Genomic DNA, 457,495 nt, shown 5'->3' with positions numbered 1-457,495 from the left:
GGGTGGGATCGAAATCGACCGCGATCCGCTCCGTTCCGGTCTCCGCGGCGAGCGTTTCCGGATGATCGCTCCCCAGCGTGCGCCGGTAGATCTCGAGCGTCGCCGTCAGTAGCTCGTCCGCCTCCCCGATTCGGTCAAGGACGCGGAGATCCACGGCCAGGTTAGTTGCTGCGGCCAGGGTGTGCGGATGCTCGTCGCCGAGCAGGTCCCGGAACTTCGGTAGCACCTCGGCGTCTAGTTGGTAGGCGCGGTCTATGTCGGCACTCGCAGAACAAGTGGTGGCCAGCGCGTTGGCCGCGGTCAGCGTGTAATGGTGCTGGTCGCCGAGCAACCTGGTGAGGGCCGCCTGGGCTTCCTCGAGGAGACCGCGAGCATTGTCGACCAGTCCAGGTTGGGATGACTGGACGCCAAGATAACGGCGCACGATTGCCAGGTTCACCGCGCAGGCGTGCGTGTAGGGGTGGTCTCCCAAGACCGCACGGTAGCGCTCGACTGTCTCCTCGATCAGCTCCTCGGCTTCCTGGTACTGCTCCGCCGACCGTAGCGCGTTGCCCAACGTGACAGCCGCCGCCAACGTGTCCGGATGGCGAGGCCCGGAACTGCGACTGCGCTGGTAGTCCGCGTAGACCGTGCGTGCGAGCTGCAGGGCGGCGTGGACCTCGCCGACTGTCCGGAGGGCGATCGAGTAGTTGCGGGTTTGTAGCAGAACCCAAGCGTGGTCGGGGTACAAGATGCGTTGGCGAACCAGGTCCTCGAATGCGTTGTTCGCGACTCGGGCACGTTCCAGCGCTTCGGAGTGGTGTCCGGCCTGCCGGTAGTCCCGCGCGATCGAGTTGAGGGTGAATGCGACGATCGGAACGTCGTCACGGCCGTAGAAGTCGCGGCGCTCCTCGTACGTCTGCTCGTCTAGCCTCAAAGCTTCCTTGTAACGACCGTTCAGCGCGAAGTCGACCGCAAGGTTGTTGGCTGCGTTGAATGTGGCGGTGTGATCCCGGCCGAAAACCTGCCGGTGTCGGTCCAGCGAGTCCTGATCCAGGATGAGCGCCTGGGCGAACTCGCCGCGCGCCCGGAGATCCGCACCTCGGCCATTAAGGTCTTGCAGCGTCTCCTCGTGATTTTCGCCCAGAACGGTCGCCTCGTGTTCGACGTTCAATTTGCGAATCTCGTACGCCTCCGGGTACTGGCCCAGTGCCCAAAGCACGTCAGCCTTCTGGTTGCGGAGCCGGAGCACGTCGGCATCGTCCTCGCCGGAGTCGGTTTCCCACTGCTTGAGCGCGAAATCGATCTCGCGCATGCAGTTCGTGTAGTCACCGACGTTGTACAAGTATCGCGCCAGGTGGCGGATTAGACGGCGGACGTCGGGGTGGGTGCAGCGCGCCGCGTCGGACGGTCCGACGTGCACGATCAGCTCGGCATAGCTGGACCAGGTGTTCGGCTCGTCCGGGTCCAGCGGGTCCACCGATGCCAAGAGAAGGTGGACGTCGTGCTGCATTTCGTTCGCCTCGTCCGGCGTCAATTCGTCCCGGACCAGGCGCTGGATCAGTCGGTGCACCTGGATGGTGCCGCGGCTGTTGTCCATCCGAGCCAACGCATACCGCCCCAGCTCCCGCATGCCGCGGCTGACCGTGAGCGGGTCGCGGAGGGCCTCACCGAACGGCGATGTGAGTACGTATCGGCCGCGGGTGAGCAGGTCGCGCGGGATCGGCTCCGGTCCGAAGTAGGCGCACCGGCGCAGCAGGTCCATCGCGAGCGGCATGTGCTTCCGGACCTGGGCCATCGACAGGCTCCAGGCAGCGGCGACCGGTACCGGGTAATCCGTCGGCTTGTTCTCTCCGAGGAGACGGCTACCGGCGTCGTGCAGCAAGTCGAGATAATCGCCGACCGACATCCCGGACTCGACCTGAAGGGCGGCAGCTTGTTCGAGCGCGATCGGGAGGTCGCCGAGTTCGTCGGCGAGTTGGGTAGCCGCTGTCTCATCGATATCCGGAACACGCTTGCGGAGGAAGTCAAGACTTTCCGCTCGACTGAATACATCCACCTCGATAGTTTCGGTGACGCCTTTCCACCGGTGGTTTCGCGATGTCACGAGTACATGGCCGGGTCCGTTGGGAATTAGGTCGCGGATTGCTTCCGGCTGATCAGCGTTATCGAAGATCAACAGCCAACGCTTGTAAGGTTCCCCGCGGCGCAGCGCATCGAGCACCGCAGCCAGGGCGTCCTCAACCCGCCCGGGAGCGACTGATAGTCCGAGGCGTGGCGCGAGTGCAGCCAAGGAGGACCGGAGGAGGACAGACTGGTCGGCTGAGACCCACCATACGATGTCGTAGGACGAGCTGAAGCGGTACGCGTATTCGATGGCCAGTTGTGTTTTCCCGACGCCACCGAGTCCTTGGAGCGCTTGTTGCAGAACGGCCGTCACGTCCTGATCGCCGCTCATCTGATCCCGAAGTCGTTCCAACAGTGTCTCTCGCCCGGTGAAGTTTCGGTTGCGCTGCGGGACGTTGCCCCAGATGGCCGGCACGCCCCCGCCGGTACCCCGCTCGGCGATCGTCGTCATGGGCCCTCCCGGATCGGCGGGTGACTTAGGTGCACTCTAACTGCCGACTAGTGCGTGTTCCGGTACTGAAAGGGTTTTGGTGTTGGAGTGGCATATTCGGCCCCGGCGTTATTGCTGCGAACTTTGTCGGGATAGGAGTTACGGCGGGGGATGAGCGTTCACTGCTTCGCCGTCCGGTACTACCGATCATCACTTACCCTCAGGGCTGACCGGTCGGCTGTCGGACCGTGTCGACCAGGCCGTGGCTGGGTTCGACGCGAGGCGGCATCTGGATCGGATTGGGGGGCGTAGGTGGACGATGCTGACTGGCAGAGGTTGATTGATCAGTTGTCCCGGGGGGACTGCACTCCGTTCATCGGCGCAGGGGCCTGTAGCGGCACTCTGCCGACCGCCCGTGAGCTCAGCCGGGAAATCGCACTACGGTACGACTATCCGTTCCTCGAGGACCGTGAGGACCTGGCTCGCGTGAGTCAGTACGCGGTGAGCGTCACCGGCGATGCCGTGTACTTCAAGGACTGGGTCTGCCGGCGGTTACGCAGCTGCTCGCCGCCGCGCGGTGGCGACCCGGCGGAGCCTCACTCGGCTCTGGCGGGGTTCCCGTTACCGATCTACCTCACCACCAACTACGACGACTACATGGCGTCTGCGCTCGCCGCGGTCAACCGGAAGGCGGTGACCGGTTTGTGCCCGTGGGCGGCCACCGGCAGGTCGCGTGACGACGTCAGCCTGCCCCGCGATGCTGAATTCACGGTGCCTCAACCGCTCGTCTATCACCTGCACGGCAGCTTCCACAGTGCACGGACGCTGGTCGTCACCGAGGACGACTACCTCGAATTCATGCTCAACCTGGCACGCGACCAGCGCAGCCAGTACCGGCGACTGCTCCCCGGCCCTCTCTACCCGGCGATTACGCATCGGCCGCTGTTGTTCGTCGGCTACAGCCTGCACGATTGGACGTTCCGGGCGCTGTTCCACGGCTTGTTCAAGGCGACCGCGCGCGTGCAATGGCGGCGGCACGTGAGCATTCAGTTGTTACCGCCGTTGTCGGATCGCCGGAGGGAGACCGCGCAGCACGCGAAGACCTATCTGGAGCGGTATCTCGCGCACTGGAACATCAGCGTCTACTGGGGGACAGCAGAGTCGTTCTTCGCGGAGTTGACCAGACGCGGCGGTACCTCGTGACTACGTACCCGACGGACCCATACGTCGGACTCCGCGCGTACACCGAGTTCGACCGGGACCGATTTCACGGACGTTCCCGCGAAATCGGGGAGGTGGTGGATCTGTGGCTCGGTTCACAACTCCTGGTGCTCTTCGGGAGTTCCGGGGTGGGCAAGAGTTCGTTACTGAATGCTGGAGTTCTGCCCGCGCTGTCAGTGGACTATGCGGACACTGCGGCGGTATTGCCGGTAGGACGGATCGCGCCGGGCCCGCCCAGCGCGACAAACCTTTCCAACCCGTACCTGGAAACGCTCCTGTCCACCTGGTTTCCGGACGTCGAATGGGTTGGCCAGCCACTGGACGTCGTCCTGAACCAGTATGTGCAGCAGTTCGATGTCGGAAAAGCGGAACGCAGGCCATTGCTCTGCGCTATCGATCAGTTCGAGGATCTGTTCACCGGTGGTAGTCGTTCCCGGCATCACCGGGAGGACTTCATCGAGCTACTCGCCGAGGCGTTGGAGGAGGTGGCCGGGGTGCATCTGCTGGTGTCGATCGGAACCGAACAGATCGGCGATCTGATGGCGGTCGAGGACGTGCTCGATGCTCTGCCGCACCGGCGGTACCGACTGCTCTCGCTGACGCCCGAGGACGCGATCGAGGCAGCGACCCGCCCGCTCGTCGGCACCGGGATCGAATTCGCTCCGGATGCCCTCACCGTCCTGGTGGAACGGGCGAAGGTCGCGACTTCCACCGTGCTGCGCGGCGAGATCGAGAACCGCGAGGAACCGGTAGACCCGATGCTCTTGCAGGTCTGCTGCGCGGCGGCCTGGGCGCGACGCCACGCGGACGTGATCCGGGTGACCGATCTGTTGCCCGAGGTCGACGGGCACCACGTGCTCCGGGCCTACTGCGCGGAGATCGTTGCTGCTGCGGCTGACGCGGGCGATGTCCCGGAGGGGTGGGTGTGGGAGATCCTGTCTCGCACCTTCATCACGGAGATCGGGACACGACGACCGGTCCCGGTCGACGAACTCCCGGACAGCGACGTTCCGACGGCGGTTGTCGAGGTGCTGCTCCGTCGCTCCCTGATCACCTCGGTCGCGGAAGATGGGCAGCGCTGGTACGAGATCACCCACGACCGCTTGGTGGAGCCGATCCGGCTGGGTGGCCGACCGTGGCTCAGACCCTCTCGGTTACCGGCCGAGCTGCTCTGGGAAGCCGAACAGGCACTGAAGGCCGGCGATCTGCCGACGGCGGAGCGGCGTGCCGCCGAGGCTGTCGACACCAGCGGTGACGACTCGCTCGTCCGTGCCGAGGGCGCGTTTCTGCGTGGCGTCGTCGCGTTCCGCATCGGACATCATCTGGAAGCCGAGACGCACCTCGTGCTCGCCGTGCAGCAGTTCTCGGCCCTCGGCGATCCGATGTCGATCGGTCGAGTGCAAGCTGAACTCGGCCGGCTCTACCTGGCGACCGATCGGGTGACGCAGGCGATCGAGGAACTGCAGGCGGCTTCGCAGGCGAATCCCGGCGACGCGGCGATCACGATCAACCTCGCTCGTGCGCTCCGATCCGCTGGTGAGCGGAGGGCATCGGCAGCGGTTCTGAGCGCCTATCTGAGCGCGTACCGGGGGGAAGCGAGCGCGTTGGTGGAGCGCGGTTTGATCCTCGTCGAGCTGCACGAATACCGCTCGGCCCTGGCCGACTTCGCGGACGCCATCAGGTTCGACCCTGCGGCGGCGGCGAGGGCCGACGTCGCGGATGCCCTGGGCGTCGCCCGACGCCGGGCGGAGGGTGAGTCGTTATGACGGATTACCTGAACCGAGGTATCTCGACGCCGTCGGTCGATCTCGGTCCCTACCTGGGCAGTCGCCCGTTCAACACGGACGACCACGACCGGTTCTTCGGCCGGGCCGAAGAGGCAGAGGCACTCCGGCGCCGATGGATCGGGAACCGGCTCGTCGTGCTCCACGGAGCCTCCGGAATCGGAAAGACGTCCCTGTTACGGGCCGGAGTGATCCCGCTGTTCGGCGTCGGGCGTCCACACCGACCCGCGGTGGTTCTCCCGGTCGGCCGTATTTCGCTCGGGTCCGGTCGTCTGCCGAACGGCAACCCGTATCAGCGTGCGCTGCTGTCGTCCTGGTCACCGAACACGCCGTCGGAACAGCTCGCCGGCCGGACGATCGTCGGATTCCTTCGGCGGCGACGCGAGGAGGCCGGTGCCGGACTGCCGCTCTTGGCTCCGGTGGACCAGTTCGAGGAGCTGTTCGTCGACGTTCCCGATCGCGGACAATGCCATGCAGAGTTTCTCGGCGAGCTGGCCGAGGCGGTCGCGTCGGTATCGGACGTCCACCTGCTGCTGGCGGTGCGCGAGGAAGCGCTCGATGACCTCGAGCCGTATCTACCGGCGCTCGGCGGCGGCCCGGATAGCCACTTCCCGCTGGAGCCGTTGGACAGCGAAGCGGCACTGGAAGCCGTCACGAAACCGGTGGAGCGAACGACCCGGTCGTACGCCGCGGGCGTGGCCGAACAGCTCGTGGCCGAGTTGCGGAGCGGCGGTCGCGACGCGATCGAGCCGCTGCACCTCCAGCTGGCCTGCACCGCGCTCTGGCGCGCGCTGCCGGAGTCGGCTCGGACTATCACCCTCGGAGTCCGCAATGCCCACGGCGACGTGGGGGTGTCGCTCGGGGACTTCTGTGTAAGCGCGGTTGAGGAGGTCAGCGCGGAGAGCGGAATCCCGGAGTCCGAACTGTGGCAGTGGCTCGCGCAGGCGTTCGTCACCGACCTCGGTACCCGGGGGACGGTCTATGAGGGAACACCCGAGACCGCCGGTGTGCCGGTGGCGGTCGCCCGCGAGTTCGAGCGCCGACACATCCTGGTCGTGGACTACCGGGCCGGATCACGCTGGTACTGGCTGTCCCATGACCGGCTGGTGGCGCCGATCCTGGCAATGGCGGGCCTCACCCCGAGCCAGGGACTCGGAGCCGCGCAGCGTCAACTCCGGGCAGCTGAGGGTGCGTTGGCCGCCGGGGATCCCGAGCTCGCCGCCCATCGTGCGGTCGAGGCGATTCGGCTCAGTGCTGATGGGGACGTCCGGCTGCGCGCTGACGCGACCTCGCTGCTGGCGGATATCGCCGTGCGGCAGGGCCGGACGGGCGAGGCCGAGCGACGGTACGGCGAGGCGGCGGGGCTGTTCGCGACAATGGAGGACCTCACGGCCGTCGGCCGTCTGCTCGCCGCCACCGGGAGCTTGCACCTGCGGTGCGGCAGGTTCGTCGACGCGATCGCCGATCTACAGGTGGCGGCGCGTGTATCGCCGGGAAGTCCCGAGCTCAAGGTCGATTTGGCCGATGCGCTCTGCGGGGCCGGGCAACCGCAGGCGGCACACGGCGTCCTCACCGATGTGCTGACGGTCGAGCCCGGCGCGGTGGACGCACTGCTGGGGCGAGCCCGCACGCTTCTTCTGCTCGGCCAACCGGACGCCGCACTCGACGACCTCGACAGCGCGGTACGGATCTCGCCGGACCTGGCTCGCCGCACGGACGTTCTCGACATGCGGGACCAGGCGCTGGCGACAGTGACCGCGATCGGCGAACCAGCCGCGTGACCCGTGAAGCACGCTCCGTGGAGAGGAACGTCGCGGTATGAGAACTGGGCTCCGGAGGGTGGGTCGGGACGTCGCGCGCGGACGGCATCTCGAGGTCTACGTCGTTGCCGCCCTCGCGCTCACGTTCGCGACGCTCAGCGTCGTCGGTGACGTCGTACCCGACAACCTCCGGTGGGCCGCGCTGCTGGCCGGGATGGCGCTGCTGGTGTATCGGATCACGGTTCCCGAACCGGTCGGCTCGGTTGCGAAAGTCTTCGGCGACCGAACGGCGTTCGAGGAGGTACCGCTCGCAGCGCGGCTGAAAGCGGCGACCGAGGTGTGGGTGTTTGCGCCGTCCGGCGTCAACTTCCTCTCGATGCCGCACCTCGACCTGCTGCGCAAGACGGTGCTGGCCCGGGGCGGCGATGTCCGGGTCGTCGTCCTCGACCCGGCAGCGAAGGACGCGGTCGCGCTCGCGGTGCGACAGCTCGACCGTTCGGTCACCTACCCGCTGCAGGACTTCCGGGAATCGCTCACCACCGTGTTGCGGCACCTGGGTTCGGTGTCGACGTGGCAGGTCAACGGCAAGTTCGAACACCGGCTGCTCGACTACAACCCGGGCTTCAGCATCGTCGCCGTCGATCCCCAGAAGCGGCACGGCCGGGTCATCGTCGAATTTCACGGGTTTCACAACGAATCGACCGTGACCCGGATGCACCTCGAGCTGAGGCGGGCCGATAGCGAGCGCTGGTACGCGTATTGGGTGGAGCAGTTCGAGTACATCTGGGCGGCGGCACGTCGTCCGGCGGATGACTCCACGTGCGCCGACGATCCGGCTGCGGTCTGAGGAACCGCAGCCGTACGACGAACCGGCGTCAGCGTTCGGCTACCTCGACGACCGGTTCGTGGCGGACCGGGAAGTTCACCGAACTCGCGATGAAACAGCGCGCGCTCGCGTCGCGGTGCAGACGGACGGCGAGGTCATGCTTGCCCGCGCTCTCCCGCGCCAGCATCACCCGGGGCCGCAGCACGACCTCGGTGAAGCGCCCCCCGCCGCCGGGCGTCTGCGTCATCAGTCCGGTGGGCGCGTCCGCGTACGCGATGACCGTCACCCCGGCCTCGACACAGACGTGCAGGTACGACATCAGATGGCAGCCGGAGAGGGCGGCGACCAGCAGGAGTTCGGGGTTCCACCGGTCGGTTTCGCCGCGGAACGCCGGATCGGACGACCCCTCCAGCGGGGGACGACCTGGCGCCGTCACCTCGTGCGCTCGGCTGTACGCCCGATACGCGCTGGTTCCGGTGCCCTGGTTGCCCGTCCAGACCAGGCCCAACTCATAGTTGTGGACCGCTACCACCCTGCTGCTCTCCTCATGAGGTTAGGAATTCGTCGGAATCTCGGGCCGCTGCTGGGTGCCGGGCTCGCCGCTGTCGTCGATCGTCGTACGCCGTGGCGAACGGGTCAGCGCGACACCGACCAGCACGACCGCGGTGCCGACGATCGTGCTCGGCGTGATCTGTTCCCCCAGCACCAACCAGCCCAGCACGGCGGCGACCACCGGCAACAGGTAGAGGACGACGGACGCCGCCGGCCCGACGTCCGCGACCTGGCGGATGTTGAGCACGGTCGCGAGCCCGGTGCAGAACGCGCCGAGTGCGATCGTGGCAACGACCACGTCCGGCCCCAGCCGGACGCCGTCCAGCGAGTGCGGACCGGCGACCGGGAGCGCGATCAGCGCGAGCGCCGTTCCGGCCACCAGCTGGCCCGCGGCCAGCGCGATCGGCGGCCGGTCGATCCGGCTCAGGTACCGGTCGATGTACACGTAACTGGCGCCGTAGCTGGCGGCCGCGATCAGTCCGAGGATCGTCGGCACCGCGGGCAGCCGCTCACCGGGCGGCCAGGCACCGACCACGAGCAGCGTTCCGACCAGCCCCGCGAGCAGACCGGCGACGTACCGCCGTGGCACCCCCGCGACGCCGCCGAGGCAGACGCCGATGGCCAGCGTCCAGAGCGGCGTGGTCGCGTTCAACATGCCGCCGATGTGTGAGTCGATCGAGCGCACCGCGTACGCGAACAACAACAGCGGGATCACGTTGCCGATCGCCGCGACCACGGCGAGGTGTATCCAGACCCGCGGCTCAGCGGGGATCCGGATGCCGCGGAACCGGCAGATCGCCAGCAACAATGCCGAACCGAGCGCGAGCCGGACCACGGTGAGAACGCCCGGCGGGAGGCCGCGCAGTGCGATGGCGGCCCAGAGAAAACTCGACCCCCACAGTGCTGCCAGCACTACCAGCCGGACGAAAGCTGCGCGTCCGGTAATCCCCATAGTGTTACCGACGCTAGGGCTTGCGACCGGTTCACTTGATACCGCTGTGACTGCGCCCGAATCAGCCGAGCGTCGCTCAGACTCGTGTCGTTCATGTTGCAGTTACATCACGTGGGCGACATTTACTGACAGACCGGCAACCCCGTGGGCAGGTTCCGCCAACCGGAGGCGCCCGAGTCGGTGCTGTCTTGACCATGAGACCCAGGTCACCATGGCCGGATATTCGTCGTCATCTCCGAGGGTTGCCGCAGGCTGCCCTCATACCGGGGCGGCGGATAAGGGGTACTGAGAAGATGGCTCTCTTTGGGTGGAGTGTCGTACACGGAGGCAAAGCGCCGCCGCCGGGTGAGGTCGTCCGGCCGGACGAACGGCTCTCCTGGCCCCGGACGATCGGCCTCGGCGCGCAGCACGTGGTCGCGATGTTCGGAGCGACGTTCGTCTTCCCGCTGATCATGGGGCTGAACCCGCAGCTCGCGATCATGATGAGCGGTATCGCGACGATCATCTTCCTGCTGATCGTGAGCGGGAAGGTGCCGAGCTACCTCGGTACGTCGGCATCGTTCGTCGGTGGTGTCGCGGCGATCCGCGCGCAGGGCGGCGACTCGGCCGAGGTGACCGGCGCGATCCTCGTCGCGGGTGTGGTGCTCGCGCTCGTCGGTGTGCTGATCCACTTCGTCGGCTCGCGGGCCATCTACAGCGTGCTGCCGCCGGTCGTGACCGGTGCGGTCGTCATGCTCATCGGCTTCAACCTCGCGCCGGTGGTGGCCGGCACGTACTGGCCGCAGGACCAGTGGATCGCGCTGATCACGATGCTGTTCGTCATCGTGGTCGCGGTCGGCGTCCGTGGCTTCCTCGGCCGGATCGCGATCTTCCTGGCCCTGATCTTCGGGTACGGGCTGTCCTGGGTCTTCGACCGGATCTTCGGTCAGATCACGTCCTACGACGCTGCCGCCGCCAAGGAGACGACGCACTGGCGCGTGAACTGGGACGGCGTCGAGGCGGCGGACTGGATCGGCTTCCCGCCGCACACCTCGGGTGATGTCGTCGGCTGGCACACGCCGACGTTCTCGATCGCGGCGATCCTGCTCGTGCTGCCCGCCGTGATCGCGCTGATCGCGGAGAACGCCGGCCACGTCAAGGCCGTCGCCGAGATGACCGGTGACGACCTCGACCCGGTGATGGGCCGTGCGATCGCCGGTGACGGTGTCGGCACGGTGATCGCGTCCGCGGTCGGTGGCTCGCCCACCACGACGTACGCGGAGAACATCGGCGTCATGGCCGCGACCCGCGTGTACTCGACCGCGGCGTACTACGTGGCCGCGATCGTCGCGATCCTGTTCGGGTTCTCGCCGAAGTTCGGCGCGGTCGTCTCGGCGACTCCCGGTGGTGTTCTCGGCGGCATCACGGTCGTGCTCTACGGCATGATCGGCCTGCTCGGCGCGAAGATCTGGAAGGAGAACCGGGTCGATTTCGCCAACCCGATCAACCTGGTGCCCGCCGCGGCCGGAATCATCATCGGTATCGGTGGCGTGAGCCTGGTCTTCACCGACGACTTCTCGCTCTCCGGCATCGCGCTGGGCACGATCGTGACCGTGGCCGGCTTCCACATCGCGAAGGCGATCGCTCCGCCGCACCTGAAGGAGCTGTGGCTCGCCGAGCGTTCGGCGACACCTGGCCCGGTGAAGGACGACAAGGACGCCGGGGGCGCGGTCCTCGTCGTCGATGAGCCCGGCGCGTACAAGGAGCCGTAACCCGCAGGGGCGGCTGACCAGCCCCCGGCGGCGACCTACCGGCCGCCGGGGGATCACCTCTCCGGAGCACGTGACCAGCGACGTTGCTGGGCCGCTCTGGACTTCCTGGGGGACTATCGCGGCATGAAACCATCGGCGTTCGAGTACCACCGTCCGGAGACGCTCGCGGAGGCGCTGAGCATCCTGGCCGAGCTGGGTGCGGACGGGAAGGTGCTGGCCGGAGGCCAGAGTCTGGTTCCGATGCTCAACATGCGGCTGGCTGCGCCCGCCCATCTGGTGGACGTCAACCGGCTCTCCGAACTCTCTCGGATCGACGTGACGCCGGACGCGGTCACCGTGGGGGCGATCGCCCGCCACGCCGAGGTCGAGCACTCCGCGGACGCCGAGCGGGTGCTGCCGCTGCTGCGCCAGGCGCTCACGCACGTCGCCCACCCGACGATCCGCAACCGCGGCACCACGGTCGGCAGCATCGTGCACGCCGACCCGGCCGGTGAGATGCCGTCGGTGCTCGCGCTGCTGGGCGGCTCGGTGCAGCTGGCATCGGCGTCCGGGTCGCGCGTCGTTCCGGTCGACGACTTCTTCCTCGCGCCGCTGGAGTCGGCCACCCGTCCCGGTGAGCTCGCGACCAGCGTGACGTTCCCGATCCCGGCGGGGCACACCGGCACCGCGTGGCTGGAGGTGTCCCGCCGTCACGGCGACTACGCGATGTGCGGTCTCGGCGCGCTGGTGACGCTGGACGAGGACCTGCGGATCGCGTCCGCTCGGGCCACGTACGTCTCGATGGGGCCGACGCCGGTGACCGTGGACTTCACGGAACTTGTCGTAGGCCGTTCCTACGATGCCGCTGATTGGGCCGCTGCTGCGCGGCTCGCGGGCTCGTCCGTCGAGCCCGAGGAAGACATTCACGCCACCGCCGAGTACCGGCGGCACCTCGCCGGCGTGCTCACCGGCCGGGCGTTGAAGGCTGCTGCCGCGCATGCGGTGGCTCGAACGGAGGTTCCGGCCTGATGAGTGACCACGACGTCACGTTCACGGTCAACGGGGTGCCCCGCACCGCGTCCGTGCCCGCCCGCCGGTTGCTCGCCGATGCGCTCCGGCACGACCTCGAGCTGACCGGCACCCACCTCGGGTGCGAGCACGGCGTCTGCGGCTCGTGCACGGTGCTGGTGGACGGCCGTCCGATGCGTTCCTGCCTGTTGTTCGCGGTGAGCGTCGACGGTGCCGAGATCACGACGGTCGAGGGGTGCCGCGCCCCGGATGGCGGGCTCGGCCCGGTTCAGCAGGCGTTCGTCGACTGCCACGGCCTCCAGTGCGGGTTCTGCACGCCGGGCTTCGTCACGACGATCACGGCCTACCTCGAGGACAACCCCGACCCCACGGAGGAAGAGGCCCGGGAGGCGATCGGCGGCAACCTCTGCCGGTGCACCGGCTACCAGAACATCGTGAAGTCGGTGCTGCGGGCGGCGGAGATCAAGAAGGAGTCGGCGTAATGGCGACCCGTGCGTTCGGGGTTCCGATGACCCGGCGGGAGGACCCCCGCCTGGTGTCCGGCAACGGTCGTTATTTGGACGATTTGGGCGAGGGCGCGCTCGCGGTGGCGTTCGTCCGCTCGCCCCACGCCCATGCCCGCATCGTCGACGTCGACGTCACCGCCGCGCTCGACGTCGAGGGTCTGGTCGCGATCTACACCTACGACGACCTCGCCGACGATCCGAACCCACGGGTGTCCGAGCCCCTCCCGCTGCTGATCCCGCACCCGGCGCTGCACGCTCCCCGGGTGACCACCCCGCTGGCCGACGGCATCGCACGGCACGTCGGCGAAGCCGTCGTCATGGTCGTCGCGACCGACCGCTACATCGCCGAGGACGCGTGCGAGCGGATCCAGGTCGAGTACGAGACGTTGCCGGCGGTGGTCGGTATTCCCGCCGCGATCGAAGCCGCGCACCGCGTCCACGGCGACGTACCCGACAACGTGTCCGCGCACCTCGTCCAGGAGGTCGGGGACGCGCCGGCCGCGATCGCCGCCGCACCGCACACGCTCAGCCTCGACCTGGACATCGAGCGGTCGGCGTCGATGCCGATGGAGGGCAAGGGCGTCTACGCCCGCTGGGACGCCGCCGACCGGTCGCTGCGCGTCTACACCTCGACGCAGGCCTCGACGTCGGTGCGGTTCGCGCTGGCGGCCAAGCTCGACCTGCCGGTGGACCGGATCGACGTGATCGCGCCGGACGTCGGCGGTGGGTTCGGCGTCAAGATCGTGCACCCCTGGCCCGAGGAAGTCCTGATCCCGTGGGCGGCGGTGAAGCTCAACCGCGAGGTCAAGTGGGTCGAGGACCGCCGCGAGCATTTCATCAGCTCGACGCACGAGCGGGGCCAGCTGCAGAAGGTCACGGTCGGCTTCGACGACGAGGGGCACGTCCTCGGGCTCGACGTCGAGTTCTGGCACGACAACGGCGCCTACACGCCCTACGGCATCATCGTGCCGATCGTCACGTCGACCCAGTTGCTCGGGCCGTACAAGCCCGGTGCGTACCGGGTCGAGTTCCGGTCGATGTACACGAACACGGTGACGGTCACGCCCTACCGCGGTGCCGGGCGTCCACAGGGTGTGTTCGCGATGGAACGCACGATGGACGCGATCGCCGACCGTCTCGGGCTCGACCGGGCGGTGGTGCGGGAACGCAACTTCATCCAGCCCGAGGACATGCCGTACGACCACCAGCTGACGTTCCAGGACGGGCGGCCGCTGATCTACGACTCCGGCGACTACCCGACGTCGCTGGAGAAGATCAAGGCGCTGGTCGGCTGGGACGAGTTCGAGGCCATCCGGGACGCCGCCCGGGCCGAAGGGCGGCGCGTCGGCATCGGGCTCGCCTGTTACGTCGAGGGCACCGGCCCCGGGCCGTACGAGGGCGCGTTCGTCCGGGTCGAGACGACCGGCAAGGTCGTCGTCGCGACCGGCCTCACCACCCAGGGCCAGGGTCACGAGACCGTGTTCGCGCAGATCGCGGCCGAGGAGCTGGGAGTCCCGGTCGACGACGTCTCGGTGACCACCGGCGACACCAGGCGGTTCAAGTACGCGGTCGGCACGTTCGCGTCCCGCGCCGCGGTGATGAGCGGCAACGCGGTGGCGCTGACCGCCCGGAAGGTGCGCGCGAAGGCGTTGAAGATCGCCGGTGAGGCACTGGAGGCCGACCCGAAGGACCTGGAGATCGTCGACGGCGTCGTGCGGGTGAAGGGCGTCCCGCCGGAGGCACACGAGGGCATCCCGCTCCGCACGGTCGCGGTCCTCTCGAACCCGCTGCGGTACGCGTTCGACGAGGAGGCGAAGCGGGCCACCCAGTTCGCGGGCACCGCCGATCTGAGCAAGCCGCCGATCGACGAGGACGACGAGCCGGGGCTGGAGGCCACCGACTACTACTCGCCGATCCGTTCGACGTTCGCCAGCGGTATGCACGCCGCCGTGGTCGAGACCGACCCGGAGACCGCCGAGATCAAGATCCTGCGCTACTGCGTCGTGCACGACTGCGGGACGCTGATCAACCCCCGGATCGTCGAGGGCCAGATCCACGGCGGCGTCGCTCAGGGGGTCGGCGGCGCACTGTACGAGCGCATCGTCTACGACGAGAACGGCCAGCCGCTCAACGCGTCCTACATGGACTTTCTGATTCCGTATGCGTCCGAAGTACCGAAGGTGGAGACCGACCACCTGGAGACGCCCTCACCGCTCAACCCGCTCGGGGTGAAGGGCGCCGGCGAGGCCGGCGTCATCCCCTCCGCGGCACTGTTCGCCTCGGCCATCTCGGACGCGGAGGGCTTCTTCGTGACACGGATGCCGATCTCGCCGTCCGAACTGTGGGCCCTGCGCGAGCAGAACGCTCTGCTGGAAGGAACCAAATAGATGAAGGTCAACGGCAAGGCCACGCTCAACGCCCCGGTGCAGCGGGTGTACGACGCGCTGAACGACCCGGCCGTGCTGGTCCGCACGATCCCGGGCTGCCAGCAGTTGGAGCAGGTCGGCGACGACGCGTACCGGATGACGGTGACGGCGGGGGTGGCGTCGATCAAGGGCTCGTACGTCGGTGACGTGCGGCTGACCGACCAGCAGGCGCCGACCTCGTTCGTCCTGCGGGCGAAGGGCGCCGGTGCGCCCGGCACGGTCTCCGCCGACGTGCTGGTGACGCTGGAGGACGGTGCGAACGGCACGACGCTGCTCTCGTACGCCGCGGACGCGGTGGTGGGCGGCGCGGTCGGTGGGGTCGGGCAGCGCGTGCTGTCGGGGGTCGCGAAGAAGACCGCGGGCGAGTTTTTCGCAGCGGTCGATTCGCTGCTGAACGCCCCGGCCGAGGCGGCGGTCGTCTCCGCGGAGGGCGGCACGGTCCCGGGCGCCGAGGCGCAGCCCGCGGGCGCGGCGGCGGGAAGCCCGGCGGCCGGAGGTTCGGCAGCGGGCGCAGTGGCCGACGGCGCGTCGGCCGTCCTCCCGTCGGGCGCCGGGGCGGCTGCCGCGCCGGGGCCGCGGGTGTTCACGGCCCCGGCGAAGGCTGCTGCGGCCGACGGCGGCGTGCCGCTGGGCTTCGTCCAGGGCGCCGCGTTCGGTGCGGGCATCGCGCTGCTGGGCGTCCTGGTCGGCGGCCTGATCGGACGACGCCGCTCATGAGCGGCGGGCTCGCGCAGGCAGCCGGACCGGCGCGCCTTTCGCGCGGCGGTCGGGACGCAGCGCCGAAGGCGCGGCGCTGGTGAAGGCGTTCACGGCTGCGGCGATTCAGGTCGCACCAGAGCCGGGGCCGCTGACCCCGGCGACGGTGGCGGCCAACCTGGAGCGGTGTGCCGACTACGTGCGGCGTTGCGTCGAGGAGACCGGCGCGGAGCTGCTCGTGCTGCCGGAGACCGCGACCACGGGCTTCACCACCGGTGTCTCGCCGGACGAGCTGTGGGACGTCGTCAGCGAGATCCCGGGGCCGGTGACCGCGCCGGTCCAGGAGGTCGCCCGGGAACTCGGCGTCCACGTCGTGCTGGGCACGTACGAGCGGGGTTACGACCGGGGCACGGTCTACAACACCGCGGCGCTGATCGGGCCGACCGGCGACGTACTGGGCACCTACCGCAAGACGCACCTGTTCTGCGGTGAGGGCCGGGGCGACGGCGGCTGGGTGACGCCCGGCGACCGGGCGATCGTCGTCGACACCGAACTCGGCAAGATCGGGCTGATCATCTGCTTCGACGGCGACTACCCGGAGCTGTCCCGGATCGAGGCGGTGCTCGGCGCCGAGGTGATCTGCCGCCCCTCGGCGCTGCTCCGCTCGGCCGACCTCTGGGAGCTGACCAGCCGGGCGCGCGCCTACGACAACCACGTGTTCCTGGTCGGGGCGAACGCGACCGGCGTCGACCCCGGCGGAACGATCTACTTCGGCAACTCGCTGATCGTGACGCCGATCGCCGAGGTGCTGGCGCGGGGCGCCTCGCACCAGGGCTGGGTCACCGCCCGGCTCGACCCGGAGACCGCGATGAGCTCGCTGACCCCGGGCTCGAGCGTCAAGCAGCGGTTCGACCACCTGGCCGACCGGTCGTTGACCGTGATCGAGCGGCACATGGACGAGCTTCGGGCCCCGGCCAAGACCCCGTTCCCGCACGGCTGAGTCACCAATCTCAACGGACGCGTTTCCCCGGTTCCGCCGGGGAGACGCGTCCTGCGTTTTGAAATAGCGCGGCGAATTCCTGCGCTGCTATTGATTCCCGGCGGGGCGGCTACGCATAATTGGCTTGGCGGTCGGACGGCCGGCCACTAACGTCTACGTCAGCACCGAGCACCATCGACAGAGGATCAGGAGACCGCGATGTCGGGGACCCGCATGAACGCCGAGCAGCAAATGTGGCTGCTCAGCGAGGGTGTCCCGTGCGTCCGGTACCCCTCCTGCTCGACCAATGGCCTGCAAGAACCGCACCGGGAACGGTGGCGAAGCTAGCGCACTCAGCGCCTGCTGACGCCGCCCCTCCCAGTCGGGATCGGGGCGGTTTTCTTTTATCGCCAATTGTTTATTCGTGCTGCCCGGAAATTGTTTCCCATCTATGGGTGTAGCTCAAATTGGTAGAGCGCCGGCCTCCAAAGCCGGATGTTGCGGGTTCGATTCCTGCCGCCCATGCGCACCACCCCGGCTTACCGGCGGACCTGATCCTTGAGAACTGCACAGTGGATGGCACGTACACGGCGCCGACCCGTGTCGGCGCGGTGCCGGGCGTCCCCGTCCCCGCGGGGGAGGGCGCCCGGCGAATCTGGAGCGAGGGAGACGGAAACCCGCGCACCTTGGAAGTGCGAGAAACCCGGTTCAACTCCGGGGCTCCAGACGTGGCAAGTGGTCTCCGCAGCTCAGCGGAGCCGATCCGGGGTGCTCTGACGGCTGGGCAGCCGCGCTTTGGACGCGGTCTACGTGGGTTCGAGTCCTACCCCCGGAGCACCTTCGCGCCCTGGTGGCCCAACCGGCAGAGGCAGCCCGCTCAAACCGGGTCCAGTGCGGGTTCGACTCCCGCCCAGGGCACGCCGTCGCAGCAGTACCCATCGCGGTTGTAGCTCAGTAGGTCAGAGCGTCTCCTTGCCAAGGAGAAGGTCGCCGGTTCGAAGCCGGCCAGCCGCTCGTCGCCCCGCCGGGGCACGCACCACCACCGTGCCGGTGTAGCTCACGTTGGCCGAGCAGCGCCCTTGTAAGGCGCCGGACGCGGGTTCGATTCCTGTCACCGGCTCGACGTCGCCATAGCTCCAACCCCGACCATGGAAGGCACCGTCCAGCGGTGGGCAGCCGGCCTCGAAAGCCGGAGGCGGGGGCAACCCCGGGGGTTCGACTCCTCTGCCTTCCTCCATGCGCCGCTAGCTCAGTTGGTAGAGCTGCCGACTTTTAATCGGTATGTCCGGGGTTCGAGCCCCCGGCGGCGTACGCAGCATCGCCACCTTGAAGCGCCGCTAGCTCAGAGGCCAGAGCAGCTGACTCTTAATCAGTGGGTCCCGGGTTCGACTCCCGGGCGGCGTACGTAGCACCGTCGCGGAGTAGGGGAGCGGCGTCCCCGGCAGCCTCATAAGCTCGCAGATCGCCGGTTCGAGTCCGGTCTCCGCGTCCACGTCCCGGTAGCTCAGTCGGTAGAGCACCACCTCGACACGGTGGGGGTCCCAGGTTCAAGGCCTGGTCGGGGCACGCAACACCACAATGGCGCGTTCGGCTATGGGTTAGGCTGTCCGGTTTTCACCCGGACGAAGCGGGTTCGAGTCCCGCACGCGCTGCCATTCTCCCGAAGCTCAACAGGCTGAGCAGGCGACTGTTAACCGCAAGGCACCTGGTTCGAGTCCAGGCGGGAGAGCGTGACGCGGACGACGGCGTCCGTGCTGCCCGTGTAGCTCAGCTGGGAGAGCGCCGCCTTCACACGGCGGAGGTTCGGCGGTTCGAGACCGTCCGCGGGCACGTTGGCCGTAGCTCAATGGGAGAGCGCCAGGTCGTGACCCTGGAGATGCCGGTTCGATCCCGGCCGGTCACCCCAAGCGGGTGCAGGTAGATGGAGATCGCCCGTGCCATCGCCCTCGTAGCTCAGCGGACAAGAGCACCAGCTTCCGAAGCTGGGGGTCGGCGGTTCGATTCCGCCCGGGGGTGCGCCAGCCCGAATGCCCGAGTGGTCAAGGGAGCTGCCTGCAAAGCAGCCGTCGCTCGTCGACGCCGTCGGTTCGAATCCGACTTCGGGCTCCGTTCGCCATCCACTGTGCAGTATCAACTCACCGGCCGTGGGTCAGCCCAGCGCTGCGGGCAGCGGCCGAGAGTGCACCACGTCCAGCCGGGACACCGCGCGGGTGAGCACGACGTAGAGCCGGTTCGTCCCGCGCGGTTCGGCGTCGACGATGTCCGCGGGCTCGACCGCGACGACGTGGTCGTACTCCAGCCCCTTCGCCAGGCTCGCCGGGATGGTGTTGACCCGGGGATCCCCGACGGACGTCAGCGCTGCGGACACGCGCTCGGCCGCCGCGTCGGCCGTGATCACGCCGATCGAACCTTCGTAGCGCAGCGCGTCCCGCACGGCCGAGACGACACCGGCGATCAAGTCGTCGGTGTGGCGACAATTCACCCAGCCGTCGGTCCGGTACGACCGGGTTCGGGGTACGTCCACGTCGAGGAGCCGGTCGGCCAGTTCGAGGACGGCCGCGGGGACGCGGAAGCCGGTCGTCAGCGGCGTGACCGACGCATCCGGCTGACCCAGGTGGCCGAGCTGCTCCGGCCACGAGCCGGCGGCCCAGGGAGTGGTGCCCTGAGCGACGTCGCCGAGCACAGTCAGCGACCCGTACCGGCAGCGGCGGGCTATCGCGCGGCACTGCATCGGGGAGAGGTCCTGCGCCTCGTCCACGACGATGTGGGTGTAACCCGGTGGGTGGTCGATCAGCCCGGCCACCTCGTCGACGAGCAGCGCATCGGCGAGGGTCCACCGGTTCTTGACCCGGCGCCCGATCGCGTTCTGTTCCGCCGGGGTCAGGATCCCGTCGGCGGCCGCGCTCATGGCGTCCGAATCAGTGAGTAGTTCGGCCACCAGGTCGACCGGCCGCACCCGCGGCCAGCAATGCTCTAGCAGGTCTTTCACCGGTTTGCTGCGGCCGATCCGCTGCGTCCACGCAGCGCTGAGCGCACCGACCCGCCGTTCAGCCTGCCGCTGCACCAGCCCGACGACGCGGGCCCGCAGCCGTTCCCGGCCCAGGCCGTAGGTCGGGGCCTCGCGGCGGACGCTGACCACCAGCCGGGCCAGGTACTCCTCCGGTACTCGCCAGCGGTACGAGCCGTCCGCGATCGTGATCGGCTCGGCGGGCGGGCGAATGCGGCCGTAGAGCGCCCGCCGCAGCACCTTGGCCATACGCACGTCGTGCTTCACGGCGGCTGCGGCAGCGGCATCGGTCGCTCGCACCGGCACCGAGTCGAGCAGGTCGTCGAGCGTGCCCTGCTCCACCTCGACCTCGCCGAGTGTCGGAAGCACTGCCGAGATGTACCGGAGGAACGCGGGGTTGGGGCCGAGGACCAGCACGCTGTCGCGGCGCAGCCGCTCGCGGTACGCGTAGAGCAGGTAGGCCACGCGGTGCAGTCCGACCGCGGTCTTGCCGGTGCCGGGGCCGCCTTGGACGCAGGTCGAGGTGGTGAGGTCGGCGCGGACCAGTTGGTCTTGGTCGGCTTGGATCGTGGCGACGATGTCGCGCATGGGTCCGACGCGGGGTCGTTCGATTTCTTCGGTGAGGTATCGGCTGGGGAGTCCGCTGGTGATGTGTTCGTCTTCGTAGCCGGTCAGTTCGGCTGGGCTGGTGCTCCAGCCGTAGCGGCGGCGTACCTGGACGCCCATGGGGTCGGTTGCGGTGGCGCGGTAGAAGCGGCTGGATACCGGGGCTCGCCAGTCGATGACCAGTGGCATCTCGGCGCCGAGGCCGATGCGGCGGCGTCCGAGGTAGTACTGCTGGTCGGCGTGGTCGCCGGCGTCGGGGCCGAAGCGTAGGCGTCCGAAGAACAGTGGCCCGTCGGGTTCTTCGGCTAGTTCTTTGGCGCGGCTGCGCAGCAGGCGGCCGAGTACTTCGGCGGTGTAGCCGTCCCCGGCGATGGTTTCGCCGGTAGCTACGCGGTGCCGGGCGTGGTCGAGCATCTGGGTCAGGGTCTTGCGGGCCGCGCGGAGGTACTCCTGTTCCTCGGCCAGTTCGGTATCCACCCCGATACTGTAACCGAGTAACGAATTTAACCCTGATATGTTTTACGTCATGGGCGGGCTCCGGGAGCGCAAGCGGCAGCGCACGCACGACACGATCTCCGCGACGGCGATCCGGCTGTTCCTGGCGCGGGGGTTCGACGCGGTGTCGGTGGCTGACGTCGCCGAGGCCGCCGAAGTGTCGAAGCCGACGCTGTTCCGGTACTTCCCGTCCAAGGAAGATCTGGTGCTGCACCGGATCGGCGACCACCAGGGCGAGTCCGCGCGGGTGGTCCGGGAGCGGGCGGAGGGCGTCGGGCCGGTCGAGGCGCTGCACCGGCATTTTCTCGACGGGCTGGCGCGGCGCGACCCGGTGACCGGGCTGAACGACGTTCCCGAGGTGCTGGCTTACCACCGGCTGGTGTTCGAGACGCCGGCGCTGGTGGCGCGCGTGGCGGCGTTCGCCGAGGCGGACGAGGCCGCGCTGGCGACCGCCTTGGAGGATACGGAAAGCCCTCTCGTCGCCGCGGTGCGTGCGGCGCAGATCCTCGCCGTCCGGCGGGTGCTCGCGCGGGAGAACTGGCGGCAGCTCATGGCGGGCAGGTCGGCCGACGAGCTCTACCCGGACGCGGTGGCCGCCGCTGACCAGGCCTTCGGGTTCCTGCGTTGACCGCTCCGGGCGCGGACGAGAGGCCCGCGCCCGGAGGAAACTACGCGTCGATCGGGGTGAGGACGAAGACCGGGATCTGCCGGTCGGTCTTCTTCTGGTACTCGGCGTAGTCGGGCCAGACCGCGACCGACCGCTCCCACCAGACCGCCCGCTCCTCGCCGGTGGCCTCGCGCGCCTCGTAGTCCTTCCGCACGGCGCCGTCCTGCAGCTCGACGTGCGGGTTCTTGACCAGGTTGTAGTACCAGACCGGGTGTTCCGGCGCGCCGCCCTTCGAGGCGACGACGGCGTACTGACCCTCGTGCTCCACCCGCATCAGCGGCGTCTTCCGGAGTTTCCCGGACTTGGCCCCGACCGAGGTGACCAGGATGATCGGCACCCCGCGAAGCTCGTTCGCTTCAGCTCCGTTGGAGGCCTCGAACGTCTCGGCCTGCTTGCGAGCCCAGTCGGACGTGCTCGGCTCGTACTCACCAGTCAGCGGCATGAAATCCCCAAACGATCCATAACGGTCGCCCATAACCCTTCCGTGGGCCCACTCACGATGCACGTGAAACGCCGCAACCGGCCGGACTCATCCCGCCGCGAGGATTACGCTCGGCCGCCATGGCCCCCCGTTTCGACACCTTCGAACAGTTCTGGCCGTACTACGTGGCGCGGCACGCCGACGCCATCACCCGCTGGGGGCACCTCGGCGGGTTCGGCGCCGGTCTGCTGGCCGCCGGGATCGCCCTGCGGAGGCGCCGATCGCTCGTCTCGATCGCGCTGCTACCGGCTATTCGGTACGCGGCGGCGGCCGCCACCCACCGGCTGGTCGAGCACAACACGGTGTTCACGCCGCCGCGCGAGCTCAGCCTCGACCAGCAGCTCTGGTTCGTCCGGGCTGATGCGCGGATGTGGACGATGATGCTCTCCGGCCGGGATGCCGAGCTTCAACTGCTGGCCGATCGCTGGAATGCCGAACACGCCCGTCGGAGTTCCGGGTCCCCGGTCGATGTAAGGGTGTGAGCAGCGAACCGGAGTACGCCGACCGCAGCAACGCGCTGCTCGCGCTGTACGACCGCGTGCTGCCCGACGTCTACGGTTACCTGCGGACGCGGTGCGGGAGCACGGCGTTGGCCGAGGACCTCACCGCTGAGACGTTCCTCGCCGCGGTCGTCGCGGTGCGGAGCGGCGCCAGCCCGACGCCGGCTTGGCTGGTGACCGTCGCCCGCAACAAACTGGTCGACCACTGGCGACGCGAGGCACGCGAACGACGCTCTCTGCAGCTGGTCGAGCCGCTGCCCGGACCGGACGATCCGTGGGACGCCCGGCTGGACGTGCTGCGGGCGCGGGACGTCCTACAGCGGCTCGGCCCGCACCACCGGACTGCGCTCACCCTTCGGTACGTCGACGACCTCCCAGTGCCGGAGGTGGCCCGGCTACTCGGCCGGACCAGGCATGCGACCGAGGCATTGATCGTCCGGGCGAGAGCCGCTTTCCGGGCGGCGTACGAGGAGGGGAGCGGCGATGACTGATCCGCTGGATGCCCTCCGCGACGCGAGCCCGCGCGAGGCGCCGAGCCCGGAGTTCGCCGCGGCGCTGCGTGCCCGCTTGGAGGAGGCGCTGGGCCGGCCGTCGGACGCGGTCGACGACATCCTGAATCACGCCTTCGAAGAGGCCGAGGAGACCCTGATGACCCCACCGATCACGATCCAGCAGTTCACGCCGTACCTCTCGGTGCCCGACGGGCGGCGGGCGATCGCGTTCTACACCGAGGCGTTCGGTGCCGAGGTGATCGACGAGCCGACGATCATGCCGGACGGCAAGATCGGTCACGTGACGCTGCAGATCGGCTCCACCCGGCTGTTCCTGGCCGAGGAGTTCCCGGAGATGGGCCTGGTCGCGCCGCCGAACCTGGGCGGTGTCAGCGTGACGCTGCACGTGTCGTTCGCCACGGGCCCCGAGGTGGACGTCGTAGCCGAGCGCGCCGTCGCAGCGGGCGCGACGCTGGAGCGGCCGGTCGCCGACGGGCCGTACGGCCGCGGAGGCGTCGTCGTCGATCCGTCCGGACACCGGTGGTTCCTGCTGCACGAGCCGAACTGAGGCACGATGGGTGCGTGACGCTCACGCTCCCGGACGCGGCTCTCGCCGAGCTGACGGCGCTGGTGCGATCCGGCGATCTGATCGTGCTCAGCGGTGCCGGCATTTCCACCGAGTCCGGCATCCCCGACTACCGCGGTCCGTCCGGCGCGTTCCAGCGCAACCACACGCCGATGACCTACCAGGCATTCACCCGCGACCCGGCCGCCCGCCGCCGGTACTGGGCACGCAGCTTCCTCGGCTGGCGGATGATCTCGGCCGCCGCGCCGAACGACGGGCACCGCGCGGTCGCCCGGCTGGAGTCGTGCGGCCTGGTCCGGCGGGTGATCACGCAGAACGTCGACGGGCTGCACCAGGCCGGTGGTGCCCAGGACGTGGTCGAGCTGCACGGTTCGCTCGACCGGGTGATCTGCCTCGACTGCGGTGAGCTCAGCGACCGCATCGAGTTGGACGATCGGCTCCGGGCGGCCAATCCCGGGTTCGGGGGCCCGGTCGACGAGGCCACGGTGAACCCCGATGGTGACGTCGACCTACCCGAGGAGCAGCTGGACGGGTTCGCGGTCGTCGACTGCATCGGGTGCGGCGGTGTCCTCAAGCCGGACGTCGTGTTCTTCGGCGAGAACGTGCCGAAGGAGCGGGTCGCCGACTGTACGGCGACGATCGAGCGTGCGGGCGGCCTGCTCGTGCTCGGGTCGTCGTTGACCGTGTACTCCGGGCGGCGGTTCGTGGTGCAGGCGGCCAAGGCCGGGATCCCGGTGGGGATCGTCAACCAGGGTCCGACCCGCGGCGACGACCACGCGAGCGTCCGCGTCGACGCGCCACTCGGCCCGACCCTCACCGCCCTCGCCGCCGCCGCGGCGCCGTAACGCGCGCCGCGCCCGGCGCCGCCCGCGCCCGGAGGCGCCCCGCGGCGCCCCGCCCGCGCGGCCCTGCGCCCGCGCCCGGCGGCGCCGCCTCGCGGCTACCTGAGGCTTGCCGCTCGCTCGGTCAAGAACGCACGTTCGCGCGTGTTGCGCGCCAGGCCCGCCGCACGCTCGAACTCCGCGCGCGCCTCCTCGCGGCGCCCGAGCTTCGCCAGCAGATCGCCCCGGATGCTCGGCAACAGGTGGTACTCCCGCAGCGCCGGCTCGTCCGTCAACTCGTCAACCAGCCGCAACCCGACGGCCGGACCGTCGGCCATGCCCCGCGCCACCGCCCGGTTCAGCCGGACGACCGGCGACGGCGTCGCGACGGCCAGTTCGTCGTACAGGCGAGCGATCCGCGTCCAGTTCGTCGCCTCGGCGTTCGGCGCGATCGCGTGTTCGGCGGCGATCGCCGCCTGCAGGCCGTAGACACCACCGGTGCCCCCGGCACGCAGGCAAGCGCCCAGCGCTTCGATCCCACGGCGGATCGCCAACTGGTCCCATCGGTCCCGGTCCTGGTCAGCTAGGAGCACCGGGTTCCCGGCGTCGTCCGTGCGGGCAGGCAGCCGGGACGCCTGGAAGTACATCAGCGCGAGCAGCCCCTGCGGCTCCGGCTCCCGCGGCACGATGTCGGCGACCAGGCGTGCCAGCCGGATCGCTTCGTCGCAGAGCGCGGGACGCATCCAGTCGTCGCCCGCAGTCGCGGAGTAGCCCTCGGTGAAGATCAGGTAGATGACCTGCAAGACCGACGGCAGCCGGCGGACCTGCTCGGTGCGGTCGAGGTCGTCGAGCCCGGTGCCGGCCTCGGCCAGCGTCCGCTTGGCCCGGGTGATCCGCCGGACCACGGTCTGCTCCGGGACCAGGAACGCGCGGCCGATCTCCTTCGTCGTGAGTCCGCCGAGCAGCCGGAGCGTCAACGCGATCTGGGACTCGGTGGTGAGCGCCGGGTGGCACGTGACCAACATCAGCCGTAGGACGTCGTCCTCAATGTGGTCGACCGCAGCGTCGAAATCGGGCACAAAGGCCTCCGGGGCGAGTTGCACCGCCAGCCGGTCGTACCTCTCCGCCCGACGGAAATGATCGATGGCCCGGCGCTTGGCGACGGACATCAACCAGGCACCCGGGTTGTCAGGGACGCCCGTGGCCGGCCACTGCTCGAGCGCGGCCACCAGCGCGTCGGACGCGAGGTCCTCAGCCAGGTCGAGGTCGTGCGTCATGCGCAGTAGCCCGCCCACCACCCGGGAGGACTGGTCCCGCCAAACCTTCGTCACCACGTCGTTGGAGCCGCTCGTCACGGCTCCCGATCCCAGCAGCCAACGCCCCGGGCGGCAACTGCCCGGAGCGTCGGCGCGAACCCGCTTAGAACTCCGCGATCTGGCGGACCTCGGATTCGCCCTCCCAGCCCGGCCAGTTGTCGACGTGAAGCTGGATGAAGTCCTTCGCGCCGGCGACGGCCTCCTCGAGCGTGTCGTACTCGACGATCGCGTACCCGCCGACGACCTCGGTGGCCTCCGCGAACGGCCCGTCGGACACGATGACCTGTCCGCCGGAGGCCCGGACGGTGGCTCCGGACGACGTCGGCAGCAGCCCGCCGGTCGTCACGAGCCGGCCGGTGGTGGCGAACTCCTCGATGTACTTGCCCATCGCGTCGTACAGCGCCTGCGGCGGGTTGCCCTGGTTCTCGCGCGACTTCACCATCTGCAGGAACTTCATGGTCGTCTCTCCTCGGCTCGAAAGCGTGTCGTCACTATGGCGTCGTGCGGCGAGCGCCGGTTCGGACATCGCCTTCGAAGAATTTTTTCGAGCCCGCGCGTTGACGACGGTGGCCCTCCCGTTCTCGGCAAGACTTGACGACGAACCTGGCGGATCTTGCCCGTTGAATTTTGGGTAATCAGAGTTCAGGGAGGTCGGATGCCACGACGTCTGCGCATCGGGATCGATACCGGTGGCACGTTCACCGATGTGGTCGCGATCGACGAGGAGACCGGGCGCCTGGTCACTACGAAGACCCCGTCGACCCCCTCCGACCCCGCCGAGGGGTTCCTGGACGGCGTCCGGAAGGTGCTCTCGCTGATCGAGGGCGAGTCCGAGGTGACAGCGTTCGTCCACGGCACCACCGTCGCCACGAATCAGCTGCTCGAAGGCAAGGTCGGCCGCCTCGGCTTCATCACGACCGAGGGCTTCGGCTTCCTGCTGGAGATCGCTCGCCAGAGCGTCCCGGACGGCTACGGCAACTCGTACTTCTGGGTCAAGCCGCCGCGGATCGTCCCCGCCGACCTGGTGAAGACCGTCGGTGGCCGCCTCGACCACACCGGTGCGGAGATCCGCCCGTTCGACGAGGCCGAGGCGCGTCAGGTCGCGCGGTGGTTCCGCGACGAGGGCGTCGACACGCTCGGCGTCTGCTTCCTTCATGCCTATGCGGACGCCCGGCACGAGCTGAAGATGCGCGAGATCCTGGCCGAGGAACACCCGTCCGCAGTCGTCTCACTCTCCAGCGACGTGCTCCGGGAGTACCGCGAGTACGAGCGCGCGATGACGACGCTGGTCGACGCCGCGGTGAAGCCCCGGGTCGGCGCGTACGTCCGCGGCATCGCGTCGAAGCTGCCGGACGGCGTCCCGTTCTACGTCATGAAGTCCAACGGCGGGGTGCTGTCGGCCGAGGAGGTCGTGCACCAGCCGATCACCACCGTGCTGTCCGGCCCGGCGGCTGGGGCCCTCGGCGCCGCGCTGGTGGCCGGTGCCGCCGGGTTCGACAAGGTGCTGACCTGCGACGGCGGCGGCACGTCCACCGACGTCAGCGTCGTCCTCAACGGCGAGCCGACGCTGACCACCGAGGGCACCGTCGGCGCCTACCCGTCGAAGATCCCGATGATCGACGTCGTGACCGTCGGCGCGGGTGGCGGCTCGGTGGCGTGGCTGTCGCGCGAGGGCACGCTCAAGGTGGGGCCGCGCTCGGCAGGCGCCGACCCCGGTCCGCTCTGTTACGGACGCGGCGGCACCGAGCCGACCGTGACCGACGCGCACGTCGTCCTCGGCCGGATCCCTCCGCACCTGCTCGGTGGCGAGGTCCCGCTGGACGTTTCCGCGGCCCAGGCGGGCCTCGAGAAGCTCGGCGACTCGCTCGGACTCGACCTGCCGTCGGTGGCGGCCGGCGTGCTGGAGATCTCGGCCTGGAACCAGGCCAACGCGCTGCGCCAGGTCACGGTGAAGCGCGGTCTGGACGTCCGGGACTTCACGCTGGTGACGTTCGGCGGCTCTGGTTCGCTGCTGCTCTGCCGTCTGGTCGACATCCTCGGCTGCGCGTCGGTGTTGGTGCCGCGGGACCCGGGCAACCTGTCGGCGTTCGGCCTGCTCACCGTCGACGTGAAGAACGACTACGTGCAGACGCTGGTCTCCCGGCACTCGTTGCTGGACGTGGCGCGGGTGGATGCGGCGTTCACGGCGCTGGAGAAGCAGGCCGCGGCCGCACTGGACGGTGAGGGCTTCTCGCGTTCCGAGCAGCAGTACGTGCGCACCGCCGACCTGCGGTACTACGGGCAGGCGTTCGAGGTGCGGGTGCCGGTTTCCGGGCTGGATCTGGACGCCGCCCGGGAAGCGTTCCACGACGCGCACGAGCAGACCTACGGCTACAGCTTCCGGGACAAGCCCGAGCAGCAGGTCGAGTGGGTGAACCTGCGGGTCACCGGCGTCGGTCCGATTCGGCGTCCGGAGCTCGTGTCGTTGGAGCCCGGACCCGCGCCGTCCCCGACCGGGACCCGGGAAGTGTGCTTCGACGCCGGTCTCGGTTACCAGGAGACGCCGATCTACTGGCGCCCTGATCTGTCGCCGGGGAACCGGATCGAAGGTCCGGCGATCATCGAGGAGTACGGCTCGACCGTGCCCCTGCACCCGGGCTTCCGCGCGGAAATCGACCGCTTCGGCAACCTGATCATCACGAAGGAGGCCGCCGCGTGACCGGCCCGGCTGTCGACCCGATCGTCCTCGAAATTGTGGAAGGCACGCTCGCCGCGATCGAGCTGGAGGTGGAGACGGCGATCGGCCGCACCGCCCGCTCGCCGATGATCCGCGACGCGCACGACTTCCGCGCCGGCATCCACGACCGCAAGCTGCGTAAGCTCACCGGCCGCTCGTACTCGGCGCTGGTGCAGCCGGTCGCCCGCGACTACCCGCTCGACACGATGCGGCCGGGCGACGTCTTCTTCCACAACGACGTCTACCTGTCCGAGGGCGGGATCGGGCACCTGCCGGACCTCTGCGTCACGGTGCCGGTCTTCCACGACGGTTCCGTGGTGGCCTTCGTCCAAGCCTTCGGGCACCACGACGACATCGGCGGCGCAGTGCCCGGCTCGATGCCGTCGGCGGCCACCAGCGTGTTCGAAGAGGGCCTGATGGTCCCGCCGATCCGGCTCTGGGACGCGGGCGTGCCGAACGAGGCGGCGCTGAAGATCATGACCCGCAACTCGCGGATGCCCGACTCGCTCGCCGCCGACCTCGACGCCGAGTGCTCGGCCTGCCTGATGGGCGCCCGCCGTCTCGGTGAGCTGTTCACCCGCTACGGACGCGAGACCGTCGAGGCCTGCTTCGACGCGATCCTGGCCAACACCACCCGGGTGTTCCAGCAGGAGCTGCTCTCCAAGATCCCGGACGGTGAGTACGTCTGGGAGGACTACGCCGAGCACGACGGCGTCGACGAGCCAAAGCTGCACGCCCAGCGGATCACGCTGACCAAGCTCTCGGCCGGGGACGGCGTCACCGACGGGCGGCTGATTCTCGACTTCACCGGGACTTCGCCGCAGGCCAAGGGCCCGATCAACCACTGTGCGAACTATTCGGACGGCAACTTCCTGGCGAAGTGGCTCGCGCCGATCCTGCGCAATCTCGCCGACTCGCCGGAGCGGATGGCCGAGCTCGACGTCAACGAGGGTGTTGTCCCGTTGATCGAGATGAAGTTCCCGCCGCCGGGGACGCTGCTCACGCCGATCTTCCCGGCGCCGACGAACGCCCGGACGTTCGTGATCCTGCGGCTCCTGGGCGTGCTCGCGGGCGTCGTCGCGAAGGCAGTGGACGGGCGCATGCCCGCCGACCAGGAGACGATCCGGTACACCGGGGTCTACGGGACCGATCTGGAGGGCCAGCCGTATCTGATGCGGGAGGTGCTCGGCGGCGGGTCAGGCGGCCGGTACTACGCCGACGGCGAGGACACGATCCACGTCGTCCCGGACTCGCGGAACATCCCGGTCGAGTTCGCCGAGGCGCGGTGGCCGTTCGTGGTCGAGTCGCTCGGCCTCGCGGTGGACAGCGGTGGCGCGGGTCGTTACCGCGGTGGCCTTGGGTACGAGAAGCACATCCGGATGCTGCGCGACGCGTCGTTCATGTCGATCGCCGACCGGTCGCTGCTCGCCTGCTGGGGGGTCCGTGGCGGGCGCGCGGGCCGTCCGTTCGAGGTCGTGATCGACCCGGGTGGGCCTCGCGAACGGGTAGTCGACGCGTTGGCCGACGCCGAGCCGGTGCGCGCGGGCGAGATCATCCGGATCCGGACCACCGGCGGCGGCGGCTGGGGCGACCCCCTGGAGCGGCCGTACGACGAGGTCGCGCGTGACCTGGCCTGGGGCAAGGTCTCGGTGGCGGGCGCTCGGTCCGACTACGGGGTCGTCGTGGCCGCCGACGGGTCGATCGACGTCGAAGCCTCGGACGCGCTGCGGGCGTCGCGGGCCTCTTCGTCCGAAGCGTTCTTCGACCGCGGACCGGGCTTCCCGGCGCTCGCGGGTGGCCGCACCCACGCGGACGTGGACGTGCTGTGATCCGCCCGGTCAGGCCGCCCAGCCCGCCCGGGTCGCCCGGGTCGTCCGGGCCGCCCGGGTCGTCCGGGTCGCAGCGGACCAGCCCGCGCCGCCCGTCCGGGCCGCCTTGGGAGGGGCCGCGCCGGTCGGGGCTGCGGCGGGGCGGGTCGCGATGATTGGGGTCACCGGGGCAGCGGGGAAGACCGGGCGGGCGGTGCTCGCCGCGTTGGCCGCTCGGGGCGTACCGACCCGGGCGCTGGTGCGCCCGGGTCGGTCAGCGGCCGGCCTGGGTGCGACCGAAACCGTTCATGCCGATCTGCGGGACGCGGGGCAAGTGGCCACCGCACTCGACGGCGTCTCGGCGGTGTACGTGGTCGCGCCGAACGTGCACCCGTCCGAGGCGTCGATCGTGGAGAACGTGCTCGCGGCCGGCGTACCGCGGGTCGTGTACCACTCGGTGCTGCATCCGGCCGTCGAGGCCATGCCGCACCACTGGGCCAAGGCACGCGCCGAGGAACTGCTGGTCGCGTCCGACGTGGACTGGACCGTGCTCCAGCCGTGCGCCTACGCCCAGAACTTCCGGCCCGCTGACGTGCTGCGCGTGCCGTACTCCGTCGATACACGGTTCGCGTTCGTCGACCTGCTGGACGTGGCGTTCGTCGCGGCGCGCGTGCTGACCGAGGACGGGCACTCGTACGCCACGTACGAGCTCGCGGGGCCGGAACTGCTGTCGGTGGCGGACGTGGCGGCCCTGTGGGGTGTACGGGCCGAGCGTGAGGACCTCAACGAGTGGTACCTGGACACGCCGTTGCGCGGCTATGCCCGGGACGCCCTCGGTGCGATGTTCACGTACTACGACGAGCACGGCCTGCCCGGGAACCCGCGAGTGCTCGCCTCCCTGCTCGGCCGCCCACCTGCCACCGTCGCCGACGTCTTCGCCCGAGAAAGTTGACCATTTTTCGACGTGTCACCCGGCGGTGATACGTCGAAAAATGGACAGGAATCTCAGCGGAGCCGGCGGAGACCGTCCCAGCCCTTGGGGGCGGCGTCGAGGAGCTGGCGGGGGCGGCGTTCGCCTTCGTGCTCGACCAGGTCGACGAAGCACGGGCAGCGTGTGAGGTCGTTGTCGTGGGCGTGGCAGAGTCGGATCCCGGCGAGCTGGACCGCGCGCGCAACCGGCCGAACCTGTGACTCTCCCAGGATCGGCAGCCGCTTCACGACCTCGCGCACCATCATCTGCTCGAGCCACGGCCTGCCGAGCCAGATCCACACCTGGGCGGCGAGCTTGCCTGCGGCGTCGTGGAGCTTCGCGGGGGACTCGAGCGCCTGCCGGGCGACCGTCGCCACGAGCGTGCAGTTCTCGCGGCGCCAGGCGTCCCGGAGTTGGCGCCATCCGGATTCCCCGAGGTAGGGCACCGCGAGCGCGTCCACCGCGTCCATCGCGCCGTTCCGGATAGCGGAGGCGCAGCGCTCCGCGGCCCGATCCAGCCGCGGATCCCGCGGCTCGCGCTCAGCCTCCGGCCCCGACGGCGCCCCCGCCCCCGGCGGCACTTCCGCCCCCGGCGGCACTCCCGCCTCGGGTGGTGCTTGCGCGCCTGATGGTGCTTGCGCGCCTGATGGTGCTTGCGCGCCTGATGGTGCTCCGGGCCCGGGCGGTGCTTGCGCGGCCGGTGGTGCTTGGGTGCCGGGCGGTGCTTCCGGCGGCGTGGTGGTGGCTGCGTGGCCGGGGTCAGCGTCGAGGACGGACGCAGGCGCGTCAGGCGACGGAGCGTGGGCCGTCGGAGTCTCCGCCCGCAGTGCCTCTGCGGACGGCGCCTCGCCGGACGGCGCCCCGGACGGTGGTGCCTCTGCGGACGGTGCCTCGGACGAGGGCGCCTCGGGCGGTGGTGCGTCGGGCGGTGGTGCGTCGGGGGGCAGGGCTGGGCCGGGCGGTGGGGGTGCCTTGCGCGGCCGGGCGCCGCGCGGGGGGCGCAGCGTCTTTGGTGCGCTGTTCCGGGCGCGGCCGTGCACCGGCGACTTCCGCCTGCGAGTGCCGGCTCCGGCCTTTCGCGGAACCGGCTTTTCGGAGTGCGGTGTGCTCTCGGCGGACGATTCGGACGGGTCGGGGGCGGGTTCCAGCGCCGGCTGCCCCTGGTGGACACGGCAGCGTTCACCCGGCAGCGCCACACGATTTTGGCAGGGCCGCCCGGACCGGGTCGCCGCGCCGCACCGTGGCACGGCGGCGTTACTCGTGCTCACACCACCATCCTGACTCACCGACGCTCGCTCTGCGGGCCCCGAGCTGCCTCATCGGACGCGGGACGTCCGAACTGTCGTTATTCGCGTAGCCTGCCGTCGGGGCCCTGAGCCCACACGGCAGACGAGAGGAACACGGTGGAACTGCCCCGGTCGTTCGAGGGCGCCAGCGCACTACCGGCCGACGCGGTTCCGACCGCCGTGCGAGCCGCAGCGCTCGCCTCGCGTGGTTCCGGCGAACCCGTCGGCGGTTATCTGTACGACCTCTCGGCAGCCCAGGAGCGAGCCACCCGCCTGGTCACGGCACTGCCGGCCGCGGCCAAGGTCTGCTACGCGGTCAAGGCGAACTCGTTCTCGCCGCTACTCGGAGCGCTCGCCGAGGTCGTGCACGGCTTCGAGGTGGCCTCGGTCGCCGAGGCCCGGCTCGCGCTCGCTGCCGCGGCGAAAGCTGAGGTGAGACCGCGGCTCGTCGTCAGCGGACCGGCCAAGAATTCGACGATGCTCGCCGGCCTGGTCGGCCCCGACGCCCCCGACGGTGCGGTCGTGGTGAACGTTGAGAGCGTGCTCGAGCTGCACCGACTATCGCGGGCAGCGGTCGCCGCCGGTCGGCACGCGCCCGGCCGGGAGGTGCCGGTCGCGCTGCGCGTCAACCCGCAGAGGTCGCCCGTCGAGGTCGCCCGCGCCACCGGCCTGACGATGGGCGGCGTGCCCAGCCCGTTCGGGATCCCTGAAGCCGAGATCCCGGACGCCCTCCGGGCGCTCGGCTCGCTCCCTGGCGTCCGCTTCATTGGATTTCACCTGCATGCGGTGAGCGGGAACATGGACGCGGACCTGCACGCGGACTACGTGCGCGGAGCCGTGGAGTGGGCGGTCCGCACCGCCGACGAACACGGCCTCCGGCTGCGGGCGGTCGACGTCGGTGGCGGCCTGGGCATCCCGTTCGAGCCGGGGCCGGAGTTCGACGTCGAGACGTTCGGGGCGGCGCTCGCCGCGCTGCCGCTGCCGGAGGACGTCGAGCTGATCCTCGAGCCCGGCCGCTGGATGGCCGGGCCGGTGGGCTGGTACGCAACCGAGGTCGTCGACGTCAAACGTTCCTATGGCGAGGTGTTCGTCGTCGTCCGGGGCGGTATCAACCACTTTCAACTTCCGATATCGTGGGAGATCCGTCACAATTTCGCCGTGCTGCCAGTGGACGACTGGCCGGTCGGGTTGCCGCGGCCCGGCGTCGAGCGGGCGGCGGTGACGGTCTCCGGTGAACTGTGTACTCCGGAGGACGTGTTGGCTCGTGGCGTCACGGTCGACTCGGTCCGCGCTGGTGACCTGCTGATCTTTCCGAACGCCGGAGCCTACGGCTTCGAGTTCGCGATGCCGGCGTTCCTCGGGCAGCCGCCGGCGTGGCGAACGGCGCTCACTCGTCCGGACGGGCACGCACCTCGGCCGCGCCCGGCGAGCCGAGTTGACGACCTCGCCGACTTCCGGTGAGGTAAGGCTCGCCTAACCGCACTGTCCATCGTGGCCTACGGCCACGATCCGATCCCGGGGATGCCCTGACATGACCGTGTACCCCGGCCGCCTCCTCCGCTCCGCTCCTCGGTCGCTAGGGCTCCCTACGATGCTCACTCCGGAGACGGCCTCATGACCGTGCTCAGCAGGGTCGACACCTCCACGATTCTCGCTCGGCAGGCCGCTCGCGAGTCGGCCGCCCGCACCTACGCGAGACACTTCCCGATCGTCCCGGTTAGGGCCGAGGGAATGACGATCCACGGGGCCGACGGGAGAACCTACCTGGACTGCCTGTCCGGGGCCGGGACGCTGGCGCTGGGGCACAACCACCCGGTGGTCGTCGACGCGATCCGGCGCACCGTCGACGCCGGGCGTCCGCTGCACACGCTCGACCTGGCGACGCCGGAGAAGGACGAGTTCGTCGACGCGCTGTTCGCCACGCTGCCGACGCCGTTCGCCGACCGCGCCAAGATCCAGTTCTGCGGCCCGGCAGGCACCGACGCGGTCGAGGCGGCGATCAAGCTCACCCAGACCGCGACCGGCCGCGGCGGAGTCGCCGCGTTCACCGGCGCCTACCACGGCATGACGCTCGCCGCGCTCACCGCGTCCGGTGGGGTCGCGGCCCGGACGCCGCTCGCCGGACCGAGCCTCGACGTCACCCGGCTGCCGTACCCGTATCCGTACCGGTGCCCGCTCGGCCTGGGAGGCGACGTCGGCGCGAACGCGGCGGCGTCCTACGTGGAGCGGCTGCTGGACGACCCGAACAGCGGCGTGCTGCCGCCTGCGGCCCTGCTGCTGGAGCCGGTGCAGGGCGAGGGCGGCGTGATCCCCGCCCCCGACCACTGGCTGCGGCGCATGCGGACGATCACCCGCAGGCATGGCGTCCCCCTGGTTGTGGATGAGGTGCAGGCAGGCGTCGGCCGGACCGGCAGCATGTGGGCACACGAGCACGCGGGCGTCGTTCCCGACGTCCTGATCGCCTCCAAGGCGATCGGCGGCGGCCTGCCGCTCGCCGTCGTCGTCTACCGCGACGACCTCGACGTGTGGGCACCGGGAGCGCACGCCGGGACGTTCCGCGGCACGACGCTCGCGATGGCGACGGGTGCGGCGACGCTCCGATTCGTGCGTGAGAACGACCTGCCCGCGCACGCACGGAAGATCGGGTCGCGGCTGCTCGCCGGGCTGCGGGCGATCGGCAACCCGGCGATCGGCGACGTGCGCGGCCGAGGGCTGATGCTGGGTGTGGAACTGGTCGACGCGGACGCCGACCCCGACCATCTCGGCGCCCGGCCGGCGGCGTCCACCCTGGCCAGACGTGTCCGCGACGAGTGTCTGCGGCGCGGGTTGCTGGTGGAGCTGGGCGGACGGCACGACGCGGTACTGCGCCTCCTGCCGCCGCTGATCATCACCGAGGAGCAGGCGGACGCGGTGCTCGACCGGCTCGCCGACGCTCTTCGCGCGGCAGCCTGACCGTTCGGGCCCGTCCGAGAGAGGGTAGGGGGTGGCGCTTGCGCTGCCCACCACATCCGTTGACCTGCGACGCTGCAGGCTCCCCGGACACCGAAGACCACTACCGCGTGACTGGAGAAGGTCGCCGATGACGTCCCCACCCCCCGTCGACATCGCCTGGCGCGACGCCGGGCACGCGCTGCTGGTCCGAGCGCTCGCCGAACTGTCCTACGAGGATCTGCTGCGTCCGGAAGCGCTCGGTGAACAGCGGTATCGGGTGGCGCTCGCGGACGACGTCGAATACACGTTCACGGCCACCCGCGGCGGGTTCGAGAGCTGGCGCATCGACCCGGCGTCGGTGCTCCGCAACGGGCGGCCCGCGGCCGATCCGATGGAGTTCCTCGTTGATGCGCGGTCCGTGCTGGGGCTGGACGGCCCGACGACCGCCGAGGCGCTCCGCGAACTCGTCGCCACGTGGTCGGCGGACGCGCTGCTCCGCCGGAACCTCCCGTCGGCAAAGGCGCTGGCCGACGCGGACTACGTCGAGTTGGAGTCCGCGCAGGGCGGCCACCCGGCGATGGTGCTCAACAAGGGCCGGCTCGGGTTCACCGCGTCCGACGCCGAGGCGTACGCGCCCGAGGCCGGCCGGACGCTCCGGCTGACCTGGATCGCGGTGCACCCGTCGCTGGCCAGCGCACACGGGGTGTCGATCGACGACGAGCTCGACCCCGGGACCACCGAGGCGTTCGCCGCGAAGGCCCCCGACGGTTACGTCTGGCTGCCGGTGCACCCTTTCCATTTGGACGCCTGCGTCCGCACGTTGTTCGCGCCCTACCTCGCCGATGGGCGGATCGTCGTGCTCGGCGAGGCACCGGATCGGTACCGGGCGCTGGCCTCGGTCCGCACGCTGGTCAACGTCGACCATCCGGAGAAGCGCAACGTCAAGGTGCCGCTGCTGATCCGGAACACGCTGGTCTGGCGCGGGCTGCCCGCCGAGCCGACCGCGGGCGCGCCTGCGGTGTCCGCGTGGCTGCACTCGATGCAGGCCCGCGACCCGTTCCTGGTGTCGCACGTGGACCTGCTGGGGGAGGTCGCGTCGGTGGCCGTGCGGCATCCGCTGTTCGACCGGGTCCCGGACGCGCCCTACCGGTACCACGAACTGCTCGCCGCGGTCTGGCGCGAGCCGGTGCAGACGTACCTCCGCGCCGGGGAGAGAGCCCGGTCGCTGGCGTCCCTCCTGGTGACGGGGTCGGACGGGGTCGCGCTCATCGCCGAGTTGGTGTCCCGGTCAAGGTTGTCCGCGCGCGAGTGGCTACGGACGCTGGTGGAGGTGGTGCTGGCTGCGCCGCTGCACGCGCTGCACGCGCACGACCTGGCGTTCTGCCCGCACGGTGAGAACACGGTCGTGGTGTTCGGCCCGGACGACGTCCCGGTGCGGACGATGCTCAAGGACTTCGCCGAGGACGTGAACCTGCTGCCGGGACGGTCGTATCCGGGGTTGCCCGCGGAGGCCGATCGGCTGCTGCCGCGCTGGTCGGAGGGGGAACTGGCGCACTCGATCATCACCGCGGTGTTCGCCGGGGTGTTCCGGCCGCTGGCGGTGCTCGCTGCGGAGCAGCTCGGGATGCCGGAGCCGGAGTTCTGGGCGCTGGTGCGGGCCGAGGTGGACGGTTACCGGGCCCGTTTCCCTGAGCTGGCCGAGCGGCACACGGCGTACGGCCTGACCGCGGCGGAGGTGGAGCGGATCTGCCTCAACCGGGAGCAGCTCACCGGCGGCGGATTCCACGACCGGGCCGAGAAGGAGGAGTTCGAGATCGTGCACGGCACGGTGCCGAACCCCCTTGTCCGCGAGGCCGGCGCGCCGGCCGACGGCGCGTGCGAGGACCTGGCGGTGGCCGAGGGGCCGGCCCGGTGACCGCCACCGCGAACGGGTCGGCCGCTGCCCCGGCTCCGAGCGGGCCGGGCGTTGCGGCGGCCCCGCGGGCCGCCGTCGCTAGTCCGGTCGCCGAGGCGGCGGAGGTGGTGCTGGCGTTGCCCGACCTGTACGGACGGCTCCAGGGCACGCGGCTGGCCGGCGACTTCTTTCGCGAACAGGTCGTGTCGGACGGGTACGGCGCGTGCGACTACCTGCTCTCCGCGGACGTCGAGATGCAGGCCTCCGCCCGCTACACCGGCAACTACGGCGACTTCGTGCTGCGCCCCGACCTGCGAACCGCGCGTCCGCTGCCGTGGCGCAACGGCACGGCCCTCGTGCTGGCCGACGCCGTCGACCGCGACGGCACCCCGGTCCCGGTCGCGCCCCGTCAAATCCTCCGCACGCAGCTCGACCGCCTGACCGCCCGCGGACTGACCGCGCTGGTCGGCACCGAGCTGGAGTTCCTGGTCTTCACCGAGTCCTACCGCGAGGCGTTCGCCGGCGACTACCGCGGGCTGCGGACAGCGTCCCGGTACAACTCCGACTACGCGCTCACCGGCCTCGGTGAGCTCGACGACCTCGTCGGCAGGCTGCTGCGCGGCATGGCGGGGGCCGGGCTGCGGATCGAGTCCGCGCGCGGCGAAGTGCACCCCGGCCAGTACGAGATCGTGTTCCGCTACGCCGAGGCGATGGACGCCTGCGACGGCCACGTCTTCTACAAGACCGGTGCGAAGCAGATCGCCGAGGCGGCGGGGCGGGCGATCACGTTCATGCCCAAGTTCGACCAGGGCGAGGGCAACTCCTGCCACGTGCACCTGTCCCTGCGGGACGCGTCCGACCGCCCGGTCTTCGACCGGGACGGCGGCTTGTCGGCTCTCGCCGAGCACTTCCTGGCCGGGGTGCTGGCGTGCGCGCCCGCGTTCACGCTGCTCTGCGCCCCCTCCCTCAACGCCTACAAACGGCTTTCTCCGGACGCTTTCGCGCCGACCGCCGCAGCGTGGGGCACCGATGATCGCACCCGGGCGGTGCGGGTCGTCGGTGCCGGGCCGTCGCTGCGGTTCGAGCATCGGATCGCCGGCGGCGACGCGAACCCGTACCTGGTGGTGGCCGGGATAGTCGCGTCGGGGCTGTACGGCATCGAGCGGGAGCTGCCGTTGCCGCCGCCGGGTGGGGACGGCGAACCGCTGCCGCGGACGCTGGAGTCCGCTGCCCGGTGCTGGCGTGGGAGTGCGGTGGCGCGGGAGGCCTTCGGTGACACGGTCGTCGAGCACCTCGCGGCCGCTGCCGACGCCGAACTCGCCGCGTTCGCCGCCACGACGACCGATTGGGAGCGCCACCGTGGTTTCGAACGCCTCTGACCCGCGGCCGGGCGCGCCCGGGGTTCCCGCCGCACGGATTGCCGCGATACCGGGGTCTAAGACGCCGGTAGAGCCCGATAACGCGTCAGATCATGGTGCCGCTGCGTTGGCGGGCGGGGCAGCGGGTGCGGAGGCGCTGACGCGGTTGCTGGGCCCTGTGCTGGACGCGCTCGCGGCCGGGGCTCGCGACCGCGGAGGGCCCGCGCCCGTGGGTCTCCCCGCGGCACTCGACGAGGCCTGGCGCGACACGCTCACCCCGGGCGGTGGTGCGACGACGGGCGGTGGTGCGTGGCCCGGAGCCCCGGGCGGTGGTGCGACGACGGACGGCGTGGCGGCGCTCTCCGAACTCGTGCGGTTGTTCACTGCGGGCTCGGTCGATCCCGCGGATCCGCGCTGCGTCGCGCACCTGCACTGTCCGCCGCTCGCGATCGCGGTCGCCGCCGACCTCGCCGCCTCGGCGCTCAACCCGTCGCTGGACTCCTGGGACCAAGCCCCGATCAGCACCACGCTGGAGCCCGCCGTCATCACCGAGCTGGCCGGCCTGGTGGGTTACCCGGACACCGCCGACGGCGTCGTCACCACCGGCGGCTCCGAGTCGAACCTCCTCGGGCTGCTCCTGGCCCGCGAACACGCGGTCAGAGCAGCCACCGGCACCAGCGCCGTGCGCGACGGCGTTCCACCCGGCCGCTACCGAATCTTCGGCTCGGCCGTCACGCACTTCTCCGTCCACCGCGCCGCCGGGCTGCTCGGCTTCGGCGAGGACGCGTTCGTCCCGGTCCGCACCGGCCGTGACCACCGCCTCGACCCCGAGGCCCTCGATGCGGCCCTGAGCGCGTCCACCCGCGACGGCGAGATACCCGTCGCGATCGTGGCCACCGCAGGCACCACCGACCTCGGTGCGATCGACCCCCTGCCAAGAATCGCCGAAGTAGCGGCGAACCACCGCACGTGGCTCCACGTCGACGCGGCCTACGGCGGCGGCGCGCTGTTCTCCGAGACCCTCGCACCGCTGCTCGACGGCCTCCACCGCGCCGACTCGATCGGTCTCGACCTGCACAAGCTCGGCTGGCAACCGGTCGCCGCCGGGATCTTCCTGACCCGCGCGGCGACGAACCTCGCCGCGCTGGCCCGCCGTGCGGAGTACCTCAACCCGGCCGACGACGAGGACGCGGGTTACACCAGCCTGCTGGGCCGGTCACTGCGCACCACCCGCCGCCCCGACGCGCTGAAGATCGCGGTCACGCTGCGCGCCCTGGGACGAGCCGGGCTCGGCGCGCTGGTCGACCGGTGCGCGGCCCTGGCCGTCCATGCGGCGGCGTCGATCACCGCCCGACCGGAGCTGGAGCTGTACCAACCGCCGGTGCTCACCACGGTCGTGTTCCGGTTCCGGGGCCCCGACGAGCTCAACGCCCGGCTGCGCCGCGCGTTGCTGTCCGCGGGTCGTGCGGTGGTCGGCCGCACCCAGATCGACGGCCGCGTCTGGCTGAAACTCACGCTCCTCAATCCGGACGCCACACCGGCCGACGTGGACGGTCTGCTGCGCGCCGTCGTCGTAGCGGGTACCGGAGAATTGGAGGCCGCGCGGTGACGGAACCCGACATCCTGAACCGGCTCCTCGGCGACACGTCCGACCGGAGCCGCACCACCGGTACGCCGCGAACCGGCGCGACCGCCCTGGACGGTGCCGCCAACGGGCTCGCGGTGCAGGCGCTGCTGCGGTGCTGGGTACGCGAGGCGCGCGTCCCGGTGCCCGCTCGCGGCGCCACGCTGGAGATCCCGCTGCACGTCACCGGCACCCGGGTCGAAGCCGAGGTGCGGTACTGGTCGGCGACCGGCTGGCACCGCTTCGGCCCGGCGCGATTCCCGTCCGGGACGACGCTGGACGCCACCGTGCTCGCCACGCTGCTGGCCACCGAGGCGAATGCCCACGGCTCACCGGCCGACCTGGTCGAACAGGTCATCGACTCGACTCGGCGGCTCGACCGGTACCTCCGGTCCCGCGCCGCCACCCCGAACGGTGACCCGGTCGCCCCGTTCCTGGTCGCCGAGCAGGCCCTGGTCGCCGGGCACCCGCTGCACCCCACGCCGAAGAGCCGCCCAGGACTGTCCGACCTGGACGAGCTCGGCGCGGCGCCGGAACTTCGCGGCGCGGCGCCGCTGCACTGGTTCGCGGTGGAGCGGCAACTCGTGCGGCACGGCTCCGCCACCGGCGTCGGCGCGTTGGAGCAACTGGCCGCGCTGGCTCCGCGGGGCCTGCGCGCGCCGGACGGCATGGCGCTGATCCCCGCGCACTTCCGGCAGGCCCGATCGCTGCTGGGTCGCGCCGACGTCCAGGACCTGATCGGCGACGGGCGGCTGTGCGACCTGGGCCCCTGCGGTCCGGCCTGGTCGGCCACGTCGTCGGTGCGGACGCTGTACCGGGCGGACGCCCCGCGGATGCTGAAGCTCTCGCTCGGCGTCCGGATCACGAATTCACGGCGGGAACACCTCGTGCCGGAACTGATCCGCGGAGCGGAGATGTACCGGCTGGTCGAAGCCGGCCTCGGCGAGATGCTGGCCGCCGCGCATCCGCGATTCCGGATCCTCGGCGACCCGGCCTGGGCCGCGGTTCCGCTGCCGACCGAGGACCCGACCGGGCAGGTGGCGCTGGCGGTCAGCCTGCGTGACAACCCGTTCGGCCCGGACACCAGGGCGGTGTGCGTGGCCGGGCTGGTCGCCGAGCGTCCGGACCTGGCCGACTCCCGGTCGGGGCTGGCCGTGCTGATCGAGCAGCTCGCGCTGTCCGGGGGGCGCCCGGTTGCGGCCGTGGCCGTGGAGTGGCTACGGCGGTACGTCGACGAGGTGATCGCGCCGGTGGCCTGGCTGCACGGCGTCCACGGGCTCGGGTTGGAGGCCCACCAGCAGAACACGCTGGTGACGCTCGACCCGGCCGGATGGCCCGTCGGCGGCTGGTACCGCGACAACCAGGGTTATTACCTCTCGCCGACGCGCGCCGGGACCCTACACACGCTGGTGCACGGCCTCGGCGCGGAGAGCGACGCGACCAACCCCGACGACGTCATCGACGAGCGGGTCGCCTACTACGTCGGGGTGAACAACCTGCTGGGACTGATCGGTGCGATCGGCTCGTCCGGGCTCGCCGACGAGGTCGTCGTGCTGCGCGCCGCGGTGGCCGCGCTGGAGTCCCACCGTCACGGCTTTGTCGGTGCCCTGCTGGACGCTCCGGAGCTCCCGTGCAAGGCCAACCTGCTGACCCGGGTCGCCGGGCTGGACGAGCTGGTCGGGCCGGTGGAGACCCAGTCGGTCTACGTCCGGATCCCCAACCCCCTCTGGGAGGTACGAAGTTGAGCGAGCCGTATGACGTCCTCGGCATCGGGATCGGGCCGTTCAACCTGGCGCTCGCCGCGCTCGCCGAACCGCTGCCGGGCGTCTCCGCCGTGTTCTTCGACGGCCGGCCGGGGTTCTCGTGGCATCCCGGGATGCTGATTCCCGGTGCGACGCTCCAGGTGCCGTTCCTGGCCGACCTGGTGACGCTCGCCGACCCGACGAGCCGGTGGTCGTTCCTGTCGTACCTCCGCGAGCGCGACCGGCTGTTCCCGTTCTACTTCGCCGAGCGGTTCCACGTGCCGCGCACCGAGTACGACGACTACTGCCGGTGGGTCGCCGAGTCGCTGCCGTCCTGCCGGTTCGGTCAGCAGGTCGAGTCGGTGTCCTGGGACGCCGCCGAGCGTCTGATCGTCGCCGAGGTGTACGACCTGCACACCGCGCAGACCACGGTGGTGCGGGCGCGCAACGCGGTGCTGGGGGTCGGAACCGAACCTGCGGTGCCCGGCCCGCTGCGTCCGCTGCTCGGTAAGGAGGTGTTCCACTCGGCGGAGTTCCTCGACCGGCAGGAGTCGCTGCGTGGAGCGCAGGACATCACGGTCCTCGGGTCCGGACAGTCGGGTGCGGAGGTGCTGCTCGACCTGCTCCGTGGACAGCCCGACGGCGGGTACCGGTTGCGATGGCTCACCAAGGCGCCCGCGTTCGCGCCGATGGAGTACTCCAAGCTCGGGCTGGAGCACTTCACACCGGACTACACCCGGTACTTCCGTGAGCTGCCCGAGGAGGTCAGGGACGCGCTGCTGCCTGCCCAGTGGCAGCTCTACAAGGCCATCGACGCGGACACGATCGACGCGATCCACACCGAGCTGTACGACCGGACAGTCGCCGGCGGGACCGTGCAGCTGACGATGTCGCCGAACGTCGAGGTGGTGGGCGCCACTCGTGGGCCGGACGGCATCACGCTGGAGTGCCGCGAGCTGCTACAGGGCCGGGAGGTCACGCTGCGGACGGACCGGGTGGTCGCGGCCACCGGGTACGCCACCCGGCAGCCGCTGTGCCTGGCGCCGATGGAGGACGTGATCCGGAGGGACGACCGTGGCCGGTTCCGGATCGACGCCGACTACCGGGTTTTGCTGGATCCCGGCGTCACCGGTGGCCTTTACGTGCAGAACGCGGAGCTGCACACGCACGGCGTCGGAACCCCGGACCTCGGCCTGGGCGCCTACCGAGCCGCCACGATCCTGAACGCGCTGACCGGGCGGGAGGCCTACCGGTTGCCGTCGCAGACCGCGTTCACCACGTTCGGGGTTTGATCAGAGGTCCGGGATGCTGCCGAGCGCCAGGAACAGGCCTCCGAAGACGAACACGGCCGCGGGAAGGATGACGTTCCTCCCGGGTGGGCCGCCGATGTCGTCGGGGTGATCGAAGTAGGCCTCGGTCGGCTTGTCGGGCTCGTAGCGGATCGGCATCTGGTCGCCGGCGTCCCGCACGCCGGCTTGGCGGGGCCAGGTCTTCGTGCGGATCTGCTGCCCGTCTGCGGTCGTGAATTCGACGTGGTAGAGGTAGCCCGAAACGCCGGTGAGGTTCTCCCGCTCCAGGATCTCGGCGACGGCCGGAAGGCACCGAACCTTCGCGGTGTTGCGGGCCAGCCCGCGTCGCCAGCCGAGGAACCACATCGTGAGACCGAACAGCAGAAGGATGCTTCCGGTGATGACGCCTGCCATGTCGGCGAAGGTAGGAGGAGCGCCGGTGGCCACGCTCGTCTACGTCGCATAGACGACGCCGCTCCTGGTCAGATGTGACCGAGACGGACACCTGCCATTGGCCGGGATCGCCGTCGTCGGAGTGGGTACCGGGTTCTTAACCTGGGGCAACTGCTGACTCGAGGAGGCGCTGGTGGGGTCGAACGGACCGTTGGACGGCGTTCTGGTGGTGGACCTGTCCCGGGCGCTCGCCGGGCCGCATGCCGCGATGATGCTCGGTGACCTGGGTGCGCGGGTGATCAAGATCGAGAACCCGACCGGCGGTGACGACACCCGCTCCTGGGGCCCGCCGTTCGTCGGCCCGGACGACTCGGTGTCGACGTACTTCCTCTCGTGCAACCGGAACAAGGAGTCGGTGACGCTCGACCTCAAGTCCGACGACGGCAAGGACGTGCTGCGTCGGCTGGTCGAGCGGGCGGACGTGCTGGTGGAGAACTTCCGGCCGGGTGTCCTCGACCGGCTCGGTTTTGACGTTGCTCGGCTTCACGAGTTGAACCCCCGGCTGGTCGTGCTCAGCATCACCGGGTTCGGGCACGACGGACCGGAGGGCGGCCGCGCCGGGTACGACCAGATCGCGCAGGGCGAGGCGGGCCTGATGTCGCTGACCGGGCCGTCCGCCGACGAGCCCACCCGGGTCGGCGTGCCGATCGGTGACCTGCTGGCCGGCATGTACGGCGCGTACGGCGTCGTGGCGGCGCTGCACGAGCGCAACGAGACCGGGCGTGGACGGGTGGTGCGCACCAGCTTGCTCGCGGCCATCGTCGGCGTGCACGCGTTCCAGGGCACCCGGTACACGGTCGCCGGGGAGGTGCCGACCGCGTCCGGTAACCACCACCCGTCGATCGCGCCGTACGGGCTGTTCCACTGCGCCGACGGGACGCTGCAGATCTCGGTGGGGTCCGAGGCGCTGTGGCGTCGGTTCATCGCGGCGTTCCCCTCGCTGGACCGGCCGGAGTTCGGAACGAATCCCGATCGGGTCCGTCGCCGGGACGAGGTGATCAAGGCCGTCGATTCGGTCTTCGCGGAGTGGGCGCTCGCCGACCTGCTGCCGAAGCTCGCCGAAATCGGCGTACCGGCCGGGGAGGTGCGGTCGCTGGACCGGGTGTACGACTGGGAGCAGACCCGGTCGCAGGGGCTGCTCGTCGATGTCGACCACCCGGTGCTCGGGCCGATCACGCTGCCCGGGCCGCCGTTGCGGTTCGACTCCAACGCGTACGCGGGTGGTCGGCAGGAGCACGTCTCCCCGCCGACGCTCGGTCAGCACACGGAGTCCGTCCTGGCCTGGCTCGACGAGACGCCCTGATTTCCGGGCATTCGCTCGGCTGGTGCCTGATGACCGAAAATCAGGGCACCGAAGACGTCGTGCGGTCGGTCGGGCTTCGGGCGGAAGAGTTGGCGGGACTGAGCCCGACCGCTACGACGTCGTCGTGCAGGGCGGCGTAGGAACCGTGACCGTCCGGAGGGCGTGACGGGGCCTCCTGCCGCATGAGGCAGTCAGCATCACCAAGTGCATGTCCCACATGATGGATGCGGCCGTCTCCGTGTTGCGCGGAAGGTGGTTGGCGGTTTCCGTGTCTGGACACGGAAGCCGCCACGGCGACGAGGTGGGGCACGCGGAGAACGCCACATCCAATCCAGTGCGTGCGGCCGGGGCGGACACTCCCACGGTGAGCGCGGAAAGTTGGTGGCTAATCGGGGTGCGCAGCGGCCGTGGAGACCGGTACGGCACCAAATTCTCTTGGCGACTGACGCTTGGTGCGGCGCGCCGTCGTAGGCTCGGATGAGCCCGGTGCTGGGCGCGCCGTTAGTCGCTAGGCGCGCGCCATCGTAGGGTCTGCGCCATGTCGAACGCCTTCTCCAACGAGGATGTCGCCGCGGCCGCCGAGGTGCTGGCCGAATCGATTCGGCGACACGCCGCGGTCATGGTCGACCCGGACGCGCCGGTCCGGGGCGCGTTGGCGGCGATCGAGGCGCTCCGCACCTCGGCACGCCGCTACGAAGAGGTCATCTTCGGAACGTCGGGCTGGGGTCCCGTCTTCGCCGATCTGGACGAGGACGACTTCGACGAGGACGACGACGAGCACGACCATGACCACGACCACGCGCACAACGGCGTCGGCCCCGGTACGACACCTCCGATGACCATCACGGTCCGGGCCCGGTACGACTACCAGATCCCGGACCCGGACGCGGTGATCCGGGCCGGGCAACTAGCCCGGATCCGCTCCTGGGACGGCGACCCGCACGGGGCCGAGCCGGTCACCGGGGTCGGCGAGGCGATCTACGAGCTGTTCCACCTCTCCGGGTCCACGTTCCCCGCGCTGGACGTCCCCGAGCTGGCGCCGGGCAGCGGCTTCATGACCGTGCACCAGACCGCGGCACCGCTGGAGCCCGACGACATCGTCGGCCCCGGCGTCGATCTGGAGGAGCTGTTGATCAGCGAGGACGAGGACGAGCTCCTCTACGACCTCGCCGAGCCCCGGTACGCGACCCGAGAAGAGGCCGAAGAGGCCAGCCGCCGCCTCGAAGGGGACGACCCGGCCCAGGGGGTGTGAGATCGGCCCTTCTTGAACGATCCTGCACCGCTTCACCCGGCAGGATGGACTCCTCCACGACGCCGAGGAGGACCCGTGACCCGACGCCGGCTTTCCGCCCGCGAACTCATCGAGAGTGCGCTCGATCAGGACAGCTGGGAGTCGTGGGACGAACCGGTCACCGATCCGGCCGACGCCGATGAGGACTACCGCGCGTTGCTGGCGGCCGCCCGGGAGAAGACCGGTGTGGACGAGGCAGTGCTCACCGGCGCCGGCCGGATGCGCGGCCGCCGGGTCGCCGTTGTGGTCGGGGAGTTCCGGTTCCTGGCCGGCTCGATCGGCGTCGCCACCGCCCGCCGCGTCGCCGCCGCCGTGGAGCGTGCCACCCGCGAGGGCCTGCCGCTGATCGCCGCACCGACGTCCGGCGGCACCCGGATGCAGGAGGGCACGGTCGCGTTCCTGCAGATGGCGAACATGACCAGGGCGGTGACCGCGCACAAGGCGGCGGGCCTGCCCTACCTGGTGTACCTGCGGCACCCCACTACCGGCGGTGTGTTCGCGTCCTGGGGTTCGCTCGGCCACGTGACGGTCGCCGAGCCGGAGGCTCTGATCGGCTTCCTCGGTCCGCGTGTGTACGAGCTGCTCAACGGGCGGGAGTTCCCGTCCGGCGTCCAGACCGGCGAGAACCTGTTCGCACACGGCCTGGTCGACGCGGTCCTCCCGCCCGAGCAGGTCACCGACCTGGCCGCGCGGACGCTGGACATCCTCTGTTCGCCCCGGAGCGGGTTGCCTCGGCCGTCCGACGTGCCGCGCGAGGAGCTCGCCGACATACCGGCCTGGGAGTCGGTGACCCGCTCCCGCCGCGCCGACCGGCCGGGCGTCCGCAGGTTGTTGAAGCACGCGGCGCAGCCGGTGATCCCGCTGCACGGAACCCAGCAGGGTGAGACCGGCTCGGGCATGCGGCTGGCGCTGGCCCGCTTCGGCGCGGCACCGGCCGTCGTCCTGGGGCAGGACCGGCGTGGGCAGACCGCGGAGAGCCCACTGGACCCGGCGGCACTCCGGACCGCACGCCGCGGCATGCGGCTGGCGCAGGAACTGCGCCTGCCGCTGGTGACGATCATCGACACACCCGGTGCGGCGCTGTCCCAGCAGGCCGAGGAGGGCGGGCTGGCCGGCGAGATCGCGCGGTGCCTCGCCGACCTGATCGAGCTGCCGACGCCGACGCTCTGCGTCCTGCTCGGGGAGGGCACCGGCGGTGGGGCGCTGGCGCTGTTGCCCGCCGACCGGGTGATCGCGGCCGAGCACGCGTGGTTGTCGCCGCTGCCGCCGGAGGGCGCGTCGGCGATCGTCCACCGGACCACCGAGCGGGCACCGGAGATGGCCGCCGCGCAGGGCGTCCGGGCCCGTGACCTGCTGGCGAACGGCATCGTCGATCGGATCGTCGCCGAACGTCCGGACGCGGCGGACGAGCCAGAGGCGTTCCTGGCTCGGCTCGGACGGGTGATCGAGCACGAGTTGGTCGGACTGCTCGATCAGGAGCCGGAAAAGCGCATCACCAACCGCACCGATCGTTACCGCCGCATCGGCGGCTGAGCGCTCTGCCGAAAACCCCCGCCGCTTTGGGCGAGTGTTGACCATGTCCGGACCGAGGATCGTTTCTACGCTCGCCTGATGCGGGTCGTGATCGCTCTCGGTGGGAACGCGATGACCTCGGCGGACGGCAGCGCCCGTCCCGAGGACCAGATCGCGGCAATTCGTCGCGCGGGCGCTTCGATCGCGGCGGTCGTCGCCGCGGGGGCCGAAGTCGTGCTCACCCACGGCAACGGGCCCCAGGTCGGCAACCTGCTGGTGAAGAACGAGATGGCCGCCCACGTGGTGCCGCCGGTGACGCTGGACTGGTGCGGCGCTCAGACCCAGGGCACGGTCGGCTTCGTGCTGCTCAACGAGCTGCAGGCCAGGCTGCCGGATCAGCCGGTCGCGGCCCTGGTGACGCGCGCGCTCGTCGACGCCCACGACCCCGGGTTCGTGAACCCGTCCAAGCCGATCGGCCGCTACCTGAGCGGCGCCGAGGCCGCGGTGATGATCCAGCACGGCCAGCTCTGGGAGGACCGCGGCGAGCGGGGCTGGCGCCGCATCGTGGCCTCCCCGGAGCCGCGAGCCGTCCTCGACGCCCCCGCCGTCAGGACCCTGCTCGACGCCGGTTACGTCGTCGTCTGCAACGGCGGCGGCGGCGTCCCGGTCGTCCGGGAGCCGGACGGCCGGCTGCGCGGGGTGGAGGCCGTGATCGACAAAGATCTCGGCGCCGCGCTGCTGGCGCACGCGCTCGACGCCGACGTGCTGGTGATCGCGACCGACGTGGAGGCCGCGGTGGTCGGCTGGGGCACCCCGCAAGCCCGCGCGCTCGGCGAGGTCGGCGTCGCCGAGCTGCGCCGGTTGGCCACCGAGGGCCACTTCGCGTCCGGTTCGATGGGCCCGAAGGTCGAGGCCGCGTGCCGATTCGCCGAAAATGGTGGCCGCTCGGTGATCACGTCACTCGACTTCATCGCGGACGCCGTCCAGAAGACCGTGGGAACCGTAGTAACTAAGGAGATCTAGTTGCCTGACGCCATTGAAGTACGCAAGGTCCCGATTCTGAACGTCAGCGACGCGTCGGGCCTCGCCCAGCTCATCGACGACAAGATCATCGACGCCGACCGGGTGATCGCCGTGATCGGCAAGACCGAGGGCAACGGCGGCGTCAACGACTACACCCGGATCATCGCCGACCGGGCGTTCCGCGAGGTGCTGGTCGAGAAGGGCACCCGCAGCGCCGACGAGGTCAAGCAGATCCCGATCGTGTGGTCCGGCGGCACCGACGGTGTGCTCTCGCCGCACGCGACCGTGTTCGCGACGATCCCTCGCGGCGAGGAGGAGAAGACCGACGAGCCGCGGCTGACCGTCGGCTTCGCGATGAGCGAGGTGCTGCAGCCCGAGGACATCGGCCGTGTCGCGATGGTCGAGAAGGTCGCCGCCGCGGTGAAGGTCGCGATGGAGCGGGCGGGCATCACCGACCCCGCCGACGTGCACTACGTCCAGACGAAGACGCCGCTGCTGACGATCCACACGATCCGGGACGCCAAGAGCCGCGGCAAGACCGTCTGGACCGAGCACACCCACGAGTCGATGGACCTCTCCAACGGCACCACCGCACTGGGTATCGCGGTCGCGCTCGGCGAAATCGACATGCCGACCGACGCGGACGTCATGCACAACCGCGAGCTCTACTCGTCGGTGGCGTCCTGCTCCTCCGGCGTCGAGCTCGACCAGGCCCAGGTCGTCGTCGTCGGCAACGCCCGGGGCGTCGGTGGGCGCTACCGGATCGGGCACGGCGTCATGAAGGACGCGCTGGACTCCGACGGCATCTGGGACGCGATCCGGTCCGCGGGCCTGGAGCTGCCCGAGCGTCCGCACCCGAGCGACCTCGACGGGAAGCTCGTCAACGTGTTCCTCAAGTGCGAGGTGTCGCAGGACGGTGTGGTCCGCGGGCGCCGCAACGCGATGCTCGACGACTCCGACGTGCACTGGCACCGCCAGATCAAGGCCACGGTCGGCGGTGTCACCGCGGCGGTGACCGGCGACCCGGCCGTGTTCGTGTCGGTGTCCGCCGCCCACCAGGGCCCGGACGGCGGCGGCCCGGTCGCCGCGATCGTGGACCTCGGCTGAGCTGAGTAACGTGGCCGGCCGTGAGCATCGTCGGGATCGTGCTCGCGGCCGGCGCGGGGCGCCGCTTCGGCCGCCCCAAGGCCCTGGTCGAGTACCAGGGTGAACGTTTCGTCGACCGGGCCGTGCGCCTGCTGCGCGACGGTGGCTGCGATTCCGTGCTCGTGGTGGCCGGCGCGGCCCCGCTGACCGTCGACGGCGCGACCGTCGTCGACAACCCCGGGTGGGACGAGGGCATGGGCTCGTCGGTCCGGGTAGGCCTGACGGCCGCTTCCGCGGCCGATGCGGTGGTGCTGGTCCCGGTCGACACACCCTTTCTCGGTCCGGACGCCGTACAGCGGCTGATCTCGGCGTACCGCGACGGCGCATCGGTGGTGGCGGCGACCTACCGCGGCACGCGTGGCCATCCGGTGCTGATCGCGGCGCAACACTGGGACGCCGTGCGGGCCGGGGCCCGGGGCGACGTCGGCGCTCGCGCGTTCCTCGCCGCCAACCCCGCCCTGATCACGCCGGTTGCCTGCGACGACACCGGCCGCCCCGACGACGTCGACACCCCGGACGCCCTCCGTTAGTGGTGTGATCCGCGCTATACCACAAGATAACCGGACGAAAACCTTCACAGGTGCGTGTTCGGAGCCGACAGGTAGCGCGAAGGGTGCACGCGAGCCCTCACCACAGGGGCTCATCACGGGGGAGCAATTCAATGCGGCGGATGATCAGCACCACGCTCCGGACTGCGGCGTCGGTCGGCACGGCGTTCGTCGGGGCGACGCTCGCCCTCACCAGCCCGGCCCTGGGAGCCCACGCGCAGGCCGCTGAGGCACAGGCGGGGCACCCGGCCGGTTCGGCCTGGACCGCGAACAGCGACGGCCGCCTGCTGGTCGACAACGGCCGCGACATGGACCAGGTCGCCGCGGGCAGCACCAAGACCCTGCTCGCCGGTGAGGCCTTCCAGCGCAAGTACGGCGCGTACTCCAAGGACGGCCGCAAGATCGTCTACTCCGACCAGGGACGCACCGGCTTCGGCGCGCAGGTCTGGATCATGAACGCCGACGGCTCCGGCCGCCGCCAGCTCACCAAGCTCGACACCGAGGCGTTCGGCCCCGAGCTCTCCCCGAACGGCGCGCTGATCGCGTACCAGAGCCAGGGCGCGGTCTGGGTGATGAAGGCGGACGGCACCGGCGCCCGCAAGGTCTCCCGGGACGGCTTCTACTACGGCACCGGCATCAGCTGGGCCCCCGACAGCACCCGCTTCGCGGTGACCCGCGGCCAGCTCGACGAGCGCAGCGGCGAGCCGTTCAACATCGAGGTCGTCACCGTCAAGGCCGACGGCACCCGCGAGACCGCGCTGACCCGCAACGGTGGCGACAAGAACAGCCCGGCCTGGAGCCCCGACGGCAGGACGATCGTGTTCAGCCACGCCACCGCCGGTGGCAACTACGACCTCTGGACGATGAAGGCCGACGGTACGAGCAGCCGCCAGATCACCCGCACGCCGAGCGTCGGCGAGCAGGACACGGTGTGGGCGCCGACCGGCACCTCGATCGCGTACGCCGCGTGGGCGCAGGCCACCGAGAGCGAGCCGCGGGTGATGAAGGCCAAGGCCGACGGCACCGCCGCCAAGTCGCTGAACGCCGTCGGCTACCCGACCAGCTGGAGCTGATCCGGCCATGAGGACACCCCGCGCCTACACCGGCCACCGACGCCCGTCGGCCCGCCGCCCGGTCTCGCGTCGCACCGCACCGAGCCCGAACGGCTCGACCAGACCACCCGAGCGCAGGCATCTGCCCCCGCCGATGCGCCCACTGACGTAAGAGTCCACCGACCCGAGGAGGTGATCGCTCGAGAACTCCACACCACGCCACAGAGTCACTGCGTCATAAGCGGTCGGGCCGGTTCGAATCTCTCGAACCGGCCCGACTGTCGTTCACTTCCAGGTCGTCTGGTCCTGAAGCTTCCCGGTCACCCGGAACCCTGCGGCGATGCGCAGCGCGTCGGCGTGAGCCGCCTGGATACTCGCCCGCGTGTCGATGCTGGGGGCGAAGCGGACCTCGGTGGTGGTCTTGTCGACCCTCGTGACCTCCGCTCGCCAGGTGCCGACGGGTCGCGGCCGATTCACGGTGGTGTTATCGGTCTTGGAGGTGGCGTAGTCGACCTGTGCCTTCACGTCCTGATAGCTGGTGCCGTACTGCACGTGAACCCAGGCCAGCGGGCTCCCGATCTCGCCGGTGATCAGCTCGAACACCGGGTGCGGTAGTGGCTCGGCCAGCGAGTACGGAAGCGGGGTGGGGGTGCCGGGCTGCACTTTCAGCGCCTTCGCGACCCGCACGGCGACGTCTTGCGGATCGGTGAGGCCGCCGATGTCGACCAAACCGATCGCGTCCGGAGCCCACTGGAACCTCAGCTGGCCGACCCGGCCGGCCGGACCGCCCCCGTTCATCCGGGAACCCTCCGGGTACCAGCTGGAGGGCTCGCCGTTCACGTCCGGCCCGGGGGCGCCCGGCGGCACGGTCCTCGGGATCGCCGCGCCCGGCACGGACGCCGGCGCGAGCACCGGCTCGACGACGATGCGCTTGCGGGGCGCCAGGTAGACCGTGATCACACCCTGGTGATCGGCCGAGGAGTAGGTGATGCGGATGTCGCTGGCCGTGATCCGCGTTTGCGTCGGGATGTAGCCGCCCGGCAGCCACCCCGGAGTGACCCGGAGCTTCAGCGGATCGAAGCTGGTCGGTGCTTGCCTCGGGGTCACCGGGGGCGCCGGGCGGTCGCGCACCGCGACCGCCACCACGGCCGTCGCCACCGTCACCAGCAGGACCAGCGCCGCCGCCCCGATGGCCACTAGGCGCTGCCGCAGGCGCCGCTGCCGCCGGGCGGTCTCGACCGCCAGGTACGAGTCCACCGCGGTGCGCTGCGGCGTCTCTGCCGCGACGTCGTTCAGCAGGGTGCGGAGTGCCGTTTCGTTCATCGTCCACTCCTCGTGTCGGCGGGGTGGGTTTCGTCGGGGAGTACGCGGCGCAGCGCCGCGATGCCCCGTGCGGTGTGGCTCTTCACCGTGTTCGCCGGGCAGCCGAGCGCCTCAGCCGTCTCGTCCACCGAAAGGTCTGCGTAGTAACGGAGGACCAACGCGGCACGCTGCTTGGCAGGCAGGGTCGCCAACGCGGCCCGCAGGGCCAGCGTGGCGGCCGGATCCGGGCCGGTGGACGCGACGTCCGGCAGCCGGTCGACCAGGACCACGCGGCGCGCCCAGCCCGCGCGCTTCTCGCCGAGAAATACCCGGACCAGCACCGTGCGGGCGTACGCGTCCCGGTTGGTCGCGGCCCGCGCCTTGCCCCAGTGCAGGTACAGCTTCACGAGCGCGCCTTGCACGAGGTCGTCGGCCCGGTGACCGTCCTGGCAGAGGACGTACGCCAGCCGACGTAACGCCGGTAGCGCGGACCGGACGTACTCGTGGTACTCGTCGTCCACAGATGTTCCTTTCGCCGCGGCTCTGCTCCTAAGAGCGGGCTGCGTGCCGTGCAGGTTGCGGCAGTGTGCGAATTCGATGTCGGGTACCGGTCGCCCGGGGCGCTGCGGCTACGTGTCTGCGTAGAATTGCGCGGCGTGACGCTCCGTCTCTATGACACCGCCAGCAGGTCGATCCGCGATTTCGTCCCGGTCACCCCGGGGCGTTGCGGGATCTACCTGTGCGGTCCGACGGTGCAGTCCGGTCCGCACATCGGGCACCTGCGCTCGGCAGTCAACTATGACGTGCTGCGGCGCTGGCTGACCCGCTCGGGTTACGAGGTCACGTTCGTCCAGAACGTCACCGACATCGACGACAAGGTTCTCGCCAAGGCGGGCGACCTCGAGTGGTGGGCGCTCGCGTACGCCAACGAGCGCGCGTTCGCCGACGGTTACGCGACGCTCGGCTGCCTCCCGCCGACGATCGCTCCGCGGGCGACCGGTCACGTGCCCGAGATGATCGAGCTGATGCACACGCTCATCAACCGCGGCCACGCGTACGCGTCCGAGGGTGACGTGTACTTCGACGTCATCTCCTACCCCGAGTACGGCGCGCTGTCCGGGCAGCGGATCGACCACGTGCAGGGTGACGGCGCGGACGATCACTGCAAGCGTGACCCGCGGGACTTCGCGCTGTGGAAGGGCCGTAAGCCGGAGGAGCCGGCGAGCGCGTCCTGGCCGACGCCCTGGGGCCCCGGTCGTCCGGGTTGGCACCTGGAGTGCTCCGCGATGGCCGGCCGGTACCTCGGCGAGACGTTCGACATCCACGGCGGCGGCCTCGACCTGGTGTTCCCGCACCACGAGAACGAGATCGCGCAGTCCAAGGCCGCCGGGTTCGGGTTCGCGAACTACTGGGTGCACCACGCGCTGCTGAACCTCGGCCCGGAGAAGATGAGCAAGTCGATCGGCAACGTGATCGACCTCGCCCACGTCCTGGGTCTGGTGCGGGCCGTCGAGGTGCGCTACTACCTGGCGACCCCGCACTACCGTTCGACGATCGACTACAGCGAGGAATCGCTGCTCGAAGCCGCGGTCGGCTACCGGCGGATCGAGAACTTCGTCGAGCGGGCGACCGAGCGGGTGGGCGCGGTCGAGCCGGCGTTGGCGCCGGCGTTCGTCAACGCGCTCGACGACGACCTGGGCACGCCGGCCGGGATCGCGTCCGTGCACGAGGCGGTGCGGGCCGGTAACGCGGCGCTGGCGGCCGGTGACGACGCCGCGGTGCGGTCGGCGCTGGCCGAGGTGCGCGGCGGCCTGGAGGTCTTCGGGCTCGACCCGGCGGAGTGGGCCGCGTCCGGCGGTGACTCCGGTGAGCTGCGGGGCGTCGTCGACTCGTTGGTGGCAGTTGCTCTCGAGCAGCGTCAAGCTGCGCGGGCGCGGAAGGACTACGGCGCCGCAGACAGCATCCGGGACCAGCTCAAAGAGGCCGGTATCGTGGTGGAGGACACTCCAGCGGGTCCACGCTGGACCCTGTAACCCCCTCCTTAGCGAAAGAGCCACCACATGCCCGGCAACAGCCAGCGCCCCAACCGCCGCAAGGCGGGCACCAAGAAGGGGCCGGTCGTCGGTTCGGGTGGCCAGCGCCGCAAAGGGCTGGAAGGCAAGGGCCCGACGCCGAAGGCCGTTGACCGGTTCAAGCACCCCGCGTCGAAGCGGGCGGCCTCGGCGGCGCGGCGTACCGCGTCGCCGTCGGCCGACCGGGCCCGCACGAGCCCCGGGCGCCGTGCCCAGGGCTCGCGGGAGGGTGCCGAGCTGCTCGTCGGGCGCAACCCGGTGGTGGAGGCGTTGCGGGCCGAGATCCCGGCCAGCGCGTTGTTCCTGGCTCTCGGCGTCGACATCGACGAGCGGATCAACGAGGCGGTGCAGACCGCGGGTGACCGCGGCCTGTCGATCATCGAGGTCAGCCGCACCGAGCTCGACCGGATGACCGGGGGAGTGCTGCACCAGGGCATCGGGCTGAAGGTGCCGCCGTACGCGTACGCGGATCTGCCGGACGTGCTGGCGGAGGTGTCGGGGCCGCCGCTGCTGGTGGCGCTGGATGGGGTGACGGATCCGCGCAACCTTGGTGCGGTGGTGCGATCGGCTGCGGCGTTCGGTGCTTCCGGGGTGATTCTTCCGGAACGGCGTGCGGCGGGCATGACCGCCACTGCCTGGCGGACGTCGGCCGGTGCGGCGGCTCGTCTGCCGGTGGCTCGCGTCACGAACCTCACCCGGACGCTACGGTCGCTGCAGGAGCAGGGGTTCACCGTTCTCGGTCTGGACGCCGACGGCGAGGTGAGTTCCGACTCGTTGGAGGTCGGCACCGATCCGGTCGTGATCGTCGTGGGCTCGGAGGGCCGCGGGTTGTCCCGGCTGGTCGGCGAGGCCTGTGACCAGCGGGTTTCGATCCCGATGACGAGCGACACCGAGTCGTTGAACGCGTCGGTGGCGGCGGCTGTGCTGCTGGCCGAAGTGGCTCGGCAGCGCCGCCAGTCCTGAGCTGACACCGCACTCCGCCCCGGGGGCGACGCCGTCCGGTCCGGCCGCCTAGCGGCCGGACCTCACAACGGCAGCAGGCGGCGGAGGCGGTGGCGGGCCGGGCGGAGCGCCAGCCCGAGCGCGATCCCCAACACCAGCCCGTAGGTGTTGTCCGCAACGTCCCGGGTATCGCAGAACCGGTCCAGCGGCAGTACCCGCTGGGCCGATTCGACCGCGAGCGGCAGCAGGAGCGCGAACGCGCTCAGCGTGAACGGCGTCCAGAGCGTCGCGGGCTTGCGCGTCCCGGTCAGCGCGACGAACGCGCCGAGCGGCACGAACATCCAGACGTTGAGGCTGCGCCCGTTGATCCGCCCCTCGAACGGCCACGGAAGCCAGTCGGGTCGCCAACCGGCCTGGACGCATCCCCATCCCTGCCAGTAATTCGCGAAGCCTGCGGGCGCCGGAGTGAGCGTCACGATCGCGATCGCGGCCACGCTCAACACCAGCCCGATCGCGACCAGCGGATGGGTTCCCGCGTGTCGTGCCAGCGGGCGCCACGTGATCGCCGCCAACGCCAGGACGGCCGCCGCGACGAGCGCGATCGGTAACAACTCGCTGGCGATGCCGACCCCCAGAACGTAGAAAGACCTGCGCCGAACCCGTCGGCGCAGGTCTTTCCTACTCTACGAAGGTCAGTCGAGACGCTTGCCGCTCTCCGCGTGGAAGGCGTGCACCTCGTCCTTGTTGATCTGCAGGTGGACGGTGTCGGCGAGGCCCGGGATCGTGCGACCGTCGGTGCGGGTCACGATCCGCGTGTCCTCGCTCTCGATCTCGGCGTGGCCGTACACGTAGGCGTCCGAACCGAGCTCCTCGACCAGGTCGACGATGACCGGCAGACCGGTGCCGTCGGAAACCACGCTGATCGCCTCCGGGCGGAAACCGATCGTCACGGTCTTGGCGCCACCCTCACCGGCGGCCGTGACCTGCTCGCGGGTCAGCGGCACGACGATGTTGCCGAGCTTGGCGCCGTCCTCGGTCAGCGGAACCGTCTTGAGGTTCATGGCCGGCGAGCCGATGAAGCCTGCGACGAACGCGTTGGCCGGCTTGTCGTAGAGCGTGCGCGGGGTGTCGCACTGCAGGAGCAGGCCGTCCTTGAGGACCGCGACCCGGTGGCCCATCGTCTGCGCCTCGACCTGGTCGTGCGTGACGTAGACCGTGGTGATGCCGAGCCGCTTCTGCAGGGCGGCGATCTGCGAACGGGTCTGGACACGCAGCTTGGCGTCCAGGTTCGAGAGCGGCTCGTCCATCAGGAAGACCTGCGGCTGGCGGACGATCGCCCGGCCCATCGCGACACGCTGACGCTGACCACCGGAGAGCGCCTTCGGCTTGCGGTCGAGGTAGGGCTCCAGGTCGAGCAGCTTCGCGGCCTCGCGGACCTTCTCGGCGATCTCGGCCTTCGGGGTCTTTTTGAGCTTCAGCGCGAAGCCCATGTTCTCCGCGACCGTCATGTGCGGGTAGAGCGCGTAGTTCTGGAAGACCATCGCGATGTCGCGGGCCTTCGGCGGGAGGTGCGAGACGTCCTTGTCGTTGATGAGGATGGAGCCCTCGTTGACGTCTTCGAGGCCGGCGAGCATCCGCAGCGACGTCGACTTGCCGCAACCGGAGGGGCCGACCAGAACCAGGAACTCACCGTCGTGAATCTCGAGGTCGAGCTTGTCGACGGCGGGCTTGGTGGAGCCGGGGTAGATCCGGCTCGCCCCCTTGTACGTGACCGTAGCCATGGTGCAGTCCTTTCCACCGGCAGGAACGTGCCGGACGATCCGAGTGGTGAGGACGGTGCGGACAGCTCCGCCTCCCGCGAACGGACATCAGGTCCGATCGTGGAGCAAAGATAACTCGCACATGTCGGTGACGTTGCTGTTCAGGGAAAGACAGTCGACGGCGTTCGCTATTGGTCGGATTTACTATTCGTGGCAATAAGTAATTGAGTGCTATCGGTGGGTAATCTTTATGCCCATGAATCGTTTCAAACCCGCACGAGGGGTGTGTCGATGACGTACATCACAAAGTCGCTCGGTTACCGGCGGGTATACGGACGGCGCTTGATCGGTTAGGGTCCGCCCATGGCCCAGCGGCAGCCCCGTCGGACCGCCACGCTCGCGTCGCTGGCGGCGGAACTCGGCGTGTCCCGCACCACCGTCTCCAACGCTTACAACCGACCGGACCAGCTCTCCCCTCAGCTGCGTCAACGCGTTCTCGAGGCCGCCAAGCGGCTCGGGTACCCCGGTCCCGACCCCCTTGCGCGCTCGCTGCGTACCCGGCGGGCGGGCGCGATCGGTCTGCTCCTCACCGAGGCGCTGTCCTACGCGTTCCGCGACCCGGCCGCGGTCGAGTTCCTGGCCGGCCTGGCACGCGAGTGCGAGGACGCCAAGACCGGTCTGCTCCTGGTACCCGCCGTCCCGGGCGCCGGCACCGACCCGGCGCTCGCCGCGGCAGCCGCCGTCGACGGCTTCATCGTCTACTCGCTGCCGAACGACGACCCGCACCTGGAAGCGGCGCTCGCGCGTCCGCTGCCGACCGTCATCGTCGACGAGCCGTTGGACGCGTCCGGAGCCGACTTCGTCGGTATCGACGACCGCGCGGCCGCAGCCAAGGCCGGCGCACACTTGGCCGAACTCGGGCACCGCAAGATCGGCATAATCTGTAGCCGGATCAGCTCGCAGCGCGGCCCCGGCGGTCAGGCCAGCCCCGAGCGTCAGCGGCTCTCGCCCTACGACGTCGTCCGGCTGCGGCTCGACGGGCTGTTCGACGGGCTGAAGCTGGACCGCGAGGAAGTCCCGGTCTGGGAATGCTGGGAGAACACGATCGACTCGGCCGCCGGAGCGGCCAAGGAGATGCTCGACCAGTACCCCGAGCTGACCGCCGTGGCGTGCACCACCGACGTGCTGGCGCTCGGCACGATCCAGGCCGCTCGCGCCATGGGGCGGCAGGTGCCGTCGGATCTGTCGGTGACCGGCTTCGACGACATCCCCGAGGCCACGGTCAGCGGGTTGACGACGATCCACCAGTCGCACGCGGAGAAGGGCCGGGCCGCCTGGCGTCTGCTCAGCCGCGACGACCGCGACGAGACGCCGACCATGCGGGCCACGATTCCGACCGAACTGCGCATCCGACAGACGACGGCCGCGCCGCGCTGAGCCCCGCTCCCGGGAAGTGGACCCATCTAGGGCAGCTCTGGCTCCCCCATGTGGGTCCACTTAGCTGTCCAGCCAGCTGCTGGCCTTTGATACGTGCCCTGGGTCTAGTTGGATGGGCGGGTGCCCTCGGTGCGGACCAACTCTGACCTGTACCTCGCGATGTCCCGACTCGGGTCCTCCACCCGTAGACCACTGGAGGAGTTCCTGCGCGCCTGGTGGTCCACCGGGTACGACCACAGCGACGACAAGGCACTAGAACCCGACGAGCTGGTGACCTGGGTGCGAGACGCGCTGGAGTCGCCCGCTCCGCCGTACGAGCGATACTGGGCCCGGGAAGATCTAGGGCTGGAGGACCTGGACGGATTCTCGTCCTGGTCCCGGGTGATCCGCGCGCAGGTCTGCGATCTTCAGGAGATGGCGTCGTCCGGCGTCTTACGTACTCAGGCCAGCTACCTGGGCCTGGACGCCCCCCGGCCGGCCGGCACCGGACGCAGGCCGACGACACGCCGCTGGTTCAACCTCGATGTGGCCAGCTACCTGGAATCGGGCGTGATCGCGACGGTCGGCGGGTGGCGTCCGGAGTTCGAGGACGCCGTGGTCGACCAGGCGCCTCCGGAGCCGCTGGTGATCGGCGCGTTTGACTGGAGCGACCTGACGAGGTTCGTGATGGGTGCGCAGACGCACCAGTGAGCGGCGTCGGCCACACCCGCGCCCGGGGCGGCGCGGGGGTGCGGGGAGAGCGGCTACGATCAGGCGTACCTGCTGGTGTGGCGCAATTGGCAGCGCACCCGACTTGTAATCGGGCGGTTAGGGGTTCAAGTCCCCTCACCAGCTCTCTGACCAGGTGGTTAATCCCGGCGCGGCAGCGCGGCCCGCTAGCGCCCTGCAGTGGCTGACCAGAGGACTCCTGACGAGTCACACCGCGCCGTGGGCGGGTGCAGCAGCTTTGATCCGACGAGCCAATTCGATGTCGTGCTCAGCGACTCGGCCCCAGTGGGCCATGGCGGCGTTCAGTGCGGTCAGCTCTCGACGGGCGCGGGCCGAGCCGGTGTCGACGGCGATCGCGACGGACTGTCATGTGCGCCTAAGACGCGAGTTTGGCAGACTGCGGCGGCTGCCTGCTGCCGTCGACCAGTGAGGGCGCTGACGATGCTCGACGAACACGTCCAACCCAACGAGACCATCGTGCCGTTGCTGCCCTGCGTGGCGCCGAAGGAGACCCTGGCCTTCTGGCGGGCTCTCGGATTCGCGGTGACGTACGAACAGACGAAGCCTTACCTCTACCTCGCGTTTCAGTGGAGCGGGTTCGACTTGCACTACGGACGCGCGTTCAGCGGCATCGACCCGTCCGAGGAGACGACCGGTGGCTGCCTGGTGATGGTCGATGCGGTCGCGTCCTACCACGCGGTGTTCACCGAGGCGATGCGGCGTGAGTACGGGAAGGTGCTCGCGAAAGGACTTCCCCGGATCACTCGGTACCGGCCGGGCGCTTCGCGGTTCACCATCATGGACCCGTCCGGGAACTCGATCGTCTTCATCCAACGGGATGAGCCGATGGAGCTCGAATACGGGGGCTCCAAGCAACTGCAAGGACTTACCCGGGTCTTGGATAACGCGCGGATCCTGCGTGAGTTCAAGAACGACGACCGGGCCGCCTTCCGAGCGCTGAACTCAGGTCTGCGCCGTCACGGCGACAGCGCCTCGGCCGTGGAGCGGGCTATGGCGCTGGCGGCGCTCATCGAGGTGTCTACAGCACTGGCGGAACCGGAACGGGTGCCGGGATGGGGAACCGAGCTTCAGCGATTCGACCTGACCGAGGAGGAGCGCCGTCAGGTGGAGTCGGCAGTTTCCGACCCCACGCTGCTCGAACCGTGGATGCCACCCCGGGCGTAGGCCATTTCGAGTTCTAAGTAGCTCGGGTCCGGTGGGTAGCGCATCGTGTTGCCCGTCTGGATGAAACCGACGCGTCGGTAGAACGCTTTTGCCCGGTCGTTGACGTCGAGCACGAACAACCGGATCCGGTCCGGTGCCACCTCGGCGAGGGCCCAGTTGACGGCGGCGCGGGTGACGGCGGCGGCCGTGCCGAGGGAGCGGCCTCGGTAGGTGGGGGTGACGTACACGCCGACGAGCATGGCTGAGACGTGGTCGAGGATGTCCGTCTCGCGGAATATGCCTGCCATGCCGACGAACCGCCCGGAGGGGTCGGTGGCCACGAAGCGGGCGCCGCTGGTGCCGGCGGCGGTGGATTGCGCTCGTTCCTGCCACGCGTCGTCCGGGAGCGCTAGCGCGTCGTCGTACTGCTCGACGAACGCCAGCGGTGAGTCTTTCAAGGCTTCCAGCCGCAGGCGGCGCAGCTCCGGCCACTCGGAAGGACGGATCCGTCGCACCTGGTAGCTCACGTGTCCAAGGGTACAAACGTGCTCTGAGCTGCGAGGTTTCGGTTGCAGGTTGCAACGAGTGGCCTAGAATTGCGGACGACCGTAGTGGAACCGGGCGAGGCGTCCGGGTGAATTTTCGGAGACTCAGGCCCAGTGGATCCTTCGACGCCTGGTTGGTCGCCAGGGCCCGAGGAGCGGGGCCGAGGCAGAGGCCCGGCGACCGGGCGCGCGCCGGTCAGGGGTGGCCGGGTGGGACGGGCATCGGTTGGGGGTGCTGCTGCCGGGCGGGCGTCGGTCGGTGGGCCGCCGCAACAGCTTGCATGGTCGGCGAATCAGCACGACGCATGCCCCCCGGGTCGGCAGCCGCCGAGCAAGGGCGGACGGCACAAGCGCACCCGCTCCGCAGCCTTCCGCATCGTGGCATCACTAGCCGCCATGGTGGTGCTCGCGACCGGCTCGGTCGCTGCGTTCAGCGCCTGGGGCCAGGAACAACCGGAGAAGCAACAGCAGGAACAGCGCGCAGCCGCGCCGAGCCCAAAACCGCCGCAAACCGGCTTCGAACCCTACGTCGACATGGGGTACTACCCGCCGTTCGACCTCGCAGGCTCGCTGCACACCGCCGGAGTGAAACAGTACGTCCTCGGCTTCATCGTCGCCGGGGACGGATGCACGCCCACCTGGGACGGCGAGGTCCCGCTCGACGACGAGGAGATCGCCGAGAGGATCACGCAATTCCGCGCCGAGGGCGGCATGGTCCGGATCTCGTTCGGTGGCGCGGCCGGGGCCGAGTTGGCGTCGGTGTGTGACTCGGTCAGCGCGTTGACCGACGCCTACCAGCGCGTCATCGACACATTTTCGGCCACCGCGCTGGATTTCGATGTCGAGGGCAACGAGCTGAGCAACACAGCCGCCCACACCCGCCGCGCACAAGCTATCGCCGCGCTGCAGAAGCATGCCAGGGCCGCGGGCAAGACGCTCAACGTCGCGTTCACGCTTCCGGTGAACCCTAGTGGCTTCACCGCTACCCCGATCCGGGTACTGAACGCGGCAGCCGCCAACGGCGCGGCGGTCGACGTCGTCAACGTGATGGCGATGGACTACGGGCGCTGGGCCGCGCCGGACCCCGAAGGGATGATGGGGACCTACGCGATCCAGGCGATGACGAACGCGCACGCCACCGTGCGGAAGATCTTTGGGCTCTCCCCTGAAGAGGCGTGGCGGCGGATCGCGGTCACCCCGCTGATCGGCGTCAACGTACCGGCGACCGAGGTGTTCTCGATCGAGGACGCGGTGAAGGTGACCGCGTTCGCCAGGGAGAAGCGTGCCGCCTACGTCTCGATGTGGTCGATCACCCGCGACCGGCCGTGCCCCGAGGGTGTCACCGCCGACGCGGACTCCGACACATGCGCGGGCAACGCCCCGACCGAATACGCGTTCACGCGAGCGTTTCTCGGCTGAACGGGGGTACCCCTGGAGCATGCCTCTCAGCGCTCAGCCCCCGGGCCGACGGGGCACTGTCGGCCACCCGTACAGCCCGCTCAACCTGCGGCTGGCCCTGGCCGTGTTCGGCTTCGTGGCGTCGGCGGTGCTGGCTGCCCTGTTGTTTGCCGCTGGTCAACCGGTGCCCGGCTGGGTCGCGGTTGCGCTGGCGGCCGTGGCACTGGTCGACGCGGTCGTCGTCCAGCTCCGGCGTCGGGCGCGCCACCGCACCGACCCGAGCCACCACTCATTCTTCGAGTGAAAGCTCGGCCAGAACGGCCGAGATGCTTCCGGTCCGCGCGAACGTGCGGCGCTGCCGCTCCGCGCCGGTCCCGACGTGCTGCAACCGCTCCAACTCAAGGGTGACGACGTCCGCGTCACCATTTCGGCGCAGCGCCGGCCCGAGTGTCTCCAGCAGCTCGTCGACGAGCGTCCAAGCCGGGCGCGCCCGTCCCACCCGGGGGTCGAGCAGCGTCCCGGCGAGCCCGGTGTGCGCGGCGTTCCAGTGGGCGGCCCGCAGCAGGTGGTCCGGCACCCGTCCGGAGTCCAGCGAACCGGCGAGCGCGGTCGCCACCAGCCCGCGGACCAGGCCGGCGACCAGCACGGTGTCCCCGACCGTGGGGCAGACGTCGGCTACCCGCACCTCGACGGTCGGGTAGGTCGTCGACGGGCGGCAGTGCCAGAGCACCATCGTCGCGTCGAGCATCACTCCGGAGGCGACCAGTGCCCCGACGGTCCGGTCGTACTCGTCCGCGGATTCGAAGTGGGGGATCGGGCCGAGGCTCGGCCAGCGGTCGAGCTGCACCGATCGCCAGCTCGCGTAGCCGGTGTCGGCCCCGGCGTGCAGCGGCGAGTTCACGGCCAGCGCCTGGACGACCGGTAGCCACGGCCGGATCCGGCGGCAGACGTCGATCGCCGCGGCCCGGGACGGCACTCCGACGTGCACGTGGCAGCCGCAGACCGCGGGGTCACGTGCGATCGGGCCGTAGTGGCCGGCGATCGCGGCGAAGCGCGGGTTTGTGGTGGTTCGCCGGTCGGTGTCGGAAACCGGTGTGGCACCGACGGGCACGACGCGAGCCCCCACGCCCGTCGCGGCGGACGCGGCAGCCGAGCGCAACCGGTGCAGCTGTTCGGCCACATCGGTCAGGTCGACTGCCGGAGCGGTCACCAGCTCGAGCATGCAGCGGCGGAACTCGAGCCGCGTCCGGTCTCGTAAATCGTCCGGCAGCGTGGCCAGGAGCGGTTCGACCAGCGGCACGTTCTCGCCGGTGGCCGGGTCGAGGAGGAGGAATTCCTCTTCGACGCCGAGGGTCGGTGCGGTGTTCACTCGGCGCGCACTGCGGTGAGTAGCACTACCGCGATCCGCTCCGCGTTCGCGTACGCGTCCCCATCGAGTTCTTCGTCGTAGACGTCCGGATCGACCTCGCGGTACGTCCACGCGAGGTCAGTGTCGGCCAGCCTCGCCGCGGCGGCGGCCCGCAGCGAATCGTGCCCGTCGACGATGCCGACGCCGCTGAACAGCACCAGCGAGCCGCCGGGGTTCAGCCGCTCGGCGGCCAGGTCGATGATGTCCAGCGACAGTGCGTGGCCGTCGGCTCCGCCGCCGTCGCGGTAGGCGCGCCCGGCCGGGTCGACCATGAACGGCGGGTTGGAGACGATCAGGTCGAAGTCGCCGCTGACGTCGTGCAGCAGGTTGCTGCGGCACGGGCGGACGCCGTCAGTGCCGGCCAGCGCGGCGTTGACCCCGGCGTACCGCAGCGCGGTGTCGTTGATGTCGACGGCGAGGACCTCCGCGTTCGGTGCCCGCTTCGCGACCGTGATCGCTCCGGCGCCGGTGCCGCAGCCGATGTCCACGGCGCGGCGGATCGGTCGCCCGCGCCACGACTCGACGTGCGCCGCCGCGGCGTCCGCCATCCGGTAGGTGTCCGGGCCGAAGAACACCGCGTCGGCCGCAGCGGTGGGGAACGCCGAGTGCACGAACAGCTCGTTGTCGTAGCTCGAGAACCGGACCCGGCTCCGCCACGTGTCGCCGTCGCGGCACAGCACGCCGGCGGCGTCCATCAGCTCGACGATCGACGGCGGCAGCGTGTCCGGCCGGAACGGGCGGCTCCAGCCCAACGCGCCGCGCAGGTCGTGGGCCCAGGCGTTGGCCGGACGCCGGTTGACCCGCTCGTGGGTGGCCGGGGTGACGGTCGTGAACGTGTAGTCCAGCGCTTCGAGCGCCTGCCCGAGCTGTACCAGGGCCTGGTCGCGGCCGGTCTTGGCGGGAGCAGTGAGAGTCATGTCGGCGTGACTGCCCGGAACGGGCGTTTTTATACGCGGCGATGCCGCGACCGGCTCGACGGCCGCGGCATCGGGTCCCGGCTCACCCGGCCAGCAGCGCGTCCAGCCGGTCGTAGCCTTCGCGGACGCCGTCCTGCATGCCGTTGATCATCCAGGCGTCGCGCCCCTCGAAGCTGTCGACCAGCGACGTCGCCACCAGCCTGGTCCGCCCGTTCCCGAGGTCCTCGAAAACCAGCTTCTCCAGCGCGACGCCGTCCGGCTCACCCTCGTACGTGAACGTCTGGACGATGAGCTCGCCGGGGCGCAGCTCGTGGAACGAGCCGTAGAACTTGTACTCGTTGCCCTCGTGCACGTGGCGGTAGCGGTAGGAGCCACCGGTCCGGCTGTCGAAGTGGTCGACGATCATCTCGTTCCGGCCCGGGCCGAGCCACTGCACGACCAGGTCGGGGTCGACGTGGGCCCGGTAGACCTTCTCCGGCGGAGCGTCGAACTCCCGGATGATCCGGATCAGCGGAACGGCGGGGTCGGCAACGATCTCGGTCTCGCGGGTGTACGTGGGCATGGCTGCCTCCTAGGGCTGTTCGGGTCGGGGTGGTTCGTCGGGCAGGTCCCGCAGGACGTCGTCCAGGCGCCGGTACCGTTCTTCCGCTCGACGCCGGTAGCGCTCGATCCACTTGGTCATCAGGTCGAACACCTCCGCTTCGAGGTGCACCGGCCGGCGTTGCGCCTCCCGGCTCCGGCTCACGAGCCCGGCGTCCTCCAGCACCTTCAGGTGCTTGGAGACGGCCTGGACGCTCACCTCGTACGGCGCCGCGAGCTCGTTGACGGTCGCGTCGCCGACGGCCAGCCGCGCCACGATGTCCCGCCTGGTCGGGTCGGCGAGCGCTGCGAAGACGCGGGAGAGCGGATCCGCCGCCACGGCGTTCCTCCTTGCTCAACCAGTAGGTTGAATAAGAAGTTAAACGGCGCCCAGGGACTTGTCAACCCATGGGTTGAATAAGCTGGTAGTGGCCTTAGCGCGGAGGAGGCGGCGGAAGGTGCTCGGCACCGTTGGCCCGCCGGACGGAGCCGACGGGCACCTCACCGCCGAGCGAGTCGAGCAATTGCTCGGCGGCGCGCTCGGCGGCTTGCTTCGACTCGGTGGTCAAAAGCGGCCGCACGCCGCTGACCTCGATCTGCTGCGCGACGATCGCCACGACGTCGCCCGCAGTCAGGCCGAGGACGGGGGAGTCCTGCTCGGGAGCGTCCGGCGACCCGTTCATGCCGGAGCCCGCAGGTCGTCCGGGATCTCGCCGCGCTCGGCGGCGGCAAGAACCTCCCCGGCCCACCGGGCGCGACTGCACGGCCAGGCCGGTGCTCTATTCGGGTGACCCGCGCTTCCGCAGACCGCATCGCCACCGTACGGCTGGATCGGCTGGTGCAACTCGAGCAACCGATAGGCGGTAGCGACGTCTTCGGGCGTCAACGGTCGATGCCACACGAGACCCACGAGTCCCCTCCCTGGGATCGGGCCCTGCCCGGACAGGACGATTCCGCAGCCCACTACCCGGCGTGGTCGCATCCACACACAGATGGGAGGACAACTTTTAGCAATTCCCGTCGTAGGCCGACCGGGCCGCATCCACCTCCGCGATGTGGTTCTCCGCCCAGCCGACGACCTCGAGCATCACGCCGTGGAGGCTCGCGCCGAGCGGCGTGAGGCGGTACTCGACCTTGGACGGCGCCCCGCCGGTCGTCGTCCGGACCACGAGCCCGTCCCGTTCGAGGCCCCGCAGGGTCTGGGTGAGCATCTTCCGACTCGCGCCCGGAAGCGCCCGGTTCAACTCACCCGAGCGCCGCGGCCCGCCGCCCAGCTCCTTCAGCACCAGGCTGACCCACTTGTCGCCGAGCCGATCGAGGATCTGGTGACCAGGGCAGGCAGCCACCGCGTTCAGATACGCCTCGCGCGTCATGCGTCCTCCCAGTGGGCACTTCGAAGTGCCTACTCCCACGAGCGGTCGATTCGAAAATAGCGTCGGCCCATGACACGAATCGCCATCCTCGGGACCGGAAGCGTCGCCACGACGCTCGCCGGGCCGCTCGTGGCCTCCGGCCACTCGGTTGTTCTCGGCTCCCGCCTGCCCGGCGGTACGGTGCCGGTCGCGGGCACGACCGTTCAACCGTTTGCGGACGCCGTCCAGCAGGCCGCCGTCGTGGTGAACGCCCTTCCCGGGGACGCCGCGGTCGCGGTGCTCTCGGGGTTGCCGGTGCCGGGCGGCGCGGTGCTCGTCGACGTCGCCAACGCGGTGCACACCGGGCCGGACGGGCTCGCCACCGGCTTGCGGTACCCGGGCGGCAGCCTGGCCGAGGAGTTGCAGCGGGCGCTGCCGGCAGCCCGTGTGGTGAAGACGCTCAACACGATGCACGTCTCGCTGATGGTGCGACCGGCCGCGCCGGTGACCGCCTTTCTCTCCGGCGACGACGCGGACGCCAAGGCGGTGGTGCGGACGCTGCTCACCGACCTCGGTTGGGCGTCCGATCGGGTCCTTGACCTGGGCGGACTGGTCACGGCCCGCTGGGTCGAGGGGTTCGCGCCTGCGATCGGTCCGACCGTACGGGCGCTCGGCCCGGTGCCGTTCGGGTTGGCGATCGCCCACTGATCCAGGGGCGGCGATCGCCGCTGATTTTCGCTGTCAGCGCTCTATCAGCGTCCTAACAGGTCGCATCCGCACACTGATCATCAAGCGGTCGGCCGGGCGAAGGGGAGCGCCAGCGATGAGCACTGCAACGATGACCACCGTGCGGTCAGCGGACGGCACCCCGATCGACGTGCAAAGTACCGGGTGCGGCCCCGGCCTGGTCGTCGTTCCCGGCAACAACCGCAGAACCCACCACTACGACGCGTTGGCCCGTGAGCTCGCGCAGGAGTTCACGGTCCACGTCGTCGATCGGCGCGGACACGGGCGCAGCGGTCCGCAGGGACCGCACTACAGCATCGAGGCCGAGGCGGCCGACGTGTTCGCGGTGCTCCGGGAGACCGGCTCGAACCTGCTGTTCGGTCACAGCCACGGTGGGTTGGTCGCGCTGCACCTGGCGCTCTGGCGTCCGGTGGACGCGCTGGTCGTCTACGAGCCGGTGGTGAGCATCGGCGGGTCGTTCGACGCGAGCTGGCTGCCGGAGTTCCGGCGGCAGCTCGCGACCGGGCGGCACGCCGCGGCGATGGCGACGTTCCTCAAGGGAACCCGGATGGTGCCGCTCGGCGACGCGCCGATGTTCGTCTACCGCGGGTTGGCGTACCTGCTGCTGCACGGCGCCGATGCCGCCGAGACCAGGGCGATGATGTCGGCGACACCGGCGGAGGTCGCGGAGATCGCCCGGCTGGACTCCGACGGACGCCGATACGCGGGCATCCGCTCACCCACGCTGCTGTTGGGCGGTGGGCGTACGGCGGATTACCTCACCACCGCACTCCGAAGGCTCCACGAGCTGATGCCCGACGCCGAGTGCAGGATCCGCCCGGAGCTCGACCACAACGCACCCGACCTCAACGGCGCGGCGACCGTCGCCGCCGAGATCATGTCGTTCGTGGCCCGGCGAGCGGCTCACCAATCCGTCTGACTCAGTGGCACGCCCACCGACAGCGCGTAGGCCTGCGCCTCGGATCGGCCGGCCGCGTCGCCGCTCGGGTACCGGAACACCCGGCGGGCGAACACCACGAACGTCTCGTCGGCGGTGGCGAAGTCGACGTACCAGCCGAACGAGTACAACGAGCCGGACAGCACGTCGGCCAGCCGCTCGGCGTCCTCGTCGGCGACGTCGAAGAACAGCAGCGTCCACTCCGCGGGCGTACCGGCAGCTGTCTGCTCCGGCGAGATGTTCTCCGGCCGGACCCGTTCCAGACGGTGCACCCGGAGCGGGAGGTCGTTGATGACGGTGCCGACCTCAAGGCTCTCCGCGATCAGTGTTCCGCGCGCCATCCGCCCACCGTATCGACTCGCCGGGCTGTCATTCGGCACGCTGGCGATCACTCATTAAGCTGCCGCAGGAGAGGTGACGGAGGTTCAAGGATGCGGCAGCTCGTTGTGCTGGTCGCCGGGCTGTTACTGATGACAGGCTGTGCGGCGCTGCGCTCGGTCCCGTCGACCGAGACGCACATCGTGTCGTTCGAGCTCGAGACCGTCCGCCCCTCGACCTTCGCCGACATGAAGGCCAGCTACTCGCTGAAGCCGCTGGCCGACAAGAAGAACATTCACTACGGCAAGTCCTGGGACCGCGAACTGACGTTCCACTACCCGGATGTGACCGAGCTCTACTTGTTCGGCGAGGTCCGGGTCAAGGAAGAGCCGGTGCTGCCGCCGCCGGCGGAGGCGATCGACCTGCGGTGCCGCATCATGGTCGACGGCGTCCTGGTGGCGGAGAACGTCGGCCACACCGTGTGGTGCGCGCACACGGTGACCCCAGGCCGCCAGAAGCGCGTCGACTCCTCGTCCTGACGACCGTGTGACCTGCGTCGCTAATTGGTATCAGAGCCCCCGGCGGCGACTCTTGTTGTCGTGCGAGGTGAGCCGGGTGCTCCAGCTGGAAGGGGATCTGTCGTGTCGAAGAACTACTTATCGGACGAAGTGTTCCGCTCGTCCCGGCTCATCGACACGGTCACGGCGTCTTCGGCCCGCCGGTCGGTCGGCAGCCGGTCGCTGTTCACCGCGCTCGCGGTGACCGGCGTCGCCGCGTCGCTCGCCTGGGCGGCCCGGGACATTCCCTCCGCGTTGGGCGGCCGCCCGGCCGGTGCCCGGCTGGACCGGATGCGTCAGTCGCCGCGGTACCACGACGGCGCGTTCCGCAACGAGACTCCGACCGTGACCGTCCCGGCGTCGGCTTCCGGGGGCCGCAGCATGCTCAGCGAGCTGCTGTTCGGCCGTCAGCGCCGGCGGCCGAGCAAGCCGGTGCCGGTCGTCACCCCGACCCTCGCCGAGTTAGCGGGCCCGGCCGCGCCCGGCGTGCGCACCACGTGGCTCGGTCACGCGACCGTCTTGCTGGAGATCGAGGGTCGCCGGGTGCTGTTCGACCCGGTGTGGAGCGAGCGCTGCTCGCCGTCGTCGCTGGCCGGCCCGCGGCGGCTGCACCCGGTGCCGCTCGAGCTCGGGGCGCTGCCGAAGGTCGACGCGGTCGTCATCTCCCACGACCACTACGACCACCTCGACGAGACCAGCATCCGGACGCTCGCCCGGCTGCAGGAGGCCTCGTTCCTGGTGCCGCTCGGTGTCGGCGCCCACCTGGAGCGCTGGGGCGTACCGGCCGCTCGGATCGTCGAGCTGGACTGGGACGAGACCGCGACGATCGCCGGCCTGGGCTTCACTGCGACCGCCGCGCGCCACTTCTCCGGGCGACTCCGCTCCGACAACTCGACGCTCTGGGCGTCCTGGGTCATCGCCGGTGCCGAGCGCAAGGTCTTCTACACCGGGGACTCCGGCTACTTCGAGGGCTACACCACGATCGGCGCGGCGCACGGGCCGTTCGATCTGACGCTGATCCAGATCGGCGCCTACGCACCGTATTGGCCCGATATCCACATGACGCCCGAGGAGGGTGTCGCCGCGCACGTCGCGGTAAACGGGGGTCTGCTCGTCCCGGTGCACTGGGGGACGTTCAACCTCGCGCTGCACGACTGGGCCGAACCGGTGGAGCGGCTCCTCGACGAAGCCGCCGAGTGCGGTGTCCGGGTCGCGGTTCCGCGTCCGGGTGAAGCCGTCGACGTGGACGCTCCGCGGCAACCGGACGGCTGGTGGCGTTCGGTCGCCTGACCTCTGTCTTCCCGTCTCGTGACGGGGTGTATTTCGCACCGCCCCCGCGCCTCCCCTCCCCGCGCGGGGGCGGTGCGGTGTGCGCCCGCACGTCGGTCGGGATGCTCGGCGTTGATCGGTTCCTCCGCGACGCGCCCTCCGTTCGGCTCGTCTCCGCCGCACGGGCGGGGCGACTGCTGACCGGATGGAGGAACCCACGGGGCAGCGCGGCGCATGCTCACTACTTAGCGTAACTAGTTGAATCCGAACGGATTCGCGGGGACGCAGGGGAGCGTCCCCGAAGGCTTTGGGGGAGGAACGAACGTGCCGAAAGGGTTACACCGCGCCGGGCGGCGCCGCCCGCGTCGGGGGACGCCGTGGGGGAGATCCACCGGGCAGCGCGTGGTCGTTGTCGCCGGACTCGTCGTGCTGACGATGGTCACGATCGGGCTGCCGATGGCCGCGGCGGCTCCGCGCACCGCCACCGGCAGCGCCACGGACGGGGCCGCCGCGGACTGCCTTGCCGCCGCCGTCAGCGCGAACCTCGTCCGAATCGTCTGTGGGATCACCGACCTGAGCCGGGACGGTGACTCGGTCTACGTGGGGTGGCGGACGACCAGCGGTGGGGTGCGGTCGATCTATCACCGGGAGGGCGCCGGCCGCACGATCTCGGTGACCGGCTACGCACCGACGGCGGACCCCGCACCACCGCACCGGGTGCTCTGGAAGATCTGCCGCGATCGGCAGGCGCCCTGGCGGGACGCCTGCTCGGAATGGCGCACGGTCTGGGCGACACCCTCACCGTGATCGCGGTTCGGCCGTGCCCGGGCGCCGGGCACGGCCGGCCTCACGTCCGCTCGGTGCGCTGCACCGGTCGGCCCGGCCGCCATAGCTCGACGATCATCAGGTTCCGCTCGTGGTCGACCGAGGTGAGCACGGCTTCCCGGAGGTCGATCCGGAACAGGTGGAACGGCTCCGGCGGGTGCCGGTCGTCGACGAACGCCGCGAGCTCCTCCTTGTCGACGACCTCGACGGCGACGCCGCTGATCTTGCCGTCACCCCCGGCCATCGTGCCGTCGCCGGGGTTCGCGTGAATCGCCACCCGGCCGTCGCGCCGGAGATCGAGCGCCTTCCGGGCCTGCCACATCGACCCCATGATCAGGTCCGGCCCGAAGAAGTCGACCTCGGTGCCGCTGACCCGCGGGGACCCGTCGGCCCGCAGGGTCGCCATCACGTGGTGCTTCGTCGCCGTGAACCGTGCCTTGACCGCTTCCGCGAGTTCCGGTGCCTCCGCGGAGAACTGTTCCCACTTAGCCATGCCGGTCAGTGTCCGCCGAATCCCTGACAGCTGACGGCAGGGTTTCAGTGACGAGTCAGCACGATCTCCACCGCGCCCGGCTCGGCGGCCAGGTAACACGAACCACCGACCGGGAACGTGTAGAGCGGGTTCGTGTGGCCCACGTCGACGTTGCCCAGCACCGGCACGCCGGCCAGCTGCGGTGCGCTCGTGACGATGTGCCGCAGCAACTCCTGGGTGACGCCGCTCTGCCGCTGGAACCGGCCGACGACCAGCGCGCGGACCGCGATGCCGGTCTGCAGCAGCGAGGTCAGGTCACGGGCGAAGGCGTGCACGGTCGACTCGAAGTCGTCCTCGACGACCAGGACCGCACCGTCCAGATCCGGCCAGTACGGCGTGCCCTGCAGCAGGTTGAGCGTGCAGAGGTTGCCGCCGACCAGCGGGCCGTTGGCGGTGCCCGGCTGCAGCACCCACCAGCCCTCGTTGCGGGACGGCGCCGGTCGCCCCTCCGCGGCGTCCTGCAGCCGGTACCACTCGTCGTCAGTCCACGTCGTCGCCGGAACCCAGCTGACCGGGGCGTCCTCGAAGACGCACCGGCGGAACGCCTCGATCGTCGCCTCATTGTGCTCGCGCATCGCGAACGTCGAGAAGTGCGGCCCGGAGTACGTGACCAGGCCAGCCTTGGCGAGCACCGCACCCTGCAGCGCGGTGATGTCGGAGAACCCGCAGAACACCTTGGGGTTCGCGCGGATCAGGTCGAAGTTGAGGTGCGGCAGCAGCTGGTTGGAGTGGTGCCCGCCGATCACCGCGAGGATGCCGGCCACCGCCGGGTCGGTGAACGCGTCGTGCAGGTCGGCGACCCGCCCGGCGATCGGACCGGTGCCCAGCGGCCCGGACTCCTCCACGTGCGCGCCGAACGTGACCTCGACCCCGAATTCCGCCCTCAGCCGTTCGACCGCGGCCGTCCGGATGGTGTCCGGCAGCAGGCTCAGCGACATCGACGGCGCGACGACCCGGATCTGGTCACCGGCCTTCAGCCGGCGGGGCAGCATCGTCACCGGCCCAGTCCCTCCAGCACTTCGGCGGTGGGCAGCGCGGCCAGCGTCGAACCGCCGAGCCGGAGCTTGGACTCCCGCAGCCCGCTGCCGATCACCAGGCTCTCCCCAGCAGCTACGGCGGCGTCGATCAGCACCGGCCAGTCGGCCGGGAGGCCGAGCGGGGTCACCCCGCCGTAGGCCATCCCGGTCGCGGCGACCACCTCGTCGAGCGGGGCGAACGACACCTTGCGGACGTCGAGGTGACGGCGGACCAGCCCGTTGATGTCCGCCCGCGTCGTGGCCAGGACCAGGCAGGCCGCGTACTTCAGGACGCCGCCCCGCTTGCCCGCGACGACGACGCAGTTCGCGGACTCGCCCAGCGGCTCGCCGTACCGCGCGCAGAACGCCTCGGTGTCCGCATCGGACGGGTCGATCGCCGCGACCTCGACGCGGTGGCCGTCCTTCGTCAGTTGCTCCACGACGCTCGTCACCAGCGGTGCGAGCAGCTCGGGATGGTCAGCGGCGGGCAGCCAGGCGAGCGTCTCGGACATGAGTTCTACCCAACCACAAACGTCCGACCGTTATCGCGCCACCGCAGCGCGGGCCTGGTCGAGCGTCCGCATGATCGACAGCGTCTCGTCCAGCGTCATCAGCGGGGACTCGGTGAGGCCAGCACGCACGCAGCGAGCCACCTCTTCGGCCTGGAACGTGTAGCCCAGACCCGGCAGCGTGAACACCTCGGTCACCGGCTCGGCGCCGGACCGGTGGAGCGTGAGCGCGTCCGCCCGGAAGAACGGTGCGGGCAGCTCGATGCGCCCGGTCGTGCCGGCGATCGTCGCGCGCATCGGCGTCTCACCGCGCAGCGAGCAGTGCAGCACCGCGACCGCTCCGGACTCGTAGCCCAGCAGGATCCCGGTGTTCGCGTCGACGCCGGTCGGGGCCAGGCCGCCCGCGGCGAGCACGGTCGACGGCTCGCCCAGGATCATCGAGGCCAGCGAGATCGGGTAGACGCCCAGGTCGAGCAGCGCGCCGCCACCGAGCTCCGGCGCGTACAGCCGGCTCGCGGGGTCGTACGGGGCCGCGAACCCGAAGTCGGCCTGGATCGACACGACGTCGCCGATCGCACCGTCGGCGAGCAGCTCGCGCAGCCGGACGATCGCCGGGTTGAACCGGGTCCACATCGCTTCCATGCAGAACACACCGGCGGAGCGGGCGGCGTCGACCACCTCGGTCGCGCTCGCGGCGTCGATCGTCAGCGGCTTCTCGACCAGGACGCCGCGCCCGGCGGCGATGCAGGTGAGCGCCGCCGCCGCGTGGCCGGAGTGCGGTGTTGCGACGTAGACGACGTCCACCTCGGCGTCCTCGGCCAAGGCCTGGTAACTCCCGTGCGCCCGCGGGATGCCGTGCGCGTCGGCGAACGCCTGCGCGGTGTCGGCGGCGCGCGACCCCACCGCGACGACCCGGTGGTCGTCGAGCGTCAACAGGTCGGCGGTGAACGACCGGGCGATCGCTCCGGTCCCGAGAATTCCCCAGCGCAACGGCGGCGTAGTCACGCCGCCGAGACTAGTGCGGCGCGCGCAGCCAGCTACCGCCGACCATCACACCGTCGATCTCCAGTCCCGGGCCGAGGACGAGCAGGTCGGCGGCGAGCCCCGGCACCAGCGCACCCACCCGGTCGCCGATCCCGATCGCGCGGGCGGGCGTGGCGCTCAGCGCGGTGACGACGTCCAGCAGCGGCACCCCGGCGTCCACCGCCCGGCGCAGCGCGGCGTCCTGGGTCAGCGTGCTGCCCGCGACCGCGCCGGTGCCCTCGACCAGCGCCACCCCACCGCGCACCTCGACCTGGCGGGAGCCCACCTCGTACCGTCCGTCGCCGACGCCCGCCGCGGCCATCGCGTCGGTGACCAGCGCGACCCGCTCCGCACCGCAGAGCCGGAAGACCATCGCCAGCAGCGCGTCGTGGAGGTGGATTCCGTCGGCGATCAGCTGCACGACGACGTCCGGGTGCTCCAGCAGCGCGCCGACCGCCCCGGGCTCTCGCTGGGTCGGCCCCGGCTGGGCGTGGAACAGGTGGGTGGCCAGCGTGGCGCCGGCGTCGATCGCGGACAGCGTCCGCTCGTACCCGGCGCCGGTATGCCCGACCGCGACCGCGACGCCCCGGTCGACCGCGCGCCGCACCAGTTCCAGCGCGCCGGGCAGCTCCGGGGCCAGCGTCAGCACCCGCAGGTGGCCGCGGCAGGCGTTGATGAGCTGGGTCAGCACGTCCGCGTCCGGCACGAGCATCGCGGCCGGGTCCTGCTCACCCGCGTGCGCCGGGGAGAGGAACGGGCCCTCGGCGTGGATGCCGGTCAGCGTGCCCGCCTCGACCACGTCGGCCAGCGCGGCGGCGGCGCGCAGCATCTCATCGAGCGGGGCGGTGGCGAGGCTGGCCAGCGCGGACGTGGTGCCGTGCGCGCGGTGCAGGGAGCTGATCGCGCCGATCGCCGCTGGTTCGCCGCTGCCGTAGCTCTGGCCGCCCCCGCCGTGGACGTGCAGGTCGACAAATCCGGGAACCACCCAGCAGCCACCCAGGTCGAGCACGTCGGGGTCGCGTGGCCGCGACCGCTCCGGCCCGCCGACCGCGGTGATCCGCCCGGCGGCGATCGCCACCCAGCCGCCCTGGACGACGCCGACCGGGAGCACGAGTGTGGCGTCGGATAGCAGCGTCATGAGGCCGACTCCGGAGTGAGGCCGGGGTGCACGGTCATGCCGCTCCTCCGCCGGGATCAGATCATGACCCTCGGATGACGCAGATCATGACCGTTGGTCATCGTACCTTCGGCCAATTGTGTCCGGCCGCCTGATCCCAGCTCGCGCCAGACTGTTCACACCACCCCGTCCGGAGCCGTTCGGATGGCTAGAGTGGGGTCGCTGCCGCGCCACAAGGGTCATCCGGGTCATCGCCACCGCAACCGCTTCGGGACGTTCGGCGCCGAGTCATGGTGCCGGGTCCCCACGCTGTTCGCGAGGCGACGCGCCGGAGGAGGGACGAGGAGTCAATGGACCACAGCCACGTCCCGGCGCCCCTCGACGACATCGTCGAGTACGCCGGGCCGGAGCATGGTGACGATCGGGAGGGGGCGCCAGACGCCGACCTGGCCGTCGCGCCCGAGCAGGACGAGTCAGGATTGACCGATCGCGAACGTGCGATCCTGGAGTTCGAGCGCCAGTGGTGGCAGTACGCAGGCGCGAAGGAACAGGCGATCCGCGAGCAGTTCTCGATGTCGGCCACCCGGTACTACCAGCTGTTGAACGCGCTGATCGACCGGCACGAGGCGCTGGTCCACGATCCGATGCTGGTCAAGCGGCTCCGTCGAGTGCGGGCGGCACGCCAGCGCCAACGCTCGGCGCGCCGCCTCGGCGTCCGCCTGTAAGACTGCAGCGGGTCAGTCGCAAGGCAGGCTGACCCGCAGGCGGGTACCGGCACCGACGGCACTCTCGACGGTGGCCCATCCGTGCAGCGCACGGATGCGCTCGGTGATGCCGGCCAAGCCCCCGCCGGGCATCACGCGCGCACCACCGGGTCCGTCGTCGGTGACCGTGCCGTGCAGCCACCCGCCCACCTCGGCGACCTCGATCCGCACCCGCGCGTCGGGTGCGTACTTGGCCACGTTGGTCAGTCCTTCGCAGAGCGCGAAGTACGCGGTCGCCTCCACGGCGGGTGGCTGCCGTCCGGTGTCCACCGCGAGGTCCACCGCGAGCCCGAGCCGATCGGCGACGCCGAGCAGCGCCGCGCGCAGCCCGTGGGTCCGCAGCACCGGCGGATGTAACCCGCGTGCCAGCGCCTGCAGGTCGTCGATCGTCGCGCGTACCTCGTCGCGGCAGGACACGGCCACCAACCGCACCGGCTCCGGCAGACCGTTGTCCGCTAGTCGGGTGAGCTGCGCCGAGAGCGCGACGAGTTGCCGCTGCGCTCCGTCGCGCAGGTCGTTCTGGAGCCGCTGTCGCTCGGCGGTCTCCCGCTCCTCGACCCGGGCCTGTGCGGCGAGCACCTGCTTGAGGTGCGCGGTCGCCACCGCCTGCAACTGGGCGGTGAGCAGCGCCTGGCTCCCGGCGCGGAGGACGGCGTCCACCATGGCCGGACGGAGCCGCAGCCGCTCGTCGAGCGCGACCAGGGCCAGCGGCAGACGCTCGTCGGTCCGAGCCTCGACCCACCACCGGCCGGTGGTCGCGGTCCGGTCGACCGGGCGCCTCACCAGCCGCCCGGCCCGGTCCACGTAACTCTGCTCGGCCGGCGCCCAGAACAGCAGCTCCAGCGCCGGGTCGCGCAGCGCCGAGGCCAGCGCGTCCCGCACCGTCGCCACCGACGTGGTCGCCGACGTCATCCGGACCACCCGGTTGGGCGCCTCGACCTCACGCCAGCGCTCCCGGAGTACCCCGGAGAGCACGGCCAGCGGTATCGCGATCGCGATCGCGTTGAAGCTGACGTAGAACGCCAGCAGCGCGTCCAGGTCCGTCCAGGCATCGGTCTGCACGGTGAGGACCGCGGCGGCGCCGCCGGTGACGCCGGTGGCCAGCAGCACGGGCAGCGTGCCCGGGCGTTCCAGTTCGGACAGGCGACGGGCGCCGCGCACCAGCAGCACGAGGTACCAGACCACGAGCACCAACTGCGCGGCGATCACCACCCCGATCGTTCGGTCGAAGATCCACCGCTCGGACGCGAGGTTCGGCCAGAACACGTCCGGATCGAGGCCGTTCCACTCCGGACGCGAGACCAGTTGCACCATGAGCTGCCCGACGATCAGCACCACGATCGCGTACAGCACCCAGGCTCGTTCGGGACGCCCGGTCGGACGCCCGCTCGGGTACAGCAACACCGCGCAGCCGGCCAGGACGTACAGCGCACCCTGGCCGTAGAACGAGATCATCGGCCAGATGCCGCTGTTCCAGGACGCGAGCCAGGCCAGCGAGCCGCAGACCGAACCCACCAGGAGCAACACCCCGGTCCGGCGACGGCGGTCACCGGTGCCCACGAGCAGGCCGCCGGCCGCACCGAACGCCGCGCAGCCCGCGCACGTCAGCAGGCCGGAGAGCACGTGCTCGCGCCAGTACGGTGCGCCGCAGACCAGCGCCAGCACGCCGGTCGTCAGCCCGGCCAGCACCGCCCGACCGGCCTGGCCGGGAACCGGCAGGACCGAGCGCGGGACCACTGCGCCTCCGGTTGGTGCTCCTCGGCGTCCTCTGCGGCGGATCGTACGGCTGCGCGGACGATTCCGCTGACCCCTAACAGGGGTCAGCGGGCCTCGCGTTTCTCCGCGTACGCCGCGAGGTGCGCGACCTGCACCGGGTCGAGCGACGGCCGGACCCGGCCCTGGGCGGTACGGAGGTGGGCGGCGGTCACCTCGGCGGTGTCCATCGACTCGCGCATCGCGGCGAGCGCGGCTTCCCGTACCAGCGCCGCGCAGTCGGCTGACGAGAAGCCGTCCAGTTCACCGGCGACTTCGTCCAGGTCGATGTCGTCGGCGAGCGGCACCTTCCGCGAAGCCGCCCGGAGGATGTCCGCGCGCGCTTCCCCGTCCGGCGGCGGCACGAACACCAGCCGCTCCAGCCGGCCGGGCCGGAGCAGCGCCGGGTCGACCATGTCCGGGCGGTTCGTCGCACCGATCACGACGACGTTGCGCAGCCCCTCCACGCCGTCCAGCTCGGTGAGCAGCGCGGCCACCACCCGGTCGGTGGTGCCGCCGTCGGTGGCCTGGCCACGCACCGGGGCCAGCGCGTCCACCTCGTCCAGGAACACCAGCGTCGGCGCGGCCTCCCGGGCACGGCGGAACAGCTCCCGCACCGACCGTTCGCTCTCTCCGACCCACTTGGTGAGCAGCTCGGCGCCCTTCACCGCGAGCACGTTCGCCTGACCGGTGCCGGCCAGCGCCCGCACCAGGAACGTCTTGCCGCACCCCGGCGGCCCGTAGAGCAGCACGCCGCGCGGTGGGTCGATGCCCAGGCGGGTGAACGTGTCCGGGTAGCGCAGCGGCCACAGCACGGACTCGGTCAGCGCCTCCTTGACCTCCTTCATGTCGCCGACGTCGTCCAGCGAGAGCGACGCCACCTCGAGCGTCGACTCGGCCATCGACGTCGGCCGGACCGACCGGATCGCGGCGTCCAAGTCGCTCTTCGCGATCTGGGGCGTGTCGTCGTCCCGCTGCCGGATCGCCGCCCGCACGCCCGCCTCGCGCACCAGCGTGCCGAGGTCGGCGGCGACGAACCCCGGCGTGCGGGCCGCGATGTCGTCCAGCGACACGTCGTCGGCGACCGGCAGCGCGCGGGTGAACAGCGACAACAGCTCACGTCGCTCGACGGCGTCCGGCATCGGGACCCGCAGCTCGTGGTCGAGCACGCCGGGGCGGCGCAGGCCGGAGTCCACGTCCTCCGGGCGGCTGGTCGTGCAGACGACGGCGGTTCGCCCGGCGCTCACCAGGTTGGAGATCAGCTGGGTGAGGACGGTGGCGAGCGGCCCCGGATCGGTCCGTGGTGCCAGCGCCTCGACGTCGTTGAGCAGCAGCACGGTCGGCTGCTCCGCGGTCGCCCTGGCGGTGGCCCGGCGGAGCACGTCCGCGGCCGCGTCCGGCGCCACCGCGGCCAGGCCGGGGCACCAGATCCGCAGCACGGCGGCGCCGGTGGCCTGCGCGACCGACCGCACGAGCGTCGACTTACCAGCCCCCGGCGGCCCGGTGACCAGCACGCCGAGCTGCACGGTGGTGCCCAGCCGGTCGAGCACCTCGCGGTGGTGGAACGCGAGGTCGAACAGCTCGGTCAGGTGGGCGGCCTGGCTGCGCAGGCCGATCAGGTCGTCCGGTGGCCGGGGTTCGTCGTCGACCGCGGCTCCGGGCTCGCCGAACAGGTGCTGCAACTCGTCGGGCACTGCTCGGCTGCGGACGCTCGACGCGCCGGCAGCGCTCGCTACGGCCCCGGCCGCCCCGGAGATCCCGGATGTCGGCGTCCCGGGAGCCGCGCCGCGAAGCCCGGCGGCCCCGAGCCCGCCACCCGCGCCGGAGGGCCGCGAGCCGGCGCCTGACCAGGCCGCGGTGGCCGCGCCGCGACCGCCCCACACCGCGCCGCCCGACCCCTCCGACCAGGTGACGATCGTGTCCGGGGTGACCAGCGCGGCCGTCTCCGGCTCGGCCGACACGACCGTGAGCAGCGCGGCCGTCCAGCCGCTGCCGACCGCGTTGGAGAGGCTGCGTCGCGCGGACTCCACCAGCGGGCGGTGCGGGTGCGCCGGGTCGAGGTCCTGGGGCAGCAGCGAGACGTCGTCCCCGCTGGTGATCACCTTGCTCAACAGTGCCAGCCGGAGCATCTCCGGCGAGACCGCGGCGACCACCGTGGCGTCCCCGGCGACCGTGATCGTGCGCGCCGCTTGCACCGGCGCGGGGCTGACGTCGACCGGGGCACCGTCCCGGACCCGCAGGTTGCCCATCGTCAGGTCGTCGGCGAGCAGCAGGCCTCTGGCCGAGCTCGGCTCGCTCGCGGTGGCGATGCCCGCGGAGGTGCGTTCGGCGCTGCGGAGCAGCACCGGGTCACCGGGCCGCAGGTCGAGCGCGGCCAACACCTCCGGATGGAGGCGCACCAGCCCGCGCCGGGCGTCGAGCACAGCTGAGCGCAGGCTGGCGGTCAGTGTTAGCGAGGGCGGCTCAGAGGTCACGCCAGCAAGTCTGCGGTGTGCCGCAAGCTTTTGGCGCTCGCCGGCCGGTTGAGTGGAGCTGACAGGCGGCTGAGAGGTCAGCCGACTCTCAGGAAGGCCGACCTAGGGTGAGGACGTGAAGCCAGACGAGCCCAGCGGGCGGGGCATGCCGGGACCGGCGCGGACCGGCTGGCGTGCGGTGTTCACTCTTCGGCGAATTGTCACCGCGCTGGTCGTGATCGCCGCCGTCGCCGCGTTGATCACCTGGATTCGCTGGCCGGAGGGCGAGTCGGTCCGATCGACCGCCGCGATGGTCACCGTGCAGTCCGGCCCGGCGCGTAACCAGCCGATCGAGCTCGACACCACGGTCTACGTCCCGGAGAGCGCGTCCGCCGACCACCCGGTCCCGGCGGTGCTGCTGGCCCACGGGTTCGGCGGCAGCAAGGCCAGCGTCGCCGCCGACGCGCGCCGGCTGGCCGGACAGGGCTACCTGGTCATGACGTGGAGCGCCCGCGGGTTCGGCCGCTCCGGCGGCACGATCTCGCTGGACGACCCCGACTACGAGGTCAACGACGCCCGCGCGCTGATCGACCGCCTCGCCACCAGGGACGACGTCCGGCAGGACGCCGACGGCGACCCGCGCGTCGCCGCGGTGGGCGGCTCGTACGGTGGTGCGCTGAGCCTGCTGCTGGCCGGCTACGACCAGCGGGTCGACACGGTCGTCCCGCAGATCACCTGGAACGACCTCGCGAACGCGTTCTTCCCGGAGTCGACCGGGGCGGGCCCCGCCGACGGTGTGTTCAAGCGTTCCTGGGCCGGGCTGTTCTTCGGCAGCGCGAGTGCCGGTGGCGCCACCAGCGCCGGTGACCTGGCCGCGCTGCTCGGCGCCCGCCAGGACGCGAACGGTGAGATCGACCTGAGCACGGTCGACCCGTCAAAGGCCGACGAGCTGGTGCAGTGCGGGCGGTTCGAGCCTGAACTGTGCAAGCTCTACCTCGAGGCGGCGACCACCGGGCGGGCCACCCCGGCGATCGTCGAGCGGCTCCGGCGCGCCAGCCCGTCGAGCGTGCTGAGCCGGATCACCGCCCCGACGCTGCTGATCCAGGGCCAGGCCGACACGCTGTTCCCGCTCTCCGAGGCCGACGCCAACGCGCGCGGCATCGCGGCGACCGGTACGCCGGTGCGGGTCGCCTGGTACGCCGGGGGCCACGACGCCAGCGCGTCGACCCGCGAGACCGACCGGGTCAACGCACTGCAGCTCGCCTGGCTCGACCACTACCTGGACGGCACCGGACCGGCGCCCGACGACGAGTTCAGCTACACGACGGCCGGTGCGATCAGCGTCCGGGACACCCGGCCGACCACCCGGATCTACACGCTGGACGACTACCCGCCCGGCACCGGCGACGGGTACCGCGTCCGGCTGAACGGGATCAGCCCGCAGCCGGTCGCGAACCCGCCGGCCGGTACACCGGCCGGGCTCTCCTCGCTGCCCGGCGTCGGTTCGCTGACCAGCCGTCTCGGCAGCGCGGGCATCGACGTACCCGGTCAGTTCGCCGCCTACAGCGGCGTCGAGCTGGCCCGCCCGGTGGACGTCGCAGGCACGCCGACGGTCCGGCTCCAGGTCGCCTCGCCGACCGGCGAAGCCGTGCTGTTCGTCAAGCTGTACGACGTCGACGCGGACGGCCGGGCCACGCTGCCCGGCGGTTCGGTGGCGCCGATCCGGCTGACCGGCCTCCCGCGCACCGCCGAGACGATCGGCACCGCCCCGCCGGTGACCGTGTCGCTGCCCGCGATCGGCCACCGCTTCGAGTCCGGGCACAGCGTCCGACTGGTGGTGGCCACCGCGGACCAGGCGTACGCCGGGCCGGCCGCGCCCGCCGTCTACCAGGTCTCCGTGCAGGCGAACAGCCTGCGGTTGCCCGAGGTCAGCCCGGTGCCGGTCGCGGACTCCACCGGCGTCTGGGTCTGGGTGCTGATCGGTCTGCTGGCCGCGGTGGCCGTCGGGGTGACGGTCGCGGTGCTCGTCGTACGGCTGCGCCGCCGCAGGCAGGACGTGGCGGTCGACCCGGACGCCGCGGGTTCGCCGCTCGTCGTCCGCGGGTTGAAGAAGGCCTACGGCGACGGGTACCTCGCGGTCCGGGACCTCTCGTTCACGGTCGAGCCCGGCCAGGTCGTCGGCCTGCTCGGTCCGAACGGTGCGGGTAAGACGACCGCGCTGCGGATGCTGATGGGGCTGATCCGGCCCACCGGCGGCGAGATCCTGGTCTTCGGCCACCGGATCGTCCCGGGTGCGCCGGTGCTGTCCCGGATCGGGGCGTTCGTCGAGGGACCCGGCCTGCTGCCGCACCTCTCCGGCCTCGACAACCTGCACCGGTACTGGCAGGCCACCGGACGCCCGGCCGAGTCCGCTCGCCTGGAGGAAGCGCTGGAGATCGCCGGCCTCGGCGCTGCCGTGCACCGGAAGGTGAAGACCTACAGCCAGGGCATGCGGCAGCGGCTGGCGATCGCACAGGCGATGCTCGGACTGCCCGACCTGCTGGTGCTCGACGAACCGACGAACGGGCTCGACCCGCCGCAGATCGCGGAGATGCGCTCCGTGCTGTCCCGGTACGCCACCGACGGGCGGGCCGTGCTGGTCTCCTCGCACCTGCTGGCCGAGGTCGAACAGGTCTGCAGCCACGTCGTCGTGGTCAGCAAGGGCGTCGGTGTGGCGGCCGGGCCGGTCACGGAGATCGTCGGCGAGGGCCGGTCGGTCCTGGTCGAGGTCGCCGACGGCGATCGGGACGCCGCGCTGACCGCGCTGAAGGCCATGCCGGGCGTCGAGCTGGTGAATCCGAACGGCCGCGGGCTCGTCGTGGAACTGGCCGGTGCCGAACGCAGCGACGTCGTCCGCGAACTCGTCGGCGCGGGCGTCGGCGTCGAGCGGCTGGTCGCCAGGCGTCGCCTGGAGGACGTGTTCCTCGAACTCGTGGGAGAGAACTGATGAGCGAGGTCTCCACACCCTCGCGTTCGGCGGGCGGCGAAGCCGCCTACCGGCCGGGCCGGACGCTCCGCTTCGGCGCGGAGGTGCTGCGGCAGCTCACCCGTCGCCGAACCCAGATCGCGCTCGGGTTCCTGGTTGTCCTGCCGCTGATCCTGGTGGCCGCGTTCAAGATCGGCGTGCCCGACGACCCGGACTCGGCCGAGGAGGGCACCAGCCTCGCCGACCTCGCCACGGCGGGGGCTGCGAACTTCACGCTGTTCGCGGTCTACGTCGCGTCGAGCTTCCTGCTGCTGGTCGTCGTCGCGCTGTTCTGCGGTGACACGGTGGCCAGCGAGGCCAGCTGGGGCACGCTGCGCTACCTGCTGGCTTCGCCGGTGCCGCGCGGACGGCTGCTCCGGCAGAAGCTGACCGTCGGCCTGGCCTACAGCGGGTTCGCGCTGCTGCTGCTACCGACCGTCGCGATGGTCGCGGGGACGATCGCGTTCGGCTGGGAACCGCTGCGCACGCAGCTCGGCGTCGACATTCCGGCGTGGGAAGCGCTCGGCCGGATCGTGCTCGCGGTCGGTTATATCGCGGTCACGTTGCTGCCGGTGGCCGGACTCGCGTTCTACCTGTCCGTGCGGACCGACGCCCCACTCGGCGCGGTCGGCGGCGCGGTGATGCTGTGGATCATCTCCAACATTCTCGAAGCGGTCACCGCACTCGGAGATCTTCGCGGGCTGCTTCCGACTCGTTACGGAACGGCATGGCTCAGCTTGCTGTCCTCGCCGATCGACGCCGAGGACATGGTGAAGGGCGCGGTATCGGCGGTGGCGTACACGACCGTCTTTCTCTCGCTCGCGTGGTGGCGTTTCCTCCGTAAAGACATCGTCAGTTGAGCGGGCCGGTCGTAATTCCGACCCGCTCGGCAGGTATTCGTCGGTCCGGGGTCACCCGACGGGATCATCCGGTAGTCGCATCCCTGACGAGTGCGTCCCTTTCTGCGGCGCGGGCTGCGATTATGGCGGCGCGTCAGCAAGCTCCTCGATTGCTGCCCGCGTTGCCGTGCCCGGCACGGCAGTAGCCCATCTCAGCAACGTTAAGGATCGCGTGATGTTCAAGAAGCTCTCGGCGATGTTCGGCGGCGGGGCCTCCGTCGATACCGTGCTCGCCTCTCCGCACACCCAGCCGGGCGATCTACTCCGCGGCGAGGTGCGGATCAGCGGCGGCAACGTCGAGATGGTCGTCGACCGGGTCGAGCTCGAGCTGGTCGCCAAGGTCGAGGTCGAGGGCGAGACCCTGGGCGGGGACGACTACGAGCACAACACGATGATGGCGTTCCAGCGGCTGCACCTCGGGCACCGCTTCAGCCTCGCGCCGGGTGCGCAGCACGCGGTGCCGTTCGAGCTGGCGGTGCCGTGGGAGACGCCGATCACGAGCGTCAACGGCTACCCGCTGCACGGCATGCAGCTCGGCGTCCGCACCGAGCTGGAGCTGGCCGGCTCGCTCGACAAGGGCGACATGGATCCGATCCAGGTCAACCCGCTGCCGGCGCAGGCCAGGCTGCTCGACGCGTTCAGCCGGCTCGGCTTCCAGTTCAAGGGCGCCGACCTGGAGCGGGGGACGCTCTACGGTTCGCGGCTGCCGTTCTTCCAGGAGATCGAGTTCTACCCGGCGCACCAGTACGCGGGCGCGATCAACGAACTCGAGGTCACGTTCATCTCCGGTCCGCAGTCGATGGACGTGCTGCTGGAGCTCGACAAGCGCGGCGGGTTCCTGAGCTCGGGCAGCGACGCGTACAACCGGTTCACGGTGCAGTACGCGGGCGCTGAGCAGCTCAACTGGGAGCAGTGGCTCCACGAGCACCTGCAGATCCTCACCCAGCGGCGAGGGATGTTCCACTAGAGCTCTTACGGGGAATGCGGACGTCGCGGGGCGGCGTCCGCTTCACTGTGTAGTCGCGGCGTGCACAGTGAGGTAGGCAACTCCCAGGGGATGGGAGCAAGCGGACGATCGGCGGAGCGGGCGTCGTAAACTAGGCGACACAACTGCATACGGAACTCATCCAGAGGGGCAGAGGGACACGGCCCGGCGAAGCCCCGGCAACCATCGCATCCATGCAAATCTCGCGCGGCGAGGCAGGTGCGACAGGTGCCACTTCCGTCCCGGTTGATCCGGGAGAGATGAGGTAAGCCTCGCATGACTTCGCTGCTCGGTGCCCTGAACACCGCAAACTCCAGCCCTGCCCGCGTCCTTCGCTGTCGCAACTGCGGCGCTGAGTTCCCGCTGATCGCGGTCCACGCCTGTGCCGAGTGTTTCGGCCCGCTGGAGGTCGGCTACGACGCCGACGCGCTCGCGTCGGTGACCCGGGAGCAGATCGAGGCGGGACCGCAGAACATCTGGCGCTACGCGCCGCTCCTTCCGGTGGGGCAGAACCCGGACGACAGGGTGAGCCTCAACCCCGGCCTGACGCCGCTGGTCCGCGCCGACCGGCTCGCCGAGGCGATCGGCCTGAACGCCCCGCTCTGGGTGAAGGACGACTCGGCCAACCCGACCCACTCGTTCAAGGACCGGGTCGTCTCGCTCGCGCTCACCGCGGCGAAGGGCCTCGGCTACAACGCCGTGGCCTGTGCGTCCACCGGCAACCTGGCCAACTCGGTGGCCGCGCACGCCGCCCGCGCCGGCTGGCAGGCCACCGTGTTCATCCCCTCGGACCTGGAGCCGAGCAAGATCCTGGCGTCGGCGGTCTACAACCCCCGGCTGGTCGCGGTCGAGGGCAGCTACGACGACGTCAACCGGCTGACCAGCGAGCTGCAGGAGGACGAGGCGTTCGAGGCCACGGCGTTCGTCAACCAGAACGTGCGGCCGTACTACGCCGAGGGTTCGAAGACGCTCGGGTACGAGGTCGCCGAGCAGCTCGGCTGGCGTCTGCCCGCGCAGGTCGTGGTGCCGATCGCGTCCGGGTCGCTGCTGACGAAGATCGACAAGGCGTTCGGCGAGCTGGTCAAGGGTGGTCTGGTCGCGGACAGCCCGTGGCGGGTGTTCGGCGCGCAGTCCGCGGGCTGCTCGCCGGTCTACACCGCGTTCGCCGAGGGCCACGACGTCGTTCGCCCGGTGAAGCCGACCGGCATCGCGAAGTCGCTGAACATCGGGAACCCGGCGGACGGCCCGTACGTGCTCGACGCGGTCCGCCGCACCGGGGGCGCGATCGCCGCGGTCGGCGACGACGAGATCCGCGACGGGATCCGGCTGCTGGCCGAGACGACCGGCATCTTCGGCGAGACCGCGGGCGGCGTGACCGTCGCGGTGCTGAAGAACCTGGTGGCCTCCGGCGAACTGGACCCGAACGCCGAGACCGTCATCTTCAACACGGGTGAGGGGCTCAAGACCGCCGACGCGGTCGAGGGCCACGTCGGCCCGACGCACCGGATCGCCCCGTCCCTGCGTGGCGCGCGCGAGGCGGGGCTGCTCGACTGAAGGTTGTCCGACGTCCGAACGGCTCCGCGTACTAGCGCGGAGCCGTTCGTTTTAGGGCGGACGTGACTAAGTAGAATAAATATGCATATAGCGGTGCGAATAACGCGTTGATTAGCGAGGAGCGGTAATTCGGACTGCATTTAGTTAATAGCTCTTACTCAGACCAATGGTGCTCGTGTTTCTGCTGCTCTTGGCCGGGTTCCTGCTCGGTTGAGTGCGGATCGGATATCTGCGGGAATGCGGATCGCGGCGGGGATATCTGAACGAGTGTCGAAGCTTCCCCGGGTAAGCATGCCCTTTTCGGAGCGTCACTTTCGTACTGCCTAGAGGTCCGGTACCGTCCTCACCGGTCGTAGTTCGTTCTTGTCAGTGTTCGTGCTTTGTGGCAGTGCGGGGCTCTTGGACGAAGACCCGGGGCGCATGGTCAAGGAGTGCGTCTCCGCGGGCAACAGCAAGTGAGGGAAGTGCACAGTGGCGCAGGGCACTGTCAAGTGGTTCAACTCCGAGAAGGGCTATGGCTTCATCGCCGTCGACGGCGGCGCTGACGTCTTCGTCCATTACTCGGCAATCTTGATGGACGGGTACAAGGCTCTCGAAGACGGCCAGCGGGTCGACTTCCAGGTCACCCAGGGCCCGAAGGGTCCGCAGGCGGAAAACGTCACGGTACTCAGTGGCGGGCCCGCCTCCTAGGTCCAAACTTCGGCGGGGCCCGTTCCGGTGGGTGCGACCGGAACGGGCCCCGTCTGATTTCTTGCCGACCGTGCGCGATCGTCCGCCCTTCGAGCGGAATCCGCTCGGCGCATTTCCGCGCGCATTCCGCGGATGACGCGTGTTGGTGAGAAGTCGGGCTCGCATTTCTCCGATTCCCGATCGGGTCGTCGGATTACCCGCCGGGCGCGGTGTGTGGTTCCGTCGCGCGCCCGGATCGGTGACATGTCTGCGCAGGCCACCGGACGCCCCGCGTTTGCTTGCACTCTCCTGGGTCGAGTGCTAAACAGGGCATTGGCACTCGGTAGTCTTGAGTGCCAGGTCGGGGAGGTGAGGCTCCCGGCTCGTCGGTCCGTGCCGACGCAGTGGGGGGTCGTCCGTCGCGGGCGCCGTTCCGACCGTGCAGTCTCCGGTTGTCCTGCGCGGCATCCGGGGGTCCTACACCATCGGAGGACATCACCGAATGGCCAAGTTGATCGCGTTCGACGAGGAGGCTCGCCGCGGCCTCGAGCGGGGCATGAACCAGCTCGCCGACGCCGTGAAGGTGACGCTCGGCCCCAAGGGCCGCAACGTCGTCCTCGAGAAGAAGTGGGGCGCGCCGACCATCACGAACGATGGTGTGAGCATCGCCAAGGAGATCGAGCTCGAGGACCCGTGGGAGAAGATCGGCGCCGAGCTCGTCAAAGAGGTAGCCAAGAAGACCGACGACGTCGCCGGTGACGGCACCACCACCGCGACCGTGCTGGCCCAGGCGCTGGTCCGCGAGGGCCTGCGCAACGTGGCCGCCGGCGCGAACCCGATCGCGCTGAAGAAGGGCATCGAGGCCGCCGTCGCGTCGGTCTCCGAGGCCCTCGGCAACGCGTCGAAGGAGATCGAGACCAAGGAGCAGATCGCCTCCACCGCCTCGATCTCGGCCGCTGACACCTCGGTCGGCGAGATCATCGCCGAGGCGATGGACAAGGCCGGCAAGGAAGGCGTCATCACCGTCGAGGAGAGCAACACCTTCGGGCTCGAGCTCGAGCTCACCGAGGGCATGCGCTTCGACAAGGGCTACATCTCGCCGTACTTCGCCACCGACACTGAGCGGATGGAGGCCGTCCTCGACGACCCGTACATCCTGTTCGTCGAGGGCAAGATCTCCACGGTGAAGGACCTGCTCCCGCTGCTGGAGAAGGTCATGCAGGGCGGCAAGCCGCTCGCGATCATCGCCGAGGACGTCGAGGGCGAGGCTCTCGCGACCCTGATCGTCAACAAGATCCGGGGCACCTTCAAGTCGGTCGCCATCAAGGCGCCGGGCTTCGGTGACCGCCGCAAGGCGATGCTGGCCGACATGGCCATCCTCACCGGCGGCACCGTGATCAGCGAGACGATCGGTCTCAAGCTCGAGAACACCACGGTCGACCTGCTGGGTCGCGCCCGCAAGATCGTCGTGACCAAGGACGAGACCACTCTCGTCGACGGCTTCGGCGACGCGGAGCAGATCGAGGGCCGGAAGAACACGATCCGGGCCGAGATCGAGAACTCCGACTCGGACTACGACCGCGAGAAGCTCCAGGAGCGCCTCGCCAAGCTGGCCGGCGGCGTGGCCGTCATCAAGGTCGGCGCGGCCACCGAGGTCGAGCTCAAGGAGCGCAAGCACCGCATCGAGGACGCGGTGCGTAACGCGAAGGCCGCCGTGGAGGAGGGCATCGTCGCCGGTGGTGGCGTCGCGCTGCTCCAGGCGTCGGCTGTCGCCTTCGAGAAGCTCGACCTGTCGGGTGACGAGGCGACCGGTGCGAACATCGTCAAGGTCGCGCTCGAGGCTCCGCTCAAGCAGATCGCGGTGAACGCCGGTCTCGAGGGTGGCGTCGTGGCGGAGAAGGTGCGCAACCTTCCGTCGGGCCACGGCCTGAACGCCGCCACCGGCGAGTACGTCGACCTGGTTGCCGCGGGCATCATCGACCCCACCAAGGTCACCCGCTCGGCGCTGCAGAACGCTGCTTCGATCGCCGGCCTGTTCCTCACCACCAACGCGGTGGTCGCGGACAAGCCGGAGAAGGCCGCGGCCCCGGCCGGCGACCCGAGCGGCGGCATGGGCGGCATGGACTTCTGAGTCCCGCCTAGCAACTCGCACCGCCAAAGGGGCGGGCCCGGTGTCTACCGGGCCCGCCCCTTTCGCGTCGAGTCGCTTCCCCCAGTCAACGGGGGGCTGGTGGGGTTTGGCGGGCCAGGGCTACCGCGGCAGCGGCGTCTACCTCGCCCGCGCCGACAACGTTCCGGGCGCTGTCGCCGCAGGCCTCGTCGTCTGCGTCGAGCGAGATCTCCTGTGCGGTGGCGCGGAGGATGGCGGCGGTGCGGGTCACGTCGCCCCGCAACGTCGGGACGGCCTGCCAGATCAGCGCGACGACGCCCGCCACGTGCGGTGTCGCCATCGAGGTCCCGGACAGTTGCGCGTACCCACCCCCTGGCCACGCCGAGAGCACGTCGACCCCCGGCGCGACCAGGTCGGGCTTGGCGTCCGCATCACCCGGCACCGGGCCCCGGCTGGAGAACGACGCGATCTTCCGGTTGTCGTCGACCGCTCCCACCGTGAACGCCGAGTCGTACCGCCCGATCGGATCGGTGATCGTCCGGCACCTGGGTCCGGTGTTCCCGGCAGCCGCGACCACGAAGATGCCCGCGGCGCTCAGCGCCTCGACCGCGGGCTCCAGCGTGCCTGCCGCGCACCCCTCCAGCTCCGGGCACCCCCAGGAGTTGCTGAGCACGTCGGCGGCCCTGGTCGGGTCGCCGTCGGTGAACGGGTCACCGCCCGCCGGGAACGGCGCCAGCATGAACTGCAGGCAGCCCAGGTAGTACGCGGGGTTGCCGAGCGGCCGGGCGAGGTTCGCGCACCCCACCCAGCTCGCGCCCGGCGCCACGCCCACCTGCTTACCGACCGCGGTCGCCGCCGTGTGCGTGCCGTGCCCGTTCGCGTCGTTCGGGGACGTCGTCCGGTACCACGGGTCGTACCAGCTGTCGGCGCCGCCGCGGTACCCGGCGCGCAGCGTGGGGTGGGTGGCGTCCACACCGCTGTCGGAGAAGCCGACGACGATCCCGCGCCCGTCGATGCCGTCGCCCCACACGTCCGGTGCGTTGATCGCCGTCAGGTTGGTCGGTGTGCTGGTCGGCGCCGGGACGTTCTGCGCGTCGGGGCTCCCCTCGTCGGGGATCGGCCGCAGCTCCGGGTTCGGTTGTGTCGTCGCGACGTCGTCCCGGGACGCCAGCACCGCCCGGATCAGCGGCGTGTCGTCGACCTCGATCGCGTTGACCAGGTAGTACGACGTCGGGTCCGCGTCGTGGCTGCGGAGCGCGTCGAGCAGGGGCGCCTGCGTCCGCCGGGCGTGTTCGACCAGCACGCGGTGCACCGCGCTCCGCCGCGCGACCAGACCCGTCTCGGTGTTGGCCGCCGCGGTGACGTTGGCCTGGCTCTTCAGGACGACGAACAGCCGGTCGCCGTGGAAACCGGACTGCCCGGGGCCGAGCCAGACCGCCGCGGACGCCACGACCAGCGCAACAACCAGCGCGCCCACCACCACCCGCCCCCGCACCGCCGCCCGCCCCGCGGCCGCAGCAGCCTCCGGCGGCGCGGGCTCCGGCGGTGTGGCTTCGGGGCGCGGGGTTGGGTGTGGTGCGCGGCGGGCGCGCAGGGTGAGTACGAGCGCGACGATCGCCCCGACGACCAGCGCCAGCCACGCCGAGCTCCCGGTGCCGATCGTCGCCCAACGCGGGACGTCGTCCGGAATCAGCAGAAGCGAGATCTCCTCCGCGTCCACCAGCGCGAGGGGACCGAATGCGGCGACGGCCACCAGCAGAGCGTCCGCCCAGCGACGGGCCGGGTTCGCGCACGCCACCAGCAGACACGCGGCGGGCAGCACCGCGAGCAGGAGCAGCTGGGCGCCCGGCGCGCCGTAGGCGCCCGCGAGCAGGGTCAGCGGGACCGCCACCACCAGCGCGTCGAGCACCAGACCGGCGACCGGACCACCCACCGGCACCCGGACCGGCCCGGTCCGACGCAACCGCGACACGAGCACACCGAGTGCGAGCGCGGCAACCACGGCCGCGGCCGCGTCGAGCGGACTGCCCAGCGCACCCACCCACCACCAGGGCAGCAGGACGATCAGGCCGGTCGCGGTGGCGAGGGCCGTGCCGAGACCGACGATCCGCGTCCCTGACGGCTCCTGGCCCATCCGGAACCGCCCGACCAGCACCGCGAGCACGAGCGCGACCAGCGCCTCCAGCGCCGCGACCGCGGTGTCACCGGCCGACCACGGCACGATCCGCACCAGCCCGATCAGCGCGGCGCAGGCAGCCGCGAGCGTCCAGGAGCGCGCGACCCCAGCGATCACCGGACGCTTCACCAGCAGCCAGGCCAGCCCGGCCGGAGCGCCCGACACCAGCGCGGTCGCCACGGTGAGACCCGGCCAGTACGCTCCCGGCCGGTCGTACCCGGTGATGACCAGCACTTCGGCAACCACCCACGCGACCGACTGACCGATCGCGGTGACCGCGACCGCCCATACCCCGGCCAACGACACCAGCGTGGGCGCGACCCACCGCGGAACACCGCTGGGAACCGGCGCATAGGGCTGCATGCGCGCACGGTATCCGGCGCCCACGACACTCCGGCCCTACGCCCCCGAACCGCCCTCGGGCGGACGAACAGAATTCCCCCTGGTCTGCCGAGTGGGCGATCACGGGAGGGACGTACCGTGGAGTAGTGACCCGTGATCCTCAGGTGTCCCGCTTCGCCGCCAGCCGGCTCGGCCCCCAGCAGCGCGCCGCCGCGGTGGAGCGGCTACGTACCGAGACGTTCGACGTCGTCGTGATCGGAGGCGGTGTCACCGGCGCCGGAGCCGCGCTCGACGCCGCGAGCCGAGGCCTCTCGGTCGCGCTGGTCGAGGCGCGCGACTACGCGGCCGGGACGTCCAGCCGGTCGAGCAAGCTCATCCACGGCGGGTTGCGCTACCTGGAACAGCTGAACTTCGGGCTGGTCCGGGAAGCGCTGGAGGAGCGCGGGCGGCTGCTGACCACGCTCGCGCCGCACCTGGTTCGCCCGACGCCGTTCCTGCTGCCGCTGGAGCACCGCGGCTGGCAGCGGCTCTACTACGGCGCGGGCGTGGCGCTGTACGACACGCTCGGCTCGATCCTCGGGACCGCTCGCGGGGTACCGCGCCATCGGCATCTGTCCCGCACCGCGGCCCGGCGGCTGTTCCCCAGTCTCCGGCGGGACGCGCTGGTCGGCGCGATCCGGTACTACGACGGCCACGTCGACGACGCCCGCTTCGTGCTGACGCTGGCGCGCACCGCCGCGTCGTACGGCGCCGTGACCGCGACCAGCACGCGGGTGGTCGATCTGCTGCGCAACGCGCGCGAGATCGTCGGAGTCCGGGTGCGTGACCTGGAGAACGACGAGGAGTTCGAGATCCGTGCCCGCACGGTCGTCGCGGCGACCGGCGTGTGGAGCGACGATCTCTCCGAGATGCTGCACGAGCGCCCCGGCCTGCGGGTGCGGGCCAGCAAGGGCGTCCACCTCGTCGTGCCGCGTTCGGTCATCTCCGGGGACGCCGGGCTCATCCTGCGTACCGAGAAGTCGGTGCTGTTCGTCATCCCCTGGGGCGGGCACTGGATCATCGGCACCACCGACACCGACTGGGACCTCGATCGGTCGCATCCGGCGGCGTCGAGCGTCGACATCGACTACATCCTCGACCACGTCAACACGGTGCTGGAACGGCCGATCACGCACGAGGACATCGAGGGCGTCTACGCCGGCTTGCGCCCGCTGCTGGCCGGGGAGGACGAGGCGACCTCGAAGCTCTCCCGAGAGCACGCGGTGGTCGAGCCGATGCTCGGGCTGATGCTCGTGGCCGGCGGTAAGTACACGACGTACCGGGTGATGGCGGCGGACGTCATCGACAAGGCCGCGCACCGGCTGCACGACGTGCCGGAGAGCCGCACCCAGGACATCCCGCTGATCGGTGCGGACGGGTACGCCGCGGCCTGGGCGAACCGTGCCGACCTCGCACGCCGGCACGGGTTGACGGTCGGCGCCGTCGAGCACTTGCTGGAGCGGTACGGGTCACTCACGACCGAGCTGCTGGCGAGCATCGACGCGAACCCGCGGCTCGGGCGGCCGGTCGTCGGCGCACCGGAATACCTGGCGGCCGAGATCGCGTACGCCGCTTCCGACGAGGGTGCGCTGCACCTGGAGGACGTGCTGACCCGGCGCACCCGAATCTCGATCGAGACCGCTCACCGCGGGCTCGACTCGGTCGAGGACGTCGCCGACGTGCTCGCACCTGTGCTCGGGTGGGACGCCGCTACCCGACGGCGTGAGGTGGAGCATTACCGGGCGCGGGTGCTCGCGGAGCGTGAGTCGCAGCGGATGCCCGACGACTTGACGGCGGACGCCGCCCGGCTCGGCGCACCCGACGTCCGGAAGCCCTCTACGCGTTCCTGATCGGTCGGAGGTCAGTGCACCTCGTCGAAGAGGCTCGAGCCTTCGTAGCGACCCTCGTAGGCGGGCTCGAAGTCCTCGTCGTTCGAGCGCTTACGACCCCATATCGCGGCGCCCATGATGCCCGCGATAACCGCAACGGTCAGCGCGGTGAAGAGCGTCAGAACCAGAGGTGTGCTCATGGACCCCAGCCTCGGACCTCGAGTCGCAACCGTCAAGCGCCCTGGTCCGTTCGGTTGATCTCTTAGGCCGGACGAGGGAACGGACAACTCTCCGCTATCGGCGAATTTAACTTGCGTTCCGAGGGCGGTCGGCGGAAGCCGTCGGATACTCGGTTTGGCCGCGATATCGGCAGGAAGAACGGGCGGGATAGGCGGCGATTCCCGGCCGTCCGGCGTCGCTCGGCTCTGGAGTACAAAGTCGATGAGTCCATGCGGACAGGCAAGCTGTGAACTTCGTTAAGGGTTTCTTCGGAGTCTTTGGGTCACCAACCGTCCGGATAGCGCCGACGGCGGCGTCGGGGCGGTACCGCGGGCGGTGGTGCGTCGGTGGCACCGCGGTCGGCGGAGAGCAGGTCGGTGAGCGAACGGTCCCGGCCGGGACCGTCGCTCGTGGAGGCGTGCGACCAGTCGGCCGGGTCGAGCCGTCCGTGGTTGCCGAGTCCGTCGGGCCGGATCTGCGCGAACCAGTCGTCGTCCGGGTCCGCCGCCCGGCGTGCGGCGCGGCCGCCGCTGCGGGGCTCGGGACGCCGGTGGGTGCCGGTGTCCTCGTCGAAGTCCGGTGCTCGGTGGCTGCCGGTGCGCTCGGACACCGGGTCGGTACCGATGTCCGGGCGGCGGTGTGTGCCGGTGTCGCCGTTCAGGTCGGGGCGGCGGTGGGATCCGGTGGTGCTGTCCAGATCGGGGAGTCGGTGTGTGCCGGTGTCGCCGCCGCTCAGGTCGGGGCGGGGGTGGGACCCGGTGTCACCGTCGAGATAGGGCCGGATGTAGCGGCTCAGCGGGCGGTCGGCGACCGGAGCGGGTGACACCGGCCGTCCCGGGCCGAGGTCGTCCCACGACGGGCGCCCGTCGGCGCGGAACGGCTCGGTGCGCGCTTGGGCCTGGGGCTCGCGCGGCGCCTGCGCCCCATGTGGCGCGTGCGGCGGTTGCGGTTCCCGGGGCGGCTGTGCCCCGTGCAGCGCGTGCGGCGCGGCCTCCCGCGGCGCGGCCTCCCGCGGCGCGGCCTCCCGCGGCGCGGCCCCGTTCGGCGCGGCCGCGTGTGGCGGCTGCGGGTCGTGCGGGCCGGGGGACGGCTGCAGGCCGTGCGGCGGGCGGCTGGTCGGCGGTTCGGTCTGGCGCAGCGCGGCAGGAACCGCGAACTCCCCGGTCGCGTGGCGACCGCTGCGCCGCCGCTCCGCGGCGCCCCGCGCCACCTCCGGCCAGGCGCCCTCAGCCGCTTGCCCGGAGCCGACGCGCGGCGCCGCGTGCCCGGCTGCCGCGTGCTCGGGCGTTGGGTAGGAGGTGTGCGCGTGGTCGGGCGTCGGACGGCCGGGCGGCAGCGCCGGGGGGCCCGCCGGCACTGCCGGGCTGACCGGGGCGTGACGAGCGGTCCGCGGCGCCGGGCGCCGCCAGAGCAGCAGCGCGACGCCGAGGGCGGCGAGCGTCGCTCCCGCGCCCAGCGCCAGCGGTGGTGCCTGGCCGACGAGTTCGATCTTGCGCTTGTTCTCGTCGACCAGCGCCAGCATCTCCGGGCTCGGGTTGGCCCGGTCCGTCCGCAGCGTGGCCGCGAACACCGTCACCTTGTCCTGACCACGGGAGTTCCGCAGCGTCGTCGTGGTCTGCAGTTCGACCGCGAGCGGCGTCCCGGTGACCGGTTCCACCCAGAGCGTCTTCGTGCTCTCGTTCCACACCGGAGCGTCGAACGTGCGCGACTCGCCCACCAGCAGGCCGCTGTCGGCCTGGGTGCGGATCTGACGCCCGGGCACCTGCGTGACGTACTTCTGGACGACGTGACCGGCGATCGTCTCGGTACCCGCGTACCGGGCCGGGTTCGCCGACGCGGTGGTGCTGTCCCAGATCATCAGGTCACGCTTCGGCGTGTTGAACGGCAGCTTGAACAGGTAGCCGTCATGTCGCGCCGGCTTCTCGTCCACCATCTCGTCGCAGCAGTTGACCGCGGCGCCGGTCCGCCGGTCGATCGCGGCCCGCTCGACGCTGGCCCGGATGAACTGGCCGTCGGCGGTCGAGATCACCTGCGAGAGATCGGCGACCAGCACGCGGTCGGAGCTCGCGTCGACGTCCGCCCGGATCGTCTGCCTGGCGACGACGTTCGCGGTCTTCTCCTTGACCGTCGTCATGTCCAAGTACGTCGCCTTACCCGGCAGGTCCAGCGTGTTGTAGAGATCGATCGGAACCACCACGAGCCGGTCGTAGGCCCAATACCGAATCGTTCCACCGAGGACAGCGAGGAAAAGGCCGAGACAGATGAGCGTGAAACCGATGCCGCGGCGCATGGCTTCCCCCGGAAATTGAAGTCGGCGCGAGTGGTGATGCCCGTCACGATTCTGGAGAGAGGAAAGTTACCACGGGGTAACACGCGCTGGCGGTGCTTTGGGGAACCCCAGGCCACAGCCTCGGTGCCACCGGTCGGTGGTGCTTATCCTCTCAGCCGTTGGGGCAAGATGTTAACGGCGATTCGCGCATCGCGATGACAATACGAAATGATTTCTGTGCGTCACACCACGGGGCGCAACCGCGGTTCCCACGGTCCGTGTCGGTCGAGTTCTGCCCAGGCGGTGGCGAGCCGGCGGACGACCTCGGTGAGGAACTCGTCGCCGAAGCAGTAGGGCAGCCGCAGGAACGAGTCGTGGTTGCCGGAGAGGTCCATCGAACGCCCCGGGATCGCCTCGACGCCGTGTCGCAGCGCGACCTGGGCGAACACCGCCGCGTCGACGTCGGGCAGCTCCACCCAGAGGCACGGTCCGCCGACCGGCGTCTGCCAGCGCCAGCTGGGCAGATACTCGGCCAGCAGCGACTCGGCAGTCGCGAGCTGGGCCTGCCGCTCCGGCACGCGTCGCCGGACCAGCGCTTCCAGCTCCGGGACGATCCGCGCGGCGACCAGCTGGTCGATGATCGGCGAGCCGAGGTCGGCCAGAGCCTTGCGCCGCGCGAGCCGGCTGATCACGTCGGCCGAGGCCCGCGCCCAGCCCACCCGGAGACCACCCCAGACCGACTTCGACAGCGAACCGAGCTGGATCAGGCTGACCGACCGATCGCCGGCCGCGGCGGCGAAGGCCGGGAGCGGCGGCGGCACCTCGTGACCGAGGCTCACGCCCGCCAGCGTGTCGTCGGAGACCACGACGACGTCGTGCTCGGCCGCCAGCTCGACGATCCGGCGCCGCCGCGCCGCGGAGAGCAGCGCGCCGGTCGGGTTGTGGAACGTCGGCATCAGGTAGACGAGGTCGACCGGCGTCTCGTCGAGGATCGCGGCCAGCGCCTCCGGCCGGACGCCGTCCTGGTCGATCGGGACCGGCACCAGCGTCGCTCCGGCGGCCCGGAACACGTCGTAACACGCGGGCCAGCCCGGCGCCTCGACCGCGACCCGGGAGCCCGGCCGCAGGTACAGCTGGGCGACCAGGTCGACCGCCTGGTGCGCGCCGGTCGTCACCAGGATCTCGGCCGGAGTACTCGGCAGACCGATCCGGGTCAGGTAGCCGGCGATCGTGTCGCGGAGCCGCGCGAGCCCGTGCGGCTGGTAGCCGGGGTCGAGCATCGCTTCGGCCAGGTCGTGCCGGGCCACCTCGTCGAGAGCGACCGGGATGACGGCGTCGGCACTGCCCGCGGCGGACGCCAGCGACAGCACGGTGCCTGGTCCGTCGATCAACCGCTGGAACAGCTGCGCGGAGTTGCCGCCGGGCACCCGGCCGTCCCCACCAGGGAGCCGGCTGGCCCGCGCGGTCCGCGCGATGCGCGTCCCGCTCCCGCGCCTGCTCTCCACCGCGCCCTCGCCGCGGAGCTGGTCGTAGGCGGCGACGACGGTGGCCCGGCTCACGGCCAGCACGGATGCGAGACGCCGCTCGGCCGGTAGCGCGCTGCCCGCCGGAAGCGCGCCCTCCGCGATGCCGCGGCGGATCGCGTCCGCGAGTTGCTGGTAGAGCGGACCGTCGCCGACCGACCAGTCGTTCAGTACGTCGAGCAGCCGAGCCTCGTCGTTGGCCCGGTCGTCGCCGCCTGAATAACGGTCCACCTCGACGGTCATTGGCACTGTCCATTCGGTCGACTGGCACCCATGATCGGGGTGTTGGACCGGTTCACTTACGAACCGGGTCGGGCCAATACTAGTTGACTGGACTGGTAAGAGGCGGTGGACCGTGATGTTGGTGATGATTCTCCTGCTGACCGCGCTCACGCTGCTCGCTCCGTGGATCGGTGCGGACAGCCGGGACGGGATGGATTGGCGTCCGATGAGCGAGGCTGAGCGGTATCGGCTCGGAACGACACCCTCGATACGCTGAGCAGCTCGTGAGGCGAAAATAGTGGCGCTGGTGGACCGGTCCATTGACGGACCCGCTCACCAGCGCCACCAGCCGTTCGGCGCTCAGCCCACGTCGGGCAGCGGCGGACCGATCACGTCGTCGGCGTCCACGATCGTGTACGCGTAACCCTGCTCGGCCAGGAACCGCTGCCGGTGGGCCGCGTAGTCGGCGTCCAGGCTGTCGCGGCTGACCACCGTGTAGAAGTGCGCCTGCCGCCCGTCGGCCTTCGGACGCAGCACGCGTCCCAGCCGCTGCGCCTCTTCCTGGCGTGATCCGAACGTCCCGGAGATCTGGATCGCGACCGCGGCCTCCGGCAGGTCGATCGAGAAGTTCGCGACCTTGGAGACGACCAGCGTGTTGATCTCGCCCTGGCGGAAGGCCTCGAACAGCCGCTCGCGCTCCTTGTTCGTGGTCTTGCCCTCGATCACCGGTGCTTCCAGCTCGGCGGAGATCTCGTCCAGTTGGTCGAGGTAGGCACCGATCACCAGCACCTGCTCACCCTTGTGCTTCTCCACCAGCTTGCGGATGACCGGCATCTTCGTCCGCGCGGTCGCGCAGACCCGGTACCGCTCCTCCGGCTCGGCGACCGCGTACGTCATGCGCTCGGCGTCGGTCATCGTGACGCGAACCTCGACGCACTCGGCAGGCGCGATCCAGCCCTGAGCCTCGATGTCCTTCCACGGAGCGTCGTACCGCTTGGGGCCGATCAGCGAGAACACGTCACCCTCGCGGCCGTCCTCCCGGACCAGCGTCGCGGTCAGGCCGAGCCGGCGGCGGGACTGCAGGTCGGCGGTGAGCCGGAAGATCGGCGCCGGGAGCAGGTGCACCTCGTCGTAGACGATCAGGCCCCAGTCGCGCGCGCCGAACAGCTCCAGGTGCCGGTATTCGCCGCCCTTGCGAGACGTCATCACCTGGTAGGTCGCGATCGTTACCGGGCGGATCTCCTTGCGCTCGCCGGAGTACTCGCCGATCTCGTCCTCGGTCAGCGACGTCCGCGCGACCAGCTCGCGCTTCCACTGCCGCCCGGCGACCGTGTTCGTCACCAGGATCAGCGTCGTCGCCTTCGCCTCGGCCATCGCCGCCGCGCCGACCAGCGTCTTGCCCGCACCGCACGGCAGCACCACGACGCCGGAGCCGCCGGCCCAGAAGTTCTCCACCGCCTCCTGCTGGTAGGAGCGCAGCGTCCAGCCGTTCTGAGCCAGCTCGATCGGGTGCGACTCGCCGTCGACGTAACCGGCGAGGTCCTCGGCCGGCCACCCGACCTTCAGCAGGACCTGCTTGAGGCGGCCGCGCTCGGACGGGTGGACGGCCACCGTGTCGTCGTCGAGCTTCGCCCCGAGCATCGGGGAGACCTTCTTGTTCCGGGTGATCTCCACCAGGACCGCCCGGTCCAGTGCGTGCAGCACCAGGCCGTGTACCGGCGAGTTCAGCAGCTGAAGGCGGCCGTAGCGGTCCATCGTGTCGGCGACGTCGACCAGCAGGGCGTGCGGCACCGGGTAGCGCGAGTAGCGCACCAGGGCGTCCACCACCGACTCGGCGTCGTGGCCCGCGGCGCGGGCGTTCCACAGGCCGAGCGGGGTCAGACGGTAGGTGTGGACGTGCTCCGGAGCCCGCTCGAGTTCCGCGAACGGGGCGATCGCCATCCGGCAGGCCGACGCGTCGGGGTGGTCGGTCTCCAGCAGCAGGGTCTTGTCCGACTGGACGATCAGTGGACCGTTGGGCACGGGAACACCTCTCGAGGGGACTTCACGGCAAGTATCCAGTGTCCCTCCTGTTCGGGTGCACCGCAGGTACCGGCCGCCGGGATGAATCACTCGTTCAACCGCAGAGCGTTACCGGGTTTCCACGCGATGCGTCGTGCGCACTGTCACACGTGTGAGTTGACCTGCACAGATACGTGTGTGTCAGGACGGAATGCAGCGGAGAGTCGGCATTTGCTGTGACGCCCGCGTAACCTTCGGTCCGTGCCCGGACGACATTCATCCTCAGCCGACACCATGGAGTACGTCTATCTCGCTGAGGAAGCGCCACGCGGAAAGCACACCCGTACCCGGGGTCGGCGGCGGCGGGAGAACCCGGTCAGCCGCGCGGCGAAGGTCGCCTTCGCCGGGGTAGCCGCCGCAGCGGTCGCGGGCAGCATCTCGTACGGCGCGGTCTCGATGGTCGGGCACGACACCGCAGGCAGCGACTCGGCCCAGATCGACCTCGCGGCTCCGGCGCGCACCAGCGACGAGCGCGCGTCCCGCTCCGGCGGCAACTGTGGCCGCACCGGTACGGGCCAGGCCCGTGTCGAGCGGTACCTGTCCACCCAGGCCGCCCGCTTCGGCCAGATCACGATGGACGCCAAGCAGGACGCCGCCGACTGCGCGGTGATCAAGAAGTTCCAGGCCGCGGTCGCGCTGCCGACCGCCACCGGGATCGCCGACGAAACCACGGCCGAGGTCGCCGACCGGCTCTACAAGTCGACGCCGGCGTCCTGTGGCGCCGAGACCGACAAAACGACGGTCTGCGTCGACCTGAGCCACCAGACGCTCTGGGTGATGCGCGACGGTTCGGTAATCTTCGCGCCGGTCGTCGTCCGGACCGGCGGCCCCGGCCTGGCGACGCCGACCGGCGAGTACGAGATCACCGAGAAGAAAGTAGAGACGGTCTCCAGCGAGTACGGGACGAAGTTGCCGTACTGGCAGCGATTCTTCGAGGACTTCGGGCTGCACGCGACCGACACGTCGCTGTACACCGACCCCGACGACGGCTCGCACGGGTGCGTGAACCTGCTGGCCGGTGACGCGAAGACGGTGTACGGCCTGACCGACGTCGGCACCGAGGTACGCGTCTTCGGCCACCGCGCCGGAACCTAGGTCGTCAGGCTCGCGGCCACCGTCGCGCCGAGTTCCCAGCACGCTTCGCGGGCGGCCTTGTCAGGTGCCCCGGTGATCGTCACCGGTGCGGCCACCTGCTGCCAGCCCAGGCCGGTGGTGATCGTCTCGATGCCGCGCAGCGCGCCGCTGGTGTCGTTGTTGCCGTGCACCCAGACGCCGAACGGCGTCCCGGCCTTCGCGTCCAGGCACGGGTAGTAGATCTGGTCGAAGAAGTGCTTGAGCGCGCCGGACATGTACCCGATGTTCGCGGGTGTTCCGAGCAGGACGCCGTCCGCGGCCAGCGCGTCGGGAACGGTGGCGGCCAGCGCGGGCCGGGCCACCACGTCGACCCCTTCGATCTCGTCGGTGCGGGCACCGGCGAGCACCGCCTCCAGCAACTCCTGGGTCGCCGGCGACGTCGTGTGGTGAACGACCAGCAGCGTGCTCATTCCTGCGTCCTGATCGCGCTCACCACGCGGTGCAAGGCGAACGTGTGCTCGGTCTCGGTGCGGTCGTCCTCGGCCCGGAGGTAACCGGCACCCACCGAGACCGGACGGACCACGCGTGCGGTGACGCCGCCATGAGCGTCCACATAACTCAACCAGACCCGGGCGCGGTCGCGCGCCGCCTGCTGCAGGACGCCGAGCGCCGCACCGGGATCGGGCGCACCCTGCTGGCTGAGCACCGGAGCCCGGCGGGCCGCCCTGGCGGCCTCGTCGCCGCGCCGGACCGCAACCACCGCACCGGCCAGGTAATCGTGGTCGAGCGAGATCTCGCTCGCGCCCCGCGGTGCGCCCCGGTTCGACCGGCCGGGCGCTCTCCTGGCCTCCGGCCAGCCGAGCACCAGTCCGCCGCCGGCGTCCTCGGCTGCCGGGACGTAACCGCAGCCACGCAGCAGATCGACGACACGCTGCACCGAGGCGGAGCTCACCAGCACGGTGTCGGCGATCCGCCGCAGGTTCAGCTCGACGCAGCGCCGGTCGGCGAGCACGGTGGCGAGCAACGCCGGGTCGTCGGTGCGGAGATAGGAGCCGGCCGCGCCGACCCGTAGCCCGCCGTGCCGACGAGCGACGTCGTCGACGAGGTAGCTCAGCGACTGCGGCACCGGCGTGCGGGACCGGGTGGCGAAGAACGTCTGCAGGTCGCTGCCGGACCGGCCGGCGTCCAACGCCCGGCGGACGCTCTCCGGCGTGACCCGGTAGACGGTGGCGCCACCGGCCGACTCCACGTCGGCGACCAGCGCCATCTCGGCGGCCAACGCGGGCTCCAGCGGGCCGGGCGCCACCACGGTCAGGTCGGCCTGCACCAGGACGTGGTCCACCGGCTCGGGCAGCAGATCGGTGAGCAGCGGGACCGGGTCCTCGCCGGTGACGAGCGCCCGCCCGTACCGGGTGAGCGTGGTCTGCGCGACGATGCCCAGCGTTGTGGCCTCGGCGAGCTGCTCGCGGATCACCTCTTCGCGACGCCGTCCGCCCCGCCGCGGAGCGCGCCAGTCCAGGACGCTGATCACGTCCGGTTCGCTGAGCGGCCCGGGATACTCGACGAGCACCTGCAGGATCTGCGCCCGCAGCGTCGGCGCCGCCGAGCGGGTGACCTCGGCCGAGAGCGCAGCGACCGCCCGGTCGCGCTCGTCCCGGGTGCCGACGAGTGCGGGCATCCGGGCCATCGCGAGCCAGGCGCCCGCGAGTTGGGCCCAGCGACGTTCCGCCGGGGTGGCCTGCCACACGTCGAACGCCGCGGTCGGCAGCCAGGTCGGATCGGCATCGGGCGTCCGGGCGAGCAGACCGGCCTCGTGCGCGACGTCGAGCAGCAGCGCCGCGGTCGGTTCGTCGATCCCCGCGGTGCGCGCCAGCCGTCGCAGGTCGCGGACGCCCAGGCCGCCCGCCTTGAGAACCGGCGGCGGCTCCGCTGCGCAGGCGTCCAACAAAGTCGCGGTCTGCCGGAGCACCTCGAGGACCTGACCGGAGCCGGCCCCGTCGACGCGGTCGGTCGGCGCGGCCGTCGTGGCGGTCGGCGTCGGCTCGGTCGGGTGCAGCGGGCCGAGCGGAGCGTCCCCGCGCAACGCCAACCCGACTTCGCGAGGCAGCTCGACGGTGGAGGCGTCGAGCGGGACCAGCAGGCTGTGGACGAGGAGCCAGCGCAGCGGCGTGTCGGCGTCCGTGGGATCGGCCGGGCGGCGGACGTCCCGGATCGCGCCGACCGGGTTGCCGCCGTTCGCCAGCCGCTCCAGCATCGCGGTCGCTTCCGGCGGACAGGCGTCCAGCAGCGCGGACAGCCGTACCGGGTCGGCGAACGCCTCGGCGATCAGCGCGGTGGCCTCGGGCTGCGGGACCGACGGGAGGTGGAGCGCGGCGAGGATCGGCGTGAGGTCCTCGGTGCGATCGTCCTGCACCAGAGCCGCAACCGGACGGCCGAGGCCCGCCGGATAGCGTGACGCGACCTCGTCGAGCACGGTCGGGAGCCGGAGCACGGACTCCCCGTCCGGCCAGGCGAGCCCGAGCGTCACCAGGTGGTCGATCGCCCGGTGAGCGGAGAAGTCCGACGCGCCGGAGAGAAGGTCGAAGGCCTTCTTGCGGTCGGCTCGGTGCTCGGGGCCGCCGACCAACCGGAGCGCGTCGAGAACCTCCAGGTGAAACTGGTCGAGGTGATCGAGCGCGCGAGCGACCGACATCCGGGAATGCGCACGTTGCGCCAATACGGAGAAGTCGGACGGCACCGGGACGGCGAGGTCCGGGCGCGCGGCGAACAGCCGTTCCAGCTGCTCGTCGGTCAGCGCGCGGTAGTGGTCTGCCAGGCTCGCCGTGCTCACCGAATAGACGCTAACCGGTTTCGGGCGTCGTCGGTCCGCATGACGACAGGGACGAGCTTGGTGCGCCCTGGTTGTGCCACTCTGCGGCCGGTTCAGATGGACTGAGAACTTCTCCGAGAGGACGTCGAGGGTGGGGAACGAGGCCGGGTGGGTGCTGCTCGCGGGGTGGCGACGCTGGCGCGAGCGGCGTCGGCACAAGCGCAGGCACCGTCGTCACTCGAAGGCCACGGACGCAGCGTCGTGCGGCATCGACGGTTGCGAAGGCTGCGACGGGTGCAGCGGCTGCGACTGCAACTTCAGCTTCTTGAGCCTGGGGACGCTGCTCCTGCTGGTGCCGTTCCTGCGCTCGACGCCGACGTTGCGGCCCCGCTCGACGCGCGCCGGACGTGGCGGCGTCCGATTGATCCGTGGGTACCAGCGGCGCATCAGCCGGCACCTGCCCACCCGCTGCCGCTATACGCCGTCGTGCAGTGAATACGGCGTCCAGGCCGTGACCCGGTACGGCCTGCTCGACGGGTCGCGCCTGATCGCGGCGCGGATCAAGCGGTGTACGACAGCGGTCCCGGTGGGTACTCCCGACCCACTCCAGTGACACACTTGATCCAGGTCAGCTGATGGGTCATGGTGTGCTCGTCAGCGTTAGCGAGGAGGAACGATGGCGTCGCAGGCCCGTCAGGCGAAGCACAGCAAGAACACCGTGGTGAAGGACGGGCATCTGGCGGTCAGCGAGTTCCTCGGCGAGCACCAGGGGCCGGCCAGCCCGTTCGGTGACATCCCGCTGCCGCTGCCGACCGACAGCATCGACTACGTGCACCCGGCAGGCGAGCACGAGGGCGCGCACCAACACTGAAAGGTCAGCGGCCGAGCGACTTTTCCACGTTCTGCCAGATCGGGCACGGCCATTGGACGCGTGCCCAGGTGCCGGAACACTCCGGACACCACGGCGAGCCGTCTCGTGGCTCGTGCAGGCTGATGAACTCCGAGAGCGCCAGCGAGAGGTCCGCGAGATCGTCCCTGGCATACGCCAGGAGCGTCAGGTCGTCGGCCTCTCGGGCTAGCGTGCGTGCTTCACGTAGCCGTTGCCAGACGGCGTAGTGCCGACTGAGCCGCTCGGCGTCCTGTCCGATCACGGGTGCCTCCTCGGGCCCTCGCTGGTGGCCTCGGCGGCGCCGGGGCGGGTGGCGGCCGGCGGCCGGGCAGCAGAGCCGCCGCACCGGCGGTTCCGCGAGGTGCTGTTCCGGCGGCCCGGGTAAGGCCGGTGCTCCTCGAGCGGACGCCGCGGGGCGACTCGCTCGGACTCGGCGCTGAAGGAACCGGTCTCGTCCCAGAAATAGACGGTGGCGTATTCCAGGTAGTCGGCCGGGTGGCTGCTCATCGATCCTCCAGTGCGCGTCAGCGGGCCTTGCAACCCCGGATGGGAGCTAGCTGGTCCGGGAGTTGCAAGAGAACTCTCGCGCACGTCGCCGTCGAATGTGATTACCGGTCGGATCCCCGCGATACCTGTGGGTATTCGCTGCGCCGGAGCCGCCCGCCGTCGAGGTGGTGTTCCCCCGAGGGCTTGTGGGGACCTCTTGCGGCCACACATGAGAGTTATGCTACATTTTGGGGCATATGAACCGGTCGTCGGGTAGGGTCGCTGCTTTGCCCTGCCAGGACGGCCCCTCGTCTCCTCGGGTAGTGGCTGATAACTGAGATCGTTGCTGCTCGGGACGGCGGCGCTGCAGGGTTCGCAATGAGGCGGGCCTCGGAGGGGTGTGCAGCGTTGCGACGGAGGCGCGGCAGGCGGGCGCAGCTGACCGCCTCCCTGCCGCGCCTCCTCCACCAAACCCGCCCGGATACCGTGGTGGGCATGTCCCTCGCTTCGCCGGTTGTCGGTTTTGACCTCGACATGACGCTGATCGACAGTCGCCCGGGTATCGGAGCGGTATACGACCTGCTCGCCGCGGAGACCGGCGTCACGATCGACAGTGCGCTGGTCACTTCGCGCCTCGGCCCGCCGCTCGCGGCCGAGTTGGCGAACTGGTTCCCGGCGGAGCAGGTGCCGGCGATGGTCGAGCGGTACCGCGCGCTCTATCCCGATCACGCGATCACGCCCTCGGTCGCGCTGCCCGGCGCGGCCGAGGCGCTCGCGGCGGTGCGGCGGCTGGGCGGCAGCACGGTCGTCGTCACGAGCAAGTACGCGCCCAGCGCGCGGCTGCACGTCGAACACCTGGGCCTACCGGTCGACGACCTCGTCGGTGAGCTCTACGCGGCCGCAAAGGGCGCCGCGCTCGCGGAGCGCGGCGCGATCGTCTACGTCGGTGACCACACCGCGGACATCGCCGCGGCCAGGGCCGCGGGCACGGTTTCGGTCGCGGTCGCTACCGGCCCTTTTGATGCGGACGCTCTACGCGCGGCCGGCGCCGACGTAGTCCTGGACGACCTCAGCAGCTTCCCAACATGGCTAGCGGAGTACGTGGCGCCCGCCCGGCCCGCGGCAAGTGGGCCCAGCTAGGCGACCTATGGCTTGCCTGAACGCGCCCACTTTGTCATGGCGATGGCGCAGAAGCTTCGCGGGCGGCGCGGTTGTTGGCGGCTGCCTGGCGTCCGATTCCCAGCAGCACTAGGAGGAAGCCGAGCGGGCCGAGCATCGTGCCGACCGCGGCGAGCGCCGGCTGGGCGGACGAGCCCGCGAAGAACGGCAGGAACACGATTCCCACGAACACCATGCCCACCAGGAAGCACGCTGTTCCCACGCGCACCAGCCAGCGGCCGGGCCGCCGCGGCACCGGAGAAACCTCGGAACTCGCCACGTTCCCAGCCTACGAGCAGCCCGGACGGGTGTGTCGCGCCGGGTGACCAGACTTACTCCAGGTCACGGACGTGATTCCCGCCACTGTCGGAAGAAGTAGTCCGTTGGTTGCGGGGCGTCCGGGTCGCTAGCCTTAAGAGGGGGCAGGCGGGGTACCGCGCGCCCCCGTTTATCGCGGCGATACGAAAACGGGGTCAGGACGTGCCGACCGGCAAGGTGAAGTGGTTCGACCCGGAGCGCGGCTTCGGCTTCCTGGCCCGGGACGAAGGCGGCGACGTTTTTGTCCACAAAGGCGCATTACCTCAGGGTGTCACGGAACTGAAGCCCGGAACCCGGGTCGAGTTCGGCGTGGCCGCAGGGCGCAAGGGCGACCAAGCGCTGTCCGTGCGGGTGATCGATCCGCTGCCCTCGTTGGTGGCTCAGACCCGTCGTCCCGCGGATGAGCTGCACGGCATGGTCGAGGACATGATCAAGGTGCTCGAGGCGCGGGTGCAGCCCGATCTGCGACGCGGTCGCTACCCCGACCGCAAGGCCGCCCGCAAGATCGCCGAACTCGTCCACGCGGTGGCCCGCGAGTTAGAGGTCTGACGGCCCGCCGAAGGCCGCCTCAGCGCCACGGGGGCGGCAGAGCCGGGGGAGTGGGGGCTTCGGAGTCGGGGACCACGACGAGCTCGATCTTCAGTTCCGGACGCCGCTGCGCCACCTCGCGTAAGCCGGTGGCCAGGTCCTCGCGGGAAACCACGAACCGCACCGGCTTCGGGCTCACCTCGGCGACGTGCTCCAGCGTCGCGATCTCCTTCGTGCCGTTCAGCCCGCTGACCGGCTTCCAGGCCTCGCCGCCCTGGCGTCGCAGCCCGGCCAGGAAGAGCGACGGGACGTAGAGCCGGTACGCGGTCACCACGATCGTCACCCGGCCGTCGTTGCCGTCCGGGAACCGCCGGTACGTGTTCACCGCGGCCTTCCCGTCCGGCGGACGCCAGAGCATCGTGGCGTGGAACGCCCGGCCCCGGCTCGTGCCCGGCGCCGGCTCGGTGATGCCGCCGCCCTGGGACGTCCGGGTCTGCAGCATCCGGTCCGGGACGAGCACCCCGTACGCGAGCGCCGCCGCGAGCACCGACGCGGTGGCAGGCAACGCGAACGCGGCCAGCCTGCGTAACCAGGCCCCGAGGCCGACGGCCCCGACGCCCCACCGGAACGGGTCGGCGGGCAGCAGCAGCCCAACCGCGCCGAGCCCCACGAAGCCGCTGACCAGCACGCCGTGCACGGCCTTCTCGAAGTAGTACGAGACGCCGCCGGTGTGGGCGATCTGGTAGGCGCCGATCGCCGCCACCATCAGCAGCCCGAGCGCCAACTGTCCGCCCACCGACCGCCAGACGGGGTTCCGTCGACCCGCCCTGGTGAGGGTCCCCAGAAACACCAGCACGCACAGCGCCGCCACCAGCCGCCGGTCGACTTGCGGGATGCCGACGATCGGCAGCAGCGCCTCCGTCGGCGAGACGCCGGACCGGATCGAGATCACCGGCCAGTAGAGCACCAGCGGGGCGGCGGCCACGGCGATCACGAGCGTTCCCCAGCGCGGCCCGCGGAGCGCCGAGCGGCGGTACGTCCACGCCCAGTACAGCACCGCAGCGCCCGCGACCGGCAGGAAGAAGTAGTACGTGAAGCTGACGCCGATCACGCCGGCCGCCAGCAGCAGCGTCTGCTCCACCGAACCGCGTACCGGCCGGGCCGCGAGCGCCAGCACCATCGCCACCAGCGCCAGCCCCAGCACCTCGCTGGGGTATCCCCGGTCGAACAGCGAGACCAGGTATCCGGCGCCCGTGCAGAAAGCGATCGTGGCCACCGCCGCCACCAGACGCCAGCCGCGCAGCGTCCGGCCCGCCACCCAGCGGGCGCCCCAGACCAGCGCGAACGACAGGATCCCGAACCCGACCAGGTTCCACGCCAGGTAGTGGTCGAACGCGTTCATGCCCTCGCCGAGCTCGGTGGACGAGCGGGCGAAGTTGTCCATCAGCGCGCTGGACAGGTGCGAGGCCTGCGGATAGTCGACGACCCCGTCGATCACCTGCCGGGTCACGTCGCCCCGGTGGAACGGCAGGTACCCGCCGACCGACCGGATCGTGTCGAAGATCGTGAAGTGGCGGGCCAGGTCCTCGGCCCCGATCATCATCCCCATCCGCTCCGCGGCGGACTTACTCCAGAACGACGTCCAGAGGTACAGCGCCGGGCCGGCGCCGCCCAGCAGCAGGAGCGCGTCGCCCCAGTTCACCCGGGTCGGCAGCTGGGGGAGACGGCGCGCGAGGAGCCCGACGGCCACCAGGCTCAGGAACCCGGCCCGCGCGACCGGCACCGGGTCGAGGCCCCACGGCCAGACCGAGAACAGCAGCCCGGCGGCGCTGATCACACCGAGCATCAGCAGCAGCGCGATCGCCAGCCGGTCGAGCAGCGTCCGCCCGCCACGTAACAGCGACGCGATCCCGACCAGCAGGAGGATCGGCAGCACGCCGTCCAGGTGGAACTCGTGGGTCAGCCACGGGAGCACCCAGCCCACGGGTATGGCGAGCAACGCGACGAGGAGACCGGTGCGAGAACGCCTCGGAGGTGTCGGTGCGGGCACCGGCGCCTCCGGAGCGGTGGTGCGGTCGAGCGCCGGAACGGTCTCCACAGCTACTCCGCGGGTCGAACACGTGGTCAGGATGGGTAGGGAGGTAACACTGCGCTGCTAAACAGCGGACAACCGAGGGATGACCACTGGGGGAACCAGCCCCGCTGTGGCCGCGCGACCCAGCAGCTCGTCCACCGCCGCGTAACCGTCGGTACCCAGGTCGCGCGTGAATTCATTCACATACAGACCGATGTGTTGGTCGACGACCGGGCCCTCCATCTCCTGCGCGTGCGAGAGCACGTACTGGCGGCTCGCGGCGGGGTCGGCCCAGGCGGCGTTCACCGAGGCACGGACGTGTGCAGCGGCCGCGGCCGGGGTCACGCCGGTGCGTTCGGCCAGGTCGGTACGGGCCAGAATCGCGCCCAGCGGGATCGGCAGGCCGGTGGTGGACTCCCACCAGTCGCCGAGGTCGGCCGCGGCGTGGAGACCGTACCGCTGATAGGTGAAGCGTGCCTCGTGGATCACCAGACCGGCGTCGATTTCACCGGCGGCGACCGCGGGCATGATCTCGTGGAACGGCCGGACGACGACCTCGGCCGGCGCGTGCTCGGCTGCCCAGAGGCGGAACAGCAGGTAGGCGGTGGTGCGGTCACCGGGGACGGCGACGGTTTTCCCGGCAACGGTCTCCGGGCCCGCGGACGCCTCTCTGGTGAGGACGAGCGGCCCGCAACCGCGCCCTAACGCACCACCGCAGGGCAGCAGCGTGTACTTGTCCAGCAGCCACGGGAGCGCGGCGTACGAAACCTTGACCAGGTCGTACTCGCCTCGTTCCGCGGCGCCGTTCGTCACGTCGACGTCGGCGTAGTCCACGGTGACCGCGGGAGCACCCGGCACCTGACCGTGCACCAGCGCGTGAAAGACGAACGTGTCGTTCGGACAGGGCGAGAACGCCATCCGGATCGGTTCAGCCACCAGGTCGCACCTCCTGGCTCTCACCGTAACCGCCGACCAGCCGGAACCCCTACGCCGCAGCCGCGGCGAGCGCGCCGACCGCGCCGCGCAGAGCGTCGAACGCGAGCGGGATGTTCCAGGCGCTCCGGTCGCGCCTGCCGATCACGTTGCTCACCGCCCGCACTTCGGCCCAGCGGACGCCTGCCGCGCGAGCGGCCCAGGCCACCCCGTACCCCTCCATCGCCTCGGCGATCGCGGCCGGGTGGACGGACGCCAGCTCGGCGCCACGGCGGTCGGTGCCGGTCATCGTCGCGAGCGTCAGGATCTCGCCGGTGAGCGCCGGGACGTCCGCAGCGCCCAGCGCGTCGGTGACCCAGCGGCCGCCGGTCGTGGGCAGCACGTCACCACCGGCCAGCCCGAGCCCGGAGAGATCGAGGAAACCCTCGTCGGTAGCGGCGCCGAGATCGGCCCACCGCACGGTGTCGGCCACCACGATCGAGCCGATCGGCGCTCGCTCGGCGAACCCGCCGGCCAAACCGGCCGAGACGACCAGGTCGTAGGTCCCGGACGCCAGCGCCATCGCGGTGCTGACCGCGGCCGCCACCGGCCCGACACCACCGGCGAGCCCCGTCACCCCGGCCCGGGAACCGCCGGGGAGCGCCGCGTCCAGCTCGGCAGGCACCGCGGTGACCAGCAGCAGCCGCATCACTCGACGTTTAGCACGAACCGCCAGAGCCCGCGGGCCTTCTCCGCCGTGTGGCCGGGGTGCAGCGCGAGCAGCTCCAGCACGTACGTCGTATCGCCGCTCGTGTCGGTCGGCACCGTGAACCGGATGTACGTGGTGCCCTTGCGGACGAACGAGACCGGCGCCAGGTTGCCGTCCGAGCTGGCCAGCGCGGCCGTCCAGCCGTCCTCGCCCACGGTCGGCGGCACGTCGACCTCCACGATGCCGCCGGGCTTCACGTCGATCTCGCCGGCGTTGGTGGGACCGGCCTTGCAGTCCGAGCTCGGCGTCGAGGCGTTGAACGTGCCGTCCTCGAAGCACCAGGCGGTCGCTTCGCCGCCCGCCGAGTCACCACCGCTGACGACGGTGGCGTAGGGAGCCGGCTTGTCGCAGGCCGCCACCAGACCGAGGGTGGCCGCCGCCACCGCGAGGGCGAGACCGCGCTTCTTCAGACGCATACGAGCAAGATAACTGGCCCCTTAGCGAACTCCCGCCGGGGAGGTCCACTCGTTCGCGGGAGCAGTTATCGGAGCCACTGCCGCACGATGCGCCGCCCACGCCCACGCACCGACGCGGACCGCCACGGCAGCCACCACCAGCGCCACCAGGAACAGCCCCCACTGCCCGGACAGCGGGATCAACCCCACCGCCCCTCCGCTCACCCAGGCCAGCTGGATCATCGTCTCCGAGTGGGCGAACGCGCTGGCCCGCGACTCGTCCGGCAATCGTTCCTGGATCACCGCGTCCACCGCGAGCTTCGCCAGGCTGCTGGCCAGCGCGGTGCCGAACGCCAGCGCCACCAGCACCGGCAGCGAGTAGAACACCGCGGCCACCGCCGCGCCGAGCGCCACCGCGCTCACCGCGATCGCGTCCAGCAGCAGTGGACGGCGTAGCTTCAGCCGGCTGCCGATCAACGTCGCCACAAAGCTGCCGATGGCCAGCGCGGCCGCGACCGCGCCCAGCGCGGCCAGTGGTTCCAGCAGCAGGTCGTCCTCCCGCACCCGGAACGCCATGAACAACGCGAGGAAGCCGAAGACCGCGCGCAGCGTCCCGCCCGCGGTGACCGCCGCCCACACCGGCAGGTTCCAGAGCCGCAGCGCTTCCTTGTGCGCGAGCAGCGCGAACACCCGTGGCGGCACCTCCGGCCGATCGGAGTCCACCCCCGCGGGCAGCCGCAGCGACAGCACCATGCCGACGAAGAACACCACGGTCGCCAGCCGAAGCGGCCAGCCCGGGCCGAACATCGCCAGCGCCGCCCCCACCGCACCCGCGATCCCACCGAAGATCGTGCCGGCGAGCGATCCGCGTGCGTTCGCCTCGACCAGCGTTATTCGCGACGGCAGCAGGCGTGGCACCGCAGCCGACCGCGCCACACCGTAGGACTTCGACATCACCAGCACGCCGAACGCCGCCGGGTACAGCACCCAGGTGTCGAGCTGGTCGGCGATCGCGTACGCCAGGAACCCGCGAGCCAGCATCGTCGTCGCCAGCGCGTAGCGGCGGCCGTGCCGGAACCGGTCGAGCACCGGCCCGACCAACGGTGCCAGCAATGCGAACGGAGCCATCGTGATCAGCAGGTAGAGCGCGACCCGGGTCCGTGCCTCGCCGACCGGCACCGAGAAGAAGATCGTGCCCGCCAGCCCCACCGCGACCAGGGCATCCCCGGCGCACGAGAGGGCATGCAGGTCGAACATCTTGTGCAGGCCGGTCTCGTCGGCGCCGTCGGCGCTACGGACGCGTCGTACTCGTGCCCAGCCACGTCCGCTGAACCGCGCTGCCCCCGAAAACGCGGTTGCGAACGGTCCCCGGGAGGTGTTTTGCAGGGAGCCGTCGTTCACCACGCATCCATCGTTACCCACGCGGAGGCCTAGCAGTCACCTCCCTGCGGAGGGTTCAGCCGTCCGGATGAGGTGCTGAACCTCGTACCCCCTTCGTACGTCGCGGAGAGAACCCCTGGTAGAAGGGCTACACGCCGAAACCGCACCGGGGTTCCCGGCTCCAGGGGCGCGTGAGGAAGAATGAACGATGTGACGACCCGCACGGTGCACCGTCCCGCGGTTCCCGACTCGGCCGGGGACGGCCCGATGCCCGATGCCGTACCCCCAATGGAGTCTGTGGTGACCGGGAACCCAGAGGCCACTGACGCACCCCGGCCCGGCAAAGCTGCCGCGCGCCGGGCCCCTCGCCCTGTCAAACTCGACGCCGTCTGCGCACAGGCCACCGACCTCGCTCTCCAAGCGGCCCACGAAGTCGGCGGCGAGATGGTCGGCGCGCCGGTGGACGTCACCGCCGACGGCGAACGACTGGTCACGCACCGGTTCGCCGCGCTCCAGCCGGGTTATTCCGGCTGGTACTGGTGCGTCACGGTGGCCCGCGCGCCCCGCTCCAAACACGTGACGATCAACGAGGTCGCTCTGCTGCCCGGCTCCGACGCGCTGCTGGCGCCGGAGTGGGTGCCGTGGAGCGAGCGGCTGCGCCCCGGTGACCTCGGCGTCGGTGACCTGCTGCCGACCGCTCCCGACGACGACCGGCTGATGCCCGGTTACGTGCTCTCCGACGACCCCGAGGTCGTCGAGGTGGAGTACGAGATCGGGTTCGGCCGTCCGCGGGTGATGAGCCGGCTCGGGCGGGAGGAGACCGCCGAACGCTGGTACACCAGCCGCTCCGGCCCGGAGAGCGACCTCGCGAAGGCCGCGCCGGCCCGCTGCGGTACCTGCGGCTTCTACCTGAAGCTGTCCGGTTCGCTCGGTTCGCTGTTCGGGGGCTGCGGCAACCTGTTCGCGCCCGACGACGGCCGGATCGTCTCCGCCGACCACGGCTGCGGTGCGCACTCCGAGGCGCTGGTCGAGCCCGCGCCGCCGGTGCCGCCGGCGCCGATGGCCCTCGACGACGACCTCGAGGTCATCCGCACCGCGCACACCCCCGGCTCGGTGGAAGACTCCACCGACGCCGAGCCGCTCGGCCACGGCTGAGCCGGTGTCCCACGACCCGTTCGGCACACACACGCGGCGGGCCGCGGTCCTCGCCTCCTGGGCCGGCGTCACGACCCGGTTCCGGGAGGACGCGAACGCCGAGGAGGAGCTGGTCCGCGGCGGTCTGGGCGGCTACGCCGACCGGCTGGTGATCGAGCTCGCGCAGAACGCGTCCGACGCGGCGGCGCGTGCCGCCGTGCCCGGCGTGCTGCGCTTCGCGTACGCCGACGGCGTCCTGTCGGTCGCCAATACCGGAGCGCCGTTGGACTCGGCCGGCGTCGACGGGCTCACGTCCCTGCGTGCTTCCGCGAAGGCTGCGGACGCCAGGGAGCCCGCCACCGTCGGACGATTCGGCGTCGGGTTCGCGGCCGTCCTGGCGGTGAGCGACGAGCCCGAGGTGCGCTCGCACGCCGGTGGGGTCCGGTTCTCGGCGGAGCAGACCCGCGCCGAGGTCGCCACGATCGGCGGAGCGGCGGCAGCGGAGCTGGCGCGGCGGGACGGTGCTGTGCCGGTGCTGCGGCTCGCGTGGCCGGTCGACGCGCCGCCGACCGCCGGGTTCGACACCGAGGTGCGCCTGCCGGTGCGCGCGGGTGCGATCGAGCGCGTCCGGGAACTGCTGGCCGACGTCGAGCCGACGCTGCTGTTCGCGTTCCCCGGGCTGGTCCGGCTGGAGATCGCGGTCGACGGCGTCGAGCGGGTGATCGAGCGTGTCGGCTCCGACGAGCGCGCGGTCTCGCTGGCATCGGACGGCGTCGTGACGACGTGGCTGGTCGTGCGCGCCGACGGTGCGGTTCCGGCGGAGTTGCTGGCTGAGCGTCCGCTGGAGGAGCAGGCGGCATTGGCGCGCTACAGCACGCTGGCCGCCGTGCCGCTGGAGGACGCCGTACCGCGACCGCTTCCCGGCGACGTCGTTCTGCACGCCCCGTCGCCCACCGACGAGCCGCTCTCGCTCCCGATCCATCTGGCGGCGACGTTCCCGCTGGAAGTGTCGCGGCGCCGGGTCGCGCCCGGCGCGCTGACCGACTGGCTCGCGGCCCGCGCCGCGGACGCGGTGGTCGCGCTGCTGGTCGAGGCGCCGCCGGTGGTGGAGACGCTGACGCTCGCGCCCCGCGCCGGGCTCGGCAAGGCCCCGCTCGACGCCGCGATCTGCTCGCTGGTGCTCGCCGGTCTGCGCGAGGCGCCGTTCCTCCCGACGGTGCCGGCCCCCGAGGGGACCGCACCCGTCGACCCGCCGCTACTCGACGACGAACTCGACCTGCTCGCCACGGGCCTCGGCGACGCCTTCGGCGCGCCCGCCTCGGCCGCCGAGGCGCCGGACGCGCCAGGCGGCTTCGCCGCGCCCGCGCGGGTGGCGCCGTCGGGGGCGGTGGCGCTCACGGCGGAGTTGGCTGCGGCCGCCGACGCCGTGGTGGACGCACTGGCCGGGGTCGTGCCGGGGCTGCTGCCCGCGGACTGGTCGAGCCGAGCCGCCGCCGGAGCGCTCGACGCGCTGGACGTCCGGCGGCTGGGCGTCGCCGACGTCGTCGAGGCCGTGGCCGGTCTGGACCGGTCACCGTCCTGGTGGGGGCGCCTCTACACGGCCCTGGGGCCGGCGAGCCGGGACCTGGACGCGCTCGCCGCGCTACCGGTGCCGCTCACCGACGGGCGTACGGTCACCGGCGTCCGCGGAACGCTGCTGCCCGGCCCCGACCTCGCCGCGATCGCGCCGGACACGCTCGCGCCGCTCGGGCTACGGGTCGTCCACCCCGACGCGGTCGGCGGCGAACTGCTGGAGCGCCTGGGCGCGCGGCCCGCGACCGTCCACACGATCCTGGCCGACGACCGGGTCCGCGCGGCGGTCGCCGACTCGCTCGACGCCGACGAGCCGGAGTTGCTGGCCGAGGCGATCCTCGCGCTGGTCGCCGCCGCCGGCATCCGCCCCGGTGAGGAACCCTGGCTGGCCGAGCTCGCGCTGCCCGCCGACGACGACTGGTACCCGGCCGGTGAGCTGGTGGTACCCGGTTCGCCGCTGGTCCGCGTGTTCGCCGGGATGGGCACCGACGACGCCCCGTTCGGCGTCGTCGACCAGGATTTTGCGAACGACGTGCTGGCCGCACACGGGCCGGAAGTCCTGGCCGCCGTCGGCTGCCTGACGACGTTCACCGTGCTCGAGGCCGACGACCTGGACCTGGTGGACCTCACCGACCTGGACGTCGAGGACGCCGACCTCGACCTCGACGGGCTCGCCGAGTGGGCCGACGCGGTCATCGAGGCGATCGACCCGACCGGCACCGTCGGCGCGCCGCCGGGCACCCGGATCGAGCGGTTCCGCGCCATCCGTGACCTGGACCTCGTCGACCCGGATCAGTGGCCGCTCGCGCTGGACCTGCTCGCCTCCGGCCCGCCGCGCGAGGTGCTCAACGCCACGGCCGTGGCGGTCACCCCGGACGGCACCCGGATCGAGGTGCCGGCGTACAGCCGCTGGTGGCTCGCCAGGGAACCCATCCTGGACGGACGCCCGCCGGGTGAACTCCGCACTCCGGACGCGGTCGACCTGGACGGCCTCTACGACGTCGCGCCCGCTGACGCCGACCCCGGGCTGCTGCCGCTGCTCGGCTGCCGCACCGGTCTGCTCGACGCGATCGCGGCCGACCCGACCGACTTGCTGCACCGCCTGGCCGACGCCGACCGCACCGCGGCGCCGTGGATCGTCCCGCTGGTCTACGCGCGGATCGCCGAGGCGCTGGCCGGAGCGCGGGTCCCGGCACCGGCCAGGGTCCGGGTCGCGCCGGACGCGGTGGCCGAAGCGGACCAGGTGGCGATCCTCGACCAGCCGTGGCGCCTCGACGCTCTCGACGGCCGGGCGCCGATTCTCGGTGGTGACGACCCGGTCTCGGTGGCCGAGTTGCTCGACGCTCCGCTGGTGTCCGAGTTGTGAGGATGTTACGCACCCTGGCCGCGTTCGCGGTCACGGTGTGCGTCGTGGGGCTACTGGTCGCTCTGGCCGCCTACGGCAGTACTTTCCGCGTCGCCGACCAGGATCGGGCGTCCGCGCCCGAGGAGGTGTTCGAGCCATTCGGCTGGCAGGCCAACGTGCGGGACGACCCGGCGGGGCCGGCGACGGTGCTGTTCAGCGGCGACGGCTGGGGGACACGCGGGGCCACCTATCGCGGCAAGGTCGCGGTGGTGGGCGAGAACGGCGTCTACCGCACGCTGCGGTACAAGGTCGACGTCGCGGCCGGTGAGGACGTGCTGCTCTCCCCGGACGGTGGTGCGGTGGCGGACGCCTACCCGCACCCGGTGGCGCAGGCGTCCGCTTCCGCGCAGCCGACGCCGGCCAGCGACGAACCGGTCATCTGGATCACGGACCTGACCAGCGGAAAGTCGGTCCGGATCGCGATTCCGGCGAGCGGTACGGCCCGCCCGATCGCCTGGTCGCCGGACGGGAGGAAGTTACTCGTCCAGGTGGCGCCCGCGCCGGAACACGGCCCCTGGACAGGGGGCGAGCTGGACCTGATCGACCTGGCCAGCGGCGCGGTGAGCCGGCTCGCCGACCTCGGTACCCAGCCGGTGCACCGGGCACAGCTGGCCGCGTTCTCCCCGGACGGGAAACGGGTGGCGGTCCAGGTCGGCGACGCGCTCCAGATCGTGGACGCGGAGACCCGGATCAGCCGGACGCTGGTCCGCCTCGGACCGGACCGCAGGCTGGCCGGAATCGGTGCCTGGAGCGCCGACGGCAACCGGATCGCGGTCGTCACGCTCTCCGGCTGCTCGAAATCCTGTACCGACGAGGCCCTGGACGACCGGATCTGGCAGCTCGACGAGGTCAACGCCCAGACCGGCGCGCCGGTGGCCGGGAGCTTCGACCGGCTGACCGGCTCGTCCGTCCGGGTGCTCGGCCAGTTCTTCGACGGAACCGTGGCCGTCGTCCGGTACCGCGCGAATGACGACGTGAGCAGCGACAGCGCGGGCACGCTCACGGTCGACGGTGACGAGGTCGAGGAGACCGGCTACCGGGCCGTGAGCTCGGCGGAGCTGCTCGGCCTCACGTCGTCCGGCGACCAGCGGACGCTCGTGTCGCTCCCGCCGGGCGCCCGGCACGTGGACGTCGCCGCGGATCTGATCGACGGCAACCGGTTCGACGGCCGGTCCTCGCGGCCGATGCCCTGGCCGGCGCCGTTCTGGGTGAACACGGCCGCGGTCGGCGTCGCGCTGCTGGCGATCTGGCTCGCGTACCGCGTCCGCCGCCTGGCGCGTTGATCCCGAGCCCGGCGTGCTCGACGGACCGCCCCCCGGCGCGTCAGGCCGAGACGGGCGGAGCCTCGGCGTCGTCCGAAGCAGGTTCGTGGATCAGCACGCGGACGTGCATGGTCGTTCGCTGCTGCAGCGCCGCGCGCAGCGCGCGGTGCAGGCCGTCCTCCAGGTAGAGGGCACCGTCGAACTCGACCACGTGCGGGAACAGATCGCCGTAGAACGTCGAGTCCTCGGCGAGCAGCCGGTCGAGTGCCAACTCTCGTTTGGTCGTCACCAACTGGTCGAGGCGGACCTGACGGGGTGGGATCCGCGCCCATTCCCGCAGCGACAGGCCGTGATCGGGGTACGGCTTCCCGTCCCGGACCGCCTTGAATATCACGGTCCTTACGCTCCTTTCGTCCCCGGCCACCGTCTGATCAGACTATCGAGCCGCGCACGTCCCGGGGTGCCGACCGGGCGCAGGCAGCCTCAACCGTCCGGTCAGTTCTTGTATCGAATAACACTAAGTATCTGGATCGTGACCTTTCGGAGTACTCCGAGTCGCGCAATCTGGGCAGCCGGGTGAGGATCGGGCACATGCCGAACACCCTGATGTGGTTTCGCCGTGATCTGCGGCTCACCGATAATCCGGCGCTGCTCGCCGCGGTGAGCGCGGCCGGAACCGACGGTGTTCAGGCGCTGTTCGTGCTGGATCCGGTGCCGTTCCGCGCGTCGGGCAGGGCCAGGACCAGCCATCTGGCGCGGTCACTCCGGGCGCTCGACCGCTCTCTCGACGGTCGGCTGCTGGTCCGGCACGGTGACCCGGTCGACGAGGTGCTCCGGGCCGCGGCCGCGATCGACGCCGAGGAGGTGCACGTCGCCGCCGACTACGGACCGTACGGCCGCCGCCGTGACCAGCGGGTCGAGGAGGCGCTGGCCGGCCACGGCATCACGCTGCACCGCGCGGGCTCGCCGTACGCGGTGGCGCCGGGGCGGATCCGGAAGCCCGACGGCTCTCCGTACCGGGTCTTCACGCCGTACTCCAAGGCCTGGCGCGCCCACGGCTGGCGCGCGCCGGTCGCCGCGCCGCGCGGCGTCACCTGGCTCCCGGCGCAGGGCAGCGACGGCCTTCCCGCCGTTCCCGAGCTTCCCGACGTCGACCTTCCCGACGCCGGTGAGGACGCCGCCCGCAAGCAGCTGACCGCGTTCCTGGACGGGCCGATCCGGGACTACGCGACCGATCGGGATCGCCCGGACCGGGACGGCACCTCCCGGCTGTCCGTCCACCTCAAGTACGGCGAGCTGCACCCGCGGACGATCCTGGCCGAGCTGTCCGGCCACCGGGGGACCGGCGCGGACACGTTCCGCACCGAGCTGTGTTGGCGCGAGTTCTACGCCGACGTGCTGTTCCACCGCCCGGAGAGCCTGTGGGAGTCGCTCGACCAGCGGGTCGGGCGGATCCACATCGACTCGGGGCGGACGGCCGACGAGCGGTTCGCCGCGTGGGCTTCCGGACGGACCGGATATCCGGTCGTCGACGCCGGCATGCGGCAGCTGCTCAACGTCGGGTGGATGCACAACCGGGTGCGGATGATCACCGCGTCGTTCCTGGTGAAGGACTTGCACCTGCCCTGGCAGCGGGGAGCCGCGCACTTCCTCGACCTGCTGGTCGACGGCGACTACGCGAGCAACAACCACAACTGGCAGTGGGTGGCGGGCACCGGAACCGACGCGGCACCGTACGTCCGGGTGTTCAACCCGGTGACGCAGGGCAAGAAGTTCGACCCCGACGGGGTGTACGTCCGGACGTGGGTGCCGGAGCTGAGCGGGGTCGAGAGCCCCGGCGTCCACGAGCCGTGGACGCTGCCGGAGCAGCCGGACGGCTACCCGGAGCCGATCGTCGACCACGCGGCCGAGCGCAAGGAGACCCTCGCACGCTTCGCCCGGGTGTGAAGACCTACCGCCGTCAGCGCGGCGGCAGGCCTTCACGAAGGGTCAGAGCGGACGCACACCCCAGGCGCCCGACCACTTCTCGCCGGGCTGGAGCGTAATCAGGCCCTCGCCGGAGTTGAACGCGTCCGGCGGGCACGTCATCGGCTCGACCGCCACCGCGTGGTTCGCTTCGCCGCTCGGCCCTACGCCGTTGTAGACCTGCAGCCAGCCGAACGACGAGTCCTGCCAGAGCTGCGCGCCGCGTCCTTCGGCGTCGACCAGTTCGCTGGCCGCGACGCCGTCCGAGTCCCGCTCGGTGACGACGAACGGCGTGTCCAGCGACGCCGAGCCGATCTTCCGGCCGGTCCGGTAGTCCCAGTCCGTGCCCTCGACGTCCTCGACCCCGGTCGGCAGCAGACGCTCGTCGGTGAGGATCCGGCGCCCGGCCGGCAGCTTCAGCGTGGCGGTGTCCAGCGATTCGCCGCCGAGCGTCAGGTACGGGTGGATGCCCAGCCCGAACGGCGCCGCCGTCGGGCCGACGTTCGTCGCCTGGTGCTCGATCTTGAGCCCGTCCTTGCCCAGCGAGTAGTGCACCCGCAGCACCAGCGCGAACGGGTAACCCGGTCGCGGCTGGACGGTCCGGGCGAGGGTCACCGCGGTCGGAGTGTGGTCGAGCCGGTCCCACATCTCCCAGCGGACCAGGCCGTGGATCGCCGTGCGCTTTTCGGGCTCGTCCCAGGACAGCTTGTGGTCGCGCCCGTCGAACGTGTACCTGCCGTTCCGGATCCGGTTGGGCCACGGCGCCAGGATCTGCCCGACACCCTTCGACGCCATCGCGTCAGCCGGGTATCCGGCCAGGACGTCCCGACCGTTCACCGTGTACTCGCGGATACCACCACCGATCTCGACCAGCGTTGCCCGCTGGGTACCCGCCTCGATCGTCCACTGATGTCCGGACGGGGTGTTCCACCGCGCCGTCATCGCGCCTCCACATCGTCGGGAAGATCGCCCTGCTGACTCGGCCCGATTACCGGGCCGGGCCGATACCGGGCAGTTCCAGCTTCCGGGCTGCATAGCTCAGCCCGTTCGGGGCACGATATCGGGCGATGGACGCCAGCACTCTCATCCCCGCCCAAGCGGACCTCCCGGCGCTGAAGCAGGCCGCAGCCGGATGTACGGCGTGTGAGCTGTACGCACCGGCCACCCAGACCGTGTTCGGAACCGGCAATCCGACCGCGAAAGTCCTGCTCGTGGGCGAGCAACCGGGCGATGTCGAGGACCAGCGAGGGCTGCCGTTCGTCGGTCCGGCGGGCAAGTTGCTGCAACGCGCTGTGGCCGAGGCGGGGTTCGGTCAGGGTGCGGTGTACGTCACGAACGCGGTGAAGCACTTCCGGTTCGAGTTGCGGGGCAAGCGGCGGATCCACCAGACCCCGCAGCCGGAGCACATCCGGGCGTGCACCCCCTGGGTCGGCGCCGAGATCGCGGCCGTGCACCCGGAGGTGGTGGTGTGCCTCGGCGCGACCGCGGTGAAGGCGTTGCTCGGCGCCAGGTACCGGGTGACGAAGGACCGGGGCGAGCTGCTGAAGTACACCGGCCCGAGTGCGGAGCCGACCATGAAGGCGCTGATCACGATCCACCCGTCGGCGATCCTGCGCATGCCGGACGACGCCCGGGAGAAGGGTTACGCCGACCTCGTCGCCGACCTAGCGGTCGCCGCCCGGGCCGTCGCGTAGGCCCCGCCGCTCTCGGTGACGGGAAATCGGGGTGTAAGGGCGCGTTAGAGGCCGGTTTCGCGTCAACGATCGCGAGCGCGCCGGGTGTGGCGTCGGTCTAATCTCCCGTGCACTGGTAGGGAATGCCTCCTTTTCCGGTTTACGCTGGTCGGATGCGCGGCGCCGGTGCCGTGTGAGGAGTGGAGGCACGCGTGTCCGATTACGCGATCCGGTTACCCCGCACCGGCGGCCCTGAGGTTCTCCAGCCCGAGCTGATCGAGGTACCCCCGCCGGGACCCGGTGAGGTCCGGGTGCGGCAACTGGCGATCGAGCTGAGTTACGCCGACGTCATGTATCGCTGCGGCCGGCTCGACGCCCCGCTGCCCACCGGCCTGGGCAGCTCGGCGGCCGGCGTCGTCGAGGCGGTCGGTCCCACCCGCCGAGGGGCGCGCTTCGCGGTCGGCGACCGGGTCGCGTACGCCACGGTTCCGTTCGGCGCCTACGCCACGGTCCGTAACGTCCCCGCGGACGCGTTGATCCCGCTCCCGGAGGCGGTCACCGCGGAGGACGCCGCCGCCGTCCTCGCCAAGGGCTTGCTGGTCTGGGCGCTTATCCGGCACGTCTACCCGGTGCAGTCCGGGGAGACCGTCGTGTTCCACGCCGCGGCGGGCGGCGTCGGGCTGATCGCCGGGCAGTGGTTGAGCCACCTGGGCGTCCGGGCGATCGGCACGGTCGGAGCCGCGGACAAGGTGCGGCTGGCGGTCGACAACGGCTACGACGAGGTCGTGCTCTACCGGACCGACGACCTGGCCGCCCGGGCCCGCGACCTCACCGAGGGCGCAGGCGTCCCGGTGGTGTACGACCCGGTCGGCGCGGCCACGTTCACCGCGTCGCTGGACGCCTTACGCCCGCGCGGCGTGCTGGTGTCGTTCGGCAGCATCTCCGGCCCGGTGACCGGCGTCGACCTGGGCATTCTCGCCGCCAAGGGGTCGCTGTACGTCACTCGCCCCACGCTGGGCGCCTACCTTCCGGACGCCGAGACGCTGCGGGCGGCGTCCGCGGAGGTGCTGGATCTGGTCGCACGCGGGGTGATCCGGCCGAACCTGCGCCAGCGGTTCGATCTGGCGGACGCCGGGAAGGCCCAGGAAGCACTCGAATCGCGCGCCACCGTGGGGGCTACCGTCCTAGTACCGTGAGCGGCATGCCTGACTACGGGATCCGCTTCCACGAGACCGGCGGCCCGGAGGTTCTCCGGTACGAAGAGATCGAGCTACCGCCTCCGGGGCGGGGCGAGGCCCGGATCCGGATCACCGCGGTCGGCCTGAACTTCGTCGACACGTACCGGCGGACCGGCCTGTACCCGGTGGACCTGCCGTCGGCGCTGGGCGCCGAGGCGGTCGGCGTCGTCACCGAACTGGGTGAGGGCACCACCGGGTTGGCCGTGGGTGACCGGGTGGCGCACGCGACCGGCCCGCTCGGGGCGTACGCGACCGCGCAGAACGTCCCGGCGGACTGCCTGGTGTCGGTCCCGGACGGCGTGACCGACGAGTCGGCGGCTGCCGTGCTGCTGAAGGGCCTGACGGCCTGGTACCTGCTGCGCCGTACGTACCCGGTGCGGTCCGGGGAGACAGTGGTGTTCCACGCCGCGGCGGGCGGCGTCGGGCTGATCGCCGGGCAGTGGCTGCGGCACCTCGGCGTCCGGGCGATCGGCACCGTGGGCAGCGCCGAGAAGGCGAAGGTCGCGCTGGAGAACGGCTACCGCGAGGTGATTCTGTACCGCGAGGACGACGTCGCGGCTCGCGTGCGGGAGCTGACCGACGGCGAGGGCGTCCCGGTGGTCTATGACTCGGTGGGCGCGGCCACGTTCGAGAACTCGTTGGACTGCCTCCGACCGCGTGGCCTGATGGTGTCGTTCGGCAACGCGTCCGGGCCGGTGACCGGCGTCAACCTGGGGATACTGGCCGCCAAGGGCTCGCTGTTCGTGACCCGGCCGACCACGGCCCACTACCTGAACGATCGGGACGAGCTGCGCGCGGCGGCCGCGGAGCTGTTCGACCTCGTCGAGCGCGGCGTGACCAACCCGAACGTCGGTCAGCGCTTCGCGCTCGCCGACGCCGCGAACGCCCACCGCGCGCTGGAGTCCCGCGCCACCACCGGCGCCACCGTCCTCCTCCCCTAGTGGGCGGGCTCCAGGTCCAATCAGAGCGACTACGGCGATCCGTCGTAGCGGAGGAACCGGGGGACGGCGAGCGTCAGCAGGATCACCAGGACGACGCACACCAGGCCGCCGCCCACCCAGGAGACCGTCGGGCCGAACCAGGACTCGGTCGCGCCAGCCCGCAGGTCACCGAGCCTCGGGCCGCCCGCGACCACGACCATGAACACACCCTGCATCCGGCCGCGCATCTCGTCGGGCGCGTAGACCTGCAGGATCGTCTGCCGGTACACCGCCGATACCAGGTCCGCGGCGCCGGCCAGCGCCAGTAGCGCGACCGCCAGCCAGAGCTGTCGCGCCAGCCCGGCGGCGGCCACCGCGACGCCCCAGCCGATCACCGCGAGCGTCAGCGCCAACCCCTGACGCTTCACCCGCCCGATCCACCCGGACGACAACCCGGCGAGCACCGCACCGATCGCGATCGCCGCGTACAGCCAGCCGACCGCCTCGCCGCCGCCGTACCACTCGTCCGCGACCTGCGGGAACAGCGCCCGCGGCATCGCGAACACCATCGCGATGATGTCGACCGCGAACGACATCAAAAGCACCGGCTTCAGGACGATGAACGCCAGCCCCTGCCCGACCGCCCGCAGGCCAGGGCTGACCCGCTCGCCGGTCGGCGCGAGGTGCGGCAGCCGGATCGCCGCGTACAGCGCCACCGTGAACAGCACCGCGTCGACCGCGTAGGCGGCCGCGTACGACCACTGGGCGAGGATCAGGCCGGCCAGCAGCGGCCCGACCACCGTCCCGAAGTTGCCCGCGGTGAAGTTCAGCGTGTTCGCCGCCGCGACCTGCCCCCGGGAGACCAGCCGGGGGATGATCGCGCTCCGGGTCGGTCCGCTGACCGCGAACCCGCCGGACTGCAGCGCGGTCAGGGCGAGCAGCAACCAGGCGTTGTCCAGTCCGAACAGCGCCTGCACCACCAGGGCACAGGTCGCGACCCAGACCACCACGGACGAGATCAACAGCAACGTCCGCCGGTCGATCGCGTCGGCGACCGCGCCACCCCAGAGACCGAACAGGATCAGCGGCACCAGCGCCGCGAGCCCGATCATGCCGACCCAGAACGACGAGTCGGTGATCGCGTACATCTGTACGGGTATCGCGACCGCGGTTACCTGGTACCCGATGAACGAGACGCTCTGGCCGAGGAACAGCCGCCGGTAGGCGGTGTTGCGCAGTGGACGGGTGTCCACCAGCACGCGCCGCCAGCGAGGGGTAACAGCGGTGTCGGTGTCAGACCCGCTCACGGACCGAGCCGCTCGACGACCCACGTCTCCCCGTCGTTCCGGTACCGCAGCCGGTCGTGCAGCCGGTCCGGACGGCCCTGCCAGAACTCCACGGTGTGCGGAACGAGCCGGAAGCCACCCCAGGTCTCCGGCCGGGGGACGGCGTCCGGATAGCGGGCCGCCAACTCGGCCTCGGCCCGCTCCAGCGCCGCCCGATCGGGCACCACCCGGGACTGCGGGCTGGCCGCGGACCCGAGCCGGGATCCGCGCGGGCGGGTGTTCCAGTACGCGTCGGACTCGGACTCCGGGACGCGGTGCACCGTGCCCGCGACGTTCACCTGCCGCTGGATCGGGTGCCAGGGGAAGAGCAGCGTCGCCCGGGGGTTCTCGGTCAGCTCCCGACCTTTCCGGGACGTGTAGTGCGTGTAAAACGTCAGGCCGCGCTCGTCGGCGTCCTTGAGGAGCACGGTGCGTGCGCTGGGCGTGCCGTCGGCCGCCGCGGTGGCCACCACCATCGCGTTCGGCTCGACGATCTCCGGCGCTGCGACGGCCTCCGCGAACCACTCGCCGAACTGGGCGAACCAGGTGGCGGCCAGCGAGGACTCGGTGAGCGCCGGCCGGTCGTAACCCACCCGCATGCCGCTGACCTGCGACACCACCACGGCGGCGGCGAGCTCGGCGGCGTCGGTGCCGACCTGCGCGGCAGCCGCTTCGGCGGCCGCAGCCAGCTCCTCCGCGGCGCTCTCGGCGTCGGGTGGGGGCACAGCGTCCCTGCTCGCGTTCACGGTTCCTCCGTCCCTGACCGAAATCTGTGGCCGACGCAACTTTATGCCCGTCCGAACGGTGCGACGCGCCCGCACGGCTCTACCCCATCAGGAACCAGAGCGGGGCAGGTCTACCGGCCCCCGGAAGGTGTGGCCGATTCGTGACGTCGATATGTCACCGCCGTGTCGTCCGTGGATGTGGGCTGCGACACGATCACAATGGGCTTGGTCCGGTCTGACCTCGCGGACCACCGGGGAACGGTAGGAAGATGACAGAAACGTTCCCGATCGGTGGTCGGCTACCGCCCGCCGCCGGTCGAGCCGGCCGGGGCGTACCGCCACCGAAGACCACTGGGAGCTGAGCCAGCATGTCGGACTTCAAACCGGGGCTCGAAGGCGTCGTAGCCTTCCACACCGAGATCGCCGAGCCGGACCGCGACGGTGGCGCGCTGCGCTATCGCGGGGTCAACATCGAGGATCTGGTCGGGCACGTTTCCTTCGGGAACGTGTGGGCGCTTCTCGTCGACGGGAAGTTCGGTCCGGGGCTGCCGCCCGCGGAGCCGTTCCCGGTCCCGGTGCACTCGGGTGACATCCGGGTCGATGTCCAGGCCGCGATCGCGATGCTGGCGCCTTACTGGGGTCTGAAGCAGCTCATCGACATCGGCGCCGACCAGGCCCGCGAGGACCTCGCCCGGATCTCCGTCACCGCGCTCTCGTTCGTCGCCCAGTCCGCCCGCGGCATCGGCCTGCCCGCGGTCCCGCAGCGCGAGATCGACAAGGCGAACACGATCGTTGAGCGGTTCATGATCCGCTGGCGCGGCGAGCCGGACCCGAAGCACGTCCAGGCCGTCGACGCCTACTTCATCTCGGCCGCCGAGCACGGCCTGAACGCCTCGACGTTCACCGCCCGGGTGGCTGCGGGCACCGGCGCCGACTGCGCCGCCTGCATCTCGTCCGCGGTCGGCTCGATGTCCGGGCCGCTGCACGGTGGTGCGCCGTCCCGCGTCCTCAAGATGCTCGATGAGGTCGAGAAGTCGGGCAACGCCGAGGCGTGGGTCAAGAACGCGCTCGACAAGGGTGAGCGGCTGATGGGCTTCGGCCACCGCGTGTACCGGGCCGAGGACCCGCGGGCCGCGGTGCTCCGCAAGACCGCCAAGGACCTGGGCAGCGTCCGCTTCGAGGTCGCTGAGGCGCTGGAGAAGGCCGCGCTGGCCGAGCTGCACGCCCGCCGCCCCGACCGCGTGCTCGCCACCAACGTCGAGTTCTGGTCGGCGGTCGTGCTGGACTTCGCCGAGGTCCCGGCGCACATGTTCACCTCGATGTTCACCTGCGCTCGGACCGCCGGCTGGTCGGCGCACGTGGTCGAGCAGAAGAACCTCAACAAGCTGGTGCGCCCGTCCGCGCTCTACACCGGCCCGGGCCCGCGCAAGCCCGAAGAGGTCGAGGGTTGGGACACGATCAAGCACGTCTGATCGGTTTCGCACGAGGGCGGGCTGCCTCTGGCAGCCCGCCCTCGTTCTGTCCGGATGACCCGCCGTCGATTCCCGTACGTACTTTCATGCGGACGCCCGGCAGCGCGCCGCGGCGAGGAACTGGTTCGGCGTGCTCGGCCGCGAGTGGGAGGATCGTCGCGGCACTTCCACGTCGCCGACCGCACTGCCGAAGGAGCACTGATCAGCCCGTGAGCGTGACGATCCCTGCCGAGTTGTTGCCCGCCGACGGTCGGTTCGGTTCCGGCCCGTCGAAGGTCCGACCGGAAGCGCTGGACGCACTCGTCGGAACCGGTCGGAGCTTTCTCGGGACGTCACACCGGCAGGCGACCGTCCGTAACCAAGTGGCCCGGCTCAAGTCCGGCCTGGCCGAGCTGTTCTCGCTCCCCGAGGGGTACGAGGTCGTCCTCGGGGTCGGTGGCACCACCGCGTTCTGGGAGGCGGCGGTGTTCGGGCTGATCCGCGACCGGGCGCAGTTCCTCTCGTTCGGCGAGTTCGGCGCGAAGTTCGCCAAGGCCGCGAAGATCGCCCCGTTCCTCGGTGACCCGACGATCATCGAGTCCGCGCCCGGTGACGCTCCGGCGTTCGAGTTCGAGGACGGCGTCGACGTCTACGCGACCCCGCACAACGAGACCTCGACCGGCGTCGCGATCCCGGTGAAGCGGGTGCCCGGCGAGCACCTGATGCTGCACGACGGCACGTCGGCGGCGGCGGGCCTCGCGGTGGACGTGTCCGAGACCGACGTCTACTACTTCGCGCCGCAGAAGGGGCTGGGTAGCGACGGCGGTCTGTGGCTGGCGTTGCTCTCGCCGGCCGCTCTTTCGCGCGTGGAGGAGATCAGCGCGTCCGGGCGCTACATCCCGGCGTTCCTGGATCTCGCTACCGCTCTCGACAACTCGCGTAAGGACCAGACGTACAACACTCCGGCGCTCACCACGATCTTCCTCGCCGCTGAGCAGGTCGACTGGTTCAACAGCCAGGGCGGTCTGCGCTGGGCCACCGGACGGACGGCCGAGTCGGCCCGGACGCTCTACGAGTGGGCCGAGGCGTCGTCGTTCGCCGCGCCGTACGTCAAGGACCCGGCCAAGCGGTCGAACGTGGTCGGGACGATCGACTTCGCCGAGTCGGTGGACGCGGCGGCGGTCGCGAAGGCACTGCGGGCGAACGGGATTGTGGACACAGAGCCGTACCGGAAGCTCGGTCGCAACCAGCTCCGCATCGCGATGTTCCCCGGCATCGACCCCACGGACATTGCCAAGCTGACCGCCGCCATCGACTACACAGTGGCCGCTCTGGGGTAATCCCGCCTCAGCCGTCGCGCGTCGGGACAGACAAACGGGACGATTGGTGCGTACCGTAGGTAGGGCCGGAGAACGGCGCGCCCATTCGGCGTGGTATGCGGGGCATACGAGCCCTGCCGTCGTATGGTGGGCACGCTCGCCGGTGTCTGGAGAGGGAGGTCGCAATGCGACCGTTGCGGTTCGTCGCGCTCTCCGCTGACGGGCAGGCCATGATTCTGACCGACGAGGTCGGGCGGATGCTTTCGCTCGCCATCGACGACCAGGTGATCGCCGCCGTCCAGCGGGAGCGGACCGGTACCCCCGGTCAGCTATCGATGGATGTGGAGGCGACGTTGACGCCGCGTGACATTCAGTCCCGGATCCGTTCCGGTGAGTCGGCGGAGCACGTCGCCCGCCTGGCGAACGTTCCGATGGAGAAGGTGCTGCGGTTCGCCGGGCCGGTGCTGCAGGAGCGTGCCGCAATGGCGCAGCTCGCGCGGCGTACCCGCCTGCGCGGGGCCGACAGTGGTCAGACCCTGGCCGACGTCGTCGACGGGCGGCTGCGGGCGCACGGCATCGACGTGGAGACCGTGGCCTGGGACAGCTACCGGCGCGACGACGGCGGTTGGCGTACCACCGCAACGTGGCCGTCCGGCAAGGCGACCGCGCACGCGATCTGGGACCTCGACCGCTCCCGGTCGATGGTGACGCCGGTCGACGAGATGGCCAGCTTCTTGTCCAGCGAGAAGACCGACCTCCTGATCGGACCGGACGAGCAGATGCTCGCTTTCGGACTCCCGGCCGGGAAGCTGCCCGACGACGCGGACCCGAAGGAGGGACCGGTCGTCCCCGCGCTGTCGATGCTGCGTCGGCGGGACGAGCGGCGCCGCGAGGAGCCGGTGGCGGCGCCCGAGGTGGCGGCCGCGCCGACCCGAGAGGTGCCGCGGGAGCTGCCCAGGGAAGGGCGCGGAGACCTGCGTCAGGCGGCCAGGGAGAGCGGTCGCAGCCGGGCGCTCGACCCGCGCTTCGACGACCTCCGTCGTCCGGCGCCGCCGCGCGAGACCCCGGCTCCCACCCCGACCCCGGAGCCGCCCGCTGCGGATGCCGGCACCGGTCCGGCGGCGCCTGCGGCGTCCGCGCGGGACGGGCTGCGTGGTGCCGGGTGGCTCGACGAGCCGCGTCCGGCAGCCGGTGCGCCCGGGCCGCGGCCCGACGAGGTACGGCGTCCCGACCCGTGGGGCGACGACCCGCGGCGTCCGGCCGGTCGACGCGGTGACGCGGCGTCCGGTGGGGAGCCGCAGCCGACGTCCGGGGGCGGCGGTTTCGCCGGGCGGAGCGACTGGCGCGAGCGACTCGACCCGACCGGCGTCGGGACGCCACCCGCGGCGAACCCGGCCGCGACGCCACCGCCCGCCAAGGGTGGCAGCGGCCGCTCCCGCAAGGCCGAGCTCCCCAGCTGGGACGACATTCTGTTCGGATCAGGAGCCCGCAGGGGTTCCTGACGCAGAAAGCCCGCGCCTCACGCGCGGGCTTTCTGCGTCACTGCGTCAATTCTCGGTGGGGACCGGTACGCGCGGGATGCGGGCTATCTGGCGCGACTGCGCTACCAGGCGCCCTGCCGAGTCGCGGATCGTGCAGTCCTCGTCGAACCATCCGGAGGCGAGCACGCGTCCGCGCAGCTCGGCCCGCAGCCACCCCGGTGCGGGCAGCACCCGTAGATACGTCGTCAGCTGGACGGTCGGCGCCCAGCCGTAGCGGCCGATCGTGAACGTCACCGGCGGGAACGCGTCCGCGGCCAGCAGGCAGACCAGCGGGTCCGGGTCGCGCCCGTCCACCATCCGCGCCCACCCGCGCAGCGCCATGCTCCCGTCCGGGCGGCCGCGGAGCAGGTTCGCGAACTCCGGCGCGAGCCGGACGTCCACGTGGTCCATCAGCCCCAGCTGCGTCCCGGGCATGACGTCCGAGCGGATCCGGGTGCACTGATCGGGGGAGGGCAGCTCGATCGGCGGCGCCAGGTCGACGTCCGGGTTGCTCGAGTCGAGGGTGCTGGTCACCACCGACGAGACGAGCACCGGCTGACCGTCCTGGATCAGCGTCGCCCGGCTGGTGCCGACGGTCTTGCCGGTGCGCAGCCGCTCGACCACGATCTCCGCCTCGCCGGCGTGCGGAGCGGTCAGGAAGTCCGTCGTGACCGCGACCGGGTGGGGATGCCCCTCCGCCGCGAGCACGGCTCTCACCACCGGGAGCTGGAGATAACCTCCGTTGAGGGATGAGCCGATCGCCCAACCGCCGTCGATGAGTGTTGCGTACCGATCTGGCCCGGTCTCCCGGATCTCGGTGTGGATCTCCAGCACCATGCCAGCCTGCCAGACAGCACCCCGCGCTGCCCCGGTTCTGGGCCGCAGATTGGTACCGGCAACGAACTTATTCGAGTGGCCAGGTGGCCAGCGGCTCGTAGGTGACGGCCTGGGTGCCTTCCGGAGTGCGGTGTTGCGTGCTCCGCATCAAGTGCACCCGATCGGCGTCCCACGGTGGTCCGGCATAGCCCTGCAGCGTGGCGACGTCGGCTCGCAACTCCTCGCGGGTGACCCGGCTACGCGGCCGGGCGAGCGTCAGGTGCGGCTTGAACGGCCGCCGCTCCAGCACCACCCGAACCTCGCGTAGCTGGCGGCGGATCGCGCGCGCCGTGCGTCCGAGTGCATCGACGTCACCTTCGGCCCCCACCCACAGCACCGTTTCCCCGAAGCGCCCGCCACCGGCGAGCGACAGCGTGCCGCCGCGCCCGGCGGCAGCCGCGGACGCGAGGCTCTCGGTCACCGCTTCGATCCGCTCGTCCTCGATCTCGCCGAGGAACGCCAGCGTGAGGTGCCAGAGCTCGGGGCGGACGACACCGGCCCCCGCCCGTACCACGTTCAGTTTCTCGACCGCGTCCCGCAGGTGTTCCACGGCCGCGGGCGGCGGCAGCACCGCCACGAACAGACGCATGCCACACAGTTTTGCACTAGCGGAATCGGCGGAACCGAGAGATCGTTACCTCAGGTAACGAGTTGTCTGCACCAACCGAGGGGGGCGCCGAGAGGTATGCCCGAGACCGCCATACCCGCACCGCGGGAGCTATCCACCGACCCCGACGAGTTCGCGTTCCGGCTCCGGTCGGCCGCCGGGCGGTTCGTCCGCCGGCTCCGGGCCGAGCGGCCCGAGCACGGCCTGACGATGACGCAGATCTCCGCGCTGTTCACGATCCGGAACAGCGGCGGCACGCTCACGCCACGTCGGCTGGCCGAGATCGAGCGGGTCCAGCCGCCTGCCGCCACCCGGACGGTCGCGGCGCTGGAGGAGCGAGGGCTCGTCCGGCGCGCACCGCACCCGACCGACGGCCGCCAGATCGTGCTGTCCACGACCGCGGAGGGGGAGGCGCTGATCGCCGCCGACCGCCAGGCGCGTGAGGCGTGGCTGGCCGCCCGGCTGGCCGAGCTCGACGAGGCGGACCAGGCCGCGCTCCAGGCGGCGGTCACGATCCTCGACCGCTTGGCTCGCGCATGAGCCCCGGTTTTCGCGCCATGTTCTCCTCGATGCGCGTCCGGAACTACCGGCTGTTCGCGAGCGGCCAGATCGTCTCGCTCACCGGCACCTGGATGCAGACCACCGCGCAGGACTGGCTGGTACTCGACCTCTCGAACAACTCCGGCACCGCGCTCGGCCTCGTCACCGCGTTGCAGTTCACGCCGATACTGCTGCTGACGCTCTGGGCGGGGGCGCTCGCCGACCGGCTGGACAAGCGCAAGGTGCTGCTCACCACCCAGCTGGTCTCGATGCTGCTCGCGCTGGGCATGGGGGTGCTGGTCGTCACCGGTACCGCGGCACTGTGGAACGTCTACGTGTTCGCGCTCCTGCTCGGCACCGTGAACGCGTTCGACACCCCGGCCCGCCAGTCGTTCATCTCCGAGATGGTCGGCCCCGACCGGTTGCCGAACGCGGTCTCGCTCAACTCCGCGACGTTCAACTCGGCCCGGCTGCTCGGTCCGGCGATCGGTGGCCTGGTCATCGCCGGCGTCGGGGTGGGGCCGGCCTTCCTGCTCAACGGCGCGTCGTACCTCGCGGTGCTGGCCGGACTGTTCGCGATGCGGCCGGCCGAACTGCTCACCGGACGCCGGGTCGAGCGGGCGCGGGGCCAGGTGAAGGAGGGCCTGCGGTTCGTCTGGGGCCGGAAGGACATCCTGCTGGTCATCGCGATGATGTCGGTGCTCGGCACGCTCGGCATGAACTTCAACCTGACGCTGCCACTGCTGGCGAAGGTCGAGTTCGACGTCGGCCCGGCGTCGTTCGGTCTGCTGTCGGCGGCGTTCGCGGGCGGCGCCCTGATCGGTGCGCTGATCGGCGCGCGCCGGACCAAGCGGCCGTCGGCCCGCTGGGTGCTCAGCTGCGCGGCGGCGTTCGGTGTACTGGAGTGCACGGTGGCGTTCATGCCGAACTTCGGGCTGGCTGCGGCCGTACTGCTGTTCGTGGGGTTGGCCTTCATCGCGCACAACAACGCGGCGAACGCCCGGGTGCAACTGGGCACGCCCGCGCACCTGCGCGGCCGCGTGATGTCGCTCTACATGCTGGTGTTCCTCGGCGGTACGCCGTTGGGGTCGCTGATCATCGGTCCGATCTCGGAGCGGTACGGGCCGCGCGCCGGTCTGTTGCTCGGTGGGTCCGCGGTGCTGATCGCGGCGATCACGCTCGCGGTGGCGCGGATGCGGTCTCGCCGGCGCCGGGACACCGAGACCACCCCGACGGTGAACAGCGTGGAAGTTCGTCCGAACCCGGTCACGCTGTGACAATCGCTAACTTCTGTTGCTTGAGTGACAAGCGTGATCCGTGTGACGTCTTGGCGACTATGCCGGAGAACGGCTGATCCTTACTGCTAGCTTCCCCGCTGTCAGCGACGCCCGGGACGGCAACGCCCGGGCGTATTTACGGGGAAAGGATGCACGATGTCTCGAACGATCCCGCGGCTCGTCGGAGCAGCGGTAGCGATCGCGGCCTTAAGCAGCACGCTCGCGTGCGGGATTGTCGGCGCCGACAACACCGACGCTTGCAACGCGATCAAGAAGGAGGTGCAGGACTTCACGGCTCAGTCGGTCAACAACATCGACGACCCGAAGGCGCTCGGCCAGTCGTATCACGACCTCGCCGACAAGATCCGCTCCGAGGGTGAGAAGGGTGACGGCGACCTGAAGGACGCCACCCAGGACCTCGGTGACGCCTACGACAAGCTCGGCGACACGGTCTCGAACCTGTCGACGTCGTCGAACCCGACGATCCCGGACTCCAGCGAGGTCACCGCTGCCGGGGTCAAGTTCAAGAACGCCTGCGACTGACGCTGTAGCGGTCCTGCACGGCCCGGCGCCGCCCCTCGGCGCCGGGCCGTAGTTCATCCGCGTTACGCTGCCGTTATGGCTCGCCGTCCGACACGTCCGACGCCGGAGCCCTTGGATGTCGACGCGGTCAGCGTCGTCACGGCCGGAACCGTGCTCTGGGGCATCGGCGCGATCGTGCTCGCCCTCTTCGGCCGGAACTGGCTCGACCGCCACGACGACACGTGGTGGATCTGGACGTGCGTCGCCGGTTTCCTGCTGGGGCTCGTCGGGATCGCGTTCGTCCGCCGTCGCCGGTCGCGGCTGGGCCGGGTGGCCGCGGCGCGTGCCGAACAGCCGCCGGGAGCGCCACCGGCCGACTCCGTGGCTGCGGTCGTCGACCCGGTCGGCCCCGCCGCTTCGTCCGCGGACGGCGTCGAAACTCACCGCTCCGAACCCGCGTAACGCCGCGCTGTCAGCCGTGTCAGCCCGCTGTGCGCGGCTTGACAGGCCGGCCGCCGACAGTGGAGTCGCCCTGATGAACAGGAGACTCCGAAATGTCTTACGCGATCGAGGCAGAGGGCCTCGTCAAGCGGTTCGGGTCGACGACCGCCCTGAACGGCGTCGACCTCGCCGTGCCGACCGGGACGATCCTCGGCGTGCTCGGCCCGAACGGCGCAGGGAAGACCACCGCGGTCCGCGTCCTCGCCACGCTGTTGAAGCCGGACGCCGGACGGGCTCGCGTCGGCGGGTTCGACGTCCTCACCCAGGCGCCGTCGGTCCGGGCGCGAATCGCGGTCACCGGCCAGTACGCCTCGGTGGACGAGGACCTGACCGGCACCGAGAACCTGGTGATGATCGGCCGTCTGCTCGAGCTGTCCCGCCGGGACGCCAAGGCACGCGCCCGCGAACTGCTCGAACGGTTCGGGCTCACCGACGCGGCCGGCCGGTCGGCGAAGACGTACTCCGGCGGCATGCGGCGGCGGCTCGACCTGGCCGCGAGCCTGGTCGGCCACCCGGACGTCATCTACCTCGACGAACCGACCACCGGCCTGGACCCGCGCAGCCGCGGCGAGGTCTGGGACACGGTCCGCGGACTGGTCGCCGACGGCGTCACCGTGCTGCTCACCACCCAGTACCTGGACGAGGCCGACCAGCTGGCCGACCGGATCGCGGTGATCGACCACGGTCACCTGATCGCGACCGGCACCCCGGACGAGCTCAAGGCCCAGGTCGGCGACCAGACGCTGGAAGTGCGTCCGCTCGACACGACCCGCCTGGACGAGGTGGCGGCGATCGTCACCGCGGTCACCCGGGTGGAGCCCACCCGTTATCCCGCTCGTTCGCTGGTCACCGCACCGGTGGCCGAACCCACGATGCTCGCGGACGTCGTCCGCCGCCTTGACGACGCCGGCATCGCCGCCGCGGAACTGGGCCTACGGCGGGCCAGCCTCGACGAGGTCTTCCTGACGCTCACCGGCCACTCGGCCGACGATGAGAGGAGCGCGGCATGACGGCGACGATGGTGGCCGAGACCACCAGCAGGCCGCACCGCGATGAGAACCCGGCTCCGATTCGTTTCGGCCCGGCGCGGACGCTCGGTCACTCGCTGACGCTCACCTGGCGCAGCCTGCTCAAGATCAAGCACTCGCCGGAGCAGCTGCTCGACCTGACGCTGCAGCCGATCATCTTCGTGATCCTGTTCGTCTACCTGTTCGGTGGCGCGATCAGCGGCGACCAGAGCACGTACCTGCAGTTCGTGCTGCCCGGGATCCTGGTGCAGAGCGTCGCGTTCGCGAGCCTCGGCGTCGGGATGAACCTCTCCAACGACCTGGAGACCGGGGTGTTCGACCGGTTCCGGACGATGCCGATCGCCCGGTCGGCGCCGCTGATCGGCGCCGTGGTCGGTGACGTCGTCCGCTACGTCGTCACGGTGACGATCGTGCTCGGCTTCGGGATGATCCTGGGTTTCCGGGTCCAGACCGATCCGCTCTCCGCGCTCGCGGCCTGCGCGCTCGTGCTGCTGTTCGCGTTCGCGCTGTGCTGGGTGACCGCGCTGATCGGACTGCTGCTGCGCAACCCGCGCACGGTCCAGGGCCTGGGCGCGATGCTGATGTTCCCGCTGACGTTCGGCAGCAACCTGTTCGTGCAGACCGAGACGCTGCCCGGCTGGCTCCAGGCCTGGGTGAAGATCAACCCGGTCACGTTCGTGGTCGAGGCGGCCCGTGGTCTGCTGGTCTCCGGCCCGGTGGCCGCGCCCGTCATCAAGACGCTGATCTCGGTCGCGGTCCTGTGCCTGATCTTCATCCCGGTGTCGCTGGCGGCCTACCGTCGGCGCACGTGATCTCCGGCGCCCCCGCCGGTACGCGTCAGGATGTCTGCGTACCGGCGGCGGCCACCACCTTGCGGGCCACCTCGGGGGCTTCCGCTCGGGGCAAACGTTCGCCTGCCGAATACCGGGAGGCGAACGTTTCGCGTCCGAGCGCCTCGGTGGCCAGCGTCCGCGTCCGGACGACGTCCGGGTTGCCCAGGTCGGGTAGCCCACGCACGCGCGCGGCCACCCCGAGCAGCATCGCGGCGCCGGCCGAATCGCCGAGCTGGAGCGCCACCGCGGCGGCCGAATCCAGCGCACCACTGAGGATCGGTGCGTCCCGGGACTCCTCGGCGGCATCCAGGGCTTCCTGCGCGTGCTGGCGGGCCTGCTCCGCGTCGTCCAAGCCGAGCAGCACGTAGCAGTAGTCGGCGAGCAGCAGGGACTTGATCTGCGGCGGCCCGTAGGGACTCGCGCGATACCTGGCCAGCTCCTCGGTCAGCAGCACCGACGCGGACCGGACGTCGCCAGTGAGCCGCAGCACGGTCGCTTGCACCGCACCGAGGAACCCGCGGACGTTGAGGTCAGCCATCCGGTTCAGCGCGTCGGTGCTCTCGTCGAGGTACTTCTTGGCCCGGTCGGTGTCGCCGAGCCGCGCCCACTCCAGCGCCAGCCAGAGCAGGATGCGCGGCAGGTCGTCCAGCCCGTCCAGCTCGATGATCAGCGCGGCGGCCTCCTCCAGCGCGCTGATCGCGCCCGGGTGGTCGCCCTTGAGCGCTCGGATGCTCGCCAGCGAGCTCAGTGTGGCGCCGCGTCCCCAGCGGTCGCCGATCTTGTCGAACGCCTCCCTGGCCGCGATGAACAGCGGTTCGGCGTTCGCGAGGTCGCCGTCGTTCTCCAGCATCGACGCTTCGAGATAGATCGCCAGCGCCCGGATCCACGGATCGGGATGCCTCCGCGCCCGCCCGAGCGACGCTTGGATCCGGTCGTTCTGATCGGCGAAGAACCCGATGATGCTGTCGGCGAGAATCAGGACCGGCGGTGCCTCGGGAGCGGCGACGTACGGCGCGATCTCGACCGCGATGCGCCGGGCCTCGTCCCGCGCCGTGAGGTAGTCGCCGTGGACGCTCGCCGCCATCAGGCCCGCGAAAGCCCGGACGACGGCCGCGCTGACCGGCGGGGCGTCGTCGGCGAGCGGGAGCACGGCATTGCTCCACCGGGACGCCTCCTCGTGCGCGCCCCGGACCGCCAGATACCAGGTCAGCGCCGAGACCATCCGGACCGCGGGCTCCGCGAGCCGCTGGTCGACGGCCCAGCGGAGCGACGCGGTGATGTTCTCGTACTCCAGCCCCAGCCGCGCGGTCCAGATCGCCTGCTCCGGGCCGCGCAGCCGCGGTTCGACCGACTCGACCAGGTCCAGGTAGTACGCCAGCTGCGCGTCGCGGATCCGGGCGGTCTCGCCCGCGTCCTCGAGCCGCTCGGCACCGAACGCGCGGACGGTCTCCAGCATCCGGTAGCGCGGCGGATCAACGTCGGCGACCAGCTCGACCAGCGACTTGTCCACTAGCGACGCGAGCGTCTCCAGGACGTGGGCGGCGGGCAGTTCGTCGTCCGCGCAGACCTGTTCGGCGGCCTCCAGCGTGGCGCCCGCCGGAGACTGCGACAGGCGTCGCCAGAGCACCTGCTCGGGGACGCTGAGCAGCTCCCAGCTCCAGGCGACGACGGCGCGCAGCGTCTGGTGGCGGGGGAGGGCGGTGCGGCTTCCGCCGGTGAGCAGCCGGAACCGGTCGCCGAGCCGGTCGGCCAGCTGCTCCGGTGAGAGCGACCGCAGCCGGGCGGCGGCCAGCTCGAGGGCGAGCGGCATGCCGTCCAGCCGACGGCAGATCTCGACCACCGCGGCGACGTTCCCGGGGTTCAGCGCGAAGCCCGGGCGGACCGCGGCGGCGCGGTCGACGAGCAGTTGGACCGCCGGGTAGCGGGCGGCCTGCGCGGGGGTGAGCGAGCCGGGCGGCGGGGCGTCCAGGCTGGGCACCGGGTGCAGCCGCTCGCCCGGGACGCCGAGCGGCTCCCGGCTGGTGGCGAGGATCCGCAGCTCGGGGCAGTCGAGCAGCAGCGTGTGCGCGAGCTCGGCGACCGGCTCGACGAGGTGCTCGCAGTTGTCGAGCAGCAACAGCGTCGGACCCGCACTCAGCGCGTTGGTGAGGATGCCGTACACGTCGGGCGGGACCGGAGGGTCGATGCCCGGCCGGCTGCGGTCGAGTAGGCCGACCTGCCGCCGCCCGAGGCTGGTGAGCACGGTCTGGGGCAGTTCGCTGCCGTCGCCGACCGGGGCGAGCGCCACCATCCAGACCCCGCCGGGAGAGCGGTCGGCGAGCCGCGCGCCGGTCTCCTCGGCGAGCCGGGTCTTACCCGCTCCGCCCGGCCCGATCAGCGTGACCAGCCGCTCGGCGGTCAGCAGCTCGGTGACCGCGGTGAGCTCGGTGCGGCGGCCGACGAAGCTGTTGAGCTGCGGACGCAGGTTCCCCCGAATGCGTCCGTCCGCGCGGGGTGCGCGCTCCGCGGCGACCGGAGGGCCGGGCGCGAGCGTGGCAGCGCGTGTGGTCGGGGCCCCGAGGACCGTGGCGTGCGCTGCCGCCAGCACCGGCCCCGGGTCGACGCCGAGCTCGTCGGCCAGCCGCCGCCGGATCCGGTCGTACACGGCCAGCGCGTCGGCCTGCCGGGAGGCGCCGCCCAGCGCGAGGACGAGCTGCGCGTGTGGACGCTCGCGCAGCGGGTGCTCCGCGGTGAGCGCTTCCAGCTCGGGAATGACGTCGGTGTGCCTGCCGAGCGCGAGGTCGGCGTGGATGCGGTCCTCGAGCGCACCGAGGCGGCCGTGCTCCAGCCGGGTGACGGCGGCCGGCCGGAACGGCGCGTCGCCGACGTCGGCCAGCGCCGGGCCGCGCCAGAGCGCCAGCGCCTCCCGGAGTGTCGTCGCCGCCCCTGCGGTGTTGCCGCTCTCGAGCGCGCGGCGCCCCGCGGTGGCCAGCTTCTCGAAGTGGAGCGCGTCCACCGCGTCCGCATCGATCGCGAGCCGGTAGCCGGCCGGGACCGACTCGACCGCTCCGTCGGGCAGCGCCCGACGGAGTCGGCTGACCAGCGACTGGAGCGCGTTCACCGCCCCGCCGGGCGGGTCGTCACCCCAGATGGCGTCTACGAGCGCGTCGGCCGTGACCAGGCGGCCGGCGTCCAGGGCGAGGCGCGCCAGCACCGCACGCAGCCGTTGGCCGCCGATGGGCACGGGAGCGCCGTCAGCTCTGATTTCGACCGCGCCCAGCAGCCCGATCTCCACCGTTGGCCCACCTCCGCCGTCTCGACCATCGCCATTCTCCCTCCGGCACCAACGGAGTTACCCGGCGCGGGCGGTCAGGGACGGCGGCGGTCGGTTCGTCTGCGGGGGCGGAGGAGGCCGATCGAGGTGGCCTGGCCGGCCGTGTCGACCGGCGTGGGCTCGGCAGCCGGGCGGCGGCGGCGCGTCGCCCGTGCGGGCTGCGGCGCGGCCGGCTCCTCGTCAGGAGCGGCGGGCACGGCGGCTCCCCGGCGCCGCCGCCGGACGCGCAGTGCCCACGCGCCCAGGATCAGCAGCACCAGTACGACGATGCCGGTGTTGCCGACGACCTCCTCGACGTGGCGGTAGGAGTCGGCGGCGACGTAACCCAGCAGCGGGCATCCGATGCCCCAGAGCAAGCAGCCCACCACGTCGGCGGCGGCGAACGCCGGGTACGGCACCCGGGTGGCCCCGGCTGCGGCCGGGGTCACGGTGCGGAGGAACGGCAAGAACCGGCTGACGACGATCACGAGCCAGCCGTGGCGGCGCAGCGAAACGGCGGCTCGCTCCACCTGTGCGCGCCGTCGGCGTAACAGCCGACCGCCCAGGACCGCCGGGCCGAAACGCCGGCCGAGCAGGTAACCGGTGGTGTCACCGACGATCGCGGCCACCACCACCAGCGGGATGACGATCTCCAGCGAGAGTTGGTGCTGAGCGGCGAGGACACCGGCCACGATCGCGGCGGTCTCGCCGGGAAGCAGCATGCCCAGCAGGACCGCGGTCTCGGCGAAGACGACGCCGAGGATCAATGCGTAGAGGACGGGGGCACGGAGGTCGGTCACGAGCGTGACGACCGAATCCATTCACGCCTCCTTCGCGGCGTCCTGTAGGGCCGGAGCTCACGCCGGACGCCGTTTCCAGCGTCCGACGTGAGTCGCTTGTGGGCAAGTGTGTTTTTCTCAGCCCACCGAAACCGGCTCGCGCTTCTCTTCCGGGCGCGGCGGGGTGACCGGCTCGTCGGCCGGCTCGACCGTGAGGTGCGGCAGGATCCGGTCCAGCCACTTCGGGATCCACCAGTTCGCCGGGCCGAACCAGTGCATCAGCGCCGGCACGAGCAGCGTCCGCAGGATGAACGCGTCGATGAAGACGGCGCTCGCCAACCCGATCCCGAACTCGGCGATGACCCGCTCACCCTCGAAGATGAACGCGCCGAAGACGAAGATCATGATCGCCGCGGCCGCCGTGATCACCCGGCCGGTGCTGGCCTGCCCGATCGTGACCGCCCGCCGGTTGTCACCGGTGTGCACCCACTCCTCGTGCATCCGGCTGACCAGGAACACCTGGTAGTCCATCGAGAGGCCGAACAGGATCGCCAGCATCATCACCGGCAGGAACGCCTCGACCGGCCCGGCCGCGCCGACGCCCAGCGCCTCGGCGCCCCAGCCCCACTGGAACACCGCGACGATCACGCCGAACGATGCCGCCGCGGCGAGCACGTTCATCACGGCCGCGGTGAGCGGCACCAACAGGCTGCGGAACGCCACCAGCAGCAGCAGGAAGCCCAGCCCGATGATCACGCCGAGGAACAGCGGCAGCTTGTTGGTGAGCACGTCGGCGAAGTCGTCGAAGATCGCGGTCATGCCACCCACGTGCACCTGCAGGGTGTTGCCCTGCTCGACGGCGGGCACCACGTCCTCGCGCAGCCGCGTGATCAGCTCGCTGGTCTCCTCGGACTGCGGCGATGTCGTCGGGATGACCTGGACGATCGCCAGCTCCGCGCCGGGCTCGGTCGGAAGCGGCACCACCGCGGCGACGCCGGAGTCGTCCCGGACCCGCTCCACCAGCTCGTTCAGCGCTGCTGTGTCACCGGGCGACTTCAGCTCGGCGACCAGCTGCAGCGGACCGTTGAAGCCCGGGCCGAAACCGTCGGCCAGCAGGTCGTACGCCTTGCGGATGGTGGTGTCGGCCGGGGCGTTGCCCTGGTCGGAGGAGCCGAGCCGGATCGAGAGCGTCGGGATCGAGAGCACCGCGATGAGCGCGATCGCGATCGCGGCGAGCATCCGCGGACGCCGCTCGACGATCGCGGCCCAGCGGGCCCAGAAGCCACGCGTGTGGGCGTCGTGCGGCCCCTCGGCGGCCAGCCGGCGACGTTCCCGGCGGGAGAGCACCCGCATCCCGAAGAAGCCGAGCAGCGCCGGCAGCAGCGTGATCGCGGCGAGAACCGAGAACAGGACCACGATCGAGGCCGCGATCCCGATGCCCGACAGGAAGCTGAGGTTGAGCACCAGCAGGCCGAGCAGGGCGATGCACACGGTGATCCCGGCGAACACCACGGCCCGGCCGGACGTGTTCAGCGACCGGACGGTGGACTCCTCGACCGACAGGCCGGCCTTGAGGCCGTTGCGGTGCCGGGTGACCACGAACAGGGCGTAGTCGATGCCCACGCCGAGTCCGATCAGCGCGCCCACGGTGGGTGCGATCGTCGCCACCGACATCACGTGGCTCAGCAGGATGATCGAGGTCAGACCGCCCGCCAGCGCCAGCACCGCGGTGATCAGCGGAATCGCCATGGCCAGCAGCGATCCGAACGCGATCAGCAGGATCACCGCGGCGGCCATCAGACCGTAGATCTCGGAGCTGCCCGGCGGAGCCTGCGTGGCCACCTGGATCGCGTTGCCGCCGAGCTCGACGTCGAGGTTGTCGGTGCGGGCGTCCTCGGCGAGCCCGATCACGTTCTCGATGTGCTCGAGGTCGATCTCCTCGGCCTGGCCGTCGAACGTGACAGTGGCGTAGGCGATCGTGCCGTCCCGGCTGATCTGGGCCGCGCCCTGCTCGTTGTACGGGCCGGCGACCGACGCGACGGACGGGGCGTCGGCGACCTCGGCGAGCATCGCTTCGACGCGCTGCTGGACCTCGGGGTCCTTCACCGAACCGGAGTCGGTGCGCCAGACGATCGTGTTCTGGTCACCGGCGGCCTCGGGGAACGCCTTCTGGAGCAGATCCAGGGCCTTTGTCGATTCAGTGCCTGGTAACGCGAAGCTATCGTTGTAAGCGCTGCCGGCGACCTGGCTGGTGGCACCGAGGCCAATCAAGCCGACCACCCAGAGGACCACCACGACGATTCGATGGCGATAGCACCACCTGGCCAGTCCGGCCATCGGTCACACCCCCGCGGGTTGAATTAATCGAACGGTCGGTAAATACTTTGGCCATGCTTCGGTCGCCCTGTCAACCGCGCCGTGTGCCGTGTCACGCAGAGTTCACATCCGTGGCTGCCCGGGTATGCCCAACGGTGTCGTCGATGCGTCGCAGCGGTTACGGTCCAGATCGCCGAGCTCTGTCCGCGGGGACGGGAAGTTCGTACTCTTGAGCGTCGGGCGAGTGTTCGCAGAGGGGAGCGTGACGTGGGGCGGACGGCTGGAAGTACGGCCGAGGGCACCCGGCAGCGGATCCTCGATGCTGCGACCGAGCTGTTCGAGCAGCGCGGCTTCGCGGGCACGTCCATTCGCGACCTGGCGGTGCGGGTCGGGATGACGAAGGCGGCGCTCTACTACCACTTCCCGTCGAAGGAAGAGGTACTACAGGCGCTGCTCACGCCGTTTCTCGACGACATCGACCGGGTGATCGCCGCGACCGCGGCCGGGCAATGGACACGGGCCGAGCTGGTCAGGCGGCTGATCACGCAGATGAACGAGCGCGGAGAGTTCCTCAACTCGGTGCTCAGCGACCCGTCGGTGAAACACGCGATGTTCGAGCGGCTGGGGATGGCGAACCGGGTCGCGTCGCTGCTGCGAGTGCTCGCCGGGTCTGACGACCCGGTCGCGCTCCTGCGCGGCCGGTGTGCGATGGGTGCGCTGATGGCTGGCCTACTGCATCACGAACACGACGATTCGGACGTTCGGCCGCGGCACTTGTTGCTCTCGCCGGACGAGCAGAACGTGATCTGCTCGGCGGTGCTGGCTGTGCTGGAGGGCAACACAACCCGCACCGAGCCGCCCGTGGTGGTCTGACTAGTCGACGTCGGTGGTGGCTTCGGGGGCGGTGGCCGGCACCGGGGTCAGGCCCGCGCCCACCTCGTCGAAGGCCTCGGTGATCAAAGTCAGGGCTTCGCGCAGGAGGTCCTCGCCGATGACCAGCGGCGGCAGGAAGCGCAGCACGTTGCCGTAGGTACCGCAGCTCAGCGTCACCAACCCGCGCTGGTGGCACGCCTTGTTCACGGCGGCAGCCAGCTGAGGTGCCGCCGTCGTCGTGCCCGGCTCGACCAGCTCGACCGCGAGCATCGCGCCCCGTCCGCGCACGTCGCCCAGCCACGAGTGCCGCTCCGCCAGCGCGTGCAGTTCGGGCAGCATGATCTCGCCGATCCGACGCGCCCGCCCGGCCAGGTCGCCGGCCTCGATCTCCTCGATCGCGGCCAGTGCAGCCGCACACGCGACCGGGTTGCCGCCGTACGTCCCACCGAGGCCGCCGACGTGGGCGGCGTCCATGATCTCGGCCCGGCCGGTCACCGCGGCCAGCGGCATACCGCCCGCGATGCCCTTCGCGGTCGTCACCAGGTCCGGCACGACCCCCTCGTGCTCGGACGCGAACAGCGAACCGGTGCGGCCGAAGCCGGTCTGGATCTCGTCCGCCACGAACACGATGCCGTGCTCGCGGCAGTAGTCGGCGAGAGCTCCGAGGAACCCGGGTGCGGGCTCGATGAAGCCGCCCTCACCCTGGATCGGCTCGATCACCAGCGCGGCGACGTTCTCGGCGCCGACCTGCTTGTCGAGGATGCTCAGCGCGCGGGCAGCGGCAGCCGGGCCGGACGCGTCCAGGCCCGCGGCCGCGTCCCGGTACGGGTACGACATCGGCAGCCGGTAGACCTCGGGTGCGAACGGGCCGAACGAGTGCTTGTACGGCATGTTCTTCGCGGTCAGCGCCATCGTGAGGTTCGTGCGGCCGTGGTAGCCGTGGTCGAACACGACGACGGCCTGGCGCTTGGTGTACGCACGGGCGATCTTGACCGCGTTCTCCACCGCCTCGGCGCCGGAGTTGAACAGCGCCGACCGCTTCTCGAAGTCCCCGGGCGTGAGCCGGTTCAGCGCCTCGCAGACCGCCACGTACCCCTCGTACGGGGTGACCATGAAGCAGGTGTGGGTGAACGCCGCGGCCTGGGACGCGACCGCGGCGGCAACCGCCGGGTTCGCGTTGCCGACGTTCGTCACCGCGATGCCGGAGCCGAGGTCGATGAGCTGGTTGCCGTCGACGTCCACGATGATGCCGCCGCCGGCAGCCGTGACGAAGACCGGGAGCGTGACGCTGACGCCCTGCGCGACGGCTGCGTTCCGGCGGGCCAGCAGCTCGGTCGAGCGCGGACCGGGGATCGGGGTGACCAGCTTGCGCTCCTGCGGGACGCTGCCGGCGCCTGCCGATTCGACGACGCGGTGGTCGGTCTGAGTCATCGGTCCTCCCGAAGCGCTGTTTCCCTGGTGGTGCGGCGCCGCTGGCTACCGGATCCGCAGTATCGCACGAGCACGACGACGGATCGCGTCCGCTCATCGTCCCGCACCCCAGCGTCCGGGCGCTACCGCACGCGGCGAAAGAACGAACGGTTCTCCCCGCCGCGGCGGGGAGAACCGTTCGGTCGTCAACGCTTGCGCAGGCCCGGCACCACGATCTCGATCAGCTCGATGTCGTCCGCCTTGCCGGTGATCCGCCCGTCGTTGCCCGGGAAGTTGTTGTCGTTCGTGACGAAGACCCGGTCGCCGGTCAGCGGCAGGATCGTCTCCACCGACTGGTACGGGAACGCGTACGTCGAGCCGACCCCGAACTCACCCGGCCGCGCCGGGGACGTGATCTTCCGCGGGTCCGCGATCTTCAGCAGGTCGGCGATCGTCGTCGACTTCACGGCACCGGTGCTGTCGGCCGTGTTCAGGTCGGCGATCTGGATCTTCTTGACCTTCGCCTCGGCGCCCTCGAAGTTGTCGCGCTCCAGCCAGGCGATCCGCCGCCCGTCCAGCACCTGAGCGTCGGCGACGTACTGCCCGACCGCGCCCACGTTGATCGACCACGTCTTACCCGTGTACGTGTTGCGACGGATGTCGAACTCGTACACGACCCGGCGGGTCTTGTCGGTGTCGGCGACCTTCGGGCCCTCGAGGATCGGGTACAGCTTCTTGCCGTCGGTGGAGACCGCAAGGGCCTCGAAGCCGTTGCTCGCGGCGAGCGTCGGCGTCTCACCGGGCTTCAGGTCCGGCGACTGCGGCGACTTGGTGCCGTCCGGCAGCGGGATCGGCGCCTGCAGCACCTTGCCGGTCTTGTCCACCTTGATCAGGTACGGGCCGAACTCGTCGCCGATCCAGAGGTTGCCCTGCGCGTCCCGCTGGAGCGACTCGATGTCGAAGTCCGCGCCGGTCAGGAGCCGGTCGGACGTCTTCTCGTTGACGATCGCGAACGGCACCTTGTGGTCGGGGTCGCGGAAGCTGATGAACCCGTCGATCGAGACGTCACCGAGGCCTGGGGTCTTCGACGCGCCGGTCCGGTAGTGCGGCCGGACGTAGTAGGCGCGCAGCAGGAAGTCCGCGGAGTTCGCCTTGGTGCCGAAGCCGTTGTCGGGCATCGCGAGCAGTCGTCGGCCGGACTTGTCGCCGGGCGAAGCGGTGATGGCGGCCGAGAAGCCGGGGATCGGCTGCCCGTCGAACGGCGGGGTGACACCGTTTACGGTGGTCTTGTCGAGCGCGGTGCCGGAGACCGGGCCGGGCTGGTAGTCGGTCGCCGAGATGCCCGAGCGGCCGAGCAGCGTCACATCGGTGTACTTGGGCGAGTGAGCCGCCGACGGGGCCGCCGCGACCATCACCGCGGCAACCGCGGCACTGACCGGAACGGCGAGACGGAACGGCAGCGGGAGGCTGCGCACCGATGACCTCCAGAGGGTTGCGGGTCGGGCGAGCCTGGTGACCACACCCAGCGCAGATCGAATCGCCTCTGGTGGAACAGTGGATGAAGTGCACCTATCGGCGTGTTGTCGTTTGCGACGCCGCCCAAGCCTAGGAGTTTCCGCATGTCCGCTTCGTCCTCCGACATCGTGCCGTTCTGGCTGGCCGGTGAGGCCGCCACCAGCGACCGGACGTTCGAGGTTCACCATCCGCACGACGGTTCGCTGGTCGCTGTGGTCGCGGAGCCGACTCCCGAGCAGACCGAGCGGGCCGTGGCGGCCGCCCACGCGGTGCGGGCCACCGCGGCCGCGACGCCGGCACACGTCCGGGCAGCGGCGCTGAATTACGTCGCTGACCAGCTGACCGCCCGGTCCGAGGAGGTCGCTCGACTGATCACCGCCGAGAACGGCAAGCCGGTGAAGTGGGCGCGGCTGGAGGTCGCCCGGGGCATCTCGACGTTCCGCTGGGCCGCGGAGGAGGCTCGCCGGTTCAGCGGAGAGCTGCAGCGCCTGGACACCGACCCGTCCGCGACCGGGCGGATCGCGGTGACGCGCCGGTTCCCGCGCGGCGCGGTGCTGGGCATCTCGCCGTTCAACTTCCCGCTGAACCTGGTCGCGCACAAGATCGCGCCGGCGATCGCGGTCGGCGCGCCGATCATCCTCAAGCCCGCGCCGAAGACCCCGCTCGCGGCGCTCCTGCTCGGCGAGATCCTGGCCGGCACCGACCTGCCTGCGGGTTCGGTCAGCGTGCTGCCGGTGCCGAACGAGCGCGCCGGGGACCTGGTCGCCGACCCGCGGCTGCCGGTCGTCTCGTTCACCGGCTCCGGCCCGGTCGGCTGGAGCATCAAGGACGCCGTGCCGCGCAAGCACGTGACGCTGGAACTCGGTGGCAACGCGGCGGTCGTCGTCTGCAGTGACTACCCGGACCTGGACTGGGCGGCTACCCGGATCGCGACGTTCTCCAACTACCAGGGCGGGCAGTCCTGCATCGCGGTGCAGCGGGTGCTGGTCGCCCGCGACCGCTACCACGAGTTCGTCCCGCTGCTGGTGGACACGGTGAAGGCCCAGGTCACCGGCGACCCGTCGGACGACAAGACGGACGTCGGCCCGCTGATCGACGTCGCCGCGGCCGAGCGGGTCGAGTCGTGGGTCGACGAGGCGGTCGGGCAGGGCGCCGAGTTGCTCACCGGCGGCGTGCGGGACAACGCGTCCTACGCGCCGACGGTGCTGGCCGGGGTGCCCGCCGATGCCACCGTCAACCGCGAGGAGGTGTTCGGGCCGGTGCTCACCGTCACGCCGTTCGACACCGTGGACGACGCGTTCGCGCTGGTCAACGACTCACAGTTCGGGCTGCAGGCCGGGGTGTTCACCCGGGACATCCAGACCGCGTTCGCGGCGCAGCGGGTGCTCGAGGTGGGTGGCGTGATCGTCGGCGACGTGCCGAGCTACCGCGCGGACCAGATGCCGTACGGCGGCGTCAAGGCGTCCGGCGTGGGTCGTGAGGGACTGCGGTCGGCGATGACCGACTACACCGAAGAGCGGGTGATGGTACTTACGGGTGTAGATCTGTAAGTCCACATTAAGGACAGAAGGAGCGTCGGGAGGGCGCTGGCAAACTGGGGTGACTCGGTCACGCCGACGCCAGGAGCCCCCCACGTCCGCCCGAATACTCACCACCGCACTCGTCGCCGCTGTTGTCCTCGCGGGCTGCACCGGTGACAACGACGGGAAGAAGCCCGTCGCGTCGCCGACGAAGTTCACGGTCCCCACGGCGGGTCCGGCGACCGGCCTCGGCAAGACCGAGGGCGCCCTGAACCTGGTCGCCCCGGACGGTTACGTCGAGGCCGGTCGCACCGACCAGGCCGCGGACTGGGTGACGCCGTTCACCAAGGCCACCGGCTGCAAGGTCGAGGTGACGCTGACCAGCGGCCCCGACCAGACCGCCTCGCTGATGGCCAGCGGTCGCTACGACGGCGTCGCGGCGACCGGCGATGTGGCGCTCCGGCTGGTGAACCAGGGCACGGTGGCTCCGGTCAACACCGCGCTGGTGCCCGGCTACGCGCAGGTTGCGCCGGGGTTGAAGGACAAACCCTGGTACACGGTGGACGGCGTCCGCTTCGGCGTCCCGGTCGGACGCTCGGCCAACGTCCTGCTCTGGCGCACCGACGTCGTCCGCAAGCCGTTGACGTCGTGGGGGCCGGTCTACCAGGCGAACTCGCCGTACCGCGGGCAGGTCACCGCACCGGAGACGCCGATGACGATCGCCGACGCCGCGCTGTACCTGAAGACCGCGCGGCCGGACCTCGGCATCCGCAGCCCGTACGCGTTGACCGAAGCGCAGCTGGACGCGGTCGTCGAGACGCTGAAGGCGCAGCGCACGCTGGCCGGCGGGTACTGGACGGACTACCGGCAGGCGGTGCCCGCGTTCACGTCCAAGCGCGTGACGGTGGGGCAGACCAGCCTGGCGATCGCGCAGTTGACCAAGGCGAACGGCGCGCCGGTGCAGTCGGCGGTCCCGGCCGAGGGTTCGACCGGCGCGTCCACGACCTGGATGCTCGGCGCGAAGGCGCCGCACCCGAACTGCATGTACAAGTGGATGGACCACGTGCTCAGCCCCACCGTGAACGCGCAGGTCGCGGAGTGGATCGGGGTGGCGCCGTCGACCGGTGCCGCGTGCGCCCGCACGGCCGACAAGTCGTGGTGCCGCACATACCACGCGACCGACGAGCCGTTCTGGGCGAAGATCGCCATGCAGACCGCACCGCTGGTCGACTGCCGGGACGGCCGTGGCACGACCTGCACGAGTTACGCGGCCTGGGTCGAGGCCTGGAAACGGGCGGTCGGCTAGCGCCAGAAATCAGCGCGCCAGCACGAGCGCGCCGACGGCGGCCACCAGCAGCGCGCCCGCGGTGATCGCGACGACCACCGACCCGTGCGGCGGCCCGGGTCGGGGACGACGCAGCGCCAGCCACCGCCGCTCGCCCAGGATGCACGCAGCCAGCACCAACACCCCGATTCCACTGGCGACGATCGCGGCGGGCAGCACCGGCCAGTGCATCAGCAGCCCGCGGGACAGCAGCAGCGTGACGCCGACGAGGCCGGTCAGCGACCGCACCCAGGACAGCGCCGTGCGCTCGGCGGCCAGCCCCGGCGGGCGCCGCTGGGCCGTCACTGATCCGCGCCGAGGACGACGACCAGGACGAGTAGCGCCGCGCCGACCGCGAGCAGCGCGGCGAGCACCCTCGGGTAGAGGGAAGCGGGCAGGTCGCGGCCGGACCGCATGTGCTGCTCGATCCGGACCCAGCGGACCGCCGCGTGCACGGCGGTGGCGGCGCCGAGGATCAGCAGAACGGCGGCGATCGTGACGCGCAACGCCGGTGGGCCCAGGTCCGGCAGCAGTTGGTCGACCGCGAGCCCACCGCCCACCAGGGCGAGCGCGGTGCGGATCCAGGCGAGGAACGTCCGTTCGTTCGCCAGCGTGAAGCGGTAGTCGAGTTCGTCCCCCGGATCGGTAGGCCTTGTTTCGTCGGCCTGGCGTAGTCGCACGTCATCGGCCATCGCCATACCTCCGGACTCGGGGCGAGTTTGAACTTACCCGCGCGGCGGGAACCTAGGTCCGAGGAGGGCCACCCGTTCTGCCGGTACTTCGGTGCCGGCGACTTAGTCCGCAAGGGCACGCGGTGGCTCTCCCCTTTTGTGCTCCTGCTGTCCGGAATTCCTTTGTGTTGACAGCTCTAGCGATCACCTGTCAGAGTTTTCTGACATATGGAAGAACTCACCGAACCCACCGGCGACGAGCTGCTGCTGATGCTGAGCGCACTGGCGAACCCGCATCGGCTCCGCATCGTGGCAACGCTCGCTGCCGGGCGGAACTACGTCAGCCGGCTTGCCCGCGAGATGGGCATGAGCAGGCCGTTGCTGCACATGCACCTGCAGCGGCTGGAGGCCGCCGGGTTGGTGTCGGGCCATCACGAGGTCTCGGAGGACGGAAAAGCGATGAGATACGTCGAGGTGACGCCATTCGCCCTGCGGCTGACCCCAGGGCAGATCGCGGCCGCCGCCCGCACGCTCAGCGGCCCCGCCGACGAGGGGCGGTGAGGCGTCGATGGAGTGGCCGGTAGCCATCGTCGCCTGCGGGGGCTTCCTGCTCGCCGCCGTGATCGCCTGGCAGATCTTCGCCACCGGGCGGGTCGCGGTGATCCACGGCATCCGGAAGGAGATCGCGGTGGACCTGAAGAAGGAGAACGCGGAGGCGCTCGAGGAGTTCCGCGCGACGCTCGCCGAATTAGTGGCGGGGCAGCGCGAGATCGCCGAGGGCGTCACCGAGGTACGCGCGCGGGTCGCGGCGATCGAGAAGCTCCTGCGCGACGTGGGCTGACCCCGAAAGTGCACGCGGCGGCTGCCACCGCCGCGTCCGCACCGAACAAAAGCAGTGGGTCGTCGGGCTGCCACCCGACGACCCACCCAGCGGAACTCCCATTCCACTGAAGGAGAGCCATGAACTCCCCACCGAAGTATGCCCCGCAGCAGGTCGACGACGCGTCGGCCGGCGGCACCGACCGGAAGTCGCGCCTGCGGATCGGCAAGTGGTTCGTCGTCCTGTTCTGGGTGGTCGTGCTGATCGGCGCAGGCCCGTTCGCGGGCAAGGTCTCCGAGGTCGAGGACAACAGCGTCACGTCGTTCCTGCCCCGGGAGGCGCAGTCGACCCGGGTCGCCGAACTGCTGCCCCGCTTCCAGCAGGACGACCTGCTGCCGGCCGTCGTCGTCTACGCCCGTGACGGCGGGCTCACGGCGGCGGACCGGACGGCGATCACCGCCGACCGCTCGGCTCTGGAAGCCCTCGGCACCGGAGGCATCGAGGGTCCGATCCCGTCGGACGACGGGGCCGCACTGATGTACGTGGTGCCGGTCAGCAACAACGACGACCCGCTTGGCGCCGTCGAACGCATGCGGGACCGGGTCGCCGACTCCGCGCCGGACGGCGTCGACGTGCACGTGGCCGGAGCGGCGGGCAACCTCTACGACTCGGTCTCGGTCTTCGACGACCTCGACGCGAACCTGTTGCTCGCCACCGTCGGCGTGGTCACGCTCCTGCTGCTGCTGACCTACCGCAGCCCGGTGCTGTGGATACTGCCGCTGCTGGCGGTCGGGTTCGGCAGCCAGCTGGCGACCGCGGTGGTGTATCTGCTGGCGAAGCACGCCGACCTGCCGGTCAACGGGCAGAGCGGCGGCATCCTCACCGTGCTGGTGTTCGGCGCGGGCACCGACTACGCGCTGCTGCTGATCTCGCGCTACCGCGAGGAGTTGCGTCGGCACGCCGACCGGCACGCCGCGATGGCGACCGCGCTCCGCCGGACAGCGCCGGCCGTGCTGGCGTCCGCGGGCACCGTGGTCGTGGGTCTGCTCTGCCTGCTGGCCGCCGACCAGAACTCGACCCGGAGCCTGGGCGCGACCGGCGCGGTCGGCGTCGCCTGCGCGGCGATCGTGATCCTGACGCTGCTCCCGGCGCTGCTCGTCATCGTCGGCCGCTGGGCGTTCTGGCCGCTGGTGCCCCGGGTGGGGAGCGAGCCCGTCCGTGGCCGGCTGCTGAGCTGGGACACCGTCGCCGCGGCCGTCGGCCGCAGGCCGCGCCTGCTCTGGATGTCCGCGGCCGTGTTCCTGGTCGCGCTGACGCTCGGCCTGACCACGATGACGCTCGGCGCGAGCGACGCCGAGCAGTACAAGACGCCACCGGACTCGGTCCGCGGGCAGGAGCTGGTGGCGAAGCACTACCCGGCAGGCGCCACCGAGCCGACCCAGATCGTCGCGGCGGCAGGCTCGGCCGACGCGGTGGTCGCCGCCGCACGCTCGACCGACGGCGTGGCCCGGGTGGATGCGGTGGTGCGCGGTGGTGAGCTGGTGCTGGTCCCGGTCGTGCTGACCGACGCGCCGGACAGCGACGCTGCCGAGAAGACCGTGCAGCGGCTCCGCTCCGCGCTCGCCGAACTGCCCGAGGCGGACGCCGCGGTCGGCGGCCGGACGGCGTCGACGCTCGACACCAGGGAGACCGCCGCCAGGGACCGGTGGGTGGTTATCCCGCTTGCGCTGGTGGCGATCGCGCTGATCCTGATCGCGGTGCTGCGCTCGCTCGTCGCGCCGCTGCTGCTGATCGTCACCAACGTGCTGTCGTTCCTGGCCGCGCTGGGTGGCACGGCGTTGATCCTGAAGTCGGTCTTCGACGTCAGCGCGGTCGACTACTCGCTGCCGCTGCTCGGGTTCCTGTTCCTGGTCTCGCTCGGCGTCGACTACAACGTCTTCCTGATGACGCGGGTGCGCGAGGAGGTCGCGAGCCGCGGGCACCGCGAGGGCGTGCTGGTCGGGCTCAGTACCACCGGCGGAGTGATCACCAGCGCCGGTCTGGTGCTGGCGGGCACGTTCGCGGTCTTCCTCGGGATGCCGCTGGTCGGGATGCTCGCGATGGGCCTACTGGTGGCCGTCGGGGTCTTGCTCGACACGCTGCTGGTCAGGACGCTGTTGGTACCGGCGTTGGCACTCGACGTCGGCCGGGCGACCTGGTGGCCCAAGCAGCCGTAGTAGGTGAGCCGGGGCAGCAACACGTCGGTAACCCGGCCGTGGCAGGCTGAGTGATGTCGCTGGTCAGGATGGGGGTTGGGATGCTGCTACGGGTTCGGGTCTCGCTGCCGGACCGGCCCGGCGCGCTCGGTGCCGTCACCCGTACTCTCGGTTCGGCCGGTGCCGACATCCTGCAGGTGACGGTGCTGGAGAGCGTGTCCGGCCGGGCGCTGGACGAGTTCACGGTGTCGGTGGCGAACCCGGCGGTCCGCGACCGGGTCTCCGCCGGGCTGGAAGCGGCGCCGGGCGTCCGGGTCGAGGGCATCTGGGAGACCGTCGAGCCGCCGGGAGCGTTCCCCGACCTGGTGGTCCTCTCGCAGGTCGCGGTGAACCCCGGACGCGGGCTGGCCACGCTGGTCGACGCCGCTCCTGCGCTGTTCAGCGCGGAGTGGGCGGCGCTGGTGGAGACCGACCCGTCGCCGAGCGTGGTCACGGCGAGCTGGCAGGCGCCCGCCGAGCCCCCGCTTCCCGCGCTGACCCCGCTCCGGCCGCGGACGGTCAGCCTGCCGGGCGGCACGCACCTGGCGGCGACGCCGTTCGACGGGACGTCGACCGTGCTGGTGATCGCCCGCGACCACGCGCCGGCGTTCCACGAGGTCGAGTTGACGCGGCTGACCGTGCTGGCCGACATCGTCGGTGCGATCGTGGGCAAAGCCGTCGTTTCTCGCTGACAAAGAACAGACCGCCCCGGCCTGCACTCCGGGGCGGTCTGTTCGTCAGGGGTGGTCAGCCACCCACGTACGGGGTGATCAGCTTGCAGACCGGCTGCTTCGCGGTGCTCGGGTCGAGCGCGTTGAGGATCAGCTGGAACGCGACGCTGTCGTAGGTGATCGCGAGGTGCTCCGAGGCGTCCAGGATGCAGACGTCCTGCAGCAGGATGTTCGTGATCTGCTTGCTCGCCTTCTGGGCGTCGGTCGCGATCAGGAACGCGTTCTGCGGGGGCGTGACGACCTGGTCACCGTTGGTCTGGATGACCGTGTACTTCACGGTGTCGTTCACGCAGACGTCCTGGGCCGGGCCGGTCGAGCAGGTGGCCAGCTTCTGCTGGACCGCCGAGCCCTCGATCTGGTCGAAGGCACCGTCGACGACGCCGCCGTTCTCGGTGACCGTGGAGCCGAGCCCGATCGCCTTGCCGAGGTTCCCCAGGCCCCACAGCGTGGTGCCGTGATTGGACGGGGAGAGGCCGATCAGCTTGTTGATCTTCGAACCACCGTTGAGGAATTTGATGTACCAGCGCGGCATCATTCCGCCCTGCGAATGACCGACGATGTCGACCTTCGGCGCTCCGGTCACCTGGAGGACCTTGTCGACGACGCGAGCCAATTCCTTGGCGTTCGACGGAACGGCGTCGGTGCCCTGGAACGCGGCGTTGTCGTCCCCACCGTAGTTGAACGTGTAGACGCAATACCCGGCATTCTTCAAGTACGGCGAAAGGGCTCGCCAGTTGTCGTTCTGGTTCTCCCACGTTCCGTGCGCGAGGAGGACCGGGACCGGGTGCTGCGACGACGTGCACTTGGCCGGCAGCTTCCCGTCGGCGTTGCGGGAGACCGTGATCGCCCCCGGCGGGGCCTGCTGGTAGTTGCCGATGTTCGGCAGGAATTCGGCCAGCCAGTTGTAGTTCACCGGCAACGGAGCGGCCTGGGTGGGCTGGGCTCCGGCTAGCAGAGTCGCGGTGGCGCCGAGCGCAGCTATCATCGAGCCGAGCAGCTTGCGACGCATTTGAGTACCTCCGTGGCGTATTAGGCGGGGGCAAATTAACACCACGTAAATGCAGTCGCAATACTGATCGAATTGACAACAGTGCTGGTCAGGAATTGTTTCCCGAGCGCGTTCGGGCCGACTCTTTATCGGTTCGCCGGTGAGCGCGCGCGCCGGATTGTTCATCCGGGTGACAAGCCGGAGGGCCCGCTGGTACACATCCTGCCTCTGTCCCAATTTCAGTTGGCTGCCGGCGATCGTTGCTTCAGACTCGAGGTGGAACGGTCGGCAGATCCAGAATGGACCAACTACGGAGAGTGTCGATCCGGCCTGTGTTCTGCGCCATGAAATTGTTGTCGTTCGGTTGACATCGTTTTCGCTTGCCAGCGGTTGGATGGGGTGGGGGAGTTCACGTCCCCCCGGGGGTGTCCCCGGGGTTCGGTCGGGTACTTCGCCAGGGCTAGAACCAGTGGGATCCCTGACGCACTCGGGCATGGTCCGCGAGCACGATGGGCGCATGCCGGACGAGAACCGTCCGGGAAGCCGAGGAGGGATTCGGATGAGCGTGATGACGCCGGTACTGGACGGCACCGCCCGGCCAGTGCGTCGGCCGCGCCCGACCCGGCGCCCGGTCGCGTCCCCGCGGGTTCCGGAGCGAGTGGCGACTGCCACGGTGGCGACGGCACCCCGCCCGGCCACTGTGGAGCGGATTGCCTACCGTAAGTACACGCCGGCTCCGGGCGAGCGTGCCTGGATGGTTCTCGCCCACCTCTCCGGGGTGGTGTCGAGCGTGGCCGGCCCGCTGGTGATCTCCCGCGTGATCGGCGAGCGGTCGCTCTACGTCCGCGAGCAGGCGCTGGCCGCGGCGAACTTCCAGCTCGCGTTCCTGGCCGCGCTGGCGCCGACGCTGCTCCTCGGCGTCCTGACGTTCGGGCTCGCGGCGCTGTTCCTGGTGCCGCTGGTGCTCGCCTGGCTGCTCACGACCGTGCTCGCCGCGTTCTCCGCCGCCGGTGGGGAGCGCTACCGCTACCCGGTCGGCTTAGCGCTCCTGCGCTGATCCGCACGACAAAGACGACTCGAGGGCGGCCCCATCCGAACGGATGTGGGCCGCCCTCGCGTCGCTCCCGCACCGCGGCTACTCGGCCGCGGTAGACCGGAATCAGCTCCGGCCGCCGATCGATTCAGGCTGATCGGCTCGCGTGGTGGAACCGCGCGTCAGCGGGAGTAGAACTCGACGACGAGCTGCTCGTTGCAGGTGATCGGGATCTCGGAGCGCAGCGGATCGCGCAGCACCCGAGCGGTCAGCGTGCTCACCGAGACGTCGAGGTACGGCGCGGTCGGGCCGGAGCCGACGTGCGCGCCTGCGGCGGCGGTCACGAACGGCGTCATCGGGCGGCTGCGCTCGTGCACCTGGATGACGTCGCCCTCCTCCACCCGGTACGACGGCCGGTCGACACGACGCCCGTTCACCGTGATGTGCCGGTGCGTGACGAACTGGCGAGCCTGGTAGATCGTCCGGGCGAAGCCGGCGCGCAGCACCGTGGCGTCGAGCCGACGCTCGAGCAGCGTGACCAGCACGTCACCGGTCTTGCCCGCGCGGTTCTTGGCCGCCTCGTCGAAGACGCGGCGTAGCTGCTTCTCGCCGACGTCGTACTGGAAGCGCAGCCGCTGCTTCTCCCGGAGCCGCAGCGAGTAGTCGCTCTGCTGGCGGCGACGGCGGCCGTGGTCGCCGGGCGGATACGGACGTCGCTCGAAGTACTCCACGCACTTCGGCGTGAGCGGGATCCCCAGCGCCCGCGACAGCCGGACCTTCGGCCGGGACTTGTTCATCGATCACCCTTCTGGGTTAGGCTCCACTAACTAAGGTGAGCCTAACCGTAATTTGGAGGCGTGATGGAACCGACCCCGGCGGAGATCGCCCGGACGCTGGCGGCCGGACACCTACCGGCCCGGATCCGGACCGAGTGCGGGCCGGGCGGTGGTTCCTCCGCGTCGAGCGCGACCGAGTTCGCGGTGACCCACGTGACCGACCGCATGGGACGCGTCCTGCTGCTCCTGGCCGAGGACAGCCCGGTGGACCGTGCACTGCGTCCGGTGGCCGCGGACGGTGACGCGGTGGCGCAGCTGATGGTCGCCGACCGGCAGCCGGTTTCGGGTAGCCCGTGGCGCGGGCGGATCACGATGTCGGGCTGGGCCACGCGGCTGACCGGCATCGCGGCGCACCGCACCGCGATGGATTTCGCCGAGGTCAACGCGGTGGGCGAGCTGCTTGACGTCGGCCGGGGGAGCGTCCTGTACCGACTCGACCTGGCCGAGATCGAGTGGGCGACGCCGGGTTACGACGCGGAGGACACCGGTCCGGACGGGCTCCGCCGGGTCGACGTGGACGTCGACGCGTTCCTGGACGCCGAGCCCGACCCGTTCGGCCCCGACGAGCAGAAGCTCCTCGCCGACCTCGCCGACCACCACGACGACCTGCTCGCCGAACTCTGCGCGCAGGCACGGGAGACCGCGGTCCCCGGTGCCCGCAGCGCCAGGGCGCTCCGGCTCGACCGCTACGGGCTCACGCTCGGCGTCGACGTCGCGGGGGAGGAGCGCTGGATCCGCGCCGGCTTCCGGCACCCGATCAGCGACCTCAAGGAGCTGGCCGAGGTGTTCCACCTGCTTGCCTGCTGTCGCTGCCGTCCGGAGTCGCACACTCACGCGTACTGAGGTCAACTGTTCACGGAATGTCCACGCCGTCCTGTCGGCTGTTCCTTCCGTCCGCGGTGGCGCGCGCGTTACACCTCCCGCATGCCTCCACGTGTACTCGTCTCCGCGCCCGCTGCAGCCGGGCCGGCAGCGCTCGTCGGCCCCGGCCGCACACCGGGGTACTCGGTGGTCCTCGCGACCGAACCGGCGGAGGTCCGTGCCGCCCAGGAACTGCGGTACCGCGTCTTCGCCGACGAATTAGGCGCGGAGATCGACGGATCCGGGGTGGACGCCGACCGTTTTGACCCGCTCTGTGACCACCTTCTGATCCGCGATGACCGCACCGGTGCGTGCGTCGGCACCTATCGCATGCTCCCGCCCGGCCGTAGCGCCGAGCTCTACTCCGATGGAGAGTTCCGGCTCGACCGGCTCGCCGCATTGCGTCCGGAACTCGTCGAGGCCGGTCGCTCCTGCGTCGACCCGGAGCACCGCACCGGCGCCGTGATCGGGCTGATGTGGGCGGGCATCGCCCGCTACCTCCACCTCGCAGGCCACCGCTGGCTGGCCGGCTGCGCCTCGGTGTCGCTGGCCGACGGAGGGAAAGCGGCGGCCGCGACCTGGGGCGTCGTCAGCGCGAAGCACTTCGCGTCGGACGCCTACCGCGTCGAACCGCGGCAGCCGTGGCCCGTCCGCTCCGACGTCGCCCCGCGGACGTCGCTGGTTCCGCCGCTGCTCCGCGGTTACCTGCGCCTCGGGGCCAAGGTCTGCGGGCCGCCCGCCCACGACCCCGCGTTCGGCACCGCGGACTTCTTCGTCCTGCTCTCGCTCGCCGACGCTGACCCGCGCTACCTGCGGCGATTCCTCGGGGCCGACACGTGATGCCGGCGTGGGCGCCCTACTCGCCGTGCGCGGTTCGCTGCCTCGGCACCGACGAGGAGCGGATCTCGGTGCCCGCGGCCGTGCTGCGGCTGGTCGCCGTGGTCGGGGTGCTGTTCGCCGCGCTCCTGCTCGCCGTGTTCTACCCGCTGCTGCCCGCCGACCGACGCGCCGACGTCGTCCGGGGCTGGTGCCGGATCCTGCTGTGGACGCTCGACATCCGGGTCGCGGTCGACTCGCCCGCCCGGGCACCGGCGGGTGCGCTCGTCGTCGCGAACCACATCTCCTGGCTGGACGTCATCGTGCTCGGCGCGGTGCGACCCGGACGCATGGTGGCGAGGGCTGACCTGCGCGAGTGGCCGCTGATCGGGACGGTGGCCGCCCGCGCCGGAACGATCTTCATCGACCGGCAGCGCCTCTCCACGCTGCCCGGAACGGTCGCCGACGTGCGGAGCGCGCTGCGGTCCGGCGCCCGGGTGCTGGCGTTCCCGGAGGGCACCACCTGGTGCGGCGCCGCGTCCGGCCGGTTCCGCCCGGCGCTGTTCCAGGCGGCGATCGACGCCGGTGCGCCGGTGGAGCCGGTGACGCTGCGCTATCGGATCGGCGACCGGCTGTCCACCGCGCCGGCGTTCGTCGGCGACGACCCGCTCGTCACGTCGATCTGGCGGGTCGTGCGTGCTCGGGCGCTCGTGGCCGACGTCCGCTGCCACGCGGAACTCCCGCCGACCGGCGGGCGCCGAATGCTCGCCACGGCCGCGTCGACGCTGGTCTCAGGCGTCGATCGGCCAGGTGTGCACGGGCGCGTTGGAGTGCATGTGGTCCAGGTACTCGACGGTCATCCGGCGTAGCGCCTCGTCGCGGTCGAGCCCGGATCGCTCCAGCCGTTCGACGGTGGCGATCTGCCAGTCCGAGCCGGTCCGGTGGGTCAGGCACCGCCCCTCGATGATGTTGAGCAGCCGGTCCCGTTCGTCCGCCGACACACCCCAGGCGTCCAGGCCTTCGGCCGCCAGCGGCAGCAGGTGGCGCAGCACCAGCTCGGAGATCGGGACTTCACCCGCCCCCGGCCAGTACTGCCGTCCGTGGATCCCGTCGCGGGCACCGGCCTGGAAGTTCTCCCTGGCGGCCGCGAACGACATCTGGCTCCAGACCGGCCGCTCCGAATCCACCAGCGCCCGGATCAGGCCGTAGTAGAACGCCATGTTCGCCGCAATGTCGACCACGGTCGGGCCACCCGGCAGGACCCGGTTCTCGACCCGCAGGTGAGGGCAGCCGTCGACCACCGCGTACACCGGACGGTTCCAGCGCCAGACCGTGCCGTTGTGCAGCGTCAGCTCGCCGAGCTTCGGCGTCCCGCCGGAGTCGAGCACCGCGACCGGGTCTTCCTCCTCGCACAGCGGCAGCAGCGCCGAGAAGTAGCGCGAGTTCTCCTCGAACAGGTCGAACACCGAGGTGATCCACCGTTCGCCGAACCACACCCTCGGCCGGACGCCCTGCGCTTTCAGCTCGGCCGAGCGGGTGTCGGTCGCCTGCTCGAACAGCGGTATCCGGGTCTCGGCCCAGAGCCGGCGCCCGAACAGGTACGGCGCGTTCGCCCCGAGCGCGACCTGGGCACCGGCGATCGCCTGCGCGGCGTTCCAGTAGGACCCGAACGTGGCCGGGCTCACCTGCAGGTGGAACTGGACGCTCGTGCACGCGCCCTCCGGCGCGACGCTGTCCGCGTAGGTGTCCAGCCGCTCGACGCCGTCGATCCGGATCGGCAGGTCCTCACCGCGCGCGGCGAAGATCTGCTCGTTCAGCAGGCGGTAGCGCTCGTTCGCCGACAGCGTCTCCAGGCTGACGTGCGACTCGCGCAGCGTCGGCAGGATGCCGATCAGCGCGAGGTGGGCGCCGACCGTCTGGGCCCGATCGTTGGCGTGGTTCAGCGCGTCCCGAACTTCCTTCTCCAGCGCACCGGGCCCGTTCGCGCCGATCCGCCGGGGCGGCATGTTGATCTCCAGGTTGAACTGGCCGATCTCGGTGGCCCACTGGTCATCGGCGATCGCGCTCAACACTTCCGCGTTCCGCATGGCGGGCCGACCCGCGTCGTCGACGAGGTTGAGCTCGATCTCCAGCCCGGACAGCGGCCGGTCGAAGTCGAAGCGGGACTCGGCCAGCATCCTGGCGAGAACGTCCAGACAGGCCCGGACCTTCTCGCGGTAGCGGCGGCGGTCGTCACGAGTGAATTCGACCGCCGGTACGTCCCGACCCATGCGGCTCTCCTCGGTCAGGGGGCATCGGTCTCACTCAGCAAGTACCCGTTGTCGATCACGGGGAACGCGTGATGTAGCCCTCGCTACGGAACCAATACACCCGGGTAACCCGTTGCGAAGTGGGAATGCCGCATCGGGTGAAAGGTGTGCAGCACGTGGCAGAAATGGTCCCCGCTCTGGCCGGCGGGAGCGCGCGCGAACCCCACGAACTCACCGGGCTGTCCGGCTGGGTGGTGGACGTCGTGGAGCTTCTGGGCCCGTTCGGCGTGGGCCTCCTGGTGCTGCTGGAGAACCTGTTCCCACCGGTGCCCAGCGAGATCATCCTGCCGCTCGCCGGGTATCTGGCGGGCACCGGCCGGATGGACGTGAGGACGGTGATCATCGCGGCGACGGTCGGCTCGGTGCTGGGCGCGCTGGCGCTCTACGCGCTGGGCGCCTGGCTCGGCGACGCGCGGATTCGGGCCTTGCTGCGGCGACTACCCCTGATGCACGAGAGCGACCTCGACCGAGCGCAGGGCTGGTTCGACCGACACGGTGGAACTGCGGTGCTGATCGGTCGGATCATTCCCGTCGTTCGAAGCCTGATCTCGATTCCGGCCGGGGTACAGCGGATGCCGCTGTGGCGGTTTGTGCTCTATACGACGATCGGCAGTGGCGTCTGGAACACGATTTTTGTCGTGCTCGGCTACCAGCTCGGCAGCCGGTGGAGCACGGTGGGTGACTACAGCGATCTTCTCAACGCCGTCGTGATCGGTGCGATCGTGCTGGCTGTGGCCTGGTTCGTCGGCAAACGCACGCTGGCGGCGCGCCGGGCGCGCGCTCACTCCGATCGCTGAACACGGTCCGTAAGGATCGACGCTGGTCAGGCCGGATCCCGCTGCTGTGCAGCGGTAGTGCGTCGCACAGTTTTGAACACGCGTCACACGTCGGTGCCAAGCACTCCAGTGAGCCTGGACGATCATGTTTGGATAGAGCGTATGGCCCACGGCGAAGAGCAGAACCTGTTCACCCTCAGCGATCCGGCGTCCGCCGAGGTCACGTTCGACCTCGCTCTCCGCGGATACGACCGGCGTCAGGTCGATCGGTACATCGCCCAGCTCGAGAGCGAACTCTCGCAGTTCGCCGCGCGCCGGGACGATGCGCTGGCCCAGAATCATGCGCTCGCCGCGCAGGTGACCGAGCTGCAGAACCAGATCGTGGACGTCCAGCGACGGCCCACCGTCGATAAACCCTCGTACAAGCATCTCGGTACGCGCGTCGAACAGATCTTCGCCATGGTCGAAGACGAAGCGGCCGAGATCCGTCAGCGGGCCGAGGCCGAGGCGAACCAGATCCGGGCCAAGGCCGACCAGGACATCGAGGCGGTCAAGGCCGGGGTCGAGAAGGCGTTCGCGGAGCGGCGCGAGGCCATTGAGGCGGAGTACGCCCAGAAGACCGCGCACGCCGACAAGCTGGTGGTCGAGGCCGAGCAGCAGGCCGGTGTGCTGCGGCAGGAAGCCACCCAGATCCGCGCCGAGGCCGACCGCGAGGTCGAGGAACTGCGCGAGCGGACGAAGGCCGACGCCCGCCGCGTTCAGGACGACGCCAGCCAGTTCTCCGCCCGGGTGCGCGGAGAAGCCGAGAAGCACGCCGCGGACGTCCTGGCCAAGGCCGACGCGCAGTCGGCGGACGTCCGGCGCAAGGCCGACGAGGCCGCTCGGGCCGCCACCGACGCGGCCCGCCGCCAGGCCGAGCAGGCGATCACGAACGCGCGCGCCGAGGCCGAGTCGATCCGCTCGAAGGCGAAGACCGAAGCCGAGCAGACCGTCGCCGAGGCGCGCCGGATCGTCGCCGAGCTCGACAACCGGCGGAAGCAGATCAAGCAGGAGATCACCCGGCTGCGGGAGGCCGTGGCGCGGCTCACCGGTGGGAGCGGCGGGTTGTTCGGCGAGGACGACGCCGACGACACGTTAGAGCGAGAAGCTCCGGAGCAGCCGTCCGGCGTGGCGTCCCCCTCGGCGACCACGCAGCGCTTGGCTGTTCCCGGCCCGGGCGGCGCCCCCCAGCCCCAGCCCCAGCCCCAGCCGGGTCAGGCGGCGGCTCCGAACAACGGCGTCGGTCCGCACCCGAACGCCCCCGGGGTCGCTGCCCAGCCGCCGCGGGTCAGCGCCGAGAGCTGACCCACACGAACGGACGCCGAGCCAGTGCAGGCTCGGCGTCCGTTCGTGTGTGCGGCAGCGGGCTCAGTTGGCGAGCTCGCCTTCCTCGTCGAGGTCGAATTCGCCGCCGTTCACGCCGGCGAGGAACGCGTCCCACTCCGCCTGGGTGAACAGCAGCACGGCGTCCGGATCGGTGGAATCGCGCACGGCGATCTGGTCACCGACGAACGCCACCTCGACGGTCGGACCGTCGTCGTCCGCGCTGCGCGAGCTGCGCAGCCACTCGGCGGCGGAGAGGTCGACCTGGGGCATTTCTCCTCCGGTTCTGCACTCCCTGTAATCAGGGAAGGGAGCTGACGCGCAGAGGGTACACCGTCGATCACACCTCTGGTGCGCACCGCAGCGGCTCCGGCCGGACCGCTGCCATGAGTAGTTGAACAACGCGGGACCGGACGTCGGGAACCCCATCTACCAGGTACGGGACGAGTGTTCTTCGGCCCACCACTGGCCACGGGAACCTCGTCCGCACCCGTGACTGCGATGGGCGCGGAACTCGACCCGGCCGCCGTGCTCGCGGAGGTGTTCCCGCCAGATCCGGCGGTGCTTCCGATGCTTAGCGTGAAACACCAGCGTCAGCGCCAGGAACCCGAGCGGCCACGCCGGCCAGAAGAAGCCGGCGCCGGCGATCGCCCAGATCCCGATCAGCACCACGCTGACGACGCCCACGAACGTGAAGTGGCGCAGGAGGTCGTCGCGGTCGGTGCGACGCTCCCTGGCCTGCTCCTCCGGGTCCGGCGGGATCAGACCGCGGCCGCCGTTGGGAAGGTCGGCGACGAGCGGCGCCAGCTCGTCCCGGAACTGCGACTGGTAGCAGGCGGCCATCCGCTCGTCGGCCTCGTCGAGCGTCAGGAGCCCGGCCTCGGCGGCGGCGCGGAGGATCGAGGCGATGCGCTCCCGTTCAGCCGACGACGACCGGATCCGACCGGGGCCCGGATGCTCGGCATCGAATCGGGGCGGTTCGCCGCGCGGGTCATCGGACGGGGGCCGTGGGGTCTGGTCGGCGGGCATGTCTGTCTCCGTTCGTCCGGCCGGCTGGATGGGGTGCTTGCCGACACTTCTCATGGTCAGCCGGGCGGGAGCGGATTGCGTCGGCTGCTGGGCTGCCGTCGCACTGCGCCGCTGGGCGCAGTGCGGGCGGGCACGTACTCCAGGGGGCGTACGTGCGTCGCCCCTCCAGGCCGATGACCGGCGGCGGAAGCTGGCCTACGGTCGCGAGTATGGGAGGCGACCGACACCGTGAGCACCGGCGTGCCCGGGCCCGCCGACGCGCGCAGGCCCGTGCTCGTGCGCGTGAGCGCTGGGAGGTCCGCTGGGAGACGCGGATGGACGACCGTCGGTCCCGCGAGTGGGGCGGCCCGCACGGCGGGTTCCCGCCCGGCCGTCCGGACTGGAACCCGGACCAGGACCAGGACCGGTGGGAGAACCGCGGTCCGTCCCCGGCCGCCCACGCCGTCGTCGGGATCCTGATCGCGACGCTGCTCGGCACGTTCCTGGTCTCCCGCACGCTCGACGGTTACCACCCGCTCGACGCGCGCGGATGGGTCCTGCTGATCGCCGCGCCGCTGCTGCTCGGCGCCAGGCGGAAGGCGCCGGTGCCGGTCGCGGTGCTGGTCAGCCTCGTGATCTCGGCGTACTACCTGCTGGGCTATCCGCCCGGCCCGGTGTTCTTCGCGCAGCTGGTGGCGCTGCACGCCGTGCTGCTCGCGACCCGGCGCTGGGTCGCCTGGACGATCGCCGGCGTCGGCTACGCCGCGTTCACGGTGGCCGAGCAGCTCGTCGGGGAAGGCCCGGGCGTACCGATCGGCGGGCTGATCGCGGCCGCGCTCTGGACCGCTCTGGTGCTGGTCGGCACCGAGGCAGGACGCGCCGGCCGGGAACGATCCCTGGAGTACCGGGCCCGCCGGATCGAGGCCGAGCGCAGCCGCCAGGAGGGCGAGCGGCGCCGGGTCTCCGACGAGCGTCTGCGGATCGCCCGCGAGGTGCACGACCTGCTCGGGCACCACCTCTCGCTGATCAGCGTCCAGTCCGGTGTCGCGCTGCACCTGATGGACGCGCGCACCGCCGAGCACGCCGTGGAGCCGGTCGAGATGACCGCCGCCGAGCACGCGGAGCTGCGCAGCGCGCTCGCCGCGATCAAACAGTCCAGCAAGGACGCTCTGGTCGAGCTGCGCGCGACGGTGAACGCGCTCCGGGGCGTTGACGAGAACGCCCCTCGGCAACCGACCCCGACGATCGGCCGGCTCGACGAGTTGCTGGCCGGGGCCACCGCCACCGGTCTGAAGGTCACCGCGGAGCAGGTCGGCGAACCGCGTCCGCTGCCGCCGCGGGTCGACCTGGCGGCGTTCCGCATCATCCAGGAAGCACTGACGAACGTGCGGCGGCACGCCGGACCGGTGCCCGCGGTGGTCACCCTGGAGTACGGCGCGGACCTGCTCGTCGTCCGCATCGACGACGACGGACCCCAGGACGAGGACGAGGCGTCGTCCGACGTCCGGATCGATTTCGAACAGCCACCGGAAGGTGGCGGAAACGGGATACCAGGCATGCGGGAGCGAGCCCAGTCGGTGGGTGGGACGCTGGAGGCCGGTCCGCGGCCGGACGGCGGGTTCCGGGTCTGCGCGAAGTTGCCACTGGACGGTGCCGCATGAGTGACGAGGACGGCCTGATCCGAGTCCTGCTCGCCGACGACCAGGCGCTGGTGCGGGCCGGCTTCCGGGCACTGCTGGACGCCCAGCCCGGCATCGCCGTGGTCGGCGAGGCCAAGGACGGCGCCGAGGCTGCCCGCCTGGCCGAGGCGCTGGCGCCGGACGTCGTGCTGATGGACATCCGGATGCCGGGGGTGGACGGGCTCGAGGCGACCAAGCGGATCACCGCCAGCGTTCGCCTGGCCGCGACGAAGGTCGTCATCCTCACGACGTTCGACCTGGACGAGTACGTCTTCGAAGCGATCCGGGTCGGGGCCAGCGGGTTCCTGGTGAAGGACACCGAGCCGGTCGAGCTGGTGCAGGCGGTGCGGGTCGTGGCGCGCGGCGACGCGCTGCTCTCTCCCGGGGTCACGCGCCGGTTGATCGCGGAGTTCGCCGGTCAGCTCCGGCGCCCGGCGCCCGCCGCCGACCTGGACGTGCTCACCGACCGGGAGCGCGAGGTCGTGGCGCTGGTCGCGGCCGGGCTGTCGAACGCGGAGATCGCCGAGCGGCTGGTGGTCTCGCCAGCCACCGCGAAGACTCACGTGAGCCGGGCGATGGCGAAGGTGAACGCGCGCGATCGGGCGCAGCTCGTCGTGTTGGCGTACGAAACAGGCCTGGTCCGGCCCCGCACGAACTGAGCGCCGTTCCCACTGGTGCCACCCGTGAACTCTTTTCGACCTCCGGCCTTCCTCAAGGCCTGGCGACCTCAGCGATCGCCGGTCGAAAAGAATTCATTCATACCGCTGTGGGGTCAGTTGTCTGTCGCGGATTGCGAGCACCGTCGGCATTGGGTCACGATGCCCCGGTCCTTCCGGCTTCGGCCCTGCTCAACCACCCGGAGGTGACGAGTCGCAACGGGGGCGCACCCGTGCGAAGGAGAGGGCTGTGGCCCACGTCCATCACTTCACCTATGGCTTGATCACGCTGGTGCTCTCGTACGCAGTCTCGGTCCTGGGCTGCCTCCTCGGCCTGATCTGCACGGCGCGGGCCAGGGAGACCCCGCGAGTCGCCTGGCGGGTGCGGTGGCTCGCGCTCGGTGCGGTCTCGATCGGGGGGACCGGCATCTGGCTGATGCACTTCCTGGCGATGCTCGGCTTCACCGTCTCCAACACGTTCGTCTTCTACGACCCGGCGCTGACCGCGCTGAGCGCGCTGATGGCGGTGGGGATCGTCGCGGTCGGGATCTTTGTCGTCGGTCTGGGCCGGCCGTCGATGCTCAAGGTGCTCGTCGGGGGCGTCGTCACCGGTCTGGGCGTCGCGGGCATGCACTTCACCGGGATGGCCGCGATGCGGGTGCTGGACGGCGCGGTGCAGTACGACCCGTTCCTCGTCGCGCTCTCGGTGGGGATCGCGGTGGTTGCCGCGACCGTCGCGCTCTGGTTCACGATCGTGATCAAGAGCCGCCCGGCGCTGGCGGCCGCGTCGCCGATCATGGCGATCGCGGTGACCGGCATGCACTACACCGGCATGTTCGCGGCCTCGGTGCGCGAGGTCGGTGGCCGGGGCCGGGTCGAGGGTGTGGACGTCACGACGCTGCTCGTCCCGAGCGCGGTGATCGTGGGCACGGTGCTGATCGCGCTGCTCTACGCGACGCTGTCCGCGCCGGCGGCCGAGGAACGCGCGGCGGAGGCCCTGATGGCGCGGCTGCTCCGGGAGTGCGACGAGCAGGAGCCGCCGCCGGCCGCGCGTCCCACCCGGGCGACGATGCGGACCCAGCTCCGGCACACGGTCGCGCTGCGTGACGACGCCCCCGCCGAACCGACGCCGGGCAGTGCGTTCGTTCCGCGCTGAGGGCGCGTGTTTGCGTTCGCTCGCGGAAACCGCGCGTCGCGGCGAAAAAGGGACAGCGGACGTGATCTACCGCACACTGCGCATCGTAATTGTTATTCAGGCATCTCAATGAGATTCCTGTGGGACTGTTCGCTTAAATCGACTATGTCTATCGCCATGGAGTAACCGGGTCGACACCCTCCGAGTTGGTCCGATTTGGGCCTTGAGAAACCCGTTGACGTGCGCGAACGTCGGGTTTTCGAGCCCATCTGGGAGGGGTCTCGATGGCGGAAGTCCATCACTTTGCTTACGGCTGGCTGACGCCCGCTCTTGCTTACGGTGTGTCAGTTCTCGGCTCGTTGCTGGGGTTGGTCTGCACCGCCCGGGGCCGGCAGGCACGCACAGCAGCGAAGCGGTTCGGATGGCTGACGCTGAGCGCCGTCTCGATCGGCGGCACCGGCATCTGGATGATGCACTTCCTGGCGATGCTCGGGTTCTCGGTCGAGGGCAGTGACGTTCGGTATTCGGTGGCGCAGACCGTTCTCAGCGCGCTGCTCGCGGTCGTCGTGGTCGGCATCGGCCTGCTCATCCTCGGCACCGGGCAGCTCCGGTGGTGGCGGGTGCTCGCCGGTGGTCTCTTCGCGGGCCTCGGCGTCGCCGGTATGCACTACACCGGCATGGCCGCGATGCGGCTGAACGGCACCGTGGGGTACGACTCGAAGCTGGTCGCGCTGTCGCTGGTGATCGCGGTCGTGGCGGCCAGCGCCGCACTCTGGTTCACGGTCGTCGCGCGCAACCTCTGGCTGATCACCGGAGCGGCGCTGATCATGGGTGTCGCCGTCAACGGCATGCACTACGTCGGTATGGCCGCCTCGCGGGTGACGCTCGACAACACCCACAGCGCGGCCGACGGCGTCGACGTCACCACCGCACTCCCGGTGATCGCCGGCCTGGCCGGGATCATCGTCGTCGTTCTGCTGTACTCGGCGCTCTCCACGCCGATCGACGAGGACGCCAGGACGCGCGAGAGCCGGCGGCAGTCGAGGCCCCAGCCGAGCGAGGGCGATTCGTTCTGGACGCCGCGCACGGCCGCGGGCGCCGGGACGGGCACCGGCACGGGCGTCCACTGGTCCGCCGAAGCGCCCGAGCGGCAGCCTCAGCCGCAGTGGGCCGGGCCAGGGAGCGGGCCGGAGTGGCCGGCGCAGCCGCCGGTCGACGGGGATCCCGGACCGTCCCGGTGGGCCGCGCTCCGGCAGCAGCCCGGCGCCGATCAGCAGGGTTCCTCCCCGTGGGCGGCGGACTCCTCCGACGGTGGGCGGAACGGCTCCAGCTCCTGGTGAGGGGGAGTAGCGCGGTAGCCCTACCGTCGGAACTCGGCGCCGGGGGTTCGTCCACACCGCCGGGCGGGTAGCTCCCCATTGTCACCGGCCGGTGACATCGCCGGCCGACGACCGGGTGAGGTGAGCGACCATGCCCCACGACGAGCACGAGTCCGGAACCGCTCGTACTGAACCGCTTCCCGAGCTGCCGCCGAAGGAGACTCCGGCGCGCCCCCTGCCGTCCGGGGTACCTGAGGCCGACCGCCGGATGGACCGCCGGTCCCGGATCTGGGGCCTGATCCTGCTGGCCGTGATCGTGCTGGTCGGCGTCGGTTCGTTCCGCGCCTGTTCCTGGTGGAACAGCGACGACCGGCCACTCGCCGAGAGCACCGTCGACCGCTCCGGGCCGGTGGTACTCAAATCGATCCAGGACCTCGCGCGCTTCCAGGCCGCCACCGGCACGTTCCAGGTGGTCGTCGACCTGGAGAAGGACACCAAGTACGTACCCTCGTCGATCCTCGGCCAGCGGACGCTGTTCGTCGGCGTCGGCACCGTCGACGCGTACGTCGACTTCTCCGGCGTCACCAGCGACGCGCTGACGATGTCCGACGATCGCCGCTCGGTCTCGCTGCGGCTGCCCGCTCCGGCACTGGAGAAGGTCAACCTGGACCAGGAGAAGAGTTACGTCTTCGCCCAGGAACGCGGTGTGATCGACCGGTTCAAGTCGCTGTTCGACGACGACCCGAACAAGCTGGGGGACGTCTACAAGGCGGCGGAGGCGAAGATCGCCGACGCGGCGAAGGAGACCGACCTGGCCCAGCGGGCGCAGGCCAACACGAAGGCGATGCTCGCCGGGCTGCTGAAGTCACTCGGGTTCACCACCGTCACGGTGACCTTCACCGGAACCTGATCAAATGAAGCGGTGACCGCGAACGACGGAACCCCCCGTTGGCAGCCCGGCCCTGTACTCGCAGGCGTCCTGGTCGTACTGGCCTCCGGAGCCGTGCTGGTGCTGGAGATCCTGAGCCTGCGGCTGATCGCGCCGTACGTCGGCATCACGTTGGAGACCAACACGGCCGTGATCGGGGTCGCGCTCGCCGCGATCGCGACCGGCGCCTGGATGGGCGGGGCGGTGGCCGACCGGCTGCCGCCCTCCGCTCTGCTCGGGCCGTTGCTGCTGGGCGGCGGCGCGCTGGTCTTCGCGGTGACGCCGCTCGTCCGGTTCGTCGGCGCGGCCGTGCAGGGCGGTGACGCGTCGGGCGTCCTGCTGGTCGCCGCGGCGGCGGTGTTCGCACCGGCGGCACTGCTGTCCGCGGTGCCGCCGGTCGTGGTGAAGGCCCGCCTCGCCAGCCTGGACGAGACCGGCACGATCGTCGGACGGCTCTCCGGCCTGGGCACGATCGGTTCGATCGTCGCGACGTTCGGCACCGGCTTCGTGCTGGTCGCGATGGTCCCGACGACGACGATCCTGACCAGCCTCGGCGTCGTCCTGGTCGGCACCGGCCTGGTCGTCGGGTGGCTCGGCCGCCGCAGCCGCGTCCGGCCTACCGCCACCGACGACGCTCCGGCGGGGCAGAAGACCGGTCGGCGCCGGGTGGCCGGGCTGCTGGTCCTGGCGCTCCTCGGGCTCGCCGCGACCGCCGCGGCACCCAACCCGTGCGAGCTGGAGACCGCGTACCACTGCGCCGGGGTCACCACCGACCCCGGCCGCTCCACCGGCCGGGTGCTGCAGCTGGACACGCTCCGCCACTCCTACGTCGACCTGGCCGACCCGACCCACCTGGAGTTCGAGTACCTGCGGGTGATCGCGGCCGCCACCGACGTCTTCCGCCCGGCCGGGACGCCGATCCGGGCGCTACATCTCGGCGGCGGCGGGCTCACGCTGCCCCGCTACCTCGACGCCGTCCGGCCGGGCAGCGAGAGCCTGGTCTACGAGATCGACGCCGGCGTCCTGAAGCTCGACCGGGAGCAGCTGGGGCTCCGGGAGGGCGACGGGATCCGGACCCGGGTCGAGGACGCCAGGGTCGGCCTCACCGAGCAGCCCGACCGGCGGTACGACCTGGTGGTCGGCGACGCGTTCGGCGGCGTCGCCGTGCCGTGGCACCTCACGACCAGTCAGGTCGCGGCCGACGTCGACCGAACCCTGACGCCGACCGGCCTGTACGCGGTCAACCTGATCGACCACGGCCCGCTCTCGTTCGTCAAGGCCGAGGTCGCCACCCTCGCCGATCGGTTCCGGCACGTGGCGTTGGTCGCACAACCCGGGGCGTTCACCGGCCGCGGAGGCAACCTCGTGGTGCTCGCCTCGCAGTCGCCGCTGCCGCTGGACGCGTTGGTATCGATGCTGGCCAAGCGGGCTCCGGCGGTGCAGATCGTCGCCGGGACCGACCTCACCGGCTTCATCCGCGACGCAGCCGTGTTGACCGACGATTTCGCGCCGGTCGACCAACTTGTCACGCCGTACCGTTCATGACGGTCTACCAGGGGTAAGCCGGGAGCATCCTCTCCGTCAGCCGAAGGAGTTTTAGTGGCCGACCGTACGAACACGAGGAAGCGGATCGTCGTCGTGGGTGCCGGCTTCGCCGGTCTGCACGCCGCACGCACCGCCGTTCGCCAGAGCCGGGGCCAGGCCGAGGTCGTGGTGGTCAACGCGACCGACTACTTCCTCTACCTGCCGTTGTTGCCCGAGGTGTCGGCCGGGATCCTCGAACCCCGCCGGATCACCGTGCCGCTGGTCAACACGCTCGGCGGTGCGCGTCTGGTCCTCGGCGAGGTGGACGCCGTCGACACGGTGGAACACCGCGTCTACTTCGAGAACCCGGAGGGCGAGCGCGGATCGATCCGGTACGACCGGCTGATCCTGGCTCCGGGCAGCGTGAACAAGCTGCTCCCGGTCCCGGGTGTCGCCGACCACGCGCACGGCTTCCGGAGCATCGCCGAGGCCCTCTACCTGCGTGACCACTGCATCCGGCAGCTCGAGCTGGCGAGCGTCACCAGCGACCCGTACGAGCGCGAAGCGCGCTGCACGTTCGTCGTGGTCGGCGCCGGATACACCGGGACCGAGGTGGCCGCGGCCTGCCAGCTGTTCACCGAGGCCGCCGCGAAGCGCCTGCCGAACCTGCGTGACCAGAAGATCCGCTGGCTGCTGCTCGACCTGGCGCCGGCCGTGCTGCCGGGGCTCGACGCGCGGCTGGGGCACGCCGCCGACCGGACGCTGCGGGAGCGCGGCGTCGAGGTGCGGATGAAGACGTCGGTGGCCGAGGCGACCCCGGACGGTGTGAAGTTGACGGACGGCGAGTTCGTGCCGACCCGCACGCTGGCCTGGTGCGTCGGCGTCCGGCCCGACCCGTTGATCGAGAGCCTGGGTCTGCCGACCCAGTCCGGGCGGCTGACCGTTGACGCGTTCCTGGCCGTTCCTGATCACCCGGACGTCTACGCGTGCGGCGACAGCGCGGCGGTGCCCGACCTGACCCGGCCCGGCGAGATCACGCCGATGACCGCGCAGCACGCCGAGCGGCAGGGCAAGCAGGCAGGCAAGAACGTCGCGGCGTCGCTCGGCTTCGGCGTCGCGGATCGGTACAAGCACCACGACCTGGGCTTTGTCGTCGACCTGAGCGGGGCCAAGGCGGCCGCGAACCCGCTCGGCATCCCGCTGTCCGGGTTCCCGGCGAAGGTGGTCACCCGGGGCTACCACCTGCTGGCGATGCCGGGGAACCACCCGCGCGTCGTCGCCGACTGGGTCCTCGACGCGACGTTCCGCAGGCAGGTCAGCCAGCTCGGTCTGGTCCGCGGGTCGGCGGTTCCGCTGGACACCTCGACCGGCGCGGAGCACTGAGACGTGTGAAGGCCTACCTCGGACCGAGCCGAGGTAGGCCTTCACAAAGGACTGCGGTCAGCGACGGCCGCGGCGCCAGCGCGCCGGGTACGCGGTGCCGTAACCGCACAGGTGCAGCGCGACGAAGAGAAGACCCAGCGCGACGAGCGTGTTCCAGTTGAACAGGTCGCTCACCGGAAGCTGGTCGATCAGGTCCAGGAACAGCAGGATCCCGAACGTGATCGCGGCCAGGATGGCAAACATGCAGGGCTCCTTGGGGGTTAGGAGTGAGGGATGTTCAGCCGGCCCTTCCCGCGGTCCTGAGCAGGGCAAAGATGGGAGGCTGAACATTTCTCATTGCTGCGCCCCCAGTTCCCCGTCCACTTCGAACGCAAACTCGGCTACCAGTTCTCGAGCGACGAGCGGAAGATTCCGGCCAGGTCCTCCGCGGTCACCTCGCGGGGCGCGACGTTCAGCAGCCGCTGCTGCTTGAGCGTTCCCTCGACCAGCGCGTCGACGTCGTCCGAACCGAAACCGACCGCAGCCACCCCGGACGGGATGCCGATATCGCGCATCAGCGCGACCAGAGCCTCGGGCAGCCGGTCGGCAGGCGCCGCGTCGGTCGGCGCACCACCGGACAGCAGCGACGCGGCGCGGACGTGCCGCTCCGGGTCGGTCGGGAACGTGAACCGGAACGCGGCGGGTGCGGTCAGCGAGACCGACTGGCCGTGCGGCACCATCGCTTCCTCGGCGTCGTAACCGGCCGGCCGGTAATCGCGCACCATGCCCGCGATCGGATACGCGCAGGCGTGCGGGATGTGCACCCCGGCGTTCCCGAACCCCATGCCGGCGAACGTGGCCGCGAGCATCATGTCCGAGCGTGCCCCCAGGTCGGTGCCGACCAGCACCGCGCGCCGGAAGCTCCGGGCGATCAGGGCCAGCGACTTCTCCGCCCAGGTGTCGGAGACCGGGTTCGAGCCGTTGTAGGCCACCCGGGCCTCGGCGGCGTGCCTCAGGAAGCTCGTGTAGGGCCGCGCGGTGTACGACTCCAGCGCGTGGCAGACGATGTCCATTCCGGACGCCGCGGTCACCGCCGCGGGCAGCGAGAGCGTCACCAGCGGGTCGACGACGGCCAGCGCCGGCCGCAGCGACGGGTGGCTGATCCCGCTCTTCACCTTCAGCCCGAGGATGTCCAGGACGCAGACCGGCGTGCTCTCCGACCCGGTCCCGGCCGTCGTGGGCACTGCGATCAGCGGCTTGGTCGGCTTCCGGGGCGCCTGCCCGCCTCCCACCGGCTTGTTGACGTAGTCCATCAGGTCGCCACCGGACGTGCTGAGCAGGTTGACGGCCTTCGCGGTGTCGATCACCGATCCGCCGCCCACCGCGACGAACCCGTCGAAGTCCTCGGCCCCGGCGAGCTCGGTGGCCGCGGCCACCGCGGCACGCAGGCTGTCGTCGGTCGGTTCGCAGTGCACCTGGTCGTAGAGCGCGTGGTCGACGCCTGCGGCCTTCAGTGCCTCGCCGACCCGGGCGGCCAGGCCGGTGGCGGCGATCCGCGGGTCGGTGAGAACCAGGACACGGCGGACGCCCAGGCGCGAGACGTCGAAACCGATCTCGTCGACCGCGCCGGGACCGTACTTCATCGGCGGTGCACCCCAGGTGAACACGGACTCGGTCAGCAGGTCGGTCATCGGGCCTCCTCGAGCAGATCTGCGGCGGCGAACAGCGGTGCGCTTTTCTCTGCCAGCGGTGCCAGCGCGCTGCGGAGCACCGGGGGAATCTCCAGTGTCCGCCTGGTCTCGCTGTCGACATAGACGTGCACGAAGCGTCCGACGGCCACGGCCTCCTCGTCGCCCTCGCGGAACACCGCCAGCCGGTAGACGACGCTGGACCTGCCGAGACGGGCGACGCCGAGGCCGACCTCGAGGCGGTCGGGGAAGCCGATCGGGCGGTAGTAGCGGCAGGACGTCTCCACGACGAGACCGATCGCGGGCAGCTCACGGATGTCGGAGCCGGCGGCGTCGAGCAGCCAGCCGTTCACCGCCGTGTCGAAGTACGCGTAGTACACGACGTTGTTCACGTGGCCGTAGTGGTCGTTGTCGTGCCACCGGGTCGGCACGTCCCGGAGTACCGGAAACGCGGTCCGGCTCGGAAGGTTCGGCATGGGGCCATCGTGCCTCGGCGAAACCTCGCGGGATCGGAGATATCGGCGAATGTGGCGTGTTCTAGCTGTCGAGGTGAGTGGTCCTGGGGAGAACTTTGTGTCTGCGGTGACAACTGAGGCGGCATTCTGTTGAACCGCTCGGGTCGGGGTTACCTATCAAGCCGATAGGAATTGTTTTTCTGAACTGTGTCTGTAAGACTGACGTCATGAGCGACGCCTGGAACCTGACCGGTCGCCTGCACGTCGACCTTGGACGCGCGTCCAGCGCCCGGTGTCGGGCTTACTGATCGCGGCTTCCAGTCGGTCGACGGCGTAGTCGGACCGCTGCTCCCGCACCGCCTGCAGTTCGGTTTCCGTCCTTTTGCGTGGACGCCCGGTATCGGCGCGTCCTCCGCCCTCCGTCAGGAGCAGCCGATGACCGTTCAGCCCGTCACCCAGAACGCCCGACCGCGCATCGCACCGCAGCGTCCCTCTCCCAACCGCGCCGGAACTCCGCGCCCTGCCGCCAGCGTCGCGCCGGGACGTGCCCGGCCGCGGGGTTCCGCGTCCCCGTCCGCGGCGACGATCCTCGTCGAGGTCGCGGTGGCCGGCCCCGACGCGCTGGAGGCTGCCACGCGGCTGGCCGGCGAGATCCGCGACCTGGTCGATTCGGCCGGTGCGGAGGCGCCGGGCATCGACGTCTCCGCCGCCGTCGGATTACAGATCGGCGCGGGCAGCAACCCGTCCCGGGCCGGTCGGCCGGCGTTGAGCTCGGTCGGCACGCTCCCGTCGCAGAACGGTCGTGTCAGCTGGACGCCGGGCACCCGGCCCGGCTCCGACCAGGCCAAGGTGTCGTCGCCGGTGCCGCTGCCCGCGTTCGTCGCGCCCGCACCGTGGTCGGCCGAGCCGCGACCGGCTGAGCCCCGGGTGACCGAGACTTCCGGCGCCGTGGCGGTGGCGGCCGTCGACGCCGCTCCGCGTCCGGCGACGTCCCCGGACGCGACCGCCGCCGAGCAGCCGGCGGCGTCCACCGCCCCGTTGCAGATCTATCCCGCACGTCGGGTCGCGCTGCTGGACGGGCAGCAGCTGCTGCTCACCCGGCGGGAGTTCGACCTGCTCCTGTTCCTCTCCGAGCACGCGGGGCGGGTCTTCGACCGGCCGCAGTTGCTCCGGCTGGTCTGGGGGCACCAGGTGATCTGCGGTGAGCGGACGGTCGACGTCCACATCCGGCGGCTGCGCGCGAAGGTCGAGCAAACCGGTCCGGTGATCTCCACGGTCCGAGGCGTCGGCTACCGGCTCGACGCGGCGGAGCGGGTCGCGGTCCTCCACGAGCGCGCCTGAACCGAGTTCCGGCAGACGTTGGCCCCGACAGACGTTGGCCCCGACAGACGTTGGCCCCGGCAGACGCCGGGGCCGGCAGGTACAGGCCACCTGCCGACCCCGGCGTCGTCGTTACGGCTTCTCAGCGGTAGTCGTCCTCGTCGATCGGGACGGCGCGGGACTGCTCGATCGCGTCCGCGACCGGCACCTCGAGGCCCTGCACCGGCGGCGGCGTCGCCGTGTCGTCGTCCTCGTCGACGAGCGTGCGGGCCTGCTCGGCGACGTCGGTCTGATCGGCCTCGGTATCGAGCGACGGCGGAAAGCTGCGCGGCGTCATGGCGTCTCCTCTGCGGGATCAGTCGGGGGTCAGCGGCTCGCGGACGCCGTCGGACGGGACCGGCGCCTGTTGACCTTGCTGACCTGGACGGGTGTGAACGCGATCGTCGGCATCTCGCTCGGTGCGGGCATCGGCGGTGGTGCCGGGTCGACGCGCGGGGTCGACCGCATGTGCACGGCCAGGCCGGCCACGCCGGTCAGCGCCACGGTGAGCGTCGCCAGCACCGCGAAGCCGGCCAGTGCGGTGAGGTCGGCGAAGACCCCACCGCCGGCGATCAGGTGCTGGTAGGCCCAGTAGCCCTCGAGTGCGGTGGCGGCGGTACCGGCGGCGGCCACCACCGACCAGTGCAGCGGCTCGCGCTCGGACTGCTCCCGGTCCAGCGTCCGGATCGTGCGCAGCGTCAGCGTGATGTCGTCGGGCGCCGCGGTCCGTGTCCGCTGGCCGCGGTTGAGCAGGAACAGCGCGGTCGGACGCTGGTCGTGACGGTGGGCGAGCGCGCGCCGGGTGAGCCGGTGGACGGTGTACCCCAGCGACGCGCCGACCAGCGCGAGGAGCACGGGGTGGACACCGCTCACGACCGCGAGGCCGGCTGCGGCAGTCGTCCACAGCACCGCACCGGTCACTGCGAGCACGGCGTGTTGTTTGTTTCCTGCGGTCACCGTGGTGGCGACAGCGACCGCCAGGACGACCATGGTGACGAAGAGAACCATCCAGGCTCCTCCTTCCTAGCTGAGGGGTGAACGTCCTTGTGGGCTGACACAGATGTGCCCAGCTCAGGACAGACTGAACCCGAATCCATCCGATTCGGGTCGGAAGAGTCCTGTCCATCCTAGGCGGTCCTTCACACGTTCGTGTCAGACCAATCGCTGCGTCACGAATTAGACGGGGTGCGTGATCGCCGTATCCTGTGACACTGCGCGTAGTACTGAACGAGGAGGGGCGGGATGGCAAAGCGCGAGCGTCGGCTCGCTCTTCCCGCCTACGCCAGGGCAGCCTGGCAGCGGGTCGCGGCCGGGCGGCCGGGCGGTCGGCACCGGAGCGCCGGGCATCCCTCGGCGTCGGAGGCGGTGACGTCCCCGCCGGCCGTCGAGATGGCGGCCGAGCACGAGCGGCCCGACCCGCGACGGGCGGCGTCCGTGGACGACCTCGGCGACCCGACGTTCGGCCGGGACGACGCCGAACGACACCGGTCGCCGGGAGACCGGCGCCGGAGCGACCGGATGCCGCGGTGGCTCCCGCGCGCGTTCCTGCTCGCCATGCTGACCGTCTCCGCGTTCTTCCTCGCCTGGTGGCTGCTCGGGCGGCTGCGTGACCTGATCGGACTGTTGCTGCTGGCGCAGTTCCTCGCGTTCGCGCTGGAACCGGCCGTGAACTGGCTGGCTCGCCGCGGTTGGCGCCGGGGCGCGGCGACCGGCGTGACGATGCTCGTCGTGCTGGCGTCGCTGATCGGCTTCATGGTCGCGGTCGGCTCGCTGCTGGTTTCGCAGGTGACGACGCTCTCCGCCCGGTTCCCGCAGTATCTCGAGCTGACCATCGAGTGGGTCAACAGCACGTTCGACACGAACATCTCGATCCAGCAGATCCAGAACCAGGTCACCGCGAACGACGGGCCGCTGCGGCGCTGGGCGGAGGGGGTCGCGAGCAACGCGGTCGACCTGAGCACCAGCGTCTTCGGCGTCATCTTCCAGACGCTGACCGTCATCCTGTTCGGCTACTACCTCTGCGCGGACGCGCCCCGGGTGCGCCGGTCACTGTGCTCGGTGCTGCCGCCTGCCCGCCAGCGTGACGTCATGCGGGCCTGGGAGATCGCGGTCGACAAGACCGGTGGGTACCTCTACTCGCGACTTCTGCTGGCGCTGGTGTCGTCGCTGGCGCACTACATCGTGCTGACCCTGCTCGGCGTCCCGTACGCGGTGGCGCTGGCGCTCTGGGTCGGTTTGGTCTCGCAGCTGATCCCGACCGTGGGCACCTACCTCGCGGCGGCGATGCCGTTGATCGTCGCGCTGGTGTCCCACCCGGTGGACGCGTTGTTCCTGCTCGTGTTCGTGGTGATCTACCAGCAGGTGGAGAACTACCTGCTGCAGCCGAAGATCACCGCGCGGACGCTCGACCTGCATCCGGCGGTCGCGTTCGGGGCCGTGCTGGCGGGCGCGGCCGTCCTCGGGCCGATCGGTGCGATCCTGGCGATCCCGTTCACCGCGATCAGCCAGACGTTCGTCGGGTCCTACATCCGGCGATACGAGGTCGAGGAGCACCCGATCCACGAGCCGGTGGCGAAGGGTCCGATCGAGTCCCCACCGCCGATGCCGCCGCGGCACGGTGACGACGCTCCGCACCATGCGGACGGCTCGCTGGCCGCACCGGCGTCACCCGAGGAGACGCCGGTGGAGGAGCTCACCCCCGAGGCCGCTCCGGCTCCGGTCTCCCCGCCGCGCCCGGCGGGCACCTCGTCCGCGACCACCTGACCTTCGCGGGGCCGCGAGATGTGCGGGTAGTGGCATAAGATCGCACTAGATGTGCCGATTCGTGCTGCTTTGGGAGGGTGTCCGATGCCGGGGGCACCTCGGGACGAACCCTATGTCTTTCGGCGCGACCGGGACGTGACCGTCGGTCCGCGCACCCAGCGGCGGCAGGCCCGTCGTGCACGTCGTCGTGCTGCGGCAGTGGCCGGCGGCGTCGCTGCCGCCCTCATCGGCGGCGTCCCGCTGGCCTCGAACCTGCTCCGCGCCGACGCGGAGAGCGCCGGACTCGGGGGCGGTATCGTTTCGAGTGAACAGCGCTCGGCGCGTACGTCGCCGACGCCGAGGACGGCACCGGCACAGGGGGAAGCGCTGTATCCGCAGGAACGAACCGCCGTCGCAGTACCGTTCGGCAGCCTTCGGCGAGCCTCCTACCGCGGTGCGGTGATCCGACCGTCCGGACCCCAGGAGAGCCTCAACAACGCGGTCGCCGCCTACTACCGGCAGTGGCAGGCCGCGTTCGTGCGGCAGCGCCCGTGCGGGCAGAACTGGGCCGCGGTGGTGTCCCCGGACGCGGACCTGCCGTACGTCGGTGAGGCGCAGGGGTGGGGGCTGGTGATCACCGCCTTGATGGCGGGCGCCGACCCGAACGCCCAGCAGCAGTTCGACGCGATCCTCCGGTACGTCCTGGCGCACCCGTCGTCGATCGACCCCGACCTGCACGCCGCCGAGCAGAACGACCGGTGCGAGAGCGTCAACGGTGGCGACTCGGCCGCCGACGCCGACCTGGACATCGCGTACGGCCTGCTGCTCGCGCACGAGCAGTGGGGTGGCTCCACCTATCTGGACCAGGCCCGACGCCGGATCGAGGCGATCAAGCGGAGCGTCGTTGATCCCCGGTCGCACCTGGTCCGGGCCGGCGACTGGGCGCGTGACGGCGACGACGACGTCAGCCGGATCTCCCGCTCCTCGGACTGGATGCTCGGCCACTTCCGGGCGTTCCGCGCGGTGACCGGCGACCCGTTCTGGGATCGTGTCCTCGAGGCCCACCTGGGCCTGATCACGCGCTTGCAGGCCGACTACTCGCACGGCACCGGTTTGCTGCCCGACTTCGTGGAGCACATCGACCGGACTCCCCGGCCCGCTCACGGCGAGGTGCTGGAGAGCGAGAACGACGGCAAGTACTGGTGGAACGCCTGCCGTGTGCCCTGGCGCATCGGGACCGACGCGGTGCTCTCGGGTGACCCGCGCTCGATGGCAGCGGCTGCCGCACTGAACACGTTCGCGCGGCACACCAGCGGCGACGACCCGTCCCGGATCCGCGCGGGGTACTCACTCAAGGGCAAGCCGCTCACCGACGATCTCGAGCCGGCGTTCGTCGTGCCGTTCGCGGTGCCCGCCATGCTCGACCGCAACGGACAGCACTGGATCGACGCCCAGTGGCGCTACCTGACCTCGACGCCGGTGCGGCGTGACGCGTACTACCCGGCGACGATCAGCCTGCAGGTCATGCTGGTGCTGACCGGCAACTGGTGGACGCCCGGCGTGTCCTAGGCGCTCTCCGGGCGTCGTCGGATCACCGCGACCGGGCTCTTCGCGTGGTGCAGCACCGCCGCGGCCACCGAGCCCAGCAGCATGCCGCGGAAACCCCCGACACCCCGGGATCCCACCACGACGAGGTCGGCGTCCGCCGAGGCCTCGATCAGCGCCTCGGCCGGATGCGCCTGAACGACCCGGCCCTCGACGTGCGCGTCCGGTGCCAGCGCCTGCACGCGCGCCACCGCGGCGTCGATCGCGGTCCGGACCCGTGGCGCGATCGGGTCTCGGGTCGCGTGCAGGACGACGAGGTCGGCGCCGCGCTGGTCGGCCTCCGCGCCGGCCAGGCGGAGTGCGGTGGCGGCATCGTCGGAGGCGTCGACCCCGACGACGACCCGCCCGGTGCGCTTCGCCAGCGGCCGGGCCACCACGACCGGGCCGGAGGCGTACTGCGCCAGCTGTAGCGCCACCGAACCGAGCAGCAGGCCGGCGAACCCGGTCTCGCCGCGTGCGCCGACGACCAGGTACGCCGCGTCCTGCCCCTCGGCGAGCAACGCGCTGGCCGCGCTGCCGGTCACCAGCGCGGTCTCCACGTCGACGGTCGGTGCCGCCGCACACGCGACGTCCTTGGCCTCGGCCAGGATCCCGTTCTCACTGCCCCGCGCGGACACCGCGTGCACCAGGCGCAACCGATGCCCGCCGAGCACTGCCTCCGGAGCCGCCCACGCGATCGCGTGCCGGCTCTCCGGGGAGCCGTCGACCCCGACGACGATCGGCCGTGCTTCGGTCATGCCCCTATTGTCCGAGAGCGCCCGTCAGCTCCCGGGAGCGGGCTGGAACGTGTTGGCGAACGTCTGGAAATACTTCTGCGCCTCGCCCCACTTGCTCTGCGGCGCCTCGAACCAGAAGCCGTACGCCTGCGTCCGTGACGTCACGAAACCCCGATTCAGGACGTGGATCTGCCCCTGGCCGCGGTCGAGGTAGAACTGCCAGTCGGCAGCCGTCGAGTAGTTCCGGTACTGGACCGAATCGATGCTGATCCGCTGGTAGCCGGGCAGGCCGCCGCGCCGCTCGGACTCCTGCGCCTCCCAGTCGGCCTTGGCGTCCTGCTTCGGGGTGTCCGACTCCTGGATCAACAGGAAGATGCCGTTGTTCCCGTTGATCCGGATGCCGTCGCCGCTCTGGGTGGCGGTCCAGCCGTTCGGGACGCCGATCTTGAAGCCGGTCGGGCTCGTGTACTCGCGCCACCCGGCCGGGATCGCGGTGACCTGCGTCGTGGCGCTCGGCGACGACGCGGCCGCGCTCGGGCTGCTGCTCCCGGCGGTGGAGCCGGGCGACGGTGACGCGGCGGACGGCGCCGCCGACGAGGGAGCAGGCGTCGCGCCGTCCTGGTCGTCCGAGCGGTTGCTCAGCGCGAACGCGAGACCGGCAACCACGAGCAGGACGACGATCACGGCTGCCACCACGCCGATCGTCCGCCCCCGGCCGGGAGCGGCGGTGCCTGCGGCGGCGGGTGCTGCCGGGACGTCGTCCACCAGCGGGATCGACGCGCGGCGTGGCGCCTTCACCGCGGGTTCGGAGCCGAAGCCGACCACGGCGGGGGAGTCCGGCCGGACGTCCTCCGCAGCAGCGGGCGGGCTGATCGACGACGCCTCCTCGAGAGGCGTCCGCTGCGCCGGTGTCGCGGCCGCGGCGGACGGGCTGGTGGGCGCGGCCGCCTCCGCCGCCACCGAAGCCGCCCCGGCCGCAGCCGGGCTCACCGGCTCAGCCGCCGGGCTGACCGGTTCAGCCGCTGGGCTCACCGGTTTGGCCGTCGGGCTGACCGGTTTGGCCGCCGGGCTCACCGGCGCGGCGGAGTCGGTCGCAGGCAGCACCGCGGTGGCGCTCATGCTCCGCCGGCGCGGACGCTCGGGCGCAGGCGGCAGGGCCGCGAGCGAGATCTGCCGGAGCGCGAGCCGTGCGTCCTCCACCGAGGGACGCTTCTCCGGCTCGCGCAGGAGCAGCGCGGTGAGCACCGGCTCGAGCGGCCCGGCCAGCCGGAACGGGTCCGGGTCCTCCATCGCGGCGGCGGTCAGGATCGGCACGATGCCGTCGCGGTCGTAGGGAGGGCGCCCCTCGACCGCGGTGTAGAGCGTCGCGCCGACCGCCCAGAGGTCGCTGGCCGGCCCGGCGGGCAACCCGCGGGCCCGCTCCGGCGCGATGTACGACGGCGAGCCGAGGATCAGGCCGGACCGGGTCATCGCGGGGTCGCCCTGCACGCTCGCGATACCGAAGTCGGCGAGCACCACCCGGCCGTTGTCGGCGACCAGCACGTTGCTGGGCTTCACGTCCCGGTGGAAGATGCCGGACGCGTGTGCCACACCCAGGGCGTTGAGCAGCTGGACGCCGATCGAAGCGACGCGCTCCGGAGGCAGCGGTCCTTCGTCGCGGACGATCTGGTTCAATCCGCGCGCTTTGACCAGTTCCATGACGATCCACGGCCGACCCTCGACCTCGACGACGTCGAAGACCGTCACAACGTTCGGGTGGCTCAGCCGCGCTGCGGCGCGCGCTTCCCGCTTCGTGCGTTCCAGCAGGTCGTTGCGGGTTTCGTCATCGACACCGGGGGGCAGCAGCACTTCCTTGACCGCGACATCACGATCCAGCAGTTCGTCATGGGCACGCCATACCGTGCCCATGCCACCGCGTCCAAGCTGGTCGACCAGGCGGTACCGGCCCGCCAAGACCGTCTGCTGCGTGTCGGCCATCGCTCTGAGGTACCCCCGAGTCCGTCACCGAAACGATACCGATTCTCCACTGTGTCCGTTGAACGGGGGATAGGTCGGCGTCAGAGGCGGACCGACCGCCCTGGTCAGCATGCTTCAGCAGGTCAAGGGCGTAGTGACGGGGCACACAGCGCAAAGCCAGTTTGCCGGGTTTAAGCCAACGCCGAGTTTCGGCTGCCTGAATGTCTGACCGGCCGAGGTCGCAAAACGGAAACAGACCTGGAGTCGGGCTGGCCTCAGCGGTACGAAGTCCCTGTTCTCGCTCTGTGCGAGAACCCCTCGGGCGGTTCAGGGGAACCGCCTGTGTGAAGGAGGACCTGTGCGTAACCCTCTCGCCCGCCGGCTCAGCCGGGTCGCGGCGCTGACCACCGCGGCGGCGCTCGCGTTGGCGATCACGGCCTGCTCGCCGCCGGAAGACGACAAGTCCAGCGACACCGACACCGCGAAGGCGGCTGAGGCCACCAGCGCGAAGGACTTCGGCAGCTTGGAAGACCTGGTCGCGGCCGCGAAGAAGGAGGGCGAGCTCAACGTCATCGCGCTCCCGCCGGACTGGGCCAACTACGGCAACATCATCAAGGCCTTCGAGGAGAAGTACGACCTCAAGGTCAACTCCGCCCAGCCGGACGCGTCCAGCGCCGACGAGATCACCGCGGCGAAGTCGCTCAAGGGCCAGGACCGGGCGCCGGACGTCTTCGACCTCGGGCCGGCCGTCGCCACCGCGAACACCGACCTGTTCGCGCCGTACCAGGTGCAGACGTTCGCCGACATCCCGGCCGAGCTCAAGGACCCGAAGGGTCTCTGGGTCAACGACTACGGCGGCTACATGAGCATCGGCTACGACTCGAGCAAGGTCCCCGCGCCGACCAGCGTCGCCGACCTGCTCAAGCCGGAGTACAAGGGCAAGGTCGCGCTGAACGGTGACCCGACGCAGGCCGGTGCCGCGTTCAGCGGTGTCGTGATGGCCTCGCTCGGCAACGGCGGGTCCGCGGACGACATCGCGCCCGGCGTCGAGTTCTTCAAGAAGCTCAAGGCCGCGGGCAACTTCCTGCCGGTCGACCCGACCCCCGCCACGATCGAGTCGGGCCAGACGCCGGTCGTCATCGACTGGGACTACCTGAACGTCGGCCAGGGCGAGAAACTCAAGGGCAAGGTCGACTGGAAGACCGTCGTCCCGGCGAACGCCGTCGTCGGCAGCTACTACGTCCAGGCGATCAACAAGGACGCCCCGCACCCGGCCGCCGCACGGCTCTGGCAGGAGTTCCTGTACTCCGACGAGGGCCAGAACCTCTGGCTCGCCGGTGGTGCCCGTCCGGTGCGCGCCGACGCGATGGAGAAGGCCGGCACGATCGACAAGGACGCGTTCGCCAAGCTGCCCGCCGTGAGCGGCACCCCGGTCTTCCAGACCGAGGCGCAGACCACGAAGGCCAAGGAGTACCTGGCCGCGAACTGGGCGAAGGCCGTTGCCTGAGTCAGCTCCTCCTGTCGAGGCGCTTGCCACGCCCGCCCCGCTCCCCACCGAGGGGAGCGGGGCCGGCGGGCGAAAGCGCCTGAACCCGCGGTCGCTGCTGAACCTGCTCGGCGTCGTGCCGTTCGGCGCCTACGTGGTCATCTTCCTGATCATCCCCACGCTCGTCGTGGTGATCGGGGCGTTCGGCGCCAGCCCGGAGGACGGCGGTGGCGCGACGCTGGCGAACATCAAGGCGCTCGGTGAACGTCAGGTCCTCGACGCGTTCGTCTTCAGCATCTCGCTGTCGGCGGCGTCCGCGCTGATCGGCGCCGTGCTCGGTGCGTTGCTCGCCTACGCGGTGGCCACGGCGAAGCCGGACGGGATGCTGCGCCGGGTCGTCACGTCTGCCTGCGCGGTGCTCGCGCAATTCGGCGGTGTCACGCTGGCGTTCGCGTTCTACGCGACGATCGGCCTGACCGGCTTCGTCACCGTGTATCTCGCCGACCACTACGACGTGAACATCTTCGCCGGCGGCGTCTGGCTGTTCGAGCTGCCGGGCCTGACGCTCGTCTACACGTACTTCCAGATCCCGCTGATGGTGATCGTGTTCCTCCCCGCGCTGGACGGCATCCGCCCGCAGTGGCGGGAGGCCGCGGAGAGCCTCGGTGGTTCGACCTGGCAGTACTGGCGTTTGGTCGGCGGCCCCCTGCTGGCACCGGCGTTCCTCGGCTCGACCCTGCTGCTGTTCGCGAACGCGTTCTCCGCGTACGCGACCGCGGCCGCGCTGGTCAGCCAGGGCAGCCCGATCGTGCCGCTGCAGATCCGCAACGCGCTCACCAGCGAGGTGCTGCTCGGCCAGGAGAACGTCGGTAAGGCGCTGGCGCTCGGCATGGTGATCGTGGTGGCGGTCGTCATGTGGCTCTACGCGCTACTGCAGCGCCGCACCTCGCGGTGGCTCGGATGAACGCCACCCGCCGCCGCAAGCTGACCGCGTTCCGCTGGACCGTGCTGATCGTCCTCGGGGTGTTCTTCCTGCTCCCGCTCTACGCGATGCTGGAGTTCACCACCCGGGCGACGAACGGTCGCACCGCCGAGGTCTGGACGACGCTGCTCGATTGGCGTCAGATCCAGGAGGACTACCCCGACCTCTCGGCCGGCATCGTGTACTCGCTGGAACAGGCGGCGCTCACCGCGGTGCTCATGCTGGTCCTGCTGGTCCCGACGATGGTCTGGGTTCGCCTGCGGCTGCCGTGGCTGCGCAGGCCGCTGGAGTTCCTCTGCCTGCTCCCGCTGACGATCCCGGCGATCGTCCTGGTCGTCGGCCTGGCGCCGGTGTACGCGTGGGTGACGTACTTCGTCGGTGGCTCGTCGCTGACGCTCACGTTCGCGTACGTGATCCTGGTGCTCCCGTTCGCCTACCGCGCGCTGGACGCCGGGCTCTCGGCCATCGACGTGAAGACGCTGTCGGAGGCCGCCCGAAGCCTCGGCGCCGGCTGGGGCACCGTGCTCTGGCGGGTCGTGCTGCCGAACATCCGGTCCGCGGTGCTGTCCGCCGCGTTCCTCGCGGTCGCGCTGGTGCTCGGCGAGTTCACGATCGCCTCCCTGCTCAACCGCGAGAACCTGCAGGTCGCGATCAACCTGCTGGGCAAGAGCAGCGCCACGATCTCGGTCGCGGTGTCGCTGGTCTCGCTCGTCCTCGCGTTCGTCCTGTTGTTCGCGCTTTCGTTCGTCGGTCGCCGACGTCGTTCTTCTCGGGAGGCATCGTGACGGCCGTCGCTGATTTGAGGCAGGACAGCGTCGAAGTGGCCCTGTCCGGGCTCCGGCGGACGTTCGGGAACGTGCACGCGCTCGACGGGCTGAACCTCACGCTGTCGCCGGGCGAGTTGGTCGCGCTGCTCGGGCCGTCCGGCTGCGGCAAGACCACCGCGCTGCGGGTGCTGGCCGGCCTGGAGGACGCCGACGAGGGCACCGTGACCGTCGGCGGAAAGGACCTGACCCGGGTTCCGGCCAACCGGCGGGGCATGGGCATGGTCTTCCAGGCATACAGCCTGTTCCCGCACCTCACCGCCGTGGAGAACGTCGAGTTCGGGCTGCGGCTGCGCAAGACCGGCGCCGCCGAACGCCGGAAGCGAGCCTCCGAGGCGCTGGAACTGGTGGGGCTGTCCGCGCAGGCGGGCCGGTACCCGCACGAGCTCTCCGGCGGTCAGCAGCAGCGTGTCGCGTTGGCGCGAGCGCTGGCGATCCGGCCCGCCGTGCTGCTGCTGGACGAGCCGCTCTCCGCGCTGGACGCGAAGGTCCGCGTGCAGCTCCGGGACGAGATCCGGCGGATCCAGCTGGAAGTGGGCACCACGACGCTGTTCGTGACCCACGACCAGGAGGAGGCGCTCGCGGTCGCCGACCGGGTCGGCGTCATGCGCGCGGGCAACCTGGAGCAGATCGGTCCCCCGGAGGAGGTCTACGCCCGGCCGACGACCGCGTTCGTCGCCGAGTTCGTCGGGTTGAGCAACCGCCTGCCCGGCGAGGTCAGGGACGGTGGGACGGTTGAGGTCCTCGGTCAGGTACTGCCTCTTGCTGATTCGGACGTCGCCCCGCGCGGCACCGCAGTCACCACGTACGTGCGTCCGGAAGCAGTAGAGGTCACGCCGGATCAGGAAGGGCAGGCCCGGGTCGTCGCCGCCGCGTTCCTGGGCTCCAGCAGCCGCGTCACGGTCACGATGCCCGGCGGCGAGTCGATCCTCGCCCAGGTGTCCAGTTCCGCGGTGTCGGACCTGGCGCCCGGCACCGCCGTCCGGGTGACGTTCGCCCGGACGCCGGTGGCGGCCACGCCCGCGAGCTGACGCAGTGGTGCGTTCCTCAGCTCACTCCAGGCGGGGTGAGCTGAGGACGCCGTCCTCCACCGCGCGGTCGCGCAGCTCGAGCTTCGTCCGGGCCGCGCGTCCGGCCTGCTCGTACTTGTCGCGTACCCGGTCGAGGTAGCTCTTCGCGGTGCCCTGCTTGACGTTGAGCCGCCGCGCGACGCTCGACATCGTCAGGCCGGACGCGTAGAGGCGCAGCGCCTCCCGCTCCTGGCCGGACAACTCCGGCACCCCGTAGGACCGTGCCCGCTGGATCAGCGCGGCGTGGCTCTGCGAGACGTGCCGTTCACCCCTGGCCGCGGCAGCCAACGCCTGTCGCATGTCGTCGGCGTCCCGCGATTTGCGTACGTAGCTCAGCGCACCGGCCCGGCCGGCTTCGTGCACCAGACCTGCGTCGTCGATCGTGCTGCAGGTGACGACCGTGTAGCCGGCCTGGATCAGCGCGCGGACGTTGTCCGCGACCCGTCTACCGTCCCGGAGCCGCAGGTCCAGCAGCGCGACCCGGGAGAGTCTCTGCGGCGGGAGACCGGCCCTGGTCGGGTCGACCGGGTGGGTGATGCCGTTGTTCCGGCGGATCGGTGCCCCGCCGTTCACCGCCGCGCTGCCGACGACCGGGGCCGAGGCGGGCGCGAGGAGCTCGGTCACCGACTTCGCGGTCTCGACCACCCGCACCTCGAGTCCGTCCGTCGGCCCCTCCGCGCCCGGATTGCCCTGGCACAGCCAGGTGTGGATTCCGTGCAGCAGGATCTCGTCGTCGTCGATCACCACGACGCGGATCACGTCTTCGTCTACGTGTCCCATGTCACCTCCAGCCAAGCGGTGCGTGTCATGTCGGGTTCGATGTCCACCCGGACCCGTCGGTCCGGCACTAGTTGATTTCCGACTCCGACCGCCACCGACTCCAACTGCGGAGCCGGCGTACCGGTCGGGAAGCAGAACGTGATCGCGATCTCCTCCGGCGTACCCCGGACGGTGAGCGTGGCCTCGCCGGGCAGGGCTTCGGCCAGCATCCGGTCGGCCAGCTGGGTGAACGTCCGCTGCCAGCCCGGCGACACGACGTCGAGCCCTTCGCCGAGGTGGACGATCGGGACGATGTCGCGCTGCCGTGCGCTGCGGGTGATCGCGGCGACGGCGTCCAGCGTGGCGATCGGAGTCGTCAGGTCGTCGTGGTCGACCAGTGCTCTGACCTCGGCCGCCGCGAGTTCGCAGCGCCGCCGCACGATCGGCGAGTCCGGGTCCGCGCTGCCGCTGGCCAGTGCCCGGAGCAGCGGGAACAGATCCCGATTGAGCGCCGCGTCCCGCTGGGCGCGATCGGTGGTCACCGCGTGCCGCGCCTCGCGGTCGGCGTCCAAATGGTGTTGTTCGGCGAGTGCGCTCGCCGCGGCGGTCGCGTGCCGCCGCAGTTCGAAGACGATCACCAGCGCACCGACCTGCGGGATCCCGGCACCGAACACCACGCCGAGCGCCACCGCCAGCGCGGTGGTCGAGCCGTCCCACGCGATCGCGACCGCGATCAGCGTCGTGAGCGCGACCGCCAGCCAGGCGAGGTCGAACAGCCCCGGACGCCGGACCGCGAACACCGCGAGGATCCAGCCCAGCACGCCGATCGGCCAGTTGGCCGGGGTGAGCAGGCCGGTCGGGGTGCAGTCCAGCAGGACGACGAGCGCGGCGGCGACCGATAGTGCGGAGATCCACCAGGCGTGCCGGTCGATCCAGTCCGAGGGATGGCCGCGCTTGCCCGCGAACGTCACCAGGTAGACCTGGATGAACGTGACGACGAAGAGCACGGACCAGCCGCCGACCGCGACCCAGCCGGAGCGGTAGTCCGACCAGCTGGTGATCAGCAGCCCGAGGCTCAGCGCCTGCCAGAAGTGGCCGATCCAGGCCAGGGCGAGCAGACCGTAGCGGGTGTAGCGGTCGGCGAGAATGCGCTCCTCATCGACGACGGCTGGGCTCGGCGCGGCGGGACCGGTCTCCGCCGGTTCCGGGGCAGGCGCCTCGGGGACGCTGTGGATCAGGCCGGCGCGGGCGGCCTGCTGTGCCTCGGCGGCCGACCACCGGAGCGTCACCACGGTTCCGCGCCCGATCGCTGACTGCACGGCGGCCGAGCCGCCGACCGCGGACATCCGGCCGGTCAACGACTTGGACAGCCCCAGGCCGTCGCTGCGGGCCGTCGCCGGGTCGAAGCCGCGACCGCGGTCGTGGACCGTCAGCTCGAGCCAGCCGTCCTCGCCCCGGGCGGCCACTCCGACCTCGGTGGTGCCCGCGTGCTTCTCGACGTTCGACAGCGCCTCCCGGCTCGCCGCCGCGAACGCCGCGGCCACCGCCGCCGGCAACGGATCGTCGGGAGCGCCGTTGGCCACGTAGACCCGCAGCCCGCGGTAGGCGGCCTGCCGCTGGACGACGTCCACCAGCTGCTTTCCGGTCCGGACCGGATCGTCGGACTCCGGATCACCGGCGAGCGACTCCAGGTCGTCGGTGCACCGGGCCCGGACGACGTCCGCCCGGCCCTCCAGTCCACCGCGCGCGATCGCGGTGAGCGTCGTCAGCACGGTGTCGTGCAGCAGCAGACGACGCACGCCGCGGTCGTGCAGCCGGGCGCGCCCGACTTCGTCCTCCCGGCGGGCGACGTTCCGCTCCGAGATCGTGCGGCCGGCGTTGCCCGCTCCGAGCCGCACCAGCCGGACCAGGACCAGTCCGATCGCCGCCAGCGCCAGCAGCACGCCGGCCGCCTGCGCGGTGCCTGCGATCGACTGGGCCAGCCCGAACGGCTCCGTGCTGTCGGTTTGTCGGCCCGCCAAGCGCGAGCCGATCAGGTAAGCGCCGACCTCGGCCAGCGCGACCAGCCAGACCAGCGACGCCCGCAGCCGCCAGGACGCGAGCAGGATCGACACCCCGGCCCAGCCGACGACCCAGCTACCGGCCGCACCGGCGACCTCGGTGGGCAGCAGCCGGACCGCGGCCACGAGCAGCGCGGCGGAGACCGCGACGTCGCCGAGCACCAGCCAGTGGGGCAGCTGGCCCCGCCAGCACACCGCGGCGGCGCTCACCCCCCACAGCAGGGCTCCGATCACCAGGACGTCACGCCAGTAGGAGGGAGCGGCCACCGGTCCGCTGCCGTACGCGACCACCGGCGCGACGACACACCACGCCAGCCGCAGTACCGCACCGGAACGGGCCGCCACCGGGCCCAGGCCGACTTTTCCGGCTAAGAGGGTGGAGGGTGGCTGGGTGTCGGCGGTGCGGCCGGTGCCGGTGTCTTCGTCGTCGTCGGGGAAATCGGGCGGGACGTGCTCTGGTCTACCGCGTAAGGCAGAGACCAATGTCAGCGGCATCCGGTCTATCCTTCGCTGTCGTCAGTCGCCGTATTCGCTGGGTTTTAGGGCTAACACGCCGCAGTGAAACCCGAAAACCCTTCAGGTATCAGGTCCCCGCCTGGTGGCGGCCTCATGCGCACGGCTAGCTCATCCGGGGAAAACAGACACTGTGGATTCCCCGGAACCGGATTCCGCAATGACGTGGGTGCGAGTATGCCCCCAAATCGGTGGCAGCGGGGGGCAGGCCAAACGTGCCCGGGGCTTAAGACATCCCCAAGCCCCGCCTAAACCGGCCGTCCGAGCCTGGAGCGCGCGCCCGCTCCCCGGCACGATGAGAGCCGTTTAGGTGTAGGCCGGGCGCCGGGTGCGTCCGGCGTGGAGCGGTGGAGGCAACAGCTTGGCCAGCAGGGCGTCGCTCGACGAAGGCGTTCACGCGTGACCCGGCCGCGTCGGGACGACGGCACGGACGACGCGCGAGATCTGCTGGCCGAGACCGACTTCTTCGGAGCACCGCGGTCCCGAGACGGTGGCGCCAAGGCTCGCAGCTGGTCGGAGAACACCGGTGAGCTGCGCGCGATCGCTGATCCGGCGTCCGGCCGCGGTCGCCACCGCGACCCCGAGCCCCGGCGGCGCTCCGCCCCGGGCGCGGCTACCGGTGCGATCGCGGGTGCTCTCGAGGCGCGGGCCTCCGGCCCGCTGACCTCGGAGCGCGCGGCCACGCCGTCCTTCGACACGCGGTCGCCGCGGCCCACGGCCGGGACCGCTGCCGGAGCTGGCGGGTCCTTCGCGGGAGCCGGCGGGTCCTTTGCGGGAGCCGGCGGGTCCTTTGCGGGATCGGCTGGGGCCGTCGGCGGGCCGGCCGGGTTCCAGGGCGGGGGCGCCGGTGGGGCTTCGGCGGACACGCAGCTGATCGCGCGGCAGCCCGCGGCCAACTCGGCCACCGGGCGGCTGGCCGGGTTACGCCGGCTGTTCCGGCGTCGCTGGTTCGCGCCGAGCCTGACCGGCGGTGCGGTGCTCTGCTCGGTCGCGTTCGTCACCGGTGTCGCGCAGTTCGCCGGCACCGCGTGCGCCGCGGTACTGCCCGCCGGCGTGGAGACCACCGGCCAGGCCACGTTCTACGACGGCGGTACCGGCAACTGCTCGTACCCGACGCTGCCGGCCGACGACCTCTACGTCGCGCTCGGCCCGGACGCGTACTCGGACGCGGCGGCCTGCGGCGGTTACCTCGACGTCACCGGGCCCTCGGGCAGCGTCCGGGTCAAGGTCGTCGACCAGTGCCCGGAGTGCGCAGCCGACCACATCGACCTGAGCCGCACGGCGTTCGCCCGGATCGCCGACCCGGAGGCCGGGCTCGTTCCGGTGACGTTCAAGGCGGTCGCCGACCCGGCCGTCCCCGCGAACCTCAGCGTCCGGGTCAAGGAAGGCTCGTCGGCGTTCTGGCTGGCGCTGCTGATCGACAACCACGGCAACCCGCTGACGAAGGTCGAAGTCAGCGCGTCCGGAACCGCGTTCACCGCGCTCAGCCGCACGTCGTTCAACTACTGGGTCGCCGAGGGAGGCGTCGGCGACGGTCCGTTCTCGGTGCGGGTCACCGACAACGCGGGCCGCACCGCGACGATCCCGAACGTGACGCTCAGCCCGGGCACCGTGCAGGAGTCCGCGGTGGCGATCGGCGATGGCACGCTGAGCGCCCCGCCGAGCAACTCGCCGACGCCCAAGGCGTCGACGACGACCAGGTCGGCGGGCTCCCCGCAGCCCGCCGACGCCGAATCCACGACCGACGCCACCCTGGCGGCGGCCGCCGGAAGCAGTGACCAGACCGAGAACCAGACGGACACCGCAGTCACCCCGGACGCCGATGCGTCCGAGGAGATCGCGGCGAACCCAGCGCCGTCGTCGTCCCTGGCGGTACCTCGCGCCGCGGAAGCGACGGCCAAATCCACGGGGCGGAACTCATGTGGCTAGGCCCAGGAGGGCGACGACGGTTGTTGCCCAAGCGCGGACGGCGGCGTCCGGCGTCGGCGCGACGAGGCCCGATCGGCCCGCAGCTCAGTCGTCCGCCTGCCGGTCAGCCGCGGTCGTCCCGATGAGTTGAGCGCGGGGGCCGTTCGGCCCCGCGCTCGTGCAGAGCAGTCGACAATGACCGCATGGCCTCCGCCACGGTCACCGTCGACCTGGTCGTCCGCGATCTCCTCCACGAGGACCTCGCGGCGTGCGCGTGGACGGGTACACCGACCCACCTGCGCTACATCTCCGCCGCGCTGGGCAGACGCACGTCCGGAGCCGTCGACTACCTGGCCGTGTGTGGCCCGAGTGACCTTCCGCTAGGCGTCGGCGGCGTCGACTACCGTCGCCGCCCCGACGCGGGCTGGCTGTGGCAGTTCGTCGTGCATCCGGCGTTCCGTTCCTGCGGGCTCGGGACGCTGCTCGTGCGCGCCGCCGAGGACCGGATCAGACAGCGTGGGCTGGCGCACGCCGAGCTGGGCGTGGACGCCGCGAATACCGGTGCCAGGCGCCTGTACGAGCGGCTGGGCTACCGGGTCACCCGGGAGCAGGACGAGGAGTGGGACGACATCGACGCCGGCGGGCGGGTGGTGCGCAGGCGCTCCCACTGCGCGGTGCTGCGGCGGACGCTTCCGCCCGCCGCGGCGTGATCAGTCCCCGATCTCCACGACCTTCAGCAGGATGATCGACACGTTGTCCTTGCCGCCACCCTCGAACGCGGCGTGCAGCAGCGCGTTGACGCTGTCGACCGGGTCGGCGTGCGGGTTCGCCAGCGCGGCAGGCAGGGCCTCCGGCTCGCTGTAGTCGGTGAGGCCGTCGCTGCAGAGCAGGAAGCGGTCGCCCGGCACCACCCGGTGCTCGGAGACGTGCGGGTGGATGATGCTCTCCTGGCGGGTGCCGCCGAGGGTCTGCGTGACGATCGTGGTGAAGCGCCGACCGGACGCCGGGTCGAGCGGCGGCGAGTCGTCGATCGAGAGCTGTTCGAGCGATCCGTCGTCGGCCACCCGGTAGCAGCGGCTGTCGCCGACGTTCAGGCAGAACGCGCGGTCACCGTCGAGCACCAGCCCGACCACGGTCGTCCCCATGCCGTACCAGTCGGGGTTGTGAGCCATCTCGGCGAACACCGCGTCGCTGGCGCCCCGGACGGCGGCAACGATGGTCTCTTCGTCATGCAGCTCGGGCGTGGCGTCGCTGAGCAGCGCGGCGGCGAGCCGGCTGGCCCGGAAGCCCTCGACGTGGCCCCCCAGCCCGTCCGCGACGAGGAACGACACCGCGCGACCGGTGTTCACCTCGAGCCGCACGGGCTCGTTCTCGAACGCGCCGGAGAGGAACCCCGCGACCGCCAGAGTGTCCTCGTTGCGGCCGCGGACCAGGCCGCGGTGCGTCACCGCGACTACGTCGACCCTGGTCACCGTGGACCTCCTCTACCGGCTCTGTGGCGACAGGCTATGCCCCGCCAGCATCCTGTGCTGCTTTCCGCGCCGCTCGGCACGGAAAGCAGCGTCCGGGACGCGGTTCACCACCGCTCGTCGCGCGTGGGGACGCCGCAGCCCGGACCGGGACTCACTGTGGACGCCGTTGACCGACGTCACCGCGCGGATGGTACCGACTCGTCGCCACCGCGTCCGGTGGTGGCCCGGTTGCCGGCCTCTCCGTCAAGCGTCCGGCGCCGATCTGGGGACAACTCGGCGGCCGGTGGACGGACGATTCCGGACGGTATTCGCGCGCATTCTTTAGTCCTCGAATTCTGCGAGGAGGCGCTTTATGAATGGGTTGCGTTCGGCAGCGGCCGGGGTCGGTTTTCTGCTCTTGTTCGTCCCGCCGCCCGGCGCGGTCGACCGGATCACGTTTCACGTCCGGTACTTCGCCGAGGGCGGCAGCCATCAGACGTATCTGGACGCCCGGCGCGGCGCGGGCGTGGCCGGGGAGGCCTGGCTCGACGCGTCCGAGCACGACGCCAGGCGCGCCCGGACGCTGACCGTGTGCCACCGGCGACCAGGGGATCATCCGGTGCGTGCGGTCATTTCCGTTCCGGACGGGCGGCGAATCAGCTATTCCGCTCCGCACCGCGGTGGTTGTTACGAACGAATTCTTGGTTACCCGTTTTCCCGGTGGCAATTGGCGTTCGGTTCCCGGCTCTCGGGGTCGGTGCCACCGCCGCCCCTCGTCTGAACCGCCCGGTCAGCGTGTCGACGACGCGGTCCGTCGTCCAGTGCCCGCGGACGCCCGGCCGCTCGGCGAGGTACGCGACGAGCGTGTCGGCGTCCCAGCCGTGTGCCTCGTATAGGCCGCTCGCGATCATCCCCAGGTACCGCGCCGCCGGCGGGTTGGGCTCGACGTCGGCGCAGGACCACGGCGCGGTGAACGTCAGCATCGGGTGTCCGTCGAGGTCGCCGGGACGTACCAGCGTCTCGTACCGCCCCGGCCCGAGACACGCGCGGCCGGTGGTCAGCACCTCGGTGAGGTCCAGGTCGACGTCGGGGTGCCGGGCCATCTCCTGGGCGGCGACGTCGGCGAACTGGCCGGCGGTCAGCAGGTACGCGCGGGCGGCGGCGCGGCCGGGCAGCGTCGGGTCGTAGAACGCCATGCCGCCCGTCCACGTGCGGGATTCCAGCGCGAAGTAGACGCCGCCGGGCAGGAAGACCGGCATCGTGCGGCGGGGCGGGCGAGGGTCGCGGCAGCCCGGATAGGTGCGCGCGGCTCCGACCGGGCGTCCACCGGCGAGGTAGTAGCGCAGCCGGTCGGCGTGCATGTTCGACCCGTACGCGACGTACCACACCAGCTCGGTCACCGATCGAGTGTCGCCGGTGCGGCCGCCGGGCCGGGCGGCCACCCCGGGTCGTACGCTTCGTACTGTGACTGCGTCTGGCGAGGGCCCTGGTAAGCGACCCGCCGAGCCGACGCTGGATGCCCGCGTCGACTCGTTGCTACGCAGCCTCTCGCGGATGCGGAGCGACGGTGCGGCGCGGAAGAAGAAGCCCAAGAAGGTCGTGCGGGTGCTGGTCTACTGGCCCGCCGAGCAGTGGGACGCGATGGCCGCGCGCTGGCCGCAGTTCGTCCCCGAGTACGGCGACGACCACGACACGCACCGGCGGATGGTCGAGGACATGCTCCGGCGGCACGCAGAGGACTCCGGCGCGACGCTGGGCGTCGCGTCGCTGACCGTCGACGGGCTGGTGGAGTTCGCCGCCGCCCGAGAATTCGACGCCGCGGGATCGGAGACCCGTGCGGCCTACGCGGCGGAGCTGGGGCGGGCGGGGACCGTGACGTCCTGGCCGCCTGCGCAGCGGCAGAAGTGCTGGTGCGGCTCCGGGCGGACCTACCGCGAGTGCTGCGCGGCGATCTGATCCCGCTCGGGGGCCGGCGGGTGCCGCCGTGGTTGCCGCGCCGCGCCGCGCCGGGGGCGGCGGGGCGGCGGGGCGGCGGGGTGGCGGGGTGGCGGGGTGGCGGGGCTCATGAAAAGCGGATTAGACCAGCTATAACAAGACTGATCCGCGTTTCATCGTGTCTTGGGTGCCCTGGGACCCGCCGAAGTGCGCGCGATCGGCCCTCGGTTACAGCCTGAAAACCCGTCATCCCGCGGGCCGCACGGTGCGGGCGAGCCGGTGGACGTTCGTGGCCGCCGCGCTTAGGGGGCGACCAGTTCGGCGCGGCCGTCGCGGACCGGATAGCTGACCTCCGCGGTGACCACCAGCGGAGCGAGCGCGCCGCCGCTGCCGTCCGAACCGGCCCAGGTCACCGCCCAGGTGACGCCGACCCTCGTCCGGTAGCCGCCGCCCGGCTGGTCCACGGACGTCCGGCGGTAGGTGTGGCCGCAGTCGGGGGAGCCGGTCGGGCCGTGGGTGGCGTCGGTCAACGGCGTTCCGGAGGTACGGCAGGTGACCCGCGAGCCGTCCCCCGGCCACCAGGTGACGCGGACCGGCGCGGCGCTGACCACGGCGATCACCGCGCCCGCCCGCACCTCGCGGGAGAGCGGCGTCCGCCAGTGCGCCGAGTTGATCCACAGCCAGGTGGGGGTGCCGGTGAGCCCGCCGGACGCCCCGTCGGCGAACCGGACGAGCGGCCGCAGGGACGGCGTGGGAAGCGGGATCGTCAGGCGGCTCCGCGCTTCGACCGCTAGCGCGACGACGTCGTCCGGCGGCCCGCCGGGAGCTGAGCCGGTGCCGACGTTGCAGAGCAGGTTCGCCGACGCGTTCGGCACCGTGCAGGCGTCGTCCCACGCCTCCGGAGCGTCCGCTGCGGTCGGTGGGCGCGGACGCGTGCGGCCGTGCCGGTCGTCGCGCACGGTGATGTCCACTGATCGCCGGTTGTCACCGGTCACCGTGACCGGGTCGTCCCCGCCCTGTGCTGGCGTCGCCGCCAGCACGATCGCCACCGCGACCAGCCAGGCCGCGCCCCATGCCAGCACGCCGCCCCGGGTCAGCGCGGCGGCTCGCGTCAGCACGTCGTGCCTCGGGGGTAGGTCACGGCGGAGACGCGCCAGGTGCCGTCGGTGCCGCGGGTGAGGTTCGCACGCACCGGGTTCCGGGCCACGCCGCGGGTCACCGGGCCGTCGGCGTCGGCGACACCCGATCCGGTGGAGTCCAGACACCCCTCGACGAACGCTAGCGCGCCCTCGATCCGGACGGTCTGGTGCAGCGGCACGTCCCGCCCGTAGCTGCGCTGCCCCTCGGCGTCCAGCACGGCGAGGCTCCGCACCAGGTGGGTCAGCTGCGGCTCGGCCGTCACCGGCGCCAGCAGCGTGCGCCTGCGGGTGGCGGGCGCGGCAGCCGCGGCCGGCAGCGCGTCGGTCCAGAACCGCAGGTACTGCGCGAGCGCCTCCGCCTCCGCCGCGCGAACCTCGGCCCCGCTCCGCCCCGCTTCGGTCCCGCTCCGCCCCGCTTCGGTCCCGCTCCGCCCCGCTTCGGTCCCGCTCCGCCCCGCTTCGGTCCCGCTCCGCCCGGCGTCGGCCGCGGTCGGCCCCGCCGAGGCCGCCCCAGTGGGCGCGGCCCCGGTTGACGCACCTGGCGGGGCGCTCGCGGCGGGTGGGAGCGAACCGTAGGGCTCGGCGCCGCTACACGCCGCGCCCACGAGCAGGCAGGCGACCACCAGCGCTCGCACCGTCCACATGCATCAACGGTAGCGACCCGATCACAACACGTTTCAATTTTCCACAGGCCAGTGCCGGAGCGTGGAATCGAACTGGGTGCGGACGACGTCCACGAGCTTGTCGACCTCGTCCGCAGGCCACTCCGCGGTCTCGATCGGCTCCAGCACCGCGACCTCCACGGTGCCCGGGTGGACGAGCAGCGAGTCCCGCCACATCAGGTCACCGGCGTTGCGGATCACGATCGGGACGATCGGCACGGCCGCCTCCACGGCCAGGTGGAAGCCACCCTTCTTGAACCGCCCGAGACGTGGCGTCGGCGACCGGGTGCCCTCCGGCGCGATCGCGATCGACACACCGGCCCGCAGCTTCGCCACGGCCGGCTCCAGCGCCGCGCGTCCCCGCCCGGCCGCGCGATCGACGTACGCGACGTCGAGCAGCGCGCCGATCGCCGCGAACCGCGGGTCGGACCGGGCCTCCTTCTTGACCACCGCGGTGACGTCCCGCCGGATCAGACTGCCTACGATCGCCAGATCCAGGCCGCTCTGGTGGTTGAACATGAACACGGCCGGACGCCGCGCCCAGAGGTGGTGCTCGCCGGTGACCTCCACCCGAACCCCGGCGAGCGTCAGCGCCAGGTCCGGACCGATCGAGCCGGCCAGGTTCGCGGCGGTCGCCCGCGAACGGCTCAGCAACCCGACGCCGGTGCTCAGCCCGACCGACCCCAGCAGCGCACCCAGCGCGACACCGGTCCGGACCAGGGCGGCCGCCCCGAACCGGCTGCCCGGCGGGTCGAGCCGCATCACCGGCCAGTCGTGCAGCAGCGCGGCCGCTGGCAGGTCGCCGTCCGGGTTCAGCGCGCACGGGTACCCGGCCACCGCCAGGAACGGCACGTCCTCGGCGCCGTTGGAGTACGCGTAGCTCTCGGTGAGCGAGATGCCCACTTCCGCGGCGTGCGCCTCGACCGCGCGGGCCTTGGCCGGGCCCCAGAGCGACCCCGCGGCCAGGTCGCCGGTGAGCATGCCGTCCTTGACGCTGTGCCGGGTGCAGAGCACCTCGTCGAACTCCATGTCCTTGGCCACCGGCCCGGCTTGGAACCAGGTCGCGGACGTCGCCATCACGAGCGTGTGCCCGGCCCGCCGGTGCGCCTCGACGAGCCGGCGCGCCCCGGGGTAGATCAGCCCGGCGATCTGCTGCCGGAACAGCCGCTCGCCCCACTCCTCGAGGTCCTCCTCCTGGCGTCCGGCCAGCGCCCGGACCGCGAACGCGGCCAGCGCGTCGAGGTCGGCACCGCGCAAGCGCATGTCCAGCGCCAGCCCGAGCGTCCGTCCGAGCTCGGCCAGGCCGACGTCCCGCTTCCGGATCCGGTCGCGGTACACGGCGACGGCGGTGTACCCGTCGATCAGCGTCCCGTCGAGGTCGAAGAACGCGCCGACGGACGGCCCCTGCGGGCCGGCGGCGATCGCCGCCAGCCGATCGTTCAGCTTCACGCTCGAGATACCCCCGGTCGACGGGCACTCACGGTCACAGCAGGCGACGCGACGCTCTCGTTCCCTCCGGTCCCGGCCGTCCCGGAGCCGCCGGGCGGCTGCGGGGCAGCTCCGGGGCCGGCCGGGTCGGAGCTGCCGGGCTGGGGCGCGGCGGCTCCGGGGCCATCCGCGTCGGAACTGCCGGGCTGAGGCGCGGCGGCTTCGGGGCCATCCGGGTCGGAGCTGCCGGCGTCGGCCGGTTCCGCTGTGGGCAGGCCGTCATCGGCCGGACCGCCGTCGGGCAGGGCGTCTCCGGGCAGGGCGTCTCCGGGCAGGGCGTCTCCGGGCAGGGCGTATCCGGGCAGGGCGTCTTCGGCCGGGGCGTCGGAGTGGCCGGTCTCGCCGAGCGCGAGCGCCCGCACCCGGCGGACCCGCTCCACCCAGCCGGTGATCTCCGCGGCGAACTCCTGCCGGGCCTGCTGCACCTCGTCCCGCCCCGGGTCGACCAGGTCGTGGTTCGCGGCCAGCTTGAGCGCGGTCGCGAACAACTCACCCGAGATCGACTCGGTGCTCGCCAACTGCTGCTGCATCCGGAGCTGCTTGGCGACGTCGAGGCACTCCCGGGTGAACGCCTTGGCCTCCACCGGCTGCCGCGGGTCGCGGGCGGCCAGCCGCTGGGCGACCACCCAGTACGCCTCCAGATACGGCTGCAGGACCCGGTGGGCCAGGTGCGGCCGAACCGAGGCCAGCAGCGTCGCGGCGCCGTCCGGATCGGCGAGGCGCGCCCGCCACTCCGGGTCGATCAAGGCCAGCTCGCGGTGCAGCTCGGAGCGGAACGCGTCCTTGTCGCTGAAGAAGAACTCGAACTTCAGCAGGTCGCGCAGCGCGAGCGCGGCCTTCCAGCCGTAGTCGATCAGATCCGCCGGGGCGGGTTGCCCATCGGCGATGGCCTGCAGCATGAGCTCGGCCACCGCCCGCGTGACCAGGAAGTGGATCGTGTTGTTCCGATAGAACGCGGCGACCAGGTGCTGGTCGGGGCCGATCCGGTAGACCGGCTCGGTGCCCTTGTCGTAACGCTCGACGACGCCCGAGCTCGCCAGCTCGTCCAGCGTGTGGCGGACGCCGCGCTCGTCGGCGAGCCCGAGCCCGGTGCGGGTGGCCAGCTGACGGGCCTCGAAGTACCCGGTCAGCGGATCGAGGACGGCGGCGACCTCGGAGACGGTCAGCGCCCGGTCCTCGATCCCCAGCAGCGCCAGCGTCACCAGCGACCGGGGCATCACCGGGCTCGCCTCGTTGATCCGGTGGCAGACCTCGAACGCGGTCTTCTGCACCGCGAGCCGGGTGTCCGGCGCGTCGGCGAGCGCCTGCCGCAGCGAGAGCGGCTCGCCGAACCGCACCTGGACGCATCCGCGCTGGTTGTTCTGTGCCCGGTTGAACTTCAGCAGCCAGGCGAAGCTCTCCGGCGACTTCGCGGCGCCGTGCGCCTCCTCGGCCATCACGCCGACCTCGTAGAGCTGGTCGTAGCTGAGCGAGACCGGTACCAGGTACACGTCCTCGGCGCCGCTGGACCGGAACGCTTCGGCCAGGTAGGTGAGCAGCCCGTAGCGGGGCGGACGGAGCTTGCCGGTGCGGCTGCGCCCGCCCTCGATGTACCACTCCAGGTTGAAGCGCTTGGAGAGCAGGTAACCCATGTACTCGCGGAGCACCCAGCGGTACACCGCGTCGTCGGCGATGCTGCGCCGGATGAACACGTAGCCGCTGCGCCGGGTGAGCGGCCCGACCGGCCAGAAGTCGATGTTGATCCCGCCCATCACGTGGTTGAGCGGCAGGCCGTGTGCCAGCAGCGCCGGGCGGAGCACCAGCGGATCGAGATAGGAGCGGTGGCTGGGCAGGAAGACCAGCGGGTACTTGCGCCCGAGCTCGCGCAGGTCGTCGGCCTTCGAGTCGTCGACGACCACCCGGTAGGCGCGGGAGAAGTACCGGCCGAGCCGGTTCCAGGCATCGATCGCCCGGCGGTCCTGTGCCGCGACCATCTGGTGCAGCGCGCCCAGCGCCCGCTGGCTGACCTCCGCGACCGGCAGGTCCAGCTCGTCCGCGAGCTTCTCGACGCCGGCACGGAAGCGCGGGCTCGCGGTGATCTCCTCCACCACGTAGCGGGCGACCTTGTACTGGCTGCCGATCAGGGCGCGCTCGGCACGGTCGAGCGCGAGCACGGCCTGCCGCCGCACGAAGCTGTCGAAGCCGTCCTTGGACGCCAGCCGCTGCCAGCGCTCGCGCAGGTCGTCGACCGTCGCCGGTTTGCCGACCAGCACCCGGTACCGGTCGGCCCCCTGGCGCACGAGCAGCCGCTGCACGGTCGACTGCGAGCGGCGGGCACCCATCCGGGCCACCGTCGTGCGGAGCTTCGTCAGCGGCTTCTCGTCCTCGGCGGCCGGCAGCCAGGCCACCCGGAGCGGGGTGACCAGCAGGTCACCGGCGTTGTCGATGGTCTCGTGGAGCCGGCCGTCGGTCAGGTCGACGACCAGCCGCCCGCCGTCGCCCGACTCGTTCTCCAGCTGCTCGGTGAGCCAGGCCGCGATGATCTGCCGTTCCTGCGGGGTGTCCGACTGGACCAGGTAGAGCGTCCCGCTCCGGACGGAGTCTGGTTCTGCGTCGCGCATCACTGCGCTCCTTCCGTCCGATCGTTCGTCGACTTCTTGGCGCGGGTCGTCCGGCCCGACGACGGGCGCTTCTTCGGGGTGCGCGGCTTCGCAGGGCGGAGCGCGAGCACCTCGTCCAGCCCCTCGGCGAGGCATTCGAGGAAAACGTCCGGCTCGGTCACGGCCGCGGTGTCGATCGTGACGCCGATGCAGCAGGTGCCGGTGTGCGAGACGAGCGTCGCCATCACCCCGCAGCCGGGCGCGGGCGCGAACGGGAACATCCGGTCGATCCGGGCGCCGGCCATGTATACCGGCACCGGTATCCCGGCGACGTTGCTCGCTTGCAGGTCGATCAGGCTGGTCTGGCCGAGATACCAGCGGGCCACCGCCGCGACCGGCAGCCGCGACAGCGCGGGCGCGGCGAGCGTCAGGATGTCGGCCGCCGGCTCGGCCCGCGCGTCGAGCACCAGCTCACGGATGCGCCGGATGCGGTCGGCCGGGTCCCGGACGCCGATCGGCGCCGCGAACCGGGCGACGCCGAACCGGTTGCCGCCCATCGGGTCGGCTGAGTCGCGCAGGCTGATCGGCATCCCGATCGGCAGCAGGTCGATGGGTGCGTCGAGCCGCTCGTGGTAGCGGCGGAACCCCGCGAGTAGCGCCGCCAGGTAGGCGTCGTTCAGCGAGCCGCCCGCGGCCTTCGCGGCGCCCCGCAACTCGTCGACCGTCGTCTCCAGCGTGCCGAACCGACGGCCGAGCCCGCGCCCGCGCAGGATCGGCGACGGTGGACACGACGGTGGCGCCGCCAGGCGCAGCAGCGACTGCGTGAATCCGATCGCGCTGCCCGGGTCGCGCACCGCACGCTCGGCCAGCCGCAGGCCGGCCTGCGCGCGGCTGAGCACGGTCTCCGGGAGCGTGCGGATCTGGTCGGTGAGCTGCTCGCGGAGCGCATCGAGGCCGCTCAGCTGCTCCGGCGGTGGCGGCAGCGCGGACGGTTTGTCCGGTGTCGGTTCCCGCCTGCGGCTGTGCAGGAGCGTCACCAGCTGCATGCCGCCCATGCCGTCGGTGATGCTGTGGTGGGTCTTGAGTAGATAGATGGCGGTGCCGTCGGCGAGGCCTTCGACGAGTAGCGCCTCCCACGGCGGCCGGGCCCGATCGAACGGCCGGTCGACCACCGTGCGGCAGAGTTCCAGCGCCGCCGCGAACGTGCCCGGCTCGGGCAGGCGGATCCGGCGCAGGTGATAACCCAGGTCGAACTCGGGATCGACCGACCAGACCGGCTTGCCGAGCTGGAACGGCGGATCGACCACCCGCATCCGGAAGCGGGGTACGACGCCGAGCGCCCACTCGTGGGCGGCGACGAGCCGGTCCCAGTCCGGCGTGGTGTCGAGGACGTCGATCGCGGCGATCGTCGACCGTAACCGCGGCTCGGCTGCCTCCAGCCGCCACATTCCGGCCTCGAAGTCCGACATCGTCCGCCCGGCACCCCAGCCGAGCGCCCCGTAATCAACGTCTACCGCGCTGGGTGGAAGTTCTAGCCCGGTCACCGCCACCTCCCCCGGTCTGGGCGCGGCGCCTCGATCTGCCTATTTCGGTCGCGCGCGTCCCACTTTTCCTGCCCCGGATGTGGCGCGCAACACACTTGGCGAGATCAGCGGCGTAGCCAGCCGGGACGGACGGTTCGATCGGAGGTCGACGGTGTCCGGGCAGGTGTTGCGATGGGCCACCGCGTCCGGGTCGCGGTAGGCCTCGGGGAACTCGTCCAGCATCTCCTCAAGCGCGGTCTCCAGCCACGTGAGCGCCGATGTGGGCAGGCCCTGCCTGCGGCCGGCCCAGCGCGTCCAGGCCGTGAGGACGGCAGGCATCGCGCTCTTCGACGCCGCGTCCAGCAGCGCGTGTTCGGGGACGTCGACCAGCAGCAGTTCGTCGAGGACGCCGGGCCCGACCCGGGCGGGGACATCGGCGTGCGCGATCGCGCGGTCGACGAGCAGCCGCGCCCAGCGGCCGGCGAGGTCGGTGTCGAGGAGATCGGCGGCCTCCGGTGCGGCGAGGAACTCGGCGATCAGCGCGTCCGGCTCCACGTCCGGCTCCGGGGTGACGGTCTCGATGCTCGGCGGCAGCTGCCGGACCCTGGCCAGCGCCAGGGCCCGGTGCGGTGCCAGCTCCTCGTTGACCCGGGGCTCGACCAGCCCGTCGGTGATCGTGAACGCCTGCTGCAGGCGGCGCCGGGCCGCTGCGGGCTCGATCGGCTCAAGGAACGCCACCGGTGTGGCGGCGAGCTCGTACTGCAGGTCGGCGAGGCTGCCGGCGACCGCCTCGGTGAAAAAGACGTCCTTGGCGATGCCGCCGAGCGTGTGGTCGATCAGGACGAGCATCGCGTGCTCGTTCGGCCCGCGCCGGAACGCGCAGAGAATCGTCTCCTGGTCGCCGAACACGTCCCCGTAGTGCCAGCATTCTCCGGCGGAGAGGTCGTCCACAGCGGTTGCCCAACGTGGCCGCGGTACCCCGGTGGCCGCGATCCGGTCCGCGGCCGCCGCAGCGGTCCGGCGGGCGGACGCGCTGCTCGCGATCCGGCTCAACGCGGTCAGCGCGGTCAGCGCCGCCGGGCGGTCGGTGCCGTCCACGGCTTCGGCGGCGGCCACCCAGGCGTCGGCGAACGTGTCCTCGGCGGCGGGATCCCCGTCCGTGGCGGACCAGACCGCCCCCAGCACGTCCGAGCACCAGAGTTCGGTTTGGATCGGGTCCCCGTCCTCGACCAGGTCAGCTGCCTGGCGGAACAGCAGCCGGACCAGGTTCTCCGGCAGCGCGTCGGCTGGGTGGGTCGTCTCGGGCGGAGGAGTGGACTCCGGTGGGGTAGCCAGGGACAAGTGCGTGGACGAGCGCGGGCGGGTTGATGACGGCCTGCGCTTCGGCGTCCGTTGGCTCATACGCCAAGATCCTTCCACCGATTTGCGTGGTGCGACGACGACGCCCCGGTATCGATTGATAATCCCTGTTTTATAAGGGATATGGGGATGTTGGTGATACTGAGCCGTATCAGCGGGGGATTAGCGAACTCGGCGATCCCCACCAGGAGACCCGCAGCAGCTCCCGACCCCGGGTGGCGGCCACGAACAACACCGACCGCTCCTCCTGCAGATCCAGCGCGTACCCGAGTGGATCGTCGTCCTCGGGGGTGAGCGCCGACGGGTCGGGCACCGCACCGTCGTTCACGCCGATCAGCGCGGCTCGCCGGAACTCCAGACCCTTCATCCCGTGCATCGTGCCGACCGTGATCCCGTCCTCGCCCACCGGTACGCGCGCGTCGGCGAGCGCGGCCGCGGCGCCCCGTGCCACCCGCGGTGTCCTGGCGGCGACCCCGATCTCCCGCCAGTCGACGCCGTCGGAGTGCCAGCGCCGGACCGCCTCGGCCAGCCCCGCCAGCTCGGCCGCCGCGTTCGGGTAACCGACCAGCTCCGGGTCCGCGCCGCGCCCGGCCGAGCGGTATCCGCGCATCGAGTCGACGCCGCCGTCCAAGTCGTCCGAGTCGGACTCGGCGAGCACCCGCATCGCCCAGCCGAGGATCTGGGCGGTCGTGCGGTAGTTCACGGTCAGCCGAGTCGACCGGCCCTCGACGTCGATACCGAGCGTTTTGAGGTGCACCCGATATCCGTGGATGCGCTGGTGCGGGTCTCCGGTGAGGAACAGGTCGTCGGGCCCGGCCGCAGCCGCGGCCCGCAGCAGCCGCCACTGCGCGGGGTGCAGGTCCTGCACCTCGTCGACGACGACGTGGCGGAACAACGGCTCCGGACGCTCGGCCAGCAGCTGCGCGGCCTGGTCGGCGACGGTGAGCGGAGTCCACACGCCGGTGGCCAGCAGCACCCGGCTCGCTTCGGCGAGGCCCGGCCAGAGCTGCTGCCGCTGCGCGGTGGCCAGCCGCAGGCCGCGCCCGCGCCGGTCGGCGGCGAGGTACCCGTCGAGGTCGGCGATCCGCTGCGCGAAGACGACGCCCTCCCACTCGCGGCGCAGGAAGTGCGGCCCGTACCGGCCGCCGGTGCGCCGGGAGGCGTCCGCCCAGAGCCGGGCGTACTCGTCGTCGGTCACGTACCGGAGCGCGCCGTGACGCTCGGCGACCACCTCGTCGGCCAGGCGGTCCAGGTTGACCACCCGGACGGTTGTGCGCTGCCCGGCGTCCAGAATTTGTTCGAGGTCGCGCTCCAGCGCGGCGGCCAACTCGTCCGAAAACGAAGTGAGCAGCACCGACGACGGCGGGATCTCCGCCCGGGTCACCAGGTGGCGGACGCGGTGCAGGGCGGTCACCGACTTCCCCGTTCCGGGGCCGCCGAAGACGATCGCGGGCCCGGCGTACGAGGGCCGATAGGCCACGGTCTCCTGCTCGGGGTGGAGGAACACCCGTAGGCGGGACGGCGCGATCGCGAGCAGCGCGAGCAGTTCGACCGGGCCGTCCACCAGCGCGATCCGGCCCTGCGAACGGCGGATCGCGGCGGCGAGATCGTCCGCGTACGACGGCTGATCACCGTCCGGGGAGAGCAGCAGCCCGTCACCGAGCAGGTGCAGCGTCGTGTACTGGGCCTCGGGCAGCGCGTGCTCGAGCGTCCGCAACTGGTCGAGGGTGCGGACCGTCCTGGCGACCGCCAGGACGTCCGCGCTGATACCGAGCCGGTGCAGCTGCTGGTCGGTCAGCCGGTCGAAGAGCAGCGCCGGGGCTTCCTCCGCGGCCTTGCGGTAGTCGGGGAGCAGGCGTTCCAGCTCCTCGACGTCGGTGACGTCGAGGACGCCGGAGGCGGCGTTGACCGCGAGCGCGTGGTGCTTCGCCCACGTCACGGCCTCGGCCTCCGGCCGGACGCCGAGCAGTAATCGGACGTCGTCGGGCGCGGCGACCGTCGCGCGCAGCTCCTCGGTCAGGCGGACCGTGCCCAACCGGTCGTCCCGGCCGCCTGGCACCGGCTCCACCGGGAGCTCGGGGAACCGCGCGAGCGCGGCCCGCACGTCGTCCCGCTGCGCCGGATCGAGCCGGCCGAACTCGCCGAGGAACTCGACGTGTACGGCGAGTTGCGCCACCAGTCTCCTCCGTTGCGGTCGCTCCGCCCGTCCCGAGCCTGTCCCGCCCAGTCTGGTAGACCAGGGAAGTCGGCCGCGCACCCGGGGGAGACCGATGGCGAAGTTGAGCACGATCCTCGACCAGATCGATTCCGGGTCGATGCTCCTGCCCGAGTTCCAACGTGGTTACGTCTGGAACCGCGATCAGGTTCGGGGCTTCATGCGGTCGCTGTACCTGGGGTATCCGGTGGGGTCGCTGCTGGTCTGGGAGACCGACACCGCCGACCAGGCCGTGCGGGGCGTGGTCCCCGGGGGCGGAGTGCGGCAGTTACTGCTGGACGGACAACAGCGAGTCACTTCGCTCTACGGCGTGACCCGTGGACGGCCGCCCGCGTTCTTCGAGGGGGATCCCGCGGCGTTCACCGGCTTACGGTTCCACGTGGCCGACGAGGTCTTCGAGTTCTACGCGCCGGTCAAGATGAAGAACGACCCGCTGTGGATCGACGTCACCGAGCTGTTCGTCCGCGGTGCCGAGTGGCAGCTGGAGCGCCTGTCGTCGGACGCGCGCAACTGGTCGTACGTCGGCCGGCTGATGAAACTGCAGAACCTGCTCGACAAGGAGTTCTACGCCGAGCAGATCACCGGCGCGGACAAGACCACCGACGTCGTCGTCGAGATCTTCAACCGGGTCAACTCCGGCGGCACCAAGCTCTCCAAGGGTGACCTCGCGCTGGCCAAGATCTGCGCCGAGTGGTCGGGCGCGCGCGCGACGATGCGCTCCTACCTGCAGCGCTGGGCGGATGAGGGTTACGAGTTCACGCTCGACTGGCTGCTCCGCAACGTGAACGCGGTCGCGACCGGCCGGGCGCCGTTCTCCGCGCTGGACGACGTCTCGGCCGACGAGTTCGAGCAGGCGTTGACCGACGCCGCCGCGCACATCGAACTCGCGCTAGACGAGATCGCCGCGCGGCTCGGGCTCGACCACGCCCGGGTGCTGCCGGGGCGCCCGGCGATCGCGGTGCTCTCCCGGCTGATCTCGGACAACGGCGGTGAGTTCGGGGACGCCGCCCAGCGGGACCGGGCGCTCTACTGGTACATCCACTCAGGCCTGTCGGGGCGGTTCGCCGGCTCTACCGAGACCTACCTCAACCAGGACCTCGCGTCGGTCTCCGGGCCGGGTGGCGTCGACGAGCTGATCGCCCGGCTGGAGCGCTGGCGGGGCAACACCCTGACGATCGACCCGCGCGACCTGGACGGGGCGGGCAAGGGCTCCCGCTACTACCCGCTGGTCTACCTGGTCGGCCGGGTGCTCGGTGCGCGGGACTTCGGCACCGGCGGTGAGGTCGCGGCCGCGGCCGGCCTGCGGGTGCAACCGCTGTTCGGCAAGGCGGCGCTGTCCCGGGCCGGCTACCGGCCGACCGAGATCAACGCGATCGCGAACTTCGTGCTGGTGACGCCGGAGAGCGCGGCCGAGATGGCGCGCCGCCGCCCGGAGGAGTTCCTGGGCCGCGCCGCCGAGGCCTATCCCGGGCTGCTCGCGTCGCAGTGCCTGCCCGCCGACCCCGAGCTGTGGCGGGTCGAGCGGTACCGCGACTTCCTGGCCGCGCGGCGTGAGCTGCTGGCCGCGGCGGCGAACCAGATCCTCGAAGGGTTGCGCACCGGCGCCAGGGTCGACGCACCGCGGCTGCCGCGGATGGTCCTGCGCCCCGGCGGTGACGACGAGATCGACATCCGGGCCGAGGAGGTCGGCGCGCTGGTGGAGGAGCTGATCGGGCTGGGGCTCGCGGTGCCCGAGCGGGACGCCGAGATCCCGGACCCGGAAACCGGCCGCGCACTCTCGGTCGCCGAGGCGGTCTGGCCGGACGGTCTGCAGCCGGGCCAGGGCGCGCCGGTCGTCCTGGAGCTGGACCCGGACGGGGCCGACCTGCCGCGGATGGCGGAGCTCGGCTACGAGGTGTTCACGTCGGTCGAGGCGCTGCGGGGGTACGCGCTGCGCCGGAGCCGGGAGGCGACCGGCGGGGCCGTGTCCGCGCCGGTGCCGGCGCCGCCGCCGGTCGTGGCGCCGGCCCCGGTGGTCGCCGCCGACCCGGCGGCGGAGTTCCACCGGGCTATGACGACGATCCACCAGCAGGCGCGGGACGAGACCGGCTACTCCGCGACGTACCTGCTCGCGATGCTGGCCGAGGACGGCGGCGTCGAGACGGCGAAGCGCCTCCTGGCGTCCGCGACCGTGAGCACGGGGTTCACCGCGCTGTGGCAGAAGGGACGCCTCGACCTGACCGTCGAGGCCCTGGTCCTCGACCCCCGGTTCGCCGGTCTGTTCACCGCGGAGGAGCTGGACGCCGCCCGCAGCCGCCTGGCCCAGTTCGGCTTTCACGCGTGAAGACCGGCCGCGAGGCCGGTCTTCACGCCTGGGATGCCGGTCAGCGGCCGGGCCACCAGATTTTCGGGCCCACGTGGACCGCGAGGGCGGGGACGAGCAGCGACCGCACAACGAACGTGTCGAGCAGGACGCCGACCGCGACGATGACGCCGATCTGCACCGACGGCACCAGCGGCAAGACGCAGAGCGCCGCGAACGTCGCCGCCAGCACAACACCGGCACTGGTGACGACCCCACCGGTGGCCGTGAGCCCGCGCAGCACGCCGGGCGTGTGACCGAGTCGGCGCACCTCCTCGCGGGCCCGCGTCATCAGGAAGATCGAGTAGTCGACGCCGAGCGCGACCAGGAACAGGAACGTCGTCAGCACGATGCTGTACTCCAGGCGCGGATACCCGATCAGGTGCAGGATCACGGCCGCGGCGCCCATCGCCGCTGCGTACGAGAGCACGACGCTGGCGATCAGCAGCAGCGGGGCGACGATCGCCCGCAGCAGCACGACCAGCACCAGGAACACCACGGCGAGGATGAGCGGCATCAGCACCCGGTGGTCGCGGTCGGTTGCGTGCTCGGTGTCGAGCTGGGCCGCGGTCTGACCGGTCACCTGGGCACCGGTGTCGTCCACAGCGTCCCGTAGCCGTTCGACGGTCTGCTGCGCGGCCGCACTGTCCGGCCGGTCGGCGAGCGTCGCGGCGATCAGCGCCGTTCGGCCGTCCTCCGAGATCCGCGCGTCGGCCACGTCCGCGACGCCCTCGACGCCCGTCGCCGCAGCGACGGCCTCCGGAGCGCGGTCCGCGTCCACCACGATCTCAGCCGGAGCGGACGTTCCACCGGCGTAGTGCTGTTCGACCAGCCGCTGTCCGGTCACCGAACCGACCTCGCTGGTGAACGTCTCGTCCGCGGGCAGGCCGAGGCTGAGGGTGGAGGCACCGAACGCCACCACGACCAGCAGCGCCGCCGACGCGCCCCAGACGCGGCCCGGCGCACGTCGCACCAATCGCGCCACCGCACTCCACACGCGCGGCTCCCGCTCCACGACATCCCCGACTCGCGGCACGAACGGCCAGAACAGCCACCGTCCGCACACGACGATCAGCGCGGGCAGCAGCGTCGTCATCGCGGCGAACGCGGCGAGGATGCCGAGCGCCGCGACCGGCCCGAGCGACCGGGTGCCGTTCAGGTCCGCGAACAGCAGGCAGAGCAGCGCCAGCGAGACCGTCGCCGCCGACGCGAGGATTGCCGGGAACGACCGCTTCAGCGCGACCGCCATCGCCTGGTGCCGGTCCTCGTGCCGCCGCAACTCCTCCCGATAGCGGGAGATCAGCAGCAGCGCGTAGTCGGTACCCGCACCGAACACCAGGATCGTCAGGATGTTCTGCGACTGCAGGTTGACTTCCAGCCCGGCGTTCTTCGCTAACAGATACACGACGGCGCTCGCGACCTGGCTCGCTATCGCGACCGTGAGCAGCGGGATCAACCAGAGCACCGGGCTGCGGTAGGTCACCAGCAGCAGCACGGTCACCACGCCTGCGGTGACCAGCACGAGCATCAGATCCATGCCCTCGAACGCGTCGAAGATGTCGCCGTCGGCGCCTGCGGACCCGGTGAGCGCGGTGTTCAGACCCGCGGGCTTGTCCTCGGACAGCGCGTCCCGGATCTCGGTGGTGGCGTCGGACTGCGCGTCGCTGTCACCCGCGAGCGGGAACGACAGCAGCAGGGCCTGACCGTCCTCGCTCGGGACGGCCGCCGGCACGGTGCCGTCGAGCGCGTACTGGGCGAACGCGGCCCGGTCCGCTTCCACCGCGGCGCGGTCGGCGTCGGTGACGCCGGTGTCGCGGGTGTAGACCGCGACCGCCACGAGCGCGTCCGCGCCGGGGAACGCGCCTTCGACGCGTTGCTGTGCCTGGTACGCCTCCGACGAGTGCGGGGCCGAGGTCAGCGCGTCGTTGTTCTGGACGCTGGTCAAGCTGGCAGCCAGCGGGCCGGCGATTCCGGCGAGCACCAGCCACCCGAGGATGACCAGGAACTTCGCGCGCCGTCCGGCAGGAAAGGTGATGAGCCGGCGCCAACCGGGTGGGTCCGGCTCCGGGGGTCGTGTCGTTGGGGTCGAGTCGAGTTCAGTCGTCATGTGCGCAGCGTCGGGCGCTCGGCGCACCGATCACGCACGCTCCGCTGACGGCCCCGGCCCCGCCTCGTCAGCCAGACGGTGCAGCTCGGTGATCGCCTCGTCGCGCGTGAGCGCAAGCGCGGCGTCGTACGTGGCGTTGAACACGTCCGGGCCGAGCGCCGCGCGGACAGCGTCCGCGATCGACGGGATGGTCGGATAACTCGGGCTGTGCCCACCCCGTAGCGCCGGCACCAGCCCGAGCAGCGTCGCCGCCGCGCCGGCTTCACCGGCGAGTTGGGCGGCTGCGGCCAGACCCTCCGCGACGTCGCCGACGAGCGGCGAATGGCGCGGGATGCCGCTGTTCAGCGCGCTGCGGTGCCGCTCGCGGGCCGCGGCGGCGTCGCCGGTTGCGTACGCGACCCAGCCGAGCCCTATCAGCAGCAGCGTGCGCGCCTCGTCGGCGACGTACCAGCCGCCGGCGAGCTCGGCGAGCCCCGACCGATAGAGCCGCTCCGCTTCCGTAAGGTCCCCCCGCAGCCAGGCCAGCTGGCCCTGGCCGGCTCGCACCCTGGTCATGACGTCGGAAGCGCCGGCGCGCGCGGCGAGTTCCGCGGCGGCTCGGAACGACGCCTCGGCGGTCTCCAGTTCGCCGACGCGCAGGTCGCTGGTCGCTCGGCGGCAGAGCAGGTCGCTCTGGTCCTCTTCGGAGTTGAGTTCGGCGGAGAGCCGCATCGCCGCGCTGTTCAGCGCGAGGAACTGCTCCCGCTCGCCCTGGCTGTCCGCGATGTCGGCGAGTTCGCCGAGCGCCATCGACTCGCCCCACCGGTCGCCGAGCGCGCGGAAATCCGCGACGGACTCCTCCAGGTTCGCGCGGGCTCCGGCCACGTCAGCGCTGAACATGTGCCGCATGTAGGCGCGCCCGAACTTCTGCAGGGCGTCCGTCCACGGGTCGACGTCCGGATTGTCGTACCAGGCTTCGAGTTTCGAGTGCTCGCTCTCGGCGGGTGGACCGGCGCTCAACGCGGCGAGCACGTTGAGGAACGGCAATCGTGGTGGCCGGAACCCCTCGTCGGGCTTCACCGGCCAGACCGAGCCCTCTCGCGCCCAGGCTCCGTCGTACCCCGCGAGGCGGGCGGCCAGGACGCAGATCGCGTGCTCCTCGTCCATGCCGTGCGGGGGACGCGGACCGACCCCTTCCAGCAGGTCGCGGGCGAGCACCCCGAACTCGCCGCGCCGACCGCGGATCCAGGAGTACATCGCGAGCGCGGCGGTCAGCCGCAGCCCGAGCGCCGGATCCGCGGTGCTCGACCAGCGCACCGCGGCATGCAGGTTGTCGCGCTCGCTGTCCAGGATCGCGGCCCAGCGGAGCTGATCGCCGGTGCGCAGCCGGGCGTCGCCTTCCAGGGCCAGCTCCAGGTAGTACTCGGCGTGCGCGCGGCGGAGCTGCTTGAGTTCACCGGACTCGGCCAGCCGCTCCTCGCCGTACATCCGCACGGTGTCGAGCATCCGGTAGCGGCCCTCGGTCAGCTCCACCAGCGACTTGTCGACCAGCCCGGAGAGCAGATCGGCGTCGTCCAGACCGCAGACCTGATCGACCGCGGCGGCCGTCGCTCCACCGATGAAGACCGTCAGCCGCCTGGCCAGCGTCCGCTCGCTGTCGTCGAGCAGGTCCCAGCTCCACTCGATCGCCGCCCGGAGCGTCCGGTGGCGGGCCGGGCCGGTGCGCTCGCCCCGGGACAGCAGCCGGAACCGGTCGTCCAGGCGGGACGCGACCTCGGCGAGCGGGAGGCCGCGAAGCCGGGCGGCGGCCAGCTCCAGCGCGAGTGGCTGCCCGTCCAGCATCCGGCAGATCCGCAGCACCTGTGGCGCGGTCTGCGCGTCCACCACGAAGTCGGGACGCGTCGCGGCCGCGCGATCGGCGAAGAGCTGCACGGCGGGCGCGGTCCGGATCTTCTCCAGCGGGTCGTCGACGGCGGCCAGCCCGAGTGCCCGCACCGGCAGCAGACGCTCGCCGGTGATGCCGAGCGGTTCCCGGCTGGTGGCCAGCGCGCGGAGCGACGGGCAACGGCGGAGCAGGTGGTCGGCGAGCGTGGCAGCGGCGTCCACCACGTGTTCGCAGTTGTCGAGGATCAGCAGCATCGGCCGGTCGGCGAGCGCGGCGACCAGGCGGTCGAGCGGGGCGCCCGCCGCGACGGTCGGACGTAGGCCGCCGTCGCGGAGGCCGAGAGCGTCGAGTACCACCTGTTCGACTTCGGCGCCGTTCCGCACCGTGGCCAGCTCGATCAGGCAGCTCTCGCCGTCCCGGCGCGCGGCCGCTTCGATCGCCAGCCGGGTCTTGCCCGCGCCGCCCGGCCCGGTCAGCGTGACCAGCCGGTGGGCGTCGAGGAGGTCGCGGAGCCGGCCGAGCTCCTCGTCGCGGCCCACGAAGCTGGTCAGCTGGGCCGGCAGCCGCTTGACGGGGGCCGGGGTGCGGTGGTCGGGTTCGCGGAGGACGGCCAGGTGCGCGGCCCGCAGCTCGGCCGACGGGTCGGCGCCGAGCTCGTCGGCGAGCGCCCGGCGGGCGTCCTCGAACGCCAGCAGGGCTGCGGCGGTTCGACCGGTCGTCTGCAGGGCCCGGATCAGGTGGACGCGGAGCTGCTCGCGCAGTGGGTGGGTGGCCACCAGCGCTCGCAGCTCGACGATCAGCTCGTCGGACACGTCACCGAGCTCGAGTGCCGCCGCGATCCGGGCCTCGGACGCGGTCAGCCGAGCGTCCTCCAGCTCGGTGGCGAGCGCCCGGATCGGCGCGCTGTCGCCCGCGTCGGCCAGCGCCGGGCCGCGCCAGAGGCCGAGCGCCTCGGTGAGGAGGGACAGCGCGTGCCGCGGGTCGGCGGTGTCCCTGGCGTCGGCGACCAGCGCGCGGAAGCGGTGGACGTCGACGTCGGCGGGGTCGATCGCCAGCCGGTAGCCGGCCGGGTGGAACTCGACCGGTGCGGCGTCGCCGAGCAACTGCCGCAGCCGGGAGACCTGTGACTGCAACGCGTTCGTCGCGCCTGCCGGGGGCGCGCTGCCGTACACGCCGTCGATCAGCCGCTGAGCCGGGACGAGGTGCCCGGCGTCGGCGAGTAACAGGGCGAGCGCGGAACGCAGCCGGGCACCACCGACGGGCAGCGAACCGCCGTCGGGGGCTGCTACCTGGATGGGCCCCAGGATCCCGAACCGCATGCCGGTAATTCTTCCGCATCGGTGGTCGGTGGGGCGCTGCTGGCGATGGGTGGGCAGGATGGGGCAGAAGAAGAACGGAGTGTTCGGGTGGATCACGTGACCGAAACGGCGGCTCCGGCCGCTCCGGCGCCGACCCCCGCCGACCTAGGACCCCGGCCTGACAGCGGCAAACGGATGCTGGTGGTCCTCGTCGGCGGCTCGGTCGTGCTGCTGATCGTCGCGATGGTCACGATCCTGGTCGCCGGGTTGGCGTTCTGGAATTCGACCGAACCGGTCCCTGCGGAGCCAGTGACGAAGAGTTACACCGGCGCGCTCGCGACGCCGGTCCGTATCGTCCCGGTCACCGGCGTCGACCAGGGCGGGTGCGCCGGTCGGGGCACGCCGGGGCGAACCGTCGGCGACGGTTGTTACCGGCTCGGCTCGGGTGGGATGACCGTCACGATGGTCGAACGAGTGAACACCGCACTCCAAAACGGCCAGTGGCTGATCGAGGTGCGGTTCTCCAGCGCCGATACGGTCGCGTTCCGCGCGTTGACGTCCCAGCACGTCGGCAAGCAACTCGCGCTCGTCGTCGAGGGCACGGTGCTGGCCGCGCCCGAGGTCGCCGCGCCGATCACGGCCGGGAAAGTGCAGATCGTCGGCGGCTTCACGAAGAAGGACGTCGACGCGGTCTTCACCGAGCTGACGACGCGCCGCTGAGCACCCGGTCCAACTCGCGCCACAGCGCGCGGTCCATCGTCCGCCGGGTCGTGGGCACCGGGCGCCGCGAGCGTGCGGGCAGCACGACGTTTCCGTCGACCACGATGCCGACGTCCGCGTAACCGCACTCCAGCAGGCACAGTTCGCTCGGCGGTTCCGGCAGCACCAGCGCGACCGGCGCGAACGCGAGGAAGGCGCGGGCGATCGACAGCGCTTGCCGCCACGAGCCGCGTACCGGCACCAGTGCCCCGCCCAAGGTGGGCTGCCGGTCTTCTCCGGCGGTGATCACCACGGTCAGCTCGGTGTCCAGCACCCGGACGCCGTCCAGCAGCGTTCCGTGCCATCCGAGCGCTTCGACGACGCCCTCCTCACACGCGGGGCTCGAAGCCACACCGACCGGGTTCACGCCACTCCTCGAATCGCCTTCAGTTCTGGTCGTTTTAGGTGAAATTCTCACTGTTTACGCCAGCTTGCCGATGGCCGAGTGTAAACCGCGACCGGTTGGCCCGGGGGAGGAACCAGCCATGCCCGAGGCTGTGGCGTCAGCCCGCGTCCCGTTGGCCGTCCGTCCGGTTCTGGCACTGCTCGACCGGCTCCGGTCGGCGTCTCGGCTGGGCCTGGTCATCGTGCTGCTCACGGTGCCCGGCCTGGTGGCGACCGTGGCGTACGCGATCAACGAGACGAACGAGGTCGCGTTCTCCGAGACCGAGCGGGACGGCGTTCAGGTCCTGATTCCGACGCTGCACGCGATGGCGACGCTCGTCGGCGGTGGTGATCTCGACCTGACCGCGACCGAGGACGCCGTCCGCGCGGTACCCGATCTCGACCTCGACGACGAGCTCGCCGAGGTCTCGTCCGCGGTGTCGAGCGCCGGCACCACCACGGCCGCCGGACGACAGCAGGTCGCCGTGGCGTTCGAGGCGATGATCGAGGAGATCGGCCACGCGTCGAACCTGGTCCTGGACCCCGAACTCGACTCGTATCACGTCATGGACAGCCAGATCGTCCAGCTCCCTCGCATCCTGCTCGACGCCGAGGCGGCTGCGGCCACCACCGGGACGGCGGGCAGCACCGAGCTGATCGCGGCCCGCGCCGTCCTGGCCGATCAGCTGTCGACGTCCGCTGACGCGCTGCGCTCCGACCGTGAGACGGCCGTGGCGGAGACCGAGGCGTCCGACTTGGCGTCCCGGTTGGCCGGGCTGGACACGCTGGCCGACGCCACCGACACGCTGGCGGCGTCGATCACCGCGTCGCTCGGCACCCCTGGGGCCGATCCGAGCGGCGTCGCCGAGGCCGCCTCGGCCGCCATCGACGACGGCGAAGGGACGCTGGACGCACTGCTCGAGACCCGGGTCGACGACCGGGCTGGCGACCGGAACCGGATCCTGCTCGTCACCGCCGTCGGCCTGCTGCTCGCGTACTGGCTGGCGTCCGCCGTCTGGTGGCGGAACCGGCACGACGTCGGGCTCGTGGTCGCTGGTGTCCGGGCGATCGCCGACCGGGACACCAGCCACCACGAGCTGCCCACCGGCCGGGACGAGTTCGGCGACATCGGCCGCGCGCTGGGTCAGGCCAGGAACAACCTCGCCGAGCAGGACGAAGCGCTCCGCGAAGCACAGATCAGGCAGGAGCAGCAGGCCAGGGAGAACTTCGCCCAGCAGCGCCGGGCCGAGAAGCAGGCCCGGCAATTGGCGCAGCAGATCATCGAGGAGAGCGTTACCGCGCTGACCGGCGAACTGACTGACGTGGCCGCCGAAGTGGAGGCGGTCCGCACGTCGGCGGGCACGATCCACGCGCGGGTCGGTAACGCCGACGAAGTGCTCCGGCGGCTGCTCGCCGACGTGGGCAACGCCGACGCGGTCACCACCGCGCTGGGCGAGCGTCTGCAGCGGGTTGCCGGGATGACCCAGCTGATCGCCTCGGTCGCCGACCAGACCAAGCTGCTCGCGCTGAACGCCACGATCGAGGCGGCCCGCGCGGGCGAGGCAGGCCGCGGCTTCAGCGTCGTCGCCAACGAGGTGAAAGAGCTCGCGGCCACCACCGCCCGGTCGACCGAGGAGATCACCGGCACGATCCAGGCGCTGGAGCGGGAAGCCGGCGCGGTCTCGTCCACGATCGGTGCGATGACCGCGGGTATCGGCGGCGTCGACCAGGCGACCGGCGCGCTGCTGCAGGTCGCCGACGATCAGCGAGCCACCGTGGCCAGCATGGATCAGCGGTTGGCCAGCGCGCAGGAACGCGTCCAGAAGATGGCCGATCTGCGCAACCTGATGGAGCGTCGCTCCGACGAGCGGGTCCCGGTCGGCGGTGTGGCGGTGCTCTCCGCGAACGGCCGCCGCTACGAACTGCGGCTGAAGGACCTCAGCGAGGGCGGCCTGCGTGCCGTGACGGGCGCCGACGACGTGATCGGGAGCGACGTCACCGGCCGGGTGGATCTGCCGGTGCCCGGTCTGCCCGGCATCGAGGTCGGGGTGATCCGCGGCGGCAGCGCACCGGGCGGCGAAATCGTGCTCGGTTTCCGGAATCTGGCACCCGCCGCACTCACCCGCATCCGCGAGTTCCTCGACTCCCAGATGTAGCGGTTGCGCCGGTTCCCTACCCTGGCGCTCAACTACGCCGTGCTTGGCGTGCACGGCGGCCGCGGGCTGTCGAGAGAATCCGGCCGGGAGGAAGTGAATGCAGCGGCACCGGATCGTGCTGATCGCGATCGCCACGCTCGTAGTCTTCGGCGTGGCGCTGGGCGTCACGATCACGCTGATCAGCAACGACTCGTCGGACGACTCCGGCCCCCGGTCGATCGAGGTGCCGAAGCTCGCCGGAACGCTGTACAACGACGGTGGTCAAGCGGCCGCCTGGGTGCAGGCGAACGAGGGCGACCCGAAGGCGGATCTGATCGAGGAGAAGATCGCCTGGGTCCCGCAGGCGATCTGGATCACCGGCGGTGACGATCCGGCGAAGGCGACGACGCAGGTGACCAAGGTGATCGACGCCGCCGCCGCCGCGAAGAAGGTGCCGGTGCTGGTGGCCTACGCGATCCCGGAGCGCGACTGCGGTGGTGCGAGCAAGGGCGGTTCCCCGGACGCGACCTCCTACCGCGCCTGGATCGACGGGTTCGCCGCCGGCCTCGGCCCGGAGCCGTCGATCGTGGTCCTCGAACCCGACGCGCTGGCTCAGTACGACTGCCTGGACGAGACGAAGCGCGGCGTCCGCAACGAGCTGATCAGCTACGCGGCGAAGAAGATCGCGGATGAGGCGCCGAAGGCGCAGGTCTACTACGACGCGGGCAACTCCGGCTGGAAGTCGCCGGAGGAGATGGCGAAGCGGCTGCGGGCTGCGGGCGCCGACGACCACGGCTCCGGGATCGCGCTGAACGTGTCGAACTTCCGCCCGACCGAGGACGAGGTCGGATACGGCACCGCGATCCTGGACGAGCTCGGCGTGGACGGCAAGAAGATCGTCATCGACACCTCGCGCAACGGTGCGGGCGCGGCCGAGGACAACGAGTGGTGCGACCCGGAGGGCCGCAAGCTGGGGCAGTACCCGACGCTGGAGACCGGGCACGACGAGGTCACCGCGTACCTCTGGGTGAAGCGTCCCGGTGAGGCCGACGGATGCGCGGCGAACGCGGGCGAATTCGTCCCGGACCTGGCGACCTCGTTGGCCGAAGGCACCTGACCGTCACGTTCTTCGGGGCTGTCCCGTCCGGTAGTCGGCACTGGTCGACGAAGGAGAACACGATGGACGTCCTGGTGGTTGGCGGTACCGGCGCAGCCGGGCGGGCCGCAGTGGTGGCGCTGACCGCGCGTGGCCACTCCGTGCGGGCGCTGAGCCGGTCGGGTTCGACCGACGTGCCCGGCGCGACCGGCTACCGCGGTGACCTGAGCACCGGTGCGGGCCTGAAAGAGGCGATGAGCGGCGTCGAGGCGGTGATCGACGCGTCGAACGTCCTATCCCAGTCGTACGACGTCGCGGTGAAGGCGTTGGTCGGCGGCACGCGCCGGCTGCTCGACGCCGAGGCCGCCGCCGGCGTGCGGCACCACGTGCTGCTCTCGATCGTCGCGATCGACGGCGTCCCGTTCGGGTACTACCGGGCCAAGGTCGCGCAGGAACAGGCGGTCGCCGAGGGCTCGGTGCCGTACACGATCCTGCGCGCCACCCAGTTCCACGAGTTCGCCGGCCAGATGGCCGACCGGATGAGTTTCGGCCCGTTCGTGCCGGTCCCGATGTTCGTCACCCGTCCGGTGGCGGTGTCCGAGGTCGGTGCGGCACTGGCGGACGCCGTCGAGGCCGGACCGTCCGGGCGGGCGCCCGACCTGCACGGACCGCGGGTCGAGAACGTCGTCGACATGGCACGCCGCACGTTGAAGGCGCGTGGAAAGCGGCGGATCGTCGTGCCGCTGCCCCTGCCCGGTGCGATCGGTCGGGTGATGCGTTCCGGGCAACTGGGCGGTACGGACGGCGTCGCCGGCGTGCAGACGTTCGACGAGTGGGTCCGCCGGGGTACCGACGGTGCATGACTGTCTACGGCGTGCACGCGTCCCACGAGCAGCTCCATCCGTCCGATCTGCTGGCCGCCGTGGCCAAAGCGGAACGGCTCGGGTTCACCGCGGCGATGTCGTCCGACCACTTCTCACCGTGGAGCGCCCGGCAGGGCCACTCCGCGTTCGCCTGGTCGTGGCTCGGCGCCGCGCTGCAGGCGACCGACCTCCCGTTCGGTGTGGTGAACGCGCCGGGCCAGCGGTATCACCCGGCGATCATCGCGCAGGCGATCAGCACGCTCGGGGCGATGTTCCCAGGGCGCTTCTGGGCGGCGCTGGGCTCGGGTGAGGCGAGCAACGAGCACATCACCGGTGACCCGTGGCCGCGCAAGGACGTCCGGAACGCCCGGCTCCGCGAGTGTGTGGACATCATCCGGGCGTTGCTGGCCGGTGAGGAGGTCAGCCACCGCGGCCTGGTGACCGTCGACCGGGCGCGGCTGTGGACCCGTCCGGAGGTGGAGCCCGCGCTGGTCGGGGCCGCGGTGAGCGTCGAGACCGCGCGCTGGTGCGCCTCGTGGGCCGATGGGTTGATCACCGTGGGTGCTCCGGTGGAGCAACTGCGGAAGATGATCGACGCCTACCGCGACGCCGGTGGGCGGGGGCCGATCAACCTGCAGATTCACCTGAGCTGGGCGGAGACGTCCGAGGAAGCGGAGCGGATCGCGCTGGAGCAGTGGCGCAGCAACGTGTTCCCGCCGCCGGTCTGCTGGGACCTGGAGATGACCGACCACTTTGACGTGGTGTCCGAGGAGGTCGGCATCGACCAGGTCCGGCGAGTCGTGAACGTCAGCGCCGACCTGGCACAGCACACCGCGTGGCTGGCGGAGTACGCGGCGTTGGGAGTGGACGGGATCTACCTGCACCACGTCGGTCAGGACCTCGACCCGTTCCTGGACGCGTTCGGCGACAAGGTCCTGCCGCAACTCGACGTGACCAAGGCGCCCGAGGCCCGTTCGCTGCACGAGAGGCCCGAGGAGGCCACCGCCCCGGGCGGCCTCCCGTCCGGCGAAGGCCCCCAGCCGACGGGCCCGCCGGCGCAGTGACAACTAAGAGTGGTGTGGGCATCCGCCCACACCACTCTTAGTTGTCAGCGCCTCGCCCGCCGCCGGTTGCCCAGAGGAACCGCGGGGAGGCGGCGGTGCGCGGGCCAGTGCAGCGTCAGGTCGCTGTTGATCGGAAGTGCGCGCCAGCGCTCGTCCGCGCTGCGCAGCGCCGCCACCGCCCGCTCGACCGCCGGGACGTCCGGCGGATCGGCCAGCGTCGCGAACGACAGCCCGTACAGCGAACTGCGGTCGGCGTCCGGCTGGTGCGCCGCCGACTCGACGAAGCCGCCGATCAGCTCGGCCCGCTGGAGCCGGTCGCGGTGCGCCCGGATCAGCTCGATCGACCGCTCCGCGGCGTGCGGCGGACGACGTCCGGCGACGTGCGTCATGCTCCGGAACACCACGCCGCCCGCGATCGCGCCCCAGATGCCGTCGGTGATGCCCAGCGTGTCCTCGACCGTGTAATGCACCAGGTCGTGGGGTAGGTCCGCGGTGATGGGGCCGGCGTGCATCCGGTACACGACGTGGTCGTCACGCTCGATCAGAACGTGACCCCACTCGTGGTCCGGTAGCCGCCGGAACGTGACCTGCACACCTCTACCATCCCCCGCCTGGCAACCGCTTTAAGGCGGATATGAGCCGATCGTCGGCACCGGGCGCAAACTCCAGGAACAGGTGCGGCTCGATCAGCTCGGCTTCCATCACGAGCGGCTGCCCGGCGTCGTCCAGTACCAGGTCGAGCCGTCCGTAGAGCGGGGTCTCGGGCGCGGCCGCCAGCGCCGCGCGCGCCACCGCATGCTCGGCGTCGCTGGGCTGGTACGGCTCGGGGTTGGGGTGGGCGTCCGCGCCACGGACACCGGTGGCCGCGGACAGCACCGGCCCTTTGACGATCGCGTGGCTGAACTCGCCGCCGAAGTAGACGACGGCCCGCTCACCGTCGTGGTCGACGCGGGACTGGTACGGCTGGACCATCGCGGTCAGGCCCTGGGCGTGCAGCGCGGACACGTGCTCCGGAGCTTCGTGCGCGTCGAAGGCCCGGAACCGCCGTGCGCCCCGAGCGCCGCCGCCCACGGTCGGCTTCACCACGAAGTCGTCGTCATCGGACAGGACTATCGGTTCGCCGGGCGCGAGATAGGTGGTCGGCACCGTGGGGACACCGGCTGCCAGCAGATCGGCGAGGTACGTCTTGACCGAGTTCCAGCGGATCGTCGCCGCGCTGTTCACCAGGCGGGTGACGCCGCTGACCACGTCCGTCCAGTCCTGGAACCGCTCGACCTGGTCGAAGTAGTTCCACGTCGACCGGATCAGCGCGGCGTCGTAGCGGTCCCACGCCACCGTGGGGTCGTCCCACGCCGCGACGTCGGCCTCCAGACCGGCGCGGGCGGCGGCGGCTCGCAGCACCGGCAACTCCACGTCCGGCACGGGCAACTCGGTGGCCGTCACCAACACGATCCGTGCGCCCACGTCCAGGCCTCCTGCGGTTTCGTCCAGTTCGTGGACGAGCCTACGGCGCGGAAAGGTAGGGCCAGGCATACCCCGACCCGGGGCCTTGGGCCCGTGGCGCCCAGGCCGGACGCTGATGAGATTTACCCAGTCTTCCTCCCCCCGGAAAGGAGCCTCCTGCGGTGAACCGTTATCGAGTCCTCGGCGGTTTGGCGCTGGCTGTGGCCGGCGTGGCGTTCTTTGTCGGGCAGGTAGTGGTGCAGTCCGCGTGGACCACGCCGTTCAGCTGGGCCGACAACAACATCAGCGACTTGGGGATGGTGTCCTGCGGCACGTGGGGCGACCCGGCACGGTACGTGTGCTCGCCGTGGCACCCGCTGATGAACGCGGTGTTCGTCGTCAACGGTGTGCTGATCGCGATCGGCGTCGTGCTGGGTTTGCGGGGACGAGCGGCCCGAGGGCTGTTGCTCGCGGCAGCGGTCGGGTGCGTGCTGGTGGGTTACGCACCGGCCGACGTCGACGAGAACCTGCACGTGCTCGGCGCTGTGTTGGTGTTCCTGCTGGGCAACGCCGGGATGATCGCGGCGCGGTCGGTGACCCGCGGGCCGCGCTGGCTGCCGGTGCTGTTCGGGGTCGTCGGACTGGTCGCGACCGGCCTCCATCTGAGCAAGCAGGGGTTGGGCCTCGGCGTCGCCGGGATGGAGCGGCTGGCGCTGTTCCCGCTGTTCGTCTGGTTCGTGATCGAGGGCGTGCTGATCGTGCGGGACGCTCGGCGCCGGATACCGTCGGACCGTGCTGACGCTGCCGGAGTTGCCTGACCTTCCGGTGCGTCCGGCGCTGCCGCGGATCGTCGACGCGCTGGAGGACGGTGGCGCCGCGGTGCTGGTCGCGCCACCGGGAAGCGGCAAGACGACGCTGGTGCCGCTGGCGCTCGCTGAACGGGTGGCAGGGCGGATCATCGTCGCCGAACCGCGCCGGGTGGCGACCAGAGCGGCCGCCTCCCGGATGGCGTCGCTGCTCGGCGAGCGGGTCGGGCAGACCGTCGGGTACACGGTGCGTGGCGACCGGAAGGTCGGCGCGCAGACCCGGGTCGAGGTGGTCACCACGGGGGTCCTGGTGCGGCGTCTGCAGCGGGACGCGGAGTTGCCCGGCGTCGGAGCGGTGGTCCTGGACGAGTGCCACGAGCGGCACCTCGACTCCGACCTGGCGCTGGCGTTCACGCTCGACGTGCGGGCGGCGCTGCGGCCGGATCTGGCGCTGCTGGCGACGTCGGCCACCGCGGCGTCCGAGCAGCTGGCCGTCGTGCTGGGCGGGGCGCCGGTGCTGGAGGTCGCCGGTTCGCCGCATCCGGTGCGGACGGTCTGGTGCCCGCCGTCGACCCCGCTCGCGGGCCGGGCGGACCCGCGCCTGCTGGACCACGTGGCCGCGGTGGTGCGGCGTGCGTTGACGGAGACCGCCGGGGACGTGCTCGTGTTCCTGCCCGGTGTCTACGAGATCGGCGCGGTGGCCCGCCGCCTGTCCGGTGTGGACGCCACGATCGCGCAGCTGCACGGCAGGCTGCCCGCCCGGGAGCAGGACGCCGTTCTCCGCCCGGGTTCGGCGCGGCGGATCGTGCTCGCCACCGCGGTCGTGGAGAGCAGCCTGACCGTGCCCGGGGTGCGGGTGGTCGTGGACGCGGGGCTGGCCAGGGTGCCCCGGCTCGACCAGGGCCGCGGCCTCGGGGCGCTGGTGACCGTCCCGGTGTCGCGGGCCACCGCCACCCAGCGCGCGGGCCGCGCCGGCCGGGAAGCGCCCGGAACCGTGTATCGGTGCTGGTCGGAGGCCGATCACGAGCGCCGGCCCGGGTGGCCGGAGCCGGAGATCGCGGCGGCCGACCTGACCGCGTTCATGCTGGACCTCGCGTGCTGGGGGACGCCCGACGGCGTCGGCCTCGCGCTACCGGACCAGCCGCCCGCGGCCGCGTCCGAGGTCGCGCGGTCGACGTTGCGGGCGCTCGGCGCGATCGACGACGACGGCCGGGTCACGCCGCGCGGCCGGGCACTCGCCGGGACCGGCGTGCACCCACGGCTGGCCAGGGCGCTGCTCGACGGGGCGCCGGCGGTCGGGGAGCGCCGCGCCGCCGAGGTGGTGGCGCTGCTCGCCGACGACACGCTCGCGGGGAGCCGGGGAGACCTCGCCGCGGCCTGGCGCGCCCTCCGCAACGGCGCCGACCCGGCCGCGACCGCCCGCTGGCGCACCGAAACCCGCCGCCTGGCGTCCGCCGCCGGCGCCGCCGGCGCCGCAGCCGCGGCGGGCGGTCCTGCGGCGGGCGGTCCTGCGGCGGGCGGTCCTGCGGCGGGCGGTCCTGCGGCGGGCGGTCCTGCGGCGGGCGGTCCTGCGGCGGGCGGTCCTGCGGCGGGCGGTCCTGCGGCGGGCGGTCCTGCGGCGGGCGGTCCTGCGGCGGGCGGTCCTGCGGCGGGCGGTCCTGCGGCGGGCGGTCCTGCGGCGGGCGGTCCTGCGGCGGGCGGTCCTGCGGCGGGCGGTCCTGCGGCGCACGGCAGGGCCGACGTGGCGAGGCCGCGCGGCGCCGTCGGCGGGCTGCCGGATGACCTGGCTGCCGGGTTGATCGTGGGGCTTGCGTACCCCGAGCGGTTGGCGCGTCTACGGACGGCCGGCGGCAGCACCTACCTGATGGCGGGTGGCACCGCGGCCGACCTGCCCGACGGCTCGCCGCTGACCGGCGTCCCGTGGCTCGCGATCGCGGTCGCCGACCGGTCACCGGGGCGCGCCTCGGCGCGGATCCGGCTCTCCGCCGCGCTCGACGAAACGACCGCGACCGAGGCCGGCGAGGCGCTGTTGACCAGCGTCGACGAAGTGCGGTGGAGCGACGGCGAGCTGATCGCCCGCACCGTTGACCGCCTCGGCGCGATCGAGCTCGCCGAGCGCCCGTTCACCCCCGACCCGCAGGCCCGCACGGACGCGCTGCTGAACGGCGTCCGCGAAGAAGGCCTGAACCGACTGCGGTGGGACACCGACGCGCGCGCCCTGCGGGAGCGCCTGGCGTTCTGTGCGGCGGCCCTCGGCCCGCCCTGGCCGGCGATGGACGACGAGTCGCTGCTCGACCGGGCCGCCGACTGGCTCGGGCCCGACCTGCTCCGCGTGCGCAAGCGGGCCGACCTGGGGCGGATCGACGCGGGCGCGGCGCTCCGCCGGCTGCTGCCCTGGCCCGCGGCCGCGCGCCTGGACGAGCTCGCGCCCGAGCGGCTACCCGTGCCGAGCGGTTCCCGGGTGCGGGTCGATTACAGCGACCCGGCGGCGCCGGTGCTCGCGGTCAAGGTGCAGGAGGCGTTCGGCTGGGCCCAAGCGCCCACCGTGGGGGACGGGCGGGTGCCGGTCCGGTTGCACCTACTGTCACCCGCCGGACGCCCGGTCGCGGTGACGTCCGACCTGGACTCGTTCTGGCGGAACGGCTACCCGCAGGTCCGCGCCGAACTTCGCGGCCGCTACCCGAAGCATCCCTGGCCCGAGGACCCCACTGTTGCGGTGGCCACTCGGCGGACGAACGTCAGGCGGTAGGTGGGTAGTACCAATCGGGGACGCCGAGGGAGGTCGCGAGGCCGCGGAGTTCGGCCTCGAACATCGGGTTGGCGTCGGACAGCGCGAACTCCAACTGCTTGAACACCTCCATCGACACGTTGCCGTAGAGGCGGATCCAGCAGGAGAGAAACACCTGGCTGACGCCGAGGGGCAGCGGCTGCGGAAAGTCGTCGCACCACTCTTTGAGCTGGGTCAGCAGCGGCTCGTCGATCTCGTCGTCGGCCGGGACGGGGAACGGCCTGGTCAGGTAGAGCTCGGTGATCAACTCCGCGAAGACCTGTCCGAACTGCTCGCCGGCCTCGTCGGCGGCGCTCGGCCGCCGGTCCAACCCGATCGCCGAGGCCGTGAACACGAGCGTGAACTCGGCCGGGTGCTCGACCGCCCAGCGGCGGAACGCTCGGCACGACTCGAGCATGCGATGGGCGAGGTCGTCGTGCGCGTCCCTGGCGCGGATCAGGGTCTCGGTCATCTCGACCTTCAGCGCGGTCACCATCGCCGCGATCAAGTCTTCCCGGCTGGCGTAGTACCGGTACAGCGCGGGCGCTGACATGCCCATTGCTCGCGCGATCGCACGCAGCGACAGGCCGTCGTAGCCGTCGGAGATCAGCATTCGTCGCGCGGTGCTCTGGATCTCCTGGACCGTTTCGGCCCGGAGCCGTTCCCGGCGAGTGAGCGGTGCGGTCACCGGACCTCCTTCGACGAATGGCGCGACCGAGACGCAGAGCCTAACCCGGCCGCGAACAGGCGTTGTGCAGTGAACGATGTTCGCATTGAAAACATCATTGCTTCCGCGAACGATGTATGCAACATTATCGAGCGTACGCGCTTACAGTGTTCGCAGTGCGATCAGGGATCGCATCAAATGTCCGAGGGGGCAGTGATGTTCGAGCGGCTGGGCCGGACCATGGTTCGTCGCCGGTGGTGGGTGATCGGCGCGGCGTTGGCCTTCGTGGTCTTCGCCGGCGTCTGGGGCACCCAGGTCTTCGGCAAACTGATCGGCGGCGGATTCGACGACCCCGCCAGCGAGAGTTCCCGTGCGGACGCCCGCGCGGAAGCGGCGCTCGGACGCGAGGGCACCGACGTGCTCGTGCTCTACCGGAGCTCGGGCGAGACCGTCGACGATCCGGCGTTCCGGCAAGCGGTCACCAGCACGGTGGCGGACCTGCCCACCGACGTGGTGACCCGGACCGCGACGTACTGGACCACGAACAGCCCCGCCCTGGTCAGCAGCGACCGGCACGCGACCTACGCGGTGCTGACGCTGCGCGGTGACGAGGAGGAACGCACCGAAGGGCTGAAGGAGATCGAGGACCAGCTGGCGGCGCCCGGCCTCGAGACCGAGGTCGGCGGCCCCACCGCGATCAACCGGGACATCAACGAGCGGGTATCGGAAGACATCGCCCGCGCCGAGACGCTCTCGATGCCGGTGCTGCTGATCCTGCTCGTCGTGATCTTCGGCAGCCTGGCGGCGGCGAGCCTGCCGCTCGCGGTCGGCGCGCTGGCGATCCTCGGGGCGTTCACCGCGCTGCGCGGCCTGAGCTACCTGACCGACGTCTCGATCTTCTCGGTCAACGTCGTGACGATCCTCGGACTCGGACTGGCGATCGACTACGGCCTGTTCATGGTCGGCCGGTTCCGCGAGGAGCTGGGGCGCGGTCTCGACGTCGAGGACGCCGTGGCGCGGACGATGGCGACCGCCGGCCGCACGGTCGCGGTCTCCGGCATCACGGTTGCGGTCTCGCTCGCCGGGCTGCTGATCTTCCCGCTGGCGTTCCTGCGCTCGATGGGCCTCGGCGGACTGTCCGCGGTCGTGATCGCGATGGTCGCAGCGCTGACCGTGCTACCCGCGCTGTTCGGCGTGCTCGGCCACCGGGTCGACGCGCTGTCGATCCGGAAGCTGCTGCGGCGGCGTCCGCGCCCGGCGGCGACGGACGTGGAGCACGGGTTCTGGTACCGGCTGGCGCACAGCATCATGCGGCGCCCGATCGTGTACGCGGTGGGTGTGCTGGCGGTGCTGCTGGTGGCCGGCGCGCCGTTCCTCCGCGTCGAGTTCGGCGGCATCGACGCCCGGGCACTGCCGGAGGGCACCGAGAGCCGGGTCGTCTCCGAGGAGCTCGACCGCGACTTCGTCCGGAACGGCCAGTCGCCGATCGAGGCGATCGTCACCGCCGACAGCGGCGCGCTCACGCAGTACGTCGGCGCGGTGCGGAACGTCGACGGGGTGACCGGCGCGGAGGTGACCGCGACGGCCGGTGACACCGCGCGGGTGACGATCACCTACGACGGTGACCCGATCTCGACCGAGTCGCGGGAACTGGTCGGGCGGATCCGGGACGTTCCGCCGCCGGCCGACGGTGAGGTGCTGGTCGGCGGGCAGACCGCGCAGCTGGCCGATCAGCTCGACACGATCGGTGACCGGCTGCCGTGGATGGCGCTGATCATCGTCGGTGCGACGTTCGTGCTGCTGTTCTTCGCGTTCGGCTCGCTGGTGCTGCCGATCAAGGCGATCGTGATGAACGTGCTCTCGCTGGGAGCGTCGTTCGGTGCGCTGGTGCTGATCTTCCAGGAGGGTTACCTGGCCGACTGGCTCAACTTCACGCCGACCGGGACGCTGGAAGCCACCCAGCCGATCCTGGTGCTCGCGATCGTCTTCGGACTCTCGATGGACTACGAGGTGTTCCTGATGTCGCGGATGCGCGAGGAGTACGACCGCACCGGCGACAACACGACCGCGGTAGCCGTCGGGCTGCAGCGCAGCGGCCGGATCATCACCAGCGCCGCGCTGCTCATCCTGGTCGTGATCGGGCTGTTCTCGATCTCCGGGATCACGTTCATCAAGCTGATCGGCGTCGCGATGCTGATCGCGGTGCTGGTCGACGCCACGATCGTGCGGGCGCTGCTGGTGCCGGCCACGATGCGTTTGCTCGGCGACGCGAACTGGTGGGCGCCACGTCCGCTGCGCCGCCTGTACGCGCGGTACGGGATCCGCGAGGAGGACTCCACGCCGCCGGCTCCGGTCCCGGTCGGAGCTGCCCACTGACCGGACCCGCTCCGCACGGGCCCCCTTCCCGCCGGAAGGGGGCCCGTGCGTCGGCGGGGAGCGCGCTACCGTGGGTGACCGGACTGTAGGAATCCCGGATCGAGGAGCGCCGGTGGACCACTTGGTCGCCCACGTTCGAGGGCTCGACCGGGGGGCGCTCGCCGCGTTGATCGCCGCCCGTCCGGACGCGGCGGCCTGGCCGGAGCCGCGGTCGCTGACCGAGCTGGCCGAGCGGCTGTCCGCGGTGCACTCGGCGCAGCGGGCGCTCACCAAGGTCAGCCGGGCCGGGCTGCAGATCGCCGAGGCGCTGGCCGCGCTGGGCGGCGTCGCCACCGAGGCCCGGCTCGCGGCGATGCTCGATGTGGACGATGCCGACCCGGATCGGGCCGTGTTGCTCCGCGAAACGCTGCGGACGCTGAACGATCTCGCGCTGGTGGTTCCCGGTCGTGATCGGACGCTCGTGCTGGCCGCGCCGCTGCGCCTGCTCGCCGAGCCGCTCGGGCTGGGCATCCGGATGGCCGACGTGTTGCCGCAGCTCAGCGTGGATCGCATCCGCGCGCTCGCCGAGGTCTGGGTCGACGATCCGGTTCGGCGCAAGTCCGAACTGGTCGATCAGGTCGTGGCCGCGCTGGCGGACGCCGAGGCGGTCCGCGCAATGGTCGGCCGATCCCGGGAGGACATCCGGGAGCTGCTGTACGACCTGGCATGGAACGGGCCGCGCATCAGCATCGCCGGGGACCGCGCTCGGTGGGTCTACCAGGTCGGTGGCCCGGTCGCCACGGCCGAGTCGCAGGGTCTCCTCATTCAGGCCAGCTGGGACGACGTCGAGCTGCCCCGCGAGATCGGGTTGGCGCTGCGTGGCCCGGACTACCGTGCTCCGTTCACCGCGCCGCCCCCGCTGCCGGTCTCCGGCGTCGTCGCCGAAGCGGACCTGATAGCGGCCGGGACCGCGGCCGCCACGCAGACGCTGGCCGACGCCGAGCGCCTGCTCGACCTCTGCGACCGGACGCCGCTGAGCACGACCAAGGCCGGGCGGGTGACCGTGCGCGAGACCAAGCGCGCGGCCAAGGCGCTCGGCTCGTCCGAGGACGACCTGAGCGGGTTGCTGTCGGTCACGATCGAGGCCGGCCTGCTCGCGTCGGACGAGGGAGCCGTGACGCTGACCGAGCGAGCCGACGCCTGGCGGGACGCCGAACCGGCCGCCCGGCTGGCGACGCTGCTGGCCGGGTGGTGGTCCGGGGACGACGACGCGCTGCTGCGGCAGCTGCTGGTCTCCTACCTCGCGGCGTTGCCGATCGGAACCCGGGTGGACGACGTCGACGGGATGGCCGCGGTGCTGTCCTGGCGCCATCCGATCGCGGTGGCGCCGACCCCGGCCGAGCAGCAGACGGCAGCGGCCCGGATCGCGGTAGCGCTGGCCGAGGCGGAGCGGTTCGGCGTGGTGGCGCTCGGTGCGGCGACGCCGTTGGCCCGGGCGCTGGTCGCCGGGGCGGCGAGCGACCCGAGCGGGCTCGCCACCGCGTCGGCAGGTCTGGTGCCCGCCCCGGTGACCACGGCGACGTTCCAGTCGGATCTCTCCGCGGTGGCGTCCGGGGTTCCGGCCGCCGGGCTGGCCGCGCTGCTCGACGGTGTTGCGACGCGGGAGGCCGGGGGAGCGGCGTCGATCTGGCGGTTCTCGTCGGCGAGCGTGCGGGCGGCGCTGGACGCCGGGGTGGACGCCGACACGTTGCTCGCGAACCTGGCCGCGGTGGCCACCGGGGGCTTGCCGCAGACGCTCGAGTACCTGGTGCGGGACGTCGCCAGGCGGCACGGGCACGTGCGGGTGGCGCCGGCCGGGAGCGTGGTGCTCGCGGACGACCCGGCGCTGCTCGCGGAGCTGGTCGCGACCAAGGCGTTGCAGGCGCTGCGGCTGTGGGCGGTCGCGCCGACCGTGCTGGTCTCGGCAGCCGACCCGGACGCGACGCTCGCGGCGTTGCGGGCTGCGGGGTATGCGCCGGCCGGGTTGACGGAGGGCGGTGGTGCGCGGGTCGAGCGGCGGGTTCGCCGGCGGGCAATCGTCCCCACCACGTCACCACCGCACTCCGAAGGGCTCGCGGTGGACGCCGACGCGGTCGCCGAACGGCTGCTCACGGCCACCGATCCGCCGGTGGCGGCGCCCGCGCCCGCGCGCACCGAGAGCCACCGCCCGGCGCGCGTCGTCGCACTGCAGGCCGACGCGCTCTCCGCGGCCGAGCGGACCGTGCTCGTGCACGCGATCGAGACCGGCGCCCCGATCCGCATCGACTACGTGAACGCGACCGGCCGCGGGACCACCCGCGTGATCGAGAACGCCGAGCTCTCCGGCGACGCCGTGATCGCCTGGTGCCGCCTCCGCGACGCCGAACGAATGTTCATCCTGTCCAGAATTCAGTCGGTATCACCTGCCTGACCTCACGCTTGACGAAGGCTATTCACTCAGTGAATAGTAGGCCGCGTGTCCACGCCACAGGTACTGCTCGCCCTCCTGGCCACCGGGGCCAGGCACGGTTATGACCTGAAGCGCGCCTACGACGCCCGGTTCCCCAAGGCGCGCCCGCTCGCGTACGGCCAGGTCTACTCGACGCTCGAACGCCTCACCCGGGACGGCCTGGCCGAGGAGGCGGGCACCGAACGGGTCGACGGCCCCGACCGCACGGTCTTCGCGATCACCACTGCGGGCCGCGAGGCGCTGCGCGACTGGCTCGCCGTCGTCGAGCCGCCCGCTCCGCACGTCGCCAACGCGCTGTTCACCAAGGTTGTCGCCGCACTACTCGTGGACGAGGAGCCGGGTGCGGAGGGTGGCCTCGCGGTCGCCTACCTCCGCGCCCAGCGCCGGGCGCACCTGACCCGCATGCGTGACTTCACCGCGACGAAGACCGCCGACGGCGCCTCGGTCGGCGAGGTTCTCGCCGCCGACTACGCGCTGGCCCACCTCGACGCGGACCTGCGCTGGATCGACCTGACCCTGTCCCGGATGACCGCACTGCGCCAGGAGGTACTCCGGCCATGACCCCCAATGCCCACCTCGAGACGACGACCGCCACCGTGCTGACCGGCACCGATCTGGTGCGGTCGTTCGGCAAGACACCCGCGCTGCGCGGGGTCTCCTGCGCGATCCGGGCCGGCGAGATCGTGGCGATCACCGGCCCCTCCGGGTCCGGGAAGTCGACGCTCCTGCTGTGCCTGGCGGGCGTCCTGGCGCCGGACGCCGGCGCGGTGAACTTCGGCGGCCGGCGGATCGATCAGCTCTCCGAGGCCGAGCGCTCCCGGCTGCGGCGCACCGAGCTCGGCGTGCTGTTCCAGTTCGGCCAGCTGGTTCCCGAACTCACGGTCGGGGAGAACGTCGCCCTGCCGCTGCTGCTCTCCGGCGCGCGCCGGAGAGAGGCGCTGGGGACGGCGTCCGAGTGGCTGGACCGGTTCGGGGTCGCCGACCTGGCGCAGCGGTACCCCGGCGAGCTGTCCGGAGGCCAGCAGCAGCGCGCCGCGGTGGCCCGTTCGCTGGTCACCGAACCGCGGGTGCTGTTCGCCGACGAGCCCACCGGCGCGCTCGACTCGCTGGCGGGCGAGCAGCTACTGACCCAGCTCACCCGGGTGGCCAGGGAGAACGGCACCGCGGTGCTGATCGTCACGCACGAGGCGCAGGTCGCGGCGTACGCGCAGCGCGAGATCACGCTCTGGGACGGGTCGGTCGTCGACGACGGCTCGACCGCGGCGCCGACGGAGGCCCCGCAGCCGGTGGCCACGTTCGAAGACGACGAGGAGGGCTGACCCCGTGCGTCTCTCGGTACTGCTGCGTCTGGCCGTCACCGGCGGTCGGCTCGACGGCCTCCGGATCGTGCTGACCGCGTTCGGCGCGGTCCTGGCCACGCTGTTGCTCCTGGCGGCGGCGACCGTCGTTTCGATCGTCGGGCAGGCGGCGTACACCAACGGCCTGCTCGCCGAGCCCGGCCTGCGCCCCGGCGTCACGACGGCGTTGCTGCTCCTCGGTATCCCCGTCCTGTTCTTCGTCGGCCAGTGCGTCCGGGTCGGTGCGCCCGCCCGCGACCGGCGGCTCGCCGAGTATCGGATGGCTGGCGCGACGCCCGGCCAGGTCTCGGCCGTGGCCGCGACCGAGACCGGCGTGGCCGCGCTCATCGGGACGGCGATCGGGTTCGCGCTGTTCCTGGTCGGCCGGGTGGTGCTCGACGAGCCCGGGCCGCAGCGTCCGCTGCCGACCGACGTGCTGCCGCCGTGGTGGGCGCTGCTGGCGATCTTCGTCGCGGTACCGGCAGCGGGCGCCGCGCTGGCTGCGGTCGCGCTGCGTCGCAGCACGCTCACCGCGTTCGGCGTGGTGCGGCGGCGGCCGGGCCGGCCACCCCGAGCACTGCCCGCCGTGCTGTTCTTCGGCGGATCGACGGTGCTGGCCCTCTCCGCCGCGATCATCGGGCAGCTCAGCGCGCTCTCGACGGAGTGGTGGCTGATCCTGTTCGACCTCGTCCTGCTGGTGGCGGTACTGATCGGCCTGGTCACCGGTGGTGCGGCGGTGTCCGCGGCGATCGGCCGGTGGATCGCGCCCCGGGCGAAGAGCCCCGCGCTGCTGCTGGCCGCTCGTCGCCTGATCGCCGATCCGTGGGCCGCCAGCCGGACGCTGCCCGCCGTGCTGGCGGCGGTGCTGCTCGGCGCGGGCGCGCTGACGATGCGGGCCGTGTTCGCCGCGGACCGGGTCGCCCAGCAAGAGGCGCGCCGAATGATCGGGCAGGAGGCCGGCCCGATCGACCCGTTCTACGACCGGGCGTTCGCGCTGACCCAGCTGGCGGTCTGGGTCGCGATCGTGGTGGCGGCCGGTGGGCTGCTCGTCGCGACCGCGGAGCAGGTGCTCGAGCGCCGCCGGACGCTGGCGGCGCTGACCGCGCAGGGGACGCCGACCGGTGTGCTGGCGAAGGCGCTGCTCTGGCAGAACGCGCTGCCGCTGGTGCCGGGCCTCGTGCTCGCGGCGGCAACCGGGGCGATCGCGGTGCGGGCGGTGTACGGGGGGCCCGGCGAGTACATGGAGCAGGTCGGCGGCGACTGCACGCCACCCGCGGGTACCGACGTGAACACGTGGTGCGCCGATCCGGCCCACCTGACGCCGGTGCGCACGGTCACCGTCGAGCTGGAGGGCCTGATCCCGTGGGGAGGGCTCACCGTGCTCACCGTCGGTGCCGCGGTCGCCACGATGGTGGTCTGCGCGCTCAGCCTCCTGCTGCTCCGGCGGGCGACGTCCGTCGGTGAGCTGCGGACGACCTGACCTACACCGACCGCAGGTAGCGGGAGAGAGCGACCAGCTCGGGGGTGGTCGGCGCGGTGCGGCGGAAGAACGCCGTCAGTGCTCCGACCGGGTCGCTGGTGGTGGCCGTGGCGGCGAGCAGCGTCTCGCCGCCCGGCTGCAGCCAGGTCGCGAAGATCGGCGGGAGGCCGTCCGGCCCCGGCAGGTTCGCGCCGCGCAGGACCAGCGACGCCTCGTCCGCCGGGATCACCCAGTCGTCTCCGGTCGCCTCCGCCAGGTCGCGGCCGTGGATCAGTACCTCACCCAGGATCACCGCGCTGACCGGCGTCACCGTGGTGCGGGTGCCCCCGTGGAAGCGGAAGCTCAAATCGCCGGGGAAGCTGCGCAGCACCGCGAAGCTCGCCGGCCCGTCGGCGTCGAGCAGGTCGGCCAGCGCGGCCAGGTCCCGCTCGGGGACCTCGGCCAGGCACTGCGCGTTCAGCGTCGCGGTCTCCTCCGGCGTCGCGCTGCGGCGCCGGTCGCCCAGCGCGCGGCGGTACACGGTCAGCACGTGGGCGGCGAGCTCCGCGACCGACCAGTCCGGACAGGCGGGCACCGTCCGGACCGCCGCCGCCGGATCGACGCTCCGCACCAGCGCGACGAACCGCTCGTGCGCCCTCGGCAGCGCGTCCTCGATCTCCTGGCGAAGTTCGCCCATGGCTCCTCCGATACTCCAAAGTTGAGTACCAGCTTCTACTCAACTTTGGAGTAGTGTCAACCTCTGATGCGCACCGAACCCACCACCAGCTCGTACGCGCTGCTCGGGCTGCTCGCGATCCGGCCGTGGACCGCCTACGACCTCACCCGCCAGGCCCAACGCAGCATGCGGCTGTTCTGGCCGCGGAGCGAGGCGCACATCTACGGCGAGGTCAAGCGCCTGGTCCGGTGGGAGTACGCCACCGGCACCACCGAGCGCACCGGCAACCGCGAACGCACCTCCTACGCGATCACCCCGGCCGGCCGTCGAGCGCTGCGGAACTGGCTGGCCACGCCGCCCGCAGCCCCGCAGCTCGAGATCGAGGGGCTGCTCCGGCTGCTCTTCGCCGACCAGGGCGAGAAGGCGGACGCCGTGCAGGCGATCCGGGCCACCCGGGCAGCGGTCGCCGAGACCTACGCCAACGGCGCCGCGCAGATGCGCGCCTATCTGGACGGCGGCGGGCCGTTCCCGGAACGTGCCCATCTGGTCGGTCTGCTGGCCCGCTTTTACGCGGATTTCGCCGAGACGATGCTGGACTGGTGCGACGTCGCCGAGGCCGAGATCGAGGGCTGGCCCGACGTCCGGGACGCCGGACTGACCGGCGATTCCCGGCGCGCGCTGACCGCGATGGTCGAGCGCTACGAGCGAAGGGCAGCGGCGCTGAGCGAGCACACAGCGGAGTGACGTAAATTCTCGCTCGTCGCGAGGGTACGAACTCCGCTTGTACTTGCCATTTCTCCGTGGTCGGTCAGGTGGCCGAAGAAACCTCATCCTCCCGGGTGAGGTAGCGCTGGACCCCTGCCCTCCGGATGGTGTTCACCGGTACGGTCGGCCGGAGGCCGGTGGGGGATCGAGAGGCGCTAGTGACGGCGGTGTTTCCTGTGGCGGCGGCGACCGACCGGGTTGAGGCGTTGCGAAGTCGGGTGTCCCGATTCGCCGACTACCTGTCTGCTGTCCGCGCGCTCTCAGCCCGCCCGGCGCGGACGCTCGAGGCAGCGGCTTCCGTCGTCTGGCAGACGGCGTTACCCGCGGGCAAGCCCGGCTGCTGGACGGCCGGTGACCCGGCGCCTGCCGAAGCGGCCGGTGAGCCCCGCACCGAGGAACGCTGGCTGGAACTGCGTCGGCCGCCGCGGCCGCGGCCGCCGGACCTGCCGTCGGTCGTCCGGTCGCTGCTCGACGGTCCGGTCGACGACCCGCGTCGGGAACCCTCGCTGCGCGAGGGCTGGCGGGAGATCGCCGTCGAACGCGACGCCGACCTCGACCTGGACGCGGTCGAGCCCGCCGTCGACGAGTGGGTGCACCGGCTCTGGCGCCCGTGGGCCGTGACCGCAGCCGAGGCGGACGCCGTCCGCGGCGCCTATTCGCGCCTGGTCGAGCTGCGGCAAGCCGCCGTACGGCTGGAGGCGTCCCACGAGCTGGTCTGGGGTTTCGGCATCTTCACCGGTGTCGTGGGCGGGCTGGCCGTCGAGGACCCGCTGCTGGCGGCGTCGATCTCGATCGACGTCGACCCGGAGACCGGAGCGCTGACCGTCGCACCGACGGGTGAGCTCCGGCTGCAGACCGACGCGTTCGAGGGTTTACCCGACGGGCCGGACGCCCGGCTGCACGACCTGGCGGGCCCCGGCGGCGCGGTGACGCTCGACCCGTGGCAGCAGTCCACCCGCACCGAGTTCTACCGCTCCGCGCTGCGGCGGCTGGGCCTGCCGCCCCGGGTGGTGCGCGAGGACGCCGAGGTCGACGAGCCGCACGTCCGCGACACCGGCGTGCTGCTGCTGCGTCCGCGGCGCACCGCGCTGTCCGGGTTCCTCGGTGACCTGCGGGGCGCGCTGGCCGCCGGGTACATCCCGTCCGGTTCGCTGGCGGCGCTGCTCGCCGACGACCCGTCGACGCTGGAGTTGCCCGACGACCCGCCCGAGCAGTGGCAGCCGATCGGCGAGCGCCTGCTGTTCCCGCTGCCCGCGAACCTGGAGCAGGAGACGATCGCCCGCCGGCTGGCCCGGCAGCGCATGGTCGCGGTGCAGGGCCCGCCGGGCACCGGTAAGACCCACACGATCGCGAACCTGATCTGTCACCTGGTCGCCCACGGCAGGCGGGTGCTCGTGGTCTCGCACCGCGACGAGCCGCTGGCCGAGGTCCGCGACAAGCTGCCCGCCGCACTGCGCCCGCTGGCGATCAGCGTGATGGGGTCCAGCGCCAAGCAGCTCGGGCAGCTGGAGACCGCCGTCCGGCAGCTGCAGGCCGAGGCCGGTGCGCTCGACCAGGACGCCGCTGCCGAGGCGGTGGCCGAACTGTGGGACGCGCTCGACACGGCCGAGCAGGACCTGGCCGGGAAGTACCAGGCCCTGCGGGCGGTGGCCGACCGGGAGAGCAGCACGTTCCTGCTCGACGGCGCCGAGGCCACCGCGGTCGAGGTCGCCGAGTGGCTGTGGGCCAACGAGTCCCGGCTGGCGTTCGTCCCGGATGCGATCGATCCGTCCGCGCCGTTCCCGCTCACCGACACCGAGCTCGTCGAACTGACCGAGCTGACCAACACCTACCGGCCGGAAGACCTGGTCGACGCACAGCGCAGGCTGCCCGAACGAGAGTCCCTTCCGGACGGTAACCGGCTGGCCCGCACCGACGAACACAGCGACGCGCTGCGCCAGCGGGTCGGCGCGCTGGCGTCGCTCGGCGTCGACCTCGCCGCCGTCCGGTCCGCGGGCCGCCCGACCATCGCCGCGCTGGCCGACGAGATCTGGCGGCTGGCTCACCGCGCCAGGGCATACCAGCCGTGGCAACGCCGGCTGGCCGGCCGGCTCGCGGTATCCCCGGCCTGGCGCGAGACCTGCCGTGCCGAGGTCACGGGCTGCTCGGAGATGCTCACCGAGACCGCCCGCTGGCGCAGCGTGCTGGCCGGGCGGGCGGTGCAGATCCCGGACGACCTGTGGGCCGACACCCGTCAGCTGCGGGCCGATCTGGACATGCTGCGGGTCCGGCTGGTGGAGGCGCGCGGTGTCAGCCGGCTGATCCACCGGCGGTTGGCCCAGGTCAGGGACGAGATCCGGGTCGACGGCGCTCCGCTGCGCACGGTCGACGACGTGGACGCCGCCCTGGCGACGGTCCGGCTGGACTGGGCGCGTCGACGCCTCACCGAGCGCTGGAACCACTTCGTCGCTGAGTTGGACGGCCCGCAGGCGCCGGACGACCCGAGCACGGTCGAGGTGATCAGCGGCTACCTGCGGGAGGTCGGCGAGGTCGTCGACATCGGCCTGCGGTACTGGCCGACGCTGCGTGACCGGCTGGCCGCGTTTCTGCGGGCCGGGACACCTGGCGAGGCCGACTGGGCCGATCCCGCCGCGGTGTCGGCGGCGGCCGCTCGCGCGGCCGAGCTGGTCGTCGTCTTCGACAGCGACGACGCCGAGCGCGAGGGCCAGCAGGTCCGTGCGCTGCTGGACGACGCGCTGCTGGACGCGAACGCGTCGCCGCACTGGCGGGAGCTCGACCGCGCCTGGGCCACCGGCGACTACGCGGGCTGGGAGGCGATGCTCGCGGACGCCGACCGGCTGCGCGCGGCGGGCCCCGCGATGCAGCGCTGGCAGGAGCTGCACGTCGCGCTGTCGATCATCGCGCCGCTGTGGGCCAGCCGGATCGCGGCCGAGGGCGAGCTGCCGGATCCGGCCGTCAGCCAGCAGGCGTGGAACTGGCGCCGGGCCGACACCTGGCTGCGCATCGTCATCGGGGTCGAGGACACCGGCGCGCTCGGCAGGCAGGCCGACGGGCTGCGGGACCGGGCCCGTGAACTGGTCGGCGAGCTGGCCACCCGGTCGGCCTGGCTGGCCGCCGCCGGCCGGATGGACGACCGCGCCAGGGACGCGCTGGCCGGGTGGGCGTCGGCGCTGCGCAAGGTCGGCAAGGGCTCCGGACGCCGCTCGGCGGGCTGGACCGCGCTGGCCCAGCAGCACATGCGCGAGGCCGTCGCCGCGGTCCCGGTCTGGATCATGTCGGTCGAGCGCGCGCTGCAGCAGTTCACCGGCGGTACGACGCCGTTCGACGTGGTGATCGTCGACGAGGCGAGCCAGTGCGGGCTGCTCTCGATGCCGGTGCTCTCGCTGGGCACCCGCGCGGTCGTGGTCGGCGACGACCGGCAGATCGGCCCGTACGCGATCGGCCTGGCCCACGACGAGGTGAGCCGGCTCGGCCAGGAGCACCTCGGCGACCTGCCGTCCTGGCCGCTGTTCGACGTCACGACCAGCCTCTACGACCACGCGGTGCGGCGGTCACCGGAGCCACTGATGCTCACCGAGCACTTCCGCTCGGTGCCGGAGATCATCACGTTCTCCAGCGAGCAGTGGTACGACGGCACGGTCCAGCCGTTGCGGGCCGACCGGGGCCGCTTCGACCCGGTGCGGATCGTGCGGGTGCCCGGCGCGCGGGAGAAGCGCGACCGCTACGGCGAGGTGAACCTCGCCGAGGCCGACGCGCTGGTCGCGACGATCACCCGGCTGGCCGCCGACCCGGAGTACGCCGGCCTGACGTTCGGCGTGGTCAGCCTGCTGGCCAGCAGTGGCCAGGCGCAGTACATCAACGAGCAGTTGGTCCGGCACCTCGGCGAGCAGGAGATGGCGCGGCGGGCGCTGAAGGTCGGCGACTCGTACACGTTCCAGGGCGCCGAGCGGGACGTGATGTTCCTCAGCCTGGTCGTCTCCGACCGGGACGAGGCGCGGGCCGCGTTCACCGGCGCCGACCACCACCGCCGGGTGAACGTCGCGGCCAGCCGGGCCAAGGACCAGATGTGGGTCTTCCACTCGGTCGGCGCGGAGAACCTCCACCCGGACGACGCCCGCGGCGCCCTGCTGCGGTACTGCGCGGCGCCGAAGCCGGGACTGGCCGCGCTGGCCGCCGAGCCGATCCCGGACGAGACGCTGTACGCGGCGTGCGAGTCGGAGCTGGAGCGCTCGGTCCTGCGGCGGCTGCTGGACGTCGGAATCCGGCCTGCGGTGCAGTACGCGATCGGACGGCACCGGGTCGACTTCGTGCTCCCGACTGCGGACGGGCGGCGGCTCGCGATCGAGTGCGACCACGGTCGCTACCGCGGCGTGACGCGGTGGGCCGAGGAGATGCGGCGCCAGACGGTGCTCGAGCGGGTCGGCGGCTGCGTGTTCTGGCGGGTGCGCGGGACGCTGTTCGCGCGTGACCCGGACGCGGCGCTGGCGGGCTTGTGGCCGCTGATGGACGACCTCGGGTTGCTCCCGGAGGAAGCGCGCGGGCTGCTCGCGCCGACGGAGCCGGAGGTCGAACCGGAGGAGGAGTCCCCCGCCGGCGAGTGGATCGAGGGCCAGGGCTGGGTCGAGAGCGAGGCCGAGGGCGAGGACTGGGGCGCCGAGTGGAACGAGGGCGCCGCCTGGACCTCGGACGAGGAGGCCGCCGCGGCGGGGCTGACCGACCTCACGGTCGTGCTGCCGGTGGTGCGGTTGCCCGCCGACGACGCGGACGCCGAGCCGGCCGAGGAGCAGGCACCGGAGCCCGTGGCGTCGCCGGTCGCGACCGAGGAGGAGCCGGTTCCGGAGTGGGCCGGGGACGCACCGACCGTGGCCAGGCTGGAGGACCTGCCGGGCGCCGTCGACGCGGTGATGCCGTGGGTCGGGGACGCGCCGACGATCCCGACCGCGGACGCGCTCCCGAACGGGCACCCGGCGACGCTGCTGCCCGGCCTGGCGCCGAGGTCTCCCGCTGCGCCGGTGCCCGCAGGGCCGCCCGCGCAGCCCGTGCCCGTGCCGCCGATGCCCGCGCCGCCGCCGGCGCCCGCCCCGTCCGCGCCCGCGGGGCAGCCCGTGCCCGCATCGGTAGTACCCGCGCTCCCGACCCGGCAGCCGATTGCGGTACCGCCGCCGGACGAGCTGCCCCAAGCGGCACCCCAGGCGCCCCAGGCGCCCCAGGCACCCCCGGTCGCACCGACGCCGCCGGTGAGCTGGTGGGACAAGGAGAGCGTCGAGCCGGTCCAGCCGGTGCGCGCCTCCCAGGCGACCGACCTGACCCGTCAGCTGCCGGTCGTCCCCGAGCCGGCGGAGACAGCGTCTGCCGGGTACCAGGAGGTCGGCGCGATCCGCCCGGAGGAAGCACGCGCGGCGCTGGTCGCGTATCGCTCCCGCGTCGACACGCCGGTCCAGGCCGGCGGCAAGATCGTCGGCTGGGCGTGCTTCTATCCGGACGACTCGATCGAGGCGCTGCGCAACCGGGCGAACGTCGAGGTGATGCGGCAGGAGGAGGCCAGCACCGAGACCGCGGGCTGGCTCACCGCCCGGGAGGCCGCCGCGGTGGTGGCCGCCGCCGAGCAGCGTCGGGACGTGCCGGTCGTCGACCCGGCCATCGGCGAGGTCGGCGTTGCCCGCTACGTCCCCGAAGACCCCGAAAACCCCACCCGCCTCCTGCGAGCAGCCCGCTAACCACCCAGCAGGATCAGAAGGCGGTTGAGGGCGGGCAGTGCCGCGGCCAGCGCGTCGAGGTCGGACTGGTCGAGCTGGTCGGCCGCCGCGAGCGCGATGCGCCGTCGGTGGTCGGTGTAGCCGTCGATCAGGCCGGTCGCGGCCGGGGTCAGCGTGAGCCGCACGGCACGGCGGTTCTCCGGATCGGGGGACCGGTCCAGGTAACCGCCCGCGGTCAGGTCGCCGACCAGCGTGCTCACCGTGTTGGGAGCAGTGCCCAACGCCGTGGCCACGGCTTTCACCCCGATACCCGGTTTGCTCCGCACCACCCGCAGCACCTCCATCTGCGCAGCGGGCAGCGGCTCGTCCGGCAGGTCGCTCCGGGCGGCGCGGCGCAGGGTCCGATGGAGCCGACCGAGCAAGGTGCTCAGCTCGTCGGCGACCGTGCCGGGGGTGGCCGACATGGCGCTCCTTTGTGGTCATCCGGCGGCAGCGCCGCCGAGTTACCACCCGCCGACCTGCGCGAAGAGCCATGATGGCTGGAGCGTCCGGTAGCCCGCAGTCCCCCGTTCAGCCCGAGTGAGTCAGCCGGGTAGACCCGGCCCGGCGCCGGTGAGCCCCGGTCCTGGCGGACCGGGGCTCAGGCGTCACGGGTGATCTGTCATCAGCGAATCGTTCCGAGCACTATCCGATCAGGATTCTCTGCCCCGGGTGGATGACGTTCGGATTCGCCCCGATCACACGGCGGTTCTTCGCGTAGAGCGACTGCCAGCTCACCCGGTGGCCGACGGCGATCAGCACCAGGCTGTCACCGGGGCGGACCAGGTAGCTCGGGAAACGCGGTGTAGCAGTCGTCTGACGCGCGGTCACGTCGAACGGACGCTTCGGGACGAAGTCGCGCAGCTCTGTCGGGCGGGAGAGCGCGGTGACGCTTCTCCGCGGTGCCGCGTTCGTGGTGCGCTTCCGTACGTCCTGTCCGCGGTACGACCGGTTCTCGGTCGATCCGCCGCGCCAGGACTTGGTGGACCGGTGCGACCGGTACCCGGTGTACTCGTTGGTGCTCTTCTCCCAGCTCCGCTTCGAGTACTTCTTGGTGTAACCCTGTCGCTTGTAACTCCGACTGGCCTGGTCGGACCAGCTGCTGCGGTACCGCTTCTTGGTGTATCCCTTGCGGCCGCAGGTAGGCCAGGCGCCGATGCCCTGGCTGCGCAGTACGCGCCTGGCGACGGTGATCTGTTCGGACCGGCTGGCGTTGTGTGCCCCTGCCGCGTACTTACCGCCCCCGTGTGAGCGCCACGTCGACGGGCTGAACTGCAGTCCGCCTTGGTAGCCGTTGCCGGTGTTGATGTTCCAACGCCCGCCGGATTCGCACTGCGCGATCGCATCCCAGTTCACGTCCGCGTGGGCCGGTGATGCACCGGCCACGAGCGGGGTGATTCCCGCTAGGCCGGCAGCCACGGCGAGTGCCAGGCTTCGACCGAGCGGGCTCAGGCGCCCTGGCGCCCGATGCCGTCCGCCCGCACGTGGCGAGCCTTCGGCGCTGAGCTGGGTGGGATGGGAAGACTCCTTAGACATATCCGACCCTCTCCACGCCTACGAGGTGAGCTGTCGGGTTCGGGCTGAGTCGGCCCGGCCACGCGGTGCGTGGCTTCACCCCAAGGCGTCAACTTGCGACACCGGAAGTTGGGTCCCCCGCTCCTGCCCGAGGTTCGAAGTCCTCGTCGCCCGGGGCAGGATTCGGCGTAGCCGGGCGCGAGGTCCGCGGTGAACGGACGAAAAAGACAGAACCACAAAATCGGGTGAATGCCAAGTTACCGCACCGTGATATGCGAAAGGTGTCGCGGTGACCATTAAGGCCCATACCGCTGTCCCGGTTGCACAGCCACCGCTGTCAACGTGCGACACAGCGAATTGGAGTGGTCTATAGGTTTCAGTCCGAATCGGCCGTGTAACCCTAGGGGGTCGGTTCACTCCGTGGCGTAGTGGTCCCTTAACACCTCACTAAGTACCGCCTGTGACAGTGGGCGTTCGTGGTCGTGACCGTGAAAATGAGGTCCATGACCGACGCTCCACGTGCCGGCCTGCTTTCTCGGGCCGGTCTTCGCGCCGGCCCGTACCTCGCTCGGCACCGCCGCGGCAGTGCGAACGGCCGAGCCCTCACCGCAGGAGTAGGCGTAGCCGCGCTCTGCTCCGTGGTGGTGATCGGTGGTACCAGCCTGGTTGCCGCAAACGCCACTAGCGAACCCGACCATTCTTGTGCGGCGGCCTACACCGTGCGCCATACCTGGTCGACCGGCTTCTCCGCCGAGGTCGCCGTCACGAACACCGGCGAAGACCCGGTGAAGAACTGGAACGTCAACTGGTCCTTCGACGGCGGTAAGGCCGTCGTGAAGGGCTGGGAGGGCGAGTGGCAGCAGGACGACGGTCTGGTGACCGTCCGTGCGGGCGAGGACAGCGTCCGGCTGGAGCCCGGCAAGACCCTCACGCTGCGGTTCACCGGCTGGCACCCGCAGGGGAAGGCACCTGACGCCGCCCAGTTCGCTCTGAATGGAGTAAGTTGCCAGGTGGGCGGCGACAAGGAGGAGACGCCGGAGAGCGCCTCGCCGACGCCGTCCTCGATCGCGCTGCCGCCGGGCTTACCCGCGTCTCCCGCGCCGACCGGTAAGCCGACCAAGCCGGCCGCGGGCCCGCTCGGTTCGCTGTTCGTCGACCCCTCGGGTCAGGCCGTCGAGTGGGTGGAAGCGAACTCGGGCGACCCCAGGGCGGCCGTGATCCGCGAGCGGATCGCCGAACAGCCGCAGGCGCACTGGCTCGCCGCGAACAACCCCGGTGAGGTCGAGAGCGACGTGCGGGGCTACACCTCCCGGGCGCACTCCCGCGGCAAGGTGCCGGTGCTGGTGGCCTACAACATGACCAACCGCGACTGCGGTGGTGCGAGCGCGGGTGGCGCCGACAGCGCCGACGGTTACCGCACCTGGATCAACAACTTCGCCGACGGGCTGGGTTCCGGCACGTCGATCGTCATCCTCGAGCCGGACGCGCTCGGGCACCTGACCACGTGTCTCTCCGCCGACCAGCAGCAGGAGCGGCTGGACCTGCTGGAGTACGCGGGCAAGACGATCAAGCAGGCCAGCCCGAAGGCCCGCGTTTTCTACGACGTCGGCCACTCGGCCTGGATCGACGCCGGTGAGGCAGCGAGCCGCGCCAAGCAGGCCGGCGCCGGGCAGTACGGCGACGGCATCGCGCTGAACACGTCGAACTACAACACCAGTTCGAGCGAGGTCTCCTACGGCAAGCGGGTGCTCGCCTCGCTCGGCAGCGGCCAGATGGTCGTCGACACGTCTCGGAACGGCGCCGGACCGGCGGGTGGCGAATGGTGCGACCCGGCAGGCCGCAAGCTCGGGAAGTACCCCACCACCGCGACCGGCGACCCCAAGGTGGCGGCGTACCTCTGGGTCAAGCGCCCCGGCGAGTCGGATGGGTGCAGTGGCTCGGCCGGTTCGTTCATCCCGGAAACCGCGTACGACCTGAGCTCCTGACGGTCGGCCACCACGGCTCCGCGTGCCGCGCGGAGTACCGTGGTGGCAGGTGCGCCGACCGCGGGGAGGAGGGGCAGTGAACAGCGACGCCCCTCTTCCCACGATGCACTTTCTCGGCCATTCGACGGTGTTGGTCGAGACCGAGGGCGTCCGTGTGCTCACCGACCCGGTGCTGCTGCCGCGGGTGGCGAGCGTCCTGCGGCGGGTTGCGGCCCCGCTCGACCCGGCCCTGCACGCGGACGTCGACGCGGTCTGCATCTCGCACCTGCACGCCGACCATCTCGACCTGGCCTCGCTGCGCCGCCTCGGCACCGACACGCTCCTGGTCGTGCCCGAGGGCGCCGGTGAGTTGCTCTACCGCAAGGGCTTCCGGGAGATCGTCGAACTCTCGCCGGGAAAGTTCCACGACGTCGGGCGCGTGCGGATCACGGCCACGCCCGCCGTGCACGACGGTTTCCGGACGCCGTTCGGCCCGCGTGCCCTGGCGCTCGGCTATCTGATCGAGAGCGCGTCGACGCGCGTCTACTTCGCCGGTGACACCGACCAGTTCGACGAGATGGACGATCTGGGGGCCCTCGGTCTCGACGTCGCGTTGATCCCTGTCTGGGGTTGGGGCCCGAACCTCGGGCCCGGCCACCTCGACCCGCGCGGCGCGGCCGAAGCCACCCGGCGCCTCCGCCCCCGGGTTGCGGTCCCGATCCACTGGGGGACGCTGCACCCGTTCGGCATCGGCCGCTGGATGCGAGCGCACCTGATCGATCCGCCGCGGCGCTACGCACAGGCGGTCGCCGAGCTCGGCCTGCCCACCCGCATCCTGCACACCGAGCCGGGGTGCCGGGTGGAGCCGCGATGACCGGGCAGACGATGACGCTCGCGTCCGCCGAGGCGATCGCCACCGCCTGGCCCGACCGCCTCGCCGACGCGGCGTCCGCGAGTTACCCCGTGCTGGTGATCGCGGTGCTGCTCGGCGCGATCGTTCCGGTGATCCCGACCGGGGCGGTGGTCAGCGCCGCGGCGGTGCTGGCCGTGCACAACGGCGGCGTGTCGTTGATCGAAGTGATCGTGCTGGCCGCCGCGTCGGCCTGGCTGGGCGACTGCGCGGTCTACGCGCTCTTCCGCTGGGGCCGACGCGGCGTGACCGGGCTGATCAGCCGCAACCTGCCGTCGCTGTCCGAAGACACACCCGAGGGCAGCGAGCGGCTCGCCGAGACCCGCCGCCGGCTGACCGAGAACGGCACCCAGGTGCTGGTCGTCTCCCGGCTGATCCCCGGTGGCCGACTGCCGACGCTGTTCGCGGCGAGCGCGATCCGGTACCCGTGGCCGCGGTACTTGAACGGAGCAGCGGTCGCGGCGGTCGTCTGGGCGATCGCCTACGCGGTGATGGGCCTGCTCGGCGGCAGCCTGTTCGCGAACCCGCTGGTCGCCATCGCGGTGACGGTCGTGGTCACGCTGCTGGTGTCCGCGGTCGCGCGGCTGGTGCAGAGATGGCTGGCCAACCGGCAGGACTCGTCCGGGGACGACTCGGACTCCGGTGGCGACCAACCGGCGCCGCGGCTCCGGCTACGTCGACGTCCTCCCGCGGAGACGTCGGCAGAGGCTGCCGGACCGGTCGGCTGATCGCGAGTGACGCGCTTCCGGCTGCTGCGGAGCGGCGGGCGTCGGCTGGTTCGCGGCGGACGCACGGCGACGCGACTCATCCTGGTGTGGTTGGTCGGCGCCGGTTCGGTCGGTGCGCTGTCGCTGACGCTGCCCGGCTTCGACATCGGCAGGCCGGTGAACGCGCTCGTCATCTCGGTCGCGCTGAGCGCGCTGAACGCGCTCGTCTGGCCGGTCCTGATGCGGTTCGCGCTGGCGATCTCGGTGCTGACGCTGGGTCTCGGCTCGTTCGTCCTCAACGGACTGCTCGTGTACCTGAGCCTGACCGAGATCCCGGACGTCCGGCTGCCCGGCCCACCGGCGGGCCTGCTGGTCGCGCTGACGGTCTCGGCCGTCACCGGGCTCACCAGCAGCCTGGTCGCGGTCGACGAGGACGAGTTCTTCCACCGTCGCGCGCGACGGCGGGCACGGCGGCGTATCCAGAAGGGCGGCTTGGGGCGCCCGAACAGCGTCCCCGGCCTGGTGATGGTGCAGATCGACGGGCTCGGCCACGAGGTACTACAGCGGGCGATCCGGGACGGTGACGCGCCGACGCTGGCCCGCTGGCTCGCCGCGGGCAGCCACCGGTTGATCCCGTGGACCACCGACTGGTCGTCGCAGACCGGCGCGTCGCAGTGCGGCATCCTGCACGGGTCCAACCGGGACATGCCGGCGTTCCGCTGGTACGAGAAGGACCACGGACGCCTGATGGTGAGCAACCGCCCGGCGGACGCCGCCGAGATCGAGCGGCGGCACTCCGACGGCCGGGGACTGCTGCACGACGACGGCGCGAGCCGCGGCAACCTGTTCACCGGCGACGCCGCCCACAAGAGCGTGACGCTGAGCAGCGCGGGCCGTCGCAAGGGCCGGCTCGGCGCCGGTTACCAGGGGTACTTCGCCAACCCCTACAACGCGGTCCGGACGCTCACCGGCGCGGTGATCGACGTCGTTCGGGAACTCGTCGCCGCGACCACCCAGCGGCACCGGGACGTCCGGCCGCGAGTACCGCGCGGCGGCATCTATCCGCTGGTGCGGGCGCTGGCCACGGTGGTCACCCGCGACCTGGTGGTGGAGGGCGTCGTCGACGACATGATGGCCGGCCGTTCGGTCGTCTACGCCGACCTCACCGGGTACGACGAGGTCGCGCACCACTCCGGGATCGAGCGGTACGACTCGCTGGCGGTGCTGCGCTCGATCGACCAGCAGATCGGACGCCTGGCCCGCGCCGCCGAACTCGCGCCGCGGCCGTACCGGCTGGTCGTGCTCTCCGACCACGGGCAGAGCCAGGGCGCCACGTTCGCGCAGCGGTACGGCGTCACGTTGGAGCAGATCGTCCAGGGTTGCTGCGGGCAGCGGCCACGCGCGACCGAGGACGCGCTGACCGGGCCGGACGGAAGCAACCTGGGGTTCGCCGCCCGCGCGCTGCGGCGTCTGGTGCCCGCCGCGGAGCACAAACCGGAGATGGCGGGGGAGCGGGTCCGGTCGGCCGAGGAGGAGGCGGCAGCCAGAGAGGGCATCCTCGTGCTCGGCTCCGGCAACCTCGGTCTCGTCTACTTCACCGATCGCCCGGAACGGCTGACGCTCGAGGAGATCCAGGCGGCCTACCCGGATCTGCTGCCGAGCCTCGTCGAGCACCCGGGCATCGGCTTCCTGCTGCTCAGCACCGCGTCGCGCGGGTCGGTCGTTCTCGGCAGGCACGGTGCCCACTACCTGGACTCCGGTGAGGTGCTGGGGCTCGACCCGCTGCAGCCGTTCGGACCGCACGCACCGGCGCTGGTCCGGCGAACCGACACCTACCCGCACGTCGCGGACATCATGGTCAACAGCTTGCACGACCCGCAGACCGACGAGGTGGCGGCGTTCGAGCCGCTGGTCGGTTCGCACGGCGGTCTCGGTGGCCCGCAGACCACGGCGTTCCTGCTGTACCCGGTCGACCTGCCGACGCCGGTGGAACCGCTGGTCGGTCCGGAAGAGGTCCACAAGGTCCTGCGTGCGTGGCTGGCCTGGCTCGGTCACGACGCCTATGCGGACGCGTTGGCCGCTACCGCCGCCGTCGAGGAGCCCGCGCCGCCGGTCAGCCCGCTGGACTCGCCGCTCGACCACCTTCCGGTCGGCGAGGCGAGGTTGCTCTGACACGACGACGGCGGGCGCCCCTCGGTGGGGCGCCCGCCGTCGTTTCGGTCAGCTCCGGCGTGCGCGGCGGCCGCTGCGCCAGGTGAACGGGCCGGGCAGGTCGTAGCGCTGCTCCTTGGTACGCGAGTTCCACGACCAGCGGCCGAACTTCAACGACCAGGACGACATACCGTTCTGCGTCACGTTGATCTTCAGCGGGCCGAACGAATGCTGCTTCCGGTACTGGACGGGCATCGGTCCTCCTCGTCTCGCTCGGCGTCCGGCCGGTCGACGTCCTTGCGACCGGCGGGGGTTGGTCCGCCGACTGCCTCGAAAGGTCAGTACCCAGGCCGGTCTCCGGACGAACATCCGGTATTCGGCTTAGCCGCCACTTAGTCGTCGATAACCGCTGCGGGTGACCGTCGGACGACACCGACCGCGTCGGCCGCCGCGGCCCGCGCCGTACCGAGGGGAACATCGATGAGCACGAAGCCGGACCTGCTGGGGATCGGCCTGATCCACCGCGCCATGCGCGGTGACGTCCGCGCGCTGGCCGCCACCGCGGCGACCTTCGCCGAGGGGCGGGAGCGCTGCACGCCGCGGCGGGCGCGCTTCCTGCGCGCCCACCTCGACGAGGTCTGCGACGCGATCCACCACCATCACCGGGCCGAGGACGACGTGCTCTGGCCGGCGCTGGAGCGCAGCGCCGGCGGTGCGGTGGAGCTGGCCGGCCTCACCGCCGACCACGCCGAACTCGACCCTGTGCTGGACCGGATCCGAGCGGCAGCGGAAGGCTTCGCCGTCGCGCCGAACGATCTCGCCGCAGCAGGCGCGGTGGCCCGGGAACTGGCCGACCTGCGGGACCTGCTCGACGAGCACATCGAGGAGGAGGAACGGACGGTGTTCCCGGCGATCATTCGCTACCTGAGCGTCGCCGAGTGGAAGGACGTGGAGGCCGAGGTGCGCAAGGGCGGCGGCAAGCCGTCGTTCGTCCTGCCGTGGGTGCTCCGCTACGTCGGTGAGGACGAGCTGGCAGCGCTGCGCCGGGAGGCGGGCCCGGCGCTGGTCGTGATGAACACGCTGCTCGGCGGCCGCTACCGGCGCCGGGCCAGGGTCATCTTCGGGTGAGCGGGCGGATCGCCGCGCGGCTCCGTTCGGCCCAGTGCGGCGCTCCGACGGTTTCGGCGACGACGAGCGCGGCCCGGTAGTGCCGGGCCGCGTCGGCGTGCCGCCCGAGGTGGTCGGCCAGCTGCCCGAGCGTGTGGTCGACCGGTCCGAGCGTCGCCGCACCGGCGCTGGCTCCGGCCAGCTGCCCGGCCCACGGCAGGAGCGCCCGGTAGCACTGCTCGGCGACGTCACGACGGTCGACGCCGATCGCGTTCTCCGCGCGCAGCACCATCCACATGAGCCAGTAGTAGTCCTCGGGAACCGGGACCTCGGGCCGCCACCCGCGCCGGGCGTCGTCCGGCCGTCCGGCGAGCACGAGCAGCCGGGTGTACAGCTCGTCGAGCGCGGGACCGAGCCGCTCCCGCTGTCCGGCCGCGAAGTCGGCGAGTTCACCGGCGACCGCCGGATCGAAGCTGGGCCTGGCGTGCTCGACGCAGAACCGGAGCAGGAGCGTCATGCCCTCCGCGTTCGGCGAACCGGACCCCTCCACCTGCGCCATCGCCGCCCGGTAACGCTGCTCCGCCCGATCGGGGTCACCGCCGACCAGGCGGCGCAGGCCGTCGAACAGCTCGACGACGCCGAGCGCGAGCCCCAGCTGGCTGCTGGTGGAGTGCTTCACCGCCTGCGTCGCGTGGTGGCCGGCCAGGTCGAGGTCGTTGGCGCCCAGCGCAGCCTGGTAGAGCGCGTGGTGGGCCTGGGCCTGATAGCCGGGAAGACCGGCGGCAGCCGACGCGGCCAGCATCTCGGTGCCCACTGCCGCCAGCTCGGCGCGGCGGGACGGTGTGTGGGCCACGAAGTATCGCGCCCCGAGCGCACGACAGAGCAGCCCGGGGTCGCCGAGCCGGCGGGCGATCGCGGCGGCCTCCGCCGTCACCCGGTCGGCGCGCGGCACGTCGCTGGTGTCGATCTCCAACCCGAGCGTGGCGAGCAGGCGGCACCGGGTCGGTTCGTCGTCGCAGTCGTCCAGCAGCGCTTGCAGCTCGGCGATCAGCTCGGCGTCGGGTTGCGCGTCGACGAGCACCGACCACAGCGTCGGGGCGTCGTAGGCCGTGTACGCGGCCGCGAGAGCGGCCCGGTCGGCGGAGTGCCGGGCCACCAGGATCGCCTCGCCCCTGACCGCCCGGGCCCCGAGCACGTCCCCCGCGTGGCCGAGGGCGGAGACCGAGCCGCAGAGCAGGCGGAGCCGGAGCCGGTCGTCCGCGCCCGGCGCGGTGTCCAGCGCGGCGAGCGCACGCTGCCGTAGCGACGCGGCCTCTCGATGCGCGTGCAGCGCGGACGCCGCGTCCGCCGCTGCGGCGGCCAGCTCCGCGGCTCGGTGCGCGGTGGGCGGCGTCGCGCCGGCCAGGGCGTGATGGGCCAGCGCGGCGACGTCGTCCGGGCGGTGTGCCTCCAGCGCCCGCAGCACCCGGTGGTGCATGCGTACCCGCCGAAGTTGCGGGATGTCGGCGTAGAGCGTGTCGCGGACCAGCACGTGCGCGAACCGCACCCGACCCGGCGCCGGTTCGCTGAGCAGGCCGGTGACCACGCCCGCCTCCAGCGCGTCCAGCACCGCTTCCTCGTCGTCCCCGAGCGCGAGCAGCAGGTCGACGTCCCACTCCAGGCCGACCACGGACGCCGTCCGCAGCGTCGCCCGGCAGTCACCGGGCAGTCGCGCGAGCCGACGGCGGAGCACGTCGCTCACGCCCGCCGGAACCACGGTCGCGGCGGCCTCGGTGCCTTCGGCCGCGATCAGCCTGGCGGTTTCACAGACGAACAGCGGGTTGCCGCCCGTACGGGTGGTGACCAGTCGCACGGTGGCGGGATCGTGAGCGCCCGTCGGCCCGCCGTATCGGCGGAGCAGCTCGGCCACGTCCGGCTCGGTGAGCCCGGCCAGCTCCAGCCGGTCGGTGGTGGGCCCGGCCAGCGCCGCCCTGGCCGCCCGGCCCTCGTCGGTGATCTCGACCGTGCGGTACGTCGCGACGAGCAGGATCGGACGGTCGGTGAGGTCGGCGGCGATCTGCCGGAGGAGTTGCAGCGTCTCACCGTCGGCGCGGTGCACGTCGTCGAGGACGACCGCGAGCGGAGCGCGGTCGCTGCGGAGCCGCAGCAGGTCGGCCAACGCGCGGGCGAGCCAGAACCGGGGCAGCGCCGCGTCGGTGGACGGCTCGGCCTCCTGTCGGAGCAGCGGTTCCAGGCGCCGGCGCAGATCGTCCGGGAGTTCGTCGGCGAGGCACTGGACGACCTCGCTCCACGCCCAGGCCGGGGGAGCGCCGTCCAACTCCGGACAGCGTCCGTGGGCCACCACCCAACCGTTCGCGGCCAGTCGTTCGGACGCCGCGGCGACCAGTGTGGACTTGCCGGCGCCGGCCTCGCCGCCGATCCAGACGACGCGCAGCGACCCGCGGGCGGCGATCGTTGCCGCGTCGGTGACGACGGCCAGTTCCCGCTCGCGACCGACCAGCGTGTCGCGCCGCGGTGGGGGCGCTACCGCGCTCCGGGGACGCTCGACTCGCTCGGGCGCGGGCACGTCCAACTCCGGGTCCTGCCGGAGCAGCGCCACCTCCAACGCGCGCAGCGGCGGGCTCGGGTCGACGCCGAGGTCCTCGGCCAACCGCGTCCGCGCGGCTCGGAGCGTGGTCAGCGCGTCCGCCTGACGCCCGGCGCGGTACAGGGCGAGGGCCAGCAGCCGCGTCGACTCTTCGCGGAGCGGATACGCGCGCACCAGCGGATCGAGTGCGGCCACCGCGTCGGCTGACCGGCCGGTGCGCAGCAACGCGTCGGCGCGTCGTTCGACCGCGACCCGGCGGAGTTCCTCGAGCTGCTCGACCTCCGGCGCCGCCCACGGCTCGTCGGCGAACTCGGCGTAGGCCGCACCCTGCCACTCGGCGGCCGCGCGTTCGTAGAGTTCGATCGCGCGGTCCGGCTGCGGTTCCGCTGCGGCCCGTTCGATCAGGTCCGCGAACCGCCAGGCGTCCACGGCGTCCCGGGGCAGCTGGAGCAGGTAGCCGGGAGGAGCGGTCACCAGCGTGTTGGCCGGAGCGCGCGGAGGCCGGTCCGGCTCCAGGATCTTGCGCAGCTGCGAAACGTAGACCTGGAGGGCGGCCAGGGCTTTCGGCGGTGGTTCGCCGCACCACAGATCGTCGATGAATCGTTCGGTCGAGACGACCTGCCCGCTCGCGCTCACGAGTCGCGCGAGCACCGCACGCTGGCGGGGACCCCCGAGGTCGACGGTCGTGCCTGCGACCTGCGCGCGGACGGGGCCGAGCACGCTCAACCTGATCATCGCAACGGGAGCGTAAAGCGCCTGGTGACCGTCGTCGGCCCGAGTGTCCGCCTCCCGACTCGGTGTCCGGTCAGCTCACCGATGTCGTGATCGTCGCGGCGACCGCGGCCGACGTCGCGGCGGTGAGCGCCACCCCGATCGCCGCGATCGCCTCCTTGACCGCCTTTCCGGCCCACTCACCCTCGGAGATCTCGTCCAGCCGGGACTTAACCTCCTTGGCGGGCAGGTCGGGGAACAGCTTCGGCCCGAGGTCGACGGCGCGCACCAGCGAGGCCAGCGCGACGGTGTGCCGACCCGACAGGTCGCCGTGCCGGACCGCGGCGTCGAGCCGACCGTGCGCTGCGGTTTCCGGCGCGGGGTTCAGCGCCGGGTACCGCACCACCCGGAACAGCCCGAGGACCTTGCTCTCCTCCCGCTCCACGACGCCGGTCTCCACCAGGCGGTCGAGGATCTTCTCCCGCAGACCCCGGCTCAGCGTGGTGAGCCAGCTCCGTGGGTCGCGCGGCTTCGAGGCGGCCCGGAGCCGGTCCAGCACTGCTTCGGCGACCGGCTCGTCCACCGGCGTGGGGTCGGTGACCCGGACCTTCTTCTGCTCGACCACGATCCGGCCCGCGAGCGCCAGCTCCACCAACACCGCTGCGGCCAGGCCGAGGTCGAGGGTGGTCGTGGAGATCAGCGGTTTGCCTGCCGCGTCGTCGTAGGCGAGGAGCAGCAGCTCGTCGGGCAGCGGAAGCACAGTCATGGTCCAACGGTAACCAAGTCGGGGGTAAGCGGACGTAAAGCGCGGACCCCGACGCTGGGCGTCGTCGCACCCTCTGCTCCGGAGCCTCCCATGTCACTCGATGCGCCGACCGTGATCGCCGACCTGCACCGCGCCCTGATCGGGCACGCCAGAGCCCTCACCGCCGCCCCCGACCCCGCGACCGCCGCCGCGCTGGCGACCGCGATCCGCGCCCACCTGACCGCCGAGGACGACGTCGTCTGGCCGATGCTGATCGAACGGGCGGGCGCGACCGTCGAGCTGGCCGGGCTGCTCGACGATCATCGCGCGCTCTACGCCGTGCTCGACCGGATTCCGGCGCTCGGCGGCGGTCCGGCGGAACTCCGCGCGGCCGCGGTCGAGCTCCGCGATCTGCTCGAGGAGCACATCGCCGAGGAGGAGCAGGTCGTGTTCCCGGCCGTGGTGCGGTTCCTCACCGACGCCGACCGGCAGCGCCTCATGGACGCGCTGCTCAGCGCACCGGATGGGTCCACGGCGGCGAGCCACCGTCCCGGCGCCACCGAGCGAGTAGCTCCAGACGCTCCCGCCCGGCGCTGACCCAGTGCGGGGCGCCCAGCAACTCCGCCACGCGGACGGCGTCCCGGTAGTGCCGGTGGGCGGCGTCCGGGTCGCCGAGGTACGCGGCGAGGTCGCCGAGCGTCGAATCCAGTGGGCCGAGCGTGATCGAGCCACTCGACATGCCCGGGAGCAGCCCGGTGTGCGGGAGCAGCGTGCGGTACGTGGAGGCCACGACGTCTGCCGCGTCCAGACCCAGCGCGTTCTCGGCGCGATAGGCCATCCAGAGCAGCCAGTAGTAGTCCGGCGGAACCGGCCAGTCCGGGCGCCAGGCCGCCCGAGCTTCCTCGATCCGACCGGCGTGCAGCAGCAGCCGGGTGTACGGCTCGGAGACCAGGTGCGGCTCCTGAGCGTTCAGCAGGCCGACCGGTTCGACCAGCTCCCGCAGCCGGGCGGCTCCCTCCGCGCCGCCGATCGCGCGAGCGACCGCGTACTGGGTCAGGTTCCCGACGCCGCCCGCGTTCGGTGCGCCGAGCTCACGCAGGTAGGCGATCACGACGCCGTACTCGTTCGCCGCCTCGTCGAAGGCGCCCCGCACCAGAGCCCGGAGCCCGCTGAACATCCGGACGACGCCCAGCGCGAGCCCGAGCTGTCCGGTGCTGGAGTACTCCACCGCCCGGTCCGCCTCGTACTGCGCGGGATCCAGCGTGTCGAGGAACGGCGTGCTCAACGCGACCTGGAACAGGATGTGGTGCCCCTGGACGCGGTAGCCGGTCAGCCCCGCTCCGGACGCGACGTCCCGCAGCTCGGCGCCGACGACGGCCAGCTCGTGCCTCCGGTCGGGAGCGACGGCCACGTAGTACCGGGCGCTCAGCACCCGGCACAGCAGCTCGGGGTCACCGAGACGTCGGGCGGTGGCCAGCGCTTCGTCGCTGCTCCGCGCCGCGAGGTCCGGAGCGGAGCCCTCCACCTCGATCGTGAGCGTGGCGAGGAGGCGGCAGCGCAAGTCGTCCAGCGCGGCGTCGTCGGCGGGCAACGTCTGCAGCACCTTCTCCAGCCCGTCGACGAACGGCTGGTCGACGGTGCGGTTCTCGCGCACGCTCCAGATCGCCGGCGCGTCGAACGACGCGTAGGCCTCGGCCACCGCGATCGGATCACCGAGTTGTTCGGCGACCGCGATCGCGCGGAGCCGGGTCAGCCGGGACTCCAGGACGTTGCCCGCGTACGCCTGCGCGGAGACCAGCGAGCGGAGCAGGTCGAGCCGCAGCCCGGCGTCCGCCTGCCGGTCGTCCAGGTCCAGCGCGTCGAGCGCGCGCCGCAGCAACGACGCCGCCTCCTGATAGGCCGACAGCGCGGACGCCGCCCGGGCGGCGTCGGCAGCCAGTACGGCGGCCCGTGCCGCGGTCGCCGGTGTCGCCGCCGCCAGGGCGTGGTGGGCCAGCCCGGCTCGGTCGCCAGGGTGCACCGATTCGAGGGCGGCCAGCGCACGGCCGTGCAGGCGGGTCCGCCGGAGCCGTGGGATGTCCTCGTAGAGCGTGTCCCGCACCAGCGCGTGGGCGAACCGGACGAGGCCGTTGGATGTGGGCCATTCCGAATTCGGGTGGGAGGGCGGGGGATGTAGGGCGGGAGGTTCGACGAGCAGCCCGGTGACGACGCCGGCCTCCAAGGCGTCCAACACCTGCTCTTCGTCTTCGGACTCCAGCGCGAGCAGCACGTCGACGTCGACGTCGACGCCGAGCACGCTCGCGGTGCGCAGCACCGCGCGGGCCGGGCCGGGCAACCGGGCCAGCCGCCGCCGCAGCACGTCCCGCACCCCGGCCGGGACCGCGTGGGCGGCCGCGGCCGGACCCTCGGCGGCGATCAGCCTGCCCGTCTCGGACACGAACAGCGGGTTGCCGCCGGTTCGCCGCGTCACCAGCTCCACCAGTTCGGGGTCGGTCGGTGCGCCCTGCCGTCGCAGCAGCTCCGCGACGTCGTCCGCGGCCAGCCCGGCGAGGTCGAGCCGATCGGAGTGCGGACCGGCGAGCGCGGCCCAGCACGTCCGCAGCTCGTCGGTCACCTCGGCCGGCCGGTAGGTCCCGACCACCAGCACCGGACGCCCGACCAGCTCGGACGCCACGTGCCGGAGCAACTGCAGCGTCTCGTCGTCGGCGCGGTGGACGTCGTCGAGGACGACGAGCAGCGGCGTCGACCCGCTGAGCGTCGCGAGCAACTCGGCGACGGCTCGCCCCAGCCAGAACGGGGGAACCGCGGACGTGGGCGCGGACGGTTCCTGGCGGAGCAGCGGCGCCAGCCGGGTCGCCAGGTCGTCGTCGATCTCCTCGACGAGGGCCCGCACGACCTCGCTCCACGCCCAGGCCGGTGGGGCGCCGTCGACCTCCGGGCAGCGTCCACGGAGGACCTGCCAGCCCGCGTCGGCCAGCGCGGTGGTGAGCGCGGCGGCGAGCGTGGACTTGCCCGCGCCCGGTTCGCCGCCGACCCAGGTGACGCGGAACTCGCCCGCGGCGGCCCGGTCGGCGGCGGCGGTCAGCCGGGCCAGCTCGATGTCCCGCCCGACGATCAGCCGTGCGTCGGCCATCGCAGAGGCGGGGGGTGAGGGCGCTGCCGACGAGGGCTCCGCTGCCGGGATGGGTGCCGCTGTCGCCGGGATCGGGGCAGCGTCGAGGGACGGGGACTGGGCCAGGACGTCGGCTTCGAGCGCGCGCAGCGCCGGGCCCGGGTCGACGCCGAGCTCGTCGGCGAGCCGCGTGCGGGCTTCCCGCAGCGTGGCCAGCGCCTCCGCCTGCCGACCGGTGCGGTAGAGCGCGAGCGCGAGCAGCGCGACGGCGTCCTCGCGCAGCGGGTGGGCCCGGACGTGGAGGTCGAGGTCCGCCACCGCCTCGGCGTTCCGGCCCACCGCCAGCATCGCCCGGGCGCGCCGCTCGCTCGTGACCCGGCGCAGCTCCTCGAGCCGTTCGGCCTCCGGCAGCGCCCACGGCTCGTCTGCGAACTCGGCGTACGCCGGGCCGCTCCACTGGGCCAGCGCCTGGTCGAGCAGGGTGATGGCGTCGGCCGGATCCGGTGCCGCGGCGGCTCGTTCGAGTAACTGCTCGAAGCGCCAGGCGTCGACGCCGTCGTCGTCCAGCCGCAGCGCGTAACCGGGGGCCGCGCTCACCAGCACCCGGGCCGGGGTCCGCGGGGCACGGCCGGGTTCGAGCACGCGGCGGAGGTGCGAGACGTAGACCTGGAGAGCGGCCAGCGCTTTCGGGGGCGGCTCGCCCTGCCAGAGGTCGTCGACGAATCGTTCCGTGGAGACCACGTGCCCACGCGCACTCACCAGACGGGCGAGGACCGCACGCTGCCGAGGGCTGCCGAGTTCCACCGAGCAGTCGGCGACCTCGGCCCGTAGCGGGCCGAGCACGCTCAACCGGACCATGGGTCCGAAGCCTACGGTCGGTTGCTGCAGGTCGGCGACGACTGTCCGGCTCCTGACTCGCCGCTCGGAGCGCATTTCCCTACCAAACAGGGCCTAGTAGCCGGGCCGCGTCTGTTGAACACTGAGCGTGCGGCCGGAGCCTGCCGGCCCGGGTCAGGAGGTGTGGTGCCCTACGTCTCGTCCGGAATCCGGCGACGCCAGATCGTGCTGGCGGCGCGACGGGTGCTGGAGCGCCGTGGTCTGGCGCGGGCGTCGCTCCGTGCGGTCGCTGACGAGGCCGGGATCGCGCTGAGCACGTTGCAGCACGTGTTCAAAACCCGCGAAGCGCTGTTCCGCGCCGTCGTCGAGGAGATGCTGGTCGCGCCCCGGCACGCGCTGCCTGCGGTCGGCGGACCGGACCAGCGGTTCGGCGACTGGCTGACCGAGGCGTTGCAGGAGCTGTGGCAGCAATTGGTCGGCCAGGAGCCGGGCGCGCAGCTGGCCCGGTTCGAGGTGACGCTGCACGCGGTGCGGGAAGGGCTGGCCGGCAGCCTCGCCCGGTGGAACCAGGAGCGGCGGGAAGCCTGGGTCGACAAGACCGCGGCGCTGGCCGGCTGGGATCTGCGCCTGCCCGCCGAGCAGGTCGCGCGGCTGGTCTCGGCGTTCGTCGACGGGCTGCTGCTCCAGTACCTGACCGACCCGGATCCGGAGCGGGCGGCCGCCGATCTGCGCCATGCCGCCCGCGCCGTGGCCGCGGTGGCGACCGCGGACTGAGTCCCGGCGTCGGTGCCGGAACGTCCCGGGATCTCGGGCGTATCGCCCTGACCGATCAGTCACGCGGCTGATCAGTTTTCCCACCCGCACCGCGCAGAATGAGTTCAGCCGGATGGGACACCCGGCGGCGCAGGCAAGACAGGGTCGGCCCGGTGCGAGGGGTACCGGGCCGACCTCTGTTGTGTCAGCGCGCCGCCACCAGCTCCTGCTCCGGCGCCGTGGTGGGCTCCGGGCCCTCGGTGTGCAGGTCGACCTTCGGCAGCACCCGGTCCAACCAGCCCGGCAGCCACCAGTTCCAGCGTCCCAGCAGGGCCATCGTCGCGGGCACCAGCACCATCCGGACGATCGTCGCGTCGACGGCGATCGCGGTCGCCATGCCCACACCGATCATCTTCACGGTCACGTCGGGGTCCAGCCCGAACCCGACGAACACCGCGACCATGATCAGCGCCGCCCCGGTGATCACCCGGCCGGTCGCCGCCAGCCCGCGCACCACGCTGTTGTGCGCGTCGCCGGTCCGGAGCCAGTCCTCTCGGACCCGGGAGAGCAGGAATACCTCGTAGTCCATCGACAGTCCGAACAGGATCGCGAACATCAGCAGCGGGACCCAGGTCGAGACCGGCACCGCGTGCGGCAGTCCGAGCAGCTCCGCGCCCCAGCCCCACTGGAAGACCACGGTGACCACCCCGTAGGCCGCCGCGATCGACAGCAGGTTCATCGCCGCCGCCTTCACCGGGACCACCACCGAGCGGAACATCACCAGCAGGAAGACCAGCGACAACCCGACGACCACGCTGACGACCAGCCAGAGCCGGTCGGAGAGCAGCGCGGCGATGTCCCGGAACACCGCGGTCAGACCGGTGATCTCGGCACCGTCCGGCAACACGTCCGCGCGCAGGTGGTCGACCAGTGCCGAGGCCCGCTCGTCCTGCGGCCCGTACTTCGGCTCGACCGTGATCACGGCCGCCGTCCGGTCCGGCGAGATCACCGCGGGCGCCACCGTCGCCACCCCCGGGTCGTTCGCGAGCCGCGCGGTCAGGCTGTTCAGCTCGGAGGCCGGGAACTCGGTGAGGTCGACCGCGACGAGCAGCGGCCCGTTCGCACCCTCGCCGTACTCGGCCGCGATCAGGTCGTACGCCTGCCGGGACGTGTTGCTGGTCGGCTGGCTACCAGCGTCCTGCGGCCAGGTCCGCATGCCGAGCATCGGCGTCGCGAGCAGGAGGAGCAGCGCGAGCGCACCCAGCGCCCAGGGCAGCGGACGACGTCCGACCCGTGCGGCCCACCGGCCGGTCAGCCCCGGCGCCGCCGCCGGGGGCGCGGCGTCGACGCGACGCTCCCGGCGCGGAAGGACCCGACGACCGGCCAGGCCGCACAGCGCGGGCACCAGCGTCACCGAGGAGAGCACGACGGTTCCGACCACCAGCGCGGTCGCCGATCCGAACGAGCGATAGACCGGGAGACCGGCGAAGGCCAACCCGAACAGCGAGAGCAGCACGGTCGTACCGGCGACGACGATCGACGTCCCGGAGGTGGCGGTAGCGGTCGCCGCCGCGACACGTGGCTCCAGCCCGGAACGGACACCCTCCCCGAACCGGGTGACCAGCAGCAGCGCGTAGTCGATGCCGACGCCGAGCCCCACCATCGAGGCCACGGTCGGGGCCGTGCCGCTGACATCGGTCACGGCCGCCAGCAGCATGATCGCCGCCGACCCGATGCCCAGCCCGACGATCGCGACCGCGATCGGGAGACCGGCAGCGACGATGGACCGGAACGCGAACAGCAGGATGATCAACGCGGCGACGATGCCGATCGCCTCGGCGACGCCGCTGACCGAGCCGAGGTTCTCCGCCACCTGGCCGCCGTACTCGACCTGCAGACCCGCGTCGGTGGCGGGCTTCGCGGCGGCTTCGAGCGCGTCCAGGCCCTCGGTGCCCTTGAAGTCGGTGACCGGCACCGTGTACGTCACCGAGAACAGCACGGTGTCGCCGTCCGCCGAGACCCGCGGCGGTGACACGGTGCCGACGTGTTCGACGTCGGCCAGCCGCTCCGCGAGCGTGGTGACCATCGCGGGATCGACCCGGTCACCGTGCACGACCACGCGGGCATCGGCGCCGGAGACCGCCGGGAACGCCTTGCGGAGCAGTTCGGTGCCGGCCTGGGACGGCGTGCCGGCGATGTTGTAGTTGTCGTGCATGGTTCCGCCGGCCACACCGGCGAGCGTCAGCGCGGAGACGAGGACGACGAGCCAGGCGGCGATCGTGCGCCACGGATGCGCTGCCGCCGCGCCGCCGACCCGGTAGAGGAAGCGGGACATCGGAAGTACCCCTTAGAAGCGAGATGGTGTCGCTAGGACGGTCCCGCGAGGTACTTCGTGACGACTTGCGGCTGACTTGGCGGCGGATGTCGGCTAGGCGACTGGGCTCAGCCGGTCTTGAACGAGAAGTACGCGGTGCACTGATGCACCTGCTTGGTGTCCCAGTCCATGATGCAGACCTTGGCGCGGCCGCTCGTGCCCTCGGCGTAGTTCTTGTTGCAGACGCCGATCTTGCCGTTGCCCATCGAGTTCGCGCACTGGCCGGTGCGCTTCGCGGTGCCGGAGCCGACCTCCCAAAAGACGACTGCGGAGTGGCCGTCGGCCTTCGTGTCGTACACCCACCAGACGTCGCCGTAGGTCTGGAGACAGCCGTACCCGGCGGCCAGCTTCTTCGAGCACGGCCCGGCGCCTCGGGTGCCGGGCTTGGCGACGGCCTTGTTGATCTCCGGTGCCTTGGGGGCGGGCGCCTTGGTGGGGGCTTTGGTCGCGGGCGCCTTCGTGGGGGCCGGTGCCGCCGGGGCCTTTGTCGTCGGCGCGGGCGCCGGAGCGGCCGGTGCCGGAGCCCTGGGCGCCGGAGCGGCGGGCGCGGCGGTGCCGGGTGGCGCGGCCGGTCCGGTGCTGGGTGCAGCCGTGCCCGGGGCCGTGGGGCTCGCGGCCCGCGCCGACGGGGAGCCGGTGCCGGAATCATGCCCGGCGGCGGCCTGCCCGGCGTCCTCGTCCGGCTCGGTGGCGGGCGCCACCGACGCGTCGGGTGACGTCGTGGACACCGCGCTGAGCTGGGTCGGCTCCGAGCCGGAGCGGACCACGAGCGTCGTCGTCACGCCGACCACGCCGAGGATCACGACCGCGACCGTGACCACGACGGCGAGGAGCACGTTCCAGCGGCGTGGCTCTTCGGAGTGCGGTGGTAACGCTGCGTGCGGTGCCGGTGTGGACGGCTCCGGGGGCACCGACCAGCCCGGTACCGCCCGCGGAGTCGGATCAACTGGCACGGGCGTCACGCTACCTGTCGCTGGTCACCCGTTGCCCAGCCGTTAGCGCGTCCTTAAGGCTCGCGGCGCTCCAACCGGATCACGATCGACTTGGAGACCGGCGTGTTGCTGATCTCCGCGGTGCTGTCGAGCGGCACCAGCACGTTCGTCTCCGGGAAGTACGCCGCGCAGCAGCCCCGAGCGGTGTCGTAGGCGATGACCCGGAAGTCCGGCGCCACCCGCTCGCCGTCGGTGTACTCGCTGACCAGGTCGACGTGCTCGCCGTCGGCGATCCCCAGCGAGGCCAGGTCGTCGGGGTTGACGAACACCACGCGCCGGCCGGAGTGGACGCCCCGGTAACGGTCGTCCAGCCCGTAGATCGTGGTGTTGTACTGGTCGTGCGAGCGCACGGTCTGCAGGATCAGCCGATCCGGCCGGATCCGTATCACCTCGAGCGCGTTGACCGTGAAGTTTGCCTTACCGTTCGCGGTCGGGAACTTCCGCTCGTCGCGCGGCGCGTGCGGCAGCACGAAGCCGCCGGGCACCCGCACCCGCGTGTTGAAGTCGTCGAAGCCGGGCACCACCCGCGAGATCCGGTCCCGGATCGTGTCGTAGTCGCGCACGAACTCGCCCCACGGAAACTCCACCGGTCGCGTCTCGTCGGCCCCGCTCGGCGCGCCCCCCGACTCCGGTCGGCCGCGCTCCGGCGCGGATGCATCCGAAGTCGCTTCCGGCACGCTCCCATCCGGCTCGGCCTCGGGATCCCCGGCCTCCGCCCGGTCCGCCTGCGCGACGCCCGCCGCGGCCTCGGGCCGGTCGCCCGCCGTGGCCTCGGGCCGGTCGCCCGCCGTGGCCTCGGGCCGGTCGCCCGCCGTGGCCTCGGGCCGGTCGGCCTCCTCGGCCTCGGCCCGGCGGGCGATCGCGGGTGGGTTGCCTACCTTGGCCAGGGTCCGCTCGGCGAGACCGCAGACGATCGCGACCTCCGACCGCAGGTGCGGCGACGCGGGCTTGAGCCGCCCGTGCGACGCGTGCACCGCGCACATCGAGTCCTCGACCGTGACGAACTGCGGGCCGCTCGCCTGGTGGTCGTGCTCGGTGCGGCCCAGCGTCGGCAGGATCAGCGCCTGCTCGCCGGTGACCGTGTGCGACCGGTTGAGCTTCGTGGAGATCTGGACGGTGAGCCGAGCGTTCCGCAGCGCGGCCTCGGTCACCGCGGTGTCCGGTGTCGCCGACACGAAGTTCCCGCCCAACGCGACGAAGACCTTCACGTCCCCGTCCCGGAGAGCCCGGATCGAGTCGACCACGTCGAACCCGTGCTCGCGCGGCGGCTCGAACCCGAACTCGTCGGCCAGCGCGTCCAGGAACGCGGGCGCCGGCTTCTCGTAGATGCCCATCGTCCGGTCGCCCTGCACGTTGCTGTGACCCCGCACCGGGCACACCCCGGCACCCGGCCGCCCCACGTTGCCGCGCAGCAGCAGGAAGTTCACGATCTCGCGGATCGTCGGCACCGCGTTCTTGTGCTGGGTGAGCCCCATCGCCCAGCAGACGACGATCCGCTGCGAGCCGAGCACCCGCTGGTGGATCCGCTCGATCACGGCGCGGTCCAGCCCGGTCGCCTCGAGGACGTCGTCCCAGTTCAAGGCCTTGAGGCCCGCCGAGAACTCCTCGAAACCGTGGGTGTATTTCGCGATGAAATCGCGGTCGAGAGCCCCGTCGGACTCCAGCAGCAGCCGGTTGAGCGCCTGGAACAGCGCCAGGTCACCGTTCAGCCGGATCTGCGCGAAATCATCGGCCAACGGCGTCCCGCGCCCCACCACTCCCGACGCCTTCTGCGGGTTCTTGAACCGCATCAGCCCGGCCTCGGGCAGCGGGTTCACCGCGATGATCGAGGCGCCGGCCTTCTTGGCCTTCTCCAGCGCGGAGAGCATCCGCGGGTGGTTGGTACCGGGGTTCTGCCCGACGACGAAGATCAGGTCGGACTTGTAGAGGTCTTCCAGCGAGACGCTGCCCTTGCCGACGCCGAGCGTTTCGATCAGCGCCGAGCCGGACGACTCGTGGCACATGTTCGAGCAGTCCGGCAGGTTGTTGGTGCCGAACGCCCGGACGAACAGCTGATACAGGAACGCGGCCTCGTTGCTGGTCCGCCCCGAGGTGTAGAACGACGCCTGGTCCGGCGAGTCCAGCGCCGCCAACTCCGACGCGATCAGATCGAACGCCGCGTCCCACGAGATCGGCTCGTAGTGCTGCTTACCGCGGGCCAGGAACATCGGCTCGGTGAGCCGGCCCTGCTGGCCCAGCCAGTAGTCGGTCTTGTCGGCCAGGTCGACCGCCGAGTACGCGGCGAAGAAGTCCGCGTCCACCCGGCGCTCGGTCGCCTCCTCGGCGACGGCCTTCGCGCCGTTCTCGCAGAACTCCGCCACGCTGCGGTGATCAGGGTCGGGCCAGGCGCAACCGGGACAGTCGAAGCCGTCCTTCTGGTTGACCTTGGCGAGCGTGAGCAGCGTCCGTCCGGCGCTCATCTGCCGACCCGCGTGCCGTAGCGACTGAACCACAGCGGGAATGCCGGCCGCGTAGTGCTTGGCCGGGGTGACGGTCAGCTCACGTTCGTCGATGTCCGACGTGGGGGGCTTGGTGACCATCTCCGGTACCTCACGATCTCCGGGGCTCGAATACTGATCCTCTACCCGAGCCTAAGCACAGCAAAGCCGGGCTTCCATGCGGCGGAAGCCCGGCTCCGGTTCGACTTAGCGTTCGTCGTCCACGAGGTGGATCGCGGCCTCTTCGGCGCTCGCTCCGGCGCCGTCGATTCCGGCGTCGATCGCGTAGGCCTCGGCGTCCTCGTCCTCGTGGGCGCCCTCGTCCGGCTCCACCAGGCGGCCGGCCCGCTGCTGCGGCGACGAACCGAGGTCCGCCGGAGCGTCTTCGTCCTCGTCGTCGAAGTCCGCGCTGACGTCCGGCTCCTCCTCGGCCAGGAGCTGGTCGAGGCTCTCGCCGCGCGCCTGCTCCGCCGCGGTGGTGCCGAACCGGTCCGACGCGCGGTAGCGGTCACCGGCGTCGACGCCCCGATCGAGCACGTCGCTGCGCAGGTCGTCGCTGTCGAGGCTGTCCGCAGGGTCGAGCACGCCGTCGTCCTCGACGCCGTCGATGTCAGGCCGGGTCTCGCTCATCGCGTCCTCACTTCAAGGGATTCTCCGAGCCGGATCGTACGCCGGGTTCTGAATCGTGCCGCGCGACCTGTTCGTGCAGGCGGGAAAGCCCGTCCAGGAAGGCAGTGAGCGCCAGCTCGAAGCTGTCCCGGTCGATCTCCTCGTGCCCGGCCAGCAGGTGCGCCTGGCTCAGGTTCGGATATCGCCCGACGTACACCTCGACGTCGTCCGCGAAACCACCGGAGAACGACGTCATCGCCGCGCCCACCACCAGGTACTTCGTCGAGGCGCCGATCATCGTCGCGTATCGCGCGGGCCAGCCTGCGCTGGTCAGGCCGCCGTGCACGGCGTCGGCATGACGCAGCGCCTGCGGACGCCGTCCGGGGGAGTGTGCCAGGAACGGCACCAGGTTCGGGTGTGCGGCGAGCGCTTCCCGGTACGACCGCGCCCACACGGTCAGGCCGTGCCGCCAGCCCTCGGAGAAACCGCTGCTGTCGACGCCGGTCAGCACATCGTCGGCCAGGTCGGTGAGCAACTCGTCCTTCGTCGCCAGGTAGCCGTACAGCGACGCGGCGCGAACGCCGAGGTCAGCGGCGAGCCGCCGCATCGACAAGCCGTCCAGGCCGTCGCGGTCGATCATCGCCAACGCCGCCGTCCGGATGCGTTCGCGGGTCAGCAGCGGGCTGCTGGGGCGGGCCATGCCCACCTCCCTCCGTCTTGCCTGCGGTCGCCGGACAGGCTTAGCCTAGCCGTCACCTAACAGTGTTCGGTGACCAGAGTTCGATTGATGGGGGCACCTCATGGATCTCGGCCTGACCGCCGACCACGTCCAGCTCCGCGACGTCGCTCGTGACTTCGTGGACACCGAGGTCGTGCCGCACGCGATCGCCTGGGACCGGGCCGAATCGGTCGACCGCGCGATCGTCGGCAAGCTGGGCAAGGTCGGGTTCCTCGGGCTGACGATCCCCGAGGAGTACGGCGGGTCCGGCATGGATCACCTCGCCTACTGCCTGGCGCTGGAGGAATTGGGCCGGGGCGACTCCGCGGTCCGCGGCCTGGTCTCGGTCTCGCTGGGTCTGGTCGCGAAGTCGCTGCTGGCGTACGGCTCTCCCGAGTTGAAGGCCGCCTGGTTACCGAAGCTGTGCTCCGGCGACGCGCTGGCTTGTTTCGCGCTGACCGAGCCGGACACCGGCTCGGACGCGGGCAACCTCGCCACCCGCGCGACCCGCGACGGGAACGGCTGGGTGCTCAACGGCTCGAAGATGTTCATCACGAACGGCACCTGGGCCGACGTCGCCCTGGTGTTCGCGCGGACCGGCGAGCCGGGCCCGCGCGGAGTGACCGCGTTCGCAGTCCCGACGTCCACGCCGGGTTTCACCCGGCGTGAGGTCCACGGCAAGCTCGGCCTCCGCGGTCAGCCCACTGCCGAATTGCTCTTCGAGGACGTCCGGGTAGGCGACGACGCGGTGGTGGGCGACGTCGGGCGAGGCTTCACAGTGGCGATGTCCGCTCTGGACAAAGGTCGCATGTCGGTCGCCGCCGGTTGTGTGGGCATCGCCCGGGGCGCGCTCGAAGCGTCGATCCGTTACGCGGGCGAACGCACACAGTTCGGCAAGCCGATCGCCGGGCACCAGCTCGTCCAGGAGATGCTCGCCGACGCCGCGGTGACCACCGACGCCGCCCGCCTGATGACCTGGCGGGTGGCCGACCTGATCGATCGCGGGCAGCCGTTCGGCACCGAGGCGTCGATGGCCAAGTTGTTCGCGAGCGAGGCGGCCGTGAAGGTCGCCGACCTGGCCGTCCAGGTGTTCGGCGGCTACGGCTACCTGGACGAGTACCCGGTCTCGAAGTACCTGCGTGATGCCCGAGTGATGACGCTCTACGAGGGCACCAGTCAAATCCAGAAGCTCCTGATCGGCCGTGCGCTGACCGGACTGAACGCGTTCTAAGGAGAATGCCGTGGTCGACTTCGCCTTATCCGATGAGCAGCGTGGCGTCCGGGACTGGGTTCGGACGTTCGTCGAACGCGAGCTGATGCCGCTCGAGCCGGAGGTGCTCCGCCGGGAGCGGGCCGGCGAACCGGGCATGACCCGCGCCGAGATCCGCGCGCTCCAGCTCAAGGCCCGCGAGTCGGGTTTCTGGGGAATCCTCACGCCGGAGGAGTACGGCGGCATGAGCCTCGGCGCGATCACCGCGTCGATGATCGAGGCCGAGCTGGGCCGGACGTTCGTGCCGTTCCGCTTCGGTGGCAGCGCCGACAACATCCTGTTCCACGCGACCGAGGAGCAGAAGCAGCGTTACCTGCTGCCGACGATCGAGGGCGAGCGGATCTCCTGCTTCGCGATCACCGAGCCGGGCGCCGGTTCGGACGCCAAGGCGATCCGGACCTCGGCGCGGCGGGACGGCGACGAGTGGGTGATCAACGGCGAGAAGACGTTCATCACCCAGGGCAACGAAGCCGACTTCGTCATGGTGTTCGCGGTCACCGACCGTACTAAGGGCGCCAACGGCGGGGTGACCTGCTTCCTCGTCGACCGGGACATGGGCTGGAAGTCGGAGCCGATCCAGACGATGGGCCAGTGGGGTCCGGCGGCGCTGGTGTTCGACGACGTCCGGGTGCCCGCCGAGAACGTGCTCGGCGAGGTCGGGTTCGGGTTCGCGCTGGCCCTGCAGTGGATCGGACAGGGCCGGTACCTGCTGCCGTCCCGGGCGATCGGCTCGTGCGAGCGGCTGATCGAGATGGCCGTGGAGCAGGCGAACACCCGCTCGACGTTCGGCGCGCCCCTGTCCGAGCGGCAGGCGATCCAGTGGATGATCGCCGACTCGGTCGTCGAGCTGCAGGCGCTGCGGCTGCTCGTGCTGCACGCGGCCTGGCAGGTCGAGGCGGGGCGGGACTCGCGGCAGGCCCAGTCGATCGCGAAGCTCTACGGCGGCGTGAAGGCGAACGAGATCGTCGACCGGGTACTGCAGATCCACGGCGGCATGGGGTACACGCGGGAGCTGCCGATCGAGCGGTGGTACCGGGAGCTGCGGCTGCTGCGCATCTACGAGGGCACCGACGAGATCCAGCGCCGCACGATCGCCCGCAACGTCCTGAAGGGACACGTCCCGGTCGCCGCGGACTTCTAGAGACGTTGCCGTCGTAGGCACGACAGGAAGCTCCCGCTCTGACGTGTCTTACGACAGCATCGCCCTTCGTGGCCGATAACGATTTTTCCCGGTGGAAGTGGCTGATCGGTGGTCTCGTGGGGTTGCTCGTCGTGACCTGCGTCGGATGCCTCGGAGCCGGCGTCGTCCGGAGCGGTTCCGAAGCGGCGTCGGAGTACGGCGACGAGGGGGACTTCTGCGCCGACGACGACGAGGGGGAGGAGGTCAGCTATCTGCTGTTCCGCCCGGACGGTGGTGCGCTGGTCAGCGTCGCGGGGAACACCGCACGACGCCGGGACCCCGCGACCGGCGAGCGTCGCGGCGATCCACTGTTCACCCAGGATTGCCCGTCCGCGCTGACCTTCAGCCCGGACGGCCGCCTGCTCGCCTCCCATGGCGAGGACAGCGCCGTGCATTTCTGGGATTCCACCACCGGGAAGCCCGTGGGCCCGCCGATCCCGGACGTGCCGGCGCTGGACCTCGCGTTCAGCCCCGACGGGAAGACCATCACCGACGGGGAAGGCGACGGCATCGTGCGCCAGTGGGACGTCCGGACCCGGGAGCAGCTCGGCGCGCCCCTGGCGGCACACGACGACCTGATTTTCGACCTGGCCTACAGCCCGGACGGCCGGCTGCTCGCCACCGCGGCGTTCGACGACACCGTCCGGCTCTGGGACGCCCGGACCAGAAAGCCGCACGGTGCCCCGCTGACCGGCCATCAGGACGGGGTGCTGGCCGTGGCCTTCAGCCCGGACGGAGCGACGATCTACACCGGCGACAACGCCGGGGTCGTCCGGATCTGGAACGCGGCCACCGGAGCCTTGCGCACCGCTCCGATCAAGATCGACGCGGACAACGCTGCCAGCCTCCGGGTCAGCCCGGACGGCCGATACTTCGCCACCGCCGGCACCCGGGGCGCGGACCTGTGGAGCGCCGAGGACGGCACACCGGTCCGCGGGGCGCTCGACGAGCAGGCCGAGGGCGTCACGGTCGTGGCGTTCAGCCCGGACGGAACCACGCTCGCGACCGGCGGGCACCACGGCGACGTGAAGGTGTGGAAACTGCCAGCCTAGGCGAGCAGCGCGCCCTCGCGCTTCAACGTCCGGACGATCGGGTTCGTCTCGATGTGGTTGATCGCCGGGATCGCGGCCACCCGGTTCGTGAGGTACTCGTACAGCGCACCGACGTCCCGGCACACCAGGCTCGCGACGATGTTCGTCGACCCGGTGGTGGCCGCGACGAACGGCACCTCGGGATGCCCGGCCAGCGTCTCCGCGGCCTGCACCAGCGCGTGCGGCGCCACCGACAGCCACATCATCGCCGACATCGCCAGCCCGAGCGCCGGGCCCGGAACGTCCACCTCGAAGAACAGGACGCCGCTCCGGCGCAGCTCGGTCAGCCGACGGCGGACCCTGGTCTCGGACCAGCCGGTGGCCACGGCGAGCTCCGGGAGCCCGGTGCGCCCGTCCCGGGCCAGCGCTGAGAGCAGGGCCCGGTCGCCGGGGCCGAGCTCGGGCACCTCGCCGGCGGGTTCGCCTGCCCACGGCGGTTTGAGCGCGGCCACCTGATCGTCGCTGAGCACCTGGACCTTGCGGAGGAACGACTCGTTCCCGCCGTAGTACATGTGGATCAGCGCGTGCGCGCTGATCCCGACGATCCGCGGCGTCCGGTGCAGCTTCTCCAGCAGCAGTGCGTCGGTGTCGGCCTGAGAGCGCGCCCGGGTGACGCAGCTGATCTCGGTGCCGCCGGACGTCATGCGCACCCACGCGGTGTCCGGGCGCCGCGCCAGCGCTCCGGCGATCGACTGGGCGGCGTCCGGGGTGCACTGCAGCCGCAAGTACCAGGACACCGCGCCGATCCGCCAGGTGTCGAGGTTGCCGACCACGCGGACGCTCTCCTCCGCCCGGAGCCGCCGGTAGCGTCGCGCCACCGTCTGGTCGGAGACGCCGAGCACCTGCGCGACGCGGCTGAACGCGGCCCGGCCGTCCACCTCCAGCGCGTGCACAATCTGTCGGTCGAGTTCGTCGAGCATCCCCACCTCCTGACCTCATCGGCGAGGATATCCGCCGTGATTCCCACGCAGATGTCGAAATCCACCGCGCCACGCTTCCTGAATGGCGGTCGGGCGCAGCGGCAGGAACAGTTGACTCGTGCAAGGGCACCCGCCCCGGGAAGAGGAACGACGACATGCGTAAGTGGATGCCGCTGATCGCGATCAGCCTGGGCACCTTCATGCTGCTGATCGACGTCACGATCGTGAACGTCGCGCTGCCCGACATCGCCGCGGACCTGCACACCGGCCTCGGGGACCTGCAGTGGGTGATCGACATCTACGCGCTCGCGCTGGCTGCGCTGTTGCTCGGCGTGGGGTCGGCCGCCGACCGGTTCGGCCGCAAGAGGGTCTACCTGATCGGCATGACGCTGTTCGCGATCGCCTCGCTCGGCTGCGCGCTGGCGGACAGCTCCACCACGCTGATCGTCGCCCGTGGCATCCAGGGCATCGGCGGAGCAGCGATGTTCGCGACGACGATCGCGCTGATCAACACGGCCTACACCGGCAAGGACCGGGGCATCGCGTTCGGGATCTGGGGTGCGATCAACGGCGCGGCAACGGCGGCAGGCCCGATCCTCGGCGGGCTGCTCACCGAGCACTACGGTTGGCCCTCGATCTTCCTGGTCAACGTCCCGATCGGCGTACTCACGGTCGTGCTGGCGATGCGGGTGCTCGCCGAGTCGAACGACCCGGCGGCGCGGATCGACCCGGCCGGCGTGGTCACGTTCACGCTCGCCGCCAGCGCGGCGACGTACGGGCTCATCCGCGCGGGCGAGGACGGCTGGACCGCGCCGGCCGCGCTGATCGCGTTCGGGTTCGGGTTCGCCGCACTGGCCGTGTTCATCGTGGTGGAGCGGGCCCGCGCCTACCCGATGCTGGACCTGTCGCTGTTCAAGCGGCCCGCGTTCACCGGTTTGATGGTCGCGGCGGTCGCGATCAACCTGTCCGCGTTCAGCGTCATGGCGTTCACGTCGCTGTGGCTGCAGTCGGTGCTCGGGCTGAGCCCGATCGCGGCCGGCGCGGTGTTCGTGCCGCTCAGCCTGGCGTCGCTGGTCTGCTCGGTGCTGGCCGGGCGGTTGCTGCACGACCGGGTCGCGCCGGGCCTGATCATCGGCGGCGGGTTGGTGCTGATCAGCGCGGGTAGCGCGCTGCAGGCGCTGGTCGGCAGCGGCTCGTCGTGGACCGTGCTGGTGCCCGGCCTGATCGTGATGGGCATCGGCGTCGGCACCGTGATGCCGACGCTGTCGTCCGCAGCGCTCGCCGCCGCACCCCGGGAGCGCAGCGGCATGGCCGGTGGCGCGGTGACCACGTTCCGCCAGCTCGGCCTCGTTCTCGGGATCGCGGTGCTCGGCGGTGTGTTCGCCGGCCGGGTCGAGAACACCGTGCGGGACGAGGTTCCGGACGCTCACCGGGTGGCGGAGCTGCTCACCGGCGGGCAGGCGCGGGTCGTGACCGGCACCGCGCCGGCCGAGCAGCGGAGCGCGATCGACGACCTCGTGCACACCGCGTTCGCGTCCGGGCTGCGTTGGTCGTTCCTGCTGTGCGCGGCGGTCGCGCTGATCGGCGCGGTGCTGACGCTGGTCCTCACCCAGCGGCGATCCGCCCCCGCGGCCGAGCAGGCGGTCCCGGCCCCGGTCGGCTGACAAAGGTTGTGCACGCGGAGTAAATCGGGAGCGGTCTCCTTGAATCGGCGCGCGCGCCGCCGATCAGGGGCGCATGCGGATGACCGGTGGCCTGCAGATGAAGCACCGCCTCCTGGCGCTGGGGGTGGGCGGGGTCGTCAGCACGGCGATCGTCCTGGTGATCGTCGGTGCCTGGCAGACGAACCAGTTCAGCGACGACGCCCGCGCCAACGTCTCGACGCTGAGTACGGCCGACCTCGACCACGTCGCCCAGGGCGTCGACCGCCTGACCAGCACCGCAGGTGACGCGATCCAGGCCGAGGTCAACCGCGGCATGACGGTCGCGCTCGCCGAGCTGTCCCAGCGCGGCGGCGTCCGGCTCGCAGACACCACCGCGACCTGGTCGGCGGTCAACCAGACCACCCAGGCCACCCGCACGGTCACGCTGCCGCGCCTGCTCGTCGGCGGGACCTGGCTCGGCCAGAACCGCAACACGAACGTCCGGACGCCGATGGTGGACGACCTCTACGGCATGGTCGGCGGCACCGTGACCGTGTTCCAGCGCATGAACACCGCCGGTGACCTGCTCCGCGTCGCCACGAACGTCCGTACGAAGGCAGGCGCCCGCGCGATCGGCACGTTCATCCCGGCGACCGCGGCCGACGGCACCGCGAACGCCGTCGCCGCCGCGATCAAGAGCGGTAAGCCCTACCGCGGCGTCGCGAAGGTCGTCGACACCTGGCAGGTCTCCGCGTACAACCCGCTGAAGAACGCGTCCGGGCAGGTCATCGGTGCGATCTACGTCGGGACGCCGCAGTCGGAGGCGACCGCGTCGCTCCGGGACGCGATCGCCGCGACCAAGGTCGGCGAGAACGGCGGCGTCACCGTCTACAGCACGCTCACCGCCGACAAGGGACGCGTCATCGCGGCCACCGACCCCGACCGGATCGACGCCGAGGCGCTCGACGACGAGGACGCCAACGGCACCGCCTACGTCCAGGACATCATCGAGAAGGCGACCGCCCTGGATACCAACGAGACCACCAAGGCGAGCTACACGCTGCCCGGCATCGGGGACGACACACCGGCCACGACCCAGGTCGCGATCTCGTACTACGCGGCCTACGGCTGGGCGATCACGGTCGCCTCCTACACACCCGACAACGCCGGAGCGATCAACGACATCAACTCCGGGCGGCGCGCGATGCTCTGGGCGTTCGTGCTCGCCGCCGTGGTCCTGGCGGTGGTCGGGGGCATCATCGCCTGGATCTGGGCCCGCCGGATCTCCGCGCGGATGGAAACCCTGACCGACGCGATCGTCGGCCTGTCCCGGCGTGACCTGACCGTCGACGTGCCGGTGGGCGGAAACGACGAGATCGGGCGGATGGGCGGCGCGCTGCGCACCGCGATCACCGAGCTCCGCCAGCTGCTCGGCGGGATCAGCGAAGCGTCCAGGGAGGTCACCGGCGCCGCCGGCCGGGTGTCGGCGGCGGGCACCGCGCTGGCCGGCTCCTCGTCCAGGGCGTCCGACCAGACCGGCGAGGCGACCGCCGCCGCGTCCGCGGTCAGCGACAACGTCCAACTGGTCTCGGAAGGCTCCGAGCAGATGGGCGCTGCGATCGCTGAGATCACCACGAACGCGCAGGAAGCCGCCGCGGTCGCGCGGGAGAGCGTCGTCCTCTCCCAGCAGGCTGGGAACGTGATCGCGAAGCTGGGTGAGTCCGGCACCCGGATCGCCGAGGTGGTCAAGGCGATCAACGGGATCGCCGAGCAGACGAACCTGCTCGCGCTGAACGCGACGATCGAGGCCGCGCGGGCCGGGGAGTCCGGTAAGGGCTTCGCGGTGGTCGCGAGCGAGGTGAAGGACCTCGCTCAGGAGACCGCGCGGGCCACCGAGGACGTCACCGCCCGGGTCGAGGAGATCGCCGACGACACCCGGCACGCGGTCGCCGCGATCGAGGGCATCTCGACGTCGATCGGGCGCGTCAACGACTTCCAGACCGCGATCGCCGCAGCGGTCGAGGAGCAGACCGCGGCCACCGGCGAGATGAGCCGGAACGTCAGCGTGGCCGCCGACCGCAGCAACGAGATCGCCCGCAACCTCGGCGAGGTCCTGATCACCGTCGACACGACCAGGGACGCGGTGCGGGACTCGCAGCAGGCGGCCGAGGAACTCAACGGCACCGCCCGGCATCTCACCGATCTGGTCGCCCGTTTCACGCTCTGACACCGGTAGGTCAGATGGGCGAGATTGCCGATTCGTCGGACGAGTTCCAATAGTCAGAATCCCTGTCGTTAGCCCCCGATAGCAGGGAGTACAACGACGTGCTGACGATTCGAAAACCCGCCCGCCGATTAGGACTGATCGGCAAGCTCACGCTCGCGCTGGCTCTCGCAGGCGGCAGCATCGCGGCTGCCCCGAGCGGCGTTCAGGCTGCGGACGGGCCGTACTGGAGGGGCCCCGCGCCCACCGAGGCCAGCGTCACCGCGACCACCGGACCCTTCCGCGTCACCGAAGCGCGCATCACCGGCGCCCGCGGTTTCGGCGGTGGCCGGATCTACTACCCGACCGACACCAGCCAGGGCACGTTCGGCGCGGTCGCGATCTCACCCGGCTTCACCGCCTACTGGTCCAGCCTCGACTGGCTCGGCCCGCGCCTGGCGTCCCAGGGCTTCGTGGTGATCGGCATCGAGACCAACACGACGCTCGACCAGCCGGCGCAGCGCGGTGACCAGCTGCTGGCCGCGCTCGACTGGGCGGTCTCGAGCAGCCCGGCCGCGAGCCGCATCGACCGCAACCGGCTGGCGGTCGCCGGCCACTCGATGGGCGGCGGTGGCACGCTCGAAGCGACGCTGGACCGGCCGTCGCTGAAGGCCGCGATCCCGCTCGCACCGTGGAACCTCACGAAGAGCTGGACACGGCAGCGCGTCCCGACCGTGATCATCGGTGGCTCGTCCGACACGATCGCTCCGGTCTCGTCGCACTCGGAGCCGTTCTACACGTCGCTCGGATCGCCGGAGAAGGCGTACCTGGAGCTGCGCGGCGGCAGCCACTTCTTCCCGCAGACGCCGGACGACAACGTGGCGAAGGTGATGATCAGCTGGCTGAAGCGGTTCGTCGACGAGGACACCCGCTACTCCCAGTTCCTCTGCCCCGGCCCCGGTGGTCTCGGGATCTCCGAGTACCGGAACACCTGCCCGATCTGATCTGCAGGTAGATCAGGTAGATCAACGGTGGCGGTCGCCCGATCAGGCGGCCGCCACCTGCTATTTCCTGGACGCTCATCGGAAGAGCGGTGCGACGCGGCGGGCGTACCGGGGGCCCCAGATCCGCCGGTACAAGAACCACAGGATCTTCGGCTGGTCGGCCCACACCTGCTGGAGGATCGCGTCCGGCACACCGTCGGCCATCCACGGCACCAGCGCACCGAGTTCCTTGAACGAGCTGTGCGCGCTCCGGAGCTGCACCTCGATCGCCTCGAAGTCGTCGTGGCTGAACACGCGGTGCATTAGCGGGATCGCCGCGGTCTCCTCGTGCGTCATGTGGGCGTCCACCGCGCTCCCGAGCGTGGCTACGGCTGCTACCGCGGCACCGCGGTTCTCCTCGGTGGGGGAGGCCACCAGCGCGGCGTAGGTCGCCCGGGCGGCGTCGATCGCGCTGTCCAGGCCGCCGTGCTCGGCCTCCATCGCGTCCAGGAGCGGGTGCTCCTGCGGTGCCCGGCGCCGCATCTCCGGCCAGATCAACTCGTCCTCGCCCGAGTGGTGCTGGTGCAAGGCGTGCAGCACGTACTCGAGGTGACCGTGCAGGCCGGTCAGCCGGCGGGAGTCGGTCAGCGTAACCGCTCGGGTGGCCGCAACCAGGCGGCTGAAGTCACGACGCAGCGCGTGGTGCATCAGGTACATCGTGTCCATGTTCAGCGGACCGGGTGCGGCGGCTGACTGGCCGGCCAGGCGGATCTGCGGACGGTTGTCGGTGGTGACGGCGGTCATCGTGTTCTCCTCGGCTCGCTCGATGCTCCGAGGATCGGCCGCCGATCTTGTCGGCCACTTTCGCCGGACTTGGCGACTCCTGTCAGCTACCCGACGCCGAGCGCGCCGCGCCGCTAGAGGCGCACGATCCGGTGCGCCCGGTCCCGGGTCGCCGCGACGACCTCGGCGTTCCGCTGGTCCGTGCCGTGGCTCCACGCCCAGGCGGCCTCCGGGTCCTTGCCGAACGCGACGTGACGCGCGACCAGGCGCTCCAGGCGGACGTCCTCGGTGACCTCGACGTACCAGGCCTCGTCGAGGAGCTCACGGACGGCGGCCCACGGCCCGTCGTCCACCAGTAGGTAGTTGCCTTCCGTCACGACGAGCGGAACCGCGGCGGGCACCGGGATCGCACACGCGATCGGTTCTTCGATCTCCCGCGCGAAGTGCGGCGCGTACACCAGGCCGTCGGCCGGGTCGCGCAGACGGCGGAGCAGCGCCACGTACCCGGCGGCGTCGAACGTGTCGACCGCGCCCTTCCGGTCGCGGCGCCCCAGCCGGAGCAGCTCGGCGTTGGCCAGGTGGAAGCCGTCCATCGGCACCAGCACGGCGTTCGGGGCCAGCGCCTCCACCAGCGCGGCGGCCAGCGTCGACTTGCCCGCTCCGGGCGCTCCGGTGAGCCCGAGGATGCGCCGAGGCCCGGAAGCCAGCGCACGGGCGTGCGCGAGCAGATCGGCCGGGATCTCCGGTCCTGCGCTGCCCGCCAACCGGAAACTCGTCGTCACAGCTGCTCCAGCCACGCTCGCGGCCCCGGGACCGAGCACCGCAGCGCGGCGATCGGGGCGGCGGAGCTCAGGGCACCCACGAACGAGGAACCGCAGGCCAGCGCATGGGCGAACGCGCCGTGGAAAGCGTCGCCTGCGCCGAGGGTGTCGCGCACGGGGACAGACGGTACCGGTACCTCCCCGGAGCGCCCGCCGGACCACCACAGCACCGGATCCGGCCCCCGCGTCACGGCCACGTGCGGGACGCCGAGCTCGTGCGGCGCGACGCCGTCGGGAGGCCGGAACACCGCCGAGCACACCGCGTAGTCGACCAGCGGCAGTAACTCCGGGAGCACCGGCTTCCAGCTCCCGCCGTCCAGCACCACCGGCGACCCGGCCCGCGCGGCGGCCAGCGCGAGCCGCGGATGGTGCCCGTCGACGAGCACCACGTCGGCGTCCGAGACCCAGCCGGCGAGCGCGGCCGGTGGCTCGGCGGGGTGGCCGGCCCAGTACGCACCGGCGTTGATCGAGGAGACCTGCCGGTCGCCGGTCGCATCGACCACCTGGATCGCCGAGACGGCAGGCGGCACGGTGACGTCCGGCGCGACGTCCCGCACGGTTACGCCGTGCCCGGCCAGCTCGTCGGCGGCGAACCGGGCCAGCGGGTGGCTGCCGAGCGCGGTGACCAGCGTGGCGTCCCCGCCGAGGCGGGCGAACGTGACCGCCGCGTTCGCGGCCGGACCGCCCGCCGCGATGTCCTGCCCGAGCGCGGTCACCTTCTGGTTCCGGCCGACCGGCCGTTCCAACCGATGGACGACGTCGACCGTGGCGATCCCGACGAACATCCCAGTCGCCATGTATCGCAGCCTATGGTGCGCGATTGAGCCGTTCCGGCCGCAGGCCGATCCCGACCATGCGGGCGGGAAGCACCTGGAGCGCCGGGAACCGGCGCAGGAGCCGCAGTGGGAACGGCGCGGTCACCGGACGGTTGCCGGCGAGCAGCGGGCGGACCACCGCGGACTGGGCCGCGCGCTGGAACAACTGCGTGCCCACGGTGGGGAACGTGCGGCGGCGCTGGACCTCGGCGAGCACCGTGCTGGAGAGCCGACGCTCGCGCAGCGGGTCGCGCAGGATCCGGGCGGCGGCGACCGCGTCCTGCACGGCGAGGTTGATGCCGACGCCGCCGATCGGTGACATCGCGTGGGCGGCGTCGCCGATCAGTAGGGCACCGGGAACGTGCCAGCGCTCCAGCCGGTCGACCTTCACGGTGAGGATCTTGACCTGCTCCCAGTCGGTGATCGTGTCCACCCGGTCACCGAGCGCGGGGACGAGGTCGGCGATCGACGCCCGGAAAGCCGGCAGCCCGGTGGCGACCAGCTGCTCGTAGCCGTCCTTCGGCAGCACGTACGCGATCTGCCAGTAGTCGCCGCGGTCGATCGTGATCAGGATGCGGCCCGCGCCGTAGTGGGCGGTCAGGCCTTCGCCGTCGGAGTCGCGCCGGGGGAGCCGGAACCAGGCCACGTCCATCGGCGAGCCGAAGTCGCGGGAGCGCAGGTTCAGCGCTCTGCGGACGGTGGAGTGGCGGCCGTCGGCGGCGACGGTCAGCCGGGCGCGGATGTCCCCGTGCTCGGCGGTGCGGACGCCGGTCACGACGCCGTTCTCGCGAATTACGTCGGTGACCTCGGTCGAACGGAGCAGCGTGAACGTGGGGTACTGCGCCGCGTGCGTGGCGAGCATCTCCAGCAGGTCCCACTGCGGGACCATCGCCAGGTAGGGGTGGCGGTTCGACAGGCGGGAGAGGTCGGCGAGCGGCCAGGCGCCGTCCGGTAGGTCGACCGACAACCGGGTGACCGTGCGGGCGGGGAGCTGGTCGAACTCCTTCTCCAGGCCGAGGTCGGCGAGCAGGTCGAGGGTGGACGGATGCACGGTGTCGCCGCGGAAGTCGCGGAGGAAGTCGTCGTGCTTCTCGCAGACGACGACGCTGACACCGTCCCGGGCGAGGAGTAGACCGAGTACCAGGCCGGCGGGGCCACCGCCGACGACACAGACATCAGCTTCCATCGCCGCGCTCCTGTTCGGTGGGGTACTAATTCATCACACGATGAAATAGTACCCCCGAACGGAGTTCCTTACGCGCCCGTCAGCCCAACGAGGCGCCGGACGGGTCCCGGAGTGCGGTGGTCACGTCGGAGTACATCCGCGACTTGATCGTGCCGAGCGTCGCGGCCGGCTTGCCCGCCAACGGACGCGCCAACTCCACCGCGGTCGCGAGTACCTTGCCCTCGTCGGCGACCGCGTCCACGATCCGGGCCGCGAGTGCGTCGGTGCCGCCGTAGCGCCGGGCCGTCGTCATCGCCTCGTGCACGGTCTGCTTGTCCAGCCGGGCCTGGATCAGCGCCGACATCCCGAACGTGAACGGGATCTGGATGTCGACCTCGGGCAGGCAGAAGAAGCCCCGGTCGGCGCGCATGACCCGGAAGTCGTGCGCCAGCGCCAGCATCGCACCGGCCGCGAAGCAGTGGCCCTGGATCGCGGCGACGTTCGGCACCGGCAACGTCAGCACCCGGGCGAACAGCGCCTGCACGTCGACGACGTACTCCGTCAGGCGGTCCGGGTTGGCGCCGAGCCAGTCCAGGTCCAGCCCGTTGGACCAGAACTTGCCGGTGGCCGACGTGACCAGCGCGCGCGGTCCGTCGGCTGCCTCCACCTCGTCGAGCGCGGCGTTCACCGCGGCCAGCCAGTCGGGGTGGAAGCGGTTCTCGTCGGTGCCGAGGTCGAGGACGAAGACCTCGCCGTCGCGGTCGAGTGTGGGCATCTCTATCGTCCTTCGAACTTGGGCGCGCGGCGCTGCAGGAACGCGGTCATCGCCTCGGTCAGGTCGTGCGACGGCAGGAACGCGGCGTTCCACGTCGTGACGTACCGCTGGGCGGCGGCGACGCGCTCGGCGCGGTTGACGTCGAGCACCTCCTTGACACCCTGCACGACCAGCGGCGGGTTGGCGGCCACCTCGTCGGCGAACGCGTGGGCGGCGGCCAGCGCCTCGTCGGGCGTCGGCAGCACGTCGTTCAGCAGCCCGACCCGCTCGGCCTTCGTCGCGTCGATGTCGCGGCCGGTGTACGCCAGCTCCCGCAGGTGCCCCTCGGAGAGGATCCCGGGGAGGCGGGCCAGGCTGCCCATGTCGGCGACGATCGCCATCCGCACCTCGCGGATGCTGAACTTCGCCTCGGCGCTGCCGTACCGGACGTCGCAGGCGGCCAGCAGGTCGATGCCGCCGCCGATGCACCAGCCGCTGATCGCGGCGGCCACCGGCTTCCGGCAGTCCGCCACGGCGTCCAGCGCGGTCTGCATCTCGCGGATCTCGTAGAGGAACCGCGTCCGGGCGCGTGCGAGGCCGCCGTCGTCGGCCAGCGTGGCGCCGGCTCCGCCGGCGAACGACGTCAGGTCCAGGCCGTAGGTGAAGTGTGGCCCGGAGCCGGTGACGACGATCGCGCGGACGCTCTCGTCGGCCCCCAGCGCGCGGAACAACTTCGGCGTCTCGGCCCAGAACGCCGGGCCCATCGCGTTGCCCTTGCCGGGCCCGAGCAGCGTCACTCGGACGACGCTGCCCTCCTCGCCGTGCCTGGTCGCGGCCAGTGCGGTCAGCGGCTCGTCGAATTCGTACGGTGTCGCCACGTCGGTGGGGCTGCTCATCCGTGCCTCCCGTGCGGTCTGCGGATCGGCCCATCATCCAGCAGGTGGGCGCTGTGGTCCCGGCTGGTACCAGCAGTGTGTCGACGGACACGGCAACGGGCCCCGCAGAAACTGCGGGGCCCGTGCGGTCAGGTCAGTGAGTCAGTGAGTCAGTGAGCGGGGTGCGGAGTGCGGTTGAAGTCCTCCGCGGCGCGACGCAGGTCGCGCGAGGCGTGCCGGCGCTGAGCCCAGTCGTTCAGCGGCGAACGCGCGGCCCACGCGCCGAGCGCGAGCAGCACCACGGCGCCGACCGCGAGAACGCCGACGTAAACGATGGCGGCGGTGGCAAGACCCTGGTCGATCATGGGAGATCCCTCCGGTCCTTCCCGGTCGGAAGCCTTCTACGTCTGTAGAAGATCTCTACACCTGTAGAAGGTACCTCGGGTCGGCGACGGCATCTACAGCTGTAGAAGTTGCGCCGATCACACCAGCGCTGAGTACGGTGTCGAGATGGTCAGAGCGTCCACCGGTAACCGTCGAGCGGACATCCTGGACGCGGCGATCGACCTGGTCGCCGGTGCCGGGCTCCGCGGGTTGACGCACCGCGCGGTGGACGCCGCCGTCGGCCTCTCCGAGGGCTCGACCTCGGCGTACTTCCGCACGCGGGCCGCGTTGCTGAACGCGGTCGTGGCCCGGCTGGACGAGCGGATCGGCGCCGACGTCGACGAGCTCGCCGCGGAGACCGCCCAGCACCCGGGCGACCCGGTGCACGCGGTCGCGCACACGATGAAGCTGCTCGACCGCTGGCTCTCCGATCCGGCGCCGCTGGCCGCGCGGCTGGAGCTCTCGCTGGAGTCGTCGCGCCGGCCGGAGCTGGGGGAGGCGATGACGGCCTGGCGGACGGCGTTCGACGCGCTGGTCGCGCGGATCATCTCCGACGTCGGGCTGGCCCGTGCGGGGGAGCGGGCCTCGCTGGTGACGGCCTGCCTCGACGGGCTGCTGTTCCGCGCGCTGACCGGAGCGTCGGTCGACGAGGACGGAGGCGTCCCGATGCTCGACCCCGATACCAGGGCCGACGTCGTCGAGCAGGCCCGGTTCCTGCTCACGTCGCTGCTGGTGAGCGCCCATCTCCTGGACACCACCGAAGGCCCGCTGCCGGGGAACCTGCCCCGCCCGGGTGGCGTCTGCTGAGGGCCTGCCCCTGACAGATGTCATGGCCGGATGGTGACGCTCCATCCGGGAGCCGGCGCCCACGCGACGGGATCGTCAACGGCATGGAGAACACAACGCGGACGCGGGCCGGGGTCGCCACGGCCGCCGTCCGGCTCACCGGCCTCACCAAGCGGTTCGGATCGGTCACCGCCGTGGACGGCCTCTCGCTGACGATCGAGCCCGGTGAAGTGGTCGCGTTCCTCGGTCCGAACGGGGCGGGCAAGACCACGACCGTCGACATGATGCTGGGCCTCGCCCGCCCGGACGCCGGCGCGGTCGAGGTCTACGGCGAGTCGCCGGTCGACGCGGTCGCGCACGGCCGGATCGCCGCCGTGATGCAGACCGGCGGCCTGCTGAAGGACCTCACGGTCGCCGAGACCGTGCGGATGACCGCCTCGCTGTTCGGCCGGTCGCGCCCGGTCGACGAGGTGCTGCGGCGGGCCGGGATCGCGGACATCGCCGACCGGCGGGTCGGCAAGTGCTCCGGCGGCCAGCAGCAGCGGCTCCGGTTCGCGATGGCGCTGCTGCCCGACCCGGACCTGATGGTCCTGGACGAACCGACCACCGGCATGGACGTCGAAGGGCGCCGCGAGTTCTGGGGCGCGATCCGCGAGGACGCCGCCCGCGGCCGCACGATCCTGTTCGCCACCCACTACCTCGACGAGGCGGACGCCTACGCCGACCGGATCGTGCTGGTTCGGCACGGGCGCGTGGTCGCCGACGGCACCGCCGCCGAGATCAAGGGCCTGGCCACCGGCCGTACCGTGCGCGCCACGCTGCCGGGCGCCGACCCGGTCTTACTCGCCGCGCTGCCCGGCGTCGACCAGGTCGAGGTGCGCGGGGATTCGGTGCTGGTGCACGCGTCCGATTCGGACGCGGTGGCCCGCTACCTGCTGACGACCACCGGCGCACGGGACCTGGAGATCACCTCGCGCAACCTCGAAGAGGCCTTCATCGCTCTCACCACCGACTCGAAGGAGAACGACCGATGACCACCTACGTCGGTGAGCGCCGGACGCCGCGGCTGGGCGGCCTGAACGCGACCTACCTCGGCCTGGAGATCCGCCGGACCCTCCGCAACCGCCGGACGCTGTTCTTCATCCTGATCATGCCCCCGGTGTTCTTCCTGCTGTTCGGCCTGCCGCAGAAGGGCCAGTCGCTGGACAACGGCGAGCCGGTGACCGGCTACATCATGATCAGCCTCGCGGTGTACGGCGCGATGGTGGCGACGACCAGCGGCGGTGCGATGGTGGCGGTCGAGCGTGCGCTCGGCTGGAGCAGGCAACTGCGGCTGACCCCGCTGCGTCCGGTCGCCTACATCACGACGAAGGTGCTCAGCGCGATGACACTCGGGTTCGCCGCGGTCGTGGTGGAGTTCGTGGTCGGCGCTCTCGCCGGGGTGCGGATGCCCGCGCACATCTGGCTGCTCGCCGGGCTGGCGGCCTGGGTCGGCTCGCTGGTGTTCGCGGCGTTCGGGCTGTTCATCGGGTACCTGGTGCCTGCCGAGAACGTTATGCAGTTCCTCGGCCCGATCCTGGCGATCCTGGCGATGTTCGGCGGGCTGTTCGTGCCGCTGGAGGTCCTGCCGCACGCGTTCCAGGAGATCGCGAAGTGGACGCCGGTCTACGGCATCGGCACGATCGCGCGGAGCCCACTGACCGGAGACACCGTCACGATGGCCGAGGTTCTGAACGTGGTGGCCTGGACGCTGGTGTTCGGCCTCGGCGCCGCCCGCCTGTTCCGCCGCGACACCGCCCGCGTCTGACTCGCACGTTTCTCCGACCGACCCCGGCCACCGGCCGGGGTCGTCGGCGTATCACGGAGCGTGACTTCATCGGAGCCTCACAGGAAAAGATCAGCAACTGCTCAGCGGCGCGGCCGATCGTCGTAGGTGTTCAGCGGATGAGAGGACCCCCGATGACCGCCGTTGCAGCGCCCACGCTCCCCCCGTCGCTCCGCAAGCTCGGCCGCCACCGCGCACCGTCTCGCGGCCCGCGCCTGGCCGTCGCCGCCGCCCTCCTCGCCGGCGCCGCGACGTTCACGCTCGCGGCGTCCGGGGGAGTGACCACGCTCCCGGCCGAGTCGCCTGCCCTCAGCGCGGTGAGCCAGACCGTCACGACCGGTGTCACCGGTCCTCTCACCGGCCGGAGCGTCCGATGACCGTCGTCGACCTGCACCCCCGCGCCCACCGCGAGCTCACGGCCTGGGGCCTCCCGATCGAGATCGACGCACCGGCGGCGCTGCTGCCCGGCGCTCGCGCGCTGGTGGCGCGCCTCGAGCGGCTCTGGAACCCGGCCTTGCCCGGCAGCGACCTGCACCGCGCCTACTCGCTGCTCGGGACGATGGTGACGGTGGAGCCGGAGACCGCCGCGCTGGTCGAGCTCGCCGCGCGCGCCGCGTGGCGGCACCCGCACCCGCCGATGGCGCTGCACGACGTGATCGTGGACCTGCGCCGTAATCGGGTCGGGCTGCCCGACGACGAACTGCTCGACCTGCGGGCGATGGTGCCGGTGCTCACGGCCGCCCTGCTCGTCCGCTACCTGCGCGAGAACGGAGCGGAAACCGTGCACGTCCGGGTAGGGGACGCCGTCCGGGACATCGCGCCGCACGCCGCCTGACCACAGGAGATCAAAAACATACAGGCTTGACTGTATGCGCTTGGCACCGGAGACTCAGGACGCCTGAACCGAACGGTGTGAGGAAGGTGGCGAGTGGCGAGCCCTACCGAGACTCAGGTCGCCCGGCGGACGCAGGCGGACCGGAGTGCCGCCACCCGCGCGAGGCTTCTCGACGCCACGCTCGCCAGCCTCGTCGAGGACGGTTACGTCGGCACGACGACGACCGCGGTCGCCCAGCGGGCCGGGGTCAGCCGCGGTGCCCAGCTGCACCACTACGGCACCAAGGAGAAGCTCGTCGCCGCGGCGGTCGGGCACCTCGCCGAGCAGCGCGCCGCCGTCCTCCGCGCCGAGGTGGCGAAGCTCGCGAACGAGGAGAACAAGGTCCGCCGGACCCTCGACCTGCTCGCCGACCTGCTCTCCGGCCCGCTCTACGCGGCGACGATCGAGCTCTGGGTCGCCGCCCGCAGCGACCCGGCGCTCCGCGAACTGCTGATCCCGGTCGAGGCGCGGCTCGCGATCGACCTGCGCGAGATCTGCCGCGAAAACCTCACGTCCGACCCGCTGCTCCAGCAGATGACGCTCGACCTGCTGCTCGGCCGCGGGGTGAGCGGCCTGCTCACCGACTTCACCGCGAGCCAACGGTCCAGGGCGTTGGACGCCTGGGCGGAGATGCTCGCGACCCGGAACTCCCCTCCCACGAAGTAAAGGACGCGAGGATGCGCCGCACTCTTTACGAAGACGACCACGAGGCATTCCGCTCGACCGCCCGCACGTTCATGGCCAAAGAGGTCGTCCCGTTCCACGAGGAGTGGGAGTCCGAGGGTCTCGTCGACCGCCGGATCTGGACCGCGGCGGGCGCGCAGGGCCTCCTCGGCACCGACGTCCCGGAGGAGTACGGCGGCGGCGGCATCAAGGACTTCCGCTACAACGCGGTCCTCACCGAGGAGACGATCGCGGTCGGGGCGAGCGGCGTCGGCTTCTCGCTGCACAACGACGTCACCGCGCCGTACCTGACCGAACTCACCACCGACGAGCAGAAGCAGCGCTGGTTACCGGGCTTCTGCTCCGGCGAGATCATCACCGCGATCGCGATGACCGAGCCCGGCGCCGGCTCCGACCTGCAGGGCATCACCACGCACGCGAAGCGCGACGGGTCGGACTTCGTCCTCAACGGCTCGAAGACGTTCATCACCAACGGCATCCACGCGGATCTCGTCCTCGTCGTCGCTCGCACCGACCCGGACGCGAAGGCGGCCCAGGGCACCTCGCTGATCGCGGTGGAGCGGGGCATGCCCGGCTTCGAGCGCGGCCGCAACCTCGACAAGATCGGCATGAAGGCCCAGGACACGGCCGAGCTGTTCTTCGACGACGTGCGGATCCCGGCGTCCAACGTGGTCGGTGAGCTCAACCAGGGCTTCATCCATCTGATGACGATGCTGCCGCAGGAACGGCTCTCGATCGCGGTGGCCGCGGTCGCCGGTGCGCGCGCGGTCTTCGACCGCACGCTCGAATACGCGAAAGAACGAAAGGCATTCGGACGCCCGGTCGGCAGCTTCCAGCACAACCGGTTCGTCCTGGCCGAGATCGCCACCGAGCTGGAGTTCGCCGAGACGTACGTCGAGAAGGCGATTCTCGAGCACAACGCGGGCCGGTACACGGTCGTCGACGCCGCGATGGCCAAGTGGTGGACGACCGAGCTCCAGAAGCGCGTCGTCGACCGCTGCCTCCAGCTGCACGGCGGCTACGGCTACATGCGCGAATACCCGATCGCGCGGGCGTACACCGATACGCGAATCACCACGATCTACGGCGGAACGACCGAGATCATGAAGGAGATCGTCGGGCGTTCGCTCGGCGTGTAGACCCGGAGGGCGTCCAATGAGCACCGAAGCTTTTGTGTACGACGCGATCCGCACACCGCGCGGTCGCGGCAAGAAGACCGGGTCGCTGCACTCGGTGAAACCGGTATCGCTGGTCACCGGTCTGATCGACGCGGTCCGTGACCGCAACCCGAACCTCGACGCGAACGGCGTCGACGACCTCGTCCTGGGCGTCGTGAGCCCGATCGGCGAGCAGGGCGGTGACATCGCGAAGACCGCGGCGATCGCGTCCGGCCTGCCGGAGACGGTCGCGGGCGTCCAGCTCAACCGTTTCTGCGCCTCCGGGCTGGAAGCCGTGAACATCGCCGCGCAGAAGGTCCGCTCCGGCTGGGAGGACCTGGTGTTCGCCGGCGGCGTCGAGGCGATGTCCCGGGTGCCGATGGGGTCGGACGGCGGCGCCTGGGCGCAGGACCCGGAGACCGCGTACGACACCGGGTTCGTCCCGCAGGGCATCGGCGCGGACCTGATCGCCACGCTGCACGGCTGGAACCGCACCGACGTCGACGCCTACGCCGCCCGCTCGCAGCAGCGCGCCGCCAAGGCCTGGGCGAACGGGTACTTCGCGCGGTCGGTCGTGCCGGTCACGGACCTGAACGGCGACGTCGTCCTCGACCAGGACGAGCACGTGCGGCCGGACACCACGGTCGAGTCGCTGGGTGGGCTGCCCGCGTCGTTCGCGGCCATCGGTGACCAGGGTGGCTTCGACGCGGTCGCGCTGGACCGGTACCACTGGGTCGAGCGGATCGAGCACGTGCACACCGCGGGCAACTCGTCCGGCATCGTGGACGGTGCCGCGCTGGTCGTCATCGGCAACGAGGAGGCCGGGCGACGGCACGGTCTGACGCCCCGGGCGCGGATCCTGTCGACCGCCGTCTCCGGTGCGGACCCGCTGATCATGCTCACCGGCCCTGCGCCCGCGACCCGGAAAGCGCTGGCGAAGGCCGGCCTGACCGTGGACGACATCGACCTGGTCGAGATGAACGAGGCGTTCGCGGCGGTCGTGCTGCGGTTCATCGCCGACACCGGGTTCTCCGAGGACATCGTCAACGTCAACGGCGGCGCGATCGCGATGGGGCACCCGCTCGGTGCCACCGGCGCGATGCTGCTCGGCACCGTGATCGACGAGCTAGAACGCCGTGACCAGCGCTACGGCCTGGTGACTCTCTGCGTAGGAGGCGGAATGGGAATCGCAACGGTGGTGGAGCGACTGTGAGCCCGATTCGTTGGGACCGCGCCGAGGACGGCGTCGTCACGTTGACGTTGGACGCCCCTGACTCGTCGGCGAACACGATGGACGCCGCGTTCCAGGCCGCGCTCGGTGAGACCGTCGACCGGCTGGTCGCCGAGAAGGAGACGCTCAAGGGCGTCATCATCACCAGCGCGAAGAAGACGTTCTTCGCCGGCGGTGACCTCGACGAGCTGATCCAGGCGCGCCCGGAGAACCGGGAGCAGCTGCTGACCACGGTCACCGACATCAAGCGCCGGCTGCGGACGATCGAGACGCTCGGCGTGCCGGTGGCCGCCGCGATCAACGGTGCCGCGCTCGGCGGCGGCCTGGAGATCGCGCTGGCCGCTCACTACCGCGTCGCGCTGGACACGCCCGCCACGAAGCTGGGCTTTCCCGAGGTGACGCTGGGCCTGCTGCCCGGCGCCGGGGGCGTCGTCCGTTCGGTGCGGTTGCTCGGTCTGGTCAACGCGCTGACCCAGGTGCTGCTCCAGGGCCAGCAGCTGCGGGCCCCGGCCGCGCAGCAGCTCGGGCTGGTGCACGACGTCGTCAGCGACCCGGCCGAGCTGCTGGTCAAGGCTCGCGAGTGGATCGAGGCCAACCCGCAGGCCACCCAGCCCTACGACGCCAAGGGCTACAAGGTGCCGGGCGGCTCGCCGACGTCGCCCTCGCTGGCCGGGTTCCTGCCCGCGCTGCCCGCGAACCTTCGCAAGCAGCTCAAGGGCGCGCACCTGCCCGCGCCGCACCACATCCTCTGCGCCGCGGTCGAGGGCCTGCTGGTCGACGTCGACACCGCGTTCGTGATCGAGGGACGCTACTTCGCCGACCTGGCCACCGGTCAGACCTCGACGAACATGATCCAGGCGTTCTGGTTCGACCTGAACCGCATCAACGGTGGCGGCAGCCGCCCGGCGGACGTGCCTGCGTTCAAGCCCCGCAAGGTGGGGGTTCTCGGCGCCGGAATGATGGGCGCGGGCATCGCCTACGTCACCGCCAAGGCCGGTATCGACGTCGTCCTCAAGGACGTCTCGGTCGAGGCGGCCGAAAAGGGCAAGGCCTACTCGCAGAAGATCCTCGACAAGCAGGTCTCTCGCGGACGGAGCACGCCCGAGAAGCGGGACGCGCTTCTGGGCCGGATCCTCGCCACCGCGGACGCCGCCGACCTCGCCGGATGCGACTTCGTCATCGAGGCGGTGTTCGAGGACACCGCGCTGAAGCACAAGGTGCTCGCCGAGGCCGCGGCTGCGGCGCCGGACGCGTTGATCACGTCGAACACCTCGACGCTGCCGATCACCGATCTGCAGGCGGGCGCCGGGCTGCCCGACCTGGTCGGCGTCCATTTCTTCTCCCCGGTGGACAAGATGCCGCTGATCGAGCTGATCGTCGGCGCGAACACGTCGCCGGAAGCCGTCGCGAAGGCGTACGACTACACCCGGGCGATCGGCAAGACGCCGATCGTCGTCAAGGACAGTCGCGGGTTCTTCACCAGCCGGGTGTTCGGGACGATGGTCATGGAGGGTGCGGCGCTGGTGGCCGAGGGCCTGCCGCCGATGAGCATCGAGCGGGCCGCGCTGCAGGCCGGCTTCCCCGCCGGTCCGCTGACGTTGCTCGACGAGGTGACGCTGACCCTGCCGCTGAAGATCGAGGAGCAGGGCGGCGGCGCAGCGGCCCACCCGGGCATCGCCGTGCTCCGGACGCTGGTCAAGGAGCACGACCGCACCGGTAAGGCCGCGGGCAAGGGCTTCTTCGACTGGGAGCCGTCGAAGAAGGTGTGGCCGGGCCTCGCCGAGGTGTTCCCGCCGAACGTGGACGGGCTCGCCCCCGGGGCGGGCAACGACCCGATCCGCTTCAAGGACGCCCAGGACCGGCTGCTGTTCATCATGGCCGTCGAGACCGCGCGCTGCTTCGAGGAGGGCGTGCTCACGTCGGTCGAGGACGCGAACATCGGCTCGATCATGGGCATCGGCTTCCCGCCCGGCTTCGGCGGCGTGGCCCAGTTCGTCGATCAGTACGACGGCGGCGTCGCGGGCTTCGTGGCCCGCGCCGACGAGCTCGCCGACAAGTTCGGTGAGCGGTTCCGCCCGCCCGCGCTGCTGCGCGAGAAGGCGATCGAGGCCGGGTCCCTGCGCGAGGCGCTCGCCTAGGGGCCGGGTGGCGCCCTGACGGGCGCCACCCCCACGGACACGGAGGGCCGGGACGCTATGGGAGCTCCCGGCCCTCCGTTCGGCTCAGCGCGGGGCGCCCACGTTCATGGTGGAGTCGCTGATCAGTAGGGCGGGGTGGCGTCCGGGAGTCAGCCAGCGGGACAACGTCGGCCCGGTGGCGGAGACGGTCACGCGGCCCAGGCGGGCTCGGCCGTGCATGCCGACCCAGGCGCTCCTCGGCTCCCCGTCGAAGACCTGAAGCGTGCGAAGCCCACCCGCCATCGGGAACTGCGGCGTGGATGCACGGGCCTCCGCGGAGACCTTCCACCCGTCGCCGACCGCCGAGACCGCTGCGCCGCTCCACTCGAACGAGGCCAGCGTCTTCGGTAGCGCCCAGTTCGTCCGCCCGCCGTGCACCGACGTCAGCGAGTCCACCGCCATGAACGGGATGTGCATCGGCGGCACCGGCCACTTGCGGAGCAGCACCGGGCTCGCGAACACCTCCGAATACGGCCCGACCGGGGTCTCCCGGTACCGCACGAAGGCGCCGAGCGTCACCGGGATGACGCCGGACGCCGCCAGCTCGGGCGGCAGCACGGACCTGGCGTCCGGAGCCGCGCGGTGCCACCAGAACGCCGCGTCGATGCGGGTGCGCCAGGGCGCGGGCGCGGACGACGTCGGCAACTCGACGTCGGACGCCAGCAGCGACTCGGGCACGCTCGGGATCGCGGTCAAGATCATGCGCCCTCCCGGAGGCGGATGGTCGGGAACAGTAGCGCGCCAGGCGCCGATGCGGGCACCACCGGCGAACGAGGTGCGACCGGGGTGACCCGCTGGTACGCGGCGCCGAGCTCCGGGCGGAGGTCGGCATCGCCCTTGTTCGGCCAGTACGACGCGGCCCGCTCGGCCAGCGCGGTGATCGTCAGCGCCGGGTTGACCCCGAGGTTCGCCGACACCGTGGAGCCGTCCACCACCGAGAGCCCCGGGTAGCCGTGCACCCGGTGGTACGGGTCGATGACGCCGTCCTCGGCGGACACGCCCATGCCGCACCCCCCGATGAAGTGCGCGGTCATCGGGATGTTCGCCAGGTCGGCGAACGAACCGCCCGGGTCACCGTCCACGAGACGCGCGAGCCGCCGCACCACGTCGTGCCCCACCGGGATCCAGCGCGGCGGCGGTTCGCCCGGCCCCGGGCGGGTTCGCAGCCGCTGCCCGCCGAACAGCCCACGCTTGCCGGACACGACCAGCGAGTCGTCGTGCTCCTGCATGACGAGCGCGATCACGGTCCGCTCCGACCAGTGCCGCACCGAGAGGCTGCGCAGCAGCGCGCCCGGGTTCCGGGCGGCGACGCCGAGCGCGGAGAGCCACCGGGGCGCCCGTCCGTCACCGTCGACGAGCAGCGTCTGCAGCAGCCCGATCACGTTGCTGCCCGGCCCGTACCGGACCGGCTCGATGTGCGTGATGACGCTTTTGGTTCCGCTCAAGGGGGTGGGTGGGGGTGTAGGGACGTGGAAAGATCCGGTGATCGCGACGCCGCGGGTGTAGTCGGTCCGCCGATGACGGGACGTCGCGGCCAGCACCGCCTCGGAGTTCGTCCGGGTCTGCTCGCCCAGCCGGGGCGAGAGGTTCGGGAGCACGCGAGCGTCCCGCATCGCGTGCAGCAGCCGCTGGGTGCCGTACGTGCCGGCCGAGAGGACGACGTGGTCGGCGGTGAAAGTGCGGCGCCCGCTTCGTCGTCCACTCCGGACGGTTTCGACCACCCATCCCGACGAACCGGGACGGAGCGTCCGGACGGTCGTCAGCGGGTGCACCTCGGCACCGGCCTTCTCGGCCAGGTACAGGTAGTTCTTCGTCAGCGTGTTCTTCGCGCCGACCCGGCACCCGGTCATGCACGACCCGCACTCGGTACACGCCACCCGATCCGGCCCCGCACCGCCGAAGAACGGGTCTCCGCCGGTGGGCCCGAAGAACACCCCCACCGGCGTCGACCGCCAGGTGTCACCGGCTCCGATCTCGTCCGCGACCTGCCGCATGACGAGATCGGCCGGTGTCTCCGACGGATTGAGCGTGACGCCGAGCATGCGGCGCGCCTGGTCGTAGTGCGGCTCCAACTCGTCGGCCCAGTCGGTGATACCGGCCCACTGCGGGTCCTCGAAGAACTTCGCGGGCGGCTTGTACAGCGTGTTCGCGTAGTTCAGCGAACCACCGCCGACCCCCGCTCCCGCCATCACCAGGACGTCCGGCAGCAGGTGGATCCGCTGCAGCCCGTAACAGCCGATCTGCGGCGCCCAGAGGTACCGCCGCAGATCCCAGGACGTGCGGGGGAGCGTCGACTCGTCGAACCGCTGCCCCGCCTCCAGGACGCCGACCCGGTAGCCCTTCTCGGTCAGCCGGAGCGCGGTGACGCTGCCGCCGAAGCCGCTGCCCACCACCAGGACGTCATAGTGCATGCGCGGGCACCGCTTTCAGGTGGTAGCTGTCCACGTCCAGGCGTCGCGTGGCCTGCCGGTACCGCCAGGTGAACGTCGGCCACATCACGCTGTTCCGGCCGGTCCGGTCGAGGTACCAGCTCGCACACCCGCCCTTGTTCCAGACCGAGTGCCCGAGCCGACGCTGGACGTCGGTCACGTACGAGTCCTCGACGTCCGCGCGCACCTCCAGCGACGCGAGGTTCGCCCGGTCCAGCGTCCGCACGGCGTCCACGATGTACCGGGCCTGCGACTCCAGCATGTAGACGATCGAGCTGTGCCCGAGGTTGGTGTTCGGGCCGTACATCAGGAACATATTGGGGAAGCCGTGCACGGTCAGGCCCAGGTACGCACGCGGGCTCCCGTCCCAGCTCTCGGCGAGGGTTCGCCCGTCCTTGCCGCTGAGTAACCGTGCTACCGGCGGTTCGGTCGGGGTGAAGCCGGTGCCGAAGATCAGCACGTCGAGCTCGTGCTTCCGGCCGGTCGCGTCGATCAGGCCGTGCGGGGTGACCTCGGCGGCGGCCGACGTCACCAGCTCGACGTTCGGCCGCTGCAGCGCGGGGAACCAGTCGTCGGACAGCAGCGCCCGCTTGCAGCCGAGCTTGAACGGTGGCCGCAGCTTGGCCCGCAGTTCCGGATCGGGCACCTGCTTGCGCAGGTGCGACTCGGCGATGACCTGCATCGCCGGCAGTAACTGCGGGTAGTGGGCCATGCCGATCACGTAGCCCTCGCGGTAGAGGTACGCCGCGCCGCGGGAGATCTTCTGGGTGACCGGCCAGCGCCGGTACAGCGCACGCTCGGAAGCCAGGTAGGGACGGTCACCGCGCGGTATCACCCAGCCCGGCGTCCGCTGGAAGACCGTCAGGTGGCTGACCGAGGGCGCGATCGCGGGCACGAACTGGACCGCGGACGCCCCGGTGCCCACCACCCCGACACGCTTACCGGCCAGCGAGACCGAGTGGTTCCAGCGCGCGGAGTGGAACGCGTCGCCGGTGAACGAGTCCATGCCCGGTAAGTCGGGCAGGCGTGGTGCGGAGAGCGCACCGGTCGCGGCGACCAGCACCTGTGCCCGGACGACGCCCCGCGACGTCTCGACCACCCACCGAGCGCTCGCGGCGTCCCAGGCGGCGCCGATGAGCTCGCACCCGAATCGAACGTGCTCGAGCAGCCCGGTCTGGCGCGTGATGCGGATCAGGTAGTCCAGGATCTCCGGCTGGCGTCCGTACGACCGCGTCCAGTCGGGGTTCGCGGCGAACGAGAACGAGTACAGCACCGACTGGACGTCGCAGGCGCACTCCGGATACGTGTTGTCGCGCCAGGTGCCGCCGACCTGGTCGGCGCGCTCGATCAGTAAGAGGTCGTCGGGGGAGCGGTAGCCGGCCGCACGGAGTTGCGCGGCGGCGGCCAGGCCGCCGAATCCGGCGCCGACCACCAGGACTCGTACCTCGGTGGGGAGATCCTCGGACACGCGTTCACCTCCGGCGCTGGCTGTGATTCGCAAAGAAAGATGCAGTCTTGACCGTATGTATCTTGGGGCCACTTCCTGCCGGTGTCTAGTGGTCAGGTGAACGAGCATTAAGGCGTTCGGACCGGCGCTACCGTGGCAGCCGTGACCAGCGCTGCTACCCCCGCACCACCACTCAGCGGGTCGCACGGACATCGTCCGCGGATCGCCCGGTTCGGCTGGCTCTTCGGCGGCGTCTGGCTGTTCTTCCTGATCGAACCGGCGCAGACGGCACTGGCCCACGAAAGCCTCGCCCTGCGGGTGTACGGCGTCGTCACGCTGCTCGCGTTCTCGGCCTGGTACCTGCTGATCTTCACGTTCGTCCGGAGCACCAGCTTCCGGCTGTGGGAGGACGAGGTCCGCCGCGGGTGGATCGCGATCGGCGTCCTGCTGGCCCTGGCGGCGCTGACCGTGCCCGCCTGCCGTGGCGAGTCGCTGGCGACGCTGGTTTACATCGCCGCGGCGGCGATGATGGTGCTTCCGGCGCGGCACGCGTTCACGCTGACCGGGGTGTTCGTCGTGGTGGTCCTCGTACTCGACGCGTTCCCGGAGACCGAGTCCGGGGCCAGCTTGGTGTTCAGCATGATCGTGGCCGCGCTGGCGGTGTGGGGCATCCGGCAGATGATCGCCCGGAACATCGAACTGCTCGCCGCGCAGCAGACGATCGCCCAGCTCGCGGTCGCCGAGGAACGCGCCCGCACGGCCCGCGACCTGCACGACATCCTCGGCCACTCGCTGACCGTGATCACGGTGAAGGCCGAGCTCGCCGGACGGTTGATCACCGTCGATCCGGAGCGAGCCGGACGCGAGGTCGCCGACCTGGAGCGGCTCTCCCGGGAGGCGCTCGCCGACGTCCGCCGGACGGTCAGTGGCTACCGGCCGGTCACGCTCGCCGGGGAGCTGGCCGGTGCCCGCGCCGCGCTGGACGCCGCGGATATCGACGCCGAGCTGCCGACCGCACTCGACGAGGTGCCGGGGGAGCGGCGTGAGCTGTTCGGCTGGGTGGTGCGGGAGGGCGTCACGAACGTCGTCCGGCACGCGGCGGCCCGGCGCTGCGTCGTCACGGTCACCAGGGACCGCGTCGAGGTGGCCGACGACGGCCGCGGGCCGACCGACGAGGGCATGGGCAACGGCCTGACCGGCCTGCGGGAACGGGTCGAGGCCGCTGGTGGTGCGCTCACGGTCGGACGCTCGCCCCTGGGTGGATTCCTACTTCGTGTGACGCTGACTGGAGTCAAATGACCGTGCGCCTGTTGCTGGCCGACGATCAGGCGCTGGTGCGAGGAGCGCTGGCGGCGCTGCTGGACCTGGAGCCGGACCTCACGGTCGTCGCCGAGGTCGGGCGGGGCGACGAGGTGGTCGACGCCGCCCGGAACGCTCACCCCGACGTCGCGCTGCTCGACGTCGAGATGCCGGGGCTGGACGGGATCGCGGCCGCCAAGGCACTGCGGGACGCGGTGCCGACCTGCAAGGTCCTGATCGTCACGACGTTCGGGAGGCCCGGCTACCTCCGCCGGGCGATGGAGGCCGGTGCCAGCGGCTTCGTCGTCAAGGACACCCCGGCGAAGCAGCTGGCCGACGCGGTTCGCCGAGTGCACGCCGGCCTCCGGGTCGTCGACCCGATGCTCGCGGCCGAGACGCTCGCCACCGGCGCGAGCCCGCTCACCGATCGGGAGACCGATGTGTTGCGCGCGGCCCGCGCCGGCGGCACGGTCGCCAACCTGGCGAAGGAACTGCACCTCTCGGAGGGAACGGTCCGTAATCACCTGTCCGCCGCGATCGGCAAGACCGGCGCGCGAACCCGCGCTGAGGCGGTCCGTCTCGCGGACGAGAACGGCTGGCTCCTGCGGTAACTACTCGGTCGCGATCGCGCGGAGGACGTCGAGGCGGGCGGCCTGGCGAGTGGGTCGTGCCCCGGCGAGCAGGCCCGCGAGCGCGCCGCCGACGACGATCACCGCCAGTGGAACGGCCGGCACCGAGAACCCCGATCCGGCCTCCCGCACCAGGGCCCACCCGAGCGCCGTGCCCAGCGCGGCACCCAGCACGGTGCCGAACAGCGCGATCAGCACCGACTCCCACCGCACCAGCGACCGCACCTGCCGCCGGGTGGCGCCGACCGCCCGGAGCAGCCCCAGTTCCCTGGTCCGCTCGTGGACGCCCAGCGAGAGCGTGTTCGCGATGCCCAGGAGTGCGGTGATCACTGCGATAGCGAGCAGTACGTAGACCAGGTTGAGCAGCTGATCGATCGCGGCGGCACCGGCGCCGGCCAGCTCCTCGGCGTCGGACACCGTCGGGTTGCCGAACGGGCGGACCGCGTCCTCGATCGCCGAGCGTCCGTCGGCGGCGGAGACGCCGTCGGCCAGCCCTACGTATACCGCCGACGCCAACTGCTGCGACGCGTGCGGCGCCCACTCCGCCGCAGTGATCAACACCGGCCCGACCAGCGGGTTCTCGGCGTACACGGTGGCCACCTCCACGGTCGCGGTGGCGCCGTCCGGGTACCGCACCGACAGCTTCTGCCCGAGCGACCAGTCCGAGTCCGCGGCGACGGCGATCTGCCCCGGACGCAATGCGCCGACGTCCGCGCCCTCGACGTCCGCAAAGGACAGTAGGCGCACCAGCGACGGCGGGTCAGCGACGCTGACCGTCGTACCCTCGCCACCCACCAGCGCCTGCCCGCCGCCGACCGCGGCCACCGCCGACACTTCGGGCAGCTCGGCGAGCGCGGGCGCGATCTCCGCCGAGAGCGACCCGTTGCCGAACCGGGCGCCGCTGTCCACCGCGAAGTCGCCGGTGAACGTCTTCTCCACGTCCGAACGCGACGCCGCCCCGAGCGAGCCCGCCGCCACCGTGAACAGCGTGACGACACCGACGCCGATCAGCAGGGCAGCCGCGGCACCGGCGGTGCGGCGCGGATTGCGGCGGGCGTTCCGCCGGGCCAGCCGGGCCGTGACCCCGCGCAGCGGTATCGCGGCGAGCGGCCCGACCAGCAGCGGAGCCAGCGCGATCACGCCGGCCACCACCAGCACGGCGCCGATCCCGACCACGGCCACCGCGGTACCGGCGCCGACGGCGACGACACCGGCGAGTGCCAGCGCCGCACCGAGAGCCACCCGCACCCGGGACGCTTCCGACCGTTCCGCCGCCGCCTCGCGCAGCGCCTCGACCGGTGCCACCCGGGACGCCCGGATCGCGGGCGCCAGCGCCGCGACCACCGTCGCCAGCACGCCGATCGGGACGCAGATCGCGATCGTGGAGAGCGGGAAGACCAGGCCCTCCACCGGCGCGTCGAACCCGAGCGCGCCGAACACCCCCTTGAGCAGCCCGGCCAAACCGTACCCGGCCGCAACACCAGCGCCGGACGCCACCGCCCCCAGCACCAGCGCCTCGAGCAACACCGCACCCAGCACCTGCCTCCGCACCGCGCCGACCGCACGCAACAGCGCGGTCTCCCGGGTCCGCTGCGCCACCAGGATCGCGAACGTGTTGTGGATGCTCAGCACCGCCACCAGCAGCGCCACCCCGGCGAACGCGCCGAGCAGCGCCCGCAGCACGGTGAGGAACCCCTCGTTGATCGCCTCGGTCGTCTCGTCGGTGGCCGCGTCCCCGGTGACCGCCTGGACGCCCGGTGGCAGCACGGCGGCGACCCGCTCGGCCAGCGCTTCCCGCGACACACCGTCCTCCGCGCGAACCTGGATGCTGGACAGCTGATCGCGCCCGCCGGCCAGGTGCGCGGTGGCGTCGGCGGGCGTGAGCCCCACGTACGACGTCCCACCGAACGCGTCCGCCTCGCCGAACGTCACGACGCCGACCACGCGCACCGGCTTCGGGGCCGGGGTCAGCAGCGTGGTCCGGTCGCCGACCCGCAGCCCACCGTCCTCCGCGGTTGCCCGGTTGACGACTACGTCCCCGGTGACCGTCGGCGCCCGGCCCTCCACCACCCGGTACGGGTTGAGTTCCGGGTCGGCCACCCAGCTCCCGGCCAGTCGTGGACCGTTCACCGCGATCGCGGTGCCGTCCCGGCCCAGCAACTGCCCGAACCCGTCGACGACCGGCGCGGCCACCGCGACGCCCGGCACGTCTCGCACGGTCTCCACCAGCGACGAGTCGATCGGCGTGCGGGACGCGTTCGGGGTGTCGGCCAGCACGGTTTCGCTTCGGACCACGACGTCCACCCCGGCGTTGGCCTCGGTGAAGAAGCCGTCGATCGCGCTGGTCATCGTCGCGGTCAGGGTCAGGGTCGCGGCCAGGAACGCGACGCCGAGCAGCACCGCGATGAATGTCCCGGCCAGCCGGCGGCGACGGGCCCGCAGCCCGGAGAGCAGGAGCCGCCTCATGACCGGAGCCCCGACGTAGCGCGTTCCTCGACCACCCGGCCGTCGGCGAGCCGCACCACCGCATCCGCGTACTCGGCGGCGATCGGGTCGTGCGTCACCATCACGATCGTCTGCCGGAACTCGTCGACCGCGTGCCGCAGGAAGCCGAGCAGCTCGGCGCCCGCGGCCGAGTCCAGGTTTCCGGTCGGCTCGTCCGCGAAGATCACGTCCGGCCGGGTCGCCAGCGCGCGTGCCACCGCGACCCGCTGTTGCTGGCCGCCGGAGAGCTCGGAGGGCCGGTGCCCGAGCCGGTTTCCGAGCCCGACCGTGGCCGTGACCAGGTCGATCCAGTCCTGATCGGGCGTGATGCCTGCGAGCGCGAGCGGCAGCGTGATGTTCTCCGCGGCCGTCAGCGTCGGTAGCAGGTTGAACGACTGGAAGACGAAGCCCACGCGCTCGCGCCGCAGTTTGGTCAGCGCGGTGTCCGACAGCGTGGAGAGGTCGGTCTCGCCGAGGTAGGTGCGGCCGGACGTGAGCGGGTCGAGCCCGGCCGCGCAGTGCATCAGCGTCGACTTACCGGACCCGGACGGGCCCATGATCGCGGTGAACTGCCCGCTGGGGAACGTGACCGTCACGTCGTCCAGCGCGGTCACGGCGGTCTCGCCGCGACCGTAGATCTTGCGGGCCCGTTCGGTGCGGGCCGCTGCGTCGGTGGTCATCTCGGATTCCCTCTCATTCGGTAACCCGCTCAGGCTGGCTGCGTGACCCCGCCGCGGTCGTCCGCGTGTGCGCGGGGTTGCGCCTACGTCAGCTGACGTACGCGGGGCCACCGGGTACGTCAGGGCGGGCAGCCGGAGACCGGTTGAGAGACGGACGCGTGCGGCGGCCGCGATACCGACGATGAGGACCATGAAACTCACTCCACGCTGGCGAAAGATCGCGCTGATCACCCACGTCGTGAGCTCGGTCGGTTGGCTGGGCGCAGACGCCGTCCTGCTGGTCCTGGGCATCGCCGGGCTCACCGGTGCCGCCGGCGGGCCGGACGTCGTCTACCCGGTCGCCGGGCTGATCGGTACGGTGCTGATCACGCCGTTGGCCGTCGCAGCGCTGGTGACCGGCATCGTCTGCGGCCTCGGAACGAAGTGGGGCCTGATCCGGTACTGGTGGGTGGCGGTGAAACTCGTGGTGACCGCAGCGATGGCGGGGCTGGTCGTGTTCGTCCTGAGCCCCGGCTTGCGCACCGCGGCCGACCTCGGCGCCGCCCTGCCGCGGGAAGAACAGCTCAACCTCGTCGTCGCGCCGTCGGTGGCCGGCTCGCTGTTGCTGTTCACGACCGTGCTGAGCGTCGTGAAGCCGTGGGACCGGACCGCGCGCGGCCGCCGCGCGCTCTCGGCCCGACGACAGGCACCGAGCCCGGCATGAACTGGCGCGCGACCCTGGCCGACGCCGTGCTCGCGACGGCGGTCGCCGCGCTGAGCGCGGCGACCGCCGTTCCGATCAGCAACTTCCAGTCGGACGCCACCCGCGTCGACGCCGTCGGGTACGCGCTGATGGTGGTGGCCTGCTCCGCGCTGGTTGTTCGGCGAATTCGCCCGATGTGGACGCTGGCCATCAGCACCGGGGCGGTCTCGGTCTACCTGCTCGCGGGCTACCCGTTCGGGCCGGTGCTGCTCTCGGTGGCGATCGGGGTCTACAGCGTCGTGCTGGCCCGCCCGGTGCGGCGGGCGGCCCTCGCCGCCGGCGCCGCCCTGGTCGTGCTGCTGACGCACGTGGTCTTCTCGGTGGGCACGGCGGAGGCCCTGGCCGGGCTGGTACCCGGCTCGGCCTGGATCGTCGTGCCGTTCGCGATCGGGACCGTGGTGCGGCTCAACCGCCAGGCGGTGGTGCGCGAACGGGCGGCCGAGGCCCGGCGCGCTGCCGACGACGAGCGGCTCCGGGTCGCGCAGGAGGTACACGACGTCGTCGGGCACGGTCTGGCCGCGATCACGATGCAGGCCGACATCGCGCTGCACCTGTTGCCGACGAAGCCGGAGCAGGCGGAGACTGCGCTCACCGCGATCAGCGAGACGAGCCGGGAGGCGCTGGAGGAACTGCGGGCCACGCTCGCGGTGCTCCGCGACAGCACCGAGCGGGCGCCCACCGCTGGGCTGGCCCGGCTGGACGCCCTGACCGAGCGGATCGCCGCCAGCGGAACCCCGGTCCGGACCGTCGTCAACGGCACCGCCCGCCCGCTGCCCCCGTCGGCCGACCTCGTCGCCTACCGCGTCGTCCAGGAGTCGCTGACGAACGTGCTCCGGCATGCCGGACCGGCCACCGCGACCGTCCGGGTCGACTACGGTGCGGACTCTGTGCTGATCGAGGTCACGGACACCGGTTCCGGCGGCGCCGGGCCGGTCGACGAAGGGCACGGGATCGCCGGGATGCGAGAGCGGGTGACGGCCGTGGGCGGATCGTTCGACGCCGGACCGGACACCCGCGGGTTCCGGGTCACCGCGAAGATCCCGACGCCGTGACGATCCGGGTGCTGCTCGCCGACGACCAGGCGCTGGTGCGCCTGGGCCTGCGTGCGCTGCTGGACAACGAACCGGACATCGAGGTGGTCGACGACGTCGCCGACGGGCTCGCCGCCGTCGCGGCCGCTGCCCGTACGCGTCCGGACGTCATCCTGATGGACGTCCGGATGCCGGGAATCGACGGCATCGAGGCCACCCGTCGGATCGTCGCGGCGCCGGAGACCGCAGGCACCCGGATCGTGGTGCTGACCACGTTCGAGATCGACGAGTACATCTTCGACGCGCTGCGGGTCGGCGCCTCCGGCTTCCTCCTCAAGGACACCCGGCCGGCCGAGCTGCTGGACGCGATCCGCCAGGTCGTCGCCGGCGGGGCGCTACTGTCACCGTCGGTGACTCGCCGGGTCGTGAAGACGTTCGTCGACCGGCCCAGCCGGACGTCCCGCCCGCATCCGCGCTGGACCAGCCTCACCGACCGGGAGCAGGAGATCGCCGAGCTGGTGGCCGAGGGCCTGTCCAACGACGAGATCGCCGACCGGCTGGTGATCAGCCCGGCCACGGTCCGGACCCACGTCGGGCGGGCCATGGTGAAGCTCGGCGCCCGCGACCGCGCCCAGCTGGTCGTTTTCGCCTACCAGTCCGGCGCGGGCACCTAGGCCCCGAGGGAACTGATTTCCGGGTTGCCCAGGACGTGGGTGTCGCGCTTCTCGCGGGTCACGGCGAGCATCGCTCGGCCGACCCTCTCCGTCGTCGTGGCGTACTTCGGAAAGAATCGGGTCATGAGCAGCGTCAGCGGCCGGAGGACCCGGTACATCGAGCGGTAGACCGGGCTGCTCGGGCCCTCGCCGTGCATCGGCTGGATGAAGCCCGGCCGGAACATGTACGCGTCCAGCGGTAGCGCCAGTAGGTCGTTCTCGGTCTTGCCCTTCACCCTGGCCCACATCGACCGGCCCTGCTCGGTGCTGTCGGTGCCCTGCCCGGAGACGTAGACGAACGTCATGTCCGGGTTGCGCTCGGCGAGCAGCCGGGCCACCGACATCGTCAGATCGTAGGTGACCCGCCGGTAGTCGGGCTCCGACATCCGGACCGACGAGACGCCGAGGCAGAAGAAACAGGCGTCGTACCCCCGAAACTCGTCCGCGACCGGCGTGAGGTCGGCCAAGTCGGGCTGCACGACCTCGCGCAGCTTCGGGTCCGATCGCCCGAGAGGCCGGCGCCCCACCGACAGCACCTCGGACACGTCCGGAGCGAGCAGGCACTCGCGAAGTACCCCCTGGCCGACCATCCCGGTTGCACCAAAAACGATCACCTTCATGCTAACCACCCATATTTGGCGAAAACGAACGGCGGGGGCGCCCTGTCGGGACGCCCCCGCCGTTCGGGGAGATCGGGTCTGCCGCGTCAGTCGCGGCCGGTTTGACGCCGCTGCGCGCGGACGCGGACCGGACGGGTCGCACGTCGCGCCTTGTCCGCTGCCCACGAGAGTGCGAGGGCGCCACCGGCAAGAGTCATCACGGCGATCGCGAAGGGTGCCACTGGGTCCATCGATGATCCTCGGGCGAGTCGGGACGGGGCCAGGCGATGACGAATCGCCTGCTTCGGAACAACGCGGCTGCTCCGCCGCGCGTTCCCGGGAGGGTCACGCGCTGTTCACGAGGCTACCGCGCACCGGGTTGCTTCGCCGAGCCTCAGCGGCATCTGCCCCACCTCGGTATCGGTTCGGCACCCAACAGAGGACACGGGCTCATCCGTCCGGAGGTTCGGTGTCGCACACGCACAGCATGCACGTCGGCGGCAACCCGCCCGGCTTGAGCCGTTACGGCCGACGCGATCCGGCTCATAGAGTTCTCCGCCGCACCGGCACTATCGTCTGCCCATCAGTTGGGCAACCGGGAGGTATCTGGTGACCGGGCACGTGCGCTGTGAGGTAAACGACGGCGTGGCCACCGTCGTGCTCGACAACCCGGCCAAGCGCAACGCGATGACCACCGACATGTGGAACGCGATCCCGCCGTTGCTGGATCGGCTCGCGACCGACCCGGACGTCCGGGTGGTGGTCGTCACGGGCGCGGGCGACGCGTTCTCCGCCGGCGCCGACATTTCGACGCTGACCGGCATGATTCCCGGCGTACCGGCCCCGGCGGTGCTCGCCGAGGACGCGCTCGTCGCGTTCCCGAAGCCGGTCGTCGCAGCGATCCGCGGCTGGTGCGTCGGCGGCGGCTGTCAGCTCTCGGTCGCCTGTGACCTGCGGATCGCCGAGGAGGGTGCCCGGTTCGGCATCACCCCGTCGAAGATCGGCGTCGTCTACCCCGCCGCGACGACCGCTCGCCTGGTCGACCTGGTGGGTCCGGCCACCGCGAAGTTCCTGCTCTTCACCGGCGACTTCATCGACGCCGAGCGCGCGCTGCGGGTGGGGCTGGTGGACGAACTGGTCCCGGCCGGTGAGCTGGACACTCGCGTGGCGGAGCTGGCGCGGACGCTGGTGAGCCGGTCCCAGCTCACCCAGCACGCCGCGAAGGAGCTGATCGGCGCCGCGCTCGCCGGGGCGCCGACCGCCGAGCGCCAGCGCCACTGGGAGGAGGCCGGCCGCGCCGAACTGGCCGAGGGGGTCGCGGCGTTCACCGAACGGCGCGCGCCCGAATTTCCCTGGAAACCCGCTGCCGATCCGGCCCTGTCGTGAGGCCCTACGTCGTGGTGTCGGCAGCGGTCTCGGTCGACGGCTACCTCGACGACGCGAGCCCGAACCGCCTCCTGCTCTCCAACGACGCGGACTTCGACCGCGTCGACGAGGTCCGCGCCGGGTGCGACGCGATCCTGGTCGGCGCCGAGACCGTACGGCGGGACAACCCCCGGCTGCTGGTGCGTTCGGCCGAACGGCGCGCCGCGCGGGAGGCCCGCGGTGCGATCGGGTCACCGCTGCGGGTCGTGCTCACCCGCAGCGGGCGGCTCGACCCGGCGGCCGCGGTGTTCGCGCCGGGTGCCGAGACCGTCGTCTACCGGGGTGAGGCGCTGGACGTGGTCCTCGCCGACCTGGTCCGGCGCGGCGTGGGACGGTTGCTCGTCGAGGGCGGCGGCAGCGTCCAGGCGCAGTTCCTCACCGCCGGGCTGGTCGACGAGCTGCACCTCGTCGTCGCCCCGTTCTTCGTCGGCGACCCGGCCGCACCCCGGTTCGCGGGCCCCGGGACCTATCCGAACGGGCCCGACCGGCGCATGCGGCTGGTCGAGACCCGTCCGATCGGGGACGTCGTCCTGCTGCGGTACCTGCTGGGGTCCCGGTGAACGTGGCCGACCCCGGTGAGCTCACCGAGGCGGACCTGCACTGGCTCCGCCAGGCGATCGAGCTCTCCCGGCGCTGCCCGCCGTCGAGCACCGCGTTCTCGGTCGGCGCGTTGATCGTCGACGCCGACGGCACGGTCGTCGCGGACGGCTGGTCCCGCCGCGACGATCCGCACGAGCACGCCGAGGAGGCCGCGCTGGCGCGGGTCGGCACCGTGGCGGGGGCCGCCACGATCTACAGCTCGCTGGAGCCGTGCTCCGCCCGCGCGTCCCGGCCGCGGAGCTGCACCGAGCTGATCCTGGCCGCCGGACTGCGCCGGGTGGTGTTCGCCTGGCGGGAGCCGGAGATCTTCGTCGACTGTGACGGTGCCGAACGGCTGCGGGACGCCGGAGCCACCGTGATCGAGGTGCCGTCGCTGGCTCCGCTGGTTCGCAAGGTCAACGCGCACCTGGCCAGCTGCCGCTGAACAAGAGCGGGCGAAGTCCGGGACGGGCGGCCCGCGCGATGGGACCGTGTTGGAGGAAGCGCGCCCCGTCAGGTCAGCACCGCAGTCAGGAGGACGCGGATGAGCACCGAGGCAGCCCCCGAAACCATCTTCGAGCGGATCGGTGGCGAACCGGCCGTCGCCGCAGTCGTCGACCTGTTCTACGCGAAGGTCATCGCCGACCCGTCGCTCGCGCCGTACTTCGACGGCGTCGATCTGGAACAGCTGAAGGAGCACCAGCGGCTGTTCGTCGGGCAGGCGCTCGGCGCCGAGCGTCCCTACCCCGGCCGGGCGCTGAGCGTCGCGCACGCCGGCCTCGGTATCACCCCGGCGGCGTTCGCGGCCGTCGTGGGGCATCTCGCGGCGTCGCTCGCCGAGGCGGGCGTCGACGACGAGACGATCAGCCAGATCGCCGCGGTGCTCGTTCCGCTCGAACCCGAGGTCGTCTCCCTCTGACCGGGCTCAGGGCAACGCGGGCACCTCGGACGGGAGCGTGAACCAGACCGTCGTCCCACCGCCCGGAGTGTCCGCGAGCCCGATCTCGCCGCCGTGCGCGGTGACGATCCGCTTGCAGGTCGCCAGCCCGATGCCGTTGCCGGCGATTTCCCTGGCCGACTCGTCGTGGACCCGGCTGAGCAGCGCGAACGCCTGCTCGCGCCGGTCGTGCGGGATGCCGATCCCGTTGTCGGCCACCCGGATCAACCAGGTGCCGTCCCGGAGCGCCGCGCTGATCGCGACGTGCGGGGCCCGGGAGAGGCGCCGGAACTTCAGCGCGTTGCTGATCAGGTTCTGCAGCACCGCCCGCAGCTGCACCCGGTCGGCGCGGACCGTCGGCAGCTTGTCCTCGACCGTGATCGAGCCGCCGACCGAGGCGATCGCGTCGCTCAGGTCGTCGGTCAGGTCGCTCAGCAGCTGTTCCAGGTTGACCGGCTCGAACGTCAGAGAGCCGCCGACGCTCGCGTAGTCGAGCAGGTGTCCGATCATGTCGCTCATCCGCTGGCTGGCGGCGAGCGCCCGCTGGGTGCACCAGGCGGCTTCCGGCTCCGCGACCACCGCGCCGACCTCGGAGAGGTTGTGCAGGTACCCGACGACGCTGGCCAGCGGGTTCTTCAGGTCGTGGCTGACCTGCCCGGCGAACGCGGCCAGGTGCTCGTTGGAGCGGACCAGCTCCTCGCGGGCGCGCTCCAGCTGGCCGATCGCAGCCTGCAGCTCGAAGCTCTGCCTGCGCAGCTCCAGCACGTCGACGACCTGGTGGGCGAGCAACTCCAGCTGGGTCCGCTGCTCCCGGGTGATCTCGCGGACCTGCTCGTCGAAGACGCAGAGCGTCCCGAGTACCTCGCCACGGGCGTTCACCAGCTGGGTGGACGAGTAGAACCGGACGTCGCCGATCACGCCGGTGACGAACGGGTTCTCCGCCCAGCGCGGGTCGAGCCGGGCGTCCGGGACGTACACCGGTTCGGGCAGGTTGATCGAGATCGCACACATGGCGTCCTCGCGGTCACAGACCGACCGGGCGAAGCCGAACGCGGCCACCTGGTGCTGGTGGGTGTCGTCGAGCAGGTTCACGACCGCCGTGGGAGCGCCGCAGATGTGCGCGGCGATGCTGGCGATCGCCTCCAGATCGGGCTCGGCAGGCTGGCCGAGGATCGCGTACGGCTCCAGCATCTGGGCACGGCTACGGAACGTGCTGACCGTCATCCGACCGTCCTTCGACCGAGCGCAGCGGCGACATCCGCTTCCCCATCGACCGGGGCAGAATCCGGTTGAGGGGAACTCGTCCCCCGGCAGAGCTGGAGATTTCGGTCGTAACGTGGGTGTGACAGGCGTGGGTCGATGTGGCGACTCCATGCGTATGCGTCGTGGCGCTTCGCTACTCTCGCTGGCATGGAGTTACGGCTGAGCGCGCGCTCGTGACCGCGGTCGACGCCACCGTTGACCCGGGTCAGGGCTCGGGCGGCGATCGTCGCCGGGCGTTTGCCGCAACCTGGGCCTGGGCGCTGCGGCGTGCCGGTGCCACCTCGCTGACCGCGGACGAGACCGAGTTCCGGCTGACCGGCGCCGTCGACCGGCTGATCGAGGCGGCGCGTGGTGAACCGTTCGACGCGAGCCCGGCGGCAACCGTCGGCGCCGCGCTGGTCGGGCTCGGCTTCGCCGAGCCGGTGGTGCTGGGCGAGAGCCTTCGCCTGATCGCCACCGAGTTCCCCACGGTTCTCACTGCCGAGGCGGGGGACGCGACGAACGTGACGGACGCCGGGAAGCGCCTCGCCGCAATCCAGGCGGAGTTGGCCACCGGTTTCAGCACGGCGACGCGCGACCGGGCCGCGGAGGAGCGGGAGGTGCTGCGCCGCGCCGCGCTGGCGACGCAGGCCGACGCGCAGCGGGCGCTCCGCGCGAGCGAGGCGCGCTTCCGGGCGGTGTTCGGCGGTCCGCCGATCGGCATCGGGCTCGGCGCGCCGGACGGCAGCATCACCGACGCGAACGAGACGCTGGCGAACCTCCTCGGCCTCCCGGTCAGCGCCCTGGTGGGCAGGCGCCTCGGCGAGTTCCTGGTGCCGGAGCACCGGGCCGGCCTGGACGACGCGTACACCCGCCTGCTCACCGGCGAGGTGCGCCGGACCGACCTCGAGTGCCGGCTGGCGCGCCCCGGCGGCGCGGAGACCTGGCTGTCGCTGCGCCTGACGCTGGTCGCCGACGAGGCGGGCGTCCCACCCCGGGTCACGGTGGTGGTGGAGGACGTCACCGAGCAGCGCAAGCTCCGCCTCGACCGCGAGTTCCAGTTCTCCCACGACCAGCTCACCGGGCTGGCCAACCGGGTCGCGTTCGTCGAGCGGCTCACCACGCTCCTGCGCGAGCGGGGGAGCGTCGAGCGGGTCGGGCTGTGCTTCCTCGACCTCGACGGCTTCAAGGTCTTCAACGACAGCTTCGGGCACCCGGTCGGCGACGAGCTGCTGGTCGCCGTCGCCGACCGGCTGCGGACGCTCGCGGGCGACGCGCTGGTCGCGCGGATGGGAGGCGACGAGTTCGGCATCCTGCTGGCCGGCACCGGCGGTGTCGCGGACGTGGAGCGGCTCGCGGCCGAGCTCGTCCGTTCGCTGGCGGTGCCGTTCGCGCTGGCCGACAACCGGCTCACGCTGTCGGCCAGCATCGGCGTGGTGGAACATCCGGCGGCCGACGCCGACGCGGCCGAGCTGATCCGGGCGGCCGAGCTGACGATGTACCGCGCGAAGTCCGAGGGGCGCGGCGGCTGGGCGGTCTACGACCCGCACCGCATCGAGCAGCAAGTGGCTCGATACCTGCTCTCCACCGCGATGCCCGCCGCGCTGGAGCGGGACGAGTTCGTCGTCGAGTTCCAGCCGCTGGTCGGGCTCACCGACGGCACGGTCCGCGGCGCCGAGGCGCTCGTCCGCTGGCGCCACCGGGAACTCGGGCTGCTCTCGCCGAAGCGGTTCGTCGGCCTCGCCGAGGAGACCGGCGCGATCGTTCCGATCGGCCGACGCGTGCTGCAGCTGGCCTGCCGGCAAGCCGCACGCTGGCCGACGACCGAGCGGCTGCCCGGTGGCTGGGGACCGTACGTGAGCGTCAACCTCGCCGTGCGCCAGTTCCGCGACCCCGGCCTTGTCGACGACGTCGTGCGGGTGCTGGAGGAGACCGGGTTGGAGCCGGGCCGCCTGCAGCTGGAGTTGGCGGCCGGCGCCGTATCAGCTGTGAACACCGCACCACTCCAGCGGCTCTCCGCGCTGGGCGTCCGGCTGGCGGTGGGCGACGTCAGCGCGGGCTGGGCGAACCTCGGCGTGCTCCGTGAGCTGCCGATCGACGTCCTCAAGCTCTCCGGCGGCCTGGTGCAGCGGCTGACCGGCACCGACCGCTCGCCGCTCGACGACCAGATCCTCGAGTCGCTGGTCGAGCTGGCGCGTGCGCTGGGCCTACAGGTGGTCGCCGAGGGGATCGAGAGCGTCGAGCAGCGCGACCGGCTGCGGGCGCTGGGCTGCGACACCGGGCAAGGCTGGTACTACGCACCCGCTCTCGGGCCGGAGGAGTTCATCCGGTACCTTCCGGGTTCAGCAGCCGTTGTGGCGCGGTGACGAGAACCTCACGTTTCCCTACCGGCCAACCTCCGTTAACGTTGCAGGCAGGCAGCGGAGCCTCCGGTTTTCGGGAGAGGGGGCAGCGATGGGTGGATTGACCGTCGTGTCTCCGGTCGGGTATGAACTCGGCCGCAACGCTCGCACCAGGGTGTCCAGAGCTGACCAGGCCGAACTCGGGGACGACGGACGCAATCCGTTGACGCTTCTCGCCGGGGCGGACGCACACCGTCTCGCGGAACTGCTGCCGCTGCGATACGAGCGCATGATCGCGTCCCCATTCAGCTTTTTCCGCGGTGCGGCCACCGTGATGGCGCACGATTTAGCGCTACGACCGCACAGCGGGTTGTTCGTCCAGGCCGGTGGAAATGCGCACCTGCAGAACTTCGGGATGTCCGGCACCCCGGATCGACGCCTGGTTTTTGACCTCAACGATTTTGACGAGACGCTGGAAGCGCCGTTCGAATGGGATCTGAAACGGCTGGTCAGCAGCGTGATCCTGGCCGCGAGGGCGAATCGCTTCAAGAACGGTGAGGCAGCGGCGGCCGCCACCAGCGCTGCTGCGGGCTACCGCGAGGCGATGAACGACTACGCGACCCGGCGGGCGCTCGAAGTCTGGTACGACCGGGTCGAAGTCGACGATCTGGTGCCGTTGTTGAATCGCGGCCGGGCAAGCGTGCCGACGCTGCAGGCGGTCGAAAAAGCGCGCAGCCGTGACCACCTGAGTGCGGCGGCCAAGCTGACCGAGCGGATCAACGGTGGCTGGCGGCTGCGCGAGGATCCGCCGTTGCTCACCCATGTCTCGGACACGTCCGAGGGCGGTATGGACGAGGAACTGGTCCGCCGGTGCATCCGCGAGTACCGGCAGACGTTGCCCGCCGATCGCCGGGTGCTGCTCGACCGGTACGCGTTCGTCGACTTCGCACGGAAGGTCGTGGGTGTCGGCAGCGTGGGCAGCCGGTGCTGGGTCGTGCTGCTCGCGGCGTCTGCGAACGATCCGCTGCTGCTGCAGGTGAAGGAGGCCGGTCCGTCGGTGCTCGAGTGGCACCTCACGCCGAGCCCGTATCGCAACGCCGGGCAGCGGGTCGTCGAGGGTCAGCGGCTGATCCAGGCGGCGCCGGACGTCCTGCTCGGCTGGTTCCGCGATCCGGCGGGTGGCCACGACTACTACGTCCGGCAGCTCTGGGACGCCAAGGGATCGTTCGACACGTCCACGTTCAACGCGTCCGGCCTGGCGACCTACTCGCGGCTGTGCGGCCGGGTGCTGGCCAGGGCCCACGCCCGCAGCGGTGACCCGGCGGCGATCGCCGGCTACATCGGACACGGCGACCGGTTCGACCGCTCGATGGTGAAGTTCGGCCAGCGGTACGCCGACCGCACCGAAGCCGACCACACGCGGCTGGTCAAGGCGGTGCGCGAGGGTGAGATGCCCGCGCCGCAGCGTCCGCGTGCGGTGGCGCCACCGGTGACCGCTCCGCTGCACGCCTAGGTCCCTCTCGGCGGGCGCCTGGTGGGCGCCCGCCGAACGGTGCGCTCAGCCGTAGACGCGCAGCACCCACGAGCCGCCGCTGCGGTAGCAGCTGAAGGACTCCCACGACGACCCGCGGTAGCGCGAGCCGATCTCCCAGGCCTCGTGGTGGCTGTGGTACCGGCCGTGCGTCCGCCACCGATGGTGCCCGTGGCGCCCCTCCCAGCGGTGCCGATTCCAGCGGTCGTTGTCCCAGCGGTCGTTGTCCCAGCGGTGCCGGTCCCAGCGGTGCCCGTCCCAGTGGTGGCGCTTGCCCCAGTGGTGCCGCTTCTTCCAGTGGTGCCGCTTCTTCCAATGGCCGTGGCGTCCGCGGTCGTCGTCCCAGCCGGCGGTGGCGGCGCCGGGAGCGCTCACGTTGACCGTTGTCACCGGTCCGCTGACCGTGGCGGCCTCCGCGGCCGGTGTGGCCGCCAGCACCGCTCCGCCCGCCAGCGCCACGCCGGCAATCGCCACCGTGATGCGCCTGCAGCTGTCTCGCATGCCCTACCTCCCTATGTGTCCCGCGTGTGGGGCGGTAGGAACTCAACCAGAAGGTGACAATTTGGGCAAATAGTGCACCCGGCTGACAAGGAGTGTCTCGGTCTCAGGTCTTGAGTGGAGTGTCGAAACCGGGTGAACGGGCCCAAGGGCCGGGGTCGCTGCACCCGCGTCCGTCCATTCCGGTAGGGTCTCCTCGGCCGCGGTGGCCCCCGGATCGGCGTATTGCCTGATAGCGCTGTCGTTCGGCGCGAGTACGCCGCTCTATGGCTATTGGGTTAAGTCGAGATTTCGGCAGGTGGCGGGCTCGGGGCCCGTCGTCGGTAACTCGCTGGAGTTGTTTCCGAAAGTGCACAGCTGCAGGGGTTTGGTCTGGTGTTCACGAACAACTGACCAGTTCACGCCGCTTTTGGTCGCGTTCAGTGAGGAACGAAATACGCTCCGGAGCCGCCGACCTAACGCATTAATCGACATTACTTATTGGTAAGTTATGCTGGCCCGCGATTCGGGCAAACCGCTAAAAACGTACCACCATTTATTTGCAGACGCTGTCGATCGGCCTGTGATTCTTGGGGTTAACGGTGTGCATCTTGCCATCGGGTTTATCGAAGAACTAGCTTCGTATGGCGCTGGTTTTCTTGCTCATGCTGAGGCGGCCGGTGCGGAGACTGGTCGCAGGGTCCCATGCAGGCGATGTTGGTGAAGGAAGAGCGATGACTTCTCCCGGGTCCGGATCCCGGTTACGGTCCGCCCCGTTGCGGGCGTTTGCGCCCCTAGCGCTGCAGATCATTACGGTTATTGCCGTAATAGCATTGTTCGCGCTGGTGTGGGGTCCGCGCTCTGACGACAGTGATCTGCACGGACGCGAGCGGGACGGCGTCGAGTACGTCAGCGCGCTGAACAAGCTGCTTCCGGCGCTGGTCAGTGCGCAGTCCAACGCGGTTCTCGGCAAGCCGGCCACGAAGGACACGTTCTCCGAGGCCGTCGCCGCCGTCGGCGCGGCCGACGAAAAGTTCGGTTCGGACTTCGGGACGACGAACCGCTGGTCCGGCCTGCGAGCCCGGATCGAGACGCTGCCCGAGCAGGGTGGTGAGGGGCTCAGCGCGTTCAAGAGCTACGGCGAGGCCACCGACCTGCTGCTCGCGCTTTACCAGCGGGTCGGCCAGGCATCCGGTCTGCGCAGCGACTCCGACGCGGTCATCACCTACCTGCAGGACGCGGCGCTCGAAGAGGTCCCGGCGATGGTCGTCTGGGCCGGTCGCTACCAGGACCAGACGGTGCTCGCCGCGGACCTGCCCGCCCCGGACCGCGACGCGCCGATCGGTAACTACAACGCCCAGGTCGAGGAGCTCAACACCGCGCTCACCGACCTCGCGGTGAGCCGCCAGGTGGTCTCCGAGTCCGGCACCGACGTCGCGTCGGACATGGCCGCGGCGGTGGACGCCTCGGACAGCGGCACGTTCAGCACCCAGCTCCTGCAGAGCCTGGACGCGTTCCAGCGGGGCGTCGAGGCGATGGCGCCGCCCGGCCAGACCTCGCTCGGCGCGCTCCCCTCGGAGAAGTCGGTGACCGCGCAGCGGGCTGCCGCCCAGTCGGCAGCGACCGACCTCAACCCGCTGCTCCTCGACGAGCTCGGGTCGCAGGTGGAGGATCGTCAGAGCAGCGCGGACACCACCCGCTTCCTGGCCGCCGCGCTCGTCGTGATCGCGGTCGTCGTCACGGTGCTGAGCATCCTCTTCGTCCTCATCTCCGGCAGGCGGTCGCGCTCTGAGATGACGGACACGCCGCCGTACGACCCCGGCAACCTCGACTACTCCGCCTACCCGGCCGCTCCGGACCCGATGGGCGCCGACCCGTACCTGAACAACTTGGACGCTGGACGCGACGCGAGGCGGGAGCGGGCCGGTGTTCCTCGATAGGCTCCGAATCAGCGGGAAGCTCGTCCTTCTGGCGATCATCCCGCTGCTCGCCGTGTCGGTGCTCGCGGTCTCCGTCATCGCGGGCCGCGTCTCCGAAGCGGACAAGGCCAACGACACCTCGCGCGACATCGGGATCGCCGGTGACGTCGCGACGCTGGTCCGGGAGCTCCAAGCGGAGCGGCTGCTCACGATCGGTTTCCTCGCCGGTGACTTCGCCAGCCGGTCCGAGGTCCTCCAGCAGGAAGCCATCGTGGACGACCAGCTGGCGGAGGTGCGGGCGCAGATCGACGACGAGTCGCCGCCGACCCTCAAGGCCGCGATCGAGGACCTCGACCAGCTGAAGGACCTGCGGACCGAGTCGCTGGCTCGTAACTTCCCGCAGACCGTCGTCTCCGAGCAGCTGACCCAGCTGATCAACGGTCTGATCGACGGCGTCCAGCTGTACCGGACGGCGGACGCGACGTCGTCGATCGGTCGCCAGATCCTCGCCATGGACGCCGCTCTGCACCTGGGAGAGGCGAACTCGCTCAACCTCGCGACGCTGACCCTGCTCCTGGCGACGCCCAACGGCACGCTGCTGAGCCAGTACGTCAACGGGCTGGGCACCTCGAACGAGTACGCCGGCCGGTACTTCCAGTACGCCAACCCCGGCCAGGCCGCGCTGTACCGGCTGGTCCAGGAAGCCAACGCCGCGCGTACTTCGGCGGAGCTCGCGACGCTGGGTAACAAGGCCGACCTGAACGCGGTCCAGGCCCTGCCGCTGGCGACGTACTTCCCGCGGTTCACGTCGTTCCTCGGCCAGACGCGATACATCGAGACCAAGCTGGTGTCGGACATCACCGCGGCCGCCGACGAGCAGAAGCGGAACGCGATCGCGGCCGCCGTCGGTATCGGTGCCGGTCTGGTGCTGATCCTGATGCTGGTGGCCGGCCTGACGATCCTGGTCGGACGCCGGGTGTCGCAGCCACTGGTCGCACTGGCGTCGTCCGCCAACCGCGTCGCCACCGCCGTCGAGAGCGAGCTCACCCGGGTCGCTGACGACGAGGCCGAAGTCTTCGAACCGGTCCGTCTCGACACGGTCGACACGACCGGTCGAGACGAGATCGGTGAGCTGGCCCGAGCGTTCCAGCAGGTGCAGGACACCGCGGCTCGACTGGTCGAACGTCAGATCACCAGCCGGCGAAACGTCGCGACGATGTTCGGTCACATCGGACGCCGTACGCAGAACCTGATCGGTCGTCAGCTGTCGATGATCGACCGGCTGGAGCGGCAGGAGACGAACGCCGACCGGCTGAGCAGCCTCTACCAGCTGGACCACCTGTCCAGCCGCCTCAACCGGAACGCGGGTTCGCTGGTCGTTCTCTCCGGTTCGATCGCGACCGACCAGGGCGGCGGCAGCCCGCTGCCGCTCGGCGACATCGCGCGGCTGGCCCTCGGTGAGATCGAGGACTACACCCGTGTCGACATCGACGTCCCCGAGGACCTAGTCGTCCAGCCGTCGGTCGTCTCCGACCTGACGCTGATCTTCGCCGAGCTGATGGAGAACGCCGCGGCGTACTCGCCACCGCACACCCGGGTGAGCGTGAAGTCGGAGCCGACCCGAGCCGGGGCGCAGGTCCTCATCGTCGACCACGGCATCGGTATGTCGGCCGAGCGGCTCGCCGAGGAAAACGCTCGGATGGCCCGCCGTGAACGCCTCGACCTCGCTCCGACCGAGGTGCTCGGTCTGTTCGTGACCGGGCGGCTGGCTCGTCGTCACGGCATCGGCGTCGCGCTGGTGCCGACGCCGGGCGGCGGTGTGACCGCGGTGCTCGCGCTGAACGAGCAGCACCTGGTGCCGTCGATCTACCAGGGCATCGCCGCGGTGGAGGAGCAGCGTCCCGCGCTGCCGCCGGGGCCGACGCGCCAGCAGCCGGCGCACCAGCCCGAGGTGCTCCGGGTTCCGAACACCGCGATGGCCCCGGCGCCCGCGGCGGCGCCGCCGGCCTACACGCCCGCCCCGACACCGGTGTACGAGCCGACGCCGGAGCCGGCGCACTCGGGGCTCCCGGCAGTGGCTTCGGCGTCGATGTTCGACAACGTCGCGCTCGAGCGGGCGACGCGGGCGATCTCGGCCGGGCCGTGGAACGCGTTCTCCGGCTCCGAGCCCGAGGTGCCGTCCCAGCGCGAGCCGGTCGACGCCGAGCCGGTCGCCGCCAGCAGCGCGCTCTACCGCAGCGAGTCGGCAGTCGGCGCTCCGCACGCCCCGGCAGGAGCCGGTCCGGGCGGACCCGACGTCTCCTGGTGGGACGCTCCGGCCGGTCGGCCCGCCGAGCCCGCGGCACCGTCCGCGTTCCGCTCGCTCCCGCCTGCGGCGGCACCCGCACCGCCGCCCCCGCCTGCGGTGGCGCCTGCTCCGCCGATGGCAGCCCCGATCCCGCAGCCGGTCCAGCCCGCCGCGCGGCAGGCGCCGAGCGTGCGGACGGCCCCACCGGCGGCAGCGCCGCCCGCGGGACCGGCAGGCCCCGGCGGTACGCCGCCTCGCCTGCAGCGCCGGGTGCCGGGGGCCCAGCTCCCGGCCGGTATCTCCAGCAAGCGGAACCAGCAGGCCGAGCCGACGGTGCTCGGCGACGCGGGCGATCCGGCGGCGGCACGGGCGCTGATCGAGGAGTTCGAGGCCGGCGTGCGCAACGCGCAGCGGACCGCGGACACCGGTGCGGTCCCGCAGCTGTCCACGCCTCCGGCGGGCGCACCCGGTCCGGCGTCGGGTGCTCCGGCTCCGGCCCCGCGTCCGGCTCAGCCGGCTCGCCAGCAGCCGTCGTCGATCTGGAACGAGCCGACTGCTCCGCACGCGGCACCGTCGATCTGGAACGAGCCGGCGCCCCAGCCGGCGGCGTCGTCGATCTGGAACGAGCCGGTGCCGCAGCCGGCGGCGCCGTCGCCGTGGAACACACAGCCGGCCGCGCGGCAGGCGCCGTCTGCCGCGCCGGTCTCCCCGCCGGTGCTGCCCTCCCGACCGGTACCGGGGGCCGCATCGCAAGCACCGCCGGCACCGCACACCCAGCCGAACCAGCCACCGCAACGCACCCCGGGTGGCCTGGTACGGCGGGTGCCAGGTGCGACGTTGAAGAGCTTCACCAGCGGCCGAGGCAACGCTTCCAGCGCCTCGGTCACAGCAACACCGGTGGCGGATCCGGACGCCGCCCGGGCGCTGATCGAGCAGATCGAAGCAGGCGTGTCCCGCGCTCTCAACAGGGTCGTCGTCGACGACCATCAGCACGAAGGATCACCACGATGAACAGCTCCTACCGACCCAACGGCGGCGACCTGGCGACCGCCGGCCTCAGCGCCGAGGCACAGACCTTCAACTGGTTGCTGGACTCGTTCTGCAGCGGCACCGCAGGTGTCGTGGAGGCGGTGGCGGTATCGGCGGACGGTCTTCTGATGGCGAAGTCGGCGACGTCCGACCACGCCAACGCCGACCGTCTCGCCGCGGTCATCTCGGGTATGACGAGCCTCGCGGCGGGTGTGGCCGACACCTACACGCTGGGCGGGCTGAACAAGGTCATCGTGGACCTCACCGGTGGTTACCTGCTCGCTACGGCGATCAGCCGTGGCTCCGTGCTCGGCGTCATCGCCGACCGGTCGGCCAACCTTGGTACGGTCGCCTACGAAATGACGCTCTTCGCGAGCCGCGCCGGCGCGGTCCTCACGCCGCAACTCATCGTTGAGTTGAAGAATTCCGTGCAGTCATGAGGATCGTGGGCGGATCCGACTCAGAGGAACCGGCCTCTATCCGGCCGTATCTGAGGGCTTCGTCGTTCTCTCCCTCCGGAGAACCCAACAAGGCCAGCACTGTCGGGTCTGAGGCATCCGGCGCGCAGCTGCGTCCCTTCGTTCTGACCTCCGGGCGGGTGACCGCCGATCCGGAGATCGGGCTGGAGACACAGGTGACCGCCGGGACCCGCGGCGGACGCGTACCGACGTCCCGGCTCTCGCCGGAACTTCGCGCCATCGTGACCCTCTGCGCCCAGCCCATCTCCGTCGCCGAGATCTCGGCCCGACTCAAGCTTCACCTGGGCGTGGTCAAGATCCTGGTCGGTGACCTGCGTGCCACCGGTTACCTCGACGTCCACAACCATGACGTGAGCTCTCCCAACTCCCCCGAACTCATCCTGCGAGTGATCCGTGGACTCAGCGCCATCGTCTGACCGCACCGCCCCCGGCTCGAAGCCACCGCTTCCGGTAAAGATCGTCATCGCCGGCGGTTTCGGGGTCGGAAAGACCACGACGGTCGGGGCGATCTCCGACATTGCCCCGTTGACCACCGAGGCCGAAATGACCGAGGTGGCCGTCGGGATCGACATCCCTGGACAGCATTCGACCAAGACCACGACGACGGTGGCGATGGACTTCGGTTCGGTCGCCATCGACGCCGGAGTCAAGCTGTACCTGTTCGGTACTCCCGGCCAGGCACGGTTCGGCTTCATGTGGGACGACCTGTCCCGCGGTGCGCTGGGTGCGCTCGTCGTCGTGGACAGCTCGCGGCTCGACGACTGCTACCCGGCCGTCGACTACTTCGAGCACACCGGCATCCCGTTCATCGTCGGTGTCAACGCGTTCGACGGGTTGCTCGCGCAGGACCTCGCCGCGGTTCGGTGGGCGCTCGCGATCGATGACCAGGTCCCGGTCGTCGCGTTCGACGCCCGTGACAAGCGGTCGGTGCGGGACACCCTGCTCGTCCTGCTCAACCGGGCGCTGCACAAGGCGATCGGCGAGCAGGTCGCCACGACCTGACGGCTGCGGCCCGGGCTCGCCCCGGGCCTAGCCGTCGGCCGGAGCCGGTAGCACGGCTTCGACCTCGAACGTGCCTGCTCGCAGGCCGGTCGTGACCTGACCGCCGACCGCGGTCGCGCGCTCCCGCATGCCGATCAGCCCGTGTCCGGTGCCGGCCGGTACCGACGCGCCCTCCGGCGTTGCCGGGTTGCGGACGACGATCCGGACGGCGTCCGGCTCGTAGCCGACCGACAGCTCGATCCGGGGCGCGGACCCGTGCTTGTGCGCGTTGGTGAGCGACTCCTGGCTGATCCGGTACGCGGCGAGGTCCACCGTCGGCGCGAGCCGGCGCGGTCGGCCGGTGACCCGCACCTGTACCTCGAGCCCGGCGTCCCGGAACGTCTCGATCAGGGCCTCCAGCCGCTCCAGCCCGGGAGCCGGCTCCACCGGCGTGTCCACGTCGTCGCCCTGCCGCAGGACGCCGAGCATCGTCCCGAGCTCGTCGAGCACGGTCCGGCTGGCCGCGCGGACGTGCCGCAGCGCTTCCTCGGCGGCGTCCGGCTGGTCGCGCAGGAGGTGCGCGGCGACCCCCGACTGGACGTTGATCAGCGCGATGCTGTGCGCCACCACGTCGTGGAGTTCGCGGGCGATCCGCAGCCGCTCCTCGGCGACCCGGCGACGCGCCTCCTCCTCCCGGGTCTGCTCGGCGCGCCGGGCCCGTTCCTCGATCGCCGCGATGTACGCGCGCCGGTTCTGGACCGCGTACCCGGCGGCGGTCGCCAGGCCTGCCCACGTCACGACGATGACGTTCCGCTCGTCGAGCAGCGGCTCGCCGGTGTTCAGCAGCGTCCCGAGGCCGAGCGTGATCGCGGTCACGGCGCCGGCCGTGATGCTCGTGGTCCGGTCGGCGCGCGAGGCGACCGTGTAGACGGCGATCAGGCTGCCGACGATTCCGGCTGCGCCGTGGCCGGTCGCGATCCCGATCACGGCCAGGCAGAGTTCGATCGCGAGCACCGGGATCGGCAGGCGGCGGCGGAACACCAGCGCGGCGCAGACCGGGGCGAAGAACAGCAGCCCTCCGCTGTTGCCGCCCGCCACCGCCGGTCCGGCGACCGACGCGAACAACAGACCGGCCAGGACGGCGTCCACGGCGAGCGGGTGCGCGGCGGTGTAGCGCCGCCACGCGGTGAGAATTCCCACGCGCCGACGCTACGTCACGACTGGTACGGCAGCCGTCGTCCGGATGCGGTAACCGTCGCATACCACCGTTGACGTACGGTTCCCCCATGGTCCGCGTCGTGCTTGCCGACGATCAGGCGTTGATCCGCGCCGGGTTTCGGGTGCTGATCGACTCGGCGTCCGACCTCGAGGTCGTCGGCGAGGCCTCGACCGGCCGCGAAGCCGTCGACGTGGTGCGCCGGACCCACCCGGACGTCGTCCTGATGGACATCCGGATGCCCGAGCTCGACGGGCTGGCCGCGACCGCGGAGATCACCGCGGACGAGGCGCTGACCGACGTCCGGGTGGTGATCCTGACGACGTTCGAGGTCGACGAGTACGTCTTCCAGGCGCTCCGGGCCGGTGCCAGCGGTTTCCTGGGCAAGGGCGTCGAACCGGCCGAGCTGCTGGACGCCGTCCGGGTAGTCGCCCGCGGCGAGGCGCTGCTCTCGCCGAAGGCCACCAAGGGCCTGATCGGCCGTTTCCTGGCCCAGCCGGACGACACTCCGCGCGCCGTGCCGGAGCAGCTCGCGGTCCTCACCGACCGCGAGCGGGAAGTGCTCGCGCTGGTCGCCGAAGGGCTTCCGAACGACGCGATCGCCGAGCGGCTGGTGCTCTCGCCGCTGACCGCGAAGACGCACGTCAACCGGGCGATGACGAAGCTGGGCGCGCGGGACCGGGCCCAGCTCGTCGTGATCGCCTACCAGACCGGCCTGGTCCGCGCGGACGTCCCGCGCCCGTAGTACGCGCGCAGCGCCCGCCTACCGCGGACACGGTAGGCCCGAATGACGATTGCTGGACGATGCCGCGACGCGCTGCGGCGGCGACGGTTGAAGACGTCCGAGGAAACCTCACCGGCGTCAGGAGTCGCAGTGATCGAGGTCGTCCGTCTCAGCAAGCACTACGGGGACAAGGTGGCAGTGAACGACCTCTCGTTCACCGTCCGGCCCGGGATCGTGACCGGCTTCCTGGGGCCCAACGGCGCAGGCAAGTCCACCACGATGCGAATGATCATGGGGCTGGACCGCCCGACGTCCGGGTCGGCGACCGTCAACGGCCGGCCGCTGGCCGAGCACCGGGCGCCGCTCCGGGAGATCGGCGCGCTGCTCGAGGCCAAGGCCATCCACCCCGGCCGATCCGCCCGCGACCACCTGCTCGCGCTGGCGGCGACCACCGGGATCCCCGCGTCCCGCGTCGACGAGGTGCTCGAGCTGGTCGGGCTGCGGAACGTCGCCCGCAAGCGCGCCGGAGCGTTCTCCCTCGGCATGGGGCAGCGGCTGGGCATCGCGTCCGCGCTGCTCGGGGACCCGCGGACGATCATGCTCGACGAACCGGTCAACGGCCTCGACCCGGACGGCATCCTGTGGATCCGCAACCTGCTCAAGGGGCTGGCGGCCGAGGGGCGCACGGTCTTCGTCTCCTCCCACCTGATGAGCGAGATGGCGTTGACCGCCGAGCAGCTGGTCGTCGTGGCGCGTGGGCAACTGGTCGCCGACGTGCCGGTCGTCGACTTCGTCCAGAACGCGGTCAGCGACCGGATCCGGGTTCGCTCCCCGCAGGCGACCGACCTCATCCGGGTGCTCAGCGGCCCCGGCGTGACGATCACCAGCACCGAGCGGGGCGCGCTGGACGTCATCGGGCTCACCGCGGACGTGATCGGCGACCGCGCGTTCGCCGCCGGCTACGTCCTGCACGAGCTGACCACCGAGCGCGCGTCGCTCGAAGAGGCGTTCATGGCGATGACCAAGGACCTCACCGAATACTCCACCGGAAAGGCTGCCTGATGAGCACCGCAACCCTGACTCCCGAGACGAGGGCGAGGACGTCGGCGGAAGCCGGGGTCACGATCGGGCGGGTGATTCGCTCGGAGTGGATCAAGCTCCGGTCGCTGCGGTCGACCGCGATCACGCTCGGCGCCGCGCTGGTGGTCGTGATCGGCTTCGGTCTGCTCGCCGCATCGGTGGTGTCCGGTGACGGAGGTGGCCCCGGCGGCGGTCCGATCGACCCGACCGATCTGAGCCTGAGTGGCGTCACGCTCGGTCAGCTCATCCTCGGTGTGCTCGGCGTGCTGGTCATCGCGGGGGAGTACTCGACCGGGATGATCCGCGCAACGCTCGCGGCGGTACCGACCCGTCTGCCCGTTCTGTGGGCGAAGGTTGTCGTGTTCGGCGGGGTCACGCTCGTGGTCTCGCTCGTCGCGACGGTGGCCGCCTTCCTGGCCGGCCAGGCTGCCCTGGGCGCGGACGGTGTGGCGTTGGGTGACGACGGGACGCTGCGGGCGGTGTTCGGCGCTGCGATCTATCTCACCGGGATCGGTCTTCTCGGCTTGGCGCTCGGCGCGATCCTGCGGCACACGGCGGGCGCGATCGGGGCGCTCGTGGGGTTGATCCTGATCCTGCCGACGATGGTCGGGCTGCTCCCGGACAGCTGGAGCGAGCCGCTGACCAAGATCCTGCCGTCCAATGCGGGCAGTGCGTTCATGTCCGCGGATCCCGCATCGACGCTGCTCTCGTCCGGAGCCGGGCTCGCGGTGTTCATCGCGTGGATCGTCGGGGCGCTCGCGGTCGCGGCAGTCCTGATGCGACGCCGGGACGCCTAGCTACAAAGGCCGAAAACAGCGGAGTCCGCGCGCCGCCATGCCGGGGAAGCGACGCGCGGACCGACCGCGGGGCGGCACGGGCTGGAGGGTCCGGGCGCCTCCAACCCGCACCAGCCACGACCGACGAGCGTTCCTTCAGGGGCGCTCGTCGGAGCTGTGTGCAGGCAGAACTCTCAGGCGGTGGCCGGCGAGGCGCCGGAGTCATCGCCCCCGAAGAGTTGATCGAAGTAGTCGGCCTGCCGTTGGTGCCAGGCGGCCAGCCCGCGCAACCGGGCGGCGTGTGCCCGGTCGGTACAGAGCCGGGCCGAGAGTTCGACCTTCCAGGCCGCCTCTCTGTGTGCGCAGCCGCGGGCGGACTCGGTCCGGGTCGGCTGTGGAGCTGGGGACACGTCTACCTCCCATCACTGGCTGTCGGCTGTTCGACTACTGAGCACAGTCGCGCACGTGCGTAATCCTCCTGCATCAGGCCGTGCATGTGCAAGAGCCATCTGCACGTGCAGATGGCTTAATTTTTTCTGATTCGGGGAACGCCGATACCTGTCGGAAGCCACGTCATCCATTTCCGAGGGCAGGTGAGCGCTTAACGGCTGTAGCGAAATCCGTCGCGCTCAGAGGCGACGTTCTGACCGTCCGTGCCGGGAGGCTAGGGGGCCTACGGCGTGGCGCACGTGCGTTATCCTCCTGCATCAGGCCGTGCATGTGCAAGAGCGTCTGCACGTGCAGGCGGCCTCATTGATGGGCGGCACCAATCGACGGAACGGGGCGTCGTACCGCCGATCGTGCACCGGCGGCCGAGGACGTGTCCGCCGGCGATCCGAGAAGAGGCGCAACATGCACCACCCGTACAACGGAATACCTGCTGGTCAGCTAGGCCACGTGGCATGGCTGAAGAGCAGTCACAGCAATCCGAACGGCAACTGCGTGGAGATCGCGGGGTTACCGGACGGACAGTTCGCAGTGCGGAACTCTCGCCATCCGGAGGGACCGGCGCTCATTTACACCCGAGACGAGATCGCTGCTCTGATCGCGGGTGCACGGAGCGGAGACTTTGATCATTTCGTCAGCTGACCAGCAGTTCATCGCAGTCCGGAACGGGGCCGGGCGCATCAACGCAGTTCAGTAGTTGTTGTGTGCGGAGCGCGGTCGGGCGCGCTCCGCAACCGCCAGGTCCGGCCCCGACCGCTTCAGCGAGCAGGTGGCGGGGTGAAGTCCTGGCGAATCTCCAGGAAACGTTCCCGGCTCCGGACCGGCGAATCCGCCTCGACGGCGAGTCGCTCCATGGATTCCAGATACGTGTCGACGTCCTCGCGCTTCTCCAGGTAGAGCGCGCTGGTCAGCTGCTCGATGTAGACGATGTCGGGCAGCGTCTGGTCGGGGAAGCGGAGCAGCGAGAACGCGCCGCCCGCCGCGGCGTGGCCGCCGTACCCGAACGGGATGACCTGGAGCGTGATGTTCGGCCGCTCGGCCAGCTTCGCCAGGTGCTCCAGCTGGTCACGCATGATGTCCCGGCCGCCGATCGGACGCCGCAGCACGGCCTCGTCGATGATCGCCCAGAACCGCGGTGCGTTGGCGCGCGTCAGCAGGTTCTGCCGTTCCATCCGCAGCTGGACCCGCCGATCCACCTCTTCCTTCGGCGCGTTGCCGTTGGCCAGCAGCACGACCGCGCGGGCGTACTCCTCGGTCTGCAGCAAGCCGGGGATGAACTGGACCTCGTACGTCCGGATCAGCGAAGCCGCGGCCTCCAGCCCGACGTAGGCCTGGAACCAGTTCGGCAGGATGTCGCTGAACTTGTGCCACCAGCCGGGCTGGTTGGCCTCCCTGGCGAGGGAGAGCAGCGCGTCGCGCTCGGCCCCGTCGGTGACGCCGTAGAGCGTCAGGAGGTCGGAGACGTCGCGCTCCTTGAAGCCGACCCGGCCCAGCTCCATCCGGCTGATCTTCGACTCGGAGGCGCGGATCGCGTAGCCGGCGTCCTCGCGCGTGACGTTCCGGTCCTCGCGTAGCCTCCGCAGCTGGGAGCCCAGCAGGATGCGCAGGACGGTGGGGCCAGCGCCAGGCTCAGCCGTAATCACCGTATCCAGCCCCTACTCCGCCTAGCGTGGGTACGCCGGGCGGTACCGACCCGACGGTGCTGCTCCTGTCCAGTCCCGGTCACTAGTGACGGACAGCCCGCGAGCGAGGCGCCCTGCAACGGGCGCACCGCAGTCGACCACTCGATCAGCGTGACCGCGAGGTGACTCCACGAAGAATGGCACGTCCAGGGGTCGCGCGCGTGCAATGGACGCAGCTTGCTATGAGCAGTGGCGAGGTTTTTGCTGCGCAAGTCGGGGGCTTTCCGGACGACCCGGCGCGAACCGTCTGGCCCCGCTGCGGCGGCTCTGTGCACTGGGTCGGCCAGCGAACGGGACGTCGCGTCCACTCGTCGCCTCCCCAGTCCTCGCCGTCGCCAGTACTCATGTGTCCACATGCAGCGCACGGATCGTAGTGGAGGGACAGCGCCCCGCTCCAGTGGGCGTGCCGCAGCGAACTCGCGGAAAACGCGAGCAAGTGTCACGTTCTGCTCGTGACCAGCAGGAAGCCGGGTTGCGGTAACCCGGTGCGACATTCGCCATACCCACCGGTAGTAACACGCGAAGGTCGCTTCTGGACGGTGAGTGGATCGTATACCGGGCTCGTCGCGAAGTGAGATGCGGTATCGCATGCCGAGGCGCTTTACGACAGCTTCGCAGCTCGGAATTCTGGCCGAAACAGGGTTCCCGCAGTGTCGTAGGCGACTTGCCCCATCGCACGAAGGAGCCGAGCGTGACGCTGCAGGCGCGCCAAGGCCGCATCTCCGGTGACCACTACCTCGAGACGACGCCGGAGACCGCACTCTGGGGCTTTCTGCCCAACCGCACCAACCGGCCGGCGCTGAGCGTCGAGAGCGGGGCGGTCGTCACCGTCGACACCCTCAGCCACGAGGGCATCCTCGAGGACCAGGGCCGCGACCCGGTCGCCTACCTGGCCGGCTTCGGCGTCAAGGCCGACGAGGTCCTCGAGGACTCGCGGGTGTTCGCGGCGTCCGACATCGCCCACGACTACGACGACGGCCCGCACGTGGTGACCGGTCCGATCGCGGTCGCCGGTGCCGAGCCCGGCGACCTGCTCCGGGTCGACGTCCTGGACCTGGCGATCCGCGCGCCCTACGGCTTCATCAGCAACCGTCACGGCTACGGTGCACTGCCCGGCGAGTTCCCCGAGGGCACGGTGCGCCGCGAGGATGCCGGCGTCCTCGACCCGGCCGGCTACGGCAGCAACATCCACTTCACCGACGTCACCGAGAGCGGCGGCGTGCTCTACGGCAACCTCCGCTTCGGCGAAGGGCGAGGCGTGCGTTTCCCGCTGCGCCCGTTCCTCGGCCTGATGGGCGTCGCGATCGACACCGACGAGCCGGTGCCCTCGGTCCCGCCCGGCGACCACGGCGGCAATATGGACGTGAACGAGCTGCAGGCAGGCTCGTCGCTCTACCTCCCGGTCCAGACGCCCGGCGCACTGTTCTACGCGGGCGACCCGCACTACGCCCAGGGTGACGGTGAGGTGGCGCTCACCGCGTTGGAGGCACCGCTGCGCGCGACGCTCCGGCTCACCGTTCTCAAGGACGCCGAGGCGCGCGCCGCCGTCGGCCTGGTCAACGCGCCGTTCGTCGAGACCGACACCCACTGGATCCCGGTCGGGATGGACCCGGACCTGAACGAGGCGATGAAGAAGGCGGTGCGCCGGGCCGTCTCGTTCCTCGAGCTGACCCAGGGCCTGCCGCGGGCGACAGCGCTGGCGTACCTGAGCGCGGCGGGCGACTTCGAGGTCAGCCAGGTCGTCGACGCGGTGAAGGGTGTGCACTGCATGATCCGCAAGGCGGACTTCGGCGCCTGAAGCCTCTGAAGGCGCTTCCGACCCGGAAGGTATGGTTCCCGCCATGGAGGGCGGCCGGGTCCGACGGGACCCGCACGGCGAGGCCAGGGCGCACGGAATTCCGGTTCCCCCGACGCCTCGTCCGGCCGGGCCACGGATGGCCCCGCCCGGCCCCGTCTCGCCGGCCGCTACGCCCGAGGAGTTCGAGCGCGAGCTGAACCGGCTCACGCTCGGCGGCGAGGGCTGGCCCGCGATCCTGCGCAGGCTCGCCGCGCACACCGGCCACGCCGCCTGGCTGTTCGACGTCCACGGCGAGCTGCTGGCCTCGTCGGTCGCGCCCGCCGGGGACGCGCCGAGCGTCCGCGCGTCGGACGTCGCCCAGGTGTTCGGGGCCGAACGCCCGACCCCGCTGACGATGTCCGACGGCCGCCCGGCCCGCGCCGCACCGGTCCGCGCCGATCGCCGCCGGTTCGGCATCGCGCTGCTCGCCGAGCCGGTGCCGCCCGCCGTCGTGCCTTATCTCCTCGCGGCCACCACCGCGCTCGCGATCGAGGCGGTCCGCCGGGACGCCGCTGCCGACGCTGGTACCGCTGCCGGGTCCGAACTCGTCGACGAGCTGCGCTGCGGCACCCTGCGCGCGCCGGACGACCTCACCCGCGCCGCGGCCCGGTTCGGGATGCGTCTGGACGCCCCGCACGCGGGCGCGGTGTTCGACTACGACGGTCCGCACGTCCGCGCCTGGGCCACCGCGTTGCCGCGCGCCGGGGTGACCGCGCTGCACCAGGGCCGCCGCGCCTGGGCGGTGGTGCCCGGTGGGGACGGTAACGAGCTCGACCGGCTCCGGGAGCGTGCCCAGGCCGTGGTCGGCGAGGGCGTCGTGCGGGCCGCGTCCGGCCCGGTGGTCACCGGCGCCGACCGCACCGCGCACTCGTTCCGGGAAGCGGAGGTGCTCCTGACGCTGTTGCTCCGCCGCGGCGAGGGTGTCGTGCTGCCGTACGCCTCGCTGGGGCTGGCCCAGCTCTTGGTCACCGTGCCGCCGGAGCGCCTGCGCGAGTTCGTCGAGCGGCACCTCGGGCCGTTGCTGCCCCGGGAGGACCTGGTTCGGACGCTGCGCGCCTGGCTCGCGTCGAGCGGTAGCCGCACCGCGGTCGCGGACGCACTGCACCTGCACCGGAACTCGGTCGGCTACCGGGTCGGTCAGATCAAGACGCTGCTCGGCGTCGACCCGCTCGACCCGGAAGCGATCGTGCTGCTCCAGGCGGCGCTGACCGCCCAGGAACTGTTGGCGGCGCTGGACGAGCACGACCCCGTGGTCGGCGGGCGCAAGACGCCGTGACCGAGGTGATCGTCGCACTCGACCCAAATGCCCAGTTTCTGCGTGTGATTAGTGTGCTCCCTGAGGTGAACCCCCCGGAAGGACTTCAATGAGACTGTCCACCCGAACAACACGTATCGCGGTGGCCGCGGTCTGCCTGGTGCTCACGGTCGCGTCGTGCAGCTCGGACGGCGACAGCGTCGAGTACGCGGACGTCGCGGTCGCTGCGACCGGCAGCAGTGGCAACGCGGACATCAACGGTGACGGCAAGGTCGTCATCTCGGTGTTGAGCCCCGGAAACCTGGACGACAACGGGTACTACGAGAGCTTCATCGCCAAGGCCGCGGCGTTCAGCGAGCGGCAGGGCTGGAAGCTGGAGCGACACGGCGAGATCCCCGCGGACAAGGCCCTGTCCCGGGCCAAGGAGATCTGCACCAAGGACAAGCCCGACCTGGTCGCGCTGGGCGCCGCCGAGCTGGTCGGCGCGATCCCGGCGTCGAAGGACCCCGCCTGCGGCAAGGCCTACTGGTACGTGCCGGCTGGTGAGGGCATCACGCTGCAGCCGCAGCTCGCGATCTCCAAGGACTTCATCAACGAGGGTCTGCTGGCGGCCGGTTACGCCAACGGTCTGCTGATGGAGTCGAAGAACCTCGACAAGGCCGGTTACATCACCGGCCCCGCCGAGTACGGCTTCACGGTCAACGCGGCCAAGGCGTTCATCGCAGGCATCCGCCTCGTCGTGCCGAACGCCCAGCTCGAGACGTCCTTCCTCGCGACGTTCGACGACCCGAAGTCGGCCGAGGTGGCCGCGAAGAAACAGCTCGACGAAGGCATCCGGGTGATCTACCCGTACCTGGGTGGCGCGACCGACGCGGTGGCCAAGGCCGGCAACAAGTTCGACGCGATCCTCTCGACCCCCGGCACCAACCGGTGTGACTCGACCGATCCGACGTTCGACATCTCGGTGATCTTCGACCCGGGTGAGTACTTCGCCGCGGCGCTCCAGGACTTCGCCGAGGGTGAGCTGGTCATGGGCAAGGAGCGTGAGTGGCACCTGGGTGTCGACACGGTTCCGACCGTCCGGCTGTGCAACGGCACCGACCTCCAGAACGCCAAGATGGCGCAGTTCATCGCGGACATCGGTAGCGGTGCGATCAACCCCAACGACGAAGTCACGAGGCTCGGCTCGCTCGAACTGGACCGCTGACCCACGGTGAACGCGGTGGATCCGGCCGACGTGAGGGCTGGACCCACCGCGTTCCGCCGTGTCGACGTGTCCGGCACAGAACGGCGCGGAGCCGGCGGATGGTCACTCGGACGGCCGCCTCACGCAAGACGCTCTGAGCACATCGTTGAGGCCCTCTTGTCGTGCTCAGAGCCCGCCCCTCGAAAAGTCTGGGTTACCAGCCCGCGAGATGCCGTTGACTCGTTGACACGGCTTCGGTTCGGAGGGCATCGTCTCGACATTGCTGTTATGCAATGTGAATCACCGACTCGCAATGTGAGATGGCGAGCCGAACACACAACAGGGAGGGACGCGATGCGGGCGATGGTGCAGACCGCCTTCGGCGGCCCCGAGGCCGTCGCGCTGCACGACGTGCCGGTCCCCACGATCGCGGCCGACGAGGTGCTGATCCACGTCGCCGCCTGCGCGGTCAACCGGCTGGACCTGCTGCAGCTGAACGGGCCGGCGTTGCTCCCCGGATTCGTGCTGCCGCACGTCGCCGGAACCGACGTCGCGGGTACGGTCGCCGAGGTCGGAGCGGATGTCACCGACGTGGCGGTGGGGGCGCGGGTGGTCGTGGACCCCACGCTCGGCTGCGGCGACTGTACGTACTGCGGGGTCGGCGACTTCGGCTACTGCGGCGGCGTCTCGGTGGTCGGCGGCAACCGCCCCGGTGGCTTCGCCGAGTACGTCGCGGTGAAGGCCGTGCAGGTTCACTCGGTTCCGGACGAGATCGCGCTGACCACCGCTGCCGCACTGCCGTCGTCCTGGAGCACCGCCTACCACGCGCTGTTCCCGGTGGGACGGCTGGCAGCGGGCGAGACGATCCTGATCCAGGCCGCCGCGAGCGCGGTCAGCCTCGCCGCCGCGCAGCTCGCGCTGGAGGCCGGTGCCCGGGTCGTCGCGGTCGCCGGCAGCCAGGCCAAGCTCGACGCCGTCCGCGCGCTCGGCGTCCAGCACTGCGTGCCGCTCGACGCCGACCCGATCGCCTACGTCCGTGAGCTCACCGACGGCCGGGGCGCCGAGATCGCGCTCGACCACGTCGGCCCGGCCACCTGGCCGATCTCGCTGGGCGCGCTCGGCGTCCGCGGCCGGCTCGTGTTCATGGGGCAGACCAGCGGCGACCAGGTGAACCTCGGGCTCGCCGGCGCCTACCACCGGGAGCTGGCGCTGCTCGGCTCCGGCGCCTACACCCCGGAGGACTTCAGCCGGGCGCTGCAGGCGTTCTGGTCGGGCAAGCTCTCCGCTCCGATCGCCGCCGAACTGCCGCTGGAGTCGTTGCCCGCGGCGTTCGACGTACTCACCGACCGGGCGACGGTCGGCAAGGTCCTGGTGCGGCCATGAGCACCGCGGCCCGGTTGGTGGTCGGCGGCGACGTCGTCACGATGGCGCCCGGACGCGAGGTGCTGACCGGGACCACGATCGCGGTCGTCGACGGCCGGATCGCGGCCCTCGGCACCGCCGAGGAGCTGCGTGCGCGGTTCCCGGGCGCGGACGAGCTGGACGCCACCGGCTGCGTCGTCGCGCCCGGCATGATCAACGCCCACCAGCACACCACCGCCGACCCGCTCACCCGGAGCGGCATCCCGGACGACATCGACAGCCAGCGCGCGATCTTCGACTGGGCTGTGCCGCTGCACAACGCCCACACCGGCGGCGACGACGAGGTCTCGGCGATGCTCACCGCCGTCGAGTCGCTGCGCCGGGGCGTCACCACGCTGATCGAGCCCGGGACCGTGGCGCACCCGCTGCGGGTGGCCGCCGGGCTCCGCAAGACCGGCATCCGCGCCCGCCTCAACGGCTGGGGCTGGGACGCCGAGGGCCTACCGTTCTCCGCCCCCGCCGACGAGGTGCTGGCCCGCCAGGAAGAGCTGGTCCGGGCGCTCGGCACCACCGAGCGGGTCAGCGGCTGGATCACGCTGCTCGGCCACGACCTCGTCTCGGACGCGCTCTTCCAGGGCGCCGCCGAGCTGGCCGAGCGGCTGGACACCCGGATGACCTGGCACATCTCGCCGGGGCAGAACGACATCCCCGGTTACGCCGCGCGGTCCGGCCGTCGGCCCGTCGTGCACCTGCACGAACTCGGCGTCCTCGGTCCCCGCCTGCTGCTCGGGCACGCGGTCTGGCTGGACGACGCCGAGGTGGACGCGATCCTCGAGACCGACACCGCGGTCGCCTCCAGCCCGGGCGCCTACCTCCGGCTCGGACAGGGCTTCACCCGGGCGGCGCGGCACGTCGAGCTGATCCGCCGCGGTGGCCGGGTCGCGCTCGGCTGCGACTCGCACAACGCCGGGGACGTCCCCGACATCCTGCGGGCCGCGATGCTGTTCGCCGGCCTCTCGCTCGACCGCGGCGACGCCGAGCCGGTGCACGCCCACGAGGCGCTGGCGCTCGCGACGATCGACGGCGCCCGCGCGATCGGGCTCGACGACCAGATCGGCTCGATCGAGATCGGTAAGGCCGCCGACCTGGTCGTCTTCGACACCACCGACCCGGTGTGGACGCCGCGCGGCGACGAAGCGCTGCAGCTCGTCTGGGGCATGCCGAGCCACACCGTGCGCGACGTGCTCGTCGACGGCACGGTCGTCGTCCGGGGCGGGCAGACGCAACTCGTCGACTACGACGACCTGCGGGCCTGCGCCGCGGAGAACGCCCACCACCTGCTCCGCCGGACCGGGATCACCCCGTTCCGCCGCTGGCCGCGGATCGCCGCGGCCGAGCTTGAGCTTGCGGAAAACATGCAGGCAGCTTCGGGAGGGCCGGCCGCGCCCGAAGCAGAGCACCGCGCCGCCGGGAGAACAGGAGAGCGCGTATGCCCGTAATCGACCTGGCCGGCCGCACGCCCGCGCAGAAGCAGGGCCTGCTGTCCCAGCTCGTCGTGCCGCGGCCGATCGCGATGATCACGACGACCGATGTGGACGGCAACCTCAACGTCGCGCCGTTCAGCTACTTCATGCCGGTCTGCGGCGAGCCCCCGACCGTGGCGGTGACGATCGGGACGGTCCGGGAGGCCACCCCGGAGCCGAAGGACACCTGGGTCAACCTCCAGCACTCCGGCGAGTTCGTCATCAACCTCACGAGCACGGCGCTCGCCGACCACATCGAGACCGCCGCCAAGGAATTCCCGGCCGGTTTCAACGAAGCCGACCTGATCGGGTGGGAGACCGTCCCGTCGCAGGTCGTCGCGCCACCCTCGCTCGCTGTGAGTCCGGCCCACATGGAATGCCGCGTCGTCGACGTTATCGACCGCGGAGACCCCACGTCCTGCTTCAGCGGCGTCCACATCGTCCTCGCCGAGGTCGTCTGCATCGTCGTGGACGAGGCCATCCTGGCCGGTCCTGATCGGATCGACCCCACTAAGGTCGCTCCGGTCGGTCGGATGGGCTTCCCCTGGTTCGTCGCAGCCGCCGGTGAGGCTCTCTTCGAACAGGAACGCATCGCCTATTCCGCCTGAATCCGTCAGCGCTGCCGGTCCCAACCCCCTTGAGAACCGACCAGCAAGGCTCCACGCTCCTCGGAAGGACTTCAATGAGACTGAACACTCGAGCGGTACGTGTCGCGGCCGCCGCGGCATGCGTCGCAGTCTCGCTCGCGGCCTGTACCAGCCCGAGCGACGACACGGCCGAGACCTCCAGCTCCTCGTCGACTTCGAGCGCGGCCGGACCTGACGTCAACGGCGACGGCAAGGTCATCATCGGCGTGCTCAGCCCGGGCGACTTGAACGACAACGGCTACTACGAGAGCTTCGTGGCCAAGGCCGAGGAGTTCGCCAAGTCGGAGGACTGGCAGCTCATCAAGGTCGGCTCGGTCAACCCGGCCGACGCGCTCAACCAGGCCCGCAACCTGTGCCGCCAGAAGGTCGACCTGGTGGCGCTCGGTGCGGCCGAGCTCAAGGACGCCATCCCGGCGTCCGAGGAGTCGGTCTGCGCCAAGTCCTCGTGGTACGTCCCGTCGTCGGCGGACATCAAGCAGACGCCGAAGATCACGATCTCGCGGGACTTCATCAACGAGGTCATCTACGCGACCGGGTACGCCAACGGTCTGCTGATGAAGGAGAAGGGCTACACCAAGGCCGGTTACGTGACCGGTCCGGAGGCCGACTTCTCCGTGCAGGCGGCCAAGGCGTTCAAGGCCGGCATCAAGGAGGTCGTGCCCACCGCGACGTTGGTCACCACCTACACCGGTGACTTCAACGACTCGGGCAAGGCCAAGGAGGCCGCGCAGGCTCAGGTCAGCCAGGGCGTCAAGGCGCTCTACCCGTACCTGGGTGGTGCGACCGACGAGGTGGCGAAGTTCGGCAACACCAAGAACCTCATCCTCTCGACGCCGGGCACCGACCGGTGCGCCTCGACCAGCCCGAAGTTCCAGGTCTCCTCGATCTTCGACCCGGGTGAGTACTTCGCCGCGGCCCTGCAGAAGTTCGCGGACGGCGAGCTGAAGATGGGCGTCGCTCGTGAGTGGCACCTCGGCAAGGACACGGTTCCGACCGTGAAGCTCTGCGGTGCCAGCGACGCGGCGAACAAGGCGCTGGAGACGTTCATCAAGGACGTCGGCAGCGGCAAGATCAACGTCGACGCCCAGGTCGCGAAGCTCGGAGCCTGACATGACCGACGACCAGACGGACAGCGTCCCGCGCACCCTCGAGGCGCCGGCGCTCGAGCTCCGTGGCGTGACGAAGTGCTTCGGTCCGGTCGTCGCCTGCGATGCCGTGGATCTCGTCGTTCGTGACGGCGAGATCCACGGCCTCCTGGGAGAGAACGGTGCCGGCAAGTCGACCCTCATGAAGGTGCTGCTCGGGCTCGTGCAGCGGGACGAGGGTGTGGTCCTGCGGCACGGCAAGCGGGTGGAGATCCCGACGCCGCAGGCCGCGGTGTCGCTCGGCCTGGGCATGGTGCACCAGCACTTCAGCCTGATCGAACCGCTCACGGTCTGGGAGAACGTGATCCTCGGCGAGCCGGGGCGGATCAAGCGGGACGAGGCCTGCGACCAGATCAAGGACGTGGGCGCCCGGTACGGGCTGCCGATCTCGCCGACCGCACGGGTCGAGGACCTGTCCGCGGGCGAACGGCAGCGGGTCGAGATCATCAAGTGCCTCCGGCGTGATCCGGAGGTCCTGATCCTCGACGAGCCCACCTCGGTGCTGACGATGGCCGAGTCGCAGGAGCTGTTCGAGGTTCTCCGCGACGTGGTCGCGAAGGAGAACCGCGCGGTCATCCTGATCAGCCACAAGCTCGCCGAGATCATGGCGGCCACCGACCACGTGACGGTCCTGCGCAAGGGCTCGGTCGCGTTCCGCTGCCAGACCTCCACGACGACCCCGCGCGAGCTGGCCAAGCAGATGGTCGGCCGCGAGGTCTCGCTGCACTCCGAGGGCGCGGCCCTCGGCCTCATCACCGAGGACACGACCCCGGCCGACACCCAGGCCGATGCGGTCGAGGCCTCCGGCGACATCACGAAGGCTGCCGACAGCGCGGACGAGGCCGAGACGCCCGCCGCGAAGACGGCAGCGCTGGCGCTGGACGACGTCGTCGTCAAGGGCCCGGACGGACGGACGCTGCTCGACAAGTTCGCGCTCACGGTGGCGCCCGGCGAGATCCTTGCCCTCTACGGGGTCGAGGGCAACGGCCAGGCGACGCTCGGCGACCTGCTGTCCGGCCTGCTCGAACCGGCGTCCGGCACGGTGAGCGTCAACGGCGACCCGGTTCCGCTGAACAAGGTCGGTTCGCTGCACAAGGCGGGCGTCGGCGTGGTTCCCGAGGACCGGCACCGCTCAGGCGTCGTCCTGGACATGTCGGTGCTCGACAACCTGGTGATGACCGACCTGGGCCGCGTCAGCGGCCGGTTCCTGCTCAAGCGACGGGAAGCGCGGAAGCTCGCGGCCCAGCTGATCGAGCAGTTCAACATCTCGACGCCGTCGATGGACACGCCGCTGCGCAACCTGTCCGGCGGCAACCAGCAACGGGTCGTCCTGGCCCGGGAACTCTCCACGGATCCGAGCGTGCTGGTCGCGGCACAGCCCACCCACGGGCTCGACGTCGGCGCGATCGAGGACATGTACGACCGGCTGCGCGCCGCCGCCTCCCGCGGGGTCGCCGTGCTGCTGATCACCACCGAGCTGGAAGAGGTGATGGCGCTCGCGTCCCGGGTCGCGGTGATCTCCTCCGGCCGGATGGTCGGCGTGCTCGACATCCACGAGGCGACCGCTGAGCGGCTCGGCATGCTGGTCGGAGGCGAGGCGGCATGAGCACGAAGAGGTCCCTCCCGAACATCGCGGAGCTGATGCGGCCGAGCGAGCGGTCGATCCAGGTCACGCTGATCACGATCGTCGCCGTCTCGGTCGCGGTGATCGCGTCGATGTTCCTGGTCGCGGCCACCGGCGGGTCGCCGGGCGACGCCGCAGAGGCCCTCTACACCGGCAGCATCGCGGACACCGCGGCCTGGAGCGAGACGCTGAAGGCCGCGACCCCGCTGCTGCTGGTGGCGCTCGGCGCGTGCATCAGCAACCGGGCAGGCGTCTTCAACATCGGTCAGGAAGGCCAGCTGCTGCTCGGCGCCGGTGTGGCCGCGTACGTGGCGCTGCACCTGGCGCTGCCCGGCTTCCTGGTGATGGTGATCAGCCTGCTGGCGGGCGCCGCAGCCGGTGGCCTCTGGTCCGGCGCGAGCGCGGTCATGCATTACACGCGGAACGTCAACATCGTCGTCAGCACGCTGCTGATGTCGTTCCTCGCGATCCAGGTCGTCAGCTTCGCGGTGACCGTCCCGTGGCTCCTGCAGGCGCCGCGTGCCAGCGCGGACAGCATCGCGTCCTCGGAGTCGGCGCAGCTGCCGCCAGAGGTGCGGATCCCGGGCTTCGGGGAGTACCCGGCGCTCGAGATCGGCGGCGGCCTGATCGTGTCGATCGTCTGCACGATCGTGCTCGCCGTGCTGCTCGCCCGCAGCCGCTGGGGTTTCCGGCTCAACATGCTCGGCCTCAACCCGCTGGCCGCGCGGCACGCCGGGGTCCGGGCGCCGTGGCTGGGTGGCTTCGCGCTGGCGCTCTCCGGCGCGTTCGCCGGCCTGGCCGGTGCGGTGATCCTCTCCGGACAGGTCTTCCGCCTGCAGCCCGCGCTGTCGAACAACTTCGGCTGGGACGGTCTGCTGGTCGCACTGATCGCCCGCAGCCGGCCGCTCGCGGCGATCCCCGTCGCGCTGCTGTTCGGGGCGCTGCGCTCCGGGTCGAGCTTCCTCGCCTCGACCGGCGTGCCGAACTACCTGGTGGACATCGTCCAGGCACTGCTGGTGCTCGCGTTCGTGGTCCCGCCAGTGGTGGCGCGGGTGCGGTCCCGTGGCCGGGCTGAGGCCACGAAGCCGCCGACCGAGCCGGTGCCCGCCGCCAACACCGAGCCGGAGAAGGTGACCGCGTGATCGGGACCGAAGAGATCACCACGATCGTCGCCAGCTCGCTCCGGCTGACCGCCCCGCTGGCGTTCGCCGCCTGCGGTGAATACCTGGCCGAGCGGGCCGGGACGCAGAACATCTCGGTCGAGGGCATGATGCTCGGTGGCGCGTTCGGGTCGGTGGCCGTGGCCAGCGCGACCGGCAGCGCGACCACCGGGCTGCTGGCCGGCGCGATCGTCGGGCTGGTGGTCGGTTTCATCCACGGCAACCTGTCCCACCGCGTCCAGATCAACACGTTCGTCGTCGGTCTGGTGCTGAACGCGCTGGTCCTCGGGCTGACGAGCTTCCTGATCGCGATCTCCGAGTTCGACAGCAACCAGGTCGCGCAGCTGAGCATCCCCGGGCTGCGGGACATCCCCATCGTCGGACCGCTGTTCGAGCAGCGCTGGCCGATGTACCTGCTGCTGTTGCTGATACCGCTGACCTGGTGGCTGGTCGAGCGCAGCCGGTGGGGGCTCAACCTCCGCGCGATCGCCGACAACCCCCAGGCCGCCGACGTCACCGGTCTGAAGGTCAACAAGCTGCGGCGGCAGGCGCTGCTCTACTGCGGTCTGCTGTCCGGGCTCGGTGGCGCCTACCTGGCCACCGCCGAGGTCGGCTCGTTCAACATGAACATGACCGCGGGCCGCGGCTTCATCGTCATCGCGGCGGTCATCTTCGGCGCCTGGCGTCTCAAGGGGACGCTGATCGGCTGCCTGGTGTTCGGGTTCGCCGACGCGCTGCGGCTGGCGCTGCCCGCGCTCGGGTTCGAGCTGAACTCGCAGTTGCTGGTCGCCGCGCCGTACCTGATGGCGCTGCTGGCGATGATGATGTTCGCGAGCAAGAGCCGGGAGCCGCGTGCGCTCGGCAAGCCGTTCGTCCGCGGGATCACCTGAGATGAGAACCACGGGGGAAACACATCGCTGCGGTAACGCGCCGCGGCTCGGATTGGCGCTGTTCTAATGGCGGCGCCGGACGCGGCAGCGCGGGAGTTCGCGGAGCGGCTGCACGCCGCTCCGATCCCGCGCGGCACCGAGCCCGCAGCGGTGTTCACCGCCGTTCCGGCGGTCTCGGGTCGGCCGGCGGCGGTCCGTGACCTCGCCGATCGGATCGACCCCGCTGGTCCCCGTGCGGCGGTGCGGGAGCGGGCGGGCGGCACGGTGGAGGTGACCGCGCTGCCTAGCGTCCGCGAAGAGAACGTGCAGACGCTCGCGGGCGCGGCGGAAGCGTTGCGGCGGGGCGAGGTGCGCAGCGCCGAGCTGGTGGATGCGGCGCTGGCGGCCGGCGACAAGGCCGACGCCGAACTCGGGATCTTCCTGTCCCGGTTCGCCGACGCCGCCCGCGCCGCCGCGCAGCGGGTCGATCGGCAGCTGGAAGCCGGAAACGACGTCGGACCGCTCGCCGGCCTCCCGCTCGGCGTCAAAGACCTCCTGACGACGCTGGACGGCCCCACGAGCGCGGGGAGCCTGGTGGCTCCGGCCGACGATCGGCGGGACGCGACCGCGGTGGCTCGGCTGCGGGCCGCCGGGGGGATCGTGGTCGGGAAGACCCTCACTTCGGAGTACGGTGTCGGCTCTCCGGACGTGCGTAAGCCGCTTCCCGTCCCGCGCAACCCGTGGGACCCCGCCCGCTGGACCGGCGGCTCCAGCGCGGGCAACGCCGCCGGTCTGATCGCCGACGCGTTCCTCGGTGCGCTGGGCACCGACTCGGGCGGCAGCATCCGGATGCCGTCGGCGTTCTGCGGCGTCACCGGCCTCAAACCGACGTACGGACGCGTGTCCCGGGTGGGTGGGCTGCCGATGGGCTGGTCCACCGACCACGTCGGACCGATGGCCACCACCGCCCGCGATTGCGCGCTGCTGCTGGAGGTCATCGCCGGCCTCGATCCGGCCGACCCGAGCACCGCTGACGTGCCGGTACCGCGGTACACCGACGCGCTGACCGGTGACCTCACGCGCGTCCGCATCGGCGTCGACCGGCTGGACCGGGTCGCGGCCGGGGTCGCCGACCCGGCGCTCGGTCCGGTGTTCGCGGCCGCGCTCGACGTGCTCGTCGCGGCCGGAGCCGACCTGGTCGAGGTCGAGCTGCCGCTCTACCCGGAGATGGCCGCGGCCTCGATCGTGATCACGCTGAGCGAGGCGCTCGCGTACCACCGGGCCGACTTCGCCACCCGCGCCGCCGACTTCTTCGCGAACACGCTGGCCACGATCGGCATCGCGGAGGCGTTCAGCGCGGCCGACTACGTGCAGGCCCAGCGCGTCCGGCGGGCCGGTCAGGACGCGGTGGCGGCCCTGTTCGAGGACGTCGATCTGGTCGTGACGCCGACCGCGGCGATCGCCGCCACGTCGTACGACCGGCTGGATTCGTTCTTCGAGAGCGGCGAGTTCTTCGCCGTCTACGCGCCGTACTGGAACGTGGTCGGCAACCCGGCGCTCTCGGTGCCGATGGGCTTCACCGCGGACCGCCTGCCGCTCGGCCTGCAGGTCATCGGTGCGGCGTTCGACGAGAGCCTGGTGCTGCGCGCGGGGGACGCGTTTCAGCGCCGCACCGGGTGGCACGGAACCCGACCCACCTGGGGGGCCTGATGAGCGTTGTAGTGGGCCTGCACCTCGGCAGCGACTCGGCGCGGGCGCTCGCGCTCGGCCCCGACGGGGAGATCGTCGCTCACGCGTACGCGCCCTACCCCGGCGCCGTCGGCTGGCCCGCCGGGTACGCGGATCCGGCCGGATGGCTGTCCGGCGTCACCGCCGCGCTCGAGGCGATCCTGGCCGACCTGCCGTCCGACCGTCCGTGCGCGGCGATCAGCCTCGGCGGCCAGAGCCCGACGACCGTGCCCGCGAACGGCGGGCTCGCGGTGACCTACCGGCACCCGGCGGGCGCCACCGGCACCCCGGCCGAGCAGCACGCGGCGCAGCTGTCGGTGCTGAGCGAGGAGTCCGGGGGAGACGTCGATCCGCTCCAGGTCTACGACTGGCTGAGCGTGCGGCTGGGCGCCGACCCGGTTCAGTCGCGCTGGCCGGGTGATCCGGAGCTTCCCGGGTACGGCCCGGTCGTTCCGACCGGGACGCCGATCGGGCGCACCAGCGGCTCGCACGGCCTGCCTGCGGGCATTCCGCTGGTGGCCGGCGCCCAGGACGCGTACCTGGCGTTCTGGGCTGGCGCGATGGACCGTCCGGGGCGCGGGATGGACCCGGGCGGACGCACCGGTGGGCTCGCGGTCGTGGTCGCGGACGGACAGCGGCTACCCGGGATGTACACGCTGACCAGCGCGGTGACCGGTTTGGACATCCTCGGCGGACCGGTCAGCGGCCACGGGCTGATGCTGGAATGGCTCCGGACGATCACCGGGTGCGGTATCCCCGAGCTGATCGAGCTGGCGTCGACCGTGCCCGCGGGTGCGGACGGCGTCCTCGTGCTGCCGTACCTGGAGGGCGCGCGGGCGCCACGGTGGAACCGGCAGCTGCGCGCCGAGATCGTCGGGCTGGGCTCGGACGCGGGGCGTCCGCAGCTGGCCCGCGCGGTGCTGGAGGCGACCGCGTACGGGCTCGCGCACGTCGCCGAGGGGCTGGCCGCCGGTGGGGTGACGCTGACGACGCTCGTCGCGGCCGGGTCACCGGCGCGCAGCCCACTCTGGAACCTGATCAAGGCCTCGGTGCTGGAGGTGCCGGTCGAGGTGCCGGACGAGACCGACCTGGCCGCGTACGGCGCGGCGCTGAGCGCGGGCGCCGGCGCCGGCTGGTGGCCGGGGCCCGGTGCGAGCGCCACCCACACCTGGCCCCGCCCCACGGTCACCATCGTCGACCCCGAACCCCAACCCGCGTACCAAGAGGGTTACCAGCGCTTCCTAGAACTCGGGGCGACGTCGGAATCCCGGAAGTGACGCGAAACCGGGCTCTAAGAAACGCTTAGCGCCCGGTTTCGCGTCAAACCGCGGTCAGCGGCGGAGGGGTCAGCGGCGGAGGCGTCAAACGGCGGCCGCGTGTCAGCGGCGGCGGAGGCGCGCGTCGCTCAGGACCCGGCCGCGGTCACCGGCGCCGGTCTGATGCAGGTTGACGCCCGGCTCCACCACCGCGTCGATCCGGTCCAGGATCTCGTCGGACAGCACCACGTCCGCGGCGCCGAGCTGCGAGTTCAGCTGCTCCATCGTGCGCGGACCGATGATCGCGGCGCTGACCGCCCGGTGTGCGAGCACGAACCCGAGCGCCAGCTCGATCAGCGTCACGCCGGCGTCCCGCGCGATCGCCTCCAGCGCGTCGATGCGCGCGAGCTTCGCCGCCCGCGCCTCCTCGGCACGGAAGTCGAAGTGGTCGCCGTTGGTCTTCGCCCGCGAGTCGGCGGGCGGCTCGACGCCCGGCCGGTACTTCCCGGTGAGCCAGCCGCCGTTGAGCGGGCTCCACACCAGCACGCCCAGGCCGTACCGCTCGGCCACCGGCAGCGCGTCCGCCTCGGCGTGCCGATCGAAGATCGAGTAGCTCAGCTGCTCGGTGCGGAAGCGCTCGCGGCCGCGCCGCTCGGCGACCCACTGCGCCTCGACCAGGTCACCGGCGGGGAAGTTCGACGTGCCGATCGTCCGCACCTTGCCCTGCCGCACCAGGTCGGAGAGCGCGCCGAGCGTCTCGTCGAGGTCGGTGTCCGGGTCCGGGCGGTGCATCTGGTAGACGTCGATGTAGTCGGTGTCCAGGCGCCGCAGCGAGTCCTCCACCGCGCGCACGATCCAGCGGCGGCTACCACCGGAGCGGTTCACCGGACCCGGCCCGACCGGCTCGCAGAACTTCGTGGCCAGCACGATGTCGTCCCGGCGGCCCTTGATCGCCCGCCCGACGATCTCCTCGGTCTCGCCGAACGCGTAGACGTCGGCGGCGTCCAGGACGTTGATCCCGGCGTCCAGCGCCGCGTGGATGATCCGGACGCACTCGTCGTGATCGCGGTTGCCCCAGGCGCCGAACATCATCGTGCCGAGAGCCAGCGGCGTGACGTGTAAGCCGGTACGGCCGAGCAGTTGGGTACGCATCGAATGTCCTTTCCCGGCCCCATTGGGCGCTGGGAACCACGCGCGAACCGTACTGACCGAACCCTCGCACAGCGTCCGCGGAAGCCTGATGTGGTGCGGGAGCAGAGTGTGACCGACATCTTTGTCCCCCCGGCACATTCAGCCCTTCCGGGGGCCTCAGTACGGTGGTCACCAAGGCCAGAGCGCAGGGCCAGGGCTGAATCGAAGAGGAGAACCCCGTGACGGACACGAAGCTGACGCAGGCGCGATGGACGCATGTCGCGCTGCCGTCCGGCGACCTCGACAAGTCGATCGAGTTCTACACCTCGTTGACCCCGCTGGTGGTGCTCGAGCGGTTCAAGGACGCCGACGGTCAGAGCGCCTGGCTGTCCAACGACAAGCAGGTCGAGACGCCGTTCGTCCTCGTGCTGGTCGACTTCAACAAGGACCACGGCGGCCAGCACGGGCTGCTGACGCCGTTCGCGCACATCGGTATCGAGGTGCCGAACCGCGAGGACGTCGACGCGATCGCCGCGAAGGCGCGCGAGCTCGGCGTCCTGCACTGGGAGCCCCGCCAGATGCCCGACCCGGTCGGCTACATCTGCGCGCTGAAGGACCCGGACGGCAACGTCATCGAGATCTCGCACGACCAGAAGGTCTTCGAGTCCGTCCGCACCAAGTGGGGCAGCTGACCACCACGCGGGCGGTCGTCGAGCGATACCTCGCGGCGCTGAACGCCGGTGACGCGGACGCGATCGCGGCCTGCGTCACCGACGACTTCCACAACGAGCACACGTCCGCCGCGGGCCGCAGCCTGCGCGGGCGTGCCGCTTATCGGGACCGGCTCGGCGGCTTCCTGGCCGAGTTCCAGGGCCTGCGCTACGACGTCGACGACCTCCTGGTCGACGGCGACCGTGCCGCGGTCGGCTACCGGATGTCGTTCCGGTTGGCCGACCCGGCCGGTGTGCTCAAGCCGGTCGCGGTGCGGGGAATGTTCTGGTTCCGTGTCTCCGAAGGCCTGATCGCGCACCGCCGCGACTACTGGGACGGGACGACCGTCCAACAACAGCTCGCGAAGTGAGCCTCTCGCCCGTGTCGCCGGTGCCATCCGGCTGGGCCGCAGTTCATCCCATAGGAGAAAACCACGATGACCGTCACCACTGACCTGTCCCCGGTCACCGGGCCGGCGGCCTGGCGGGGCGACCAGCTCCAGAACGAGAAGTCCTGGATCTACCAGCTGAACGAGGCGGAGATCGCCGAGCTCGAGGCGGTCGGCCGCAAGTTCGTCGAGGACGACCCCGATCTGCGCCGGGTGACCCGCGACGACTACCCGCTCCCGGTCTGCGCGCAGGCCATCGAGCAGTGGGCCAACGACATGGACCGCGGTCGCGGCTTCGTGCTGATCCGTGGGCTCAAGACCGAGCTCTACTCGGACGCGCTGTCCGGTGCGATCTTCTACCTCACCGGCCTCCACCTCGGCGTCCCGATGAAGCAGAACGAGATGGCCGACCTGATCGACCACGTCATCGCCACCTCGACGAAGACGATGGACGACCCGAGCGCACTGTCGTCCCGGGTCGCCGACAAGCTGGTCTTCCACTCGGACAGCTCGGACGCGGTGGCGCTGTTCTGCCTCCGCCCGGCCAAGGAGGGTGGCGCGTCCAGCCTCGTCTCGGGTGCCCAGATCTACAACGAGATCCTCCAGCGTCGTCCGGACCTGGCTCCGCTGCTGCACGAGCCGTTCTACTTCGACTGGTACAAGCAGGACCACGACGCCCCGGCGAAGACCTACACGTCGCCGATCGTGAGCCTCAAGGACGGCGTGTTCAGCATGTACGCCGGCTCGACGTACATCTTCACCGCGCAGGACTACCCGGAGACGCCGCGGCTGACGCCGCAGCAGATCGAGGTCGTCAAGCTGTTCGACGAGATCACCTACGAGCCGGGCATGGCGCTGGACATGGACTTCCAGCCCGGTGACATCCAGTGGGTCTCGAACTACGCCGCTCTGCACTCGCGGACCGCGTTCATCGACTGGCCGCAGTACGGCCGTAAGCGGCACCTGCTGCGCCTCTGGCTGAAGCGGGACAGCGACCGTCCGCTCGTCGACAAGTTCGGCAAGCACGTCGTGAAGAGCCGTGAGGAGGACCGGGAGGACACCTCGGGCGTCGAGGACGTCGGCCAGTTCTCGGTCAAGACCGCGGTCGTGCCCCGGATGGACTGGGGTCTCTGACCTCGGTAGGTCTCTAGGAACCGTAAGCCGTGAGGGCGGACGCCTTGGCGCTGAGCCAGACGTCCGCCCCCGCGGTCAGGTCCAGGTCCGCGACCGCGTCCGGGGTCAGGTCGACGAGAGCCGGCGGCTCGCCGTCCACCGCCACCCGGATCCGGTCGCCCAGCGCCTCGATACCGACGATCTGACCGCGCCAGGTGTTCCGCGGGCTGCCGCCGGTCGGCTCGTCCCGGTACAGCGCGATCTCCGACGGCCGGACCGCCACGTGCACCGCCCCGTCGAGCGCCCGATCGCTGATCACGAACGTGCCGCCGCCCTCCAGCGTCACCCGTCCGTCCGCGGCGTCGCCCCGGTACAGGTTGAGGCCGACGAGCCGGGCGACGTAGTCGGTCGCGGGCCGGCGCGTGACCTCTGCGGCGGTGCCCTTCTGGACGATCCGCCCGCCCTCCAGCACCACGAGCCGATCGGCGAGGATCATCGCCTCCACCGGATCGTGCGTGATCACCAGCGAAGGGCCCCCGTAGGACGTCAGGTGCGTCCGCAGATCGGTTCGCAGCCGCAGCCGGGTACCGGCGTCCAGCGCGGAGAGCGGCTCGTCCAGCAGCAGCAGATCCGGCTCGATCACCAGCGCCCGCGCCAGCGCGACCCGCTGCGCCTGCCCGCCGGAGAGCTGCCCCGGCCGTTTGCCCGCGTGCTCGGAGAGCCCGACCCGGTCGAGCCATTCGCGGGCGGCGTCCCGGGCGGCCGCCTTGCGGCGCCCACGAGCCCGAAGGCCGTAGGCGACGTTGTCCAGCGCGGACAGGTGCGGGAACAGCAGGTAGTCCTGGAAGACGACGCCGACGCGACGCTTCTCTACCGGTACGTCGTCCAGCCGTCGCCCGTCGAGCTCGATCCGCCCTCCGGAGAGCGGCGTCAGCCCGGCGAGTGCGCGCAGCAGCGTCGTCTTGCCGGCGCCGTTGGGGCCGATCACACCGAGCACCTGCCCCGGTGCCGCCTGCACGGTGGCGTCCAGGGTGAACGTGCCGCGGTCGACCCGGATGTGGGCGTCGAGGCTCATGGCGACCGCACCACGCGGTCGCGCAGCGCCGCGAGGATCACGACCGAGACCGCGAGCAGCACCAGCGAGAGCGCGATCGCGGCCTCGGGATCGCTCTCCAGCGCCAGGTACACCGCCAGCGGCATCGTCTGCGTGGTGCCGGGATAGTTGCCGGCGAACGTGATCGTGGCGCCGAACTCGCCGAGTGCCCGAGCCCAGCAGAGCACCGCACCCGCCAGCACCGACGGGGCGACCAGCGGCAGCGTGACTCGGCGGAACGTCGTCCAGCGGTCGGCGCCGAGCGTGGCCGACGCTTCCTCGAACCGGCGGTCGGCGGCGCGCAGCGCGCCCTCGACGGTCAGCACCAGGAACGGCATCGCGACGAACGTCTCCGCCAGCACCACCGCGGTGGTGGTGAACGGGATCGTGTAGTCGAACCAGCTGTCCAGGTAGCGCCCGATGATGCCCCGCCTGCCGAAGGCGAGCAGCAGCGCCACACCACCGACAACCGGCGGCAGCACCAGCGGAACGGTCACCAGCGCACGAACCAGGGCCTTGCCGGGGAACTCGGTGCGCGCCAGCACCCAGGCCAGCGGCACACCGAACACCAGCGACAGCGCTGTCGCGAGCACCGCGCTGACCACCGACAGCCGCAGCGCCTCACGGACCAGCGGATCGGTGAGCAGCTCCGGCAGCCCGGTCCAGGGGGCCCGCACCAGCAGGCCGAGCAGCGGCAGCGTCAGGAACACCACCGCCACGAGAGCCGGGACGAAGAGCGGTGCGGGCGCGCGTCTCACGGAGCGGTGAAGCCCGCCGTGGTGAGGACCTTCGCGCCGTCGGGGGACAGCACGTACTCCAGGAACGCCTTCGCGGCCTCCTCGTTCGGCGCCTCGGCCAGCGTCGCGATCGGATACGCGGTGGACGCGTTCTGGGCGGCCGGGATCTCGATGCCCTTGACCTTGCTGCCCGCGGCCTTCACGTCGGTCTTGTAGACGACGCCCGCGTCGACCTCGCCCAGCGACACGGTGGTCAGCACCGACTTCACGTCCGCGCCGAGCGTCGTCGCCTTGACCGTGATCTTCGCCTTGTCGAACACCTTCTGCGCGGTCGCGCCGCACGGCACCTGCTCTTGGCAGAGCGCGATCTTCAGGCCCGGCTTCGTCAGGTCGGCCAACCTGGTGACGTTGCCAGGGTTGTCCGCTGGCACCGCGATCTCCATCGAGTTCTCCGCGAACGTTTTCGGGTCGCGGGCAGCGCCGTCCGCGACCGCGGCGTCCATGTTCTTCGTGCTGGCCGACGCGAACACGTCGGCGGGCGCGCCCTGCGCGATGCTCTCGGCCAGCGCCGAGCTGGCACCGAAGTTGAACTTCACGGTGACGCTCGGGTTCGCGGCCTCGAACTGCTTGCCGAGCGTCGTGAACGACTCGGTGAGCGAGGCGGCCGCGAACACGGTCACGGTGCCGCTCACCTCGCTGACGCTCCCCGACGCGCTGCTGGTACCGGTCGAGCTGTCCTCGGACGGCGAGCCGCAACCGGTCAGCAGCAGCGCGGCGGCCGCTGCGAACCCGGCAGCGAGCAGAACGGGTCGGCGCACAACGTCCTCCAGGGGAAGTCAGGCGGGATGGCGGGGGACCTCGACGACGACGTTCGTGGACTTCACCGCGGCCACGGCGAGGACGCCGGGCTCCAGGCCGAGCTCGTCGGCGGACTCGCGGCTCATCAGCGACACCACCCGATGCGGGCCGGCCTGGATCTCGACCTGGGCCATCACACCGTCGCGGAGGACCCGGGTGACGATGCCGGTGAAGCGGTTGCGGGCGGACTCGGCGACGATCGGCGCGCCGAGCCCGGCCGGCCGATCGGGAGAAGCGGCGATCTCGGTGGCGAACGCCGCCAGGTCACCCCCGTCGATCGCGAGCCGTGACCCGGGGCCCTTCACGGTCGGCAGCTTGCCCGCGTCGGCCCACCGTCGGACGGTGTCGTCGCTGACGCCCAGCAGGGCGGCGGCTTCGCTGATGCGGTACGTCGGCACCGCGCCACGTTAACACCGCACATGCGGTTCCGATAATGGCCCTTCGCCGCAGATTCGGCATTCGGGCGGTCAAGCGACCGCGGTTGCCGCCCGGCGGGAGCGGTCCAGATGTGCGTCGAACACGAGCTCGAGGTCGGCGGCGACCTCCGCCTCGGTCGTCGTCCGATCCAGCACCGCGGCCATCAGGATCCGGCGCATCGACCGGCTCATCGTGTGGATCGTGTCGGCGTCGAAGGTCGGTTCGAGATGCCCGACCGCGCTCTCGAACGCCAGCAACCCGTGGGACAGGCCGGTCTCGACCGTCGACCGGTAGGCCTCCAGGCCCATCTCCACGGCCGCGAGCACCGCCGGGCGGGCGGCCATCATCACCCGTGCGGTGCCGCGGATCTTGAGGCGGGCGTAGCGCTCCGGGTCGGTGTGCAGGAGCGCGGCGTACCGGGCGTTCAGATCCGTGCAGTAGCGGCTGCCGAAGTCGGTGGTCAGCGGGTGCAGGACGAGGTCCCGCTTGGTGGGGAAGTAGTGGTAGAGCCCGCCGATCGAGAGATGCGCGGCGCGGGCGGCGGCCTTCATGCTCAGCCCGCGGTAGCCGACCTGCTCGATGAGCGGTGCGATCGCGAGGTAGATCTGGCGGCGGCGCAGCGTCCGGTCCTCGGGCGGACGTCCCGGTTTTCCGAACGACATGGCGAGTTCCTCCAGCGATCCCCGGCAGAGCTGGTCACCGTCCCGGCGGTCACCCATCGTCGAAGGTAGGCCCCGGCCGCTCCACGGACAGTCGGCGATGTGACACGGGCCGCACCCTCCCGAAAGGATCACCAGAAGTGGCACGTTTCCTGTTCGCCGCCACCCCGGCCGCCGGGCACGTCCATCCGGCTTATCCGCTGGTCCGCGCGCTTGTCGACGCCGGGCACCGGGTCCGGTTCACGACCGGGCGAGGATTCGAGGACACGATCACCCGGCTCGGTGCGGAGTACGTGCCGTGGCCGGCCGAGCACGACCACAGCCTGCGGCCGACCGACGAGATGTTTCCCGAACGCCTGCGGCACAACGGCGTCAAGAAGTTCCTGTTCGACCTCGAGCACCTGTTCATCGCGCCGGTGGCCGAGCAGGCCAGGCACCTGCAGGCGGTGCTCGCCGCCGAGCCCGCCGATGTCCTGGTCGCGGACACCGGGCTGCTGGCGGCCCCGCTGGTGCACGAGCTGGGCGGACCGCCGTTCGCGACCTACGGGATCACCGCGCTGACGTTCCCCAGCGTCGACGCCGGGCCGTTCGGTCTCGGCCTGCCACCGGCGAAGGGCCCGCTGGGACGGTTCCGCAACCGGTTCCTGAACTTCGTGACCCGCAAGACGCTGTTCGCGCCGACCGCGGGCTACCTGGACATCCAGCGACGGGCGCTGGGGCTGGCTCCTCGCGGCCGGACCGCGCTGGAGGTCGGGACGCCGCCCGGCCGGTACCTGCAGCTGTCGCCCGCCGGCTTCGAGTACCCGCGGCGGGACCTGCCGTCCTGGGTGCGCTTCGTGGGGCACCCGGATCCGGTGCCGCCGACGAACTCGACGCCGCCCGCGTGGTGGGACGAGGTCGTGACCTCACACCGCCCGGTCGTCGTCGTCACCCAGGGAACCGTCGCCACCGACCCGCAGCAGCTGCTGCGCCCGGCCCTGGACGCTCTGAGCAGTGAGGACGTGCTGGTCGTCGCGGTGACCGGCGGTGCCGAGCCGTCGATCCTCGAGCCGATCCCGCCGAACGCGCGGGTCGAGCGGTACGTCCCGTTCGGTGAGCTGTTCCGGCACGCGTCGGCGGTCGTCACCAACGGCGGCTTCGGGACGGTCCAGCTCGCGATCGCGCACGGGCTGCCGCTGGTGGTCGCCGGTAAGACCGAGGACAAGGTGGAGATCTCGGCGCGGGTGGCGTGGTCGGGCGTCGGGGTGAACCTGCGGACGCAGACGCCGACCGGGGAGGCGATCCGGAACGGCGTCCGCCGGGTGCTGGCCGAGCCGGGATTCGCCGCGGCGTCCCGCCGGCTGCGCGACGAGTCGGACGGCCGCAACGCCGCCGATCGCGCCGCCGCCGAACTGCTCGCGCTCGTCCGTCCGTCGGCACCAGCTGATTTCTGACGCCGGACCCGGACAGTCCCTCCTCGCAGGCTCGAAGTGGCGCCGGGTCGCGCCGTTGCGCCCCGGCGCAGGAGGCCGGAGTCAAGGTCCGGCCCCCGGCTCCGCGCACCAGTGGTCAGCCGGCGCGGGAGCAGCTCAGTCGAGCGGCCGCATCTTGATTGTCACGGCCTTCTCCGACGTGTACTCCTTCATCGCCTCGTAGCCGCCGCCCTGGCTGAAGCCGCTCTCCTTGGCCAGGTTGAACGGGAAGCCGATGATCGCCGAGTTCGCGAACTCGTTGACCGAGACCTGGCCCGAGCGCACCTCGCGGGTCACCCGCAGCGCCCGCGACAGGTCGTTCGTCCAGACGCTCACCAGCAGGCCGTACGGGGTGGCGTTCACCCGCTCGACGGCCTCCCTGGCGGTGCGGAACGACTCGGCGGCGAGCACCGGCCCGAAGATCTCCTCGCGGACGATCGGCATGTCCGGCGTCACCTGGTCGAACAGCGTCGGCCGCACGTACCAGCCGTCGGCCGAGCCGGGCCCGCCGGTGACCACCCGCGCGCCGGAGGCCACGCCGCCCTGCAGGAAGCCCGCCACCCGCTCGTGCTGGATCCCGTTCACGAGCGGCCCCATGTCCAGGTCCTCGTGCCACGGACCGGACTTCACCGCCTCCATCGCCGCCGCGAGCCGCGCCACGACCTCGTCATAGACGGGCTCTTCGATCAGCAGGCGCGAGCCCGCGTAGCAGTTCTGCCCGGCGTTCTCGACGATCGACTCGAGGATCGCGGGCACCGCCGCGTCCAGGTCGGCGTCGGCGAAAACTACGTTCGGTGACTTTCCGCCGAGCTCGAGCTTGACCGGGACCAGGTTCTTCGCCGCCGAGGCCATGATCGCGCGGCCGGTCGCGGACGAGCCGACGAAGCTGATGTGGTTGATACCCGGGTGTGAGGTCAGCGGCTGGCCCGCCTCCGGACCCAACCCCGTGACGACGTTCAGAACGCCCGGTGGGAGCCCTGCTTCGGTGGCCAGCGCGGCCAGCGCGAGCGGGCTCATCGGCGCGTACTCGGAGGGCTTGAGCACAACCGTGTTGCCCGCGGCGAGCGCCGGAGCGGCGTCCGCCATCATCAGGATCGCCGGGACGTTCCACGCGATCACCAGCGCGCAGACGCCGAGGGGCTCACGCAGCGTGAAGCCCGTGTTGTCCGGCGAACGGGACGGTAGCGTCGCACCGTGCAGTTTGTCGGCAGCACCGGCGAAGTAGCCGAGGATGCTGCCGGCGATGAAGATGTTGGTCCGGGCATCGGACAGCGGTTTGCCGACGTCCTGTGCCTCGTACCGGGCGAGTTCCTCGACGTGCTCGAAGACGAGCTGGGACCACCGTCCGAGGATCGCGCCGCGGTCCGACGGGTTCATCCGTGACCAGCCGTCGTAGGCCTCGCGGGCGGCGGCCACGGCGGCGTCCACATCGGCCGCGGTGGCTCGCGCGGAGGAGTGGAACGGCTTCTGCGTTGCCGGGTCGAGCACCGGCAGGGCGTCACCGGAGGCGGGCGACCGCCAGGTTCCGCCGATGAGAAGTCGGTTGTCCGGGACGTCGAGCACGCTCATGCAGCGAGTCTTGACGTCTACTATCTCGGAAGTCAAGATGCCGTCTCGCCATAGTGAGATATCGGAGATCCCCGTGGACATCACCGTCGCCGCCGTGACCGCGTCAGCAAGCTTCGAACTGCGCCCCGCGCAGCTCGACGAACCCCGAGCCGACGAGGTGCTGGTGCGGCTGAGCAGCGTCGGGATCTGCGCCACCGACCTGCACTTCGCCACCTTCCTGCCGACCGACGCCGTCCTCGGCCACGAGGGCGCCGGGGTGGTCGAGGCGGTCGGCGCCGGCGTGACCGACCTGAAGCCGGGCGACCCGGTGGCGCTCGCGTTCACCTCCTGCGGCGTCTGCAAGCAGTGCCGGACCGCGTCGCCGTCGTACTGCGCGCAGTTCGACGCGCTGAACTTCGCCGGCGCGCGGCCGGACGGCTCCTCGGCGCTGCGGATCGACGGTCAGCCGGTGTACGGGCACTTCCTCGGCCAGTCGTCGTTCGCCACTCACGCGGTGGTCAACGTCCGCAGCGTCGTCAAGCTGCCGGAGTCCGCCGACCTGCGGAACGCCGGTCCGTTCGGGTGCGGGTTCATGACCGGCGCGGGGACGATCGTCAACATCCTGAAGCCCGGACCGGAGAGCGCGATCGCGGTGTTCGGCGCGGGCGCGGTCGGGCTGGCATCGGTGATGGCGGCGGCCGCGTCGGGTGCGCAGACCGTGATCGCGGTCGACGTGAGCCCCGGGCGCCTCCAGACCGCGCAGGAGGTCGGCGCCACCCACGTCCTCGACTCCCGCGAGGGTGACGTCGCCGAGCGGATCCGGGCGATCGTGCCGGACGGCCTCGACGGGTCGGTCGACACCACCGGCCGCGCGGACGTCGTCAAGGACGCGGTCGCCGCGCTGCACACGCGGGGGACCTGCGCGGTCGTCGGCGTGGGCCCGAGCGAGAACGTCGAGATCGAGTGGCGGACGCTGCTCAACGGGCGGACGGTCACCGGCGTGATCTCCGGGAGCGCGGTGCCGCAGGTGCTCGTGCCGCAGTTGCTGGCCTGGCAGGCGGCCGGTCGTTTCCCGGTGGAGAAGCTGATCGCGCACTACGCGTTCGCCGACATCAACGAAGCCGCCGCCGCCACCAAGCGCGGCGACATCATCAAAGCTGTGCTCACGTTCTAGTGGGCGGCCAGCGCCGCCCTGGGCGGGCTCCAGCTCAGAACAACAAAAGTGCTTCGCGCTTGTGCTGGCACACGCATGTATGTGAAACGTTTATTGCGCGCGCTACCTGCGGAGGCGCGCTTCGTGGCGTCCGAATGAAGGCTCTGACCTGCGGGGACGCAGAACGGAAACACATTGCGGGACGTTGTCTCGGAGAGATTGACGCCTGAACGGGCTCCCCTTAACGTGAAGGCACTCCGGTGGCGCGGCCGGGGCAAACACCGCGCACCAAGCTTCAGATGCCGTGGAGATGGCAGTGGAAGCAGCACGTCCTGTGGTCGAATTCGACCACCACGCCCCGGAGTTCACGATCGACCCGGTGCGTCAGTACGCAGAACTCCGGGACAAGTCTCCGGTCGCCTGGACCGAGTCCTACGGCGGCCACTGGGTGACCACCCGGTACGACGACATCACCCGGATCGCCCGCGACGACGCGACGTTCTCGTCGGCTCGTAACGACATCGACGGCATCGCGTTCGTCATCCCGGAGAGCAAGGCCCTCCCGCAGTACCCGATCGAGCTCGACCCGCCGCAGTCGACGCCGTACCGCGAGCTGATCAACCCGCTGCTCAGCCGGTCGGCGGTCGAGGCGCTGGTCCCGATGATCGCGAAACACGTCACCGAGGTCATCGACGCGTTCATCGAGGACGGCAGCGCGGACCTGGTCCACCAGCTGACGAACCCGGTCCCGACCGCGGTGACGCTCGACTGGCTCGGGTTCCCGCGTGAGGACTGGAAGCGGCTGGCCGGTCCGATCCACGACCTGTTCGCGGCGATCCCGGGCAGCGAGCGGGAACAGCGCGGCGGCGCGGCGCTCGGCTTCATGGGCGACCGGATCTTCCAGCTCATGCACGACCGCCGGGAAGACCCGAAGGACGACGCGATCTCCTGGCTGGTCGCGCACGGTAAGGCGTTCTCCGACGACGAGCTGGCGTCGGTGATCTTCTTGCTGGTGGCCGGCGGCGTCGACACCACGACGTCGCTCACCGGCTCGACGCTCGTGCACCTCGCGAACCACCCCGAGGACCGGGCGCGCTTGATCCGCGAGCCGGCGCTGCTCGACGTCGCGACCGAGGAGTTCCTCCGCAAGTTCGCCCCGTCCCAGTCGATGGCGCGCACGGTCATGACCGACACGACGATCGGCGGCTGCCCGGTCGCGCACGGCGAGCGGGTGCTGATCCCGTGGATCGCGGCGAACCACGACCCCGAGGTGTTTCCGGACCCGGACCGCGTCATCCTCGACCGTGACCCGCGCGGTCACCTGAGCTTCGGCATCGGGTCCCACCGCTGCGCGGGCGCGCACCTGGCCAGGGCGATGTTCCGCGAGATGATCACCCAGGTCCTCGAACGGTTCCCGGACTACCGGCTCACCGAGCCCGCCACGCCCACCGAGTCCTGGGGCAACCAGTCCGGCTGGGACGCGATCCCGGTGACGTTCACGCCGGGGCGCAAGCGCGGCACCCCGGCCCCGAAGACCACGACCGGCCTGGACGTGCAGGTCCTGACGCTCGACGCGGTGACACCGATCGCGGACGGCGTGGTCTCGCTGCGCCTGGTCGGCGACGGTGAACTCCCGTCGTGGGAGCCCGGCGCGCACCTGGACCTGATCCTTCCGTCCGGCAAGGTCCGGCAGTACTCGCTGACCGGCGACCCGGCCGACCGGGAGTCCTACCAGGTAGCGGTGCTCCGCGAACCGGCCGGGCGCGGTGGCTCGGCGGAGGTGCACGAGGTGCTGACGCCCGGCGCCACGCTGCGCGTCCGGGGGCCGAAGAACCACTTCCCGCTGGTCGACGCCGAGCGGTATCTGTTCGTCGCCGGCGGCATCGGCATCACGCCGATCAGCGCGATGGTGCGGGCCGCGGACGCCCGTGGCGCGGACTGGACGCTGCTCTACGGCGGCCGTACCCGGGCGTCGATGGCGTTCGCGTCGGCGCTGCACGAGCAGTACGGCGACCGCGTCCGGCTGGTGCCGCAGGACGAGTTCGGCCACCCGGACCTGGCCGGGACGTTCGCTGCGGCACCGGAAGGCACCAAGGTCTACTGCTGCGGCCCCGAAGGGCTGCTGACCGCGGTGGAGAACACGGTCGGCGACCTGGAGCTGCACGTCGAGCGGTTCACCGGCGGTGGCGCCGACCGGGTGGCCCCGATCCCGGCCGACGCGCGCGCTTTCGAGGTGACGCTGGTTCGCGCCGGACACACGCTCCGCGTCCCGGCGAACCGCACGCTGCTCGAAGCGATCCGGGACGTCGTCCCCGGGGTGCCGTACGACTGCGAAGAGGGGTACTGCGGCTCGTGCGAGACCCGGGTGCTGGCCGGCGCGGCCGAGCACCGGGACAGCATCCTGTCCGAGGCCGAGCGCGCCGGCGGCAGCACGATGATGATCTGCGTCAGCCGGTGTGCGACCGACCGGCTGAGCCTGGACCTGTGAGCGCCGACCGTTGGAGCGGTGGCAAATCCCGGTCGCTCCCACGACCAGGATTTGACACCGCTCGGGCCCTACAGCGAGCCGGCGCCCAGCTCCTGGGTGAGCGAGCGCGTCACCCGGAGCAGGGACTGCGCGGCCGGCGAGTCGGTGTCACCGGCCACCGCGGCGGTGGTGCCGACGATCGCCATCGTGGCGACGATCTGCGCGTCCTGGAACACCGGCGCGGCGATCGTGCGGACGCCGTTGTCGGTGGGAGTGTTCACCGAGATGCCGCTCTCCCGGATCGTCTCCAGCTCCAGCCGGAGCTCCGGGTTACGGCGCAGCAGGGCCCCCAGCCCGGGGACCTCGTCCTCGGCCAGGAACGCGCAGAACACGCGGCCCTGCGCCGAGCGGGACATCGACAGCCGTGCGCCGGTACGGACGCTGATCCGCACCGTGCGGTCGGTGTTGTCGTCGACCCGGACGACGACCGCGGTGTCGCCGTCCCAGACCGAGAGCACGACGGTTTCACCCGCCTCGCGGACCAGCTCTTCCATGTACGGGCCGGCGATCGTGATGATCGGCAGCCCGGCGCGCGCGGCGGCGGACAGCGTCAGCACCTGGGGGCCGAGCGAGTACAGGGCCTCCCGCTCGTCGTAGCGGAGCAGGTTCACCGAGCGCAGGGCCTTGGTGTACCGGTGCGCGGTGGCCTTGCTGGTGCCCAGCCGAGCGGTGAGCTCGTTGAGGCTCAGCCGGGGACGTCCGACGCTGAACGCGCCGAGGATCGTCGCGGCCCGCTCGACCGCCTGGATCGCCGGCGTACCGCGCTCGGCGCGCGGGAGGTCGTCATCGTCGGGGGCGGGAGAAACCGGGGCGATTTCGGGCACAGGCTCAAGCATGAATCGTCCTTTTTGTGGCCGCATGCGACCACGGGGGCTTATCTCAGCAGGCGTGATGCTATCAACCGGATCGCCGCCGCTGGGTCCGTTGACAGTAAGCACTCTGCAATACACCATGTCGGAATGCGAGATGGCATCTCTCACAACGAGGACCGATGATGACACAGACAATGGCTGAAGGTCTGGTCGATACCGGCCACGGTGGCCTGATCGCGCAGGACTGGAACGCCCTGACCTTCCGGGTCAACCGCGAGGCGTACCGCTCGGCGGAGGTCTTCCAGGCCGAGCGCGAGCGGATCTGGGGCCACTCCTGGCTCTACCTCGGACACGAGACCGAGATCCCGAAGAAGAACGACTACAAGGTGCGGACGATCGGCGGGAAGCCGCTGATCTTCGTCCGCGGCGGCGACGGCGTGGTGCGGGCGTTCCTCAACTCCTGCCCGCACCGCGGCACCGTGGTCTGCCGGGACGAGCAGGGCAACGCCCGCAACTTCCAGTGCTTCTACCACGCCTGGACGTTCAACTCGTCCGGCAAGCTCTCCGCGCTCCCCGGCGACGACGCGTACGCCGAACTCGAGCGCTTCAAGGGTTCGATGGACCTGCGCCCGGTCGCGAAGCTCGACATCCACGAGGGTTTTGTCTTCATCTCGTACGACCCGGACGTGCCGCCGCTCCTGGAGCACCTGGGCGACGCGGCCGACATCCTCTCGATGGCCGCCGAGCAGTCAGCGGCCGGCATGTCCACGCTGCCCGGCATCCAGCGCTACGGCGTCAAGGGCAACTGGAAGCTCGCGGTCGAGAACGCGATGGACGGCTACCACTTCTCGCCGACCCACAACACGTTCGTCGGGTACCTGCGGGAGACCGGCTTCGCGGTCACCGACGACGACCAGTACGCCTACGACCTCGGCAACGGGCACTCGATGCTGGTGCTCACCGGGCACAACGGCCGGCTGGGCATGCTCTGGGAGCCGCGCTTCGGCGAGGAGGAGAAGGAGCGGACGAAGGCCAACCGCGAAGCCATGGCGCAGCGGCTCGGCCAGGAGCGCGCCGACACGATCGGCGACGCCAGCCGGATCCTGTTCGTCTGGCCGAACCTGCTGTTCTTCGACCTCGAAGCGCTGACGATCCGCCAGCTCGAGCCGGTCGCGCCCGGCCGCACCGACGTCCGGGCCTGGCAGTACGTGCCGACCGACGAGGACGACGAGGCCCGCGCGATGCGGCTCAAGACGATGACGAGCTTCGTCGGCCCGGGTGGCCTGGCCACGCCGGACGACATCGAGGCGTACGAGGCCGTGCAGCGCGGCATCGAGGCCAGCAAGGGCGACACCCGCGGCTTCAACGACTGGAGCGACATGTCCCGCGGAATGGAGCGGGAAGCAAAGGGCGAGAAGGGCCGCTCGATCGACGAAGGCGCCATGCGCAGCTTCTGGCGTCACTGGGACCAGTCGCTGGGCGCGGTGCCCGGCGTCGCCGCGACGAGCTATGAAGGGCCAACCGCATGAGCGCCCCGACCGTCACCGTCACCCGCGAGGACGCCGAGGACTTCCTCTACCAGGAGGCGATGCTCCTCGACGAGTGGCACCTCGACGCCTGGCTCGCGCTGTTCGAGGAGGGCGGCACGTTCGAGGTGCCGACCACCGACTACCAGGGCTGGGACCGCACCGGCGGTGGCTTCTTCGTCCTCGACGACTGGGACCTGCTCCAGGCGCGCGTCAAGCGGCTGAAGAGCCGGAAGGCGCACGCGGAGAACCCGCACTCGCGCACCCACCGGATGGTGACCAACGTCCGGGTGATCCGCGGCGCCGAGGGCATCGAGCTGAAGGCGAACTTCCTCATCAACCGGTTCCGCGACCAGACCCACCACACGTACGTGGGGCGCTACCACCACGACGTCGTGCTGAACGACGAGGGCGAACTGAAGTTCCTCCACCGCCGGGCGTACCTCGTGCACGAGCTGCTCGAGCCGGGCGCCCGACTCAGCTTCATCCTGTAGGGAGGCGCCGTGATCAGGCACGTGGTTGCATTCGCCTTCAAGGCAGGCGCGCCGGTCGACGCGATCCTCGCCGAGTTGGAGACCTTTCCGAGCAAGTATCCGCAGATGCGCAGCTTCGTGCTGGGGCCGAACATCTCCGAACGCGATACCCGGATGTCGCACGTTTTCACGATCGAGTTCGACGACGAGAACGATCTGAAGTCCTATCTCAACAGTGCTGAGCACGAGGCGTTCGTGCGGGAGAAGTGGCGGCCGGTCATCGCCCAGCAGACGATCGTCACGCTCTCCGCGCCGTCGCCGTTCCGATCGGAGAAGCCAGTGACCAACCGCCCGCGCGGCCCGTACGGCATCCAGTTCGCCCGGCTGGCCACCCCGGCTCTCGACGAGGCGATCGAGTTCTACACGTACCACGTAGGCCTCCAGGTGGAGGCGCGCACTCCCGAGTACGCGCAGCTGCGCGCCGGCATCGAGCAGTACTCGATCGAGCTGGTCAGCGACCCGAGCCTCACCGAATTCGACACGCTGGCGATCGGCCTGAGCGTCGAGTCCGAGGAGGTCCTCGACGACCTGGAGAAGCGGCTGCGCGCCGAGGGCGCGGAGATCTTCCCGCTGCACGAGCGCACCGCGTCGGTCTGCACCCGCGGCTTCGCGACGAAGGACCCGAACGGGCTGACGCTCGAGTTCGGCTGGGAGTTCTACGAGTACGCCGAGCCGCCGCTGCTCGAGTACCGGCCGGTCGAGCTCGTGCACCCGTTCCTCTCCACCGACCACTACGAGGAGAGCCAGCACTTCTACCTGAACGTGCTCGGCTTCCAGGCGTCGGACTACGTGATGACGCCGGGCCGCGGCTCGTCGTCGTTCCTGCGGTCGGAGAACCGGTACCACCACTCGCTCGCGCTGCGCCGCGACGACAAGTTCTACCTGGCGCACCTCTGCTTCAAGATGAAGAGCCTCGACCACGTCATGCGCGGCCGGGCCAGGGCGCTCTACAAGGGCACCGAGATCGCGTCCGACATCGTGAACCACTCCGCGTCGCACTCGATCGCGTTCTACCTGTACGACGCCCGGTTCGGGCCGCGCATCGAGCTGTGTGACGGCCACCGGGTCTTCACGCCCGAGCAGAACGAGACGCACAAGGCCCGCCGGATGGGCGGCGACCCGCGGAACATCGACGTCTGGCGCGCGGCGGCGGACGACTGGGAGCGGTTCTGACGGACGTCCTCGCGGTGCTCGCCGAACTGGCCGGCACCGCGAGCCCGCACGGCGGTGAGCGTCCGCGCGCGGAGAAGTTCGCCGCGTGGGCCGCCGAGCGGTGGCCGTTCATCGACTGGCAGGTGCGGCCGCTCGGCGAAAACTCCGCGAGCGTGCTGGCGTCCGTTCACGGCGGCTCGGCGGCCGAGCGTGCCCCAGCCGACATAGTGCTGTACTCCCATTTGGACACATCGCTGACCGGGGATCCGGTCGTGGATTCCGCGGTTACGGGCCGGGCCGATCCGGTGCCGGCGTACCGGCACGACGGCGACACCGTGAGCGGCTTCGGGCTCGGCGTCGCGAAGGCGCCCGCGGCGGCGGCGATCGTCGGGTTCGTGCGAGCCGCCGTGCCGAACACCCACCTCCTGCTCGCCGCCCGCGGAACGCACCGAACGTCCTGGGGGGCGCACCCGGCCACCGGCGTCACCGAGTACCTCGCGGCGTTCCCGCGCCCGGGCGCGGCCGTCGTCGCCAAGGGCGGGCCGCCGGGCGTGCTGCGGCAGGAACCGGCCGCGCTCTACCTGCGGATCCGGCTCGAAGCGGGCTGGGGTCCGCTGATGCTGCCGGGCCTGCTGCGCCCTCCGGGCGGCCTGCTGTCGCAGGCTGGTGCGCTGCTCGCCGCCGTCGAATCCTGGGGTTCGAACTACGCGGCGGACGTTACACAGCAGGCGCTTCGCGTCGACCCGTCGAGGCAGGACGGGGCGTCGTTCGGGCTCGGTGCGCTGCGTGCCGGGTCGCCGGAGAAGCCCGATCTCGCCCCGGCCGCGCTGGAGCTCTACTGCTACCTCGTGCTGCCCGGTCCGGTCGAACCAGGAGCCGCCGCGGCGTCGCTGGCCGCGCACCTGAGCGCGTTCGACGGCGTGCGCGTCGACGAGGAGCTGCTGGGCAACGGCCCCGGCACGCCCCCCGACGCCCCGGTCATCCAGGCCGCCACCGCCGCCTACGACGCCGAGTTCGGCCCCGGCGCCGGGGCGGGCTCCGACGCAGAGGCCGGCTCCGGGGCTCGCATCCCGGCGGTAGAGCCGATCCGTGGCTGGACGGGCTCCACCGACGGCGTGGTCTTCCGCGCCGCCGGCGTGCCCACCGCCCGCCTAGGCCCCCGCCCACTACCAAACACCGGCGACCCCCGCATCGACACGTTCTCCGTGCCGGAGTTGGCCCGCTGGTGTCACGTCTACGAGCGGCTCTTGTCCCGCACCCCGCGGATTCACGCGTAACCGGTCTGTAAGGCGGCGTTAGAGCCCGCTGTCGCGTCAAGCGCCGCGGAGCGGCCGGAGCAGCCCGGCGCGGCGCGCGCTCGGACGTGGGGCGATGGCTCGCACGAGCGAGGTCTGTCTCAGAATGAGATGCGCCGTCTCGCTTGACAAGATGAGATCACGCATTTGAAGATCAGCGCATGGAAACGCTCGTCACCCGCTACGGCATCGCCCGGGTCGAGGGCGACGAGCTGGCCGTCGTCGACCTACCGCTCCCGAACCTGCGGTGGCTGTTCAAGGCCGGGCAGACGCTGGCCGACGTCGAGACCGCGCCGGTCACGCGTCGCCTCGCCAAGGCCGACCTGGACGAGGTCGTCGTGCCGCCGCTGGGTCTGGACACCGCGGTCTGGGGCGTCGGGCTGAACTACCACGGCAAGGCGGCGCTGACCGGCCGACCGGTCCCGACCGAGCCGATCCTGTTCCTCAAGCCGTCGAGCGCGCTGGCCGCGCACCGAGCCGCGTTACCGATCCCGGCCGACCTCACCACGCAGTTCGACTACGAGGCCGAGGTCGGCATCGTGCTCGCCCGCGCGCTGCACGACGCCCGGCCGGAGGACGTCTGGGACGCGGTCGGCGGCGTCATCGCCGCGAACGACTCCACGGCCCGGGACGTCATGAAGGCCACCGGCACACCGACGCTGGCCAAGGGCTTTCCCGGCTGCGCGCCGCTGGGCCCCACGATGCTGCCGCCCTCCGACCTCGCCGATCGGGACGCGATCCCGGTCGCTTCCTGGGTGGACGGCGAGGAGCGCCAGCGCAGCTCGACCGCCGATCTGATCTTCGACGTCCCCGAGCTGCTGTCCCGGCTGTCCCGGTACGTGCGGCTGGAGCCCGGGGACGTCGTCCTCACCGGTACGCCACCCGGCACCGGGCAGGACCGGAACGACTACCTGCGCCCCGGCCAGGAAATCCGGATCGCGGTCGGCCCGCTCGTGCCGCTCGTGAACACCGTCGCCTGAAAGTCACCCATCGGAGTCCCACCACGGGACCCGCTCTCGTGGAGGTCTCCATGTCCGAAGCTCGTTACGACACCGTCTTGCGCGGTGGCACGGTGCTCGACTCGGCGTCCGGGCGGAACGAGGTCGCCGACCTCGCGATCGCCGACGGCAAGGTCGCCGCGATCGGCGCCGGCCTGGCCGACAGCGCGGCCGCCGCGACCGCGGAGATCGTCGACGTGCGCGGCGCGTCCGTGCTCCCCGGCCTGGTCGAGGGCCACACACACATCTTCCACAAGGTCTCCAAGGTCGGCGCGCCCCAGGACGAGGCCCACCTCCGCCGGGGCGTCGTGGCCGCCGCCGACGCCGGTACCGCTGGTGCGAGCACGTTCCCCGCGTTCCGGACGCTCGTCGTCGAGCCGACCGTGATGCGGATCGTCAACTTCCTCAACGTGTCGGTGCTCGGCCTGATCGACTTCCGCTACGGCGAGCTGCTCAACCCCGACACGTTCAACGTCGAGGACGCGCTGGAGACCGCCGCGCAGAACCCGGACGTCGTCCGCGGGTTCAAGATCCGGCTGTCCGAGGACGTGCTGGGCGACAAAATTGTGCCCCTCCTCGAAAAAGCGATCGGCCTCGGCGAGCAGGCCGGTCTCCCGGTGATGGTCCACATCGGTGAGACCGCGCTGACGCTGCCGGAGATCCTCGACCGGATGCGTCCGGGCGACATCATCGCCCACTGCTACACCGGCAAGGAGAACGGCATCCTCGACGAGAACGGGGCCGTGCTGCGCGAGGTCTACAAGGCGCGCGAGCGGGGTGTGCTCTACGACTCGGCGCACGGCAAGTCGAACCTCTCGTTCAAGGTCGCGAAGCCCGCGATCGCCGAGGGCTTCCTGCCGGACGTGCTCAGCTCCGACACGTCCGGCCGCAACTGGCGCGGCCCGGTGTTCGACCTGGTGACGTCGATGTCGAAGTTCCTCGCGCTGGGCGTCCCGATGTCGGAGATCCTGCCGCGCGTCACGACCGCGCCGGCTCAGCTGCTCGGACTGGACGCCGAGGGTTACGGCTCGCTGACGGTCGGCGGACCGGCGCACGTCACCGTGCTGAAGGAGGTCGGCTCCGCGGTTCTCCCGGACGCCGCAGGCAACACGATCGAGGCCCCCCGGCTCGAGCCCACCGCGGTGTTCGTGAACGGCGTCTCCCAGGAACTGACCGAGTGGCGCGGCAACGCCCCTTCGGCCTGAGTCAGTAAGGCACCACCATGGCCTACGTCGTCACCGATGCCTGCATCGACGTCCAGGACCGCTCCTGCATCGAGGAGTGCCCGGTCGACTGCATCTACCCCGGTCCGCGGATGATGTACATCAACCCGGAGGAGTGCGTCGACTGCGGACGCTGCGAGCCCGCGTGCCCGGTCGTCTCGATCTACCACGAAGAGGACCTGCCCGGGGACAAGGAGCAGTTCGCCTCGATCAACGAGACCGTGTTCCTCACGCTCGGGGTCGGTTCGCCGGGGGGCGCCCGCAAGGTGCCGCCACTCCCGGCCGACCACGAAGAGGTGGCGTCGTGGACCAAGTAGACGTCGACGTCCTGATCATCGGCGCCGGTCCGGTCGGGCTCTACGGCGCGTACTACGCCGGGTTCCGCGGGATGTCGGTCGCGGTGCTGGACTCGCTGCCCGAGGTCGGCGGCCAGCTCGCGGCGCTGTACCCGGAGAAGAACATCTACGACGTCGCCGGGTTCCCGGCCGTGCGCGGCCAGGACCTCGTCGACGCGCTGTTCGAGCAGGCCCAGCAGTCGAAGCCGACGTTCCTGATGGAGCAGCGGGCGACGACGATCGAGGTGCACGACGACGGGGTCACGGTGACCGCCGTGGCGAGTACACCCGGCGACCCGGGCGTCACCGTGCACGCGAGAGCGATCCTGATCGCCGGTGGCATGGGCACGTTCGAGCCCAAGGAGTTGCCCGCTGGTGGTGACTTCGCGGGTCGTGGCCTGCGGTACTTCGTGCCGCGGCTGGCGGACCTGGCCGGACACGACGTGATCGTGGTGGGCGGTGGTGACTCGGCGGTCGACTGGGCGCTGGCACTGGAACCGGTGGCGAACAGCGTCGCGCTGGTGCACCGCCGGGACGCGTTCCGGGCGCACGAGAAGAGCGTCTCGAAGCTCCAGGAGTCCTCGGTCGAGCTGATCACCCCGTACGAGGTGGTGGCGGTGGACGGCGCGGACGCGGTGGAAACCGTCACGCTGGAGCACGTGGAGTCCAAGGAGACCATCTCCCGGGACGTGAAGACAATCGTCGCCGCGATCGGCTTCCTCACCGACCTGGGGCCGATGGCAGACTGGGGCATGGACCTCAAGCGCCGCCGGATCCTGGTCGACCGCACGCAGCGGACGAACCTGCCGCGGGTGTTCGCGGCCGGTGACATCGCGATGTACGAGGGCAAGGTCGCGCTGATCTCGGTGGGCTTCGGCGAGGCCGCGACCGCGATCAACCACATCGCGCCGCTGGTCAACTCACGCTGGAAGACCACCCCCGGCCACAGCTCGGACGCGCTGTGACCCGAGCGGAGCTGCGGGCCGCGCTGGCCACGGGCGTCCGGGGGACGTTCGTGAAGCTCGCGGGCGACGAGCCGATCGACCTCGCGAAGGCGGCGGGCGCCGACTTCGTGGTGGTCGACCTGGAGCACTCGCAGCTCTCCGAGGAGCAGGCCCGCCGTGCGGTGAGCCGGGCGACCGCGATCGGCCTGCCCGCGCTGGTGCGGATACCCACCGTGGATTCCGGGCTGATCAACCGGCTCCTGGAAGCGGGGGCGGCGGGCATCCAGCTCTCGACGCTCCGCTCCGCCGCACAAACGCGAGCCCTGACAACCGCCACCCGCTACGCCCCGGACGGCACCCGCAGCATCTCCCTCGCCCACCCGGGGGCCGGCTACAGCGGCGTCCCGCTCGCCGACTATCTGGCCACCGAGCGCGAAGAACCGCCGCTGCTCGTCGGCCAGATCGAGACGGCGACCACCGACGACCCGCTGCCGGACGTCGTCCGCGGCCTGGACGTGGTTTTTCTGGGCGTGACCGACCTCGCCGTGAGCATCGGCCTCGGCGACACGGCAGCGTTCGAAGAACGCGTCCGCGAGGTCCGGGCGGCGGGCCCGCTCACCGGCTCCTGGTGTGCCACCCCCGAGGCGGCCACGACCGCTGAGGCCGCCGGCGACCGGTACGTGGTCATCGGCTCCGACCTGCAGTTCCTGGCCGCCGCGCTGCGGAAGACCCTGGGAGAAACCCGATGAAGCTCAGCGAAGCGCTCTACCGGACGGTCGTGAACTGGGACGACGTCCCCGAGGACGTGATTCGGCCCGGCGTGCGGCGCCGGGTCTACAGCACCGACGAGGTCATGCTCTGCTGGCACTCGCTCTCGGTCGGCATGGACCTGCGGCCGCACTCACACGCCGACTTCGACCAGCTCGCGATGATCCTGGCGGGCGAGGCCGACTACTACATCGAGGGCACCCCGCACCGGATGACCGCGGGGTCGATGCTGCTGGTTCCGGCCGGTGCCGAGCACTACATCCAGCCGCTCACCGAGCCCTGCATCAACCTCGACGTGTTCGCGCCGCCGCGTGAGGACTACGCCGCCATCGCGGGCAAACTCCCTGCTGTGTTGAATGTGGGTCCATGAGCTCGTTCGAAATCGTCGTGGTGGGCAGCCTCAACGTTGACGTCACGGTCGACGTCCCGCAGGCGCCCGAAGCTGGTCAGACCCTGCTGGGTGGCGACGCCCGCCGTAGCGGCGGTGGCAAGGGCGGTAACCAGGCCGTGGCCGCGGCGCGGCTGGGACGCAGCACCGCGATGGTCGGTGCGGTCGGCGCCTCCGACGGCGAGTTCCTGCTGAGCCTCCTGCGCGGCGAGAACATCGACATCAGCGGCGTCCGGCAGGTCGAAGCCCCGACCGGGCAGGCGTTCGTCTTCGTCGACACCGAGGGCGACAGCACGATCGTGGTGAGCCCCGGCGCGAACGACCACGTGGAGGTCGACCGCGAGCTGGTGGCCGCCGCCCGCTGCGTCCTGCTCCAGCAGGAGGTGCCCGCGGCGGTGGTCGAGGAAGCCGCGTCGGTGGCCAACGGGATCGTCGTGCTGAACCCGGCGCCCGCTCGGCCGGTCGCCCCGTCGCTGCTGGCCAACGTCGACGTGCTGGTGCCCAACCGCGGTGAGCTGCTGGGCCTGGCCGGCGGCGTCGACCGGGGTGACCTGGTGCAGCTCGCCCAGAACCTGGGCACCCGTGGCCCGGTCGTCGTCACGCTCGGCGCCCAGGGGTGCCTGGTCGTCGAGGCAGAGCGGTCGACGCGGGTGCCCGCCGAGCAGGTCAAGGCCGTGGACGCGACCGCGGCGGGCGACAGCTTCTGCGCCGCGATCGCCGACGCGCTGCTCGACGGCGCGGACATCGTCGAGGCCGCGCGCTGGGCGACCAGGGTCGCCGCGGTCACCGTCACCCGCCAGGGCGCGATGGCGTCGCTACCGACCAAGGACGAACTCGCCTGACCCCCTGATTGGTGGCTACGGCCTGCTCAGGAACCCCGTCGATCTGCCGTATCGGTCGGTGAGACATCCGACGTCGGGGGGTCGAGCGGTGACCGTAACCAACGGGGTGCAGGCGGAGGAGGCCCGGCTGGCGGTCCTGCGCGGCCATCGGATCATGGATACCGAGGCCGAGCCGGAGTTCGACGACATCGCCCTGCTCGCCGCCGAGATCTGCGGCACCCCGATCGCGATGGTCAGCCTGGTCGACGACGAGCGTCAGTGGTTCAAGGCGCGGGTCGGTGTGCCGTACGACGAGGGGTGCCGGGACTCCGCGTTCTGCGCGCACGCGCTGGAGCAGCAGGACGTGCTCGAGGTGCCGGACGCCGTGAGCGATCCGCGGTTCGCGACGAATCCGCTGGTGCTGGGCGAGCCGTTCATCCGGTTCTACGCCGGTGCGCCGCTGCGGGTGGAGGGCGGCGTCAGCCTGGGCACGGTGTGCGTGGTCGACCATCAGCCGCGCACGCTCACCCCGTCCCAGCGTCGCGCGCTACGGGCGCTGGCCAGGCACGCGGCCGCCGAGATCGAGCTGCGCTCGTACGCGCGCCGGACCGCGGACGTCAACCGGCGCGTCGTCGAACTGGAAGACCTCAAGAATCGGATCCTCACCACGGTCAGCCACGAGCTGCGGACGCCGCTGTCGTCGATCCGCGGTTACCTCGAACTGCTGCTCGACGACGCCGACCCGCTCGACCAGGAGACCGGCCGGGACTTCCTCGCGGTGATCCAGCGCAACGCCCACCGCCTGACCAGCCTGGTCGACGACATGCTGTTGGCGACCAAGGTCGGCTCCGAGGGCATCGAAGTGGTCCGGGTGCCGATCGACCTGGCCGACCTGGTAGCCGCGGTGGTCGCGGGGAGCCGTCCGCTGGCCGAGCACAAGGGCCTGGAGGTGTCGTTCGAGAAACCCGGGCCGGTCATCGTCGCCGGGTCGCACCGCGAGCTGACCCAGGCGCTGCAGCACGTCGTGCTCAACGCGATCAAGTTCACGACCGACGGCGCGATCACCGTGCAGGTCACCGGCGAGCCGAGGCCCACGGTCATCGTCACCGACACCGGTACCGGCATCGACGAGGGGGAGATCCCGCGGCTGTTCGACCCGTTCTACCGGTCCGAGACCGCTGAGGCGGCGGCGATCCAGGGCCCGGGCCTCGGGCTCACGCTGGTGCGGGCGATCGTCAACGCGCACGGCGGCCAGGTCGACCTGCGGAGCAGGCTCGGCGCGGGCACCACGGTCGTTCTGCAGTTCCCGCCCTCGGCCGAAGTGCTGGTATGACCGTCAGCGAGTCACGGGTAACCGATCCGGAGCGGCTGCGTGTCCTCGCCGCGACCGGTCTGCTGGACGGGCCGTCGGTCGAAGTGTTGGACCGGCTGACCGGCCTCGCGACCCGGGTGATCGGCGCGCCGGTGGCGCTCGTCTCGCTGGTGGACGCCGGTCGGCAGTTCTTCGTCAGCGCGGTGGGCCTGCCCGAGCCCTGGGCCGGGCGCAGGCAGACGCCGCTGAGCCACTCGTTCTGCCAGCACGTGGTGCGAACCGGCGCCCCGCTGGTGGTCAGCGACGCCCGCGCCGACGAGTTGCTCTGTACGAACCTGGCCATCCCCGACATCGGCGTGATCGCGTACGCCGGGTTCCCGCTGCACTCGCCGGACGGATACGCGCTCGGCTCGTTCTGCGTCATCGACACCCGGCCCCGCGTGTGGACGCCTGCCGAGCTGGCGATCGTCGAGGACCTGGCGGCGGCGGCCGAGTCCGAGCTGGCCGTGCGGCTCAGCCACGCCCGGGTGGTGCGGGAGACCCAGCAGACCGCGGCGATCCTGGCGGCGGCAACCGACGCGTTCGTCTCGGCGAACGTCGACGGCACGGTACGGATCTGGAACGCGGCCGCCGAGCGGCTGTTCGGCTGGACGGCGTCCGAGGCGATGGGCAGGCCGCTGACCGACCTGATCATCCCGGAGCGGTTCCGCGCCGCGCACGACGCCGGGATGCAGCGGGTCCGGGAGAGCGGCCGGTCGACGCTGGCCGGGCAGCGACTCGAACTGGCGGCGCTGGACCGGGAGGGCAGGGAGTTCCCGGTCGAGATGGTGCTGCAGGCCCAGACGATCGACGACGGGATGGCCTTCCACGCGTTCCTGCACGACATCAGCGAGCGGCATCGCGTCCGGGCGGAGCTGGACCGCGAACGGACGTTCCTCGCGTCACTGCTCGACAGCCTGGAGAGCGGCGTGGCGGCCTGCGACGCCGAGGGACGGCTGGTGCTGGTCAACCGGGCCCTCCGGGAACAGGACGTGCTGGCGGACGGTCTGCGCAGCGACACCTGGGCCGAGCAGTACGGCCTCTACGGGGCGGACGGCGTGACGCCGCTGGCCGCGAGCGACGTCCCGCTCGCCCGCGCGTTTCACGGCGAGACCGTGCACCGGGCCGACCTCGTCGTCCGCCGCCCGGGGAGGCCGCCCCGGCAGTACCGGGCCAACGCCCAGCCGATCCGCGCCGCCGACGGCCGCCGGCTGGGTGCGGTGGTGGCCCTGCACGACGTCACGGCTGCCGTGCGCACCGGGTTGCTGCGCGACGTCCAGCACGCGGTGGCGACCAGCCTCGTGGATGCCCGGACGATCGCGGACGCGGCCACCCGGACCGTGGGCGCGGTGGCGGGTGGCCTGGGCTGGGTGCGTGGCGAGTACTGGCAACTCAGCGACGACGAGCAGACGCTCACCCGCATCGGCTCCTGGACGGCGCAGGGCAAAAAGTTGGCAGAACCGGAAACCTGCGGCTTCGCGGATCAGGTTCGGGCCACGGCCAAGCCACTCCAGGCGGCGGATCCGGTCCCGACGCTCGGGCTCCCGGTCCGCAGCGGGGACCGGGTCCTCGGCGTGCTGGTGTTCCTGCACGACGGTCCGATGGACGTCGACGCCGACCTGCTCAGCCGGTTGGACGGGATCAGCGCGCACGTCGGCCGGTTCGTCGAACGCCGCCGTGCCGAGGCGGCGCGGCAGGCGTTCGAGCGGGTGGTCTCCGCCATCGACGACTACGTCTGGACCGTCGAGGTCACCCGGGACGGGGGTGCCCGGCTGATCTACGCCAGCCCGAACGGCGCCGCGGTCTTCGGTGCCGACCTGCGGACGCCGGACGGCGAGACCGTCCAGCTGACCGATCTCGTCCACCGGGAGGACGCCGCCGCGCTGGAGGCGTTCCAGGCGGGGGTGCGGGAGGGCCGCGCGAGCGAGTTGGAGGCGCGTTTTGTCGGCGCGGACGGTGTGGTGCGGTGGATCTGGACTCGGTCGGTGCCCCGCCAGGAGGACGGGCGGCTGTTCATCGACGGGATCTGCACCGACGTCACCGAGCGCCACCGGATCTCCGCGGAACGCGAAGCGCTGCTGGAACGCGAGCAGCAACAGGTCCGTGAGCTGCGGGAACTCGACCGGATGAAGGACGAGTTGGTGGCGCTGGTGACCCACGAACTCCGCTCGCCGATCACCTCGATCCGCGGCTACCTGGAGCTGGTCCTGGACGAGGCCGAAGCGTGCACACCGCAGGCGGGCGACTTCCTCCGCATCATCGAGCGCAAGGCCGCCGACCTCCAGCAGCTCACCGACGACCTGCTGGACCTCGCGCGCCTGGACGCCGGCGAGATCTCGGTGGACCCGCGCCCGGTCTCGCTGACGCGGTTGCTCAACGAGGTCGCCACCGACCACCGGCCCGCCGCGGAGGCGAAACACCTGACCGTCGACGTCGCGACCGACGGCCCGGTCGTGGTCCCGGTCGACCCGACCCGGTTCCGGCAGGTGCTCACGAACGTGCTCTCGAACGCGGTCAAGTACACGCCGGAGGGCGGCCGGGTCACGGTCCGGGCGGTGCGCGCGGACGACATCGTGACGGTCAGCGTCGCTGACACCGGCATCGGTATCCCGGCCGACCAGTACGCGCGGTTGTTCGAACGGTTCTTCCGGACGAGCAACGCGGTGCAGCAGGGGATCAAGGGCACCGGGCTCGGGCTGGCGATCACCAGGGCCATCGTCGAGCGGCACGGCGGCACGATCACCGCGCGGCCGGGGACGCCGACCGGCACGGTCTTCACGATCACGCTCCCGGCAGCGACACCGTGAACGTCGTGCCCCGGCCCGGTTCGAGCAGCACCGTGCCGTCGTGGGCCTGCACGATCGCCTTGACGATCGCGAGGCCCAGCCCGGCGCCTGCCCGGGACGGCGTGGTCGTGCTGCCCCGGTAGAACCGGTCGAACAGGTGCTCGCGGTCGGCGTCCGGGATCCCGGGGCCGTCGTCGGAGACGGTCAGCACGACCCGGTCGGACACCGTGGTGACGGCCACCCGCACCGCGGTGCCCTCCGGGGTGTGCCGGAACGCATTGCCGACCAGGTTGCGGACGACCTGCCGGATCCGCTCGGGGTCGCCGAGGATGGTGGCCGGACCCGGGTCGTCCAGCGTCAGCGGGCGGTCGGCGTCGAGGACCCGGGCATCCGCGCAGACCTCGGCGGCCAGCGCGGCGACGTCGACCGTCTCCTGCTCCAGCGGACGCCGCTCGTCGAGCCGGGCGAGCAGCAGCAGGTCCTCCACCAGCACGCCGACCTCGGCCGACTTCTCGGCGATCCGGGTCATCGCGACCTCGACGCCGTCCGGCTGCGGCAGCGCGCCCTGGAAGTAGAGGTCCGCCCAGCCCTGGATCGTCGTCATCGGGGTGCGCAGCTCGTGCGAGGCGTCCGCGACGAACCGACGTAGCTGGTCCTCGGCGGTGCGCCGCTGGTCGAACGCCTGGTTCAGGACTCCCGCGAGGCGACCGATCTCGTCCTGGCGCCGGGGCGCCGGAATGCGCTGGTCGCGGTCGCCCGCGGCGACAGCGGCGGCGGCCGTGGCGATCGCGCCGACCGGCCGCAGACCGATCCGGATCACCGCGAGCGAGAGCGCGGCGACCGCTACCAGCGCCACCCCGCTCGCGATCACCTCGGTGACGAGCAGCTGGTTCAACGTGCCCTGGTTGGTGTCGCGCGGGGCGACGACCACGACGCCGCTGAACGCCCGGTTGATGGTCGCGTCGTCGGGGTCGTCGAACTGCCGGTACAGCACGCGGCTCGGCACCCCCTCGATGTCGAGGTACGAGTAGCCGACCGGCACCTCGCCGCGGGTGAAGCGGGCACCGAGACCGCCGTCGCCGGACTCCTCGTACGTCCGGATCCCTCCGCCGGTCGCGAGCGCGATGTCGTCCCCGCGGCCCGGGGTGACCATGAGTGCTCCCGACGCGGGGCGCGCCAGCCGGGCGGGGAACGTGAACGCGATCTCGAACCCGTTGTCGCCCTGGAAGGTGGGGTCGATGTTCTGGCGGAGCTCCTCGGCGGTCGCGGCGAGGTCGTCGTCGAGGCGGGCCTTGAGGTAGGAGTCGAGCGTGACGTAGAGCGCGACGTCGGTGCCGACGAGGCCGAGCGTCACCAGGAGCACGATGCCGGCGAGCAGGCGGGCGCGGAGCGTGATGGGCTTCATCGGGCCGGCGTCCGCAGCACGTAACCGAAGCCGCGCACGGTGTGCAGCAGCGGTGGATCCACCACGTCGACCCGCTTCCGCAGGTGCGACATGAACTTCTCGACGACGCCCGCGTCGCCGCCGAAGTCGTACTGCCAGACCCGCTCGAGGATCTGGGCCTTCGAGACCACCCGTCCGGCGTTCTGCAGCAGGTAGCGCAGCAGGCGGTACTCGGTCGGTGACAGCTCGATCAGCCGGTCGCCGCGGCGGACCTCGTGCGTGTCGTCGTCCATCCGCAGGTCGGCGTAGGCCAGCGCCGGGGGCGCGTCGCCCCGCACCCGGCGGAGCAGCGCGTGTGCCCTAGCGATGACCTCGGCGACGCTGAACGGCTTCGTGACGTAGTCGTCGCCGCCGAGCACCAGACCGGTGACCTTGTCGTTCGTCGCGTCCCGGGCGGTGAGGAACAGGACGGGGCAGCGGTGGCCGTCCCGCCGTAGCCGCCGGGCCACGTCGAAGCCGTCGATGTCGGGCAGCATCACGTCCAGGATCACCAGCTCCGCGCCGTGCTCACCGAGCAGCCGTAAGGCCTGGGTGCCGGTGTCTGCCGCGGTCGGGGTGAACCCGGCGAATCGCAGGGTGGTCACCAGGAGCTCGGCGATTCGGGGATCGTCGTCGACGACCAGTACCCGGGCCGCTCCGGCGTCGAGGTCAGCGAGATCGGTCACCGGCTCAGCGTCCCGCGGAGCGGTCACCCCGAACAGGGATCCTTGCGAACGGTCAGCAAACCGTCAGCCGGCCGGCGATCAGCTGTCGGGACTCACAGGTTGTCGGGGTGCGCCCCGGCGGTGCGGATCGCGGCCGCGAGGGTCTCGGCCGACTCCGGCACCGAGCGGTCGGTGCGCAGCAGGACGAACTCGACGTCGCCGAGCGGTGGTAGGCGGTACTGCGGTGGCACCTCGGACAGCCCGGCAGGCCCCAGGCGCTGCACGAACGGCACCACGCCGAGGCCACCCAGCGCGGCGGCGGCCAACCCGTTGAGGCTCGCGCTCGTGCACACCGTCCGCCACGGACGCCGCTGCTCGGCCAGCACCGCGAGCGCGCGTTCCCGGGTCAGGCTCGGCGGCGGGTAGATGATCAGCGGAACCGGCCCCGCCGGGTCGAGCCGCAGGTCCGGGACGCCGAGCCAGGCCAGCTTCTCCCGGTACACGAGCTGACCGTCGGACTGGCCGTCCAGCCGCTTGGCGAAGACCAGGTCGAGCTCCCCGGCGCGCAGGCGGTCGTGCAGCACCCCGCTCAGCTCGACGGTCAGCTCCAGGTCGACGAGCGGGTGCGTGCGCCGGAAGTCACGGAGGATCCGCGGCAACTGGGTCAGCGCGAGGTCCTGCGAGACGCCGAACCGCAGCCGCCCGCGCAGCTCCGACCCGGCGAAGTACCCGGCTGCCTGCTCGTGGATTTCCGCCAGCGCCCGCGCGAACCCGAGCATCGCCTCACCATCGGCGGTCAGCAGGACCGTGTGGGTGTCGCGCAGGAACAGCGGCCGGCCGGTCGCCTGCTCGAGCTTGCGGACGTGCTGGCTGACCGTCGACTGCTGGACGCCCAGCTCGGCCGCGGCCCTGGTGAAGCTTCGCACGCGAGCCACGGCGAGGAACGAACGCAGCTGCACCGGGTCGAACATCATCACATTTTATGATCACAGTCAGAGCGGTGATCGCACTTCACGATCTCCGCGGCGTGCCGCAGAGTTGATCACCATGCTCCGTCGTTTCCGCCCCGACCCGTACATCGTCGCGCTGCTCACGATGGTGGCGCTCGCGTCCGCGCTGCCGGCCCGGGGCGTCGTCGAGGACGTTCTCGACCAGCTGATCGTCGTCGCCATCGGCTTTTTGTTCTTCCTGTACGGCGCGCGGCTGTCGACGGAAACCGTGATCGCAGGCATCAAGCACTGGCGGTTGCACCTGCTGGTGCTGGCGTTCACGTTCGTGCTGTTCCCGGTGCTCGGGCTGGTGATCCGGTTGCTGCCGGACGCGGTGCTCTCGTCCGAGCTGGCCGCCGGTGTTGTGTTCCTGTGCCTGTTGCCGTCGACCGTGCAGTCGTCGATCGCGTTCGTGTCGATCGCGAAGGGCAACGTGGCGGCGGCGATCTGCACGGCGTCCCTGTCGAACGTGCTCGGCGTGGTGCTGACGCCCGTGCTGGTCGCGGTGCTGCTCAGCGACACCGGGATGAGCTTCTCCGGTGGCACGGTGCTGAAGATCGTCGTCCAGCTGCTGGTGCCGTTCGCGCTCGGGCAGGCGCTGCGGCCGTGGATCGGCGGGTTCGTCGGACGGCACAAGAAGGTGCTCGGACTGCTCGATCGCGGCTCGATCCTGCTGGTCGTCTACACCGCGTTCAGCGGAGCGGTCGTGGCGGGCGTCTGGAGCAGCCTCTCCGGGTGGGACCTGGTCGCGCTGGTGGCCGTGTGTGTCGTGCTGCTCGCTGCGGTGCTGCTGATCACCGGCTTCGTCTCGCGGAAGCTCGGCTTCAACCGCGAGGACCGGATCACGATCGTCTTCGCGGGCTCGAAGAAGAGCCTCGCCACCGGCGTGCCGATGGCGACGGTCCTGTTCGCCGGTACCGGTGCCGGCCTGGTGATCCTGCCGCTGATGCTCTTCCACCAACTGCAGCTGATCGTCTGCGCGGTGCTGGCCCGCCGTTGGGGTGCTGCTCCTGCTTCGTCGGACGCTGACTCGCCTGCCACCGCGCCCACGCCGGCCACCGCCTGACGTCGGTTACCCGACTCGCGCGCAGGGTAGAAGTACTCATCGCTCGGGGCGCGCGGCTCGGCACGCTCGGACCATGGTTACGGAGCGCCGCCGCAGCTCGGCACTGGAGATTGTCCTGACGACGTTCGCGCTGATCGTGCTCGGCGCGTGGTTCGTGGCGATGTGCCTCTACGGGCCGTTCCTCGCGCTCGTCGGTCCGGACTGCGATGCGGATCGCGGACTGGCCTGCACCGTAGCCGGAGGCTGGCTGATGATCAGCCTGCCTGCGGTGTCGACGTTGATCGCGTTGATCGTCGCGCTGTTCGGCTTCCGCTACCGCGGGTGGGGGCGCGCCGGTGTCATCGGCGCGGCCTACCTTGTGCCGCCGCTCGGGCTCGCGATCGCCATCCAGATGGCGGGGGGCGCGTTCTGAGCGCTCAGAGGCGGAACACGAACGCGTAGGAGATCGCGGCAGCGACGAGCGCCCCGATCACCGCGCCGAGGATCGTCCAGCCGAACGGGAACGCCAGCAGCACGAACGTCAGCACTCCGGCGACGGCGGGAACCACCGGCTTCGGAACGGCCGGGATCGTCGGGCGGTGGTCGGTGTGCGGGTCGGGGGTGGCGTCGGCCTCCTCCCGGTCTTCCGCGATCTCCGCGGGGGAGCGGGTGTCGACCTCGTCGTAGGTCGTGGCGAGCGCGTCGTGGTGCGGATCCGAGTCGAGGTCGGTGGAACGATCCGCGTCCGAGGGGTTCACAGTCATGTCGTGTCGCTACCCGGCGGACGCGCACACGAAAACGCCCGGCCTTCTCGGCCGGGCGTCGCGCTGGGGTCAGCGTTCCTCGTGGAGCTCCGCGTGGCGACCTGCGTCTCGGCACGGTGTCGTACTTCGGGGGTGTCAGCGTTCCTCGCGGAACTCCACGTGGCGACCTGCGTCTCGGCACGGTGTCGTACCTCGGGGGTGTCAGCGTTCCTCGCGGAACTCCACGTGGCGACCTGCGTCTCGGCACGGTGTCGTACTTCGGGGGTGTCAGCGTTCCTCGCGGAACTCCACGTGGCGACCTACGCGGGGGTCGTACTTCGTCAGCGTGAGCCGGTCGGGGTCGTTCCGCCGGTTCTTCCGGGTGACGTACGTGAAGCCGGTGCCCGCGGTCGACCGCAGCTTGACTACCGGGCGGAGCTCGTTGCCCTTGGCCATTTCTCTCTCCCACTCGCCGGAGCTTGCGGTTAGTGTAACGAAAACCATGTTCAAGTATTCCGCCGTGCGCGGGAACATGTGACCAGTGGGTTGGGTTATCCAACCGAGCGGCCAGAAAGTGGCCGCGAACAGAGAGGAACGTCGGCATGAAGCCTGGTATCCACCCCGAGTACCGCCCGGTGGTGTTCCGTGACCGGTCGGCGGACGTGGCGTTCCTGACCCGCTCGACGGTGACCACGAGCCGCACGATCGAGTGGTCGGACGGCACCACATACCCGCTGGTCGAGGTCGACATCTCGTCGGCCAGCCACCCGTTCTACACCGGTAAGCAGCGCATCCTCGACAGCGCCGGTCGCGTCGAGAAGTTCCGCGCTCGCTACGCGAAGAAGAAGTAAGCCCCGCTCCCGGGAGCCCACAGGGCCGTTGGTTAGGGCCCTTGGGCTACCGGGGGAGGCTTGTGTGCGCGTGGTGCGTGCGCTCGGGCTGCTCGTCGCGGTCGTCGTACGCGGCACGGCGCGGCCGAATCGATGCGGACCCAGGGATTTCTCAAAACTAACAGTGTTTGCCATCGGTCGTCGGTAACAATCGGCGCGTGCTCACCGCGCGAATTCCGCAACTAGCCGACGCCGGCACCGGCCCCGGCCGGCCGGAGGTCCGCGCGCTGCTCGAGCAGGTTCGTGCACATCAGGGCGGTGGCCTCGTCGTGCAGGGCCCGCCCGGAATCGGCCGGACGTCGCTGCTCCGGTACGCCGCGGACGCCGCCCAGGGTTTTGTCGTCCTGACCGCCGAAGGCGTGGAGGCCGAGTCGGACCTCCCGTTTGCCGCCCTGCACCGGCTCCTGATGCCGCTCGCGGCCCGGGTCTCCACGCTCCCGAAGCTCCAGGCCGCGACGCTGACCAGGGCGATGGCCGGTGACCCGACGGACGTCCCCGGCGAGCTGCCGCTCTGCGTCGCGGTGCTCGAACTGCTGGTGCGGACGGCGAGCCGCCGGCCGGTGCTGTGCTGCGTCGACGACGTCCACCTGGTCGACGAGGCCTCCCGGGACGCGCTGGCGTTCGTGGCCAGGCGGTTGGCCGCCGAGAAGGTCGCGATCGTGTTCACGATGCCCGACGACCGGCCGCCGCTGCCCGGCCTGCCGTCGCTCACGCTGCCGGGCCTGGCGCCGCCGGCCTCGGCCGCGCTGATCGGCCGGCTGCTCGCCGGTGACGTCGCCGCCGACGTCGCGGCCGCGATCGCCCGGTCCTGCGCGGGCAACCCGCGTGCGATCGAGGAACTGACCCGGACGCTCTCCGCCGACCAGCGCGCCGGACGCGCGCCGCTACCGGAGACGCTGCCGCTCTACAGCCGGGTGCGCCGCGAGTACGACGAGCGGATCGCCCGGCTGCCGCTCGCCGCGCGCCGGCTCCTGCTGCTGGTCGCGACCGACGAACAGCTCGACGCGGGGACCCTGGCCCGCGCCGCCGAAGCGGGCGGTGGCCACCTGTCGGCGTTGGAGCCGGCCGAGGCGGCAGGCCTCGTGCACGAGGTCGACGGCGCGGTGCGGTTCCGGTTCCCGCTGCTGCGCGGCGCGGTTTACCAGGCGGCGTCGGCAGCCGATCGCCGCGCGGCCCACCAGCTGCTCGCGGAGGTGCTGGCGCACGAGGAGACCGACGCCGGTACCCGCGCCGAGGCCGAGTGGCGGCTGCGACGGGCCTGGCACCTGGCGGCGCTCGCGCCCGAGCCCGGTGGGGCCGACGACGGCGTGGCCGACGAACTGGAGCGCGCCGCCGCCGCGGTCCGCGATAGCGGCGACCACGCCGCCGCGTCGTTCGCGGCCGAGCGGATCGCCGAGCTGACGCCGGAACCGGACGAGAAGGCCGGGCACCTGCTGGCCGCCGCCAAGGACGCCTGGCTCGCCGGGCAACCGCACCGGGCAGGCGTCCTGCTCGCGCGGTTGCGCCCGCCGCGACCGGAGACCGCGCTGCACGGGTTCCGCGATCTCCTGCGAGGCGAGATCGAGCTCCGCACCGGCCTTCCCGCCGCGGCTCAGGAACTCCTGCTCGGCGCCGCCGGGCGGCTCGGTGAGCCGGACCGCACCGCCGCGATGGTGGCGTTGATCCACGCCAGCGAGGTCGATTTCCTCGCCGGCGATCAGCGTCGATACCTGGACGTTCTGCACCGGGTGCTGGCGCTGCGGGGCAGCGAGGAGACGCCGGAAGCCCAGCTGATGTTCGAGTTCTGCGCCGGGATGGCGGCCGCGTTCGAGCGTCGGCACACCGCGGCGGTCGGCCCGCTGCGACGGGTGCTGGAGCTGGCGCCGCTGCACGACGACCCGACGCTGCTGGTCTGGGCCAGCCTCGCAGCCTGCGTCCTCGGGCAGGAGTCGACCGCGCTGGGGCTCTCGGTGCGCGCACGGGCGTCCGCGCAGGTCCGAGGAGAGGTCACCGCGCTGCCGCGGACGCTGGAGCTGAGCACCTACGCCCAGCTCTGGCTCGGACGCCACCCGGCGGCGATCCACAGCGCCGACGAGGGTCTGGCGCTGGCGCGCAACCTCGGTCAGGCGGGTTCGGCGAGCTTCCACCTCGCGTCGCTGGCGCTGCTGGCCGTGCCGCGCGGCGACGAGCAGACGTGCCTGCTGCGCGCGCGAGCGGCGATCAGCGAGGCCGACAACCGCGGGCTGAGCATGTCGGTCGCGATGGCCAACTGGGCGCTGGCCGCGCTCGACCTCACGGTCGGCCGGACGGCCGAGGCGATGTCCCGGCTGCTCGTGCTGGTCTCGGACGCCGGGGCGGGCCGCAGCCACCCGCTGGTCAAGATGATGGCCGCACCGCACTTCGTGGAGGCGGCGCTGCGCTGCGGCGACCGGTCGGCCGCGGTCGGCATCGGCCGCTACTTCGACATCTGGGCCAGCGCGACCGGCAGCCCCGCCCCGATGGCGCTGGCGGCCCGGTGCCGGGCGTTGCTGGCGACCGATCCCTCCGACGCCGAGGACAACTACCGCGAGGCGATGCGGCTGCACGAGCACGGTGACCACGAGTTCGAGCGGGCGCGCACCGAGCTGCTCTACGGCCACGAGCTGCGTCGTCGCCGCGGAGCGCTCGCGGCGCGCGGCGTGCTGCACAGCGCGCTGGAGACGTTCGAACGGCTCGAGGCCGCGCCCTGGGCCGACGCCTGCCAGGGCGAGCTGCGGGCGGCCGGGGAGGTCGTCCGACCCCCGTCGAGCGACCCGAGCCCCGGCCCGGCCAACCTCACCCCGCAGCAGCTGCAGATCGCGCAGCTCGCCGCGCAGGGCGCGACGAACCGCGAGATCGCCGCGCAGCTCTACCTGAGCGTCCGCACCGTCGACCACCACATGCGCAACATCTTCGTGCGCCTCGGCGTGCGGTCCCGAGTCGAACTCGTCAAGCTCATGCCCTAGCGGGCAGCACCCAGTCCCGCACCTCCGGCATGTCCTCCAGGTGCTCCACCACGTACTCGGTGTGCTTGTCCAGCTGCGCCTCGCACCACGCCCTGAGCTCGGACGCGCCCGGCGGCGTCCGACGCGCGTTGTTCAGCGCGTCGATCACCAGGTGGTAGCGCGACGCCTTGTTCTTCACGGTCATGTCGAACGGCGTCGTCGTGGTCCCCTCCTCGATGAACCCGCGGACGTGGAACCGGTCGGCGTCCGGGCGGCCGTGGACGACCTGGTGGATCGCCCCCGGGAACCCGTGGAACGTGAAGACGACGTCGACGTGGTCGGTGAACAGCTCGCGGAACAGCGTCGCTTCCATGCCGTGCGGGTGGTCCTTGTGGCGGGGCAGCGTCATCAGGTCGACCACGTTCACCACGCGGGTGCGGAAGTGCGGCAGCCGCTCGGTGAGGATCTGCGCCGCGGCGACGGTCTCCATCGTGACCACGTCACCGGCGCACGCCAGCACGATGTCCGGGTCGCTGGTGCCGTCGTCGTTGCCTGCCCACTGCCAGATGCTCGCCCCCCGCGTGCAGTGCTCGATCGCCTCGTCGATCGTCAGGTACTGCAGCTGCGGCTGCTTGTCGATGACGATCAGGTTGACGTACGACCGCGAGCGGAAGCAGTGGTCGGCGACCGACAGCAGGCAGTTCGCGTCCGGCGGCAGGTAGATCCGGGAGACGTCGCCGCGCTGTGTGAGCACGGTCTGGATCAGCCCGGGCCCCTGGTGGGAGAACCCGTTGTGGTCGTTCCGCCAGGCCGTCGACGTCAGCAGGACGTTCAGGCTCGGCACCTCCGCCCGCCACGACAGGTGGTTGGCCTCCTCCAGCCACTTGCTGTGCTGGATCGTCTGCGAGGCGCTGACCATCGCGAACGCCTCGTAGGTCGCGAACAACCCGTGCCGGCCGGTGAGCGTGTAGCCCTCGAGCCAGCCGTGGCAGTTGTGCTCGGACAGCACCTCCATCACCCGGCCGTCGCGGCTCAGGCTCACGTCGCTCGGCAGCACGCCTTCGCCCCAGGCCCGGTCGGACACCTCGAACACCGCACCCAGGCGGTTGCTGTTCGTCTCGTCCGGCGAGAACAGCCGGAACCGGTCGGGGTTCCGCGAGTAGATGTCCCGCATCAGCTCGCCGAGCTTCCGGGTCGACTCGGCGCGGCTGCCTGCGGGCGACGTGACGTCGATCGCGTATTGGCGGAAGTCGGGCAGGTCGAGATCGCGGGTGAGCCGGCCGCCGTTCGCGTGCGGGCTCGCCGACATCCGCAGGTCACCGCGCGGGTTCGCGGCCTGGACGTCCGCGTTCGGCACACCGTCGGCGTCGAACAGCTCGTCCGGCCGGTAGGAGCGCATCCAGCGTTCGAGCTGGGCCAGGTGGTCCGGGTTGTCCTTGACGCCGCTCAGCGGCACCTGGTGCGCCCGGTAGGTGCCTGCCACCTGGGTGCCGTCCACCACCTCCGGACCCGTCCAGCCCTTCGGCGTCCGCAAGACGATCATCGGCCACCGCGGACGCGAGCCGTCCCAGCTGCCGTTGCGGGCCGACTCCTGGATCCGCCGGATCGACGCCCACGCGGTCGCCAGCGCCTCGGCGAAGCCGTAGTGCATGCCGGGCAGGTCGGAGCCCTCGACCTCGATCACGTCATAACCGTGGCCGGAGAAGAGGTCGCGCACCTCGGCCGGGTCCTTGCGGGCCAGCACCGTCGGGCCGGAGATCTTCGCGCCGTTGAGGTGCAGCACCGGCAGCACCGCGCCGTCCCGCGCGGGGTTGAGGAACGAGATGCCCTTCCAGGCGCCCTCCAGCGGCCCGGTCTCGGCCTCGCCGTCGCCGACCACCGCGAGCGCGAGCAGGTCGGGGTTGTCCATCACGGCCCCGAACGCGTGCACCAGGACGTAACCCAGCTCGCCGCCCTCGTGGATCGATCCAGGAGTCGTGACCGAGACGTGGCTGGGGATCCCACCCGGCGCCGAGAACTGACGGAACAGCCGGTGCAGGCCGGTCTCGTCCTGGCCGACGCGCGGGTAGATCTCGCTGTAGGTCCCCTCCAGCCAGCCGGCCGCCACCAGCGCCGGGCCGCCGTGCCCCGGACCGGCGAGGTAGATCGCCTCCTGACCGGTGATCCGGATCAGGCGGGACAGGTGCGCGTAGAGGAACGACAGGCCCGGGCTGGTGCCCCAGTGGCCGAGCAGGCGCGGCTTGATGTGGTCGGCGCGCAGCGGCTCCCGGAGGAGCGGGTTGGCCTGAAGGTAGATCTGCCCGACGGTCAGGTAGTTGTTCGCCCGCCACCAGGCGTCGACGCGCGCGAGGTCGGCGTCGTCCAGCTGTCGTACGCGCTCTGCGAGGTCGGCGGAACTGAGCTGCGGGTCGGTGGGCGTATCGGTGCCGAGACTCACCGGCTGGCTCCCTCTCTGCGCACGGCCGACCCCGTCCGGACCGGCCCTCTACCCCAGATTTGCGCAGGAGTACGCCAATAAACAGGGCCAGAGGTCACTGTTCACGTGGCTTTGGTGCTCTCGAACGGGACGGACCAGGTCAGGCGGGCGCCATGGTCCGGAGCGGATTCCAGCGCGCAGCTGCCGCCGAGCCGGCGCGCGCGGGCGACCATGTTCACGGTGCCGTGCCCGGGGGTGTCGCCGGGGCTCGGACCGATCCCGTCGTCGGTGACCACCAGCGTCACCTGCCGGGCCCCGGGATCCACCGCGACCAGCACCTCGGCACTGTCCGCCCGGGCGTGCCTGGCCACGTTGGTCAGCGCTTCGCCGAGCACCGCGAGCAGGTCGGGGCGGACGGCGTCCGGGACCGCGGAGTCGATCGGACCGTCGAGGCGAAGGCGCGGTTCGTAACCGAGCGTCTCGGCGGCGGCGGTCACGACGCGGAGGATCTCGCCACGCAGCCCGCTCGGCCGATCGGTGGGCTCCTGCAGCGAGAAGATCGTCTTGCGGACGTCCCGGATCGTCTCGTCCAGGTCGTCGACGAACGCGCTCAGCTTGTCCGCGACGTCCGGGCGTCCGACCATCGCGGTCACGCCTTGAAGGCCGAGCCCGACCGCGAACAGACGCTGGATGATCAGGTCGTGGAGGTCTCGCGCGATCCGGTCGCGGTCCTCGAAGACCGCGAGCCGCTGCCGGTCGGCGGTGGCCCGGCCGAACTCGACCGCCAGCGCGGCGTGCCCGGCGAACGACTGCACCATCCGCACGTCGGCGTCGCCGAACGGGTTGCCGCCGACGCCGCGCACGACCGCGACCAGCCCGAGCATCCGGCCGCTGGCCACCAGCGGGACGAGGACACCGGGGCCGCCGAACGGGCTCGGGTCCTCGGCGGGTGACAGCGGCTCGCTGCCCGCGTCGAACGGGTACGGCACGCGTTCGGTGTCGAGTGCGGCCGCGGTCGCCTCGCGCAGCCGGTAGCGGCGGCCGGTGAACACCGGGTCGCCGGCCCGGACCACGAACGTGTCCGGGTCGCCGCCGGTGGCGTCGTCGCGCAGCAGCAGGAACGCGCCGTCGGCGTGCGCGATCTCGGTCGCCTTCGCCACGATCAGCGCCGCGGTCTCGGCGAAGTCGGCGCCGCGGAGCAGCTGCGCGGTCACGTCGCTGGAGGCGGTGAGCCACTGCTCGCGGCGGTGGGTGTCCTCGAACAGGCGCGCGTTCTCGATCGCGATCGCCGCCGCGGCGGCCAGCGCGACGACGACATCCTCGTCCTCCTCGCTGAAGTCGCCGCCGCCGCGCTTCTCGGTGAGGTAGAGGTTGCCGAACACGGTGCCGCGCACCCGGATCGGGACGCCGAGGAACGACGTCATCGGCGGGTGGTTCGGCGGGAAGCCGTAGGACTGCGGGTGCTTGCTCAGGTCGTGCAGGCGGATCGGCTTCGGGTCGTTGATCAGCAGGCCGAGGATGCCCTTGCCGTGCGGTGGGTCGCCGATCGTCAGCCGGGTCTCGGTGTCGACGCCGACCGTGATGAACTCCACCAGCAACTGCTCCGGCCCGATGACGCCGAGCGCGGCGTAGCGGGCGTCGGCGAGTTCCGCGGAGAGCTCGACGATCCGGCGGAGCGTGTCGGGCAGGCTCAGATCGCTGGCGATCGAGACCACCGCGTCCAGCAGGCGGTGCAGCCGGGACTGGGTGTCGAGCAGGTCTTCGGCGCGGTGGATCAGCTCGCGGAGCAGGGTGTCCAGCCGCAGCCGCCCGAGCGAGGGGATCGCTCCTTCGAGGGGATCGGCCACGGGTCAGGACATTAGTGCGTCCCGGTCAACGGCGCGCCCACGCCACGTAACCACCTAGCTACTACACATGTTTGTAGTAATAATGGTTGATAGTTGAACGCTAAAGGAGATGCGCCATGGGACCGACCGAGATCAACGGGCTGCCGGCCCACGTTCTGCTCGTCCACGTCGTCGTCGTGCTGATCCCGATCACCGCACTGCTGCTGCTCGCGAGCGCGATCTGGCCCGCCGCGCGCCACCGCATCGGCGTCGTGCTCCCGATCGTCGCGCTGATCTCGCTGATCAGCGTCCCGATCACGGCTGAGGCCGGGCAGTGGCTCGCCGGACAGTTGAACGGCGGCGGTCCGCTGGTCGCGAGGCACGCGCACCTCGCCGACCAGCTGCTGCCGTGGACGATGGGCCTGTTCGCGGTCTCGGCCGCGGTCTGGGCCGTGCACCGGTTCCTGCCCGCCGCTCGGTCCGGCACCAGCAAGACCGCGCTGACGATCGGGCTCGCCGTGCTTTCGCTGGTCGTCGCGGTCGGGTCGGTGGTCGCCGTCTACCGGGTCGGCGACTCCGGCGCGAAGGCCGCCTGGGACGGTGTGATCAGCGCACAATAGGGGCGCACAGCGGGCAGCGGGAGGTAACACGGTGGAGGAGCAGCGCGGCCACGGCCGTCGGTCGAGCGGATCGCTGGAGCGGGCCGTGCTCGACGTGCTGGCCAACGCGTCGGCGCCGCTCACCGTCCCGGAGGTCCGGGACGCGCTCTCCGTGGACCTGGCCTACACCACGGTCCAGACCACGCTGGTCCGGCTGCACGCCAAGGGCGTGTTAGCGCGGGAGCGGCACGGCCGGTCGTTCGCGTACCGGCCGGTGGAGACCCCCGAGGCGATCCAGGTGGGCACCGCGGCTCGCCGGATGCGGAAGATCCTCGACTCCGGTGGCGACCGGCGGGGCGTGCTCGCGCGTTTTGTCGCCGACCTGAGCCCGCAGGACGAAGCCCTTCTCGCGGACCTGCTGGCCGCGACCGAGCCCGACAACACGGGGCCCGACGGAGGTGGCGAACGGTGAACTGCTGGCTGCTGGCGGCCGTCCTGCCCTGGGGAGTCGGGGCGGTGGTCGGCCTGGCCGGGCCTCGCCTCGCACGGCGCGTCCACCCGGCGTCGGCCACCTGGTGCCTGACGCTCGCCGCGCTCGGGGTGGCGGCCGCGACCGCGATCGGGGCCGCAGCCGCCGCGGTGGCCCTGGTCCGGCCGGCGCTGTGGGACGCGCCGCTCCCGGCCGAGTTCGGGCTCCACACGCCGGGGCGGGTGGCCACCGTCCTGCTCTTCGCGCTCCCGCTGCTGGCCGCGCTGGCGGCGGTGATCCCGGTCGGCTGGTCGGCGGTGAACGACCTGCTGGCCGCCAAGGCGAGCTGGCGGCGGGCCCGCCCGGTCGACGGCGTCCTGATCGTCGACGACCCGGACCCGGAGGCCTACGCCGTGCCGGGCCGCCGTGGGCTGGTCGTGATGCACACCGGGCTGCTCGCGGTGCTGGCACCGGTGGAGCAGGAGGTCGTGCTCGCGCACGAGCGGTCCCACCTGGAGCGGCGGCACTACGTACACGTGTTGCTCGTCCGGGTGGCGAGCTGGTTGAACCCGTTGCTGCGTCCGCTCACCGCGTCGATCGCCGAGCAGGTGGAACGCTGGGCCGACGAGGACGCCGCCCAGGTGGTCGGCGACCGGACGGTTGCGGCCCGCGCGATCGCGAAGGCCGCGTTGGCCCGCTCCGCGGTCCGGTCCGGACGTCGTCCGGTGGCCCGGCGCGCGCCCGAACCCGTGCTCCGTGCAACAGCGGGGGACGCCACGGCGCGCGCCACCGCACTGATGTCACCACCGCTGCCCGCCGGACGTCCGCTCCTGGTCGTGGTGGCCGTGCTCGCGCTCGCGCTGCCGATCCATTCGGGCTGGGGCGCGCACGCGGTCGAGGACCTCTACCAGAAGGCGTGCGAACGAATCTCGCAGACCGTCAACGGCGGCGTCGCCCACGACGACGCCCCGGAGCGCTGACCGGCCCTCACTCCAGACGCCGCCCGGTGACCCGCTCGGCGTCGATGCGCAGGAAGTGGTCGCGGGCGTCGCTCATCCACGACTCCAGCGGCAGCGCCCGGATCCGGTCCTGCTCGGCCTCGTCGGTGACCTCGGAGACCCGGCCCACGACCGTGACGCTCCACCCGCTGCGCTCGGACTCGTCGACCCGGTCGGCGTGGAACGCGAGCACGGTGCCGTCGGCGACCCGGGCCAGCGCCGATCCGCTCGCCACCCGCATCACGACGCTCTCGCCGTCCACCCGGAAGTTCACCGGCAGGATCTCCGGCAGCGCCCGGAAGCTGAAGACCACCTGACCGACCGGCACGCTCGCCAGCAACTCCAGGCACTCGTCGCGGTCGAGTGCGGCGAGCGTCCGGTGCGGTGCGGATCGGAGGGAATCCATACGGTGGAGTGTGTCCGGGCCGGGCTGTTATCACACAGAGTCGTTAGTCCTGTTCACTCTGAGTGGGCACGTTGAGCGAACAGAAGGTGAACGAGAGGTGAGCAACATCTGCGCACCTGGGCATCACTAGCAACACCGAGTGACAATTGGTTCATGAGGTTACCGGCCTGCGACTTCGGGCTCGAACACGCCGAAGAGCTCGCGCGGACGCTGCTCCCGCCCCCCGCGGAGCGCTGGTTCCACACCGCAGGCGTCGCCGAAAGCGCACTTCAGCTGGCCTCCACCGTGCCGCCCGAGGACCGGGAGCTGCTCGTCGCCGCCGCCTGGTTACACGACGTCGGATACGCCGGGGAGCTGCACGACACCGGGTTCCACCCGCTCGACGGTGCGCGCTACCTCGACCGGATGGGCTGGCCGCTCCGGCTGACCAGCCTCGTCGCCCACCACTCCGGCGCCCGGTTCGTCGCGGAGACCCGCGGCCTGGCGGCGGAGATGGCCCGGTACCCGGTGGAGATCTCCCCGGTGTCGGACGCGCTGACCTACGCCGACCAGACGGTGGGACCGCACGGACGGTCGTTCACCGTCGAGCAGCGGATGGCCGAGATGCTCGGCCGGCACGGCCCGTCCTCGCCGCAGGCCCGCGCGCACCGGGCCCGCGCCCCCTATCTGCTCGGCGTCGCCGGCCGGGTCCGGGCCCGGCACGTCACGACGTTCGTGCCGCGGCAGCGCCGGGCCCAGGGGGCTCAGTAGGGGCTCAGTAGAGCCAGCGGTGCCCCTCGATCACGTCCTCGATCGACCGATCCTGCGCCCACAGCCAGTCGGACTTGCGGACCGCCCGGAACGCACCGGTCAGCTCCGGCCCGAGCACGGCGGAGATCCGGGGGCTGTCCTGGAGCGCGCCCAGCTGCTCGTCGGTCGTGATCGGGAGCCGCCGGACGTCCTGTGCGGCGCGCTGCTCCTCGGTCCAACTCCCGACGTCCTGCTGGATCGGGTCGGGGAGCTCGAGCTTCTCCTCGATCCCGGACAGGCCGGCGCCGATCACCACGGCCAGCGCCAGGTACGGGTTCGCCGACGCGTCCGACGGGGTCAGCTCGACGTTCGCGTGTGTCTGGCCGAGCATCGTCGTGGACGGCAGGTACCGCAGCGGCGCCTCCCGGTTACCGACGCCCCAGAACGCGTAGGCGCCGGCGAACGCGCTCGGCCGCAGCCGGGTCAGTGACGGGACGCTCGGTGCGGTGACCGCCGCGATCGCAGGCAGGTCGCGGAGCAGGCCGGCCAGGTAGCTGGCGCCCTCGGGGGAGAGGCCGTGCGGGCCGTCGCCGTCCATCAGGTTCTGGTTGCGCCGCCAGATCGAGCTGTGCAGCCGCCAGACGTTGCCGATGCCCGCGACGTCGACGACCGGCGCGAAGCTGGCGCGCAGACCCTGTGCCCTGGCGGCGGCGTGGATGGTCTGGCGAGCCAGCATCTGCCGGTCGGCGGCGCTGATCGGGTCGGTCGCGACGATCGTCACCTTCAGCCGGGACGCCCCGTGCGCGGCGTGCAGCTGCCCCACCGGGACCCCGTCGGCGGCGAGATCGGAGAGCAACTGCGCCGCGAACTCGTCGACGCGGAGCAGCGCGGTGGGGCTGTAGGCGGGGCCGCGGTGGGCGGGCGTGAGCTCGGCGTCCGTGTCGTCGGCGGCGCAGCTGAGGTAGAACTCCAGCTCGTAGCCCGCGCGCAGGCTCAGCCCGGCCTCCTGGGCGCGGCTCACCTGCCGCTCCAGGATCGACCGCTGGTCGTAGGGGGTGGGGCAGCCGTCGGCGCCGAGCTGACGGCCGGGTGCCCAGGCGAACGCGGGCTGGCCCTTCAGCCGGACCAGCCGGTCGACCACCGGGACCAGCCGGACCTCGCCGGACGGCGTGGACAGGTCCTGGTGGGCGAACGTGGTGCCGTCGTGGGAGTCGAGCACCGGGAAGAGCGACGTGATGCCGACGCCGTACGCGGCCGCGCTCGCCAGCTGGTCGATCGGCACGGTCTGCGAGCGCGGGATGCCGTTGTTGTCGGCCCAGACGGTGGTGACGCCGATGACGCCGGCGTTCGCGAGTTCCTCCGCGGCGCGCGCCCAGAGCTCCTCCGGTGCCGGGATAGCTGGGGGGCTCACGGTGCTGAGGGCCATGCTCACTCCTCGCTTGTCGCCACTAACCTGTCGAAAAGGTAGTTATGGGACGAATCATGGCAGTCAAGCTAAGTGTGAGCAATGAGTTGGTGCCAACAGCAACCATCTGGGGGTTAGGCTGCCCTTAGTAGCCAGCAGAAGTGGAGTCTCGGATGACCCAGCCCCGCCGGAAGCGAGTGGCCCGATCGGCGACGGTGCTGCGCACCGAGCAACTGACCCCGCATTTGATCCGCGTCGTTCTCGGTGGTGAGGGCCTGGCCGACTTCCCGGCGGGCGCGTTCACCGACCACTACGTGAAGCTGCTGTTCCTGCAGGACGGCGTGGAGTACCCGGAGCCGTTCGACATGGACGCGGTCCGCGAGCAGCTGCCGCGGGAGAGCTGGCCGCGGGTGCGCACCTACACCGTGCGCAGCTGGGACGCCGAGACCGGCGAGCTGGCGATCGACTTCGTCTACCACGGCGACGAGGGCATCGCGGGGCCGTGGGCGGCAGCGGCGAAGCCCGGTGACATCCTGCGGTTCCAGGGCCCCGGTGGTGCGTACGCGCCGAGTGAGGACGCCGACTGGCACCTCCTGGTCGGCGACGAGGCCGCGCTGCCGGCGATCGCCGCGTCGCTGGAGCGGGTGCCCGCGGGGAAGCTCGCGCACGTGTTCGTCGAGGTCGCCGGGCCGGACGAGGAGCTCAAGCTCACGACCGAGGCCGACGCGCGGATCACCTGGGTGCACCGCGGCGACCGAGTCGTCGGGGAGGCCCTGGTCGAGGCCGTCCGGAGCCTGGAGTTCCCGGCGGGCGCCGTGCACGCGTTCGTGCACGGCGAGGCGGCGTTCGTGAAGGAGCTGCGCACGCTGCTCCGGGTCGAGCGTGGCGTATCGCGCGAGCAGCTCTCGATCTCCGGCTACTGGCGCCTCGGCCGCGACGAGGACGGCTGGCAGTCCTCCAAGGGCGAGTGGAACGCCACAGTCGAAGCCGAGGAAGAAGCGGCTCTCGCGAAGCGCTGAGCGCTATTTCTTGCCGAGCACGATCGCGGTGATCGGGACGTTGCGGGTGTCGCGGCGGAAGTCCGCGCCGAGCGACGTGTAGCCGCACTTCAGCGGTTCCTTGGCGACGACGCGGACGGTGACCGGCAGCGGGTCGTCCGCGGCGGCGGGTAGCGGCACCCCGATCTTCGCGGCCTGGGCGGGCGCGTCCGCGCCGAGCACGATCGCCTCGACGGCGGTGCCGCGGAACCCCGCCGCTTTCGCCCTGGCGTCCGGGCCGGTGCCGTTCGGCGCGGTCAGGGTCAGGTAGCCGGTGGCGATCATCGTGTCCATGTGTGCCCGCGCGGCCGACACCAGCTTCGGTTCGATCACCACCGGCGCGCAGCCCAGATCGTCCAGAGCGCGATTGACGGTCGTGAGCACGGAGGTGTTGACCGCATCGGCCACGGCTGTCCGAGTCGGGGTCGGGGTCGGCGAAGCCGACCCTGCCGCTGGCGGCGCCGCAGTCGTCGGCAGGGGTACTGCGGGCGCGGCGGGCGCCGCGGCGCTCGGCAGCCGTGCCGAGCCGGTGGCCTGGGAGTGCAGCGGCGGTTCCTCGTCCTGGCTGCTGTAGCGGTCGAGCTCGCTGGTGAGCAGCGCGCCGAGCACCAGCACCAGCGCGACGAAACCGGACGCGATCGTCCCCATCCCGCTGAAGCGGCGCCGCGATCCCGCGTACAGGTCAGGCCGCGAGGGTTGTTCCCCGGAAAAGACCGATCCGGACACCACACGCTCCTTTCTTGCCGATACGCGCGCTGGCAAGTCGGAATGAATTCTTGCCATTGTTCAATGGGCTATTTTTGTTGTGTCCGGCCAGTTCAGAGATGGTGAGCCCGGGCTGATGAGCTCACGCGTTTGGAATTACGGGCCGGACAGTGAGCAGGTTCACTCCGGAACGGGATTCCCGAATAATTCATCAGCGCTCTCGGACGGGCCGGAAATGCTCGCTGCGGAGTGTGCTGCCCGCAATGCGGCCCGTACCGCGGTGATCGCCGGGTGGTGCCCGCTGCCGACCCGGGCGGCGGTGTAGATCTGCCGGTACGCCCGGCCGCCGGGCAGGTCACGGACCGCGACCGGCGGTGGTGCGCCCTGCCACACCAGGTCGGGCAGCAGCGCCACGCCGTGCCCGGTCTCGACGAGCCGCGCGTTGAGCAGCATGTCCGCGGATTCGTGCAGGACGTCCGGCTCGAATCCGGCGGCCCGGCAGATCGTCGTCACCCAGTGCCGCGCGGGTTTGGTCGGCGGTTCGACGATCCACGGCTGGTCGGCCAGCTGCGCCAGGTCGGTGATCTCGCGGTCGGCCAGGCTCGGCGGCAGCGCCAGCCGCAGCGGGTCGGGGCCCACCTCCTCGCGGTCCAGTCCGGTGAGCAGCGGTTGCGGCCGGCCGGGGAACTCCTCGGCCACGGCCAGGTCGTAGTCGCGGGCCTGGAGCGCGGGCATCGACACGTCCGGGTCGACCTGGCTCAACTCCACCCGCAGGCGCGGGTACGCGGTGCGGACGTGGTCGAGCATCGAGGGCATCAGGCTGAGCGCGACGGTCTGGAAGCAGGCGACCCGGACCGTCCCGGTGACGTCGCGCAGCGAGGCCGCGACCTCCGCCTCGGCCAGCTCCAGCCGCTCCAGCACCACCTCGGTATGGCCGACCAGGATCTGCGCCTGCGCGGTGAGCCGGACGCCCCGCCCGACCTTCTCCAGCAGCGGCACGCCGACCTCACGCTCGAGCACGGCCAGTTGCTGGGAAACCGCCGACGGGCTGTAGCGGAGTGCGGTGGCGGCTGCGGCGAGGCTGCCCCGGAGGTGGACCTCGCGGAGGAGCCGGAGACGGTGGAGGTCAAGCATCAGTTCAGCTTACGATTATCGTCCATAAAATTGAGCTTTTCTGAAGTGGCCTGGTCAGGCAGGCTGGAGCGCGTGCGTTTCGTTCCCTTCTTCGCTGTTCTGGGGTCGGTGACCTCTCTCCAACTCGGCGCGTCGCTCGCCAGCACGCTGTTCCCGGTGATCGGGGCGGCCGGTGCGTCGGCGCTGCGGTTGTCGATCTCGGCGCTGGTGCTGGTGGCGCTCACCCGTCCGCGCGTCCGGTCGTGGACGCGCGGGCAGTGGACGTCGGTGGCGCTGCTGGGGCTCGCGCTCGCCGGGATGAACGGAGCGTTCTACGAGGCGGTGAGCCGGATCCCGCTCGGCGCCGCGGTGACGCTGGAGTTCCTCGGTCCGCTCGGGCTGGCCGCGGTGCTGTCCCGGCGACCGCGCGACCTGCTGTGGGTGGCGATGGCGCTGGCCGGTGTCGCCGTGCTCGGCGTCGAAGGGTTCGACCAGCCGCTGACGACCGCCGGGGTGGCCTGGGCGCTGGTCGCGGCGGCGTTCTGGGCGGCGTACATCCTCGCCGGCGCGCGGGTGGCGTCCGCGGACGTCGGGATGGGTGGGCTGGCGGCCGCCAGCGTGGTGTCCGGCCTGCTGACGCTCCCGCTGGGCGTCGTGTCCGCCGGTAGCGCCCTGCTGTCGTGGCCGGTGCTGGTCACCGCCGTGGGCATGGCCGTGCTGGCGTCGGTGATCCCGTACTCGCTGGAGCTGTTCGCGCTGGGCCGGATGCCGAAGAAGACGTTCAGCGTGCTGCTGGCGCTGGAGCCGGCGGTGGCGGCGCTGGCCGGTGCCGCGCTGCTGGGGCAGGGCGTCGGTGTCGGCGCGGTCGTGGCGATCGTGCTGGTCATCGTGGCCGGCGTCGGTGCGACGCTGGCTTCGCCGCCGAGGGAGCCCAAGGCCGAATCGGTGACAACCGGTGACCGGGCGGAAACGGTGACGACTCCGACTACTACGCTCCAACCTTGTTGACGTCCGTCGCCCCCGGCTGATGCCGTCGGGCGGCCCCGCCCGAGGAGGGCACCGTGTCGTTCCCGACCCATGCCGGTGAGTTCGCGCTCGGTACCTTCGCCCAGGTGAGCGGCCGCCCGTTCCCGGGCCTGGTCGCCCACGGACGGGTGCGCGACGTGTCCGCGCTCGCTCCGACGGTCCGCGATCTGCTCACCGACTGGGATTCGGCACTCACCACGCTGCGCCGCCTGGCCTCCGATCCGCGGGGGAACTGGCTCGGTGGCGACACCGTGCGCGTGCTCCCGCCGCTGGAACCGGGCCAGATCCTGCAGAGCGGCGCGAACTACCGGCAGCACGTGATCGACCTGGTCGCGGCGGAGCGGGAGTCGGCGCACGGCGCGACGCCGGAGGAAGCACGGGCGGACGCGGCGGCGATGATGGACGCGCGGGCCGAGAGCGGGACGCCGTACCTGTTCCTCGGCTCGTCGCGGGCGATGTGCGGTGCGTACGAGGACATCGTGTTGCCGACCGAGGGTGAGCAGCACGACTGGGAGCTCGAGCTCGCGGCGGTGATCGGCAAGGCCGGGAAGCGGATCCCGCGCTCCGAGGCGATGAGCTACGTCGCCGGGTACACGATCTGCAACGACCTCACGACCAGGGACCGGCTCTACCGGCCCGATCTGAAGGCGATCGGCACCGACTGGTTCGTGGCGAAGAACGCGATGACGTTCCTGCCGACCGGGCCGTTCCTGGTGCCCGCGGAGTTCGTCGGCGACCCGATGCAGCTCCAGATCACGCTGAAGCACAACGGTGTGGTGCGGCAGGACGAGTCGACCAAGGACATGATCTTCGACATCGCGCGGCTGATCGAGTACGCGTCGACGGTGACCGAGCTGCGGCCCGGCGACCTGCTGCTCACCGGTTCGCCGGCGGGCAACGGGGCGCACTGGGGAGTGTTCCTGCGGCCGGGTGACGAGCTGGAGTGCACGATCACCGGCCTGGGGACGCAGCGCAACACCTGCGTAGCCGAGTGAGCGAGCTCATCGCGGCTGCCCGTGATCTGGCAGGCGAGCTGCTCGGCGTCGGCTCCGAGCGGTGGTGCCACTCCGCTGGTGTTGCCGAGCGGGCGCAGGAACTGACCGGCGCGGTGCCCGCCGACGACCGGGAGCTGCTCGTCGCCGCCGCCTGGTTACACGACATCGGCTACGCGCCCGAACTGCGGGAGACCGGCTTCCACCCGCTCGATGGTGCCGACGGCCTGCGCGCCAGGGAGTGGGAGCCCCGCGTGTGCGCGCTGGTCGCCTACCACTCCGGCGCGCGGTTCGTCGCCGAGGACCGTGGGCTGCTCCCCGAGCTGAGCCGGTACTCCGAGGAGGAGTCACCGCTCACCGACGCCCTCACCTATGCCGATCAGACCGTCGGCCCCGGTGGGCGGCGGATGACGTTCGACGACCGGGTCGCGGACATGCTCCGGCGGCACGGTTCCGATTCACCCAACGCGCGGGTACACGCTCGACGTGGCCCCTATCTCGCCGCGATAGCTGATCGTGTCCGCGCCCGCCTCGGGTGCATACTGTAGACACTGCTCTCCGAGACCGTGAGGTGGACGTGACGCTCGCGAGTTGGCGCGAGGCCCGCGCCCTCGCCCGGACGCTCGCCGGGCCGGTGGGGGTCGACACCGTGCCGCTCGCGCTCGGCGCCGGCCGGGTGCTGGCCGCCGACGTCTGCTCCCGCACGCTCGTCCCGGGGTTCGACACCGCGGCGATGGACGGATACGCGGTGGCCGGCGCCGGGCCGTGGCGGGTGACCGGGCGGGTGCTCGCCGGTGCCACGAACCCCGGTGTCGTCACGCCGGGCACCGCGGTGGAGATCGCGACCGGTGCGCCGGTGCCGGACGGCGCCGAGGCGGTGGTGCCGTACGAGGACGTGCGGGTCGACGGGGGCCTCGTCGACGCACCGCCGCCCCGGAAGGCGCACATCCGCCGGGCAGGTGAGGACCTCCGGCCCGGCGACGTGCTCGCCACCGCGGGCCGGGACGTCACCCCGCCGCTGCTCGGACTGCTCGCCCAGGGCGGGACCGACTCGCTCCCGGTCCGACGTCGTCCGGCGGTGCGGCTGGTGGTGACCGGCGACGAGGTGGTGGACGTCGGGCTGCCGGGCGCCGGGCAGGTCCGCGACGCGCTCGGCCCGCTGGTGGTCGCGCTGACCGAGCAGGCCGGAGCGTCCACACCGGAGCTGGTCCCGGTGCCGGACGACCGCGACCGCCTGCGTGCCGCCGTGGCCGCGGCCGGGCCGGACGTTGTCGTCGTCACCGGTTCCTCGTCGGTCGGCCGGGCCGACCACCTGCACGCGGTGCTGGCGGACCTCGGCGCGACCCTGCACGTCGACGGCGTGGCCTGCCGCCCCGGCCATCCGCAGTTGCTCGCCGGGCTGCCAGACGGCGGCTGGGTGATCGGGCTTCCCGGCAACCCGTTCGCGGGCCTGGTCGGCTGCCTCACGCTGCTGCGTCCGCTGCTCGACGGCCTACTCGGCCGGGCCGAGGCACCCGCGGTCCGGTTCCCGTTGCGCGGTGGTTCGCCGCCGCCGGGGACGGTGACCCGCCTGCTGCCGGTACGGGTCCGCGACGGGGCGGCCGTTCCGGTGTCGGACGCGGGCCCGGCGCGCTTGCGAGCAGCAGCCGACGCCGACGGCGTGGCCGTACTCGAGCCGGGCTGGGAGCCCGACCAGCCGGTGGAGTTCCTACGGTTCTGAGCGCCTCGCCACCGCGAGGAAGCGGGCCGGGGCGTCGTCGTAGCGGGTCAGGTGCCACCCCGTGCGCTCCGTGGACGCCCGGAGCGGGCCCTCCGCGAGCGGTTCGTCCGGGCGCAGCGTCCGGCCGTGCCGCTCGGCGAGCGCTGCCCGCCCGGTCGGGTGGAACAGCACGAGCAGGCCTCCCGGGCGGGTGACCCGGGCGAGTTCGCGCAGTCCGGCGTCCGGATCAGGCAGGTGCATGAGCAGGCCGGCGGCGAAGACGCCGTCGGCGGCCCTGTTCGCGAACGGCAGGCGGCAGGCGTCCGCGAGCACCAGCGCCGCGTGCTCGGTGACGCTGCGGGCGCGCGCCTCGGCCAGCATCTCCGGCGTCAGGTCCAGGCCGACCACGACGCCGTCCGGGCCGGCCGCGGTGCGCAGAGCCGGCAGCGCACGCCCGGTGCCGCACCCGACGTCGACCAGCAGCCCGCCGGGCCGGAACCCGGCGTCCGCGACCGCCGCGGCGTAGGCGGGCAGGTCGTCACCGAACCGGCTGTCCCAGGTGGCGGCCTTCGCCGCGAAAAACGCCCGCGACTCGGTCCGGTGCCAGCTGTCGGCGGCGGCCAGCCGGTTCGAGACGTGCCGGATCACCGGCCACGCCGGATCACGCAGGTCGACGACGACGTCCGCGGGCTCGGCACGGTCCGCTCCGGGCGGCCCGCCGCGCAGCCGCACGACGACGTCCGCCGCTGCCCGGCGCCCCGCGGCGCCGGCCACCACCGCGGACGCGCTCGCCACCGCCGCCAGCCGCTCGGCGAACACCTCGGCACCGACGCCGTCGACGGTCACGGCCGCTCCGGCGGGCACGACCTCGGCCAGACACCGCAGCACCGCACGCCAGCGGTGCCGCTGGGTCTCCGTCAGCGACGCCCACTCCGGCTGCGTCGTTCGTTCCGGTTGGGCCATGCCGCACATCATGCCGGGGTCGTGCGGGCCCGGTAGCGGAACACGTGCCGGTAGGTCTGCGGCGACACCTCGACGAGCCGCTGGAAGTGGTGCCGGAGGTTCGCGGGCGTCCCGAACCCGGCCAGCCGGGCGATCCGTTCGATCGGCTCGTCGGTGGTCTCCAGCAGCTCCTGCGCCCGGCGCACCCGCTGCTCGACCAGCCACTGCAGCGGCGTCGCGCCGAGCGTCGTCCGGAAGCGCCTGGCGAACGTCGTCGGGCTCAGGTGCGCCTGCCGGGCCAGGTCCGCGACGGTCAGCTGCTGGTCGAGCCGCTCCTGTGCCCAGGCCAGCACCGCGCTGAGGTCGTCGGGTTTGCGGGTGGCGATCGGCGTCGGGTGCTGGGCCTGGCTGCCCTGCCGCGGTGGGGGAACCACCATCCTCCGCGCGACCTCCGCGGCGACCGCCGACCCGTGGTCACGCCGGACGATGTGCAGGCACAGGTCGATCGCCGCGGCGGTTCCGGCGCTGGTCAGGATGTCGCCGTCGTCGACGTAGAGCACGGTGGGGTCCACCCGGACCTGGGGGAACCGGTGCGCGAAGTCGAGCGCGTTCATCCAGTGCAGTGTGGCGCGCCGTCCGTCCAGAAGGCCTGCGGCAGCCAGCACGTACGCGCCACCGCAGAGCGAGACGATCCGCTTCCCGGCCCGGTGCGCGCGGCGCAACGCGTCCAGCAGCGGCTCCGGCGGCGTCACCTGCGTCGTCCGATGGACGCCGGACACCAGCACGGTGTCGGCCGCGACCAGGTCCTCGAGGTCGTACTTCGGGTCGACGCTCAACCCGGCCGCGGTCCGCAACGGGCCGGGCTCGGCCGCGCAGAGGCGCAGGTCATACCAGGGATCCACGATGTCGCTGCGGTCGAGGCCGAACACCTCGCAGGCCACCGCCAGCTCGAAGACGGGCAGGGAGTCGGTCACCGCCAACGCGACGACGTGCCGGTCCTGGCCCATGGCAGAAATTTAGCGCAGTCCGCCGCTAATCGACCTGTTCGCCAGAACGGCCCCGGCCGAGGGTTGCGGCATGACCGGAACAGGCAGGCTCTCGCTCGTCCACGGCACCGCGCTGTACGTCGGGGCCGTGCTCGGTACCGGCGTCATCGCGCTGCCCGCGCTGGCCGCCGAGGTCTCCGGCCCGGCGTCGCTGGTGGCCTGGCTGCTGCTCGTCGTCGCGTCCGCACCGCTCGCGGCCGCGTTCGCCGCGCTCGGCGCCCGCTACCCGGACGCCGGAGGCGTCTCGACGTACGCGCGGCTCGCGTTCGGCGAGCAGGCCGCCACCGTGGTCGGGTGGTGTTTCTACTTCGCGGTACCACCGGGCGCCTCGGCCGCGGCGCTGTTCGCCGGCGCGTACGTCGAGTCCGCGGTCGGCGGCGGCACGACCACGGTCGCGGTCTCCGCGGTCGTGCTGATCGCGGCGGTCAGCGTTACGAACGTGTTCGGCGTCCGGCTGTCCGGGCGGGTCCAGTTCGGACTGTCCGTGCTGCTGGTGACGTTCCTGCTGGTGGCCGTCGTGCTCGCGGTGCCGCACCTGGACCAGGGCAACCTCCGCCCGTTCGCGCCGCACGGCTGGCTCGCGATCGGGCCGACCGCCGCGCTGCTGGTCTGGAGCTTCGTCGGCTGGGAGGTGATCACCCACCTCACCGCCGAGTTCCGCCGCCCGGCGCGTGACCTGCCGCGCGCCACCGCGGCGGCCGTGGTCATCGTCGGCGTGCTGTATCTGGCGGTGGCGTTCGCGGTGATCGGGGTGCTCGGGACGGCCGCCGGATCGTCCGACGCGCCGCTCGGAGAGCTGCTGGCCACCGCAGTCGGCGGGAACGCCCGCACGCTCGCCGCGGTGGCCGCGGTGCTGCTGACGTTCGGCACGATCAACGCCTACTTCGCGGGCGCGGCGAAGCTCGGCGCGGCGCTCGGGCGGGACGGGTCGCTGCCGTCCTGGATCGCCCAGGGCAGCAGCGCGGGCGAGGTGCCCCGGCGCAGCCTCGGAGTGCTGGTCGCCGGGGTGCTGGTCGCGCTCGCCGGGCTGCTCGTCGCCGGGATCGGGCCGCGGCTGCTCGTCCTGGTCACCACCGGGTTGTTCGTCACCGTGTACGCGGTGGGGGTCGCCGCCGCCGTGAAGCTGCTGCCGACCGGTGGGCGCGCGTGGGTCACGGCGGTGTCCGCGCTGGGCATCGTCTTGGTGCTCACCGCGCTGACCGGTCGTTACCTGGCCTGGGCCGTGGTCGTCACGGCCGGTGCCCTGCTCTACGTCCGCCTGCGCCCGCGTTCCCGGCGGCGTCCGCGCACCGAAGCGGAACCGGAGAAAGCGGCGCAAACGTAGACCGGCAGGATTGCCGACGCGGAACGGATCGCCGCTCGCCGAGACTCCCAACGGACACAGGGCCCGGGCGGGACGGGGGAGACGGGGAATGACGACGGTCGGCGTCCGGGCGGTGCTGGTGACCGGAGCCGGGTCGACGACCGGGAGATCCGTGATCACCGCGCTGGTCGGCGAGGGGCATCAGGTGTGTGCTGCCGACTCCGATTCGGACGTCGTCCAAGCGCTGGTCGACGGCCCCGGGCCCGGTGTGGTGCTCGGCGTCGCCGGGAGCGGGCGGGACCCCGATCACCAGGACGACACCGTCGACTACGCGCTCGCGGCGTTCGAACGGATCGACGCGCTGGTCAACATCGTCTCGACCGACCGGCACGGGCCGATGGGCGTGCCGTCCGGCTGGATCTACCGGGTGCAGCTCGCCTGGATGGCCGAGCGTGGCGGCAGCATCACGAACGTCTACCCGGTCGACGGCACGAACGTCGATACGGTCGCGGCGCTGGTGAGCGTCTCGACCCGGGAGATCGCGGTGCGCCTCGGCCCGCGGACCCGGGTGACCTCGGTGGTCGCCCCGACCGACGCGGCCGGTCCTGGTGCGCAGGTCGGCGGCCTGCGGGCGCTGCCCACCCGCCGGTCGTCCGAGCTGGCCGGACTGGTGCTGCACCTGATCTCGTCCGGCACGTCCGAGTTCACCGGCCGGACGCTGGTCGCGCGCCCGACCGGCGGTTGGTCAGCGGTCGACGGCGACCCGGTCGTGTTCTAGGCGGGCTGGTTCTCCGGGGCGAGCGTCGCGCTGATCACGTCGGCGGGAACCGGCCGGCCGTAGTGGTAGCCCTGCCCGAGCTCGCACCCGAGCCGCTTCAGCACCGTGGCCTGGGCCGACGTCTCGACACCCTCGACCACGGTGCCGAGCCCGAGCCCCCGCGCCAGTTCCACGATCGCCCGGACCATCGCGACCTGCTGCGGGTCCTCGGTCTGCGCGCAGGGCACGAACGCCCGGTCGATCTTGATCGTGTCGATCGGCAGCGTCCGCAGGTACGACAGCGACGAGAAGCCGGTGCCGAAGTCGTCGATCGCGACCACCACGCCGGCCGCGCGCAGCTCGGTGAGGTGCGCGATCGCCTGCGTCCGCTGGGTACCCGCGCCGACCAGCACGCTCTCGGTGATCTCCAGCGAGAGCGCGCCCGGCGGCAGGCCGCTGTCGGCGAGCGCGGTTCGCACAACCGCGGCGAAGTCGGCCTCACGGAGCTGGTGCACGGAGACGTTCACCGCGAGCCGGGTGCCGTGATCCCGGTGCCAGCCGGCGGCGTCCCGGCAGGCCTTGCGCAGCACCCAGGTACCGAGCGCGACGATCAACCCGCTGTCCTCGGCGACCGGGATGAACTGGTCGGGGCTGACCGACCACTCGTCGGTCTCCCAGCGCGCCAGCGCCTCGACCGTGACCCAGCGGTCGTTCGCGAAGTCCACGACCGGCTGGTAGTACACCGAGAGCTGGTCGTGCTCCAGCGCGTCGCGCAGCCGGTCGACCATCCGCGCCTGGGCCAGATGTCTGGTCCGCAGCTGGGTGTCGTAACAGACCAGCTGGTCGCGTCCGGCCGCCTTGGCCGCGTAGAGCGCGAGGTCGGTGTCGCTGAGCATCCGGGCGGTGCCGGTCTCGGAGTCCAGCGCGCGCAGGCCCAGGCTCGCGGCGGTGTAGAGCTGGTACGGCCCGACCTGGAACGGGCGCCGCACCGCGGCGAGGATCGCCTGCGCGCACCGCACGCTCTCCTGGTGATCGCTCCTCCGCAGCAGCACCGCGAACTCGTCGCCACCGAGCCGGGCCAGCGTGTGCGGTGCCGGCACGTGCTGCTGCACCCGCTCGCTGATCGCCACCAGCAGCTCGTCGCCGACCTCGTGCCCGTACCGGTCGTTGACGTCCTTGAACCCGTCGAGGTCGAACAACAGCACGGTGCCCGGCTCGCCGCTGCTCAGCGCCTCGTCGACACACTCGCCGAACAGCGTGCGGTTGGGCAGGTCGGTGAGCGGGTCGTGGGTCGCCTGGTGGCTGAGCACCTTGCGCAGCGTCACCTGCTCGGACAGCGCGATCTCGAGCGCTTCGGTGCGGGCGTCGAGTGCGGTGGCGCGCTGCTCGGCCACGCGGGCGAAGGCGGTCAGCCGGAACACCAGGAGGACGGCGGTCACCGTGGTCGCGGCGAGCGGGACAGCGACGTCCAAACCGTTGATCTCGTAGCCGCTGTGCAGCTCGCGCAGCAGCGCGAGCGCGGTCGCGGTCGGTCCGACGAGGATGAGCAGCACGTAGCCGCGGGCCATCACACCGCGGCTGGGCCGTTCGGCGGGCAGCGGGTCGACGGCCGCCGAGGGGTGGAGTGCGGCGGTGGCGAGCAGGACGGTGGCCACCAGCCAGCCGATCATCGACGGCTTGGCCCCGGCGGTCGCGCCGTTGTCCAGCCGGGCGGCCATCGCGACCGTGTCGCCGGCGAACAACACGACCAGCGCGAGGACCGTGAGCACCCCGGACGGCGTCCGGGTGCTGGCGGTGAAGACCCGGCGGGCCGTGGTGGTCACCATCAGCAGCCCGAGCATCGGCAGCAGCGACGCGGTGACCGCGACGACCGTGTCGATCTCGAACGCGTCCAGCGCCGGGTCGACGACGCCGGACCAGGTCAGGACCACGATCGTGCAGGCGAGGATGCCGACCTCGGTCATGCTCGTCAGCCTGGTGCGCTGCCGCCCGTGCAGCGGCAGGATGCCGAGCGCGATCGCGAGCAGCAGGTAGACGACGAGGTAGAGCCAGTCGACGAGCATCGTGGGCAGTCCGGGGCCCACGTCGAAGATCGTGTGGGCACGCTGGACCAGCTTCGCCGCGGTGAGCAGCGACATCGCGCCGAGGACGATGAGCCAGTTCAGCCGCTGCGGTGGCCGGTTCAGCCGGATACCGACCACGAGCGCGGCGATCGTGCCGAGCTCGACTACCGTGCAGGCCAGCGGGCCCACGTGGGCCGGCACCGAGTTCACGATGACGACGGCGGCCGTGCCGCCGGTCAGCGACCACAACCACCAGCGGGTTGACGCGTTCGTGGAGGGCCCGTCCGCGCTGCGGACCGGCGCGTCTTTGCTCACGAGTGACGCCAAGACCAATCACACCCCCGGCATCGCCAGTGTCCGGTCGCCCCACCAGGTGACAACCATGGCACCACCCGGCGATGTCCGCGCGCTGAATGCGAGCAGCAGTTCCAAACTTCCGGCCGATTTGGACAGACGGGTCGTTCCGTGACGGTCCTTCGCCCCCTCATTGGGGGCCGGGCGGTGCGCATTCGCCGGGCCTATCCTTTGGGAGCCGGATCTTCCGGTTCCCTGACGAGCGGGGTACGGCATGGAGCCGACCGACGTGTGGCGGGCGATCGACGTTCAACGTGGTGAGCTGGCCGACCTGCTGGAGACGCTCGCGCCCGAGGAGTGGGAGCATCCGTCGCTCTGCCCGGGCTGGCGGGTGCGGGACGTGGCCTCTCACCTGACAATGGGGGCCACCGCGAGCCTGTCGGCGGTCCTCTGGGAGATCGTCCGTGCCCGCGGTGACTTCAACCGGATGATCCGCGAGTCGGCGATCCGCCGGGCCGCACGCCCCACCGAGGAGATCGTCGCGACGCTGCGGGGCACGGTCGGGTCGCGGCGGCTCGCGCCGCGCACCACCGTGTACGAGCCGCTGCTCGACCTTCTCGTCCACCAGCAGGACATCGTCCGGCCGCTGGGGCGGCGCCGGGAGATGCCGCTCGCCGAGGCGCGGGCCGCGGCCACCCGGATCTGGGAGATGGGCTTTCCGTTCCGCGCGCGTCGGCGGCTGGCCGGTCTCCGGCTGACCGCGACCGATGTGGACTGGACGGTCGGTGACGGGCCCGAGGTCCGCGGCCCGATCGGCGCGCTGCTGCTGACGCTCAGCGGGCGGACGGCGGCGCTGCCGGAGCTGAGCGGTCCGGGGCTGGATCAGCTGCGGGCCAGGATCGGAACGCCGCGTCCAGCGCCTTGACCAGCTGCGCGAACGAGCGGTCGACGTCCTGCGGCATGCCGAAACCGCCAGCGTTCTCCAGCGCGACGAAGCCGTGCAGTGCGCTGCGCAGCGCGCGGGTGGCGTCGATCGCGTCGTCGCCGGAGAGGCCGTAACCGGCGAGCACCGCGACGATCGTCCCGACCGCGCGTTCCCCGGACCGGACGTGCGCCGGGTCGTCCGGATCGGGGACCCGCTGGGTCGCCGGATAACGTCCCGGATGCGTGCGGGCGTACGCGCGGTAGGCGTCGGCCACGGCGAGCACCGCCTCCGTTCCGGACCGCCCGACCGCCGCGGTGGCCAGCTCGGTCGCCAGCTCGTCGGTGGCCAGCGCGGACAGTTGCTGGTGCAGTGCGTCCAGCCCCTTGACGTGTTTGTAGAGGCTGGGCAGCGCTACCCCGAGACGCTGCGCGACCAGCGCCAGCGTCAGCCGGTCGAGCCCCACCTCGTCGGCGAGCCTGGCGGCTTCGGCGACGACGATCGCCGGGGTCAGCCCGGCCCTAGGCACCGGCGTGCACCCGCTGCGCGAACGCCAGCACCGCGGGCCCGACCTGCTCGGGGTACTCGGCCATCGGGTAGTGGCCTGCGTTCGGCACCACGATCAGCTCGCCTCCCAGCGCGTCGGCGACGAACCGGCCCTCGGCGGCGGCATCCGGCCAGTCGCGGTCCTTCTCACCCATGATGACCAGTGTGGGGGCGTGCACCTCGGACAACCGCGCCTCGGCCGGCGCGTGGCTGGTGCGGGTGGTCTGCACGAACGACCGCCAGTGGTCGCCGCGGCGCATGCTCGCCGCGATCGACGCCAGGTGCTGGTCGAGGTCCGCGGGCGGGTTTCCCGGGTAGAGCGACTTGTAGTAGGCCTTCCAGGCCCCCGGCCCCCACGGCTTCACCAGCAACGCCTTCATGAGGACGCCCATCAGCGGGTTGAGCTTCGGGTTGCGGACGAACGCGCCGGTCAGCACCAGCCCGGCGACGACGTCCGGCTTCTCGGCGGCGGCCCAGGTGACGGCGCCCGCCGCCATCGAGTTGCCGATGAGCAGCGCCGGACCGCCACCCAGGTGCTCCACCAGCGCGAGGACGTCGGTGCCCGCGGCGACGCCGTCGTAGGCGGGGAAGCCGTCGTCGCTGTCGCCGTGGCCGCGGAGGTCCATGGTCGCGACCCGGAAGCCGGCGGCGACCAGTTGCGGTGCGAGGAACCGGTAGACCGAGCGGAGGTCCCCCATGCCGGGGACGGCGACCACCAGCGGGCCCTCTCCCTGCACGTCGTACGCGATGCGGCCGACGCCGCGGTCCAAGTAGCTAATCTCCATAGCCAAAAAGCTAACTCGATTAGCCAAGGGTGTCAAGGCGGCCGGTGATTACCCCGTGGGTAATCGACATCGTGCGGGCGGGTGGCGAGGCTGGGGGCACGCCATCCACGAGGAGGACCGAATGCCCGCCTACGGAATCGCCCACCTGTACGAGCTCGCGAACCACGACGAGGTGTTCGAGTACATCGAGCGGATCCAGTCCACGATGGATCCGTACGGCGGCCGGTTCGTCGTGCACGGCGTGCTGCCCGAGGTCATCGAGGGCGACTGGCCGGGAACGATCGTGATCATCGAGTTCCCGGACGTCGAAAAGGCGCGGGCCTGGTACGCCTCACCCGCCTACCAGGAGATCCTGCCGCTCCGGACCGACCACATCCCCGGCACGGTGATCCTGGTCGAGGGCGTAGGCCCCAACTACGACGCGTCCGCCACCGCCGCCAGCCTCCGCGCCGCCGCATCCTGACCGCGGCCTCCGGCGGGGCCCCGCGGATTCACGCGAAAGCGGCTTCTCACGCGCGCTTAGAGGCCGCTTTCACGTCAGCCGGCGCGGGGAGCTCCTAAGCCCAGCGGTACTCGGCGCGGAGTTCGGCCGCGACGGCCTCGAAGCGGTCGCGGGCCAGGACCGCGCCCTCGCGCCGGATGCCGTCCTCGTCCACCTCGATGACCCGGTCGAGCCGGATCCAGCTCGGCCGGTTCTCCCGGTCCCAGGCGCCCGCGCCGAGCGGGAACCAGTGCCGCTGGCCGTCGCGCTCGCTCTGCGACGAGAGCATCAGCCCCAGCAGCCGCTTGCCCTGGCGTCCGACGACGAGGACCGGGCGGTCCTTGCCCTGGCTGGGATCGTCCTCGTACGGCACCCACGTCCAGACGATCTCGCCGGGGTCCGCGTCGCCGTCGAGGTTCGGCGCGTAGGCGAGGTGCCGGCCGCTCGGCGCGGGCGCTCCTCCGTTGAGGCGCGCGGCGACGTCGGCGGGCGACGGCCCGCGTCGGCGGGGACGGAGCTTGCTGAGCACCTTGCGGAGGGTTCGAGCCACGGGGGAACAGTAGAGGCCTGCCCCGGGCGGTGTTCACTCGACGGACGAACGCCAGCGGCCGTCCAAATCTTGCGCTATTTTGCAAGCCGTGACGAGGCGGCTTGCGGAAGTGGCGCGAAAGGTCGGCGTCAGCGAGGCCACGGTGAGCCGGGTACTCAACGGACGCCCCGGGGTGTCGGACGCCACCCGGGAAGCCGTGCTCACCGCGCTCGACGTGCTGGGATACGAGCGGCCCACCCAGTTACGCGGGGAACGCGGACGGTTGGTCGGCCTCGTCCTGCCCGAGCTGCAGAACCCGATCTTCCCGGCGTTCGCCGAGGTCGTGGGCGACGCGCTCGCGCAGAAGGGCTTCACGCCGGTGCTGTGTACGCGCACCGCGGGCGGCGTTTCCGAGGCCGAGTACGTCGACCTCCTGCTCGAGCAGCACGTCTCCGGTGTGATGTTCGCCAGCGGCCTGTTCGCCCAGGCGGACGCCGAGCACGCGCACTACGAGCGGCTGGCCGCCCGGCGGCTGCCGGTGGTGCTCGTCAACGCCGGGATCGAGCGCTTGCGCTTCCCGCGGGTCTCGTGCGACGACGCGGTTGCGGTGGAACAGGCGCTCGGCCACCTCCGTTCGCTGGGTCACGAGCGGATCGGGCTGCTGCTCGGCCCGGTCGACCACGTGCCGTCCCGGCGCAAGCTTGCGGAGTTCCGGACGTTCGCCGCGGAGCTCGGCGTCGCGACACCGCCGGAATTCGTCGAGCACGCGATGTTCTCGCTGGAGGGTGGCCAGGCCGCCGCGGCGAAGCTGATCGAGCGCGGGGTCACCGGCGTGATCTGCGCGAGCGACATGCTGGCGCTCGGCGCCGTCCGGGCCGCTCGGCGCCGCCGGCTGGCCGTCCCCAGGGATCTGTCGGTGGTCGGGTTCGACGACTCGGCGTTCATGAACTGCACGGATCCGCCGCTGACCACGGTCCGGCAGCCGATCGAGGCGATGGGACGCGCGGCGGTCGAGCTGCTGGCGACCCAGATCAAGGGCAGCGCGGTGTCACCCGACGAACTGCTCTTCGAACCCGAGTTGGTGGTCCGGAGCTCTACTGCTCGTCCTGCCGCGCAGTAGGCAGCAGGCGCCGACGCAAACCACGAAAAGTGTTTGCGTGCCGGGCGTCGATATAAGTCTTTTGGTCGTTGGTGGGTGCTGACTTGATTCAGGAATCCACTATGCAGTCAAGATTTTGCAAATCTCGATCCAGATATTGCGCAGCAATATTGGGCCGCCCTATGGTCTGCGGCACGCGCTCTCCGTGACTACCCCGCAACGGCGAGCGCGGTGGGGTGTTGCCGCACGCCACTACGAAGGGCACTCAACGATGAGAAGAAGCCGGCTCGGCGCGCTCGTCGCTGCTGGGTTAGTCCTGGCCGCGACCGGGTGTACGAGCGCCGACGACGACACGACCGCGGACGGGAAGGTCCGGATCACGGTCAACTGCGAGCCTCCGAAGTCCGCCGCGATCGACCGGCGCAGCTTCGAGGAGGACATCGCGATCTTCGAGAAGCAGAACCCGGACATCGACATCGTCGCTCACGATGCGTTTCCGTGCATGGACCCGAAGACATTCGACGCCAAGCTGGCCGGCGATCAGATGGAGACCATCTTCTACGTCTACTTCACCGACGTCGCGAACGTGGTCAAGCGCCGCCAGGCCGCCGACATCTCGAAGTACGTCGGTGAGGTCGCCGGTTACGACGACCTCCAGCAGTCGGTGCTCGACATCTTCGAGACCGACGGCAAGACGTACGGCCTGCCCCGGACGAACTATTCGATGGGCCTGGTCTACAACAAGGCGCTGTTCACGAAGGCCGGTCTCGACGCCTCGAAACCCCCGACGACGTGGGACGAGGTGCGTGTCGCCGCCAAGAAGATCGCCGGGCTGGGCAACGGCACGGTCGGGTACGCCGACTTCAGCGCGAGCAACCAGGGCGGCTGGCACTTCACCGCGGAGATGTACTCGCAGGGCGGGTCGATCGTGTCCGAGGACGGCAAAAAGGCCACCGTGGACAGTCCCGAGGGCAAGGCCGTGCTGCAGACCCTCAAGGACATGCGCTGGACCGACAACAGCATGGGCAGCAAGCAGCTGCTCCAGATCACCGACGTCCAGCAGATGATGGGCTCGGGCAAGCTCGGCATGTACCTGGCGGCGCCGGACAACCTCCCGGAGATCGTCAAGAAGTACAAGGGCTCCTACAACGACCTCGCGATCGCGCCGATGCCCGGCAACAAGGGCACGCTGCTCGGCGGCGACGGCTACATGTTCAACAAAAAGGCGACGCCGGAGCAGATCAAGGCCGGCGTGAAGTGGGTCGAGTTCCAGAACCTCACGCCCGGCACCGGCGCGAACAACTGGGAGCGCGCGGCCCGCAACAAGGCCCCGGTCGGGCTGCCGCAGCCGAACCTCTGGACCGGCGCCACCGCGGACGCCGACAACACGCTGAAGGCGGAGTACGCGAACGTCCCGGTCGAGAACTACCGGCTGTTCCAGGAGACCGAGATCCCCGGCAAGCTCGAACCGCCGCAGGCACAGCAGATCTACTCGGTGATGGACGGCGTGATGTCCGCGGTCCTCACGAACAAGAACGCCGACATCGACGACCTGCTCGCCGACGCGTCCGACAAGATCGACCGCCTGCTGGCGAACCAGCGCTGATGTCCGTGTCCACCCTGGAAGCCCCGCGGCTCGCTCCTCGGAGCAGCCGCGGGGCCCAGCCCCCACGGCGGCGGCGGCGCATCGCGGACAACCTCACGGCGTACGCGTTCCTCGCCGGCGGGCTGCTCTGCTTCGGGCTGTTCTCCTGGTATCCGGCGGTCCGGGCGGTGATCCTGGCGTTCCAGCAGTCGAACTCGGTGGACGAGGCGACCTGGGTCGGGCTGGACAACTTCCGGCTGCTGTTCAGCGATCCGGAGTTCGCCGCGGCCTGGCGCAACACGTTCGCGTTCACCGGGCTGGCGCTGGTCATCGGGTTCGCGGTGCCGTTCGCACTCGCCGTGCTGCTCAACGAACTGCGTCACGCGAAGACGTTCTTCCGCCTCGCGGTGTACCTGCCGGTGATGGTCCCGCCGGTGGTCACAGCACTCCTCTGGAAGTGGTTCTACGACCCGGGTCCCGGCCTGTTCAACGAGGTGCTGCGGTTCCTCCATCTGCCCACTTCCGATTGGACGAACTCCACCCGCACCGCGCTGGTCTCGCTGGTGCTGGTCGCGACCTGGGCGAACCTCGGCGGCACGGTGCTGATCTACCTGGCGGCGCTGCAGAGTATCCCGGGCGAGCTGTACGAGGCCGCCGAACTCGACGGCGCCTCGATCTGGCAGCGGATCCGGCACGTGACGATCCCGCAGACCCGGTTCGTGATGCTGATGCTGCTCCTGCTGCAGATCGTCGCGACGATGCAGGTTTTCACCGAGCCGTACATCATGACCGGCGGCGGTCCGGAGGACGCGACGATCACCGTCCTCTACCTGATCTACAAGTACGCGTTCGTCTACCTCGACTACGGCAGCGCGTGCGCGCTCAGCGTGATGCTGCTCGGATTCCTCGGCGTGTTCTCCGCGCTGTACCTGCGGCTGACCAGGGAGCGGACATGAGAACGCTGGTCTCCGCCTCCACGCTGGCCCGGCACCGGGTTCTGTACCGGGTGATCTTCGGCGCGGCGGTCGTGGCGTTCGTGCTCGCGTTCCTGTTCCCGGTGTACTGGATGGTCGTCGGCGCGCTGAAGTCGCCCGAGGAACTCGTGCAGACGCCACCCACGCTCGTTCCATCAGACTGGCAGCCCGAGAACTACCGGGACGCCTGGCACACGCTCAGCCTCACCACCCACCTGACGAACACCGCTGTGCAGGCGGCTGGAGCGTGGGTGCTGCAGATCGTGTTCTGCACGCTGGCGGCGTATGCGCTCTCCCGGCTGCGGCCGGTGTTCGGGCAGCTGATCCTCGGCGGCATCCTCGCGACGCTCATGGTGCCCGCGTCCGCGCTGCTGGTGCCGAAGTACCTCACGGTCGTCGACGTGCCGCTCGTCCACGTGAACCTGCTGAACAGCCCGCTCGCGATCTGGCTTCCGGCGGTCGCCAACGCGTTCAACCTCTACCTGTTGAAGCGCTTCTTCGACCAGATCCCGTCGGAGCTGCTCGAAGCGGCGGAGATCGACGGGGCCGGCCCGGTGCGGAGGCTCTGGCACGTCGTGCTGCCGCTGTCCCGCCCGGTGCTCGGCGTCGTCTCGATCTTCGCGGTGGTCGCGGTCTGGCAGGACTTCCTCTGGCCGCTGCTGGTCTTCTCGGACACGAGCAAGGCGCCGATCAGCGTCGCGTTGGTGCAGCTCTCGGCGGACGCTCCGGTCAGCCAGCTGATCGCCGCGATGGTCATCGCCAGCGTGCCGATGGTCGCGCTGTTCCTGGTTTTCCAACGGCACATCATCGCCGGGATCGGCGCAGGGAGTCTCAAGGGATGAGTTGGTGGTTGAACGCCGCGATCTATCAGATCTACCCGCGCAGCTTCGCGGACGGCAACGGCGACGGCATCGGTGACCTGGCGGGTGTCCGTTCCCGGCTCCCGTACCTGGCGGAACTGGGGGTCGACGCGCTCTGGTTCAACCCGTGGTACCCCTCGTCGGGCGCGGACGGCGGGTACGACGTCATCGACTACCGGGACATCGACCCGGTGTACGGGACGCTGGCCGAGGCGGAGAAGCTGATCGCCGAAGCGCGGACCCTCGGGCTCCGCACGATCGTCGACATCGTGCCGAACCACGTCTCGCACCTGCATCCGTGGTTCGTGAACGGGGAGCGGGAGCTGTTCTGGTTCCGCGATCGCCCCAACAACTGGGTCTCGGAGTTCGGTGGTTCGCCGTGGACGCAGCTGCCGGACGGCTCCTGGTACCTGCACCTGTTCACGCCCGAGCAGCCGGACCTGAACTGGTCACACCCGCTGGTCCGGGCCGAGCACGAGGACATCCTGCGTTTTTGGTTCGATCGTGGGGCGGCGGGGGTCCGGATCGACTCTGCGGTGCTGCCGGTGAAGGACCCTGCGCTGCCGGACTTCTCCGAGGGCGAGCGGCATCCGTTCGTCGACCGCGACGAGCTGCACGACATCTACCGGTCGTGGCGGCGGATCGCGGACTCGTACGAGGAACCGCGAGCGCTGATCGGTGAGCTCTGGCTCCCCGATCCCGCGCGCTTCGCGCGCTACCTGCGGTCCGACGAGTTGCACACCGCGTTCAACTTCGACTTTCTGGCCTGCCCGTGGGACGCGTCGCGATTGCGGACGTCGATCGAGACGACGCTCGCCGCGCACGCACCGGTGGACGCCCCGGCGACCTGGGTGCTGTCCAACCACGACGTGACCAGGGTCGTCACGCGCTACGGGCGCGCCGACACGTCGTTCTCGTTCTCGTCGAAACGCGCGGGAACGTCCTCTGATTTGACGCTCGGCACCCGCCGGGCCCGGGCTGCCGCGCTGCTCGCGATGGCGCTGCCCGGCGCGGTGTACGTGTACCAGGGGGAGGAGCTGGGGCTGCCGGAGTACGAGGTCCCGCTGGACGCGATCCGCGACCCGATGCACGCCCGGTCCGGCGGGGTCGACCCCGGCCGGGACGGCTGCCGGGTTCCGCTTCCCTGGTCCGGTGGTACCGCGCCGTACGGTTTCGGGGGGACGCCGACGTGGTTGCCGCAGCCGGCGGACTGGAGTGCGTTGACCGTGGAGGCGCAGGACGGTGACCCGGGCTCGATGCTGACGCTGTACCGCTCGGCTCTGCGGTTGCGGCGCGGGCTGGCGGGTTCGTTGAGGTGGCTCGACGCGGGGGAGGGCGTGCTGGCGTTCGCCCGGGACGGCGGGTTCGCGTGCGTGGTCAACCTGTCGCCGGCCGCGGTGCCCCTGCCGGAGGGTGCCGTGCTGCTGGCGAGCAGCCCACTGGTGGACGGGCTGCTCCCGACGGACGCCGCAGCCTGGATCCGACCCAGGCCTCCCGTCACTGTGTGTTGATGTGGGAGCATCGGGCCCATGACGAGCCAGGGCCTCGCGCGAGAGGCGCGCGCCGGGGTTTTCACCCTGGTCTGCCTGAGCTTGTCGATCGCACTGCACTCGTGGGCCGCCGGGTCGTTGCCGTCGGGCCCCGCGATGGTCGCCGGTGCGGGCCTCGTGCTGGTCGCCGCCGTGCTGCTCGCCGGCCGGGAGCGTGGGTTCCCGCTGATCGCCGGCGTGCTCCTGGCCGCCCAGGTGGGGCTGCACTACCTGTTCGAGGCGCTGCCGCACGCCGGGCACCACGTCGCGGCTCCGGTGTCTGGCGAGCCGTCGACGACGGCGATGGTGCTCGCGCACCTGGTCGCGGGCTTGTCGACCGCGGCCTGGTTGCGCGGCGGCGAGGCCGCCGCGTGGCGGATCTGCCGCGGGCTCGCGCGGGGTGTCGCGCCGTTGCGCCTGCTCTGGACGCTGGTCCGGACGCTGATCGTGCCGACGTCGCGTCCGGCACGCTCCGTCGTCGCGGCGCGGGCGATCGTGCGCCCCACGCCCGGCTGGCGGCACAGCGTCATCCGCCGCGGCCCTCCGCGCGCGTCGGCGTTCCCCGCTGCCCTCTAGCTCAGCTGCCCTCTAGCTCCGCTGTCCTCTCGCCCACGGGCCGCTACCTCCGTAGCGCTCCGTGGCTGCGCAGTTCCCTCTGAAAGGACCTCAAATGACGGTAACGACGGTCCGGCGGCCCTCCGGCCACCGACGGCTCCTGGCCCGCGCGGCTACGGTCGCGCTCGCGGCAGGCGTCGTGGTGCTGAGCCTCGCCGGCCCGGCGTCCGCGCACGTCACGGTGAACCCCTCCGAGGCGACGCAGGGTGGTTACTCCGCGTTGACGTTCCGGGTGCCGAACGAGCGCGACAACGCCTCGACGACGAAGCTCGAGGTCGCGCTCCCGACCGACACCCCGTTCGCGTCCGTGTCGGTGAAGCCGATCCCGGGCTGGACGGTCGCCACCACGACGTCCAAGCTCTCCAAGCCGATCGAGGCACACGGAACGCAGGTCACCGAGGCGGTCAGCCGGGTTACCTGGACGGCGACCAGCCCTGCCAACGCGATCCAGCCGCACCAGTTCCAGGAGTTCTCGATCTCGGTCGGCCCGCTGCCCGAAGCCGAGAAGATCTACTTCAAGTCGCTGCAGACGTACTCCAACGGTGAGGTCGTCCGGTGGATCGAGGAGCAGTCCGGCAGCGAGGAGCCGGAGTACCCCGCCCCGGTGCTGACGCTGGTCAAGAGCAGTGGTGACGCGCACGGAGCGACCAGTACCGAGACCAGCGAGGCCGCGGTGGCGTCGGAGTCGGACGACGACTCCGACGGTAACGGGCTCGCGATCGGACTGGGCGTCGCCGGGCTCGTCGCCGGTGTCGCCGGCCTGATCGCCGGTCTGCTCGCGCTGCGCCGGTCGACGGCGACTACCTGACCTGAATGGTCCCCGACCTCGCCGAGTTCGTGCCGCACCGCATGATCGAGGACATCGATCTGTGCGGTGACGGCCGTCCGGTTCCCGGGCTGGTCGCCCGGTTCTACCGGCGAGCCGAGGGCGCCCGGGTAGCGTCGCTCGGCCACTACACCTACGAGGGCCGCGACACGCTGCTGGCCTGGGGTTACGTCGGTGAGCCCGACTGCGCGTACCACGCGGTCGGGATCCCCGGACGGGGTTGGGACACGCCGCGACCCGGCTGCCCGCGGACCGAGCTGGTGCTCGGTGGAGACGGCCGGGTCGTCGGCGTTCTGGTGATCTAGGTCGTCGCGGGTTCTTCGTCGCTGACCGCGTGACGCACGGTCAGGATCGACGCCGCGGTCAGCGCCAGCCCGCTGACCAGCGCGAGCGCATGGAGCCGCGGATCGGGGATCGGCACGAACGCGACGACGGCCACCGGCAGCTGGAGGCCGGCCACCAGCGCCAGCAGCGCGCGGCGGTTACGACGGCCCCAGAAGTAGGCCGTCCACAGCGGGGCGGTCACGGCGGCAAGGGTCAGCACGTCCAGCGCGGCGTGGAGGTACGGGTTCGTGACGCGGTCGTGGGCGAACGCGGAGGCAGGTGAGGCCACCGATAAGACGGCCAGGGTTCCGGCGAGCACAACGAGCAGTCGGCGCACGACGACTCCTTCGGGTCGGCTGGTGGGCCCTCACTGATCGAGGTTAGGTGACGACGGGCAGTAAGTGAAGGCTGCCCTTACTGCGTTATCTCCAGCACGCCGCGCATGCCGCTCTCCGCGTGGTAGAGGCATGGGAACGGGTACTCGCCGGGCTTCGAGACCGTCACCCGCAGCACCGCGGTCTTGCCCCCGTTGATGTTGCCCGCGGTCGCGGACGCCACCGTCATGTCGTGCGGCGTCACGCCGACGTTCTGCAGGCGGAACTCGACCACGCCCGGCCGGGCGGTCACCCGGTCCGGGACGAACTTCAGGTCGTCGGTCAGGTTCACCGTGATTCGTTGGACGCCGTCCGGCCCGGCCGTCGCGACCACCGCCGGCGACGCCGTCGTGGCCGCCGTCACCGGTGCGTCCGACCGCCCGATGCCACCGGGGCCGCCCTCCGGGCCCCACGAGGCGCAGCCCGCGGTGAGGAGCACCAGCGCCAGGACGCCCCGCTTCACCGGCCCACCTCGTCGAAGAGACGCTGGCCGAGGAACTCGCCGGTGGCCACGCCGCCGGGCATCGCGAACAGCGCGCTGGTCTCGTGCCGGGTGAACGCGCTCAGCCGGTCGTGACCGGCGATCAGGTTCTGCTGCACCGGAATGAAGCCGGTCCGCGGATCGGCCTGCCAGGCCAGGAAGATCAACCCCGCCTCCACTCCGCCGCCCGGCTGCGGGTCGGCGAACGAATATCCCCGCCGCAGCATCGCCGCGCCCCGGTTGAACGCGGCGGTCGCGAGCCGCATGTGGGAATCCGCCGGGATCATCAGCTCGCCGTCGGATCCGCGGCGCCCGAAGTTCGCCGGTGTCGTCTCCACCCCGCCGGACAGCGGCGCCCCGCTGGCCTTCTTCCGGCCGATGACCTGCTCCTGCGCGGCGACCGGGAGGTCCTCCCACTCGTCGAGCAGCATCCGGATCCGGCGGACGACGAGGTACGACCCGCCGCGCATCCAGCCGTCGTCGGCGACGAAGACCGTCTTGCCGAACGTGGCCTCGCTGGGTTTCGGGTTCTTGGTGCCGTCCAGCTGGCCCATCAGGTTCCGGACCGTCGCGCCCTCGTTCGTCGTCACGCCGCGTCCGCGGGTGAATCCGGCGAACTGCCAGCGCGGGGTCGCCACACCGGCGGCGAGCTGTTCGAGCGTCCGGAGCGCCGAGAACACGACCACTGAGTCGTCGGCCGCGACCAGGACGCCGAGGTCGCCGTTGCTGCGGGTGGCGTCGAGGGTTTCGCCGGGGAACGCCGGGAGCGGTGTCAGCGCTTCGGGACGTGCGCCCGCCGGGATGTCCGCCTTGCCGAACAGGCTCGGGCCGAAACCGACGGTGATCGTGAGGCCGGCCGGGCCGCTGTCCGCGGTCATCGTGTCCGTGCGGTCACCGGCGGGCCGTCCGGCGGTCAGCGCCTCGGCGGCGGTGGTCCAGCGCTGGAGCAGCGCACGCAGTGCGTCGGCGTCGGCGCCGGGGACCAGGTCGAACGCGGCGATCCGGGCGTGTGACTGCCGCTGCACCGGGGTCGAGATGCCGGCCTGGCGGGCGCCGCGGAACGGCACGATCCGGTCGCCGACCGAGCCGAGCGGCACGGTGGTGGTTTCCGGCGCGGCGGCTGTCGGCTGGTCGGAGCTCGCGGCGAGCTGCAGGCCCGCCCCGGCCACGGCCCCGGCGCCCCCGGCCACGGCCAGCCCCACGGCTTGCCGCCGACTGATCCGAACCCCCCGCGGCCCAGCCCCAGCCTCGGACACGGTCTCGGCCGCGGGCACGGCCTCAGGCACGGCCGCGGCGGCTTCTGGGGCGGCGTTCAGTGGGACAACGCGCTGCCCATGGCGTCCGCGTAGTAGTTGCAGAGCTAGGGCGCCGACCAGGCCGAACCCGACCCCGAGGCCGACCACGACGGTGAGTCGGTCCACCCCGAGAGGAAGGACCGTCGGCGCGGACGAGCGCCAGAAGACCGGCAGGTCGGCGATGCCGGACGCGATCGCGACGCAGACCCCGAAGACCGCTGCGGCCCACGGACCCGCGTCCCGGCGACGCACGAGCAACCAGACCGCGACCCCGCCGATGCCCCAGACCGCGACCTGCGGCCCCAGCGACGCCACGGCGCCGCGCCCCTCCAGCAGCGTCGCGCCGAAATTGTGGACGACGTCCGCGACCACGATCAGCGCCACCACGCCCCCGAGCACCGGAAGCGCCCACCGCCGCCCGAACGCCACCACCAGCGCAGGCACCACGAGCAACACCGCCGCGGCCGCGAACCACCCCCACGGGGCCGGTCCGGGCACCCAGGCGAGCGTGCCGGAGCCGGTCAGCAGCGTGCCGCCGTGGTCGAGGGTGACCGTCCAGCGGCTGATCTCGTGGAAGTCGTCGGGCGCCTGGCTGACCACCGGCGGGAGCGTGGTCTGCATCCAGTGGGTGCGGTGGTCGTGCCAGCGGAAGACCTGGTCACCGGAGATCTTCCGCCACTTCGGCGCCTTCTTGGGGTCGGCGCTCTCCGGGACGGTGGTAACGCCGTAACGGTCGGTGTTCAGGTAGTAGGCGGGCGAGTACTCGTTCACGAAGACGCCGTCCGGCCCGACCCGCGCGTACGGCTCGTTCTGGTACCCGCGCACGACGACCGGCGTGTCCGTGGTGTCGCGCAGCTCCAGCCTGCTGCCGTTCTCCACCACCCGGAGTTCGACGCCCGGCACGCCGGAGAACTGCTCCAGCGTGGTGCGGAAGTTCGTCGCGCCGACGCCGCCGACGGTGTGCGCCGCGGCCGGTCCGGCGCCGATCCCGAGCAGCGCGATGACCAGCACGGCGAGCACGGCGGCCCGGCGGAGCCAGGGGGAGGAACCTGCGATCACGCGAAGTCAGTCGCTCGGACGTGGCCAGAAGTTCCCTCGCGAGCGAGACAGTCGTCACTGCCTCGACAGGCGCTGGCGGGCCTGCTCCCGTGAGGGATTACGGTTTGCTGCCGTGACCTCCGACTTTCCCACCGAAGTGGTGACGGTCGTCGGTATCGGTGCCGACGGCTGGGCCGGGCTCGGAGACCCGGCGCGCGACGCCCTGCGCGCAGCCGAGGTGGTGTTCGGCAGCCGGCGTCAGCTCGGGCTGCTTCCGGCGGACGTCGAGTGCGAGCGCGTCGCGTGGCCCCGGCCGATGATGCCGGCGATCCCGTCGCTGCTCGCGGCCAACGCCGACCGCCGGATCGTGGTCCTGGCCAGCGGTGATCCGATGTTCTTCGGAATCGGGAGCACGCTGGTGCGCCAACTCGGCGCGGACCGCGTGCGGGTGATCACGCATCCGTCGTCGATCTCGCTCGCCTGCGCGCGGCTGGGCTGGCCGGAGGAGCGGGTCGAGATCGTCAGCCTCGTCGGGCGTCCGGTCGAGCGGCTGCACACCGCGATCCATCCCGGGCGGACCGTGCTGGCGCTGAGCGCCGACGGGACGACGCCCGGCCAGGTCGCCGCGCTGCTGACCGCGCGCGGTTACGGCGCCAGCCCGCTCACCGTGCTCGAGCACCTGGGCTCGTCGGCGGAGGCGTCCCGGACCGTGCTCGCCTCCGAGTGGGCAGGCGAGATCACCAGCTCGCTGAACGTGATCGCGATCGAGTGCGTCGCGTCGCCGGACGCCCCGCTGTTCCCGCTGGTCCCCGGCCTGCCGGACGAGGCGTTCGACAGCGACGGGCAGCTGACCAAGCGGGAGGTCCGGGCGATCACGCTGGCCCGGCTCGCGCCGGTTCCCGGTCAGTTGCTCTGGGACGTCGGCGCGGGCGCGGGCAGCATCGCGATCGAGTGGCTGCGGACGCATCGCTCGTGCCGGGCGATCGCGGTCGAGCACCGCCCGGACCGGGCCGCGCGCCTGTCCGGCAATGCGGCGGCCCTCGGCGTCCCCGGGCTCACGGTCGAGGTCGGATCGGCTCCGGGTGCGCTCGCCGGGCTCGAAGCGCCGGACGCGGTGTTCATCGGTGGTGGGGTGACCGTGCCCGGCACCGTGGAGGCCTGCTGGAACGCGCTGAAGCCCGGCGGGAGGCTGGTGGCCAACGCGGTCACGATCCAGTCGGAGGCAGCGGTCGCGGACTGGCACGACAAGCTGGGCGGCGACCTGACCCGCATCGCGATCAGCCGGGCCAAGCCGGTCGGCGGGTTTCTCGGGTGGAAGCCGATGATGCCGGTGACACAGTGGGTGGTGACCAAACGATGACCGTGCACTTCATCGGAGCGGGTCCGGGCGCCGCGGATCTGATCACGGTGCGGGGGCGCGCGCTGATCGAGGCGTCGCCGGTGTGCCTGTACGCCGGTTCGCTGGTGCCGGTCGAATTACTGGCGTGGTGCCCTTCCGGCGCGCGGCTCGTCGACACGGCGTCACTCAACCTCGACGAGATCATCGCCGAGTGCGCGGCGGCTCATTCGGCCGGCCTGGACGTCGCCCGGCTGCACTCGGGCGACCCGTCGGTGTTCAGCGCGATGGCCGAGCAGATGCGCCGCCTGGACGCGCTCGGCGTGCCGTACGACGTGACGCCGGGCGTTCCGGCGTTCGCAGCGGCAGCCGCGTCGCTGAAACACGAGTTGACCGTGCCCGGAGTGGGGCAGACCGTCATCCTCACCCGGACGTCGGCGCGCGCCACGCCGATGCCGCCGGGGGAGGACCTGGCCACGCTCGGCGCGAGCCGGGCCACTCTCGTCCTCCACCTGGCGGTGCAGCGGATCGACGCGGTCGTGGCGGAATTGATCCCGTCGTACGGCGCGGAGTGCCCCGTCGCGGTGGTGGCCCGCGCGAGCCGGGACGACGAGGTGATCCTGCGCGGGACGCTCGGCGACATCGGTGCGTCGGTGCGGGAAGCGGGCATCGTCCGTACCGCGGTGATCATCGTGGGGGCCGTGCTGAACGCGTCGGAGTTCTCCGACTCCCACCTCTACTCGGCGTGCCGGGAGCGCTAGGCCCTGCCCACGATGGTTCCGGCGCGGTCGATGACCACCACATCGGTGGTCACGGGGGCGCCGCGGAGGACGTCGTCCGCGGTGGCCTTGGCCTTTTCAGCGACCAGTCCGCCGAGCGGTGGGTAGAGCTGCAGGGCTTGGAGTGCGGTGTTCGCGTTCTGTACTTCCTGGGCCGTGGCTGGGTCCGGAACCAGCGATGCGAGGAACCCGAAGTCGACCTGGGACCGCTTGGAGTGCAGGTCCAGGTGACCGGCCGCCAGCTTCGCGAGCTTCCCGATCCCGCCGGCGATCGTCAGCCGCGGCACCGGATGCCGCCGCAGGTACTTGAGCACGGCTCCGGCGAAGTCGCCCATGTCGAGCAGGGCGTCCTCGGGCAGGTCGTACAGCTCCGCGGCGACCTTCTCGGACGTGCTGCCGGTGCAGCCCGCGACGTGCTGGTACCCCGCGGCCCTGGCGACGTCGATCCCGCGCCGGATGCTGTCGATCCAGGCCGAGCACGAGTACGGCACGACGATGCCGGTCGTGCCGAGGATCGACAGCCCGCCCAGGATGCCGAGCCGCGGGTTCCACGTCTTCTTGGCGATCTCTTCGCCGTTCTCGACGCTGACCTCGATCTCGACGTCGCCCGTGCCGTGGTGCTCTTCGGCGACGCGCGCGATCGCGTCGCGCATCATCTGCCGGGGGACCGGGTTGATCGCGGGCTCGCCGACCGGCAGCGGCAGGCCGGGTTTGGTGACGGTTCCGACGCCCTCGCCCGCCCGGAACGTGACGCCGGTGCCGGGCAGCCCGTGCCGCACGGTCGCCCGGATCAGCGCTCCGTGCGTGACGTCCGGGTCGTCGCCGGCGTCCTTGATCACACCCGCGGTAGCGCTCTCGTCCGCGTGTTCCTCGATGGCCAGCGCGAAGCTCGGCTGCTGACCCTTGGGCAGCGTGATCCGCACCGGGTCGGGGAACTCCCCGGTGAGCAGCGCGGTGTAGGCGGCAGTGGTGGCGGCGGTGGCGCAGGCGCCCGTCGTCCAGCCGTACCGCAGTTCGCTCACACCTCCAGCATGCCAACTACGCTGGTGAACTCGTGACAGGCGTCCTGATCCTCGGCGGCACCGGTGACGCGCGTCGCCTCGCGTCCGCGCTCGCCGGGTCGTGCCGCGTGGTCAGTTCGCTGGCCGGACGGGTGCGGGAGCCGCTGCTGCCACCGGGCGAGGTGCGCATCGGAGGCTTCGGCGGAGTGGCGGGCCTCGTCTCGTATTTGCGGTCGGAAGAGTTCGACGCGGTCGTCGACGCGACCCATCCGTTCGCGGCGCAGATGACCCTTCATGCTGTTGCCGCGTGCTCGCGCCTCGGTGTTCCGCTGCTGGTGCTGCAACGTCCGGGTTGGGTGTCGGTTCCCGGCGATCACTGGGTGCGGGTTCCTACGCTTGCGGACGCCGCTGAGGTACTGCCGTCGCTCGGGCACCGAGTGTTGCTGACCACGGGGCGCCAGGGGGTTGGCGTGTTCGCGGGGAGTGACCAGTGGTTCCTGATCCGTACCGTGGACCCTCCGTCCGCGGTGTTGCCACCGCACTCCGAGGTGCTGTTGGCGCGGGGCCCGTTCACGCGCGCGGACGAGGTGGCGTTGCTGCGTTCGCGCCACATCGACGTGGTCGTGACCAAGGACAGCGGCGGCAGTGCCACGTACCCGAAACTCGAAGCCGCCCGAGAGTTGGGGCTGCCCGTCCTCATGGTCAACCGCCCGCCCCTGCCGGCGGGGGTCGACACCGTGGCCACTCCTGAGCAAGCCATGGGGTGGCTTGCAACTAAGAGTGGTGTGGGCGGGTGCCCACACCACTCTTAGATGTCGCCCGCCGGCTGTGGACATCGCTGCGAGCACCGCAGGGTTCGCCAGGGTGGCCGAATGGGAACCCACCCGCATCAACCAGCCGCGCTGCGTCGGGGACCGTTCCGGGGCTCGGACGCGGTCCGGGCCGGCCTGGTGACGAAGAATCAGCTCCGCGGTAAGTCATGGATTCAGTTACACCGAGACGTCTATGTCGCTGCTGATTTGGGCGACTCCTATCGGCTGCGATGTCAGGCGGCGGGACTGATCCTCCCCGAGGGAGCAGCCCTCACTGGGCGGTCGGCGGCGTGTCTGGACGGGCTGCCACTGGGCGAGCTCGGGGACTCCGTGCACGTCATCGCGCCGCCCGGGACGCGAATGCGCCGACGCGGGTGCCGCATCGTGCGCACTCCCTGGCTGCCTCCGGGGCACATCCGTCCCGGCAGCGACCCCCCGGTCACCGTGTCTACCCGGACCGCGTGGGAGATCGCGTCCGAGCCAGATCTCATCGAGGCGGTCGTCGCGCTCGACGTGCTGTTCAGGGCGAAGCGTCCGCGGCGCGAGGCGATGGACAGCTGGGTCGCGACGTTCCCGGACAGCCAGGCCGCGAAGGCCATCACCCTCGCCGACGCCCGCGCGGAGTCCCCGCAGGAGTCCCGGACCCGCGTCCAGATCACGCTGGCCGGCTTCCCGCCGCCGACGCCGCAGCACAAGGTCGTCGTGAACGGGCGCGTGATAGCCCGTCTCGACCTGGCATGGCCGGACGCGAAGGTCGCGGTGGAGTACGACGGCATCTGGCACGCGGACGCGCAGCAGCTCCGCTCGGACCGGGCGCGCCTCAACCAGCTGATCGACGCCGGGTGGACCGTGCTCCACCTGACGAGCCTCGACCTCAAGGACCCTGCCCGCTTCGCCGCCTTCTGCGGTCAGCTCCGTGCGGCGCTGACGAGGGGTCAGGCCGGGTAGCGGCGGGGGGTGTAGACGGTGTGGCCGTCGGAGCGGGATTGGGACGACCCCACGATGAGCAGCGTCCGCATGTCGATCTCGGACGGGTCGAGGTCCGCGAGCCGCACCACCCGCACGCTCTCCGTCGGCCCACCGACGTCCCGCCCGATCACCACCGGCGTGTCCGCTTCCCGGTGCTGCAGCAGCAGCTCCTTCGCGTCCACGATCTGGTGCCTGCGGCTCTTCGACGCGGGGTTGTAGATCGCGATCACGAAGTCTGCCGCCGCCGCCGCGGCCAGCCGCTCGGAGATGATCTCCCAGGGTTTGAGCCGGTCGGACAGCGACAGGATGCAGAAGTCGTGCCCGAGCGGAGCACCCACCCGGCTGGCCACGGCCTGAGCGGCAGTGATGCCCGGCACGACCCGCACCGCGACGTGCTTCCAGCGGGGTTCCTCCGCCACTTCGAGCACCGCCGCGGCCATCGCGAACACGCCGGGGTCCCCGGACGACACGACGGCCACCTTCGAGCCGCGCGACGCCAGGTCCAGCGCGAACGCGGCCCGCTCGGCCTCGACCCGGTTGTCGGACGGGTGGCGCCGCTGGCGGGGGTTGGCGGGGACTCGGTCGAGGTACGGCCCGTACCCGACGAGGTCGTCGGCGGCGGCGAGGGCGGCCTGCGCCTCGGGGGTCTGCCAGTCGCGGCCACCCGGCCCCAGCCCGACGACCACGACCTCCCCGGCACAGTCCACGGCCCCGGAAGCCAGGCCCGCAGTCAGCCCCGGCGCCGCGGCCGGGTCGGCGACCCCGGTCACGCCCGGTGCCGCGGCCGACTCGGCGACGCCGCCCGCGCCCGGCTCCGCGTCCAGGCCCGGCGACAGGCGGCTCGGGAGCACCGCCATCGAGAAGTACGGCACCGTCTCCGGGTCGACCTCGGCCAGCGGCACGACCCGCTCGGACGACGTCGTGGCGCGCTCGACGTACCAGGCCTCGTCCAGCCGGCCCGCCTCCGAGAGCGCCTCCCGCACCGCCCCGAACGTCCGCCCGAGCTTCATCACGACCGCGGGATCAGAACCGTCCAGCCGAGCCGCCAGCGACGCCACCGGCAGCGTCCCGGGCAGTACGGTCAGCACCTCGTCGCGTTCCACCAGCGGACGACCCATCGCCGCCGACGCCCCGCTCACCGACGTCACGCCCGGCACCACCGTCGTGGGGTACCGCGAGCACAGGCGCTTGTGCAGGTGCATGTACGAGCCGTAGAAGAACGGATCACCCTCGGCGAGCACAACGACGTCCCGACCGGCGTCCAGATGCGCCGCCAGACGCTCGGCCGCCGACGCGTAGAAGTCGTCGAGCGCGCCCTGGTACCCACCCGGGTGGGACGTCGTCTCGGTGGTGACCGGGTAGACCAGCTGCTCCTCGATCTGCCCCTCGCGCAGATACGGGGCGGCGACCGAGCGCGCGATGCTGCGTCCGTGCCGGGCGCTGTGGTACGCGATCACTTCGGCGTCGGAGATCAGCCGGGCCGCCTTGACGGTGACCAGCTCGGGATCGCCCGGTCCGAGACCGACGCCGTACAAACGACCGCTCATCACTCTTCCTCGCTGGCCAGCGCGTTGAGCGCACCGGCGGTCATCGCGCTGCCACCCCGGCGTCCGCGCACGATCAGGTACTCCAGCCCGAGCTCGTTGGCTGCCAGGGCGTCCTTCGACTCGGCGGCGCCCACGAAGCCCACCGGGATGCCGAGCACCACGGCCGGCCGAGGCGCGCCCGCCGCCACCATGTCCAGCAGGTGGAACAGCGCCGTCGGCGCGTTGCCGATCGCGACGACCGAGCCCTCCAGCCGATCGCGCCACAGTTCGAGCGCCGCCGCGCTGCGGGTGGTGCCCAGCGACGCGGCCAGCGACGGCACCGCAGGATCACCCAACGTGCAGATCACGTCGTTGGCGGCGGGCAGGCGCCGACGCGTCACCCCGGACGCGACCATCTGCGCGTCACAGAGAATCGGCGCGCCGTCCCGCAGGGCCTTGATCGCCGCGGGCACCGCGTCCGCGGAGTACGCCAGGTCGTCGACCAGGTCGACCATGCCGCAGGAGTGGATCATCCGAACCGCAACGCGGGCCACCTCGGCCGGGAGACCGGAAAGGTCGGCTTCGGCTCTGATCGTGGCGAACGACTGGCGATAGATCTCCGCGCCGTCGCGGATGTAGTCGTACTGCCCGGTCACGCGTTTTTCCTCCTGGCTGCCGCGACGAACGCGGGTAGCTCTTCGACGCGGACGTTCTCGCCGTCCACCTGGTATCCGTCGCCCGTGGCCAGCACGTCGACGTGTGCGCCCGCGGGATGTCCGCAGCGCCGTTCGCACCCCACGAAGTGCACGGGGAGCACCCCGGACGAAGGCAGCGTGACGCCGAGCGCGACCGACGCGTCGGCGCGGACGTCCGCACGCGACTTCGCGCAGCCGGGCAGCCCGGTGCACGCGGTCGCGGTGGCCCACGGGGACGCGGGGTCGGTGACCAGCCCGGCGTCGGCCAGGGCCGCCAGCGCCGAGGCGTCCACGCCCAGTAGCACCACACCCCGCCACGGAGTGACGATGATCTCGTCGCGCGCCACCGCCCCGATCCGCGCCATCTGCGCACCCGTGAGGCGCCCCAGCGGCGCCACCGCGGCCACACCGCCCGGCACGGCCCCGATCGGACCCGACTCGACGGCGGCCGGCCCCACGACGTCCGGGGCGGACAACAGCAAGCCCAGGGCGTCGGCCACCCTGGCGGCGACGCGCGCCGGACCGTCGTCCAACTCAGTGAGACGCCAGGCCCGGGAGGCCTGAGCCGTGCGCTCGGCGAGAAACCCCCGCGCCGCGGCGATCAAGGCCGGAACGGCCTGGCCGACGGAGACCCGCAGACCGCGGTCGACGCCCGCCAGCAGCACCGGAGCCGGGTCGGAGCCCAGCAGCACGGTCACGTCCGCACCCAGGCCCGCCACGTCGCGCGCGGAATCCACCGCGAACAGGAAACGCCCTGGCAGCTCGGCCAGGTCGGGTGCGGCGCACAGGTCCCGGTCGAGTTCGGTCACGACCGAACGCACGTCGCCGGTCGGCGAGGCCACGATGTTCCGCACCCGTTCGTGCGTGGCTGACGGCAACAATCCGGCGGACGCCAGGCGCGCGGCCAGTGCGGCCGGGTCGGTGACGCCCCTGATCTGGACGTTGGCGCGGGAGGTCAGCTCGATCGGGGCGTACTCCTGTAGCGCAGCCCACTGGGTGAGGCTCACCACACCGCCCGGCACCCGGATTCGCGCCAGACCACCGTCAGCGGCCTTGTGCACCTGGAGCGCACCTGGGCAGCTGTCGGCTGCCAGGCGGCGCGGAACGGGCACGGCGGTGGGCATAGCCGGATGCTACGTGCCGCATGGGTGATGGCAATTCGCCCACGTGACGGGAGCGGTTCTGGTCACCGTGGCCCCCTGGGATGATGGGCGGGCGACAAACGACGCCGAGTGAGGACCCTGCGTGATTCTGCTGCTCTCGACCTCCGACACGGACCTGCTCTCGGCACGGGCGAGCGGAGCGCCGTACCGCCTGGCCAACCCGGCGCGGACGAACGTTGGGGACCTGCCCGCGCTGCTCGACGGCGTCGACCTGGTCGTCGTCCGCATCCTCGGTGGGCGCCGCGCGTGGGAAGAGGGCCTGGACGCGCTGCTGGCCGGTCCGCAGCCGGTCGTCGTGCTCGGTGGGGAGATCGCGCCGGACGCCGACCTGATGCAGCTCTCCACGGTGCCCGCCGGTGTCGCGGCGGAGGCGCACGCGTACCTCGCCCAGGGCGGGGCGGCCAACCTCGAGCAGCTCCACCATTTCCTGAGCGACACGGTCCTGCTCACCGGCCTCGGCTTCGCGCCCCCGGAAGAGACCCCCACCTGGGGAGTCCTCGAGCGCGCTTCCAGCTCAGCCAGCGGATTGAAGCCCGACCGAGGCGCGTCGGAAACCCGGCGTCCAGTCATCGCCACCCTCTATTACCGGGCGCACCATGTCGCGGGGAACACCGCGTTCGTCGAGGCGCTGTGCGACGCGATCGAGGACGCGGGCGGGCAGGCGCTCCCGGTGTTCTGCGCCTCCCTGCGCACCGCCCCGCCCGAGCTGCTCGCCACGCTGGAGCGCGCCGACGCCCTGGTCGTGACCGTGCTGGCCGCCGGCGGCACGAAGCCCGCCACCGCGAGCGCTGGCGGCGACGACGACGCCTGGGACGTGGGGGCGCTAGCCGCGCTCGACGTCCCGATCCTGCAGGGTCTCTGCCTCACGAGCAGCCGCGAGACCTGGGCGGCCAACGACGACGGCCTGTCCCCACTGGACAACGCGACCCAGGTCGCGATCCCCGAGTTCGACGGCCGGATCATCACGGTCCCGTTCTCGTTCAAGGAGATCGACGCCGACGGGCTCACCGTGTACGTCGCCGACCCCGAGCGCGCCGCCCGGGTGGCGGGCATCGCGGTGAAGCACGGTGCGCTGCGGCACATCGAGTCCCAGGACAAGCGGGTCGCGTTGATGCTGTCCGCGTACCCGACGAAGCACGCCCGGGTGGGCAACGCCGTGGGTCTCGACACGCCTGCGTCGGCCGTGAAGCTCCTGCAGGCGCTGAAGGACGCCGGGTACCAGGTCGGCGACCTGCCGGGCGTCGAGGCGCAGGACGGCGACGCGCTGATCCACGCGCTGATCAAGGCAGGCGGCCACGACACCGCCTGGCTCACCGAGGAGCAGCTCGCGGCGAACCCGGTGCGTATCCCGGCGGCGGCGTACCAGGCGTACTTCGACTCGTTGGACGCCGGGCTCCGGGAGAAGATGCTCGAGCACTGGGGCCCGCCTCCGGGCGAGCTCTACGTCCACGACGGCGACATCGTGCTGGCCGCGCTCCGGGGCGACAACGTCGTGGTGATGATCCAGCCGCCGCGCGGGTTCGGTGAGAATCCGGTCGCGATCTACCACGACCCGGACCTGCCGCCCAGCCACCACTACCTGGCCGCCTACCACTGGCTGGCCGCGGAGTTCGGCGCGGACGCGGTCATTCACCTGGGCAAACACGGCAACTTGGAGTGGCTGCCCGGCAAGACCGTCGGGATGTCCGCGGCCGACGGATCCGACGCCGCCCTCGGTGACCTGCCGCTGATCTACCCGTTCCTGGTCAACGACCCGGGCGAGGGCACCCAGGCCAAGCGCCGCACGCACGCGACGCTGGTCGACCACCTGGTGCCGCCGATGGCCCGCGCCGACTCGTACGGCGACATCGCGCGGCTCGAGCAGCTGCTCGACGAGCACGCGAACATCGCGGCGCTCGACCCGGCGAAGCTGCCCGCGATCCGGGCCCAGATCTGGACGCTGATCCAGGCCGCGCGCCTCGACCACGACTTGGGGCTGGACGACCGTCCCCACGACGCCGAGTTCGACGACTTCCTGCTGCACGTCGATGGGTGGCTGTGCGAGGTCAAGGACGTCCAGATCCGGGACGGCCTGCACGTGCTGGGCGCGGCACCGTCCGGCGAGGCCCGGGTGAACCTGGTGCTGGCGATGCTGCGCGCCCGGCAGATGTGGGCCGGGCAGGTCGCGGCGCTGCCCGGTCTGCGGGAGGCGCTCGGGCTCTCCGAGGCGGGTGACGAGGCACGGACTGACGTCGATGCGATCGACGCGCTAGCGCGCTCGCTCGTGGCGGAGATGGAGGTCCGCGGGTGGGATCCGTCGGCGTCGGCCGAGGTCACTACGTCAATTCTGGACGCGACGCCGGGCGCCGCCGCCGGCGCTGACCGGGTGCTCGTCACGCGGGTGCTGGAGTTCGCGGCGAACGAGGTCGTGCCGCGGCTGAGCAAGACCACGGACGAGCTCACCCACGTGCTGCACGCCCTGAACGGCGGCTACGTGCCGGCCGGCCCGTCGGGCTCGCCGCTCCGTGGCCTGATCAACACGCTCCCGACCGGTCGCAACTTCTACTCGGTCGACCCCAAGGCGATCCCGAGCCGCCTGGCGTGGGAGACCGGGTCGGCGATGGCCGACTCGCTGCTCGCCCGGTACCGCGCCGACACCGGCGAGTGGCCGCGCTCGGTCGGGCTCTCGATCTGGGGCACGTCCGCGATGCGCACCGCCGGCGACGACATCGCCGAAGTGCTGGCGCTGCTCGGCGTCCGCCCGGTCTGGGACGAAGCTTCGCGCCGGGTGAACGGGCTCGAAGTCATCCCGCGGGACGAGCTCGGCCGGCCTCGCATCGACGTCACGATCCGGATCAGCGGCTTCTTCCGGGACGCGTTCCCGCACGTCGTCGCGATGCTGGACGACGCCGTGCAGCTGGTGGCGGCCCTCGACGAGCCGGACAACTACGTGCGAGAGCACGTGCAGGCGGAGCTCGAGACCCACGGCGATTCCCGGCGCGCCACCATGCGCCTGTTCGGCTCGAAGCCGGGCGCCTACGGTGCCGGGCTGCTCCAGGCGATCGACAGCCGCACCTGGCGCGACGACAAGGACCTGGCCGAGGTCTACGCGGTCTGGGGCGGGTTCGCGTACGGACGTGGCCTCGACGGCGTCCCGGCCCGGCCGGACATGGAGAGCGCGTACCGGCGGATCAACATCGCGGCGAAGAACGTCGACACGGCCGAGCACGACATCGCCGACTCCGACGACTACTTCCAGTACCACGGCGGCATGATCGCGACGGTCCGCGCGCTGACCGGCACCGCGCCCAAGGCGTACATCGGCGACAGCACCCGCCCGGACGCCGTCCGCACCCGCAGCCTGCACGAGGAGACCGCACGGGTGTTCCGCGCCCGGGTCGTCAACCCGCGCTGGATCGAGGCGATGCGCCGACACGGCTACAAGGGCGCGTTCGAGCTGGCCGCGACCGTCGACTACCTGTTCGGCTACGATGCCACGGCGGGCGTCGTCGCGGACTGGATGTACGAGAAGCTGGCGGGCACCTACGCGCTGGACCCGGAGAACCAGAAGTTCTTCACCGAGTCGAACCCGTGGGCGTTGCACGCGATCACCGAGCGCCTGCTCGAGGCGGCGAACCGGGGCATGTGGGAGCACCCCGCCGCCGAGACCCTGGAGGCCCTCCAGGACCTTTACCTCGCAACGGAGGGTGACCTCGAGGATTCTTAGCGGGCAGCGCGGTCGCTGAACCGCTGGATCGGGTCGACGATGTTGAGCAGCGTCGAGCTGCACTCGGCCATGGCCGTCTGCACCGCCCGCAGCTCGTCGGCGGACGGCCCGGCCACGTCCTCGACCGCCTTCGCCATCTCGGCCGCCGAGGACGCCAGGTGCAGGGACGTCACCGCCAGCGCCCGCAGGATCGCCGGGGCGTCGACCAGGACGTCGGACTGCAGCACCCGCGCCAGGGCCGCCGCGTCGTTGCTCAGGGCGTTGGCCAACTCCGTGACGGCGTCCCGTGCGACGTTCATGCAGCGATAGTGCCTCGTGCCTGCTACACCGCGCGCCCCTCAAACGGAGGGCATAAGCCGCGAATCCGACCGTGTGTCCGGGAGGTGGGAGGCGCCCTGGGCGGTCGGCGCCGGACGAGGGAGACTGCATACGTTCAGCGCTGACCAGCAACGACGCACGAAGGAGCCCGATGAGCCAGGCGGTGGTGCTCGAACCCGCTGAGGTCTGGGCCTATCTGGTCAGCCGGGAGCTGTTGCCGGCCGATGCCCGGGGCGCGGTGCGCGAGGTCGGCGACGGCAACATGAACCGGGTCTTCCTCGCGATCCCGGACGACACGGCGATCCCGAGCCTCGCAGTCAAGCAGGCGCCGCCGTGGATCCAGCGGCTCGGCCCCTCCGCCCCGATGAGCCCGGAGCGGGCGCTGATCGAAGCGCGTGCCCTCCGGACGTTCGCCGAGTACGCCCCTCGGCAGACACCGCGCGTCCTGGACGTCGACCCCACGCGGTTCGCGTTCACGATGGAGGACCTCTCCGACCTCACGGTCCTGCGTACGGCGTTGAACGACGGCGCTTCGCTGGGCCGCACGTCCGCGGAAGTGGGGGAACTCGTCGGACGGGTCACGTTCGCGACCAGCGTCGCCGGCGCGACGCCGCAGGCCCGCGCCGCGCTGATCGCCGACTCGGTGAACCCGCTGCTCGCCGAGGTGACGCTCCAGTACCTGCTCGGCGACCCGTTCGTCGCCGCCGAACACAATCACCACCACCCGGCGCTGGGGGCGGCCGTCGAATCACTCCGCCGTGACCCCGCGGTCCGCACCGAGCTCGCCGCGCTGCGAGCCGCGTTCGGCGCGAAGACACAGGCCCTCGTCCACGGCGACCTGCACAGCGGCAGCGTCATGGTCGGCGTCCGCGACGGCGAGCCGGTCGTCCGGGTGATCGACCCGGAGTTCGCGATGGTCGGTCCGATCGGCCTCGACCTCGGCCTGTACATCGCGAACGTGGTGATCGCGGCGCTCCGTTCGTACGCCACGGGCGCCACCGCACGGGGGGCCGCGCATCTCGCAACCGTTGCGGACTGCTGGGACGCGTTCTGTGCCGCCTGGCGCGACGGCTGGCCCGGCCGCGTCGACCCGCTGCTCGACGACGGCTGGCTGCTGCGTGAGCTGCGCGATACCTGGCGCGACACGCTCGGTTACGCCGCGGTCGAGCTGGTCCGGCGCGTGGCCGGCTATTCGCACGCGTCCGACCTGGAGACGCTGCCCGACCCCGGCCCGGCGTCGGCGGTCGTCCTCAGCCTCGGCCACAAACTCCTGGTCGACCGGGAGATCTGCGGTAGCCGTCCGGATCCCCGCGCGCTCGCGCGCCTCGTCAGTACCTCGTGGGAGGCCCAGCAGTGAGGCCCGTGCTCGACGACAGCGTCCGCCTGACCGACGAGGGCGTGCGGATCCTCGACCGTCGCGTCTTCCCCGGACGTCAGGAATGGGTGCTCGCCCGCTCCGCGGGCGAGGTCGCGACCGCGATCCGAGGCATGGTCACGCAGAGTTCAGGGCCGTTCTACGCCGGCCTGGCCGGCCTGCGGTTGAGCGCGCGCCTGCACCGGGGTGGCCCGCTGGCCACTGCCTTAACTGCCTTGGCGGACGACGGTCAGCTGCTCACCGCCGCGCGCCCCACCAACAACCACGTTCGGGACGCCGTCCGCGAGGTGCTCGCCGCGGTTGCCGCCGCAGGGCCGGGGACGCCCGAGGAACTGGCCGAGCTCGTCGAAGCCGAGACCGCCCGGCTGGAGGCCGCGTACCGGGGCGGCAGCGCGGAACTGGGGCGCCTCACCGCTGGGCTGCTCCCGGACGGCGCTCGCGTGCTCACCCACTGCTGGATGGACGCGTACCTGATCGGGCTGGTGCAGGAGGCGTCGCGGGCCGGGCGACAGTACGAGTGGGTGGTCACCGAGACCCGCCCCTACCTGCAGGGCGCCCGGCTGACCGCGCACACGCTGGCCGAGATGGGTCAGTCGCTGACGCTGGTCACCGACTCGACCGCGGCGGCGGTCCTCGCCGGTCAGTCCGCGCTCGGCCGGGTCGACGCGCTGGTCACCGCCGCCGACCGGGTGACGATGGACGGGCACGTGATCAACAAGGTCGGGACGCTCGCCCACGCCGTGGCGGCGACCGCGTTCGACGTGCCGTTCTTCGCGCTGGTGCTCGCGCCGGATCCCACCGCGGCCACCGCGTCCGACGTCGTGATCGAGGAGCGCGACGGCGCGGAAGTGCTGTCCACCCTGGGGGAGCGCACCGCGTCACCGCTCGTCGAACGCGGCTACTACCCCGCCTTCGACGTCACACCGCCCCGGTTCGTCCGCCGGATCGTCACCGACCGGGGCGTCTTCGAGCCGACTCGGGTCGGCGAGTACCACTCGATCAGCAAGGAGCTTGCATGACCGCGCACCCGACCTGGACCGCTCGGGTGGTGATCCTCGACATCGAGGGCACCACCAGCGCCGCCGGCTTCGTCCAGGGTGACCTGTACGACTACGCCCGGCCGCGGCTCCGTTCGTGGATCTCGTCGCACGCTTCAGACCCCGCGATCGTCGCCGCGGTCGCGGCCACCCGCTCCGAGGGCGGCCTGGCGGACGACGCCGATCTGGACGCCGTAGTCGCGGTGCTGCACGGCTGGATGGACTCCGACGTCAAGGCGACCCCGCTGAAGACGATCCAGGGCCAGATCTGGGCGGCCGGGTTCGCCGCCGGTGAGCTGCGGTCGCACTTCTTCGGCGACGTCGTCCCGCAGCTGCGTTCGTGGCACGACCGCGGTGTTCGGCTCGCGGTGTTCTCGTCCGGGTCGGTCGCCAGCCAGGTGCCGTGGTTCCGGCACGCCGACGCCGGCGACCTGACGCCGATGATCGAGGCGTACTTCGACACGGTCAGCGCCGGGAGCAAGCGCGAGGCGTCCTCGTACGAGAAGATCGCGTCGGCGCTGGGTGTGCCCGCGGGGGAGGCGCTGTTCCTCACCGACCTGCCGGCCGAGCTGGACGCGGCCCGCACCGCCGGTTGGCAGGTGATCGGCGTCCGCCGTGCTGGGGAACCCAACGCTGAGGCGGACTTCGGCGACCACCCGGTCGTCGAGTCGTTCAGCGAGATCGACGTGGTGGCGTCGTGAGCGGGCCCGACTATCGGACGGACTTCCGCGGGGTCCTGGAGGGGGCAGGCAAGGCGTTGGCCGCGGAGTCCGCGCGGTTCGCCGGTATCGGCTGGATGCGCGGGACCTCGGGCAACCTCTCGATCGTGCTCAACCGGAACCCGCTGCGGCTCGCGGTCACCGTCAGCGGCCTCGACAAGGGTGAGCTGACCAGCTCCGATGTTGTTGTCGTCGACGAGTTCGGCCGGGCGGTCGATGAGCAGCCGCGCCCGGACCTGATCCCGTCGGCGGAGGCCGAGCTACACGCCCGCGTGGCGTCGCTGTCAGGGGCCGGCGCCGTCGTGCACGTCCACGCGCTGCAGGCCGTACTGGCGGGCCACTGGTGGCCGGACGGCATCGAGCTGCGGGACCTGGAGATGCTCAAGGGCATCGGGCGGCTGGCTCACGACGAGACCGTCACGATTCCGGTGGTGCCGAACTCGCAGGACATGAAGGTGCTCGGGGACGACGTCGCCAACGTGTTCGACCCCGGGGTGCCCGCGGTGGTGGTGGCTCGGCACGGGATGTACGCCTGGGGGCGTGACCTGCTCCAGGCCCGTCACCACACCGAGATCGTCGAGTTCCTGCTCCAGTTCAAGGTCGAGACGCGCTAAGCGGAGGCGGCTCCGCCCTGGTGAGCGGCTAGCACGGATGCGGCCGGTGGGCTGAGTTTCCACCGGGGCTCCGGCATCGGCGTATCGGCTGTGGATACCGGATTGCTGGCCGTACATGCGTGCGACGGTTCGAGGCATGAGCGGTAACGGGGTGGCGGAGCGGTTGGCCGGAGTTCCGGTCGGGCCGGCGTTGGCGGCGGTACTCGAGGAGCTGACGCCGGTGCGGTATCGCGCCGGTGATGACGTGCGGGAGGTGTTCCCGGACAACACGGAGCAGGTGCTCATCGCCCAGGCCTGGCAGAAGGTCGTGGCGTGGAGCGAGGCCGGATTGAACCGGGCCGTCCTCTCGATCACCGGGAACCAGCTCGGTCCGGAGGACGAGGATTGGGGTCGTGAGGAAGCCGCCGCGGCTCTGCGCTGGAGCGCACAAGGCACCCACGAACGCACGATCGTCGCGCGTGCTCTCGCGGGCCGGTTGTTCCTGACCGGTCGTGCACTCGCGGAGGGCCGGATCACCTACCGCCACGCCGCGGAGATCGTGGAGCGCCTCGAGCCCCTGGACGACGACAAGGCCGCCGAGGTTGAGGAGGGCTTGCTCGCCGCGGCACGGTCGAAGACCCCCGCGCAAGTGGGACGCCTGGCCCGAAAGGCAGCGCTGAAAGCCGATCCGAAGGGGGCGGAGAAGCGAGCCAAGAAGGCACGGAAGGGCCGCCGGGTCGACTTCTACGCCCTCGCCGACGCCATGGCCGAGATGCGAGCGATCCTTCCCGCCGCGGACGCGGCTCGGGTCCGGGCCGCGTTGGACCGAATCGCCGGCCGATCCCGTAGCGAAGGCGACGATCGATGGATCGACGCCCGGCGCGCCGATGCCCTCGTGGCGCTGACCGAGCTCGGACTCCTGACGGCCGATGGCGCCCTACCGCTTCCCGAGGAACTCGCCACGGCGAACGGCTCGGCCAAGACTGGGTCCGAGCCCGAGCCCGAGCCCGAGCCCGAGTCCGAGACCGAGTCCGCGCCCGAGGCTCAGGCCGCCTGCGGTATCCGGGGTTTGCCGCAGCGATGCATCGACCTCATCCGCACCGTGCTGGCCGGCAAGCGGGCCACCCCGCCCCGCGTCGCGCTCACTGCGCCGTTGTCCACGGTGCTCGGAGGTTCCAACTCACCGGGGGATCTCACCGGGTACGGCCCGATCCCGCCCAGCATCGTCCGCGAACTCGCAGCCTCCGGGCGTTGGGAGAAGTGGGCCACCGACCAGAACGGAGTTGTCACCGACCTGGGACGCTCCACCTACCGGCCCACCGCAGAACTCGCTGATCTGGTCCGGGCGACCTACCCGACCTGCATGTTCCCCGGATGTTCCCAACCGTCCTACCGGTGCGACCTCGACCACACCGTCCGGTTCGTCGATGGTGGACAGACCAGCGCCGCGAACCTGGTTCCGTTATGTCGCCGGCATCACCGGGCGAAGGACGAAGCCGGCTGGAAGCTTCACCACGACAGCGACACCGGGATCTGTACCTGGACCAGTCCGGTCGGGCGCACCTACACAGTGGATCCGCCCACCCATGACAACGACGAAGCAGCGCCCTCCGGCCCACCCGCCGACTGGACGGTTCCGCTGGAGCCCACACCCGTGGTGGCCCCGCCCGTGACGCCGCCGAGCGATGATCCGGACGAACCGCCACCGTTCTGAACACCACGTCCCGGTCACCGGGCCTCCGTTCCAGGGAGGCCCGGCATAACCGCGTGCCGTGAGCACTGCGGCGTGCCCTGCGGCTCAGGCGGACGTGTTCGCGGCGGTCGCACTCCCCGCGGAACGCCGGTCGTCGGCGGTAAGGCGGAGGAAGATCTCGTGTGTGGGGGAGCCGGGCTCCGCGCAGTAGACGATCAGCCGCTGACCGGTTTCGGGGATCTGCAGCACCTGACACTCGAACTCCAGCGGCCCGAGCTCCGGTGAGACGACGCGCTTGACCAGCCGACGCCGCTCCTCGACGTCGTGCGCCGCCCACAACTCGGCAAACAGCGACGACGTCCCGAGCAGCTCGGTGACCAGGCTTTCGAGACCCGGGTCGCCGGGGTACCTGGCGTAGGCGGCGCGCAGATCAGCGATCGTCGAGCGGGCGAACGCGAGCGTCGTCTCGTCGCTCCAGTGTGGGTCGTCGGACGGTCGGCGGAACATCCACCGCACCATGTTCCGGTCGTCCTCCGGCACCGACGAGAGATCGCTGATGAAGTGCGTCGCCAGGTCGTTCCAGGCGAGGACGTCGTACTTCGCGTCGACCACGTAGGCGGGGACCTCCGTCAGGCTCGCCAGGAGATACCGGATCGCCGGGGTCAGCTCGCGGACCGGGCTGACCACGGTCGGCGGACTCTCGCCCGCGACGCGGAACAGGTAGTCACGCTCGTCGCGGTTGAGCATCAGCGCCCGGGCGAGCGCGGACAACACCTGCCGGGACGGGTTCGGCCCCCGGCCCTGTTCCAGCCGGATGTAGTAGTCGACCGACATCCCGGCCAGCTGCGCGACCTCCTGGCGACGCAGGCCCGGCGTACGGCGGCGGACGCCATCCGGCAGCCCGACGTCGCTCGGCTGCAGGCGAGCTCGCCGGGCGCGCAGGAACGCGGCCAACTTCTCGCGCGGGTTCATGCCTCCAGCGTGCCCCAGGCTGGGCACCCGCGGGTGGTACCGCCGATACCAGGTTCGGCCGGTCTCTGCCGCCCGCGCCGCCCGGGGCGGAGGGTCGGGGCATGACACAGATCGCACTCATCACCGGAGCCAACCGGGGCATCGGCTACGAGACGGCTCGCCTGCTCAGCGAGCGCAAAATGACCGTGCTGCTCGGAGCACGCGACGAGACGCTGGGACGCAAGGCGGCGGAGACGCTAGGGGTGACGTTCGTCCAGCTCGACGTCACCGACGACGCGTCGATCCGGCGGGCCGCCGAGTGGGTGGACGCCGAGTACGGGCGGCTCGACATCCTGATCAACAACGCCGGTCTGATCGGAGACGTGGCGGCGGCGCGCGGCCTGCCGAGCGGCGTCACCCGGGAGTCGCTGCACCAGGTCTTCGACACGAACGTCTTCGGCGTGGTCGCGGTGACGAACGCGTTCCTGCCGCTGCTGCGTCGCGCCGACGCCGCCCGGATCGTGAACGTCTCCAGCGAAGTCGGGTCGATCACGGCGGTGAGCGACCCGGAGAACCCGCTCTACCAGCTGACCGGGATCCCGTATCCGGCGTCGAAGACCGCGCTGAACATGGTGACCGCGATGTACGCGAAGGAGCTGCGAGACACCCCGATCAAGGTCAACGCCGCCAACCCCGGCTACTGCGCGACCGACCTCAACGAGCACGCGGGCTTCCGGACGCCGGCGCAGGGCGCGTCGGTGAGCGTCGAGCTGGCCACCCTGCCCGCGGACGGGCCGAGCGGTCAGCTCTGGGGCTCGCTCACGCTGGTCGACGGCACGGACACCAACGGCGTCATCCCCTGGTAAGGATGGTAAGGATCCGCTACGGCACGTTCCACGCGGTCAGTGACACGGTCAGCGTGTCGTTGTCCCGCGCGACCGCATCCACGTGGAACCGGACGACCTTCTGCGTGATGCCTTGGCCGGCGGCCGCACCGCGCGAGGTCAGGATGCAGACCGTCAGCCCCGCGGCCGCCGCCATCGTTGTGACGCTAGCCGACGACCGGATCGCCTCGACGCAGTCGCCCGGGGACGCTTGCGCGGACTGCACCGGCGCGACCCGTTCGGCCCGCGCGAAGTCGAACGATCCGGTGCCGCTGGCTGTGCCGTAGACGCCGTCACTGCCTTTCTCGGGGCGGACCCGCGGCTCGTCCAGATCCATCTCGACGCCGTAACCACCGGACTGGACGGTCAGCGTCTGGTTCTCGTACGCGAGGCGATAGTCGGCGCTGGGCTCCAAGCGACCTGGATCCAGCGGCGACGTGTCGTCCGAGGGCACCGGTGCGGCTGTGTCGGCGGACCGCTCGGGCAGCGAGGCGGCAGCCGTCGGCTCCAGCGGCTGCTGCGCGGCCGTGGTCTCCCGGTTCCCGGTGCGGCCGAACGCGAGCGTCGCAATCACGAGCGAGAGCGCTGCCAGGACGAGCGCGGCGACGGCTACGCCTAGCGTCAGAAAGTTCTTTCGCGACTGCGCATCCGGGCGCACGGTCGGGTCGCCTGGTTGCATCATTCGTTTCCCCCCACGCCACTCTAGGTATTGGCCCGATCACTCTACGAGTTGGTAGCGACGGCATAATCCTGGTGGTGGGTACCGGAACAGGCCCGGGTCGTCGCGACGCGAAGCGTCGGATGACCCTGATAGCCGAGGCGGCGACCGTCCTCAGCGTCGTGGTCGCCCTGGGTGCATGGTTCTTCCCGCGCGGCGATGACAAGAAGGACAGCTCCGCGCCGTCTACTGGCGTGACATCGGCGGCGGTCAGCGCGTCGCTTCCCCCATCCACGCCGAACGCTCCGGGTGGGAAGTTGCTCCTCGACGTCGATCCGGAACGCGGTGCTGGCAATGCCGCCGAGTCGGGGTCCGCCCTACTCATGGAATGCGGTGCGGGCACGACCCAGGATCGGTTCCGCGAGGTGGCGTATCCGCTCTACGGCGCCTATCGCGAGTTCAGTGCCGACGTCGTGGCCGGTGGCTCGGCGCCGGCGGAGACTCGCGTCCAGCTCGAGTTGTTCGCGGACCAGAGCGCGGTGGCCAACGCCATCGTCCCGATCGGCGGCGGCCGGACAATTCGCGTGTCCGTGCGGGGAGCTGCCTCCCTCGTCGTGCGTCTGACCTGCGAGTCGTCAAAGGGAAAACTCCGATTGGAGAGCCCGACGCTGCGCTGAGGCCTCCGGGTCACGCCTCGGCGACGAGTGTCCGGAGCTCGGCGGCCGCTTCTCGGATGTGCAGCGCGAGATCGCCGGTCGCCCCGGCCGCTACCCACCTCTCGAACGCGATCTTGAAGAGAGCCACTCCCGTTTCGGCCGCGAGCATCGCCGTGGGGTCGGCAACCCCCCGCTTCCGAAGCGCGTCGGTGCAGGCGGACGCGAGGGAAGCGAGCTTCAGCAGTTCCCGCTCCTGAAGGCTGGTGTTCGCGGCGATCGCGGCGGCGCGTCGGCCGGCGAACTCGCGACGCTCCTCCAGCCAGGGGGTGGCCACCTCGAACGCCGCGACGACCGTGGGCAGCGGCGCGAGCGTTCCGGGCGTCGAGGCGATGGCATCGGTGACGCGCTCCCGCAGCCCGTTCGAGCCGTCGAAGAGCACCTCGCGCTTATCGGTGAAGTGACGGAAGAACGTGCGCTCGGTGACGCCAGCCCGTTCGGCGATGCCCGAGACCGTCGTCTGCTCGAACCCGTCCTCGGTGAAGAGCTCGAGCGCCGCGCGCATCAGACGCCCCCGCGCGCCCGGCTCCCAACGTCCCATGCGTCCGAGTCTAGTGATGGCAGTGACTGACATCGCGGTGTAGCGTCGATGTCAGTCACTGACATCACAGAGATGGGGGCACGCTCATGCGTGTTTTTGTCACCGGCGCGTCCGGATGGATCGGCTCCGCGGTAGTCCCGGAGCTCCTCGGCTCGGGCCACCACGTCGTCGGGCTGGCGCGTTCGGATGCGTCGGCTGCCGCTCTCTCGGCGGCCGGCGCGGAGGTGCGCCGCGGCAGCCTGGACGATCTCGACGGCCTTCGCGCGGGCGCCGAGAAGGCCGACGGAGTCGTCCACCTCGCGTTCAAGCACGACTTCTCGAACTACGCCGAGTCCGGGCGCACCGAACGTGCGGCGATCGAGACGCTCGGCAAGACGCTGGAAGGCTCCGACCGCCCCCTGCTGTTCGCGTCCGGTGTCGCGACGGTGGCCTCGGGACGGGTGGCCACCGAGGAGGACGCGAGCCGCTTCGCCACCCCCGATTCACCGCGCGGGGGCGCTGAGAGCCTGGCGTTCGAGCACGCCGAGCGTGGCGTCCGCGTGGTGGGCCTGCGGTTCCCGCCGACCGTGCACGGCGAGAACGACCACGGCTTCGTCGCGCGACTCGTCGAGATCGCCAGGGAGAAGGGCGTCGCCGGGTACATCGGCGACGGCGCGAACAGGTGGCCCGCCGTGCACCGGCTGGACGCCGCCCGTGCGGTGCGACTGGCGCTGGAGAAGGCGCCCGCCGGTACCGCCGTCCACGCGGTCGCCGAGGAAGGCATCCCGACCCGGGTCATCGCGGAGGCGATCGGCCGGGGCCTCGGCGTGCCCGTCACGTCGATCGCTCCGGTGGACGCCGCCGAGCACTTCGGCTGGATCGGACTGTTCTACGGTCTCGACCTTCCGACGTCCAGCGCGCTCACCCGGGAGCGGCTCGGCTGGACGCCGACCGGTCCCGGGCTCCTCGACGACCTGCGGTTCTATACGCGCTAGTGCGGCGCCGAGCGTCGCCGAACCGCGGAGCCAGGGGTCAGAGGCCCAGCGGCGCGGCGGCCACGTCGCCCAACACGCCGGGGTTGGGGCCGGTGCCGCCGTGCAGCGTGTGGGTGATCAGCGTCCGGGCGGCGCGCAGCGCACGGCGCGCCGCCTCCACCCGCTGGGCCTCGGGCAGCGTCTCGATGTCGGCCACCTTCGCGAACCCGATCACCCGGCGGGCCACCTCGGCACCGGCGTACGTCACGGCGTCCCGCCAGACCTGAGACAGGATCGACGACAGGACGACTTCCTCGTAGACCCGGGGGTCCTGCCGGGACGGCCACCGGCGCCGGTACGTGGCCTCGAACGAGTCCCAGGTCACCCGGCCGAGGTCCAGCAGCGACGCCGCGCGATCGGCCTGCCCCTGCGCGACCGCCCGCGCGGCGGCGAGCACGTAGTTGCCCCAGAGCATGCCCAGGTCGAAGCCGAGCGGCCCGTAGAAGCCGAACTCCGAGTCGAACGCGCGCACGGAGGGCTCGGCGCCGAAGCGCACGAACACCGACCCGGTGTGCAGGTCACCGTGGAGCAGCGACTCCGCCCGCGTCATGAACGCGAGCTTCGCCAACCCGGCCGCGTGCCGGACATCCGGGTCGCCGGCCAACTCGGCCACGTCAGCCTCGTTCGACGGATGCACCACGTTGTGCTCGTGCGAGACGAACGGCTCGGTGAGCACCAGGTCCTCGGTGATCTCGCAGAGCTCGGGGTTGATCGCGGTCGCCACCGCCTGCTTGTGCGCCGCCGAACCGACGCCGAGCACCGACGTGCCGAATCCCACCGACGCGATGTACTCGCCCAGGGCGGCGGCCGCCAGCGCGTCGTCCGGCGACGACGAGGTGCGCGAGTTCAGGACCGTGCGCCAGACCTGGTGATCGGAGAGGTCCTCGAGCGCCAGCACGTACTGCGACGCGTCGTAGAACAGCAGGCCGGGGACGTGCGCGGGGTCGATGGCCTGGTGCGCGGCGAGCACGTACGCCTCCCGCGACGAACGTTCCCGGGTCATCGGCCAGCTCGGATCGGTGCGGACGTACGGCAAGGACTGTTTGAGTACCAACCCGACGCCGTCCGCGTCGCGCACGATGAACACCAGGTTGAGGTTGCCGTCGCCGACTTCCTGAACCTCGGTGATCGTCCCCAGACGAGCAGCCAGCGACGGTACCGATGCCACGTACGCGGGCACCGACTCGACGTCCAGCAGATCCGTCATCGCAACCTCACGTCGGTTGGCCGGGGAGCGTCGCCCGGCGGGTGGACAGCGTGTAGCTGAACAGCAGCGCGACCAACAGCACCGCGCCCTTCGCGACGTCCTGCACGTAGTACGGCAGGCCCATCATGCTGAAGCCGACGACCATCACGGTCACCAGCACCGCACCGAGCACCGTTCCCCAGGCGTTCGGCACGTTCCGCCCGAGCACCGACGTGCCGACCAACGCGACCGCGACGGCGTCCAGCAGCAGGGAGTTCCCGGCAGAGACGTCACCCTGGCCGATCCGCGCGGCCAGCAGCAGGCCGGCCACCGACGCCAGCACACCGGCGGCGACGTACGCGGCGCTGCGGTACAGACCCACGCGGACGCCCGCCAGCCGGGACGCCTCCGGGTTCGCGCCGACCGCGTACAGCAGCCGACCCCAGCGCGTCCGCTCCAGCAGGAACCAGACCAGCACCGAGATCACGATCAGCAGGATCGCCGGGAACGGCACCGGGCCGATCTTGCCCTGCGCCAGGTAGAGGAACCCGTCGGTGAACCGGCCGGGCGCGGTCGTGCCGTCGTCGAGCGTCATCCGGGACGAGATCGACTTCCCGTCGACCAGCACCAGTTTGAGTCCCATGATCGCGAACATCGTGGTCAGCGTGGCCAACAGATCGGGGATCCGAGCCCAGACGATCAGCACGGCGTTCAGCAGCCCGATCAACGCACCGGCGATCAGGACGACGACGATCGCGACGCCGCCCACCTGGTTGCCGATCACCATCGTCCAGGCGGCGAGCGACACCGCGAACCCGGCTGTGCTGCCGACCGAGAGGTCCAGGCCGCCGACGGTCATCGCGATCGTCACGCCGAGCCCGGCGATGCCGACCGGAGCCGCGTAGACCAGCAGCCCCCAGAGGTTGGACGACGTCCGGAAGTTCGGCTCGCTGATCAGGAAGTAGCCGATCAGCACGACGGTCACCGCGACGAAGCCGTAGCGGACGACGGCCTCACGGATCGGCACCGAGACCGGCACTGACTTGGCGGGTAGCTTTTCGGTTCGGGTCGTCACGCGATCTCTCCGGAGAAGGCCCGCACGACGTCGTCGCGGCTGACCTGTGAAACGGGGGAGTCGAGGGTCAGAGCACCCTCGACCAGGACGAGAACGCGGTCGGCGATCTCGAGCAATTCGTCGACGTCGGCAGAGAGCACCACGGCCGCGCCACCGGCCGCCGCGACGGCCCGGACCTGCTCGCCGATGTCGCGGCGAGCACCCAGGTCGACGCCGCGGAACGGTTCGTCGAGCAGCAGGAGCCGCGCGTTCTCGACCAGCCAGCGGCCGACGACGACCTTCTGCTGGTTGCCGCCGGACAGTTCGTTCAGCTCGGTGCGCGGGCCACGGGCCACGATGCCGAGCTTCTCGATGACGGTCGTGGCGCGATCCCGCTCGATGCCGCCAGCCAGCACGCCCAGGCGGCTGGACACCTTCGTGATGAACGGGAGGCTCAGCGTCCGCTGGATCGACCAGCCGGGGAGCAGCGCCTGGTCGGCGCGGTCCTCCGGCACCAGGAACACCCCGCCGCGGATGGCCTCGGCGGGGGAGCGCGGCGCCCGCGGCAGGTCGGTGAACGCGGCCGTTCCGGCCGGCCAGGTCGCCGAGCCGAACAGGCCGTGCGCGAGTTCGGACTTCCCCGCCCCGATCAGCCCGACGATGCCGGTGACCTCGCCGTTGTTCAGGTCCAGGTCGATCGCCGGTGATTCAACGAACAGTCGGACGCCACGGAGCCGCACCACGGTGTCACCGGGTGCCGCGGCCGCGGCGGGCTCGGCTGCAGCCGCGGCGGGCTCGGCTGCAGCGGCGTCGGGCTCGGCCACAGCTGGGTCGGGCTCGGTCACAGCACCGTCGCCGAGAACGGTCGTGCGGAGGCCCTCGGCGCTCTCGCCGAGCATCGCCGGAAGGATCACCGGCCAGCTCAGCGGCTTGGTCACGTCGGCGGTGACCCGACCGTCCCGCAGCACCACGGCCCGGTCGGCGATCGCGTCCACCTCGCCGAGGCGGTGCGAGACCAGCACCACGGCCAGCCCGTCCGCGCGCAACTGCCGCACGACGCCGAACAGCCGCTCGGCCTCGGCGGACGAGAGCGCGGACGTCGGCTCGTCGAGGATCAGCAGCCGCGGCCGCTGCAGCAGCGTGCGGGCGACGACCAGCAGCTGAGCGTCGGAGATGCCCAGCGTCGCGACGTCGCGGCGGAGCACAGCGTCCGACCAACCGAGGTCGAGCACCTCGACCGCGCGGCGGGCAACGGTCTGCACCTCCCGCCGGCGGAGGAGCCAGGACGAACCGCCTCCGGCGAGTTCGTCGAAGGCGAGGTTCTCGGCGACGCTCAGGCCAGGGACGATGCCCTCACGCACCCGCTGGTGCACGGTGGCGATGCCCCGGGCACGCGCTTCGCTCGGCGAGCCCAGCCGCACCGGCGAGCCGTCGATGAGGATCTCGCCGGTGTGGTCGGGGTGCGCACCCGCCAGGATCTTGATCAGCGTCGATTTGCCGGCACCGTTGGCACCGAGCAGCGCGACGACCTCGCCGCCGGTGATCTCCAGGTCGACGCCGCGCAGGACGACGTTCGGACCGAACGATTTACCGACGCCCCGCACCGAGATAGCGGTGCGGGGCATCGTTGGTAACGACGAGGTCATCGGTCTTCTTTGCTCAGGCGGCGTTCGGAAGCCAGTCTGCCACCGAGATCTTGTCGAGCTTCAGCTCCGGCTGCGCCTTCACGACGTCGCCGACCGTGGTGATGCTCTTCTCCTTGAGCAGCTGCTGGGTGATCAGCACACCCGGGAACTGCACCGAGGACTCGTTGAACTGGCCGGCGAGCTTCAGCGCGATCGTGCGGACGACCGCGGCGCCGATCTGGCCCGGGTCGGTCGCGGCGGTGGCCACCCACGGGCTGCCCGCGGCGGTCATCACCTCGAGGTCGGCGTTCGAGATGTCGATGCCGTAGACCTTGACCTTGTCCTGCAGGTTGTTCTGCTTGACGGCCTGGACGACGCCCTTGGTGATCTCGTCGTACGGCGCGAAGATCGCCTTGACGTCCGGGTGCTGCTTGAGCGCGGCGTCGACCAGCGGGATGTTGTCGGTCGCCGTGGACTCGGTGACCTTGCCGGTGAAGAACGCCTGCTGGAGCTTGTTGTCGGCGACGACCTTCTTCCAGACCGCGCCACGCCGGTCGAGCGGGGCGAATCCGGTGGCCGAGACCAGCCCGACCTTCTGGCCCTGACCGATGTCCTTGATCATTTGGTCGAGGACGGCCTGGGCGAGGCTCTCGTCGGACTGGCTGGTGTTGATGTAGCCGGTGACGTCGGCGGGCAACGCGACGTCGTAGACGATCGTCGGGATGCCCGCGGCGACGGCCTTCTTCACCAGCGGGGCGATCGTGTCGGTCTGGCCGTGGTCGACGATGATCGCCGCGGGCTTGGAGTCGATCGCCTGCTGGAGGTCGGACGCCTGCTTGGCGTTGTCGTTCCGGGCGTCGGTGATCGTCAACTTGATGTTGGCGGCCGCGGCCTGCTTCTGTGCGCCCTGGCCCCACGCCTCGAAGTAGTCGCCGGCGCCGCTCTGCCGGACGAGAGCTACCGTGACAGGGTCACCGTTGAACGGGCTCGGGAGAGGAGCGCTGGCGCTCGGGCCGGTGGACGGCGAGGACGAAGCGTCACTCTCCGTAGAGTCGCTCTGCGAGCAGGAAGCGACGGCGAGCAGCGCGGCGATAGCGCTGGTCGCGAACAGCATGGTCCGGCGCGGACGCCGGGCGGGGGTCGTGGTTGGCACGGAAAAGAGCATGCAGGTTAACTGGGTATATCTCCTAGTGGGGAGGTAGGAATCCCAGCATGCGGACGGTAGCAACCCGGAGGTTGTCGTGACATTACTGACTGTTTGGGCAGAGGATGCCCCGGGCGAGCCGGAGCTGCGGACCGAGGAGCCGTCGGAGATCGCGGCGGTTCTGAAGGAGCACGGCGTCCGTTACGAACAGTGGCCGCTCCGGGATCTTCCGGACGAGTCCACGAACGAAGAGGTCCTCGCGGCGTACCAGGACCGGATCGACGGGGTGAGCAAGCAAGAGGGCTACGTCATGGTGGACGTCGTCCAGATGCGCCCCAGCGACGACCCGTCGTGGCCGGAGCTGGTGCGGGCGTCCCGGGAGAAGTTCCTGGACGAGCACACCCACGACGACGACGAGGACCGGTTCTTCGCGTCCGGATCCGGGGTGTTCTACCTGCACGTCGGCGGCAAGGTGCACGCCGTCTTCTGCGAGTCGGGAGACCTGCTGTCGGTGCCGGGCGGCACCACGCACTGGTTCGACATGGGGACGAACCCGGAGTACAAGGCCGTGCGGTTCTTCCACGACGAGGACGGCTGGATCGGCAACTTCACCGGCAGCGGCATCTCGAAGAACTTCCCCACGTACGACGAGCTCGCCGCGGGCCGGTAAGGACCCGCGGCGAGACCCCGGGCCGTCAGCTGTAGCCGGACGGCTCGGGGTAGGCGCCGCGGAGCAGGTGGTCGCCGACCTCGGTCGCCTTGTAGCTCACCGGGTCGTGGAGCGTCAGCGTCCGGACGTCGCGCCAGAAGCGGTCCAGCCCGGTCCCGCTCTTGGTCGCCCTGGCGCCGGTCAGCTCGAAGACGCCCTGGGTGGCGTCCAGCGCGGCCTGTGTGGTGACGACCTTCACCGCGGACAGCTCCACCGAGACCTCGCCGCGCTCGGTGTGCGTCAGCTCCCACCCACGCCCGGCCGCGGCGACCCACGCCTGCGCCGCGCGGTCGGTGAGTGCCCGGGCGGCCCGCACCTGGGAGGCCAGCTCTCCGTACCGAGCCCGGACCAGCGGATCGTCGGCCGCACTCGAAACCCCCGACGTGGCCCACGGGCGCGACTTCGTCCGGGTGTACTCGGCGCCGAACCGCAGGGCGCCCTCCGCCGTCGACACCGCGAGCAGCGCCAGTAGCACCTGGAAGCCCAGCGCCGACAGGCTGGGGTAGGCCGGCGCGTCCGGGTCGGTCTGCTCACCCGGCCCGAGGATGTCCTCCTCGGCCAGGAACGCGCCCTCGAAGCCGATCGATCCGGACGCCGACACGCGCTGCCCGAGCGAGTCCCAGTCGCCCCCGTGCACCACGCCGTCGGTGTGGGTCGGCAGCGCGAACCCGTACTTCTGCCCGGTGGCCGTGTCGGTGCCGGACGCGATCACCCGGTCGGACACCTCCGCTCCGGTCGCGAAGAACTTCTTGCCGTGCACGCGGTAGCCGCCCTCGGTCGGTACCAGCTCCAGCCCGGCGTCCCGGGGGTTACCGGCACCACCCCAGAGCCAGTGGTGCTCGGCGGTGCCGGCGTCGAGACGTTCGACGACGTCCGCTCGGCGGCTCAGCCGGGTCCGCCAGCTGTGCAGGTAGTGGTACCCGAGCACGTGCCCGATCGAGGTGTCGACCCTGGCGATCCGGGAGACGACCTCGAACGCGGTGAACCAGCTCGCGCCGTGGCCGCCGCTGCGGGCCGGGGTCAGTAACGGCAGCAGCCCCGCGCCGCGCAGCAATTGCACCTCGGCGTGCGGTGCCGCTCCGGCACGGTCACGCTCGACGACGTCGCTGGCGAGGCGCGTGGCGACCTCGTCCGCGACCGCTACCCAGCGCTCGTGCTCGGCGTCCTGTGGTGCGTCGGTGGCCGTGTCGGGAAGGGCGGCGGTGGAGCGGTCGGTCATGACCGAAGTATCACCGATCACCGCAGGTGGGCGTAGCTGTCCGGGTGGGCGTCCAGATACTGGGCGAACGTCAGGGCGGGGTGTCCGGCGACCCGTGGCACGGTGTCGCTGACCGCGCTGAGCGACCCGTCCGCGATCGCCTGGTAGGACGTCACCCAGCCGGCGACCTCGAACTCCGGCGCGCCGTAGACGGCTCGGGACGCGTACGCCTCGGCGAGCGTCTCCGGCTGGTACCGGATCGGGCGGCCGACCCGGCGGCTCAGCTCGCCGACGGCATCCAGGAGCGTGAGGGCGGCCGGCCCCGTGACGTCGTACACCGCGCCGTCGTGTGCTGCCGGGTCGCCCAGCACCGCCGCCGCGACGTCCGCGACGTCGTCCGGGGCGACCGCGCTCACCCGGCCGTCGCCGCCCGGCCCCCGCAGGACGCCGTCCGGGCCGACCAGCGCGGGCAGCATCGACGCGTAGAAGCCGTCCCGGAGGAACGTGAACGCGAGGCCGGAGCCGCGGATGTACTGCTCGGTGTGCCAGTGGTCACGGCCGAACGTGAACGTGCAGTCGGCCGTGGCGCCGAGGAACGACAGGTACACGACCCGGCGGACGCCGGCCGCCACCGCGGCGTCGACCACGGCGCGGTGCTCGGCGACGTGGTTCGCGGACTCGCGTCCGGAAACCAGGAACAACGTGCCGACGCCCTCCAGCGCGTTCCGCACCGCGAGCGTGTCGGCGTAGCCGGCGCCGATCGACACCGGCTGCGTACCCGGCAGCGCGGGGGCCGCGGAGGAGCCGCGAACCAGGAGACGCGGAGCGGCCCCGGATTCGGTCAGCCGGGCGGCAACTCGACGTCCGATCTGGCCGGTCGCACCGGTAACAGCAATCTCGTTGCTCACTTGGTCACCTTATGTTGCGGTCTGGAGTCGCACAGAGTGTTGACTCGGCAACACGGAATCGATTGAGGCGCCACAATGGGAGGTTCACCCCCGAAGTGAGGAGTTCCGGTGGAGGACGCCCGCAAGCTCCTGGAGGACTACGTCAGCTCCGGCAAAGTGATCCAGCTGGCCACACTGGACCCGAGCGGTGCGCCGGTGGTGTGCAATCTCTGGTTCGCCAGCGCGTTCGCGCCCGACCGCATCTGGTTCATGTCCCGCCCGAACCGCGAGCACTGCGCGAACTTACGCGCCGATGCGCGCGTGGCCGGCGCGATCCTCGCGATCGAGCTGGAGGGCATCGAGCAGGACGTCCGTGGCGTGACGTTCGTCGGTGAGGCGCGCGAGCTACCGACCGTCGGTATCGACGACGAGATCGCCGGCTACGCGAGCCGCTGGCCGGAGGCTTCGGACGCGATCGCGCCCGAAGCGCTGGCGGCCGGGTTGACGCCGCACCGGCTGTACGAGATCGCCGTGGCCCGGTGGGTGCTGTTCGACGAGCTGTACTACCCCGAACAGCCCCGTCAGCCGGTTGCGGCCCGCCCGGCGAGCGCGGCACGCACCTTCTCGGCGGGGCCGCGGACGGCGTCCTCCAGCGAGTCGCCCGCGTAGATACCGCCGTAGGCGAACGTGCCCGGCTGGTAACGCGCGCCCTCGGCCAGCGGCCCGGCGTCCACCGCGTCGTACCCGATCGCGTCGAGGAATCCGACCACGGTGGCCTTGGCGTCCGCGTCGTCACCGGCGACGGCGAGGGCGGACCGGTCCGGCGCGCCCGCGGGGCGCGCGAGCGAGTGCAGCGACCTCCAGAAGATGTTGTTGAACACCTTGACGACGTGCGACGTCGGCAGGTGCCGCTGAAGGAGTTCGCTGCTTGTGGTCGAGGCGTCGTCGAGCTCGGGGATCTGGCCGTCGCGCTGCGGGTAGTAGTTGTTCGTGTCGATGACCGGCTTGCCCGCCAGCGGCTCGACTGGCACCTTCTGGTACGCCCCCAGCGGGATCGACACCACGACCAGGTCGCCCGCCGCGGCGGCCTCGCTCGCGGTGGCCGCTCGGGCTCGCGGCCCGAGTTCGGCTACCAGGTCTGCCAGCGTCTCCGGCCCGCGCGAGTTGCTCAGCACCACGTCGTACCCGGCCGCGACGGCGAGCCGGGCGACGGTGCCGCCGATGTGTCCGCTGCCGATGAATCCCACAGTCGTCATAACCAGCGCCAACTCGGGTACCGCGCCCCGCATTCCCCGGCCTTTGTCCGTATGTCTTGACATGAAATTGCGCGCGGAGGAAGCTCGCAGGCGGCGCGAAGGAGGCGGCTGTGGACAACGAAGCCCCGGCTCAGCTGAACGTGTTGACGATGGGCCGGATCGGGGTGGACGTCTACCCGCTCCAGGTCGGCCGCTCGTTGCGCGAGGTCGAGACGTTCGGCAAGTACTTGGGCGGTAGCGCGACGAACGTCGCGGTGGCCGCCGCCCGCTACGGGCGCCGGAGTGCGGTGATCACCCGCACCGGGGCCGATCCGTTCGGCGAGTTCCTGCACGACGCGCTGCGCCGGTTCGGCGTCGACGATCGGTACGTCACCCCGGTCGAGGGCTTACCGACGCCGGTGACGTTCTGCGAGATCTTCCCGCCGGACGACTTCCCGCTGTACTTCTACCGGCTTCCGACCGCGCCCGACCTGCAGATCCGCGCCGACGAGCTGGATCTGGACGCGGTCCGGCGCGCCGACGTGTTCTGGGTGACCGGCACCGGCCTGTCCCAGGAGCCCAGCCGCTCGGCCACGCTGGCGGCGCTCGATGCCCGCGGGCGGAACGGCATCACGGTTCTGGACCTGGACTACCGCCCGATGTTCTGGGCGTCCCGTGAGCTGGCCGGGCGCCGAATCGCCGAAGCCCTGCCGCACGTCAACGTCGCGGTCGGCAACCTCGACGAGTGTGAGACCGCGGTCGGCGTCCGTGTGCCACGGGAGGCCGCGGCGGCGCTCCACGACCGGGGCGTCGACCTCGCGATCGTGAAACAGGGGCCGGCCGGTGTGCTGGCGTCCGACCGGAGCGGGGAGGTCGAGGTCCCGCCGGTCCCGGTCGAGGTCGTCAACGGGCTCGGCGCGGGCGACGCGTTCGGTGGTGCGCTCTGCCACGGCCTGCTCAGCGGCTGGGACCTGGAGTACACGATGCGGTTCTGCAATGCCGCGGGCGCGCTCGTCGCCTCGCGCCTGGCGTGTGCGGACGCGATGCCGAGCGCCGACGAGGTCGAGCAACTGCTGGGGGACGTCAGCCGATCCGGCGCAGCCAGCACCGGTGGCCGTTGACGTCCTCCACGAGCAGCCGGGCCAGCGTCAGCTCCCGGATCGTCCAGGAGTCGACGCCGAGCCCGGCCCGGATGTTCAGCGTCGATCCGTCCCGCGAATAGGCCAGCGAGTACGTGTCGGCGGTGTCCGGGCTGCGCGGCGACTCGACCTGCCGCACGGTGATCGATCCGCCCGAGTGGAACGTGAACTCGCGCTGGGTGATGCCTGCGTCCTCGACCATCACGGCGAGGCCCCACGGGACCGCGCACCCGGTGAAGTCCACCGGCTGCCACGTCTTGCCGATCAGCGTGATCTCCGGTTCGTCCTGTTCCTGTTCCGGGAGGACGGCCTGCGCGGCGGCGGACTCCTCCGGTGGCTCGGGGGTCGACTCGCACCCGGCCAGGACGCCGGTCACGACGGCGGCCAGCGCCACGACGGCGGCCGGCGTGGCGACAGCGGTGCTCCGAAACATGCTCTGTTCCCCCCGACGAATGCTGGACATTTCCCCCGTTCCGCATTATTAGGGGCGTCGGTTTCAACGCCGTCCGACGCGCCCGGGAATTAGGCTCACCCCGTGCGGTGGCGACGACGATTTGCGGTGGTGCCTGCGGCCTACGTGCTCCTCCGGCGCGGCGACGACGACCGGGTGCTCATGCAACTGCGGCAGAACACCGGCTTCCTCGACGGCCACTGGGCGATCGGCGCGGCCGGGCACGTCGAAGCAGGCGAATCCGTGCTCGACGCGGCCTGCCGGGAAGCAGCAGAGGAACTCGGTGTTCAGGTTCGGCCGGACGATCTGGTGCCGCTCTGCGTGATGCACAGGACCCGGAACACCCGCGCGGCGGTCGACGAACGGGTCGACTTCTTCTTCGAGTGCCGACGGTGGGACGGCGAACCGGACCGGCGCGAGCCCGATCGCGCCGCTGAGCTGCGGTGGGTGGCGCTCGACGCCCTGCCGGATCCGGTGGTGCCGCACGAGCGGCACGTGCTGGAGCGCTGGCGCGACGGCACACTGACGCCGGTGGTCCCGTACGGCTTCGGATAATCAGGGGCATGCCTGACACCACCGCGCCGCCACGGCTGCGCAGCCTGGAGTTCCACAGCCCGCTCTCGCCGGAGCGCGCCCAGCGGCTCGTCGACCGGCTCGTCGACCGGCTCGCGCCGGCCGAGCCGTCGACCGTGCTCGACGTCGGCAGCGGCTGGGGCGCGCTGCTGCTGCGCCTGCTGGACGCCGCGCCGGGCGCCACTGGCGTCGGTATCGACCTCAACGCCGACGACCTGGCCCGCGGCCGCGAGATCGCCGGTGCCCGTGGCTTGTCCGGCCGGGTGGAGTTCGCCGAGGAGTCCGGCATCGGCACCACCCGCGGCCCGGCGGACGTCGTCCTCTGCGTCGGGTCGGGACACGCGCTGACCGCGGCTCCCGGCGACTTCGCCGGAGCGCTCCGCGAGCTGCGCCGCCTGGTCGCCCCCGGCGGCCGGGTGCTCTACGGCGAGGGCTTCTGGCAGCGCACGCCCACCGACGACGAGCTGGCCCGGATGTGGCCGGACGCCGCCGCGCACGACCACTTCGACCTCGCGGGCCTCGTCGATCTGGCGGTCGCGGCCGGGTTCCGGCCACTGTGGATCGAGACGGCCACCGAGGACGAGTGGGAGCAGTTCGAATCCGGCTATCAGGCCGACCTGGAGGAGTGGCTGGCCGCGAACCCGGCCCACCCGGAGGCCGCGGATCTGCGGGAGCGCGCCGATCGGCATCGCGCGAGCTGGCTCGCCGGCTACCGGAACATCCTGAACATGGCTTATCTGACGCTGGTGCCGGTCGCGGAAAACTAAGCTGGAGCCGGGGTGGGGGATGACGTACCCGGCGGACCCGAGCCACGGCGCGCTCGTCGACGAACTGCGGCGGCTGCGCGTGGAAGGGCTGGTCGGGTTACGGACGCTCCGGCCGCGCGAACTCCTCGATGCGGCGGTGGCGTGCGGGCTGGCGCCGCCGGGCCGGGCGGGCCCGGCAGCCGTCGAGGCCCTCGTGCGCCGCGCCGTCGAGGAACTCGGCGGCGGACGGCTCGGTGACGCCGCCGCGTACACGTTCGGTCTGCGGCCCGGCACGCGTGACTGGCCCGCCCAGGACCGGCGACGCCGGAGCGCGGAGATCTACGGGGTCAGCGTCGACCGGTTCCGGAAGCACTACGAGGCACGCGTGCTCGCCGAGACCGCCGACGCGATCCTGCGGCTCGCGGCCCCGCACCACCCCGGCGAGGCCACCCCGGACAAGGCCGGGCCGTGGCACGTCGTTCCGGTGCCGATCGACTCGCGGACCGTGCCGATCACCGTGCACACCTGCTCGGTGGACATGCTCACCGGCATCGACGTGATCGTCTCGTCCGCGAACACCTACCTGGAGCTCGCGCACACGTTCACGACGTCGCTCTCCGCGTGCCTGCGCCGCGCGGCCTCCCGCAAGGGCCCGTCCGGCGAGATCCTCGACGACACGCTGGCGCGCGAACTATCAGCGTGGATCGCCCGCCACGGACGAGCCGGGCTCACGGTCGCGCCCGGAACCGTGGTGCCCACGTCCGCGGGCGACCTGGCCCAGCGGGGCATCCTGCGGATCTACCACGCCGCGGTGGTGGCGCCCCGCCCCGGCACGAACGCCTACGACATCGACCCGGCCCACATCTCGCTGGCGGTCGCGAACGTGTTCCGGCTCGCGCGCACCGAGCGCACCGAGTTCCCCGAGCTCCGGTCGGTGTGCCTGCCGCTGTTCGGCGCCGGACGCGGCGGTCTGGCCGAGGACGTCAGCTTCACCTGGATCTGGGTCGCGCTCGCCGCGGAACTCGCCAGGGACGATGGCTGGGAGGTCCACTTTGTCGCGCGCTACCCGGACACTGCCCGGACGATCGTCGACGGCCTCGCGGCGGTTACCGACGGATAGGCCGCCGCCCGTGGCGCAGGCGGCCCCCTCGTCCGTCCGCGCCTCTCGGGCGGCGTATCTCGAGTGAAGCCGACCAGCTGTCCGCCGCTCGGGGCGTCCACTGGGCGAAATCTGGGTGGGTCAGGGCCGTGGTCTGCTCGGTCCCGTGCTGCCCCGTGCCGGCACGGAACCGAGAACCCGCCCTGTCGACCGAACGATGCACGAAAAACCTTGCGCAAATCTTGTCTGGTGGGTTCATACCTGTTTACTGAAGAGCGTCGCGGCTCGGGTCGGGCCGCGGTCCGCATCCGAGAGGAGACACGTGCCCCGATTCCGGCTGCTCGGACCGCTGGAGGTGACGGCCGAGGGCCGTGCAGTGGATCTGGGGCCGGTGAAGCGCCGGACGGTACTGGCTGCGCTGCTCGTCGACGTCGGTCGTCCGGTGCAGGTGGAGACGCTGGTGGACCGCGTCTGGGGTGAGGACCCGCCGGCGAAGGCACGGGACAACCTCTACGCCCACATCGCCCGCATCCGCCGGGCGCTCACCGGGCTGGGCGCCGCGGTCGAACGCCGTTCCGGCGGATATGCGTTACAAGCCGATCCCGACGACGTCGACCTGCACCGGTTCCGGCGGCTGATTGCCGACGCCAGAGCGGACGACTGCCCGGACGAGCGCCGCGCGGACCGGTTACGGGCCGCGCTCGAGCTGTGGCAAGCGCCCCCGCTGGCGGACGTGCCGGGCGCCTGGGCCGACACCGTCCGAGAAGGGCTGGAACAGCAACGTCGGAGTGCGGTGGCGCTCTGGGCGCGCACCGAGACCACGCTCGGCCGCCCGGCTGCGGTGGTCGACGTCCTGCACGAACTGGTCGCCGCTGCCCCGCTGGCCGAGCCGTTGCTGGTGGAGCTGGTCCGGGGACTGCACTTGACCGGTCGCACCACCGAAGCGCTCGACACCTACGCGCGAGCGCGCGCCCGGATCGTCGCCGAGCTGGGATGCGAACCGGGGCCGGACCTGCGAGCGGCCCACGAGGCCGTCCTGCGCGAGACGGCCAAGGACCCCGTGCGCCGTCCGGTTCCCGCGCAACTACCCGCGGACGTGCCCGCGTTCACCGGACGCGAAGCCGCGCTCGCCGAGCTCACCGCGCGGCTGCGCACCACGACGAACGCCGTCGTCGTCTCCGCGGTCTCCGGCACCGCCGGGGTCGGGAAGACCGCGCTGGCCGTCCGCTGGGCGCACGCCGCCCGCAGCCGGTTCCCGGACGGGCAGCTCTACGTCGATCTCCGCGGGTACGGGACCGAGCCGCCGGTGCCGCCGGCCACTGCCCTGGCCGGCTTCCTCACCGCGCTCGGTGTCTCCGCCAGGGACGTTCCGCTCGACCCGGACGAGCGAGCCGCGCGCTACCGCACCGAGCTGTCCGGCCGGCGGCTGCTCGTCGTGCTCGACAACGCGTCCTCGGTCGAGCAGGTGCGGCCGCTGCTGCCCGGGTCACCGACCTGCGCCACGCTGGTGACCAGCCGGGACACCCTCGGCGGGCTGGTCGCCGTGGACGGCGCCCAGCGGCTCCTCCTCGACCTGCTGGAACCCGATGAGTCGACCGCGCTGCTCCGGTCGCTGATCGGCCGCCGGGTCGACGACGAGCCGGACGCCGCCGCGGCGCTGGCCGAGCAGTGCGGCCGGCTCCCGCTGGCCCTGCGGGTGGCCGCGGAGCTCGCCGGAGCGCGACCGGGCAGCTCGCTGGCCGACCTCGTCGCCGAACTGGCCGACCACCGAGCCCGGATGGACCTGCTGGACGTCGGTGGCGACCCGCGGGCGGACGTCCGAGCCGTGTTCTCCTGGTCCTACCAGCGGCTCGCCGCGACGGTCGCACGGACGTTCCGCTTGCTCGGGCTGCATCCCGGCGCGGAGTTCGACGCGTACGCCGCCGCCGCGCTCGCCGACGAGAACCTCGACGACGCCCGGGACGCGCTGGCGGCGCTGGCCAGGGCACACCTGATCCGGCCGACGGCCGGCGATCGGTACGGCGTCCACGACCTGCTGCGGGCGTACGCGCGGGCGCAGTCCGACGCCGAGGACGGCGCCGGGAAACAGCGGGCGGCCCGGGCGCGGCTGCTCGACTACTACGTCGCGGCAGCGTCCGCGGCGATGGACGCGCTGTACCCGGCCGAACGGCACCGGCGCCCTGCCGTCGGCCCGATCGGCACGCCGCTGCCGGCGTTCGCCGGTCCGGACGACGCCAGAGCCTGGCTCGATTCGCACCGGCCGGTGCTGATCGAGGTCTGCCAGCACACCGGCGCGCACGGCCCGACCACGGTGACCGGGCTGCTCGCGTCGACGCTCTACGTCTACCTCGACAACGGCGGGCACTCGGCGGACGCGCTGACCGTCCACCGGTGCGCGCTGGACGCCGCCGAGCGCACCGGCGACCGCGCGGGCGCCGCGGCCGCGCTGGCCCAGCTCGGCGTCGTGTTCTGGCAGCTCGGCAGGTACCCGGACGGAATCGACCATCTGGAGCGGGCGCTGGCGCTGTTCCGCGAGCTCGGCGACCGGGTCGGTGAGGCGCGGACGGTCGGCAACCTCGGCGTGATCTACCAGCAGACCGGCTCCTACGCCGACGCCGAGCGGCACCACACCGCGGCCCTCGCGCTGTTCCGGAAGCTCGGCGACCGGGTGGGCCAGGCGAACACGGAGACCAACCTCGGCGACATCCTGATGCGGCTCGGCCGGGACGAGGAGGCGATCGGGCTGCTCTCCGAGGCGCTGGAGCAGTTCCGGGAGCTGGGGCACCACGGCGGGGAGGCGACCGCGCTCACCAACCTCGGCGAGGTGCACCTGAGCCTGAACCGGCCGGGCGAGGCCGCCGGATATCTCCGGCAGGCCGTGGCGCTGTTCGGCACGATCGGAGAGCGGTACGGCGAGACGTGCGCGCTGAACGGCCTGGCCGAGGCCCTCCAGGGGCAGGGAGATCCGGAGGCCGCCGACCGGTTCACCGCCGCGCTCACGCTGGCGACGACGATCGGCGAGCGCGCCGAGCAGGCACGGGCTCACGTCGGGCTGGCGCGTACGACGGAGGCCGCACGGAGCCACCTCGAACAGGCGCTCGCGCTCTACACGGAGATCGGCTCGTCGCGCGCGGACGACGTCCGCAAAGAGCTGGAGGCCTGATCCCCGCCGCGGCGGGGACCAGGCACCGTGAACTCAGCAGTTCGACTTGTAGACGGCCTTCGCGCCGTCACCGTCGATGTTGTCCTTCGTCAGGATCGTGAACCCGGTCTGGACCTTCGGCGTCACCTTGCCACCGTCCAGCGCCGCGACCGCCGCGTCGAGACCGAACTTGCCGATCTCGGCCGGCTGCTGCGCGATCAGCGCCTGAACCGTGCCCGCCCGCAGCGCCGCGACCTGGTTCGGCCCGGCGTCGAACCCGACGACCTGGATCTTGCCCGACTTGCCCGCCTGCCGGATTCCGGTGGCGGTGCCCTCCGCGGAGAACAGGTTGAGGGCGAAGACGCCGACGATGTCCGGGTCCTTCTGCAGGGCCGCGCTGATCAGGTTGGCCGCGGTGGCCGGGTCGTTGTGCGAGTACTGCACGCCCACGTACTGGTACTTCGAGTCGGTCTTCACCGCGTCCTCGAAGCCCTTGGCCCGCTGGTCGATCGTCGAGATGCCGGGGTCGGTGGACATGACCAGCACCTTGCCGCCCTGCGGCGCCAGCTTCTGGATCGCCTCGAACGCGGCCTTTCCGCCGCCGACGTTGTCGGACGCGATCGCCGACACGGCCACCGACGGGTCGTTGACCGTGGTGTCCACGAGCACGACCTTGATGCCGGCGGCCTTCGCCTGGTTCAGCGGCGACTGCATCGCGGTGACGTCGGTCGGAGCCACCAGCAGCGCGTCCGGCTTGGCGCTGACCACCGAGTCGACGATCGGCTTCTGCAGCGTCGGGTCGAACTTCGTCGGCCCCTGCGTCTTCACCGTGACGCCGAGCCGCTTCGCCTCCTCCTCGATCCCGCACTGCATCGTGATGTAGAACTCGTCGCCCTGGACGCCTTGGACGAACTGGATGTTGTAGTTCTTGCTGGCCTTGTCGACCGCGGCCTGCGAGGACGCGGCGGTCGCATCGTCCGCGCCTGGCCCGGTCTCCTCGTCCGGCTTCGACGACGAGCACCCGGCCAACGCCAGGGCGAGAACACAGAGGACGGCGAGGGGGGTTCGCTTCATTGCAGACCTTCCCATTCCGATCAAGGAGGCTTACCGGTTGCGAAGCAGCACTGACCGCAGGGAGGAGCGCTTGGCGCCGGAGCCGCGGGCAGCGGCGGCCCGGCGGCTCTGGTCGAAGTAGACGGCGGCGATCAGGACCGTGCCCACGGCGACGCCCTGCCAGAACGGCTCGACGCCGATGATGACGAAGCCCGCCTGCAGAACGGCCGGGATGAACAGCCCGACCACGGTGCCGAAAATCGATCCCTCGCCGCCGAAAATCGAGGTACCGCCGATGACCACGGCGGCGATCACGTTGAGGTTGGTGAGCGACTGACCGGCGATCGTCGTCGTGCCGTACTGCGCGAGCGCGAGCACCGCCGCGAAACCCGACAGCAGCCCGGCCAGCGCGTAGACCTTGATCAGGTGCCGGTCGACGCGGACGCCCACCCGCCGGGCGGCGAGCTCGTTCGACCCGACCGCGTACGTGTAGCGGCCGAACCGCGTCCGGTGGAGGATCACCCCGCCGACTACCACGACGACGAACGCGGTGAACGGCAGCGCCGGGATGCCGGCGATCTTGATGTACGTGTTGTAGTCGGTCATCACCTCCGGCACGGCCCGGATGTCGATGCCGCCGGTGATCACCTGAGCCAGCCCCAGCGCGACCGACAGCGTGCCGAGCGTGACGATCAGCGGCGGGACCTTCGCCTTCGCCACTAGGAAGCCGTTGATCAGGCCCCAGCCCAGGCCGGACACCAGCGCGGCCAGGATGCCGAGCGCCGCCACCCCGTACCCCTCGCCGCCGGCGGCGTCCATCGTCTTCGCGGCGATGACCGAGGAGAAGACCAGTACCGAGCCCACCGAGAGGTCGATGCCGGACGTGACGATCACGAACGTCATGCCGACCGCGATCACCGCCCAGACCGCGACGTTCTGCGAGATCTGCGAGAAGTTGCTGGTGGAGAGGAAGCGGTCGCCGCCGGTGATCGAGAAGAACACGACGATCACCAGGAGGACGCCGAGGATCCACACCGACTGCAGCGCGCCGATCCGCTGGAGGAGCGACTGATCCTCCTCGACGGCCTCGTCCACGCCGTTGATCTCGGCCGTGGTGCTCGGCTCGACCGCGCTCATCGCGTCGTCTCCAGGGATCCGGTCATCGCGCCGACGAGCTGGTCGACGTCGGTCTCGGCGGCGTGATACGTCGCCACCCGCGTGCCGAGCCGGAGAACCTGGATCCGGTCGGCGACCTCGATCACCTCGGGCATCGAGTGCGAGATCAGGACGACGGCGACGCCCTTGTCCCGCACCCGTTTGATCGTGTCGAGCACGTTCCGGGTCTGGACGACGCCCAGCGCGGCGGTCGGCTCGTCGAGGAACACGATCCGGGCCGCCCAGGTGATCGCCCGGACGATCGCGATCTGCTGGCGCTGCCCGCCGGACATCGAGCCGACCGGGGCGCCCAGGGCGCGGACCGTTCCGCCGAGTTCGGCGAAGCCCTTCTCCGCCCGGGCACGCATCGCCTTCTCGTCCAGGAAGCCGAACCGGCCGAGCAGGCCGCGGCGGGGGACCTCCCGGCCCAGGAACATGTTCTGCACCGGGTTGAGGTGGGGCGCGAGCGCGAGGTCCTGGTAAACGACCTCCATGCCTAATGCGGACGCCTGCTGCGGCGTGTCGATCCGCACCGGCTTTCCCTCGAACGACAGCTCGCCCGAGTCCAGCTCCAAATTGCCCGACAGCGCCTTGACGAGTGTGGACTTGCCGGCGCCGTTGTCGCCGATCAGCGCGGTGACCTCGCCGGAGTACACCTCGAAGTCGACGTCTCGGAGGGCTCTCACGTGTCCGAAGCTGCGATTGAGGCCCCGTGCCTCGAGGAGTGGTGATGGCAACCGGATCACCCCGTTCATGCGGTGTTAACGCACATTAGGCGTGTCCTGCGTCACTGTCACCGGTGACTTGTAACGAACCGGTAACGGATGTCACCGGTGTCAGGAAGTCGGTACCATCCGCTCACCCACCAGGCAGGAGAACGTGTTGGTCACCATGCGGCAGGTCGCCGATCGCGCCGGGGTCAGCGCAAAAACGGTGTCCCGTGTGGTCAACAACGACCGGTACGTCTCCGACGACGTCCGCAGGCGAGTCGAGGAGGCGATCGCCGAGCTGCGGTACACGCCCAACCTGCTGGCCCGCACGTTCCGATTCGGACGCGACCCGGCGATCGGCGTCGCGGTGCCGGACATCTCGGACCCGTTCTTCGCCGCGGTGACGCACACCGTGGAGCAAGTGGCGCGGGGGCGTGGCGTCGCCACGTTCGTCACCAGCCTCGGCACCGACGGGACGCTGGAGCGCGCGGGCGTGGAAGCGCTGCTCGGCCGCCAGATCGCCGGCCTGATCTCGACGCCGGTCAGCGCAGACCAGTCCTACTTGGAGCCGTGGAAGGCCCGCACGTCGCTGGTGTTCATCGACCGGCCGCCGCGCAAGCTGACCGCTGACACCGTGGTCGAGGACGACGTCGGCGGCGCACAGGCCGCCACCGCGCACCTGATCGGGCACGGCCACCGCCGGATCGCGTACATCGGCGATGAGGTGCAGATCGCGACGACCCGCCGCAGGCTCGACGGGTACTACGCGGCGCTGCGCGAGGCGGGCATCGAGCCCGACGAGGACCTGGTGCGGTTCGCCGGCGCGGGCGGCACTGCCGCGGGGGAGGACGCCGCCGAGGTACTGGCCGGCCCGAACCCGCCCACCGCGATCCTCTCCTCGAACCCGAAGTGCTCGATCGCGATCGTCCCGGCGCTGCAACGCCTCGGCCGCACCGACGTGGCGCTGGTCAGCTTCGGCGACTTCCCGCTGGCCGGCTCGCTGCGGCCCGCGCTGACCGTCGTCGACCAGGACCCGGAGGCGCTGGGCCGGTTCGCGGCGACGCGGCTGTTCGACCGGATCGACCAGCCGGGACGACGTCTGCGGCGCCTCACGGTGCTCCCGGTACACCTCGTCGAACGGGAATCGTGCGTTCCTAGGTTTTCTTAAGGCCGCGACCTGAACTTCCCCCTCGTGCGCCCCGTGCCTTTTTTACAAGACGGCACAGGAGGCCATAGCCATGACCGCCACGTTGAACCAGTACGTGCCGGCGCACGGGGTCCGAGCGCCGGCGGGTCGTGCTCCCGCGTTACGGGTCGGACCTACGCCGGTCCTGGTGGGTATCGGCGCCGGTGCTGTCGCCGTCCTCGGACTCTGGTGGACGAACACCACCACGATCTCCGGTCTGGGGGACTACCTGACCCACGCCGGACGGATCACCGGCCTGCTCGCCGGCTACGGCGCGATCATCCTGCTCGGCCTGATGGCGCGGGTGCCGGCGCTGGAGCGAGGCATCGGCACCGACCGCCTGACCCGCTGGCACGCGATGGGCGGCCGGTACACGGTCAGCATGCTGATCGCCCACGGGCTGCTGATCACCTGGGGCTACGCGGTCACGGCCCGGACGTCGGTGGTCGGGCAGGGCCTCTCGCTGCTGCGCGACTACCCGGACGTCCTCTACGCGACGATCGGCGCCGGGCTGTTCGTCACGATCGGCGCCGTCTCGGCCCGCGCGGCCCGCAAGCGGATGAGCTACGAGGCCTGGCACCTGATCCACCTCGGCACCTACCTGGCGATCGCGCTCTCGTTCCTGCACCAGTTCTCGACCGGCGCCGATTTCGTCGGCAACAAGCCCGCGCAGATCGCCTGGTCGACGCTGTACGGCGTGGTCACCGTGCTGCTCATCTGGTACCGCGTGGTCACCCCGGTCCGGCAGGCGTTCCGGCACCGGCTGGAGGTGGAGGGCGTCCGGATGGAGGGGCCGGACGTCGTCTCGGTGTACCTCACCGGGCGGCACCTGCAGGACCTCAAGGCCGAGCCCGGTCAGTTCTTCCGGTGGCGGTTCCTGACGTCCGAGGGCTGGTGGGCGTCGAACCCGTACTCGCTGTCGGCGCCGGTGTCCGGTGGGCGTCTGCGGATCACGGTCAAGGAGGCCGGCGGTCACAGCCGGCAGCTCGCCCGGCTGCAGCCCGGCACCAAGGTCATGGCCAGCGGCCCGTACGGCGCGTTCACCGGCGGTGTCCGCCGCCGCCGGAAGGTGCTGCTGATCGGGGCGGGTGTCGGCATCACACCGCTGCGGGCGCTGCTGGAGACGCTGCCCGGCCGCCCCGGCGACATCACGCTGATCTACCGGGCCCGGCACATGTCCGACCTGGTGCTGCGCGCGGAGATCGAGGAGATCGCGTTCGACCGCGGCGCCCGGGTGCATTACCTCGTCGGCACCCGTGAGCAGCTCGGCGGCGACCCCCTCGGCGCCGAGCAACTGGAGTGGCTGGTGCCGAACCTGAAGCACCACGACGTCTACCTCTGCGGGCCGGAGTCGCTGATCGCGGCGACGCGGGAGGCGCTTCGCGACGCCGGTGTCGCGCGCCGCCGGGTTCACCACGAGTCGTTCGAGTTCTAGGAGCACCTTCGTGCGTCGATTCCTGTACGCCCTGCTCGGAACCGTTGCCGGTCTCGGTGGGTTGATCGGCCTGAAGGCCAACCTGGCGCCCTCGGAGGCCGTCGCGGAGGCGGCGGCGCCTCCGCCTGCGGCGGCCGAGAAGCCGGTGGCGGCTGACCCGTCTGCCAAGGCCGACGCTCCGGCTGGGGACGCTCCGGCTGGGGACGCTCCTGCCGACGGCGCGCCGAAGACCGCGACCGGCAAGGTCGCGACCAACCCGTACGAGTCGCTCCAGGTCAGGGTCACGGTGTCCGGCACCTCGATCACCAAGGTCGAGATCGCCGCGCTGAACCCCAAGGACAAGAAGTCCGAGCAGATCGCGGGCAACGCGCTGCCCAAGCTGCAGCAGGCGACGCTCGACGCGAACAGCGCCGACGTCGACACTGTCTCGGGC

General features: G+C 71.4%; 405 protein-coding genes, 17 tRNA genes, 1 pseudogene and 2 riboswitches (3 of these 425 running past the window's edge). Of the genes and pseudogenes, 260 read left to right on the top strand and 163 right to left on the bottom strand.

Annotated features, from left to right (window positions below; genetic code table 11):
• Positions 1-65, top strand: the final stretch of a protein-coding gene (locus BUB75_RS09205) for an HEXXH motif domain-containing protein (protein ID WP_073254277.1). The gene continues 1,786 nt to the left of window position 1, outside the view; only the last 65 of its 1,851 coding nucleotides appear in the window; its start codon lies beyond the left edge, outside the window; the stop codon is at positions 63-65.
• Here the strand turns inward: BUB75_RS09205 and fxsT are convergent.
• A protein-coding gene (fxsT, locus tag BUB75_RS09200) for an FxSxx-COOH system tetratricopeptide repeat protein (RefSeq protein ID WP_073254273.1) crosses the window boundary here: on the bottom strand, positions 1-2,557 show its 5' portion. 8 nt of this gene lie to the left of the window's left edge; the window shows 2,557 of its 2,565 coding nt (coding positions 1-2,557); it begins with the start codon at positions 2,555-2,557; its stop codon lies beyond the left edge, outside the window. The genes BUB75_RS09205 and fxsT overlap by 73 nt on opposite strands.
• A 465-nt stretch (positions 2,558-3,022) precedes the next feature.
• Here fxsT and BUB75_RS09195 point away from each other — a divergent pair, with 465 nt between their 5' ends.
• From BUB75_RS09195 to BUB75_RS09180, 4 genes are read left to right on the top strand one after another with little or no spacing between them, the layout of a single operon-like run.
• On the top strand, positions 3,023-3,739 hold the full coding sequence (locus BUB75_RS09195; RefSeq protein WP_143175093.1) for an SIR2 family NAD-dependent protein deacylase: 717 nt from the start codon (positions 3,023-3,025) through the stop codon (positions 3,737-3,739).
• Positions 3,736-5,523 (top strand): nSTAND1 domain-containing NTPase, encoded by a 1,788-nt coding sequence (locus BUB75_RS48445; protein WP_342761125.1) that lies wholly within the window; start codon positions 3,736-3,738, stop codon positions 5,521-5,523. Before BUB75_RS09195 ends, BUB75_RS48445 begins: the two co-directional genes overlap by 4 nt.
• A complete protein-coding gene (locus BUB75_RS09185) occupies positions 5,520-7,322 on the top strand; it encodes an nSTAND1 domain-containing NTPase (protein ID WP_073254264.1) in 1,803 nt (600 codons plus the stop codon). The genes BUB75_RS48445 and BUB75_RS09185 overlap by 4 nt, the downstream gene beginning before the upstream one ends.
• A gap of 37 nt (positions 7,323-7,359) precedes the next feature.
• Complete coding sequence (locus BUB75_RS09180; protein WP_143175092.1) at positions 7,360-8,148, top strand: hypothetical protein; 789 nt, start codon at positions 7,360-7,362, stop codon at positions 8,146-8,148.
• 28 nt (positions 8,149-8,176) lie between these two features.
• Here BUB75_RS09180 and BUB75_RS09175 read toward each other — a convergent pair whose 3' ends face one another.
• Complete coding sequence (locus BUB75_RS09175; RefSeq protein WP_073254258.1) at positions 8,177-8,659, bottom strand: OsmC family protein; 483 nt, start codon at positions 8,657-8,659, stop codon at positions 8,177-8,179.
• A gap of 21 nt (positions 8,660-8,680) precedes the next feature.
• Positions 8,681-9,631: a DMT family transporter gene (locus BUB75_RS09170; protein ID WP_073254254.1), complete on the bottom strand. Its 951-nt coding sequence runs from the start codon at positions 9,629-9,631 to the stop codon at positions 8,681-8,683.
• 293 nt (positions 9,632-9,924) lie between these two features.
• On the opposite strand from BUB75_RS09170, the gene BUB75_RS09165 reads away from it, so the two are divergent.
• The 22 genes from BUB75_RS09165 to BUB75_RS09060 all read left to right on the top strand — a co-directional run bounded on the left by BUB75_RS09165 (position 9,925) and on the right by BUB75_RS09060 (position 19,103).
• A complete protein-coding gene (locus BUB75_RS09165) occupies positions 9,925-11,382 on the top strand; it encodes a uracil-xanthine permease family protein (RefSeq protein WP_084740563.1) in 1,458 nt (485 codons plus the stop codon).
• Between the two features lie 123 nt (positions 11,383-11,505).
• On the top strand, positions 11,506-12,390 hold the full coding sequence (locus tag BUB75_RS09160) for an FAD binding domain-containing protein (protein ID WP_073254251.1): 885 nt from the start codon (positions 11,506-11,508) through the stop codon (positions 12,388-12,390).
• Positions 12,390-12,872: a (2Fe-2S)-binding protein gene (locus BUB75_RS09155; protein WP_073254248.1), complete on the top strand. Its 483-nt coding sequence runs from the start codon at positions 12,390-12,392 to the stop codon at positions 12,870-12,872. The genes BUB75_RS09160 and BUB75_RS09155 overlap by 1 nt, the downstream gene beginning before the upstream one ends.
• Complete coding sequence (gene cutA / locus BUB75_RS09150; protein WP_073254245.1) at positions 12,872-15,283, top strand: aerobic carbon-monoxide dehydrogenase large subunit; 2,412 nt, start codon at positions 12,872-12,874, stop codon at positions 15,281-15,283. The genes BUB75_RS09155 and cutA overlap by 1 nt, the downstream gene beginning before the upstream one ends.
• Positions 15,284-16,039 carry an SRPBCC family protein gene (locus BUB75_RS09145; RefSeq protein ID WP_073254242.1) on the top strand — a complete coding sequence of 252 codons (756 nt, stop codon included), beginning with the start codon at positions 15,284-15,286 and terminating at the stop codon, positions 16,037-16,039. It abuts the gene before it with no gap.
• Positions 16,040-16,118: 79 nt separating this feature from the next.
• A complete protein-coding gene (locus BUB75_RS09140; protein WP_073254239.1) occupies positions 16,119-17,018 on the top strand; it encodes a carbon-nitrogen hydrolase family protein in 900 nt (299 codons plus the stop codon).
• Positions 17,019-17,448: 430 nt separating this feature from the next.
• Positions 17,449-17,522 (top strand) — tRNA-Trp (locus tag BUB75_RS09135).
• Between the two features lie 237 nt (positions 17,523-17,759).
• Positions 17,760-17,832: transfer RNA gene (locus BUB75_RS09130), tRNA-Gln, on the top strand.
• 9 nt (positions 17,833-17,841) lie between these two features.
• Positions 17,842-17,915: transfer RNA gene (locus BUB75_RS09125), tRNA-Leu, on the top strand.
• Positions 17,916-17,937: 22 nt separating this feature from the next.
• Positions 17,938-18,011, top strand: a tRNA-Gly gene (locus BUB75_RS09120).
• A gap of 32 nt (positions 18,012-18,043) precedes the next feature.
• Positions 18,044-18,117: transfer RNA gene (locus BUB75_RS09115), tRNA-Thr, on the top strand.
• A gap of 30 nt (positions 18,118-18,147) precedes the next feature.
• Positions 18,148-18,234 (top strand) — tRNA-Ser (locus BUB75_RS09110).
• 1 nt (position 18,235) lies between these two features.
• A tRNA-Lys gene (locus tag BUB75_RS09105) sits at positions 18,236-18,308 on the top strand.
• A gap of 20 nt (positions 18,309-18,328) precedes the next feature.
• A tRNA-Lys gene (locus tag BUB75_RS09100) sits at positions 18,329-18,401 on the top strand.
• Positions 18,402-18,412: 11 nt separating this feature from the next.
• A tRNA-Met gene (locus tag BUB75_RS09095) sits at positions 18,413-18,489 on the top strand.
• A 1-nt stretch (position 18,490) separates the two neighbouring features.
• Positions 18,491-18,563, top strand: a tRNA-Val gene (locus BUB75_RS09090).
• A 14-nt stretch (positions 18,564-18,577) separates the two neighbouring features.
• Positions 18,578-18,652 (top strand) — tRNA-Glu (locus BUB75_RS09085).
• 1 nt (position 18,653) lies between these two features.
• A tRNA-Asn gene (locus tag BUB75_RS09080) sits at positions 18,654-18,726 on the top strand.
• Positions 18,727-18,753: 27 nt separating this feature from the next.
• Positions 18,754-18,827, top strand: a tRNA-Val gene (locus tag BUB75_RS09075).
• Position 18,828: 1 nt separating this feature from the next.
• Positions 18,829-18,903 (top strand) — tRNA-His (locus BUB75_RS09070).
• 36 nt (positions 18,904-18,939) lie between these two features.
• Positions 18,940-19,013 (top strand) — tRNA-Arg (locus tag BUB75_RS09065).
• Positions 19,014-19,018: 5 nt separating this feature from the next.
• Positions 19,019-19,103, top strand: a tRNA-Cys gene (locus BUB75_RS09060).
• A 43-nt stretch (positions 19,104-19,146) separates the two neighbouring features.
• Here BUB75_RS09060 and BUB75_RS09055 read toward each other — a convergent pair.
• Positions 19,147-21,024, bottom strand: coding sequence for a helicase domain-containing protein (locus BUB75_RS09055; RefSeq protein WP_084740783.1), 1,878 nt, complete (start codon positions 21,022-21,024; stop codon positions 19,147-19,149).
• Positions 21,025-21,136: 112 nt separating this feature from the next.
• On the opposite strand from BUB75_RS09055, the gene BUB75_RS09050 reads away from it, so the two are divergent.
• Positions 21,137-21,733, top strand: a complete 597-nt coding sequence (locus tag BUB75_RS09050) for a TetR family transcriptional regulator (RefSeq protein WP_073255190.1) — start codon at positions 21,137-21,139, stop codon at positions 21,731-21,733.
• A gap of 40 nt (positions 21,734-21,773) precedes the next feature.
• On the opposite strand, the gene BUB75_RS09045 is transcribed toward BUB75_RS09050, so the two are convergent.
• Complete coding sequence (locus BUB75_RS09045; protein ID WP_073254233.1) at positions 21,774-22,214, bottom strand: nitroreductase family deazaflavin-dependent oxidoreductase; 441 nt, start codon at positions 22,212-22,214, stop codon at positions 21,774-21,776.
• Positions 22,215-22,333: 119 nt separating this feature from the next.
• On the opposite strand from BUB75_RS09045, the gene BUB75_RS09040 reads away from it, so the two are divergent.
• Genes BUB75_RS09040 through BUB75_RS09025 form a run of 4 tightly spaced genes read left to right on the top strand, consistent with a single transcriptional unit; the run spans position 22,334 to position 24,675 of the window.
• A complete protein-coding gene (locus tag BUB75_RS09040; RefSeq protein WP_073254230.1) occupies positions 22,334-22,735 on the top strand; it encodes an Mpo1-like protein in 402 nt (133 codons plus the stop codon).
• Positions 22,732-23,244, top strand: coding sequence for an RNA polymerase sigma factor (locus BUB75_RS09035; RefSeq protein ID WP_073254226.1), 513 nt, complete (start codon positions 22,732-22,734; stop codon positions 23,242-23,244). The genes BUB75_RS09040 and BUB75_RS09035 overlap by 4 nt, the downstream gene beginning before the upstream one ends.
• Positions 23,237-23,812: a VOC family protein gene (locus BUB75_RS09030; RefSeq protein ID WP_073254223.1), complete on the top strand. Its 576-nt coding sequence runs from the start codon at positions 23,237-23,239 to the stop codon at positions 23,810-23,812. The genes BUB75_RS09035 and BUB75_RS09030 overlap by 8 nt, the downstream gene beginning before the upstream one ends.
• Positions 23,813-23,826: 14 nt before the next feature.
• Entirely contained in the window at positions 23,827-24,675 is an 849-nt protein-coding gene (locus tag BUB75_RS09025) for an NAD-dependent protein deacetylase (protein ID WP_073254220.1), read from the top strand.
• 95 nt (positions 24,676-24,770) lie between these two features.
• Here the strand turns inward: BUB75_RS09025 and BUB75_RS09020 are convergent, their stop codons facing one another.
• Together BUB75_RS09020 and BUB75_RS09015 are read right to left on the bottom strand one after the other, a co-directional pair.
• On the bottom strand, positions 24,771-26,006 hold the full coding sequence (locus tag BUB75_RS09020; protein ID WP_073254217.1) for an RNA polymerase sigma factor: 1,236 nt from the start codon (positions 26,004-26,006) through the stop codon (positions 24,771-24,773).
• A 64-nt stretch (positions 26,007-26,070) separates the two neighbouring features.
• Positions 26,071-26,424, bottom strand: coding sequence for a YciI family protein (locus BUB75_RS09015; RefSeq protein ID WP_073254213.1), 354 nt, complete (start codon positions 26,422-26,424; stop codon positions 26,071-26,073).
• 198 nt (positions 26,425-26,622) lie between these two features.
• Here BUB75_RS09015 and BUB75_RS09010 point away from each other — a divergent pair, with 198 nt between their 5' ends.
• The 3 genes from BUB75_RS09010 to BUB75_RS09000 are packed head-to-tail and all read left to right on the top strand — an operon-like array spanning position 26,623 to position 31,443.
• Positions 26,623-28,665 (top strand): hydantoinase/oxoprolinase family protein, encoded by a 2,043-nt coding sequence (locus tag BUB75_RS09010; protein WP_073254210.1) that lies wholly within the window; start codon positions 26,623-26,625, stop codon positions 28,663-28,665.
• Positions 28,662-30,512 (top strand): hydantoinase B/oxoprolinase family protein, encoded by a 1,851-nt coding sequence (locus BUB75_RS09005; protein WP_073254207.1) that lies wholly within the window; start codon positions 28,662-28,664, stop codon positions 30,510-30,512. The genes BUB75_RS09010 and BUB75_RS09005 overlap by 4 nt, the downstream gene beginning before the upstream one ends.
• Positions 30,478-31,443, top strand: coding sequence for an SDR family oxidoreductase (locus BUB75_RS09000; RefSeq protein WP_218617393.1), 966 nt, complete (start codon positions 30,478-30,480; stop codon positions 31,441-31,443). The genes BUB75_RS09005 and BUB75_RS09000 overlap by 35 nt, the downstream gene beginning before the upstream one ends.
• Before the next feature lie 53 nt (positions 31,444-31,496).
• Here BUB75_RS09000 and BUB75_RS08995 read toward each other — a convergent pair whose 3' ends face one another.
• Positions 31,497-31,931, bottom strand: coding sequence for a hypothetical protein (locus BUB75_RS08995; RefSeq protein WP_073254204.1), 435 nt, complete (start codon positions 31,929-31,931; stop codon positions 31,497-31,499).
• Positions 31,932-32,864: 933 nt separating this feature from the next.
• Here BUB75_RS08995 and BUB75_RS08990 point away from each other — a divergent pair.
• From BUB75_RS08990 to BUB75_RS08960, 7 genes are all read left to right on the top strand, one after another.
• A complete protein-coding gene (locus BUB75_RS08990) occupies positions 32,865-34,208 on the top strand; it encodes an alanine racemase (protein ID WP_073254201.1) in 1,344 nt (447 codons plus the stop codon).
• 153 nt (positions 34,209-34,361) lie between these two features.
• Positions 34,362-35,699 carry a diaminobutyrate--2-oxoglutarate transaminase family protein gene (locus BUB75_RS08985; RefSeq protein ID WP_073254198.1) on the top strand — a complete coding sequence of 446 codons (1,338 nt, stop codon included), beginning with the start codon at positions 34,362-34,364 and terminating at the stop codon, positions 35,697-35,699.
• A 127-nt stretch (positions 35,700-35,826) separates the two neighbouring features.
• A complete protein-coding gene (locus tag BUB75_RS08980; RefSeq protein ID WP_073254195.1) occupies positions 35,827-37,593 on the top strand; it encodes an IucA/IucC family protein in 1,767 nt (588 codons plus the stop codon).
• A complete protein-coding gene (locus BUB75_RS08975; protein ID WP_073254192.1) occupies positions 37,590-38,951 on the top strand; it encodes a glutamine synthetase family protein in 1,362 nt (453 codons plus the stop codon). Before BUB75_RS08980 ends, BUB75_RS08975 begins: the two co-directional genes overlap by 4 nt.
• 106 nt (positions 38,952-39,057) lie before the next feature.
• Complete coding sequence (locus BUB75_RS08970; RefSeq protein ID WP_073254189.1) at positions 39,058-40,539, top strand: pyridoxal phosphate-dependent decarboxylase family protein; 1,482 nt, start codon at positions 39,058-39,060, stop codon at positions 40,537-40,539.
• Positions 40,536-42,299 carry an IucA/IucC family protein gene (locus BUB75_RS08965; RefSeq protein ID WP_218617392.1) on the top strand — a complete coding sequence of 588 codons (1,764 nt, stop codon included), beginning with the start codon at positions 40,536-40,538 and terminating at the stop codon, positions 42,297-42,299. The genes BUB75_RS08970 and BUB75_RS08965 overlap by 4 nt, the downstream gene beginning before the upstream one ends.
• A complete protein-coding gene (locus tag BUB75_RS08960; protein ID WP_073254185.1) occupies positions 42,296-43,588 on the top strand; it encodes a lysine N(6)-hydroxylase/L-ornithine N(5)-oxygenase family protein in 1,293 nt (430 codons plus the stop codon). Before BUB75_RS08965 ends, BUB75_RS08960 begins: the two co-directional genes overlap by 4 nt.
• Here BUB75_RS08960 and BUB75_RS08955 read toward each other — a convergent pair whose 3' ends face one another.
• The gene (locus BUB75_RS08955; protein WP_073254182.1) at positions 43,589-43,999 is read right to left on the bottom strand and encodes a DUF3592 domain-containing protein; all 411 of its coding nucleotides are present in this window, start codon (positions 43,997-43,999) and stop codon (positions 43,589-43,591) included.
• A 172-nt stretch (positions 44,000-44,171) separates the two neighbouring features.
• Between BUB75_RS08955 and BUB75_RS08950 the strand changes: the two genes are divergently transcribed.
• From BUB75_RS08950 to BUB75_RS08920, 7 genes are all read left to right on the top strand, one after another.
• The gene (locus tag BUB75_RS08950) at positions 44,172-45,341 is read left to right on the top strand and encodes a CaiB/BaiF CoA transferase family protein (RefSeq protein WP_073254178.1); all 1,170 of its coding nucleotides are present in this window, start codon (positions 44,172-44,174) and stop codon (positions 45,339-45,341) included.
• A gap of 538 nt (positions 45,342-45,879) precedes the next feature.
• A complete protein-coding gene (locus BUB75_RS08945) occupies positions 45,880-46,593 on the top strand; it encodes a hypothetical protein (RefSeq protein WP_073254175.1) in 714 nt (237 codons plus the stop codon).
• Between the two features lie 75 nt (positions 46,594-46,668).
• Positions 46,669-48,165: a carboxyl transferase domain-containing protein gene (locus BUB75_RS08940; RefSeq protein WP_073254172.1), complete on the top strand. Its 1,497-nt coding sequence runs from the start codon at positions 46,669-46,671 to the stop codon at positions 48,163-48,165.
• Between the two features lie 78 nt (positions 48,166-48,243).
• Positions 48,244-49,167, top strand: coding sequence for a carbamate kinase (locus BUB75_RS08935; protein WP_073254169.1), 924 nt, complete (start codon positions 48,244-48,246; stop codon positions 49,165-49,167).
• Positions 49,168-50,274, top strand: coding sequence for a barbiturase (gene bar / locus BUB75_RS08930; RefSeq protein WP_073254166.1), 1,107 nt, complete (start codon positions 49,168-49,170; stop codon positions 50,272-50,274). It abuts the gene before it with no gap.
• 20 nt (positions 50,275-50,294) lie between these two features.
• Complete coding sequence (locus BUB75_RS08925; protein ID WP_084740547.1) at positions 50,295-50,843, top strand: nucleotidyltransferase family protein; 549 nt, start codon at positions 50,295-50,297, stop codon at positions 50,841-50,843.
• Positions 50,844-50,983: 140 nt separating this feature from the next.
• Positions 50,984-51,934: a TolB family protein gene (locus BUB75_RS08920; protein ID WP_178379804.1), complete on the top strand. Its 951-nt coding sequence runs from the start codon at positions 50,984-50,986 to the stop codon at positions 51,932-51,934.
• A 264-nt stretch (positions 51,935-52,198) separates the two neighbouring features.
• On the opposite strand, the gene BUB75_RS08915 is transcribed toward BUB75_RS08920, so the two are convergent.
• Positions 52,199-53,236 carry a hypothetical protein gene (locus BUB75_RS08915; protein WP_073254159.1) on the bottom strand — a complete coding sequence of 346 codons (1,038 nt, stop codon included), beginning with the start codon at positions 53,234-53,236 and terminating at the stop codon, positions 52,199-52,201.
• Entirely contained in the window at positions 53,233-53,736 is a 504-nt protein-coding gene (locus BUB75_RS08910) for a SigE family RNA polymerase sigma factor (RefSeq protein WP_073254156.1), read from the bottom strand. The genes BUB75_RS08915 and BUB75_RS08910 overlap by 4 nt, the downstream gene beginning before the upstream one ends.
• 135 nt (positions 53,737-53,871) lie before the next feature.
• Here BUB75_RS08910 and cysS point away from each other — a divergent pair, with 135 nt between their 5' ends.
• Together cysS and rlmB are read left to right on the top strand one after the other, a co-directional pair.
• Positions 53,872-55,248: a cysteine--tRNA ligase gene (gene cysS, locus BUB75_RS08905; protein WP_073254153.1), complete on the top strand. Its 1,377-nt coding sequence runs from the start codon at positions 53,872-53,874 to the stop codon at positions 55,246-55,248.
• A gap of 27 nt (positions 55,249-55,275) precedes the next feature.
• On the top strand, positions 55,276-56,250 hold the full coding sequence (rlmB, locus tag BUB75_RS08900) for a 23S rRNA (guanosine(2251)-2'-O)-methyltransferase RlmB (protein ID WP_073254150.1): 975 nt from the start codon (positions 55,276-55,278) through the stop codon (positions 56,248-56,250).
• Between the two features lie 62 nt (positions 56,251-56,312).
• Here the strand turns inward: rlmB and BUB75_RS08895 are convergent, their stop codons facing one another.
• On the bottom strand, positions 56,313-56,840 hold the full coding sequence (locus BUB75_RS08895) for a VanZ family protein (RefSeq protein WP_073254146.1): 528 nt from the start codon (positions 56,838-56,840) through the stop codon (positions 56,313-56,315).
• Positions 56,841-56,921: 81 nt separating this feature from the next.
• A complete protein-coding gene (locus BUB75_RS08890; protein ID WP_073254143.1) occupies positions 56,922-58,010 on the bottom strand; it encodes an ABC transporter ATP-binding protein in 1,089 nt (362 codons plus the stop codon).
• 342 nt (positions 58,011-58,352) lie between these two features.
• Here BUB75_RS08890 and BUB75_RS08885 point away from each other — a divergent pair, with 342 nt between their 5' ends.
• The 4 genes from BUB75_RS08885 (at position 58,353) to BUB75_RS08870 (ending at position 61,319) form a co-directional block, all read left to right on the top strand.
• Entirely contained in the window at positions 58,353-59,426 is a 1,074-nt protein-coding gene (locus tag BUB75_RS08885) for a LacI family DNA-binding transcriptional regulator (RefSeq protein ID WP_073254140.1), read from the top strand.
• 129 nt (positions 59,427-59,555) lie between these two features.
• Positions 59,556-60,116 carry a hypothetical protein gene (locus BUB75_RS08880; RefSeq protein WP_143175091.1) on the top strand — a complete coding sequence of 187 codons (561 nt, stop codon included), beginning with the start codon at positions 59,556-59,558 and terminating at the stop codon, positions 60,114-60,116.
• A gap of 71 nt (positions 60,117-60,187) precedes the next feature.
• Positions 60,188-60,260: transfer RNA gene (locus tag BUB75_RS08875), tRNA-Thr, on the top strand.
• Between the two features lie 315 nt (positions 60,261-60,575).
• Positions 60,576-61,319, top strand: a complete 744-nt coding sequence (locus BUB75_RS08870; protein WP_073254133.1) for a VOC family protein — start codon at positions 60,576-60,578, stop codon at positions 61,317-61,319.
• On the opposite strand, the gene BUB75_RS08865 is transcribed toward BUB75_RS08870, so the two are convergent.
• Positions 61,256-61,825, bottom strand: a complete 570-nt coding sequence (locus BUB75_RS08865; protein WP_073254128.1) for a GNAT family N-acetyltransferase — start codon at positions 61,823-61,825, stop codon at positions 61,256-61,258. The genes BUB75_RS08870 and BUB75_RS08865 overlap by 64 nt on opposite strands.
• A 396-nt stretch (positions 61,826-62,221) precedes the next feature.
• Here BUB75_RS08865 and BUB75_RS08860 point away from each other — a divergent pair, with 396 nt between their 5' ends.
• Positions 62,222-63,262 carry a chitinase gene (locus tag BUB75_RS08860; RefSeq protein ID WP_143175090.1) on the top strand — a complete coding sequence of 347 codons (1,041 nt, stop codon included), beginning with the start codon at positions 62,222-62,224 and terminating at the stop codon, positions 63,260-63,262.
• A gap of 19 nt (positions 63,263-63,281) precedes the next feature.
• Positions 63,282-63,545, top strand: coding sequence for a DUF6343 family protein (locus BUB75_RS08855; RefSeq protein WP_073254122.1), 264 nt, complete (start codon positions 63,282-63,284; stop codon positions 63,543-63,545).
• Here the strand turns inward: BUB75_RS08855 and BUB75_RS08850 are convergent.
• From BUB75_RS08850 to BUB75_RS08825, 6 genes are all read right to left on the bottom strand, one after another.
• The gene (locus BUB75_RS08850) at positions 63,531-64,610 is read right to left on the bottom strand and encodes a carboxylate-amine ligase (RefSeq protein WP_073254118.1); all 1,080 of its coding nucleotides are present in this window, start codon (positions 64,608-64,610) and stop codon (positions 63,531-63,533) included. The genes BUB75_RS08855 and BUB75_RS08850 overlap by 15 nt on opposite strands.
• On the bottom strand, positions 64,607-65,566 hold the full coding sequence (locus BUB75_RS08845; protein ID WP_073254113.1) for a methyltransferase: 960 nt from the start codon (positions 65,564-65,566) through the stop codon (positions 64,607-64,609). Before BUB75_RS08845 ends, BUB75_RS08850 begins: the two co-directional genes overlap by 4 nt.
• An 82-nt stretch (positions 65,567-65,648) precedes the next feature.
• On the bottom strand, positions 65,649-66,128 hold the full coding sequence (locus tag BUB75_RS08840; protein ID WP_073254110.1) for an SRPBCC family protein: 480 nt from the start codon (positions 66,126-66,128) through the stop codon (positions 65,649-65,651).
• A gap of 9 nt (positions 66,129-66,137) precedes the next feature.
• Positions 66,138-66,485 (bottom strand): ArsR/SmtB family transcription factor, encoded by a 348-nt coding sequence (locus BUB75_RS08835; protein WP_073254107.1) that lies wholly within the window; start codon positions 66,483-66,485, stop codon positions 66,138-66,140.
• A gap of 94 nt (positions 66,486-66,579) precedes the next feature.
• Positions 66,580-66,828 (bottom strand): hypothetical protein, encoded by a 249-nt coding sequence (locus BUB75_RS08830; protein ID WP_073254102.1) that lies wholly within the window; start codon positions 66,826-66,828, stop codon positions 66,580-66,582.
• 324 nt (positions 66,829-67,152) lie between these two features.
• Positions 67,153-67,518 carry a winged helix-turn-helix transcriptional regulator gene (locus BUB75_RS08825; protein WP_073254099.1) on the bottom strand — a complete coding sequence of 122 codons (366 nt, stop codon included), beginning with the start codon at positions 67,516-67,518 and terminating at the stop codon, positions 67,153-67,155.
• A gap of 69 nt (positions 67,519-67,587) precedes the next feature.
• Between BUB75_RS08825 and BUB75_RS08820 the strand changes: the two genes are divergently transcribed.
• Together BUB75_RS08820 and BUB75_RS08815 are read left to right on the top strand one after the other, a co-directional pair.
• A complete protein-coding gene (locus tag BUB75_RS08820) occupies positions 67,588-68,205 on the top strand; it encodes an NADPH-dependent F420 reductase (RefSeq protein ID WP_073254096.1) in 618 nt (205 codons plus the stop codon).
• A gap of 115 nt (positions 68,206-68,320) precedes the next feature.
• The gene (locus tag BUB75_RS08815; protein WP_073254091.1) at positions 68,321-69,163 is read left to right on the top strand and encodes an alpha/beta fold hydrolase; all 843 of its coding nucleotides are present in this window, start codon (positions 68,321-68,323) and stop codon (positions 69,161-69,163) included.
• Here the strand turns inward: BUB75_RS08815 and BUB75_RS08810 are convergent.
• Positions 69,148-69,522, bottom strand: a complete 375-nt coding sequence (locus BUB75_RS08810) for a hypothetical protein (protein WP_073254088.1) — start codon at positions 69,520-69,522, stop codon at positions 69,148-69,150. The two genes, BUB75_RS08815 and BUB75_RS08810, sit on opposite strands and share 16 nt — an antisense overlap.
• A 90-nt stretch (positions 69,523-69,612) precedes the next feature.
• On the opposite strand from BUB75_RS08810, the gene BUB75_RS08805 reads away from it, so the two are divergent.
• The 3 genes from BUB75_RS08805 (at position 69,613) to BUB75_RS08795 (ending at position 72,132) form a co-directional block, all read left to right on the top strand.
• The gene (locus tag BUB75_RS08805) at positions 69,613-70,038 is read left to right on the top strand and encodes a hypothetical protein (RefSeq protein ID WP_073254085.1); all 426 of its coding nucleotides are present in this window, start codon (positions 69,613-69,615) and stop codon (positions 70,036-70,038) included.
• A 201-nt stretch (positions 70,039-70,239) separates the two neighbouring features.
• On the top strand, positions 70,240-71,346 hold the full coding sequence (locus tag BUB75_RS08800; RefSeq protein ID WP_073255178.1) for an MBL fold metallo-hydrolase: 1,107 nt from the start codon (positions 70,240-70,242) through the stop codon (positions 71,344-71,346).
• A gap of 303 nt (positions 71,347-71,649) precedes the next feature.
• The gene (locus tag BUB75_RS08795; protein ID WP_143175089.1) at positions 71,650-72,132 is read left to right on the top strand and encodes a hypothetical protein; all 483 of its coding nucleotides are present in this window, start codon (positions 71,650-71,652) and stop codon (positions 72,130-72,132) included.
• A gap of 40 nt (positions 72,133-72,172) precedes the next feature.
• Here the strand turns inward: BUB75_RS08795 and BUB75_RS08790 are convergent, their stop codons facing one another.
• The 5 genes from BUB75_RS08790 to nagA are packed head-to-tail and all read right to left on the bottom strand — an operon-like array spanning position 72,173 to position 76,368.
• Positions 72,173-72,643 (bottom strand): pyridoxamine 5'-phosphate oxidase family protein, encoded by a 471-nt coding sequence (locus BUB75_RS08790; RefSeq protein ID WP_073254075.1) that lies wholly within the window; start codon positions 72,641-72,643, stop codon positions 72,173-72,175.
• A gap of 44 nt (positions 72,644-72,687) precedes the next feature.
• Positions 72,688-73,674, bottom strand: coding sequence for a S66 family peptidase (locus tag BUB75_RS08785; protein ID WP_073255175.1), 987 nt, complete (start codon positions 73,672-73,674; stop codon positions 72,688-72,690).
• A gap of 2 nt (positions 73,675-73,676) precedes the next feature.
• A complete protein-coding gene (locus BUB75_RS08780) occupies positions 73,677-74,210 on the bottom strand; it encodes a YbaK/EbsC family protein (RefSeq protein WP_073254069.1) in 534 nt (177 codons plus the stop codon).
• 30 nt (positions 74,211-74,240) lie between these two features.
• Positions 74,241-75,212, bottom strand: a complete 972-nt coding sequence (locus BUB75_RS08775; protein ID WP_073254064.1) for a Gfo/Idh/MocA family protein — start codon at positions 75,210-75,212, stop codon at positions 74,241-74,243.
• A gap of 10 nt (positions 75,213-75,222) precedes the next feature.
• Positions 75,223-76,368: an N-acetylglucosamine-6-phosphate deacetylase gene (gene nagA, locus BUB75_RS08770; protein WP_073254061.1), complete on the bottom strand. Its 1,146-nt coding sequence runs from the start codon at positions 76,366-76,368 to the stop codon at positions 75,223-75,225.
• A 329-nt stretch (positions 76,369-76,697) separates the two neighbouring features.
• Between nagA and BUB75_RS08765 the strand changes: the two genes are divergently transcribed.
• Positions 76,698-77,072, top strand: a complete 375-nt coding sequence (locus tag BUB75_RS08765; RefSeq protein WP_084740541.1) for a DUF3263 domain-containing protein — start codon at positions 76,698-76,700, stop codon at positions 77,070-77,072.
• A 12-nt stretch (positions 77,073-77,084) separates the two neighbouring features.
• Here BUB75_RS08765 and BUB75_RS08760 read toward each other — a convergent pair whose 3' ends face one another.
• The gene (locus BUB75_RS08760; RefSeq protein WP_073254057.1) at positions 77,085-78,848 is read right to left on the bottom strand and encodes a sensor histidine kinase; all 1,764 of its coding nucleotides are present in this window, start codon (positions 78,846-78,848) and stop codon (positions 77,085-77,087) included.
• Positions 78,849-78,931: 83 nt separating this feature from the next.
• A complete protein-coding gene (locus tag BUB75_RS08755; protein WP_073254054.1) occupies positions 78,932-81,337 on the bottom strand; it encodes an AAA family ATPase in 2,406 nt (801 codons plus the stop codon).
• Positions 81,338-81,482: 145 nt separating this feature from the next.
• Between BUB75_RS08755 and BUB75_RS08750 the strand changes: the two genes are divergently transcribed.
• The 6 genes from BUB75_RS08750 (at position 81,483) to groL (ending at position 90,558) form a co-directional block, all read left to right on the top strand.
• Positions 81,483-84,302 (top strand): CocE/NonD family hydrolase, encoded by a 2,820-nt coding sequence (locus tag BUB75_RS08750; protein WP_073254051.1) that lies wholly within the window; start codon positions 81,483-81,485, stop codon positions 84,300-84,302.
• On the top strand, positions 84,302-85,180 hold the full coding sequence (locus BUB75_RS08745; protein ID WP_073254046.1) for an ABC transporter permease: 879 nt from the start codon (positions 84,302-84,304) through the stop codon (positions 85,178-85,180). The genes BUB75_RS08750 and BUB75_RS08745 overlap by 1 nt, the downstream gene beginning before the upstream one ends.
• Before the next feature lie 214 nt (positions 85,181-85,394).
• The gene (locus BUB75_RS08740; RefSeq protein WP_218617387.1) at positions 85,395-86,186 is read left to right on the top strand and encodes a sporulation protein; all 792 of its coding nucleotides are present in this window, start codon (positions 85,395-85,397) and stop codon (positions 86,184-86,186) included.
• Between the two features lie 153 nt (positions 86,187-86,339).
• A riboswitch (SAM riboswitch) is annotated at positions 86,340-86,471 on the top strand.
• Positions 86,472-86,480: 9 nt separating this feature from the next.
• The gene (gene thrC, locus BUB75_RS08735; protein WP_073254039.1) at positions 86,481-87,758 is read left to right on the top strand and encodes a threonine synthase; all 1,278 of its coding nucleotides are present in this window, start codon (positions 86,481-86,483) and stop codon (positions 87,756-87,758) included.
• A gap of 471 nt (positions 87,759-88,229) precedes the next feature.
• Complete coding sequence (locus tag BUB75_RS08730) at positions 88,230-88,448, top strand: cold-shock protein (protein WP_073254036.1); 219 nt, start codon at positions 88,230-88,232, stop codon at positions 88,446-88,448.
• Positions 88,449-88,929: 481 nt separating this feature from the next.
• Positions 88,930-90,558 (top strand): chaperonin GroEL, encoded by a 1,629-nt coding sequence (groL, locus tag BUB75_RS08725; RefSeq protein WP_073254033.1) that lies wholly within the window; start codon positions 88,930-88,932, stop codon positions 90,556-90,558.
• An 85-nt stretch (positions 90,559-90,643) separates the two neighbouring features.
• Here groL and BUB75_RS08720 read toward each other — a convergent pair whose 3' ends face one another.
• Positions 90,644-93,076, bottom strand: a complete 2,433-nt coding sequence (locus BUB75_RS08720) for a S8 family serine peptidase (protein ID WP_073254030.1) — start codon at positions 93,074-93,076, stop codon at positions 90,644-90,646.
• A gap of 143 nt (positions 93,077-93,219) precedes the next feature.
• Here BUB75_RS08720 and BUB75_RS08715 point away from each other — a divergent pair, with 143 nt between their 5' ends.
• A complete protein-coding gene (locus BUB75_RS08715) occupies positions 93,220-94,944 on the top strand; it encodes a glycerol-3-phosphate dehydrogenase/oxidase (RefSeq protein ID WP_073254027.1) in 1,725 nt (574 codons plus the stop codon).
• Between the two features lie 11 nt (positions 94,945-94,955).
• Here BUB75_RS08715 and BUB75_RS46140 read toward each other — a convergent pair whose 3' ends face one another.
• The 3 genes from BUB75_RS46140 to BUB75_RS08705 all read right to left on the bottom strand — a co-directional run bounded on the left by BUB75_RS46140 (position 94,956) and on the right by BUB75_RS08705 (position 99,177).
• Positions 94,956-95,123, bottom strand: a complete 168-nt coding sequence (locus BUB75_RS46140) for a hypothetical protein (RefSeq protein ID WP_178379803.1) — start codon at positions 95,121-95,123, stop codon at positions 94,956-94,958.
• A 302-nt stretch (positions 95,124-95,425) separates the two neighbouring features.
• Positions 95,426-97,432: a cell envelope lipid trafficking protein PgfA gene (pgfA, locus tag BUB75_RS08710; protein ID WP_073254024.1), complete on the bottom strand. Its 2,007-nt coding sequence runs from the start codon at positions 97,430-97,432 to the stop codon at positions 95,426-95,428.
• Between the two features lie 221 nt (positions 97,433-97,653).
• The gene (locus BUB75_RS08705) at positions 97,654-99,177 is read right to left on the bottom strand and encodes an aminotransferase-like domain-containing protein (RefSeq protein WP_073254021.1); all 1,524 of its coding nucleotides are present in this window, start codon (positions 99,175-99,177) and stop codon (positions 97,654-97,656) included.
• 121 nt (positions 99,178-99,298) lie between these two features.
• Between BUB75_RS08705 and BUB75_RS48090 the strand changes: the two genes are divergently transcribed.
• Entirely contained in the window at positions 99,299-99,433 is a 135-nt protein-coding gene (locus tag BUB75_RS48090) for a hypothetical protein (RefSeq protein WP_281248302.1), read from the top strand.
• Between the two features lie 83 nt (positions 99,434-99,516).
• Here BUB75_RS48090 and BUB75_RS08700 read toward each other — a convergent pair whose 3' ends face one another.
• Positions 99,517-101,178, bottom strand: a complete 1,662-nt coding sequence (locus BUB75_RS08700; RefSeq protein WP_084740535.1) for a DNA repair helicase XPB — start codon at positions 101,176-101,178, stop codon at positions 99,517-99,519.
• A gap of 273 nt (positions 101,179-101,451) precedes the next feature.
• Here BUB75_RS08700 and BUB75_RS08695 point away from each other — a divergent pair, with 273 nt between their 5' ends.
• Positions 101,452-102,312: a L,D-transpeptidase gene (locus BUB75_RS08695; protein WP_084740533.1), complete on the top strand. Its 861-nt coding sequence runs from the start codon at positions 101,452-101,454 to the stop codon at positions 102,310-102,312.
• Here the strand turns inward: BUB75_RS08695 and BUB75_RS08690 are convergent.
• Together BUB75_RS08690 and BUB75_RS08685 are read right to left on the bottom strand one after the other, a co-directional pair.
• Positions 102,309-102,761, bottom strand: coding sequence for a flavodoxin family protein (locus BUB75_RS08690; protein ID WP_073254018.1), 453 nt, complete (start codon positions 102,759-102,761; stop codon positions 102,309-102,311). The two genes, BUB75_RS08695 and BUB75_RS08690, sit on opposite strands and share 4 nt — an antisense overlap.
• Positions 102,758-105,121, bottom strand: a complete 2,364-nt coding sequence (locus BUB75_RS08685) for a helicase-associated domain-containing protein (RefSeq protein ID WP_073254015.1) — start codon at positions 105,119-105,121, stop codon at positions 102,758-102,760. Before BUB75_RS08685 ends, BUB75_RS08690 begins: the two co-directional genes overlap by 4 nt.
• Positions 105,122-105,251: 130 nt before the next feature.
• Here BUB75_RS08685 and yidD point away from each other — a divergent pair, with 130 nt between their 5' ends.
• Both yidD and BUB75_RS08675 read left to right on the top strand, forming a co-directional pair.
• Positions 105,252-105,713: a membrane protein insertion efficiency factor YidD gene (yidD, locus tag BUB75_RS46995; RefSeq protein ID WP_218617385.1), complete on the top strand. Its 462-nt coding sequence runs from the start codon at positions 105,252-105,254 to the stop codon at positions 105,711-105,713.
• A gap of 63 nt (positions 105,714-105,776) precedes the next feature.
• Positions 105,777-105,971: a hypothetical protein gene (locus BUB75_RS08675; protein WP_073254011.1), complete on the top strand. Its 195-nt coding sequence runs from the start codon at positions 105,777-105,779 to the stop codon at positions 105,969-105,971.
• A gap of 4 nt (positions 105,972-105,975) precedes the next feature.
• Here the strand turns inward: BUB75_RS08675 and BUB75_RS08670 are convergent, their stop codons facing one another.
• Together BUB75_RS08670 and BUB75_RS08665 are read right to left on the bottom strand one after the other, a co-directional pair.
• Positions 105,976-106,251 carry a hypothetical protein gene (locus BUB75_RS08670; protein ID WP_073254008.1) on the bottom strand — a complete coding sequence of 92 codons (276 nt, stop codon included), beginning with the start codon at positions 106,249-106,251 and terminating at the stop codon, positions 105,976-105,978.
• Complete coding sequence (locus BUB75_RS08665) at positions 106,248-106,496, bottom strand: hypothetical protein (RefSeq protein ID WP_073254005.1); 249 nt, start codon at positions 106,494-106,496, stop codon at positions 106,248-106,250. Before BUB75_RS08665 ends, BUB75_RS08670 begins: the two co-directional genes overlap by 4 nt.
• 474 nt (positions 106,497-106,970) lie before the next feature.
• On the opposite strand from BUB75_RS08665, the gene BUB75_RS08660 reads away from it, so the two are divergent.
• A complete protein-coding gene (locus BUB75_RS08660) occupies positions 106,971-107,615 on the top strand; it encodes an HAD family hydrolase (RefSeq protein ID WP_073254001.1) in 645 nt (214 codons plus the stop codon).
• A gap of 34 nt (positions 107,616-107,649) precedes the next feature.
• Here the strand turns inward: BUB75_RS08660 and BUB75_RS08655 are convergent, their stop codons facing one another.
• Positions 107,650-107,913 carry a hypothetical protein gene (locus tag BUB75_RS08655; protein ID WP_143175088.1) on the bottom strand — a complete coding sequence of 88 codons (264 nt, stop codon included), beginning with the start codon at positions 107,911-107,913 and terminating at the stop codon, positions 107,650-107,652.
• Positions 107,914-108,113: 200 nt separating this feature from the next.
• Between BUB75_RS08655 and BUB75_RS08650 the strand changes: the two genes are divergently transcribed.
• The gene (locus BUB75_RS08650) at positions 108,114-108,500 is read left to right on the top strand and encodes a cold-shock protein (RefSeq protein WP_073253992.1); all 387 of its coding nucleotides are present in this window, start codon (positions 108,114-108,116) and stop codon (positions 108,498-108,500) included.
• A gap of 19 nt (positions 108,501-108,519) precedes the next feature.
• On the opposite strand, the gene BUB75_RS08645 is transcribed toward BUB75_RS08650, so the two are convergent.
• From BUB75_RS08645 to BUB75_RS08625, 5 genes are all read right to left on the bottom strand, one after another.
• Positions 108,520-110,577, bottom strand: coding sequence for a hypothetical protein (locus tag BUB75_RS08645; RefSeq protein WP_073253988.1), 2,058 nt, complete (start codon positions 110,575-110,577; stop codon positions 108,520-108,522).
• 57 nt (positions 110,578-110,634) lie between these two features.
• On the bottom strand, positions 110,635-111,471 hold the full coding sequence (locus BUB75_RS08640) for an MqnA/MqnD/SBP family protein (protein ID WP_073255161.1): 837 nt from the start codon (positions 111,469-111,471) through the stop codon (positions 110,635-110,637).
• Between the two features lie 67 nt (positions 111,472-111,538).
• Entirely contained in the window at positions 111,539-112,174 is a 636-nt protein-coding gene (gene mqnB, locus BUB75_RS08635; protein WP_073253983.1) for a futalosine hydrolase, read from the bottom strand.
• A complete protein-coding gene (locus BUB75_RS08630; protein WP_073253980.1) occupies positions 112,174-112,650 on the bottom strand; it encodes a hypothetical protein in 477 nt (158 codons plus the stop codon). Before BUB75_RS08630 ends, mqnB begins: the two co-directional genes overlap by 1 nt.
• A gap of 21 nt (positions 112,651-112,671) precedes the next feature.
• Entirely contained in the window at positions 112,672-114,030 is a 1,359-nt protein-coding gene (locus BUB75_RS08625) for an MFS transporter (RefSeq protein WP_143175087.1), read from the bottom strand.
• A gap of 189 nt (positions 114,031-114,219) precedes the next feature.
• Between BUB75_RS08625 and BUB75_RS08620 the strand changes: the two genes are divergently transcribed.
• From BUB75_RS08620 to BUB75_RS08610, 3 genes are read left to right on the top strand one after another with little or no spacing between them, the layout of a single operon-like run.
• Entirely contained in the window at positions 114,220-115,164 is a 945-nt protein-coding gene (locus tag BUB75_RS08620) for a DUF3027 domain-containing protein (protein WP_425430875.1), read from the top strand.
• Positions 115,165-115,168: 4 nt separating this feature from the next.
• On the top strand, positions 115,169-118,081 hold the full coding sequence (locus BUB75_RS08615; RefSeq protein ID WP_073253969.1) for a sacsin N-terminal ATP-binding-like domain-containing protein: 2,913 nt from the start codon (positions 115,169-115,171) through the stop codon (positions 118,079-118,081).
• A 2-nt stretch (positions 118,082-118,083) separates the two neighbouring features.
• Positions 118,084-119,403 (top strand): hypothetical protein, encoded by a 1,320-nt coding sequence (locus tag BUB75_RS08610; RefSeq protein ID WP_073253965.1) that lies wholly within the window; start codon positions 118,084-118,086, stop codon positions 119,401-119,403.
• A gap of 40 nt (positions 119,404-119,443) precedes the next feature.
• Here the strand turns inward: BUB75_RS08610 and BUB75_RS08605 are convergent, their stop codons facing one another.
• A complete protein-coding gene (locus BUB75_RS08605; RefSeq protein ID WP_073253962.1) occupies positions 119,444-119,776 on the bottom strand; it encodes a type II toxin-antitoxin system VapB family antitoxin in 333 nt (110 codons plus the stop codon).
• 197 nt (positions 119,777-119,973) lie between these two features.
• Here BUB75_RS08605 and BUB75_RS08600 point away from each other — a divergent pair, with 197 nt between their 5' ends.
• Positions 119,974-121,329 (top strand): cryptochrome/photolyase family protein, encoded by a 1,356-nt coding sequence (locus tag BUB75_RS08600; protein WP_073253958.1) that lies wholly within the window; start codon positions 119,974-119,976, stop codon positions 121,327-121,329.
• Between the two features lie 42 nt (positions 121,330-121,371).
• Here the strand turns inward: BUB75_RS08600 and BUB75_RS08595 are convergent, their stop codons facing one another.
• Entirely contained in the window at positions 121,372-122,289 is a 918-nt protein-coding gene (locus BUB75_RS08595; protein WP_073253955.1) for an aldose 1-epimerase family protein, read from the bottom strand.
• Between the two features lie 125 nt (positions 122,290-122,414).
• On the opposite strand from BUB75_RS08595, the gene BUB75_RS08590 reads away from it, so the two are divergent.
• The 3 genes from BUB75_RS08590 to BUB75_RS08580 all read left to right on the top strand — a co-directional run bounded on the left by BUB75_RS08590 (position 122,415) and on the right by BUB75_RS08580 (position 125,199).
• A complete protein-coding gene (locus tag BUB75_RS08590) occupies positions 122,415-123,041 on the top strand; it encodes a UdgX family uracil-DNA binding protein (protein ID WP_073253952.1) in 627 nt (208 codons plus the stop codon).
• Positions 123,042-123,232: 191 nt separating this feature from the next.
• Complete coding sequence (locus BUB75_RS08585) at positions 123,233-124,216, top strand: quinone oxidoreductase family protein (protein ID WP_073255158.1); 984 nt, start codon at positions 123,233-123,235, stop codon at positions 124,214-124,216.
• Positions 124,217-124,221: 5 nt separating this feature from the next.
• A complete protein-coding gene (locus BUB75_RS08580; protein WP_073253949.1) occupies positions 124,222-125,199 on the top strand; it encodes a quinone oxidoreductase family protein in 978 nt (325 codons plus the stop codon).
• A 29-nt stretch (positions 125,200-125,228) separates the two neighbouring features.
• Here BUB75_RS08580 and BUB75_RS08575 read toward each other — a convergent pair whose 3' ends face one another.
• Positions 125,229-126,485: an MFS transporter gene (locus BUB75_RS08575; RefSeq protein ID WP_073253945.1), complete on the bottom strand. Its 1,257-nt coding sequence runs from the start codon at positions 126,483-126,485 to the stop codon at positions 125,229-125,231.
• On the bottom strand, positions 126,482-127,102 hold the full coding sequence (gene pdxH, locus BUB75_RS08570; protein ID WP_073255155.1) for a pyridoxamine 5'-phosphate oxidase: 621 nt from the start codon (positions 127,100-127,102) through the stop codon (positions 126,482-126,484). The genes BUB75_RS08575 and pdxH overlap by 4 nt, the downstream gene beginning before the upstream one ends.
• 494 nt (positions 127,103-127,596) lie before the next feature.
• Between pdxH and BUB75_RS08565 the strand changes: the two genes are divergently transcribed.
• The 3 genes from BUB75_RS08565 to sepH all read left to right on the top strand — a co-directional run bounded on the left by BUB75_RS08565 (position 127,597) and on the right by sepH (position 131,500).
• Positions 127,597-128,700: a citrate synthase 2 gene (locus BUB75_RS08565; protein ID WP_073253941.1), complete on the top strand. Its 1,104-nt coding sequence runs from the start codon at positions 127,597-127,599 to the stop codon at positions 128,698-128,700.
• A gap of 86 nt (positions 128,701-128,786) precedes the next feature.
• Positions 128,787-130,019 carry a phosphoserine transaminase gene (gene serC, locus BUB75_RS08560; protein WP_084740526.1) on the top strand — a complete coding sequence of 411 codons (1,233 nt, stop codon included), beginning with the start codon at positions 128,787-128,789 and terminating at the stop codon, positions 130,017-130,019.
• A 164-nt stretch (positions 130,020-130,183) separates the two neighbouring features.
• Complete coding sequence (sepH, locus tag BUB75_RS44930) at positions 130,184-131,500, top strand: septation protein SepH (RefSeq protein WP_073253935.1); 1,317 nt, start codon at positions 130,184-130,186, stop codon at positions 131,498-131,500.
• A gap of 45 nt (positions 131,501-131,545) precedes the next feature.
• Here the strand turns inward: sepH and BUB75_RS08550 are convergent, their stop codons facing one another.
• On the bottom strand, positions 131,546-132,355 hold the full coding sequence (locus BUB75_RS08550; protein WP_073253932.1) for a thioesterase family protein: 810 nt from the start codon (positions 132,353-132,355) through the stop codon (positions 131,546-131,548).
• Between the two features lie 67 nt (positions 132,356-132,422).
• Positions 132,423-132,983 carry an RNA 2',3'-cyclic phosphodiesterase gene (thpR, locus tag BUB75_RS08545; RefSeq protein ID WP_073253929.1) on the bottom strand — a complete coding sequence of 187 codons (561 nt, stop codon included), beginning with the start codon at positions 132,981-132,983 and terminating at the stop codon, positions 132,423-132,425.
• Between the two features lie 96 nt (positions 132,984-133,079).
• Between thpR and BUB75_RS08540 the strand changes: the two genes are divergently transcribed.
• From BUB75_RS08540 to BUB75_RS08515, 6 genes are all read left to right on the top strand, one after another.
• Positions 133,080-133,541 carry a MarR family winged helix-turn-helix transcriptional regulator gene (locus tag BUB75_RS08540; protein ID WP_073253926.1) on the top strand — a complete coding sequence of 154 codons (462 nt, stop codon included), beginning with the start codon at positions 133,080-133,082 and terminating at the stop codon, positions 133,539-133,541.
• Positions 133,538-134,818: an MFS transporter gene (locus tag BUB75_RS08535; protein ID WP_143175086.1), complete on the top strand. Its 1,281-nt coding sequence runs from the start codon at positions 133,538-133,540 to the stop codon at positions 134,816-134,818. Before BUB75_RS08540 ends, BUB75_RS08535 begins: the two co-directional genes overlap by 4 nt.
• A 156-nt stretch (positions 134,819-134,974) precedes the next feature.
• The gene (locus BUB75_RS08530; protein ID WP_073253920.1) at positions 134,975-135,361 is read left to right on the top strand and encodes a hypothetical protein; all 387 of its coding nucleotides are present in this window, start codon (positions 134,975-134,977) and stop codon (positions 135,359-135,361) included.
• A gap of 75 nt (positions 135,362-135,436) precedes the next feature.
• Positions 135,437-135,802: a DUF2530 domain-containing protein gene (locus BUB75_RS08525; protein ID WP_073253917.1), complete on the top strand. Its 366-nt coding sequence runs from the start codon at positions 135,437-135,439 to the stop codon at positions 135,800-135,802.
• Between the two features lie 92 nt (positions 135,803-135,894).
• Entirely contained in the window at positions 135,895-136,851 is a 957-nt protein-coding gene (locus tag BUB75_RS08520) for an ATP-binding cassette domain-containing protein (RefSeq protein WP_073253914.1), read from the top strand.
• A complete protein-coding gene (locus BUB75_RS08515; protein ID WP_218617381.1) occupies positions 136,848-137,681 on the top strand; it encodes an ABC transporter permease in 834 nt (277 codons plus the stop codon). Before BUB75_RS08520 ends, BUB75_RS08515 begins: the two co-directional genes overlap by 4 nt.
• A gap of 25 nt (positions 137,682-137,706) precedes the next feature.
• Here BUB75_RS08515 and BUB75_RS08510 read toward each other — a convergent pair whose 3' ends face one another.
• The 3 genes from BUB75_RS08510 to BUB75_RS08500 all read right to left on the bottom strand — a co-directional run bounded on the left by BUB75_RS08510 (position 137,707) and on the right by BUB75_RS08500 (position 144,110).
• Positions 137,707-140,976: an ATP-binding protein gene (locus BUB75_RS08510; protein ID WP_073253911.1), complete on the bottom strand. Its 3,270-nt coding sequence runs from the start codon at positions 140,974-140,976 to the stop codon at positions 137,707-137,709.
• A 74-nt stretch (positions 140,977-141,050) separates the two neighbouring features.
• On the bottom strand, positions 141,051-141,815 hold the full coding sequence (locus tag BUB75_RS08505; RefSeq protein WP_073253907.1) for a DedA family protein: 765 nt from the start codon (positions 141,813-141,815) through the stop codon (positions 141,051-141,053).
• 96 nt (positions 141,816-141,911) lie between these two features.
• Positions 141,912-144,110 carry an MMPL family transporter gene (locus tag BUB75_RS08500; protein ID WP_073253904.1) on the bottom strand — a complete coding sequence of 733 codons (2,199 nt, stop codon included), beginning with the start codon at positions 144,108-144,110 and terminating at the stop codon, positions 141,912-141,914.
• Positions 144,111-144,356: 246 nt separating this feature from the next.
• On the opposite strand from BUB75_RS08500, the gene BUB75_RS08495 reads away from it, so the two are divergent.
• The gene (locus BUB75_RS08495; protein ID WP_073253901.1) at positions 144,357-144,962 is read left to right on the top strand and encodes a TetR/AcrR family transcriptional regulator; all 606 of its coding nucleotides are present in this window, start codon (positions 144,357-144,359) and stop codon (positions 144,960-144,962) included.
• On the opposite strand, the gene gabT is transcribed toward BUB75_RS08495, so the two are convergent.
• Together gabT and BUB75_RS08485 are read right to left on the bottom strand one after the other, a co-directional pair.
• Positions 144,963-146,393: a 4-aminobutyrate--2-oxoglutarate transaminase gene (gabT, locus tag BUB75_RS08490; RefSeq protein WP_073253898.1), complete on the bottom strand. Its 1,431-nt coding sequence runs from the start codon at positions 146,391-146,393 to the stop codon at positions 144,963-144,965.
• A 185-nt stretch (positions 146,394-146,578) separates the two neighbouring features.
• Positions 146,579-147,847 (bottom strand): esterase-like activity of phytase family protein, encoded by a 1,269-nt coding sequence (locus tag BUB75_RS08485; protein WP_073253895.1) that lies wholly within the window; start codon positions 147,845-147,847, stop codon positions 146,579-146,581.
• Between the two features lie 144 nt (positions 147,848-147,991).
• Here BUB75_RS08485 and BUB75_RS08480 point away from each other — a divergent pair, with 144 nt between their 5' ends.
• Together BUB75_RS08480 and BUB75_RS08475 are read left to right on the top strand one after the other, a co-directional pair.
• Complete coding sequence (locus tag BUB75_RS08480; protein ID WP_073253892.1) at positions 147,992-149,437, top strand: aldehyde dehydrogenase family protein; 1,446 nt, start codon at positions 147,992-147,994, stop codon at positions 149,435-149,437.
• A 49-nt stretch (positions 149,438-149,486) separates the two neighbouring features.
• Positions 149,487-150,713, top strand: coding sequence for an extracellular solute-binding protein (locus tag BUB75_RS08475; protein WP_178379802.1), 1,227 nt, complete (start codon positions 149,487-149,489; stop codon positions 150,711-150,713).
• Between the two features lie 9 nt (positions 150,714-150,722).
• On the opposite strand, the gene BUB75_RS08470 is transcribed toward BUB75_RS08475, so the two are convergent.
• The gene (locus tag BUB75_RS08470) at positions 150,723-151,037 is read right to left on the bottom strand and encodes a DUF202 domain-containing protein (protein ID WP_073253889.1); all 315 of its coding nucleotides are present in this window, start codon (positions 151,035-151,037) and stop codon (positions 150,723-150,725) included.
• Positions 151,034-151,429 (bottom strand): YidH family protein, encoded by a 396-nt coding sequence (locus BUB75_RS08465; RefSeq protein ID WP_425430868.1) that lies wholly within the window; start codon positions 151,427-151,429, stop codon positions 151,034-151,036. Before BUB75_RS08465 ends, BUB75_RS08470 begins: the two co-directional genes overlap by 4 nt.
• A 201-nt stretch (positions 151,430-151,630) precedes the next feature.
• Between BUB75_RS08465 and BUB75_RS08460 the strand changes: the two genes are divergently transcribed.
• The 4 genes from BUB75_RS08460 (at position 151,631) to BUB75_RS48085 (ending at position 155,148) form a co-directional block, all read left to right on the top strand.
• Positions 151,631-151,963, top strand: coding sequence for an ArsR/SmtB family transcription factor (locus tag BUB75_RS08460; RefSeq protein WP_073253885.1), 333 nt, complete (start codon positions 151,631-151,633; stop codon positions 151,961-151,963).
• Positions 151,964-151,970: 7 nt separating this feature from the next.
• Positions 151,971-152,243: a hypothetical protein gene (locus BUB75_RS08455; protein ID WP_073253881.1), complete on the top strand. Its 273-nt coding sequence runs from the start codon at positions 151,971-151,973 to the stop codon at positions 152,241-152,243.
• A 119-nt stretch (positions 152,244-152,362) separates the two neighbouring features.
• Positions 152,363-154,438: an MMPL family transporter gene (locus BUB75_RS08450; protein WP_073253878.1), complete on the top strand. Its 2,076-nt coding sequence runs from the start codon at positions 152,363-152,365 to the stop codon at positions 154,436-154,438.
• A gap of 80 nt (positions 154,439-154,518) precedes the next feature.
• Positions 154,519-155,148, top strand: coding sequence for an ACT domain-containing protein (locus BUB75_RS48085; protein ID WP_073253875.1), 630 nt, complete (start codon positions 154,519-154,521; stop codon positions 155,146-155,148).
• A gap of 55 nt (positions 155,149-155,203) precedes the next feature.
• Here BUB75_RS48085 and BUB75_RS08440 read toward each other — a convergent pair whose 3' ends face one another.
• Positions 155,204-156,196, bottom strand: coding sequence for an esterase/lipase family protein (locus BUB75_RS08440; RefSeq protein ID WP_073253871.1), 993 nt, complete (start codon positions 156,194-156,196; stop codon positions 155,204-155,206).
• 538 nt (positions 156,197-156,734) lie between these two features.
• Between BUB75_RS08440 and BUB75_RS08435 the strand changes: the two genes are divergently transcribed.
• On the top strand, positions 156,735-157,232 hold the full coding sequence (locus BUB75_RS08435; RefSeq protein ID WP_073253868.1) for a DUF4870 domain-containing protein: 498 nt from the start codon (positions 156,735-156,737) through the stop codon (positions 157,230-157,232).
• A 158-nt stretch (positions 157,233-157,390) separates the two neighbouring features.
• Here BUB75_RS08435 and rpsD read toward each other — a convergent pair whose 3' ends face one another.
• Positions 157,391-158,005: a 30S ribosomal protein S4 gene (gene rpsD / locus BUB75_RS08430; RefSeq protein WP_073253864.1), complete on the bottom strand. Its 615-nt coding sequence runs from the start codon at positions 158,003-158,005 to the stop codon at positions 157,391-157,393.
• A 63-nt stretch (positions 158,006-158,068) separates the two neighbouring features.
• Between rpsD and BUB75_RS08425 the strand changes: the two genes are divergently transcribed.
• From BUB75_RS08425 to BUB75_RS08415, 3 genes are all read left to right on the top strand, one after another.
• Complete coding sequence (locus BUB75_RS08425; protein ID WP_073253861.1) at positions 158,069-158,887, top strand: DUF2470 domain-containing protein; 819 nt, start codon at positions 158,069-158,071, stop codon at positions 158,885-158,887.
• A gap of 81 nt (positions 158,888-158,968) precedes the next feature.
• Entirely contained in the window at positions 158,969-159,745 is a 777-nt protein-coding gene (locus BUB75_RS08420) for a GNAT family N-acetyltransferase (RefSeq protein WP_073253858.1), read from the top strand.
• Positions 159,745-160,590 (top strand): lysophospholipid acyltransferase family protein, encoded by an 846-nt coding sequence (locus BUB75_RS08415; protein ID WP_073253855.1) that lies wholly within the window; start codon positions 159,745-159,747, stop codon positions 160,588-160,590. Before BUB75_RS08420 ends, BUB75_RS08415 begins: the two co-directional genes overlap by 1 nt.
• Here the strand turns inward: BUB75_RS08415 and BUB75_RS08410 are convergent.
• Entirely contained in the window at positions 160,513-161,991 is a 1,479-nt protein-coding gene (locus BUB75_RS08410) for a glutamate-cysteine ligase family protein (protein ID WP_073253851.1), read from the bottom strand. The genes BUB75_RS08415 and BUB75_RS08410 overlap by 78 nt on opposite strands.
• A 164-nt stretch (positions 161,992-162,155) precedes the next feature.
• Between BUB75_RS08410 and BUB75_RS08405 the strand changes: the two genes are divergently transcribed.
• Complete coding sequence (locus BUB75_RS08405) at positions 162,156-162,827, top strand: DedA family protein (protein ID WP_073253848.1); 672 nt, start codon at positions 162,156-162,158, stop codon at positions 162,825-162,827.
• A 141-nt stretch (positions 162,828-162,968) separates the two neighbouring features.
• Positions 162,969-164,150, top strand: a complete 1,182-nt coding sequence (locus BUB75_RS08400; protein ID WP_073253845.1) for a DivIVA domain-containing protein — start codon at positions 162,969-162,971, stop codon at positions 164,148-164,150.
• A gap of 63 nt (positions 164,151-164,213) precedes the next feature.
• Here the strand turns inward: BUB75_RS08400 and BUB75_RS08395 are convergent, their stop codons facing one another.
• Both BUB75_RS08395 and BUB75_RS08390 read right to left on the bottom strand, forming a co-directional pair.
• Positions 164,214-164,441, bottom strand: a complete 228-nt coding sequence (locus BUB75_RS08395; RefSeq protein ID WP_073253841.1) for a DUF397 domain-containing protein — start codon at positions 164,439-164,441, stop codon at positions 164,214-164,216.
• 156 nt (positions 164,442-164,597) lie between these two features.
• Complete coding sequence (locus BUB75_RS08390; protein WP_073253838.1) at positions 164,598-165,197, bottom strand: DUF1707 domain-containing protein; 600 nt, start codon at positions 165,195-165,197, stop codon at positions 164,598-164,600.
• A gap of 314 nt (positions 165,198-165,511) precedes the next feature.
• On the opposite strand from BUB75_RS08390, the gene BUB75_RS08385 reads away from it, so the two are divergent.
• From BUB75_RS08385 to BUB75_RS08355, 7 genes are all read left to right on the top strand, one after another.
• The gene (locus BUB75_RS08385) at positions 165,512-166,837 is read left to right on the top strand and encodes a sensor histidine kinase (RefSeq protein WP_073253835.1); all 1,326 of its coding nucleotides are present in this window, start codon (positions 165,512-165,514) and stop codon (positions 166,835-166,837) included.
• 14 nt (positions 166,838-166,851) lie between these two features.
• Positions 166,852-167,514 (top strand): response regulator, encoded by a 663-nt coding sequence (locus BUB75_RS08380; protein WP_073255144.1) that lies wholly within the window; start codon positions 166,852-166,854, stop codon positions 167,512-167,514.
• A 247-nt stretch (positions 167,515-167,761) separates the two neighbouring features.
• The gene (locus tag BUB75_RS08375) at positions 167,762-168,667 is read left to right on the top strand and encodes an MHYT domain-containing protein (RefSeq protein WP_073253831.1); all 906 of its coding nucleotides are present in this window, start codon (positions 167,762-167,764) and stop codon (positions 168,665-168,667) included.
• A gap of 320 nt (positions 168,668-168,987) precedes the next feature.
• A complete protein-coding gene (locus BUB75_RS08370) occupies positions 168,988-169,986 on the top strand; it encodes an MHYT domain-containing protein (RefSeq protein ID WP_218617378.1) in 999 nt (332 codons plus the stop codon).
• A gap of 130 nt (positions 169,987-170,116) precedes the next feature.
• Positions 170,117-170,875: a DUF4230 domain-containing protein gene (locus tag BUB75_RS08365; RefSeq protein ID WP_084740515.1), complete on the top strand. Its 759-nt coding sequence runs from the start codon at positions 170,117-170,119 to the stop codon at positions 170,873-170,875.
• Between the two features lie 12 nt (positions 170,876-170,887).
• The gene (locus BUB75_RS08360) at positions 170,888-172,438 is read left to right on the top strand and encodes a fused MFS/spermidine synthase (protein WP_073253824.1); all 1,551 of its coding nucleotides are present in this window, start codon (positions 170,888-170,890) and stop codon (positions 172,436-172,438) included.
• A gap of 54 nt (positions 172,439-172,492) precedes the next feature.
• The gene (locus tag BUB75_RS08355; RefSeq protein ID WP_073253821.1) at positions 172,493-173,800 is read left to right on the top strand and encodes an NAD(P)/FAD-dependent oxidoreductase; all 1,308 of its coding nucleotides are present in this window, start codon (positions 172,493-172,495) and stop codon (positions 173,798-173,800) included.
• 57 nt (positions 173,801-173,857) lie between these two features.
• On the opposite strand, the gene BUB75_RS08350 is transcribed toward BUB75_RS08355, so the two are convergent.
• The 3 genes from BUB75_RS08350 to BUB75_RS08340 all read right to left on the bottom strand — a co-directional run bounded on the left by BUB75_RS08350 (position 173,858) and on the right by BUB75_RS08340 (position 175,943).
• Complete coding sequence (locus tag BUB75_RS08350) at positions 173,858-174,043, bottom strand: hypothetical protein (protein ID WP_073253818.1); 186 nt, start codon at positions 174,041-174,043, stop codon at positions 173,858-173,860.
• Between the two features lie 137 nt (positions 174,044-174,180).
• A complete protein-coding gene (locus tag BUB75_RS08345; protein ID WP_073253815.1) occupies positions 174,181-175,470 on the bottom strand; it encodes a hydroxyacid-oxoacid transhydrogenase in 1,290 nt (429 codons plus the stop codon).
• Positions 175,467-175,943, bottom strand: a complete 477-nt coding sequence (locus tag BUB75_RS08340; protein WP_073253811.1) for an acyl-CoA thioesterase — start codon at positions 175,941-175,943, stop codon at positions 175,467-175,469. The genes BUB75_RS08345 and BUB75_RS08340 overlap by 4 nt, the downstream gene beginning before the upstream one ends.
• 414 nt (positions 175,944-176,357) lie before the next feature.
• On the opposite strand from BUB75_RS08340, the gene BUB75_RS48780 reads away from it, so the two are divergent.
• Positions 176,358-177,263, top strand: a complete 906-nt coding sequence (locus BUB75_RS48780; protein ID WP_073253808.1) for a winged helix family transcriptional regulator — start codon at positions 176,358-176,360, stop codon at positions 177,261-177,263.
• Positions 177,264-177,384: 121 nt separating this feature from the next.
• Here BUB75_RS48780 and BUB75_RS08330 read toward each other — a convergent pair whose 3' ends face one another.
• Both BUB75_RS08330 and BUB75_RS08325 read right to left on the bottom strand, forming a co-directional pair.
• The gene (locus BUB75_RS08330; protein ID WP_073253803.1) at positions 177,385-177,579 is read right to left on the bottom strand and encodes a hypothetical protein; all 195 of its coding nucleotides are present in this window, start codon (positions 177,577-177,579) and stop codon (positions 177,385-177,387) included.
• A gap of 29 nt (positions 177,580-177,608) precedes the next feature.
• Positions 177,609-178,289: a hypothetical protein gene (locus BUB75_RS08325; protein WP_073253800.1), complete on the bottom strand. Its 681-nt coding sequence runs from the start codon at positions 178,287-178,289 to the stop codon at positions 177,609-177,611.
• A gap of 234 nt (positions 178,290-178,523) precedes the next feature.
• Between BUB75_RS08325 and BUB75_RS08320 the strand changes: the two genes are divergently transcribed.
• Positions 178,524-180,044, top strand: coding sequence for an AI-2E family transporter (locus BUB75_RS08320; RefSeq protein ID WP_143175083.1), 1,521 nt, complete (start codon positions 178,524-178,526; stop codon positions 180,042-180,044).
• 135 nt (positions 180,045-180,179) lie between these two features.
• Positions 180,180-181,592: a family 8 glycosyl hydrolase gene (locus tag BUB75_RS08315; protein ID WP_218617377.1), complete on the top strand. Its 1,413-nt coding sequence runs from the start codon at positions 180,180-180,182 to the stop codon at positions 181,590-181,592.
• On the opposite strand, the gene BUB75_RS08310 is transcribed toward BUB75_RS08315, so the two are convergent.
• Together BUB75_RS08310 and BUB75_RS08305 are read right to left on the bottom strand one after the other, a co-directional pair.
• Positions 181,589-182,365: a universal stress protein gene (locus BUB75_RS08310; RefSeq protein WP_073253793.1), complete on the bottom strand. Its 777-nt coding sequence runs from the start codon at positions 182,363-182,365 to the stop codon at positions 181,589-181,591. The genes BUB75_RS08315 and BUB75_RS08310 overlap by 4 nt on opposite strands.
• 24 nt (positions 182,366-182,389) lie before the next feature.
• On the bottom strand, positions 182,390-184,321 hold the full coding sequence (locus BUB75_RS08305) for a serine/threonine-protein kinase (protein WP_073253790.1): 1,932 nt from the start codon (positions 184,319-184,321) through the stop codon (positions 182,390-182,392).
• Positions 184,322-184,658: 337 nt separating this feature from the next.
• On the opposite strand from BUB75_RS08305, the gene BUB75_RS08300 reads away from it, so the two are divergent.
• The 4 genes from BUB75_RS08300 to BUB75_RS08285 all read left to right on the top strand — a co-directional run bounded on the left by BUB75_RS08300 (position 184,659) and on the right by BUB75_RS08285 (position 188,623).
• Positions 184,659-185,807, top strand: coding sequence for an ABC transporter substrate-binding protein (locus BUB75_RS08300; protein WP_073253787.1), 1,149 nt, complete (start codon positions 184,659-184,661; stop codon positions 185,805-185,807).
• A 79-nt stretch (positions 185,808-185,886) separates the two neighbouring features.
• A complete protein-coding gene (locus tag BUB75_RS08295) occupies positions 185,887-186,750 on the top strand; it encodes an ABC transporter permease subunit (RefSeq protein WP_073255137.1) in 864 nt (287 codons plus the stop codon).
• Positions 186,747-187,553 carry an ABC transporter permease gene (locus tag BUB75_RS08290; protein ID WP_073253784.1) on the top strand — a complete coding sequence of 269 codons (807 nt, stop codon included), beginning with the start codon at positions 186,747-186,749 and terminating at the stop codon, positions 187,551-187,553. Before BUB75_RS08295 ends, BUB75_RS08290 begins: the two co-directional genes overlap by 4 nt.
• Entirely contained in the window at positions 187,550-188,623 is a 1,074-nt protein-coding gene (locus tag BUB75_RS08285; RefSeq protein ID WP_073253781.1) for an ABC transporter ATP-binding protein, read from the top strand. The genes BUB75_RS08290 and BUB75_RS08285 overlap by 4 nt, the downstream gene beginning before the upstream one ends.
• A gap of 21 nt (positions 188,624-188,644) precedes the next feature.
• On the opposite strand, the gene BUB75_RS08280 is transcribed toward BUB75_RS08285, so the two are convergent.
• A complete protein-coding gene (locus BUB75_RS08280) occupies positions 188,645-189,442 on the bottom strand; it encodes a LuxR C-terminal-related transcriptional regulator (protein ID WP_073253778.1) in 798 nt (265 codons plus the stop codon).
• On the bottom strand, positions 189,430-191,976 hold the full coding sequence (locus tag BUB75_RS08275) for an ATP-binding protein (RefSeq protein ID WP_143175082.1): 2,547 nt from the start codon (positions 191,974-191,976) through the stop codon (positions 189,430-189,432). The genes BUB75_RS08280 and BUB75_RS08275 overlap by 13 nt, the downstream gene beginning before the upstream one ends.
• A gap of 417 nt (positions 191,977-192,393) precedes the next feature.
• Between BUB75_RS08275 and BUB75_RS08270 the strand changes: the two genes are divergently transcribed.
• Both BUB75_RS08270 and BUB75_RS08265 read left to right on the top strand, forming a co-directional pair.
• Positions 192,394-193,923, top strand: coding sequence for an expansin EXLX1 family cellulose-binding protein (locus tag BUB75_RS08270; RefSeq protein WP_073253771.1), 1,530 nt, complete (start codon positions 192,394-192,396; stop codon positions 193,921-193,923).
• 182 nt (positions 193,924-194,105) lie between these two features.
• Positions 194,106-194,612 carry a GNAT family N-acetyltransferase gene (locus BUB75_RS08265; protein WP_073253768.1) on the top strand — a complete coding sequence of 169 codons (507 nt, stop codon included), beginning with the start codon at positions 194,106-194,108 and terminating at the stop codon, positions 194,610-194,612.
• Here the strand turns inward: BUB75_RS08265 and BUB75_RS08260 are convergent, their stop codons facing one another.
• Both BUB75_RS08260 and BUB75_RS08255 read right to left on the bottom strand, forming a co-directional pair.
• On the bottom strand, positions 194,613-195,374 hold the full coding sequence (locus tag BUB75_RS08260; protein WP_073253764.1) for a PP2C family protein-serine/threonine phosphatase: 762 nt from the start codon (positions 195,372-195,374) through the stop codon (positions 194,613-194,615).
• 635 nt (positions 195,375-196,009) lie between these two features.
• A complete protein-coding gene (locus BUB75_RS08255) occupies positions 196,010-196,714 on the bottom strand; it encodes a histone deacetylase (RefSeq protein ID WP_342761124.1) in 705 nt (234 codons plus the stop codon).
• 103 nt (positions 196,715-196,817) lie between these two features.
• Here BUB75_RS08255 and BUB75_RS44115 point away from each other — a divergent pair, with 103 nt between their 5' ends.
• Positions 196,818-197,309 (top strand): SEC-C domain-containing protein, encoded by a 492-nt coding sequence (locus BUB75_RS44115; protein ID WP_178379800.1) that lies wholly within the window; start codon positions 196,818-196,820, stop codon positions 197,307-197,309.
• 281 nt (positions 197,310-197,590) lie between these two features.
• On the opposite strand, the gene BUB75_RS08245 is transcribed toward BUB75_RS44115, so the two are convergent.
• From BUB75_RS08245 to BUB75_RS08210, 7 genes are all read right to left on the bottom strand, one after another.
• Positions 197,591-198,406, bottom strand: a complete 816-nt coding sequence (locus BUB75_RS08245; RefSeq protein WP_073253758.1) for a hypothetical protein — start codon at positions 198,404-198,406, stop codon at positions 197,591-197,593.
• Positions 198,400-199,071: a hypothetical protein gene (locus BUB75_RS46135; protein ID WP_178379799.1), complete on the bottom strand. Its 672-nt coding sequence runs from the start codon at positions 199,069-199,071 to the stop codon at positions 198,400-198,402. The genes BUB75_RS08245 and BUB75_RS46135 overlap by 7 nt, the downstream gene beginning before the upstream one ends.
• Positions 199,072-199,104: 33 nt before the next feature.
• Positions 199,105-200,538 (bottom strand): HAD-IB family hydrolase, encoded by a 1,434-nt coding sequence (locus BUB75_RS08230; protein WP_218617374.1) that lies wholly within the window; start codon positions 200,536-200,538, stop codon positions 199,105-199,107.
• On the bottom strand, positions 200,535-203,177 hold the full coding sequence (locus tag BUB75_RS08225) for a glycerol-3-phosphate 1-O-acyltransferase (protein WP_073253746.1): 2,643 nt from the start codon (positions 203,175-203,177) through the stop codon (positions 200,535-200,537). The genes BUB75_RS08230 and BUB75_RS08225 overlap by 4 nt, the downstream gene beginning before the upstream one ends.
• Positions 203,177-204,706, bottom strand: coding sequence for a wax ester/triacylglycerol synthase domain-containing protein (locus BUB75_RS08220; RefSeq protein ID WP_425430867.1), 1,530 nt, complete (start codon positions 204,704-204,706; stop codon positions 203,177-203,179). Before BUB75_RS08220 ends, BUB75_RS08225 begins: the two co-directional genes overlap by 1 nt.
• Positions 204,707-204,739: 33 nt before the next feature.
• Positions 204,740-206,020, bottom strand: a complete 1,281-nt coding sequence (locus BUB75_RS46130; protein ID WP_073253739.1) for a hypothetical protein — start codon at positions 206,018-206,020, stop codon at positions 204,740-204,742.
• Between the two features lie 169 nt (positions 206,021-206,189).
• Positions 206,190-208,214 carry a UvrD-helicase domain-containing protein gene (locus BUB75_RS08210; protein ID WP_073253735.1) on the bottom strand — a complete coding sequence of 675 codons (2,025 nt, stop codon included), beginning with the start codon at positions 208,212-208,214 and terminating at the stop codon, positions 206,190-206,192.
• Positions 208,215-208,308: 94 nt separating this feature from the next.
• Between BUB75_RS08210 and BUB75_RS08205 the strand changes: the two genes are divergently transcribed.
• Positions 208,309-210,576, top strand: coding sequence for a GmrSD restriction endonuclease domain-containing protein (locus tag BUB75_RS08205; protein ID WP_073253732.1), 2,268 nt, complete (start codon positions 208,309-208,311; stop codon positions 210,574-210,576).
• A 40-nt stretch (positions 210,577-210,616) separates the two neighbouring features.
• Here the strand turns inward: BUB75_RS08205 and BUB75_RS08200 are convergent, their stop codons facing one another.
• Together BUB75_RS08200 and BUB75_RS08195 are read right to left on the bottom strand one after the other, a co-directional pair.
• Entirely contained in the window at positions 210,617-212,701 is a 2,085-nt protein-coding gene (locus BUB75_RS08200) for an MMPL family transporter (RefSeq protein ID WP_073253727.1), read from the bottom strand.
• 30 nt (positions 212,702-212,731) lie between these two features.
• A complete protein-coding gene (locus BUB75_RS08195) occupies positions 212,732-215,884 on the bottom strand; it encodes an AfsR/SARP family transcriptional regulator (protein ID WP_073253724.1) in 3,153 nt (1,050 codons plus the stop codon).
• A gap of 96 nt (positions 215,885-215,980) precedes the next feature.
• Here BUB75_RS08195 and BUB75_RS08190 point away from each other — a divergent pair, with 96 nt between their 5' ends.
• Complete coding sequence (locus tag BUB75_RS08190; RefSeq protein ID WP_143175081.1) at positions 215,981-216,583, top strand: SecDF P1 head subdomain-containing protein; 603 nt, start codon at positions 215,981-215,983, stop codon at positions 216,581-216,583.
• On the opposite strand, the gene BUB75_RS08185 is transcribed toward BUB75_RS08190, so the two are convergent.
• Positions 216,558-216,989: a hypothetical protein gene (locus BUB75_RS08185; RefSeq protein ID WP_073253718.1), complete on the bottom strand. Its 432-nt coding sequence runs from the start codon at positions 216,987-216,989 to the stop codon at positions 216,558-216,560. The two genes, BUB75_RS08190 and BUB75_RS08185, sit on opposite strands and share 26 nt — an antisense overlap.
• 118 nt (positions 216,990-217,107) lie before the next feature.
• On the opposite strand from BUB75_RS08185, the gene BUB75_RS08180 reads away from it, so the two are divergent.
• From BUB75_RS08180 to BUB75_RS08165, 4 genes are all read left to right on the top strand, one after another.
• Positions 217,108-219,162 (top strand): methyl-accepting chemotaxis protein, encoded by a 2,055-nt coding sequence (locus tag BUB75_RS08180; RefSeq protein WP_073253715.1) that lies wholly within the window; start codon positions 217,108-217,110, stop codon positions 219,160-219,162.
• Positions 219,163-219,259: 97 nt separating this feature from the next.
• Positions 219,260-220,258, top strand: coding sequence for a glycoside hydrolase family 6 protein (locus BUB75_RS08175; RefSeq protein WP_073253710.1), 999 nt, complete (start codon positions 219,260-219,262; stop codon positions 220,256-220,258).
• A 62-nt stretch (positions 220,259-220,320) separates the two neighbouring features.
• Complete coding sequence (locus BUB75_RS08170) at positions 220,321-221,100, top strand: SDR family oxidoreductase (protein ID WP_073253707.1); 780 nt, start codon at positions 220,321-220,323, stop codon at positions 221,098-221,100.
• A complete protein-coding gene (locus BUB75_RS08165; RefSeq protein ID WP_084740497.1) occupies positions 221,097-222,164 on the top strand; it encodes a TIGR03885 family FMN-dependent LLM class oxidoreductase in 1,068 nt (355 codons plus the stop codon). The genes BUB75_RS08170 and BUB75_RS08165 overlap by 4 nt, the downstream gene beginning before the upstream one ends.
• A 44-nt stretch (positions 222,165-222,208) precedes the next feature.
• Here the strand turns inward: BUB75_RS08165 and BUB75_RS08160 are convergent, their stop codons facing one another.
• Both BUB75_RS08160 and BUB75_RS08155 read right to left on the bottom strand, forming a co-directional pair.
• Positions 222,209-222,757, bottom strand: coding sequence for a hypothetical protein (locus BUB75_RS08160; protein WP_073253704.1), 549 nt, complete (start codon positions 222,755-222,757; stop codon positions 222,209-222,211).
• A gap of 4 nt (positions 222,758-222,761) precedes the next feature.
• A complete protein-coding gene (locus BUB75_RS08155) occupies positions 222,762-223,628 on the bottom strand; it encodes an ATP-grasp domain-containing protein (protein ID WP_073253701.1) in 867 nt (288 codons plus the stop codon).
• A gap of 161 nt (positions 223,629-223,789) precedes the next feature.
• Between BUB75_RS08155 and BUB75_RS08150 the strand changes: the two genes are divergently transcribed.
• The 4 genes and pseudogenes from BUB75_RS08150 to BUB75_RS48765 all read left to right on the top strand — a co-directional run bounded on the left by BUB75_RS08150 (position 223,790) and on the right by BUB75_RS48765 (position 227,162).
• Positions 223,790-224,425, top strand: coding sequence for a DUF998 domain-containing protein (locus BUB75_RS08150; protein WP_218617372.1), 636 nt, complete (start codon positions 223,790-223,792; stop codon positions 224,423-224,425).
• Positions 224,400-225,647: pseudogene (locus tag BUB75_RS48775) on the top strand (helicase-related protein); the annotation flags it as partial. The gene BUB75_RS08150 and the pseudogene BUB75_RS48775, both read left to right, overlap by 26 nt.
• Positions 225,648-225,906: 259 nt before the next feature.
• Positions 225,907-226,212: a pentapeptide repeat-containing protein gene (locus BUB75_RS48770; protein ID WP_425430874.1), complete on the top strand. Its 306-nt coding sequence runs from the start codon at positions 225,907-225,909 to the stop codon at positions 226,210-226,212.
• Positions 226,213-226,277: 65 nt separating this feature from the next.
• Complete coding sequence (locus BUB75_RS48765; protein WP_425430873.1) at positions 226,278-227,162, top strand: ATP-dependent helicase C-terminal domain-containing protein; 885 nt, start codon at positions 226,278-226,280, stop codon at positions 227,160-227,162.
• Here the strand turns inward: BUB75_RS48765 and BUB75_RS08140 are convergent.
• Positions 227,152-227,868: a TetR/AcrR family transcriptional regulator gene (locus tag BUB75_RS08140; RefSeq protein WP_073253698.1), complete on the bottom strand. Its 717-nt coding sequence runs from the start codon at positions 227,866-227,868 to the stop codon at positions 227,152-227,154. The two genes, BUB75_RS48765 and BUB75_RS08140, sit on opposite strands and share 11 nt — an antisense overlap.
• Before the next feature lie 195 nt (positions 227,869-228,063).
• On the opposite strand from BUB75_RS08140, the gene BUB75_RS08135 reads away from it, so the two are divergent.
• From BUB75_RS08135 to BUB75_RS08115, 5 genes are all read left to right on the top strand, one after another.
• Positions 228,064-230,223, top strand: coding sequence for an MMPL family transporter (locus BUB75_RS08135; protein WP_073253694.1), 2,160 nt, complete (start codon positions 228,064-228,066; stop codon positions 230,221-230,223).
• A 112-nt stretch (positions 230,224-230,335) separates the two neighbouring features.
• A complete protein-coding gene (locus tag BUB75_RS08130) occupies positions 230,336-232,651 on the top strand; it encodes a helicase C-terminal domain-containing protein (protein ID WP_073253689.1) in 2,316 nt (771 codons plus the stop codon).
• A gap of 45 nt (positions 232,652-232,696) precedes the next feature.
• On the top strand, positions 232,697-233,251 hold the full coding sequence (locus BUB75_RS08125) for a PadR family transcriptional regulator (RefSeq protein WP_073253686.1): 555 nt from the start codon (positions 232,697-232,699) through the stop codon (positions 233,249-233,251).
• Positions 233,248-234,009, top strand: a complete 762-nt coding sequence (locus BUB75_RS08120; RefSeq protein WP_084740493.1) for an ABC transporter ATP-binding protein — start codon at positions 233,248-233,250, stop codon at positions 234,007-234,009. Before BUB75_RS08125 ends, BUB75_RS08120 begins: the two co-directional genes overlap by 4 nt.
• Before the next feature lie 4 nt (positions 234,010-234,013).
• Positions 234,014-235,507: an FtsX-like permease family protein gene (locus BUB75_RS08115; protein WP_073253684.1), complete on the top strand. Its 1,494-nt coding sequence runs from the start codon at positions 234,014-234,016 to the stop codon at positions 235,505-235,507.
• A 1-nt stretch (position 235,508) separates the two neighbouring features.
• Here BUB75_RS08115 and BUB75_RS08110 read toward each other — a convergent pair whose 3' ends face one another.
• On the bottom strand, positions 235,509-236,183 hold the full coding sequence (locus tag BUB75_RS08110) for a maleylpyruvate isomerase N-terminal domain-containing protein (RefSeq protein ID WP_073253680.1): 675 nt from the start codon (positions 236,181-236,183) through the stop codon (positions 235,509-235,511).
• A 66-nt stretch (positions 236,184-236,249) separates the two neighbouring features.
• Between BUB75_RS08110 and BUB75_RS08105 the strand changes: the two genes are divergently transcribed.
• Both BUB75_RS08105 and BUB75_RS08100 read left to right on the top strand, forming a co-directional pair.
• On the top strand, positions 236,250-236,906 hold the full coding sequence (locus BUB75_RS08105; RefSeq protein ID WP_084740490.1) for a PadR family transcriptional regulator: 657 nt from the start codon (positions 236,250-236,252) through the stop codon (positions 236,904-236,906).
• A 239-nt stretch (positions 236,907-237,145) separates the two neighbouring features.
• Positions 237,146-242,644 (top strand): AAA domain-containing protein, encoded by a 5,499-nt coding sequence (locus BUB75_RS08100; RefSeq protein ID WP_143175080.1) that lies wholly within the window; start codon positions 237,146-237,148, stop codon positions 242,642-242,644.
• On the opposite strand, the gene BUB75_RS08095 is transcribed toward BUB75_RS08100, so the two are convergent.
• Both BUB75_RS08095 and BUB75_RS48075 read right to left on the bottom strand, forming a co-directional pair.
• Positions 242,641-243,087 (bottom strand): MarR family winged helix-turn-helix transcriptional regulator, encoded by a 447-nt coding sequence (locus BUB75_RS08095; RefSeq protein WP_073253669.1) that lies wholly within the window; start codon positions 243,085-243,087, stop codon positions 242,641-242,643. The two genes, BUB75_RS08100 and BUB75_RS08095, sit on opposite strands and share 4 nt — an antisense overlap.
• Positions 243,088-243,307: 220 nt before the next feature.
• A complete protein-coding gene (locus tag BUB75_RS48075) occupies positions 243,308-244,048 on the bottom strand; it encodes a transglycosylase family protein (protein WP_281248299.1) in 741 nt (246 codons plus the stop codon).
• Between the two features lie 151 nt (positions 244,049-244,199).
• A riboswitch (cyclic di-AMP (ydaO/yuaA leader) is annotated at positions 244,200-244,375 on the bottom strand.
• A 305-nt stretch (positions 244,376-244,680) separates the two neighbouring features.
• Between BUB75_RS48075 and BUB75_RS08085 the strand changes: the two genes are divergently transcribed.
• The 4 genes from BUB75_RS08085 (at position 244,681) to BUB75_RS08070 (ending at position 249,930) form a co-directional block, all read left to right on the top strand.
• Positions 244,681-246,162 carry a glycoside hydrolase family 6 protein gene (locus tag BUB75_RS08085; protein ID WP_178379798.1) on the top strand — a complete coding sequence of 494 codons (1,482 nt, stop codon included), beginning with the start codon at positions 244,681-244,683 and terminating at the stop codon, positions 246,160-246,162.
• A gap of 76 nt (positions 246,163-246,238) precedes the next feature.
• Complete coding sequence (locus tag BUB75_RS08080; RefSeq protein ID WP_218617369.1) at positions 246,239-247,015, top strand: MBL fold metallo-hydrolase; 777 nt, start codon at positions 246,239-246,241, stop codon at positions 247,013-247,015.
• On the top strand, positions 247,012-247,779 hold the full coding sequence (locus BUB75_RS08075; RefSeq protein WP_143175079.1) for a DedA family protein: 768 nt from the start codon (positions 247,012-247,014) through the stop codon (positions 247,777-247,779). Before BUB75_RS08080 ends, BUB75_RS08075 begins: the two co-directional genes overlap by 4 nt.
• A 6-nt stretch (positions 247,780-247,785) precedes the next feature.
• Positions 247,786-249,930 carry a phage holin family protein gene (locus BUB75_RS08070; RefSeq protein WP_073253652.1) on the top strand — a complete coding sequence of 715 codons (2,145 nt, stop codon included), beginning with the start codon at positions 247,786-247,788 and terminating at the stop codon, positions 249,928-249,930.
• Between the two features lie 48 nt (positions 249,931-249,978).
• Here BUB75_RS08070 and BUB75_RS08065 read toward each other — a convergent pair whose 3' ends face one another.
• The gene (locus BUB75_RS08065) at positions 249,979-250,164 is read right to left on the bottom strand and encodes a DUF4236 domain-containing protein (protein WP_073253648.1); all 186 of its coding nucleotides are present in this window, start codon (positions 250,162-250,164) and stop codon (positions 249,979-249,981) included.
• Between the two features lie 225 nt (positions 250,165-250,389).
• Between BUB75_RS08065 and BUB75_RS08060 the strand changes: the two genes are divergently transcribed.
• Positions 250,390-251,037 carry a hemerythrin domain-containing protein gene (locus tag BUB75_RS08060; protein WP_073253645.1) on the top strand — a complete coding sequence of 216 codons (648 nt, stop codon included), beginning with the start codon at positions 250,390-250,392 and terminating at the stop codon, positions 251,035-251,037.
• On the opposite strand, the gene BUB75_RS08055 is transcribed toward BUB75_RS08060, so the two are convergent.
• Complete coding sequence (locus BUB75_RS08055; RefSeq protein WP_073253641.1) at positions 251,024-254,338, bottom strand: ATP-binding protein; 3,315 nt, start codon at positions 254,336-254,338, stop codon at positions 251,024-251,026. The genes BUB75_RS08060 and BUB75_RS08055 overlap by 14 nt on opposite strands.
• 70 nt (positions 254,339-254,408) lie before the next feature.
• Positions 254,409-255,080: a GOLPH3/VPS74 family protein gene (locus BUB75_RS08050; RefSeq protein WP_073253638.1), complete on the bottom strand. Its 672-nt coding sequence runs from the start codon at positions 255,078-255,080 to the stop codon at positions 254,409-254,411.
• A 90-nt stretch (positions 255,081-255,170) separates the two neighbouring features.
• Between BUB75_RS08050 and BUB75_RS08045 the strand changes: the two genes are divergently transcribed.
• Entirely contained in the window at positions 255,171-255,656 is a 486-nt protein-coding gene (locus tag BUB75_RS08045) for a hemerythrin domain-containing protein (RefSeq protein WP_073253635.1), read from the top strand.
• Here the strand turns inward: BUB75_RS08045 and BUB75_RS08040 are convergent.
• Complete coding sequence (locus tag BUB75_RS08040; RefSeq protein ID WP_084740480.1) at positions 255,571-259,029, bottom strand: ATP-binding protein; 3,459 nt, start codon at positions 259,027-259,029, stop codon at positions 255,571-255,573. The genes BUB75_RS08045 and BUB75_RS08040 overlap by 86 nt on opposite strands.
• A gap of 165 nt (positions 259,030-259,194) precedes the next feature.
• Here BUB75_RS08040 and BUB75_RS08035 point away from each other — a divergent pair, with 165 nt between their 5' ends.
• A complete protein-coding gene (locus BUB75_RS08035; protein ID WP_073255129.1) occupies positions 259,195-259,782 on the top strand; it encodes a TetR/AcrR family transcriptional regulator in 588 nt (195 codons plus the stop codon).
• 184 nt (positions 259,783-259,966) lie between these two features.
• On the opposite strand, the gene BUB75_RS08030 is transcribed toward BUB75_RS08035, so the two are convergent.
• The 5 genes from BUB75_RS08030 to BUB75_RS08005 form a co-directional block, all read right to left on the bottom strand.
• Entirely contained in the window at positions 259,967-262,096 is a 2,130-nt protein-coding gene (locus tag BUB75_RS08030; protein ID WP_073253629.1) for an MMPL family transporter, read from the bottom strand.
• Between the two features lie 107 nt (positions 262,097-262,203).
• Positions 262,204-263,088 carry a hypothetical protein gene (locus BUB75_RS08025; RefSeq protein ID WP_143175078.1) on the bottom strand — a complete coding sequence of 295 codons (885 nt, stop codon included), beginning with the start codon at positions 263,086-263,088 and terminating at the stop codon, positions 262,204-262,206.
• A 53-nt stretch (positions 263,089-263,141) separates the two neighbouring features.
• The gene (locus BUB75_RS48070) at positions 263,142-265,706 is read right to left on the bottom strand and encodes an FdhF/YdeP family oxidoreductase (protein WP_084740475.1); all 2,565 of its coding nucleotides are present in this window, start codon (positions 265,704-265,706) and stop codon (positions 263,142-263,144) included.
• 105 nt (positions 265,707-265,811) lie between these two features.
• Complete coding sequence (locus tag BUB75_RS08010; RefSeq protein ID WP_073253623.1) at positions 265,812-266,234, bottom strand: DUF5709 domain-containing protein; 423 nt, start codon at positions 266,232-266,234, stop codon at positions 265,812-265,814.
• Positions 266,235-266,241: 7 nt separating this feature from the next.
• Positions 266,242-266,913 (bottom strand): TetR/AcrR family transcriptional regulator, encoded by a 672-nt coding sequence (locus BUB75_RS08005; RefSeq protein WP_073253618.1) that lies wholly within the window; start codon positions 266,911-266,913, stop codon positions 266,242-266,244.
• Between the two features lie 100 nt (positions 266,914-267,013).
• Between BUB75_RS08005 and BUB75_RS08000 the strand changes: the two genes are divergently transcribed.
• From BUB75_RS08000 to BUB75_RS07990, 3 genes are all read left to right on the top strand, one after another.
• The gene (locus BUB75_RS08000) at positions 267,014-268,162 is read left to right on the top strand and encodes an acyl-CoA dehydrogenase family protein (protein ID WP_073253614.1); all 1,149 of its coding nucleotides are present in this window, start codon (positions 267,014-267,016) and stop codon (positions 268,160-268,162) included.
• A 10-nt stretch (positions 268,163-268,172) separates the two neighbouring features.
• On the top strand, positions 268,173-269,342 hold the full coding sequence (locus BUB75_RS07995) for an acyl-CoA dehydrogenase family protein (RefSeq protein ID WP_073253610.1): 1,170 nt from the start codon (positions 268,173-268,175) through the stop codon (positions 269,340-269,342).
• A 68-nt stretch (positions 269,343-269,410) separates the two neighbouring features.
• The gene (locus BUB75_RS07990; RefSeq protein WP_073253606.1) at positions 269,411-270,433 is read left to right on the top strand and encodes a WD40 repeat domain-containing protein; all 1,023 of its coding nucleotides are present in this window, start codon (positions 269,411-269,413) and stop codon (positions 270,431-270,433) included.
• On the opposite strand, the gene BUB75_RS07985 is transcribed toward BUB75_RS07990, so the two are convergent.
• Complete coding sequence (locus tag BUB75_RS07985; protein ID WP_073253603.1) at positions 270,430-271,392, bottom strand: Lrp/AsnC family transcriptional regulator; 963 nt, start codon at positions 271,390-271,392, stop codon at positions 270,430-270,432. The two genes, BUB75_RS07990 and BUB75_RS07985, sit on opposite strands and share 4 nt — an antisense overlap.
• Before the next feature lie 155 nt (positions 271,393-271,547).
• On the opposite strand from BUB75_RS07985, the gene BUB75_RS07980 reads away from it, so the two are divergent.
• The 3 genes from BUB75_RS07980 (at position 271,548) to BUB75_RS07970 (ending at position 276,242) form a co-directional block, all read left to right on the top strand.
• Positions 271,548-273,056 (top strand): MFS transporter, encoded by a 1,509-nt coding sequence (locus BUB75_RS07980; protein ID WP_073253599.1) that lies wholly within the window; start codon positions 271,548-271,550, stop codon positions 273,054-273,056.
• Between the two features lie 97 nt (positions 273,057-273,153).
• Entirely contained in the window at positions 273,154-275,262 is a 2,109-nt protein-coding gene (locus BUB75_RS07975) for a methyl-accepting chemotaxis protein (protein WP_218617368.1), read from the top strand.
• A 101-nt stretch (positions 275,263-275,363) separates the two neighbouring features.
• Positions 275,364-276,242: an alpha/beta hydrolase family protein gene (locus BUB75_RS07970; RefSeq protein WP_425430872.1), complete on the top strand. Its 879-nt coding sequence runs from the start codon at positions 275,364-275,366 to the stop codon at positions 276,240-276,242.
• A gap of 75 nt (positions 276,243-276,317) precedes the next feature.
• On the opposite strand, the gene BUB75_RS07965 is transcribed toward BUB75_RS07970, so the two are convergent.
• The 7 genes from BUB75_RS07965 to BUB75_RS07935 all read right to left on the bottom strand — a co-directional run bounded on the left by BUB75_RS07965 (position 276,318) and on the right by BUB75_RS07935 (position 281,799).
• Positions 276,318-277,025 carry a hemerythrin domain-containing protein gene (locus BUB75_RS07965; protein WP_073253588.1) on the bottom strand — a complete coding sequence of 236 codons (708 nt, stop codon included), beginning with the start codon at positions 277,023-277,025 and terminating at the stop codon, positions 276,318-276,320.
• 113 nt (positions 277,026-277,138) lie between these two features.
• Entirely contained in the window at positions 277,139-277,786 is a 648-nt protein-coding gene (locus tag BUB75_RS07960; protein ID WP_218617367.1) for a nucleoside/nucleotide kinase family protein, read from the bottom strand.
• The gene (locus BUB75_RS07955) at positions 277,783-278,622 is read right to left on the bottom strand and encodes a PfkB family carbohydrate kinase (protein WP_073253585.1); all 840 of its coding nucleotides are present in this window, start codon (positions 278,620-278,622) and stop codon (positions 277,783-277,785) included. The genes BUB75_RS07960 and BUB75_RS07955 overlap by 4 nt, the downstream gene beginning before the upstream one ends.
• Before the next feature lie 10 nt (positions 278,623-278,632).
• On the bottom strand, positions 278,633-279,826 hold the full coding sequence (locus BUB75_RS07950) for an FAD-dependent oxidoreductase (protein ID WP_073253583.1): 1,194 nt from the start codon (positions 279,824-279,826) through the stop codon (positions 278,633-278,635).
• 79 nt (positions 279,827-279,905) lie between these two features.
• On the bottom strand, positions 279,906-280,580 hold the full coding sequence (locus tag BUB75_RS07945) for an enoyl-CoA hydratase-related protein (RefSeq protein WP_073253580.1): 675 nt from the start codon (positions 280,578-280,580) through the stop codon (positions 279,906-279,908).
• Positions 280,581-280,582: 2 nt separating this feature from the next.
• Complete coding sequence (locus tag BUB75_RS07940; RefSeq protein ID WP_084740473.1) at positions 280,583-281,455, bottom strand: crotonase/enoyl-CoA hydratase family protein; 873 nt, start codon at positions 281,453-281,455, stop codon at positions 280,583-280,585.
• Between the two features lie 149 nt (positions 281,456-281,604).
• Complete coding sequence (locus BUB75_RS07935; RefSeq protein WP_073253577.1) at positions 281,605-281,799, bottom strand: hypothetical protein; 195 nt, start codon at positions 281,797-281,799, stop codon at positions 281,605-281,607.
• Between the two features lie 145 nt (positions 281,800-281,944).
• On the opposite strand from BUB75_RS07935, the gene BUB75_RS07930 reads away from it, so the two are divergent.
• The 9 genes from BUB75_RS07930 to BUB75_RS07890 all read left to right on the top strand — a co-directional run bounded on the left by BUB75_RS07930 (position 281,945) and on the right by BUB75_RS07890 (position 290,513).
• A complete protein-coding gene (locus BUB75_RS07930; RefSeq protein WP_073253574.1) occupies positions 281,945-282,625 on the top strand; it encodes a TetR/AcrR family transcriptional regulator in 681 nt (226 codons plus the stop codon).
• Between the two features lie 83 nt (positions 282,626-282,708).
• Positions 282,709-283,638, top strand: a complete 930-nt coding sequence (locus tag BUB75_RS07925) for an ABC transporter ATP-binding protein (protein ID WP_073253571.1) — start codon at positions 282,709-282,711, stop codon at positions 283,636-283,638.
• Positions 283,635-284,411: an ABC transporter permease gene (locus BUB75_RS07920; protein WP_073253568.1), complete on the top strand. Its 777-nt coding sequence runs from the start codon at positions 283,635-283,637 to the stop codon at positions 284,409-284,411. Before BUB75_RS07925 ends, BUB75_RS07920 begins: the two co-directional genes overlap by 4 nt.
• Positions 284,412-284,563: 152 nt before the next feature.
• On the top strand, positions 284,564-284,806 hold the full coding sequence (locus BUB75_RS07915; RefSeq protein ID WP_073253566.1) for a hypothetical protein: 243 nt from the start codon (positions 284,564-284,566) through the stop codon (positions 284,804-284,806).
• On the top strand, positions 284,803-285,264 hold the full coding sequence (locus BUB75_RS07910) for a hypothetical protein (RefSeq protein WP_073253563.1): 462 nt from the start codon (positions 284,803-284,805) through the stop codon (positions 285,262-285,264). The genes BUB75_RS07915 and BUB75_RS07910 overlap by 4 nt, the downstream gene beginning before the upstream one ends.
• A 93-nt stretch (positions 285,265-285,357) precedes the next feature.
• Complete coding sequence (locus BUB75_RS07905) at positions 285,358-285,969, top strand: TetR/AcrR family transcriptional regulator (protein ID WP_073253560.1); 612 nt, start codon at positions 285,358-285,360, stop codon at positions 285,967-285,969.
• A gap of 11 nt (positions 285,970-285,980) precedes the next feature.
• Positions 285,981-287,126, top strand: coding sequence for an acyl-CoA dehydrogenase family protein (locus tag BUB75_RS07900; protein WP_073253557.1), 1,146 nt, complete (start codon positions 285,981-285,983; stop codon positions 287,124-287,126).
• A gap of 16 nt (positions 287,127-287,142) precedes the next feature.
• Positions 287,143-288,357: an acetyl-CoA C-acetyltransferase gene (locus tag BUB75_RS07895; protein ID WP_073253554.1), complete on the top strand. Its 1,215-nt coding sequence runs from the start codon at positions 287,143-287,145 to the stop codon at positions 288,355-288,357.
• A complete protein-coding gene (locus BUB75_RS07890) occupies positions 288,354-290,513 on the top strand; it encodes a 3-hydroxyacyl-CoA dehydrogenase NAD-binding domain-containing protein (protein WP_073253551.1) in 2,160 nt (719 codons plus the stop codon). The genes BUB75_RS07895 and BUB75_RS07890 overlap by 4 nt, the downstream gene beginning before the upstream one ends.
• Positions 290,514-290,597: 84 nt before the next feature.
• Here the strand turns inward: BUB75_RS07890 and BUB75_RS07885 are convergent, their stop codons facing one another.
• The 3 genes from BUB75_RS07885 to BUB75_RS07875 are packed head-to-tail and all read right to left on the bottom strand — an operon-like array spanning position 290,598 to position 294,449.
• Complete coding sequence (locus BUB75_RS07885) at positions 290,598-291,254, bottom strand: acetoacetate decarboxylase family protein (RefSeq protein ID WP_084740469.1); 657 nt, start codon at positions 291,252-291,254, stop codon at positions 290,598-290,600.
• Positions 291,251-292,963, bottom strand: a complete 1,713-nt coding sequence (locus BUB75_RS07880; RefSeq protein ID WP_073253548.1) for a GMC oxidoreductase — start codon at positions 292,961-292,963, stop codon at positions 291,251-291,253. Before BUB75_RS07880 ends, BUB75_RS07885 begins: the two co-directional genes overlap by 4 nt.
• The gene (locus BUB75_RS07875) at positions 292,953-294,449 is read right to left on the bottom strand and encodes a flavin-containing monooxygenase (RefSeq protein ID WP_073253543.1); all 1,497 of its coding nucleotides are present in this window, start codon (positions 294,447-294,449) and stop codon (positions 292,953-292,955) included. The genes BUB75_RS07880 and BUB75_RS07875 overlap by 11 nt, the downstream gene beginning before the upstream one ends.
• A gap of 141 nt (positions 294,450-294,590) precedes the next feature.
• Between BUB75_RS07875 and BUB75_RS07870 the strand changes: the two genes are divergently transcribed.
• Positions 294,591-295,727 carry a sensor histidine kinase gene (locus tag BUB75_RS07870; protein WP_143175077.1) on the top strand — a complete coding sequence of 379 codons (1,137 nt, stop codon included), beginning with the start codon at positions 294,591-294,593 and terminating at the stop codon, positions 295,725-295,727.
• Entirely contained in the window at positions 295,724-296,338 is a 615-nt protein-coding gene (locus tag BUB75_RS07865) for a response regulator transcription factor (RefSeq protein ID WP_073253538.1), read from the top strand. The genes BUB75_RS07870 and BUB75_RS07865 overlap by 4 nt, the downstream gene beginning before the upstream one ends.
• Here the strand turns inward: BUB75_RS07865 and BUB75_RS07860 are convergent, their stop codons facing one another.
• On the bottom strand, positions 296,339-298,822 hold the full coding sequence (locus BUB75_RS07860) for an ABC transporter permease (RefSeq protein WP_073253535.1): 2,484 nt from the start codon (positions 298,820-298,822) through the stop codon (positions 296,339-296,341).
• Positions 298,819-299,520, bottom strand: coding sequence for an ABC transporter ATP-binding protein (locus BUB75_RS07855; RefSeq protein ID WP_073253532.1), 702 nt, complete (start codon positions 299,518-299,520; stop codon positions 298,819-298,821). Before BUB75_RS07855 ends, BUB75_RS07860 begins: the two co-directional genes overlap by 4 nt.
• A gap of 190 nt (positions 299,521-299,710) precedes the next feature.
• On the opposite strand from BUB75_RS07855, the gene BUB75_RS07850 reads away from it, so the two are divergent.
• The 3 genes from BUB75_RS07850 to BUB75_RS07840 are packed head-to-tail and all read left to right on the top strand — an operon-like array spanning position 299,711 to position 301,967.
• Positions 299,711-300,223 carry a hypothetical protein gene (locus BUB75_RS07850; protein ID WP_084740459.1) on the top strand — a complete coding sequence of 171 codons (513 nt, stop codon included), beginning with the start codon at positions 299,711-299,713 and terminating at the stop codon, positions 300,221-300,223.
• Positions 300,220-301,314 (top strand): sensor histidine kinase, encoded by a 1,095-nt coding sequence (locus BUB75_RS07845; RefSeq protein ID WP_073255115.1) that lies wholly within the window; start codon positions 300,220-300,222, stop codon positions 301,312-301,314. The genes BUB75_RS07850 and BUB75_RS07845 overlap by 4 nt, the downstream gene beginning before the upstream one ends.
• The gene (locus BUB75_RS07840; protein WP_218617366.1) at positions 301,311-301,967 is read left to right on the top strand and encodes a response regulator; all 657 of its coding nucleotides are present in this window, start codon (positions 301,311-301,313) and stop codon (positions 301,965-301,967) included. Before BUB75_RS07845 ends, BUB75_RS07840 begins: the two co-directional genes overlap by 4 nt.
• Here BUB75_RS07840 and BUB75_RS07835 read toward each other — a convergent pair.
• Positions 301,964-302,626, bottom strand: a complete 663-nt coding sequence (locus BUB75_RS07835) for an NAD-dependent epimerase/dehydratase family protein (RefSeq protein WP_073253527.1) — start codon at positions 302,624-302,626, stop codon at positions 301,964-301,966. The genes BUB75_RS07840 and BUB75_RS07835 overlap by 4 nt on opposite strands.
• A 666-nt stretch (positions 302,627-303,292) precedes the next feature.
• Between BUB75_RS07835 and BUB75_RS07830 the strand changes: the two genes are divergently transcribed.
• The 4 genes from BUB75_RS07830 (at position 303,293) to BUB75_RS07815 (ending at position 305,528) form a co-directional block, all read left to right on the top strand.
• A complete protein-coding gene (locus BUB75_RS07830; protein WP_425430871.1) occupies positions 303,293-303,991 on the top strand; it encodes an enoyl-CoA hydratase/isomerase family protein in 699 nt (232 codons plus the stop codon).
• Positions 303,988-304,590: a RibD family protein gene (locus tag BUB75_RS07825; RefSeq protein ID WP_073253521.1), complete on the top strand. Its 603-nt coding sequence runs from the start codon at positions 303,988-303,990 to the stop codon at positions 304,588-304,590. The genes BUB75_RS07830 and BUB75_RS07825 overlap by 4 nt, the downstream gene beginning before the upstream one ends.
• Entirely contained in the window at positions 304,587-305,054 is a 468-nt protein-coding gene (locus tag BUB75_RS07820; RefSeq protein WP_073253517.1) for a cytidine/deoxycytidylate deaminase family protein, read from the top strand. Before BUB75_RS07825 ends, BUB75_RS07820 begins: the two co-directional genes overlap by 4 nt.
• 99 nt (positions 305,055-305,153) lie before the next feature.
• The gene (locus BUB75_RS07815) at positions 305,154-305,528 is read left to right on the top strand and encodes a group I truncated hemoglobin (RefSeq protein WP_073253514.1); all 375 of its coding nucleotides are present in this window, start codon (positions 305,154-305,156) and stop codon (positions 305,526-305,528) included.
• A 6-nt stretch (positions 305,529-305,534) separates the two neighbouring features.
• On the opposite strand, the gene BUB75_RS07810 is transcribed toward BUB75_RS07815, so the two are convergent.
• Positions 305,535-306,770 carry a sensor histidine kinase gene (locus BUB75_RS07810; RefSeq protein WP_073253511.1) on the bottom strand — a complete coding sequence of 412 codons (1,236 nt, stop codon included), beginning with the start codon at positions 306,768-306,770 and terminating at the stop codon, positions 305,535-305,537.
• Positions 306,771-306,982: 212 nt separating this feature from the next.
• Here BUB75_RS07810 and BUB75_RS07805 point away from each other — a divergent pair, with 212 nt between their 5' ends.
• Both BUB75_RS07805 and BUB75_RS07800 read left to right on the top strand, forming a co-directional pair.
• On the top strand, positions 306,983-309,154 hold the full coding sequence (locus BUB75_RS07805) for a putative bifunctional diguanylate cyclase/phosphodiesterase (protein WP_073253508.1): 2,172 nt from the start codon (positions 306,983-306,985) through the stop codon (positions 309,152-309,154).
• An 88-nt stretch (positions 309,155-309,242) separates the two neighbouring features.
• The gene (locus BUB75_RS07800; protein ID WP_073253505.1) at positions 309,243-310,643 is read left to right on the top strand and encodes a DUF2252 domain-containing protein; all 1,401 of its coding nucleotides are present in this window, start codon (positions 309,243-309,245) and stop codon (positions 310,641-310,643) included.
• 45 nt (positions 310,644-310,688) lie between these two features.
• On the opposite strand, the gene BUB75_RS07795 is transcribed toward BUB75_RS07800, so the two are convergent.
• The gene (locus tag BUB75_RS07795) at positions 310,689-311,162 is read right to left on the bottom strand and encodes a hypothetical protein (RefSeq protein WP_178379797.1); all 474 of its coding nucleotides are present in this window, start codon (positions 311,160-311,162) and stop codon (positions 310,689-310,691) included.
• Between the two features lie 809 nt (positions 311,163-311,971).
• Between BUB75_RS07795 and BUB75_RS07790 the strand changes: the two genes are divergently transcribed.
• Genes BUB75_RS07790 through BUB75_RS07770 form a run of 5 tightly spaced genes read left to right on the top strand, consistent with a single transcriptional unit; the run spans position 311,972 to position 317,854 of the window.
• Positions 311,972-313,078: a hypothetical protein gene (locus BUB75_RS07790; RefSeq protein WP_073253498.1), complete on the top strand. Its 1,107-nt coding sequence runs from the start codon at positions 311,972-311,974 to the stop codon at positions 313,076-313,078.
• Positions 313,065-316,355, top strand: coding sequence for a nitrate- and nitrite sensing domain-containing protein (locus BUB75_RS07785; RefSeq protein ID WP_073253495.1), 3,291 nt, complete (start codon positions 313,065-313,067; stop codon positions 316,353-316,355). The genes BUB75_RS07790 and BUB75_RS07785 overlap by 14 nt, the downstream gene beginning before the upstream one ends.
• Positions 316,352-316,813, top strand: coding sequence for a roadblock/LC7 domain-containing protein (locus tag BUB75_RS07780; RefSeq protein WP_073253491.1), 462 nt, complete (start codon positions 316,352-316,354; stop codon positions 316,811-316,813). The genes BUB75_RS07785 and BUB75_RS07780 overlap by 4 nt, the downstream gene beginning before the upstream one ends.
• The gene (locus BUB75_RS07775; protein WP_073253488.1) at positions 316,810-317,268 is read left to right on the top strand and encodes a DUF742 domain-containing protein; all 459 of its coding nucleotides are present in this window, start codon (positions 316,810-316,812) and stop codon (positions 317,266-317,268) included. The genes BUB75_RS07780 and BUB75_RS07775 overlap by 4 nt, the downstream gene beginning before the upstream one ends.
• Positions 317,246-317,854 carry a GTP-binding protein gene (locus tag BUB75_RS07770; RefSeq protein WP_073253485.1) on the top strand — a complete coding sequence of 203 codons (609 nt, stop codon included), beginning with the start codon at positions 317,246-317,248 and terminating at the stop codon, positions 317,852-317,854. The genes BUB75_RS07775 and BUB75_RS07770 overlap by 23 nt, the downstream gene beginning before the upstream one ends.
• A gap of 27 nt (positions 317,855-317,881) precedes the next feature.
• On the opposite strand, the gene BUB75_RS07765 is transcribed toward BUB75_RS07770, so the two are convergent.
• Entirely contained in the window at positions 317,882-319,033 is a 1,152-nt protein-coding gene (locus tag BUB75_RS07765) for a sensor histidine kinase (RefSeq protein WP_073253481.1), read from the bottom strand.
• 86 nt (positions 319,034-319,119) lie between these two features.
• Between BUB75_RS07765 and BUB75_RS07760 the strand changes: the two genes are divergently transcribed.
• From BUB75_RS07760 to BUB75_RS07750, 3 genes are all read left to right on the top strand, one after another.
• On the top strand, positions 319,120-319,794 hold the full coding sequence (locus BUB75_RS07760; RefSeq protein WP_073253478.1) for a response regulator transcription factor: 675 nt from the start codon (positions 319,120-319,122) through the stop codon (positions 319,792-319,794).
• Positions 319,795-319,923: 129 nt separating this feature from the next.
• A complete protein-coding gene (locus BUB75_RS07755) occupies positions 319,924-320,835 on the top strand; it encodes an ATP-binding cassette domain-containing protein (RefSeq protein WP_073253475.1) in 912 nt (303 codons plus the stop codon).
• A complete protein-coding gene (locus BUB75_RS07750) occupies positions 320,835-321,650 on the top strand; it encodes an ABC transporter permease (protein ID WP_073253472.1) in 816 nt (271 codons plus the stop codon). The genes BUB75_RS07755 and BUB75_RS07750 overlap by 1 nt, the downstream gene beginning before the upstream one ends.
• 173 nt (positions 321,651-321,823) lie before the next feature.
• Here BUB75_RS07750 and BUB75_RS07745 read toward each other — a convergent pair whose 3' ends face one another.
• Positions 321,824-322,039, bottom strand: a complete 216-nt coding sequence (locus tag BUB75_RS07745; protein ID WP_073253469.1) for a hypothetical protein — start codon at positions 322,037-322,039, stop codon at positions 321,824-321,826.
• 442 nt (positions 322,040-322,481) lie between these two features.
• Between BUB75_RS07745 and BUB75_RS07740 the strand changes: the two genes are divergently transcribed.
• Positions 322,482-322,718, top strand: a complete 237-nt coding sequence (locus BUB75_RS07740; RefSeq protein WP_073253466.1) for a DUF397 domain-containing protein — start codon at positions 322,482-322,484, stop codon at positions 322,716-322,718.
• Between the two features lie 116 nt (positions 322,719-322,834).
• On the opposite strand, the gene BUB75_RS07735 is transcribed toward BUB75_RS07740, so the two are convergent.
• The gene (locus BUB75_RS07735; protein ID WP_084740447.1) at positions 322,835-323,719 is read right to left on the bottom strand and encodes a helix-turn-helix domain-containing protein; all 885 of its coding nucleotides are present in this window, start codon (positions 323,717-323,719) and stop codon (positions 322,835-322,837) included.
• Positions 323,720-324,449: 730 nt separating this feature from the next.
• Here BUB75_RS07735 and BUB75_RS07730 point away from each other — a divergent pair.
• The 12 genes from BUB75_RS07730 to BUB75_RS07675 all read left to right on the top strand — a co-directional run bounded on the left by BUB75_RS07730 (position 324,450) and on the right by BUB75_RS07675 (position 339,371).
• On the top strand, positions 324,450-325,556 hold the full coding sequence (locus tag BUB75_RS07730; protein WP_073253460.1) for an acetamidase/formamidase family protein: 1,107 nt from the start codon (positions 324,450-324,452) through the stop codon (positions 325,554-325,556).
• 43 nt (positions 325,557-325,599) lie between these two features.
• The gene (locus BUB75_RS07725; protein WP_178379796.1) at positions 325,600-326,871 is read left to right on the top strand and encodes a PucR family transcriptional regulator; all 1,272 of its coding nucleotides are present in this window, start codon (positions 325,600-325,602) and stop codon (positions 326,869-326,871) included.
• 88 nt (positions 326,872-326,959) lie between these two features.
• Positions 326,960-328,057, top strand: a complete 1,098-nt coding sequence (locus tag BUB75_RS07720) for a BMP family ABC transporter substrate-binding protein (RefSeq protein ID WP_073253453.1) — start codon at positions 326,960-326,962, stop codon at positions 328,055-328,057.
• Between the two features lie 333 nt (positions 328,058-328,390).
• Positions 328,391-329,419 (top strand): alcohol dehydrogenase catalytic domain-containing protein, encoded by a 1,029-nt coding sequence (locus BUB75_RS07715; RefSeq protein ID WP_073253449.1) that lies wholly within the window; start codon positions 328,391-328,393, stop codon positions 329,417-329,419.
• Positions 329,416-330,897 carry an amidohydrolase family protein gene (locus BUB75_RS07710; protein WP_073253446.1) on the top strand — a complete coding sequence of 494 codons (1,482 nt, stop codon included), beginning with the start codon at positions 329,416-329,418 and terminating at the stop codon, positions 330,895-330,897. The genes BUB75_RS07715 and BUB75_RS07710 overlap by 4 nt, the downstream gene beginning before the upstream one ends.
• Positions 330,888-331,529 (top strand): flavin reductase family protein, encoded by a 642-nt coding sequence (locus BUB75_RS07705; protein WP_073253443.1) that lies wholly within the window; start codon positions 330,888-330,890, stop codon positions 331,527-331,529. Before BUB75_RS07710 ends, BUB75_RS07705 begins: the two co-directional genes overlap by 10 nt.
• A 74-nt stretch (positions 331,530-331,603) precedes the next feature.
• Positions 331,604-332,677: a BMP family ABC transporter substrate-binding protein gene (locus BUB75_RS07700; protein WP_073253440.1), complete on the top strand. Its 1,074-nt coding sequence runs from the start codon at positions 331,604-331,606 to the stop codon at positions 332,675-332,677.
• A 1-nt stretch (position 332,678) separates the two neighbouring features.
• The gene (locus BUB75_RS07695; RefSeq protein ID WP_073253437.1) at positions 332,679-334,319 is read left to right on the top strand and encodes an ABC transporter ATP-binding protein; all 1,641 of its coding nucleotides are present in this window, start codon (positions 332,679-332,681) and stop codon (positions 334,317-334,319) included.
• Positions 334,316-335,479 (top strand): ABC transporter permease, encoded by a 1,164-nt coding sequence (locus BUB75_RS07690; protein WP_073253434.1) that lies wholly within the window; start codon positions 334,316-334,318, stop codon positions 335,477-335,479. Before BUB75_RS07695 ends, BUB75_RS07690 begins: the two co-directional genes overlap by 4 nt.
• Positions 335,476-336,387, top strand: a complete 912-nt coding sequence (locus tag BUB75_RS07685) for an ABC transporter permease (RefSeq protein ID WP_218617364.1) — start codon at positions 335,476-335,478, stop codon at positions 336,385-336,387. Before BUB75_RS07690 ends, BUB75_RS07685 begins: the two co-directional genes overlap by 4 nt.
• Positions 336,388-336,453: 66 nt before the next feature.
• The gene (locus BUB75_RS07680; RefSeq protein ID WP_084740444.1) at positions 336,454-338,076 is read left to right on the top strand and encodes an amidase; all 1,623 of its coding nucleotides are present in this window, start codon (positions 336,454-336,456) and stop codon (positions 338,074-338,076) included.
• A complete protein-coding gene (locus BUB75_RS07675; protein WP_143175075.1) occupies positions 338,076-339,371 on the top strand; it encodes an FGGY-family carbohydrate kinase in 1,296 nt (431 codons plus the stop codon). The genes BUB75_RS07680 and BUB75_RS07675 overlap by 1 nt, the downstream gene beginning before the upstream one ends.
• Before the next feature lie 102 nt (positions 339,372-339,473).
• Here the strand turns inward: BUB75_RS07675 and BUB75_RS07670 are convergent, their stop codons facing one another.
• Positions 339,474-340,502: an aldo/keto reductase gene (locus tag BUB75_RS07670; RefSeq protein ID WP_073253428.1), complete on the bottom strand. Its 1,029-nt coding sequence runs from the start codon at positions 340,500-340,502 to the stop codon at positions 339,474-339,476.
• Between the two features lie 218 nt (positions 340,503-340,720).
• On the opposite strand from BUB75_RS07670, the gene BUB75_RS46980 reads away from it, so the two are divergent.
• From BUB75_RS46980 to BUB75_RS07655, 3 genes are all read left to right on the top strand, one after another.
• Positions 340,721-341,173, top strand: a complete 453-nt coding sequence (locus tag BUB75_RS46980) for a VOC family protein (RefSeq protein ID WP_218617363.1) — start codon at positions 340,721-340,723, stop codon at positions 341,171-341,173.
• Entirely contained in the window at positions 341,161-341,562 is a 402-nt protein-coding gene (locus BUB75_RS46975; RefSeq protein WP_073253420.1) for a nuclear transport factor 2 family protein, read from the top strand. Before BUB75_RS46980 ends, BUB75_RS46975 begins: the two co-directional genes overlap by 13 nt.
• 66 nt (positions 341,563-341,628) lie before the next feature.
• Complete coding sequence (locus BUB75_RS07655; protein WP_073253415.1) at positions 341,629-342,714, top strand: TauD/TfdA family dioxygenase; 1,086 nt, start codon at positions 341,629-341,631, stop codon at positions 342,712-342,714.
• A gap of 13 nt (positions 342,715-342,727) precedes the next feature.
• Here BUB75_RS07655 and BUB75_RS07650 read toward each other — a convergent pair whose 3' ends face one another.
• From BUB75_RS07650 to BUB75_RS07630, 5 genes are all read right to left on the bottom strand, one after another.
• The gene (locus BUB75_RS07650; protein WP_073253411.1) at positions 342,728-343,768 is read right to left on the bottom strand and encodes an ABC transporter ATP-binding protein; all 1,041 of its coding nucleotides are present in this window, start codon (positions 343,766-343,768) and stop codon (positions 342,728-342,730) included.
• Positions 343,765-344,544 carry a molybdate ABC transporter permease subunit gene (modB, locus tag BUB75_RS07645; protein ID WP_073253408.1) on the bottom strand — a complete coding sequence of 260 codons (780 nt, stop codon included), beginning with the start codon at positions 344,542-344,544 and terminating at the stop codon, positions 343,765-343,767. The genes BUB75_RS07650 and modB overlap by 4 nt, the downstream gene beginning before the upstream one ends.
• Positions 344,541-345,341: a molybdate ABC transporter substrate-binding protein gene (gene modA / locus BUB75_RS44900; protein WP_073253405.1), complete on the bottom strand. Its 801-nt coding sequence runs from the start codon at positions 345,339-345,341 to the stop codon at positions 344,541-344,543. Before modA ends, modB begins: the two co-directional genes overlap by 4 nt.
• An 18-nt stretch (positions 345,342-345,359) precedes the next feature.
• The gene (locus tag BUB75_RS07635; RefSeq protein ID WP_073253401.1) at positions 345,360-345,779 is read right to left on the bottom strand and encodes a TOBE domain-containing protein; all 420 of its coding nucleotides are present in this window, start codon (positions 345,777-345,779) and stop codon (positions 345,360-345,362) included.
• Between the two features lie 69 nt (positions 345,780-345,848).
• Positions 345,849-346,517: a TetR/AcrR family transcriptional regulator gene (locus BUB75_RS07630; protein ID WP_073253398.1), complete on the bottom strand. Its 669-nt coding sequence runs from the start codon at positions 346,515-346,517 to the stop codon at positions 345,849-345,851.
• A gap of 80 nt (positions 346,518-346,597) precedes the next feature.
• On the opposite strand from BUB75_RS07630, the gene BUB75_RS07625 reads away from it, so the two are divergent.
• On the top strand, positions 346,598-347,890 hold the full coding sequence (locus BUB75_RS07625; protein WP_073253395.1) for a glycosyltransferase: 1,293 nt from the start codon (positions 346,598-346,600) through the stop codon (positions 347,888-347,890).
• A 135-nt stretch (positions 347,891-348,025) separates the two neighbouring features.
• Here BUB75_RS07625 and BUB75_RS07620 read toward each other — a convergent pair whose 3' ends face one another.
• A complete protein-coding gene (locus BUB75_RS07620; RefSeq protein ID WP_073253392.1) occupies positions 348,026-349,477 on the bottom strand; it encodes an aldehyde dehydrogenase family protein in 1,452 nt (483 codons plus the stop codon).
• Positions 349,478-349,550: 73 nt separating this feature from the next.
• On the opposite strand from BUB75_RS07620, the gene BUB75_RS07615 reads away from it, so the two are divergent.
• Positions 349,551-350,630, top strand: coding sequence for an NAD(P)-dependent alcohol dehydrogenase (locus tag BUB75_RS07615; protein ID WP_073253389.1), 1,080 nt, complete (start codon positions 349,551-349,553; stop codon positions 350,628-350,630).
• A gap of 313 nt (positions 350,631-350,943) precedes the next feature.
• Positions 350,944-353,097 (top strand): cytochrome P450/oxidoreductase, encoded by a 2,154-nt coding sequence (locus tag BUB75_RS07610; protein ID WP_073253386.1) that lies wholly within the window; start codon positions 350,944-350,946, stop codon positions 353,095-353,097.
• A 68-nt stretch (positions 353,098-353,165) separates the two neighbouring features.
• Here the strand turns inward: BUB75_RS07610 and BUB75_RS07605 are convergent, their stop codons facing one another.
• On the bottom strand, positions 353,166-353,972 hold the full coding sequence (locus tag BUB75_RS07605; protein WP_178379795.1) for an IclR family transcriptional regulator: 807 nt from the start codon (positions 353,970-353,972) through the stop codon (positions 353,166-353,168).
• A 155-nt stretch (positions 353,973-354,127) separates the two neighbouring features.
• On the opposite strand from BUB75_RS07605, the gene BUB75_RS07600 reads away from it, so the two are divergent.
• The 13 genes from BUB75_RS07600 to BUB75_RS07540 all read left to right on the top strand — a co-directional run bounded on the left by BUB75_RS07600 (position 354,128) and on the right by BUB75_RS07540 (position 368,089).
• A complete protein-coding gene (locus BUB75_RS07600) occupies positions 354,128-355,477 on the top strand; it encodes an aromatic ring-hydroxylating oxygenase subunit alpha (protein WP_073253377.1) in 1,350 nt (449 codons plus the stop codon).
• The gene (locus BUB75_RS07595; protein WP_073253374.1) at positions 355,474-355,968 is read left to right on the top strand and encodes an aromatic-ring-hydroxylating dioxygenase subunit beta; all 495 of its coding nucleotides are present in this window, start codon (positions 355,474-355,476) and stop codon (positions 355,966-355,968) included. The genes BUB75_RS07600 and BUB75_RS07595 overlap by 4 nt, the downstream gene beginning before the upstream one ends.
• 9 nt (positions 355,969-355,977) lie before the next feature.
• Positions 355,978-357,180 (top strand): Dabb family protein, encoded by a 1,203-nt coding sequence (locus BUB75_RS07590; protein WP_073253371.1) that lies wholly within the window; start codon positions 355,978-355,980, stop codon positions 357,178-357,180.
• Between the two features lie 14 nt (positions 357,181-357,194).
• Positions 357,195-358,436 carry a hypothetical protein gene (locus BUB75_RS46120; RefSeq protein WP_073253368.1) on the top strand — a complete coding sequence of 414 codons (1,242 nt, stop codon included), beginning with the start codon at positions 357,195-357,197 and terminating at the stop codon, positions 358,434-358,436.
• Between the two features lie 179 nt (positions 358,437-358,615).
• Positions 358,616-359,434 (top strand): fumarylacetoacetate hydrolase family protein, encoded by an 819-nt coding sequence (locus BUB75_RS07580; protein WP_073253364.1) that lies wholly within the window; start codon positions 358,616-358,618, stop codon positions 359,432-359,434.
• Positions 359,435-359,484: 50 nt separating this feature from the next.
• On the top strand, positions 359,485-360,657 hold the full coding sequence (locus BUB75_RS07575) for an amidohydrolase family protein (RefSeq protein WP_073253361.1): 1,173 nt from the start codon (positions 359,485-359,487) through the stop codon (positions 360,655-360,657).
• Between the two features lie 17 nt (positions 360,658-360,674).
• A complete protein-coding gene (gene fdxA, locus BUB75_RS07570; protein WP_073253358.1) occupies positions 360,675-360,992 on the top strand; it encodes a ferredoxin in 318 nt (105 codons plus the stop codon).
• Positions 360,980-361,975 carry an NAD(P)/FAD-dependent oxidoreductase gene (locus BUB75_RS07565; RefSeq protein ID WP_073253355.1) on the top strand — a complete coding sequence of 332 codons (996 nt, stop codon included), beginning with the start codon at positions 360,980-360,982 and terminating at the stop codon, positions 361,973-361,975. Before fdxA ends, BUB75_RS07565 begins: the two co-directional genes overlap by 13 nt.
• Positions 361,972-362,703: an aldolase/citrate lyase family protein gene (locus BUB75_RS07560; RefSeq protein ID WP_073253352.1), complete on the top strand. Its 732-nt coding sequence runs from the start codon at positions 361,972-361,974 to the stop codon at positions 362,701-362,703. The genes BUB75_RS07565 and BUB75_RS07560 overlap by 4 nt, the downstream gene beginning before the upstream one ends.
• Positions 362,700-363,092 carry a cupin domain-containing protein gene (locus tag BUB75_RS07555; protein ID WP_073253349.1) on the top strand — a complete coding sequence of 131 codons (393 nt, stop codon included), beginning with the start codon at positions 362,700-362,702 and terminating at the stop codon, positions 363,090-363,092. Before BUB75_RS07560 ends, BUB75_RS07555 begins: the two co-directional genes overlap by 4 nt.
• Positions 363,089-363,952: a ribokinase gene (locus BUB75_RS07550; RefSeq protein ID WP_073253345.1), complete on the top strand. Its 864-nt coding sequence runs from the start codon at positions 363,089-363,091 to the stop codon at positions 363,950-363,952. Before BUB75_RS07555 ends, BUB75_RS07550 begins: the two co-directional genes overlap by 4 nt.
• An 88-nt stretch (positions 363,953-364,040) precedes the next feature.
• Positions 364,041-365,264 carry a GAF domain-containing sensor histidine kinase gene (locus BUB75_RS07545; protein WP_218617362.1) on the top strand — a complete coding sequence of 408 codons (1,224 nt, stop codon included), beginning with the start codon at positions 364,041-364,043 and terminating at the stop codon, positions 365,262-365,264.
• The gene (locus tag BUB75_RS07540) at positions 365,261-368,089 is read left to right on the top strand and encodes an ATP-binding protein (RefSeq protein ID WP_073253336.1); all 2,829 of its coding nucleotides are present in this window, start codon (positions 365,261-365,263) and stop codon (positions 368,087-368,089) included. The genes BUB75_RS07545 and BUB75_RS07540 overlap by 4 nt, the downstream gene beginning before the upstream one ends.
• Here the strand turns inward: BUB75_RS07540 and BUB75_RS07535 are convergent.
• From BUB75_RS07535 to BUB75_RS07525, 3 genes are all read right to left on the bottom strand, one after another.
• Positions 368,064-369,473, bottom strand: coding sequence for a sensor histidine kinase (locus BUB75_RS07535; RefSeq protein WP_073253332.1), 1,410 nt, complete (start codon positions 369,471-369,473; stop codon positions 368,064-368,066). The two genes, BUB75_RS07540 and BUB75_RS07535, sit on opposite strands and share 26 nt — an antisense overlap.
• Positions 369,470-370,177, bottom strand: a complete 708-nt coding sequence (locus BUB75_RS07530; protein ID WP_073255104.1) for a response regulator transcription factor — start codon at positions 370,175-370,177, stop codon at positions 369,470-369,472. Before BUB75_RS07530 ends, BUB75_RS07535 begins: the two co-directional genes overlap by 4 nt.
• Positions 370,178-370,269: 92 nt before the next feature.
• Positions 370,270-371,127 carry a LysR family transcriptional regulator gene (locus BUB75_RS07525; protein ID WP_073255101.1) on the bottom strand — a complete coding sequence of 286 codons (858 nt, stop codon included), beginning with the start codon at positions 371,125-371,127 and terminating at the stop codon, positions 370,270-370,272.
• A gap of 76 nt (positions 371,128-371,203) precedes the next feature.
• Between BUB75_RS07525 and BUB75_RS07520 the strand changes: the two genes are divergently transcribed.
• Positions 371,204-372,211, top strand: coding sequence for a bile acid:sodium symporter family protein (locus BUB75_RS07520; protein WP_073253329.1), 1,008 nt, complete (start codon positions 371,204-371,206; stop codon positions 372,209-372,211).
• 73 nt (positions 372,212-372,284) lie between these two features.
• Positions 372,285-372,623 carry a hypothetical protein gene (locus BUB75_RS07515; protein WP_073253326.1) on the top strand — a complete coding sequence of 113 codons (339 nt, stop codon included), beginning with the start codon at positions 372,285-372,287 and terminating at the stop codon, positions 372,621-372,623.
• 4 nt (positions 372,624-372,627) lie between these two features.
• On the opposite strand, the gene BUB75_RS07510 is transcribed toward BUB75_RS07515, so the two are convergent.
• Together BUB75_RS07510 and rpmG are read right to left on the bottom strand one after the other, a co-directional pair.
• Positions 372,628-372,954 carry a hypothetical protein gene (locus tag BUB75_RS07510; RefSeq protein WP_143175073.1) on the bottom strand — a complete coding sequence of 109 codons (327 nt, stop codon included), beginning with the start codon at positions 372,952-372,954 and terminating at the stop codon, positions 372,628-372,630.
• A gap of 267 nt (positions 372,955-373,221) precedes the next feature.
• Positions 373,222-373,389, bottom strand: a complete 168-nt coding sequence (gene rpmG / locus BUB75_RS07505; protein ID WP_073253320.1) for a 50S ribosomal protein L33 — start codon at positions 373,387-373,389, stop codon at positions 373,222-373,224.
• Between the two features lie 146 nt (positions 373,390-373,535).
• Here rpmG and BUB75_RS07500 point away from each other — a divergent pair, with 146 nt between their 5' ends.
• Together BUB75_RS07500 and BUB75_RS07495 are read left to right on the top strand one after the other, a co-directional pair.
• Positions 373,536-373,784, top strand: coding sequence for a type B 50S ribosomal protein L31 (locus tag BUB75_RS07500; RefSeq protein ID WP_073253317.1), 249 nt, complete (start codon positions 373,536-373,538; stop codon positions 373,782-373,784).
• 197 nt (positions 373,785-373,981) lie between these two features.
• Entirely contained in the window at positions 373,982-376,786 is a 2,805-nt protein-coding gene (locus tag BUB75_RS07495) for an AAA family ATPase (RefSeq protein WP_073253314.1), read from the top strand.
• Here BUB75_RS07495 and BUB75_RS07490 read toward each other — a convergent pair.
• Both BUB75_RS07490 and BUB75_RS07485 read right to left on the bottom strand, forming a co-directional pair.
• Positions 376,776-379,202 (bottom strand): phosphoketolase family protein, encoded by a 2,427-nt coding sequence (locus BUB75_RS07490; RefSeq protein WP_073253311.1) that lies wholly within the window; start codon positions 379,200-379,202, stop codon positions 376,776-376,778. The two genes, BUB75_RS07495 and BUB75_RS07490, sit on opposite strands and share 11 nt — an antisense overlap.
• Positions 379,203-379,303: 101 nt before the next feature.
• Positions 379,304-381,028, bottom strand: a complete 1,725-nt coding sequence (locus tag BUB75_RS07485; RefSeq protein WP_073253308.1) for a sensor histidine kinase — start codon at positions 381,026-381,028, stop codon at positions 379,304-379,306.
• A gap of 116 nt (positions 381,029-381,144) precedes the next feature.
• On the opposite strand from BUB75_RS07485, the gene BUB75_RS07480 reads away from it, so the two are divergent.
• Genes BUB75_RS07480 through BUB75_RS07470 form a run of 3 tightly spaced genes read left to right on the top strand, consistent with a single transcriptional unit; the run spans position 381,145 to position 383,055 of the window.
• A complete protein-coding gene (locus tag BUB75_RS07480) occupies positions 381,145-381,627 on the top strand; it encodes a DUF2231 domain-containing protein (RefSeq protein WP_073253305.1) in 483 nt (160 codons plus the stop codon).
• Positions 381,628-381,658: 31 nt separating this feature from the next.
• Positions 381,659-382,078 carry a BlaI/MecI/CopY family transcriptional regulator gene (locus tag BUB75_RS07475; protein WP_073253302.1) on the top strand — a complete coding sequence of 140 codons (420 nt, stop codon included), beginning with the start codon at positions 381,659-381,661 and terminating at the stop codon, positions 382,076-382,078.
• Positions 382,075-383,055: a M56 family metallopeptidase gene (locus BUB75_RS07470; RefSeq protein WP_073253294.1), complete on the top strand. Its 981-nt coding sequence runs from the start codon at positions 382,075-382,077 to the stop codon at positions 383,053-383,055. The genes BUB75_RS07475 and BUB75_RS07470 overlap by 4 nt, the downstream gene beginning before the upstream one ends.
• A 7-nt stretch (positions 383,056-383,062) precedes the next feature.
• Here the strand turns inward: BUB75_RS07470 and BUB75_RS07465 are convergent, their stop codons facing one another.
• Positions 383,063-383,479: a pyridoxamine 5'-phosphate oxidase family protein gene (locus tag BUB75_RS07465; RefSeq protein WP_073253291.1), complete on the bottom strand. Its 417-nt coding sequence runs from the start codon at positions 383,477-383,479 to the stop codon at positions 383,063-383,065.
• 153 nt (positions 383,480-383,632) lie between these two features.
• Between BUB75_RS07465 and BUB75_RS07460 the strand changes: the two genes are divergently transcribed.
• On the top strand, positions 383,633-384,229 hold the full coding sequence (locus BUB75_RS07460; protein ID WP_073253281.1) for an HD domain-containing protein: 597 nt from the start codon (positions 383,633-383,635) through the stop codon (positions 384,227-384,229).
• A 4-nt stretch (positions 384,230-384,233) separates the two neighbouring features.
• Here the strand turns inward: BUB75_RS07460 and BUB75_RS07455 are convergent, their stop codons facing one another.
• Positions 384,234-385,634: a type I glutamate--ammonia ligase gene (locus BUB75_RS07455; RefSeq protein WP_073253277.1), complete on the bottom strand. Its 1,401-nt coding sequence runs from the start codon at positions 385,632-385,634 to the stop codon at positions 384,234-384,236.
• Positions 385,635-385,786: 152 nt separating this feature from the next.
• Here BUB75_RS07455 and BUB75_RS07450 point away from each other — a divergent pair, with 152 nt between their 5' ends.
• Entirely contained in the window at positions 385,787-386,632 is an 846-nt protein-coding gene (locus BUB75_RS07450; RefSeq protein WP_073253274.1) for a siderophore-interacting protein, read from the top strand.
• A gap of 3 nt (positions 386,633-386,635) precedes the next feature.
• On the opposite strand, the gene BUB75_RS07445 is transcribed toward BUB75_RS07450, so the two are convergent.
• A complete protein-coding gene (locus tag BUB75_RS07445) occupies positions 386,636-387,376 on the bottom strand; it encodes a CAP domain-containing protein (RefSeq protein WP_143175072.1) in 741 nt (246 codons plus the stop codon).
• A 159-nt stretch (positions 387,377-387,535) separates the two neighbouring features.
• Positions 387,536-388,489, bottom strand: coding sequence for a LysR family transcriptional regulator (locus BUB75_RS07440; RefSeq protein WP_073253267.1), 954 nt, complete (start codon positions 388,487-388,489; stop codon positions 387,536-387,538).
• A gap of 72 nt (positions 388,490-388,561) precedes the next feature.
• Between BUB75_RS07440 and BUB75_RS07435 the strand changes: the two genes are divergently transcribed.
• From BUB75_RS07435 to BUB75_RS07420, 4 genes are read left to right on the top strand one after another with little or no spacing between them, the layout of a single operon-like run.
• Positions 388,562-389,476, top strand: coding sequence for an EamA family transporter (locus BUB75_RS07435; RefSeq protein ID WP_218617361.1), 915 nt, complete (start codon positions 388,562-388,564; stop codon positions 389,474-389,476).
• A gap of 53 nt (positions 389,477-389,529) precedes the next feature.
• Entirely contained in the window at positions 389,530-390,489 is a 960-nt protein-coding gene (locus BUB75_RS07430) for a fumarylacetoacetate hydrolase family protein (protein WP_073253264.1), read from the top strand.
• Positions 390,486-391,034 carry an HD domain-containing protein gene (locus BUB75_RS07425; RefSeq protein WP_073253261.1) on the top strand — a complete coding sequence of 183 codons (549 nt, stop codon included), beginning with the start codon at positions 390,486-390,488 and terminating at the stop codon, positions 391,032-391,034. The genes BUB75_RS07430 and BUB75_RS07425 overlap by 4 nt, the downstream gene beginning before the upstream one ends.
• Positions 391,035-391,063: 29 nt before the next feature.
• On the top strand, positions 391,064-392,206 hold the full coding sequence (locus BUB75_RS07420) for a molybdopterin molybdotransferase MoeA (protein WP_218617360.1): 1,143 nt from the start codon (positions 391,064-391,066) through the stop codon (positions 392,204-392,206).
• On the opposite strand, the gene BUB75_RS44105 is transcribed toward BUB75_RS07420, so the two are convergent.
• Positions 392,195-393,148 (bottom strand): class I SAM-dependent methyltransferase, encoded by a 954-nt coding sequence (locus tag BUB75_RS44105; RefSeq protein ID WP_143175070.1) that lies wholly within the window; start codon positions 393,146-393,148, stop codon positions 392,195-392,197. The genes BUB75_RS07420 and BUB75_RS44105 overlap by 12 nt on opposite strands.
• Before the next feature lie 8 nt (positions 393,149-393,156).
• Positions 393,157-394,134: a helix-turn-helix domain-containing protein gene (locus tag BUB75_RS07410; protein ID WP_073253253.1), complete on the bottom strand. Its 978-nt coding sequence runs from the start codon at positions 394,132-394,134 to the stop codon at positions 393,157-393,159.
• Between the two features lie 70 nt (positions 394,135-394,204).
• On the opposite strand from BUB75_RS07410, the gene BUB75_RS07405 reads away from it, so the two are divergent.
• Together BUB75_RS07405 and BUB75_RS07400 are read left to right on the top strand one after the other, a co-directional pair.
• Positions 394,205-395,497: an APC family permease gene (locus BUB75_RS07405; RefSeq protein ID WP_073253248.1), complete on the top strand. Its 1,293-nt coding sequence runs from the start codon at positions 394,205-394,207 to the stop codon at positions 395,495-395,497.
• Positions 395,498-395,585: 88 nt separating this feature from the next.
• Positions 395,586-396,254, top strand: coding sequence for an SDR family NAD(P)-dependent oxidoreductase (locus BUB75_RS07400; protein WP_073253245.1), 669 nt, complete (start codon positions 395,586-395,588; stop codon positions 396,252-396,254).
• On the opposite strand, the gene BUB75_RS07395 is transcribed toward BUB75_RS07400, so the two are convergent.
• The gene (locus tag BUB75_RS07395) at positions 396,251-398,611 is read right to left on the bottom strand and encodes a putative bifunctional diguanylate cyclase/phosphodiesterase (protein ID WP_073253242.1); all 2,361 of its coding nucleotides are present in this window, start codon (positions 398,609-398,611) and stop codon (positions 396,251-396,253) included. The genes BUB75_RS07400 and BUB75_RS07395 overlap by 4 nt on opposite strands.
• A 253-nt stretch (positions 398,612-398,864) precedes the next feature.
• On the opposite strand from BUB75_RS07395, the gene BUB75_RS07390 reads away from it, so the two are divergent.
• Positions 398,865-399,515, top strand: a complete 651-nt coding sequence (locus BUB75_RS07390; RefSeq protein WP_073253239.1) for a maleylpyruvate isomerase family mycothiol-dependent enzyme — start codon at positions 398,865-398,867, stop codon at positions 399,513-399,515.
• Here BUB75_RS07390 and BUB75_RS07385 read toward each other — a convergent pair.
• Together BUB75_RS07385 and BUB75_RS07380 are read right to left on the bottom strand one after the other, a co-directional pair.
• Positions 399,424-400,041, bottom strand: a complete 618-nt coding sequence (locus tag BUB75_RS07385; protein WP_073253236.1) for a TetR/AcrR family transcriptional regulator — start codon at positions 400,039-400,041, stop codon at positions 399,424-399,426. The two genes, BUB75_RS07390 and BUB75_RS07385, sit on opposite strands and share 92 nt — an antisense overlap.
• Positions 400,034-400,843, bottom strand: coding sequence for an alpha/beta fold hydrolase (locus BUB75_RS07380; protein ID WP_073253233.1), 810 nt, complete (start codon positions 400,841-400,843; stop codon positions 400,034-400,036). Before BUB75_RS07380 ends, BUB75_RS07385 begins: the two co-directional genes overlap by 8 nt.
• Before the next feature lie 121 nt (positions 400,844-400,964).
• Between BUB75_RS07380 and BUB75_RS07375 the strand changes: the two genes are divergently transcribed.
• A complete protein-coding gene (locus tag BUB75_RS07375) occupies positions 400,965-401,306 on the top strand; it encodes a DUF1330 domain-containing protein (protein WP_073253230.1) in 342 nt (113 codons plus the stop codon).
• A 94-nt stretch (positions 401,307-401,400) separates the two neighbouring features.
• Here BUB75_RS07375 and BUB75_RS07370 read toward each other — a convergent pair whose 3' ends face one another.
• Positions 401,401-401,874: a type II toxin-antitoxin system PemK/MazF family toxin gene (locus BUB75_RS07370; RefSeq protein WP_073253227.1), complete on the bottom strand. Its 474-nt coding sequence runs from the start codon at positions 401,872-401,874 to the stop codon at positions 401,401-401,403.
• An 88-nt stretch (positions 401,875-401,962) separates the two neighbouring features.
• On the opposite strand from BUB75_RS07370, the gene BUB75_RS07365 reads away from it, so the two are divergent.
• From BUB75_RS07365 to BUB75_RS07330, 8 genes are all read left to right on the top strand, one after another.
• Entirely contained in the window at positions 401,963-402,973 is a 1,011-nt protein-coding gene (locus BUB75_RS07365; protein WP_073255093.1) for a LacI family DNA-binding transcriptional regulator, read from the top strand.
• A 250-nt stretch (positions 402,974-403,223) separates the two neighbouring features.
• Complete coding sequence (locus BUB75_RS07360) at positions 403,224-404,558, top strand: ABC transporter substrate-binding protein (RefSeq protein WP_073253224.1); 1,335 nt, start codon at positions 403,224-403,226, stop codon at positions 404,556-404,558.
• A complete protein-coding gene (locus BUB75_RS07355; RefSeq protein WP_084740415.1) occupies positions 404,558-405,493 on the top strand; it encodes a carbohydrate ABC transporter permease in 936 nt (311 codons plus the stop codon). Before BUB75_RS07360 ends, BUB75_RS07355 begins: the two co-directional genes overlap by 1 nt.
• Positions 405,490-406,353 carry a carbohydrate ABC transporter permease gene (locus BUB75_RS07350; protein WP_073253221.1) on the top strand — a complete coding sequence of 288 codons (864 nt, stop codon included), beginning with the start codon at positions 405,490-405,492 and terminating at the stop codon, positions 406,351-406,353. The genes BUB75_RS07355 and BUB75_RS07350 overlap by 4 nt, the downstream gene beginning before the upstream one ends.
• Entirely contained in the window at positions 406,350-407,882 is a 1,533-nt protein-coding gene (locus BUB75_RS07345; protein ID WP_073253218.1) for a glycoside hydrolase family 13 protein, read from the top strand. The genes BUB75_RS07350 and BUB75_RS07345 overlap by 4 nt, the downstream gene beginning before the upstream one ends.
• An 18-nt stretch (positions 407,883-407,900) precedes the next feature.
• Positions 407,901-408,476 (top strand): hypothetical protein, encoded by a 576-nt coding sequence (locus tag BUB75_RS07340; protein ID WP_073253213.1) that lies wholly within the window; start codon positions 407,901-407,903, stop codon positions 408,474-408,476.
• Positions 408,477-408,570: 94 nt separating this feature from the next.
• Positions 408,571-409,323, top strand: coding sequence for a YcnI family copper-binding membrane protein (locus tag BUB75_RS07335; protein ID WP_073253209.1), 753 nt, complete (start codon positions 408,571-408,573; stop codon positions 409,321-409,323).
• 5 nt (positions 409,324-409,328) lie between these two features.
• Positions 409,329-409,646 (top strand): hypothetical protein, encoded by a 318-nt coding sequence (locus BUB75_RS07330; protein WP_073253206.1) that lies wholly within the window; start codon positions 409,329-409,331, stop codon positions 409,644-409,646.
• Here BUB75_RS07330 and BUB75_RS07325 read toward each other — a convergent pair.
• The 3 genes from BUB75_RS07325 to BUB75_RS44100 all read right to left on the bottom strand — a co-directional run bounded on the left by BUB75_RS07325 (position 409,643) and on the right by BUB75_RS44100 (position 412,874).
• Entirely contained in the window at positions 409,643-410,002 is a 360-nt protein-coding gene (locus BUB75_RS07325; RefSeq protein WP_073253202.1) for a hypothetical protein, read from the bottom strand. The genes BUB75_RS07330 and BUB75_RS07325 overlap by 4 nt on opposite strands.
• A gap of 77 nt (positions 410,003-410,079) precedes the next feature.
• Entirely contained in the window at positions 410,080-410,502 is a 423-nt protein-coding gene (locus BUB75_RS07320; RefSeq protein WP_073253199.1) for a cupredoxin domain-containing protein, read from the bottom strand.
• Positions 410,499-412,874, bottom strand: a complete 2,376-nt coding sequence (locus tag BUB75_RS44100) for a Dyp-type peroxidase (protein ID WP_218617359.1) — start codon at positions 412,872-412,874, stop codon at positions 410,499-410,501. The genes BUB75_RS07320 and BUB75_RS44100 overlap by 4 nt, the downstream gene beginning before the upstream one ends.
• A 112-nt stretch (positions 412,875-412,986) precedes the next feature.
• Here BUB75_RS44100 and cbiE point away from each other — a divergent pair, with 112 nt between their 5' ends.
• Both cbiE and cobM read left to right on the top strand, forming a co-directional pair.
• Entirely contained in the window at positions 412,987-414,213 is a 1,227-nt protein-coding gene (gene cbiE, locus BUB75_RS07310; protein WP_073253196.1) for a precorrin-6y C5,15-methyltransferase (decarboxylating) subunit CbiE, read from the top strand.
• A complete protein-coding gene (gene cobM, locus BUB75_RS07305; RefSeq protein ID WP_073253193.1) occupies positions 414,210-414,950 on the top strand; it encodes a precorrin-4 C(11)-methyltransferase in 741 nt (246 codons plus the stop codon). Before cbiE ends, cobM begins: the two co-directional genes overlap by 4 nt.
• On the opposite strand, the gene BUB75_RS07300 is transcribed toward cobM, so the two are convergent.
• On the bottom strand, positions 414,947-415,990 hold the full coding sequence (locus tag BUB75_RS07300) for a cobalt-precorrin-5B (C(1))-methyltransferase (RefSeq protein ID WP_084740412.1): 1,044 nt from the start codon (positions 415,988-415,990) through the stop codon (positions 414,947-414,949). The two genes, cobM and BUB75_RS07300, sit on opposite strands and share 4 nt — an antisense overlap.
• 32 nt (positions 415,991-416,022) lie before the next feature.
• On the opposite strand from BUB75_RS07300, the gene BUB75_RS07295 reads away from it, so the two are divergent.
• Positions 416,023-416,781, top strand: coding sequence for a cobalt-precorrin-6A reductase (locus tag BUB75_RS07295; protein ID WP_073253187.1), 759 nt, complete (start codon positions 416,023-416,025; stop codon positions 416,779-416,781).
• A gap of 444 nt (positions 416,782-417,225) precedes the next feature.
• Complete coding sequence (locus tag BUB75_RS44095) at positions 417,226-417,729, top strand: endonuclease domain-containing protein (protein WP_218617358.1); 504 nt, start codon at positions 417,226-417,228, stop codon at positions 417,727-417,729.
• Here the strand turns inward: BUB75_RS44095 and BUB75_RS07285 are convergent.
• Genes BUB75_RS07285 through BUB75_RS44890 form a run of 3 tightly spaced genes read right to left on the bottom strand, consistent with a single transcriptional unit; the run spans position 417,717 to position 421,095 of the window.
• Positions 417,717-419,297: a precorrin-2 C(20)-methyltransferase gene (locus tag BUB75_RS07285; RefSeq protein ID WP_073253179.1), complete on the bottom strand. Its 1,581-nt coding sequence runs from the start codon at positions 419,295-419,297 to the stop codon at positions 417,717-417,719. The genes BUB75_RS44095 and BUB75_RS07285 overlap by 13 nt on opposite strands.
• Positions 419,297-419,932, bottom strand: a complete 636-nt coding sequence (locus BUB75_RS07280; RefSeq protein WP_073253176.1) for a precorrin-8X methylmutase — start codon at positions 419,930-419,932, stop codon at positions 419,297-419,299. The genes BUB75_RS07285 and BUB75_RS07280 overlap by 1 nt, the downstream gene beginning before the upstream one ends.
• On the bottom strand, positions 419,929-421,095 hold the full coding sequence (locus tag BUB75_RS44890; RefSeq protein WP_073253173.1) for a hypothetical protein: 1,167 nt from the start codon (positions 421,093-421,095) through the stop codon (positions 419,929-419,931). Before BUB75_RS44890 ends, BUB75_RS07280 begins: the two co-directional genes overlap by 4 nt.
• A 121-nt stretch (positions 421,096-421,216) precedes the next feature.
• Here BUB75_RS44890 and cobN point away from each other — a divergent pair, with 121 nt between their 5' ends.
• Positions 421,217-424,840, top strand: a complete 3,624-nt coding sequence (gene cobN, locus BUB75_RS07270; RefSeq protein ID WP_073253170.1) for a cobaltochelatase subunit CobN — start codon at positions 421,217-421,219, stop codon at positions 424,838-424,840.
• Here the strand turns inward: cobN and BUB75_RS07265 are convergent.
• Positions 424,837-425,139, bottom strand: a complete 303-nt coding sequence (locus BUB75_RS07265) for a hypothetical protein (RefSeq protein ID WP_073253167.1) — start codon at positions 425,137-425,139, stop codon at positions 424,837-424,839. The two genes, cobN and BUB75_RS07265, sit on opposite strands and share 4 nt — an antisense overlap.
• A gap of 170 nt (positions 425,140-425,309) precedes the next feature.
• Here BUB75_RS07265 and mtnK (BUB75_RS07260) point away from each other — a divergent pair, with 170 nt between their 5' ends.
• The 5 genes from mtnK (BUB75_RS07260) to BUB75_RS07240 all read left to right on the top strand — a co-directional run bounded on the left by mtnK (BUB75_RS07260) (position 425,310) and on the right by BUB75_RS07240 (position 430,596).
• The gene (gene mtnK / locus BUB75_RS07260; RefSeq protein ID WP_073253164.1) at positions 425,310-426,515 is read left to right on the top strand and encodes an S-methyl-5-thioribose kinase; all 1,206 of its coding nucleotides are present in this window, start codon (positions 425,310-425,312) and stop codon (positions 426,513-426,515) included.
• Positions 426,512-427,552, top strand: coding sequence for a translation initiation factor eIF-2B alpha/beta/delta subunit family protein (locus BUB75_RS07255; protein WP_073253162.1), 1,041 nt, complete (start codon positions 426,512-426,514; stop codon positions 427,550-427,552). The genes mtnK (BUB75_RS07260) and BUB75_RS07255 overlap by 4 nt, the downstream gene beginning before the upstream one ends.
• Positions 427,549-428,271 (top strand): acireductone synthase, encoded by a 723-nt coding sequence (gene mtnC, locus BUB75_RS07250; protein ID WP_073253159.1) that lies wholly within the window; start codon positions 427,549-427,551, stop codon positions 428,269-428,271. Before BUB75_RS07255 ends, mtnC begins: the two co-directional genes overlap by 4 nt.
• A gap of 95 nt (positions 428,272-428,366) precedes the next feature.
• Positions 428,367-428,903 (top strand): methylthioribulose 1-phosphate dehydratase, encoded by a 537-nt coding sequence (gene mtnB / locus BUB75_RS07245; protein ID WP_084740737.1) that lies wholly within the window; start codon positions 428,367-428,369, stop codon positions 428,901-428,903.
• 136 nt (positions 428,904-429,039) lie between these two features.
• Positions 429,040-430,596, top strand: coding sequence for an HNH endonuclease signature motif containing protein (locus tag BUB75_RS07240; protein WP_073253155.1), 1,557 nt, complete (start codon positions 429,040-429,042; stop codon positions 430,594-430,596).
• Between the two features lie 84 nt (positions 430,597-430,680).
• Here the strand turns inward: BUB75_RS07240 and BUB75_RS07235 are convergent, their stop codons facing one another.
• Positions 430,681-431,547, bottom strand: coding sequence for a helix-turn-helix transcriptional regulator (locus BUB75_RS07235; protein WP_073253153.1), 867 nt, complete (start codon positions 431,545-431,547; stop codon positions 430,681-430,683).
• Positions 431,548-431,648: 101 nt separating this feature from the next.
• Between BUB75_RS07235 and BUB75_RS07230 the strand changes: the two genes are divergently transcribed.
• Complete coding sequence (locus tag BUB75_RS07230) at positions 431,649-432,392, top strand: SDR family oxidoreductase (RefSeq protein ID WP_073253151.1); 744 nt, start codon at positions 431,649-431,651, stop codon at positions 432,390-432,392.
• Between the two features lie 16 nt (positions 432,393-432,408).
• On the opposite strand, the gene BUB75_RS07225 is transcribed toward BUB75_RS07230, so the two are convergent.
• The gene (locus BUB75_RS07225; RefSeq protein ID WP_143175069.1) at positions 432,409-433,089 is read right to left on the bottom strand and encodes a hypothetical protein; all 681 of its coding nucleotides are present in this window, start codon (positions 433,087-433,089) and stop codon (positions 432,409-432,411) included.
• A 122-nt stretch (positions 433,090-433,211) separates the two neighbouring features.
• Here BUB75_RS07225 and BUB75_RS07220 point away from each other — a divergent pair, with 122 nt between their 5' ends.
• Positions 433,212-433,745: a hypothetical protein gene (locus tag BUB75_RS07220; RefSeq protein ID WP_073253147.1), complete on the top strand. Its 534-nt coding sequence runs from the start codon at positions 433,212-433,214 to the stop codon at positions 433,743-433,745.
• A gap of 10 nt (positions 433,746-433,755) precedes the next feature.
• Here BUB75_RS07220 and BUB75_RS07215 read toward each other — a convergent pair whose 3' ends face one another.
• A complete protein-coding gene (locus BUB75_RS07215) occupies positions 433,756-434,355 on the bottom strand; it encodes a TetR/AcrR family transcriptional regulator (RefSeq protein WP_245806227.1) in 600 nt (199 codons plus the stop codon).
• Positions 434,356-434,408: 53 nt separating this feature from the next.
• On the opposite strand from BUB75_RS07215, the gene BUB75_RS07210 reads away from it, so the two are divergent.
• Complete coding sequence (locus tag BUB75_RS07210; protein ID WP_073253142.1) at positions 434,409-435,296, top strand: SDR family oxidoreductase; 888 nt, start codon at positions 434,409-434,411, stop codon at positions 435,294-435,296.
• 37 nt (positions 435,297-435,333) lie between these two features.
• Here the strand turns inward: BUB75_RS07210 and mtnK (BUB75_RS07205) are convergent, their stop codons facing one another.
• Genes mtnK (BUB75_RS07205) through BUB75_RS07190 form a run of 4 tightly spaced genes read right to left on the bottom strand, consistent with a single transcriptional unit; the run spans position 435,334 to position 440,353 of the window.
• Positions 435,334-436,542, bottom strand: coding sequence for an S-methyl-5-thioribose kinase (gene mtnK, locus BUB75_RS07205; protein WP_073253140.1), 1,209 nt, complete (start codon positions 436,540-436,542; stop codon positions 435,334-435,336).
• Positions 436,543-436,549: 7 nt separating this feature from the next.
• Positions 436,550-437,560 (bottom strand): ABC transporter permease, encoded by a 1,011-nt coding sequence (locus tag BUB75_RS07200; protein ID WP_425430870.1) that lies wholly within the window; start codon positions 437,558-437,560, stop codon positions 436,550-436,552.
• A 32-nt stretch (positions 437,561-437,592) separates the two neighbouring features.
• The gene (locus tag BUB75_RS07195) at positions 437,593-439,200 is read right to left on the bottom strand and encodes a sugar ABC transporter ATP-binding protein (RefSeq protein ID WP_218617357.1); all 1,608 of its coding nucleotides are present in this window, start codon (positions 439,198-439,200) and stop codon (positions 437,593-437,595) included.
• A 34-nt stretch (positions 439,201-439,234) separates the two neighbouring features.
• Entirely contained in the window at positions 439,235-440,353 is a 1,119-nt protein-coding gene (locus BUB75_RS07190; protein ID WP_218617356.1) for a substrate-binding domain-containing protein, read from the bottom strand.
• An 88-nt stretch (positions 440,354-440,441) separates the two neighbouring features.
• On the opposite strand from BUB75_RS07190, the gene BUB75_RS07185 reads away from it, so the two are divergent.
• Positions 440,442-441,014, top strand: coding sequence for a 1,2-dihydroxy-3-keto-5-methylthiopentene dioxygenase (locus tag BUB75_RS07185; RefSeq protein ID WP_073253131.1), 573 nt, complete (start codon positions 440,442-440,444; stop codon positions 441,012-441,014).
• A 25-nt stretch (positions 441,015-441,039) separates the two neighbouring features.
• Here BUB75_RS07185 and BUB75_RS07180 read toward each other — a convergent pair whose 3' ends face one another.
• A complete protein-coding gene (locus tag BUB75_RS07180; protein ID WP_073253129.1) occupies positions 441,040-442,272 on the bottom strand; it encodes an acyl-CoA dehydrogenase family protein in 1,233 nt (410 codons plus the stop codon).
• A 17-nt stretch (positions 442,273-442,289) separates the two neighbouring features.
• On the bottom strand, positions 442,290-443,159 hold the full coding sequence (locus tag BUB75_RS07175) for an NAD(P)H-binding protein (protein WP_073253127.1): 870 nt from the start codon (positions 443,157-443,159) through the stop codon (positions 442,290-442,292).
• 108 nt (positions 443,160-443,267) lie between these two features.
• Here BUB75_RS07175 and BUB75_RS07170 point away from each other — a divergent pair, with 108 nt between their 5' ends.
• Entirely contained in the window at positions 443,268-443,807 is a 540-nt protein-coding gene (locus BUB75_RS07170; RefSeq protein ID WP_073253125.1) for a pyridoxamine 5'-phosphate oxidase family protein, read from the top strand.
• Here the strand turns inward: BUB75_RS07170 and BUB75_RS07165 are convergent.
• A complete protein-coding gene (locus BUB75_RS07165) occupies positions 443,720-444,394 on the bottom strand; it encodes an NADPH-dependent F420 reductase (RefSeq protein WP_073253121.1) in 675 nt (224 codons plus the stop codon). The two genes, BUB75_RS07170 and BUB75_RS07165, sit on opposite strands and share 88 nt — an antisense overlap.
• 110 nt (positions 444,395-444,504) lie before the next feature.
• Here BUB75_RS07165 and iolC point away from each other — a divergent pair, with 110 nt between their 5' ends.
• Positions 444,505-445,494: a 5-dehydro-2-deoxygluconokinase gene (iolC, locus tag BUB75_RS07160; RefSeq protein ID WP_218617355.1), complete on the top strand. Its 990-nt coding sequence runs from the start codon at positions 444,505-444,507 to the stop codon at positions 445,492-445,494.
• Here iolC and BUB75_RS07155 read toward each other — a convergent pair.
• Positions 445,457-445,945: a hypothetical protein gene (locus BUB75_RS07155; protein WP_073253118.1), complete on the bottom strand. Its 489-nt coding sequence runs from the start codon at positions 445,943-445,945 to the stop codon at positions 445,457-445,459. The genes iolC and BUB75_RS07155 overlap by 38 nt on opposite strands.
• A gap of 102 nt (positions 445,946-446,047) precedes the next feature.
• Here BUB75_RS07155 and BUB75_RS07150 point away from each other — a divergent pair, with 102 nt between their 5' ends.
• The 4 genes from BUB75_RS07150 to BUB75_RS07135 all read left to right on the top strand — a co-directional run bounded on the left by BUB75_RS07150 (position 446,048) and on the right by BUB75_RS07135 (position 451,544).
• Complete coding sequence (locus BUB75_RS07150) at positions 446,048-446,518, top strand: NUDIX hydrolase (RefSeq protein ID WP_073253115.1); 471 nt, start codon at positions 446,048-446,050, stop codon at positions 446,516-446,518.
• 8 nt (positions 446,519-446,526) lie between these two features.
• Positions 446,527-447,303 (top strand): SAM-dependent methyltransferase, encoded by a 777-nt coding sequence (locus tag BUB75_RS07145; RefSeq protein ID WP_073253111.1) that lies wholly within the window; start codon positions 446,527-446,529, stop codon positions 447,301-447,303.
• A gap of 19 nt (positions 447,304-447,322) precedes the next feature.
• Entirely contained in the window at positions 447,323-448,402 is a 1,080-nt protein-coding gene (locus BUB75_RS07140; protein ID WP_073253108.1) for a macro domain-containing protein, read from the top strand.
• 301 nt (positions 448,403-448,703) lie between these two features.
• A complete protein-coding gene (locus BUB75_RS07135; protein WP_218617354.1) occupies positions 448,704-451,544 on the top strand; it encodes an AfsR/SARP family transcriptional regulator in 2,841 nt (946 codons plus the stop codon).
• A gap of 33 nt (positions 451,545-451,577) precedes the next feature.
• Here BUB75_RS07135 and BUB75_RS07130 read toward each other — a convergent pair whose 3' ends face one another.
• From BUB75_RS07130 to BUB75_RS07120, 3 genes are read right to left on the bottom strand one after another with little or no spacing between them, the layout of a single operon-like run.
• Positions 451,578-452,597 carry an ABC transporter substrate-binding protein gene (locus tag BUB75_RS07130; protein ID WP_218617353.1) on the bottom strand — a complete coding sequence of 340 codons (1,020 nt, stop codon included), beginning with the start codon at positions 452,595-452,597 and terminating at the stop codon, positions 451,578-451,580.
• A gap of 30 nt (positions 452,598-452,627) precedes the next feature.
• The gene (locus BUB75_RS07125) at positions 452,628-453,713 is read right to left on the bottom strand and encodes an ABC transporter permease (protein WP_073253102.1); all 1,086 of its coding nucleotides are present in this window, start codon (positions 453,711-453,713) and stop codon (positions 452,628-452,630) included.
• Positions 453,710-454,486 (bottom strand): ATP-binding cassette domain-containing protein, encoded by a 777-nt coding sequence (locus BUB75_RS07120; protein WP_073253096.1) that lies wholly within the window; start codon positions 454,484-454,486, stop codon positions 453,710-453,712. Before BUB75_RS07120 ends, BUB75_RS07125 begins: the two co-directional genes overlap by 4 nt.
• Positions 454,487-454,622: 136 nt before the next feature.
• On the opposite strand from BUB75_RS07120, the gene BUB75_RS07115 reads away from it, so the two are divergent.
• The 3 genes from BUB75_RS07115 to BUB75_RS07105 all read left to right on the top strand — a co-directional run.
• The gene (locus BUB75_RS07115; protein ID WP_245806233.1) at positions 454,623-455,609 is read left to right on the top strand and encodes a LacI family DNA-binding transcriptional regulator; all 987 of its coding nucleotides are present in this window, start codon (positions 454,623-454,625) and stop codon (positions 455,607-455,609) included.
• Between the two features lie 70 nt (positions 455,610-455,679).
• The gene (locus BUB75_RS07110) at positions 455,680-457,062 is read left to right on the top strand and encodes a ferredoxin reductase family protein (protein ID WP_073253090.1); all 1,383 of its coding nucleotides are present in this window, start codon (positions 455,680-455,682) and stop codon (positions 457,060-457,062) included.
• Positions 457,063-457,072: 10 nt separating this feature from the next.
• Positions 457,073-457,495 carry the 5' portion of an FMN-binding protein gene (locus BUB75_RS07105; RefSeq protein ID WP_073253086.1) on the top strand. It continues 66 nt past the right edge of the window, so only the first 423 of its 489 coding nucleotides appear in the window; the start codon lies at positions 457,073-457,075; its stop codon lies beyond the right edge, outside the window.

This window comes from Cryptosporangium aurantiacum (assembly GCF_900143005.1).
Taxonomy (GTDB): domain Bacteria; phylum Actinomycetota; class Actinomycetes; order Mycobacteriales; family Cryptosporangiaceae; genus Cryptosporangium; species Cryptosporangium aurantiacum.
The sequence above is the reverse complement of the archived record's forward strand: the minus strand, read 5'-3'. Positions and strand labels throughout refer to the sequence as shown.

Excerpts from the sequence above, each read along its gene's own strand:
- BUB75_RS07975 (WP_218617368.1), top strand. The coding sequence starts at position 273,154 with ATGAAGCACCGCCTCCTGGCGCTGGGGGTGGGCGGGGTCGTCAGCACG.
- BUB75_RS08450 (WP_073253878.1), top strand. The coding sequence starts at position 152,363 with ATGAACTCCCCACCGAAGTATGCCCCGCAGCAGGTCGACGACGCGTCG.
- BUB75_RS08985 (WP_073254198.1), top strand. The coding sequence starts at position 34,362 with ATGACCGTGCTCAGCAGGGTCGACACCTCCACGATTCTCGCTCGGCAG.
- BUB75_RS07460 (WP_073253281.1), top strand. The coding sequence starts at position 383,633 with ATGAGGTTACCGGCCTGCGACTTCGGGCTCGAACACGCCGAAGAGCTC.
- BUB75_RS08640 (WP_073255161.1), bottom strand. The coding sequence starts at position 111,471 with ATGGCGTTCTCGCCCTGTCCGAACGACACGTTCGTCTTTCACGCGCTG.
- BUB75_RS08320 (WP_143175083.1), top strand. The coding sequence starts at position 178,524 with ATGGCAAAGCGCGAGCGTCGGCTCGCTCTTCCCGCCTACGCCAGGGCA.
- BUB75_RS07240 (WP_073253155.1), top strand. The coding sequence starts at position 429,040 with ATGAGCGGTAACGGGGTGGCGGAGCGGTTGGCCGGAGTTCCGGTCGGG.
- BUB75_RS08435 (WP_073253868.1), top strand. The coding sequence starts at position 156,735 with ATGAGCGTGATGACGCCGGTACTGGACGGCACCGCCCGGCCAGTGCGT.
- BUB75_RS09050 (WP_073255190.1), top strand. The coding sequence starts at position 21,137 with ATGGGCGGGCTCCGGGAGCGCAAGCGGCAGCGCACGCACGACACGATC.
- fdxA (WP_073253358.1), top strand. The coding sequence starts at position 360,675 with ATGGCCTACGTCGTCACCGATGCCTGCATCGACGTCCAGGACCGCTCC.
- BUB75_RS08705 (WP_073254021.1), bottom strand. The coding sequence starts at position 99,177 with ATGACCGTCGAGGTGGACCGTTATTCAGGCGGCGACGACCGGGCCAAC.
- BUB75_RS08170 (WP_073253707.1), top strand. The coding sequence starts at position 220,321 with ATGGACGTCCTGGTGGTTGGCGGTACCGGCGCAGCCGGGCGGGCCGCA.
- BUB75_RS08805 (WP_073254085.1), top strand. The coding sequence starts at position 69,613 with ATGCGGCAGCTCGTTGTGCTGGTCGCCGGGCTGTTACTGATGACAGGC.
- BUB75_RS08055 (WP_073253641.1), bottom strand. The coding sequence starts at position 254,338 with ATGATCAGGTTGAGCGTGCTCGGCCCCGTCCGCGCGCAGGTCGCAGGC.
- BUB75_RS07680 (WP_084740444.1), top strand. The coding sequence starts at position 336,454 with ATGGCGGCGCCGGACGCGGCAGCGCGGGAGTTCGCGGAGCGGCTGCAC.
- BUB75_RS08995 (WP_073254204.1), bottom strand. The coding sequence starts at position 31,931 with ATGGACGCGGTGGACGCGCTCGCGGTGCCCTACCTCGGGGAATCCGGA.
- BUB75_RS08915 (WP_073254159.1), bottom strand. The coding sequence starts at position 53,236 with ATGAACGAAACGGCACTCCGCACCCTGCTGAACGACGTCGCGGCAGAG.
- BUB75_RS08440 (WP_073253871.1), bottom strand. The coding sequence starts at position 156,196 with ATGCGTCGCAAGCTGCTCGGCTCGATGATAGCTGCGCTCGGCGCCACC.
- BUB75_RS07980 (WP_073253599.1), top strand. The coding sequence starts at position 271,548 with ATGCGTAAGTGGATGCCGCTGATCGCGATCAGCCTGGGCACCTTCATG.
- BUB75_RS08225 (WP_073253746.1), bottom strand. The coding sequence starts at position 203,177 with ATGCGCGACGCAGAACCAGACTCCGTCCGGAGCGGGACGCTCTACCTG.
- BUB75_RS09045 (WP_073254233.1), bottom strand. The coding sequence starts at position 22,214 with ATGCCGCTGACTGGTGAGTACGAGCCGAGCACGTCCGACTGGGCTCGC.
- BUB75_RS07410 (WP_073253253.1), bottom strand. The coding sequence starts at position 394,134 with ATGGGCCAGGACCGGCACGTCGTCGCGTTGGCGGTGACCGACTCCCTG.
- BUB75_RS07450 (WP_073253274.1), top strand. The coding sequence starts at position 385,787 with ATGACCCAGCCCCGCCGGAAGCGAGTGGCCCGATCGGCGACGGTGCTG.
- BUB75_RS08815 (WP_073254091.1), top strand. The coding sequence starts at position 68,321 with ATGAGCACTGCAACGATGACCACCGTGCGGTCAGCGGACGGCACCCCG.
- BUB75_RS07285 (WP_073253179.1), bottom strand. The coding sequence starts at position 419,297 with ATGAGCGGTCGTTTGTACGGCGTCGGTCTCGGACCGGGCGATCCCGAG.
- BUB75_RS07335 (WP_073253209.1), top strand. The coding sequence starts at position 408,571 with ATGACGGTAACGACGGTCCGGCGGCCCTCCGGCCACCGACGGCTCCTG.
- BUB75_RS07110 (WP_073253090.1), top strand. The coding sequence starts at position 455,680 with ATGACCGCCACGTTGAACCAGTACGTGCCGGCGCACGGGGTCCGAGCG.
- BUB75_RS08280 (WP_073253778.1), bottom strand. The coding sequence starts at position 189,442 with ATGGGACACGTAGACGAAGACGTGATCCGCGTCGTGGTGATCGACGAC.
- sepH (WP_073253935.1), top strand. The coding sequence starts at position 130,184 with ATGCGACCGTTGCGGTTCGTCGCGCTCTCCGCTGACGGGCAGGCCATG.
- BUB75_RS07230 (WP_073253151.1), top strand. The coding sequence starts at position 431,649 with ATGACACAGATCGCACTCATCACCGGAGCCAACCGGGGCATCGGCTAC.
- BUB75_RS07775 (WP_073253488.1), top strand. The coding sequence starts at position 316,810 with ATGAGGATCGTGGGCGGATCCGACTCAGAGGAACCGGCCTCTATCCGG.
- BUB75_RS07910 (WP_073253563.1), top strand. The coding sequence starts at position 284,803 with ATGACCGTCGTCGACCTGCACCCCCGCGCCCACCGCGAGCTCACGGCC.
- BUB75_RS08200 (WP_073253727.1), bottom strand. The coding sequence starts at position 212,701 with ATGACGACTGAACTCGACTCGACCCCAACGACACGACCCCCGGAGCCG.
- BUB75_RS08695 (WP_084740533.1), top strand. The coding sequence starts at position 101,452 with ATGGAGTACGTCTATCTCGCTGAGGAAGCGCCACGCGGAAAGCACACC.
- BUB75_RS07355 (WP_084740415.1), top strand. The coding sequence starts at position 404,558 with ATGTCCGTGTCCACCCTGGAAGCCCCGCGGCTCGCTCCTCGGAGCAGC.
- BUB75_RS07900 (WP_073253557.1), top strand. The coding sequence starts at position 285,981 with ATGCGCCGCACTCTTTACGAAGACGACCACGAGGCATTCCGCTCGACC.
- BUB75_RS08290 (WP_073253784.1), top strand. The coding sequence starts at position 186,747 with ATGAACGCCACCCGCCGCCGCAAGCTGACCGCGTTCCGCTGGACCGTG.
- BUB75_RS08405 (WP_073253848.1), top strand. The coding sequence starts at position 162,156 with ATGGTCCCCGCTCTGGCCGGCGGGAGCGCGCGCGAACCCCACGAACTC.
- BUB75_RS07605 (WP_178379795.1), bottom strand. The coding sequence starts at position 353,972 with ATGCTTGAGCCTGTGCCCGAAATCGCCCCGGTTTCTCCCGCCCCCGAC.
- BUB75_RS09155 (WP_073254248.1), top strand. The coding sequence starts at position 12,390 with ATGAGTGACCACGACGTCACGTTCACGGTCAACGGGGTGCCCCGCACC.
- BUB75_RS08920 (WP_178379804.1), top strand. The coding sequence starts at position 50,984 with ATGATCAGCACCACGCTCCGGACTGCGGCGTCGGTCGGCACGGCGTTC.
- BUB75_RS08520 (WP_073253914.1), top strand. The coding sequence starts at position 135,895 with ATGTCTTACGCGATCGAGGCAGAGGGCCTCGTCAAGCGGTTCGGGTCG.
- BUB75_RS07340 (WP_073253213.1), top strand. The coding sequence starts at position 407,901 with ATGACGAGCCAGGGCCTCGCGCGAGAGGCGCGCGCCGGGGTTTTCACC.
- BUB75_RS07720 (WP_073253453.1), top strand. The coding sequence starts at position 326,960 with ATGAGACTGTCCACCCGAACAACACGTATCGCGGTGGCCGCGGTCTGC.
- BUB75_RS08535 (WP_143175086.1), top strand. The coding sequence starts at position 133,538 with ATGAGCCCCGGTTTTCGCGCCATGTTCTCCTCGATGCGCGTCCGGAAC.
- BUB75_RS08830 (WP_073254102.1), bottom strand. The coding sequence starts at position 66,828 with ATGAACGGGTCGCCGGACGCTCCCGAGCAGGACTCCCCCGTCCTCGGC.
- BUB75_RS08030 (WP_073253629.1), bottom strand. The coding sequence starts at position 262,096 with ATGTCCCGCTTCCTCTACCGGGTCGGCGGCGCGGCGGCAGCGCATCCG.
- BUB75_RS08095 (WP_073253669.1), bottom strand. The coding sequence starts at position 243,087 with ATGTCGGCCACCCCCGGCACGGTCGCCGACGAGCTGAGCACCTTGCTC.
- BUB75_RS07465 (WP_073253291.1), bottom strand. The coding sequence starts at position 383,479 with ATGGATTCCCTCCGATCCGCACCGCACCGGACGCTCGCCGCACTCGAC.
- BUB75_RS08105 (WP_084740490.1), top strand. The coding sequence starts at position 236,250 with ATGCGCACCGAACCCACCACCAGCTCGTACGCGCTGCTCGGGCTGCTC.
- BUB75_RS08065 (WP_073253648.1), bottom strand. The coding sequence starts at position 250,164 with ATGCCCGTCCAGTACCGGAAGCAGCATTCGTTCGGCCCGCTGAAGATC.
- BUB75_RS07580 (WP_073253364.1), top strand. The coding sequence starts at position 358,616 with ATGGAAACGCTCGTCACCCGCTACGGCATCGCCCGGGTCGAGGGCGAC.
- BUB75_RS08325 (WP_073253800.1), bottom strand. The coding sequence starts at position 178,289 with ATGGTTCTCTTCGTCACCATGGTCGTCCTGGCGGTCGCTGTCGCCACC.
- BUB75_RS07630 (WP_073253398.1), bottom strand. The coding sequence starts at position 346,517 with ATGGGTGACCGCCGGGACGGTGACCAGCTCTGCCGGGGATCGCTGGAG.
- BUB75_RS08425 (WP_073253861.1), top strand. The coding sequence starts at position 158,069 with ATGGAACCGACCCCGGCGGAGATCGCCCGGACGCTGGCGGCCGGACAC.
- BUB75_RS07830 (WP_425430871.1), top strand. The coding sequence starts at position 303,293 with ATGACCACCGACATGTGGAACGCGATCCCGCCGTTGCTGGATCGGCTC.
- BUB75_RS07865 (WP_073253538.1), top strand. The coding sequence starts at position 295,724 with ATGACCGTGCGCCTGTTGCTGGCCGACGATCAGGCGCTGGTGCGAGGA.
- BUB75_RS07390 (WP_073253239.1), top strand. The coding sequence starts at position 398,865 with ATGGAGCCGACCGACGTGTGGCGGGCGATCGACGTTCAACGTGGTGAG.
- BUB75_RS07710 (WP_073253446.1), top strand. The coding sequence starts at position 329,416 with ATGAGCACCGCGGCCCGGTTGGTGGTCGGCGGCGACGTCGTCACGATG.
- BUB75_RS08720 (WP_073254030.1), bottom strand. The coding sequence starts at position 93,076 with ATGCAGCCCTATGCGCCGGTTCCCAGCGGTGTTCCGCGGTGGGTCGCG.
- BUB75_RS08665 (WP_073254005.1), bottom strand. The coding sequence starts at position 106,496 with ATGAGCAGCCACCCGGCCGACTACCTGGAATACGCCACCGTCTATTTC.
- BUB75_RS07810 (WP_073253511.1), bottom strand. The coding sequence starts at position 306,770 with ATGACGGTCAGCACGTTCCGTAGCCGTGCCCAGATGCTGGAGCCGTAC.
- BUB75_RS07950 (WP_073253583.1), bottom strand. The coding sequence starts at position 279,826 with ATGGAAGCTGATGTCTGTGTCGTCGGCGGTGGCCCCGCCGGCCTGGTA.
- rpsD (WP_073253864.1), bottom strand. The coding sequence starts at position 158,005 with ATGAACAAGTCCCGGCCGAAGGTCCGGCTGTCGCGGGCGCTGGGGATC.
- BUB75_RS08765 (WP_084740541.1), top strand. The coding sequence starts at position 76,698 with ATGGACCACAGCCACGTCCCGGCGCCCCTCGACGACATCGTCGAGTAC.
- BUB75_RS07860 (WP_073253535.1), bottom strand. The coding sequence starts at position 298,822 with ATGAGGCGGCTCCTGCTCTCCGGGCTGCGGGCCCGTCGCCGCCGGCTG.
- BUB75_RS08660 (WP_073254001.1), top strand. The coding sequence starts at position 106,971 with ATGTCCCTCGCTTCGCCGGTTGTCGGTTTTGACCTCGACATGACGCTG.
- BUB75_RS08810 (WP_073254088.1), bottom strand. The coding sequence starts at position 69,522 with ATGGCGCGCGGAACACTGATCGCGGAGAGCCTTGAGGTCGGCACCGTC.
- BUB75_RS07725 (WP_178379796.1), top strand. The coding sequence starts at position 325,600 with ATGGAGGGCGGCCGGGTCCGACGGGACCCGCACGGCGAGGCCAGGGCG.
- BUB75_RS08345 (WP_073253815.1), bottom strand. The coding sequence starts at position 175,470 with ATGACCGACCTGCTGACCGAGTCCGTGTTCACCTGGGGTGCACCGCCG.
- BUB75_RS08005 (WP_073253618.1), bottom strand. The coding sequence starts at position 266,913 with ATGGCCCGCCCCAGCAGCCCGCTGCTGACCCGCGAACGCATCCGGACG.
- BUB75_RS07525 (WP_073255101.1), bottom strand. The coding sequence starts at position 371,127 with ATGTTCGACCCGGTGCAGCTGCGTTCGTTCCTCGCCGTGGCTCGCGTG.
- BUB75_RS08420 (WP_073253858.1), top strand. The coding sequence starts at position 158,969 with ATGCCTCCACGTGTACTCGTCTCCGCGCCCGCTGCAGCCGGGCCGGCA.
- BUB75_RS07540 (WP_073253336.1), top strand. The coding sequence starts at position 365,261 with ATGACCGTCAGCGAGTCACGGGTAACCGATCCGGAGCGGCTGCGTGTC.
- BUB75_RS44105 (WP_143175070.1), bottom strand. The coding sequence starts at position 393,148 with ATGGCCCAACCGGAACGAACGACGCAGCCGGAGTGGGCGTCGCTGACG.
- BUB75_RS08120 (WP_084740493.1), top strand. The coding sequence starts at position 233,248 with ATGACCCCCAATGCCCACCTCGAGACGACGACCGCCACCGTGCTGACC.
- BUB75_RS08460 (WP_073253885.1), top strand. The coding sequence starts at position 151,631 with ATGGAAGAACTCACCGAACCCACCGGCGACGAGCTGCTGCTGATGCTG.
- BUB75_RS07480 (WP_073253305.1), top strand. The coding sequence starts at position 381,145 with ATGGGACCGACCGAGATCAACGGGCTGCCGGCCCACGTTCTGCTCGTC.
- BUB75_RS08410 (WP_073253851.1), bottom strand. The coding sequence starts at position 161,991 with ATGGGTCGGGACGTACCGGCGGTCGAATTCACTCGTGACGACCGCCGC.
- BUB75_RS08255 (WP_342761124.1), bottom strand. The coding sequence starts at position 196,714 with ATGCACGCCGACCGGCTGCGCTACTACCTCGCCGGTGGACGCCCGGTC.
- BUB75_RS08305 (WP_073253790.1), bottom strand. The coding sequence starts at position 184,321 with ATGGCCGACACGCAGCAGACGGTCTTGGCGGGCCGGTACCGCCTGGTC.
- BUB75_RS07500 (WP_073253317.1), top strand. The coding sequence starts at position 373,536 with ATGAAGCCTGGTATCCACCCCGAGTACCGCCCGGTGGTGTTCCGTGAC.
- BUB75_RS08515 (WP_218617381.1), top strand. The coding sequence starts at position 136,848 with ATGACGGCGACGATGGTGGCCGAGACCACCAGCAGGCCGCACCGCGAT.
- BUB75_RS07550 (WP_073253345.1), top strand. The coding sequence starts at position 363,089 with ATGAGCTCGTTCGAAATCGTCGTGGTGGGCAGCCTCAACGTTGACGTC.
- BUB75_RS07455 (WP_073253277.1), bottom strand. The coding sequence starts at position 385,634 with ATGGCCCTCAGCACCGTGAGCCCCCCAGCTATCCCGGCACCGGAGGAG.
- BUB75_RS07125 (WP_073253102.1), bottom strand. The coding sequence starts at position 453,713 with ATGAGCGCGGTCGAGCCGAGCACCACGGCCGAGATCAACGGCGTGGAC.
- BUB75_RS46135 (WP_178379799.1), bottom strand. The coding sequence starts at position 199,071 with ATGTGGACGGTGCGAGCGCTGGTGGTCGCCTGCCTGCTCGTGGGCGCG.
- BUB75_RS07520 (WP_073253329.1), top strand. The coding sequence starts at position 371,204 with ATGCTCCGTCGTTTCCGCCCCGACCCGTACATCGTCGCGCTGCTCACG.
- BUB75_RS07145 (WP_073253111.1), top strand. The coding sequence starts at position 446,527 with ATGCCTGACACCACCGCGCCGCCACGGCTGCGCAGCCTGGAGTTCCAC.
- BUB75_RS09030 (WP_073254223.1), top strand. The coding sequence starts at position 23,237 with ATGACTGATCCGCTGGATGCCCTCCGCGACGCGAGCCCGCGCGAGGCG.
- BUB75_RS08885 (WP_073254140.1), top strand. The coding sequence starts at position 58,353 with ATGGCCCAGCGGCAGCCCCGTCGGACCGCCACGCTCGCGTCGCTGGCG.
- BUB75_RS09160 (WP_073254251.1), top strand. The coding sequence starts at position 11,506 with ATGAAACCATCGGCGTTCGAGTACCACCGTCCGGAGACGCTCGCGGAG.
- BUB75_RS08945 (WP_073254175.1), top strand. The coding sequence starts at position 45,880 with ATGTCGAACGCCTTCTCCAACGAGGATGTCGCCGCGGCCGCCGAGGTG.
- BUB75_RS07345 (WP_073253218.1), top strand. The coding sequence starts at position 406,350 with ATGAGTTGGTGGTTGAACGCCGCGATCTATCAGATCTACCCGCGCAGC.
- BUB75_RS07985 (WP_073253603.1), bottom strand. The coding sequence starts at position 271,392 with ATGCTCGACGAACTCGACCGACAGATTGTGCACGCGCTGGAGGTGGAC.
- BUB75_RS07510 (WP_143175073.1), bottom strand. The coding sequence starts at position 372,954 with ATGACTGTGAACCCCTCGGACGCGGATCGTTCCACCGACCTCGACTCG.
- BUB75_RS07210 (WP_073253142.1), top strand. The coding sequence starts at position 434,409 with ATGCGTGTTTTTGTCACCGGCGCGTCCGGATGGATCGGCTCCGCGGTA.
- BUB75_RS07155 (WP_073253118.1), bottom strand. The coding sequence starts at position 445,945 with ATGTTTCGGAGCACCGCTGTCGCCACGCCGGCCGCCGTCGTGGCGCTG.
- BUB75_RS08180 (WP_073253715.1), top strand. The coding sequence starts at position 217,108 with ATGCCCGAGGCTGTGGCGTCAGCCCGCGTCCCGTTGGCCGTCCGTCCG.
- rlmB (WP_073254150.1), top strand. The coding sequence starts at position 55,276 with ATGCCCGGCAACAGCCAGCGCCCCAACCGCCGCAAGGCGGGCACCAAG.
- BUB75_RS07555 (WP_073253349.1), top strand. The coding sequence starts at position 362,700 with ATGAAGCTCAGCGAAGCGCTCTACCGGACGGTCGTGAACTGGGACGAC.
- BUB75_RS08840 (WP_073254110.1), bottom strand. The coding sequence starts at position 66,128 with ATGCCCACGTACACCCGCGAGACCGAGATCGTTGCCGACCCCGCCGTT.
- BUB75_RS08390 (WP_073253838.1), bottom strand. The coding sequence starts at position 165,197 with ATGCCCGCCGACCAGACCCCACGGCCCCCGTCCGATGACCCGCGCGGC.
- BUB75_RS08820 (WP_073254096.1), top strand. The coding sequence starts at position 67,588 with ATGACACGAATCGCCATCCTCGGGACCGGAAGCGTCGCCACGACGCTC.
- BUB75_RS07885 (WP_084740469.1), bottom strand. The coding sequence starts at position 291,254 with ATGATCTTGACCGCGATCCCGAGCGTGCCCGAGTCGCTGCTGGCGTCC.
- BUB75_RS07955 (WP_073253585.1), bottom strand. The coding sequence starts at position 278,622 with ATGGCGACTGGGATGTTCGTCGGGATCGCCACGGTCGACGTCGTCCAT.
- BUB75_RS07700 (WP_073253440.1), top strand. The coding sequence starts at position 331,604 with ATGAGACTGAACACTCGAGCGGTACGTGTCGCGGCCGCCGCGGCATGC.
- BUB75_RS08350 (WP_073253818.1), bottom strand. The coding sequence starts at position 174,043 with ATGTTTGCCATCCTGGCCGCGATCACGTTCGGGATCCTGCTGTTCCTG.
- BUB75_RS08855 (WP_073254122.1), top strand. The coding sequence starts at position 63,282 with ATGCCTCTCAGCGCTCAGCCCCCGGGCCGACGGGGCACTGTCGGCCAC.
- BUB75_RS08455 (WP_073253881.1), top strand. The coding sequence starts at position 151,971 with ATGGAGTGGCCGGTAGCCATCGTCGCCTGCGGGGGCTTCCTGCTCGCC.
- mtnC (WP_073253159.1), top strand. The coding sequence starts at position 427,549 with ATGACCGCGCACCCGACCTGGACCGCTCGGGTGGTGATCCTCGACATC.
- BUB75_RS08580 (WP_073253949.1), top strand. The coding sequence starts at position 124,222 with ATGCCTGACTACGGGATCCGCTTCCACGAGACCGGCGGCCCGGAGGTT.
- BUB75_RS08500 (WP_073253904.1), bottom strand. The coding sequence starts at position 144,110 with ATGGCCGGACTGGCCAGGTGGTGCTATCGCCATCGAATCGTCGTGGTG.
- mtnK (WP_073253164.1), top strand. The coding sequence starts at position 425,310 with ATGAGCCAGGCGGTGGTGCTCGAACCCGCTGAGGTCTGGGCCTATCTG.
- BUB75_RS07835 (WP_073253527.1), bottom strand. The coding sequence starts at position 302,626 with ATGAAGGTGATCGTTTTTGGTGCAACCGGGATGGTCGGCCAGGGGGTA.
- BUB75_RS07675 (WP_143175075.1), top strand. The coding sequence starts at position 338,076 with ATGAGCGTTGTAGTGGGCCTGCACCTCGGCAGCGACTCGGCGCGGGCG.
- BUB75_RS09170 (WP_073254254.1), bottom strand. The coding sequence starts at position 9,631 with ATGGGGATTACCGGACGCGCAGCTTTCGTCCGGCTGGTAGTGCTGGCA.
- BUB75_RS07235 (WP_073253153.1), bottom strand. The coding sequence starts at position 431,547 with ATGAACCCGCGCGAGAAGTTGGCCGCGTTCCTGCGCGCCCGGCGAGCT.
- BUB75_RS07750 (WP_073253472.1), top strand. The coding sequence starts at position 320,835 with ATGAGCACCGCAACCCTGACTCCCGAGACGAGGGCGAGGACGTCGGCG.
- BUB75_RS08600 (WP_073253958.1), top strand. The coding sequence starts at position 119,974 with ATGCCGAACACCCTGATGTGGTTTCGCCGTGATCTGCGGCTCACCGAT.
- BUB75_RS07935 (WP_073253577.1), bottom strand. The coding sequence starts at position 281,799 with ATGATCGACCAGGGTCTTGCCACCGCCGCCATCGTTTACGTCGGCGTT.
- BUB75_RS07855 (WP_073253532.1), bottom strand. The coding sequence starts at position 299,520 with ATGACCACCGACGCAGCGGCCCGCACCGAACGGGCCCGCAAGATCTAC.
- BUB75_RS46140 (WP_178379803.1), bottom strand. The coding sequence starts at position 95,123 with ATGAGCACACCTCTGGTTCTGACGCTCTTCACCGCGCTGACCGTTGCG.
- BUB75_RS08505 (WP_073253907.1), bottom strand. The coding sequence starts at position 141,815 with ATGGATTCGGTCGTCACGCTCGTGACCGACCTCCGTGCCCCCGTCCTC.
- BUB75_RS08590 (WP_073253952.1), top strand. The coding sequence starts at position 122,415 with ATGGACGCCAGCACTCTCATCCCCGCCCAAGCGGACCTCCCGGCGCTG.
- BUB75_RS08175 (WP_073253710.1), top strand. The coding sequence starts at position 219,260 with ATGCAGCGGCACCGGATCGTGCTGATCGCGATCGCCACGCTCGTAGTC.
- pgfA (WP_073254024.1), bottom strand. The coding sequence starts at position 97,432 with ATGCGCCGCGGCATCGGTTTCACGCTCATCTGTCTCGGCCTTTTCCTC.
- BUB75_RS07920 (WP_073253568.1), top strand. The coding sequence starts at position 283,635 with ATGACCACCTACGTCGGTGAGCGCCGGACGCCGCGGCTGGGCGGCCTG.
- BUB75_RS07195 (WP_218617357.1), bottom strand. The coding sequence starts at position 439,200 with ATGCCCCGCACCGCTATCTCGGTGCGGGGCGTCGGTAAATCGTTCGGT.
- BUB75_RS07695 (WP_073253437.1), top strand. The coding sequence starts at position 332,679 with ATGACCGACGACCAGACGGACAGCGTCCCGCGCACCCTCGAGGCGCCG.
- BUB75_RS09055 (WP_084740783.1), bottom strand. The coding sequence starts at position 21,024 with ATGCTCGACCACGCCCGGCACCGCGTAGCTACCGGCGAAACCATCGCC.
- BUB75_RS08540 (WP_073253926.1), top strand. The coding sequence starts at position 133,080 with ATGCCCGAGACCGCCATACCCGCACCGCGGGAGCTATCCACCGACCCC.
- BUB75_RS08265 (WP_073253768.1), top strand. The coding sequence starts at position 194,106 with ATGGCCTCCGCCACGGTCACCGTCGACCTGGTCGTCCGCGATCTCCTC.
- BUB75_RS08085 (WP_178379798.1), top strand. The coding sequence starts at position 244,681 with ATGACCGACGCTCCACGTGCCGGCCTGCTTTCTCGGGCCGGTCTTCGC.
- BUB75_RS08010 (WP_073253623.1), bottom strand. The coding sequence starts at position 266,234 with ATGAGCGAGACCCGGCCTGACATCGACGGCGTCGAGGACGACGGCGTG.
- BUB75_RS09145 (WP_073254242.1), top strand. The coding sequence starts at position 15,284 with ATGAAGGTCAACGGCAAGGCCACGCTCAACGCCCCGGTGCAGCGGGTG.
- BUB75_RS08135 (WP_073253694.1), top strand. The coding sequence starts at position 228,064 with ATGTTCGAGCGGCTGGGCCGGACCATGGTTCGTCGCCGGTGGTGGGTG.
- BUB75_RS08790 (WP_073254075.1), bottom strand. The coding sequence starts at position 72,643 with ATGGCTAAGTGGGAACAGTTCTCCGCGGAGGCACCGGAACTCGCGGAA.
- BUB75_RS48780 (WP_073253808.1), top strand. The coding sequence starts at position 176,358 with ATGACCGTTCAGCCCGTCACCCAGAACGCCCGACCGCGCATCGCACCG.
- BUB75_RS08415 (WP_073253855.1), top strand. The coding sequence starts at position 159,745 with ATGCCGGCGTGGGCGCCCTACTCGCCGTGCGCGGTTCGCTGCCTCGGC.
- BUB75_RS07115 (WP_245806233.1), top strand. The coding sequence starts at position 454,623 with ATGCGGCAGGTCGCCGATCGCGCCGGGGTCAGCGCAAAAACGGTGTCC.
- BUB75_RS08465 (WP_425430868.1), bottom strand. The coding sequence starts at position 151,429 with ATGGCGATGGCCGATGACGTGCGACTACGCCAGGCCGACGAAACAAGG.
- mtnK (WP_073253140.1), bottom strand. The coding sequence starts at position 436,542 with ATGACGGATCTGCTGGACGTCGAGTCGGTGCCCGCGTACGTGGCATCG.
- mqnB (WP_073253983.1), bottom strand. The coding sequence starts at position 112,174 with ATGCGGCTGCTGCTGGTCACCGCGGTGCCTGCCGAGCTGGACGCGGCG.
- BUB75_RS07165 (WP_073253121.1), bottom strand. The coding sequence starts at position 444,394 with ATGACGACTGTGGGATTCATCGGCAGCGGACACATCGGCGGCACCGTC.
- pdxH (WP_073255155.1), bottom strand. The coding sequence starts at position 127,102 with ATGCGGGTGGGTTACGACCGGCCGGCGCTCACCGAGTCCTCGCTGGCC.
- BUB75_RS07360 (WP_073253224.1), top strand. The coding sequence starts at position 403,224 with ATGAGAAGAAGCCGGCTCGGCGCGCTCGTCGCTGCTGGGTTAGTCCTG.
- BUB75_RS07880 (WP_073253548.1), bottom strand. The coding sequence starts at position 292,963 with ATGCACTATGACGTCCTGGTGGTGGGCAGCGGCTTCGGCGGCAGCGTC.
- mtnB (WP_084740737.1), top strand. The coding sequence starts at position 428,367 with ATGCGCGGGACCTCGGGCAACCTCTCGATCGTGCTCAACCGGAACCCG.
- BUB75_RS08050 (WP_073253638.1), bottom strand. The coding sequence starts at position 255,080 with ATGACTGTGCTTCCGCTGCCCGACGAGCTGCTGCTCCTCGCCTACGAC.
- BUB75_RS08395 (WP_073253841.1), bottom strand. The coding sequence starts at position 164,441 with ATGCCCCAGGTCGACCTCTCCGCCGCCGAGTGGCTGCGCAGCTCGCGC.
- BUB75_RS08825 (WP_073254099.1), bottom strand. The coding sequence starts at position 67,518 with ATGACGCGCGAGGCGTATCTGAACGCGGTGGCTGCCTGCCCTGGTCAC.
- BUB75_RS08870 (WP_073254133.1), top strand. The coding sequence starts at position 60,576 with ATGCTCGACGAACACGTCCAACCCAACGAGACCATCGTGCCGTTGCTG.
- BUB75_RS09040 (WP_073254230.1), top strand. The coding sequence starts at position 22,334 with ATGGCCCCCCGTTTCGACACCTTCGAACAGTTCTGGCCGTACTACGTG.
- BUB75_RS08040 (WP_084740480.1), bottom strand. The coding sequence starts at position 259,029 with ATGGTCCGGTTGAGCGTGCTCGGCCCGCTACGGGCCGAGGTCGCCGAC.
- BUB75_RS08530 (WP_073253920.1), top strand. The coding sequence starts at position 134,975 with ATGTCTCGAACGATCCCGCGGCTCGTCGGAGCAGCGGTAGCGATCGCG.
- BUB75_RS07595 (WP_073253374.1), top strand. The coding sequence starts at position 355,474 with ATGAGCGCCCCGACCGTCACCGTCACCCGCGAGGACGCCGAGGACTTC.
- BUB75_RS07780 (WP_073253491.1), top strand. The coding sequence starts at position 316,352 with ATGAACAGCTCCTACCGACCCAACGGCGGCGACCTGGCGACCGCCGGC.
- BUB75_RS07940 (WP_084740473.1), bottom strand. The coding sequence starts at position 281,455 with ATGAGCAGCCCCACCGACGTGGCGACACCGTACGAATTCGACGAGCCG.
- BUB75_RS48085 (WP_073253875.1), top strand. The coding sequence starts at position 154,519 with ATGCTGCTACGGGTTCGGGTCTCGCTGCCGGACCGGCCCGGCGCGCTC.
- BUB75_RS08780 (WP_073254069.1), bottom strand. The coding sequence starts at position 74,210 with ATGTCCGAGACGCTCGCCTGGCTGCCCGCCGCTGACCATCCCGAGCTG.
- BUB75_RS07180 (WP_073253129.1), bottom strand. The coding sequence starts at position 442,272 with ATGACCGACCGCTCCACCGCCGCCCTTCCCGACACGGCCACCGACGCA.
- BUB75_RS07945 (WP_073253580.1), bottom strand. The coding sequence starts at position 280,580 with ATGCCCACACTCGACCGCGACGGCGAGGTCTTCGTCCTCGACCTCGGC.
- BUB75_RS07330 (WP_073253206.1), top strand. The coding sequence starts at position 409,329 with ATGGTCCCCGACCTCGCCGAGTTCGTGCCGCACCGCATGATCGAGGAC.
- BUB75_RS08525 (WP_073253917.1), top strand. The coding sequence starts at position 135,437 with ATGGCTCGCCGTCCGACACGTCCGACGCCGGAGCCCTTGGATGTCGAC.
- BUB75_RS08400 (WP_073253845.1), top strand. The coding sequence starts at position 162,969 with ATGGCCCACGGCGAAGAGCAGAACCTGTTCACCCTCAGCGATCCGGCG.
- BUB75_RS07140 (WP_073253108.1), top strand. The coding sequence starts at position 447,323 with ATGACGTACCCGGCGGACCCGAGCCACGGCGCGCTCGTCGACGAACTG.
- BUB75_RS08340 (WP_073253811.1), bottom strand. The coding sequence starts at position 175,943 with ATGCCGAACCTTCCGAGCCGGACCGCGTTTCCGGTACTCCGGGACGTG.
- BUB75_RS08550 (WP_073253932.1), bottom strand. The coding sequence starts at position 132,355 with ATGGTGCTGGAGATCCACACCGAGATCCGGGAGACCGGGCCAGATCGG.
- BUB75_RS08205 (WP_073253732.1), top strand. The coding sequence starts at position 208,309 with ATGGCGAAGTTGAGCACGATCCTCGACCAGATCGATTCCGGGTCGATG.
- BUB75_RS07930 (WP_073253574.1), top strand. The coding sequence starts at position 281,945 with ATGGTCAGAGCGTCCACCGGTAACCGTCGAGCGGACATCCTGGACGCG.
- serC (WP_084740526.1), top strand. The coding sequence starts at position 128,787 with ATGCGGACGCCCGGCAGCGCGCCGCGGCGAGGAACTGGTTCGGCGTGC.
- BUB75_RS07575 (WP_073253361.1), top strand. The coding sequence starts at position 359,485 with ATGTCCGAAGCTCGTTACGACACCGTCTTGCGCGGTGGCACGGTGCTC.
- groL (WP_073254033.1), top strand. The coding sequence starts at position 88,930 with ATGGCCAAGTTGATCGCGTTCGACGAGGAGGCTCGCCGCGGCCTCGAG.
- BUB75_RS48765 (WP_425430873.1), top strand. The coding sequence starts at position 226,278 with ATGGCGGGTGGCACCGCGGCCGACCTGCCCGACGGCTCGCCGCTGACC.
- BUB75_RS08740 (WP_218617387.1), top strand. The coding sequence starts at position 85,395 with ATGTTCAAGAAGCTCTCGGCGATGTTCGGCGGCGGGGCCTCCGTCGAT.
- BUB75_RS44890 (WP_073253173.1), bottom strand. The coding sequence starts at position 421,095 with ATGCCCACCGCCGTGCCCGTTCCGCGCCGCCTGGCAGCCGACAGCTGC.
- BUB75_RS08275 (WP_143175082.1), bottom strand. The coding sequence starts at position 191,976 with ATGCCGCTGACATTGGTCTCTGCCTTACGCGGTAGACCAGAGCACGTC.
- BUB75_RS07850 (WP_084740459.1), top strand. The coding sequence starts at position 299,711 with ATGAAACTCACTCCACGCTGGCGAAAGATCGCGCTGATCACCCACGTC.
- BUB75_RS07220 (WP_073253147.1), top strand. The coding sequence starts at position 433,212 with ATGACCCTGATAGCCGAGGCGGCGACCGTCCTCAGCGTCGTGGTCGCC.
- BUB75_RS07670 (WP_073253428.1), bottom strand. The coding sequence starts at position 340,502 with ATGCGTACCCAACTGCTCGGCCGTACCGGCTTACACGTCACGCCGCTG.
- BUB75_RS07915 (WP_073253566.1), top strand. The coding sequence starts at position 284,564 with ATGACCGCCGTTGCAGCGCCCACGCTCCCCCCGTCGCTCCGCAAGCTC.
- BUB75_RS07380 (WP_073253233.1), bottom strand. The coding sequence starts at position 400,843 with ATGGAGATTAGCTACTTGGACCGCGGCGTCGGCCGCATCGCGTACGAC.
- BUB75_RS07375 (WP_073253230.1), top strand. The coding sequence starts at position 400,965 with ATGCCCGCCTACGGAATCGCCCACCTGTACGAGCTCGCGAACCACGAC.
- BUB75_RS07655 (WP_073253415.1), top strand. The coding sequence starts at position 341,629 with ATGACCGTCACCACTGACCTGTCCCCGGTCACCGGGCCGGCGGCCTGG.
- BUB75_RS08075 (WP_143175079.1), top strand. The coding sequence starts at position 247,012 with ATGACCGGGCAGACGATGACGCTCGCGTCCGCCGAGGCGATCGCCACC.
- BUB75_RS07705 (WP_073253443.1), top strand. The coding sequence starts at position 330,888 with ATGCCCGTAATCGACCTGGCCGGCCGCACGCCCGCGCAGAAGCAGGGC.
- BUB75_RS08935 (WP_073254169.1), top strand. The coding sequence starts at position 48,244 with ATGCGGGTCGTGATCGCTCTCGGTGGGAACGCGATGACCTCGGCGGAC.
- BUB75_RS07800 (WP_073253505.1), top strand. The coding sequence starts at position 309,243 with ATGGGTGGATTGACCGTCGTGTCTCCGGTCGGGTATGAACTCGGCCGC.
- BUB75_RS07795 (WP_178379797.1), bottom strand. The coding sequence starts at position 311,162 with ATGCGAGACAGCTGCAGGCGCATCACGGTGGCGATTGCCGGCGTGGCG.
- BUB75_RS08195 (WP_073253724.1), bottom strand. The coding sequence starts at position 215,884 with ATGCGGTTCGGGATCCTGGGGCCCATCCAGGTAGCAGCCCCCGACGGC.
- BUB75_RS07895 (WP_073253554.1), top strand. The coding sequence starts at position 287,143 with ATGAGCACCGAAGCTTTTGTGTACGACGCGATCCGCACACCGCGCGGT.
- cutA (WP_073254245.1), top strand. The coding sequence starts at position 12,872 with ATGGCGACCCGTGCGTTCGGGGTTCCGATGACCCGGCGGGAGGACCCC.
- BUB75_RS08595 (WP_073253955.1), bottom strand. The coding sequence starts at position 122,289 with ATGACGGCGCGGTGGAACACCCCGTCCGGACATCAGTGGACGATCGAG.
- BUB75_RS07600 (WP_073253377.1), top strand. The coding sequence starts at position 354,128 with ATGATGACACAGACAATGGCTGAAGGTCTGGTCGATACCGGCCACGGT.
- BUB75_RS07925 (WP_073253571.1), top strand. The coding sequence starts at position 282,709 with ATGGAGAACACAACGCGGACGCGGGCCGGGGTCGCCACGGCCGCCGTC.
- BUB75_RS07760 (WP_073253478.1), top strand. The coding sequence starts at position 319,120 with ATGGTCCGCGTCGTGCTTGCCGACGATCAGGCGTTGATCCGCGCCGGG.
- BUB75_RS07535 (WP_073253332.1), bottom strand. The coding sequence starts at position 369,473 with ATGAAGCCCATCACGCTCCGCGCCCGCCTGCTCGCCGGCATCGTGCTC.
- BUB75_RS07690 (WP_073253434.1), top strand. The coding sequence starts at position 334,316 with ATGAGCACGAAGAGGTCCCTCCCGAACATCGCGGAGCTGATGCGGCCG.
- BUB75_RS07120 (WP_073253096.1), bottom strand. The coding sequence starts at position 454,486 with ATGAACGGGGTGATCCGGTTGCCATCACCACTCCTCGAGGCACGGGGC.
- BUB75_RS08785 (WP_073255175.1), bottom strand. The coding sequence starts at position 73,674 with ATGCTGCCCCGCCGGCTGAAGGCCGGTGACCAGATCCGGGTCGTCGCG.
- BUB75_RS07440 (WP_073253267.1), bottom strand. The coding sequence starts at position 388,489 with ATGCTTGACCTCCACCGTCTCCGGCTCCTCCGCGAGGTCCACCTCCGG.
- BUB75_RS08745 (WP_073254046.1), top strand. The coding sequence starts at position 84,302 with ATGAGCGAGGTCTCCACACCCTCGCGTTCGGCGGGCGGCGAAGCCGCC.
- BUB75_RS08310 (WP_073253793.1), bottom strand. The coding sequence starts at position 182,365 with ATGACCGAAGCACGGCCGATCGTCGTCGGGGTCGACGGCTCCCCGGAG.
- BUB75_RS08980 (WP_073254195.1), top strand. The coding sequence starts at position 35,827 with ATGACGTCCCCACCCCCCGTCGACATCGCCTGGCGCGACGCCGGGCAC.
- BUB75_RS08630 (WP_073253980.1), bottom strand. The coding sequence starts at position 112,650 with ATGCGTCTGAAGAAGCGCGGTCTCGCCCTCGCGGTGGCGGCGGCCACC.
- BUB75_RS07405 (WP_073253248.1), top strand. The coding sequence starts at position 394,205 with ATGACCGGAACAGGCAGGCTCTCGCTCGTCCACGGCACCGCGCTGTAC.
- BUB75_RS08000 (WP_073253614.1), top strand. The coding sequence starts at position 267,014 with ATGGATCTCGGCCTGACCGCCGACCACGTCCAGCTCCGCGACGTCGCT.
- BUB75_RS09010 (WP_073254210.1), top strand. The coding sequence starts at position 26,623 with ATGCCACGACGTCTGCGCATCGGGATCGATACCGGTGGCACGTTCACC.
- BUB75_RS07965 (WP_073253588.1), bottom strand. The coding sequence starts at position 277,025 with ATGACCGCCGTCACCACCGACAACCGTCCGCAGATCCGCCTGGCCGGC.
- BUB75_RS08165 (WP_084740497.1), top strand. The coding sequence starts at position 221,097 with ATGACTGTCTACGGCGTGCACGCGTCCCACGAGCAGCTCCATCCGTCC.
- gabT (WP_073253898.1), bottom strand. The coding sequence starts at position 146,393 with ATGACTCAGACCGACCACCGCGTCGTCGAATCGGCAGGCGCCGGCAGC.
- BUB75_RS09015 (WP_073254213.1), bottom strand. The coding sequence starts at position 26,424 with ATGAAGTTCCTGCAGATGGTGAAGTCGCGCGAGAACCAGGGCAACCCG.
- BUB75_RS08690 (WP_073254018.1), bottom strand. The coding sequence starts at position 102,761 with ATGAGCACGCTGCTGGTCGTTCACCACACGACGTCGCCGGCGACCCAG.
- BUB75_RS08610 (WP_073253965.1), top strand. The coding sequence starts at position 118,084 with ATGTTACGCACCCTGGCCGCGTTCGCGGTCACGGTGTGCGTCGTGGGG.
- BUB75_RS08845 (WP_073254113.1), bottom strand. The coding sequence starts at position 65,566 with ATGACTCTCACTGCTCCCGCCAAGACCGGCCGCGACCAGGCCCTGGTA.
- BUB75_RS07215 (WP_245806227.1), bottom strand. The coding sequence starts at position 434,355 with ATGTCAGTCACTGCCATCACTAGACTCGGACGCATGGGACGTTGGGAG.
- cobM (WP_073253193.1), top strand. The coding sequence starts at position 414,210 with ATGACCGTGCACTTCATCGGAGCGGGTCCGGGCGCCGCGGATCTGATC.
- BUB75_RS08675 (WP_073254011.1), top strand. The coding sequence starts at position 105,777 with ATGGCGTCGCAGGCCCGTCAGGCGAAGCACAGCAAGAACACCGTGGTG.
- BUB75_RS09165 (WP_084740563.1), top strand. The coding sequence starts at position 9,925 with ATGGCTCTCTTTGGGTGGAGTGTCGTACACGGAGGCAAAGCGCCGCCG.
- BUB75_RS08565 (WP_073253941.1), top strand. The coding sequence starts at position 127,597 with ATGTCGGACTTCAAACCGGGGCTCGAAGGCGTCGTAGCCTTCCACACC.
- BUB75_RS08890 (WP_073254143.1), bottom strand. The coding sequence starts at position 58,010 with ATGGCTACGGTCACGTACAAGGGGGCGAGCCGGATCTACCCCGGCTCC.
- nagA (WP_073254061.1), bottom strand. The coding sequence starts at position 76,368 with ATGACGCTGCTATCCGACGCCACACTCGTGCTCCCGGTCGGCGTCGTC.
- rpmG (WP_073253320.1), bottom strand. The coding sequence starts at position 373,389 with ATGGCCAAGGGCAACGAGCTCCGCCCGGTAGTCAAGCTGCGGTCGACC.
- BUB75_RS07350 (WP_073253221.1), top strand. The coding sequence starts at position 405,490 with ATGAGAACGCTGGTCTCCGCCTCCACGCTGGCCCGGCACCGGGTTCTG.
- BUB75_RS07740 (WP_073253466.1), top strand. The coding sequence starts at position 322,482 with ATGCACCACCCGTACAACGGAATACCTGCTGGTCAGCTAGGCCACGTG.
- BUB75_RS08060 (WP_073253645.1), top strand. The coding sequence starts at position 250,390 with ATGAGCACGAAGCCGGACCTGCTGGGGATCGGCCTGATCCACCGCGCC.
- BUB75_RS07265 (WP_073253167.1), bottom strand. The coding sequence starts at position 425,139 with ATGAACGTCGCACGGGACGCCGTCACGGAGTTGGCCAACGCCCTGAGC.
- BUB75_RS09185 (WP_073254264.1), top strand. The coding sequence starts at position 5,520 with ATGACGGATTACCTGAACCGAGGTATCTCGACGCCGTCGGTCGATCTC.
- BUB75_RS08480 (WP_073253892.1), top strand. The coding sequence starts at position 147,992 with ATGTCCGCTTCGTCCTCCGACATCGTGCCGTTCTGGCTGGCCGGTGAG.
- BUB75_RS07815 (WP_073253514.1), top strand. The coding sequence starts at position 305,154 with ATGAGCACCGAGGCAGCCCCCGAAACCATCTTCGAGCGGATCGGTGGC.
- BUB75_RS08365 (WP_084740515.1), top strand. The coding sequence starts at position 170,117 with ATGCCCCACGACGAGCACGAGTCCGGAACCGCTCGTACTGAACCGCTT.
- BUB75_RS07620 (WP_073253392.1), bottom strand. The coding sequence starts at position 349,477 with ATGAGCGTGCTCGACGTCCCGGACAACCGACTTCTCATCGGCGGAACC.
- BUB75_RS09180 (WP_143175092.1), top strand. The coding sequence starts at position 7,360 with ATGAGAACTGGGCTCCGGAGGGTGGGTCGGGACGTCGCGCGCGGACGG.
- BUB75_RS07400 (WP_073253245.1), top strand. The coding sequence starts at position 395,586 with ATGACGACGGTCGGCGTCCGGGCGGTGCTGGTGACCGGAGCCGGGTCG.
- BUB75_RS08045 (WP_073253635.1), top strand. The coding sequence starts at position 255,171 with ATGTCACTCGATGCGCCGACCGTGATCGCCGACCTGCACCGCGCCCTG.
- BUB75_RS08955 (WP_073254182.1), bottom strand. The coding sequence starts at position 43,999 with ATGGCAGGCGTCATCACCGGAAGCATCCTTCTGCTGTTCGGTCTCACG.
- BUB75_RS07515 (WP_073253326.1), top strand. The coding sequence starts at position 372,285 with ATGGTTACGGAGCGCCGCCGCAGCTCGGCACTGGAGATTGTCCTGACG.
- BUB75_RS48070 (WP_084740475.1), bottom strand. The coding sequence starts at position 265,706 with ATGGTCACCAAGCCCCCCACGTCGGACATCGACGAACGTGAGCTGACC.
- BUB75_RS07130 (WP_218617353.1), bottom strand. The coding sequence starts at position 452,597 with ATGAAGCGAACCCCCCTCGCCGTCCTCTGTGTTCTCGCCCTGGCGTTG.
- BUB75_RS07650 (WP_073253411.1), bottom strand. The coding sequence starts at position 343,768 with ATGAGCCTCGACGCCCACATCCGGGTCGACCGCGGCACGTTCACCCTG.
- BUB75_RS08330 (WP_073253803.1), bottom strand. The coding sequence starts at position 177,579 with ATGACGCCGCGCAGCTTTCCGCCGTCGCTCGATACCGAGGCCGATCAG.
- BUB75_RS08110 (WP_073253680.1), bottom strand. The coding sequence starts at position 236,183 with ATGGGCGAACTTCGCCAGGAGATCGAGGACGCGCTGCCGAGGGCGCAC.
- thrC (WP_073254039.1), top strand. The coding sequence starts at position 86,481 with ATGACTTCGCTGCTCGGTGCCCTGAACACCGCAAACTCCAGCCCTGCC.
- BUB75_RS07225 (WP_143175069.1), bottom strand. The coding sequence starts at position 433,089 with ATGCAACCAGGCGACCCGACCGTGCGCCCGGATGCGCAGTCGCGAAAG.
- BUB75_RS08385 (WP_073253835.1), top strand. The coding sequence starts at position 165,512 with ATGGACGACCGTCGGTCCCGCGAGTGGGGCGGCCCGCACGGCGGGTTC.
- thpR (WP_073253929.1), bottom strand. The coding sequence starts at position 132,983 with ATGCGTCTGTTCGTGGCGGTGCTGCCGCCGCCCGCGGCCGTGGAACAC.
- BUB75_RS08750 (WP_073254051.1), top strand. The coding sequence starts at position 81,483 with ATGCCGGGACCGGCGCGGACCGGCTGGCGTGCGGTGTTCACTCTTCGG.
- BUB75_RS07715 (WP_073253449.1), top strand. The coding sequence starts at position 328,391 with ATGCGGGCGATGGTGCAGACCGCCTTCGGCGGCCCCGAGGCCGTCGCG.
- BUB75_RS07845 (WP_073255115.1), top strand. The coding sequence starts at position 300,220 with ATGAACTGGCGCGCGACCCTGGCCGACGCCGTGCTCGCGACGGCGGTC.